The organism is Acinetobacter sp. WCHA55 (assembly GCF_002165305.2).
In the GTDB taxonomy this organism is placed as follows: Bacteria; Pseudomonadota; Gammaproteobacteria; order Pseudomonadales; family Moraxellaceae; genus Acinetobacter.
This window is the reverse complement of sequence record NZ_CP032286.1, coordinates 519,045-980,417: the sequence shown is the minus strand read 5'-3', so window position 1 is coordinate 980,417 and position 461,373 is coordinate 519,045. Positions and strand designations below refer to the sequence as shown.

At 41.5% G+C, this 461,373-nt stretch carries 416 protein-coding genes, 20 tRNA genes, 3 rRNA genes, 1 other RNA gene, 5 pseudogenes and 2 riboswitches (2 of these 447 running past the window's edge); of the genes and pseudogenes, 199 read left to right on the top strand and 246 right to left on the bottom strand.

Annotated features, from left to right (window positions below):
* Together tsf and rpsB are read right to left on the bottom strand one after the other, a co-directional pair.
* Positions 1–235, bottom strand: the 5' end (the start) of a protein-coding gene (gene tsf, locus CDG62_RS07520; protein ID WP_087526252.1) for a translation elongation factor Ts. Its footprint begins 641 nt before the window's first position; only the first 235 of its 876 coding nucleotides appear in the window; the start codon lies at positions 233–235; the stop codon falls past the left edge of the window.
* 141 nt (positions 236–376) lie between these two features.
* Entirely contained in the window at positions 377–1,126 is a 750-nt protein-coding gene (rpsB, locus tag CDG62_RS07515) for a 30S ribosomal protein S2 (protein WP_004982536.1), read from the bottom strand.
* A gap of 207 nt (positions 1,127–1,333) precedes the next feature.
* Here rpsB and map point away from each other — a divergent pair, with 207 nt between their 5' ends.
* The 5 genes from map to CDG62_RS07495 all read left to right on the top strand — a co-directional run bounded on the left by map (position 1,334) and on the right by CDG62_RS07495 (position 6,175).
* Positions 1,334–2,161 carry a type I methionyl aminopeptidase gene (map, locus tag CDG62_RS07510; RefSeq protein WP_004695821.1) on the top strand — a complete coding sequence of 276 codons (828 nt, stop codon included), beginning with the start codon at positions 1,334–1,336 and terminating at the stop codon, positions 2,159–2,161.
* 328 nt (positions 2,162–2,489) lie between these two features.
* On the top strand, positions 2,490–3,560 hold the full coding sequence (locus CDG62_RS07505) for an OmpW/AlkL family protein (RefSeq protein WP_087526253.1): 1,071 nt from the start codon (positions 2,490–2,492) through the stop codon (positions 3,558–3,560).
* 153 nt (positions 3,561–3,713) lie between these two features.
* Positions 3,714–4,922, top strand: a complete 1,209-nt coding sequence (locus tag CDG62_RS07500; RefSeq protein ID WP_087526254.1) for an MFS transporter — start codon at positions 3,714–3,716, stop codon at positions 4,920–4,922.
* Complete coding sequence (locus CDG62_RS19740) at positions 4,915–5,049, top strand: hypothetical protein (protein ID WP_265936534.1); 135 nt, start codon at positions 4,915–4,917, stop codon at positions 5,047–5,049. The genes CDG62_RS07500 and CDG62_RS19740 overlap by 8 nt, the downstream gene beginning before the upstream one ends.
* Before the next feature lie 169 nt (positions 5,050–5,218).
* Positions 5,219–6,175, top strand: a complete 957-nt coding sequence (locus CDG62_RS07495; RefSeq protein ID WP_087526255.1) for a TauD/TfdA dioxygenase family protein — start codon at positions 5,219–5,221, stop codon at positions 6,173–6,175.
* Positions 6,176–6,295: 120 nt separating this feature from the next.
* On the opposite strand, the gene serC is transcribed toward CDG62_RS07495, so the two are convergent.
* On the bottom strand, positions 6,296–7,375 hold the full coding sequence (gene serC / locus CDG62_RS07490) for a 3-phosphoserine/phosphohydroxythreonine transaminase (protein ID WP_087526256.1): 1,080 nt from the start codon (positions 7,373–7,375) through the stop codon (positions 6,296–6,298).
* 341 nt (positions 7,376–7,716) lie between these two features.
* Here serC and CDG62_RS07485 point away from each other — a divergent pair, with 341 nt between their 5' ends.
* The 4 genes from CDG62_RS07485 to CDG62_RS07470 are packed head-to-tail and all read left to right on the top strand — an operon-like array spanning position 7,717 to position 12,613.
* A complete protein-coding gene (locus CDG62_RS07485; RefSeq protein WP_119496092.1) occupies positions 7,717–9,234 on the top strand; it encodes a TolC family protein in 1,518 nt (505 codons plus the stop codon).
* 21 nt (positions 9,235–9,255) lie between these two features.
* Positions 9,256–10,398: an HlyD family secretion protein gene (locus tag CDG62_RS07480; protein ID WP_087526257.1), complete on the top strand. Its 1,143-nt coding sequence runs from the start codon at positions 9,256–9,258 to the stop codon at positions 10,396–10,398.
* Entirely contained in the window at positions 10,398–11,528 is a 1,131-nt protein-coding gene (locus CDG62_RS07475; protein ID WP_087526258.1) for an ABC transporter permease, read from the top strand. The genes CDG62_RS07480 and CDG62_RS07475 overlap by 1 nt, the downstream gene beginning before the upstream one ends.
* Positions 11,525–12,613, top strand: coding sequence for an ABC transporter permease (locus CDG62_RS07470; RefSeq protein ID WP_087526259.1), 1,089 nt, complete (start codon positions 11,525–11,527; stop codon positions 12,611–12,613). The genes CDG62_RS07475 and CDG62_RS07470 overlap by 4 nt, the downstream gene beginning before the upstream one ends.
* 34 nt (positions 12,614–12,647) lie before the next feature.
* On the opposite strand, the gene CDG62_RS07465 is transcribed toward CDG62_RS07470, so the two are convergent.
* The 6 genes from CDG62_RS07465 to CDG62_RS07440 form a co-directional block, all read right to left on the bottom strand.
* The gene (locus tag CDG62_RS07465) at positions 12,648–13,091 is read right to left on the bottom strand and encodes a DUF3887 domain-containing protein (protein WP_087526260.1); all 444 of its coding nucleotides are present in this window, start codon (positions 13,089–13,091) and stop codon (positions 12,648–12,650) included.
* 73 nt (positions 13,092–13,164) lie between these two features.
* A complete protein-coding gene (gene gyrA, locus CDG62_RS07460; RefSeq protein WP_087526261.1) occupies positions 13,165–16,146 on the bottom strand; it encodes a DNA gyrase subunit A in 2,982 nt (993 codons plus the stop codon).
* Between the two features lie 309 nt (positions 16,147–16,455).
* Positions 16,456–17,061, bottom strand: a complete 606-nt coding sequence (locus tag CDG62_RS07455; RefSeq protein WP_087526262.1) for a hypothetical protein — start codon at positions 17,059–17,061, stop codon at positions 16,456–16,458.
* A 264-nt stretch (positions 17,062–17,325) separates the two neighbouring features.
* Positions 17,326–18,261 (bottom strand): FAD-binding protein, encoded by a 936-nt coding sequence (locus tag CDG62_RS07450; protein ID WP_087526263.1) that lies wholly within the window; start codon positions 18,259–18,261, stop codon positions 17,326–17,328.
* 17 nt (positions 18,262–18,278) lie between these two features.
* Positions 18,279–19,031, bottom strand: a complete 753-nt coding sequence (locus CDG62_RS07445) for an electron transfer flavoprotein subunit beta/FixA family protein (RefSeq protein WP_005400499.1) — start codon at positions 19,029–19,031, stop codon at positions 18,279–18,281.
* Between the two features lie 480 nt (positions 19,032–19,511).
* On the bottom strand, positions 19,512–20,117 hold the full coding sequence (locus CDG62_RS07440) for a LysE family translocator (RefSeq protein ID WP_087526264.1): 606 nt from the start codon (positions 20,115–20,117) through the stop codon (positions 19,512–19,514).
* A gap of 114 nt (positions 20,118–20,231) precedes the next feature.
* Here CDG62_RS07440 and CDG62_RS07435 point away from each other — a divergent pair, with 114 nt between their 5' ends.
* Positions 20,232–20,726: an Lrp/AsnC family transcriptional regulator gene (locus CDG62_RS07435; RefSeq protein WP_004695793.1), complete on the top strand. Its 495-nt coding sequence runs from the start codon at positions 20,232–20,234 to the stop codon at positions 20,724–20,726.
* Positions 20,726–21,331, top strand: a complete 606-nt coding sequence (locus CDG62_RS07430) for a GNAT family N-acetyltransferase (RefSeq protein WP_087526265.1) — start codon at positions 20,726–20,728, stop codon at positions 21,329–21,331. The genes CDG62_RS07435 and CDG62_RS07430 overlap by 1 nt, the downstream gene beginning before the upstream one ends.
* On the opposite strand, the gene CDG62_RS07425 is transcribed toward CDG62_RS07430, so the two are convergent.
* The 6 genes from CDG62_RS07425 to CDG62_RS07400 all read right to left on the bottom strand — a co-directional run bounded on the left by CDG62_RS07425 (position 21,258) and on the right by CDG62_RS07400 (position 26,927).
* The gene (locus CDG62_RS07425) at positions 21,258–21,656 is read right to left on the bottom strand and encodes a hypothetical protein (protein ID WP_087526266.1); all 399 of its coding nucleotides are present in this window, start codon (positions 21,654–21,656) and stop codon (positions 21,258–21,260) included. The genes CDG62_RS07430 and CDG62_RS07425 overlap by 74 nt on opposite strands.
* A gap of 311 nt (positions 21,657–21,967) precedes the next feature.
* Positions 21,968–22,879, bottom strand: coding sequence for a tyrosine recombinase XerC (locus CDG62_RS07420; protein WP_162904065.1), 912 nt, complete (start codon positions 22,877–22,879; stop codon positions 21,968–21,970).
* 151 nt (positions 22,880–23,030) lie between these two features.
* Positions 23,031–23,876, bottom strand: coding sequence for a diaminopimelate epimerase (gene dapF / locus CDG62_RS07415; protein WP_087526268.1), 846 nt, complete (start codon positions 23,874–23,876; stop codon positions 23,031–23,033).
* Positions 23,877–23,882: 6 nt separating this feature from the next.
* Positions 23,883–25,133, bottom strand: a complete 1,251-nt coding sequence (gene lysA / locus CDG62_RS07410; protein WP_087526269.1) for a diaminopimelate decarboxylase — start codon at positions 25,131–25,133, stop codon at positions 23,883–23,885.
* 32 nt (positions 25,134–25,165) lie between these two features.
* Positions 25,166–25,390 carry a hypothetical protein gene (locus CDG62_RS07405; RefSeq protein ID WP_004982578.1) on the bottom strand — a complete coding sequence of 75 codons (225 nt, stop codon included), beginning with the start codon at positions 25,388–25,390 and terminating at the stop codon, positions 25,166–25,168.
* A gap of 133 nt (positions 25,391–25,523) precedes the next feature.
* Entirely contained in the window at positions 25,524–26,927 is a 1,404-nt protein-coding gene (locus CDG62_RS07400) for an amino acid permease (RefSeq protein WP_087526270.1), read from the bottom strand.
* Positions 26,928–27,259: 332 nt separating this feature from the next.
* Here CDG62_RS07400 and CDG62_RS07395 point away from each other — a divergent pair, with 332 nt between their 5' ends.
* The 3 genes from CDG62_RS07395 to CDG62_RS07385 all read left to right on the top strand — a co-directional run bounded on the left by CDG62_RS07395 (position 27,260) and on the right by CDG62_RS07385 (position 31,239).
* Entirely contained in the window at positions 27,260–28,621 is a 1,362-nt protein-coding gene (locus CDG62_RS07395; protein ID WP_005400491.1) for an alanine/glycine:cation symporter family protein, read from the top strand.
* Between the two features lie 144 nt (positions 28,622–28,765).
* Entirely contained in the window at positions 28,766–30,157 is a 1,392-nt protein-coding gene (gene radA / locus CDG62_RS07390) for a DNA repair protein RadA (protein WP_087526271.1), read from the top strand.
* Positions 30,158–30,276: 119 nt separating this feature from the next.
* Positions 30,277–31,239 carry a Tim44 domain-containing protein gene (locus tag CDG62_RS07385; RefSeq protein WP_004695769.1) on the top strand — a complete coding sequence of 321 codons (963 nt, stop codon included), beginning with the start codon at positions 30,277–30,279 and terminating at the stop codon, positions 31,237–31,239.
* A gap of 477 nt (positions 31,240–31,716) precedes the next feature.
* Here the strand turns inward: CDG62_RS07385 and CDG62_RS07380 are convergent, their stop codons facing one another.
* Positions 31,717–32,895, bottom strand: a complete 1,179-nt coding sequence (locus CDG62_RS07380; protein WP_087526272.1) for a S1C family serine protease — start codon at positions 32,893–32,895, stop codon at positions 31,717–31,719.
* Positions 32,896–33,063: 168 nt separating this feature from the next.
* Here CDG62_RS07380 and CDG62_RS07375 point away from each other — a divergent pair, with 168 nt between their 5' ends.
* The 8 genes from CDG62_RS07375 (at position 33,064) to CDG62_RS07340 (ending at position 37,091) form a co-directional block, all read left to right on the top strand.
* Positions 33,064–33,822 carry a Nif3-like dinuclear metal center hexameric protein gene (locus CDG62_RS07375; RefSeq protein ID WP_087526273.1) on the top strand — a complete coding sequence of 253 codons (759 nt, stop codon included), beginning with the start codon at positions 33,064–33,066 and terminating at the stop codon, positions 33,820–33,822.
* A gap of 338 nt (positions 33,823–34,160) precedes the next feature.
* On the top strand, positions 34,161–34,781 hold the full coding sequence (locus CDG62_RS07370; RefSeq protein WP_087526398.1) for a superoxide dismutase: 621 nt from the start codon (positions 34,161–34,163) through the stop codon (positions 34,779–34,781).
* A 229-nt stretch (positions 34,782–35,010) separates the two neighbouring features.
* Positions 35,011–35,637: a superoxide dismutase gene (locus CDG62_RS07365; protein WP_010327236.1), complete on the top strand. Its 627-nt coding sequence runs from the start codon at positions 35,011–35,013 to the stop codon at positions 35,635–35,637.
* Between the two features lie 144 nt (positions 35,638–35,781).
* A tRNA-Asn gene (locus tag CDG62_RS07360) sits at positions 35,782–35,857 on the top strand.
* A 4-nt stretch (positions 35,858–35,861) separates the two neighbouring features.
* Positions 35,862–35,937 (top strand) — tRNA-Asn (locus CDG62_RS07355).
* A 195-nt stretch (positions 35,938–36,132) separates the two neighbouring features.
* Positions 36,133–36,208: transfer RNA gene (locus CDG62_RS07350), tRNA-Asn, on the top strand.
* A 286-nt stretch (positions 36,209–36,494) separates the two neighbouring features.
* Positions 36,495–36,570, top strand: a tRNA-Asn gene (locus CDG62_RS07345).
* 20 nt (positions 36,571–36,590) lie between these two features.
* On the top strand, positions 36,591–37,091 hold the full coding sequence (locus CDG62_RS07340; protein ID WP_087526274.1) for a DUF2726 domain-containing protein: 501 nt from the start codon (positions 36,591–36,593) through the stop codon (positions 37,089–37,091).
* 1 nt (position 37,092) lies between these two features.
* Here CDG62_RS07340 and CDG62_RS07335 read toward each other — a convergent pair whose 3' ends face one another.
* From CDG62_RS07335 to glnA, 6 genes are all read right to left on the bottom strand, one after another.
* Positions 37,093–37,323: a hypothetical protein gene (locus CDG62_RS07335; protein WP_039890041.1), complete on the bottom strand. Its 231-nt coding sequence runs from the start codon at positions 37,321–37,323 to the stop codon at positions 37,093–37,095.
* 99 nt (positions 37,324–37,422) lie between these two features.
* Entirely contained in the window at positions 37,423–38,763 is a 1,341-nt protein-coding gene (locus tag CDG62_RS07330) for an alpha/beta hydrolase (protein ID WP_087526275.1), read from the bottom strand.
* 107 nt (positions 38,764–38,870) lie between these two features.
* Positions 38,871–39,752, bottom strand: coding sequence for a 4-hydroxybenzoate octaprenyltransferase (gene ubiA / locus CDG62_RS07325; RefSeq protein ID WP_087526276.1), 882 nt, complete (start codon positions 39,750–39,752; stop codon positions 38,871–38,873).
* Complete coding sequence (locus tag CDG62_RS07320; RefSeq protein ID WP_087526277.1) at positions 39,749–40,234, bottom strand: chorismate--pyruvate lyase family protein; 486 nt, start codon at positions 40,232–40,234, stop codon at positions 39,749–39,751. Before CDG62_RS07320 ends, ubiA begins: the two co-directional genes overlap by 4 nt.
* An 87-nt stretch (positions 40,235–40,321) precedes the next feature.
* Complete coding sequence (locus CDG62_RS07315) at positions 40,322–40,597, bottom strand: hypothetical protein (protein ID WP_087526278.1); 276 nt, start codon at positions 40,595–40,597, stop codon at positions 40,322–40,324.
* A gap of 88 nt (positions 40,598–40,685) precedes the next feature.
* Positions 40,686–42,101, bottom strand: a complete 1,416-nt coding sequence (glnA, locus tag CDG62_RS07310; protein WP_171405706.1) for a type I glutamate--ammonia ligase — start codon at positions 42,099–42,101, stop codon at positions 40,686–40,688.
* 842 nt (positions 42,102–42,943) lie between these two features.
* Between glnA and CDG62_RS07305 the strand changes: the two genes are divergently transcribed.
* The 3 genes from CDG62_RS07305 to trpC are packed head-to-tail and all read left to right on the top strand — an operon-like array spanning position 42,944 to position 45,414.
* The gene (locus CDG62_RS07305) at positions 42,944–43,528 is read left to right on the top strand and encodes an anthranilate synthase component II (RefSeq protein ID WP_087526280.1); all 585 of its coding nucleotides are present in this window, start codon (positions 42,944–42,946) and stop codon (positions 43,526–43,528) included.
* A gap of 16 nt (positions 43,529–43,544) precedes the next feature.
* Complete coding sequence (gene trpD / locus CDG62_RS07300; RefSeq protein ID WP_087526281.1) at positions 43,545–44,591, top strand: anthranilate phosphoribosyltransferase; 1,047 nt, start codon at positions 43,545–43,547, stop codon at positions 44,589–44,591.
* Between the two features lie 16 nt (positions 44,592–44,607).
* Positions 44,608–45,414 carry an indole-3-glycerol phosphate synthase TrpC gene (gene trpC / locus CDG62_RS07295; protein ID WP_087526282.1) on the top strand — a complete coding sequence of 269 codons (807 nt, stop codon included), beginning with the start codon at positions 44,608–44,610 and terminating at the stop codon, positions 45,412–45,414.
* A 111-nt stretch (positions 45,415–45,525) separates the two neighbouring features.
* Here trpC and CDG62_RS19605 read toward each other — a convergent pair whose 3' ends face one another.
* On the bottom strand, positions 45,526–48,207 hold the full coding sequence (locus CDG62_RS19605) for a LuxR C-terminal-related transcriptional regulator (protein WP_228254432.1): 2,682 nt from the start codon (positions 48,205–48,207) through the stop codon (positions 45,526–45,528).
* Between the two features lie 346 nt (positions 48,208–48,553).
* On the opposite strand from CDG62_RS19605, the gene CDG62_RS07280 reads away from it, so the two are divergent.
* The 6 genes from CDG62_RS07280 (at position 48,554) to CDG62_RS07255 (ending at position 53,666) form a co-directional block, all read left to right on the top strand.
* Positions 48,554–49,048 (top strand): 2,4'-dihydroxyacetophenone dioxygenase family protein, encoded by a 495-nt coding sequence (locus tag CDG62_RS07280; RefSeq protein ID WP_087526283.1) that lies wholly within the window; start codon positions 48,554–48,556, stop codon positions 49,046–49,048.
* 78 nt (positions 49,049–49,126) lie between these two features.
* Positions 49,127–50,770, top strand: coding sequence for a long-chain fatty acid--CoA ligase (locus tag CDG62_RS07275; RefSeq protein ID WP_087526284.1), 1,644 nt, complete (start codon positions 49,127–49,129; stop codon positions 50,768–50,770).
* Positions 50,771–50,800: 30 nt separating this feature from the next.
* Positions 50,801–51,622 (top strand): SDR family NAD(P)-dependent oxidoreductase, encoded by an 822-nt coding sequence (locus CDG62_RS07270; RefSeq protein WP_228254431.1) that lies wholly within the window; start codon positions 50,801–50,803, stop codon positions 51,620–51,622.
* A gap of 270 nt (positions 51,623–51,892) precedes the next feature.
* Positions 51,893–52,579: a Smr/MutS family protein gene (locus CDG62_RS07265; protein WP_087526285.1), complete on the top strand. Its 687-nt coding sequence runs from the start codon at positions 51,893–51,895 to the stop codon at positions 52,577–52,579.
* 93 nt (positions 52,580–52,672) lie between these two features.
* Complete coding sequence (folE, locus tag CDG62_RS07260) at positions 52,673–53,221, top strand: GTP cyclohydrolase I FolE (protein WP_171054237.1); 549 nt, start codon at positions 52,673–52,675, stop codon at positions 53,219–53,221.
* 85 nt (positions 53,222–53,306) lie between these two features.
* Positions 53,307–53,666 carry a cupin domain-containing protein gene (locus CDG62_RS07255; protein WP_087526401.1) on the top strand — a complete coding sequence of 120 codons (360 nt, stop codon included), beginning with the start codon at positions 53,307–53,309 and terminating at the stop codon, positions 53,664–53,666.
* A 56-nt stretch (positions 53,667–53,722) separates the two neighbouring features.
* On the opposite strand, the gene CDG62_RS07250 is transcribed toward CDG62_RS07255, so the two are convergent.
* The 5 genes from CDG62_RS07250 to hemE all read right to left on the bottom strand — a co-directional run bounded on the left by CDG62_RS07250 (position 53,723) and on the right by hemE (position 59,776).
* Complete coding sequence (locus CDG62_RS07250; protein WP_087526286.1) at positions 53,723–55,099, bottom strand: diguanylate cyclase; 1,377 nt, start codon at positions 55,097–55,099, stop codon at positions 53,723–53,725.
* A gap of 197 nt (positions 55,100–55,296) precedes the next feature.
* On the bottom strand, positions 55,297–57,183 hold the full coding sequence (locus CDG62_RS07245) for a DUF4105 domain-containing protein (RefSeq protein ID WP_087526287.1): 1,887 nt from the start codon (positions 57,181–57,183) through the stop codon (positions 55,297–55,299).
* Between the two features lie 68 nt (positions 57,184–57,251).
* Complete coding sequence (locus tag CDG62_RS07240) at positions 57,252–57,722, bottom strand: DUF3015 family protein (protein ID WP_087526288.1); 471 nt, start codon at positions 57,720–57,722, stop codon at positions 57,252–57,254.
* A gap of 146 nt (positions 57,723–57,868) precedes the next feature.
* On the bottom strand, positions 57,869–58,669 hold the full coding sequence (locus CDG62_RS07235) for a DUF817 family protein (RefSeq protein ID WP_171405737.1): 801 nt from the start codon (positions 58,667–58,669) through the stop codon (positions 57,869–57,871).
* A gap of 36 nt (positions 58,670–58,705) precedes the next feature.
* Positions 58,706–59,776: a uroporphyrinogen decarboxylase gene (gene hemE / locus CDG62_RS07230; protein WP_087526290.1), complete on the bottom strand. Its 1,071-nt coding sequence runs from the start codon at positions 59,774–59,776 to the stop codon at positions 58,706–58,708.
* Positions 59,777–59,978: 202 nt separating this feature from the next.
* On the opposite strand from hemE, the gene CDG62_RS07225 reads away from it, so the two are divergent.
* The 3 genes from CDG62_RS07225 to CDG62_RS07215 all read left to right on the top strand — a co-directional run bounded on the left by CDG62_RS07225 (position 59,979) and on the right by CDG62_RS07215 (position 63,175).
* Entirely contained in the window at positions 59,979–61,223 is a 1,245-nt protein-coding gene (locus CDG62_RS07225; RefSeq protein WP_087526291.1) for a L,D-transpeptidase family protein, read from the top strand.
* A gap of 82 nt (positions 61,224–61,305) precedes the next feature.
* Positions 61,306–62,367, top strand: a complete 1,062-nt coding sequence (locus CDG62_RS07220; RefSeq protein ID WP_228254430.1) for a hypothetical protein — start codon at positions 61,306–61,308, stop codon at positions 62,365–62,367.
* Between the two features lie 112 nt (positions 62,368–62,479).
* A complete protein-coding gene (locus CDG62_RS07215) occupies positions 62,480–63,175 on the top strand; it encodes a pirin family protein (RefSeq protein WP_087526293.1) in 696 nt (231 codons plus the stop codon).
* Positions 63,176–63,254: 79 nt separating this feature from the next.
* Here the strand turns inward: CDG62_RS07215 and CDG62_RS07210 are convergent, their stop codons facing one another.
* The 3 genes from CDG62_RS07210 to CDG62_RS07200 form a co-directional block, all read right to left on the bottom strand.
* Positions 63,255–63,608 carry a DUF1304 domain-containing protein gene (locus tag CDG62_RS07210; protein ID WP_087526294.1) on the bottom strand — a complete coding sequence of 118 codons (354 nt, stop codon included), beginning with the start codon at positions 63,606–63,608 and terminating at the stop codon, positions 63,255–63,257.
* 67 nt (positions 63,609–63,675) lie between these two features.
* Positions 63,676–64,653, bottom strand: coding sequence for a zinc-binding dehydrogenase (locus CDG62_RS07205; protein ID WP_087526295.1), 978 nt, complete (start codon positions 64,651–64,653; stop codon positions 63,676–63,678).
* A gap of 4 nt (positions 64,654–64,657) precedes the next feature.
* On the bottom strand, positions 64,658–65,290 hold the full coding sequence (locus tag CDG62_RS07200) for a TetR/AcrR family transcriptional regulator (protein WP_087526296.1): 633 nt from the start codon (positions 65,288–65,290) through the stop codon (positions 64,658–64,660).
* A 171-nt stretch (positions 65,291–65,461) separates the two neighbouring features.
* On the opposite strand from CDG62_RS07200, the gene CDG62_RS07195 reads away from it, so the two are divergent.
* On the top strand, positions 65,462–66,610 hold the full coding sequence (locus tag CDG62_RS07195) for a DUF1624 domain-containing protein (protein ID WP_087526297.1): 1,149 nt from the start codon (positions 65,462–65,464) through the stop codon (positions 66,608–66,610).
* Positions 66,611–66,794: 184 nt separating this feature from the next.
* Here the strand turns inward: CDG62_RS07195 and CDG62_RS07190 are convergent, their stop codons facing one another.
* From CDG62_RS07190 to greB, 5 genes are all read right to left on the bottom strand, one after another.
* Positions 66,795–67,700: a DMT family transporter gene (locus CDG62_RS07190; protein WP_087526298.1), complete on the bottom strand. Its 906-nt coding sequence runs from the start codon at positions 67,698–67,700 to the stop codon at positions 66,795–66,797.
* Complete coding sequence (locus tag CDG62_RS07185; RefSeq protein WP_087526299.1) at positions 67,697–68,275, bottom strand: TetR/AcrR family transcriptional regulator; 579 nt, start codon at positions 68,273–68,275, stop codon at positions 67,697–67,699. The genes CDG62_RS07190 and CDG62_RS07185 overlap by 4 nt, the downstream gene beginning before the upstream one ends.
* Positions 68,276–68,840: 565 nt before the next feature.
* Positions 68,841–68,930, bottom strand: a tRNA-Ser gene (locus CDG62_RS07180).
* Between the two features lie 218 nt (positions 68,931–69,148).
* Positions 69,149–69,238: transfer RNA gene (locus tag CDG62_RS07175), tRNA-Ser, on the bottom strand.
* Positions 69,239–69,327: 89 nt separating this feature from the next.
* Positions 69,328–69,822: a transcription elongation factor GreB gene (greB, locus tag CDG62_RS07170; RefSeq protein ID WP_087526300.1), complete on the bottom strand. Its 495-nt coding sequence runs from the start codon at positions 69,820–69,822 to the stop codon at positions 69,328–69,330.
* A gap of 369 nt (positions 69,823–70,191) precedes the next feature.
* Between greB and CDG62_RS07165 the strand changes: the two genes are divergently transcribed.
* Positions 70,192–71,304: a transglycosylase SLT domain-containing protein gene (locus tag CDG62_RS07165; RefSeq protein WP_087526301.1), complete on the top strand. Its 1,113-nt coding sequence runs from the start codon at positions 70,192–70,194 to the stop codon at positions 71,302–71,304.
* 66 nt (positions 71,305–71,370) lie between these two features.
* Here the strand turns inward: CDG62_RS07165 and CDG62_RS07160 are convergent, their stop codons facing one another.
* A complete protein-coding gene (locus CDG62_RS07160; protein WP_004695646.1) occupies positions 71,371–71,754 on the bottom strand; it encodes an SCP2 sterol-binding domain-containing protein in 384 nt (127 codons plus the stop codon).
* A gap of 227 nt (positions 71,755–71,981) precedes the next feature.
* On the bottom strand, positions 71,982–72,905 hold the full coding sequence (ttcA, locus tag CDG62_RS07155) for a tRNA 2-thiocytidine(32) synthetase TtcA (protein WP_004695645.1): 924 nt from the start codon (positions 72,903–72,905) through the stop codon (positions 71,982–71,984).
* 501 nt (positions 72,906–73,406) lie between these two features.
* On the opposite strand from ttcA, the gene CDG62_RS07150 reads away from it, so the two are divergent.
* Both CDG62_RS07150 and htpX read left to right on the top strand, forming a co-directional pair.
* Positions 73,407–74,273, top strand: coding sequence for a lytic transglycosylase domain-containing protein (locus CDG62_RS07150; RefSeq protein ID WP_087526302.1), 867 nt, complete (start codon positions 73,407–73,409; stop codon positions 74,271–74,273).
* Positions 74,274–74,390: 117 nt separating this feature from the next.
* Positions 74,391–75,296, top strand: coding sequence for a protease HtpX (htpX, locus tag CDG62_RS07145; protein WP_087526303.1), 906 nt, complete (start codon positions 74,391–74,393; stop codon positions 75,294–75,296).
* A 72-nt stretch (positions 75,297–75,368) separates the two neighbouring features.
* Here htpX and CDG62_RS07140 read toward each other — a convergent pair whose 3' ends face one another.
* From CDG62_RS07140 to CDG62_RS07125, 4 genes are all read right to left on the bottom strand, one after another.
* A complete protein-coding gene (locus CDG62_RS07140) occupies positions 75,369–75,623 on the bottom strand; it encodes a hypothetical protein (protein ID WP_228254429.1) in 255 nt (84 codons plus the stop codon).
* A gap of 117 nt (positions 75,624–75,740) precedes the next feature.
* Positions 75,741–76,334 (bottom strand): DUF4112 domain-containing protein, encoded by a 594-nt coding sequence (locus tag CDG62_RS07135; protein WP_087526304.1) that lies wholly within the window; start codon positions 76,332–76,334, stop codon positions 75,741–75,743.
* Between the two features lie 115 nt (positions 76,335–76,449).
* Positions 76,450–77,796 (bottom strand): magnesium transporter, encoded by a 1,347-nt coding sequence (gene mgtE / locus CDG62_RS07130; protein WP_087526305.1) that lies wholly within the window; start codon positions 77,794–77,796, stop codon positions 76,450–76,452.
* 136 nt (positions 77,797–77,932) lie between these two features.
* On the bottom strand, positions 77,933–81,037 hold the full coding sequence (locus CDG62_RS07125) for a multidrug efflux RND transporter permease subunit (protein WP_087526306.1): 3,105 nt from the start codon (positions 81,035–81,037) through the stop codon (positions 77,933–77,935).
* Positions 81,038–81,294: 257 nt separating this feature from the next.
* On the opposite strand from CDG62_RS07125, the gene CDG62_RS07120 reads away from it, so the two are divergent.
* Complete coding sequence (locus CDG62_RS07120; protein WP_087526307.1) at positions 81,295–82,434, top strand: glycerophosphodiester phosphodiesterase; 1,140 nt, start codon at positions 81,295–81,297, stop codon at positions 82,432–82,434.
* A gap of 213 nt (positions 82,435–82,647) precedes the next feature.
* On the top strand, positions 82,648–83,022 hold the full coding sequence (locus CDG62_RS07115) for a diacylglycerol kinase (RefSeq protein WP_087526402.1): 375 nt from the start codon (positions 82,648–82,650) through the stop codon (positions 83,020–83,022).
* A gap of 103 nt (positions 83,023–83,125) precedes the next feature.
* Here the strand turns inward: CDG62_RS07115 and CDG62_RS07110 are convergent, their stop codons facing one another.
* On the bottom strand, positions 83,126–84,730 hold the full coding sequence (locus CDG62_RS07110) for an isocitrate lyase (RefSeq protein ID WP_087526308.1): 1,605 nt from the start codon (positions 84,728–84,730) through the stop codon (positions 83,126–83,128).
* A 637-nt stretch (positions 84,731–85,367) separates the two neighbouring features.
* On the opposite strand from CDG62_RS07110, the gene CDG62_RS07105 reads away from it, so the two are divergent.
* The 4 genes from CDG62_RS07105 (at position 85,368) to CDG62_RS07090 (ending at position 89,798) form a co-directional block, all read left to right on the top strand.
* Positions 85,368–86,357 carry a LysR family transcriptional regulator gene (locus tag CDG62_RS07105; protein WP_087526309.1) on the top strand — a complete coding sequence of 330 codons (990 nt, stop codon included), beginning with the start codon at positions 85,368–85,370 and terminating at the stop codon, positions 86,355–86,357.
* 129 nt (positions 86,358–86,486) lie between these two features.
* Entirely contained in the window at positions 86,487–87,815 is a 1,329-nt protein-coding gene (locus CDG62_RS07100; protein WP_087526310.1) for a hemolysin family protein, read from the top strand.
* A 236-nt stretch (positions 87,816–88,051) separates the two neighbouring features.
* Complete coding sequence (locus CDG62_RS07095; protein WP_004982682.1) at positions 88,052–89,392, top strand: CitMHS family transporter; 1,341 nt, start codon at positions 88,052–88,054, stop codon at positions 89,390–89,392.
* Between the two features lie 121 nt (positions 89,393–89,513).
* The gene (locus CDG62_RS07090) at positions 89,514–89,798 is read left to right on the top strand and encodes a hypothetical protein (RefSeq protein WP_087526311.1); all 285 of its coding nucleotides are present in this window, start codon (positions 89,514–89,516) and stop codon (positions 89,796–89,798) included.
* 47 nt (positions 89,799–89,845) lie between these two features.
* On the opposite strand, the gene CDG62_RS07085 is transcribed toward CDG62_RS07090, so the two are convergent.
* A complete protein-coding gene (locus CDG62_RS07085) occupies positions 89,846–90,358 on the bottom strand; it encodes a hypothetical protein (RefSeq protein ID WP_087526312.1) in 513 nt (170 codons plus the stop codon).
* Positions 90,359–90,531: 173 nt separating this feature from the next.
* On the opposite strand from CDG62_RS07085, the gene CDG62_RS07080 reads away from it, so the two are divergent.
* Positions 90,532–91,260: a hypothetical protein gene (locus CDG62_RS07080; protein WP_087526313.1), complete on the top strand. Its 729-nt coding sequence runs from the start codon at positions 90,532–90,534 to the stop codon at positions 91,258–91,260.
* A 40-nt stretch (positions 91,261–91,300) separates the two neighbouring features.
* On the opposite strand, the gene CDG62_RS07075 is transcribed toward CDG62_RS07080, so the two are convergent.
* Complete coding sequence (locus tag CDG62_RS07075) at positions 91,301–93,070, bottom strand: alkaline phosphatase D family protein (RefSeq protein WP_087526314.1); 1,770 nt, start codon at positions 93,068–93,070, stop codon at positions 91,301–91,303.
* Between the two features lie 213 nt (positions 93,071–93,283).
* On the opposite strand from CDG62_RS07075, the gene CDG62_RS07070 reads away from it, so the two are divergent.
* Positions 93,284–93,369: transfer RNA gene (locus CDG62_RS07070), tRNA-Leu, on the top strand.
* A 97-nt stretch (positions 93,370–93,466) separates the two neighbouring features.
* The gene (locus CDG62_RS07065; RefSeq protein WP_087526315.1) at positions 93,467–93,835 is read left to right on the top strand and encodes a hypothetical protein; all 369 of its coding nucleotides are present in this window, start codon (positions 93,467–93,469) and stop codon (positions 93,833–93,835) included.
* A gap of 53 nt (positions 93,836–93,888) precedes the next feature.
* On the opposite strand, the gene CDG62_RS07060 is transcribed toward CDG62_RS07065, so the two are convergent.
* The 4 genes from CDG62_RS07060 to rlmE all read right to left on the bottom strand — a co-directional run bounded on the left by CDG62_RS07060 (position 93,889) and on the right by rlmE (position 98,024).
* Positions 93,889–94,200: a DUF5713 family protein gene (locus CDG62_RS07060; RefSeq protein ID WP_087526316.1), complete on the bottom strand. Its 312-nt coding sequence runs from the start codon at positions 94,198–94,200 to the stop codon at positions 93,889–93,891.
* Positions 94,201–94,360: 160 nt separating this feature from the next.
* Positions 94,361–95,212 carry a dihydropteroate synthase gene (gene folP / locus CDG62_RS07055; protein WP_087526317.1) on the bottom strand — a complete coding sequence of 284 codons (852 nt, stop codon included), beginning with the start codon at positions 95,210–95,212 and terminating at the stop codon, positions 94,361–94,363.
* Between the two features lie 136 nt (positions 95,213–95,348).
* Complete coding sequence (gene ftsH, locus CDG62_RS07050; RefSeq protein WP_087526318.1) at positions 95,349–97,241, bottom strand: ATP-dependent zinc metalloprotease FtsH; 1,893 nt, start codon at positions 97,239–97,241, stop codon at positions 95,349–95,351.
* A 132-nt stretch (positions 97,242–97,373) separates the two neighbouring features.
* Positions 97,374–98,024: a 23S rRNA (uridine(2552)-2'-O)-methyltransferase RlmE gene (gene rlmE / locus CDG62_RS07045; RefSeq protein WP_087526319.1), complete on the bottom strand. Its 651-nt coding sequence runs from the start codon at positions 98,022–98,024 to the stop codon at positions 97,374–97,376.
* A 193-nt stretch (positions 98,025–98,217) separates the two neighbouring features.
* Here rlmE and yhbY point away from each other — a divergent pair, with 193 nt between their 5' ends.
* Both yhbY and CDG62_RS07035 read left to right on the top strand, forming a co-directional pair.
* Positions 98,218–98,541 carry a ribosome assembly RNA-binding protein YhbY gene (yhbY, locus tag CDG62_RS07040; RefSeq protein ID WP_087526320.1) on the top strand — a complete coding sequence of 108 codons (324 nt, stop codon included), beginning with the start codon at positions 98,218–98,220 and terminating at the stop codon, positions 98,539–98,541.
* 13 nt (positions 98,542–98,554) lie between these two features.
* Positions 98,555–99,094, top strand: coding sequence for a DOMON-like domain-containing protein (locus CDG62_RS07035; RefSeq protein WP_087526321.1), 540 nt, complete (start codon positions 98,555–98,557; stop codon positions 99,092–99,094).
* An 86-nt stretch (positions 99,095–99,180) separates the two neighbouring features.
* On the opposite strand, the gene CDG62_RS07030 is transcribed toward CDG62_RS07035, so the two are convergent.
* On the bottom strand, positions 99,181–99,639 hold the full coding sequence (locus CDG62_RS07030) for a hypothetical protein (RefSeq protein ID WP_087526322.1): 459 nt from the start codon (positions 99,637–99,639) through the stop codon (positions 99,181–99,183).
* Between the two features lie 307 nt (positions 99,640–99,946).
* Between CDG62_RS07030 and carA the strand changes: the two genes are divergently transcribed.
* The 6 genes from carA to CDG62_RS07000 all read left to right on the top strand — a co-directional run bounded on the left by carA (position 99,947) and on the right by CDG62_RS07000 (position 107,689).
* On the top strand, positions 99,947–101,089 hold the full coding sequence (gene carA / locus CDG62_RS07025) for a glutamine-hydrolyzing carbamoyl-phosphate synthase small subunit (protein ID WP_087526323.1): 1,143 nt from the start codon (positions 99,947–99,949) through the stop codon (positions 101,087–101,089).
* A 14-nt stretch (positions 101,090–101,103) separates the two neighbouring features.
* Entirely contained in the window at positions 101,104–104,337 is a 3,234-nt protein-coding gene (gene carB, locus CDG62_RS07020; RefSeq protein ID WP_087526324.1) for a carbamoyl-phosphate synthase large subunit, read from the top strand.
* Positions 104,338–104,430: 93 nt separating this feature from the next.
* A complete protein-coding gene (greA, locus tag CDG62_RS07015) occupies positions 104,431–104,907 on the top strand; it encodes a transcription elongation factor GreA (RefSeq protein ID WP_004695598.1) in 477 nt (158 codons plus the stop codon).
* 322 nt (positions 104,908–105,229) lie between these two features.
* Positions 105,230–105,850 (top strand): CatB-related O-acetyltransferase, encoded by a 621-nt coding sequence (locus CDG62_RS07010; protein WP_087526325.1) that lies wholly within the window; start codon positions 105,230–105,232, stop codon positions 105,848–105,850.
* A 491-nt stretch (positions 105,851–106,341) separates the two neighbouring features.
* Positions 106,342–106,734 (top strand): hypothetical protein, encoded by a 393-nt coding sequence (locus tag CDG62_RS07005; protein ID WP_162904016.1) that lies wholly within the window; start codon positions 106,342–106,344, stop codon positions 106,732–106,734.
* Positions 106,735–107,248: 514 nt separating this feature from the next.
* Positions 107,249–107,689 carry a universal stress protein gene (locus CDG62_RS07000; protein WP_004982711.1) on the top strand — a complete coding sequence of 147 codons (441 nt, stop codon included), beginning with the start codon at positions 107,249–107,251 and terminating at the stop codon, positions 107,687–107,689.
* Between the two features lie 43 nt (positions 107,690–107,732).
* Here CDG62_RS07000 and CDG62_RS06995 read toward each other — a convergent pair whose 3' ends face one another.
* Both CDG62_RS06995 and CDG62_RS06990 read right to left on the bottom strand, forming a co-directional pair.
* Positions 107,733–108,056 (bottom strand): MGMT family protein, encoded by a 324-nt coding sequence (locus CDG62_RS06995; protein ID WP_087526327.1) that lies wholly within the window; start codon positions 108,054–108,056, stop codon positions 107,733–107,735.
* A 112-nt stretch (positions 108,057–108,168) separates the two neighbouring features.
* Positions 108,169–109,668 (bottom strand): cation:proton antiporter, encoded by a 1,500-nt coding sequence (locus tag CDG62_RS06990; RefSeq protein ID WP_087526328.1) that lies wholly within the window; start codon positions 109,666–109,668, stop codon positions 108,169–108,171.
* 226 nt (positions 109,669–109,894) lie between these two features.
* On the opposite strand from CDG62_RS06990, the gene CDG62_RS06985 reads away from it, so the two are divergent.
* Entirely contained in the window at positions 109,895–110,452 is a 558-nt protein-coding gene (locus CDG62_RS06985) for a hypothetical protein (protein WP_087526329.1), read from the top strand.
* Positions 110,453–110,505: 53 nt separating this feature from the next.
* On the opposite strand, the gene CDG62_RS06980 is transcribed toward CDG62_RS06985, so the two are convergent.
* Entirely contained in the window at positions 110,506–111,411 is a 906-nt protein-coding gene (locus CDG62_RS06980) for a neutral zinc metallopeptidase (protein ID WP_087526330.1), read from the bottom strand.
* 41 nt (positions 111,412–111,452) lie between these two features.
* Positions 111,453–112,379: a DUF808 domain-containing protein gene (locus CDG62_RS06975; RefSeq protein ID WP_087526331.1), complete on the bottom strand. Its 927-nt coding sequence runs from the start codon at positions 112,377–112,379 to the stop codon at positions 111,453–111,455.
* 197 nt (positions 112,380–112,576) lie between these two features.
* On the opposite strand from CDG62_RS06975, the gene trpS reads away from it, so the two are divergent.
* The 3 genes from trpS to CDG62_RS06960 all read left to right on the top strand — a co-directional run bounded on the left by trpS (position 112,577) and on the right by CDG62_RS06960 (position 116,451).
* Positions 112,577–113,590, top strand: a complete 1,014-nt coding sequence (trpS, locus tag CDG62_RS06970) for a tryptophan--tRNA ligase (protein ID WP_004695576.1) — start codon at positions 112,577–112,579, stop codon at positions 113,588–113,590.
* Between the two features lie 458 nt (positions 113,591–114,048).
* Positions 114,049–114,693 carry a YqiJ family protein gene (locus CDG62_RS06965; RefSeq protein ID WP_087526332.1) on the top strand — a complete coding sequence of 215 codons (645 nt, stop codon included), beginning with the start codon at positions 114,049–114,051 and terminating at the stop codon, positions 114,691–114,693.
* Positions 114,694–114,738: 45 nt separating this feature from the next.
* The gene (locus tag CDG62_RS06960; protein ID WP_087526333.1) at positions 114,739–116,451 is read left to right on the top strand and encodes a flotillin family protein; all 1,713 of its coding nucleotides are present in this window, start codon (positions 114,739–114,741) and stop codon (positions 116,449–116,451) included.
* 298 nt (positions 116,452–116,749) lie between these two features.
* Here the strand turns inward: CDG62_RS06960 and CDG62_RS06955 are convergent, their stop codons facing one another.
* The 10 genes from CDG62_RS06955 to sdhC all read right to left on the bottom strand — a co-directional run bounded on the left by CDG62_RS06955 (position 116,750) and on the right by sdhC (position 129,467).
* Positions 116,750–117,181 carry a hypothetical protein gene (locus CDG62_RS06955; RefSeq protein ID WP_087526334.1) on the bottom strand — a complete coding sequence of 144 codons (432 nt, stop codon included), beginning with the start codon at positions 117,179–117,181 and terminating at the stop codon, positions 116,750–116,752.
* 293 nt (positions 117,182–117,474) lie between these two features.
* The gene (sucD, locus tag CDG62_RS06950) at positions 117,475–118,365 is read right to left on the bottom strand and encodes a succinate--CoA ligase subunit alpha (protein ID WP_004982733.1); all 891 of its coding nucleotides are present in this window, start codon (positions 118,363–118,365) and stop codon (positions 117,475–117,477) included.
* An 11-nt stretch (positions 118,366–118,376) separates the two neighbouring features.
* On the bottom strand, positions 118,377–119,543 hold the full coding sequence (gene sucC, locus CDG62_RS06945; protein WP_087526335.1) for an ADP-forming succinate--CoA ligase subunit beta: 1,167 nt from the start codon (positions 119,541–119,543) through the stop codon (positions 118,377–118,379).
* Positions 119,544–119,715: 172 nt separating this feature from the next.
* Positions 119,716–121,149 carry a dihydrolipoyl dehydrogenase gene (gene lpdA / locus CDG62_RS06940; RefSeq protein WP_087526336.1) on the bottom strand — a complete coding sequence of 478 codons (1,434 nt, stop codon included), beginning with the start codon at positions 121,147–121,149 and terminating at the stop codon, positions 119,716–119,718.
* 59 nt (positions 121,150–121,208) lie between these two features.
* Positions 121,209–122,423: a 2-oxoglutarate dehydrogenase complex dihydrolipoyllysine-residue succinyltransferase gene (gene odhB / locus CDG62_RS06935; protein WP_087526337.1), complete on the bottom strand. Its 1,215-nt coding sequence runs from the start codon at positions 122,421–122,423 to the stop codon at positions 121,209–121,211.
* Positions 122,424–122,439: 16 nt separating this feature from the next.
* Complete coding sequence (locus CDG62_RS06930; protein ID WP_087526403.1) at positions 122,440–125,262, bottom strand: 2-oxoglutarate dehydrogenase E1 component; 2,823 nt, start codon at positions 125,260–125,262, stop codon at positions 122,440–122,442.
* 805 nt (positions 125,263–126,067) lie between these two features.
* On the bottom strand, positions 126,068–126,778 hold the full coding sequence (locus CDG62_RS06925; protein WP_005400410.1) for a succinate dehydrogenase iron-sulfur subunit: 711 nt from the start codon (positions 126,776–126,778) through the stop codon (positions 126,068–126,070).
* 14 nt (positions 126,779–126,792) lie between these two features.
* Positions 126,793–128,691 (bottom strand): FAD-binding protein, encoded by a 1,899-nt coding sequence (locus CDG62_RS06920; RefSeq protein ID WP_087526338.1) that lies wholly within the window; start codon positions 128,689–128,691, stop codon positions 126,793–126,795.
* A 12-nt stretch (positions 128,692–128,703) separates the two neighbouring features.
* On the bottom strand, positions 128,704–129,069 hold the full coding sequence (gene sdhD / locus CDG62_RS06915; protein ID WP_004695554.1) for a succinate dehydrogenase, hydrophobic membrane anchor protein: 366 nt from the start codon (positions 129,067–129,069) through the stop codon (positions 128,704–128,706).
* Positions 129,069–129,467 carry a succinate dehydrogenase, cytochrome b556 subunit gene (sdhC, locus tag CDG62_RS06910; protein WP_087526339.1) on the bottom strand — a complete coding sequence of 133 codons (399 nt, stop codon included), beginning with the start codon at positions 129,465–129,467 and terminating at the stop codon, positions 129,069–129,071. The genes sdhD and sdhC overlap by 1 nt, the downstream gene beginning before the upstream one ends.
* Positions 129,468–130,494: 1,027 nt before the next feature.
* Between sdhC and gltA the strand changes: the two genes are divergently transcribed.
* A complete protein-coding gene (gltA, locus tag CDG62_RS06905; RefSeq protein ID WP_004695551.1) occupies positions 130,495–131,769 on the top strand; it encodes a citrate synthase in 1,275 nt (424 codons plus the stop codon).
* Between the two features lie 145 nt (positions 131,770–131,914).
* On the opposite strand, the gene CDG62_RS06900 is transcribed toward gltA, so the two are convergent.
* From CDG62_RS06900 to CDG62_RS06885, 4 genes are all read right to left on the bottom strand, one after another.
* Positions 131,915–133,507 (bottom strand): flavin-containing monooxygenase, encoded by a 1,593-nt coding sequence (locus CDG62_RS06900; protein WP_087526404.1) that lies wholly within the window; start codon positions 133,505–133,507, stop codon positions 131,915–131,917.
* Positions 133,508–133,525: 18 nt separating this feature from the next.
* The gene (locus CDG62_RS06895; protein ID WP_087526340.1) at positions 133,526–134,371 is read right to left on the bottom strand and encodes an SDR family NAD(P)-dependent oxidoreductase; all 846 of its coding nucleotides are present in this window, start codon (positions 134,369–134,371) and stop codon (positions 133,526–133,528) included.
* Positions 134,372–134,386: 15 nt separating this feature from the next.
* Complete coding sequence (locus tag CDG62_RS06890; RefSeq protein ID WP_087526405.1) at positions 134,387–135,343, bottom strand: metal-dependent hydrolase; 957 nt, start codon at positions 135,341–135,343, stop codon at positions 134,387–134,389.
* Positions 135,344–135,526: 183 nt separating this feature from the next.
* A complete protein-coding gene (locus tag CDG62_RS06885) occupies positions 135,527–136,033 on the bottom strand; it encodes a type IV secretion protein Rhs (RefSeq protein ID WP_087526341.1) in 507 nt (168 codons plus the stop codon).
* A 203-nt stretch (positions 136,034–136,236) separates the two neighbouring features.
* Here CDG62_RS06885 and CDG62_RS06880 point away from each other — a divergent pair, with 203 nt between their 5' ends.
* On the top strand, positions 136,237–137,862 hold the full coding sequence (locus tag CDG62_RS06880) for an NAD+ synthase (protein ID WP_087526342.1): 1,626 nt from the start codon (positions 136,237–136,239) through the stop codon (positions 137,860–137,862).
* Positions 137,863–137,980: 118 nt separating this feature from the next.
* On the opposite strand, the gene CDG62_RS06875 is transcribed toward CDG62_RS06880, so the two are convergent.
* Positions 137,981–138,057 (bottom strand) — tRNA-Met (locus CDG62_RS06875).
* Between the two features lie 222 nt (positions 138,058–138,279).
* On the opposite strand from CDG62_RS06875, the gene CDG62_RS19600 reads away from it, so the two are divergent.
* Positions 138,280–138,507: a hypothetical protein gene (locus CDG62_RS19600; RefSeq protein ID WP_228254428.1), complete on the top strand. Its 228-nt coding sequence runs from the start codon at positions 138,280–138,282 to the stop codon at positions 138,505–138,507.
* Positions 138,508–138,787: 280 nt separating this feature from the next.
* On the opposite strand, the gene CDG62_RS06865 is transcribed toward CDG62_RS19600, so the two are convergent.
* The 4 genes from CDG62_RS06865 to coaD form a co-directional block, all read right to left on the bottom strand.
* Positions 138,788–138,864: transfer RNA gene (locus CDG62_RS06865), tRNA-Met, on the bottom strand.
* 73 nt (positions 138,865–138,937) lie between these two features.
* Positions 138,938–139,315, bottom strand: an RNA gene (gene rnpB / locus CDG62_RS06860) — RNase P RNA component class A.
* 26 nt (positions 139,316–139,341) lie between these two features.
* Positions 139,342–139,605: a YfhL family 4Fe-4S dicluster ferredoxin gene (locus CDG62_RS06855; protein WP_004695536.1), complete on the bottom strand. Its 264-nt coding sequence runs from the start codon at positions 139,603–139,605 to the stop codon at positions 139,342–139,344.
* A gap of 1 nt (position 139,606) precedes the next feature.
* Positions 139,607–140,098 carry a pantetheine-phosphate adenylyltransferase gene (gene coaD / locus CDG62_RS06850; protein WP_087526343.1) on the bottom strand — a complete coding sequence of 164 codons (492 nt, stop codon included), beginning with the start codon at positions 140,096–140,098 and terminating at the stop codon, positions 139,607–139,609.
* A gap of 141 nt (positions 140,099–140,239) precedes the next feature.
* Here coaD and smpB point away from each other — a divergent pair, with 141 nt between their 5' ends.
* Complete coding sequence (gene smpB / locus CDG62_RS06845; RefSeq protein ID WP_004695532.1) at positions 140,240–140,716, top strand: SsrA-binding protein SmpB; 477 nt, start codon at positions 140,240–140,242, stop codon at positions 140,714–140,716.
* Between the two features lie 43 nt (positions 140,717–140,759).
* Here smpB and CDG62_RS06840 read toward each other — a convergent pair whose 3' ends face one another.
* The 3 genes from CDG62_RS06840 to rluD all read right to left on the bottom strand — a co-directional run bounded on the left by CDG62_RS06840 (position 140,760) and on the right by rluD (position 143,257).
* Entirely contained in the window at positions 140,760–141,326 is a 567-nt protein-coding gene (locus CDG62_RS06840; RefSeq protein ID WP_058870093.1) for a flavodoxin family protein, read from the bottom strand.
* Between the two features lie 107 nt (positions 141,327–141,433).
* On the bottom strand, positions 141,434–142,174 hold the full coding sequence (gene pgeF / locus CDG62_RS06835; protein ID WP_087526344.1) for a peptidoglycan editing factor PgeF: 741 nt from the start codon (positions 142,172–142,174) through the stop codon (positions 141,434–141,436).
* A 30-nt stretch (positions 142,175–142,204) separates the two neighbouring features.
* Positions 142,205–143,257: a 23S rRNA pseudouridine(1911/1915/1917) synthase RluD gene (gene rluD / locus CDG62_RS06830; RefSeq protein ID WP_087526345.1), complete on the bottom strand. Its 1,053-nt coding sequence runs from the start codon at positions 143,255–143,257 to the stop codon at positions 142,205–142,207.
* Positions 143,258–143,328: 71 nt separating this feature from the next.
* Here rluD and CDG62_RS06825 point away from each other — a divergent pair, with 71 nt between their 5' ends.
* Both CDG62_RS06825 and CDG62_RS06820 read left to right on the top strand, forming a co-directional pair.
* Positions 143,329–144,312: an outer membrane protein assembly factor BamD gene (locus CDG62_RS06825; protein ID WP_087526346.1), complete on the top strand. Its 984-nt coding sequence runs from the start codon at positions 143,329–143,331 to the stop codon at positions 144,310–144,312.
* A gap of 193 nt (positions 144,313–144,505) precedes the next feature.
* Entirely contained in the window at positions 144,506–146,401 is a 1,896-nt protein-coding gene (locus tag CDG62_RS06820) for a DNA primase (RefSeq protein WP_087526347.1), read from the top strand.
* 25 nt (positions 146,402–146,426) lie between these two features.
* Here CDG62_RS06820 and hemA read toward each other — a convergent pair whose 3' ends face one another.
* Positions 146,427–147,710, bottom strand: coding sequence for a glutamyl-tRNA reductase (gene hemA / locus CDG62_RS06815; protein WP_087526348.1), 1,284 nt, complete (start codon positions 147,708–147,710; stop codon positions 146,427–146,429).
* Between the two features lie 78 nt (positions 147,711–147,788).
* Between hemA and CDG62_RS06810 the strand changes: the two genes are divergently transcribed.
* From CDG62_RS06810 to panD, 11 genes are all read left to right on the top strand, one after another.
* Positions 147,789–149,498 carry a tetratricopeptide repeat protein gene (locus CDG62_RS06810; protein ID WP_087526406.1) on the top strand — a complete coding sequence of 570 codons (1,710 nt, stop codon included), beginning with the start codon at positions 147,789–147,791 and terminating at the stop codon, positions 149,496–149,498.
* A 5-nt stretch (positions 149,499–149,503) separates the two neighbouring features.
* Complete coding sequence (gene lolB / locus CDG62_RS06805; protein WP_087526349.1) at positions 149,504–150,085, top strand: lipoprotein insertase outer membrane protein LolB; 582 nt, start codon at positions 149,504–149,506, stop codon at positions 150,083–150,085.
* A gap of 11 nt (positions 150,086–150,096) precedes the next feature.
* Complete coding sequence (gene ispE / locus CDG62_RS06800; RefSeq protein ID WP_087526350.1) at positions 150,097–150,927, top strand: 4-(cytidine 5'-diphospho)-2-C-methyl-D-erythritol kinase; 831 nt, start codon at positions 150,097–150,099, stop codon at positions 150,925–150,927.
* A 1-nt stretch (position 150,928) separates the two neighbouring features.
* A tRNA-Gln gene (locus tag CDG62_RS06795) sits at positions 150,929–151,003 on the top strand.
* Between the two features lie 28 nt (positions 151,004–151,031).
* A tRNA-Gln gene (locus CDG62_RS06790) sits at positions 151,032–151,106 on the top strand.
* Between the two features lie 19 nt (positions 151,107–151,125).
* Positions 151,126–151,200, top strand: a tRNA-Gln gene (locus tag CDG62_RS06785).
* Positions 151,201–151,290: 90 nt separating this feature from the next.
* A tRNA-Gln gene (locus tag CDG62_RS06780) sits at positions 151,291–151,365 on the top strand.
* 36 nt (positions 151,366–151,401) lie between these two features.
* Positions 151,402–152,355 (top strand): ribose-phosphate pyrophosphokinase, encoded by a 954-nt coding sequence (locus CDG62_RS06775; protein WP_004695513.1) that lies wholly within the window; start codon positions 151,402–151,404, stop codon positions 152,353–152,355.
* A gap of 102 nt (positions 152,356–152,457) precedes the next feature.
* On the top strand, positions 152,458–152,754 hold the full coding sequence (gene rplY, locus CDG62_RS06770) for a 50S ribosomal protein L25 (protein WP_058870099.1): 297 nt from the start codon (positions 152,458–152,460) through the stop codon (positions 152,752–152,754).
* Positions 152,755–152,772: 18 nt separating this feature from the next.
* Positions 152,773–153,354 (top strand): aminoacyl-tRNA hydrolase, encoded by a 582-nt coding sequence (pth, locus tag CDG62_RS06765; protein WP_004695508.1) that lies wholly within the window; start codon positions 152,773–152,775, stop codon positions 153,352–153,354.
* Positions 153,355–153,497: 143 nt separating this feature from the next.
* Positions 153,498–153,878: an aspartate 1-decarboxylase gene (gene panD, locus CDG62_RS06760; protein ID WP_004695506.1), complete on the top strand. Its 381-nt coding sequence runs from the start codon at positions 153,498–153,500 to the stop codon at positions 153,876–153,878.
* Positions 153,879–153,943: 65 nt separating this feature from the next.
* Here the strand turns inward: panD and CDG62_RS06755 are convergent, their stop codons facing one another.
* Complete coding sequence (locus CDG62_RS06755; RefSeq protein WP_087526351.1) at positions 153,944–154,546, bottom strand: GDYXXLXY domain-containing protein; 603 nt, start codon at positions 154,544–154,546, stop codon at positions 153,944–153,946.
* Positions 154,543–156,327 (bottom strand): DUF2157 domain-containing protein, encoded by a 1,785-nt coding sequence (locus CDG62_RS06750; protein ID WP_087526352.1) that lies wholly within the window; start codon positions 156,325–156,327, stop codon positions 154,543–154,545. The genes CDG62_RS06755 and CDG62_RS06750 overlap by 4 nt, the downstream gene beginning before the upstream one ends.
* Positions 156,328–156,589: 262 nt before the next feature.
* Positions 156,590–156,752, top strand: a riboswitch (FMN riboswitch).
* Here CDG62_RS06750 and CDG62_RS19735 point away from each other — a divergent pair.
* Positions 156,737–156,865, top strand: a complete 129-nt coding sequence (locus CDG62_RS19735) for a hypothetical protein (protein WP_265936532.1) — start codon at positions 156,737–156,739, stop codon at positions 156,863–156,865. It overlaps the preceding riboswitch by 16 nt.
* Positions 156,858–157,517, top strand: coding sequence for a 3,4-dihydroxy-2-butanone-4-phosphate synthase (gene ribB / locus CDG62_RS06745; RefSeq protein ID WP_087526353.1), 660 nt, complete (start codon positions 156,858–156,860; stop codon positions 157,515–157,517). Before CDG62_RS19735 ends, ribB begins: the two co-directional genes overlap by 8 nt.
* A 60-nt stretch (positions 157,518–157,577) precedes the next feature.
* Here the strand turns inward: ribB and CDG62_RS06740 are convergent, their stop codons facing one another.
* Together CDG62_RS06740 and CDG62_RS06735 are read right to left on the bottom strand one after the other, a co-directional pair.
* Positions 157,578–158,192, bottom strand: coding sequence for a LysE family translocator (locus tag CDG62_RS06740; RefSeq protein ID WP_087526354.1), 615 nt, complete (start codon positions 158,190–158,192; stop codon positions 157,578–157,580).
* 76 nt (positions 158,193–158,268) lie between these two features.
* Positions 158,269–158,754, bottom strand: coding sequence for a DUF1289 domain-containing protein (locus CDG62_RS06735; RefSeq protein WP_078389134.1), 486 nt, complete (start codon positions 158,752–158,754; stop codon positions 158,269–158,271).
* A 180-nt stretch (positions 158,755–158,934) separates the two neighbouring features.
* On the opposite strand from CDG62_RS06735, the gene CDG62_RS06730 reads away from it, so the two are divergent.
* From CDG62_RS06730 to CDG62_RS06715, 4 genes are all read left to right on the top strand, one after another.
* Positions 158,935–159,867 carry a rhodanese-related sulfurtransferase gene (locus CDG62_RS06730; RefSeq protein WP_087526355.1) on the top strand — a complete coding sequence of 311 codons (933 nt, stop codon included), beginning with the start codon at positions 158,935–158,937 and terminating at the stop codon, positions 159,865–159,867.
* Positions 159,868–160,082: 215 nt separating this feature from the next.
* Entirely contained in the window at positions 160,083–160,382 is a 300-nt protein-coding gene (locus CDG62_RS06725; RefSeq protein WP_087526356.1) for a hypothetical protein, read from the top strand.
* Positions 160,383–160,460: 78 nt separating this feature from the next.
* The gene (locus CDG62_RS06720; protein ID WP_087526407.1) at positions 160,461–161,075 is read left to right on the top strand and encodes a DedA family protein; all 615 of its coding nucleotides are present in this window, start codon (positions 160,461–160,463) and stop codon (positions 161,073–161,075) included.
* Between the two features lie 18 nt (positions 161,076–161,093).
* Positions 161,094–161,507, top strand: a complete 414-nt coding sequence (locus CDG62_RS06715) for an ABZJ_00895 family protein (RefSeq protein ID WP_087526357.1) — start codon at positions 161,094–161,096, stop codon at positions 161,505–161,507.
* Between the two features lie 24 nt (positions 161,508–161,531).
* On the opposite strand, the pseudogene CDG62_RS06710 reads toward CDG62_RS06715, so the two are convergent.
* The 3 genes and pseudogenes from CDG62_RS06710 to CDG62_RS06700 form a co-directional block, all read right to left on the bottom strand.
* Positions 161,532–162,423, bottom strand: a pseudogene (locus CDG62_RS06710) (LysR family transcriptional regulator); the annotation flags it as partial.
* Positions 162,424–162,493: 70 nt separating this feature from the next.
* On the bottom strand, positions 162,494–163,018 hold the full coding sequence (locus CDG62_RS06705) for a YecA family protein (RefSeq protein WP_087526358.1): 525 nt from the start codon (positions 163,016–163,018) through the stop codon (positions 162,494–162,496).
* Positions 163,019–163,088: 70 nt separating this feature from the next.
* Positions 163,089–163,298 (bottom strand): PA3496 family putative envelope integrity protein, encoded by a 210-nt coding sequence (locus tag CDG62_RS06700; RefSeq protein WP_087526359.1) that lies wholly within the window; start codon positions 163,296–163,298, stop codon positions 163,089–163,091.
* 433 nt (positions 163,299–163,731) lie between these two features.
* On the opposite strand from CDG62_RS06700, the gene rpoD reads away from it, so the two are divergent.
* The 6 genes from rpoD (at position 163,732) to CDG62_RS06670 (ending at position 170,324) form a co-directional block, all read left to right on the top strand.
* On the top strand, positions 163,732–165,618 hold the full coding sequence (rpoD, locus tag CDG62_RS06695) for an RNA polymerase sigma factor RpoD (protein WP_086208111.1): 1,887 nt from the start codon (positions 163,732–163,734) through the stop codon (positions 165,616–165,618).
* 124 nt (positions 165,619–165,742) lie between these two features.
* On the top strand, positions 165,743–166,030 hold the full coding sequence (locus CDG62_RS06690) for a YbeD family protein (RefSeq protein ID WP_086208112.1): 288 nt from the start codon (positions 165,743–165,745) through the stop codon (positions 166,028–166,030).
* Positions 166,031–166,209: 179 nt separating this feature from the next.
* Positions 166,210–166,869: a lipoyl(octanoyl) transferase LipB gene (gene lipB / locus CDG62_RS06685; protein ID WP_087526360.1), complete on the top strand. Its 660-nt coding sequence runs from the start codon at positions 166,210–166,212 to the stop codon at positions 166,867–166,869.
* Positions 166,870–166,998: 129 nt separating this feature from the next.
* On the top strand, positions 166,999–167,478 hold the full coding sequence (locus CDG62_RS06680) for a hypothetical protein (protein ID WP_416232141.1): 480 nt from the start codon (positions 166,999–167,001) through the stop codon (positions 167,476–167,478).
* Between the two features lies 1 nt (position 167,479).
* The gene (locus CDG62_RS06675; RefSeq protein WP_087526362.1) at positions 167,480–168,664 is read left to right on the top strand and encodes an iron-containing alcohol dehydrogenase; all 1,185 of its coding nucleotides are present in this window, start codon (positions 167,480–167,482) and stop codon (positions 168,662–168,664) included.
* 265 nt (positions 168,665–168,929) lie between these two features.
* Positions 168,930–170,324 (top strand): APC family permease, encoded by a 1,395-nt coding sequence (locus CDG62_RS06670; RefSeq protein ID WP_087526363.1) that lies wholly within the window; start codon positions 168,930–168,932, stop codon positions 170,322–170,324.
* A gap of 65 nt (positions 170,325–170,389) precedes the next feature.
* Here the strand turns inward: CDG62_RS06670 and CDG62_RS06665 are convergent, their stop codons facing one another.
* Together CDG62_RS06665 and CDG62_RS06660 are read right to left on the bottom strand one after the other, a co-directional pair.
* Positions 170,390–170,944, bottom strand: coding sequence for a flavodoxin family protein (locus CDG62_RS06665; RefSeq protein ID WP_087526364.1), 555 nt, complete (start codon positions 170,942–170,944; stop codon positions 170,390–170,392).
* A gap of 95 nt (positions 170,945–171,039) precedes the next feature.
* A complete protein-coding gene (locus tag CDG62_RS06660; protein ID WP_228254427.1) occupies positions 171,040–171,762 on the bottom strand; it encodes an SDR family NAD(P)-dependent oxidoreductase in 723 nt (240 codons plus the stop codon).
* Between the two features lie 176 nt (positions 171,763–171,938).
* Here CDG62_RS06660 and CDG62_RS06655 point away from each other — a divergent pair, with 176 nt between their 5' ends.
* Positions 171,939–172,325 (top strand): winged helix-turn-helix transcriptional regulator, encoded by a 387-nt coding sequence (locus CDG62_RS06655; RefSeq protein WP_004695464.1) that lies wholly within the window; start codon positions 171,939–171,941, stop codon positions 172,323–172,325.
* 24 nt (positions 172,326–172,349) lie between these two features.
* Here CDG62_RS06655 and CDG62_RS06650 read toward each other — a convergent pair whose 3' ends face one another.
* The 8 genes from CDG62_RS06650 to rplU form a co-directional block, all read right to left on the bottom strand.
* The gene (locus CDG62_RS06650; RefSeq protein WP_087526366.1) at positions 172,350–172,829 is read right to left on the bottom strand and encodes a tRNA (cytidine(34)-2'-O)-methyltransferase; all 480 of its coding nucleotides are present in this window, start codon (positions 172,827–172,829) and stop codon (positions 172,350–172,352) included.
* A 32-nt stretch (positions 172,830–172,861) separates the two neighbouring features.
* Complete coding sequence (gene cysG / locus CDG62_RS06645; protein WP_087526367.1) at positions 172,862–174,238, bottom strand: siroheme synthase CysG; 1,377 nt, start codon at positions 174,236–174,238, stop codon at positions 172,862–172,864.
* 76 nt (positions 174,239–174,314) lie between these two features.
* Positions 174,315–175,586: a serine--tRNA ligase gene (gene serS / locus CDG62_RS06640; protein ID WP_087526368.1), complete on the bottom strand. Its 1,272-nt coding sequence runs from the start codon at positions 175,584–175,586 to the stop codon at positions 174,315–174,317.
* 100 nt (positions 175,587–175,686) lie between these two features.
* Positions 175,687–176,499, bottom strand: coding sequence for an RsiV family protein (locus tag CDG62_RS06635; RefSeq protein WP_213070687.1), 813 nt, complete (start codon positions 176,497–176,499; stop codon positions 175,687–175,689).
* A 131-nt stretch (positions 176,500–176,630) separates the two neighbouring features.
* Entirely contained in the window at positions 176,631–177,329 is a 699-nt protein-coding gene (gene lolA / locus CDG62_RS06630; protein WP_010327331.1) for an outer membrane lipoprotein chaperone LolA, read from the bottom strand.
* A 219-nt stretch (positions 177,330–177,548) separates the two neighbouring features.
* On the bottom strand, positions 177,549–179,459 hold the full coding sequence (locus tag CDG62_RS19770; RefSeq protein ID WP_162904013.1) for a YadA-like family protein: 1,911 nt from the start codon (positions 179,457–179,459) through the stop codon (positions 177,549–177,551).
* A gap of 180 nt (positions 179,460–179,639) precedes the next feature.
* Entirely contained in the window at positions 179,640–179,894 is a 255-nt protein-coding gene (gene rpmA, locus CDG62_RS06615; RefSeq protein ID WP_004695443.1) for a 50S ribosomal protein L27, read from the bottom strand.
* Positions 179,895–179,913: 19 nt separating this feature from the next.
* Entirely contained in the window at positions 179,914–180,225 is a 312-nt protein-coding gene (gene rplU, locus CDG62_RS06610; RefSeq protein WP_004695441.1) for a 50S ribosomal protein L21, read from the bottom strand.
* 468 nt (positions 180,226–180,693) lie between these two features.
* On the opposite strand from rplU, the gene sdsA reads away from it, so the two are divergent.
* The 9 genes from sdsA (at position 180,694) to CDG62_RS06565 (ending at position 192,546) form a co-directional block, all read left to right on the top strand.
* The gene (gene sdsA / locus CDG62_RS06605; protein ID WP_087526370.1) at positions 180,694–181,671 is read left to right on the top strand and encodes an All-trans-nonaprenyl-diphosphate synthase; all 978 of its coding nucleotides are present in this window, start codon (positions 180,694–180,696) and stop codon (positions 181,669–181,671) included.
* A 33-nt stretch (positions 181,672–181,704) separates the two neighbouring features.
* Positions 181,705–183,759, top strand: coding sequence for a site-specific recombinase (locus CDG62_RS06600; RefSeq protein WP_087526371.1), 2,055 nt, complete (start codon positions 181,705–181,707; stop codon positions 183,757–183,759).
* 146 nt (positions 183,760–183,905) lie between these two features.
* Positions 183,906–184,517 carry a phosphatase PAP2 family protein gene (locus tag CDG62_RS06595; RefSeq protein ID WP_087526372.1) on the top strand — a complete coding sequence of 204 codons (612 nt, stop codon included), beginning with the start codon at positions 183,906–183,908 and terminating at the stop codon, positions 184,515–184,517.
* A 25-nt stretch (positions 184,518–184,542) separates the two neighbouring features.
* Positions 184,543–185,784, top strand: a complete 1,242-nt coding sequence (locus tag CDG62_RS06590; protein WP_087526373.1) for an efflux RND transporter periplasmic adaptor subunit — start codon at positions 184,543–184,545, stop codon at positions 185,782–185,784.
* A gap of 12 nt (positions 185,785–185,796) precedes the next feature.
* Complete coding sequence (locus CDG62_RS06585; RefSeq protein WP_087526374.1) at positions 185,797–188,973, top strand: efflux RND transporter permease subunit; 3,177 nt, start codon at positions 185,797–185,799, stop codon at positions 188,971–188,973.
* Positions 188,973–190,430 (top strand): multidrug efflux RND transporter AdeIJK outer membrane channel subunit AdeK, encoded by a 1,458-nt coding sequence (gene adeK, locus CDG62_RS06580; RefSeq protein WP_087526375.1) that lies wholly within the window; start codon positions 188,973–188,975, stop codon positions 190,428–190,430. The genes CDG62_RS06585 and adeK overlap by 1 nt, the downstream gene beginning before the upstream one ends.
* A gap of 103 nt (positions 190,431–190,533) precedes the next feature.
* A complete protein-coding gene (locus CDG62_RS06575; RefSeq protein WP_087526376.1) occupies positions 190,534–190,890 on the top strand; it encodes a YbjQ family protein in 357 nt (118 codons plus the stop codon).
* A gap of 3 nt (positions 190,891–190,893) precedes the next feature.
* The gene (locus CDG62_RS06570; RefSeq protein ID WP_087526377.1) at positions 190,894–191,331 is read left to right on the top strand and encodes a YbjQ family protein; all 438 of its coding nucleotides are present in this window, start codon (positions 190,894–190,896) and stop codon (positions 191,329–191,331) included.
* 180 nt (positions 191,332–191,511) lie between these two features.
* On the top strand, positions 191,512–192,546 hold the full coding sequence (locus CDG62_RS06565; RefSeq protein WP_087526378.1) for an agmatine deiminase family protein: 1,035 nt from the start codon (positions 191,512–191,514) through the stop codon (positions 192,544–192,546).
* Positions 192,547–192,643: 97 nt separating this feature from the next.
* On the opposite strand, the gene CDG62_RS06560 is transcribed toward CDG62_RS06565, so the two are convergent.
* Positions 192,644–193,450 carry an SDR family NAD(P)-dependent oxidoreductase gene (locus CDG62_RS06560; protein ID WP_087526379.1) on the bottom strand — a complete coding sequence of 269 codons (807 nt, stop codon included), beginning with the start codon at positions 193,448–193,450 and terminating at the stop codon, positions 192,644–192,646.
* Between the two features lie 12 nt (positions 193,451–193,462).
* Entirely contained in the window at positions 193,463–194,137 is a 675-nt protein-coding gene (locus CDG62_RS06555) for a hypothetical protein (protein ID WP_087526380.1), read from the bottom strand.
* A gap of 183 nt (positions 194,138–194,320) precedes the next feature.
* Here CDG62_RS06555 and CDG62_RS06550 point away from each other — a divergent pair, with 183 nt between their 5' ends.
* From CDG62_RS06550 to CDG62_RS06540, 3 genes are all read left to right on the top strand, one after another.
* Positions 194,321–197,215, top strand: a complete 2,895-nt coding sequence (locus tag CDG62_RS06550) for a valine--tRNA ligase (protein WP_087526381.1) — start codon at positions 194,321–194,323, stop codon at positions 197,213–197,215.
* A gap of 65 nt (positions 197,216–197,280) precedes the next feature.
* On the top strand, positions 197,281–198,738 hold the full coding sequence (locus CDG62_RS06545; protein WP_087526382.1) for an AAA family ATPase: 1,458 nt from the start codon (positions 197,281–197,283) through the stop codon (positions 198,736–198,738).
* Positions 198,731–199,393, top strand: a complete 663-nt coding sequence (locus CDG62_RS06540) for a hypothetical protein (protein ID WP_087526383.1) — start codon at positions 198,731–198,733, stop codon at positions 199,391–199,393. The genes CDG62_RS06545 and CDG62_RS06540 overlap by 8 nt, the downstream gene beginning before the upstream one ends.
* Positions 199,394–199,518: 125 nt before the next feature.
* Here CDG62_RS06540 and CDG62_RS06535 read toward each other — a convergent pair whose 3' ends face one another.
* Both CDG62_RS06535 and CDG62_RS06530 read right to left on the bottom strand, forming a co-directional pair.
* Positions 199,519–200,541, bottom strand: coding sequence for a molecular chaperone DnaJ (locus tag CDG62_RS06535; protein ID WP_087526384.1), 1,023 nt, complete (start codon positions 200,539–200,541; stop codon positions 199,519–199,521).
* Between the two features lie 155 nt (positions 200,542–200,696).
* A complete protein-coding gene (locus CDG62_RS06530; RefSeq protein ID WP_087526385.1) occupies positions 200,697–201,458 on the bottom strand; it encodes a ferredoxin--NADP reductase in 762 nt (253 codons plus the stop codon).
* 85 nt (positions 201,459–201,543) lie between these two features.
* Between CDG62_RS06530 and gigC the strand changes: the two genes are divergently transcribed.
* Positions 201,544–202,422 carry a LysR family transcriptional regulator GigC gene (gigC, locus tag CDG62_RS06525; RefSeq protein WP_010327351.1) on the top strand — a complete coding sequence of 293 codons (879 nt, stop codon included), beginning with the start codon at positions 201,544–201,546 and terminating at the stop codon, positions 202,420–202,422.
* A gap of 30 nt (positions 202,423–202,452) precedes the next feature.
* Here the strand turns inward: gigC and CDG62_RS06520 are convergent, their stop codons facing one another.
* From CDG62_RS06520 to CDG62_RS06445, 16 genes are all read right to left on the bottom strand, one after another.
* Positions 202,453–203,184 (bottom strand): cold shock domain-containing protein, encoded by a 732-nt coding sequence (locus CDG62_RS06520; protein WP_087526386.1) that lies wholly within the window; start codon positions 203,182–203,184, stop codon positions 202,453–202,455.
* 121 nt (positions 203,185–203,305) lie between these two features.
* Positions 203,306–203,599, bottom strand: a complete 294-nt coding sequence (locus tag CDG62_RS06515) for a cold shock domain-containing protein (protein ID WP_005400349.1) — start codon at positions 203,597–203,599, stop codon at positions 203,306–203,308.
* An 81-nt stretch (positions 203,600–203,680) separates the two neighbouring features.
* Complete coding sequence (gene upp / locus CDG62_RS06510) at positions 203,681–204,316, bottom strand: uracil phosphoribosyltransferase (RefSeq protein ID WP_058870138.1); 636 nt, start codon at positions 204,314–204,316, stop codon at positions 203,681–203,683.
* Positions 204,317–204,439: 123 nt separating this feature from the next.
* The gene (gene nuoN / locus CDG62_RS06505) at positions 204,440–205,936 is read right to left on the bottom strand and encodes an NADH-quinone oxidoreductase subunit NuoN (protein ID WP_086208145.1); all 1,497 of its coding nucleotides are present in this window, start codon (positions 205,934–205,936) and stop codon (positions 204,440–204,442) included.
* A gap of 3 nt (positions 205,937–205,939) precedes the next feature.
* Positions 205,940–207,547, bottom strand: a complete 1,608-nt coding sequence (gene nuoM / locus CDG62_RS06500) for an NADH-quinone oxidoreductase subunit M (RefSeq protein WP_171264407.1) — start codon at positions 207,545–207,547, stop codon at positions 205,940–205,942.
* A gap of 7 nt (positions 207,548–207,554) precedes the next feature.
* Positions 207,555–209,444 (bottom strand): NADH-quinone oxidoreductase subunit L, encoded by a 1,890-nt coding sequence (nuoL, locus tag CDG62_RS06495; RefSeq protein WP_087526387.1) that lies wholly within the window; start codon positions 209,442–209,444, stop codon positions 207,555–207,557.
* Positions 209,441–209,749 carry an NADH-quinone oxidoreductase subunit NuoK gene (gene nuoK / locus CDG62_RS06490; RefSeq protein WP_004695395.1) on the bottom strand — a complete coding sequence of 103 codons (309 nt, stop codon included), beginning with the start codon at positions 209,747–209,749 and terminating at the stop codon, positions 209,441–209,443. The genes nuoL and nuoK overlap by 4 nt, the downstream gene beginning before the upstream one ends.
* Positions 209,749–210,267 carry an NADH-quinone oxidoreductase subunit J gene (gene nuoJ / locus CDG62_RS06485; protein ID WP_171056751.1) on the bottom strand — a complete coding sequence of 173 codons (519 nt, stop codon included), beginning with the start codon at positions 210,265–210,267 and terminating at the stop codon, positions 209,749–209,751. Before nuoJ ends, nuoK begins: the two co-directional genes overlap by 1 nt.
* The gene (gene nuoI / locus CDG62_RS06480) at positions 210,267–210,809 is read right to left on the bottom strand and encodes an NADH-quinone oxidoreductase subunit NuoI (protein WP_004651038.1); all 543 of its coding nucleotides are present in this window, start codon (positions 210,807–210,809) and stop codon (positions 210,267–210,269) included. Before nuoI ends, nuoJ begins: the two co-directional genes overlap by 1 nt.
* Positions 210,810–210,825: 16 nt before the next feature.
* Positions 210,826–211,833, bottom strand: a complete 1,008-nt coding sequence (gene nuoH, locus CDG62_RS06475) for an NADH-quinone oxidoreductase subunit NuoH (RefSeq protein ID WP_087526388.1) — start codon at positions 211,831–211,833, stop codon at positions 210,826–210,828.
* A gap of 3 nt (positions 211,834–211,836) precedes the next feature.
* Positions 211,837–214,515, bottom strand: a complete 2,679-nt coding sequence (gene nuoG / locus CDG62_RS06470) for an NADH-quinone oxidoreductase subunit NuoG (protein ID WP_087526389.1) — start codon at positions 214,513–214,515, stop codon at positions 211,837–211,839.
* A gap of 11 nt (positions 214,516–214,526) precedes the next feature.
* Positions 214,527–215,858 (bottom strand): NADH-quinone oxidoreductase subunit NuoF, encoded by a 1,332-nt coding sequence (gene nuoF, locus CDG62_RS06465; RefSeq protein ID WP_087526390.1) that lies wholly within the window; start codon positions 215,856–215,858, stop codon positions 214,527–214,529.
* Positions 215,855–216,364 (bottom strand): NADH-quinone oxidoreductase subunit NuoE, encoded by a 510-nt coding sequence (gene nuoE / locus CDG62_RS06460; RefSeq protein WP_087526391.1) that lies wholly within the window; start codon positions 216,362–216,364, stop codon positions 215,855–215,857. Before nuoE ends, nuoF begins: the two co-directional genes overlap by 4 nt.
* Before the next feature lie 13 nt (positions 216,365–216,377).
* Positions 216,378–218,165: an NADH-quinone oxidoreductase subunit C/D gene (gene nuoC, locus CDG62_RS06455; protein ID WP_087526392.1), complete on the bottom strand. Its 1,788-nt coding sequence runs from the start codon at positions 218,163–218,165 to the stop codon at positions 216,378–216,380.
* A gap of 86 nt (positions 218,166–218,251) precedes the next feature.
* Positions 218,252–218,929 carry a NuoB/complex I 20 kDa subunit family protein gene (locus tag CDG62_RS06450; protein ID WP_004695382.1) on the bottom strand — a complete coding sequence of 226 codons (678 nt, stop codon included), beginning with the start codon at positions 218,927–218,929 and terminating at the stop codon, positions 218,252–218,254.
* 6 nt (positions 218,930–218,935) lie between these two features.
* Positions 218,936–219,484 carry an NADH-quinone oxidoreductase subunit A gene (locus tag CDG62_RS06445; protein WP_004695380.1) on the bottom strand — a complete coding sequence of 183 codons (549 nt, stop codon included), beginning with the start codon at positions 219,482–219,484 and terminating at the stop codon, positions 218,936–218,938.
* A 492-nt stretch (positions 219,485–219,976) separates the two neighbouring features.
* On the opposite strand from CDG62_RS06445, the gene CDG62_RS06440 reads away from it, so the two are divergent.
* Positions 219,977–220,333, top strand: coding sequence for a hypothetical protein (locus CDG62_RS06440; RefSeq protein ID WP_004695379.1), 357 nt, complete (start codon positions 219,977–219,979; stop codon positions 220,331–220,333).
* Positions 220,334–220,383: 50 nt separating this feature from the next.
* On the opposite strand, the gene bfmS is transcribed toward CDG62_RS06440, so the two are convergent.
* On the bottom strand, positions 220,384–222,048 hold the full coding sequence (gene bfmS / locus CDG62_RS06435; protein ID WP_087526393.1) for a sensor histidine kinase BfmS: 1,665 nt from the start codon (positions 222,046–222,048) through the stop codon (positions 220,384–220,386).
* 36 nt (positions 222,049–222,084) lie between these two features.
* A complete protein-coding gene (gene bfmR, locus CDG62_RS06430) occupies positions 222,085–222,801 on the bottom strand; it encodes a response regulator transcription factor BfmR (RefSeq protein WP_004695375.1) in 717 nt (238 codons plus the stop codon).
* 595 nt (positions 222,802–223,396) lie between these two features.
* Here bfmR and CDG62_RS06425 point away from each other — a divergent pair.
* The 3 genes from CDG62_RS06425 to CDG62_RS06420 all read left to right on the top strand — a co-directional run bounded on the left by CDG62_RS06425 (position 223,397) and on the right by CDG62_RS06420 (position 227,912).
* Entirely contained in the window at positions 223,397–226,228 is a 2,832-nt protein-coding gene (locus CDG62_RS06425; protein ID WP_087526394.1) for a ribonucleoside-diphosphate reductase subunit alpha, read from the top strand.
* 125 nt (positions 226,229–226,353) lie between these two features.
* The gene (locus CDG62_RS19305) at positions 226,354–226,491 is read left to right on the top strand and encodes a hypothetical protein (RefSeq protein WP_162904012.1); all 138 of its coding nucleotides are present in this window, start codon (positions 226,354–226,356) and stop codon (positions 226,489–226,491) included.
* A 137-nt stretch (positions 226,492–226,628) separates the two neighbouring features.
* Positions 226,629–227,912: a ribonucleotide-diphosphate reductase subunit beta gene (locus tag CDG62_RS06420; protein ID WP_087526395.1), complete on the top strand. Its 1,284-nt coding sequence runs from the start codon at positions 226,629–226,631 to the stop codon at positions 227,910–227,912.
* Between the two features lie 366 nt (positions 227,913–228,278).
* Here CDG62_RS06420 and CDG62_RS06410 read toward each other — a convergent pair whose 3' ends face one another.
* Entirely contained in the window at positions 228,279–229,211 is a 933-nt protein-coding gene (locus CDG62_RS06410) for an IS5 family transposase (RefSeq protein WP_087528927.1), read from the bottom strand.
* Positions 229,212–229,266: 55 nt separating this feature from the next.
* Between CDG62_RS06410 and CDG62_RS06405 the strand changes: the two genes are divergently transcribed.
* Positions 229,267–229,491 carry a helix-turn-helix domain-containing protein gene (locus CDG62_RS06405; protein ID WP_087528107.1) on the top strand — a complete coding sequence of 75 codons (225 nt, stop codon included), beginning with the start codon at positions 229,267–229,269 and terminating at the stop codon, positions 229,489–229,491.
* Between the two features lie 266 nt (positions 229,492–229,757).
* Here CDG62_RS06405 and CDG62_RS19300 read toward each other — a convergent pair whose 3' ends face one another.
* A complete protein-coding gene (locus CDG62_RS19300; protein ID WP_162904008.1) occupies positions 229,758–230,225 on the bottom strand; it encodes a hypothetical protein in 468 nt (155 codons plus the stop codon).
* A gap of 348 nt (positions 230,226–230,573) precedes the next feature.
* Here CDG62_RS19300 and atzF point away from each other — a divergent pair, with 348 nt between their 5' ends.
* Genes atzF through CDG62_RS06390 form a run of 3 tightly spaced genes read left to right on the top strand, consistent with a single transcriptional unit; the run spans position 230,574 to position 236,734 of the window.
* Positions 230,574–232,403 carry an allophanate hydrolase gene (atzF, locus tag CDG62_RS06400; RefSeq protein ID WP_087528108.1) on the top strand — a complete coding sequence of 610 codons (1,830 nt, stop codon included), beginning with the start codon at positions 230,574–230,576 and terminating at the stop codon, positions 232,401–232,403.
* A gap of 20 nt (positions 232,404–232,423) precedes the next feature.
* The gene (uca, locus tag CDG62_RS06395) at positions 232,424–236,026 is read left to right on the top strand and encodes an urea carboxylase (protein WP_087528109.1); all 3,603 of its coding nucleotides are present in this window, start codon (positions 232,424–232,426) and stop codon (positions 236,024–236,026) included.
* Positions 236,027–236,029: 3 nt separating this feature from the next.
* Positions 236,030–236,734, top strand: a complete 705-nt coding sequence (locus tag CDG62_RS06390; RefSeq protein WP_087528110.1) for a GntR family transcriptional regulator — start codon at positions 236,030–236,032, stop codon at positions 236,732–236,734.
* A gap of 66 nt (positions 236,735–236,800) precedes the next feature.
* Here CDG62_RS06390 and lysM read toward each other — a convergent pair whose 3' ends face one another.
* The 6 genes from lysM to CDG62_RS06360 form a co-directional block, all read right to left on the bottom strand.
* Positions 236,801–237,274: a peptidoglycan-binding protein LysM gene (lysM, locus tag CDG62_RS06385; protein ID WP_087528111.1), complete on the bottom strand. Its 474-nt coding sequence runs from the start codon at positions 237,272–237,274 to the stop codon at positions 236,801–236,803.
* 242 nt (positions 237,275–237,516) lie between these two features.
* Positions 237,517–237,753 (bottom strand): acyl carrier protein, encoded by a 237-nt coding sequence (gene acpP, locus CDG62_RS06380; RefSeq protein ID WP_004695351.1) that lies wholly within the window; start codon positions 237,751–237,753, stop codon positions 237,517–237,519.
* Between the two features lie 86 nt (positions 237,754–237,839).
* Positions 237,840–238,574 (bottom strand): 3-oxoacyl-ACP reductase FabG, encoded by a 735-nt coding sequence (gene fabG, locus CDG62_RS06375; protein WP_004695350.1) that lies wholly within the window; start codon positions 238,572–238,574, stop codon positions 237,840–237,842.
* Complete coding sequence (gene fabD / locus CDG62_RS06370) at positions 238,571–239,557, bottom strand: ACP S-malonyltransferase (protein ID WP_087528112.1); 987 nt, start codon at positions 239,555–239,557, stop codon at positions 238,571–238,573. Before fabD ends, fabG begins: the two co-directional genes overlap by 4 nt.
* A gap of 176 nt (positions 239,558–239,733) precedes the next feature.
* Entirely contained in the window at positions 239,734–239,916 is a 183-nt protein-coding gene (gene rpmF / locus CDG62_RS06365; RefSeq protein WP_004695348.1) for a 50S ribosomal protein L32, read from the bottom strand.
* 76 nt (positions 239,917–239,992) lie between these two features.
* Complete coding sequence (locus CDG62_RS06360; protein ID WP_087528113.1) at positions 239,993–240,550, bottom strand: YceD family protein; 558 nt, start codon at positions 240,548–240,550, stop codon at positions 239,993–239,995.
* Between the two features lie 97 nt (positions 240,551–240,647).
* On the opposite strand from CDG62_RS06360, the gene CDG62_RS06355 reads away from it, so the two are divergent.
* The 5 genes from CDG62_RS06355 to rluB all read left to right on the top strand — a co-directional run bounded on the left by CDG62_RS06355 (position 240,648) and on the right by rluB (position 245,311).
* Positions 240,648–241,310 (top strand): elongation factor P hydroxylase, encoded by a 663-nt coding sequence (locus CDG62_RS06355; RefSeq protein ID WP_087528114.1) that lies wholly within the window; start codon positions 240,648–240,650, stop codon positions 241,308–241,310.
* A gap of 85 nt (positions 241,311–241,395) precedes the next feature.
* Positions 241,396–242,013 (top strand): L-threonylcarbamoyladenylate synthase, encoded by a 618-nt coding sequence (locus tag CDG62_RS06350; RefSeq protein WP_004695345.1) that lies wholly within the window; start codon positions 241,396–241,398, stop codon positions 242,011–242,013.
* A gap of 768 nt (positions 242,014–242,781) precedes the next feature.
* On the top strand, positions 242,782–243,576 hold the full coding sequence (locus CDG62_RS06340; protein ID WP_087528116.1) for a segregation and condensation protein A: 795 nt from the start codon (positions 242,782–242,784) through the stop codon (positions 243,574–243,576).
* On the top strand, positions 243,576–244,163 hold the full coding sequence (gene scpB, locus CDG62_RS06335; protein WP_087528117.1) for an SMC-Scp complex subunit ScpB: 588 nt from the start codon (positions 243,576–243,578) through the stop codon (positions 244,161–244,163). The genes CDG62_RS06340 and scpB overlap by 1 nt, the downstream gene beginning before the upstream one ends.
* Before the next feature lie 41 nt (positions 244,164–244,204).
* The gene (gene rluB / locus CDG62_RS06330; RefSeq protein ID WP_087528118.1) at positions 244,205–245,311 is read left to right on the top strand and encodes a 23S rRNA pseudouridine(2605) synthase RluB; all 1,107 of its coding nucleotides are present in this window, start codon (positions 244,205–244,207) and stop codon (positions 245,309–245,311) included.
* A 156-nt stretch (positions 245,312–245,467) separates the two neighbouring features.
* Here rluB and CDG62_RS06325 read toward each other — a convergent pair whose 3' ends face one another.
* From CDG62_RS06325 to CDG62_RS06300, 6 genes are read right to left on the bottom strand one after another with little or no spacing between them, the layout of a single operon-like run.
* The gene (locus tag CDG62_RS06325; RefSeq protein ID WP_087528119.1) at positions 245,468–247,195 is read right to left on the bottom strand and encodes an ABC transporter ATP-binding protein; all 1,728 of its coding nucleotides are present in this window, start codon (positions 247,193–247,195) and stop codon (positions 245,468–245,470) included.
* A gap of 10 nt (positions 247,196–247,205) precedes the next feature.
* Entirely contained in the window at positions 247,206–248,351 is a 1,146-nt protein-coding gene (locus CDG62_RS06320) for an ABC transporter permease (RefSeq protein ID WP_087528120.1), read from the bottom strand.
* A 7-nt stretch (positions 248,352–248,358) separates the two neighbouring features.
* A complete protein-coding gene (locus CDG62_RS06315; RefSeq protein ID WP_086208726.1) occupies positions 248,359–249,297 on the bottom strand; it encodes an ABC transporter permease in 939 nt (312 codons plus the stop codon).
* Positions 249,298–249,308: 11 nt separating this feature from the next.
* The gene (locus tag CDG62_RS06310; protein WP_087528121.1) at positions 249,309–251,324 is read right to left on the bottom strand and encodes a M3 family metallopeptidase; all 2,016 of its coding nucleotides are present in this window, start codon (positions 251,322–251,324) and stop codon (positions 249,309–249,311) included.
* A 24-nt stretch (positions 251,325–251,348) separates the two neighbouring features.
* Positions 251,349–253,157, bottom strand: a complete 1,809-nt coding sequence (locus CDG62_RS06305; RefSeq protein WP_087528122.1) for an ABC transporter substrate-binding protein — start codon at positions 253,155–253,157, stop codon at positions 251,349–251,351.
* A 17-nt stretch (positions 253,158–253,174) separates the two neighbouring features.
* Entirely contained in the window at positions 253,175–254,959 is a 1,785-nt protein-coding gene (locus CDG62_RS06300; RefSeq protein WP_087528123.1) for an ABC transporter substrate-binding protein, read from the bottom strand.
* 761 nt (positions 254,960–255,720) lie between these two features.
* Here CDG62_RS06300 and CDG62_RS06295 point away from each other — a divergent pair.
* The 5 genes from CDG62_RS06295 to CDG62_RS06275 all read left to right on the top strand — a co-directional run bounded on the left by CDG62_RS06295 (position 255,721) and on the right by CDG62_RS06275 (position 261,038).
* A complete protein-coding gene (locus CDG62_RS06295) occupies positions 255,721–258,402 on the top strand; it encodes a TonB-dependent receptor (RefSeq protein ID WP_087528124.1) in 2,682 nt (893 codons plus the stop codon).
* Between the two features lie 141 nt (positions 258,403–258,543).
* Positions 258,544–259,242: an energy transducer TonB gene (locus CDG62_RS06290; RefSeq protein ID WP_087528125.1), complete on the top strand. Its 699-nt coding sequence runs from the start codon at positions 258,544–258,546 to the stop codon at positions 259,240–259,242.
* A gap of 35 nt (positions 259,243–259,277) precedes the next feature.
* Positions 259,278–260,159, top strand: coding sequence for a MotA/TolQ/ExbB proton channel family protein (locus CDG62_RS06285; RefSeq protein WP_087528126.1), 882 nt, complete (start codon positions 259,278–259,280; stop codon positions 260,157–260,159).
* A gap of 18 nt (positions 260,160–260,177) precedes the next feature.
* Positions 260,178–260,603 carry an ExbD/TolR family protein gene (locus CDG62_RS06280; RefSeq protein WP_087528127.1) on the top strand — a complete coding sequence of 142 codons (426 nt, stop codon included), beginning with the start codon at positions 260,178–260,180 and terminating at the stop codon, positions 260,601–260,603.
* Between the two features lie 18 nt (positions 260,604–260,621).
* On the top strand, positions 260,622–261,038 hold the full coding sequence (locus CDG62_RS06275; RefSeq protein WP_087528128.1) for an ExbD/TolR family protein: 417 nt from the start codon (positions 260,622–260,624) through the stop codon (positions 261,036–261,038).
* A gap of 72 nt (positions 261,039–261,110) precedes the next feature.
* Here CDG62_RS06275 and bioD read toward each other — a convergent pair whose 3' ends face one another.
* The 5 genes from bioD to CDG62_RS06250 all read right to left on the bottom strand — a co-directional run bounded on the left by bioD (position 261,111) and on the right by CDG62_RS06250 (position 265,864).
* Positions 261,111–261,755 (bottom strand): dethiobiotin synthase, encoded by a 645-nt coding sequence (gene bioD / locus CDG62_RS06270; RefSeq protein WP_087528129.1) that lies wholly within the window; start codon positions 261,753–261,755, stop codon positions 261,111–261,113.
* Positions 261,752–262,531, bottom strand: a complete 780-nt coding sequence (gene bioC, locus CDG62_RS06265; RefSeq protein ID WP_087528130.1) for a malonyl-ACP O-methyltransferase BioC — start codon at positions 262,529–262,531, stop codon at positions 261,752–261,754. The genes bioD and bioC overlap by 4 nt, the downstream gene beginning before the upstream one ends.
* A 7-nt stretch (positions 262,532–262,538) precedes the next feature.
* Positions 262,539–263,696, bottom strand: coding sequence for an 8-amino-7-oxononanoate synthase (locus CDG62_RS06260; RefSeq protein WP_087528131.1), 1,158 nt, complete (start codon positions 263,694–263,696; stop codon positions 262,539–262,541).
* Positions 263,693–265,012: an adenosylmethionine--8-amino-7-oxononanoate transaminase gene (gene bioA / locus CDG62_RS06255; protein ID WP_087528132.1), complete on the bottom strand. Its 1,320-nt coding sequence runs from the start codon at positions 265,010–265,012 to the stop codon at positions 263,693–263,695. The genes CDG62_RS06260 and bioA overlap by 4 nt, the downstream gene beginning before the upstream one ends.
* 105 nt (positions 265,013–265,117) lie before the next feature.
* Positions 265,118–265,864 carry a YqiA/YcfP family alpha/beta fold hydrolase gene (locus tag CDG62_RS06250; protein ID WP_087528147.1) on the bottom strand — a complete coding sequence of 249 codons (747 nt, stop codon included), beginning with the start codon at positions 265,862–265,864 and terminating at the stop codon, positions 265,118–265,120.
* Between the two features lie 164 nt (positions 265,865–266,028).
* Between CDG62_RS06250 and CDG62_RS06245 the strand changes: the two genes are divergently transcribed.
* Positions 266,029–266,589 (top strand): peroxiredoxin, encoded by a 561-nt coding sequence (locus CDG62_RS06245; RefSeq protein ID WP_416232140.1) that lies wholly within the window; start codon positions 266,029–266,031, stop codon positions 266,587–266,589.
* A gap of 97 nt (positions 266,590–266,686) precedes the next feature.
* Here CDG62_RS06245 and ftn read toward each other — a convergent pair whose 3' ends face one another.
* From ftn to CDG62_RS06225, 5 genes are all read right to left on the bottom strand, one after another.
* On the bottom strand, positions 266,687–267,151 hold the full coding sequence (gene ftn / locus CDG62_RS06240) for a heteropolymeric bacterioferritin subunit Ftn (protein WP_087528134.1): 465 nt from the start codon (positions 267,149–267,151) through the stop codon (positions 266,687–266,689).
* 269 nt (positions 267,152–267,420) lie between these two features.
* Positions 267,421–269,052, bottom strand: a complete 1,632-nt coding sequence (locus CDG62_RS06235) for a PepSY-associated TM helix domain-containing protein (protein WP_087528135.1) — start codon at positions 269,050–269,052, stop codon at positions 267,421–267,423.
* A gap of 3 nt (positions 269,053–269,055) precedes the next feature.
* Positions 269,056–269,349 (bottom strand): hypothetical protein, encoded by a 294-nt coding sequence (locus CDG62_RS06230; protein ID WP_087528136.1) that lies wholly within the window; start codon positions 269,347–269,349, stop codon positions 269,056–269,058.
* Positions 269,315–269,605: a hypothetical protein gene (locus CDG62_RS19295; RefSeq protein WP_162904011.1), complete on the bottom strand. Its 291-nt coding sequence runs from the start codon at positions 269,603–269,605 to the stop codon at positions 269,315–269,317. Before CDG62_RS19295 ends, CDG62_RS06230 begins: the two co-directional genes overlap by 35 nt.
* A gap of 73 nt (positions 269,606–269,678) precedes the next feature.
* Entirely contained in the window at positions 269,679–271,820 is a 2,142-nt protein-coding gene (locus CDG62_RS06225; protein ID WP_228254426.1) for a TonB-dependent receptor, read from the bottom strand.
* 267 nt (positions 271,821–272,087) lie between these two features.
* Between CDG62_RS06225 and CDG62_RS06220 the strand changes: the two genes are divergently transcribed.
* Positions 272,088–273,155 (top strand): SDR family oxidoreductase, encoded by a 1,068-nt coding sequence (locus CDG62_RS06220; RefSeq protein ID WP_087528137.1) that lies wholly within the window; start codon positions 272,088–272,090, stop codon positions 273,153–273,155.
* A 354-nt stretch (positions 273,156–273,509) separates the two neighbouring features.
* Here the strand turns inward: CDG62_RS06220 and ligA are convergent, their stop codons facing one another.
* The 5 genes from ligA to CDG62_RS06195 form a co-directional block, all read right to left on the bottom strand.
* Entirely contained in the window at positions 273,510–275,549 is a 2,040-nt protein-coding gene (ligA, locus tag CDG62_RS06215; protein ID WP_087528138.1) for an NAD-dependent DNA ligase LigA, read from the bottom strand.
* Positions 275,550–275,643: 94 nt separating this feature from the next.
* Positions 275,644–276,639 carry a cell division protein ZipA C-terminal FtsZ-binding domain-containing protein gene (locus CDG62_RS06210; RefSeq protein ID WP_087528139.1) on the bottom strand — a complete coding sequence of 332 codons (996 nt, stop codon included), beginning with the start codon at positions 276,637–276,639 and terminating at the stop codon, positions 275,644–275,646.
* 4 nt (positions 276,640–276,643) lie between these two features.
* Positions 276,644–280,096, bottom strand: coding sequence for a chromosome segregation protein SMC (gene smc / locus CDG62_RS06205; RefSeq protein ID WP_087528140.1), 3,453 nt, complete (start codon positions 280,094–280,096; stop codon positions 276,644–276,646).
* Between the two features lie 10 nt (positions 280,097–280,106).
* Positions 280,107–280,802 carry a GntR family transcriptional regulator gene (locus CDG62_RS06200; protein ID WP_087528141.1) on the bottom strand — a complete coding sequence of 232 codons (696 nt, stop codon included), beginning with the start codon at positions 280,800–280,802 and terminating at the stop codon, positions 280,107–280,109.
* 159 nt (positions 280,803–280,961) lie between these two features.
* Positions 280,962–281,765 carry a sulfite exporter TauE/SafE family protein gene (locus tag CDG62_RS06195; protein ID WP_087528142.1) on the bottom strand — a complete coding sequence of 268 codons (804 nt, stop codon included), beginning with the start codon at positions 281,763–281,765 and terminating at the stop codon, positions 280,962–280,964.
* A gap of 28 nt (positions 281,766–281,793) precedes the next feature.
* Between CDG62_RS06195 and CDG62_RS06190 the strand changes: the two genes are divergently transcribed.
* Both CDG62_RS06190 and CDG62_RS06185 read left to right on the top strand, forming a co-directional pair.
* Entirely contained in the window at positions 281,794–282,549 is a 756-nt protein-coding gene (locus tag CDG62_RS06190; RefSeq protein ID WP_087528149.1) for a biotin--[acetyl-CoA-carboxylase] ligase, read from the top strand.
* 16 nt (positions 282,550–282,565) lie between these two features.
* Positions 282,566–283,297: a type III pantothenate kinase gene (locus CDG62_RS06185; RefSeq protein WP_087528143.1), complete on the top strand. Its 732-nt coding sequence runs from the start codon at positions 282,566–282,568 to the stop codon at positions 283,295–283,297.
* On the opposite strand, the gene CDG62_RS06180 is transcribed toward CDG62_RS06185, so the two are convergent.
* Both CDG62_RS06180 and ffh read right to left on the bottom strand, forming a co-directional pair.
* Positions 283,288–283,887 (bottom strand): RBBP9/YdeN family alpha/beta hydrolase, encoded by a 600-nt coding sequence (locus tag CDG62_RS06180; protein ID WP_087528144.1) that lies wholly within the window; start codon positions 283,885–283,887, stop codon positions 283,288–283,290. The two genes, CDG62_RS06185 and CDG62_RS06180, sit on opposite strands and share 10 nt — an antisense overlap.
* Before the next feature lie 180 nt (positions 283,888–284,067).
* On the bottom strand, positions 284,068–285,471 hold the full coding sequence (gene ffh / locus CDG62_RS06175) for a signal recognition particle protein (RefSeq protein ID WP_087528145.1): 1,404 nt from the start codon (positions 285,469–285,471) through the stop codon (positions 284,068–284,070).
* Positions 285,472–285,609: 138 nt separating this feature from the next.
* Between ffh and CDG62_RS06170 the strand changes: the two genes are divergently transcribed.
* The 4 genes from CDG62_RS06170 to CDG62_RS06155 all read left to right on the top strand — a co-directional run bounded on the left by CDG62_RS06170 (position 285,610) and on the right by CDG62_RS06155 (position 290,688).
* Positions 285,610–286,419: a cytochrome C assembly family protein gene (locus CDG62_RS06170; protein ID WP_087528146.1), complete on the top strand. Its 810-nt coding sequence runs from the start codon at positions 285,610–285,612 to the stop codon at positions 286,417–286,419.
* A 362-nt stretch (positions 286,420–286,781) separates the two neighbouring features.
* Positions 286,782–287,714 (top strand): IS5 family transposase, encoded by a 933-nt coding sequence (locus CDG62_RS06165; RefSeq protein ID WP_087528927.1) that lies wholly within the window; start codon positions 286,782–286,784, stop codon positions 287,712–287,714.
* A gap of 389 nt (positions 287,715–288,103) precedes the next feature.
* A complete protein-coding gene (locus CDG62_RS06160; protein WP_087528743.1) occupies positions 288,104–289,690 on the top strand; it encodes an ATP-binding cassette domain-containing protein in 1,587 nt (528 codons plus the stop codon).
* A gap of 62 nt (positions 289,691–289,752) precedes the next feature.
* Positions 289,753–290,688, top strand: a complete 936-nt coding sequence (locus CDG62_RS06155) for a tRNA dihydrouridine synthase (RefSeq protein WP_087528762.1) — start codon at positions 289,753–289,755, stop codon at positions 290,686–290,688.
* Here the strand turns inward: CDG62_RS06155 and CDG62_RS06150 are convergent.
* From CDG62_RS06150 to CDG62_RS06085, 14 genes are all read right to left on the bottom strand, one after another.
* Complete coding sequence (locus tag CDG62_RS06150) at positions 290,685–291,740, bottom strand: DUF1176 domain-containing protein (protein WP_087528744.1); 1,056 nt, start codon at positions 291,738–291,740, stop codon at positions 290,685–290,687. The two genes, CDG62_RS06155 and CDG62_RS06150, sit on opposite strands and share 4 nt — an antisense overlap.
* Before the next feature lie 39 nt (positions 291,741–291,779).
* Complete coding sequence (locus CDG62_RS06145) at positions 291,780–292,184, bottom strand: NUDIX hydrolase (RefSeq protein ID WP_087528745.1); 405 nt, start codon at positions 292,182–292,184, stop codon at positions 291,780–291,782.
* A gap of 99 nt (positions 292,185–292,283) precedes the next feature.
* A complete protein-coding gene (locus tag CDG62_RS06140) occupies positions 292,284–292,730 on the bottom strand; it encodes a YybH family protein (protein WP_087528746.1) in 447 nt (148 codons plus the stop codon).
* Between the two features lie 110 nt (positions 292,731–292,840).
* A complete protein-coding gene (locus CDG62_RS06135; RefSeq protein ID WP_087528763.1) occupies positions 292,841–293,176 on the bottom strand; it encodes a YegP family protein in 336 nt (111 codons plus the stop codon).
* Positions 293,177–293,410: 234 nt separating this feature from the next.
* The gene (locus tag CDG62_RS06130) at positions 293,411–293,776 is read right to left on the bottom strand and encodes a 5-carboxymethyl-2-hydroxymuconate Delta-isomerase (protein WP_087528747.1); all 366 of its coding nucleotides are present in this window, start codon (positions 293,774–293,776) and stop codon (positions 293,411–293,413) included.
* 138 nt (positions 293,777–293,914) lie between these two features.
* Positions 293,915–294,253, bottom strand: a complete 339-nt coding sequence (locus CDG62_RS06125; RefSeq protein WP_087528748.1) for a zinc ribbon domain-containing protein YjdM — start codon at positions 294,251–294,253, stop codon at positions 293,915–293,917.
* A gap of 178 nt (positions 294,254–294,431) precedes the next feature.
* The gene (locus tag CDG62_RS06120) at positions 294,432–294,782 is read right to left on the bottom strand and encodes a DUF488 domain-containing protein (RefSeq protein WP_087528749.1); all 351 of its coding nucleotides are present in this window, start codon (positions 294,780–294,782) and stop codon (positions 294,432–294,434) included.
* Between the two features lie 59 nt (positions 294,783–294,841).
* A complete protein-coding gene (locus CDG62_RS06115; protein WP_087528750.1) occupies positions 294,842–295,288 on the bottom strand; it encodes an SRPBCC family protein in 447 nt (148 codons plus the stop codon).
* 172 nt (positions 295,289–295,460) lie between these two features.
* Entirely contained in the window at positions 295,461–295,847 is a 387-nt protein-coding gene (locus tag CDG62_RS06110; protein ID WP_004695219.1) for a ribonuclease E inhibitor RraB, read from the bottom strand.
* A 150-nt stretch (positions 295,848–295,997) separates the two neighbouring features.
* Positions 295,998–296,954 carry a DUF5660 family protein gene (locus tag CDG62_RS06105; RefSeq protein ID WP_087528751.1) on the bottom strand — a complete coding sequence of 319 codons (957 nt, stop codon included), beginning with the start codon at positions 296,952–296,954 and terminating at the stop codon, positions 295,998–296,000.
* A gap of 278 nt (positions 296,955–297,232) precedes the next feature.
* Positions 297,233–297,898 carry an RluA family pseudouridine synthase gene (locus CDG62_RS06100; RefSeq protein WP_087528764.1) on the bottom strand — a complete coding sequence of 222 codons (666 nt, stop codon included), beginning with the start codon at positions 297,896–297,898 and terminating at the stop codon, positions 297,233–297,235.
* Between the two features lie 636 nt (positions 297,899–298,534).
* On the bottom strand, positions 298,535–298,930 hold the full coding sequence (locus CDG62_RS06095; RefSeq protein ID WP_087528752.1) for a VOC family protein: 396 nt from the start codon (positions 298,928–298,930) through the stop codon (positions 298,535–298,537).
* 587 nt (positions 298,931–299,517) lie between these two features.
* Positions 299,518–299,790, bottom strand: a complete 273-nt coding sequence (locus CDG62_RS06090; protein WP_087528753.1) for a hypothetical protein — start codon at positions 299,788–299,790, stop codon at positions 299,518–299,520.
* A 109-nt stretch (positions 299,791–299,899) separates the two neighbouring features.
* Entirely contained in the window at positions 299,900–300,598 is a 699-nt protein-coding gene (locus tag CDG62_RS06085) for a hypothetical protein (protein WP_171405705.1), read from the bottom strand.
* A 213-nt stretch (positions 300,599–300,811) separates the two neighbouring features.
* On the opposite strand from CDG62_RS06085, the gene CDG62_RS06080 reads away from it, so the two are divergent.
* On the top strand, positions 300,812–301,165 hold the full coding sequence (locus tag CDG62_RS06080; RefSeq protein WP_087528754.1) for a hypothetical protein: 354 nt from the start codon (positions 300,812–300,814) through the stop codon (positions 301,163–301,165).
* Positions 301,166–301,247: 82 nt separating this feature from the next.
* Here the strand turns inward: CDG62_RS06080 and CDG62_RS06075 are convergent, their stop codons facing one another.
* The 7 genes and pseudogenes from CDG62_RS06075 to acnD all read right to left on the bottom strand — a co-directional run bounded on the left by CDG62_RS06075 (position 301,248) and on the right by acnD (position 307,480).
* Positions 301,248–301,454, bottom strand: a complete 207-nt coding sequence (locus CDG62_RS06075) for a hypothetical protein (protein WP_087528755.1) — start codon at positions 301,452–301,454, stop codon at positions 301,248–301,250.
* Between the two features lie 233 nt (positions 301,455–301,687).
* The gene (locus tag CDG62_RS06070) at positions 301,688–302,263 is read right to left on the bottom strand and encodes a DUF4126 domain-containing protein (protein WP_087528756.1); all 576 of its coding nucleotides are present in this window, start codon (positions 302,261–302,263) and stop codon (positions 301,688–301,690) included.
* 119 nt (positions 302,264–302,382) lie between these two features.
* Positions 302,383–302,526, bottom strand: coding sequence for a zinc ribbon-containing protein (locus tag CDG62_RS19445; RefSeq protein ID WP_004695201.1), 144 nt, complete (start codon positions 302,524–302,526; stop codon positions 302,383–302,385).
* A 212-nt stretch (positions 302,527–302,738) separates the two neighbouring features.
* Positions 302,739–302,958: pseudogene (locus CDG62_RS19820) on the bottom strand (antitoxin).
* 264 nt (positions 302,959–303,222) lie between these two features.
* Positions 303,223–304,380, bottom strand: coding sequence for an RES domain-containing protein (locus tag CDG62_RS06055; RefSeq protein ID WP_087528757.1), 1,158 nt, complete (start codon positions 304,378–304,380; stop codon positions 303,223–303,225).
* A 137-nt stretch (positions 304,381–304,517) separates the two neighbouring features.
* Positions 304,518–304,724: a hypothetical protein gene (locus tag CDG62_RS06050; RefSeq protein ID WP_087528758.1), complete on the bottom strand. Its 207-nt coding sequence runs from the start codon at positions 304,722–304,724 to the stop codon at positions 304,518–304,520.
* Positions 304,725–304,873: 149 nt separating this feature from the next.
* Positions 304,874–307,480 carry a Fe/S-dependent 2-methylisocitrate dehydratase AcnD gene (acnD, locus tag CDG62_RS06045; RefSeq protein ID WP_087528759.1) on the bottom strand — a complete coding sequence of 869 codons (2,607 nt, stop codon included), beginning with the start codon at positions 307,478–307,480 and terminating at the stop codon, positions 304,874–304,876.
* 261 nt (positions 307,481–307,741) lie between these two features.
* Here acnD and CDG62_RS06040 point away from each other — a divergent pair, with 261 nt between their 5' ends.
* Positions 307,742–308,464 (top strand): YgfZ/GcvT domain-containing protein, encoded by a 723-nt coding sequence (locus CDG62_RS06040; protein WP_087528760.1) that lies wholly within the window; start codon positions 307,742–307,744, stop codon positions 308,462–308,464.
* A 75-nt stretch (positions 308,465–308,539) separates the two neighbouring features.
* Here CDG62_RS06040 and CDG62_RS06035 read toward each other — a convergent pair whose 3' ends face one another.
* The 3 genes from CDG62_RS06035 to CDG62_RS06025 form a co-directional block, all read right to left on the bottom strand.
* Positions 308,540–309,730, bottom strand: coding sequence for a PQQ-dependent sugar dehydrogenase (locus CDG62_RS06035; protein WP_087528761.1), 1,191 nt, complete (start codon positions 309,728–309,730; stop codon positions 308,540–308,542).
* Between the two features lie 51 nt (positions 309,731–309,781).
* Positions 309,782–310,729 carry an IS30 family transposase gene (locus tag CDG62_RS06030; protein ID WP_119496091.1) on the bottom strand — a complete coding sequence of 316 codons (948 nt, stop codon included), beginning with the start codon at positions 310,727–310,729 and terminating at the stop codon, positions 309,782–309,784.
* Positions 310,730–311,119: 390 nt separating this feature from the next.
* Positions 311,120–311,365 (bottom strand): hypothetical protein, encoded by a 246-nt coding sequence (locus CDG62_RS06025; protein ID WP_004695190.1) that lies wholly within the window; start codon positions 311,363–311,365, stop codon positions 311,120–311,122.
* A 294-nt stretch (positions 311,366–311,659) separates the two neighbouring features.
* Between CDG62_RS06025 and CDG62_RS06020 the strand changes: the two genes are divergently transcribed.
* The gene (locus CDG62_RS06020) at positions 311,660–312,466 is read left to right on the top strand and encodes a tetratricopeptide repeat protein (RefSeq protein ID WP_087528284.1); all 807 of its coding nucleotides are present in this window, start codon (positions 311,660–311,662) and stop codon (positions 312,464–312,466) included.
* A gap of 40 nt (positions 312,467–312,506) precedes the next feature.
* Here the strand turns inward: CDG62_RS06020 and CDG62_RS06015 are convergent, their stop codons facing one another.
* From CDG62_RS06015 to CDG62_RS06005, 3 genes are all read right to left on the bottom strand, one after another.
* A complete protein-coding gene (locus CDG62_RS06015; protein WP_087528283.1) occupies positions 312,507–313,430 on the bottom strand; it encodes an AEC family transporter in 924 nt (307 codons plus the stop codon).
* Positions 313,431–313,543: 113 nt separating this feature from the next.
* Positions 313,544–314,659, bottom strand: coding sequence for an NADH:flavin oxidoreductase/NADH oxidase (locus tag CDG62_RS06010; RefSeq protein WP_087528282.1), 1,116 nt, complete (start codon positions 314,657–314,659; stop codon positions 313,544–313,546).
* A 108-nt stretch (positions 314,660–314,767) separates the two neighbouring features.
* Complete coding sequence (locus tag CDG62_RS06005) at positions 314,768–316,048, bottom strand: carbohydrate porin (RefSeq protein WP_087528281.1); 1,281 nt, start codon at positions 316,046–316,048, stop codon at positions 314,768–314,770.
* A gap of 353 nt (positions 316,049–316,401) precedes the next feature.
* Here CDG62_RS06005 and mutM point away from each other — a divergent pair, with 353 nt between their 5' ends.
* Both mutM and CDG62_RS05995 read left to right on the top strand, forming a co-directional pair.
* A complete protein-coding gene (gene mutM / locus CDG62_RS06000) occupies positions 316,402–317,256 on the top strand; it encodes a bifunctional DNA-formamidopyrimidine glycosylase/DNA-(apurinic or apyrimidinic site) lyase (RefSeq protein WP_087528280.1) in 855 nt (284 codons plus the stop codon).
* Positions 317,253–317,537, top strand: coding sequence for a peptidylprolyl isomerase (locus tag CDG62_RS05995; RefSeq protein WP_004695176.1), 285 nt, complete (start codon positions 317,253–317,255; stop codon positions 317,535–317,537). The genes mutM and CDG62_RS05995 overlap by 4 nt, the downstream gene beginning before the upstream one ends.
* 58 nt (positions 317,538–317,595) lie before the next feature.
* Here CDG62_RS05995 and CDG62_RS05990 read toward each other — a convergent pair whose 3' ends face one another.
* The 3 genes from CDG62_RS05990 to typA form a co-directional block, all read right to left on the bottom strand.
* A complete protein-coding gene (locus tag CDG62_RS05990) occupies positions 317,596–317,925 on the bottom strand; it encodes a gamma-glutamylcyclotransferase family protein (RefSeq protein WP_087528279.1) in 330 nt (109 codons plus the stop codon).
* Between the two features lie 127 nt (positions 317,926–318,052).
* Positions 318,053–318,487: a large conductance mechanosensitive channel protein MscL gene (mscL, locus tag CDG62_RS05985; RefSeq protein ID WP_087528278.1), complete on the bottom strand. Its 435-nt coding sequence runs from the start codon at positions 318,485–318,487 to the stop codon at positions 318,053–318,055.
* A 200-nt stretch (positions 318,488–318,687) separates the two neighbouring features.
* Positions 318,688–320,526: a translational GTPase TypA gene (gene typA, locus CDG62_RS05980; RefSeq protein WP_087528277.1), complete on the bottom strand. Its 1,839-nt coding sequence runs from the start codon at positions 320,524–320,526 to the stop codon at positions 318,688–318,690.
* A 171-nt stretch (positions 320,527–320,697) separates the two neighbouring features.
* Between typA and CDG62_RS05975 the strand changes: the two genes are divergently transcribed.
* From CDG62_RS05975 to CDG62_RS05965, 3 genes are all read left to right on the top strand, one after another.
* The gene (locus CDG62_RS05975; RefSeq protein ID WP_087528276.1) at positions 320,698–322,068 is read left to right on the top strand and encodes a uracil-xanthine permease family protein; all 1,371 of its coding nucleotides are present in this window, start codon (positions 320,698–320,700) and stop codon (positions 322,066–322,068) included.
* 67 nt (positions 322,069–322,135) lie between these two features.
* Positions 322,136–323,161, top strand: coding sequence for a class I SAM-dependent methyltransferase (locus CDG62_RS05970; RefSeq protein ID WP_087528275.1), 1,026 nt, complete (start codon positions 322,136–322,138; stop codon positions 323,159–323,161).
* A 9-nt stretch (positions 323,162–323,170) separates the two neighbouring features.
* The gene (locus CDG62_RS05965; protein ID WP_087528274.1) at positions 323,171–324,634 is read left to right on the top strand and encodes an amino acid permease; all 1,464 of its coding nucleotides are present in this window, start codon (positions 323,171–323,173) and stop codon (positions 324,632–324,634) included.
* A gap of 492 nt (positions 324,635–325,126) precedes the next feature.
* Here the strand turns inward: CDG62_RS05965 and omp38 are convergent, their stop codons facing one another.
* Positions 325,127–326,137, bottom strand: coding sequence for an outer membrane protein Omp38 (omp38, locus tag CDG62_RS05960; RefSeq protein ID WP_087528273.1), 1,011 nt, complete (start codon positions 326,135–326,137; stop codon positions 325,127–325,129).
* 369 nt (positions 326,138–326,506) lie between these two features.
* Here omp38 and CDG62_RS05955 point away from each other — a divergent pair, with 369 nt between their 5' ends.
* The 3 genes from CDG62_RS05955 to CDG62_RS05945 all read left to right on the top strand — a co-directional run bounded on the left by CDG62_RS05955 (position 326,507) and on the right by CDG62_RS05945 (position 328,944).
* Positions 326,507–327,031 carry a GspH/FimT family pseudopilin gene (locus tag CDG62_RS05955; RefSeq protein ID WP_087528272.1) on the top strand — a complete coding sequence of 175 codons (525 nt, stop codon included), beginning with the start codon at positions 326,507–326,509 and terminating at the stop codon, positions 327,029–327,031.
* 101 nt (positions 327,032–327,132) lie between these two features.
* Positions 327,133–328,308 carry a thiolase family protein gene (locus CDG62_RS05950; protein ID WP_087528271.1) on the top strand — a complete coding sequence of 392 codons (1,176 nt, stop codon included), beginning with the start codon at positions 327,133–327,135 and terminating at the stop codon, positions 328,306–328,308.
* A gap of 183 nt (positions 328,309–328,491) precedes the next feature.
* Positions 328,492–328,944 (top strand): VOC family protein, encoded by a 453-nt coding sequence (locus tag CDG62_RS05945; protein WP_087528270.1) that lies wholly within the window; start codon positions 328,492–328,494, stop codon positions 328,942–328,944.
* Between the two features lie 13 nt (positions 328,945–328,957).
* Here CDG62_RS05945 and CDG62_RS05940 read toward each other — a convergent pair whose 3' ends face one another.
* The 6 genes from CDG62_RS05940 to CDG62_RS05915 all read right to left on the bottom strand — a co-directional run bounded on the left by CDG62_RS05940 (position 328,958) and on the right by CDG62_RS05915 (position 337,024).
* On the bottom strand, positions 328,958–329,311 hold the full coding sequence (locus CDG62_RS05940) for a DMT family transporter (protein ID WP_087528269.1): 354 nt from the start codon (positions 329,309–329,311) through the stop codon (positions 328,958–328,960).
* Positions 329,312–329,417: 106 nt separating this feature from the next.
* On the bottom strand, positions 329,418–329,903 hold the full coding sequence (locus CDG62_RS05935; protein WP_086208836.1) for a DUF934 domain-containing protein: 486 nt from the start codon (positions 329,901–329,903) through the stop codon (positions 329,418–329,420).
* Positions 329,896–331,539 (bottom strand): nitrite/sulfite reductase, encoded by a 1,644-nt coding sequence (locus CDG62_RS05930; RefSeq protein WP_087528268.1) that lies wholly within the window; start codon positions 331,537–331,539, stop codon positions 329,896–329,898. Before CDG62_RS05930 ends, CDG62_RS05935 begins: the two co-directional genes overlap by 8 nt.
* Positions 331,540–331,922: 383 nt before the next feature.
* Positions 331,923–334,325, bottom strand: a complete 2,403-nt coding sequence (locus CDG62_RS05925; RefSeq protein ID WP_087528267.1) for a glucose/quinate/shikimate family membrane-bound PQQ-dependent dehydrogenase — start codon at positions 334,323–334,325, stop codon at positions 331,923–331,925.
* A gap of 183 nt (positions 334,326–334,508) precedes the next feature.
* Positions 334,509–335,786 carry a carbohydrate porin gene (locus CDG62_RS05920; protein ID WP_087528266.1) on the bottom strand — a complete coding sequence of 426 codons (1,278 nt, stop codon included), beginning with the start codon at positions 335,784–335,786 and terminating at the stop codon, positions 334,509–334,511.
* A gap of 119 nt (positions 335,787–335,905) precedes the next feature.
* Positions 335,906–337,024, bottom strand: a complete 1,119-nt coding sequence (locus tag CDG62_RS05915) for a CaiB/BaiF CoA transferase family protein (RefSeq protein WP_087528265.1) — start codon at positions 337,022–337,024, stop codon at positions 335,906–335,908.
* Positions 337,025–337,233: 209 nt separating this feature from the next.
* On the opposite strand from CDG62_RS05915, the gene CDG62_RS05910 reads away from it, so the two are divergent.
* The 4 genes from CDG62_RS05910 (at position 337,234) to CDG62_RS05895 (ending at position 342,315) form a co-directional block, all read left to right on the top strand.
* The gene (locus CDG62_RS05910; protein WP_004695134.1) at positions 337,234–338,244 is read left to right on the top strand and encodes an AraC family transcriptional regulator; all 1,011 of its coding nucleotides are present in this window, start codon (positions 337,234–337,236) and stop codon (positions 338,242–338,244) included.
* Between the two features lie 190 nt (positions 338,245–338,434).
* A complete protein-coding gene (locus CDG62_RS05905) occupies positions 338,435–339,640 on the top strand; it encodes an acetyl-CoA C-acetyltransferase (protein WP_087528264.1) in 1,206 nt (401 codons plus the stop codon).
* Between the two features lie 11 nt (positions 339,641–339,651).
* Positions 339,652–341,784 (top strand): 3-hydroxyacyl-CoA dehydrogenase NAD-binding domain-containing protein, encoded by a 2,133-nt coding sequence (locus tag CDG62_RS05900; protein WP_087528263.1) that lies wholly within the window; start codon positions 339,652–339,654, stop codon positions 341,782–341,784.
* Between the two features lie 189 nt (positions 341,785–341,973).
* A complete protein-coding gene (locus CDG62_RS05895; RefSeq protein ID WP_087528262.1) occupies positions 341,974–342,315 on the top strand; it encodes a hypothetical protein in 342 nt (113 codons plus the stop codon).
* A gap of 32 nt (positions 342,316–342,347) precedes the next feature.
* Here CDG62_RS05895 and CDG62_RS05890 read toward each other — a convergent pair whose 3' ends face one another.
* Positions 342,348–342,782: a GNAT family N-acetyltransferase gene (locus CDG62_RS05890; protein WP_087528261.1), complete on the bottom strand. Its 435-nt coding sequence runs from the start codon at positions 342,780–342,782 to the stop codon at positions 342,348–342,350.
* A gap of 59 nt (positions 342,783–342,841) precedes the next feature.
* Positions 342,842–344,056, bottom strand: coding sequence for a class I SAM-dependent methyltransferase (locus CDG62_RS05885; protein WP_087528260.1), 1,215 nt, complete (start codon positions 344,054–344,056; stop codon positions 342,842–342,844).
* Between the two features lie 106 nt (positions 344,057–344,162).
* Here CDG62_RS05885 and trhA point away from each other — a divergent pair, with 106 nt between their 5' ends.
* The 3 genes from trhA (at position 344,163) to CDG62_RS05870 (ending at position 346,826) form a co-directional block, all read left to right on the top strand.
* Complete coding sequence (gene trhA / locus CDG62_RS05880) at positions 344,163–344,804, top strand: PAQR family membrane homeostasis protein TrhA (RefSeq protein WP_087528259.1); 642 nt, start codon at positions 344,163–344,165, stop codon at positions 344,802–344,804.
* Positions 344,805–344,947: 143 nt separating this feature from the next.
* A complete protein-coding gene (locus CDG62_RS05875) occupies positions 344,948–346,261 on the top strand; it encodes an MFS transporter (RefSeq protein ID WP_087528258.1) in 1,314 nt (437 codons plus the stop codon).
* Positions 346,262–346,403: 142 nt separating this feature from the next.
* Entirely contained in the window at positions 346,404–346,826 is a 423-nt protein-coding gene (locus tag CDG62_RS05870; protein WP_087528257.1) for a hypothetical protein, read from the top strand.
* 7 nt (positions 346,827–346,833) lie between these two features.
* Here the strand turns inward: CDG62_RS05870 and CDG62_RS05865 are convergent, their stop codons facing one another.
* Complete coding sequence (locus CDG62_RS05865; RefSeq protein WP_087528256.1) at positions 346,834–347,844, bottom strand: metallophosphoesterase; 1,011 nt, start codon at positions 347,842–347,844, stop codon at positions 346,834–346,836.
* A 101-nt stretch (positions 347,845–347,945) separates the two neighbouring features.
* On the opposite strand from CDG62_RS05865, the gene CDG62_RS05860 reads away from it, so the two are divergent.
* A complete protein-coding gene (locus CDG62_RS05860) occupies positions 347,946–349,574 on the top strand; it encodes a phospholipase D family protein (protein WP_087528255.1) in 1,629 nt (542 codons plus the stop codon).
* 4 nt (positions 349,575–349,578) lie between these two features.
* Here the strand turns inward: CDG62_RS05860 and CDG62_RS05855 are convergent, their stop codons facing one another.
* Entirely contained in the window at positions 349,579–350,403 is an 825-nt protein-coding gene (locus CDG62_RS05855; protein ID WP_162904058.1) for a lysophospholipid acyltransferase family protein, read from the bottom strand.
* 183 nt (positions 350,404–350,586) lie between these two features.
* On the opposite strand from CDG62_RS05855, the gene CDG62_RS19720 reads away from it, so the two are divergent.
* From CDG62_RS19720 to CDG62_RS05830, 6 genes are all read left to right on the top strand, one after another.
* Entirely contained in the window at positions 350,587–350,715 is a 129-nt protein-coding gene (locus tag CDG62_RS19720; RefSeq protein WP_265936531.1) for a hypothetical protein, read from the top strand.
* A gap of 75 nt (positions 350,716–350,790) precedes the next feature.
* On the top strand, positions 350,791–352,122 hold the full coding sequence (hflX, locus tag CDG62_RS05850; RefSeq protein ID WP_087528253.1) for a ribosome rescue GTPase HflX: 1,332 nt from the start codon (positions 350,791–350,793) through the stop codon (positions 352,120–352,122).
* A gap of 43 nt (positions 352,123–352,165) precedes the next feature.
* A complete protein-coding gene (locus CDG62_RS05845) occupies positions 352,166–352,537 on the top strand; it encodes a hypothetical protein (RefSeq protein ID WP_087528252.1) in 372 nt (123 codons plus the stop codon).
* A gap of 10 nt (positions 352,538–352,547) precedes the next feature.
* Positions 352,548–353,222, top strand: coding sequence for an LrgB family protein (locus CDG62_RS05840; protein WP_087528251.1), 675 nt, complete (start codon positions 352,548–352,550; stop codon positions 353,220–353,222).
* 87 nt (positions 353,223–353,309) lie between these two features.
* Positions 353,310–353,753: a DUF2147 domain-containing protein gene (locus CDG62_RS05835; protein ID WP_087528250.1), complete on the top strand. Its 444-nt coding sequence runs from the start codon at positions 353,310–353,312 to the stop codon at positions 353,751–353,753.
* Between the two features lie 278 nt (positions 353,754–354,031).
* Positions 354,032–354,481 (top strand): DUF2147 domain-containing protein, encoded by a 450-nt coding sequence (locus CDG62_RS05830; RefSeq protein ID WP_087528249.1) that lies wholly within the window; start codon positions 354,032–354,034, stop codon positions 354,479–354,481.
* Between the two features lie 43 nt (positions 354,482–354,524).
* Here the strand turns inward: CDG62_RS05830 and CDG62_RS05825 are convergent, their stop codons facing one another.
* The 3 genes from CDG62_RS05825 to pdxA are packed head-to-tail and all read right to left on the bottom strand — an operon-like array spanning position 354,525 to position 357,188.
* Positions 354,525–355,373 carry a symmetrical bis(5'-nucleosyl)-tetraphosphatase gene (locus CDG62_RS05825; protein ID WP_087528248.1) on the bottom strand — a complete coding sequence of 283 codons (849 nt, stop codon included), beginning with the start codon at positions 355,371–355,373 and terminating at the stop codon, positions 354,525–354,527.
* A gap of 1 nt (position 355,374) precedes the next feature.
* The gene (gene rsmA / locus CDG62_RS05820; protein WP_086208859.1) at positions 355,375–356,187 is read right to left on the bottom strand and encodes a 16S rRNA (adenine(1518)-N(6)/adenine(1519)-N(6))-dimethyltransferase RsmA; all 813 of its coding nucleotides are present in this window, start codon (positions 356,185–356,187) and stop codon (positions 355,375–355,377) included.
* Between the two features lie 32 nt (positions 356,188–356,219).
* Positions 356,220–357,188 (bottom strand): 4-hydroxythreonine-4-phosphate dehydrogenase PdxA, encoded by a 969-nt coding sequence (gene pdxA / locus CDG62_RS05815; RefSeq protein WP_087528247.1) that lies wholly within the window; start codon positions 357,186–357,188, stop codon positions 356,220–356,222.
* A 538-nt stretch (positions 357,189–357,726) separates the two neighbouring features.
* Between pdxA and rplM the strand changes: the two genes are divergently transcribed.
* Positions 357,727–358,155 (top strand): 50S ribosomal protein L13, encoded by a 429-nt coding sequence (rplM, locus tag CDG62_RS05810; protein WP_004695096.1) that lies wholly within the window; start codon positions 357,727–357,729, stop codon positions 358,153–358,155.
* A gap of 12 nt (positions 358,156–358,167) precedes the next feature.
* Positions 358,168–358,554: a 30S ribosomal protein S9 gene (rpsI, locus tag CDG62_RS05805; protein ID WP_086208861.1), complete on the top strand. Its 387-nt coding sequence runs from the start codon at positions 358,168–358,170 to the stop codon at positions 358,552–358,554.
* A gap of 126 nt (positions 358,555–358,680) precedes the next feature.
* On the opposite strand, the pseudogene CDG62_RS05800 reads toward rpsI, so the two are convergent.
* A pseudogene (locus CDG62_RS05800) lies at positions 358,681–358,875 on the bottom strand (hypothetical protein); the annotation flags it as partial.
* 258 nt (positions 358,876–359,133) lie between these two features.
* Between CDG62_RS05800 and CDG62_RS05795 the strand changes: the two are divergent.
* The 8 genes and pseudogenes from CDG62_RS05795 to CDG62_RS05760 form a co-directional block, all read left to right on the top strand.
* Positions 359,134–359,787 carry a glutathione S-transferase N-terminal domain-containing protein gene (locus CDG62_RS05795; RefSeq protein ID WP_087528246.1) on the top strand — a complete coding sequence of 218 codons (654 nt, stop codon included), beginning with the start codon at positions 359,134–359,136 and terminating at the stop codon, positions 359,785–359,787.
* Positions 359,788–359,795: 8 nt separating this feature from the next.
* Entirely contained in the window at positions 359,796–360,227 is a 432-nt protein-coding gene (locus CDG62_RS05790; RefSeq protein WP_087528245.1) for a ClpXP protease specificity-enhancing factor, read from the top strand.
* Positions 360,228–360,244: 17 nt separating this feature from the next.
* Positions 360,245–360,904, top strand: a complete 660-nt coding sequence (locus CDG62_RS05785; RefSeq protein WP_087528244.1) for a hypothetical protein — start codon at positions 360,245–360,247, stop codon at positions 360,902–360,904.
* Between the two features lie 395 nt (positions 360,905–361,299).
* Complete coding sequence (locus tag CDG62_RS05780; RefSeq protein ID WP_004983207.1) at positions 361,300–361,659, top strand: hypothetical protein; 360 nt, start codon at positions 361,300–361,302, stop codon at positions 361,657–361,659.
* Between the two features lie 82 nt (positions 361,660–361,741).
* Positions 361,742–362,707, top strand: coding sequence for a hypothetical protein (locus CDG62_RS05775; RefSeq protein WP_087528243.1), 966 nt, complete (start codon positions 361,742–361,744; stop codon positions 362,705–362,707).
* A gap of 9 nt (positions 362,708–362,716) precedes the next feature.
* Positions 362,717–363,265 (top strand): GTP-binding protein, encoded by a 549-nt coding sequence (locus CDG62_RS05770; RefSeq protein ID WP_087528242.1) that lies wholly within the window; start codon positions 362,717–362,719, stop codon positions 363,263–363,265.
* Between the two features lie 18 nt (positions 363,266–363,283).
* Positions 363,284–363,691, top strand: coding sequence for a roadblock/LC7 domain-containing protein (locus CDG62_RS05765; protein WP_087528241.1), 408 nt, complete (start codon positions 363,284–363,286; stop codon positions 363,689–363,691).
* A gap of 73 nt (positions 363,692–363,764) precedes the next feature.
* A pseudogene (locus CDG62_RS05760) lies at positions 363,765–364,082 on the top strand (lytic transglycosylase domain-containing protein); the annotation flags it as partial.
* Positions 364,083–364,237: 155 nt separating this feature from the next.
* On the opposite strand, the gene rrf reads toward CDG62_RS05760, so the two are convergent.
* From rrf to CDG62_RS05735, 5 genes are all read right to left on the bottom strand, one after another.
* A 5S ribosomal RNA gene (gene rrf / locus CDG62_RS05755) occupies positions 364,238–364,352 on the bottom strand.
* A gap of 200 nt (positions 364,353–364,552) precedes the next feature.
* Positions 364,553–367,446 (bottom strand): 23S ribosomal RNA (locus CDG62_RS05750).
* Positions 367,447–367,795: 349 nt separating this feature from the next.
* Positions 367,796–367,871 (bottom strand) — tRNA-Ala (locus CDG62_RS05745).
* A gap of 68 nt (positions 367,872–367,939) precedes the next feature.
* Positions 367,940–368,016: transfer RNA gene (locus tag CDG62_RS05740), tRNA-Ile, on the bottom strand.
* Between the two features lie 61 nt (positions 368,017–368,077).
* A 16S ribosomal RNA gene (locus CDG62_RS05735) occupies positions 368,078–369,615 on the bottom strand.
* Together the 16S, 23S and 5S rRNA genes with 2 tRNA genes alongside form the textbook arrangement of a ribosomal RNA operon.
* Before the next feature lie 507 nt (positions 369,616–370,122).
* Here CDG62_RS05735 and CDG62_RS05725 point away from each other — a divergent pair.
* Genes CDG62_RS05725 through CDG62_RS05715 form a run of 3 tightly spaced genes read left to right on the top strand, consistent with a single transcriptional unit; the run spans position 370,123 to position 372,339 of the window.
* Positions 370,123–370,623, top strand: coding sequence for a YfiR family protein (locus CDG62_RS05725; RefSeq protein WP_087527952.1), 501 nt, complete (start codon positions 370,123–370,125; stop codon positions 370,621–370,623).
* 4 nt (positions 370,624–370,627) lie between these two features.
* Complete coding sequence (locus CDG62_RS05720) at positions 370,628–371,866, top strand: sensor domain-containing diguanylate cyclase (RefSeq protein ID WP_087527953.1); 1,239 nt, start codon at positions 370,628–370,630, stop codon at positions 371,864–371,866.
* A complete protein-coding gene (locus CDG62_RS05715; RefSeq protein WP_087527954.1) occupies positions 371,860–372,339 on the top strand; it encodes an OmpA family protein in 480 nt (159 codons plus the stop codon). Before CDG62_RS05720 ends, CDG62_RS05715 begins: the two co-directional genes overlap by 7 nt.
* Before the next feature lie 122 nt (positions 372,340–372,461).
* Here the strand turns inward: CDG62_RS05715 and CDG62_RS05710 are convergent.
* The 9 genes from CDG62_RS05710 to CDG62_RS19590 form a co-directional block, all read right to left on the bottom strand.
* Positions 372,462–372,538 (bottom strand) — tRNA-Pro (locus tag CDG62_RS05710).
* Positions 372,539–372,556: 18 nt separating this feature from the next.
* Positions 372,557–372,632 (bottom strand) — tRNA-His (locus CDG62_RS05705).
* A gap of 35 nt (positions 372,633–372,667) precedes the next feature.
* Positions 372,668–372,744: transfer RNA gene (locus CDG62_RS05700), tRNA-Arg, on the bottom strand.
* Between the two features lie 46 nt (positions 372,745–372,790).
* A tRNA-Pro gene (locus CDG62_RS05695) sits at positions 372,791–372,867 on the bottom strand.
* Between the two features lie 153 nt (positions 372,868–373,020).
* Positions 373,021–374,088: a quinolinate synthase NadA gene (gene nadA, locus CDG62_RS05690; protein WP_087528004.1), complete on the bottom strand. Its 1,068-nt coding sequence runs from the start codon at positions 374,086–374,088 to the stop codon at positions 373,021–373,023.
* A gap of 145 nt (positions 374,089–374,233) precedes the next feature.
* Positions 374,234–375,454, bottom strand: coding sequence for a bifunctional glutamate N-acetyltransferase/amino-acid acetyltransferase ArgJ (gene argJ, locus CDG62_RS05685; protein WP_087527955.1), 1,221 nt, complete (start codon positions 375,452–375,454; stop codon positions 374,234–374,236).
* Between the two features lie 157 nt (positions 375,455–375,611).
* Positions 375,612–375,959: a hypothetical protein gene (locus CDG62_RS05680; protein WP_087527956.1), complete on the bottom strand. Its 348-nt coding sequence runs from the start codon at positions 375,957–375,959 to the stop codon at positions 375,612–375,614.
* Between the two features lie 190 nt (positions 375,960–376,149).
* Positions 376,150–378,873, bottom strand: a complete 2,724-nt coding sequence (gene secA / locus CDG62_RS05675; protein WP_087527957.1) for a preprotein translocase subunit SecA — start codon at positions 378,871–378,873, stop codon at positions 376,150–376,152.
* A gap of 215 nt (positions 378,874–379,088) precedes the next feature.
* Positions 379,089–379,346, bottom strand: a complete 258-nt coding sequence (locus CDG62_RS19590; protein WP_228254424.1) for a hypothetical protein — start codon at positions 379,344–379,346, stop codon at positions 379,089–379,091.
* A 512-nt stretch (positions 379,347–379,858) separates the two neighbouring features.
* On the opposite strand from CDG62_RS19590, the gene CDG62_RS05665 reads away from it, so the two are divergent.
* The 3 genes from CDG62_RS05665 to CDG62_RS05655 all read left to right on the top strand — a co-directional run bounded on the left by CDG62_RS05665 (position 379,859) and on the right by CDG62_RS05655 (position 382,204).
* On the top strand, positions 379,859–380,500 hold the full coding sequence (locus CDG62_RS05665) for a peroxiredoxin (protein ID WP_087527958.1): 642 nt from the start codon (positions 379,859–379,861) through the stop codon (positions 380,498–380,500).
* Positions 380,501–380,807: 307 nt separating this feature from the next.
* Entirely contained in the window at positions 380,808–381,632 is an 825-nt protein-coding gene (locus CDG62_RS05660; protein ID WP_087527959.1) for an MBL fold metallo-hydrolase, read from the top strand.
* Positions 381,629–382,204: a dual specificity protein phosphatase family protein gene (locus CDG62_RS05655; RefSeq protein WP_087527960.1), complete on the top strand. Its 576-nt coding sequence runs from the start codon at positions 381,629–381,631 to the stop codon at positions 382,202–382,204. The genes CDG62_RS05660 and CDG62_RS05655 overlap by 4 nt, the downstream gene beginning before the upstream one ends.
* 26 nt (positions 382,205–382,230) lie before the next feature.
* Here the strand turns inward: CDG62_RS05655 and CDG62_RS05650 are convergent, their stop codons facing one another.
* Genes CDG62_RS05650 through trpA form a run of 4 tightly spaced genes read right to left on the bottom strand, consistent with a single transcriptional unit; the run spans position 382,231 to position 386,211 of the window.
* On the bottom strand, positions 382,231–383,244 hold the full coding sequence (locus CDG62_RS05650; protein WP_416232134.1) for an SPOR domain-containing protein: 1,014 nt from the start codon (positions 383,242–383,244) through the stop codon (positions 382,231–382,233).
* A complete protein-coding gene (gene folC / locus CDG62_RS05645) occupies positions 383,235–384,518 on the bottom strand; it encodes a bifunctional tetrahydrofolate synthase/dihydrofolate synthase (RefSeq protein WP_087527962.1) in 1,284 nt (427 codons plus the stop codon). The genes CDG62_RS05650 and folC overlap by 10 nt, the downstream gene beginning before the upstream one ends.
* The gene (gene accD, locus CDG62_RS05640; RefSeq protein ID WP_087527963.1) at positions 384,515–385,411 is read right to left on the bottom strand and encodes an acetyl-CoA carboxylase, carboxyltransferase subunit beta; all 897 of its coding nucleotides are present in this window, start codon (positions 385,409–385,411) and stop codon (positions 384,515–384,517) included. Before accD ends, folC begins: the two co-directional genes overlap by 4 nt.
* Positions 385,408–386,211, bottom strand: coding sequence for a tryptophan synthase subunit alpha (gene trpA / locus CDG62_RS05635; protein WP_087527964.1), 804 nt, complete (start codon positions 386,209–386,211; stop codon positions 385,408–385,410). The genes accD and trpA overlap by 4 nt, the downstream gene beginning before the upstream one ends.
* 372 nt (positions 386,212–386,583) lie before the next feature.
* Between trpA and CDG62_RS05630 the strand changes: the two genes are divergently transcribed.
* Positions 386,584–387,915, top strand: a complete 1,332-nt coding sequence (locus tag CDG62_RS05630; protein ID WP_087527965.1) for a Na+/H+ antiporter NhaC family protein — start codon at positions 386,584–386,586, stop codon at positions 387,913–387,915.
* A 51-nt stretch (positions 387,916–387,966) separates the two neighbouring features.
* Here CDG62_RS05630 and CDG62_RS05625 read toward each other — a convergent pair whose 3' ends face one another.
* A complete protein-coding gene (locus tag CDG62_RS05625; protein ID WP_087527966.1) occupies positions 387,967–388,989 on the bottom strand; it encodes an AraC family transcriptional regulator in 1,023 nt (340 codons plus the stop codon).
* A gap of 135 nt (positions 388,990–389,124) precedes the next feature.
* Here CDG62_RS05625 and CDG62_RS05620 point away from each other — a divergent pair, with 135 nt between their 5' ends.
* Both CDG62_RS05620 and CDG62_RS05615 read left to right on the top strand, forming a co-directional pair.
* Positions 389,125–390,000, top strand: coding sequence for a metal-dependent hydrolase (locus CDG62_RS05620; protein WP_087527967.1), 876 nt, complete (start codon positions 389,125–389,127; stop codon positions 389,998–390,000).
* Positions 390,001–390,113: 113 nt separating this feature from the next.
* Positions 390,114–391,946: a DUF3413 domain-containing protein gene (locus CDG62_RS05615; RefSeq protein ID WP_171405704.1), complete on the top strand. Its 1,833-nt coding sequence runs from the start codon at positions 390,114–390,116 to the stop codon at positions 391,944–391,946.
* A gap of 47 nt (positions 391,947–391,993) precedes the next feature.
* On the opposite strand, the gene CDG62_RS05610 is transcribed toward CDG62_RS05615, so the two are convergent.
* The 4 genes from CDG62_RS05610 to CDG62_RS05595 all read right to left on the bottom strand — a co-directional run bounded on the left by CDG62_RS05610 (position 391,994) and on the right by CDG62_RS05595 (position 396,057).
* On the bottom strand, positions 391,994–392,986 hold the full coding sequence (locus CDG62_RS05610) for a DUF2804 domain-containing protein (RefSeq protein WP_087527969.1): 993 nt from the start codon (positions 392,984–392,986) through the stop codon (positions 391,994–391,996).
* Positions 392,987–393,158: 172 nt separating this feature from the next.
* Positions 393,159–393,671, bottom strand: coding sequence for a DUF1543 domain-containing protein (locus tag CDG62_RS05605; RefSeq protein WP_087527970.1), 513 nt, complete (start codon positions 393,669–393,671; stop codon positions 393,159–393,161).
* A gap of 531 nt (positions 393,672–394,202) precedes the next feature.
* Complete coding sequence (trpB, locus tag CDG62_RS05600; RefSeq protein ID WP_087527971.1) at positions 394,203–395,432, bottom strand: tryptophan synthase subunit beta; 1,230 nt, start codon at positions 395,430–395,432, stop codon at positions 394,203–394,205.
* Complete coding sequence (locus CDG62_RS05595; RefSeq protein ID WP_087527972.1) at positions 395,416–396,057, bottom strand: phosphoribosylanthranilate isomerase; 642 nt, start codon at positions 396,055–396,057, stop codon at positions 395,416–395,418. Before CDG62_RS05595 ends, trpB begins: the two co-directional genes overlap by 17 nt.
* A gap of 143 nt (positions 396,058–396,200) precedes the next feature.
* Positions 396,201–396,408, top strand: a riboswitch (cobalamin riboswitch).
* Between the two features lie 34 nt (positions 396,409–396,442).
* Between CDG62_RS05595 and CDG62_RS05590 the strand changes: the two genes are divergently transcribed.
* The 7 genes from CDG62_RS05590 to CDG62_RS05560 all read left to right on the top strand — a co-directional run bounded on the left by CDG62_RS05590 (position 396,443) and on the right by CDG62_RS05560 (position 403,791).
* Positions 396,443–398,272: a TonB-dependent receptor plug domain-containing protein gene (locus CDG62_RS05590; protein WP_087527973.1), complete on the top strand. Its 1,830-nt coding sequence runs from the start codon at positions 396,443–396,445 to the stop codon at positions 398,270–398,272.
* 100 nt (positions 398,273–398,372) lie between these two features.
* Positions 398,373–398,951 (top strand): cob(I)yrinic acid a,c-diamide adenosyltransferase, encoded by a 579-nt coding sequence (locus CDG62_RS05585; RefSeq protein ID WP_087527974.1) that lies wholly within the window; start codon positions 398,373–398,375, stop codon positions 398,949–398,951.
* Positions 398,952–399,257: 306 nt separating this feature from the next.
* Positions 399,258–399,980 carry a glycerophosphodiester phosphodiesterase gene (locus CDG62_RS05580; RefSeq protein ID WP_087527975.1) on the top strand — a complete coding sequence of 241 codons (723 nt, stop codon included), beginning with the start codon at positions 399,258–399,260 and terminating at the stop codon, positions 399,978–399,980.
* Between the two features lie 276 nt (positions 399,981–400,256).
* Positions 400,257–401,423, top strand: a complete 1,167-nt coding sequence (locus tag CDG62_RS05575; RefSeq protein WP_087527976.1) for an acyl-CoA desaturase — start codon at positions 400,257–400,259, stop codon at positions 401,421–401,423.
* 73 nt (positions 401,424–401,496) lie between these two features.
* The gene (locus CDG62_RS05570) at positions 401,497–401,826 is read left to right on the top strand and encodes a DHCW motif cupin fold protein (RefSeq protein ID WP_087527977.1); all 330 of its coding nucleotides are present in this window, start codon (positions 401,497–401,499) and stop codon (positions 401,824–401,826) included.
* A gap of 78 nt (positions 401,827–401,904) precedes the next feature.
* Positions 401,905–403,350, top strand: a complete 1,446-nt coding sequence (locus CDG62_RS05565) for a protein adenylyltransferase SelO (RefSeq protein ID WP_087527978.1) — start codon at positions 401,905–401,907, stop codon at positions 403,348–403,350.
* A 69-nt stretch (positions 403,351–403,419) separates the two neighbouring features.
* Positions 403,420–403,791: an MmcQ/YjbR family DNA-binding protein gene (locus CDG62_RS05560; protein WP_087527979.1), complete on the top strand. Its 372-nt coding sequence runs from the start codon at positions 403,420–403,422 to the stop codon at positions 403,789–403,791.
* 969 nt (positions 403,792–404,760) lie between these two features.
* Here the strand turns inward: CDG62_RS05560 and CDG62_RS05555 are convergent.
* From CDG62_RS05555 to baeS, 3 genes are all read right to left on the bottom strand, one after another.
* The gene (locus tag CDG62_RS05555) at positions 404,761–406,116 is read right to left on the bottom strand and encodes an amino acid permease (RefSeq protein ID WP_087527980.1); all 1,356 of its coding nucleotides are present in this window, start codon (positions 406,114–406,116) and stop codon (positions 404,761–404,763) included.
* Positions 406,117–406,328: 212 nt separating this feature from the next.
* Complete coding sequence (locus CDG62_RS05550) at positions 406,329–407,015, bottom strand: response regulator (protein ID WP_004983596.1); 687 nt, start codon at positions 407,013–407,015, stop codon at positions 406,329–406,331.
* A 19-nt stretch (positions 407,016–407,034) separates the two neighbouring features.
* Positions 407,035–408,687: a sensor histidine kinase efflux regulator BaeS gene (gene baeS / locus CDG62_RS05545; protein WP_087528005.1), complete on the bottom strand. Its 1,653-nt coding sequence runs from the start codon at positions 408,685–408,687 to the stop codon at positions 407,035–407,037.
* Positions 408,688–408,824: 137 nt separating this feature from the next.
* Between baeS and CDG62_RS05540 the strand changes: the two genes are divergently transcribed.
* The 4 genes from CDG62_RS05540 (at position 408,825) to CDG62_RS05525 (ending at position 414,163) form a co-directional block, all read left to right on the top strand.
* Positions 408,825–409,442 carry a hypothetical protein gene (locus CDG62_RS05540; RefSeq protein ID WP_087527981.1) on the top strand — a complete coding sequence of 206 codons (618 nt, stop codon included), beginning with the start codon at positions 408,825–408,827 and terminating at the stop codon, positions 409,440–409,442.
* Between the two features lie 304 nt (positions 409,443–409,746).
* Complete coding sequence (locus tag CDG62_RS05535; protein ID WP_087527982.1) at positions 409,747–411,549, top strand: acyl-CoA dehydrogenase C-terminal domain-containing protein; 1,803 nt, start codon at positions 409,747–409,749, stop codon at positions 411,547–411,549.
* Between the two features lie 197 nt (positions 411,550–411,746).
* On the top strand, positions 411,747–413,528 hold the full coding sequence (locus tag CDG62_RS05530; protein WP_087527983.1) for an acyl-CoA dehydrogenase C-terminal domain-containing protein: 1,782 nt from the start codon (positions 411,747–411,749) through the stop codon (positions 413,526–413,528).
* Positions 413,529–413,665: 137 nt separating this feature from the next.
* Complete coding sequence (locus tag CDG62_RS05525) at positions 413,666–414,163, top strand: phosphate-starvation-inducible protein PsiE (protein WP_078388473.1); 498 nt, start codon at positions 413,666–413,668, stop codon at positions 414,161–414,163.
* A 74-nt stretch (positions 414,164–414,237) separates the two neighbouring features.
* Here CDG62_RS05525 and CDG62_RS05520 read toward each other — a convergent pair whose 3' ends face one another.
* Entirely contained in the window at positions 414,238–414,687 is a 450-nt protein-coding gene (locus CDG62_RS05520) for an RcnB family protein (protein WP_228254423.1), read from the bottom strand.
* A gap of 194 nt (positions 414,688–414,881) precedes the next feature.
* Between CDG62_RS05520 and CDG62_RS05515 the strand changes: the two genes are divergently transcribed.
* Positions 414,882–415,334: a hypothetical protein gene (locus CDG62_RS05515; protein WP_087527985.1), complete on the top strand. Its 453-nt coding sequence runs from the start codon at positions 414,882–414,884 to the stop codon at positions 415,332–415,334.
* A 115-nt stretch (positions 415,335–415,449) separates the two neighbouring features.
* Here the strand turns inward: CDG62_RS05515 and CDG62_RS05510 are convergent, their stop codons facing one another.
* Positions 415,450–416,913 (bottom strand): phospholipase D family protein, encoded by a 1,464-nt coding sequence (locus CDG62_RS05510; RefSeq protein WP_087527986.1) that lies wholly within the window; start codon positions 416,911–416,913, stop codon positions 415,450–415,452.
* A 165-nt stretch (positions 416,914–417,078) separates the two neighbouring features.
* The gene (gene znuD / locus CDG62_RS05505) at positions 417,079–419,154 is read right to left on the bottom strand and encodes a zinc piracy TonB-dependent receptor ZnuD (RefSeq protein WP_087527987.1); all 2,076 of its coding nucleotides are present in this window, start codon (positions 419,152–419,154) and stop codon (positions 417,079–417,081) included.
* A gap of 138 nt (positions 419,155–419,292) precedes the next feature.
* Between znuD and CDG62_RS05500 the strand changes: the two genes are divergently transcribed.
* The 5 genes and pseudogenes from CDG62_RS05500 to CDG62_RS05480 all read left to right on the top strand — a co-directional run bounded on the left by CDG62_RS05500 (position 419,293) and on the right by CDG62_RS05480 (position 424,487).
* Complete coding sequence (locus tag CDG62_RS05500; protein WP_087527988.1) at positions 419,293–420,057, top strand: DUF4184 family protein; 765 nt, start codon at positions 419,293–419,295, stop codon at positions 420,055–420,057.
* A 151-nt stretch (positions 420,058–420,208) separates the two neighbouring features.
* A complete protein-coding gene (aspS, locus tag CDG62_RS05495; protein ID WP_087527989.1) occupies positions 420,209–421,993 on the top strand; it encodes an aspartate--tRNA ligase in 1,785 nt (594 codons plus the stop codon).
* Between the two features lie 308 nt (positions 421,994–422,301).
* A pseudogene (locus tag CDG62_RS05490) lies at positions 422,302–423,186 on the top strand (lysophospholipid acyltransferase family protein).
* A gap of 150 nt (positions 423,187–423,336) precedes the next feature.
* Positions 423,337–423,555 carry a hypothetical protein gene (locus tag CDG62_RS05485; RefSeq protein WP_004983573.1) on the top strand — a complete coding sequence of 73 codons (219 nt, stop codon included), beginning with the start codon at positions 423,337–423,339 and terminating at the stop codon, positions 423,553–423,555.
* Between the two features lie 11 nt (positions 423,556–423,566).
* Positions 423,567–424,487 (top strand): capsular polysaccharide synthesis protein, encoded by a 921-nt coding sequence (locus tag CDG62_RS05480; RefSeq protein ID WP_087527990.1) that lies wholly within the window; start codon positions 423,567–423,569, stop codon positions 424,485–424,487.
* A 239-nt stretch (positions 424,488–424,726) separates the two neighbouring features.
* On the opposite strand, the gene CDG62_RS05470 is transcribed toward CDG62_RS05480, so the two are convergent.
* The 10 genes from CDG62_RS05470 to CDG62_RS05425 form a co-directional block, all read right to left on the bottom strand.
* Complete coding sequence (locus CDG62_RS05470; protein ID WP_087527992.1) at positions 424,727–425,338, bottom strand: glycosyltransferase; 612 nt, start codon at positions 425,336–425,338, stop codon at positions 424,727–424,729.
* The gene (gene rffA / locus CDG62_RS05465) at positions 425,335–426,486 is read right to left on the bottom strand and encodes a dTDP-4-amino-4,6-dideoxygalactose transaminase (RefSeq protein ID WP_087527993.1); all 1,152 of its coding nucleotides are present in this window, start codon (positions 426,484–426,486) and stop codon (positions 425,335–425,337) included. The genes CDG62_RS05470 and rffA overlap by 4 nt, the downstream gene beginning before the upstream one ends.
* Positions 426,483–427,046: an acyltransferase gene (locus CDG62_RS05460; protein WP_087527994.1), complete on the bottom strand. Its 564-nt coding sequence runs from the start codon at positions 427,044–427,046 to the stop codon at positions 426,483–426,485. The genes rffA and CDG62_RS05460 overlap by 4 nt, the downstream gene beginning before the upstream one ends.
* Before the next feature lie 3 nt (positions 427,047–427,049).
* Positions 427,050–428,072 (bottom strand): TDP-N-acetylfucosamine:lipid II N-acetylfucosaminyltransferase, encoded by a 1,023-nt coding sequence (locus CDG62_RS05455; RefSeq protein ID WP_087527995.1) that lies wholly within the window; start codon positions 428,070–428,072, stop codon positions 427,050–427,052.
* 8 nt (positions 428,073–428,080) lie between these two features.
* A complete protein-coding gene (rfbA, locus tag CDG62_RS05450) occupies positions 428,081–428,950 on the bottom strand; it encodes a glucose-1-phosphate thymidylyltransferase RfbA (RefSeq protein ID WP_087527996.1) in 870 nt (289 codons plus the stop codon).
* The gene (rfbB, locus tag CDG62_RS05445; RefSeq protein ID WP_087527997.1) at positions 428,947–430,008 is read right to left on the bottom strand and encodes a dTDP-glucose 4,6-dehydratase; all 1,062 of its coding nucleotides are present in this window, start codon (positions 430,006–430,008) and stop codon (positions 428,947–428,949) included. The genes rfbA and rfbB overlap by 4 nt, the downstream gene beginning before the upstream one ends.
* 90 nt (positions 430,009–430,098) lie before the next feature.
* The gene (locus CDG62_RS05440; protein WP_087527998.1) at positions 430,099–430,869 is read right to left on the bottom strand and encodes a glycosyltransferase family 25 protein; all 771 of its coding nucleotides are present in this window, start codon (positions 430,867–430,869) and stop codon (positions 430,099–430,101) included.
* Positions 430,870–430,880: 11 nt separating this feature from the next.
* Positions 430,881–431,645: a glycosyltransferase family 25 protein gene (locus tag CDG62_RS05435; protein ID WP_087527999.1), complete on the bottom strand. Its 765-nt coding sequence runs from the start codon at positions 431,643–431,645 to the stop codon at positions 430,881–430,883.
* A gap of 9 nt (positions 431,646–431,654) precedes the next feature.
* A complete protein-coding gene (locus CDG62_RS05430) occupies positions 431,655–432,626 on the bottom strand; it encodes a stealth family protein (RefSeq protein WP_087528000.1) in 972 nt (323 codons plus the stop codon).
* Between the two features lie 37 nt (positions 432,627–432,663).
* Positions 432,664–433,437 (bottom strand): glycosyltransferase, encoded by a 774-nt coding sequence (locus tag CDG62_RS05425; protein WP_087528001.1) that lies wholly within the window; start codon positions 433,435–433,437, stop codon positions 432,664–432,666.
* Between the two features lie 182 nt (positions 433,438–433,619).
* Here CDG62_RS05425 and CDG62_RS05420 point away from each other — a divergent pair, with 182 nt between their 5' ends.
* Positions 433,620–434,789, top strand: coding sequence for a nucleotide sugar dehydrogenase (locus CDG62_RS05420; protein WP_087528002.1), 1,170 nt, complete (start codon positions 433,620–433,622; stop codon positions 434,787–434,789).
* Positions 434,786–435,808, top strand: coding sequence for an NAD-dependent epimerase (locus tag CDG62_RS05415; RefSeq protein ID WP_087528003.1), 1,023 nt, complete (start codon positions 434,786–434,788; stop codon positions 435,806–435,808). The genes CDG62_RS05420 and CDG62_RS05415 overlap by 4 nt, the downstream gene beginning before the upstream one ends.
* A gap of 479 nt (positions 435,809–436,287) precedes the next feature.
* Here CDG62_RS05415 and CDG62_RS05410 read toward each other — a convergent pair whose 3' ends face one another.
* Positions 436,288–437,163, bottom strand: coding sequence for an ATP-grasp fold amidoligase family protein (locus tag CDG62_RS05410; RefSeq protein ID WP_087528006.1), 876 nt, complete (start codon positions 437,161–437,163; stop codon positions 436,288–436,290).
* A gap of 183 nt (positions 437,164–437,346) precedes the next feature.
* Here CDG62_RS05410 and CDG62_RS05405 point away from each other — a divergent pair, with 183 nt between their 5' ends.
* On the top strand, positions 437,347–438,279 hold the full coding sequence (locus CDG62_RS05405) for an IS5 family transposase (RefSeq protein ID WP_087528927.1): 933 nt from the start codon (positions 437,347–437,349) through the stop codon (positions 438,277–438,279).
* 139 nt (positions 438,280–438,418) lie between these two features.
* On the opposite strand, the gene CDG62_RS05400 is transcribed toward CDG62_RS05405, so the two are convergent.
* The 4 genes from CDG62_RS05400 to CDG62_RS05385 all read right to left on the bottom strand — a co-directional run bounded on the left by CDG62_RS05400 (position 438,419) and on the right by CDG62_RS05385 (position 443,917).
* Positions 438,419–439,345 (bottom strand): branched-chain amino acid transaminase, encoded by a 927-nt coding sequence (locus CDG62_RS05400; protein WP_087528050.1) that lies wholly within the window; start codon positions 439,343–439,345, stop codon positions 438,419–438,421.
* A gap of 33 nt (positions 439,346–439,378) precedes the next feature.
* Positions 439,379–442,123 carry a bifunctional [glutamate--ammonia ligase]-adenylyl-L-tyrosine phosphorylase/[glutamate--ammonia-ligase] adenylyltransferase gene (gene glnE, locus CDG62_RS05395; protein ID WP_087528049.1) on the bottom strand — a complete coding sequence of 915 codons (2,745 nt, stop codon included), beginning with the start codon at positions 442,121–442,123 and terminating at the stop codon, positions 439,379–439,381.
* Positions 442,124–442,204: 81 nt separating this feature from the next.
* Entirely contained in the window at positions 442,205–443,473 is a 1,269-nt protein-coding gene (locus CDG62_RS05390) for a sensor histidine kinase (RefSeq protein WP_087528048.1), read from the bottom strand.
* A gap of 357 nt (positions 443,474–443,830) precedes the next feature.
* A tRNA-Leu gene (locus tag CDG62_RS05385) sits at positions 443,831–443,917 on the bottom strand.
* A 184-nt stretch (positions 443,918–444,101) separates the two neighbouring features.
* Between CDG62_RS05385 and queA the strand changes: the two genes are divergently transcribed.
* The 7 genes from queA (at position 444,102) to secF (ending at position 451,594) form a co-directional block, all read left to right on the top strand.
* Positions 444,102–445,142: a tRNA preQ1(34) S-adenosylmethionine ribosyltransferase-isomerase QueA gene (gene queA / locus CDG62_RS05380; RefSeq protein WP_087528047.1), complete on the top strand. Its 1,041-nt coding sequence runs from the start codon at positions 444,102–444,104 to the stop codon at positions 445,140–445,142.
* A 9-nt stretch (positions 445,143–445,151) separates the two neighbouring features.
* On the top strand, positions 445,152–446,180 hold the full coding sequence (locus CDG62_RS05375) for a hypothetical protein (RefSeq protein WP_087528046.1): 1,029 nt from the start codon (positions 445,152–445,154) through the stop codon (positions 446,178–446,180).
* 25 nt (positions 446,181–446,205) lie between these two features.
* The gene (locus CDG62_RS05370; protein ID WP_087528045.1) at positions 446,206–446,775 is read left to right on the top strand and encodes a LemA family protein; all 570 of its coding nucleotides are present in this window, start codon (positions 446,206–446,208) and stop codon (positions 446,773–446,775) included.
* A 314-nt stretch (positions 446,776–447,089) separates the two neighbouring features.
* The gene (gene tgt, locus CDG62_RS05365; RefSeq protein ID WP_004697695.1) at positions 447,090–448,220 is read left to right on the top strand and encodes a tRNA guanosine(34) transglycosylase Tgt; all 1,131 of its coding nucleotides are present in this window, start codon (positions 447,090–447,092) and stop codon (positions 448,218–448,220) included.
* Positions 448,221–448,324: 104 nt separating this feature from the next.
* The gene (yajC, locus tag CDG62_RS05360; protein ID WP_087528044.1) at positions 448,325–448,654 is read left to right on the top strand and encodes a preprotein translocase subunit YajC; all 330 of its coding nucleotides are present in this window, start codon (positions 448,325–448,327) and stop codon (positions 448,652–448,654) included.
* Positions 448,655–448,709: 55 nt separating this feature from the next.
* Positions 448,710–450,611 (top strand): protein translocase subunit SecD, encoded by a 1,902-nt coding sequence (secD, locus tag CDG62_RS05355; protein WP_087528043.1) that lies wholly within the window; start codon positions 448,710–448,712, stop codon positions 450,609–450,611.
* Between the two features lie 8 nt (positions 450,612–450,619).
* Positions 450,620–451,594 (top strand): protein translocase subunit SecF, encoded by a 975-nt coding sequence (gene secF, locus CDG62_RS05350; protein WP_005401700.1) that lies wholly within the window; start codon positions 450,620–450,622, stop codon positions 451,592–451,594.
* Positions 451,595–451,626: 32 nt separating this feature from the next.
* Here secF and CDG62_RS05345 read toward each other — a convergent pair whose 3' ends face one another.
* The 10 genes from CDG62_RS05345 to ndk form a co-directional block, all read right to left on the bottom strand.
* The gene (locus CDG62_RS05345; RefSeq protein ID WP_171405703.1) at positions 451,627–452,301 is read right to left on the bottom strand and encodes a 4'-phosphopantetheinyl transferase family protein; all 675 of its coding nucleotides are present in this window, start codon (positions 452,299–452,301) and stop codon (positions 451,627–451,629) included.
* Between the two features lie 90 nt (positions 452,302–452,391).
* Complete coding sequence (gene der / locus CDG62_RS05340) at positions 452,392–453,801, bottom strand: ribosome biogenesis GTPase Der (RefSeq protein ID WP_087528042.1); 1,410 nt, start codon at positions 453,799–453,801, stop codon at positions 452,392–452,394.
* Between the two features lie 169 nt (positions 453,802–453,970).
* Positions 453,971–455,116, bottom strand: coding sequence for an outer membrane protein assembly factor BamB (bamB, locus tag CDG62_RS05335; RefSeq protein ID WP_087528041.1), 1,146 nt, complete (start codon positions 455,114–455,116; stop codon positions 453,971–453,973).
* Positions 455,113–455,811 (bottom strand): YfgM family protein, encoded by a 699-nt coding sequence (locus CDG62_RS05330; protein WP_087528040.1) that lies wholly within the window; start codon positions 455,809–455,811, stop codon positions 455,113–455,115. Before CDG62_RS05330 ends, bamB begins: the two co-directional genes overlap by 4 nt.
* A 27-nt stretch (positions 455,812–455,838) precedes the next feature.
* The gene (gene hisS, locus CDG62_RS05325) at positions 455,839–457,134 is read right to left on the bottom strand and encodes a histidine--tRNA ligase (protein ID WP_087528039.1); all 1,296 of its coding nucleotides are present in this window, start codon (positions 457,132–457,134) and stop codon (positions 455,839–455,841) included.
* Positions 457,135–457,137: 3 nt separating this feature from the next.
* Positions 457,138–458,259 carry a flavodoxin-dependent (E)-4-hydroxy-3-methylbut-2-enyl-diphosphate synthase gene (gene ispG / locus CDG62_RS05320; protein WP_086210453.1) on the bottom strand — a complete coding sequence of 374 codons (1,122 nt, stop codon included), beginning with the start codon at positions 458,257–458,259 and terminating at the stop codon, positions 457,138–457,140.
* A gap of 18 nt (positions 458,260–458,277) precedes the next feature.
* Positions 458,278–459,054 (bottom strand): helix-turn-helix domain-containing protein, encoded by a 777-nt coding sequence (locus tag CDG62_RS05315; RefSeq protein WP_087528038.1) that lies wholly within the window; start codon positions 459,052–459,054, stop codon positions 458,278–458,280.
* The gene (pilW, locus tag CDG62_RS05310) at positions 459,045–459,845 is read right to left on the bottom strand and encodes a type IV pilus biogenesis/stability protein PilW (RefSeq protein ID WP_087528037.1); all 801 of its coding nucleotides are present in this window, start codon (positions 459,843–459,845) and stop codon (positions 459,045–459,047) included. Before pilW ends, CDG62_RS05315 begins: the two co-directional genes overlap by 10 nt.
* A 17-nt stretch (positions 459,846–459,862) precedes the next feature.
* Positions 459,863–461,098, bottom strand: a complete 1,236-nt coding sequence (rlmN, locus tag CDG62_RS05305; protein WP_087528036.1) for a 23S rRNA (adenine(2503)-C(2))-methyltransferase RlmN — start codon at positions 461,096–461,098, stop codon at positions 459,863–459,865.
* A 122-nt stretch (positions 461,099–461,220) separates the two neighbouring features.
* On the bottom strand, positions 461,221–461,373 hold the 3' end of the coding sequence (gene ndk, locus CDG62_RS05300) for a nucleoside-diphosphate kinase (RefSeq protein WP_004697669.1). The gene runs 279 nt beyond the window's last position; only the last 153 of its 432 coding nucleotides appear in the window; the start codon falls outside the window, past its right edge; its stop codon occupies positions 461,221–461,223.

Here is a 461,373-nt window from a genome sequence, read left to right as displayed (position 1 = left end):
GGCAGTTTACTTCTAAAAGAAGCGCTTTGTTACCGTCTTGAGCGATAGTGATTGCGCCGTCAGCTGCAATGTTACCCGCTTTTTTAGCCGCTTTAGCTTGACCAGATTTACGAAGGTTATCAATCGCTAATTCGATGTCACCATTCGCTTCTGTTAATGCTTTTTTACATTCCATCATTGCAAGACCAGTACGATCGCGCAACTCTTTAACCATGCTTGCTGTAACTGCAGTCATGTCAATCTCCTAAATACGGTAGAAAATGAATTCTTTTTAGAACAGAAACGGCCCAGAGCTGTCTCTTGGGCCGTCTGCATACATGACGCTTACTTTGCCACCATCACATGTCGCAAAAATGACAAGCTTACGTCAAACGCATTAAGCCTCAGGAGCTTCTTTAGCTTCTTCAACTTTAGCTTGTGCATTTGCTTGTGATTGAGCATATTCTTTACCAGCAAGAATCGCATCAGCCATAGCAGAAGCATACAAAGTAACTGCACGGATCGCATCGTCATTACCCGGAATAACGTAGTCTACGTTGTCTGGGTTAGAGTTTGTATCAACGATACCGATTACAGGAATACCAAGGTTTTTAGCTTCTTTAATTGCAATTGCTTCGTGATCAACGTCGATTACGAATAATGCGTCAGGTAAACCACCCATGTTCTTCACGCCGCCTAAAGCGCGTTCAAGTTTTTCCATCTCACGAGTACGCTCTAAAGCTTCACGTTTAGTAAGCTTAGCGAAAGTACCATCTTGAGATTGAGTTTGAAGGTCTTTAAGACGGTTGATAGATTGGCGAAGTGTTTTCCAGTTCGTCAACATACCACCTAACCAACGGTGATCAACATATGGTTGACCAGCACGTTGAGCTTGTTCACGGATGATGTTAGAAGCAGCACGTTTCGTACCAACAAACAATACTTTATTCTTTTTGCTAGCAAGGTTGTTAACAAAGTTCAAAGCATCATTTAACGCAGGAACAGTGTGCTCAAGGTTAATGATGTGAATTTTGTTACGCGCACCAAAGATGTATTGACGCATCTTTGGGTTCCAGAAACGTGTTTGGTGACCGAAGTGTGCGCCTGCTTGAAGAAGGTCGCGCATGCTTACGTTGTAATCTGCCATTTTCTTTACCTTAAAGTTTGGGTTAGGCCTCCATATATCCGCATCCTCCACCCCAAAGGGCACCCAGAGAAATGTGTCGATATATGTGCGGATTTTATTGCCCCATCGCACAAAGCCCGTGAAATTTATTCACGAAAAAGCATTTGATAAAATGGGCGGCTATTTATACCATAGTCACACACAAATTTCCAAAAGTTTTTAGAGATCATGAACAGTACTTACGAAGCACCCCGTCGACTCATCAAAAGCGCTGAAGACATCGAAAAGATGCGTGTGGCTGGACGACTGGCGGCTGAAGTCTTGGATATGATCAAGCCACATATTAAACCAGGTGTGACTACACTTGAGTTAGATACGATTTGTCACGATTATATTGTCAATAAACAAGACGCGATTCCAGCATGTTTAGGTTACGGTGCAGCACCGGGTCGCCCTGCGTTCCAACATGTGATTTGTACTTCTGTAAACCATGTGGTCTGTCATGGTATTCCTTCAGATGCAAAAGTATTGAAAAAAGGCGATATTTTAAATATTGATGTGACGGTCATTAAAGATGGTTTCCACGGCGATACCAACATGATGTACATCGTGGGTGGCGAAACTTCTATTCTCGCGAATCGTTTATGTAAAGTGGCACAAGAAGCGATGTACCGTGGAATAGCAACAGTGAAGCCGGGTTCAACCATTGGCGACATTGGTCACGCCATTCAACAATATGTCGAATCGGAACGTTTTGGTGTCGTGCGTGAATACTGTGGTCACGGTATTGGGACTGTGTTCCATGACGAACCTCAAGTCTTACACTATGGTCAACCAAACTCAGGCATGATTTTAGAAGAAGGCATGACCTTTACCATTGAACCAATGGTCAATGGTGGTGACTGGAAAACTAAATTACTGGGGGATAAATGGACGGTAGTGACCAAAGACCATAGTTTGTCTGCACAGTATGAACATACGTTGTTGGTCACTAAAAACGGGGTTGAAGTGTTAACTGCACGTCCTGAAGAAGATTTATCACGTTTTCAATCTTAAATGATGTCATTGGCATGAAATATGATGCCATCTGTCAAAAAGACCACCTACTGGTGGTCTTTTTTATAACTAATTAAATATTGGATTCCAAATTTATTCTTTATTTTACAAACAGCTAGAATCAAAAAGCATTCAACAGTAGCACTTTATTACATTCACCCATCTGTAACAAAGATTGCAAGCTAGTAACACGATCACACAAAACGGGTTTTGACATTCACAAATGTCAAAAACACATGTCCTTCAAAAACAACAGCTTTATCGTAGCAGCAACCTTAATAATACGCTCTATAAAAACGAATAGCTAATTTGGACATGGAGTCCCAGAATGAAAAAAACATTGCTTTGTATAGCAACGTCTATTGCTGCTTTACCTATGCTCACACATGCAGATTCACCTTATTTTAGTCTACAAGATGGTGATGGATTTAAACGCTTTTCTGTATCGGTCGGTGCTTTACATGTCATGCCACAAGGTAAAGCTCAACCTTTCCGAGTTAACACATCGGTTAAAGAAGGCGAAACTGCAAAAGTTGGAGATATCAAAGCACAAACAGTGCTCGACAATATCAAGCCAGAAAGTAGCGTCAATCCTCTCTTAAAGGCCTCTCTTGATGGGCTAGCTTTAATTAATGCTGATGTCCCCTCAGCACTAAGTGGGACTGCTGAAATACGTGGCCTCAATCAATGGGACAATCCAGGCACAGGTTTAGAAGCCGATGATGTCACCACATTGGGCATCATGACCAATTACTTTTTTACCGACAATATTTCTTTTGAAATGAAAGCAGGGATTCCACCTAAAGTCGATTTACAAGGTAAAGGAAAAATTTATGCGCCTTTTTCAGCAACTGCAACACCTATGGGCGGAGCTTTAGGAAATTTAGAACTTGAAAATGATATTTTCATTACCGATTTGGAAGCACACGGCCCTGCGGCATCTGCACGTGCATGGACACCTGCTTTCGAGTTCCAATATCACTTTGGTAAAACAGGTGTGAATAAATTCCGCCCCTATGTCGGTGTGGGAATGATGTATGCCTACTTTAATGAGCTGGAAATTAACCCACAAACAGAAAAAGACTTGATTGCGGCAGGCCATATGATTGCCAATATTAAAGAAGGAAATGCTGGTGCATCACTTGAGGGGAAAAAGAGTTCAGCCAATCCCAAAGTTAAGCTAGAAGCAACTGATGCCTTCGCCCCTATTGCAACTGTCGGTTTCACCTATGACTTTAATGATAAATGGTTTGCTGTCGGCTCGGTGTCCTATGCTCATCTTAAAAATGAAACCACGATCACCGTCAAAGATGCCACGCACGGTGAACTGATCAAATCCACAGCTGATATTGAAATTAACCCCATTCTGGCTTATGCAGGTGTCGGCTACCGGTTCTAAGCTTTAAAAGAACTACCAAAAAGACGACAACAAGTCGTCTTTTTTCATGAATATTCATTGTTTTTATTGATCAAATAGTCAATTTTTTATCATCGCTTTCAGCAAATAATTCACTTAATATAACGAACTCTAAGCTCATTTTTTGGTTGAAATATGTCAGAAACTCGTTTTTCCAAACCGCTGATTTATATGCTCATTGGAAGTGCAATAATTCTGGCATTATCACTAGGTGTCCGACATGGCTTTGGACTCTACCTTGTGCCTATGAGTGATGAGTTTGGCTGGGGACATAATGTCTTTAGTCTAGCGATTGCGATGCAAAACCTGATTTGGGGCGCTGCACAACCCTTTACAGGCGCATTAGCAGATAAATATGGCTCTAAAATCGTGGTTGCCGTCGGTGGAGTGTTGTATACCATCGGTTTACTGCTCATGGCAGTGAGTTCAACCGGTTGGTTACTCAACTTAAGTGTCGGTCTTATTTTGGGTCTAGCATTATCTGCCACCTCGTTTTCTGTATTGTTGTCCGCGGTGGGGCGTGCTGCACCGCCTGAAAAACGTAGCCTTGCTATGGGTATTGCCAGTGCAGCTGGTTCTTTTGGCCAGTTCATTATGCTGCCGTCAACCTTACTGCTGTTACAAAACTTTGGCTGGTCTGCGGCGTTGGTCGTTAGTGCCATTTTAATTGCAATGATAGTTCCACTGGCTTGGATGCTTAAAGCCCCTGCATTTGTTGCAGCCAAAGCACCAACAAACCAAGTTCAGCTCAGCTTTAAAGATATCTTAGTGATTGCGAAAAACCATAAACCATTTTGGTTTTTGTCTCTAGGCTTTTTAGTGTGTGGCTTCCAAGTGGTCTTTATTGGTATCCATTTACCTGGCTATTTGATTGATCATGGTTTTAATGCAACCACAGGAACCGTTTTCTTGGCACTGGTTGGTTTATTTAATATCGTTGGTACTTACACTGCAGGCTGGCTCGGTGGGAAGTATTCTAAACCAAAGTTGCTGATGGGCCTCTATGGGCTCAGAGGCTTTGCCATTATTGCCTTTTTAATGCTCCCACTCAGCACACTCACCATCTATAGCTTTGGTGTAGTGATGGGTTTATTATGGTTATCTACAGTACCTTTGACCAACGGTATTGTGGCCAATATGTTTGGTATTAAGTACCTCAGCATGCTGAGTGGGATTGTGTTCTTTACCCATCAAGTTGGTTCATTTTTCGGTGGATGGCTGGGTGGTGTGAACCATGACGTTACAGGTAATTATGACTTGATTTGGCTGTTCTCTATTATCCTGAGTGTTTTTGGCGTACTGGTACATTTCTTTGTCGATGAAAAGGCGGTTGTCCATGACTAATTCATTTTTATGGCTCAAATGTGGTATCGGCATTAGCATCGCTGCTTTGTTTGCTCTGGCGATTAGCCTTTGGCTGAATACGCCTGACTTGTTTGAGTATTTTAATCAGGCGTTTTGCGCACATTAAATCTACATATTTTGAGCTCAATATTTCGCTATAAAAGAAAAGTAACACAATCATTAGCTTAATATTTTTTTAAATTTTTTCATAAGTTTAGAACTTCTTATAATTTTAAAATTACACACATTTTGATTACATTTTCTCTAGCCCGCCATATCTAGAGAAAACAATCAAAATGACCGTATTAACCCAACTTTCTCAAGCAATTCATGATGCTCCGCGTTGGCATCAACCTGAACAATTTCAAAACCCCGAAGAAATACAAGTCGTCCCACTGACGGAAGAAGCCTTAGGTGCTGTGGTTTTTGGTTTAGATGCCCGTAAAGCCCAAGCAGGTGAAACCATCTATCGCTTAAAACAAGCTTTGGCTGAACATCTGATTTTAATTTTTAAAAACCAAACTCTGGATGATCTGCAATATTTAGCCTTTTCCAGCTATTTTGGTTCTATTTTCCGCCCAAGTGCAGACAATCCTGTCCTTGCCAGCCAGTCTGACACTGGTGTTCCACCCGATGTAGTTCCTGTTTCCAATGCAGTTGGTCAAGGCGACTATACGGGTCATGGCGAACTTACACCACATGCCGATCATCAGTGGACACCCCTTCCCTCTTTTGGCTCTCTGCTCTATGCCTTGGAGCTTCCTCAAGACGGTGGACAAACCTCTTGGTTCAATACCATCAAAGCCTATGATGCGCTTTCCGATGATGTCAAAAAGCAGATCGACCAACTACAGTTGATTACCTATAACCCATTCATCCGTGCGCAGAGCAATACAGGCAATTCGGGTTATACAGACTCGCCTTATTATCGTTTTAAAGATCAACCGATTTTAGGGCATGCCTATCCACATCCTTTAGTCCGCACACATCCAGAATCTGGGCGAAAAGCACTTTGGCTCAATACCCGTTCGGAAGTTGAATTGGTCAATGTCGATGATACGACAGGCAGTGAATTGATTGCTGAACTTCGTGCGCACATATTGAAACCTGAGTTTCGTTATGAACATCACTGGGAAACAGGAGATATTGTCTTTTGGGATAATCAGGTGACACTACATTCACGTCGTCCCTTTCCTGTCGATCAACGTCGCTTACTCAAACGGATTAGTCTTGCAGGTGGGCGTCCATACTAGGCGATAAATAAAATGAATGATTTATTGGTATGACACCAAAATGTCACGATTATTTTAGATAATCTATTAAAAAATCGATAAAAAAGCCCATCAAGTGATGGGCTTTTCTGACTCTATGACTTAAGCATTGCGTTTCGCAAAATCATCCATAAAATTCACTAGCGCTTGAACGCCTTCTAGTGGAACAGCATTATAAATACTTGCGCGCATCCCACCAACTGAGCGGTGACCCGCAAGATTCAACAAATGGCTTTCTTCAGCTTCTTTGAGGAAAAGTTTTTCCAAATCTGGATTCGCCAAAGTAAACGGCACATTCATAATTGAACGGTTTTGCACAGCAATTGGGTTTGCATAAAAATCGCTTGCATCGATATAACCATAAAGCAGTTTCGCCTTTTCAAGGTTCACTTTATGAATCGCCTCAACACCGCCTTGTTCAAGCAACCATTCAAATACTAGACCTGATAAGTACCAAGCATAGGTCGACGGTGTATTGACCATTGAATCATTCTTCGCTTGCGAAGCGTATTTCAAGATGCTTGGAATTTCAGGTTTGGCTTGATCTAGCAAATCTTCACGAACAATCACTAAGGTTAAACCCGCTGGGCCAATGTTCTTTTGTGCGCCTGCATAAATGATACCAAATTTAGTGACATCAACAGGTGCAGACAAAATACTTGAAGATAGGTCTGCAACTAATGGCGCTTTGGCTTCTGGAATAGCCGAGAACTGAAGACCGCCAATCGTTTCATTGTCTACATAATGCACATAAGCTGCATCTTGAGATAAGTTCCATGTGCTTGAGTCTGCAATGGCAAGTTTTCCATCAATTTGTGTACCCGCTTCAATGACGTTGATATCGCCATAGCGCTGCGCTTCTTTCAGTGCTTTTTCAGACCAAATTCCAGTATGGATGTAATCCGCCTTGCTGTTTTTACCCAACAAGTTTAAAGGAATCGCAGAGAACTGAAGTGAAGCACCACCTTGAAGGAACAAGACTTTATAGTTCTCTGGAATATTCATGAGTTTACGTAAATCTGCTTCTGCTTTTTCAGCCACAGCAACGTAGTCTTTACTACGGTGACTCATTTCCATGATGGAAAGACCTTTGCCTTGCCAATCAAGCATTTCAGCTTGCGCTTTTTCTAAAACGGCAGTAGGTAATGCAGCAGGACCAGCACAGAAGTTGTACGCGCGCATGATTTTTCCTTTCAAAGTGAAACACAATAAAATGATGGCATTTAACCACAGATAGCCAGTGCTTGCAGTAAATTCAACTGAAAATATTTCAATGTTATCTCACCTTTACAGTCAAAAACTCAATCAAGATCAATGATCCAATTTGAACTCAGCACAGCTCAATCAATTACAGCAGCACTTTCCTATTCATCTACGCTTAGGTGAAAGCATTTCCTTTGCTTAAAAATGTCGCTAATCTATTGATATACATTTGCAAATTAAACAATTCAGTAACTGAGTCAACATTCAGAACAGTTAGATTATGCGTATAATGTGCAAAAATATAGAAAAGAGTCGTGCTCATGCCACAAAGACTATTCAACATGCTTAATACACCAGCCAACAAATTCTTATTGCGTACATCACTGCCATCAATCTTGTCATTAAGCATGTTCGGTCTCAGTCTCGGAATCAGCTCGACGACTTTTGCCGCATCCATCAGCTATCAACAAGCTGAGCAAAGTGTGTTACAAGACTCGTATAGCACACAGGCCACCCAAGCCTTACAACAAGCCTCAAAACTAGAAGCTGAAGCGGTCAAAGGTTTGGGGCTACCCCGTATCGATTTGAACGTACGTGCCTATGCTTTTCATAATGAGCTCGATGTGCCTCTGGGTGCACTCAAAAATAATTTAGAACACACTCTGACTGATGGTGTAGCCACGAAAATTGATGAGTGGCAAAACACCTATCCAAATGTAGGCGATTTAAGTGGTTTAGAGCAAGGCATTGATCAAACTATTCACAAAGGTGTCGGGCTTATTCCGAATAGCTCGCAAATTACCTTAGAAGATCAAGTCATACGCCCGACGATTTCTGCAATGATGCCACTTTATACAGGTGGATTGACCTCAAGTGCGAAACAAGTCGCCAATATCAAAGCCAAACGTAGCGAACTCAACAGTAAACAACAGCAAGACCTACAACGCTTTGAACTGATTCAAGCCTATTTCAATGTCCAACTGCAAAAACAGTTACTCGCGTCTAGCCAATATAATTGGCATGCGATGCAAAAACACTATGACAACGCACTTAAACTCGAACAACAGGGCTTTATTAATAAAGGCCAGCGCATGCAGTTTGAAGTGGCAAAAAATAATGCACAGCGCAGTGAACAAGCCAGTCAAGCCAATTTAAAAGCCAGCTTATTTCAACTAAATAATCTTTTACAAAGCAGCCAAATTACTGAGCTAACCACACCACTCTTTATTAACAGTAGTCAAAACCAAGATCTGAATACCCTACTCAGGTCATACGCAGATCAATCGGCCTTAGTACAAAAACTGCAAATGGACACTCAACTGGCACAAGCCAATGTCACGGCACAAAACGCAGCTAAGAAACCACATATTTTTGCCTTTGGTGAATACAGTCTGGATGACAAAAATAACTGGATCGTTGGCTTAGCTGCACAGTACAATCTATTCTCAGGCATTGATAAAAACAAAAATGTCCAAGCAGCAGAGTTACAACGCTACGCTTCTGAACTGATGACAGCACGGACTAAACAAGAAATTGAAAATGTGATTTATAAATCGTACAGCGAAGCCACCACAGCGCAGCAAAGTGATCAGCTATTACAGCAAAATATAAAAGCAGCACAAGAAAATTTACGTATACAAGAACTGTCCTTTAAAGAAGATATGGGAACGGCGACACAAGTGATTGATGCACAAAATATGCTCAGTGCTTTAAAAGCGGAAACAGCACTGAATGCCTATAAATATGTTATGTCACTGGCGACGCTTCTACAAAGTCATGGTTCGATCCATCAGTTCCAAACCTATCTTCTGCAACCCAATACGCGATTTATTCGTTAATTCTTTGATGAGAGCCATTTAATGAATCAAGATCAAAACCAATCTGATCCGCAAAAACCTGAAAAGCAAGAAGATCAAGCGGCACCATCAACAGAGGAATTAATCACAAATGATACTCAAGAGCAGGCTGAGAGCGAGCATATTAAGCCAGTATCACCCAATACGAACACCGAGCAAAAGTCTAAAGCGATCAAGTTGATTGGGGGGCTTGCTCTCATCACTCTATTCATTGTAATTGCTTTTGGACTTTGGAAAGCCTATCAACCCAAAACGGTTGAAATCCAAGGTCGGGTTGAGGCAGAAACGATCCACGTTAGCACCAAAGTGCCGAGTCGAATTGATGAAATTTATGTACATGACGGACAGAAGATCAGCAAAAACCAAGAACTCGTTCGACTGTATAGCCCAGAAGTCGATGCCAAAAAACAGCAAGCACTGGCCAGCTTACAGGCTGCTTTAGCACTCCAGTCCACTGCTGACCGTGGCTCTCAGGAAGAAAATATTGCGAGTTTATACGCCAACTGGCAAGCACTGAAAGCACAGCAAACTTTGGCACAAACCACCTATCAACGTGGTGCAAACTTGTACCAACAAGGCGTCATTTCACGCCAACGTCGCGATGAAATGCATGCCGCGGCACAATCAGCCGCTCAAATGACAGAAGCCGCATATCAACAATATGCTCGAGCTGAACGCGGCAGCACCCCGCAGCAAAAAAATTCAGCAGATGCACAAGTGCAAATTGCAAAAGCAGCCGTTGCTGAAGCCAATGCGCTTGAAGCTGAAACCAAACTACTCTCGCCCATCAATGGTACCGTCTCTAAGACCTATGGCAAACCCTCTGAATTGGTAGCAATGGGTGTACCGATTGTGAGTATTATTCAAGATCGCGAGCTTTGGGTGTCACTCAATATTCGTGAAGACCAATATGCCAACATCTACCAAGTAAAACAAATTGAAGGCTTTATTCCAGCCTTAAACCTGAATACCAACTTTAATATTAAGAATATTGATGCCGAAGGCGAATTTGCCACCATTAAGACCACACGCCAAACAGGAGGCTATGACATTCGTAGTTTTAAAGTTCATTTGACGCCTGCACAAGCCATTCCAGACCTAAAAGTTGGCATGAGTGTGTTGTTTAAAGTCAAAGAGAGCAAATAATGCTAAATGGGCTACTGCGGGAACTGAACTATTTACTCCAGCATAAGTGGGATCTATGTTTAGTCACGCTTGCCCCGCTGTTTATTATCGTGCTTTTTTCCAGTATGTTTGCCCAAGGTAAACCCGAACATTTGCCTATTGCGATTATTGACCAAGACCAAAGTGAGCTAAGCCAAAACATACAGCGCTACTTAAGACTCAACCATACTTTAGATGTCGCCATCGTCAGTGATCAAAATACCGAAGTCGAAAAGTTACTAAACCAAACCAAAGTTTGGGGTTACGTCAGTATTCCCCATGGTGCCGAACAACGTTTTGTTCAAGCTAAAGATGCTGAAATCAGCATTGCCTATAACCAAAGTTACTTTAGTGTGGGTAATACCATTTCATCAGCCATGTTACTCAGCACAGTTGAAGCCATGGCAGACTATGCTGGTGAAAGTTATTTAGAAAATATCACTCCTTACCTAGATACACCGACACCCCACGTTAAAGTCTCGACCTTATATAACCCCAACTTGAGTTATGAGTTCTATTTAGAACCCTTTATGATTCCTGCGATTTTGCATTTACTACTCTGCTGTTGTGTCGCATTCTCAGTTGGTCAGGAATTTAAGTTTCATACAACGCAAAACTGGCTAAACAAGCAATCGGCTTTTACAGCGATTCTCTCTAAAAACCTGACCTATGTACTCATTTTTAGTCTTTGGACATGGGCTTGGATGTTTTGGTTGATTGAGATTCGCGGTTGGTTTGTTGCGGGTCAGCTTTGGTTAATCATGCTGGCACAGCTTTTATTTTATAGTGCCTATGCTTTGATCAGTAGCACCATTGTTTTAGCCACCAACAACTTATCCAAAACCTTTGGTTTAATTGCTGTGTATGGCGGCTCATCGCTCAGTTTTGCAGGAGTGACCCTCCCCTTAAATAACGCACCATTGTTCACCAAATTTTGGGCCAATATTATCCCGTACACACCCTATGCAAAACTACAAACTGAACAATGGGTCATCGGTAGCCCAATCAGTTCATCCCTATTACCTTTATTCATTCTGATCCTCTATGTGGTCTTTTACACTGTGACTTCTGTCTTGCTGCTCAAAAAACGGATCAAAGGAGCAACGGCATGAAATTATTTTTGCACTCTTACCTCAAGACATTTAAAGACATCATTGCCAATCAGTCGATTCTAACCACACTCATCCTCTCGGTGATTTTTTATAGTGTTTTCTATCCCACGGCCTACAAAGCACAGCAAGCAGAAGCTTTGCCGATTGTAATTGTGGATGAAGAACAAAGTATCGTGACTAACAACATCATTCAGCAAGTTTCGCTCAGTCCAAATGTTGAAGTGAAAGCTGTGACGAGCAATTTCCTCGACGCTGAGAGTATGATTAAACAACAACAAGCCGATGGTATTTTGCTCTTACCCGAAAATCTTTCAAACAGTCTTCAGCATGGCGAAGTTGGTGGGATTGGGCTCTATCTCAGCGCGGCAAACTTCTTAAAAACCAAGCAAATTGGACTAGGTCTCGCGACCTCAATTGAAAATGCTGTACGCGAGCACTTGGAAAAATTCGGTAATATTTCGCACTTTTCCCCAGCCATTTCCATTCATCAAACACCGCTTTTTAACACCATGTCGGGTTATGGCAGTTATATTTTCCCCGCCATTGCTCCACTAATTATTCATCAAACCATCGTGCTCGGTTTAGGGATGTTATTGGCAGGATACCGCGAACAGAAATGGCGACCAACGACAACGGAATTTTTTGCGATTTTTTTCGCTATTTTGACCATTGGTATACTCGGTTGTTTATATCTATTCGGTTTTGTTTACTGGATCAATGACTACCCACATGGAGGGAATTTTAGCGGCATGTTACTGGCCGTGCCGATTTTTATAGGCTGTATCGTGGCTTTAGGCATGTTGATTTCAACATTTTTCGATATGCCTGAGCGTGCAGGACATGTGATTGTATTTACCTCTATTCCACTATTTTTGCTTTCAGGAACAGCATGGCCACACGCCGCAATGCCCGTTTGGATGCAATACTTGGGCAATGTTTTACCATCGACCCAAGGGATTCAAATGTTTATTCAACTCAACCAAATGGGTGTACCGACTGCACTTATTCTGCCGAAACTACTGTATCTCTTTGTGTTTGGTATAGCTTGCACAGCACTTGCTTATTGGCGCCTCAAACATCGCTAAATTTTGAAACTTATTTTATAGCACTCCCGCCAATTTAATCCGTTGAAGCACCATAAAGCTTGACATCAAAGCTACGAATTTTTGTGCTTCCGCCTGCTTTATCAAAGCCAACATCGTATTGAACTAGGTTTTTATTGCTATAAGCATACTCATAGGTAACTGCATACAAACTTGGTTTTTCCGTCGATTTTTCAATGTGTTTCGATACAATTTTTTGAGTCGTTATGGCTTGTTTAGGAATCGATTTTGCAAATTTTCGCATGTCTTTTTCATGAGTTTTAAATTCGCGCTGTAATTCTGGCTCAAAATAAGTATATAGCTGCGGAAAATCACCCTGAGTAAAGGCTTGGTATGCTTTCTGAGCTACCTGCTCTTGCGCAGGACTCGGATTTGGAATCGAATCCAATGCCTGTTGTCCCAATTTATCACACGCCGTTAAAGCCAACGCACAACACAAAACCAGTAATTTTGCTTTCATAAAATCTTCTCCGCCACTAGGTTATCGCCAATATGAAAAAGGACGCCGAAGCGTCCTTTTCTTTTTCACTCAGTTAGTCTTCGTTCAATGTATTGGTATCTGTTGTATTTTCAGATGCATCTACATTTAGTTCGTCAACCACAATTTCTTCAGTTGTTTCAATAGAAGCATCTAAAATATCATCTTCGACTTCTACTGCTTCAACCGCAACGACGCCAACCAAGATTTCTTCATTACCTAAACGAATCAGACGTACACCTTGTGCATTACGCCCCGTTCTAGCAACTTCAGATGCACGAGTACGAACTAAAGTACCGCCATCAGAAATCAACATCAGCTCTTTAGATTCATCAATGGCAACCGCACCTACCAACTCACCATTACGTTCAGATGTTTTGATGGCAATGACGCCTTTACCACCACGTTTCTTGGTCGGGAAGTCATCAACTGGCGTACGTTTACCATAGCCATTTGCAGACGCACACAGTACTTCGCCAGTTTCAGGCACAACAACCAATGAAACAATACGGCTCGCCACATTTAAATCAGAAGATTCTTCATCATCTGAATCTATGTCGGTTTCAACATCATCTTCGGCCTGAGCTGCAGCTAAAGTGACGCGCATACCACGCACCCCTTTTGCAGTACGTCCCATCACACGTGCATCAGTTTCAGAGAAGCGAATTGCCTTACCTTCATTTGAGAACAACATGATTTGCTGTTCGCCATCGGTGATTGCAACACCTATTAAGGTATCTTCATCTTTCAACTCAATTGCACGTAAGCCGTTTGAACGAACATTACTAAATTGCTCTAATTCAACACGTTTGACCGTACCAGATGCAGTAGCCATAAATACGAAGAAATTCTTACGCATTTTCTCTGCAAGATCAGCAAATTCAGCAACTGTTTCATTGTCCAAATCTGTTGTTGAAAGCTCAACACCCAACTCTTTCAATTGCTTACGTAATGCATCGGAGAGCTCATCAGCATCATCAGCCAACTCATCGAATGAAGCTTTTAACGCTTCATAATGCGCGTCGATAATACTATTTTCACGTAATGTCGCGGCATTGCTACGTACAAAGTTTTTAAACTCAGCTAAGCGTTCTTTAAATTTCTTCGGTGCATCAATCACAGGAAGAATTGCTGTGATTGTCTCATCGGCATCTAGTGGTAACAAGTTCACCATTGGGCGACCTTTTGAACCGCGCGATGCTTGAGGAACTTCAAACACTTTCAGGCGATAGACTTTACCAACATTGGTAAAGCACAACACTGTGGCATGGTTAGAGGTCACAATCAGATGCTGGATGTAGTCATCTTCTTTCATTGAGGTCGCAGATTTACCACGTCCACCACGACGCTGTGCAGCATAGTCTGAAAGAGGTTGAGTTTTCGCATAACCTGTTTTTGAAACAGTCAGTACAACTTGCTCTTCAGGAATTAAATCTTCACGAGAGAAGTCAATACGAGACTCAACAATTGCAGTACGACGAGCATCGCCGTATTGTTGCAAAATTAAAGCTAACTCTTCTTTAATCACGCCCATCAATAAATTAAAGTCATTGAGAATTGCTGTAAGTTCAGTAATTTGACCTAAAATTTCAGTATATTCAGCTTGTAACTTGTCTTGTTCAAGACCCGTTAAACGGTGCAAACGAAGCTCAAGAATCGCACCAACTTGTGCAGGCGATAAACGATAAATCTGACCATCTAAACCAAACGGACGGCTTGGATCTTCCCCTTCAATTTCGTCTGGACGTACAGAAACAGAACCTGCTTTTTCAAGCAGCGCAATCACATTGCCTGCTGCCCACTCGCCTGCTTGTAAACGCTCACGTGCCTCAGATGGATTTGCAGAGGTTTTAATGGTTTCAATGATCGCATCAATATTGGCTAATGCTACCGTCAAACCTTCTAAAATATGGCCACGTTCACGTGCTTTACGCAACTCAAACATCGTACGACGCGTCACTACTTCTTGGCGGTGACGAATAAATGCCGCAACAATGTCTTTTAAGTTCATTAACTTTGGCTGGCCGTTGTCTAAGCACACCATATTAATGCTGAAAGAGTTTTCCAACTGCGTGTTTTGGAATAAGTTATTCACCACAACTTCAGCATTTTCACCACGCTTTAAGTCAATGGCAATACGCATCCCGTCTTTGTCAGACTCATCACGTAGCTCTGAAATACCTTCCAGTTTTTTCTCTTTTACCAGTTCAGCAATACGCTCAATGGTTTTCGCTTTGTTGACTTGATATGGAATTTCTGTGAAAACGATCGTGGTACGACCTGTTTTTTGGTCTTCTTCAAAGTGGTATTTACCACGAATATGCAAACGACCTTTACCCGTACGGTAAGCATCAACAATGCCTGCTTTACCGTAAATAATGCCACCTGTAGGAAAATCCGGACCCGAAATATATTCCATCAATCCTTCAATTGAAATATTTGGGTTTTCAGCATAAGCCAAACAAGCGTTCACCACTTCAGTCATGTTATGCGGCGCCATATTGGTCGCCATACCTACAGCAATACCTGTAGTACCATTAATCAATAAATTAGGAATACGCGTAGGCATCACTTGCGGAATGCGTTCAGAGCCGTCGTAGTTGTCTTCCCAATCCACTGTGTCTTTTTCAAGATCGGCAAGAATTTCATGAGTCAACTTACGCATACGAACTTCGGTATAACGCATCGCAGCTGCGCTGTCACCATCAACCGAACCAAAGTTCCCCTGACCATCAACCAATTGATAACGCAAGCTAAAGTCTTGAGCCATACGAACAATGGTTTCATAAACAGCAAAATCACCGTGTGGGTGATATTTACCGATCACATCACCAACCACACGGGCAGACTTTTTATAAGCTTTGTTGTAGTCATTGCCCAATTCGTGCATTGCATAAAGCACACGACGATGAACAGGTTTTAGACCATCTCGAACATCGGGCAAAGCACGAGAAACAATCACGCTCATTGCATAGTCAAGATACGAGTTCTTGAGTTCATCCTCAATCGCAATCGGTCTGATTTCCGATACGCTCATGCATACTCCTTATTCTACAAACGTAAAACCGCTTGCATTTATATGTCGTAAAACTTGCAAAATTATTAGCTCAAAATACTGAACTAAAAATTGAAATATAGCCGTAAATTATAGCATAAACACTCAGATTTTTGTGTCACGTCACCACAGTTAATCTCGTTAATTTTCTTTAATTTAGGGGTTATTTTTTACACATGTATATGATGAACATTTACATCGCCATCGCATTCCCTATTAACGTTGCATAAAATGCAAAAAAGCCCTCATTTTTGAGAGCTTTAAGTCATATTTTTCCTATCTCTGGACATACTAGTGAATGTCTTGTTTATCACGCTGCATAATGTGAAATGCCACCATAAACAAACCCAGTATTAGAGGAAATTCATACAACTCCTCCATAAGGTCTTTATAGGCAATTTGATGCAAAAAAACTTCACCATAAGTGCGGCTGTGTTCAATACCATCAGAAATAATCAATCCCAACACCGCAAGCAACATTGCCCAAGCAGGAATCGTCACGCTCTTCATTTTTACCGAAATCTCATAGCGCAATGGCTTAATCAACAGCATAAATACGACTGAACCAATCAAAACCACCGAGATGCCGCGAAAATATACTTTGGGCACGTCAGGGAAATAGTCCCTTCCCCAACTGGTGCTACGGCCCAATAAAAGCAGCCACCACAGTACAGCCCAAATCCAAAAATACTTTTTAGCCTCAGACAAACGCATCGGTTGCATGTAAAAATAGCTAAATACAGCAAATATCAATAAAAGTAGCGCCTGAAGATTTTCCACACTACGTACAACAGCACCTCCAAAAAGAGGAAACTCTAGATCTGCTAAAAATGGAAAAATTAAACACAGAACCGCAAGGATCAGAACAGACCAAGATACATGAGTATCAATCAGCAAGATTATAACTCCCAGCCCACATGATAGTCTGCAGGCTAGCTCAATAACAAACCAATTAGTTTATAAAAAAACAAACAAAATAGCAAAAAAAATGAAAAAATGTGCAAAAATACCGAAATTAAAACAAAATTTAAAGAATACACACCCCATTAGTAAACCAACAAGTAATCTTTAGTTTTTAGTTAAAAAAAAGCTCTAACACTCACCTCTCCAATAAATTTGAAAGATTTGTGCTAGAGCGTTTTTAGAACAATTGTTCAGAAATTAGATTTTAGAAACCAATTCAGGAACAACAGTGTTCAAATCACCAACTAACCAGTAGTCTGCAACTGCATTGATTGGTGCTTCTTCGTCTTTGTTGATCGCAACGATCACTTTAGAGTCTTTCATACCTGCCAAGTGCTGAATCGCACCAGAGATACCGACAGCGATGTACAAGTCTGGAGCAACGATTTTACCCGTTTGACCTACTTGCATGTCGTTTGGAACGAAACCTGCATCAACCGCAGCACGTGATGCACCTTGAGCAGCACCCAATTTGTCAGCCAATGGATCAAGAACAGTATGGTAGTTCTCACCTGAACCCACACCACGACCACCTGAAACCACGATACGCGCAGCAGTTAATTCTGGGCGTTCAGATTTAACGATCTCTTCAGCAACAAACTTAGAGATACCCGCATCTTTTGCTTCGCTTACAGCTTCAACAGCAGCAGAACCACCTTCAGCAGCGACAGGGTCAAATGCTGTACCACGTACAGTACCCACAATGATTGCTTCATCAGACTGAACTGTTGCAATCGCGTTACCCGCGTAGATTGGACGCTTGAACGTATTTGCAGATTCAACAGCAATAATATCTGTGATCATGCTCACATCAAGAAGTGCAGCCACACGTGGAAGAATATTCTTACCCGTTGTAGTTGATGCAGCTAATACGTGTTTGAAACCACCTTTAGCGATGTCAGCAACTAAAGCAGCTACGTTTTCAGCCAACTGGTTTGCATACGCAGCATTGTCAGCAAGTAATACTTTGCTCACACCCGCAACTTTTGCAGCAGCATCAGCAACAGCTTGAGCGCCAGAACCAGCAACTAATACAGTGATATCACCACCGATTTTTTGAGCTGCAGCAACAACGTTTAAAGTTGCACCGTTTAGTGCTTTGTTGTCATGCTCAGCGATAACTAAAATACTCATGATTTTATCCTTCTGTATTAGATCACTTTCGCTTCATTTTTTAGTTTTTCTACAAGTTCGTCTACAGACTTCACTTGTACGCCAGCTTTACGTTCAGCAGGCGCTTCAACTTTAACTGTTTTAAGTTTAGTTGTCGTAGAAACACCAAAATCAGCAGGAGACTTTGTATCTAGCGGTTTTTTACGCGCTTTCATGATGTTTGGAAGAGCTGCATAACGTGGCTCATTCAAACGCAAGTCAGTGGTGATGATCGCTGGAAGTGCAAGTTCAACAGTTTGTAAACCACCGTCGATTTCACGAGTCACTTGTACTTTGTCGCCATCAACTTTAACTTCAGAAGCAAAAGTACCTTGACCTGCACCGAGAAGCGCACCAAGCATTTGACCGACTTGGTTAGAGTCATCATCAATTGCTTGCTTACCAAGAAGAATCAACTGAGGTTGTTCAGCATCAACAACGCCTTTCAACACTTTCGCAATTTCTAAAGCACCCAGTTGGCTGTCATCAGCTTCAACCAAGATACCGCGGTCAGCACCAAGCGCCATAGCAGAACGGATTTGCTCTTGCGCTTCTTTAGGACCAATAGAAACAACGATGATTTCTGAAACAGTTCCTTTTTCTTTTAAGCGAACCGCTTCTTCCACTGCGATTTCACAGAATGGGTTAATTGACATTTTAACGTTTGTTAAGTCAACACCACTGTTGTCCGGCTTAACGCGAACTTTAACGTTGGCATCAACCACACGTTTTACAGCAACAAGAGCCTTCATGTAATCCTCGGCTGTTTTAGCAAATGTAAATGTTGAGAAAAGTTAGTTTAACTCTTCACTTAAATTTTTTTAGGTGCCCTATCTTGCAATGTGTACGGCATTTCGGTCAAGTCACAATTCACCAAAGAGCTGTAAAAATGCGTAAATTTAGCTGAACGACGCGTTCATACTTTTTTGTACGGACTATATTTGCACAAAATTACACTCAGATTAAGTTATGATTTTTATTATATTTTTATCTGATTTATATTATTCAAAGATTTGATTTCTCATCTCCCATATTCATCATCAAATAGATTATTGACTGCCTGTTCACATCTTTATCAGGCTTCACCAATCTGTCATTTAAGATAGATCACATATCTCTAGATTCAAATACTCATTATTTTAGACATACGGCGACACAATGCTGATGCTTTATTAGGCGATTTAAAGAATTTCCTCAAAAGAAGCATGCCGTTCAGACACGCTTCTCACAGTTTAATTGGTAATCAACCATGTCGCGGCTAATGCCAGCAGACCACCTGAAGTACCATCAATCCATTTTTGCTTACGTTCATCTATTGAAGACTTCTGCGTCAGTTTTGCAAAAAACAGACTCAAACTACAGTAGACCACAAATATCATCGCGATAAAGATTAAAGATAAAATCAAACCTTGACTGACAGTGTTGGCAGATTTATCAATAAATTGCGGCAAGATTGCAAAATAAATAAGCATACCTTTGGGGTTTAACAGTGCGGTAAAAAAACCCTTTTTGATCGGGTTATTTTCCGTTTTTCGGTCCAATTGCAATTTTTTAGTGCTAAAAACCGACTTTAATAAACTAAAGGCTAGATACAACAAATATGCAATACCCAACCAGCGGATGGTTTCAAATAAAAGCGGGAAAGAAACTATAATGGCAGCAATGCCTAAAGCTACTAAAATGGAATGAAGTAAATAGCCTGAACATACGCCGACAGTCGCCATCATACCTGCTTTTGCATCTTTGCCCATAACTTGAGACAGAATAAATAACATATCTGGCCCAGGTGTAAAAATCAGCGGCAGCACGGTCAGTGCAAAGAGTACATATACAGACATTTTCTTTCCCCTTTCATCCATTAGAAAGTGAAAATTAGTATGTGCGAAATAATACAAAATTGGCTTTCAATTTATTCTATAATAAAACGTATTTTTCAAATTATATTCTAAGATATGAAACAATCACCAAAGTCTGTGCGCATCAAACTTGACCGTATTGATAAAAATATCATTCGCCACTTACAAGACAATGGCCGTATTCAAAATAATGACTTAGCACGAGAAATCGGTCTATCCCCATCCTCATGCCTAAGACGCGTCAAACTATTAGAAGAAGCAGGTGTTATTCAAAATTATACCACTGTGGTCGATCCACAAAAAATTGGCCTTCAACTGATTCTGTTCTCGCGTATTTGGCTGGTCGGTCAAGATGCCGAAACCATCGACACCTTTATTGAAGCCATGAAAGAGCTCCCTCAAGTCATGGAATGCTACATTATTTTAGGGGAATGCGATGCAATGCTGAAAGTTGTAGTACCTGATTTAGAAAGCTATCGTGAATTCCAATCCACCCATTTGACCAAAAAGAATGGCATTACCAGTGTCAAAACAGACTTGCCAAGTCAAATCATTAAACAAAGTTTCCAACTCCCGCTTGATGAAATCTAATGTCAGCGCAGTTAAATTTTGTAATAGAAACGGCACGTTTACGACTAAGAGCTTGGCACACAGATGACTTTCCTGCCTTTGCGCAGTTAAATGCAGATGCTCAAGTGATGCGTTATTTTCCTAGCCCACTCACACAAACACAAAGCGATGCCCTTGCGCAAACGTTTCAGCAATTCATCAATCAAAATGGTTGGGGCTTTTGGGCAGTCGAACTGAAGCATAGTCAGGAGTTCATTGGATTTACAGGCTTACATGCTCAACCTGAGGGCTTAGATTTTTTACCTTGTGTCGAAATCGGTTGGCGATTGGACTCGAAGTTCTGGCATCAGGGTTATGCCACAGAAGCTGCGCAGGCTTGCCTATACTTTGCTTTTTCGGTTTTAGATTTGGATCAGGTTGTTGCTTTTACAGCAGTTCAAAATAGGGCTTCTGAAGCGGTAATGAAACGTCTCGGCATGCAACATGGTGGCTATTTTAATCATCCTAAACTTGATCAAAATAGCCCACTGCTTCGGCATACGCTCTATGTCATTAAGCCAACTGACTTTCTAAAAAATCTCGATGAATATGGCTTAAATCAATCAATTCATATTGTCCAAGATTAAAAATTTTCCAGACTTCAAGAAAGTCGTCTTTTAAATCAATGCTATTTGAGGGCTGTGCAGTCGCTTGCCACTGTAGATCAGAAATCCATAAATAGTATTGCCCAGTCTCTGCGTTTAAAGCCTGAACTTTACCTGCAGCATTGACACCTTGAACAAATGCATTTTCAGGCAGTACAGGTTCAATATTGGCTAAACTAATTTCAACAAAGTGTTTGACCTGACGCAAACCATAGCCTGCAAAAATATCTTTTTGCTGGGAGCTGAGTTGATCGTACTTTGCTTGTATATCTGAAATCATATACTGACCCATTTTCACATTTGTCATCTTCAATATAAGCTTAAATCTACCGTTTCCTTGAACTGGAACATTAAGCCCATCCTCTATTAAGTTTATACTCTAATTTTTGCTATATGATTATTCTACAAAAGTTCATAATAGTGTTTTTTCGAGTTAAGCGCAGTCACCAAATGGATTTATTTCAATGATTACAAAGCAAAAATAATGCCGATTTTTTTATTAATATTCTGCTTTTTTGTATCCACTTTATTCTTAGCTCACTTAAATCAACTTTTGGCTGAAAACATTCAACGAAATATTAACAAACTTTTGTGACTGTATTTTTAAAAACCAATGCACTAATTTTTAGATTTCTGCTGTGCTCTGGGATGCGTCTGGTCATACACTTGAGCCAGCCTGTCAAAATCGACATGGGTATAAATTTGGGTAGTACTTAAGTTACTGTGTCCTAACATTTCCTGCACTGCACGCAAGTCACCACTGTTTGACAGCATATGACTAGCAAAACAATGCCGCAGTAAATGCGGATGCAAATCGATATTTACACCTGCACGCTGTGCTTGAAACTTAACCCGATTTTCAATCTGGCGCATTCCCAAAGGATTACCCTTTTGAGTAATAAAAACTTGTGCATCAGGAACAAAGTCACCATTCCATAGCGGATAAATGCTCAGCCATTTCATTACTGCATCTTTGGCTTTAGAACCAAAAGGCACAACCCGAGTTTTATTGCCCTTACCTGTAATACGCAGTAACTGTCGATTAAAGTCGATATCTTTAATTCTTAAGCCTTGTACTTCTGCTAGGCGTAATCCACTGGCATAGAGCAACTCAAGCAAAGCTTTGTCTCGATACCACATTTGCTGTTCGACTTCTTTCTCAGGCAAGGCCTGATCCAAAATTTGATTGATGGTTTCAATATCCACTAGACCAGGCAAGGGACGAGGTTTACGTTTCAATTGAAAGTCATCGGCAGGATTAAAAGCCAAATGTTGCCCCTGCTCAGCCCATTTCATAAACTGACGAATAGAAGACAACATCCGCTGTAAACTGCTAGAGCTCAATTGTTGATGTTCAACTTTTTGTGCAATAAATTCGCGTAAATCAGTGGCTTCAACATCACCCAACTCAAGATTTTTCTGTTCGCAAAACAACAGAAAATCAGACACATCTCGCTCATAAGCCAGCAAAGTATGGGTAGACTGATTTTGTATTTCTCTTTGTTTTAACCACATCGAGAGCAGTTGCATGGGCTCAAAAGTCACAACTCAGCCTCTATAGTTCTATTTGGTGAAAGATGGATTGGTTTTGTATAGTAGCACTGTCTCAGCTCTTTATATGGCTATTTCATTTCTGATAAAAAAGCACTGAGGAATCAGTGCTTCTTGTGTGATGCTAAACTTAGTTTTGATAGTAACTCAGATCTATGCGTCCTTCGTAGACATTTGAGGTTGGACCCGTCATCCAAACCACATCACCTTCACGCCACTCGATATGGAGCTTTCCACCTGCCAATTCAATTTCAACTGATGATGCTAGTAAACCACGGCGCATACCTGAAACAGCCGCCGCACAAGCCCCTGTCCCACACGCCAAGGTTTCACCTACACCCCGTTCAAACACCCGTAAGCGCGCATGCTTTTCATCAATAATTTGCATAAATCCAGCATTAACACGCTGTGGAAAACGCTCATGTGATTCAACCTGAGGACCCAAACGTGCAACATCAGCTCTAATCACATCAGGAACGATGGTCACTGCATGAGGATTACCCATATTCACCACATCAATGGTCAATTGCTCATTATTAGCCAAAGCAATGTCATACAAAGCCTCTGGGGCATCCGCAATAAATGGAATTTCCTGTGGTGAGAATTTTGGATAGCCCATATTTACGCGTACCCAGCCATTTTGACCGAGTTCAGGCTCTACAATTCCAGCCTTAGTTTGCACTTTAATCTTGGTCTTTGTAGTGAGCTGACGCTCATGTACAAAACGCGCAAAGCAACGCACACCATTACCACATTGTTCAACTTCAGAACCATCGGCATTGAAAATACGGTATTTGAAATCAACATTGGGTAAATCAGGTGGCTCGACTATCAACAACTGATCAAAACCGATACCGAAATGGCGATCAGCCAAGCGCTGAATCGTGACAGTATCAAGGAATGCTCTTTGGCTGATTAAATCAACCACCATAAAGTCATTGCCTAGACCATGCATTTTGGTAAATTCTAACAACATCTTGAATTATCCTTCAGGCAATAAATGTTCTTTGTCCCAAAGCGACTCAATAGTTTCACGCTCGCGAATCAAATGTGCGTTTTCACCATCTACCATCACTTCAGCGGCGCGACCGCGACTGTTGTAATTTGAACTCATGACAAAACCATAAGCGCCAGCACCCAATACAGCCAGTATGTCATTTTCTTTGAGTGCAAGCACACGCTCTTTACCTAAGAAATCACCTGTTTCACAAATTGCACCCACTACATCCCACTCTTTTTCTTCGACATCTGAACGCGGTGTAACAGGCTGAATATCCATCCATGCTTCATACAGTGCAGGACGAATCAAGTCGTTCATGGCTGCATCAATAATCGCAAAGTTGCGGTGAATAGTCGGTTTGAGTAAATCAACTTTGGTCAGAAGTACCCCTGCATTTGCCGAAATACTACGTCCCGGTTCCATATACACTTTCAAACCCAATTTTTCTAAAGCAGGCTTCATGGCATTGGCATATTCAAAAACGGTAGGCGGCACTTCATCTTTATAGGTCACGCCTAAACCACCACCAATATCGATGTGTTTCAGTTGAATCCCCATGGTTTTAAGCTGATCGATCATCACAATCACACGATCTAGCGCATCCACAAAAGGCTGTGTTTCGGTCAGCTGAGAACCAATATGGCAGTCAATCCCAATAATGTCTAAATTCGGCAGTGTTGCGGCATATTGATAGGTTTCAAACACCGTATCTGAAGGAATGCCAAACTTATTTTCTTTCAACCCTGTTGAAATATAAGGATGCGTTTTCGCATCTACATCTGGATTGACGCGCAGTGAAATCGGTGCTTTTTTGCCGAGCTTTGCTGCAACTTTTTGAATACGGTCTAGTTCGGCATGAGACTCGACATTGAAGCATGCAATACCCACTTCTAATGCTTTTTGAACATCTGTCTCCGTTTTACCTAAACCTGAAAAGACAATTTTAGAAGCATCGCCACCCGCTTTTAGTACACGAGCCAGTTCTCCGCCTGTCACAATATCAAAACCCGCACCAAGCTTTGCAAGAACATTCAATACCGCAATGTTTGAGTTTGACTTAACCGCAAAACAAATTTGATGATCGATAAAGTCAAAAGCACGATCCATCTCTGTAAAGTGTTTTTCAAAAGTCGCTTTTGAATAAACATACAGTGGTGTACCAAATTGCTGCGCAAGCTGTTGCAGTGAGCATTGCTCAGCATGCAAAACCCCATGATTGCGGGTAAAACTCATGAATGTATCCTTTCTATGAAGCGTTTAAAGTATTAAGGCTGGTTGGTTTCAACTGAAGGTGCAGCAAACTCTTGCTTCACGGGCGCTGTATCTTCCTTTTGTGCAGACGGCTTAGATGCTGCGTCTTTATAAAGCAAATATTTAGCTCGTTTGTCGTAGTTTGGATCATTTGGCATATGTAATGTACCAGACTGACCACAACCAACGAATGCAGTACTCATCACCAAGACACTGATGCAGCAAATGACAGAACGCATCTGATCACCTATTTGATATTTTGAAGAAGTATAACCTGATCAACATACATGACCAAACCACTAAGCGCTAAAGATTATAGTGAGTTAAAAAAAAACGCCAGTTAAAGACTGGCGTTTTTCTCAATCGTATCGATTATTTCTGTTTCCGTTTGTAGAAACCCAAATAACCAATAATCAAAATAATGAACCAAATTGGACTCACCATTAAAGCTTTCATGGTATCAGCTTCTAGTGACAACACATAGATTACGCCAATGAAGAAAATGATCACAAACCAACAGGTAAAGAGACCACCTGGTAGTTTAAAAGTCGATTTTGCATGTAACTCTGGACGTGTTTTGTAATACACAATGTAGCTCCAGATAATCATAATCCAAACGCAGATAAACAAAATCGTCGATAATGTAGTTGCCAAAGTAAAGGCTTCAACAGTATTCGGTACAAAGTACTGCAGCGCAGCACCCAACAGTAAACAAATGGCCGAAAAGTACAATGCATTTGCAGGAACAGCACGCTTGTTTAAATGACCAAATGCTTTTGGCCCTTGATCTTCACGAGACAAACCAAACAGCATACGCGATGTTGAAAACACACCACTATTCATTGATGACATCACAGAAGACAACACCACCAAGTTCATAATAATTGCTGCTGCTGCAATACCCGCTTGACTAAACAAGTTCACAAAAGGCGAAACTGCTGGATCAATCACGTTCCATGGTGTCACCGACATTACAATCACTAAAGACAGCACATAGAAAATAATGATACGAATTGGAATCGAGTTCACCGCTTTTGGCAAATTCTTTTCTGGGTCTTTGGTTTCAGCAGCCGTTGTACCGACCAACTCTACACCAACAAAGGCAAAGATCGCAATTTGGAAACCCGCAAGGAAGCCTGTCACGCCTGTTGGGAACATTCCGCCATGTGACCAAAGATGACTAAATGATGCCACTTCACCCGTCGTTGAAGTGAAACCCGTAAAGATCATCCATAGACCAACTGCAATCAACACCACAATAGCAATAATCTTAATCAGTGCAAACCAGAACTCTAACTCACCAAACAGTTTCACCGTGACCAAGTTCAAGCCCATAATGAACACAATGGCCGCAACACTGATCATCACCCCTTCCCCAGGTGTGAACGGCATCCCTCCATTAAAGAACTGAAGGTAATAAATAATAGCTGATAAATCCGCGATACCAATCGTGATCCAACATAACCAATAGGTCCAACCAACGAAATAGCCTGCCCACGGTCCGATCAAATCGGTAGTGAAATCGATAAATGATTTGTACTTCAAGTTAGACAGCAATAATTCGCCAAGCGCACGCATGACCAAAAACACCATAAAACCAATAATCATGTAAATGATTAAAATAGATGGTCCAGCGAGACTAATCGTCTTCCCCGACCCCATAAATAAACCTGTACCAATCGCACCGCCAATCGCAATGAGTTGTAAATGGCGGTTGGATAAACTCCGTTTCAAATCACCTTGCTCAGAGGTCGATTCTGTATTTTCTAAACTCATTCTTGATGTCGTCTTTTATTTCCAGTCGCCAAAATTACCCGAAAAGAACAAAAAAATAAAAATAAAATTGTATTAATCTATATTTTCAACATCTTTTGAAAAGTTAATTAATTTTTCTTATATTTAATACCGCAAAGAACAAGTAAAGTTTCTGCTGAAAAAATCAGCAAAACACTTGTCAAAAAATAGATTTACGTGTAACAAATACAACAAGATTAAAAATCAATAAAAAAATCGTGCAGGAAGCATGACTGTGGCATATCAATTGCTTAATAAAACTCAAAATTTTTCTAGAAATTTCAAGTTTTAAAACATAGAGGACTAAAAGAAAAATGAATACACAAAGTTTACAAACTTTTATGGAAACCATCAGTGGTTGGGTCTGGGGACCCTATATGTTGGTCCTCATTGTCGGAACAGGGATATTCCTCACATTACGTTTGTTCTTCTGGCAAATCCGTATGTTGCCTCTGGCATTTAAACAAGTATTTGGCAAACATGACCAAGCACATTCTCATACTGGAGATATTTCCCACTTTGCATCCCTCATGACAGCACTCTCTGCCACGATTGGTACGGGTAATATCGCAGGTGTTGCAACCGCTTGTGTCCTTGGTGGCCCAGGTGCGGTGTTTTGGATGTGGATGACAGCCTTGTTCGGTATGGCAACCAAATATGGGGAAGGCGTACTGGCAGTTAAATACCGAATCAAAAATGAAAAAGGTGAAATGTCTGGCGGTCCAATGTACTACATTGAACGCGGTCTAAAATGGAAATGGTTAGCCCTGATTTTTGCACTATTTGGCACTTTGGCGTCTTTTGGGATTGGCAGTTCAGTGCAATCCAACACAGTTGCGCTCGCTGTTGAAAACAGTACGGGAGTGGCAACATGGATCACAGGTATCGTCATTACCGTATTCTCTGCTTTAGTGATTCTAGGCGGGATTAAATCTATTTCTAAAGCCGCTTCTTTCATCGTGCCGATTATGGCAATTGGCTATGTCCTCGGTGGCCTCATTATTATCTTCAACCATCTTGAACTCGTCATGCCTGCACTTGAACTAATCTTCCGTGATGCCTTTACTGGTGAAGCAGTAGCAGGTGGTGCAATTGGTGCAGTCATTCGTTACGGTGTCGCTCGTGGCGTCTTCTCAAATGAAGCTGGGATGGGTTCAGCACCCATTGCTGCCGCTGCTGCAAAAACCGACCACCCCGCACGTCAAGGCTTAGTCTCAATGACAGGTACGTTTATCGATACCATTATCGTCTGTAGTATCACAGGGATAGTCTTGGTCATGGGCTTTATCATGGCGGGTAATAGTTTTGGTGGTGAAACAGGTGCGGTATTAACCACCCACACTTTTAACCAATTACTGCCGGGTGTCGGAGGCTGGATCGTGACTTTTGGTATTGTGTTCTTCGCTTACTCCACCATTTTAGGTTGGTGCTATTACGGCGAAAAATGCTGTACTTATTTACTCGGTGAAAAGTATGTCCTGTTGTACCGTCTCATTTACATCGCATCAGTGTTTATTGGTTGCGTGGCATCTCTTGATTTAGTCTGGCTATTTGCCGATACCTTTAATGGCTTAATGGCGGTTCCAAACTTAATTGCCTTGTTATTGCTGTCAACGGTGATTGTGAAAGAGTCGCGTGATTTTGTCGAAAAACGTAAATCAGGTGAATTGTACTAAGGCTATTTTCAAAGCACATTCTTCAAAATCTTCAATAGTTAAGCCACCTTCGGGTGGCTTTTTGATTCAGAGCATTCATTTCAAATCCAATCCTCTGTATGCTGTTGAACCATCGAATACTCCAAATAGTGCATCAAACAAAGCATGGCAAAAGCAAAAAGTGTTTACCGCTGTGAACAATGTGGCGCTGACCATTCAAAATGGGCGGGTCAATGTTCTGAATGTGGAGAATGGAATAGTCTGGTTGAAGTCAATATTGCACCTGCAGTCACACATCGTGCGCAACCCAAAATGGGGGGTGGCTATGCAGGTCAAGCTGCTGCTATTTCCACCTTAAATCAAATTTCAGTTTCACATGAGACTCGACTGCCTACCGGAATTGGTGAGTTTGATCGTGTGCTTGGCGGTGGTCTTGTCACGGGCTCTGTAGTACTGATTGGTGGTGATCCAGGTATCGGGAAATCGACCATTTTATTGCAAACAGCAACGCATATGGCCGCGGCCAACAGTGCGGCATTATATGTCACAGGCGAAGAATCACTCTCTCAAGTGGCTTTACGTGCAAATCGGCTTGATCTGCCTACAGATAAACTCAAAGTCATGGCAGAAACCTGTGTCGAGCGAATATGTGAAATGCTTGCCCTTGAGCGCCCAGCCGTGGCAATTTTAGATTCCATTCAAACCCTATATACCGAAACACTCCAGTCAGCGCCGGGTGGTGTTTCTCAAATTCGCGAGTCCGCAGCTTTACTAACACGATTTGCTAAAAATAGTGGTACGGCCTTGTTTATCGTTGGGCACGTTACTAAAGAAGGTGCACTGGCTGGTCCACGTGTGCTTGAACATATGGTGGACTGTGTTCTGTACTTTGAAGGTCAGTCCGACTCACGTTATCGGATGATTCGTGCCGTTAAAAACCGTTTTGGTGCAGTCAATGAGCTCGGTGTTTTTGGCATGACCGATAAAGGCTTAAGAGAAGTGGCGAATCCTTCAGCCATTTTCTTAAGTCGTTATGATGAAGCCATTGCAGGCTCAATCGTGATGATCAGCCGTGAAGGCACACGTCCTTTGTTAGTTGAGGTTCAAGCTTTGGTTGATGATGCACATGGACAACCGCGCCGAGTCGCCTTAGGTTTAGAACAGAACCGTTTAAATATGCTCTTGGCGGTGATGCATCGCCATGGTGGCGTGCAAACATCTGGACAAGATGTCTATGTCAACGTTGTCGGTGGTTTAAAAATCACGGAAACAGGCTCTGACTTAGCCGTCTTATTGGCCTGCGCCTCTAGTCTGCGAGGTAAAGCACTACCACAACAACTGGCTGTTTTTGGTGAGGTCGGACTCTCTGGAGAAATTCGCCCAGTCCCCAATGGACAGGAGCGCTTAAAAGAAGCCATTAAACATGGTTTTAAGTATATTATTCTACCGCGAGGCAACGCACCGCAAAAAGACATTGCTGGGGTGAAGGTCATCGCCGTGGCGCGCTTACATGAGGCGCTCGCTGAAGCCATGAGCTTAAGTGATGAACTCAACTAAGCTAAATTCCATCCATTTTAATTTCTCATAAAATAAACACGTTTTTTATTGAAATTTAGGATGAAAGACTGCATAAAGGTAGAGTTAATATTTATTTTTTCATAGAGTAGGAAAATTTGATGGAAGTTCGACAGCGTGGTTTGATTGCTGGTTTTTTAACAGCGGCTCTTTTAGTTGCACCCTTAGCAGCAGAAGCTAAACGTGCAGGTGGTGGTAAAAGCCACGGTATGAGCCGTCAAGCTGCACCAACTCAGTCTTATCAACAACCTCGTCAAGCAACTCCAGCTCAACAACCTACCGCGCCCGCTACAGCTCCAGCTAAATCTGGTCCAGGCGTCGGTGGTATGGTTGCGGCTGGTGTAGCGGGTGCTGCGATTGGTGCTGTAGCTGCAAATGCATTGGCAGATGATAACTCTGCTTCTCAAGCACAAGCACAGGAAGAAAAAGGTGGTATTCCAAGCTGGATTTGGATTCTTCTTGCCGCTGCTGTTGCCTTCTTCATTTTCCGTAAAATGGGCGCAAAAAAAAAAGTAGCACCTAATCCATACGCGCCAAACAATGGTTCAACACAAGCACCGTTTGGCCAACAAGCTGCACCACGTACATCAAATGACAACAGTAACATTTTTGGTCAGTCTGTAGGTGGTTCAGCTGCTACACCACAAAACAATGCACCTTTTGGTGCTGCCTATACCAATAGTGGTAGCCAGTTGCCTGACGGTACAGAACCTGCGGCTTTCTTACGTATTGCTCGTCAACGTTTCAATCATATTCAGTCGATGAACACAGCAAGTAACATTTCTGAAATTCAGCGTTACTTAACACCTGATCTTTACCAGTCTATGTATCAAGATATTATGGCGAACCAAGATCAAGATGTAGCTGAATTTTCAAACCTGAACGCAATGGTTGCGGACTCTGCGACAGAAAATGGCCAATACGTAGTTAGTGTACGTTTTACTGGTACAGTGAGTGAAGATCTCAACAGCTTACCGCAACCATTTGCTGAAGTTTGGCACTTCGTAAAACCAGCGGGTTCTACCCAAGACTGGCTCGTTGCGGGTATCCAACAAGAAGCGTAATTTCCAGATATAAAAAAACAGCAACTTCGGTTGCTGTTTTTTTATGGCTGATCAGTCCGCTTGCCGATTCAACCAAGTCATCAACGACTCGCATATTAAAAACACCATTCAAATGATAACAGCCCATGATTTTTCTAAAAGTTACACTCAACTTTTCCTAGAAGTAAAACCTATCCTCTATGTTAAACAAGAATCACAGAAAGGCTGCATAATGCATCCTCCCCCCCCTCTTTTAACATAGACTTTTCCAATCCAAATAAGTTCATCACGTTATGAATGCTTGATGCGAATGGGCAACATCTAAAAATAAGTGAGCTTTAATGTGCAACTAAAGCTGAGATTCATTTATCAATCCTAGACTTTTAAACATGAAAACCTGTCTTTTAATCATGCAGTACATGTAATATTTACAGCTGTAAATCAACGACGCATAAAAAAGCCTCTATAAAGAGGCATTTTTTATTTACGTTTTTAGTCTTATTCAGGTAATGGAATAAATTGAGAGTCCTGATTTTGCTCTTTTCTTTCCCCAACAACCACAGCAACCTCTAAAGGTTTACCATCACGCTCAAGTGAAATCTGAATGGTGCTATTCGGCGGTTGTAGAGCCACAAAATTAATCAAATGTGAGGTTGAAGTAATCACTTCATCATTTACTTTCACAATCTTGTCACCTTTCATTAAACCAGCTTTTGCAGCAGGCCCAGTTTTTAACACGTCTGCAACAACCACACCTGGTCCTTTCGGCTCTAAAATATTCACTTGCTCGACAGGAAGTAGGCTAATACCTAACCAGCCACGAACAACACGACCATCTTTAAGAATGGAGTTCAGTACTTGTTGACAAATTTTTGCAGGAATGGCGAAGCCAATACCTAAGGATCCACCCGACTGAGAGAAAATCGCAGTATTAACCCCGATTAAATTACCTGCCACATCAATTAAAGCACCGCCAGAATTACCTGGGTTAATTGCTGCATCGGTTTGTATGAAGTCTTCATAAGTGTTAATACCTAAGTCAGAGCGTCCTGTAGCAGAGATAATACCCTGCGTAACGGTTTGACCTACACCAAATGGGTTACCAATAGCCAAGACCACATCACCCACTTCGTTACCACTGAGCTTAAAGGGTAAAACAGGCAGATTTGCCAGCTCAATTTTAATCACAGCCAAATCAGTATCGGGATCTGTACCAATCACTTTTGCCACTGCACGACGACCATCTTGTAATGCCACAACAATTTGATCAGCTTGAGCAATTACATGATTATTGGTCAGAATATAACCATCTGGGCGAACAATCACACCTGACCCCAAACTGTTTTCATTTTTATTTTGGCTAAACTGATCTGGAATTTGATTGCCAAAAAACTCACGGAACGCAGGATCATTGAGTAATGGATGGTCAAGCTGTTTGACTTTTTGCGTGGTAAAAATATTTACTACTGCTGGTGCAGCCACTTTCACTGCAGCACTATAAGAAACTACACCACCGGTACGCGTGGTGTTAATTAAAGGCTCAACTTTTTCAGCGGGCATCTTAATACCATCCGACGCCACAGGTGCTTTTGGCTTTTGATACTGTTGCCAAGCAAAAAATCCAGCAATGACTAAAATGAGTAATACCCAAGGTAACCAGGAAAAGGTCCTGCGCACGATTTCACCCTCTAAAATGTTTTAATTCATTGATGACTAAGTAATTTATGCCTATTGTAAAGCGAAATTCAAGCCGAAGCACAAAAATAAGCAAGAGTTTTGTCATGCTTTAGTTACAATAAACAATAGCCTCCGATGTAATCAATTTAAAAGAGTTTTTAAGTCAATATGGCAAAATTACAAGACATTATCCAGTGGTGTGATCAAACCCTTAAATCACCTGAGTTTAAGGACTATGCACCGAATGGCCTTCAAATTGAAGGTAAAACCGAAGTACGTAAAATTTTAGCTGCGGTAACAGCATCGCAAGATGCCATTGATGCTGCGATCCAAGAAAATGCGGATCTCTTACTGGTTCATCATGGTTATTTTTGGAAAGGTGAAGCCTATCCTATCACAGGTATGCGCGGTAAACGGATCAAGAGTCTGATTCAACATGACATTTCTTTACTGGCATATCACCTCCCCCTCGACAGCCATCCACGTCTTGGAAATAATGCAGCGATTGCAGATTGCCTCGAACTGGAACGTATTGAAGCACTTGATCCATCTGAGCGTCATCCTATTGGCAATATTGGTTATTTAAAACAGCCCATGCCTGTGGAAGAGTTTAAACAGTTTGTGTCTGAAAAATTAAAGTTTGATGTCATTCATCTTCCTGCGGATAAGACCATGATTGAAAAAGTCGGTTTTTGTACTGGTGGTGCACAAGATTTCATTGTAAAAGCCGCTGAACAAGGCTGTGATGCCTATATTTCAGGCGAAGTCAGTGAACGTACTTTCTATGAAGCCAAAGAATTAGACGTACATTATTTTGCTTGCGGACATCATGCGACTGAACGCTATGGCGTGCAGCGATTAGGTCAAGCCATTTCAGAACAATTTGATATTGAGTATGTTTATTTCGAATTAAATAACCCGATCTAAGCAATCACTGGGATGAGACTTCTTTCATCCCAGTCCCCTCGATGCACTTACATCGCCTAGCATCCAACATCACATCAATTTAGGCAAATTATTAAAATATTCTTCAGAATCTTTCGTATTTTTAATTCAAAACATAACATCAGTTAAAAAATTCTGTGCATCTTATCTTTGTTATATCTGCTGAACTTCCAGCCCAATATGAATAATAAAACTTGCGACGCTTAGCTTTAAAGTTATAAATAATAAACATATTGATTCTCATTAACATTTAAATGGATAATAAAACTGCTTTTAAAACTCCCAATAAAACAATTTTGATGATTAAAGGAATCAAACACATGGCTTATTCTTTACCCGCTCTTCCTTATGCCTATAATGCACTCGAACCCAATATTGATGCGAAAACGATGGAAATTCACCATACTAAACACCATCAAACCTACATCAATAACATTAATGGCGCGATTGCAGGCACAGAATGGGAGAAACTGTCTGTGGAAGATTTGGTTGCCAAAGTCAATCAAGTCCCTACTGATCTTAAAAATATGGTGATCAATAATGTTGGTGGTCATGCCAACCACTCACTGTTTTGGACTGTCATGAATCCAAAAGGTGGTGGGCAACCGACTGGGGCTGTGGCAAAAGCTATTGATGAACAACTTGGGGGGGTTGATGCTTTTAAAGATGCATTTACCAAAGCCGCAATTAGCCGTTTTGGCAGTGGTTGGGCATGGCTGAGCGTGACACCTGAACACCAGCTGATTGTTGAAAGCAGTGCAAATCAGGACTCCCCTATTATGTGGGGACACATCCCTATTCTCGGTTTAGATGTATGGGAACATGCATATTATCTAAAATACCAAAACCGTCGTCCTGAATACATCAATGCCTTTTATAATGTGGTCGATTGGGATGAAGTTAATCGTCGTTATGATATGGCTCTACAATCTAAAGATTAGTTATTGATCGCAGTCTATTCAGATCAGTAAACCCATTAAAGTAGCTTAGAGCCTGCTCAAATGCACATATTTCGTGCAAAAGGCTCTAACTACATCTTGTGTATCCGATATGTCTCCTTGCGAAAATTTTTGCATATTTTGTGTATTAAAAGACTGCCCTATTGTCTCTAGAATCATTTACAATAAATGCACTTAAAGTAAAACCCAGCAAATTTGCAAGGAATGAAACATGACAACCATTACTTTACCTGCACTTCCATATGGCTACGAAGATCTTGCTCCGCATATCAGCAAAGAAACTTTAGAATTCCACCACGACAAACACCACAATACTTACGTTGTTAACCTAAACAACCTAATCAAGGGTACTGACCTTGAAGGTAAAACTTTAGAAGAAATCATCACAGCTTCTGCTGGCGATGCATCTAAAGCAGGTATCTTCAACAATGCAGCGCAAGTTTGGAACCACACATTCTACTGGAACTGTATGGCTAAAAACGGTGGTGGTAAAGCAACAGGTGCTTTAGCTGCTAAAATTGATGAAGCATTCGGTTCTTACGAAAAATTCGCTGAAGAATTTGCTGCTGCAGCTACAACTCAATTCGGTTCAGGTTGGGCTTGGTTAGTTGCTGATGAAGTAAATGGCAACCTTTCTATCCTTAAAACTTCAAATGCAGACACTCCTCTTGCACATGGTAAAGTTGCAGTGTTAACTATTGACGTTTGGGAACATGCTTACTACATCGACTTCCGTAATGCACGTCCTGTTTACATCAAAACTTTCCTTGAAAGCCTTGTAAACTGGGATTATGCAAACGCGAAATATGCAGGCCAAGCTGCTGGTGTTGAAAAATAAGATTCGTCTTGTTTAAAAAACCGCTCTTTTTGAGCGGTTTTTTTGTTTTTGCTGCCTAAACGTGTATTTATAAAGCAAACAATTCATTTCTCAATATTTTTTGCTTGACCCATTTTCCTTTCCTCCCTAAAATGCGCATCAGATTCTCCAATAGCTCAGTCGGTAGAGCGACGGACTGTTAATCCGCAGGTCCCTGGTTCGAGCCCAGGTTGGAGAGCCACTATTCTTCCATAGCTCAGTCGGTAGAGCGACGGACTGTTAATCCGCAGGTCCCTGGTTCGAGCCCAGGTGGAAGAGCCAAGATTCTAAAAAGCCCAAGCATCGTGACTTGGGCTTTTTTTATCACTCATTGTTTTGATCCACACCCTATACTATTCTGCTATACAGCTATGACACATCAAATTGCTTATAAAAAAAACACTTAATCTAAATTTCGACTTTTTTTAGAATTGTAACTTGACCGATGTGTAATTTTCTCTATACTGCATTTCAGATTCTCCAATAGCTCAGTCGGTAGAGCGACGGACTGTTAATCCGCAGGTCCCTGGTTCGAGCCCAGGTTGGAGAGCCAAATTTAAAAAGCCCAAGCATCATGACTTGGGCTTTTTTCTATCTATAAAAACACATTCACCCATAAGTAAAACCAATCTTTAAAAATCCCTCCAAAGCAGCTTTCCATACATGCCCTTCTCTGTTTATATCGCCCAAATCTCTCCACGAAAAACCAAAAAGACTAAATCAAATCACTCCAACAAAAGCTAAACCGTTTATTTTTAAATCATTTAGAGCAGATTATATAAAAATAACAGGCCAAAGACTTGACCCTTTGTGCTTTGCCACATAGAATGCGTGCAGATTCTCCAATAGCTCAGTCGGTAGAGCGACGGACTGTTAATCCGCAGGTCCCTGGTTCGAGCCCAGGTTGGAGAGCCAAAATTCTAAAAACCCACTCCATGCGAGTGGGTTTTTTCTTTGCGCTAGAAAATATTGTGTTCGATCTGAGTCAAATCATCTTTTTTATCATCGGCTGCTTTGCCACTATTACACTAGTGTTGATGGTCTATCCTGACCTGTTTCGCCGTAAGCAAAAGTTTTATGCCAAACACGTCATTACGCCATTTGAACGTAAAATGTTTATTCGCTTAAAAGAAGCCTTCCCACGCCATCATGTTCTAGCTCAAGTTTCATTTAGCTCACTGATTACCAGTGACCACTATAAAATACGAGCCAAATTTAACCGAAAAGTCACCGATTTCGTTTTATTAGATGAACAATTAGCGGTTGTAGTGATTATTGAACTCGATGATCCCTCCCATATCGGCAAAGAACAAGAAGATGCAGAACGTGATGCCATGCTGAATGAAGCAGGTTACATTGTTCTGCGTTTTACCGAAATTCCAAGCATTCGCCAACTACACAAACACATTGGCATCATGCCTGCAATGCGTGCTTGAATTATTTTGAGACCGCGCTGCTCGCTTCCTGCTGTGTGAATTGCTTTTCGGCAGCCAATTTTTCTTGAATACGCTGTTGTTGTTCTTCCTTAATACGCTGATATTCCGCTTGATTTTTTGCATCGCTTTTTACCGCTAAAAAAGCAATCCCTAAAATAAGCAATGGAATCACAATACCAAGACTCGCCAAAAACATCACTTTCGGCGTTAGTTTTTGAGTTGATTTCGTCATAGTCAGCCTATTTCCAATATCTATATTTTGATGGGCCAATACTATAACAAAAAAAGAGCCTCAATCATGAGGCTCTGTCTTCAGTTTAAATGGTTAATTTTATGTCGGCGCTTTACCTGTACAGTTTTCATTAGTGCTAGCATCCACTGTATTTGGATCAAGTATAATATTAGTATTTGCTGGCATCTTATCTTGAATAAAATTATAAACTTGTAAATTTTTACATACAATTGCTTGGGTGTGAGTTGCGCCAACAACTGGATCTAATAAAACATTTGGTGAACCCAATCCTTGCAACTTCGTAACTAAACCCTGTGTGACCGGATATGGAACATTTGTATCCAATGTGCCTTGTACTATATATACTGGTTTATCAATTCGTTTAGTCCCAGGCTGACTACTGATTAAGAACTTTTTTACGGTTTCATTGGTTGCAAACACACTCGTATCCAAACCAGGATAATCCATGACTTTTTTATCAGTATTTGCGGTCATAAACTGAATAATATCGTCTTTAAATTTATTAATTAAGCTTAAACTTGGGTCACTATCATTGTCTAAACACAGACCATTATCCCCTGTTGAACCTTCTGCAAACTCAGCCAAGGATTTGGCACGTGATTGAAAAATGTCCTGATAATTAAATCGTGGCTCATAAGCTTTAATACCAACGCCCGTTAATGCTGCATAAGCCAATAAGGTTGCATAAGAATCGACCGAAGTACGTGCAGCCAAAGGTACACCAAATTTAACTTCTTGCTCTTCAATGCCAGCTAAAGCTGCTGGTGCAACCTCAAGGATAATTTGACCCAAACTCGAAGCTGGTGCGCCAGCCACAGCACCTTTATAGGTTGCATCCGTATTTGCGTATTCTGCGGTCGCTAATGAGGCATGCCCCCCCTGAGATTGCCCCACAGACATCCACGCACCATTTAACTGCGGGCCATAATGATCTTTTGCAGCTTGTACAGCAGAAAGCGCTGACTTCGCAGCACTAGATAAGTTTAAATATGGATGAATCCCTGGCGTACCCAAACCTTCATAATCTGGCGCAACAACCACATAGCCAGCAGCCAGTAGACTATCTGCTAAAATTTTAAAACGCGGGTGAATCATATTATTACTTGGTGCACAACTATCACCAACCCCAACCGTGCCGTGCTCCCAAACCACTACGCGATAACCATCTGTAGGCGGTGCTACTTTAGGGAACATCACCAGCGCCGTTGCTTTTGCAGTCTGACCTTGAACATTTTCCATGTTATAAGTCATTACCTTAATAGAAGCTGCAGTGGTTAATGTGTCTTCTAAATAGGCACTTTCAGAAACATAGGTCTGTTTTTGATTTGAAGCGGGCGAATCATCATCGTCATTACATGCAGTTAAAGACAGCATTGAAACAGCAACAGTAAGGGCGAGTGCTATTTTCGAGCGTTTCATAAAATATCCTTTTATTCGTTGTTTTTTTAAGCATGAAACTACATGCCGTTTTATTAAGACATAAAAAAAGCGCCCTGTATAGGACGCTTTTCAACCAAACAATCACTTTAAATAATTAATTCTAAAAAGATTCCAGTAAAAATAATGAATCCCACCCAACGATTGTGACGGAATGCCCAAAAACAACGTTGTGGATCTTTGTCTTTGGTTTTTGACCATTGATAAATAAAATCAGCCACGACTACAAGCAATGCTATTAAACCCAATGGCATCAATAAATCTTCAAGATAAAGCGCCGTACCGATCAAAACCACACTCATCGCCTGTAAAAGTGCAATGATTTGAATATCAAAACGACCGAACAAAATGGCTGTCGACTTCACCCCAATTTTTAAATCATATTCACGGTCGGTAATCGCATATTGAGTATCGTACGCCACAGTCCAAGCCAGATTACCCAAATACAATAACCAACAAGTTAAATCTGGTGTTACACCAACAGCGGTATACCCCATTGGAATTGACCAAGAAAATGCTGCACCTAAAAATACCTGTGGCAAATGTGTGTAGCGCTTCATGAAGGGGTATATAAAGGCAAGAAACAAGGCACCAAAAGACCAGTAAAAGGTTTCAATGGGTAAAAAAAACAACATGCAGGCACTGGCAAAAACTAAAGCTAGAAATACATAAATGGCTTCTTTAGCCGTGATAATCCCTGTTGCTAAAGGCCTCGTTTTAGTCCGCTCGACATGCGCATCGACCTTACGATCAGCAAAATCATTAATTGCACAACCAGCCGCACGCATAAATATGGTACCAAGTACCATCGGAATCAGAATACCAATGGGCGGTATTCCCTCCGCTGCAATCCACAATGCCCACATGGTCGGCCAGAACACCAACTCGGTACCAATCGGTTTATCAAAGCGACATAAGTAATAATAGGCTTCTAAACGTTCACGCCAAGTAATGTGATGTGCAGTTGTCATGACTGTCCTTCAGATGCTGAATTCTGCTTTTGCAAAAATTGCTCAAAACTCGCTAAAAAGGTTTCTTGAACAATAAACTTGCAGCCGTGCCAAGTATAACAGCTCTGTCTAGTCCAACCATCTTCTAGCCAAATTACACGACGCTCACATGCTGGATTGGTGCGCTGAAACAAGAACCAACCAATCGGTTTTTTACCAATATGCTTAAAAAGCCGTGCACGACCTTGCAAACTTAAGATCGGAAAAATGCTTTTGGCTTTGACCCAAGGCTCTGCATCACTGCCATATAAAAAACTTTCTCGCACCCATGACGTATGCTGAAACGGCATGCTCATCCATTTTGCATCGATAAACTGAAGACGCTGAAAATGTTCTTTGGTCGGTTGAACCCTAAAGGCTCCATCAGCCAAATCCGTCAGTTGCTGAGTAAGTGAACCCGAAGCATATAACCATGTTTTCAGTTCAGCTGGAATCTGCTGCATAAGCCTACCTGTACCATTGATTTACTGTGCGCTTAAACGCTTTTTGAGTTATGAAGAATGTCATTGATTCAATTCTAAGATCAATCTTTAGCAATTATCTGTTTTTGCAATGGTTTCAAATCTACCTTGCGGAGTTTTCACCAAAATAAAACCTTCAGCACTCAAGTAAAAACTTTGAGGATAATCATAGTCCAGTGCTAACTCTGGGCTTTTCAATGCGATAAATTCTGCCTGTTTATAACCTTCAGGGGTGCGACCAACTTCAATATACGTCACCATCGAAAAATTTAGCTTAAATCCTTTGTCATGATCTTTAGGGTCAATCCAAGGATAAAAACTAGTGTGCTTTTTACGCTGTGCCATTACTTTCATCATTTTTTTCAAGTTAAGCAGATGATACAAAAAAACCCGCGACTAGCGCGGGTTTTTTACAGTGAAATTCAGTTCAGAATTACAAGCTGTAGTACATATCAAATTCAACTGGGTGAGTTGTCGTGTTCAAACGACGCACTTCTTCAGTTTTAAGTTCGATATATGCATCAAGCATTTCTTTAGTGAATACACCACCTTTAAGAAGGAACTCATGATCCGCTTGAAGCGCTTCAAGAGCCATATCTAGGCTGTGCGCAACTGTAGGGATTTTCGCTTCTTCTTCAGGAGGAAGGTCGTATAAGTTTTTGTCAGCTGCTTCACCTGGGTGAATCTTGTTTTGGATACCATCAAGACCAGCCATTAACAATGCAGCGAAACCTAAGTACGGGTTCATCATTGGATCTGGGAAGCGAGCTTCGATACGTTTACCTTTCGGGCTAGAAACGTAAGGAATACGGATAGAAGCAGAACGGTTACGTGCTGAGTAAGCCAACATAATCGGCGCTTCGAAGTGTGGAACTAAACGCTTGTACGAGTTTGTAGAAGGGTTCGTAATTGCGTTCAATGCACGAGCGTGTTTGATTACACCACCGATGAAGTAAAGTGCCATCTCAGAAAGACCAGCGTATTCATCACCAGCAAACAAGTTCTTGCCATCTTTAGAGATTGACATGTGAACGTGCATACCAGAACCGTTATCACCAACCATTGGCTTAGGCATGAAAGTCGCAGTTTTTGCATATTGGTGCGCAACGTTCCAAACAGCATATTTGAACTGTTGAACTTCGTCGGCTTTACGAACCATTGTGTTGAAGCTCACACCAATTTCTAACTGGCAAGATGCAACTTCGTGGTGATGTACTTCTACACGACCTGGGCCCATGATGTCTTCAATACGCGCGCACATATCAGCACGCATGTCATGTGAAGAGTCAACTGGAGGAACTGGGAAGTAACCACCTTTAACACGTGGACGGTGACCTGAGTTTCCGCCTTCGTAGTCTTTATTTGTTGACCAAGCAGCTTCTTCAGCAATCAATGTATGGCGCGCGCCAGACATGTCAACTTCCCATTTTACTTCGTCAAATACGAAGAATTCTGGTTCTGGACCAAAGAATGCAGTATCACCAATACCTGTAGATTTTAGGTATTCTTCAGCACGGCGAGCAATCGAACGCGGGTCACGGTCATAACCTTGACCAGTTGATGGCTCGATAACATCACAAGTAACAACTACTGTCGGCTCAGCGAAGAACGGGTCGATAAAACCAGTTGCAGCATCTGGGCGTAAGATCATGTCAGATGCTTCAATGCCTTTCCAACCAGCAATAGAAGAACCATCAAACATTTTACCGTCTTCAAAAGTATCTTCGTCGATAGTATCTGCTGGGTAAGTTACGTGTTGCTCTTTACCCTTAGTATCCGTAAAACGGAAATCGACCCATTTTGCGCCACTTTCTTGGATGAGTTGTAGGACCTTGTTCGCCATGCTCATTTTGCTCCGATGAATTTTTGTTGCACTCTTTAGTGCGTGTTAGTAGTTGGTTGTTCTAAAGCAATTACCGTACCAACTTTAAAAAGCTTAGCTAAAATATTGAATTCATTATCAGAATAACAGTTTTAAGCTGTTTGCTTTGGTTCTATTATACTGAGCTAAAAAGTAAATGCACCATATTCAAGCATGCTTCTTCACAATTAATCTAAAAGATTTTAAGCGTGTTTCATAATGGTGCGTTTTTAAATTTCTCTGGTCAATTTACACCCGTTTTTTATAAATTAGAGTGCTTTTTAAGCTGTTATTTTCGCAATGATTCGGCCTCCACACTTCATATCACGGCGGAAAACATACATAAAACCAAATATAAGCAGCGTAATTAACTGTTTTTATTTAATTTAAAAAAAAGTAGAAACCTCTCCTTTCAAACTAAATACTCAGCCAACATCTCAGATATGAGCAAGCAAAAAAATATGCTCTGTTTTGGTGACATTAGGGGAGTTTCTAGCTCACAACATCAGAAGATATTCTTTTATATTCCTTAAATGTGCATGCTTCATGACATTGACAGATAGTCCACGAGGTTTCTCGTTAGGATTTGAATCTGAGATATTCATAAACTCTATATCAGTTAGTAACAAAACCCATTGTAATTTTTAGGCTCGAAAAAAAATGTCGCGCCCTAGCTGTGTATTTTTTGCTATGATAATTTCGGTTTTGTGCCTCCATTCAAGTCATTGAATGAGAAAAATAATTTACTTATAGCTTTATAATGTAATCGCACGAATACCACGGGACTCTTCAAACACATTTTTGTGAATAAATTTCAATAGGTTAAGCTCATGCTTTTAATGATCGACAACTATGACTCTTTTACATACAACATCGTCCAGTATTTTGGCGAGTTAAACCAAGAAGTAAAAGTAGTACGTAATGATGCCGTGACATTGGAGGATATTGAGCGATGGCAACCTAAGTATCTTGTGATTGGCCCTGGTCCATGCTCACCTTCGGAAGCAGGAATTTCTATTCCAGCTATTCAGCATTTTGCTGGAAAAATTCCATTATTAGGGGTGTGCTTAGGACATCAGGCCATTGGTCAAGCTTTTGGTGGCGAAATTATTCGTGCAAAAAAAGTGATGCATGGTCGTTTGTCCGACATGTACCACTCGGATAAAGGCATTTTTAGCCACCTCCCTTCTCCGTTTTCAGCAACGCGTTATCACTCACTGGTGATTGATCAAGAAACCTTGCCTGAGTGTTTAGAAGTGACCTGCTGGACCAATGAAGCCGATGGCTCAATTGAAGAAATCATGGGTGTAAAGCATAAAACGCTTGCCGTTGAAGGCGTGCAATTTCACCCTGAATCAATTTTGAGTCAGCACGGCCATCAAATCTTTAAGAACTTTTTAGAAATTTACGCATAAATGAGTGCAGTCAAAAATGAATATGCAACAAGCTTTAAATAACATCACTAAAAATATTGAATTGACGCAACCGCAAATGGAAGACGTCATGCGCACCATCATGAATGGTGAAGCAACAGATGCCCAAATTGGTGCACTGATGATGGGTCTTCGCTTAAAAGGCGAAAGTATTGATGAAATTACCGCAGCTGCTCGTGTCATGCGCGAATTTGCCATCAAAATTGATGTCAGTGATATTCCTTATTTAGTCGACATCGTCGGTACAGGTGGTGATGGTCAGAACTTATTCAACGTCTCGACCGCATCTGCGTTTGTGATTGCGGCGGCAGGAGCAACCATTGCTAAACATGGTAACCGTGGTGTTTCAACCAAATCGGGGTCCTCGGACTTGTTAGAACAAGCGGGCATTCAACTTGACTTAAACATGCAACAAACTGAGCGCTGTATTCGTGAAATGGGCGTCGGTTTCTTATTTGCCCCAAATCATCACAAAGCAATGAAATATGCAGTTGGCCCACGTCGTGAATTAGGCATTCGCAGTATTTTCAATTTACTTGGCCCGCTTACGAATCCGGCTGGGGTAAAACGTTTAGTGATTGGGGTTTTTTCGACTGAATTGTGCCGCCCCATTGCAGAAGTGATGAAACAACTAGGCGCAGAACATGTCATGGTGGTTCATTCTAAAGATGGTTTAGATGAAATTAGCCTTGCATCAAGCACTTATGTAGCTGAACTCAAAAATGGCGAAGTCACCGAATGGGAGATTCAACCTGAAGATGTTGGTATTGAATCGCAAACTTTAACTGGTTTAATCATTCAAGACTCTGCTCAAAGTTTAAGCCTAATCAAAGATGCCTTAGCTAAAAACAAGTCTGATAAAGGCGAAAAAGCAGCCAATATGATTGCTTTAAATGCAGGTGCAGGTCTGTATGTCTCTGGACTTTGTACCAGTTATAAACAAGGTGTGGCTTTAGCACATGATATTATCTATGGCGGACAAGCCTTAGAAAAAATGAGTATCCTTGCTGAATTCAGCAAAACCCTTAAACAATACAACGCTTGATAGACAGGATTTTGTCATGGTAGATATCGCAAATACGATTTTAGGCAAAATTGTGGATCGCAAGCAGGAAGAGTTTGCTGCACGCCTCAAACAACGTAGCTATAAAGATGTTGAAGAATGGGCACTTGAGGCAACGCCTGTCCGTGGTTTTGCTCAGTCTTTACTAAGCAAACAACCTGGTGTAATTGCTGAAATTAAGAAAGCGTCGCCATCTAAAGGCATTATTCGTGAAAACTTTGATCCTGCTGAAATCGCACAACAATACGAAACCGCAGGTGCTGCATGTTTGTCGGTTTTAACCGATGTCGATTTTTTCCAAGGTGCCGATGAAAATATTCAGATTGCCCGCTCTCACTGTGCCCTGCCTGCATTACGCAAAGACTTTCTGATTGACCCTTATGGGGTGATTGAAGCACGAGCTTTACATGCTGACTGTATTCTTCTGATTGTGGCATGCTTGTCCGATCAACAACTCGAAGAAATGTCTAAAACCGCTTTTGAGCAGAATTTAGATGTCTTGGTTGAAGTACACGATGAAACAGAACTTGAACGTGCTTTACGTCTATCTGAGCGTTGCATATTGGGCGTTAATAACCGTAATTTAAAAACCTTTGATGTAGATTTAAACACCTCGATTCGTTTGAAAAAACTGCTTGAGCCATCTCGTCTATTGGTGACTGAAAGTGGAATTGCGACACCGGCGGATGTGGCGATGATGCAAGAACATGACATTCATGCATTCTTGGTCGGCGAGAGTTTTATGAAGCAGTCGCGTCCAGACCAAGCCTTTACAGAGCTATTCGGAGTACCTCAAGCACTTTAATTACGCATTCAGGGTAAGCATACTCTTACCCTGAATATTTTGTAATTTACACTTTCAAAAAGCTGTTGAAGATCTCGTTAAACAGCAACACATAAAAATTTCAATTTTATATTACTCAATTAAGCCCTGTTTCTTGGCTTCATTCACTGCTTCCATTCGAGAGCGGACCTGTAACTTGTTATAGATTTTACGCAGATGCCATTTCACCGTATTGATAGATAAAAAAATCGACTCGGATATCTCTGCATCGGTACAACCGCGGCTCAATTTTTCTAGAATTTGGATTTCACGTTTTGATAACGCCTCAAGACCAGAACTGTCAAGCAAAGCGTCAGCACTGTTTTCAGCTTGATTAAGCTTTTGAAGTTGCTGAATATATTCCAACAATACAACTGTATGCTTTTGCTTCTGTCGACTTAAATGTTGACTTAAACTACTTAACATATCCCAAATTAAAGGATCTTCATCTAGAACTATCCGCACGGCCTGAGTTGGCATCAAAGCGACCAAAGCCTTTTGTAAAGAATCCAGTGCCAATTGCTGTTGATCAAAATGATAAAATGCTAAAGCTTGTAAAAGCTGAATACGAATTTGCCGTAAAGGATAAACTTTGCATTGCTGAGCTTCTTGTTTCAATCCATGTAAGGCTTGTTCTGCTTTTCCACATAAAATTAGTTCTCGGTAAATCAGTAAGTCATCACCAATGAGCAGATTAGTAATATTTTTCACTGGTGCTGAGTCTAGAATACCCGTAACAAAATCCAAATTATGCTCAGTGCCCGGAGATATCTGATCTAATAAGATTTGATGCTCATAAACCTGTTGTACGGTCTGGGCCAATCGTGGAATTGACCAGTCAGTGGTCTTAATTTGTGACTGAGTGAGGCAAGATTGTTTTGCGGCAATATCACCACGTAAATGTGCCAATTTAAACTGTAAAACATAGCCAATGATCACCATGTCTGGGATAACCAGTTGTGCACCACCATTAAAGCTTTCTAGAGCCTGTTCAGCCAAATCGATTTTGTTCATTTCATAATACAAATCAGCTTTCAAACTGCTGGTAATCGCATCAACAGCTATTTGGTTATCTTGATCTATTTTGAGCTTTTGATAATCAGGCCCTTTACCAATTTGATTAAACTTTTCTTCGGCTAAACTTAGATTACCCATCAAACGTTCGCAAGTAGCATCTATGCAGTCAGTAAAAATTAGGCCGTAAGCGTTATAACCTTGTACATACGTTGCTCGGGTTTGAATCAACAGTTTTCTTGCTTCAGCAATGTGCCCTAAACAAATGTGGTACAACACTCCAATACCAATCAAAGGACCTCGGGTAAAGTAAGCCGTTTCAGGTAGTTTCAGTAAGTTTTTCTGTGCTAGTGCATAGGCTTTAGGTAATTCATCTTCGAGCAATGCAAGCATTGGAGCAAGCCCGTGCTGATCATCATGTAATCTCAAGTTATCACTCGATTTAACTGTATCCCAAAGCTGAATATAATGATTCGCAAGTGAAGTTTGGTGTGTCAATAAGCAAACCCAAATCGTATCGTACAGTAAGTGAAAATGCTCTCTTAGCTCATCTTCAGATATCTGTCTCACCAACTCAAGTAAAGTATAAACACGACCGTCTAAAACCAATTCTCGGCTCACGGCTTCGAGTAAACTTAGCACCATAACTTGATCATGTGCTTGCTGCGCATGATAGATGGCTTCCATTAGGAAACCTTGTGTTTTATACCAAAGTGCAGCTCTACGGTGTGCTTGCTCATACTGTTTTATATCTGTCGCTTTAAATCTGTTTTCCAAGAACTCACGAAACAAATGATGCACACGATACCAATAATGCTGCTCGTCGATGGCTAAAATAAATAAACCACGTTGTTGAATTTCTCCCAAAAAGCTCTGTGCATGAGGGTGCTCTGTCACTGCCTGTACCAAGGACAAATTGACTTTTTTAAGCACACTCATATGTAATAAAAATATTTGAACACTTGGTGGAAGCTGTACAAAGACTTGTTCACTCAAATAGTCTACTATCTGCGTATGCACACCACTTAAACTTTGAATAACTGATGCAGCATCGTGGTAATTCTTCAAATATAAGTTAGTAAGTTGAATTCCTGTCAGCCACCCTTCAGTTTTATCAATCAGTTGTTCAGCTAACTCCGTTGTTAGAGTAATGCCATCAAAATTTTGCTGATGTAAAAAATGAATGAGTTCCTTACTTTCTTGTGGCTTAATACTGAGATTAGCTTCAGTCACCCACTTTAAACGTCCCGATAAATATTCTTTAGTAAAACTCCAATTGGGTTTAAGCCGTGAAGAAATCACTAAATGACAGTTACTAGGTAAATACTGATATAACCACCAAAGAATATCTAAGCACTCTTCGTTTTCCAACGCATCTAATTCATCAATGAATAAAACGATGTCGGCGTCAATTTCGACTACTTTCTGGGTTAATTCGATAATGTTTTGCTTATGAATCTGTCCATGTGCAACCGCATGCAATGCATTTGATCCCAAAAGTGCCAAACGTAAGTACTGATATAGTCGAATTGGATCGTTATCATCACTATCTAAGGTTAACCAACTTACTTGTTTAGTTTGGGCTAATAGTGCTTCACTTAATTGGTACATCAACGTGGTTTTTCCATAACCCGCTGCTGCGTGAATAAATACTAAAGAAGACTCACAATGCTCTACCATTTGACTTAACAACAAAGGGCGTTGCATTGCTCTGTCGTTCATTACACTAGGACGACTGAGTTTAGTCTTCAACACTTGCATTTCTACTCATCCAATCTTTTTTATTCAACTACTTTTGCAAACTTCACTTCCTTGAAATTCGCATTATTCACAAAATCATGTTCAACCATAATTTATGTTTATTCGATGCTCCAAGTGCCTACAAATAGTAAAGGCACTAGCTATGATACAAAGTGATATTGAATCTAAATCATGATTTCAAATATATATTTTAAACTATTCATTTGCCCAATTCTCAAACAATTCTAAATCCATTCTTTCGAGTGGTTTGCATTCATGCAAACATTGTTATGCTCGACGACATGGAAACATTAGATACCCAAACATGGTATCACATTCTGAAATAACGACATACATGGAGTTTGTCATGAGTATTGCACAATCAATTAAACACCAAGATCGTTTATTAACTATCAACATCAAAGAAGGTGAAATTCAAAACGCTTTGCCAGGCGTGCATGTTACACCATGCTTTTTAGATCCTGACAATGGTAAATGGATTATCTACGCTCGTTTTGATGCTGGTGTTGTAATGCCACGTCACTTCCACACAGGTGTTGTACATTTCTACACAACTGCTGGTTCATGGCATTATGTTGAATATCCTGAAGATGTTCAAACTGCTGGTAGCTATTTATTTGAACCAGCGGGTTCTATCCATACTTTAGCAACCCCTGAAGGTGCTGAAGGTTTCATCATTGTTGAAGGGGCCAATGTAAATCTAAATGACGATGATTCACTCATGTTCATTATGGATGCGGGCTGGATTGAGCGTACATTGATTGCTGTATCACAACAAACTGGTCAAAAATTGCCAAGCTATATTAAGCCAGGTGCAGAAGTCGCATTTAACGACAAATAAGCTCAAACCTTGAGGACTTTTAGTCACCCCTAAGAGTCCTTTATATATTAAAAAAAACGGCTTCAAAGGATGAATGAAATGTTTGGCAAAATGATGCACCAATCATTATTGATTAGTAATTTAATTGAACATGCAGCAAAATATCACGCAGATACTTCAATTATTTCACGCGAAGTAAATGGTCAAATCACTACATCAAACTGGCTACAAGTACAGCAAAACTGTAAGCGTTTAGCCAATGCGTTTACGACTTTTGATTTAGAAGCGGGTGATCGTCTCGCAACTATTGCATGGAACAACCATCGCCATTTAGAAACTTGGTATGCTGTTTCAGGTAGTGGTTATGTTTGCCATACTATTAATCCTCGTTTATTCCCTGAACAACTGATCTTCATTATTAATGATGCTCAAGACAAAGCCATTTTCTTTGATTCAACATTCTTACCTCTAATTCTTGCTATTCAAGGTAAAGTACCGACTGTTGAACGTTTCATCTGCCTTAGTTCACGTGATGATAAAATCGTTGAAGCCTTACCAGATGTACTGTTCTATGATGAATTGATTCAGCATCAATCTACTGAATTTAATTGGCCACAATTTAGTGAAGAAACGCCAAGTTCACTTTGCTACACCTCAGGTACGACAGGTAACCCTAAAGGTGTACTGTACAGCCACCGCTCAACCCTTTTGCATACTATGGCAACATGTTTCCCAGACTCACTCAGCTTGTCTGCAAATGATATTGTGATGCCAGTTGTTCCAATGTTCCATGTGAACGCATGGAGCGTACCTTATGCGACAGCTATGGTCGGCAGTACAATTGTCCTTCCAGGACCGAATTTAGACGGCGACAGCTTAGTTGACTTAATTGATAACTATAAAGTGACCATCGCATTAGGTGTGCCAACGATTTGGCAAGGTCTACTTGTTGCTGCGAAAAAACGCGGTACAACTTTGGACAGCATGACGCGTAATGTGGTTGGTGGTGCTGCTTGCCCGCCTTCAATTATTCGTGACTTCAAAAACAACTATAACTGCGACACCATTCATGCTTGGGGTATGTCTGAAACAAGCCCATTGGGTACAGCAAACCAGCCTAAAGCAAAACATGCAGCTTTGAGCGAAGAAGAATTTGAAAAACTTCGTTTAACTCAAGGTCGCCCACCTTTTGGTGTTGAATTACGTATTGTCGATGGTAGCAGTACAACTGCGTTACCAAATGATGGTCATACTCAAGGCAATTTACAAATTCGTGGTCCTTGGATTGTCGATCACTACTTCAACCAAGAGAAAAGTGCATTAACTGCGGATGGTTGGTTTGACACTGGCGATATCGCAACAATTGATGCTGATGGCTACATGACTATTTGTGACCGTGCAAAAGATTTAATCAAATCTGGTGGTGAATGGATTTCATCGGTTGAACTTGAAAATATCGCAGTTGGACATCCTGAAGTTCGTATGGCAGCAGCCATTGCGGCACGTCATCCAAAATGGGATGAGCGTCCAATTCTGATTGCCGTGAAACAAGAAAATTCAGCCGTTACAGAAGATGAAATCCGCTCTTACTTTAAAGACAAGATTGCGAGCTGGCAGATTCCTGATGCAGTCATCTTCGTTGATGCGCTGCCAGTCAATGGCACAGGTAAAATTGTGAAAGCAGAACTCCGCACACAATTTGGTGATGTACTTATCAACAGTAAAACGGTTGAATCCGTTTAACTTTCTCGCAACACTCATAAGGATATTGAGATGAAAAAGAATATGAAAACAGCGTGGATCACAGGTGGCAGTAGCGGCATTGGTCTTGAACTGACGAAACGTCTACTTAAGGACAAATATCAAGTATGCATTTTCGCTCATGCTGGTATTGAACAAGCTATTACAGAATTGCAAAAGCTCTCTCCTGCTGTATGTGGTTTTGAAATAGACGTGCAAAATGAAAGCACACTAGATGCAAAATTTTCAGAAGCAGTAGCTACATTTGGTACGCCCGATTTGTTGATTAATTCTGCTGGTATTAGTATTGCTAAATCTTTTGAAGACATGAGTTCTGAAGAATTTTTACGCCAAATTAATATTAACCTGGTCGGTAGTCGTAACGTTGCACATGCAGCTTTACCGTACTTAAAACAAACTGTTCAGCAAGGTAACACACCTAAAATCGTGTTTATTGCTTCAGCTGCAGGCTTGGTTGGTTGCTATGGTTATACGGGTTACTGTGCATCTAAATTTGGTGTGATTGGATTGGCTGAAGTACTCCGTATGGAACTTCGTAGTGAGAAAATTGAAGTTGCTGTAGTTTGCCCACCAGAAGTAGACACGCCGTTGGTGACTGAAGAGCGCAAGAATGGTTCACCTGTAACAGCTGCATTAAAACAGTTAGGTGGTAGCATGCCTGTTGAAAAAGCTTGTCAAGAAATTTACAACGGTATTTTCACCTCTCAGTTTATGATTATTCCAGGTGCACAACTGCGAATTTTGACTAAGATTTCACGAGTCATACCAGATGTATATCGCAGTCAAATTGACAAAAAACTAGATAAAATTCTCAACAATTTACGTGCAAGTTAAGTAAGCTCTCACTTACTTAAAGGCATAATAGTTCTGCCCTACCTAAACCCAAGTAAATCATTTGTCTGTTCAAGATAGTATGTTGACTTGGGTTTTTCTGTTTTACGCGCATCTTCAACAATAACTCTTTTGCACACCATTCAACATATTAAATGCCATCTTGTGTTTAGGCTTTTACTCATCCCTAATGAGTGCAATTCAGTTCAAATCAAAACAAAACCAGATTATAATTGTCCCCTGATTCCTAATTTTGCGTACTTCTCTAACCTTATGAGCAAACATGATTCATCGCTTTCTAAAGAGCAGTTTAATTTACTAAAAGACTTTAAAAAGCAAATCACTAACTCACATTCGACTGCCGCTAAACAGTCTGAGGCCCAAGCTCAAGTTGCTCCACCCGAGCCAGAGGATGATTTCGCATTATTTCAAAAACAAATGCAAGGTGTCCAAAAAATGGAGACTGCAAACATCGCTAAAATAGAAAAAAATCCAAAGAAAAAAATCGATGCACAAACTTTAGTAAAACGTGCAGCGGCTGAAGGCCCTATGCATACTGATGCAACCGAGCTTTCTGATACTCAAGCAATGCTCAACCCTGTAGCAAGCCAAGCCGCGCTCAGTTATCGGATTGCTACACTACAACACAAAGTATTTGAAGATTTAAAAGCGGGGAACATTCGTTGGTTTGAAGCAGTTGACTTGCATGGTTGCACCGTTGAAGAAGCCCGTGTCGCAGTTTTACAAGTGATTCAAATGGCCAAAGATGAAAATCAAAATGTGATTAAAATTGTACACGGCAAAGGTCCGGAAGCCATTTTAAAAACCTATGTGAATGGTTGGCTGCGTCAACACCGAGATGTGCTGGCTTTTGTGAGTGCGCCAGAGAAGCAAGGCGGTACAGGTGCAGTTTTAGTGTTACTAAAACGAAGTGAAAAGAACCCAAAGTTGAAACAGTAATCGGATTTTTGTCCAAAATAAGGCATTGGAATAGTTTTCTGCTACAATGCCGTCCTTGTTCAATATCAGTGTAAGTGAACACGTCTTATGTCTATGCAGCAATCCTACGCTAACATCTTAACTGCCGTTGGTGAAGACCTAACCCGTCCAGGTCTCCTCGATACGCCTATGCGTGCTGCTAAAGCTTTTTCGTATTTGACGTCTGGTTATAGCAAAAGCTTAGAAGAAGTGACCAATAATGCGGTGTTTCCATCGGACAACCGTGAAATGGTACTGGTTAAAAATATTGAATTTTATTCACTCTGTGAACACCATTTATTGCCTTTCTATGGTCGCGTACATATTGCGTATTTACCTGAAGGCAACGTCCTTGGACTCTCTAAATTTGCACGCATTACCGAAATGTTTGCACGTCGTCTACAGATTCAAGAAAACCTGACACAGCAGATTGCAGAAGCAGTTGCAGAAGTGACAGGTGCACGTGGTGTAGCCGTGATGATTGATTCGGCACATATGTGCATGATGATGCGCGGTGTCGGCAAGCAAGAATCAACTACTCGCACGGTTTCTTTTATTGGTGACTTTAAAACCAATAAAGAAGAACGTCGGGAGTTTTTAAGTGCAGTCCCTGAAAGCTATTAATTGAAACATGAAGCCTCAACCGCTGTTGGGGCTTTTTTATGCATATATCATTGAACGATTCATTTTTTGTTTAGAGGAATACGCAATGTCAGCAATTTGGTTAGCAGGTCATGGTTTGACCCAAAGCGAACATAGTATTGATTTTCCACGTCCTGACCGTTTAATTCAAGGTAATCCTCAGCGTAAGACATATAGCCTGTACGAACATCCACATATGGGATGCGGGATTTGGCACTGTGAAGTTGGGTCATGGAATATTCAATTTTCCGACAACAAACAAGAGTTTTTTCAAGTGATAGAAGGCCGCATCCGTATTCATGATGCCCACACTCAAGACTTCATTGAAGTCAAAGCAGGACAGGCAGGAATTATTCCACCAAGTTTTATCGGCACATTTGAAGTGGTTGAAGCTGTAAAAAAATATTATGTGATAGTTGAGGTATAAACACCTCAACTATCGATTTGAAACGCCGTAGAACAGTTCATGTTTAAGTCTGAGATTTACACACTCAGAACTTTTTCGGTCACATGAGTACAGTTGCGCCCTTTATTCTTAGCTGCATAGAGTGCCGAATCGGCTGTATCTAAAAAGCGTTGATAGTCAGGATGACCATTATAAACCGTACAGCCGATACTAACGGTAAAACTAAAACTTTGCCCATGAGTAGTACGAATTGGGGTTTCCTGTATTCGCATGCGAATCGTTTCAGCGACTTGTAAAGCACGGTTGAGATCACTATCGACCAACAGCAATAAAAACTCTTCGCCACCAATACGGAAAGCATAGTCACTCCCCTTCGCTACACCCAACAAGACTTCAGCAATAAAACGTAGTGCCAAGTCTCCTGCTGTATGTCCATATTTATCATTGATACGTTTGAAATAATCCGCGTCGATTGCCAATAGACTGAGTGCCGCATCATTTTTACGGGCAAAATTAATTTCACGCGACACAATCGTACTTAAATAACGACGGTTTAACAGCTGGGTCAGAGAGTCATTGCCTGAATCTATATATTCAGTCACTTGGAACAGTTGATCGACCAAATGCTGAATCTGTCGGTTCACGTCACGAATTTCTTGAATGCGTTCTATCTTATGATTCTGATCTTGACAGTCGAGCACGTCAAAATTGAGAGTGTCGACCTGTTGAATCAACCTGATAATGGTCTCAACTTGCTCTGCTCCCGTAAATGCATACGCAGCTTTATGTACAAACCATAAACCAAATTCTGACTTAGACAAAGCAATGTGTTGCAACTGCGGATGCTCGGAGAAGACTTTAAACATCAACTCATTTTCCCAGTCGAGCAAAATGCTGCGCTGCTTATCTTTTTGTACTGCGACATCTTGCATTGCAGAAAATAAACGATAACTATGCTTAACTTCATGGCTCCGCTCAGTATTCGCCTCATAAGATCTGCACATGATTTCAGTGGCAAAACCCATAATTTGCAGCATATAACTGAGCATGTGGTGGTTATTATCTCGCGGAAGTTCAGCCAATAGTTCCAAAATCTTGTTTTCAATCTCACGAATACCGCGCATGATCAACCAAGAAGGAATGCCCACTCGCGCATGTACCTGCCCAACTTTTTGTTGCTTTTCAACCGCCGCATAATAAGTTTCATTCACAGCCACGTCGAAACTTTCAACGAGCCATTGGTTTAAACTTTTTTTTAAGCGCTGTTGAATAATGTCATCTTTAAAAAAATCTGCAGCCTCGGGTTCCAAGACAATATTGCTATAAAACTCATTAACCAATACAGACGAATGTTGCTGAATAAAATTTTGTGCTTTAACGTGATCTTTCACTGAATAATGTTGGCAAATTTTCCCCCACTGCTCGGCCAATTCAGCCATGCATTGATCATTCATAAAACTTACCTATTTATATATTTTTGAGACTTACTAGATATTTATTGTGATTAATATAACAAATTTCAATACTTATTTTCACCATCAGCTTTTATTTTTAGCGCTTTATAAAAAGCAAGGCCTACGTTTGGTTGTTTTAACAACACTTACTTTCATTAAAAAGGCCCCATCAATGGGGCTTTGCACAGAGGGCCGAACTAAAAGAAATGGATATAACTCAAACCTGTCTGATTCCAATCTTTTCCTTTTTGCTGTTGATACTGCCAATGAAACCTCAACGCATTTTGCTGATTGAATAGATATTGCAGTTGAGTGTTCAGTCTGACTTGCCATTGATGACTATCTTCCCAATATGGCAGTTCGAGCTGTACCAAACTATTAACATGTTCAGTCCAGATATTTTGACAGCCTACTGTTGGCCCTAGCCCAAGACGCCAGCCTCGATCTAAGGCCTTGCCTGCTTGTATATGATTTTGCAATTGTGCATAGCATAAGTGTTGACGATCTTGATCTGCCACACTATAGCCAAACTGACTGGATAGATTAAATACCCCGTGTTGATCCTGTTCACTAAATGCACCCTCTCGATCTAATGCCTCTTGTTGCCACCCCATATTAAAACCCCAACTTAATGGAGTTTTAAAGGCAGTCAGTGGACTGTAAGCATTAACCTCCAGCACATTTAGCTCTTGTAACTTCAGTCGATCATCGCGATATTCGAGGCTACCCTCTAGAAACTTAAGCTGTGTCCCTAAACGGAAACCGCCTTGTGGGTCAATCAAGTCATGATAGGCCTGACGATGACTTAGTTGGAAATAAGAGTCACCTTGTACCTCGCCCGCTTCAAGCTGAACAGTTCGTGCCTGATGGCCTTTTACTGGATCCACTTTTGGCGCTTCAACCACTTGACGCTGCTTTTCCAAATCAATCTGACTACGCAAACCCAGCAGTTGTCGAATGCGCGGTTGAGCATCTTCTGCCGTGATCTTCTGTGCAATTAACTGTAAATACACATGGTCATAGGCCATTTCTAAAATACGCGCCTGATCCACCATAGCATAACGATTCAAATAGTCTTGCATTTGAGCCGGTTCAAGTTGCGCAACCTGATACGCCGCAGCAGCCAAAGCTTGACCATGCTGCTTAGCTTGTGCCAACAACTGCGTTTCTAAAGCAGGACGGTAAACACTTTCTGCAATTAGATGGTTTTCATTGACTGCCTTAATAGTCTCAACAGGAATCGCAGCGGTTTTAAATTTTTTTTGTAGGTTGACCTCTGGCCGCACCAAATCAATTAAACCCAGTAAACGATAGGCACAGTTATCACTGATAAAATAGTAAGGAAATTGTACATGCTTGAGCTCCCAAATATGTTCAACCATGGTTTGGGTTTCTGCTGGTGTAAGAGCTAACTCGTACTCCCACAAATCGCGGCTTTCCAAATCGCCATATTCTTTCACTTTCCGGTAGTACGGCATGAGTGAATACTCACCCGGATACTGCCCTGTTAAGCCCTTCCATGCAAAAGAAAAGCTGTCGCTATTGGCCACTGTCGCTGCGTAATTCACAGCATAAGAGACTAAATTTAGCTGTTTTTGGTCTTTAGGATCAAGCCTTAACAAGGTATGCCCAAACATCGAACTGGGATTGCCCATAAAGTCCGTGGCGTAAATTAAAGTCGCCTTATAAGGCTTAATTTGCTCAAGCCACTCATCCAGCTCAGGACATGCAGCTTTAGGAAGTAGATTCGCTTCGATATCCAGTTGTCCTATGAGCCATTTTGAACGGGCTGGAAAGCGACATTGAATCGATTGATTGGCTTCAGCAGGAGTAAAAAGTGCTGCAATATTGGCATCAAGCTCTTGTTTGAGCTGAGTTTGTCCGTGCGCACTGTAAAAGAACGGACGGTAAGTGACTTCACTTTGTCCTGATGACGTATTGGCATACATCAAACGTTGCCAAGTTACATTTGAGGCAAGCTTAAGCTGCTGTGCTTTTTCAATATAAAACTCTGCTGAGCTAGGTGCTTGAGCAAAGATGGTGGTGCTGAATAGCACGCTTGAGAGGAGGACAACAGATTTCATGCAGTGCTAGCTATTCTTCTTTTTTAGATATGAAAAACCCTGCCGAATGGCAGGGTTTTATGGTGCAATTAAACGTATGCTTTTAATACGTCATCAGTTGCCATTACAGCTTGTAATGATGCTAACACTTGAAGTGCATCTTGGTTCTCAGCTGAATAGATTTTTGCAAAGTTTTGTTTAGAAACTTCAAAGAAACGTGCTTTATCACCAGATTGAATGTTGAGTAATTCAGCAAGGACATTCAGACTTTCGCCCTCACCAACTGCCATGTCACGCGCCAATGCTTCTGCATTTTCGTTTGTAAATGTTACAGCCTGAGCAGTCACAGTACCTGTACCACTACACCCTAAAGTACCAAAAGTGATACCAAAAAGTTGGTTAGCAAAAATACCGTTTGTTGTACCCGCTAAGAGCTTAGCGACTTTACCTGACTGACCAGCCCAAATTTCTGAACCAATACCACAACCGACATCATTATCTGCAAATGTAGCGGTCGAACCAACTGCCAAAACCGCAGCCAATGCTATTTTTTTCAACATATCTATTCTCCAGACTCGATTATGTCCGAGTTTTTTTTATTGTTCCGTGTCGTGTATATTTTAATCTACACTCCTGTAAGATAACGGGAACAGCCGCATAACGCAAAACAATTTATACTAAAGTGAAGTGGTATATATAAAATAACTTATGAGCGATATAACGACCAATTACCGCGTAGGTCTCGTTTGCCTAAAATTCTTAAGACCAGGACTAAACTTAAGAGTAGCAATAAATACCAAGAACCCAACTTACCCCAACCGACCATATGCCATGCATCGACTTGACTTGGGTACAACCAAATTTGGTAAAAAGTACTGATGTTTTCTGCAATCCAAATAATAAAAGCCAACAGTAGAAGTACGGGTAACATCGGCAGTTGAAAACGATGCTGCTGTAATTCAAAGCCAATCTTGGTTTTCCAAAACAGCACTACACTCCACGCAAATAAAAAATAACGAATATCAGGAACAAAAAACTTGGACATGAAATTGATATAAGACAACATCGCCAACGTCAACATGGAGGAGAAACGGGGTAAACATTCAAAAGAAACTTGATAGAGACGTAATGAACGCGCAAAAAAACTGCCTACAGCCGAATACATAAAACCTGCAAATAAGGGCACAGTGAGAATTTTAAACACGGCGGGATGTGGATACTGCCAAGACGCAATTTGTGGATGGGTCAAAAAGATTTCCATCACCATTGCCATCACGTGAAATAGCGTAATCACTTTGGCTTCGGCCCAAGACTCAAGTTTTAAATAGAGCAGACAAACTTGAATCAGCACAGCATAAAACAGTAGATAGTCATAACGGAAAAAGCCGAAATATTCCTGACTTCCTATACTGGCTGTAAACGCAAAAGCCAATAACAGCAATATCCCAAATAAGGCAGCCGAAACTGCCTTAGATGAGAACTCAAAACATGATTTTAAAATCGTGATCACGCATGAAACCTAATTGAATTGAAGCTGTGAAACTTAGAGATATTTGGCACTGTATTCATGCACAGTATCAATAAAGGCTTTCGGGTTTTCAGGGTCAACCCACTGGGTAATACCGTGACCTAAGTTTGCAACATAACCCGTCTTCTCACCGCCTGCATAAGCGTCATCTAACATGGCTTTGGTGGCTTTCACAATGGTCTCATGCGAACCATATAATGTTGCAGGATCTAAGTTGCCTTGCAGTGCCGCACGGCCAGCCACCGTTTGGCGAGCTACATTTAATGGCGTCGTCCAATCTAGACCAAAAGCATCCGCGCCAGTCGCAACCATTGGTTCTAACCATTGACCGCCACCTTTGGTGAATAAAATGACTGGAACTTTACGTCCTTCATTTTCACGCTTTAAACCCGCAACAATTTTTTGCATATATTTTAAAGAAAATTCTAAATATTCACGGTGTGCCAATGCCCCGCCCCAACTGTCAAAAATCTGTACAGCTTGAGCACCTGCATCAATTTGCGCATTTAGATAGTCAATTACTGCATCAGCCAAACGATCGAGCAGCGCATGCAAAACTTCAGGTTGCGCATACATCATTTGCTTGGTGAAACGAAAATCTTTGCTCGAACCACCTTCAACCATATAAGTTGCCAGTGTCCAAGGACTACCTGAAAAGCCAATTAATGGCACTTGTCCACCAAGTGCTGAACGAATCGTCTTGACCGCATTCATCACATAGTCGAGATCAGACGTGGCATTAAACTTCGGTAAATTCGCTACGTCTTGTTCAGTACGAACCGTTTTATTAAATTTAGGCCCTTCCCCAGCTTCAAAATAAAGCCCTAACCCCAAAGCGTCAGGTACAGTTAAAATATCTGAAAATAAAATGGCAGCGTCGAGCTCATAACGGCGTAAAGGCTGTAAAGTTACTTCACATGCAAAATCGTTATTTTTACACAGCGAAAGGAAGTCACCCGCATGAGCACGAGTTGCTCGATATTCAGGTAAATAACGTCCAGCTTGACGCATCATCCAGACGGGTGTGGTATCTACAGGTTCACGTAATAAAGCACGTAGAAAACGATCATTTTTAAGCGTCGTCATTTACTTTCCCATCTCAAATAAATTTGCTCACCATCATAACAAAAAGGTCGAATTTTTAATAACTTCTCATAACACTAAAATTCGATCAGGACAAAGACGTAAACGAATATTTACACAAAACAAATACTGCATCTCCATCTCTTTTCTGTAATACTTCACTAGTTTTTACTTTGTAAATGAATAATTCTTAAGGTTGAATTACATGTTCGTTCGCACAATACTCGCGATGAGTTTAAGTTGCATTCTTGCTGGTACAGCGTTTGCTGCATCTACTACTGAACAACCCTTGACGCCAAAAAAGATCATTGATACTTCAGTACAAGATCCTATTGATCCTTTAGCAACAGATGTCGCTTCAGCTTCTACTGCGGTTGCAAACAACCAAATTACAGCAAAAGAACAAGCAGACTTAAACCAAGCCTCGCAAACTTTAGATCAACTTGAACAATCTGAAGACAAGACAGCTGACGTTGGTGCTGCACCAAGCAAAACCAGCACTGTACCGACCACGACGACGACGACCAATCCTGCTGCGGCAAAAGCATCGTGGACATTAAATGGTTTAAATAGTGCAGAATGGTTCGACAACATTGGTAAAGGCCAATTTCCTGTCTATGCACGTGCTCACGTGATGCTCAATAATGCGCATGCGTCTCCAGGTGCAATTGATGGCATGAGCGGTAAAAACACCCTCAAAGCAATTGCTTCGTTCCAGCAAATGAGCGGCTTAAAAGCAACAGGTACCTTAACCAAAGAAACTTGGGATGCTCTACTGGCAAGCCAAGGTTCTAAACCTGCATTTATTGAATACACCATTACCGAAGCAGACCTAAAAGGTCCTTATGCTGCATCAATTCCACGCGATTACGCACTACAAGCCAAAATGAAAGGTTTGTATTACACTCGCGTGACTGAAATGTTAGGCGAAAAGTTCCATATGGATGAAGACTTCTTGCAGAAGTTAAATCCAAAAGCAACCTTCAAAAAAGCGGGCGAAAAAATTATTGTGGCGAATATCCGCAATGAAGTGCCGGAAGACATCCATTTGATTGTTGCGCACAAAGGTGCAAAACAGCTGTATTTATTTAACAGCCGCAACCAAATGATCGGTTCTTTCCCTGCAACCATTGGTAGTTCAGACACTCCGTCTCCAACGGGTACCTATAAAGTCACTGGTGTTGCGCCAAATCCATGGTATAGCTACTCACCAAGTAACTTTGTACAGGGCAAAAACTTAAAACCACTTTCTCTACCACCAGGTCCGAATGGTCCTGTAGGGAATATCTGGATTGGTTTAAGCAAAAAATCATTTGGTATCCACGGTACACCAAACCCTTCTGCTATTTCTAAAACAGCATCACACGGTTGTATCCGTTTGACCAACTGGGATGCCAATGATCTTGGTAAAAAAGTGAAGTCTGGTGTAACAGTTAAATTCTTAGAATAATTGGCTTTCTAAGACATTTACGCTATAAAAGGTGTTCTCTTGAGAGCACCTTTTTTTCAATTACAACAACATAAAAATGACGATGAACACTTTAAAAATAATACTGCCCGTGGCCTGCTTACTAGCTTTCTCAACGTATAGCTTTGCCGAATTAGATGAGGAAATCGTGACCAGCGTAGATGCTTCTGCTTACGCGGTGGAATCTGACCATCCATTCCACAATATGGATGATCATGAAAAAATCCGTCATCCCCAATACATTCCAGAGCAAGATAGTCTCAGAGAGCCCCTTTTGAATGCACGCTATTATGTCATTGCAGGTAAGTCTCCGATTCACTATTACGCGATTCAAACGGGGCCGAAGCCGAAACTATTTTATTTAAACCTACCTCACTCAGCCGTTTTTTCGATAGGGGACGCCTATGCTGAAAATCGAGAAAAAATTGTCCTACAACCCCAACTCAACAACACTGTCAAAGATCATGAACTATTTTCGATTATGCCCGTCGCTCAGCACCTCGCACTGATCTTTCGTACTCGCTATGCCTATACCCCTACGGAGTTAAAAGCCAATGCGGCCATTAACACCATCTATGCCGACAATCGCTACCGATACAGCTATGAAATTATTGAAATCAACAATGATGGCAAACAGCTCCACCGTGTGCAATTTGTAGCTCCTGCCATTGAAGATGGGATGAGTTTTGGCCCTAAATGGGATAAAGACTTATCAGATTACAATAATGCAATACTTGAATACAGCACCAAGTCCCCAGGTGACTACCAAACCGTACATCCTTATAATATTGAAACCCGTTATGAATACAAACAAGGTCAATTAAAGCACTTTGAACAGAAAATTCTACTTACCGCCAGTGATAAAGTGTTGTTAAAGAATCCACCCAACTCGATTAACTATGAAAATTATCTCGATGATCAAGATACAGCCTTCTACGTTGAAAGCAGTACTTGCCTTGATGATTATTTTGTTTTTAAAGATAAAGCGGCCCCGCTCGGTGTGAAATGGGGAAATAATTGGATGCAAGCCAAACCGAAGCTACATCAACAATTTTTAACTGAATATGCGCAAGGCAAAAACTACGTCTGGAAAGATTTTCGCGAACAGTATTGTGATCTAAACTAAGACAGAGCTATCATTTCAATATTGAAACGCAACATTGCAAATCCACTATTTTATCGACAAATATAAAACGCTAAAATTGCTCCATAGATTAAAAATAAGATTGGAGTTCAAAATGGATGCTTTCATTCATCGTAGCCAAGACCGTGGTCATGTCAATATCGGCTGGCTAGAGTCTAAACACAGCTTTTCTTTTGGCAGTTGGTATAACCCTAAATATATGGGTGTGAGTTCTCTACGTGTCATCAATGACGACGTGATCGCGGCTCATCAAGGTTTTGGGCAACACCCCCATGACAATATGGAAATCTTGACCTGTGTTCTTAAAGGTACCATCACTCATAAAGACAGCATGGGCAACCATGGCGGTATTTCTGCGGGGGAATGGCAACTGATGAGTGCAGGTACTGGCGTACAGCACAGTGAAATGAATCAAGGTGATGAGCCAGTACATTTGCTACAAATTTGGATCATTCCAAATGAACGAGATGCAGCCCCAAATTATCAACAGATTCGTCTTGATCGGCATGAGCAACCGAATCAATGGCATGTGATTTGTGGTCCAAATGAAAATGCTGCAATGCATATTCGTCAAGATGCAGAAGTGAAAACGGCTGTACTTGAAAAAGATCAGACCCTTTCAATTAAAGCCACACAACATGTTAACTATATACATGTGATTTCTGGCTCAATCCAAGTGGCTGAACATACTCTTCATGCAGGTGACGCAATTGCGTTCTTAGAAGCAAGTGATGTTAAAGCCTTGGCAGATGCACAAGTGATTTGGTTTGATTTGCCTGAAGTCAAATAAGTCCCACACTCACAATAAAAAGCCAACGTCTCGACGTTGGCTTTTTTAATGTAAAATTCAAGCAGTTTTTTCCTTTAGCTTAGAGAAAATTCACTGCAAGCAGTGCCAAAATGGCAGGGACTGCCTGAATGTATATAATTTTCTTACTAGCGGTTAGTCCACCATAAATTCCAGCAACCAAAACACAGCCTAAAAAGAAGTTCGCCAATGGCAGTGCATAAGTTTCAGGTGCACATAACGCCCAAAATAGACCAGCAGCCAAGAAACCATTGTATAAACCTTGATTTTGCGCCATGACTTTGGTCAGTTGTGCTTTTTCGGGCGTATTGCCAAAGGCTTTTAAACCATAGGGCTTATCCCATAAAAACATCTCTAAAACTAAAATATACACATGCAACAGTGCAATTAAAGCAATCAAAATTTGTCCCATCATATGCTTTATCCTTATTTTTGATGAATGATGCTAGATCAGCTTCACAGCTGATCTAAGTCGAAAACGATTAAGGTTTCAAAAGTACTTTACCCTGACGCGCGCCTTGCGTCGCTTTGAGTGCTGCATCTTTAATTTGTGCAAAGCTGAAGATACCTTCGACAGGCAGCAGTAATTTTTTCTGTGTCGCAAGCGTTAATAACTCCATAATTAACGCTTTTTTCCGCTCAGCAGACAATTGCTTATTCACCACACTTGCCCAAAAGCCCTTGACTGTGGCTTGTTTAAAAATCAGATCTCCCGAAGCAATCTGCATGGTCTCACCCGTCATGCTACCAAATGAAACCAATAGACTATTTTCACTCAGCAAAGCCAACATTTCACCACTAGCCTGACCACCAATAGAGTCGACACCCGCAATCAGTGGTTGATCTCCATGAATCGATTTGACTTGTTCTTTCCAATCGGCTTGGTCTGTTGCCACCACATTTTGAATGCCCAAGGCTTGCATTTCAGCTACAGCCTCAGTACGGCGAACCAAATGAATCACCTTTTGACCACGCGCCTTTGCAATCATTGCTACGGTTTTACCCACTGCACCATTGGCGGTGTTCTGAATCAACCACGAATCTTCCGGCAGGTCGATAAAATCTAAGAGCATCAGTGCACTGATCGGCATCCCAATTAACTGCGCTGCCGTTTCATCATCAATTGCATCAGTTAAAGGCACGACGCCATGCGCTGGCGCAATAAAATACTCCGCCCAACTGCCATGAATTCCTGCAACCGCGACACGCTGCCCTACCGATACACCTTGTACGCCCTCACCAAGTGCATCAATCACGCCCACAGCCTCACTGCCACCAATTGCAGGCAGTGTCGGTTTATAACCATAACTGCCACGCACTGTCCACACATCATGGTTATGCATTGGCGATAGAATCATTTTAATACGTACTTCACCCACTTTTGGTTCAGGTTGCAGCATATCCGCAGCTTCCAATACGTCGACAGGCTCACCAAAATGATGATGTATAATACTTTGCATCTATTTATTCCTTTATCGGTTGTAATAGTTGTTGGGTGGTTTCCAAAGCGAGGTAAAGAGGTTGCTTATTCTGGGCCAGTCTTGCCAATAAAGCGGCTCCCAACCACAATTGATACATCGTCTGTGCCATCTTTTCAGCATCAATATGCGCTGGAATTGAACCGTCTTGCTGCCCTGCTTGGATTAGGCCCGAAATACGTTCTGTTAACTTACGCACCCCAAAGTTCAAAATCTGACGCATATCTTCAGATAAATCTGAGACTTCTGCTGCCAACTTAACGATCAGACAGTTCTCTGCCCATCCCCCATCGCTATGATGTTCAACATGACTTTCAAGATGTGAAGGGTTATCAATCCATGCTTGCCAAAGTGCCACGAGACTTGCATAGGCGCTTCGCTGTTCTTGCTGTATTAGCTGATCGATTTTGACTTTATAGTCGGCAAGATACTGCTGGAGTAGCGCACAGCCGAAAGCCTCTTTTGAAGCAAAGTAATAATAGAATGAACCTTTCGGCACATCACAATTCTTTAAAATTTCCTGTAAGCCTACGCCAACAAAACCTTTATGTAACACCAGTTGAAAACTGCTATTTAAAATGTGTAGTCGTGTTGCTTCACTTTTATCTGATCGTTTCATATTCACACTATAAATCAATAATAGACCAGTCGTCTATAAAATAATACATCTTTTTTCGATACTTCATCTTGAACCATTGGATTACATATAATTTTTACTGATTAAATTTCAGATATGAATGATTGAAATAAATGTTACATTATACCATAACATCGATTTTCAATTCATCTTATGTCTATACCTTCACAACGTTTACAAGCAATTGACGCCCTCAGAGGACTGGTTATTCTGATTATGATGGTCGACCATGTCAGAGAAACTTTTTATCTCCACCAGCAAGTCCCCGACCCGATGCTGATTCCAGGAACCGAAGAACCCCTTTTCTTTAGCCGAATTTTGGCTCACTTATGTGCTCCTGTTTTTGTGGTTTTAACAGGCTTATCGGCTTATCTTTACCAAGCAAAAAACAACAGCGTTCAAATGACCCGTGAATTTTTACTCAAACGTGGGCTATTTCTGATTTTTCTCGAACTGATCATTATCAATTTCGCTTGGACTGGACAGTTCCCGCCCGATGTCATCTATTTACAAGTGATTTGGGCCATTGGTCTGAGTATGGTGGTTTTAGCAGGCTTGATTGGGCTATCGCAAAAATGGCTCTGGGTGATCAGTCTCAGCATTATTTTTGGACATAATGCGCTGGATCAAGTGTCATTTCCGCAGATGCCTATCCTGCAAAATCTGTGGTTTATTTTGCATGAACGTGGTTGGATCGAATTTGGAGATCTAATTCGTTTTAGAACCTCTTACCCAGTACTGCCTTGGGTTGGCGTGATTACTTTGGGTTATTGTATCGGCTATAGCGTATTTAATACGACTCAAGACATCACAAAAAGAAATCAAACCCTCTTGTTCTTCGGACTTGGCAGTGTTGCTTTATTTATCGTTTTAAGAGTACTCAATGTCTATGGTGACCAAGCATGGTCTAGCATGCCGACCAGTATTGAAACGATTATGAGTTTTTTAAATCTGACCAAGTATCCGCCATCGCTACTGTTTATTTTATGGAATGTCGGACTCGGCTTAGTCCTGTTGGTGTTACTTCAAAGGGTTGAAAGTAAACCTTGGGTCAAACCCTTGATTATCTTTGGCTCCGTACCCATGTTCTTTTATATCGTCCATTTATATGCACTTAAAGCCCTCTATCTCATTGCGGTCGCACTATTTGGCAAAACTCATGGTGAATATTTTGGTGTCGATCACGTTTCTACCCTTTGGCTGATCTCAATTATTTTGACTGTGGCACTTTATCCTTTGATGTTGAAATTCTCTGCTTTTAAACATAAAAACAAGCATATCCGTATTTTGAAATATCTATAATTATGGATAAAGCATCATAAAATTTACCGTACACATCTTGATGCTTAGCTCAACTAAGCATCAATGGGTATCGGCTTTTCCAACACCCAGCTAAAATGTTTTATACACCAGTAAATTTCTGAAGCTAAAAATTTACAATAGCATGACTGAGTGCTGTTCTTTGTTTCAGGCTGCTTCAAAAAACTTACTTTGCTTTGCTCAGCAGTGCTAAGCAAATCGAAATTAGTAACATCCCGAACCAGCCGATTGGTGCAATTTGCTCTCCCACCAACAGAATTGCCAATACCGCAGCCACCAAAGGCTCAAATAAAGTTAAGGTAATGGCTTTACTGGCAGGCACGGTTTTTAAACCATAACCAAATAAGACATAACCCAAAAACATCGGAATAAGCATCATATAACCAACGACATACAGGTTGATGTTTTCTTCAAACAAGTTTGAGCCTGTCATCCATAAAGTTGGAAGTAATAATAAAGCACCGAGTCCAAAAATCATTCCCATAGTAGCTTTTGCATCTAATCCTTGGTCAATCATTCTTTTTGCAGCCCAAGAATATAAAGCATAAGTTAAGCCTGCCACTCCACCCAAGCCGATACCCAATATCTGTCTATGTTGAGATAAGCCTTCTGTATTTGCTGTAGTATGCGACTCTCCCAAAGACAACAATACCACCCCCGTTACCCCCAAAACAAAACTCACCAACCACGCCATGGAAAGCGGTTTTCTGTCAAATACCCGTTCTAAAAGCGCAGTAAATAATGGTGCTGTGCCAATCGAAACCACCGTGCCAATAGTGATCCCCGCATAGTGCATCGATGAATAAAAGGCCAAAGGATAAATAAAAACCGCAATTACACCTACACCGAGCATGACTGCATGGGCTTTGATATGAACCAAATGATAGATGATACTTTTTCGTGCCAAAAGCGCCTGTAACAAGCCACCACCGCCCATGGCGGCAGCGCCAACAGCCAAAGGACTCAAATTAGGTGCAAAAGATGCAACTGTGCCCGTCGTTCCCCATAGAAAAGCAGCGAACAGCACCGCGAAAAAACCATAATTTGGTACCGCAGAAACAGACTGATTCACGTGCTAATTTCCTGCGCTAAAAGTGTTTTCACCATCGCCGTTGCAGCTTGTACTTTATCACTCGAGCTTTCCAAGCCTGCTCGCGCAATCGCCCCCTCTAAAATAAAAGACAACAACAAAGCCATTTGTTTCACCTTGTCTGCGTCCGAAATAATAAGAGCAAGCTGTGTAGAAATAATATTTTCAATTTCATCCTTATGCGCTTTCACCGCCAAACGCTCGACACTATGCGCTGGGAATTCAGCAGCAGCATTCAACAAACCACAGCCCCGAAAGCCTTTTTCATAAGCAAACTCAGCATGGTCTTGGTAGGCCTCAAAAACAGCAACAATTTTATCAATAGGAGTATCTGCCTGTTGGTTTCGAAGCGCATACAAATCTAACCACTCTTGATGCCGTGCTTCTATATAAGAAGTGATCAAGTCAGCCTTAGTCGGGAAATTATTATATAGAGACATTTTGGCAACTTTGGCCTTATCGGTAATGCTGTTAATCCCTGTACTGGTAATGCCGTCGTTATAAAATAAAATCGCAGCAGCATCTAAGATTTTCTGTTTCGCAGTTTTCGTACTCATCACACCCAACTAAGTAGACCGATCTACCTAATTTATAGAATCTGTAAAAATATGCAAGTCATCTTTGCTTATTCAATAAAGGAAATATCAGATGAATTAAATACGGGGAAACACTCTTCAATCGACCCGTTGCAATGGCGGTGGATAAAAAGCGAAACAAAACAATCTCTCTATACTTTTACAAGGCATATGTAGTTCCAACTTATATGTAAGGAGTTACTAGATAAACCAAACGAAGGATGCTAAAAACTACTTAGACTAAATTGAAAAACTTTCGAAAAACTGATCTACAAAAATGACGGGTACATAGCACAACAGTACAGTCTATTAACTGCTTTGTCTCAAGAGAATTGGGAATCTAAAAAGAGATCGACTTGTACAGCTAAATCTCATAAAAGAAGGCTTAATTGCCTTAAATAAAAAAAGCAGTAAGAGGACATCTGACTGCTTTTTTAGAATTTGATCACTAACGATATTTGCGGTGTATCCCACATTGCTAGCCTTAATGGCTCAACTTAAACTTAGGTTATTAATTATTAGATTTGGTTTGTATTTAAAAATAATTTGGCGGAAGCGGTGAGATTCGAACTCACGGAGGACTCACACCCTCGTCGGTTTTCAAGACCGGTGCATTAAACCGCTCTGCCACGCTTCCATGGGCGCTATCATATAAATAAAAAAAAAATTTGGCAAATATTTTTCATCTTTCAGCCTTCAAAAGGCCACTATTCAGCTAAAAAATGTTCAATCTCAATAAGATATTAACTTTTTAGCTTGCCTATGATGAAAATTAATTAAAAGCTCTAGCAACTTTTAGAAATTAATTTAAAAAAAGGCATAAAAAAACCCTGACTGAGTCAGGGTTTTTGAATTTGGCGGAAGCGGTGAGATTCGAACTCACGGAGGACTCACACCCTCGTCGGTTTTCAAGACCGGTGCATTAAACCGCTCTGCCACGCTTCCATGGGCGACATCATATAAACATTCAATCTACTTGGCAAATACTTTTCTTCAAAAATCACACCAAGTGGCTAAAATTAAAACAAAATCTATTAATTCTCTGAACTGTCAGGTCTATCATAACGAATTGAATTGACATACCAGTGTTTTTTGCCAGTTGGCGTCACCACTTCAATTTCATCATCAACTTGTTTGGACAGTAATGCACGTGCCATCGGCGAGTCGATGGAGATGTGCTGCGGGTGATGATCATAAATTTCATCTACTCCGACGATGCGTAAGGTTTTTTGCTCCCCTGCATCATTTTCAATTTCGACCCAAGCGCCAAAATATACCTTGCCAGCCTGCTCTTCAGAAAAGTCGATAATACGAAGTTCTTCGAGGCGTTTTCCCAAGTAGCGAACCCGTCGATCAATCTTACGTAAGAGCTGTTTATTGTACTGGTAATCCGCGTTTTCACTGCGGTCGCCAAGACTCGCTGCCCAGTTTACTTTCTTGGTAATTTCAGGCCGTTCTTCATGCCAAAGCTGCTTTAATTCTGCCACTAATTTGTCGTGACCTGCACGTGTAATTAAGTTTGATTTCATGATGAATGCCGTCTAAATCTGCTCATTGATTTACAACAAAGGCTTATTTTATCCCTTAATTCTCCACAACAGAAGGTTATAAAATAAATTAATTAATTAATTAAATTATACTGTTATGTTACATTTTTAAAAAAAATATTGCACAAAATTTGACACTTTTAAAATTGCTATATATTATGCGCACATCTTAAATTAGCTGCCTATTTTTTAATCTATGTAGTTTTTCTACATAATTCTCTTAATCCTATGTCATTTTGAATGACGTCATGAATGCCCAACCTCTTATTGAATTTAGACAACTTGAACTCGTTTTAAGGCATGTTTTTGCCTTTGTGTTCTCGGGCATAAATTACTTGTAGCGGAGACAACATGCACAGTAGTTCAACTTCTGGATCGAGGCTTTGCCTTAATTCATTAACTTTCTCTCTCCCGTTGAAAGCCCTTGCTTTAAGTACTTTGTTAATTCCATTTCATAGTATTAATGCAAGTAAGACCTACCAATATGACAACGTCGTCAATCATAATAAATTGACTGTCGTTTCAGTAGAAAACCCAACGACCGTTTTTAAAGATGGTCAGCATTTGCATGGTTTTGGTTATGACCTTGCACGTAACTATGCAGACAGCTTAAATGTAAAGCTAGACTTCAAAACGGTTCCTGATAATGCCACGGCACTTAAATGGGTCGCACAGGGCAAAGCAAATTTTGCTATGACGACGGCAAGTGTTCAAAATATTGAACAAAAAAATCTCTCAACCTTTTCTGCAACTTGTGGTGATTTAAACGTTTTACGTAAAAATGGCCTCAATACTGAGCTGAACTGGGTGTTTAAACATGCGAATGATCCATTGACGCAAACGGCGAGTGGATTTGTCTGCCGTGGTAAACAATCTGGTTCAATTGGTCAACTGGCCTCTTTTTACAACCGTAATGTCGTGAAGCCTGAAAACTGGAATACGATTCAACGCGATTTGCGTCAACGTATGCCAATTTATAAGGCCAGTTTTAAAAGTACAGCGCAAAAGTACGATTTAGATTGGCACTTATTGGCAGCGATTGGTTATCAAGAGTCTTATCTTAAGCCAAACTCCGTTTCTCCCACGGGCGTTCGTGGTTTGATGATGTTGACCAATAGCACAGCCAAAGCTATGGGGGTGAGTAACCGTACTGACCCTGCGCAAAGCATTCAAGGTGGTGCCAAGTACTACGACCAAATGCTGAGTCGCTATGATGATATCCCCTTTCCTGACCGTAACTGGTATGCATTGGTTGCATACAATATGGGACCGGGCGCAGTGAATCAGATTCAAAAACGCATTCAGGCGCAAGGTAAAGATCCGAATAACTGGCTCAATTTGTATGCTTACTTACAACAGAACCAAGCCAAGAATGGTCGCTACCGCCAAGCGCTTCAGTATGTGACGCGTATCCGAGCTTATCTTGAGCATATTAAAACCACGCCACAGTTGGTCAATATCTAAAAGATCATCTCTATCGACATAAAAAAAGCTTACCTATATAGGTAAGCTTTTTTTATCTCAGAACACTTAAGCCGTTTGCTCAAGCACTTTCTTAAATAAATCTTTTTGCTCTTGGCTTGGCTTTGCTGTTTGCAATGCCATCAACTGTGACATATCACCTTGAACTTTTATTTTACCCGTCATGAACGCTTGCATTGCTGCAGCCATATCAAACTCAAGGAATACTTTACGTAGTGTTTCAGCATCCATGTTCAAGGTTGTTTTTGCGTTCGAAGACAAACCTTTTTTAATTGCGCCGCCATCTAAAGATAATTCGGTATTACCCGCATTGTCAGCAACGACTAAGTTAATTGCAAGATTCGCAAGTGCTGGCGGCAGGTTCAAATTCCCTGCTTGAGCAGTTAATGTTTCTACAGTTGAAAACCAATCATCAGTTAAAAAAGCAGGCATGATGTTTCCTCAATTCTTTGTTCGTTGTGTGCTGCCTATCCAGACGGCATCATTGTGAAGCTAAATATGCTCGGAGATTGTTATAGCATGTATATCTTACATGTGCCTAAAGTTTTTTGTACGTACCGTTCATATTTTATATTTCTTATACAAAGTTTATCAAAATCATTCACATAAAAAAAACACCAATCATTGATTGGTGTTTTGCATTGGCCTAACTGACAAAATTAGTCTGCTGCAAAGCCAAGATTAACCATGTTAATACGTTTGTTCTCAGGCTCATCTTCCGTTGAACAACTTTCACCTTTAAAGTCGAATTCACGTTCGCTATCTAATGCTTCAAAGTCAAATAACTCACGGTCTGCCAACTGTGATGGCGAGACATTTTGCAAGGCACCAAAAATACTGTGTAGACGCTTTGGATGCGCTTTATCCCACTCACGCAACATATCATTTAACATGGCACGTTGCAGATTTTCCTGAGAACCACACAAGTTACATGGAATAATCGGGAACTGACGCATTTCAGCGTATTTAATGATGTCTTTTTCTTCCACATACGCCAGTGGGCGAATTAAGATATTCTTTTTATCTGACGATAACAATTTAGGAGGCATCGCCTTTAAACTACCGCCATGGAATAAGTTCAAGAAGAAAGTCGCCAAGATATCATCACGGTGATGCCCCAATGCCACTTTGGTCGCGCCAATTTCTTGCGCAAAGCCGTATAAAGAGCCACGGCGTAAGCGTGAACACACTGCACAGTAGGTTTTACCTTCTGGCGTTAAGCGTTTGGTGATGCTGTAAGTGTCTTTTTCTAAGATATAATAGGGAATGTTATTTTCTTCTAAATAACGTGGTAATACATCTTCTGGGAAACCAGGCTGCTTCTGGTCCAAATTCACAGCCACCACATCAAAATTGATTGGTGCAATGCGTTTAAACTGCAACATAATATCGAGCAAGGTATAACTGTCCTTACCACCGGAAATGCAGACCATCACTTTATCGCCTTCTTCGATCATTTTAAAATCGCGAATGGCATGACCCACCTGACGGCGTAACTTTTTCAACAAACGATAATACGCAGAGCTAGTGGGTAGTTCTGGTTTAAAATTAAATCCCTGATTGGACTCAACTGGCGAGAACATAGACGAGTTAAACCTAAAAAAAAATACCGCGCAATTTTATCCGATTCACAGCCATCTCGCACCTAAAGAATGTAAATTCTCATGAATTATCATTGCTGTCATATTCATGTATTGAAATCGGTTTAACTTTGAACGATTGCGTTCACATTTTAGCTGAACTGCTTATGTTTTGGACTTTTCCACATTTTTCCACAAAAGCTGTGGATAACTTTGTGGATTCTAATCGACTTGACAAGGTGTTTACCCCACTCTTTAAGGCTTCTATTTAAATTGATCGTTTTTTGATCAATTTATTTACTAATAAATTTCAATAACTTAGCCCAGTCAAGCAATCCTCATTAAAAATAAATTAATTATTTTTTTTGATTACTTGCTCAGCAATTGGACTTGATTTTTACAAACTCATGGATTTTTTGAACTTAAATAGTTTCATGCGGTTCTTTTTTTGCTAAACTCATTCGTAGTCACTGAAATCGATTTTTTTACGATTAATAATAGATAATGAAAAATAAACTGCTTTTGAGTCGTTTTTACGTTTTGGGGTGTATGACGATTTCGTTCATGGCACTGGATTGTCACGCGGGTCAAACCATCTACCAATTGAGAGATTCCAACGGCACGACCTTGTTAACCAATAAACAAAGTCGTTATAGCAACTTAAAAGTCGAAAAGAAAACCTATTATCCAGACAGCAATATCCACAGTTATAGTAACTGGGGGGCTTCTGAGTCTTCAGTTCTGCCCAGTTATAGTCGCAACAAAAATGCGTTTGACCACATTATTCGCCAAGCGGCTCAAACCCACGGCGTTTCTGAAGGCTTAATTAAAGCGGTCATGCATACCGAATCAGGCTTTAATGTGAATGCACGCTCACCTGTTGGGGCTCAGGGTCTAATGCAGTTGATGCCTGCGACAGCACGGCGCTTTAATGTTTCTAATGCGTATGATCCACAGCAAAATATTAACGCGGGTGCCAAATATTTGGCATGGCTGATGAAACGCTTTAATGGTAATACCAGCCTTGCCCTTGCTGGCTATAATGCGGGCGAAGGCAATGTACAAAAGTATGGTGGCATTCCACCGTTTCGTGAAACACAAGACTACGTGAGACGTGTCAGCAGTCGATATAGCAATTTATATTCAGGTAGCTTAAATATCAGTTCAAATAGTCCAGCAAGCAATACTCAAGTTATTGCGCAATCTGCTAAATATAATGAAGACTCAGCCCCAAGCGCACAGTTGAGCGTGAGTCGTACTGCGCCTGCACGCCAAATCATTCTAGCCTCTGATGGCAGTTTTACTGATGCGCCAGGCTCCTATGCCACGACCAATGCAACCGCCTCTGCCCGCATTCAAATTTCAGAATAATTTTTATAGCAGTTTTATTATTTTTTCTTGAATTTTGAAGAGTTTCACCTCATATTGAGATCAATGATTTTCGATTTATAAATCAGATTATTTTTTTATTATAAGAGGATTTTCTCAATGATGCGGATTGGTTTGTTCTTGCTAACCAACCTCGCGGTACTGGTTGTAGCTGGCATTATCTTGTCACTCTTCGGTGTCGGTAGTTACCATGGCGCGGGTGGCTTAAATCTAGGTAACCTACTGGTTATCTGTTTTGTCTTTGGTATGGTTGGCTCAATGATTTCTCTATTCATGTCAAAATGGATGGCGAAAAAAACAACTGGTACAGAGTTAATTGACCCCAATGCCCCACGTAACCAAGCTGAAGCATGGTTGTTACAAGAAGTCGCTCAATTGGCGCAACGTTCTGGTATTAAAATGCCAGAAGTCGGTATTTTCCCGTCTTACCAATCGAATGCTTTTGCCACAGGTTGGAACAAGAACGATGCATTAGTTGCCGTTTCTACCGGCTTACTTGAGCGTATGAATAAAGATGAGCTTCGTGCAGTCTTAGCTCACGAAATTGGTCACGTGGCCAATGGTGACATGGTGACTTTGGCGCTCGTTCAAGGTGTCGTGAACGCCTTTGTAATGTTCTTTGCGCGTGTCGTAGGTGATTTCATTGACCGTAATGTCTTTGGACGTGAAGACGGAGAAGCCCCAGGTTTAGCTTATTTTGCCATTACTATTGTGCTTGATATTGTCTTTGGTGTTTTAGCTTCTGCAATCGTGATGTGGTTCTCCCGCTACCGCGAATATCGTGCAGATGAAGCAGGTGCACGTCTTGCAGGCAAACAAGCGATGATTTCAGCCTTGTTGCGTTTACAAGCAGAATCACAACTTCCAGATGCGATGCCTAAAGAAATGAAAGCGTTTGCGATCGCGGCAGGTCAAGAGCAAGGTTTTAGTTTAGCCGCTTTGTTCCAAACCCACCCGACGATTGAACAACGTGTTGCTGCTTTACAACAGCTCGATTGTCCATAAAAACTCGTTCACTAGATTTTAAAAAGCCTCCACTTGGAGGCTTTTTTGTGACTCTTCATCACAGATGCATCTTCATTCAATCGTCACGTCGATACAGCGTAATAAACTACCATTAGGGTCAATGATACAAAACTGACAGATCCCGTCGAAATCCTGGATATCGGTCATACGAGCGCTTTCCCACAACGACCAATTCAGTTTAGACCAGTATTCATAATAGGGTTGAATCTCTGCTACGCGAATACAGGCACTATGCCATGAAATGCTCGGGTCTAAATGCGAATGATGGAAAAATTCCAGTGTCATCGCACCTAAACGCATAATCATCTACTCTGCAAACTGATAAACCAGATCAAAGCCCAAATCTTGGTAAAATGTAGCAGTGCATGCTAAATCAATCGCTGGCAAATTCGCCGTAATTTGACCTTTAAACTTCATCAGCGGCTATCCTAAACTTAGTCCCTGTAGCCAATGCCACATCACACTGCCACCCCACCACAATAAGCCCATAAAACACACCAAAAAGATCAGGCCAAATAAATCGGGGATGTGTAGCCAAAGCCATGCCACCACAGGATTTCGCCAAAATGTGGACTGTTGCTGTTTCTTTTCCAATTTTTCATGAAGAAAAGGATGAGTCACATGATGCTCAGAACGAATTTGGTATTCTTCCCGGATATGATCATGAACAACATCTAGTGCTTTACGACTCGGACGTATAAATATATCAAACAGTGTCCCTAAGACTGGGATAAAACCGACCACAGCGTCAATCATAGCCAGCTTCAATACTGGGCTCAATTTCTCTTGCGGCACGCCAATTTGCTTGGCTTTATAAATGGCATAACAAGTAAGGGCAAAACCTGCGATATCCCCAGCAATCGGAACAGTACTCAATGCGACATCAGCACCAACTCCCTGCTTTGTGAACGGGATACGCACCACAGAATCCATCATATTGGCATATTTGGCCAAATCACGCTCTAAACGAATGACATCTTGCTGGCTCATTTTTTTTTGTTCTAAGGATTCAGGCATGTTTTTACTGACCTCCATTATTTCAACCACATTAACATCATAAAACCCCTGAATTATGATTCTTTTCATGACTTTTTTCTGTGCTAACTTTGTGCTGAAACAATTGCTTATAAGCTTATGACAAGGTCAGAATTTGCGATGCAATCAGCAGATATACCACCACGCCTGACGCATCACAAATTGAGGTGACCAAAGGTGCAGATGCACTAGCAGGGTCGAGTTTCATGCGGTTTAAGATAAACGGCAGGCTCATACCAATCAGACAACCCATCAACACAATGCCCATCATACTCAATGCCAATACTACGGCGACCATAATGTCCCCACGGAAATAGCCCAAAATGGAAACCGCCGTTGCCATGGTTCCACCCAAGCACAGTGCAACTAGACTTTCACGCCCTAGCAAATAAAACCAGTCTTTAAAATGTACGTCGCCGGTTGCCAGTGCACGTACCATTAAAGTGGCGGACTGGGACCCCGCATTTCCTCCACTTCCTACCAGTAAAGGAAGGAAAAATACCAAAACGATATGTGTCGCAATCAAGTCTTCAAAGTGGGCAATTCCTAACCCTGAAAGTAAACTGCCAAAGACCAGAAATACCAACCAAAATACCCGTTTCTTATACAGTAAGAGGATTGGAGCCGTTTTAATACTCATCTGTGGACTGGCCGTAACCGCACTACTTTTTAGAATATCTTCTGTGGTTTCTTGTTGTACCACATCCATTGCATCGTCATATGTCACAATCCCCAATAAACGCTGCTGCTCATCAACAATGGGCAAAGCCATAAAATCATAATGAGCCAGTTTCTGTGCAATGCTTTCTTGATCCTCACTGACCAACCCCGTGATGACATGACTGGTCATAACCTGTCCAATAGATTGCTCAGGTGGGGCTTGGATGATTTGTCTCAGCGAAATCACCCCGTGTAAATAACGCGAGGCATCGGTCACATAGATGAGATATAAAGTTTCACTTTCCGCTGCATGCTGTCGTATATGCTGAATTGCCTGTTGCATGGTCATTTCGGCATGTACCGTAATGACTTCGGTGCTCATAATTGCACCCGCAGACTCAGCTGGATAGTGCATTAAATCATTCAGCTGGGCTTGAACATGCGCATCTAACTGCGGAAAAATATGACCTTGAACGTCCTGCGCTAAGCTTTGAAATAAATCGGTACGGTCATCCGAATGCATATGAGCCAATAGCTTCACCAGCAAAGCCTGAGGCAATTGCGCTGCTAGCTGCTGCTGCTCGGTTAATGCTAAAAACTCAAAGACATAACTGGCTTGTGGCAATTGTTCCAATAGCCGAATTTGGGCATTGATAGGTAGGCCCATTAAAATATCAGCCAGATCCGCAGGGCTATAGTGTTTCAGACTTTGGATAAAAATATGGTTATCAGGCTGATTTAATTGCTCTTCGAATGCTTGCTGTGAAAATGACAGATTTGGCATACACCACTCAAATATTGTTCTTCTTAATCTTTCTGAGTATAGCAAAGGATCTTTAAATGTCAGGACTTTCAGCCTAAGGGGGTTAAAGATTTGCTTTGCGCCTATACGCTGCCATACGAATCATTCAGATTCAATTTTAGACTTCTTCCTGAGGTGTTCGTCCATGAAACACACGGCGAACCAAGACATACATTAAAGGAATAAACAGCAACACCAACACCGTGCCAAAGATCACGCCACCGAGTACACTCACCCCAATTTCCTGACGACTTGCCGCCCCTGCACCAAAGGCAAAAACCAAAGGGGTCACTCCTGCCCCAAAAGCCAAAGATGTCATTAAAATCGGACGTAAGCGCAAGCTTGCCCCCTCCAACGCAGCTTCAATTGCAGTCTGGCCTTTTTGCTGTGCCAATGAAGCAAACTCCACAATTAAAATCGCATTTTTACAGGACAAACCAATCGTGGTCAGCAAGGCAATTTGGAAGTAAATATCATTCGGAAAGCCCGTCAGATAACTGAACAAGATATTGCCGCCAATACCTAGTGGAATCGCACTCATGACGGCTGTTGGAATACTCCAACTTTCATAAAGTGCCGCAAGACATAAAAAGATAAAGCCTATGGAAACCAAATACAGTAGTAATGCTTGGTTATTGGACTTGTTTTCCTCGAACGATAATCCACTCCATGCCAAATCAATACCATCATGCCCTCGTACCATATCTTGAACGTCTTGCATGGCTTGACCAGAACTGACATTTTGTGCCGTATCTGCCTCCATTTCTAGTGCAGTGTAGCCCATAAAGCGATTCACTACCTCAGGGCCTCCACTCCAAGACACTTGGGCAAAATTTGTAAAAGGAATCATTTGGTCCAGATCATTACGTACGGTCCACGCTTGAAGATCATCAGGTTTTGAACGAAATTCGGCATCCCCTTGCATAATTACCCGCTTAATCCGACCACGGTCAATAAAGTCATTGATATAACTTCCGCCCCAAGCACTAGATAAGGTGCTATTAATAGCGGTCTGACTGAGTCCATTTGCCAAAGCTTGCTTTTGGTTTACATCTACTTTGAGCTCGGCTTTATCAGGGTTAGAACGTTTATCTAAATTGCTAAAACTAGAATACTGCTTGGAAGCATCCTGCAAAGTTTTGAACTGTGCTTCTAAATAAGCACGACCTTCGCCATTGATATCACGTATCCAAAACTCCATACCATCGGTTTGCCCTAACCCACTAACTGAAGATGGCATATTCACGTTAATTTGCGCATTTCGATGCGATTTAAAATGAGCAATCGCCCGCTCTCGAATCGCCTGTGCGGAGTTCTCTGTTCCTTTACGTTCATCCCAATGTTTGAGCGCAATAAAACCTTGTCCTAAATTTTGTCCTGTTCCCGAGAAATTACGCCCATAACGGATCATCACCAAATTAATATTGGTCTGTTCTTGATCTAAAAAGTATTGGCGAATTTCTTCTCCTACCACACGGCTTTGACTCAGTGGTGCACCATCGGCCAGTTTAAATTGGACACTTAAAATACCCTGATCTTCACTGGGAATAAAACTGGTCGGCAAAGCACGATAAAACAGCGCAAAGACGGCAATGAACGCCACAAAAACCACCAGCATGATTTTACTGTGCTGAATGGTCTGCGTACTCAACTTTAAATAACGATGTTTTAACTGATCCAACTTCAGATTAAACCAAGTTGCCCATCGTGCCGATTTATCATTGGGCTTTAAAATTAAGGCGCACAGTGCAGGCGTTAGGATCAATGCGACCAGCAGCGATAGTGCCATAGCTGCAACTAAGGTCATTGAAAACTGACGGTAGATTACTCCTGTTGAACCACCGAAAAAAGCCATGGGAATAAAAACCGCGGTTAATACCAAGGTAATCCCAATCAATGCCCCACTGATTTCCTGCATCGATGCAATTGAAGCTTGTTGAGCATTCATCTGCTGTTCATGCATCAGCCGTTCAACATTTTCCACCACCACAATCGCATCATCTACCAAAAGCCCGATGGCTAAGACCAATGCAAATAAGGTTAAGGTATTGATACTCATCCCGAGCACATACAAAATGGCCAGCGTGCCTAAAATTACAACAGGCACAGTAATAGTCGGAATCAGTGTCGCGCGCCAGTTTTGCAAAAAAACAAACATGACCACTATCACCAAAAGCACTGCTTCAAACAGTGTTTTGACCACTTCCTTAATCGACTCTTGTACAAAAGGGGTATTATCACGTGGATAAACAATTTGATAACCTTCAGGAAGTTTTGAAGATAACCGACCCACTTCTTGTTTGATCAACGCTGAAGTTGCCAATGCATTGGCACCTGAAGACAGTGAAATCCCCATACCTGCTGAAGGAAAGCCATTGATGGTATTAAACGACTGATAATTTTCTGCGCCTAATTCCACCCGTGCGACATCTTTTAAATAAATAAAACTACCATCACGCGTCGATTTGACGATGATATTTTCAAATTCATCAACGGTTTTTAAACGTGTACCTGAGGTGACTTTGGCATTTAAATATTGATCGGATAGGCTGGGCAACTCGCCAATGGCACCTGCGGCCACTTGCGTATTTTGCGCTTCAACCGCCGCTCGGATATCACTCGGCATCAGGCCATATTGACGCAGCTTGTGCGGATTCAGCCATAAGCGCATGGCATACTGCGCGCCAAAAACATCAACCTCGCCAACCCCATCAATACGGGCTAAATCTTGCTCCAAGTGCGTCATCATATAATCAGACAGTGCAATATTGCTGCTTTTGCCTGTTTGGTCATATAGACCAATCACCATGTGCGTATCGCCAAGCGACTTATATACATTTACTCCTTGACGTTGCACATCTTCAGGTAAACGGTTAATCACTCCATTGATGGCATTTTGAACTTGCACCTGAGCGGTATCTGGGTCAGTTCCATTTTCAAAACTAATGCTGATTCGACTACGACCATTTGAGTCACTGCTCGAACTAAAATACAGTAAATGATCAATCCCCTTAATTTGTTGTTCTAAAACCTGAGTCACACTCTCTTCCACCGTTTCTGCCGATGCACCCGTATATGTTGCACTCACCGTAATTCGAGGAGGTGCAATATCTGGGTAGCGCTCTACAGGCAGTTGAAATGTGGCAAATAAACCAAATGCCATCACGATAATCGCCAGCACACCAGCAAAAATTGGACGATGAATAAAAAATTTAGACAGCATGGGTCTGCGGTACTCTTGGGTCTGAGGCTAGATCTAGAAACTGGTTATCACTTCATGCTTGATCTTCTACGACGAATCATTAAAAAACAAGATTTAACAACATGAAATAGAACATTAAAGCTAAATATGAAGAAACTATGAAGAAAGCTTTTTGACCAATTGATGACATCCTGTAATTTTTCGCAATTTGTCATTGATCTGAGATATTAAAATTAAACACTGAGTCCGCAACACCACAATAAAATGTTGAGGAACACATGTTAAAAAGAACATTATTAAGTTTTATTTTTTTAGGCTTATTGGGCTGTCATCATGATGAGAAAGACAATGCAGAATCTCAGCCACCGCCAAACAATGCCAAATACATTGAGCCTACATTGCTTATTATTGGACATCGCGGCGCCAGCGCACTGCGCCCTGAACACACCTTAGCCGCTTATCAAAAAGCAATTGATGATGGTGCAGATTTTATTGAGCCTGATTTGGTGCCAACTCTCGACGGTTATTTAGTCGCTCGCCATGAAAATGAAATCGGTGGAACCACCAATGTCAGCGTCTTGCAGCAGTTTGCAGAACGGAAGACCAGTAAAGTTGTTGATGGCGTGACTTACACAGGTTGGTTTACTGAAGACTTTACTTTAAACGAGCTGAAGCAATTGAAAGCACGAGAACGTATTCCAGAGATTCGTCCAGCAAATGCACAATATAATGATCAATTTGATCTGCCCACTTTAGATGAAATTATTGAGTTGGTAGATGCACACTATAAAAAGACAGGAAAAATTGTAGGCCTGTATATCGAAACCAAACATCCCAGCTATTTCCAAGGTCTTAATTTAGCCATGGAGCAACGCCTATTAACCACGCTGGCCAAACACACCTATAGTCGTGACATTGCACCGATATATATCCAGTCATTTGAAGTCAGCAACTTAAAACAGATGCGTCATCAGTTAGATCAATTAAAATCGATTCGACATGCCAAAATTATTCAACTCTATGGCGGTAAGTCCGAACAATCCGCCGATGCTGTGCTTGCCAAATCAACACTCCGCTATAGTGATATGGCAACACCTCAAGGGCTGAAAGACGTCGCAAGCTATGCACATGGTGTCGGACCAAGTAAAACCTATATCGTGCCGAATACTCAGCCGGCGCCCCCAACCAGTTTTGTGAACGATGCACACGCAGTAGGTTTAAAAGTACATCCTTATACCCTACGCCCTGAAAATAATTTCTTACCAGACTATTTAGACTGTAGCGCTATAGCCGCTGAAAAGTGCGAAAATGGCGCGCTGGCAGAACTTGAAATTTTCTTTAAAGCTGGAGTGGATGGTGTCTTTACTGATGATCCTGCTTTGGGGCGTCAAGCAGCAGATGCTTTTTTGAAAAAATAGAATAAGTCATATATAAACTAAACCAAACATTGAAACATCTTGTTTACGTCAAACCCATATCCATCCTTTAACTCTAGAGATTAAAAGCAGGCTTTTTAATCTCTTTCGCCTTATTTTAGGTGTGCATAGATTAAGCACTTTTTGAATACTATAATTAAGTGACTTTTAATATAGATCATGTATTGTGGCTGAAATTTTAAGATGGTTGATGGTATGAGCCAATATTCCCCACTCAAAGGCAAGTCAGGTTTTAAGCGTATTTTTAATGCAACACATTATTCTATTTCAGGTTTTAAAGCTGCATTTGCGCACGAAGCAGCTTTTCGCCAAGTCCTGCTGATTAACCTGATTCTGATTCCAACAAGTTTTTTTTGTGATGTCAGTCACTTAGAACAAGCTCTCATGGTGGCCGTCTGTTTACTTGCAATTATTGTTGAGTTATTCAACTCAGCGATTGAGGCGATTGTGGATCGTATTTCACTGGAGCGTCATGAGCTTTCAAAAAATGCCAAAGACATGGGCAGTGCTGCGCAGTTTGTTTCTTTAAGTATTATCTTTATTGTATGGCTGCTGATTCTGATGCCTTAATGTTTTTGTTCAATATTTCACGTTCAAACTGTTCAACAAGCCCAAAATTAAGTCATAAAAAAACCCTGCTTTCGCAGGGTTTTCTTTTGAATCAGTTCAGTGCTTAGTGAGCAGCGAATTGGTTCATTGTGTTTTTAGCATCATCGTGCGCTTTAAGAGCGTTGTCACCAGAGAAGATTTCTTTGTGATCATCACCGATGTCAGAACCAGCCATTGCTTGGTGTTTAACACAAGCGATACCACCGCGGATTTCTTTACGTTGTACGCCAGCAACATAAGCCAACATACCTTCAGAACCGAAGTAACCTTGTGCAAGCTCATGAGTAGAAAGAGCAGCAGTGTGGTAAGTAGGAAGTGTGATCAAGTGATGGAACACACCCGCTTCACGAGAAGCATCAGCTTGGAATGTACGTACTTTCTCATCAGCATCAGCAGCTAATTCAGTTGCATCGTACTCAGCGCTCATTAATTTAGCACGGTCGTAAGCAGAAACGTCTTTACCTTCAGCAACCCAACGGTCGTAAGCTTGTTGACGGAAGTTTAACGTCCAGTTGAATGATGGGCTGTTGTTGTAAACAAGCTTAGCATTTGGAACTGTTTCACGTACACGGTTAACCATGTGAGCGATTTCTTCAACGTTTGGAGTCGCAGTTTCGATCCAAAGAAGATCCGCACCATTTTGAAGGCTAGATACGCAGTCAAGCACAACACGGTCAATTTGAGTGTCAGCACGGAACTGATATAAACCAGAAGCTAAACGCTTAGGACGGTGTAATTTACCATTACGTTTGATCAAGATTTCATCTTCTTGAGCATCAGCAATGTCAATTTCAACTGTGTCTAAGTAGCTGATGTATTGAGAAGCGATGTCGCCTGGCTCTTTAACCACTGGGATTTTTTGAGTCAAGTCAGCGCCTTCAGAGTCAGTACGTGCAACGATGATACCGTCGTCAAGACCCATTTCTAAGAATGCATAACGTAATGCATGGATTTTAGCGATGAAGTCTTCGTGCGGAACAGTTACTTTACCAGCTTGGTGACCACATTGTTTCGCGTCAGATACTTGGTTTTCGATTTGTAGTGCACAAGCACCAGCTTCGATCATTTTCTTAGCAAGTAAGTAAGTTGCTTCTTCGTTACCGAAACCAGCGTCGATGTCAGCAATAATTGGCACAACGTGAGTTTCAAAGTTGTCGATTTGAGCAGTGATTTCAGTAGCTTTAGCAGTGTCACCAGCTTCCTGTGCTTTTTTAAGCGCACGGAATAAATCGTTTAATTCTTTAGCGTCAGCTTGACGTAAGAAAGTGTAGATTTCTTCGATTAATGCAGGAACTGAAGTTTTTTCGTGCATAGATTGGTCAGGAAGTGGACCAAATTCTGAACGAAGTGCAGCAACCATCCAACCAGAAAGGTAGATGTAGCGACGTTCAGTAGTACCGAAGTATTTTTTGTTCGCAATCATTTTTTGTTGTGCGATGAAACCATGCCAGCAACCTAATGATTGAGTGTATTTGCTAGAATCGGCATCATAAGCAGCCATATCACGACGCATAATCGCAGCTGTGTATTTAGCAATGTCTAAACCAGTTTTGAAACGGTTTTGTAATTGCATACGCGCAGCATCTTCAGGACTGATGTCTGCCCATGTGTTACCGAATTTTGCTTTTAATTCGCGGATTGCATCAATCGCTGTTTGATATGTAGTCATGATATTTCCTGTAATAATATTAGGATTTTCTTCAACGAAAAGCTAAAATCAGACCCTCAAGCTTTTGCTTAGATTTAGAGCGCTTCGTTGCGATGAATACAGATTAGATTGACAGAAAAAATTAATCCAATATTCTGCATTAATTTTCAGTATTTATTTAAAAAATATATAGATAAAAGTCTAATTATATTTCGATAAATCAAACCCAAGTATTTGTTATTATTGAATTTAAATAAAATGAAATAAACATAAAAAATACACACATTGTCGAATATTTTTTCATTAGACTTAAGTCTCGGCCGTTGAAAAAAGCAGGCCTAGCTGAAAATCAATACTTAATTTGGCCGAAATGACAATAGTTCAAAATTCTGCAAAAGGAATACTTATCACGCTTTTATTCGACCAGTCATAAGCCATTTTTTAGACAGTAATTTCAGACTTGATTCATATCCTTTAGGACATTATTTAGGACCAATATGTCCTCTATGTCTAAACATAAAAACCCATTTTCTGAGAAAATGAAGGGGGTGTTCTTTATACAATCCCATGCTTTTTTTTTCGTCAGTTTATTACACAAGCCCGATGGCTTATGGCATAATGCAAATAATTTCATGATTTTATTCTCGGTATTTATTTTATGAATCTGGAGCGGGTTGATCTAAACCTCTTAATTTACTTAGACGTACTTTTACGCGAAAAAAATGTAACCCGAGCAGCTGAACAATTGGGTGTCACCCAACCAGCAATGAGTAATATTCTGCGTCGTCTTCGTAACTTATTTAATGATCCCCTGCTCATTCGCTCTTCTGAAGGTATGACGCCGACCGAACGAGCTTTAGAATTACAACCCCGCATACGTGACGCTCTTTCTGACCTCTCCATGATTTTGGAACCTCGTACCGAGTTCCGTCCTTATACGTCAAATCGTGTTTTCCGTATTATGACTTCGGACTATGCCGAAGCAACCTTAGTTCCCCGCCTCGTTAAAGCACTGCGTTCAGAAGCACCCAATGTGGTCTTAGACTTCTTAACCCCAAGTGATGTGTCATATCGTGATATGGAACAAGGTAAAGTTGATCTCGCCATTAACCGATTCAATGAAATTCCACAAAGCTTCCACCAAGTTTTGGTCTGGCGTGACAGTTTTTCATGTTTACTCAACGGGAAACACCCCGCTGCTAACAACTTAAACCTAAAAAGTTATCTTGATGCGCAGCATATTTGGGTCTCTAAAACAGGTATGGGCGTTGGTTTTGGTGTTAACCCTGAAAAACAAGCAGGCCTAGGTTGGATTGATCAAGCTTTAGAGCGTATTGGGCAAAAGCGTAAAATCTCGGTCTTTACTCGCCACTATCAAATGCCTGCACTATTGGCTTCAAATGTAGACTTGGTCGCAACTTTACCTACCCGTATCGCACGCCTACAAGCCAAAAGTCAAAATCTCCTGATTAAAGACCCACCTTTTTATATTCCAGAATTTGAATTGAAAATGGCATGGTGTCCACTGTTGCATCATCATCCTGCACATCGCTGGCTCAGACAACTCATTTTATATGTGGCACGTCAAATGATTGAGGAAGAAAATCGTGAGTTTTTAGGCAATAACTCGCAATTCTCACATTATTAAACATTCAAGCTCTAAATAATTCATTTTCATACCAATAACTCAGGTATGATAGAAGACAGTAAGTCATTACTGTCTTTATTTTTTTGTGTTAAAAATATTCATAATAACGATGAATCACAGGTGGATTCCGTGAGCCTTTTTCAAAACATAGTTATCATTCTGATCCTGATTGCTGGGGCGGGTTTCTTGTCTCTGACAGAAATTGCACTGGCAGGAGCACGTAAGGTCAAGCTGAAAATCTTGGCGGAGTCGGGCGATGATCGCGCACAGAAAGTTTTGAATTTACAAGAAAATTCTGCTGACTTCTTTGCCGCTTCACAAATTGGCTTAAATGCAGTGGCGATCTTGGGCGGTATTTTAGGTGAAGGGGCTTTTCGTCCTTACTTTATGAGCTTTGTTTCTCGTTTTTATACAGGCCCTTGGTCTGAAACCATTAGCTTTGCTTTATCTTTCACTTTAGTGACCTCGCTGTTTATTTTGTTTGCCGACCTCATGCCAAAACGTTTGGCCATGATTGCTCCAGAGAAAATCTCTATTGCGGTGATTAACCCCATTCAGGTGTTTATTAAGGTTTGCAAACCTTTGGCTTGGATTATTAATGCCGTTGCCAACTTGTTATTCCGCCTGTTTAAAGTGAATACCACTCGCGATGACAACATTACCTTTGATGATATTTCTGCGGTGATGGATGCTGGTGCGCAAGCTGGCGTCCTACAAAAGCAAGAGCACCATTTCATTGAAAACGTATTTGAACTTGAGGAGCGTAACGTACCTTCAAGTATGACGACACGTGAAAACGTGGTGTATTTTACTTTAAATGAATCCGAAGCCAGCATCCGTCAAAAATTGGCTGAATATCCTTATTCTAAGTTTTTAGTCTGTAGTGAAAATATTGACGATGTAATTGGCTATGTAGACGCCAAAGACATTTTGGTCCGTATTCTGAATAATCAATCTTTACTCCAACTCAATGAAAATACCATTCGTAATGTTCTCACTATTCCAGACACATTAACCTTGTCCGAGTTGTTAGACCGTTTTCGCTCCACCAAAGAAAAGTTTGCTGTGGTGATTAACGAATATGCTTTGGTCGTTGGCGTTATCACCCTGTCGGACATTATGATTACGGTGATGGGCGACTGGGTCACCCCTATTGAAGCTGAACAACAAATTATTAAACGTGATAATAATTCATGGTTAATTGACGGCAGCACACCGATCGAAGACATGAAGCATGCGCTTGAAATCGATGAAATGCCAGATGAAGAAAATTATGAAACTTTGGCTGGTTTTATGATGTACCGTCTGCGCAAAATTCCACGTCCTGCCGATACCGTAGAGTACGCAGGCTTTAAATTTGAAGTGGTCGATGTCGATCATTTTAAGATTGACCAACTTTTAGTCACACGCTTACTTGAAGATACACTACAGCCTGAAACCAAAACAGTCGAAGAATAGAAGCATCTCTTTAAATCAAAACCTTGCAACTGCAAGGTTTTTTTGTTTTCAAATTTAGCGGCATAGAGTTATACAGAATAAGTATCTTAACCATACTTTATAGATATATATTATTTATTAGAAAAATAGAACAAAAAATCACATATGTTTAAGAGCATTTAAAAATCATGGCGAATTGCATACTATCGCTGTCACTTGATGAATAAACAGACTTAACACGTTCAAAGGATTGATCCATGCTGACCATTTTAGGTTTAGGCATGATTATGTGCTTCATGTACTTAATCATGTCCAAACGACTGAGCGCTCTTGTTGCTTTAACTTTAATCCCTATTATTTTTGCATTACTTACTTATGTTTTAAGTCTCTTTGTTGACAACCTTGCTGGATTCGATATTGCTGAACTTGGCAATATGATGATGGAAGGCATTAAAAAGCTCGCTCCTACGGGCGTAATGCTCCTTTTCGCAATTCTTTATTTTGCAATTATGATCGACACGGGTCTATTCGACCCTTCAGTGAAGTGGATTTTAAAACAGGTTAAAGGCGATCCTTTAAAAGTGACCCTCGGTACCATTACGCTGACTTTAATTGTTTCCTTAGATGGCGACGGCTCAACCACTTATATGATCTGTGTTGCCGCAATGCTACCGCTGTATAAGCGTATTGGTATGAGCCCTTTAATTATGGCCTGTCTAATGATGCTTGCGAGTGGCATCATGAACTTAACCCCATGGGGTGGACCAACGGCACGTGCTGCAACTGCATTGCATGTCGATCCAAACGATGTCTTTGTTCCAATGATTTTACCAATGCTTGTTGCAATTGGCTGGTTATACTTCCTCGGCTTTATGTATGGCCGTATGGAGCGTAAACGCATTGGTATTGTGGAATTAGATATTAGTCATGGTGACAGCATTCAAATTTCACAAGAACCTGAAGCTAACCGTGCCCACTTAAGATGGTTTAACGCTCTATTGACTTTGGTCTTGATGGTCTGCTTAGTCATGGGTGTTTTACCTGCGGCTATTCTGTTCATGGTTGCGCTGTGTATTGCCTTGGTGGTGAACTATCCTGATTTAGACATGCAAAAGCGTTTGGTGGGTAACCACTCTGCCAGTGCCTTAGCTGTAGTCGGGATTATCTTCGCAGCAGGTATTTTTACTGGCATTCTATCTGGTACAGGTATGGTTGAGGCCATGTCCCAAGAATTGGTTGCCATTATTCCAGAAAGTATGGGGCCGTATTTAGCGCCAATCACAGCTGTGATTAGCATGCCACTAACCTTCTTTATGTCAAACGATGCCTTCTACTTTGGTGTACTACCTGTACTCTCTGAAGCTGCTGGACACTACGGTATCACTCCTGTGGAAATGGCTCGCGCATCGATTGTCGGTCAACCTGTACACTTACTGTCTCCTTTGGTTCCATCGACTTACTTACTCTGTGGGTTGGCAGGAATTAACTTCGGTGAACACCAAGAATTTACCATCAAATGGGCGGTGATTACCTGTTTAGTGATGCTGGTTACAGCGATGATCTTTGGTATTTTCCCACTTTACTCAACACTGGGTTAATCAAATACCCACACTGAGTGATAAGGAACAGTAAGCTCAACAATCAATAAATACCCGATGTATCACATCGGGTATTTTCATTTATAATGCCTTGATATAACAATACAACAGAGTCAAGCTTATGTCTTTTTCATTGCCCGCTGTGTTGGCATGTACTTTCTTTTATTCTGCGCTTTATCTGATTTACTATTATTTTGCCCAATACAGCCACACACTGCTGATCGTATGTGCGATTGTTTTACTAATTTTGGCATGGAGAGTTACTCCTTATGCTTATGAACGTGAACAACGCAGCTTTAACGATACTCTTTCTTTTGGACAGTATTTTTGGAATCCACTCATTACATGGTGGCGACTGTTCATTTGGCCCATCAGCTTATTACTGGCTTGGATTTTTCATAGCTAATATAGCGCCATAAAAAAGCACCCGAAGGTGCTTTTGAGACGAAGATCTTAACGACCATACAATTCAAGCAATTTATCTAAAGTCGCTTGATAGTGAATGCTAATATCTTCAGATAAAATTTTATATGCGCTGTCAAACTGAACCATTGGCCAGCCTTCTTTCCAAAATGGGAAGATGTTATGCAAATCATGGGTCACGGTCGCATCTTCCCGAACAATGGCTTGCGCAACTTGTGACAAGACTTGTGCCGTTTCCGCACCATCAATCGCCATGTAGTCTATCCCACGTACTTTTAAAATACGAATGCGGTCTTTCTTATAGCGGATTTTTTTGGCTTGGGCATCATTAAGACCCAATGCCAAAGCTACAGCTTCAACAAATTTACTTTCAAAAGACTGATGCAAAGCCACAATCGCAAGTTTATGTGCTTCTTGACGACCCGCTTTACCACCTTTACGAATCTCTTCTTTTGCCTCTGTATCAAGTACATCGTCTTTCATAGACTGCAAAATGTCTAAAATTTCGATATCACTTAAAGATTCAGGAGAATGATCAGTCATAAACTGCCCTTAGACAAAAAAATTGAATCGTCTATTTTCGCATAATTCGACATGAAAAAATTAAATTCTTCATCATTTCACACTGAATATTCTGATTATCGTATTTTTTTGCACGATAACGACGCAAATCCTCTATAGTAAAGGCTATTTTTTCATACGCTCTTTTTTTGACGATGCAATCTAAACAAGTCCAACTGTTACTGCAACAATTAGAGACCCTTTACCCTGCTGCATTTAAGCGCAATTTTTTATTGTATAGCCAAATCAAAACACGTGGTATTTTGGATGACTGGCGGGAACTCGTTCCTTGGGGCTTGGCGGTGATGATTTTTATTCCGATCAGCCTTATTTTACAAAATTTTTTCTCAAATCATCTGGAAAAGTTGGATGCATTTCAAAGTCAGAGCTATGCCATTATTAGTATTTTATTGGTACTCATGTGGGTGCTACCCTTTGTCATTAAACAAATTAAACACTCATCACACTCGCTATATCAACTGTTACGTCACGCACCAATCAAGCTTGCAGCTGTCATTCTCTTGAGTGGGCTGAATTTAATGTTCATTGAAAGCAGTTTGCTGATGTGGATCTTGTTTTATTTTGGCGTTAACTTTGGTTTTGTCCGCTTCTATAAAGAAAATTTATTTCGTGACCATAGCCAGTCGCTTGAGCATTATCAACTACAACAACTTAGACGCATCTGTTTTTGGGCCTACAAGCAAACGGTCAAATCGCGCCTTAAATTACGTCTAAGTTCGAGTCAATCTAGCCATTACCAAGCCAGAAAAATACAACTGGGACATGAAGCAGATTTATATGTAAAACTTCTCAAGTATGAACAGGCTTATTGCAAACAGATCAAACATCTCGATCTGGATAGTTATATTGATGAAAAATTATAAAAAAACCGAGCAATGATGCTCGGTTTTTTATAGACAGCATTTATGCCGTTTGCTTTAAACTGCTGACGAGCAATAAGCTTGGATCCAGTATCACTTGATATGATCGTGTTTCATCTACGCTGTATTCTTTTTGCTTAATAGTATCAACAAATATCCAATCTGCCTGTACTTGCTCAGCAGTAAAACTGACTTTCAAGTAGCCTCGCTGATTTAAATTGCAATAATTCAGCTCATCAATCAAGGTTGTAAAAGCAAACTCAAATTCTTTGAGTTGTTGCATTGGAATAGACAAATACTTTTCCATACCGGGCGAGGAAACTGAGCTTGTCGCCAACTCCACGCCTACAAACTGCCCTGTTAAATCGTGTAAGTCCGAAGCCCAAGCATTATGTGTATCACCAGCCAAGACTACAACTTTTTTATTCAAATACTGCAGTGTGCCGTACAGCGTCTCCCGTTCAACTGCATAACCATCCCACGCATCTAAATTATAAGGCACCACAGTCTTAATGCGAGACAACTGCTCTACCGTTAAAGAAGGGTCATTATTTAAGTAACGAAGTTTTATTTCGACCAATTCTTTAATCAGTTGATTCACCTGCTCCAAAACTTCTGGAGTTAACGCTCCGCTACTGATTGCACTGAGTACCTGTAACATCTCTGCTGGAACAAGCATTTTGCTCATTAACACCTGCTGACCCAAAACTTGCCATGTGGCTTTTGAGCTCGCAAGTTGCTGTGTTAACCATGCGCGTTGATTCAGCCCCAGTAACGTTCGATTTGGGTCTTGCATATCTGTAGTAAAGCGCACAGCATCCAAACCCGATGCAGTTAAATAATCTGCATAATCTAACTGTTTACTCCGCGCTAGAATTCGCGTATCCAACATATTCAACTGCACTAAATTACCAAAGTTAAACTGGCGATAAATATTCAAATGATCTTTTTCAGAAAGCGGGCGGATTGGCATCCATTCAAAATAGGCTGCCAGTGCTGCAAGTTTACGATCGAGGAAATCGCCTTCAGTATCTGACTGATGATTTTCAGCACCCTTTTCCCATGTATCATTTGCAAGTTCATGGTCATCCCAAATCACAATGAAAGGATGACGTTGATGCGCAGCCTGTAAATCTGGATCTAGTCGGTATAAAGCATAACGTTTGCGATAGTCATCTAAGCGAATAATTTCTGTATTATTATCATCCGCCAGCGCACGTCCCATCTCTACTGCTTCTTCTGTTGCATAGCCCCCCATGCCATATTCATAAATGTAATCCCCCAAATGAATCACAATATCTACATCCTGTTTGGCCATTTCTTTATAAACATGGAAATAACCCGCTGGATAATTTGAACATGAGCATACGGCAAACTGTACTGACTGTACTTGGGTTGCCAAGGTTTTGGTTTGCCCTGTGATTGAATATGTCGACGCCGATTTAAAACGGTAGAAATAAACTTGCCCCGCAGCAAGTCCCGTCACATCCACTTTCACAGTAAAATCTTGTGCAGCCGTGGTCAGCACCTTTCCTGTTGCTGCAATGTGTTTAAAGTCTGCATCTTTTGCCACATCCCACTGCACTTCTAAACGCGCACTGCTATCAAATGGTGTTACGCGTGTCCAAATGATGACTTGAGTTTGTAAAGGATCACCACTGGCAACCCCATGCAAAAATTGCACTTGCGTGTTGGGCTGTGTGTTTGAGTCGGCATCATCATCACAAGCGGTCAGTGAAATAGGTAAAGATAAAGCACCAAATCCTGCCAAAGTTTTTTGAATAAGTTCTCGGCGGTTCATTTTTTTTGTCATGTGGATTGCCTAAAGACGATATGGACTTGAAATTTATGCGAAAAACATGACATCCGTATCTCAAGTCGATGACACTTTTATGAAGCCTGAACAAGTGTAGTTATACTAATTTTGTTATTTTTTAAACATAAACCGCTGAATTGATTGAAAAGAAAGCAAATAATCACAAATAGACTTGCCAACTTTTATTTCGTCCTCTATTATTGCGCTCATGCCCGAGTGGTGAAATCGGTAGACACAGGGGATTTAAAATCCCCCGCCCACAAAGCGTGCCAGTTCGAGTCTGGCCTCGGGCACCATTCTTAAGCCAATTAAGATGGTGCAATAAAAAATCCAGCAATATGCTGGTTTTTTTATGTCTATAATTTATGCATCGAAGCACATAACAATCACAATATGAAAAAGAACACCCTCATTATCATCCTGAGCCTAGTTTTTTCATACACCAGTCATGCAGAAACACTCTCTCAACAAACAAATAGCGATACGTTTTATGACATGTTTGCGGGCACGATTATTGAAAAAGACCGCCAACTCTATTTACATGCGTGTAAATCAGTAGATACTCATTTTAAATTAAACTTTAATCACACTAAAGATGAGCTGCATACTCGTGAACTCATGAAAAAGCATCCAAAATTTTGGCTGAATCTCATCGCAAATGCTAAAATAGTCGAAGGCGAATACGTCATGACGGTAGATACGATTGAAGATGAATATTTAAACCAAAGTTGTCATCTCACCGATCTTTTAAATGAGCTGTAACAGCAATCTCAACACCTATAGCAAAAACTGACTGAACTAAATGAGAGTGTGACTCACCACTCTCTATTCACCACCAATTCTTCCATTTCAATATTCATAAAGCCAGCATCTTGCACCACCATCATCATCGCTTCAGCAATAAAATCGGCAGCAGAATCATCTAAAGACGAATCTAGATCCTCAAAATGCGGCTTCATTTCATTAATTTCAGCCACCGTGGCATTGGCATATTGATAAATATCACCCTCAGATTTCGCTTTTTCAATCTTTTTAGCAAAAATTTCAACATGCTGCTTCACTTCAGCAACAAGAATATCGGGATAATATTCATCATCAAACATAGGGAGAAGTAAATCTGCAAACATACAGGCACTCAAAATGGGAAACTTAAAAAACGAGTCTGTATAACATAAACCAAACAAATCACCAAATAAAAAAGCAGCATCTCAAAATGCTGCTCGTCTAAAAATTTGATAGAGATCAAATTTTCAAATTAAATCATTAGGTCCGCAGTATGTCGCCTCATTAAGCCATATTCATCGCTTGCCAAACTTTGATCGCATCACTCATGGCTTTGACATCATGTGCGCGCACCATACACGCACCTTGTTGAATACTCAGCAAATGCCCAGCTACAGAACCCACGGCCCGCTGCCCTGCATCGGCCCCACCTAAAGCTTCACCGATAAAGCGCTTCCGTGACAATGCAGACAAGATAGGATACCCGAGCTGATTCAGTTGGTGGAATTCTTTTAAAAGCTTAAGGTTTTGATTTGCATTTTTAGCAAAGCCAAAACCCGGATCAATCATGATGTTTTCAGCTTTGACGCCTGCCTTAAGTGCATCCGCCACACGCTGGGAAAGCTCTGTCATCACATCTAGAGTGACATTATCATATTGATCTAAATCATTCATGGTAGTCGGTTCACCACGCATATGCATAATAATCACTGGGATCTTCAGTTCAGCTGCCGTTTCTAAAGCATTCGGTCGTGTTAATGCTCGCACATCATTCCAGATATGCGCACCTGCTGCGACCGCAGCTTGAATGACTTCAGGTTGAGAGGTATCAATCGAAATGACCACGTCTAGTTCAGCCAAGGCCTCCACAACTGGAACTACACGACGAATTTCTTCCTCAACGTCTACCGTAGATGCCCCTGGACGCGTCGACTCACCACCAATATCGATAACTGTCGCCCCATCCGCAATCATTTGTTTTGCATGTGCAATCGCTTGTGCTTTGCCATTATGCTGGCCGCCATCACTGAATGAATCTGGTGTTACATTTAAAATACCCATCACATGCGGTACCGATAGATCGAGTGATAACTTTCCACAACGTAGAATTTTCTTCGGCAAAGCCATCAATTGCATGTGAGATTCTCCAGTTTAACTTCTGTTATCTTAACGTGTTCCCTCACTTTTTCGTATTAATTTTTCTTCATCAATAGTGAAAAGTCACGCAATAAAAAACCACCCGAAGGTGGTTTTTTATTTTAACTTTTTAAAATTAAGTTGCAGATGGTAATGGCGGTGGTGTGCTTGGACCATCCGTTGGAGTTACATCAATCACAGGATTTTCTGCAACATACACTTTTGGTGGTTGTGGCTCACGGCCCTCCATAATGTCACGAATTTGCTCGCGATCAATCGTTTCCCATTCCATCAAAGCTTTTACCATCGCATGCGCGATATCTTTGTTATTTTCCAAGATGTCACGTGCAACACGGTATTGTTCATCAATGATACGGCGAACTTCAGCATCTACTTGTTGCTGCGTTGCTTCAGAAATGGTACGACTGCCAATGCTGCCCATAAATGATTGCTGAGAATCATCCTCATACACCATTACACCAAGTTTGTCAGACATACCGTACTTAGTGACCATCGCACGTGCCATTTTAGTTGCACGTTCAAAGTCGTTTGAAGCACCTGTCGACATTTGGTTGATAAAGATTTCTTCAGCAATACGACCACCAAACAAAATTGAAAGTTCATTCAACATTTTGTCTTTATAGTGGCTGGTTTGGTCATGTTCAGGCAACTGCCAAGTTACACCCAACGCCCAACCACGCGGCATAATGGTGACTTTATGTACAGGATCTGTACCCGGTAGAATTTCAGCCACAATCGCATGACCCGCTTCATGGTAAGCAGTTGCACGACGTTCTTCTTCACGAATCACCATCGACTTACGTTCAGGGCCCATATACAACTTGTCTTTTGCATCTTCAAAATCATGCATATCGACAGTGTTCTTGTTACGACGCGCAGCAAAAAGTGCAGCTTCGTTCACAAGATTCGCCAATTGTGCACCCGAGAAACCCGGTGTACCACGTGCAAGCACTTGTACATCAACACCTGTCACTGAAGGCAATTTCTTCATGTGAACATTTAAGATTTGCTCACGACCTTTAATGTCTGGTAAGCCAACCATTACTTGACGGTCAAAACGACCTGGACGGAGTAAAGCTTTATCCAGTACATCGGCACGGTTTGTAGCAGCAATGACGATAATACCTTCATTACCTTCAAATCCATCCATTTCAACCAGCATTTGGTTCAATGTTTGCTCACGTTCATCATGACCACCACCTGTACCTGAACCACGATGACGACCCACGGCATCAATCTCATCAATAAAGATGATACATGGCGCATGACGTTTCGCTTGTTCAAACATGTCACGGACACGAGACGCCCCCACACCCACGAACATTTCAACAAAGTCAGAACCAGAAATACTAAAGAATGGTACTTTCGCTTCGCCTGCAATTGCTTTTGCAAGTAAAGTTTTACCTGTACCCGGTGGACCCACCATTAGCACGCCTTTAGGAATCGTTGCACCTAAGCGTTTAAATTTTGAAGGGTCTTTTAAGAAATCAACAATTTCTACAACTTCTTGCTTTGCTTCATCACAGCCAGCGACATCGGTAAAAGTCACTTTAATTTGGTCTTCTGCCAACATTTTTGCTTTTGACTTACCAAAACTCATTGGACCGTTTTTACCACCTGCTCCGCCACCCATGTTGCGCATAAAGAACATGAATAACAAAATGATTAAAAGTACAGGGAAGCTTGCGATCAAAAGTTGCATCAATAAACCTTGACGTGCAGGTGCAGTACCTTCAACGACAACGTTATTTTTAATCAGATTAGGCATAAGCTCTGGGTCTTGAACCGCAGGACGAATACTTTCAAACTCTGAACCGTTTGATTTTTGGCCATGAATTCGTTCGCCATCAATTGTCACTTGCTTAATTTGACCAGCATTCACCGCAGCAACAAACTCTGAATAATTCATCGCTGTCGGCTTTTCATTGCTACTGACGTTACTGAAAATAAGGATCAGTACGCCCAGTATCACTAGCCACAATATGGCATTCTTGAAGAGATCGCTCAAAGCTTTATTCCCATATCAATCTAATTTGATCATGCCCTATCGGGTGACCTTAAAGTTTCTGCTGAAGATCAGCTTCGCAAAATAATAAAAAGGTACAAAATGCACAATTTTTAACGACTTGGCAAGTAAACTTTATTTGAAAGCCTTCTTACGGCCTTGCCCAACTAAGAATACTTCCTTAGATCGGGCACGTGATGCAGCAGGTTTTACTGTTTTTAACACATCAAAGTTGTCGACTACTTGCTTACGGAACTCGTCAAAGCCTGTACCTTGGAATACCTTTACAACAAATTGACCATTTGGACCGAGCACTTTCGTAGCAAAATCGATGGCCAATTCACAGAGGTAAATCTGGCGAGGTTGATCTACAGCCTTGTTACCTGAAGTATTGGGGGCCATATCTGAAATTACAACGTCTACTTTACGTCCATCTAAAATATTTAACAATTTATCGAATACTTCTTGCTCACGGAAGTCACCTTGCAAGAAGGTCACATCTGGAAGTGCATCCATTTCCAAAATGTCAGATGCAACTACCAATCCTCGATCACCGACCAGCTTTCCTGCAATTTGTGACCAACTTCCAGGTGCAGCACCCAAGTCAACCACGGTCATGCCTGGACGAATGATGTTATATTTTTCTTGAATTTCAAGTAACTTATAAGCTGCACGTGCTCGATAACCTTCTTTTTGCGCTTTTTTCACATAATGGTCATCAAGGTGCTCTCTCATCCACGCACGGCTACTTTTGGATAACTTTTGGTTGGTAATGCGTGTTGCCATATTCTCTAAAACATTAAAACTTCTTAAACTTAATTGTACGTTAAATTCTCTAGGCTTGCAGTATACATCTGTATCCAAATCTTGGGTTTTAGTTGTTTTTTTCTATTATCTAAATCGATTATTTCCACAGAATATAAAGCGTTTAATTTCGCAGTTTGTTATACTAAGCCGTTTTTAAAATTAGGTTATCTTTATGGCGACTTTATCCATTCAGGAACGCAAGCGTTTGCGTCAAATCGGTCATGCTTTAAACCCTGTGGTAATGCTTGGCGGTTCAGGTCTGACTGAAAATGTCGTTGAAGAAATTTTACGTGCTTTAAACGACCACGAATTGATTAAAGTCAAAATCGCGGGTGAAGACCGTGAAGAGCGCGCTGCACTCATTGCAGAAATTGCCTCAACTACAGGTGCAGAAATTGTACAAACGATTGGTAAAATTGCATTGCTTTACAAAAAAGCGGCGAAACAAAATGCCAAATTGTCTAACTTAGTTCGTTTCGCGCACGCAGCAAAATAGTTGTAATTTTTTTATGGCAAGTTACGAACTCAGTGCATTTGATCGTCGTTTTCAAGCAATTTCGCTTGTCGGTGCGATCGAACAACAAAGCCCGTATACCCTCAATATCGGCTTTTGGCTACGCGACCCTAATGTGTACATGCACTGGCCCGAAGTCGTGAATTCAAATCCTCGTCAAGACTTTTTATGGGAAAACACCTGTTTTGAAATCTTTATCGGGGTAAAAGGCGAAGATTATTATCGCGAGATCAATCTCTCCCCCTCGCAAGCTTGGCAGGCCTATCAGTTTGAGGAATATCGCTATCCTGAAGATATGCCACCACAGGTTGCTTACGATATTGAACTCAATCAATTAAAGCGCACCCACTATGGTTTAAATGTCAGCATTGATTTGACTGAATTTATGTTGCAACACAAACTGAAATGGGCTGACCTATATCTAGGCTTATCTGCAGTGTTGAATACCTCACAAGGTGAACAGTTCTATGCCATGCAGCATAGCGGCCAACAAGCTGACTTTCACAATAAACGTGATTGGTTGCATCAGTTTTAATCCAGACAAATAAATCCGATCAATAAAAAAGTGAGGCCATGACCTCACTTTTTTATTCACTTAATCTTGAGCCTTGTACATGGAGATTACTTGCTCGAAACCTTATTCCATGCATCTATAGTGTGTTCTTTAGAGCGCTTAAAGGTTTCTGTTAACTGGTCTTTATGTTTCACCGAAATTTCACTGACATCACCTTTTAGCTCTTTGCCCAGTTTAGTTAAATCATCTAAAACTGCAGTAAACTCAGTTTTCACAAACTCTTTTAGCTCTGAGATATCTTTTTGAGAATTTGCCAACTGCCCTTTAATGGTTTCTAAACGCTGCAACAAATCTTGTTTAAACTGGCGAAGTTGTTCTTGCACACTGGCATTCAACTGCTTTGCTTCTGCCTCAAGCTTTTCTTTACTCTCAACTACAGCTTCAGTGACTTGCTCTGATGCTTCTTTCGCCACTTGCTCTAGCTTTTCAGTGCTTTCTGCGACGACTTCTTTAAGCGCAGGCTTTGGTTTAGCTACACTTTTTGGTTCAGCTTTTGGTTCAGTCATGATTTTATTCCTGTTGTTATATAGACAGTGACAGCTTAACGTGGTTTGATAAAATTTAGATTTTGATTTGTCAGACAATTATTTGTTGTTACATTTTCCTCACAAACTTTAAAAACAGCTTTCGCATCAAAATACAAGTCTTTTATATTATTTATTCCTTGTTATTGGCATGGACTTTAATAGTGCGGTTGCGTATAATGCCGTGTTAAGTTCAAGCGAGCAGACATAGGGAGGGTAGGTTTTTAGATAGCCTTCCTTTTTTTTCGTCTACTCGCTTTTTTACAGCCTAAATTTCAGGAGCTTTGGTTTGAGCACCCCAGCAATTTTAGCCCTTGCCGATGGTACGATCTTTAAAGGAACGTCTATTGGTGCATCGGGTAGTACGACTGGTGAAGTCGTTTTCAACACTGCCATGACTGGCTATCAAGAAATTTTGACTGACCCAAGTTATGCACAACAACTTGTGACTCTAACTTACCCACACATCGGTAACACAGGTTGTAATGATGAAGACGCTGAGTCAGGTCGAATTCATAAAGTATGGGCCAATGGATTGATCATTCGTGACCTACCTTTATTGCATAGCAACTTCCGATCAACGCAATCTTTAGGCGAATACTTAAAAGAACATAATGTCGTTGCGATTGCGGATATTGATACGCGCAAATTGACTCGTATTCTACGTGACAAAGGCGCACAAAATGGTTGCATCCTTGCTGGTGAAAATATTACTGAAGAACAAGCTTTAGAAAAAGCTCGTGCCTTTGGTGGTTTAAATGGTTTAGACCTAGCGAAAGAATGCTGTGACCCAACAGGCTTCGAATGGACCGAAGGTTCTTGGGTTTTAGGCAAAGGCTTTACACAACCTGAACTTAAATTCCATGTTGTTGCATACGACTACGGTGTCAAAACCAACATCTTACGTATGCTTGCTGACCGCGGTTGTAAATTGACTGTAGTGCCTGCACAAACCCCTGCTGCTGACGTACTTGCGTTGAATCCAGATGGCGTGTTTTTATCGAACGGCCCTGGCGATCCTGCTGCATGTGACTACGCAATTGAAGCTGTAAAAACAATTGTAGAAGACGCTCGCAACTTACCTGTCTTTGGTATTTGCTTAGGTCACCAAATTCTTGCACTCGCTTCTGGCGCTAAAACGGTGAAGATGCCGCATGGTCACCACGGTGCTAACCATCCAGTACAAAACATCGAAGATGGTACAGTGATGATTACTTCTCAAAACCATGGCTTCGCAGTGGATGCAGAAACACTTCCTGCAAACTTAAAAGCTACGCACAAGTCTTTGTTCGATCAAACTCTTCAAGGGATTCATCGTACAGACAAGCCAGCGTTCAGCTTCCAAGGTCACCCTGAAGCAAGCCCTGGTCCGCATGACTGCGCACCATTGTTCGATCATTTCATCGAACTTATCGAAGCATCTAAGAAGTAATTAAGGAAGCGATCATGGCTAAACGTACAGACATTAAAAGCATCTTAATTATTGGTGCAGGTCCGATTGTCATCGGACAGGCATGTGAGTTTGACTACTCAGGTGCGCAAGCGTGTAAAGCCCTTCGTGAAGAAGGTTACCGTGTTATTTTGGTGAACTCTAACCCAGCGACCATTATGACTGACCCTACAATGGCAGACGCAACGTATATCGAGCCAATCACTTGGCAAACCGTTGCTCAAATCATTGAGAAAGAACGCCCAGATGCGGTTCTTCCAACTATGGGTGGTCAAACGGCATTAAACTGTGCGCTTGCACTGGATGCCAACGGTATTTTAGAAAAATACAATGTTGAATTGATTGGCGCGACCAAAGAAGCGATTGAAAAAGCTGAAGACCGTAAACTGTTTGATGAAGCAATGCGTAAAATTGGTCTTGAATGTCCAAAAGCTGCGATTGCTGAAAACATGGAAGAAGCTTTAGAGATTCAAGCACGCTTCGGCTTCCCTGTCATTATCCGTCCATCATTCACGATGGGTGGTTCAGGTGGCGGTATCGCTTATAACAAAGAAGAATTTCTTGAAATCTGTGAACGCGGTTTCGACCTTTCACCAACTAAACAATTATTGATTGATGAATCTTTAATTGGTTGGAAAGAATACGAGATGGAAGTTGTTCGTGACAAAAACGACAACTGTATCATCGTTTGTTCAATTGAAAACTTTGACCCAATGGGCGTGCATACAGGTGACTCAATCACTGTTGCACCTGCGCAAACATTGACAGATAAAGAATATCAATTGATGCGTAATGCATCTTTAGCAGTTCTTCGTGAAATTGGTGTGGAAACGGGTGGTTCTAACGTTCAGTTCGGTATTTGCCCGAATACTGGCCGTATGGTGATCATCGAGATGAACCCACGTGTATCACGTTCATCTGCTCTTGCATCAAAAGCAACAGGTTTCCCAATTGCAAAAATCGCTGCGAAGCTGGCTGTTGGTTATACCCTTGATGAATTGAAAAATGACATCACAGGTGGTACTACTCCTGCGTCATTCGAACCTGCAATTGACTACGTGGTAACTAAAGTTCCACGTTTCAACTTTGAAAAATTCCCGCAAGCAGACGCGACTTTAACGACACAGATGAAATCTGTGGGTGAAGTCATGGCAATTGGTCGTAACTTCCAAGAGTCTGTAAACAAAGCACTTCGTGGTCTTGAAGTGGGTGTTTCTGGTTTTGACGAAAAAATCGAAGTGGGTGCTGAAGGCGCACGCGAAAAGATTCTTCAAGAGCTTAAAGTTCCGGGTCCTGAGCGTATTTGGTATGTGGCTGATGCTTTCCGTCACGGATTTAGCTTAGACGACGTTTTTGAAGCAACCAAAATTGACCGTTGGTTCTTAATCCAAATCGAAGACATCATCAAAACTGAAAATGAAATTAAAACTTTAGGTTTTGGTGATCTAAACGCAGACAACATCCGTTCATTCAAACGTAAAGGTTTATCTGACCTTCGCATTGCGAACTTAATGGGTATTTCACAAAAACAATTCCGTAAACACCGTTGGAACTTGGGCGTGACTCCAGTTTACAAACGTGTGGATACTTGTGCAGCAGAGTTTGAATCTGACACTGCGTACATGTATTCAACTTACGATGAGGAATGTGAATCAAACCCATCTGATAAAGATAAAATCATGGTGATTGGTGGTGGTCCTAACCGTATTGGTCAAGGTATCGAATTCGATTACTGCTGTGTACACGCAGCGCTTGCAATGCGTGAAGATGGCTACGAGACCATCATGGTAAACTGTAACCCTGAAACGGTTTCTACGGATTACGACACGTCTGATCGTTTGTACTTCGAACCAATCACTTTGGAAGATGTACTTGAAATCGTACGTACTGAAAAGCCAAAAGGCATTATCGTTCAGTATGGTGGTCAGACTCCGCTTAAATTGGCTCGCGCTTTAGAAGAAGCGGGTGCGCCAATTATTGGTACATCACCAGATGCGATTGACCGTGCAGAAGACCGTGAACGTTTCCAACAAATGATTCAACGTCTTCAACTTCGTCAGCCAAATAACAGCATTGTAAAATCTGCTGAAGAAGGTATGGCTGAAGCATCGAAAGTCGGCTACCCACTTGTGGTACGTCCTTCTTATGTACTCGGTGGTCGTGCGATGGAAATCGTATACAACGACGAAGAGCTTAAGCGCTACTTACGTGATGCAGTTCAAGCATCAAATGAAGCGCCTGTTCTTCTTGACCATTTCTTAGATGATGCAATTGAAGTTGACGTAGACTGTGTATCTGATGGTAAAGATGTGGTGATTGGCGGTATTATGCAGCACATTGAACAAGCAGGGATTCACTCAGGTGACTCAGCATGTTCGATTCCTCCATACTCGCTGTCAGTTGAAATCCAAGACGAAATGCGTCGTCAAACTGTTGCTATGGCGAAAGAGCTTGGCGTTGTTGGTTTGATGAACGTGCAGTTTGCTGTGAAAGGCGAAGACGTTTACATCCTAGAAGTGAACCCACGTGCGTCGCGTACTGTGCCATTCGTTTCTAAATGTATCGGTGAGTCTTTAGCGAAAGTTGCTGCGCGTTGTATGGCGGGCCAATCTTTAGAATCTCAAGGATTCACAAAAGAAATCATCCCGACTCACTTCTCTGTAAAAGAAGCGGTGTTCCCGTTCAACAAGTTCCCGGGTGTTGACCCTATTCTTGGCCCTGAGATGAAATCTACAGGCGAAGTCATGGGTGTAGGTAAAACATTTGGTGAAGCATTCTACAAAGCTGTGTTAGGCTCGAATGAACGCGTACCAGGTCTTCCTACAGAAGGCGAAGTGAAGCATGCATTTATCTCTGTGCGTGATTCAGACAAGCCTCGTGCTGTTGGTATTGCGAAAAAATTAGTAGACTTTGGTTTCAAAGTACTTGCAACTGGCGGTACTTATGAGTTTATTAAAGCTGCGGGTATTGAGTGTGAACGTGTAAATAAAGTCACTGAAGGTCGTCCTAATATCGTGGACCGCTTGAAAAATGGCGAAGTTCACCTCATTATCAATACAACTGAAGGCAAACAAGCTCAACAAGATTCGTTCTCGATTCGTCGTTCAGCGCTTCAAGCAAAAGTGTATAACACGACGACCTTGAACGGTGCTGATGCTGTATGTCAAGCTTTTGCAATTCAATTGCCAATGGATGTATACCGTTTGCAAGATTTACAAACTGTAGGTTAATTCGTTTACCGAGAAGTCCCGTCACCTCTCGGTGGCGGGCTTTTTTCATTTATAAACCTATATTTTTTACACTCACAGACTTGAGGGACAACAATGCAACGTTATCCTATGACTCCCCAAGGCAAGTTAGCCTTAGAGAAAGAATTACATCAATTAAAAAGTATTGAACGTCCACGTATTATTGCGGCAATTGCTGAAGCACGTGAACACGGGGATTTAAAAGAAAATGCGGAATACCATGCTGCGCGTGAGCAACAAGGTTTCTGTGAAGGTCGTGTTCAAGACATCGAAGGCAAATTGGGTGCCGCTCAAGTGATTGATGTCAAAGAACTTGAACAAAACGGTCGTGTAGTTTTTGGGGTGACAGTCACTATTGAAAACTTAGATACCGAAGAACAAAAGACCTATATGATCGTGGGTGATGACGAAGCTGATTTTAAAATCAATAAAATTTCAGTGAACTCTCCTATCGCACGTGGCCTTTTGGGCAAAAGCGAAGGCGACGAAGTAAAAATTCAAACACCTCAAGGTGAAGTTGAATACGAAATTGTAAAAGTTGCATATATCTAATTTTCTTTGATATTTACGGCTGTATAACCCCTCAATTGAGGGGTTACTTGTTTTTATATTTTCCCAAAATACCTCTCCTTGACCCTCTATTATGGCAAGGGAAATTTCATTACAAAAATGCGATGGGTTTAAGATATACAAACCTGCCCACCAAAACCCAAAATTTAATTCGCCATGGATACTCCTTCCCTCTAAAGAATACGGTTGAGATGAGGTATCTCAAACAAGAGAGCGTTAGATTTAAGGCATTCATTCCCCTCTCTTTTTCAAAGCACGACATTTATTTGTTATAATTTCTCACACTCTCCAACACTGTCTTTTTATGTCTGAACCTTTGATCAATTCTCCTGTCAAACACTGGTGTGAGTTTGAGTTCATCTCTAAAACGGTGAAGAACCCGAATATTCACATTAAAGGGAATTACTCTTACTACTCAGCGTATTGGGACCAAGGTTTTGAACGTTGTGCCGTGCGTTATTTGCATGATAAGCCTTCAACCGTAGATAAACCGATTGATCAGCTCTATATCGGCAACTTTGTTTGTTTTGGCGCGGAATGCGTCATTATGATGGGTGGTAACCAACTGCATCGTACTGACTGGATTTCAGCCTTTCCCTTTGATACGCGTAGTTTTGTTCCCGCAGGTAATACCATCATTGGCGATGGATGCTGGATTGGCTCTCGTGCCATGATTATGCAAGGTGTGAAATTAGGTGAAGGTGCTGTAGTAGCAACAGGTGCTGTCGTGACCAAAGATGTTCCACCCTATGCCGTTGTGGGTGGAGTACCTGCCAAGATTATTAAGTATCGCTTTCCCGAAGCAGATATAGAAAAACTGCTTGCACTGAAGCTCTATGACTTAGATGAAAAGCTGTTTTTAAAGATGCGTGAGCAGTTACAGACAGATGATGTAGAAAAACTTTATCATTCTTTAGCCCCATAAATATCATATCGGACATCAAAAATCTTCTTTAGACGTATAGTAATCCTTTATTTTTTCGAGAATTTCATGAGATAATTCCTTCAAAATCAGAGTAATGATTTAAATAGATCCAAATAATGGTATCGAATGAAACAATGTTTGAAAATGATAAATCAGATATTTTATTTAAAAATCAAGAACAAGAATAATCAGTTGCTTAAAAACTAGGAATTACACAATATGGAGAAATTTTTAAAACATAAAATTATTTATATTTATTTTGGTTTTCAAATAATTATACATTCTTATTTTTTGAAAGTTATTTCTCATATATATTAATATTTAATGGAGGTGTACTTTTTTCTGTAAGCGCTTATCTAGAAAATAAGAAAATACAGTCTTTTTTTATCATTCTAGTAATGCTACTAAGCTTAATTTATGCTTGTCTGTCATTGCTCTATAAAAATCCCAATTATTATTGGAATAATGGTCAAGTCTTTGAAGGTTACTACTTGATTAAAGAGACAAAAGTTAGAACACGGCAAATGGGGAGTATGACGGGAAGGGATAGTGTAATTGAACCATCATCTTATAACAGTCTAACATTAGAAAATAAACAAGATAAATCAATAATTCTAGTTGAATGTTCAATTTCAGAATTAAGTTGCCCATTTTATAATAAAATTGATCAAGAAGTTTATATCAAATATATTCAAAGCAATTTTTTCTCAAGAAATTATGCTTTTTACCTTAAAAACAACAATATTATTTATGATGAAAAATATTTCAATAAAAAATATAAGAAAGAGAATTATTTAAAAATATTTTTTATTATATTCTATTTAGAAGGTTGTTTTTTATTCACCTACAAATTAATTAAAAATAAAAACATATCCTTAGATTAGGTTGTTATTTGTCCACCATCTGAGTTTGATTCATTTGATTAGAATTTTTCATCAATTTCTAAATATTTTATTTTCAATGAAAGCCATTCCCCTATCTAGTGATAATTTAACCAAATCCAACTTAAGCGCTAAAATTTTCATGCTTCAGTCCATCTCAAAGATAACGAAAGTATTTTCAGTCGTTATCCCGCGACGGATGCAGAACGGTTTCACCTTATGCAGAAAACCACATATAAGCCATTCATAAACATAAGCTATTTTTTAGACACAGCCTACGTTTCCTAAACGCTACATTTACATTCAACTTTAGTGTTAAATTGATTATTATTCACGCGCTTTTATGCTAATTTAGAAGTGAAAAATTAGCATTTCATATACAAATATCCATATGAAATTACTAGGTTTTATTCTTTAAAAAATACAGCTAATATCAAGGTATGGGCTGTATTTGAACAGTGATACATTAGAACAGAAATCTGCACGTATAATCAGTTGATAATAAGGAGAAACAACCATGGCTTACCAAAACATTTTAGTCCCAGTAGACGGTTCGGAAACTTCATATGCAGCAGTTGCACAAGCTGCCGAACTTGCTAAAGCATTTGGCGGTAAAATTACAGTCGTTCAAGTGCTTGCACTTGACCCTTACATTGCTGCTGAATATATCTCTGCAACTCAAACCAATGACTTAATTGAACGTGCGCGTACTTCAGTTTTAAAAACACTTGAAGAAGCAGCGGCTAAATTTAGCGATCTGGGTATTCCTGTTGAAGCAAAACTACTGGAAGGTCAGGTGGTGCACCGTGAAATTATTAGAGAAGCTGAAACATCTAAAGCAGACCTGATTGTGATTGGCTCTCATGGCCGCACAGGTTTAAAACGTTTATTCCTAGGCAGTGTTGCACAAAGTGTTTTAGGTGAAGCGCATATTCCTGTTTTAGTTGTTCGTCAGTAATACATCGAGTGCTCTACTTCCACTGAGGTAGAGCACTTCTATTTTAAATATTCCACTGGAACTCTTTCATTTTTACTTTTCCCCCAATCACAAAAATACCTTCCGCCATAAGTAACTGTGCTTGAATATTCTGTCCCTGATCATTGAGTTTACTTAAGCTAATTTTTCCTTGGGAGTTGATTACCCGATACCAAGGCAAATTACTTTCTACATCCATATGTTTCAGCACGTAGCCGACTAAACGCGAATGTTTTGGGATACCTGCTAAGCGTGCAATTTGTCCATAACTGGCTACCCGTCCATAAGGAATTTGAGCGATCACCTGGAAAATCATCGGTGCCAGTTCTTTGACTATCGATTCTGCCATTTCAAATGTGCCCTGTTCTAATTATTCCATAATGACATCATTATTTGATTCAAATAAACCACCTCATTCATTTTCAAAGCCCCAATACAGGGCTTCTTTATTGGCCAAATCCCTAAAAGTTATCTGGACTTTCCAGACGTTTCACTTCCTGAACTCTTTCAGGGTTATGCACCGCAGCAATGCCATCATCTGCTTTAACATCAATCAATGCTTCAGGTTGATAAACAACAATGGTTTCATAACCCTGCGCATCTTCACCAATAATGTACTTGAAACCTTTACGGTTCATTTTATTACATAAGCGTTGATACCAGCCTTTAAAACCCGTCTTTTCTTCATTCGGGTTATAGTAGAACGCATTCATCACTGCAGGTAATCCTAGGCCACAGACCACGCCTGAGAGTAACACGGCAATAAAGGTATAACCAATCAGAATACTGCTATATTCGCTCAATTCAGGTACGTTGGCTACCGCTAAGATCAGTGCTAAGGAAATACCTCCACGCACTCCGCCCCATGACAAAATCGCCAAACTACCGTTATAACTCTTCTTACGGAAAGAGGGGAAAAAAGCAAAAGATAAATAGTTGGCTGCAAAACGTGAAGCATGCAAAATAATAAAAGCAACAATACCGCCAAAAATTAGACTAAAACTGAGATCTAAAATAAACAGTTCCAAACCAATTAAGGTAAATAAGAACGAGTTAATAATCCCTTCAACCGTATGCCAAAAATGATTTACTTCACGTATTTCGCGTTCTTGTAAAATTTCTTTCCATTTGTTCCCCACAATCAAACCGCCGATGACGCAAGCAATTGGTGCTGAAGCATGGGCAAACAGTGCAACTAAATACGAACCACAGGCCAAAAGTGCTGTGGTTAAAATGAGAGATTCCATTTCGTGCTTACCACGTAGCAGTCGTAAGATCCCTAAACCAAAGGCCCAACCAATAATGACTGCGACAAAAATTTCATAGAGTAAGGTCTGCAACACGCCTATGACGGTAAAGTTTTCACCCTGTAAAACATTTAAGAGCGTCATAAATAAGGCAATACACATCGCATCATTAAACAGTGATTCGCCTTCGAGCTTGACCATTAAATGATGTGGTGCACGTACAGAACTGAGTACACCTTTGATCCCAATCGGGTCCGTTGCACCCAATGCAGCCCCCAACAGCAAAAGCACCAATAAATCGACATGCTGCCCGATCAGGAACTGATAACCATAAAGTGCAACCCCAAAAAACACGGCGCACAATACCAGCGCAATACTGGCTAAAATACTGATCGGTTTCCAATGACTACGTAAATCTGAAACTTTGAACTTCAGTGCAGAAGAGGTCAAAATGAAGCAAATCACGCCATTGATTAAAAAGTCATAAAAGTCGATGTGACGAACTGCTTCTTCAATGTTGTGAATATTGATGGTTATAAACTGATTACCGCTCAGCAGGCTCGCGCCCCACTGTAAAATAAAGACAAAAATAGCAGAAACGATGGGTACGCCAATGGCTTGAGGAAAACCCAAAATACGTTTATTAAAAATAGTCGTTGCTATGGATAATGCAAAAATAACGGTAAAAACTTGTAGAAAAAAATAATTTCCCATTGAACTTCCAAATTGGGCGGTTGGGGAGACGGCGGCTTTCAATGCGGATAATAGATGGAATAAAAGTTCATTTCATACCCATTGATGCTCGAAATATTTTAATCATTTTTCACATCAACGCCCGAAAAAAATAATTTTTTTAACATTTCTTCTGATGATGAATTAACATAGGGCGTATGCATGTTTTTTATGCGTGAACTTTCCCTTTGGCCAAGTTTGATCTCCTATGCAATTCACTTTTAAAACCATCTTTCGGATGTTCTTCGCACTGATTATTTTCCTGACCACTTTTGCGTTGTTTCTCACCTGCTTTGCGAAAACCAAAGAAATTTTACAAGCTGAGCAGACTTTTGCCACTGCACAAAGTTTTAAAATGAACTCTCGCCCCGATCAAACACTGGTACTGCTCTCAAATAATAAAGCGCCCGATGATCATATTTATTTACATGTGGCCAATCAGGGTTATATCGCCAAACTCAGCTGTGATCATTATTTAACTGACATTTGTGTGGATGATTACAACGAACAACATACCCGCCAAATTCAGTCGATTGAACTACTTAAAGCGGGGCAGTTTAACTATATTCAGCAAGTCAGTTATCTCGATACACGCACACAAGATGTTAAAACATTACGTTATACGCCTGAGCAAATTCAACAGTTTTACCGTGCAGATATAAGCAACTTGAAGTATGTGGTGTTTGGGGTGCTATTATTTGCCTGTATCGCGTTATATGTGAGCATTCGTATTGCTCGAAACTTTAAGCAGTTCTTAAACCGATAGAAATGAATACTGTGAAATAAAAAAGAGGAGATGAATCACCTCTTTTTTATGGCTTAAATGGCTTGGTTAAAGGTATCGCAGCTTTCAATTTGACCCGATTTTAAACCCGTGCCGAACCATGTCATACGCTGTTGACTGGTTCCATGGGTAAAGCTATCAGGGACCACTTGTCCTGTTGCCCGCTTTTGTAAGTAATCATCACCAATCTTATGTGCCGCATCCATCGCCTCTTCAACATCACCTTGCTCTAAGAACTGAGTTCGTTGATTGTTATGATGCGCCCATACTCCTGCTAAACAGTCAGCCTGTAACTCTTGGCGTACCGATAAAGCATTGCCTTGTGCTTTTGAGCCCTGTACACGAGCCTTTTGTACCTGTTCAGAAATCCCTAAAATGGTCTGAATATGATGTCCAACCTCATGTGCCACCACATAAGCCTGAGCAAAGTCACCCGCTTGATCTTGACGCGACAACTCTGTTTGGTTTTGTTCTCCGCCAATCCCCATTTGAGTTCGCATGTCTTTAAAGAAAGTTGTATCGATATACACCTTCTGATCTGCTGGACAGTAAAACGGCCCCATTGCAGACTGTGCTGTACCACAACCCGAATTAATCACTCCTGAAAACATCACCAACTTCGGTGGAACATATTGTTGTCCCAATTGCTGTTGGAAAATCTGACTCCATGTGTCTTCAGTATCAGCCAGTACTGTACCAACAAAGTCCATCGCTTCCTGCTGATCAGGCGTTGGGTTGTCCAAACCTTGGGTTTCTGCCGATCCAGTTTGTGCGGTCACTTGTTTAGTGGCTTGGTAGGCTTGCTGCGGATCAACTCCTAGAAACTTCCATGCCACAAAGGCCACGATCAGCCCTAAAATACTGATGCCTCCCGCCTTGACACCGCCACCACCACGGCGATCCTCGACATTGCTACTGACACGACGGCCCTTCCAACGCATAGCAATCTTCCTTCTTCTAATTCATGCTTACCCGATTCAGTTTATGCCTTTTTTGAGCTCGGCCAAACTTTTTTAATCAAGCTCACGATAGCCAATACAATCAAACCAGCCACAAAACCGATCACTAAATTAATCAGGGTTGGGGTTAATGCTCCTACGATGCTGCCCACAGTTGGAATATGCTCAGCATAATCCACTGAGCCTTCCGTGAAATGATGCAATAAAGGCACGCCGTGGGAAATAATTCCACCACCCACTAAAAACATCGCGATAGTGCCTACAATGGTTAAGGTCTTCATCAGCTTTGGTGCAAAAGCCAGTAAACCACGACCAATAGTTTGCTTAAATGAAGAGGCTTGCTGAGTCAAATACAATCCTAAATCATCAATTTTGACAATCATCGCCACAAAACCATACACACCAACAGTCATTAAAATGGCAATCACAGACAACACCATGACTTTGGTTGAAAAAGTTGCTACTGCTACTGTTCCCAGTGAAATCACCACAATTTCTGCTGACAAAATAAAGTCGGTACGAATCGCACCTTTAACCTTATCTTTCTCAAAAGTTGCCATATCCGTTTCAATCGCAGCTAATTCTTGGCTGGCTTCTTCTTCAGTTTTGGCTTTTTTGTGATGCAAACTATGCAGGACTTTTTCTACTCCTTCATAACATAGAAATAAACCACCAATCATCAACAGTGGCGTGATCAGCCACGGTGCAACCACACTAATCAACAGCGCCGCAGGAACTAAAATTAATTTATTAACAAAAGAGCCTTTTGCTACAGCCCAAACTACAGGCAGTTCACGGTCAGTGCGAACCCCACTGACCTGTTGTGCATTGAGTGCTAAATCATCGCCCAAAACACCTGCCGTTTTTTTTGCAGCCATTTTACTCATAACCGCAACGTCATCTAAAATCGTGGCAATATCATCTAGTAATATTAATAAGCTACTCGCCATTTATTTTTATCCATCTTGAGAATTTTGACATTTTAATCTGTGATCTCAGCTTTTGAATATTTGTTTTTTGAAATTTAACTGATTTTATAATTTTTTCACTACAGTTTTTTTAAGACTGACATTGAAAAAGATTATGCCGTACAATGTCTGCATTCTTTGAAAATAGCATGTCGCTACGACGACTTTGGAAATAGATAATGAGTAATCAAGACAATCGTCCTGTGATTTTGACAGGCGACCGTCCAACAGGACAACTTCATTTAGGGCACTTTGTCGGATCTTTACGTTCACGTGTGGGTTTACAGGATTCACACCATCAGCATCTATTATTGGCCGATGCGCAAGCCTTTACTGACAATGCAGATAACTTCGAAAAAGTTCGCCGTAATATTCTTGAAGTTGCCACAGATTACTTAGCTGTCGGGATCGACCCAACCAAAACCACCATTTGTGTGCAGTCGAGCTTACCAGCACTGAATGAGCTCACCATGTTGTACCTTAACTTTGTGACTGTGTCTCGTTTAGAACGTAATCCAACCATCAAGTCTGAAATTCAGATGCGTGGCTTTGAACGTGATATTCCAGCGGGTTTCTTATGCTACCCCGTTGCGCAAGCAGCAGATATCACCGCATTTAAAGCAACCGTTGTACCTGTAGGTGAAGACCAAATTCCAATGATCGAACAGACCAATGAAATCGTACGTCGCTTAAACCGTCAGATTGGTCAGGAATTACTGCCTGAGTGTAAGGCTCTGCTTTCCAATATGAGCCGTTTACCCGGCTTTGATGGTAAAGCCAAAATGTCGAAATCTTTGGGCAATACCATTGTGTTGGATGCAACCGATAAAGACATTAAGAAAGCTGTTAATGCGATGTACACCGACCCGAACCACCTTCGTGTTGAAGACCCAGGTCAGGTTGAAGGTAATATCGTATTTACGTATTTAGATGCGTTTGATCCAAACAAAGAAGAAGTTGAAGAACTCAAAGCACATTACCGCCGTGGTGGTTTGGGTGATGGTACGGTGAAAAAACGTCTTGAAGGTGTATTGAAAGAGCTAATCACACCAATTCGTGAACGTCGAATGGAACTTGCAAAAGATCCAGATTACATCATGGATATTTTAAAGACTGGTACAGACAAATGTCGTGATATCACTCAACAGACTCTAGATGAAGTTAAATCGGGTTTAGGGGTGTTTCATTTCTAAACCCACCTTAAACTAATGCGCCTCTTTAAAGCCTTTCTCACCGAGAAAGGCTTTTTTAATCGTGAAACAAATACAAATAAGCCACATTCATCTCAAAAACTGACATTAAGTGTCATTTGTTAACCTAAATTTACAGTAATTAACGTGAATACTCATGAAATAAGAATGCACAACCCTTATGATGAGCACATAGCTTAGATTAACCCTGAGATATAACGTTTCTCCTTTTTACCGAAACTGTGTAACAACAGATTCGTAGTTCTACGCAATGAATACCCCAATCATTGCGTATTTTTTTGCCTAAAATTTATCGAATGATAATTAGCTGCACTCTCTTTATGTCCAACAGACTTAGACATTCTGTTTTTTGAATGCTATGCTAAAGTCCAATTTCAATACAATTCTTTTTAAAAATTTACACTTAACTGATAACAGCATAAAAATAGAGAACCTTTAGAATGTGGGAATTATTTACTCACCCATCCAATTTAATTTTTAGTATTTGCCTCAGTCTCATGTTTTTATTGGGACTGCTCGAATTGATTTTATTGGTATTAGGGGGCGGCTCACAAGGTCTGCTTGACCAATTCCTACCTGATGACCTTGGCAGTACTAAAGACGTCGACATTGCACTGGATGCCGATCAAGGTTGGCTCAATGCCCTGCTGGATTGGTTGTTTATCGGCCGTGTCCCTCTTTTAGTCTGGCTGATTATCTTCCTCACTTTATATAGCTTAAGTGGATTTATTCTACAGTCCATTTTTCAAACTTGGACGGGAAGCTATTGGAGTGCATGGATCATGGCACCACTTTGCCTCATACTTTCGATGCCTATGATTCGTTACAGCGCCATGCTGATTGCTAAAGTTTTGCCGCAAGATGAAACCACAGCAATTTACAGTGAAGAACTGATTGGACGAACGGCACTGATTATTTTAGGTGAGGCTAAAGTCAACTCTCCGGCTCAAGCACGAGTTCAAGATCAGTTTGGGCAAACGCATTATGTACTGGTTGAACCTGAAACAGATCTTTATTTTGCTCAAGGCCAAGAAGTCATTTTGACTCAAAAAACTAAGATTGGCTTTAAAGCCATTTCACTTTAATTCTTCCATTTTCTACTTATAACTTTAAATAAAATCGGAACCCTTATGCTTAGCAACAATTTCTATAACATTCTTATTCTTGCAGGGATTATCTTTGCAGCTCTGGTTATTATCGGCATTATTATTGCCCGTCTGTACCGTCGCTCTAGCAAAGAAATCTCTTTCGTACGTACTGGTTTTGGCGGCGAAAAAGTTATTTTAGGTGGCGGTGCAATTGTACTGCCTGTGTTACATGAAATTATTCCTGTCAACATGAACACACTACGTTTAGAGGTCCGCCGTGCTGATGATCAAGCGCTCATTACCCGCGACCGTATGCGCGTCGATGTCATGGCCGAGTTCTATGTCCGTGTGAAGCCACTAGCAGAATCAATTGCAGTTGCCGCACAGACTTTGGGACAAAAAACCATGTCTCCAAATGAGTTGAAGAACCTTGTAGAAGGGAAATTTGTCGATTCCTTACGTGCAGTCGCTGCTGAAATGGCAATGGAAGAGTTGCATGAAAAGCGCGTGGACTTCGTACAAAAAGTACAACAAGTGGTGTCCGAAGACTTACATAAAAATGGTCTAGAGCTTGAAACTGTGTCATTAACAGGTTTAGACCAAACAGGTTTTAAATACTTTAACCCTCAAAACGCATTCGATGCTGAAGGTTTAACCAAGCTGACAGAAACAATTGAAGACCGTCGTCGTAAACGTAATCACATCGAGCAAGACGCTGACCTAGCTATTAAGACCAAAAACTTAGAAGCAGAACAGGCTCGCCTACAAATCATTCGTGAAGAAGAATACGCCAAACTACAACAAGAGCGTGAGATTGCAATTCGCCGTGCAGAACAATTGGCTGAAATTGCCTCTCAAGAAGCTGAGAAAAAACGTGAAGCAGAAGAAGCACGTATTGCAGCTGATCGTGAAGTCGAATTAAAACGTATTGGTGCAGCACGTGATGTGGAAAGCCAAAATATTCAAAAATCACAAATTATTGAACAAGCGCAGGTTGAGCAAAAGAAAACCATCGAACTGGCGGAACAGTCACGTGCCATTGCGATTGCTGAAAAGTCGCGTGAAGAGTCTGAAGCCAAAGCCTCTGCTGACCGTGCTCGTGCTGAAGCGGTTAAAGCTGAAGAAGAAGTGATTACAGTCCGTGAAACTCAGCGTGCTGAGCGTCAAAAAGCTGTTGAATTGGTCGCGGCAAAACAAGCTGCTGAGAAAGATGCAATTGCCATTACGGTTGCAGCTGAAGCAGGTAAACAAGCCGCTGCCGATGATGCCGAAGCAGTTCGTATTGCAGCAGAAGCTCAAGCTGAACAAGCTCGCTTAAAAGCCAAAGGTGAAGCGGATGCCAAAATACTGTTGGCTCAAGCAATGGAAAAACAATACCAAGTCGACGCAGATGGTACACGTGCTGTGAATGAAGCCAACAATGTCTTATCTCCAGAGCAAGTCGAAATGCAAATTCGCCTAGCATTGTTAAAATACTTACCTGAAATCATTCGTGAAAGTGTTAAACCGATGGAAAACATTGATGACATCAAAATTCTACAGGTCAATGGTTTAGGTAGTGTCGGCTCAGCTACAACTGGAGGTGATGGTATGGAATCTTCACAAGTTGCTTTGTCTGATCAAGTGGTGAATAGTGCGTTACGCTATCGTACCCAAGCACCATTAATTGATAGCTTGATGAATGAACTCGGGATCCAAGGTGGTGACATCAATGGTTTAACCCAAAGCTTAAAACCGCAAAGCAAAGCTCAATAGTACTGATACTTATGATAAAAAACGCGACGATCTGTCGCGTTTTTTATCATCTACTTTAAGATTTAACTTTAAATAAAATACACATTTAAGCTGTTAAAATGATAGAGCTAAGAATTCACTCAGTACAGTAAGCCTATCAGATATTATAAAAACTTAAGTTATTTTAGCTTGGTAATCGATTCACCGACCATCAGAAAATATAAATAAACAATGTAAACATCCTAGCCGCGACAATTGAGTGTAAAAATTCAAAATAGTAATGGAAAAACCTTTTAATTAATAAATAGAATTAAGCTATTTAGTGCAAATGAATCCAAAAAAAACGAATCAATTGACCACGATCATAAGGAAAATTTGAAAGGTACTCATATCCAACTTTATTTTGTTTATTAACTTTAATTTCAATACCATATCCAAAAGAAACACTAAGCATATCCAAGTCAGAACTGTGAAACTCCCCTGTCCCTAATTTATGACTCAAACTATCCGAATTGTAAGCCGTGTAGTTAAATACGCGAATATACTCATTCTCATAAAAATCATTATTGATCAATGTATAATCGTTTTCCTCTTCATCATGTTGTTCAGCCAAACGCTGATAATAATGGAAAATATCATCACTCAAAGACTCAGCCAAGTAGACGTCTTCATTTTCAGCAAAAGCACTATTTAGCGCTAGCCCAAACAAGAATAAGCAGCGACAAAACAATAAATGAATCGGCTTTAACATCTGTAATACTATGTCTTCAAAAGAATTATTTTAATTATGAATATAGCATACTCCCCTATAGAAACAGTGCTCACTAAATATTTATCGGCACAGAGCAAATCTTGCTCTAATTTAACCGTTTTATCTTTTGTCCAATATAGCTTTTTCAATGCGGTTCAATATTAAATTATGCACTCTAACCCTCATATTACTTTTATACAGAGAAATGTATTAGGGCAAACCAATATGCTTTCCATAAAAAAAGCCGCATGTACAATTAAGACCTACGGCTTTTATTTTTAAAATGTAAAGGCTTAAACTAAACCTTTATCCTTTAGAAGTTGGAACATCGTTGAACCGAGTTCTGCTGGGCTACGTGTATACGCCATCCCAGCCTTTTCAAATGCAGCAAACTTTTCTTCCGCAGTCCCTTTACCACCTGAAATAATTGCTCCCGCATGCCCCATACGCTTGCCTTTCGGTGCTGTTACACCTGCAATATAACCCACAACTGGTTTAGTCACATGAGACTGAATATATTCAGCTGCTTCTTCTTCGGCCGTACCACCAATCTCACCAATCATGATAATCGCTTCAGTTTGCGGATCTTCTTGAAATAGCTTCAAACAATCAATTTGGTTCATGCCTGGGATTGGATCTCCACCAATACCAATACAGGTGGATTGTCCTAAGCCCAGTTTCGTCGTTTGAGCAACCGCCTCATAAGTCAACGTGCCTGAACGCGAGATAATACCAATTTTACCTGGTTGGTGAATATGGCCTGGCATAATCCCAATCTTACATTCACCCGGAGTAATAATACCCGGACAGTTTGGACCAATCAAACGCGTACCATTACCATTGGTTTCAAGATAACGCTTAGCTTTGAGCATATCTAAAGTTGGCACACCTTCTGTGATGACCACAATCAGTCCAACACCTGAGTCAACAGCTTCAATAATTGAATCTAATACAAACGGAGCTGGTACATAAATCACGGTCGCATCTGCACCTGTACCTGCAACTGCATCTTTCATGGTATTAAATACAGGTAAATCAAGGTGCGTTGTGCCACCTTTACCAGGCGTTACCCCACCAACGACTTTGGTTCCGTAATCTAGCGCTTGTGCTGAGTGGAATGTACCATTTTTGCCTGTAAAACCTTGTACCAATACTTTGGTGTCTTTATTAATTAATACGCTCATATTGATACTCCTTACGCTTTTACTGCAGCAACAATTTTTTCTGCGGCATCAGACAAGCCATTTGCAGAAATAAGTTTTAAACCTGATTCATCAAGTAATTTGGCACCCAATTCAGCATTGTTCCCTTCTAAACGAACAACCACAGGCACAGTTACATTTACTTCTTGAACCGCTGCAATAATTGCTTCAGCAATCATGTCACAACGTACAATTCCACCGAAGATATTAATCAATACCCCTTGTACAGAGGTATCTGCCAGAATAATTTTAAACGCTTCAATTACACGATCTTTGGTTGCACCACCACCCACGTCAAGGAAGTTTGCAGGTTGACCACCATAAAGTTTAATAATATCCATGGTCGCCATTGCAAGCCCTGCACCATTAACCATACAACCGATATTACCTTCAAGCGCAACATAGTTCAGATCAAATTCAGACGCTTTCAACTCACGTTCATTTTCTTGCGACTTATCACGTAGCGCAGCAATTTCAGGCAAACGATAAAGTGCGTTGGAGTCGATCCCTACTTTGGCATCGACACATAGAATGTCACCATTTTCACGCACAGATAGTGGGTTAATCTCAAATAAAGCAAAGTCATTTTCAATGAATGCTTGATATGCAGCAGACATCACTTTCACAAATTGATTCACTTGACCATCTTTAAGGTTCAACTTAAATGCAACTTCACGTGCTTGAAATGGCAATAAACCGACCAGAGGATCAACTTCAACTTTGATAATTTTTTCAGGAGTTTCTTCAGCAACTTTTTCAATTTCAACACCACCTTCGGTTGAAGCCATAAAGGTCACACGACGGCTTGAACGGTCAACCACTGCACCTAAATATAGTTCGCGCTTTACAGGATAAACATCTTCCGCAACAAGTACGCTGTTGACTGGTTGTCCATGGCTATCGGTTTGGTAGGTAACAAGATTGGTCCCAATGATGCTTTTTGCATATTCAGCAGCTTCTGTTGCTGACTTTACAACTTTTACGCCACCCGCCTTACCACGACCACCCGCATGTACCTGGGCTTTCATTACAGCAAATTTTCCGCCTATTTGTTCAAAGGCTTTTACTGCTTCTTCTGGGGTGGTGGCAAGTACGCCTTCTTGGACAGGCATACCATATTTTTTTAATAGCGCTTTAGCTTGATATTCATGTAAATTCATCGACTAACCTTTTTATTACTGCTTATTTACTTTTTGTTGCACCGAAGCTGTTTACTATCACAGTGAACATTTTGGATTTCTAAAACTTCTTGTCTTTATTTTTAGATGATTCTTCATGAGAAGACAACACCTGAAACAAAAAAGAGCGACCGTAGTCGCTCTTTTCGTTGTCTTATTTGCGTTTACGCTGAATTGCGTGAATCGCTCGACCATCTACTGCAAGCGCAGCTTCATGAACCACTTCTGAGAATGTTGGGTGACCGAATGTCATCAACTGTAGATCTTCAACAGAAGATACAAACTCAAGCGCAATCATACCTTGATGAACAATGTCAGACGCAGCAGGTCCAATCACGTGCATACCCAGCAAGCGATCGGTTTTTGCATCCGCAACAAACTTGACAAAACCTGCATTTTCACCAGCAGCCAATGCACGACCATTTGCAGCAAAACCGAATTGACCTGTTTTCACTTCATGGCCTTTTTCTTTCGCTTGCTCTTCTGTTAAACCTACCCACGCCGCTTCTGGGTGTGTATAGATTACAGAAATGATGGTGTCATAGTTAACTTGTGCAGCATGACCGTGAATACGTTCAACAGCCATTACGCCTTCTTCCATTGCTTTATGCGCAAGCATAGGACCACGGACTAAGTCACCAATTGCATATACACCGTCTACAGAAGTTGCACACCAATCGTTCACTTCCACTAAACCGCGCTCAGTGAGTTTGATACCTGAATCATCAGCCAATAAACCTTCAGCATACGCACGACGGCCTACACAAACGATCAATTTATCAAACGCTTGAGTTTTTTCTTCGCCACCTTGTGTATATTTAACAGTGACTTCAGAACCATTAACTTCTGTGCCAGCAACTTTAGCCCCAACACGGATATCAAGACCCTGTTTCGTCAACAGTTTTTGGTAGTCTTTCGCCAACGCTTTATCAGCCATTGGTAAGAATGCGTCCATTGCTTCAAACACAACAACTTCTGCACCTAGACGACGCCATACTGAACCAAGCTCTAGACCAATTACGCCCGCACCAATGACACCTAAACGCTTAGGTACTTCTTGGAACTCAAGTGCACCAGTAGAGTCAACAATAATGTCTTGATCAACAGGAGCTACAGGAATATTTACAGGAACAGAACCAGATGCAAGAATCACATATTTTGGTTCTAAAATTTGAGTTTCACCTTCGTGAGATACAAATTCAACTTTTTTGCCTGCAAGTAATTTACCCGTACCTTTTAACCATTCGATACCATTACCTTTAAGAAGGCCATCGACACCCATGGTTAATTGGTTGACGATTTTATCCTTACGATCCAGCATTTTAGCCAAGTCAAACTTCACATCACCTGTTGTAATACCGTGATCATCTAAATGATGAACTGTATCTTCATAGCGGTGAGAAGAATCAAGTAAAGCTTTAGAAGGAATACAACCCACGTTTAAGCAAGTACCACCTAAAGATGGCTTGCCTTTGTGAATACGTTTTTCAATACAAGCAACTTTAAAACCAAGCTGTGCTGCACGAATTGCTGCTTCATAGCCGCCTGGGCCACCGCCAATTACAACAAGATCAAATTGTTGAGACATTTTTATCTCCAAAAATGGGCTTAGAGGATTGCTCTAAGCCCATGTTTTATTCTTTAGAATTAAAGGTCAAGGATTAATTTAGCTGGTTCTTCTAACAATTCTTTGATTGTTACCAAGAAACCAACCGCTTCTTTACCATCGATTAAACGATGGTCATAAGAAAGCGCTAAATACATCATCGGTAAGATTTCTACTTGACCGTTTACAGCCATTGGACGCTCTTGGATTTTATGCATACCCAAAATCGCAGTTTGTGGTGTATTCAAAATCGGAGTCGATAACAATGAACCGAAGGTACCACCGTTGGTGATTGTGAACGTACCACCAGTCATGTCTTCGATGCCCAATTTGCCATCACGTGCTTTATAAGCAAAGTCACGGATACCATTTTCAACTTCAGCATAGTTCATGCGATCTGTATCACGAAGCACAGGTACCACTAGACCACGCTCAGAAGATACCGCTACACCGATGTCATAGTAGCCGTGGTAAACAATATCATCACCGTCAATTGAAGCATTAACTGCTGGGTAGCGTTTAAGCGCTTCAGTTGCCGCTTTAACAAAGAAAGACATAAAGCCAAGACGCGCACCGTGACGCTTCTCAAATGCGTCTTTGTATTGTGCACGCATTTCCATGATTGGCTTCATGTTCACTTCGTTAAACGTTGTCAACATTGCTGTTTCTTGAGTTGCAGCAAGTAGACGCTCAGCAACACGCTTACGAAGACGGGTCATTGGAACACGCTTCTCAACACGCTCACCCACAGCAACACTTAATGGTGCTGCAGCAGGAGCTGCTGGTTTAGTTTGGTGATTTGCAACATCTTCTTTAGTGATACGACCACCACGGCCTGTACCCGCAACATCTGCAGCTGGAATGCCAGACTCAGTCAATGCTTTACGTACAGCAGGCGCTTGATCAGCAACTTGAGCACGTTCAACGACTGGTGCAGCACCCGCTTCAGTATGAGTAACCGCTTGTTCTACTTTCGCTTCAGACTGCACTGCTTCAGTTTGTGCAGCGCCAGATACAGCACCTTCTTCAAACTGTGCAATCACTTCATTTGAAAGAACAGTGTCACCTTCACCTTTAATGATCGATGCAATTGTACCGTCAGCAGGAGCAACAACTTCTAAAACAACTTTATCTGTTTCAATATCACAGATCACTTCATCACGTGATACTGCTTCACCTGGTTGTTTGTGCCAAGTTGCGATTGTTCCATCCGCAACTGACTCAGGGAATACCGGTGCTTTAATTTCGGTTGCCATTACTAAGAATCTCCTGTTATTCAGCTACGATCGCTAAAGCGTCATTTACGAGCTGAGCTTGTTGTTTTGCATGCAAATATGGTGAACCACAAGCCGGTGCAGCAGAAGCTTCACGACCTGCATAACTGATACGTACTGGATTAGCTGACTTCATTACATCATCATATAGACGAGGAGCAATAAATAACCAAGCGCCTTGGTTCTTCGGCTCTTCTTGCGTCCAAACGATGTCTTTTACGTTTGGATATTGAGCAAGAACTTCAGCAATACGTTGTTCAGGGTATGGATACAATTGTTCAATACGAACGATTGCAGTGTTATTCAACTCTTGCTCACGACGTTTCTCAAGCAAGTCGTAGTAAACCTTACCACCACAAAGTACCAAACGGGTTACGTCTGCTTTGTTGATGTTATCGATCTCATCAATCACAGTTTGGAATGTACCAGTTGCAAGTTCATTTAAAGTTGAAGTCGCAAGTTTGTGACGAAGCAAAGATTTCGGCGACATGATGATCATTGGCTTACGAATTGGGCGAATCGCTTGACGACGTAAAGCATGGAAAATCTGTGCAGGTGTAGTCGGTGTCATCACTTGCATGTTGTCTTCAGCACATAGCTGTAAGAAACGTTCTAAACGTGCAGATGAGTGCTCTGGACCTTGACCTTCAAAACCATGTGGAAGAAGTAAAGTTAAACCACAAACACGTTCCCACTTCGTTTCACCTGAAGCGATAAACTGATCGATTACAACCTGTGCACAGTTTGCGAAGTCACCAAATTGCGCTTCCCAAATCACCAAGCTCTTAGGAAGCGTGGTTGCATAACCATACTCAAAACCTAACACCGCCATTTCAGACAATAATGAGTCATAAATCGCTGTACGTGGTTGGTTTTCTTTGATATGGCAAAGCGGAATATAAGTCGAACCATCAACTTGGTTATGCAGTTTTGCATGACGGTGTGAGAAAGTACCACGACCTACGTCTTCACCAGTCAAACGAACCAAATAGCCATCATCTAAAATAGATGCATAAGCCAAAGTTTCCGCAGCACCCCAGTTCAATGGCATTTCACCAGTTTGCATTTTTAAGCGATCATCAATCACTTTTGCAACCTGACGCTGCATTACGAAGCCTTCAGGAAGCTCACGCATTTTGCGGCCAAGTTCTTTTAAGCGATCTTCAGAACATGTGGTATCCCATACGTCTGTATAGTCATGCCCTAAGTATGGTGCCCAATCTACAAACATTTTTGTATTTGGTTCAAGAACCAATGCATTGGCAACGTGCTTACCTGCTTCTAGATCTGAACGGTAGTCTTCAACCATTTGATCCGCTTTAGCACGGTCTAATACGCTTTCTTGAACCAATTGGTCTGCATATAGCGCACGCGTTGTCGTTTTCTTGTTGATGACTTGATACATCATTGGCTGAGTTGCAGCTGGCTCGTCCGCTTCGTTGTGACCACGGCGGCGGTAACAGAACATGTCAATAACAACGTCTTTACGGAAAGTATGACGGAAGTCATGTGCCAATTGCGCAACAAACAATACTGATTCAGGATCATCACCGTTCACATGGAAAATCGGTGCTTGGATCATTTTCGCGATGTCCGTACAGTATTCTGTAGAACGCGCATCACGTGGATCAGATGTTGTGAAACCAACTTGGTTATTCACCACAATGTGAACTGTACCACCCACTGTATAGCCACGTGTTTGTGACATTTGGAAGGTTTCTTGGTTCACACCTTGACCTGCAAATGCAGCATCACCGTGAACAATTACTGGCAATACGTCATCGCCACCAATGTCTTTACGACGTACTTGACGTGCACGCACAGAACCTTCTACTACTGGTCCAACGATTTCTAAGTGCGATGGGTTAAATGCCAATGCCAAGTGAACTTCGCCACCTGGAGTCATAACATTTGAAGAGAAACCTTGGTGGTATTTAACATCACCAGAACCCTTTTTATGTAAGCTCTTACCTTCGAACTCACCAAAGAGGTCAGCAGGGTTTTTACCCATGATGTTTACAAGAAGGTTCAAACGACCACGGTGTGGCATACCAATGACCACTTCTTTACAACCTACAGAACCTGCACGCTGAATCAAAGCATCAACCATTGGAATGAAAGATTCACCACCTTCTACGCCGAAACGTTTTGCACCAACGTATTTATTACCTAGGAACTTTTCCAGGCCTTCAGCCGCAGTTAAACGCTCTAATACGTGTTTTTTCTGTTCTGCAGTGAAGTTAAATTGACCACGTGCACCTTCAAGGCGTTGTTGAATCCAACGTTTTTCTTTGGTATCAACAATGTGCATGTATTCTGCACCAATTGAAGCACAGTACGTTGCTTCCATGGCTTGAACCATTTCACCTAGAGTTGCTTCGTCTTTACCAATCAAAAGATTACCTGTATTGAATACAGTATCTAAATCAGATTGGGTTAAGCCATGTGCAGCAAGGTCAAGATCTGGCACGATTTCACGTTTTGCCAAACCTAAAGGATCAAGCTTCGCTTTTTGGTGACCGCGGTTACGGTACGCTGCGATTAGTTGTAGTACGCCAATTTGACGACGCTCATGTTCTGTACTAACAGAACTTTGTACCACTGCTTGAACACGACTTGAATTACGACCTAGTAATAAGAATTGCTCACGTACATTGCTGTGTGGTTGATCACCTTTCGGGTATTTATCGAAGTATGCACGCCAGTCAGCTTCTACTGAGTCTGGTGCAGCCAAGTACTGCTCATAAAGTTCTTCAATATACGCTGCACTATCAGCGGAAAGTTCAGTGTCAAGACGCAATGCGTCAGCAACTTCTTGCATTTGTGGACCCATTTCCTATTGCAAAAACATTTCAGGATGCTTTTTAAGCGAACCCATGATTAGTAATGTCAAATTGGTAACATGACATTAGTCCCCATAAGGCGGATGCCATGAGGCGTTATCACTACATTAGAATTACCCAATGTGACAATGAATCATAACGCCCTCAGCGGCATCATCACTCATTCATACCCGGCCAAAACCGAGCAATTTTTTTGCAAATCGACTTAGAAAAAATAAGGCAGTGCATTATTTTTTCTAAAGCGACTAACTCTTCATTTATACTCGCTCTAATGCGGCTTAAATGTTGAATTAATGTACATATTTAGCGCATATTTTTTAAATATAAACGTGTAAAAATTTTAACATACTCCCCATATTTCAATTGATTTTTTTGACACATACCTTTCATAAATTGGCGAAATACACATATCAAAATTTCATCTAATATATGGTGCTTTAAATAAAACCGAGTTTCAACGTAGACCAAAGTCTACTCCAAAAAACACATACGAAAAGAGAGCATCATCTTTCAATATGCCCTCCCCATCAACAGTATCCATCTTAACATCTTCATAACTTTTTTTGCAGACTCATACTTGCACTTATTTATGACATTTGTTTTAAATCGTCGCGCTTTTCACCAATCTGGTGCAATTCCCACAAAAGCCACCTATCACAAACAAAAATAGTGCCAACCTCACGCTTTCACTCAACTTTATTTTTTACAGCAAAAATTTAGCTATAAAATAAAAAAGCACACCCTAAAGGTGTGCTTTTTCTAACTGATAAATCAGCCTACAGATTAACCCGCTACATCTAAAAGCATGTTACGGATGTGACCGATTGCTTTAGTTGGGTTCAAACCTTTAGGACACACTGATACACAGTTCATGATGCCTTTACAACGGAATAATGAGAATGGGTCGTCTAGACGAGCCAAACGCTCTTGAGTCGCTGTATCACGAGAGTCGATGATAAAACGGTATGCATTCAACAATGCAGAAGGTCCCAAGAACTTGTCTGGGTTCCACCAGAATGATGGGCATGAAGTTGAACAACATGCACAAAGAATACATTCGTATAAACCATCTAAGTGTTCACGCTCTTCAGGAGACTGTAAACGCTCTTTTGGTGGTGCAGGTTGGTTGTTGATCAGGAATGGATGAATTTTATTGTACTGATCGTAGAACTGATTCATATCCACAACTAAATCTTTAACCACTGGCAAACCAGGTAAAGGACGAACTGTGATCACTTCTGGTAAGTCGTTTAGATTCCAAAGACACGCTAAACCATTTTTACCATTAATGTTCACACCATCCGACCCACAAATACCTTCACGGCATGAGCGACGGAATGTTAATGATTCATCCTGTACTTTCAAAGCAAGAAGTGCATCAAGCAACATACGGTGCTTATCAGTCAACTCTAACTTGAAAGTTTGCATGTACGGCGCTGCATCCTTATCAGGATCGTAGCGGTAGATATTAAATGTACGAGTACCTCTACTCATCTTACTTCTCCCAATTAGAATGTACGTGGTTTAGGTGGAATTGCAGCAACAGACAAAGGCTTATAACGTACTGGCTTGTACTCAAGACGATTATCGCTAGAGAACCATAATGTGTGCTTCATCCACTCATCATCACGACGACCATATGGGTAAGCTGGGTGATCAGGCGACTCTTCAAAGTCTACAACCGTATGCGCACCACGACACTCTTTACGAGCTGCAGCTGAAATCAATGTTGCTTTAGCCACTTCATACAAGTTTTCAACTTCTAAAGCTTCTACACGCGCAGTGTTAAAGACTTTAGATTTGTCTTTCAAGTGAATATTGCGTACACGCGGTTCAATCGCAAGAATTTGCTTCACGCCTTCTTCAAGAAGTGCAGTTGTACGGAATACACCAGCATGATCTTGTACGATGTCGCGGATTGCATCTGCAACTTCTTGAGCATTCTCACCAGTTGTTGAGTCATCCAATTTACGGATACGTGCAACAGTTTGCTCAAGCACAGTCGTAGGAAGCGGTTGGTATTCATCACCATGATGTTTAGTCACGTAGTCGATGATGTGCTCACCTGCAGCTTTACCAAATACAACCAAGTCTAATAGCGAGTTCGTACCCAAACGGTTTGCACCATGTACAGACACGCAAGAACACTCACCAATTGCATAGAAGCCTTTAACAGGTTTCGTAAAGTTACGATCGCCTGCATTAGTCGAATAGATATCGCTATCTTTGTCATAATGCGCAGCAAATGCTTGAGTTTCAGAACCTTCAGGCACAACCACTTGACCGTGGATATTCGTTGGAATACCACCCATTTGATAATGGATTGTTGGTACTACAGGAATTGGCTCTTTCGTGATGTCAACGTTCGCGAATTTCTTACCAATCTCAAATACAGATGGAAGACGTTTCATGATTGTTTCAGCACCCAAGTGCGTCATATCAAGCAAGATGTAGTCTTTCTTCGGACCACAACCACGACCTTCTTTAATTTCTTGGTCCATAGAACGTGATACGAAGTCACGCGGTGCCAAGTCTTTTAAAGTTGGTGCATAGCGTTCCATGAATGGCTCGCCTGCATCATTACGAAGGATTGCACCTTCACCACGACAACCTTCAGTCAGCAATACACCTGCGCCCGCAACACCTGTAGGGTGGAATTGCCAGAATTCCATATCTTGCAATGGAATACCTGCGCGAGCAGCCATACCAAGACCGTCACCAGTGTTGATATAAGCGTTTGTTGATGCACGATAAACACGACCTGCACCACCAGTAGCAAATAAGGTCGCTTTGGCTTGGAATACTGCAATTTTACCCGTTTCTTGGTCATACGCAGTTACACCAAGTACATCGCCTGCTTCGTTACGGATTAAATCAAGTGCAATCCATTCAACGAAGAATTGAGTACCCATTTTCACGTTGCTTTGATAAAGCGTGTGTAGAAGTGCGTGACCTGTACGGTCAGCTGCAGCACATGCACGTGGAACTGCTTTTTCACCGTAGTTTGCAGAGTGACCACCGAATGGACGTTGGTAAATCGTACCGTCTGCGTTACGGTCAAATGGCATACCTAGATGTTCAAGTTCATATACAACTTGAGGCGCTTCACGCGTCATAAACTCGATCGCGTCTTGGTCGCCTAACCAGTCAGAACCTTTAACAGTGTCGTAGAAGTGGTAGTGCCAGTTATCTTCTTGCATGTTACCAAGAGATGCACCAATACCACCCTGCGCTGCAACAGTGTGTGAACGTGTTGGGAATACTTTAGTCAGAACCGCAACTTTTAAACCAGCTTGAGCAAGTTGGTAAGACGCGCGCATACCTGAACCACCACCACCAACGATGACTGCATCGAAAGTTTCGTGTGGAATATTTGTGTAATCTTCTTTAGGGGTTATAGCGCCCATGATCTATTCCTATCAATTCGCCCAAAAAATCTGGATAGCCCAGATCGCATATGCAAATACAGCAATAATTACTGCTGAAGTCAGTACAAGGCGTAAACCTGAAGCTGAAGGACCCATTTGACGAGTAGTCACATAGTCAGTGAATACCTGCCACATACCAATCCATGCATGTGCAACAAGAGATAAGACTGCTAATAAAGATAAGATCTTCATTGGAGCTGTCATCATAAAGCCGTACCACTGTTCGTAGCTAAAACCGCCATTGCATAGGATCCAACCTAATACAACAACTGTATAAACTGCTAATACGACAGCGCTTACGCGTTGGATAAACCAATCACGAGAACCTGAACCCGTTAAACCAGTAGCACTTTTCATTAGATAACAATCCATACAAATGCCGCAACGATACCGATTGCAGACAAGATCAATGAAATAGTAGCTGCGACACGACCACTTTGCAGTTCTTCAGCAAAACCAAGATCCGCAAGTAAATGCTTAACACCCGCAATAAAGTGGAAAATTAAGCCGGCTACAAATACCCATACGACAAAACGCACAATGAAGCTATTAAAAATAGCCTGAACTTGAGCAAAACCTTCAGGCGAAGACAGTGATTTGTCTAAGATCCATAGAAGTACCGGTACGAGTAAAAATACGATGACACCTGATAGACGGTGTAAGATTGATGCAATAGCCACAGGGGATTTTAAGTTTACTTCTAAAACTTGACCCATGGACAAATTGACAGGTCTGTTGCTTTTCACAGCGGGCATCCTGTAAGTAAAAACTCCATCCGGAGTTTGTTGGAATTAATTCGAAGGAAAGCTGGCATTGTTCAGCAGCTACTTTAAAACTCTAAATTAAATAGCGTTTGAACTTAAAACGACACTGAATTATAAGACGTGAACTATCAAAATACAAACAATGCCCTTGGCCTTTTTGCATAAAAATTCTTTAAATAAGAATCATTAACACATAACTAAATACCTTGTGCGACAATACTTTAGCTTCAAATCTCGGCTATATTGTTGGTTTTTATAAAATAAACACCAAATTCAAGCGCTAAAATTTATACAAAAACGGTAAAATTCGACTTTAGACTAAAGATGCACAAAAAAGTCTTGTTTTAAAAACTGGCTAATTTCACTGCTTTATTTTAATCATTTTTTATTTATATATAAAATGTTCATTATTTTATTTTAATATAGTGGCATAAATATGCATGATGTTGGTGCAACAGATTAATCCCCTATAAGATTGAAATATCTCGTAATAAATTTTAATTAAAACAATTTTTTCACATCCGTATAAATAAAAAAAGTGACTTATATATCATTTTAGAAATACCAAATAAGCTATTTTTTATACAATTAAATCATTTTTTTTGAGTCACTTATTGTTTTTAACAATGACTACGTAAGCATCATTTTCTATTTAAAATGATGCGTAAGTTACGAGAATCATAATAAATGTAAATATATGACGACTTGAATTCTTTTTCTTTTCAAGCGCTTTTTTCAATATAAAACTGCTTACAATTGCTCCAGCAACATTTTTAATTTATGCACTTGCTCCTTGAATTAACTTATTATAGTGTGTCGGTGCTGTGATTTTATGCAAATTTTAATGGATTAAATCTTAACTATAACTTCGGAAGTCATCATTTTATCCATAAGTATAATTGACAAAATTTCAGCACTCTCTACTCTTAGAGCAAATTTTTAATCCGTCTGATTCGTGCATTAAAAGATGAGTATTTCGAGTCAGATAAATCATTCACCAGGACAGGAGATCTATTGAATGTCTGAAGCAACTGGCAAAAAAGCCGTTTTACAGCTTGATGGCAAAGAAATTGAATTACCAATTTACAGCGGCACATTGGGCCCAGATGTAATCGACGTTAAGGATGTATTGGCCGCAGGTCACTTCACTTTTGATCCTGGTTTTATGGCTACTGCTGCATGCGAGTCTAAAATCACTTTCATCGACGGTAACAAAGGTGTGCTTTTACACCGTGGCTACCCAATCGACCAGCTAGCAACTAAAGCTGACTACTTAGAAACTTGCTACTTGCTTCTCAATGGCGAGCTTCCAACAGCTGAACAAAAAGAAGTATTTGATGCTAAAGTTCGTAACCATACCATGGTTCACGATCAAGTTAGCCGCTTCTTCAATGGTTTCCGTCGCGACGCTCACCCTATGGCAATCATGGTTGGTGTAGTTGGTGCGCTTTCTGCGTTCTATCACAACAACTTAGACATCGAAAATGTTGATCACCGTGAAATTACAGCGATCCGCTTAATTGCTAAAGTCCCTACTTTGGCTGCGTGGAGCTACAAGTACACTGTAGGTCAACCATTCGTTTACCCACGTAACGACTTAAGCTACGCTGAAAACTTCTTGTACATGATGTTTGCTACTCCAGCAGACCGTGATTACAAAGTAGATCCTATCCTTGCTAAAGCAATGGACCGTATCTTCACTCTTCACGCTGACCATGAACAAAATGCTTCTACGTCTACAGTACGTTTAGCGGGTTCTACTGGCGCGAATCCATACGCATGTATCGCTGCAGGTATCTCTGCACTTTGGGGCCCTGCTCACGGCGGCGCGAACGAAGCTGTTCTTAAGATGCTTGATGAAATCGGCACTGTAGAGAACGTTGCTGACTTCATGGAAAAAGTGAAAACTAAAGAAGTTAAACTCATGGGCTTCGGTCACCGTGTGTACAAAAACTTCGATCCACGTGCGAAAGTAATGAAAGAAACTTGCGACGAAGTTCTTGGTGCGCTTGGCATCAACGATCCACAGCTTGCGCTTGCTATGGAACTTGAACGTATCGCGCTTTCTGATGAGTACTTCATCAAACGTAACTTATACCCGAACGTAGACTTCTACTCAGGTATCATCCTTAAAGCGATTGGTATCCCGACAGAAATGTTTACAGTGATCTTCGCTCTTGCACGTACTGTTGGTTGGATCAGCCACTGGTTAGAAATGCACAGCGGTCCGTACAAGATCGGTCGTCCTCGTCAGCTTTACACTGGCGAAGTTCAACGCGACATCAACCGTTAATTCGGTCTGCGTTGATAGACAAAAAACCACCCTCATGGGTGGTTTTTTATATGGTGTAATTTAAAATCAACAATGTATCAATAACATCATTTGAATATTCACAGTCTGTGCAAATTCAGGCGTTTTTACTGTTAATGAAGCTTCTCTAAGCTTTAACAATATCGTAGTTTTTTAGCTCAAGTGCAGATAAATGTTGCTTTAACTCGGCCAAGGACCACGGCCAAGCCGCGAAGTTACGCCCATTTTGGTCTAAATAATAGCTTGAGCAGCCACCTCGGTTAAATACGGTGGTTTTCAAATGAGTTTGCACCTTGGCATTGTGATAACGTAGAACATCTCGTTTCACCATCATACGTTTAAAGCCTTGCTGCTTCATTTTTAGTAGACCATCTACAATGTACTGAATCTGCGCTTCGGCAATCCCAATAAAAGAGTCATACACCAAGATATTTGGCCCCAGTACCAAAAAAGCATTCGGCACATTTTCCAAACTTGTCCCCAAGTACGCCTCTGGAGAACTGCCCTTCCAAAGGTCGGCCAATCGCTCACCTTGGGCATTCCATACGCGTTGTCCAATTGGAGGGTGTGCCACTTCAAAACCGGTTCCCCAGATAATGACATCGACTTCAAATCGCTCACCATTTGCAGCAATAACACCCTGTCCATCAATCTCGACCAAACCTTGTGGCAACAGCGTGACATTGTCTTGTTGCAGTGCTGGATAATAATTATTGGCAAATAAAAGCCGCTTACAGCCAATCGAAAAGTTAGGCGTTACAGCTTTACGTAAGTCGTCATCCTGTATTTGCAATTTCAATAATTGACGGCTTAAAAAATTGACTGGCTCAAGCAGTGATGGATGACGTAGCCCAAAGTTGATCCCATTTAAAATACTGGAAACACTCTTCCTCCAGCCTTGCTGAATCATCGGGAATTTAGCCACCAACGATTTCACGCTTGCATTCAGTTGCATATCGGCTTTGGGTAAGACCCACGGCGCAGTACGCTGAAATACGATCAGCTCTTTCGCCAACGGCTGAATTTGCGGAATAAACTGAATGGCCGATGCGCCTGTTCCAATCACTGCAACCCGCTTTCCTGTTAAGTCATAGTCATGTTTCCAACGGGCTGAATGGAACATTTCTCCTTTAAACCCCGCTATCCCTTTAATGTTAGGTAAGGATGGTTCTGTAATCGGCCCTGTACTAAAGATTACGGTTCGTGCTTGATATGCCCCCTGAGAGGTTTCGAGTTGCCAAATGCCCGCCTCTTCATCCCACTTTGCACTGAGCAACTCATGCTGAAAACGGATTTTGTCTTGTAGCTCAAACTGCTCAACCACCTGCTCCAAGTAACTTAAAATTTCAGGTTGTTTCGCAAATAAGTGGCTCCATTGATGACTAGGTGCAAAGGAAAATGAATACAACGCCGAAGGTACATCACAACCACAGCCGGGGTAATTATTATCGCGCCAAGTACCACCAACGCTCTCCGCCTTTTCTAAAACCAGATAATCCTGATAGCCGACTTGTTTCATTTTATAAGCCGCAGCAATCCCCGAAATCCCAGCACCTACAACAATGGTATCGTACGTATGTACGGTTTTAGGGTTAAGTACAGCCTTTTTACGAGCCTGCTTAGGTTGAGCTTCCACACTTTTTGACGTTGTCGTTTGATCTTGCATTTGATCAGATGACACTTGCACATCTGCTTGCTCTATCTCTAATTGCATTTCTATATTCATTTTTCTCTATTCTTATTTTGTGATTTGATTAAACAGTGGATAACCGAGACCTAAAAGCTTGACGTATAAGCTTGGCGATGCACGTTTCACCCACCAGAACAGTTTGGCATCAGGTTGTGGAATGGTATAAAGCTTGCCTGCATCTAAACGATTCAGTGTTTTCTTGACTACAGCATCACTGGTGGTAAACGCATGGTTCATCAATAAATCATCCGCCAGACCCGCATAATGCTGAGGTAAACGCCCATTCTTCATAATATTGGTGGGAACCAAAGTTGGACAAAGCACATTGACCCGAATATTGGCACTACGTAGCTCTGCCGACAATGTTTCAGACAATGACAGTACACTTGACTTAGTAACGTTATAAGCCGTCATTTCTGGAGCAGCTGTAAATCCCGCAGCCGATGCCACATTGATAATGGCACCAAAACCTTGCTGTTTAAATTTGGGTACAAAATAGTGGCAACCATGAATTACTCCCCACAGGTTGACTTGCATACACCACTGCCAATCCTCCAACGATATCTCATCAAACCTACCACCTAGCCCAACTCCTGCATTATTGATGAGCAAGGTGACAGGATGTCCCAAAAGCTGTTCTGCTTGCTTCGCCAAAGCGTGTACAGAATCTTTTAATCCAACATCACAATGCACCACATAGGCTGACGAAGAGGTTATTGACTGAATCAAATCTACCGTCTCCTGTGCCGAGCTTAAATCAATATCTGCACAGATGACATCACCACCGCGCTTTGCCAGTTCCAATGCAAAGCTACGGCCAATTCCACTGCCTGCACCCGTTACAACAGCGTATGCCTTTTCACTTGGTTTATTTTTTTTACTCAACAGTCCCATGTCATAATCTCCTTTTTATGATTTCAGTACTGGAGTAAATTCTTTGGTGAAATAGGGGGTTAACACTCCTGTTTCTGGATGTAGTAAACGCTCTTTGTAATAATCTAAAAATGCAGAAGTGTCATAATCATTCGGATGAAAGCTCGGACGTAAATAGTCAAAAATATGCATCCAACTACTGCCATAAACACCTCTTTTCAGCCCAAACAAGAGACTGAAACTCCGCGGTACATCTTTCCAATAACTGAGACTCACCAAATTAGACGGTTTGCGATAAAACGGGACAAAAACTGACGCCACTGAAATCAGCAGCAAAATAGTGATGAGGGCTGGAAAAAAACCAGCAATACGTAAGGCATAGTTATTAGAAAGTGATTGAAACACATCATATGCAATGTCTTTGTGCTCAGATTCCTCTAACATGTGCCACATCCAAATCGCCCGTTGTTTTTCATCTTGAGAATCGAAGAAAATCTCTTCATGATTCATCATGTATTCAGACAACACTGCTGTAAAATGCTCAATGCCCGCCATCAAAGACAACTTCATCGGTTGTGGCAAACGGTTAAAACCGTAATCAAAAACGATTTCAGCTAAATAGCGGAAAATGCCAACGGGTAAATCTACCTGTTTAAAAGTATCGTTCAATTCTTCATGTAGCTTTGAATGCAGTGCCTCCTGACCAATCAAAGACGTCACGCGTTGTTTTAATATGGGGTCTGTGAGGAAATCCCGGTGATAGCGAGCGGTATCAATCACCAAGTCTTCACCATAGGTCAAAAAGATCGAGAGTGATGCAAAGTAAGCACTCGCCAACTCCGCATTTAGGTAAAATTTAGGGTCAATTTTCTCTGCTTCAAACTCAAACTTCATATGCCGAATCGGAATAATCGCAGACTGTTTTTCAGCATCAAATGCTGGCCCTGCAAAAATTTGACTGGCTTTACCTTTCAATGGAAGAGCGATGCGCATAGGACATTCCTTCTTATTTTTAGCTCGTTTTTCAGGCTCAATCTCACGATTTTCACCTGTGCTTTGCATTCAAAATAAGAGTCCGCCCCCCCTATGCCACTGGCATTTTTCTTCAAATAATTTGCAATTTATGACTTTAAAATCTGTTGTCTAACAATCACTCCGCAGATTTATCTATCGGGGTCAGAATGAGGCTTTGTGTGCCACAAAGGGAATGCACTGCTCATAAGCCGAGCACTCTTCGCCATAGTGTTTTTTGAGAAAATAGTCTTGCACCATTTGCGCCTGTTGTTCGATGCCATAGCTTAAAAACTGCTTCCCTTGTTTTAATGCATAACGGTACTGACGGTTAAAAAGCGCCTTACGGACTACAGCGAACCCCTGCTGAATTTGCCAAACATGTGTCAGCTCATGTATCAACCAGGCTTGTTGATGAATTGGTTGATCGGCAAAGTTTTCGCACCAGTCTTTGATATTAAAATACACATATCCATTCGGGCTAATCGCATAATGTGGCAGCACTGCCCGATGCGCGATAATTCGAACCGAATCCATGTTCAGACTGTTCCCAAAAATACTCTTGGCGAGCTTTTTTTCAGCTTCAGTCAAAGGACGGTTTTTAAGTTCAAACTTTTGCTGTATTTTTTGTAAAAGCGGTTGAAACCACACAATCACACTCCATAAATCCATTAGAATAATTTGTTCTTTTTAAGGACATTTACGGATTTTTTTTAGAATATCCCTTAAAAAAAATCGCATTTCGTATATAGTATTCGCACTTATTATTGATTAATACTTCTATTTGTTTATCGTCACTTACACCACGTAGAACTTATAGCTATAACAAACTCAATCGTCGTGTATATCCCTATAGGTATAGGATTTAGTTGGAAATGAAAAGTTTTAAAATTGCACTTGCACAGTTCTCTCCGCATATTGGCAACCTTGAAGCAAATGCCCAAAAAATGTTGGAACAGGCGAATGAAGCAAAAAAACAAAATGCTGATTTAATTATTTTTCCAGAACTTTCGAGCATTGGTTACCCAGCAGAAGATTTACTTCTACGTCCAAGCCTAACCAAACGCACGCAACAAGTTTTTGAACAACTTAAAACAGTAAAAGACATAGTGATGGTCTTTGGTTTTGTCAATCAAACTGAAGATGGTCAACGCTATAACGCCGCTGCGGTCATGAAAGATGGACAAGTTTTGGGTGTGTATAACAAACAAAACTTGCCAAACTATAGCGTGTTTGATGAAAAGCGTTACTTCACCGAAGGGCATCAACACCTTGTTTTTGAATACCTAGGTCATAAGTTTGGTGTGTTGATCTGTGAAGATGTTTGGTCACTTTCGACAGTACAACAACTGGCACAGCTCAATGTAGAAACAGCTTTAGTCTTAAATGCTTCACCATATGAAGTCGGTAAGCCACAGCACCGCGTTGAAACCATGTCTGCACTGGCGAAACAAATGAACCTCAACTTGGTTTATGCCAACCAAGTCGGCGGTCAAGATGACCTGATCTTTGATGGTACAAGCTTTGTGATTGCCAAAGATGGTTCGATTGTACTTCAAGCAGAAAGCTTTAAGGAGTCTCTGTATTTCGCTGAATACGAAGCAGAACAACAAGCCTTTAAGGCCAATGCCTTGCCTCCTGCTTTAGACACTATGGCAGAGATTTATCAAAGCTTAGTGATGGCGACACGCGACTATGTACAACGCTCAGGTTTCCCTGGGGTGATTCTTGGTTTATCAGGTGGGATCGACTCAGCTCTAACCCTTGCTATTGCAGCTGATGCGATTGGTGCCGACAAAGTCCAAGCCGTAATGATGCCATATACCTATACCGCTCAAATCAGTGTAGAAGATGCTGCTGAACAAGCAAAAAGTATGGGGGTGACTTTCGGGATTGCTGAAATCAACCCAATTGTGAACAGCTTTATGCAAACGCTTTATCCGTTCTTTGGCAACAGCCCTGCGGATGCAACTGAAGAAAACTTACAGGCACGTGCCCGCGGTACATTGCTGATGGGTTTATCAAACAAATTTGGTAATTTAGTCCTATCTACAGGCAACAAATCAGAATTGGCTGTGGGCTACTGCACGCTCTATGGTGACATGGTGGGTGGTTTTGCCGTACTGAAAGATGTATATAAAACCATTGTGTTTGAACTTGCAAAATACCGTAATAGCATTTCAGAAAAACCTGTGATTCCTGAGCGTGTGATTACTCGTCCACCTTCAGCAGAGTTACGTCCAGATCAAAAAGACCAAGACTCTTTACCACCATATGATGTGCTGGATGCCATTTTGTATGCCTATATCGAAGAAGATATGAGCCAAGAAGACATCATTGCCAAAGGCTTTGATGCTGAAGTGGTTGCAAAAGTGATTCGTTTGGTTGATTTCAATGAATACAAACGTCGCCAAGGTGCAATTGGTCCGCGTATCAGCTCACGCGCATTTAGCCGTGAACGTCGCTACCCGATTATGAATGGCTGGAAAGCTGGCGTGTAAGCACACTCTCCAATAGAAAAGCCCAAACATCTATTTGGGCTTTTTTATATCGATCATATTCAAATCTATTTTTTAAACACAAAAAAAGAGACCAAGCTGAGAGCTTGGTCTTTTAAAATGGTGGCTATGACGAGACTTGAACTTGTGACCCCCGCATTATGAGTGCGGTGCTCTAACCAACTGAGCTACATAGCCGTAAACTGTGTGCGCATTATGCAAAGTTCAAAGACAAGCGTCAACCCTTTTTTCACACAAATGGTTATTCCATAAACAAATACACTTTAAACTATCAATTTTTCAGCAAGCTACTCTTTTTAAACTTATTTTTATGCTGCAAGCTATATTTAGGTTAGGCATATTTACGAGAAAGATAATGAAAAAGGAGCCTGTTTTCTCTTCGTCCTGAGTACTATTACATTGAGCAGTTGTCAGCTAATTTCCCCAATAATCACCGACTATAATGTTGTTCGGCGTGATGTAACGACCTATACCAACTCCAACCTATTATTCAGCCTAAAAGATCGAGAGATATTGGTCAACTATGCTAAAGGACAACAAAAAATCCTGACCGCAGATCGTTTAAGCCCAACAGCACAACAAAATCTAGCTTTAGAAAGAGCCGAAGGGCGCTACTGCGCAAGTTAGCACATTTCTTTAAAAAACTTGATTTAGTCGAACATCAAGCGAATTGGCAACATATTCAAAACCTACAACTACAGACCCATTTAACGCTTGAAAATATTAAATGCGAGGGGGCGTTTAAAAAATAGTAAATTTCCGCAGTCACAGTTTTGCTTTAAATATCGAAATAACAGTACAGCAAACCACAAAGCCGCTTCAGAAATAACCCGTCAATAAACACCGTTTTATAGCCTTTATTTCCCACAAAAAAAAAAGATCATGCTGAGAGCATGATCTATAAAAATGGTGGCTATGACGAGACTTGAACTTGTGACCCCCGCATTATGAGTGCGGTGCTCTAACCAACTGAGCTACATAGCCGTAAACTGTGCGCGCATTATGTGGTGTTCTCACCAGTACGTCAAGTACCTTGCGCGCTTAATTGATCAAAATTTGTTGAAGTGAGCCGATAAGCCGGGTTCTGTCGAGAACGATCATTCCTCTAGGCGTACAATCACTCATACGCTCAAGCGACCTACCCGGATCCAGCATGGGCCATGCCTAAAGGATCCCTATTTGGTCTTGCTTCCGGTGGGGTTTACCATGCCATGAACTGTTACCAGCCATGCGGTGCGCTCTTACCGCACCCTTTCACCCTTACCTTCGATTTCGATTGCTCAAAACCATAATGAAGGCGGTCTACTCTCTGCTGCACTTTCCGTCGGCTCACGCCGCCCAGGCGTTACCTGGCACCTTGCCCTATGAAGCCCGGACTTTCCTCCCCTGCTTCAATCACGGAGATCTCCACAGCAGCGATCGTCTGGCTCACTTCGAGGCGCATAGTATCAAATCTTAGACTTAATTGCTTGCGCTTTTTTGAGCAATCAGCTTTTTATATTTATCCATGAGCTCATCTTCAGTTTCCGCATGATTGGGATCTAGCGGAATACAATCCACTGGACAGAACAATTGACACTGGGGTTTATCATAATGTCCGATACACTCTGTGCATAAGTCTGGATTGATTTCATAAATCAGCTCCCCCATGAAAATGGCTTCATTGGGGCACACAGGTTCGCAGACATCACAATTGATGCATTCATCGGTTATATATAAAGACACACTACCAACCTTGTTGATGTTTACGTTCAAAAGCAGCAACCACAGCTTGCGGTACAAACTTGGTCACATCACCTTTTAAACGTGCTATTTCACGAATCAACGTCGATGAAATAAATGAATACTGCTCTGACGGCGTTAAAAACACCGCCTCAAAGTGTGAATCAAGTTGACGGTTCATATTGGCTAACTGGAACTCGTATTCAAAGTCAGACACTGCACGCAATCCTCGCAGCACAGCCGTTGCCTTTTGTTCACAGAAGAAATTTACCAGTAAACCATCAAAACCTACAAACTCAACATTATCAAGATGACTTAATGATGCTTTGGCCAAGCTCACACGCTCTTCTAAACTGAAGAGCGGATTTTTATGATGACCAATGGCAATGGCTACCACCACCTCATCAAACATACGTGATGCACGTGTGACCAAATCAATATGACCATTGGTAATTGGATCAAAAGTCCCCGGGTAAATGACGCGAGTTTTAGACATCCATTTTTACTCTGTTGATTTTGTAGAGCCATATTTTAGCAAAAACTTGTTTTATAGGTGAAGAAACTCCATAAATTTGAAAAAACTTCACCTTAACCCTGCTTTAAGGCACAATAGGTACATTGTTGGAAGTAATTGATTATGGCGAAAGCAACTGTAGTTAAAAAAAATACCAGTGGGACGATTGCACAGAATAAACGTGCACGTCACGACTATTTTATTGAAGAAAAATTTGAAGCTGGCCTGTCACTGCAAGGCTGGGAAGTAAAATCGTTACGTGCAGGTCGTATGACGCTGTCTGAGAGTTATATCACCTTTAAAAATGGTGAAGCTTTCCTGTTCGGTGCTCAAATTCAGCCTTTACTCAGTGCATCTACGCACATTGTTCCTGAAGCGACCCGTACTCGTAAGTTACTGTTGAACCGTCGTGAACTGGATAAGTTACTCGGCGCAGTGAATCAAAAAGGTTATTCGTGCGTTCCGCTTGTTGCTTATTGGAAAGGGCCACGTGCGAAATTAGAAATTGCTTTAGTGAAAGGCAAACAGCTACATGACAAACGTGCCACGGAAAAAGACCGTGACTGGCAACGCGATAAAGCCCGTATTATGCATAAGTAAGAAAAAAACCTCCCATGTGGAGGTTTTTTTCTTTTTGAAACTGTTAATAATCCGCTTTTAGCTCGACCAAATATTTTCCAAACTTTCGAGCAGTTTCCAAGTCGCCTTCGGGTGGGGTTATTTCAACACTGGCATTGTCTGACTGAGTCATCAAACCTAAAAAGCTCGACATCCGATTAATATCATGTTGGCTACGTCCCGTCGGCATAAACGGTAGACCTGCCCACAACATACCATGCTGCATAGCAAATAAATTAATCTGTTGTAATACCGCCAGTTTATCGCCACTTAAGCCACCACCATTGGTAAAGCCTGCAGCTAATTTTCCTTGCCAAGCCCGTGCTAACCAACGCTTAGAGGAGTCTTCCATAAACTGTTTTAGTGCCGCTGTGAGACTCCCCATATAGGTTGGGCAACCCATTACAATAATATCGGCCTGATCTAACAAGTCCCACTGTACTGCAGCAACAGAAATCAAATGCACGTCAGCACCCGCCTGCTCTGCACCTTGTGCAATATACTGAGCGACTTTCGCCGTATGACCATAGGCGCTATGATAAACCACACACACATGAACAGGTGCAACAGAAACAAGATCAGGTACAGACATGGAAATTTTTAAGAGCAAAGAATTGAGTTAAGTTTAACACTTCCACTCGCAGTGTGGGGAGTAAGTGCAAGGATTAAAACAGCCAAGCACTTGATCACACGCCAAAACTATTTCATAAACACAAAAGTCGCCATACGCCCAGTTTTGGCATGACGTCGATAAGAATAGTATTCATCCGACTGGCTAAAGGAACACTGATCACCGCCAGAGACTACTTCAACACCGCGCTGTTTTAGAATGAATTTTGCGATTGCATATAAGTCAGCATAATACTTTCCAGCTTGCTCACCTGTTTGAAATGCAGATTCAAGCGCAGCATATTTTGAGCAAAAAGCATCTTTAACTTCAGCGCCAATTTCAAAACATGATTGGCTAATAGCTGCACCCAACCAAGCCCATGTCGGCTGAGTGTTCATACTGGCAATGGTATTTTCAATGATGCCATGCGCTAGCCCACGCCATCCTGCATGTAAGTTCCCAACCTCGGTACCGTCAGCATTGCCTAAAACTACAGGTAAACAATCTGCAGTCATCATCATCAGGGCATGGTTTGCTCGCTGTGTCACCAAACCATCCCCTTCTTGAGCATCAAAGTCAATTTGCTCATTCACTACACGGCATATAGTGCTGTGAGTTTGCGTCATCCATGTGATTTTATCGACCCCATAGCCTGCAAACTCTTCAAGCAAAATCATACGATGCTGTTGCACCCGTGCGGCATCATCCTGTACATGCAAAGCCAAATTAAAGCCTTGCAGTTCAGTTTGAGTGGTCTCTAAAGCACGATCATGATGCACACGGGTTTGTCCCACAAAAACACCTGCCGGAAGTCCTTGAACAAATTGCATATACTGTCCTTATGATGATTCAGCTATAAATCAGTAAGCTTTATTTTCCGTACGTAGTACATCGACCAAGGTCGCCAAGTCTGCTGGCCACGGCGCTTTAAACAACATTTCTTCACCTGTACGAGGATGTTTCAAACCGAGCTCTGCTGCATGTAACGCTTGGCGTCTGAAACCACGTAAAGTCTCATCTAAAAGCTCCGATGCACCTGCAGGCACACGTACACGTGGCATATAAACAGGATCACCAACTAAACCAAAACCAATATAACTAAAATGCACACGAATTTGATGCGTACGTCCAGTTTCAAGACGCGCTTGGATACGGGTGAAATGTTGGAAGCGCTCTTTCACATTGTAATGTGTTACAGCATCTTTACCACCTGGCAGTACCGCCATTTTGACACGATCCACAGGGTGACGTTTAATCGGTTCATCCACCGTACCACCCGCAATCACATTACCATATACAATTAAGTCATATACGCGATAGACCGACTTTTTAGCCAACTGCTTGCTCAGTGAAAATTGTGCTTCTAAGTTTTTTGCAACGACCAACAAACCAGATGTATCTTTATCAATACGATGTACCAAACCCGCGCGGGTCAGTTCGGCCGATTTTGGATAGTGATGTAACAATGCATTGACCAAGGTCCCTGATGAATTTCCAGCACCTGGATGCACCACCATACCAACGGGTTTATTGACGACGATAATGTCGTCATCTTCATAGACGATATCCAATGGAATATCTTCAGGTAGACTACGCGTTTGCGCTTCTAACTCAACTTCAAGGGTTAACAGTTCGAATCCTTCACATTTATATTTCGGCTTGACACTGTTACCATTTACCAACAAATGGCCTTCTTTTAGCCACTGTTTGAGTTTTTCACGCGAAAACTCACTCCAAATCGTTGCTGCGACTTGGTCTATACGCTGACCGAGATAAGTTTCATCCAATTGAAATTGCAACGATAAACGTGTTGCAGTCGCGCTTGAAGTATGGTTATCTGCATCCTCAGAATCTTCAAGTAAATTGAAATCGGTTTCAGGGAAATTTGGATCGGAAGATTGTGCTTGAGCCATTTGATCATTCAAATAAAAGTGATTTAATAGCGCAATTGTAGCTCATTGCCCGTATTAACAGAGGAATTTTTATGTCGCTACCACATTATAAAATGACAATGCTTGCTCTAACGATTGGCATTGCATCTGCAATGGTAGGCTGTAGCAGCAATCCCAAGAAAGAAGTGGTAGATACCGGTCCACAATCGAGTGAACAGGTTTATATTCAAAAAGCAGAAAAAGCACTGAAAAGTGGTCAATATACCGACGCTGCAAAACACTTAGAAGCATTAGATACCTATTATCCTACAGGTGAATATGCACAACAAGCTCAGCTAGAGCTACTCTATGTGAAGTTTCAGCAGAAAGATTATGAAGGTGCGATTGCACTGGCGGATCGTTTCATTCGTTTGAACCCTCAACATCCAAACGTGGACTATGCTTACTATGTACGTGGCGTAGCCAATATGGAACAAAACTATGATGGTTTGATTCGTTATACGTCTTTAAAGCAAGCACATCGTGATGTCAGCTATCTTAAAGTGGCGTATCAAAACTTCGTAGACTTTATCCGTCGTTACCCTTCGAGCACTTATGCGGTCGATGCCGCACAGCGCATGCAGTTTATCAGCAATGAGTTGGCTGAAAGCGAAATGAATGCCGCACGTTTTAATATCAAACGTAAAGCATGGGTTGCAGCATTAGAGCGTGGTCAATGGGTGATTGAACATTATCCACAAAGCCCGCAAGTACCTGAAGCTTTAGCAACGGTCGCTTATTCATATGACCAATTAGGCGACAAGCAAACTGCGCAACAATATACCGATGTCTTAAAACTCAATTATCCAAATTTAGTGAAATCGAATGGCGAAGTGAACTTACGTGCAGCTCGTAAAGAAGCAAGTTGGGTCAACCGTGCAACTTTAGGTGTGTTTGGTCGTGAAGAACAAAACAGTTCTGAAGAAAAAGTCGAGCAACCCCAACAAACAACAGAGCGTAGCTTTACCAATCGTGTCAGTTTTGGTTTACTCGATCGTCCTGAAACACAGCAAAATATCAGTACTGGAACTGAATAACTCCTCTGAAAAATTCGCTATTTTAGAAAGGGCAAGTTATCATACTTGCCCTTTTGTTTTGTGCGATTTTCGCTTGATCAAAACGCTTAAAAGGTATACAAAACAATCTGGATTCGATGGTTTTTGCATTTTAAAAACCTCCATCTTTGCTTATTTTCACGGTTTTCAAAACATCAGCGACTGACGATTCGACATGGCTATTCCTCAACACACCATTGACCAAATTTTAGATCGGACCGACATTGTCGACCTGATTGGTCAACGGGTAAAACTTAAAAAGTCAGGTCGTACCTATTCAGGCTGTTGTCCATTCCATCAGGAAAAATCACCATCTTTTCACGTGTATCGTGACAAACAGTATTTCCACTGTTTTGGTTGTCAGGCCAATGGTAATGCCATACGTTTTTTAATGGACATCGACAGCCGTAGTTTTATAGATGTGATGAAGGATTTATCGAGTCAAACAGGCATCGAACTGCCGAAAGACAACCGAGACTCGAAAAAACTGGTGTATAAGCGTGAAGCTAAACCTGTACCCAAACCACAGGTCGATGTCGCAGAAACCAAGAAAACTGAGCCAGCTCCAGCGCAACCTGAGTTTCAGATTGAGCATGACCCTTTTGCTGAATTTCAGTCCATGGACTACCAAGAGAGTTTCGCTGATTTTGATACTTTCGAGGGCTTCAATACCGCCCCCGTTCAGGAAGGTAACTTATACGACTTGTTAGAAAATATTGCGCAATACTATGAGCAACAACTCCCACATAGTCGTACAGCACAGCAGTATTTTAAACAACGTGGACTCAGTCGAGATACTATTGCATATTGGCGCTTAGGCTATGCACCTGAGGACTGGCAACACTTAGAAAAGGCCTTTCCACAAGATATCGAAGGCTTAAAGCTACTCGGACTAATTCGTACCAGTGACAATGGTCGTGACTTTGACTTGTTACGGGACCGTGTCATATTTCCGATACGTGATGCTAAAGGTCGTGTCGTGGGCTTCGGTGGTCGTGCTCTAAATGACGAAATTAAGCCCAAATACATCAACTCACCAGACTCTGAGGTATTTCATAAAAACCAGTTACTTTATGGTTTATATGAAGGTCGTAAACAAAAAGCCCAAGACTGGCTGATGGTCGAAGGCTATATGGATGTGATTGCGCTACAGCAGTATGGCATTGCAGGTGCCGTGGCGACTTTAGGGACTGCCAGTAACACCGAACACTTAAATATCCTGTTTAAACAAAACAACCGTATTACCATTGCCTTCGATGGTGACATAGCTGGACAAAAAGCAGCGCGCCGTACTTTAGAAATCGCGTTACCGTTACTCAATGATGGTCGTGAACTGAAGTTTTTTGTTTTACCGAATGATCATGACCCTGACTCACTGATTCGTCGCGAAGGCATTGAAAACTTTAATAAACTGCTTCAACAAGCTCCTCTGCTGTCAGACTTTGTTTTTGCCCATCTGACGCAGAACCATGACATCAGTAGCCCTGAAGGTAAAAGTCAGGTCATGAGTGAGTTACGCCAACTAACGGATTTATTGCCCAAAACAGGCTCTTTCCGCTATTTGCTGAATCAATCCTTTAAAGAAAAACTCGGTTTTGGTCGTCGCTGGACACCTCAAGTCAGCAACGATGCCTCGTTGTCTTTTAATATTCGCACCAAAGATGAAGACTTCGCCCTCGCCGTTCTGATCCATCATCCGTTTTTGTATATTCACTTTGAAACCTTGCGCGCCTATCTACCAGAAGATCAACTTTTGGCACATGTGCTACAAGTCTTAGATACTATTTTTGATGATCTGCCTGATGATCAAGAACTGGCAACCTATTATGTTTTGGGTGCGTGTAGCCGTTATGCCAATGCAATTGCCGATATTATGCAGCGCACCAATATTGAAGTGCTGACCAAAACACCTGAAATGGCGGATAAGCTGGCCAGTGAATATGCTCTCTCGCTTGAAGAAAAATATTTACGCCAAAAACTAAAAGCACCTTTAAGCCTAGTTGAATCACGTAATCTACGTCAAAAGTTAAATGAATTGACCAAAAAAATAGGCTTAAGGCTGATTACTTAAACCTATTACATTTTCGTATTTGGATTTACTTTTTAGTTTTACGACGTTTAGCAAAAGTCTCATTTAAACATGTTTGCATTTGTTCAAAATGACTCGGATCTTCAGATTTGGCTGCTTCACGCAGCATAATCGAGGTCGGATGTAGCAACTTCTGCGTCAAACGATGTGCAAACTCTTGCATCACCCGTTCCACCTTTTCTCCTTTCGCAATTCGTGCCAGCGCTAGATCTAATTCTTCTTGTCTTAACTGTTCACCTTGCTGACGGTAAGCATGGATGGTTTCACCCGCCAGATTGACCTTCTGCTGAGTCACCAACTCCGTTGCTAGTTGGTTGACCATCACCTCTGCTTCAACCGCCGCCTGACGACGCTGAGCAAGGTTTTCATCAATTACCGACTGCAAGTCATCTACGCCATATAAATAGACGCCATCCAAGCTTTCAACTTTCGGGTCGATATCACGAGGAACAGCCAAATCGACCATTAACATTTGTTGATAACGACGTTTTTTTAATGCAGCTTTTACATCTGGATAATGAATCACCTGATGTAAACTTCCCGTACAACTAGAAATGACATCTGCACGCGCTAAGTTATTGGCCAACTGATCAAATTCAATGATTTCAACATCTACACGATGGGCTATTTCTTGGGCCAAAGTTTCAGCCCTTTCACGGGTACGGTTACAAATGAGGATTTTTGCGACTCCCATTTCAGCCAAATGCTTCGCCACTAAGCTATTCATTTCGCCCGCCGCCACAACCATGACTGTCAACTTCTCAGGCTTACTAAACACCTGTAATGCAAGCTGAGCCACTGCGTAGCCCATCGATACGGCATGACTACCCACAGCCGTTTCTGAGCGAACGCGTTTCGCCGCATAGAAGGCATATTCAAAAATTCGGTTTAAATGAGGGGAAACAGTATGAGCAGTCTTCGCCAAAGATAGTGCAGATTTGACCTGTCCTAAAATTTGCGGTTCACCGAGCATGAGTGAATCTAAGCCGCTTGCAACACGCATCAAGTGAGTCACAGCCTGCGCATTTTCATAACGGTATACATGATTCAACAATTGTTTAACATCTATGCCATTTGCTTGGGCGAGCCAGTTCAATACCATATCTGAGTCTTCAGACATGGCATACACTTCTGTTCTGTTACACGTAGAGACCACCACCATTTCATTTAAGTCTTGGTTTTGGCCTTGTTGCTCAAGCAGTTGCGTTAACTTTTCAGGGTTAAATGCAATTTGCTCGCGCAATTCTACGGAGGCGGTTTGATGGTTGACACCCAATGCAAAGAAAGACATATCAGATCATCATTTCGCTAAATTTATGCTATTGTGCAATAACGGTGTCATAAAAAGCATTACTTGGATCAAGAAAAATTGCGTCAAACACATTGCCGACTGAGCGGCGCGAGAATTAAGCAATATTCTACCACATTCTTACTCGTCGGTAGCATGGCATCTAGTGCTCATCTTAGAGCAGCTGGAGATTTTTCGCTATCTAATTATGATGCAATTCAACAAAGTATGATTGCCGAATTTGCACTGGCTTACCAAGATAGTGCGACTGCCCTACACAACTATACTGTGCTGGCGATTAAAAGTAATTCCACCACCATTAAACAGCGCGCTTTAAATATTGCCCTTGAACAAAATGATTTGCATGCCGCACTCGACATTGCAACACATTGGGTGGTGCAAGAGCCCACCGATGTTCCAGCATTATTTTATTTATCGCATATTGCACTTAAAGCACATGAATATGAACTTGCGGCTGAAACGCTCGATAAAATTCTCAATATTGATGCCAATGCAGATTTAGAGCAAATCCTTGCGGGGATTGCCCCAGAAGAACCTGAAGATCAAGAAATTCTCATTCAAGCACTACGTTCAAGTAAGGAGCGGAACAACCCCTCTATTTTGGCATTGATTGCAGGATTAGAGGCGCAAAATGGACAGCTTGAGCAAGCCCTGACCACCATCAATAAAGCCCTAAAAAAGCGTGGGAAAGTCACAGGCTACATCCTGATGAAAGCCAACTTACTCAGCGCACTCGGTCAAGAAGAAGAAACCCGTAATTGGTATGCAAAGTCGAGTCGTAAACACCGTGACAATGTTGATATCCGTTTAGCCGAAGCCAAATATCTGATTAAAATTAATGCGTCAAATGAAGCCTTAACCAAGCTCGAGAGCTTGATTAAAAAATGGCCTGACCAAGAAGAAGCCTTGTTTATTGCGGGGTTAACCAGTATTGACTTAAAGAAGTACGAAAAAGCAGAAAAATATCTGGTTGAACTACGTAATTCGGCCGAATATCAAAATGAAGCCTATTACTATCTTGCGGTGAATGCTGAACGAAAACAACATTTTGAAACAGCAAAAGCCTACTATCGTCTGGTCGATGGTAGCTTGTATACTGTATCGCGTCGTAGCCTCATCAGTATCTATACTCAGCAAAACAAACCCAATGATGCTTTACGCTTCCTAACCCAAGAACGCGTGAACTACCCACAACATGCAAGTTTTTTGTATCAGGCACAAGCCGATATTTTAAAGCGCATGAATAACAAAGCCGCAGCCATGCGACTGTTAGATGAGGCGATTAAAAACTTACCAGATGACCCTGAACTGATCTATTCTGAAGTGCTAATGTTGGATCCACATACGGATAAAGACAAACTAGAAAAGTTGCTAAATCAACTGTTAAGCATCGAGCCCAATAGCCCAACCTACCTCAATGCTTATGCATACACTTTAGCCTTGCAAAACAGACGCTTAGATGATGCACGTCGATTTGTTGAACATGCTCTAGAATATGCCCCTGAACAGGCTTCCATCTTAGATACCTTAGGTTTTATTTGTTACTTACAAAATGACTTTAGCACTTCTGCCGAAGTCTTAGAAAAAGCCTATCTCATCAGTGGTAGTGTCAATATTGGGATACGTTATGCACGATCAGTTTATATGCTCGGTGATCTGCAAAAGTTCTCCACTGTGTTACAACAACTCAAACAAAAACACCCAAATGATCCTCAATTGGATCAACTTAATACTTTATTGTTACCCCAACAACTGAAAAAGAGCTCATAGTTTTTATGCGTATTTTCTCAAATCTGAGCTTATGCTTACTTGCTGCAAGTAGCTTGGCACTAACAGGCTGTCAACAATTTACTAAACCGCAGCTTGATCCAAACACCATACAAACCGAATCTGATCAACAGTTTAGCTTACAGGGTAAAATTGGGGTACGCACACCTGAACAAACAGGTAGTGCTTTTTTCACATGGGTACAACAGCAGCAAGACTTTGATATTGAACTCAGTGGAATTTTAGGTGTGGGTAAGACACAAATTACTGGTCGCCCAGGTGAAGTGAGCCTAAATAGTGCTAAAACTGGCCTCATCCAAGCTGAAACCCCTGAAGAACTTTTAAAAACAGCAACTGGTTGGCAAGCACCCATCACCCATTTAGTCAATTGGGTTCAGGCCAAACCAGCAACAGTTCAAGCACAAATCCAACGTGACAGTGCCAAACGAGCAGTACGGATCATTGAAGATGGTTGGAGCGTTGAGCTGAGCTATAACGAACAAGCCGATATGCCAAATCGGTTGATTTTAAAACAAGCACTTGAAAATGGTGCAGAAAACCGTATTACAATGGTCATTCAAAACCGCTAGTTTATCTCGTTATGATCCGTGTCCCAGCCCCATCAAAACTAAATTTGTTTTTACACATTACGGGTCGTCGTGAAAACGGCTACCATGAACTGCAAAGTATTTTCCAGTTGATCGATCTGTGTGATTGGTTGGAATTTGAGCCTCGTACAGATCAAGAGATTCATATTGAAGGCTTAAACAGTGTCGATTTGAGTCAAAATTTGATTTATAAAGCAACGCAGATACTTAAACCATATGCGCAAACAACTACGGGTTTATCTATTCGTCTTGAAAAAAACATTCCGATGGGTGCAGGCTTAGGTGGAGGCTCATCGGATGCCGCGACAACATTAATCGTGATCAATCAACTATGGCAATGCGGACTCAATACTGAGCAATTAGCAGACTTGGGTGTTCAGCTAGGTGCAGACGTTCCCATCTTTGTCCATGGCCGCAATGCATGGGCTGAAGGTATAGGTGAGCACTTAACATTCATAGACTTAGATCAAAAACAATACATTGTGTTAAAACCTGACTGTTTTATCAGCACTCAATTGCTTTTTTCACAAAAAACATTGACAAGAAACACGAAGAGCTCTAAATTTTGCGCCTATCAGTTAAAGCCATCTGATTTTGGAAATAATTTTGAGCCTCTGGCAAGAAGCTTATATCCAGAAGTAGATGAAGCAATGCAATATCTCGACCAGTTCGGTGTTGCAAAACTTACAGGTACAGGTGCTTGTGTTTTTACTGAAGTAACGAGTGATATGAACATTGATGATGTTCTTGCAAATGCGCCATGTAAAGCTTACTTGGTCAACAGCTTGAATGAATCACCAATAAGACATTTCCAAGTTACCTGATAGGGGTATCGCCAAGTGGTAAGGCACCGGTTTTTGATATCGGCATCCGTTGGTTCGAATCCAGCTACCCCTGCCATTTTATTTCACCTGTAGATGACTGTACTAGGGGTATCGCCAAGTGGTAAGGCACCGGTTTTTGATATCGGCATCCGTTGGTTCGAATCCAGCTACCCCTGCCATTTTACAGTAATCAAATTTAGGGGTATCGCCAAGTGGTAAGGCACCGGTTTTTGATATCGGCATCCGTTGGTTCGAATCCAGCTACCCCTGCCATTTTCCAAAAAAGACAGAACAACACTTTGCTGTTCTACTGTTAATTTACCTTGACAGAAAGACGCAAAAATATTAAAGTTCTGCCGCATTAGGGGTATCGCCAAGTGGTAAGGCACCGGTTTTTGATATCGGCATCCGTTGGTTCGAATCCAGCTACCCCTGCCATCTAATTCCTAAATTGCCAACCGCCAAGGGTGCTTCATGCCCAATCTTGTCGTTTTTAGTGGATCTGCACATCCACAATTCGCCCAAAAAGTCGTAAGCCACTTGCACATCCCTTTAGGTGCTGCATCTATTGGTCAATTTTCTGACGGTGAAATTGCTGTCGAAATTACTGAAAATGTTCGTGGTAAAGACGTATTTATCGTACAACCTACTTGCGCCCCAACGAATGATAACCTGATGGAAATCCTCGTTATGGCTGATGCTTTGCGTCGTGCAAGTGCTGGTCGTATTACCGCAGTGATTCCTTATTTCGGTTACGCACGTCAAGACCGTCGTCCTCGTTCATCACGTGTTCCAATTACTGCAAAAGTTGTCGCAGATATGTTGACAACTGTAGGAATTGACCGTGTAGTAATGATCGACCTTCACGCTGACCAAATCCAAGGTTTCTTCGATATCCCTGTAGACAACATCTACGGTACACCAGCGCTTTTAGCTGACCTTCGTCAACAATCACATGATAACCTCATGGTGGTTTCTCCTGACGTTGGTGGTGTCGTTCGTGCCCGTGCTGTTGCTAAACAAATGGGCGATATTGACCTTGCTATCATCGACAAACGTCGTCAAAAGGCCAACGAATCACAAGTCATGCACTTGATTGGTGATGTTAAAGGCCGTGACTGTGTCATCGTAGATGATATGGTGGATACTGCAGGTACACTATGTAAAGCTGCTGATGCATTGAAAACATTTGGTGCGCGCAAAGTAGTTGCTTATGCAACTCACCCTGTTTTATCAGGTAAAGCTATCGAAAACTTGAAAAACTCTGTGATTGATGAATTGGTTGTTACGGACACCATTCCTCTTTCTGAAGAAGCTCAAGCTCTTGGTAAGATTCGCCAAGTTTCAGTTGCGAGTATGGTTGCTGAAACAATTCGTCGTATTAACAACGAAGAATCTATTAGCGCAATGTTTGATTCTTATCTATAATATAGCGCTGAATTTTAAAAAGCCCTGCCCAGTGCAGGGCTTTGTCTCACTAGGTCGGTCGCAGATCTAGTTTATTTAAAACTTAAATTAAGGATGTCTATCATGGCAAACTTCGTATTAAACGCTCAAGCGCGTGAAGCAGCTAACCAAGGGAAAGGTGCGAGCCGCCGCCTTCGTCATGCTGCTCAAGTTCCAGCTATCATCTACGGTGGTGCTGCTGAACCTGTAGCTGTTACTTTAGAACTTCGTGAGCTTGTTAAAGCTTTAGAAAGCAATGCTTTCTTCGAAGAAGTTGTTGAAATCAAAGTTGGCGACAAAGTTGAAAGCGTTAAAATCAAAGCGTTACAACGTCACCCAGCTAAAAACACGCCTATGCACGCTGACTTCGTTCGCGCATAAGTGTTATTGGTGTAATTAGTGTCAAATATTTCACTGATTGTTGGTTTGGGCAACCCAGGTTCTGAGTATGCCCAAACCCGCCATAATGCAGGCTTTTGGTTTGTTGAACGCCTTGCAGAACAATATGGCATTACGCTAAAAAAAGACCCAAAATTCAATGGAATGAGTGGGCGTGGTAATATCGAAGGTCAAGACGTCCGTCTGTTATTACCCACAACATTTATGAACCTTGTTGGTAAAAGTGTTGTTCCCTTCGCAAAATTCTACAATATTGCTCCAGAAGCAATACTGATTGCTCACGATGAACTGGATATGAACCCTGGTGTTATTCGCCTAAAAACAGGTGGTGGTCATGGTGGTCATAATGGTTTACGTGACATAGTCCCTCATATCGGTCCAAACTTCCATCGCTTACGCATTGGTATTGGTCACCCCGGTTCAAAAGAACGTGTTTCAGGACATGTCTTAAGCAAAGCACCAAGCAATGAACAAAATTTAATGGATGACGCAATCCATCACGCATTGGCTCGCACTAAAATGCTGGTGAATGGTGAGATTCAGCCTGCCATGAATCAAATCAATGCTTACAAACCAAACTGATAAGTCAAAAAAATGTTGAACCATCCTGCTTGCCATACTGTCATTTTAAAGGCAAAATGCGCTTGCCTGATTGCTTATCCAGCAAGTTCAGTTTGATTTAACCATAAGATAACGATCTTAGGTCCACTCAGGAGACGCTAGCCATGCTATCTCGTTTATTAAAAGCAAAAATCCACCGTTGTGTTGTTACTCAAGCTGAACTTCATTATGAAGGTTCATGTGCAATCGATGGTCTTTTATTAGATTTAGCCGGTATCCGCGAATATGAAGAAATTCACATGTGGAACGTGACGAATGGTAAGCGTTTCAGCACCTATGCAATTCGTGGCGAAGAAGGTTCTGGCATCATTTCAGTCAATGGTGGTGCAGCACATCAAGCCGATGTAGGCGATTTAATGATTATTGCTACATTTGGTGATTTTACAGAAGCTGAAGCAAATGCACATAAACCACGCTTGGTTTATGCAAATCCAGATAACACTGTAAGTCACATGGCAAACTGTATTCCAGTACAAGTGGCTTAAACCCAATTGATTTAAAAAAATCCGCTGCGTGCGGATTTTTTTATCAGCAAAATCATACCATTGTATCAAATTGAAGCAGAACGAAATCCGCTCAACCAATCCCGTTTACGCTCACAGCCTAAATCTTGTAGCTGATCACCCTTCAATGCCATGAGTATCGCATTGCCCTGCTCATCGACTTTAAACTCAGCATATTCTGCCTGCTGATAACAATCGGCTAAACCTTCTGCAAATAAAAAACTTCTCGACGCAGGATAAAGCCCGTCATAGCGATTATTCGGGTTTTGTAAAATCAGTCGAGCTGTCCGAACATTTTTAGGCGACTCAAAATAGCTATGGATCACGCGCCTATGTGCATCGAGTTCAACATAAGTCAGCACTGAAGACTTGTTGTTAATCACTTCATCAAAATAATGACCTGAAAAAATCTGATCTTGCTGATTGATGTTGGCTTGGTTGTTACTTTCTGGGTTTGAATTCTGTGGCGCAAAATAAAGTTGATAATTTAGTGCCATATAATCACCCTGAATAATCGAACGCGGGTCTACAGGTTGCAAACGCACATATATGCTTTGACTATGGTTTATGTGCCATTCATTTTTAAAGATTAAGCCTAAAAATACCGCGATGCTAAGTAGTGCCAAAACAAGAGGAATCATTTTTTTCATACCCCAAACTCCTCTTTTTGCTTAAATATAGTCAAGCTCAATGTCAGTAGGAGCAACATCAGCCCTGACAAAAACATGCTTAAACTTTTAATCAGAAAGGTCACATCGAGGGAATAATATAAAAACCCTAAAATTACAGCGAAAGTTGCCAGTGCAAATCCATAGATCACTTTATCTTGTGTTTTTAATGCCCATGAAATGATGGCCAAACAAATAAAAATATCGAAATAGCCATAAAAAATCAGTCCTGCTGCGAAAGCAACCAAAATGAAGTGCGCAAATAAATGAAACTGCTTTTGAATATGCAAAAAGACAAAAAGTACAAACCATAAAATCGGCAAGCCAAAAGCCAATATCGGAATGTGCTCAATCTTCGCTAATTCATATTTTCCAAATAAAGTATAAAAGCCCATGGAAAATAGAATAATCCCTAGTGTCGCAAGCAATACACTACGTTGATATTCAGTTGGCTGTATGAATTTTATGGCCAGAATTGCCATATAAAAAACATAATTCCAAAGTGCTAAATAGACAAAATTCTCAACAAAATTATGCCAACTGAGATGTGCATTAATATCCCAAATACACGCCACACCTGCTGCATATAAACCCAAAATTTGAACAAAAACAAAGAACCAATGTGTACGCATAAAATAGGCGAGTGCAAGCATCACCAATTGTAAAAATAGAATAGGTATAATTTGATTCATCAAATCAACGGTGTGAAAAATCACCGCAATTTGTCCTGCAACCCAGAGACAATAAGCAAATTGTCTTAAAAACAAACTTTGTTTAGCTTTCAACAAATAAGCCGCCAAAGCTACAAAGACAATACCCATAATTAAAGAGAAATTCCCCCAAAAGGTCAGCATCAACGTGGCAAAAACGATGCCCGCAATCCAAGCTCCTACCGCAAGTGGTATAGCATTGAAGCGACTATGTGGAATAAATTTAATTAAAAGATAAGTGATGAAAGCAAACCACGTAAAAATAATCAGTGCGATAAAAAATAATTCAAAAATTTCATTCTGACCAAACCACTCCGTCACCGCTTTCACAATGACCAAGGTAAAGCTAATGCCCAAGCCAACGGCTGAAAGTGCACTACACAACTGGTCTTTATTTTGATAATAGTAAGCCAGTGAAATGCCCAACAAGAGAAAAGACACGATGAAATAAAGAATATTTTTATCCGCATAGAGATACATCGCCATATGCCAAACCGAGAGAATGGCAAACCACAGCAAGAATAAATAACGGAGTTTCGAATAATATTTATTGCAGAAATAGAATTGAATCAGTGCAAATACATGAATACTGATTAAGAAAAGATCTGGATATTGATCTCCCCAAAAAGTTTGTATAAAAAACAGAAACAGCGCCAATTGACTGGTAATACATAAAAGGAAAAATACCCCGATATTCGGACGATATAACCACGGTAAAAGCAGCACAGACCAAAGTAGAAATAATAAATAGCTGTCAGCACCCGTTTGATAAATTTGACCAATCACAGCCAGACTTAAACCAATCATCAAACCACATATACTATGTAAACACTGCACTAGAAAATCATGTTTTGTTAAGCACAAACTGCAAACCGCACTGAGGAATAATAATATCTGGGGAATAGCCAGTTGAATATTCTTTGGCAACATAAACCAATTGGCAGCAACCAAATACAACATACTGACCGCAATGAGTGTAAAACCAAAAACTTGAAGATGCTTGATGAAGGACTCAGCATTCCAAGGATAATCGTATTGTTGAATTTTAATCAATCCTACCCCCTCTCTTATTTTTTATCTTGATCATTTCAAATCATTCAATCTGTAAAAAACGTCTTATTCATGTTTATGGTTCTTTGCAAGTATTCATTTTTAAACATTAAACTCATACTAAGTGAAATCATACACAGAGAGTGTTGGTCTTTAGCAAACCAATAACATAAACAACCCTATAGCAAAAATTGTTCTATGTATAAAACTGATCATTCTAAAACTCCCCCTGTTTTTCTAAATATTTAGCACTATAATGGGCCTACATCGCTTCAGGGCGGGGTGCAATTCCCCACCGGTGGTAAGTTCAGTTGAATGACTCAGACTGAATCAGCCCACGAGCTAGCCAAGCAGAAATCATCTGTTTGGCTCGCAGATTTGGTTCAATTCCAAAGCCGACGGTATAGTCCGGATGAAAGAAGACGACGTGACCAATAGAATCTCAGGTGCAAACCTGCGAGGATTTATTGCTACGCCAATTTTTCAAAGTCCTGAAATGTTCAACCGTACTTTAATTTTACGCGAGCGTTTCAATGTCTAGTTTGACTCAACCCGAAATTTTCTTTTCAGCCCTTTCTCCAGCTGAACAACGTATCCAACAAGCTTTAGAAGATATCCGCCAAGGTAAACCTGTTTTGGTGATGGATGACTTTGACCGTGAAAACGAAGCCGACCTCATTGTGGCTGCCGAAACTCTCACCGTCGAAACAATGGCACGTATGATTCGTGATGGTTCTGGCATTGTCTGTTTATGTCTGACTGATGAATTGGCCGATCACTTAAAGCTTGTGCCTATGGTGTCAGATAACTCGAGTCAGTTTAAAACAGCATTCACTGTAACCATTGAAGCTGCAACTGGCGTGACTACTGGTGTGTCTGCACAAGACCGCACTACCACAGTCAAAGCCGCGATTAAGGATGGGGCTATTGCCAGCGACTTAAACCGCCCCGGTCATGTATTCCCACTTCGTGCACGCCAAGGCGGTGTGCTCACCCGTCGTGGTCATACCGAAGGGACAATTGATTTAGCACGTTTAGCAGGCTTGAAGCCAGCAGGTGTCTTGTGTGAACTGACCAATGCCGATGGAACTATGGCCTCTGGCATTCAAGTGTTGGCATATGCGCAAACGCATCAGTTGACCGTGATCACCATTGAAGAATTGGTGCAGTATCGCATTAAACGCGGAGTCTAATTCTTAAGCTCCCAATACAAAGCCTCCCTATTGGAGGCTTTTTATGCAGTACCATCGACATCAAGCAAAGACAGTATAAATACCATAGAGCGCAATGCTGACCAATATCGCGCCACAAACACCTAATAACTTATTGTACAAAGCGGACTGCGAGAGTTTATTAAAACCCAAATAAACCAAAGACAAGGTGCTGAAGTCTAAAATAATCCAGAGAATGGTCAATAGTACAAGGCTGACATCAACATCACTGGTTACCCCGATGAACTGTGGGAAAAATGAAGCAAAGAAAATAATATCTTTCGGATTTGAAATACCCACCAAGAAACCTTGCTTAAAGCCACCCTGCACTGCCTTTAGTTGCACAGGCGATGTTTCTGTTTCTTGTGCAATTGCTTCTTTTAAAATTTGAAAGCCAAGATAGCCAATATATACGCAGCCTAAAACTTTAATGGCATTTAGCCAATGCTCTGCAATGTTTAAAAAGCCTTTTAAGATGAGTACAGACAGTACTATGAGAACTAAAGAGGCTAAATTCGTCCCAAAAATGGTTTTTAAGGCTTGTTTATATCCACCTTTTAGACCTGCACTGGCAACCAACAACATCACTGGGCCAGGTGTTGCAATCATGACCACCACAGCCGTACAGTACAACACCAGCTCAAATACATTCACCATCAAAAAACTTTCCCCTAGTCACTCTCGCAAATAGCTTATGTATGCGGAGTATTCTTTTTATTCAAACCAAGAGGACTTATTCGTCCTCTTCCATATGGATGAGATGTTGTCGAATTGCATCAGCACGCAAAAAAGCCAAATCATAACTGGCTGTCGCAAGTGCAAGAACACGGCGTTCAAACTCTTGCCAAATCGGTTTCACTTGCTGCGCTTGAATACCTAAACCACTTTCTTCAGTAAAGTTCTTATTTTTTTCACATACTTTTAACGCATGATAAAGCTTCCGCCCTTTTGATGCATCGGGACGTAAACGAACGCGTTTGGATAAAACAAAAGCTTCGACTTGCTGCACATCTGCAAAAGGCAACATCGGCACCAAAATTTGATCTAGTTGTGCATCTAAGCGTTGCCAAACTGAACGATGCTGCTCCGAAGTGTAGGTATTCCACTGAATCACTTCATGATTAAAACGACGACAACCACGACACACAGAATCACCAAATACCGTTGAACAACGCCCTGCGCATGGGGTCAAAGAGGCAATTCGACGATCTGTACTCAAAACATACTCCTGTTAATAAACGCACTAAAACAAAACGGATTTTGTCTTCGGCAACTGAATATACACGCTCACCTACAACTTGAGAAGCCATTTAAAATGTTTACTTATCTCGCATCTTGATTCAATTCCATGTAAAATGTGGGCCTTAAAATTATCTATCAAAATACATTGGAGTACTCCATGAACGCTACTGTAGAACAGCTTGCACCTGTAGAACAGCAAGCGACGACTGGTTGGGTTGTTGCCGCACTTTATCAATTCAAAGAAGTTCAAGATCCTGCTGATCTGCAACAACGTCTTTTAGACTTGGTAAAAACCATCAACCTATGTGGTACTCTGATTGTTGCTGGCGAAGGTATTAACGGTACTGTTGCTGGTGATCGCGCTTCGATTAACACTATTCATCAGTTCCTTCTAAATGAAGGTTTCAACGATATGGAATACAAAGAGTCTGACAGTGCAGACAAACCATTTCGTAAGATGAAAATCAAACTTAAAAAAGAAATCGTCACTTTAGGTGTAGAAGTTAAACCACGCGATTTAGTCGGTCACTACCTTGATCCGAAAGAATGGAATGAACTGATTGCACGCGACGATGTCATTTTGGTCGATACCCGTAATGACTATGAATACAAAGCAGGAACGTTCAAAGGTGCCATTGACCCGAAAACGGAAACCTTCCGCGAATTCCCTGATTATGTAAAACAAAACTTAGAACAGCACAAAGATAAAAAAATTGCGATGTTCTGTACAGGCGGTATCCGCTGTGAAAAATCTACATCATTACTTCTTCAAGAAGGGTTCAACGAGGTTTACCACCTTAAAGGTGGAATCTTAAAGTACTTAGAAGAAACCCCTGCTGAGGAAAGCATGTGGGAAGGTGAATGTTTCGTATTTGATGGTCGTACAGCTGTCACTCATGGTGTCGAAGAAGGTTTAAACATTAAATGCCATGCTTGTGGTTGGCCACTTCTTCCAGTAGAAGCTGAAGAAACCAGTTATGAACACGGTGTATCATGTAAATACTGTATTGATAAAACCACAGAAAAACAAAAAGAAGGCTTCCGTATGCGCCAGTCACAGATTGCTGCAGCTAAACGTAAACGCCTTTAAAAATCATTCAGATTATTTCAGTCAAGAATAAGCCCTCAAATGAGGGCTTATTCTTTTATCCAGTTAGCGTTTTTTAAAAATATTTAACAATTTTGTCACAAAATTAAGATCAATCTGAGTCATACTGTATAAATAATAAGCTAAAATGAAGTATTAAAGGTCTCCACATAACAATAAAAATGACATGCCTAAACGACGAAAATAGGATAATTGCCATGCATAAAATAATCATGCCACGCCATCGCACACTGATTCGCAATGCCGCAGCAAACAGGATCGAGCAATATCACAATACTAGCTTCAACCAAGTCAAAGCCAAACTTGAGCAACGCACACATTTATTTATCGTAGTTTTAGGCATGTTGATTGGTTCAAGTATCGCGCTCGGCATTGGTTACCATTTAAGCTCAAATCTCTTAAATTATATGTTGCTTAGTTTAATCCCGATTGCGTTGGCCTATAGCTTACGTAAAGTCTACATCCACACCCTGACCCACACCCGTTTTGATGAATAGAAAACAATACATTTCAATTCTTTACCCACATGCGATAAGTCCTTAAGATAACTTATCGCATTTATTTTTATGGGCTATATGAACCTGACTGCATGGATCATCTCCGTCATGGAACAACTGGGTTATTGGGGAATAGCCTTACTGATGTTTCTTGATAATGTTTTTCCGCCTATTCCTTCTGAAATTATTATGCCTTCGGCAGGTTATGCTGCATCTCAAGGTGAGTTGGTATTAGTTGGGGTCATTATTGCAGGATGTATTGGTTCACTCTTTGCCGCAGCAGTGCTGTATTGGATCGGTTATCAATTTAAACAAGAGTACATTTTCAGATGGGTCGACCGCTATGGTAAATATCTGTTTATCAAATCCACCGATGTGAAAAAATCCTTAGATTGGTTTGAGCAGTATGGTCACCGTATTGTATTTTTTGGTCGTATGATTCCTGCAGTGCGTTCACTGATTAGCATCCCTGCGGGGATGAGCCGTATGCCCTTTTGGAAGTTCATGTTTTATAGTGGACTCGGTACAATTATCTGGACAACATTTTTAGCAACAGTCGGTTATTACTTTGGTGAAAACCAAGCACTGATGCATCAAATTTTTAGCAAAGTCGGTTATGTCATTATTGCCATTGTCGCTGTGATTATCCTTTGGTTTTTATATCGCAGGCATTTGCGTAAAACACGCGGCTAATTTATTTTGGGGAAATACATGAAACACTATTTACTGCATTTTGCGGCGGTATATAGCATTGCTTTAGTGCTATTAATCACGGTACTAATCTTTGGTTTAAACCTTGGCGGTTTAACCTTAATTCCGACCTTAGTGGCTTGTTCACTGATTAGTGTCAGACACTTCGTAAAAATAGAACATCGTGTTCCAAACAATCATGAAAAAATTCAACTGGTTTGGGGTTCAAGTGCTGTCGCAATTATCGTTGGTAGTTTCTTTGTGCTGTTTTTAGTGCTGATAAATCCCAATGCTGAAGCCATTATGAAATCCGTCGATAATGCTGGCATTGGACTTACCGCTGTCGTTATGCTGTGTATGGTCGCGATTCATGGCGCTATTTTTCATATTGCCTATGGTTGGTATGCAGACTACTGTTTAAAAAAATTGTCCTAAAAAAAAACCTCACTTGAGGTATTTTTATACGTCAACCATAACCATCGCATGCCTCACGTGATTAGTGGTTTGAGCGGAAAGTACCCTTAACTTTGTTTGGCCGACTCTCATTTCTTCAATCAACCAATCTTTAAAAATGACTTTATGCGGATCATCCTCAAAAGGAGATGCGAAAAGCAAATAATACGGAGCCATCTTGCACAATCGGAATAAACATGACTAACATTTGAAAATCGAGCTCTTTTCAACCATATAGGCTGAAATCAATGTCGCACCTAAACCCGCTAAACATGCCTCGATACACAAATAGAAATGTTCCAACCTTACTTTTTTTTTAAATGCGTAAACTGCGCTTTATATGCATCCTTAAATTGTGTCCCAATTTTAGGTCGCGAACTGGAAATAAACAACTGAGACATCGGGGCTAAATGCTTGTGACGTGATACATAAACCATCTGTTCATCTGCCATTTCTTCCCTATAAATAACCTTGACACACTCAAAATCATTACGTCTTAAAGCTAAGTCGATGTTTTGCACTTTAAAATGTGCTTCTCCGCCACCCGTTAACAAACTGATATTAATCTCAGGATAACGTAGCTTAAATTGAACAAAGCGCGGAATCAGCCATTTCATGGCAATGGTTGGCTCACAGGATAAGATTAAGCTCTTCTTCTGATTCTTCTTTTCTCTTGTCATTTGTACGAGGCACTGATCAATCTGGGGAAATACCTGCTCACAACAATCAAGCAGCGTTCGACCATTTCTCTTCAGCTGTAACTTTTTGCCGTCACGAATAAATCAACGATTCCCAGTGCCTCTTCCAAATTTTTTAACTGTTTGCTGACAGCACTTGTAGTGACAAAAAGTTTTTCAGCAGCGATAGTGACACTGTCACAGTGGACAACATAATAAAAAACGTCCTCTAGGGACGCTTTTTATTTGCTTACTAATGCCTGCGTCGCTGATGCCACGATACAAGAACAATTATGCTGGTGTATGATACATGAGATAAAGTTCGTTTAAGTTCTCTGGAATTTCTTCTGCAAGCTCATCCATTAACTGACCATTACGACGGAAAGTTTCCATCTGTGGGTCTTCTTCATCAATCCCACTAAACACCATAATAGGTAAAGTAAGATCGACCAGTTGCTCTTCAAACTCCGGCGTGAACCATGCATCTTCATTGAGGAACATTGCATCGACAAAACCAACGCTCCAATCCCCTAAACTTGACTCAACATCTGCCTCTTCAATTTCAAAAGGAAACTCAATTCCCTCTTCATTGGCAAGGTTTTGACGAATAGACTCAAGCCAAGCTTTCACTTGCACGATGATCTCGGCAGGCACTTTCTTTTGATTATTATCAAAAAGTTCATCCAACCATTTTGCAAAAGTAGGGCCAACTGCAATTGCACACAAAAAACCATGAGTCGCTGCAAAATCTAGACCATACTCATTTTGGTCACCATCTAGATATTCACTCAATAAGTCTAAATCTAAAGCACTCATTTCAAATCCAAATTCAGAAACTGATTAGGGCATTAGCATAGCATTTTCAGACACGATGCTACATCTGATTTTAGTCTTCTTTGTCGTCAAAATCGTCGTCATCGTCGATGTCGTAATCAAAATCTTTTAGCTCACGTTCCAAACGGCGCTGTGCAAGAAGGTCATCAATCAGGCGACGTTTTTCTAATGATTCTTTCGCACTAATTTTACTTGATGACTCATCAAAATTAACATCATCATCAGCGTAGTTATCATCTAGTTCAAAATCTGTAGAAGACACTAAAACTACCTCATAGTGAAAAAATGTGAAGGGTCTTAGGCGCTATTTATATGGGTTCCAGAACCTTGTCAAGTTTTATTTGCATTTAGCGCAATTAATTTGATTTTTAGTCTTTATTTCTAACCATTTTTTATGGCATGATATAATCCACCCTGCGTCTTTGTAGTTTACGACTTTAAATGGTCACATAAAATCCAAATCTTTCAGATTTCAAATTTGGGTTTTGAACTTGAGCACGCTAGGGATGAACTTGAAAACAACAAATTCACCCCCATCTAAATCACTGAATTTATATTTTTAATATTTTATCAGGCAGCTTTTTGCTGACTATCCCTGATGGAATACGCAGTTATTTACAAATAAGTTTATGAAGCGAATTGTGCCCAGATGCACAGTTTTCCACTGCCACAGATTCAACGAAGAGTAAGCAAAGATGAGCGATATGACTTCCCCTACTTCACAAGTAGCGGCTCTGATTAGCCGAGGCAAAGAGCAAGGTTACTTAACTTACGCTGAGGTTAACGATCATCTCCCAGACTCGATCACTGAAAGCGAACAGATTGAAGACATTATTCAAATGCTTCAAGACGTCGGTATTCCTGTGCACGAACGTGCGCCTGAATCTGATGATGCAATGTTTGAAGGTGGTAATGAAGCTGCCGATGAAGTTGCTGAAGAAGAAGCCGCTGCTGTTCTTGCTTCTGTAGAAAATGAGCCTGGTCGTACCACTGACCCCGTCCGTATGTATATGCGTGAAATGGGTACTGTTGAACTGTTAACGCGCGAAGGCGAAATCAGTATTGCAAAACGTATTGAAGAAGGGATTCGTGACGTTCTTCACTCGATTGCTTACTGGCCAAATGCGGTTGAAGTGGTATTACAAGAATACAAAGATTATGAAGCAGGCGAACGTCGCCTTGCAGACATCCTTTCAGGTTATTTAGACCCTGAAACCGATGAAGACATTCCAGAAGTCCTCGAAGAAGAGTCTGAAATTGATGACGAAGAAGAATCTTCGAGCAAATCAACCAAAGATGTGAAATTGGATGATGACGAGGAAGAAGAAGAGTCTGAAGGTGATGATGATTCTGAAGGCGAGTCTGGCCCAGATCCTGAAATTGCAAAAGTTCGTTTTGACGAATTGGCAGCCGCTTGGAAAAATACCCAAGCGGTAATCGAAAAGCACGGTCGTTCAAGCAAACCAGCTGAAGATGCATTAGAAGCACTAGCAACTGTCTTTATGATGTTCAAATTTACACCTCGTTTATTTGACATCATTTCAGAAATGATTCGTGGTACACATGAACAAATTCGTACCTCTGAACGTGAAGTAATGCGCTATGCAGTTCGCCGTGGTCGTATGGATCGCACGCAATTCCGCACCTCTTTCCCAGGCCAAGAATCAAACTTTGCTTGGTTGGATGAACAAATTGCGAAAGCGTCACCAGATCAAAAAGGCTATCTTGAAAAAGTACGCCCTGACGTTTTAGCGTTCCAACAAAAAATTGCAGACATTGAAAAAGATTTGGGCCTTGATGTTAAAGGCATCAAAGACATTTCAAAACGTATGGCTGTAGGCGAAGCAAAAGCACGCCGCGCGAAAAAAGAAATGGTAGAAGCGAACTTACGTTTGGTAATTTCGATTGCGAAAAAATATACCAACCGTGGCTTACAATTCTTGGACTTGATTCAAGAAGGTAACATCGGTTTGATGAAAGCGGTAGACAAGTTTGAATACCGTCGTGGTTATAAGTTCTCGACTTATGCAACGTGGTGGATTCGTCAGGCCATTACTCGTTCGATTGCCGACCAAGCGCGTACCATTCGTATTCCAGTACACATGATCGAAACCATTAACAAGATCAACCGTGTATCACGCCAACTTCTACAAGAAATGGGCCGTGAGCCTACGCCTGAGGAATTGGGTGAACGTCTGGAAATGGACGAAGTTAAAGTGCGTAAAGTGCTGAAAATTGCCAAAGAACCAATTTCGATGGAAACACCGATTGGCGATGATGAAGATTCGCATTTGGGTGACTTCATTGAAGACAGCAACATCACTTCACCTGTCGATGCTGCAACGTCTGAAGGCTTAAAAGAAGCGACACGTGAAGTGCTTGAAAACTTGACTGAGCGTGAAGCGAAAGTTCTAAAAATGCGTTTTGGTATCGACATGCCAACTGACCATACTTTAGAAGAAGTAGGTAAACAGTTTGATGTAACGCGTGAGCGTATCCGTCAGATTGAAGCGAAAGCATTACGTAAGCTTCGCCACCCTTCTCGCTCAGAACACTTACGTTCATTCTTGGAAAACGACTAATTTATATGGACGCGATGGAGACTTGAAATTTTATCATTTGTCTCCATTATGTCTTTAAGCGCAACACCTAACGCCTGCACTTTCGCAGGCGTTTGAAATAAAGGGGGGACTGACGCTCATGACTATGTTAGACCGCACACCATCTCGTGAATTACAAGAGCATCTTTGGGTATTTCCTATGGACTACCCAATTAAACTCATTGGCCTTGCTGGCGATGACTTACGTGTTGCTGTAGTTGAAATTTTAGTAAAACATTTTCCAGAGTTTGATGCTGAATCGGTTCAAACTCAGCCATCACGTACAGGTAAATATCACTCTTTGACTGCACAATTGCGTTTTGAAGAGTTAGAACAAGTGCATCAGTTATATGCAGACCTTGCTGCTTGTCCGTTAATTAAAACGGCACTGTAATTCAAATGATGTATCAATGAGACACGCTTACGAGCGTGTTTTTTTGTGCCTAAATTTTTGATTTCTTGATTTCTTGATTTCTTGATTTCAGCTTATTCACTGAAGAAATCTCCCTACACTCTAGATCTTTTCTTTATAATTTCACGCATACTTTTTTGTTTTATAAGGACGCAAGTGCCGTGTCAGATGTCGTTCTCAAACCACAACTCATTATTCGTCAGTTTGATTGCCTAACTCCCTATGCTGACCGCTTTGTAGAAATGAAGACATTGACTGAACAACGTGATGTGGATACGCCTGATGAACTTTGGATACTGCAACATCACGACGTACTCACACAAGGCCAAGCTGGAAAACCTGAACACATCCTCATGAGTAGCAACATTCCTGTTGTTCAATCCGACCGTGGTGGTCAAGTGACATGGCATGGTCCCGGTCAGTTGGTTGCCTATTTTATGTTTGACCTCAACCGTCTTGGCTGGAACGTCCGTACCTTGGTGTCTTATGCTGAAAACCTAATGATTGAGTTACTCAAAAAATATGAGATTGAAGCCTATGCCAAAGCTGATGCACCTGGCGTCTACGTTGATGGACGTAAAATTGGCTCACTAGGTTTTAAAATACGCAAAGGTCGTAGTTATCACGGTTTATCCTTAAATATTGACTGCGATTTGTTCGGCTTTCAGACCATCAATCCATGTGGTTATGCAGGTTTGGAAATGGTGCGTATCTCAGACCTCAAAACCGACTACCCGTGTTTTGAAAACTTATGTGCCGATATTATTGAAACTTTAAAGCACAGCGGTTACTTTAAAGATGTTCAAGTACAGCATGTATAAAGGCTTTGCTTTTCATGGAAAAATAAATTAGAGTATTTACTCTAAACTAATAATTATTTTTAGAAAGGACAGCGAGTGATTAACCTCAATTCAGTGAAACCCGCTCTGCAATTAACCTATGTCAAACTTATGATGGATGTGATTGGCCGAGGATTGGTCATGGCCAGCCAAGTCGATAGTGAAATTCAGCAAGAGGTTGCAAAATTTCCAGCAAATTTCACTCTATCTATGAATGTTTTTCCAAATGGTCCTGCTTTTTTAGCCAAAGTGACCAAAGACCATCAACTTGAACTGCTGACACCTGGCAGTCTAAAAGCAGATTTAACGATTACATTTAAACATTTAAGTCATGCTTTTTTAGTATTTTCATTTCAAGAAAGTACAGCACAAGCATTTGCACATGATCGTATGATCGCAGATGGCGATATTTCTTATGCAATTCGCCTCGTCCGCTGTCTAAATAAAATGGAATCCTTGATTTTGCCAAAAATGGTTGCAGAACTTGCAGTCAAAGAATACCCAACAGAACTGAGCTTAAAAGAAAAACTCACAGGCGCTGCAAATATTTACCTCAAAGTAGCCCAATCATATTTAAAACGGAGTGCATAACATGGCGAAGCCTTATTACGAATTTTTTTGTCCTGTAAAAGTGATCGCTGGTCATGCTGCTTTGGAACACATTCCGTTTGAACTTGCAACATTAGGGGCAACCCGACCTTTAATCATCACTGACAAAGGCGTACGTGCCAACAATTTACTTGCACCGATTGAAGCCGCTTTTGAATCTACCGATGCAGTGATTGGCGCAATTTTTGATGATGTTCCGCCTGATTCAAGCTTAGAGACGGTGCGTAAAGCGGCTAATTTATACCGTGAACACCAGTGTGATGCGATTATTGCTGTCGGTGGGGGTTCGGTGATTGATACCTCTAAAGCCACCAATATTTTGGTGTCTGAAGGTGGCGATGACTTACTCAAATACTCTGGTGCACACAACCTACCTAAGCCACTTAAACCCTTTTTTGTGATTCCAACCACGTCAGGCACAGGTTCTGAAGTTACCATGGTTGCGGTGGTGTCTGATCCAGAGAAAAATGTCAAACTACCATTTGCATCATACTATTTAATGCCACATGCTGCGATTCTTGATCCACGCATGACCCAAACCTTGCCACCACACTTAACTGCGATGACCGCAATGGATGCCATGACCCATGCTGTCGAAGCCTATACTTGCATGGCACATAATCCAATTTCTGATGCCTATGCTACGGCTGCAATTAAGAAAGTAAGCAATCATTTGTTCAATGTGCTGGATAATCCAAGCGATGCTAACGGGCGCTTAGAATTGGCTCAAGCCTCGACCATGGCAGGTATTGCATTTTCAAATTCAATGGTGGGCCTTGTACACTCACTTGGACATGCCTTGGGTGCAGTTGCCCACTTGCCGCATGGACTATGCATGAACCTATTCCTACCTTATGTGCTTGAATTTAATAAGGAAGTAAATGGAGACAAGATTGCAGATCTCTTGTTACCGCTTGCAGGGCCAGATATTTATGCGCAGACTCCTGCTCACTTACGTGCAGACAAAGCCATTAGTACATTACTCACAATGCGTGATCGCTTATTCACATTAACCAAATTACCGCGCACGTTGAGTGAAACAGGAAAAGTGACGTTAGAACAACTCGATGAAGTGGCAGAAAAAGCCCTCAACGATGGTTCAATTATTTACAACCCGAAAGAAGCCAGCTTAAAAGATTTAAAAGCAATTTTAGAAAAAGCTTGGTAATTAGCATAAAATCAGCCAATATAGCGACAATTTTAGCCTGATGCTTTTTTAAACATCGGGCTTTTATTTGCCATAAGGAATAATGCTTTCCTTATACCTATTGGCATAAAAACTGCTAAAAAATCTGAAAAAGTTACTGACAAAAGCAGCCAAATTAATGTAGATTGGCGCACTTTTGAAATTAAACACAGGGGGGATCGTTCGTCTCAAACGATCCTTATTAAATATGACTGATCCTTGATCAACGATTAAGAGGATAACGCCGTTGACTAATATTTCTGGGACTCAATCGGCAGCTAAACTGCAAAAAACGCTAGGTCTCTGGCACATCATTATTATTGGTTTAGCTTATATTCAACCAATGACATTATTTGATACTTTCGGTTTAGTATCAGAAGAAAGTCATTATCATGTACCGACGTCATATATCATTGCTTTAGTTGCAATCTTATTCACGTCGATCAGTTATGGTCACATGATTCGTCGCTACCCTTCCTCGGGTTCAGCCTATACTTATGCACAAAAATCCATCCATCCCAATGTTGGATTTATGGTGGGTTGGTCATCATGGTTAGACTATTTATTGTCTCCAATGGTCAACATCATTCTTGCTGTGATTTACCTAGAAGCCTTATTTCCTGATGTAAACCATTGGGTTTGGGTAGTAGGCTTAACTGCATTTATGACGGCGGTCAACTTACGCGGTGCACGCTTCGTTGCAAACTTTAATGGCTTAATTGTTTTGGTACAGTTAGCAGTTATCGCATACTTTACCTGGATGGTTTACAGCTTACTTGCAAGTGGCGTCAATGCTGATGGTACTTTGGTCAATGCGAAATATCAGTTATGGAGCTTAGAGCCATTTTGGAATGAACTTACTACACTGGGTCCCCTAATTACTGGTGCGACTTTACTGTGCTTCTCATTCACTGGTTTCGACTCACTTAGCTCACTTGCAGAAGAAACAAAAGATACCGAGAAAACTCTACCTAAAGCGATTTTCTTAACAGCACTTTTGGCTGGTGTGATATTTATTATCAGCACCTACTTCATGCAGATTTACTTCCCGAACGATCCTAAGACGTACTTTGAGGATGTTGCTGCAACACAGCCTGACATTTTACAAGCCGTTGGTGGCGTTGCATTTAAAACGGTGGTGCTGTACTTCGCGATTGTAACCGTTATGGCATCGGGTATTTCAGCACATGCAGGCGTTTCACGTTTAATGTATGTAATGGGCCGTGATGGTGTGATTAACAAGAAGATTTTTGGTCATATTAGTCCGAAAAGCTTCACACCATCTTATAATATTTTAATTGTAGGTGCTGTAGCATTAACCGCGGGCTTCATGGACTTGGACATCGTCATTTCGATGATTAGTTTCGGGGCTTTAACGGCATTTACCTTTGTAAACTTATCCGTTATTTCGCGTTATGCTCTGCGTGATGGTCGCACAAAGAATATTAAAGATATCTTGAGCTTTGTCGTCATTCCAATGTGTGGATTCCTCAGTATCTTTGCCATGTGGTTAGAGATTGAAGAAACTGCATTGAAATTCGGTTTGTGGTGGGCAATGTTTGGTATTTTATACTTAGGTTATAAAACCAAAGGCTTTAAGCAACCAGCACCACAACATAATGAATTTGATGATCACCCATAATCTCTCATTCAAAAAGAAAAAGACGCCAAGTGCGTCTTTTTCTTTTTGAGAATATAGCTAAAAAACTAACCCTTAAATTGTTGAGTAATTTTGGCAATGCGTTGTGCATAAACTTTTGCAGTCTCTAAATCCCCTGCTGGGATCTCATCCACACTTGCATCCGAAGGTGTTTGCACCAATAAGCCGACAGAACCACCCAAGTTATTCACATCTTGACGGGTTGCAGCTTTGCTGTTGGCTGGCAATAAACCCAAGCTCACCCAAATACCGCCATGCTGCGACGCAAGTGTTTGCAATTGGATTAAGGTCACTTGCTTATCCCCATTGAGGCTTGCACTATTGGTAAATCCACCAAAAATCTTATCTTGCCATGCGCGGGTAAACCATTTCTTTGAAGATGCATCAGCAAACTTTTTAAACTGCCACGGTGCAGTGCCCATATAGGTCGGTGCGCCAAATACAATTGCATCAGATTGATCCAATATCAGCCAATCTTGCTCCTGAATGTCTCCATTTAGATCAATCTCTACCAGATTTGCACCAATTTCTTGCGCAAACGTTTGAGCAATCACTTTGGTATGACCATAACCTGAAAAATAAACAACAGAAATTTTCGACATTTTAGTTTCCTCTTTTAAATCACATCATTTGCATGGGCCAATCAAATGTGACATCGCACCATGTAAACCATTAAAAATAAATCATATGTAATATTTTAAACACTTGCCTGATCAGGCTTAAGTTTCACATAACTTGCCACTTCAGCACTTAAACCTTGTTTAAGCTGTTGAGTCTTTTCTCCAACCAAGACCTCATAAGCATTTTGCTCGATGCCTTGAAAAATTTCTTGAGCCACTGTTTCCGGTTCAATCTTCGGAATAGGTAATGAACGAGTCAAATCGGTGTCAATAAAACCCACATGTACGCCCATCACCTGAATGTTAAATTGAGACAACCACTGGCGACTTGAGTTGGTATATGACCATGCTGCTGCTTTGGAAATAGCATAACTCACTAAAGATGTACTAGGCTCCCATGACACATCTGAGAGAATGTTGACCACATAAGCCTGTTGGCTCTTTTGCAAAATTGGAGCAAAAATCTGGGTTACTCTCATCAAGCCCAATAAATTAGTTTCCAAAATCTTTTGCGTGGTTGTAATGATATTTGCATCGACAGGATGCTCATTCAAAAGGGCAATGCCTGCATTATTCACAAGAATCGTGGTATCTGCACATTGTTCGGCAGCCTGCTGAATAGACGCTTCATTATTCACATCCACTTGGATCGGAATAAGCCCCTCTTCATGAAAGTTGCGGGTCTGACGCATACCCACATAAATTTTTTTAGCACCCTGACGGCGAGCCTCTCGAGCGATGGCAAGCCCCAAGCCACGATTCGCACCCGTAATAAAAACAACCGCTTCTGAAACATTCATCCTATGATCCATCCAATTAGCCCGTATTTTGCGAAAGCGTCGTCTAAAAACAGCGCTGCATTGAGTCTGTATTCATGATACACTTATGAAATCTAGTATCAATTAGTTACCACTTGGTAACTGGTCAAATTCACTGTTTCAGATGAAGATAGAACGTAAAAGGAACATATTTACAGATGAATAAACCCATGAAATTTAATATTTTTCACCCAGACTGCCCTGCTCGTCTTTTTTTTGAAAAATTTGCAGACAAGTGGATTTTATTGATTGTATATACGTTGGATCAAGAATCGCAGCACTTTAATGAGCTCAAGAAAAACGTTTTAGGTATTTCACCTAAAGTGCTTTCGCAAAAATTGAAGATATTAGAGCGCGATGGTTTTCTGACACGAACCATTCATGAAGATAACGTGATACGAGTGGAGTATGCCTTAACTGAGATTGGCAAAGACTTTGCTCAAAATGCCTATCAAATGAAAGATTGGGTCGAAGCTAATATGCTTAAAGTTTTAAAATCCAGAGCGGGATTCGATCAAAAGCTAGAAAAAACAGAGCCTGCTTAAGCAGGCTCTGTCACAGCAATTTGATTAGGCTAAAGGCTTAAAACCCTGCTGACGCCATGCTTCATAAACAATTACAGCTGTCGCATTGGATAAGTTCAAACTGCGCGAGTTTTCAGCCATAGGTAGACGAATCCAATGCTCTTTTGGAAATAACATACGAACCTGTTCAGGCAAACCACGCGTCTCAGGCCCCATGAGTAAAGCCACGGGTCGATTCAAATCCGAAGTATGTGGTGTTTCCGTTCCTTTAGTGGTTAAAGGATAAATCGCGTTGATATCAACCCCTTTTTTTGCTAAATCTGCTAAACACTCATCGAATGTTTCCCAAATTTGCATGCGTGCCCACTCATGGTAGTCCAAACCTGCGCGTTTTAGTTTTTTATCATCCAGCTCAAAGCCGAGAGGCTTAACCAAATGTAGCTGCGCTCCAGTATTGGCACATAAACGAATGATATTGCCTGTGTTTGCAGGAATTTCGGGCTCGTATAAAACAACATGGATCACAGCTTTTCTCTACTTTTTCAATTTGGCAAAAGTTAATCTTGCCATTGTAATTGTTCACGCAAACTCACTACATCGCCAATGATGGTCAATGTAGGTGCTTGAATATGATGCTCTTCAACTTTAGATGCAATATCGGCCAAAGTACCTACTACGACTTTTTGCTCAGGCGTTGTTCCTTTCGAGATCAACGCAACTGGCATGTCTGGGCGTTGACCATGCGCAATCAGTTTTTCACAAATTTTTTCTAAACCAACCAAGCCCATGTACAATACAAGTGTTTGATTTTGATAAACCAACTCATCCCACGGTAATTCAGGTGAACCCTCTTTTAAGTGCCCCGTAAGGAAACGTACGCTTTGTGCATAATCACGATGGGTAAGTGGAATGCCTGCATAAGCGGAACAGCCTGAAGCTGCGGTAATCCCTGGAACCACTTGAAATGGTACACCCGAGGCAAAAAGTTCTTGAATTTCTTCGCCACCACGCCCAAAAATAAATGGATCACCACCTTTTAAACGACAAACACGCTGACCTTTCGAAGCATATTCCACCAACAAGGCATTGATACCTTCTTGTGGCACAGCATGGTTAGATCGCGCTTTACCCACATAAATCTTGGTTGCATCACGGCGGCAAAGTTCCATAATCGCAGGGGAAACCAAACGATCATAAATCACTACATCAGCTTGTTGCATCAAACGCAAAGCCTTGAGGGTCAGTAGCTCAGGATCACCAGGACCTGCACCGACCAAATACACCTCACCTTTTGGTGTTTTCCACTCTGACAACGCTTGTTCGATTAAACGATCTGCTTCAGCAAGGTTGTCATGAAAAACCTGTTCTTTCAGCGGACTTGCATATAAGTCTTCCCAAAAAACACGGCGCTCATCAGGACTGGAAATTTTCGCTTTCACCGCAGCACGCCATTTTCCTGAAAACTCAGCCAACTTGCCCATCCCATGTGGAATACTGGTTTCAAGCTGGGTACGAATTTGGCGAGATAAAACAGGAGATGTCCCATTGCTGGCAACTGAAATCACCAAAGGGGAACGATCGACAATGGCTGGAACCATAAAACGACAATGCGGTGGATCATCAACACTGTTGACCAGTATTTTTAGCGCTTCACAGTCCTCAAAGACTTGAGTATTCACCGCATAATCATCTGTTGCAGCAATCACTAAACGATAGTCATTGAGTTGAATCTGCGCAGGATATAGCGCTTGGATATATTGCCCTTGGCTTTCTTCAACCAGTTGCAATAAATTTGCATCAATATCAGGAGCAATGATATGAATCACCGCCCCTGCTTTATGTAACAACACTGCCTTACGGTAAGCAATATGCCCACCACCGACAATCAGACAAGGTTGCTGCTGCAACTTTAAAGAGATTGGAAAAATATCCACACACGACCTCAATGAGTTTTATCTGACTGTCTTAAAGCAATTATTGTGCACAAAACTTTGCAGTACATCGACTTTATTAGTCAATGTACTCAGCACCGCCCATATATGGACGAAGCACGGTCGGAATTTCAATCGAACCATCAGCACGTTGGTAGTTTTCCATGACCGCAAGTAAAGTACGACCCACAGCCAAACCTGAACCATTCAGCGTATGTACAAACTCAGTTTTCTTTTGGTCTGCACGATAGCGTGCTTTCATACGACGCGCTTGGAAGTCACCCATGTTTGAACATGAAGAAATTTCGCGATACGTATTTTGGCTTGGCACCCAAACTTCAAGATCGTAAGTTTTAGTTGCACCAAAGCCCATATCACCACCACAAAGAATAATCTTACGGTACGGCAAACCTAGTGCTTTCAAAATCCCTTCAGCATGACTTGTAAGCTCTTCAAGCGCTTGCATTGAGTCTTCAGGTTTAACAATTTGCACCATTTCTACTTTGTCGAATTGGTGCTGACGAATCAAACCACGTGTATCACGCCCATACGAACCCGCTTCACTACGGAAACATGGGGTATGTGCTGCGTATTTCAGTGGTAAACGATCTGCATCAATGATTTCATCACGCACGAAGTTAGTTACAGGCACTTCCGCAGTTGGAATGAGGTAATACTCTTTTTCACCTTGTAATTTGAACAAATCTTCTTCAAATTTAGGCAATTGGCCTGTCCCACGGAGTGAGTCAGCATTGACTAAATACGGCACATACGCTTCGGTATAACCATTTTCTAAGGTATGCGTATTCAACATAAACTGGGTAATTGCACGTTGTAGACGCGCAAGTGGCCCTTTAAGCACACTGAAACGAGAACCTGTCAATTTGGTCGCTGTTTCAAACTCAAGACCGCCCATCCACTCACCTAAGTCAGTGTGATCTTTAATTTCGAAGTCAAACGTACGCGGCGTACCCCATGTGAGGATTTCCACGTTATCGCTTTCGTCTTTTCCTTCTGGAACAGACTCGTCTGGCAAGTTTGGAATGCTAAGTGATTTAGCTTCAAGTTCAGCTTGTAATTCAGACAAAGCGACTTCTGCCGCTTTTATTTCATCACCAATCGCTGACATGCGCGCCATAATTTCAGATGCATCGCCACCAGCTTTCTTAATTTGGCCAACTTGTTTTGCACCCGAATTACGTTCTGCCTGAAGAGATTCAGTTTTGGATTGAATCTCTTTACGGCGAGCTTCTAGTGATGCCCATTCTTCAACATTCAGTTGTACACCACGTTTTGCTAAGGCTAAATTTACAGCCTCAATATTATTTCTGAGTAATTTCGGGTCGATCATAGCCAATCTTTTGCAAAGAAAAAAACTGGCTATAGTGTAAGCGCTTCAGGCCGAAAAATACAGTCACGCGATCACTAGCTGTGGCTTATTACAGCAATTTTCATGGCTTTTCTTTACCCGCTTTTTCTCGCTCAGCGGCATAATCGACAAAACTTGGTAAATATTCCGACTTAATTAAGCCGCTGGCTTGTTGATACGGTAAAACCAATTCAGACATCCCTTCTGCATAAGAGGCTAATTCATATAAGGGATAAACAAAGACAATACCCTTAGCACTCATATAATAATTGTCTGTCAGCTTTAATTGCTCACGTGAAATATTATGATCGGACAGCCACATACTATTGGCACTATACAATGCATCTAATAACTGAGACTCCGTCTTGTCTACCACGATGTCACTCAGTGCAACACGTTTTTTCGTTGCCAAATCCAAGGTGATATATTCGTTATGATACATGCCATGTGCGGCACGCGCAGGGTAGTGATAATACATCAAAACAAAATCAGCATATTTACCACGTTGCGCTACATAACGAACATCAGATAAAGTTTCACTGAGCATGTTTTCATCAATCTGCAACTTTGCCTGCTTCGAACTTTCAAACGCCACAGGATTGGCTTTTTTCATCCGCTCATCAAAATATTGATTGATCCATGGCACATTGGTTTCCAAACTATACAACTGATATTTAGTACACCCTTCCTCATCACACGCAATAGAACGCGCCAATTGTAAGGGTCTAACTTTCGCCTCAATCAGTGGCAAGGTCTGTGTGACTTGAGCTGGTTTAGCTGTCTCATCCTTTTTTTCAACATTACTGTCATTTTGTGGCTGGCATGCGCTGAGCAATCCAACACACAACATCATTGCGAAAACAGATCCAATTTTATTGTTATGAAGTAATATCATGATTTACCCGCAGTTACGTATTCAATAGCTCAGACTATACAAAGCACAGCCATAACTTCCCACCACGTTATGTAACCAAAAGTGACCCAATAAAAAACCACCCGAAGGTGGTTTTAAACAACAGATTCATTTTACTGGTCAATAATGTCTGTACCTTTAGGCGGAGTAAAATTAAAGGTCGAAGCTGGAATATTGGTATTTACCTTGGTGTTATTAAAACGCACATAGGTGGTTTGTCCCAAAGAATCTTCTAAGATCATTAGCGTTGGCGCATTTTTCGCACCAAAACTGATCGTTAAACTTTGAAACGCACCATCATCGCTTTTTGGGTACAAGGTATAGTAGGTTTTGCTCTGATTTGGTTGCGTAATACGGTATGACTTACGAATCTGTTCCGTATTCCCTGACAATAAGAGTGCAGGTGTATTCGCCACCTGTTCATCTAAAGTCTGACGAACAGCTTGCTGTAAGTCTGGATCATAAATCCAAACCGTTTTGCCCGAAGTCACAATGGTTTGTTTCGCAGGGCTTGTAGTTTCCCAATAGAATTTCCCTGGACGCTCAACTTTCATCACCCCTTTAAAGGTCTGATTCATATGCTGAGCAGATAAACCTTGTTTCTTCGGCGCTTTAGATGAATTTGTGACTTTGGTGGTTTGCTCAAAGTTAGAACTGATACTTTGAATACCACTTAACTGTTTCACTAAACTCGTCGTCGCTTGTTGCTCCGAAGCTGCAACCGGAGCTGCAAATACTGTACTGCTCATAACAGGTCCAAGTGTTACGACACCCACTGTCATTGCACATAAAGTCTTACGAAGCATTTTCATAATCTCACCTTTTATAATTTGCGCAGTCGCAATTTGTTAGATGAGCTATCTTAAATCAAATTTTATGGCTAATAATTGAGAATATAAGAAGATTTGTATATTTATTGGAGCTTAATGTTGTGAAATATCCATCATGATGAAGAACTCAGTTTGAGTTAAGATATGAAAAAGCCCCTAAATCACTAGAGGCTTTTTCGCTTAAGTTAAGATAGTTCACTGTTATTTCCACTGCCAACCAATTGCTGCACCTGCTCCGAAGTCACCTTCACTATTGGTTGTTACAGCTACTTTGTATACATATTTGTTACTTTCAGTCACTCCACTAAGACCGAATGCATACCCTTGCTCTCCTTCCCATGTACCCACACCGGCACTAAACATGTTGTAGCCCGCATCTGTCGGTTGTGGTAAAGATGCTATTGCAATACTTGATGCCACTGCGGCATAGGTTCGATCTTCGAGTTTTCGCATGTCTTGATTCAAGGCATTTACACGACTATCAGTATAAGCATTTGCTTGGTTAAGGGTTTGTTGCCCAACTTGGTTTACGTAAGTTTTTGCTTCATTCAAGATGTAGGTATCAGCAGCATCCATCACTTCTCTAGAAATCCCATTGGTACCATTTGCACCTTTAAGACTGTCCAACCATTGAGTAATGCTACCCTCAAAGCCATTACTAACTGCAACATCATAAGCACTAAAACCTGTTGCACCAGTCATACCTGTGTTACCCATATCGCCTTTTAAGCTAGCGAGCCATTCGGTGATGGTGCCGTCAAAACCATTAACTTGCGCAACTTGATAAGCATTGTATCCTGTTGCACCTGTTGCTCCAATATCACCTTTCACACCTTGTAAACCTTGAAGACCTTGAAGACCTTGCTCACCTTGCGCTCCAGTATCACCTTTTACACCTTGGATACCTTGAAGACCTTGTTCACCTTGCGCTCCAGTGTCACCTTTCACACCTTTCACACCTTGGATACCTTGTTCACCTTGTGCCCCTGTTGCGCCTGTAGCTCCAGTATCACCTTTCACACCTTGTAAACCTTGAAGACCTTGCTCACCTTGCGCTCCAGTGTCACCTTTCACACCTTGGATACCTTGCTCGCCCTGTAAACCTTGAAGACCTTGCTCACCTTGTGCTCCAGTATCACCTTTCACACCTTGGATACCTTGCTCGCCCTGTAAACCTTGGAGACCTTGCTCACCTTGCGCTCCTGTTGCACCAGTATCGCCTTTCACACCTTGGATACCTTGCTCGCCCTGCAAACCTTGGAGACCTTGCTCACCTTGCGCTCCTGTTGCACCAGTATCACCTTTCACACCTTGGATACCTTGCTCGCCCTGTAAACCTTGGAGACCTTGCTCACCTTGTGCTCCTGTTGCACCAGTATCACCTTTCACACCTTGGATACCTTGCTCGCCCTGTAAACCTTGAAGACCTTGCTCACCTTGCGCTCCTGTTGCACCAGTATCGCCTTTCACACCTTGGATACCTTGCTCGCCCTGTAAACCTTGGAGGCCTTGCTCACCTTGCGCTCCTGTTGCACCAGTATCACCTTTCACACCTTGGATACCTTGCTCGCCCTGTAAACCTTGGAGACCTTGCTCACCTTGCTCACCTTGCGCTCCTGTTGCACCAGTATCGCCTTTCACACCTTGGATACCTTGCTCGCCCTGTAAACCTTGGAGACCTTGCTCACCTTGCTCACCTTGCGCTCCTGTTGCACCAGTATCACCTTTCAAACTCTCTAACCATGCCTCCTCTGTACCTATAAAACCATTGTTCACAGCTACCTGATAAGCACTATCACCATCAGCCCCTGCAGGACCAGTAGGACCTGGAGTTCCTGGACAATACCAAGTAGCACCCCACCCATCACATCTTTCTTTATCATCATTGGTTGCCCAAACACTATTTGCAGTCATCATCAAAGCACTAAGTAACAATACTTTTGCAGTAAACTTTTCACTACGAACATATTGATTAGGCTCAAGTGTGTACTGCCGAACTACATTTTTGACTGCAGCACTGATATGACTTTGCTCTTGTTTTAACTTTTGACCAAGAACTTCTGCTACTTGGTTGCCTGGATTACCCAAGCTATTTGTATCTATTTTATTCATATCCGTCTGCCTTTCTTTTAATTTTGTTTCTTTATTACACTCCTATTTTTTGTGACACACATCACCATTTATTGGTATTTAGTGCTTTAATTCAAAATTAAAAATACAAGAAAAATAAGCTAACCAGATGAATAGACAAAAAAAAACCCACAAAATGTGGGTTTTTCTTACAATTAAAACTTACGCTTCAACAGTTACGTAGCGACGGCCAAACTGACCTTTCACTTCGAATTTTACTACGCCGTCAGCGGTTGCAAACAAAGTATGGTCACGGCCCATACCAACGTTTTGACCTGCGTGGAATTCTGTACCACGTTGACGAACGATGATGTTACCAGCAGTCACAGATTGACCACCGTAAATTTTAACACCAAGCATTTTAGGGTTCGAATCACGACCGTTCTTAGTCGAACCACCGGCTTTTTTAGTTGCCATGTCTCATTACTCCTCGTGATTAGCCTGAAATAGCTGTAATTTTCAACTCAGTGAACCATTGACGGTGACCTTGTTGTTTACGGTAGTGTTTACGACGACGCATTTTTACAATACGGATTTTGTCGTGACGACCATGGCTAACTACTTCAGCAGTTACAGTAGCACCAGCAACAACTGGAGCACCGATTTGAATGCTGTCGCCATTTACTAGCATTAATACGTCATCAAACGTAATAGTTGCGCCAGTTTCAGCTTTCAACAATTCAACTTTAAGGGTTTCACCCTCTACAACACGGTGCTGTTTACCACCGCTTTGGATTACTGCGTACATAATGTACTCCAAACATGCCCGTGTCGTCGTGCCGATAAAGGAAGATATCGATCTTAATACGAACGCCACTGGGGTTAATCAAGGGCAAGGATTTTAAGTGATATTGACTCAAACAACAAGAGATTTGCCGAACTTATTAGACTAAATTAACGATTATTTAATAATCGAGAAAAACTCAATCAACAAATTACAGTTCAACTCTGGCTTGAGTTTGCTTACAATGAAATAGATTTTTAAAATCAATCCGCTATAGTATGGATGAATTAATTTTAAAAATGTAAATAAGCCTACAAATACAGTACGCTTATACATTGGGGAAATAAGGAACTGTCTTTCGTAAAATACAGCCTCGCACACTAACGAGTCTTATTTTATGATTGAAATGAATTATTTAGACAGGTATCCATATTTACACAATACTGGTAATGCTGATTTTTATCACTTTATATAGATGAGGCCGCTCTTCAAATGACCATCGATTTTAAGCAAGATATTCTCGCCCCTGTAGCTCAAGACTTTGCCACGATGGACACATTTATTAATGAAGGCATTACCTCTAAAGTGGCATTAGTCATGGCGGTAAGTAAACATGTGGTTGAAGCAGGTGGTAAACGCATGCGTCCAATTATGTGTTTATTGGCTGCCAAAGCCTGTGGCGCAGCAGATTTAGAACGTCAACGTAAACTTGCTGCCATCATTGAAATGCTGCATACCGCAACCTTAGTCCATGATGATGTGGTTGATGAATCTGGCTTACGTCGTGGTCGCCCAACTGCCAATGCAACTTGGAACAATCAGACCGCAGTACTGGTTGGTGACTTTCTAATTTCACGCGCTTTTGATTTGTTGGTCGATCTCGGTGATATGACCTTACTCAAAGATTTTTCTACAGGAACTTGTGAAATAGCCGAAGGTGAAGTACTACAACTTCAAGCACAGCACCAGCCTGAAACCACAGAACAAACGTATTTAGATATTATTCACGGTAAAACGTCGCGTTTATTTGAACTAGCAACTGAAGGTGCTGCCATTCTTTCGGGGACACCGCAATACCGTGAACCACTGCGTTTATTTGCAGGCCACTTTGGCAATGCCTTTCAAATCATTGATGATATTTTGGATTACACCTCAGATGCGGAAACATTAGGTAAAAATATTGGCGATGATTTAATGGAAGGCAAACCGACTTTGCCGTTAATCTCAGCATTGAAAAATACAACGGGTGAAGAACATGACGTTGTTCGTAGAAGTATTGCGACAGGAGGAACGGCAGATCTTGATCAAGTTATTGCTATCGTAAACAGTTCTGGCGCACTTGATTACTGTCGACAACGGGCGCATGAAGAAACCGAAGCCGCACTTCAAGCCTTACAGGCTTTACCAGAGAGCCAATATCGTCAAGCACTGGTCAATTTAACCCAACTGGCTTTACATCGAATTCAATAACAAATGATGCTTTAAAATGTTTTTAACTTGCCTATGCATATAAAATTTAATGATCTGTTTTCTCAAATGCAGCAACAGCTTGAGCAACCTCAAGCTGTTTTAAATGATCAACTTTTAATTGAGTTGGTGGAGCGTATTCGTCCAACGGATGCATATCAAACCGATGAAATCCATCAAAAAATTCAAGCACTCATTCAAGCATTGCTCATCACTCCCGATGCCGCATCGACATTACAAAGCTTTGTACTACGGCTTATTTCTCAATATAAACAAACCAGTCTTTATGCCGACACAGGTATCTTGTCTTTAGATGGGTTTTGGAACCAATTGTCACAGCGTTTAGGAGCACACTTTCTCCCACTGATTAATGACGAAACTCAACTGCAAGATTTAGTCCGTCGCCTTTTCCCCAACCGAAGTGATAAATATTGGCTCGATAACATCCGAGACAGTGACTGGCTACAACTGCTGAACCTGCTCAATCTCGGGCATGCCAATCAAAAAGAAAAAGTCAAAATTCGCAGTGAAGTGATTAAAGCCATTACGGTGCTGTCTTATCGGATTAGTGGTATTGGTTTATATCCAGAGTTTATTAATGCGCAGCCTGAACTGACCGAATATGAGTCGCCTTTTTTAGTTCAGAACCGCGAAATTATCGAGTTCATTCAACAGTATAAAAAGGCACATCAAGAAGCAGAAAGCTCTAGTGTGGTTGCCCCACCCGACGCTTCACAAGCACTGGTCATGATTGAGCAGTGTCGCGATGTAGTATTAAAAATTCGCCGTGCGACCAAACGTATTGGGGTCAGTGTCAGTTTAACCTATCTGATTTCCTTACTTGAGCAATGCTTAGACCGTGTCGAACTATTGCTCAATTTAATCGTAGAAGAAGGCGAAGCACACTATGAAGCGGTGAGTCTGCTCTTGGTCGACATTACCGCTGCAATTTATAGTGAACGGAGTGTACGCTCTTTACTGACGACCAATAGTGAATTGATTGCTTTACAGGTCACTGAAAATGCCAGTAAAACGGGCGAACACTATGTAAGTACAGACAAACAAGGCTTTTTAGCCATGTATAAGTCTGCAGCAGGTGCAGGTGTCATCATTGCAACCATGGCGACTCTAAAAATATTGTCGGCAAGAATGATCATGGCACCGCTCATGCAAGCATTTGTTTACAGCATGAACTACTCATTGGGGTTTATGCTGATTCATGTGTTGCACTTTACTGTGGCAACCAAACAACCAGCGATGACGGCAGCGGCACTCGCGGCAACCGTACAACAACGTAAAGGGTCAAAAACAGCACAAATTGCTGAATTAGCAGCGCTGATTATTAACATTATTCGCACGCAATTTATTGCTATTTTGGGAAATATCTCAATTGCCATCCCTGTTGCCGCCTTTATTACATGGGCATGGGCAACTGGCATGCATGAACCGCTACTCAACCATGCAAAAGCTGCGAAAGTGTTACATGACTTAAACCCTTTTACCTCTTTAGCCATTCCGCACGCCGCGATTGCGGGTGTCTGTTTGTTTTTATCGGGACTTTTGGCAGGCTATTTTGACAATATGGCAGTTTATCGCAAAGTCGGTCCACGCTTAAAAGCACACCCTCGCCTCAAAACAATCATGGGGCAAGAACGACTCGACAAATTTGCAGGTTATATAGAACGCAACTTAGGTGCGTTGGCGGGTAATTTTCTATTCGGGATTATGCTAGGAAGTATGGGAACCATTGGTTATATTTTGGGTTTACCCCTGGATATTCGCCATATTGCCTTTGCTTCTGCAAACTTCATTCAAGGTCTGATGAATATTAATGGCAGTCCCGAGATTGGCTTGATTATTGTATCTTTTCTCGGGGTGCTCGCTATTGGTCTGACGAACTTATTTGTCAGTTTTACCCTCACGATTATTGTAGCTTTACGTGCACGTCGGGTCCGCTTTGAACAATGGAAACCTTTAGCAAAATTGGTTTTAACCCATTTTCTAACGCGACCAAGTGACTTCTTTTGGCCACCGAAAGTACCTCTTGAAGTTGAGGAAAGTTCGAACAATACAAAACACCATACAAAATGATTTTGTACCGATTTTGAGCTCTTGTTACACTGTAAACAAAATTTTATACATGATTAATCAACACTTGAATTAAAGTGTACTAATGAGTACACTTTAACCCAGTAAATAACCGCGCTTAAATCGGTTGAAATGACACGAGTTCCAACATGCCTTACTTGTTGCTTTTTATAGGTGTTATTTTATTTATAATCAGTGTATTAGCTTTAAGCATTCAACTACTCACCGCTTTAGATCTGGCGATGGTCGAATATTTCAGCACATTAAGAACTGAACCTATAGATAAACTTGCAATACTTTTATCGGCACTTGGTGGCATGCCATTTGTATTATTTCTAACCACTCTATGGTGTTTCCATCGTGCATGGTATAAAAAGTATAGAGATGTTGTTTTTATTGGTTTAGGCGTTGTTGGAAGTATTGCTTCTGCTTGGCTACTTAAATTTCTAATTTCAAGACCACGCCCACCAGAAATGTTTCACCTAGTGACGAGCTATGGTGCTTCCTTTCCGAGTGCGCACAGTATGTATGCTGCCACTTTGGCGTGTCTTGCCATTTTCTTAAGTCGACCATTTCCTGCACATCGTTATGTTGTATTCATTGCTCTTTTATGGATGCTGATGATGGGAATTTCAAGAGTCTATCTTGGAGTACATTTTCCGTCCGACGTTCTCGCAGGTTGGAGCATTAGTATTATCTGGATTTCACTGCTTTACATCTTGTGTGGCAGATATACCCAATTAAATACAAATTATTTTTAGATAAGAATCTAATCGAGGTGGAACAATGATGTCGGCAAAGCTTTGGGCCCCAGCCCTTACCGCTTGCGCATTAGCAACGAGTATTGCACTTGTTGGTTGTAGCAAAGACCCAAAGGATGCGCAGCAAGCTGGCGCTTCTCAACAAATGCCACCTACTGAAGTCGGTGTCATTGTTGCACAACCACAAAATGTAGAACAATCTGTAGAGTTATCTGGCAGAACCACGGCATTTGAAGTTTCTGAAGTTCGCCCACAAACGAGTGGAATAATTCTAAAACGTTTGTTTGCGGAAGGCAGTTATGTACGTGAAGGTCAGGCTCTTTATGAACTTGATTCTCGTACCAACCGCGCAACATTTGATAATGCCAAAGCAGCATTATTACAACAAGAAGCGAATTTAAGCTCACTGAAAACCAAACTCAATCGTTATCAACAACTGGTTTCAAGCAACGCTGTTGCGAAACAGGACTATGACGACTTAGTAGGTCAAGTAAATGTCGCTGAGGCACAAGTGGCAGCAGCACGTGCACAAGTTAAAAATGCTGAAGTGGACTTAGGTTACTCAACCATCCGCTCACCAATTTCAGGTCAAACCAACCGCTCTACAGTTACTGCCGGTGCTTTGGTGACTGCAAACCAAACAGAACCATTGGTGACAATTCAACGTTTAGACCCGATCTATGTTGATATCAACCAATCGAGTTCTGAACTTCTTCGTTTACGTCAACAATTGAGTAAAGGTAGCTTAGACAGCAGTAACAACACGCGTGTGAAGCTGAAACTAGAAGATGGTAGTGACTATCCAATCGAAGGCCGTTTAGCGTTCTCTGATGCTAGTGTCAATCCAGATACAGGGACTGTGACGATTCGTGCGGTGTTCCCGAACCCGAATCACTTGTTGCTTCCAGGTATGTTTGCCAATGCGCAAATCGTTCAAGGCGTAATCCCGAATGCGATGTTAGTGCCGCAAATTGCAGTGACTCGCACACCAACAGGTCAAGCGATGGCAATGATTGTGAATGACAAAGGCGTAGTAGAACCTCGTCAAATCACCACCGTTGGCACTCAAGGCCAAGACTGGATTGTGACCGCAGGCCTTAAAACAGGCGAGAAAGTTATTGTTGACGGAATAGCGAAAGTTAAAGCTGAACAGAAAGTTGTTGCGAAACCGTATCAACCTCAAGCAGCACCTCAAGCTCCAACAACGGATGCTAAAAAGACAGAAGCTAGTGCGAAAACTGAACAAAAAGCTACTTCAAACACATAAGGGGTAGACTGAATGGCTCAATTTTTTATTCATCGCCCCATTTTTGCGTGGGTGATTGCACTGGTCATTATGTTGGCGGGTATCCTCACGCTAACAAAAATGCCAGTTGCTCAATATCCGACGATTGCACCTCCTGTGGTGACAATCTCTGCAACTTATCCAGGTGCTTCTGCACAGACTGTTGAGAACACGGTCACTCAGATCATTGAACAACAGATGAATGGTCTGGATGGTCTACGCTATATCTCCTCTAACAGTGCGGGTAACGGTCAAGCGTCTATTAACTTAAACTTTGAACAAGGCATCGATCCTGATATTGCTCAAGTTCAAGTACAGAACAAACTACAATCGGCAACGGCGCTTTTACCTGAAGATGTACAACGTCAAGGTGTAAAAGTCACCAAGTCTGGTGCGAGCTTTATGCAAGTTCTTGCATTTTACTCTCCAGATGGAAGTTTATCGGCATCAGACATTAAAGACTATGTAAACTCAAACATCTCTGAACCGCTCAGCCGTGTGGCAGGTGTAGGTGAAATTCAAGTCTTTGGTGGTTCATATGCAATGCGTATTTGGCTAGATCCAGCTAAAATGACTAGCCTACAAGTGACGCCAACTGATATTGCAGCTGCGATTAATGCGCAAAACTCGCAAGTGGCGGTAGGTCAGTTAGGTGGTGCACCATCTGTGCAAGGTCAAGTGCTAAACGCAACGGTGAATGCTCAAAGCATGTTGCAAACCCCTGAACAGTTTAGAAATATTTTTCTAAAAAATACGGCTTCTGGTGCTCAAGTTCGCTTGGGTGATGTTGCGCGTGTTGAACTCGGTTCAGATAACTATCAATTTGACTCTAAATTTAATGGTAAAGCTGCAGGCGGTGTCGCAATTAAACTAGCAACAGGCGCGAATGCACTAGATACTGCTGCTGCCGTTGAAGAACGTTTAAATGAACTACGCAAAAACTATCCAGATGGTTTAAAAGATCAACTGGCTTATGACACTACACCATTTATTAAGCTGTCGATTGAAAGTGTTGTACACACATTAATTGAAGCTGTCGTGTTGGTGTTCATTGTCATGTTCTTATTCTTACAGAACTGGCGTGCGACGGTTATTCCAACATTGGCTGTTCCAGTGGTTGTATTGGGTACATTTGCTGTCATTAACATTTTCGGTTTTTCAATCAACACGCTCACCATGTTTGCGATGGTCTTAGCCATTGGTCTTTTGGTCGATGATGCGATTGTTGTTGTGGAAAACGTTGAACGTGTCATGCAAGAAGAACACCTCGACCCTGTGGCTGCAACTGAAAAATCAATGCAACAAATTTCTGGTGCTTTGGTCGGTATTACGAGTGTGTTAACTGCGGTATTCGTACCAATGGCATTCTTCGCTGGAACAACGGGTGTTATTTACCGTCAGTTCTCGATTACACTTGTTACCGCAATGATTTTGTCATTGATTGTGGCATTAACCTTCACTCCTGCCCTGTGTGCAACATTGTTGAAACAACATGATGCAAACAAGCCAGAAAGTAATAATATTTTTGCGCGATTCTTCCGTTGGTTTAACAGTAGCTTTGAAAAAGTTGCAGTGAAATACCAAGGTGGTGTCAACCGTATGACTCACCATAAAATATTTTCTGGAGTGGTTTATCTACTGGTACTTGCAGGTTTATTTGGTCTGTATAAAGCCTTACCTTCTTCATTCTTACCAGATGAAGACCAAGGCGTGGTCATGACTTTAGTTCAACTTCCACCAAGTGCAAGCCTTGAACGTACAGATAAAGTCGTGTCTAGCATGACGGATTACTTCCTGAATAAAGAAAAAGAGCATGTAGAGTCGATCTTTACAGTTTCTGGTTTCTCGTTCACAGGTGTTGGTCAAAACGCAGGTCTTGCCTTTATTAAACTGAAGGACTGGAGTGAGCGTACGACACCTGAGTCGCAAATTGGTGCCATCATTCAACGCGGCATGTCATTGAATATGATTAAAGATGCATCTTACATCATGCCATTACAGTTACCTGCAATGCCTGAGTTAGGTGTATCTGCTGGTTTTGACATCCAGTTGAAAGATGCGAGTGGTCAAGGTCATGAGAAATTGATTGCGGCACGTAATGCTATTTTAGGTATGGCTGCACAAGACAAACGTCTTGCAGGCGTCCGCCCTAATGGTCAAGAAGATACTCCTCAATACCAAATCAACATTGATCAAGCGCAAGCGGGTGCAATGGGTGTGAGTATTGCAGATATCAATACAACCATGAGCATGGCTTGGGGTGGTACGTATATCAATGACTTCGTTGACCGTGGTCGTGTGAAAAAGGTATATGTTCAAGGTGAAGCGAATACACGTATGATGCCTGAAGACTTGAACAAGTGGTATGTGCGTAATAGCAGTGGTACGATGGTTCCTTTCTCAGCGTTTGCAACAGGCGAATGGACTTATGGTTCACCACGTCTAGAGCGTTATAACGGTGTATCTTCTGTAAACATCCAAGGTACTCCAGCACCGGGCGTAAGTTCGGGAGATGCGATGCTTGCGATGGAAGAAATTATTGGCAAGCTTCCATCTATGGGCTTACAAGGTTTCGACTATGAATGGACAGGTTTATCTTTAGAAGAACGTGATTCGGGCAATCAAACAGGTCCGCTGCTTGTTCTTTCGATGCTCATCGTCTTCTTATGTCTAGCTGCATTGTATGAAAGCTGGTCTATCCCTGTTTCAGTATTGCTGGTTGTACCACTTGGTATTCTTGGTGCATTTGCACTGACATGGTTAGGCATGATCATTAAGGGCGATCCAAACTTATCATTTAACATCTACTTCCAAGTTGCAATTGTTGCCGTGATTGGTCTTTCTGCGAAAAATGCGATCTTGATCGTAGAGTTTGCAAAAGAATTGCAAGAACAAGGTGAAGACTTATTTGATGCAACCCTTCATGCTGCAAAAATGCGTTTACGCCCAATTATCATGACCACCCTTGCTTTCGGTTTTGGTGTCCTTCCGCTTGCTCTTTCAACAGGTGCTGGTGCAGGTAGTCAACACTCGGTAGGCTTTGGTGTCCTTGGTGGTGTAATTAGTTCTACACTGTTGGGTATTTTCTTCATTCCAGTATTCTTTGTTTGGATTCGTAGTATTTTCAAATACAAACCTAAGAAACAAAATAATCAGGAGCAAACATCGTGATGCAAAAAGTATGGTCTATTTCAGGTCGTAGCATTGCGGTATCTGCACTTGCGCTTGCTTTGACTGCATGTCAAAGCATGCGTGGTCCAGAACCCGTCGCTCAAGCGGATATCCCAACAGGATATATTAGTTCAACAACAGGTCCATCTGTTGCAGAACAAGGCTATAAAGACTTTTTTGCTGATCAGCGTTTAGTCCAAGTCATCGAGTTAGCGCTAGCCAATAACCGTGACCTCCGTACGGCGACTTTAAATATTCAACGTGCTCAGCAAGCGTATCAGATTAGCGAGAACAACCAACTGCCAACCATTGGTGCAAGTGGTAGTGTGCTTCGCCAAGATACACTCAGCTCGAATAAGCCAATCACAACTTACAATGTTGGCCTTGGCGTAACTGCGTATGAGTTAGACTTTTGGGGTCGTGTTCGTAGCTTAAAAGACAATGCTCTAGACAGCTATTTAGCGACTCAAAGTGCGCGTGATGCAACTCAAATTTCGTTGATTGGTCAGGTTGCGCAAGCATGGCTGAGCTATTCGTTTGCCAATGCTAACTTAAAACTGGCAGACCAAACCTTAAAAGCACAGCTTGAATCATACAATCTGAACAAAAAACGATTTGATGTAGGTATCGACAGTGAAGTACCTGTACGTCAAGCGCAAATTTCGGTTGAAACCGCACGTAATGACGTTGCGAACTACAAGACTCAACTTGCACAAGCACAGAACTTACTCAACCTGTTGGTGGGTCAGCCTGTTCCTGCAAACTTATTGTCTCCTCAACCTGTGAAGCGTATTACCCAAAGTACGGCGTTGACAGCGGGCTTGCCAAGCGACTTGTTAAATAACCGTCCTGATGTCCGCGCTGCGGAATATCAATTGTCTGCTGCGGGTGCCAACATTGGTGCGGCAAAAGCTCAGTTGTACCCAACCATCAGCTTAACAGGCACAGCGGGTTATGCATCGACAGATTTAAGCGACTTGTTTAAATCAGGTGCCTTCGTATGGTCACTTGGCCCAAGCTTAGATATTCCAATCTTTGACTGGGGTACACGTCGTGCCAATGTGAAAATTTCAGAAACTGACCAAAAAATTGCATTGTCAGATTATGAAAAAACCATTCAAACTGCTTTCCGCGAAGTGAATGATGCATTGGCAGTACGGGAAAATATTGGTGACCGTTTGGCTGCACAACGTCGTCTGGTAGACGCAACCAACACCACTTATAAGCTTTCAACTGCTCGCTTCCGTGCAGGTATTGATAACTACCTCACTGTACTTGATGCACAGCGTACATCGTACTCAGCAGAACAAGGTTTGTTATTGCTTGAACAAGCAAATTTGAACAACCAAGTTGAAGTGTATAAAACCCTCGGTGGTGGCGTAAAAGCCAATACGACAGATCAAGTGGTGAAACAACCTTCTTCTTCAGATGTGAAGTACAACAAAACAGCAAACTAAGGTTTGCAGTGTGAAAAGCTCACTTCGGTGGGCTTTTTTATTGCTTTTTGCTGGGCTTTTTCCTATCTTCAAAGACAATCAAATCATTTAAATATTAAACATTATGCTTTTAAGTAACCTTGAGTCTGTTCCTGGACATACGATTTCTCAACAACTGGATGTGGTCTATGGCAGTACAGTTCGGAGTAAACATGTCGGACGTGACTTCTTGGCAGGTTTAAAAAATATTGTCGGTGGTGAACTCACGGCCTATACCGAGCTTTTAGAAGAATCACGCCAAGAAGCCATGAATCGTATGATTGCAAAAGCACAAGGCCTAGGTGCAAATGCCATCGTAGGAATTCGTTTTTCAACTTCAAATATTGCCCAAGGTGCATCTGAGTTATTTGTGTATGGCACTGCCGTCCGTGTCACACCGTTAAACAACCATCTCCCTGATCCATTTTCAACACAGGCCTAAGCGATGGAAAGTTTAGTTTTTCAACTGCTGATCTTTGCGGTGCTGTTTAGCGTCGGTTTTGGCTTTGGCCGATATAACGAACGTAAACATTTGGCAGAGCTTGAACAGAATGAGAAGCGTCTTGCCTACATTACCGTGGGTAATCTGCGCAAAGTGAATTTTGCACAGTCTGGACACATGATCAGTAGCAATGTGGTGATTTCACATGATTATTTCAAATACGTACTCGCGACCGTACAAAACTTTTTGGGCGGTCGGCTGACCAGTTATGAAAGTGTTGTCGATCGTGCCCGTCGTGAAGCCATTGTCCGACTCAAACTTGAAGCGGAAAAGCATGGCGCAACGCATATTGCTTGTATGCGACTGGCGACCACAGAAATGGGCATGCAAGGCGGTATGGTCGAAGTCTTTGCTTATGGAACCGCCATTCAAATTCCTTAAACAGCGACTATTAACTAATCCTCCTCTCACCAAACTCAAAAAGCATGAGTGCACAAAATCGCTCATGCCCGATCACCTTCTATCGTACAGCTTGATGCTAGATTGCTCGCTAGAGCATAATTATCTACACTGAACAAAATAAAAATGGACTTCACCTACACTGTAAATAGGTCACAGATAATGAAATCTTTAGCACCAAAAATAAGTATGGCTGTACTCAGCATGATCCCACTTGTAGCCAAAGCTGAATTAATTGTACTGGCATCCCCTCAAAGTAAAGATGCTTACTATGCAAAAATGATGGATGATATTTTCGATTTCCACGTCGATTATGCAAAAAAAATTATTAAAAACGGAGACAATGTAATTGTTCTGACAGACAAACAGCTTTACCCCGACTATGTCAAAGCTTTGGGAAAAAAGCATGTAGCAATCGCACCGATGCATGACATTTGGATGCGTGACTTCACCAGCGTCAATCCGGCTCAACCCGTCATGTTCCGCTACACTGCCGCTGGGCAAGGTGGGGCTAAAAAAGGTCAGGCTATTTCAGATGAAGTGCAAGATGAGTTTAAATACTACAGTCAAAAAGCAGGCTTACAGTTTACTCAGACCAAACTGTTGAATGATGGTGGTAATTGGGTGGAAGATGGTTATGGCAATGTCGTCCTCAGCACCAAGTTTCTAGCAGATAACAAGCTAACCGAAAACGAAGCGCGTAAGAAACTCATGGCACTGACAGGAGCCAAAAAAATTGTATTCATTGAAGCCGATGAACAAGGCGGCTTGGAACATGCTGATGGTGTGGTCAGTTTTGTGGATCAAAATACACTGGTAATTAACTCCTACCCTGAAGATCCCGACTATGTCGAGCAGCTTAAAGCAGACCTAAAACGCGGCATTCCCAATGTTAAAATTCGTGAAATCATCACTCCTTATGATGGCAGTGAGATTTATGATGAAAAGTTTGGTTCTGCATGTGGCTTATACACCAACATGCTCGTAACACCTGAACGGATTTACTTCCCGCAATTTGGCATTAAAGAGGATGCTGTCGCTTTAAAGCAAATTCGTAGCGTTACCAAACGTACCGTGATTCCTGTACAGTCTGCTAATGTCTGTCATATGGGGGGCGGTGTACGTTGTATGTCTTGGCAAGTGCGTGGGAAAAATGCGGAATTATTCTTAAATTATTTAAATAAAATCAGTAAGTAATGCCGTTCTGCCACCTCTTAAAACATGGGGGATTGGCTATGAGAATACCATGTCCCCAAAAGGCAGGTAGAAGTGACGTTCCTCCTGCCTTCTCAATTTACTTCACTTTCATCTTACGAATCATTTTATACAATGTTTTAGGCGATAAACGAGACACCAGAACCCCCATTTTCTCTTTACGACCGCCAACTACGATGTATTCTTCACCTTTAAGCAATGCACTCACCACCGTTTGCGCAAAAATATCCGGTTCTAAGCCATTTTCAATTGCTTCGTCTTGATGACCCTGCGGTTTACCCTCACCATTTAAAGCATTAAACGACACATTGGTTTTAACAAAGCCCGGGAAAATCACCGATACATCCACGCCCTCATTGGCCACTTCGGCACGAAGGCTATTTGCCCACATATGAATGGCAGCCTTGGCTGCTGAATAGGTGGCACGGTACTGCGTCCCCAATAGCCCTGCAACACTCGAAACAAAGGCAATACGACCTGATTTTTGCGCTAAAAATGTCGGTAGAACGGTTTTGGTTAAAAACACCTGTGAGAAATAATCTACTTCCATAATGGCACGTTCAGTCTGCATGCTGGTGTCAGTAATCAAGGCACGTTGGCTTAAACCCGCATTATTAATCAACCAATCAATTCGACCTTTTTTCTGGAGCACTTGCTCATAGGCATGACGCACCTGCGTCTCATCGGTAATGTCGGCACAAATGGAAATATGTTGATCTGGATTGAGCAGTCCGACACGAACTTTTTCGAGTTCGTCAAAACGTCTTGCCGTGAGTACAACCTCTGCCCCTTGTAAAGCACACTCTTTAGCGAGTGCTTCACCTAACCCTGAAGATGCCCCTGTAATCCACACCACTTTTGCATCTAAATTATCTAACTGTGCCATGTCCTTATTGCCTCATACCGAAGTTTTATTTGTAGGTTGATCATTTAAAAAAGTTAGGAAATGATCAAAATATTGACTCATCATCTGCGCATCATAGATACGCCCTAACTTATCAAAACGTTTATAGCCCAACTGGGTCGTCAAGTTAATCACCCCATTCAGTGTTTTATCGACCACCAGATTAAATTTAAGCATTTTTTTGGGTTCACGCACCAAACTGGTCACCCCCTGATCCACAATTTGAGTAAACACCTTCAAAGCTGGAGCAACATAGCTGTTATTGCCTTTCTCCATCTGTTCCACACAACCCAAAAGTTCATTGACTAAGGTTTTTTCAATCGGATAGCTTAAAAAGTGAGTATTTTCGCTGTCATACATCATTTTCTCTAGATAACTCACCATTGGAATTAAACGGTCATTTGAAAAAAAAGACACGGACCACGGCATGTACTTACGCATCGTATCCACAATGTGCTGAATAATTTTCTCAGACTCCCCATCACCAGAGGTAGACAATCGTGCAAGATCGCCAAAGACTTGATCAATCACTTCACATGAAATATCCGCTAAAACTTCGCCCAAAGGTTTGGCAAGACTTTGGCTTTCACCGGCATTAAGCTGTTGATGAATGTGGGCAAAACGTTGGTGAGTTTCAGGTTTTAATTTTAATGATATTTGATAAGTCATCGTGATCCCCCCTTTTTTTGATTTTTACTGCGAACAATGCGCACTCTAGGTGTAAGCACATCATAAAGCGCTCTGCTTCATGTCGCAATTGCTAGATCAACGCATTTGCTTTACATGCCCCCATTTACGATTTCTTTGCTACAATAGATGCAATTTTTTATCTACTTTTGAACTGTTTGAACTATGACTGATTCAGCGCAAAATATTGCTACAACTTACGATCCGACCGAGATCGAGAAAAAATGGTACCAAACTTGGGAAGAGCGTGGTTATTTCAAACCCTCTGAAAAAGGTGAGTCATTTTGTATCATGATTCCGCCACCAAACGTCACCGGTAGCTTGCACATGGGTCATGGTTTTAACAATGCCATTATGGATGCGTTAACTCGCTACAACCGCATGTCAGGTAAAAATACCTTATGGCAGCCGGGTACAGACCATGCGGGTATTGCAACGCAAATGGTGGTTGAACGTCAGTTGGGCGCTCAAGGTGTAAGCCGTCATGACCTCGGCCGTGAAAAATTCATCGAAAAAATCTGGGAATGGAAAGAGCAATCAGGCGACACCATCACCCGTCAGATTCGTCGCTTAGGTTCTTCAGTCGACTGGTCGCGTGAACGCTTCACCATGGATGAAGGTTTGTCGAATGCCGTAAAAGAAGTGTTCGTTAAACTGCACGAAGACGGTTTGATTTACCGTGGCAAACGTTTGGTGAACTGGGATCCAAAACTTCAAACGGCGCTTTCTGACTTAGAAGTTGAGTCAGATAAAGAAGAAGCAGGTTCATTGTGGCACTTCAAATACTTCTTTGAAGATAAATCACTGCGTACACACGATGGTAAAGACCACATTGTAGTTGCAACCACACGTCCTGAAACATTACTGGGCGATACAGCAGTTGCAGTGGCGCTCGATGATGAACGCTATACGCATCTTGTCGGTCAAAACATCATTCTACCGATCACAGGTCGTGCTGTTCCTATCGTTAAAGATGAATATGTCGACAAAGAATTCGGTACAGGCTGTGTGAAAATAACGCCTGCTCATGACTTTAACGACTATGAAGTCGGTAAGCGTTGTGAATTACCAATCATCAATATCTTCAACAAAAATGCGGAAGTGTTGGCTGAGTTTGAATACATCGCCAAAGCGGGCGAGCAAATTTCTAAAACCATCGCTGCACCTGCAGAATACGTTGGTTTAGAGCGTTTTGAAGCACGCAAAAAACTGGTTGAACAAGCCGAAGCTGAAGGTTGGTTAGATCAAATCCAACCGTACACATTGAAACCACCTCGCGGTGACCGTTCAGGCGTGATTGTTGAGCCGTTATTGACCGATCAATGGTATGTGAAAATTGCACCATTGGCTCAACCTGCCATTGAAGCGGTTCAAGACGGTCGTATCAAGTTTGTTCCTGAGCAGTACAGCAATATGTACATGGCGTGGATGAACAACATCCAAGACTGGTGTATCTCTCGTCAACTTTGGTGGGGTCACCGTATCCCCGCTTGGTACGATGCTGAAGGTAATATCTATGTCGGTCGTGACGAAGCGGAAGTCCGTGCCAAAAACAACATCCCTGCTGATGTTGCGCTTAGCCAAGATGAAGACGTATTGGATACGTGGTTCTCTTCTGCGCTGTGGACGTTCTCAACTTTAGGCTGGACTGGCGATGCCAAGAAAGATGCGGAAAACTATTTCCTCAATACTTTCCACCCAACAGATGTATTGGTGACTGGTTTTGACATCATCTTCTTCTGGGTTGCTCGTATGATTATGTTTACGATGCACTTCATGAAAAATGAAGATGGTACACCACAAGTACCGTTTAAAACGGTGTATGTACACGGTTTAGTCCGTGATGGTGAGGGTCAAAAAATGTCGAAGTCTAAGGGTAACGTACTTGACCCTCTTGACTTGATTGACGGTGTAGACCTTGAGACTTTAGTACAAAAACGTACTACGGGTCTAATGAACCCGAAACAAGCGGCGAAGATTGAAAAATCAACCCGTAAAGAATTCCCAGAAGGTATTCAAGCTTACGGTACTGACGCAGTTCGTTTCACGTTCTGTGCACTTGCAAACACGGGTCGTGACATTAAGTTCGATATGAAACGTGTTGAAGGTTACCGTAACTTTGCCAACAAAATCTGGAACGCAACCCGTTTCGTAATGATGAACTGTGAAGAGCAAGTGATTGGTACTGAAGTTCGTCAAGACCTTTGGGAATTGCCTGAACAATGGATCGTAAGCCGTTTGCAAAAAGCCGAAGCTGCGGTACAACAAGCTTTCGCAACTTACCGTTTAGACTTGGCTGCACAAGCGATTTACGAGTTCATTTGGAATGAATACTGTGACTGGTACGTCGAACTGACTAAACCTGTTCTGAACGATGAAAACGTATCGGTTGAGCGTAAAGCTGAAGTTCGTCGTGTACTTCTTGCGGTGATGGAAGCATCTTTACGTCTGGCACACCCAATCATGCCGTATTTGACTGAAGAAATTTGGCAGACGCTTGCACCGAAACTCGGTATTTCTGGCGAAACTATTATGTTGGCGAAATACCCTGTTGCCAACCCTGAACGTGTAAACGAACAGGCTGAAGCAGATATGCAATGGCTTCAAGGTTTGATTGGTGCGGTACGTAACATTCGTGGTGAGATGGGTCTAGGTAATGCTCGCTTATTACCAGTGCTTCTACAAAACACGACTGATGCTGAAAAAGCGCAGATCACACGTATTGAGGCGTTATTTAAAGCCTTGGCAAAAGTGGAAAGCATCACGTTCTTAGCTGATGGTGAGCAACCGCCATTGTCTTCTTCTTCTGTTGTAGGCCATGCCTCTGTATTCGTTCCAATGAAAGGTTTAATTGACCCTAAAGCAGAATTGGGGCGCTTACAGAAAGACTTAGACAAGGTTCAAAAGCAGCATGACCAAATTGCGACTAAACTGGGCAATGAAGGTTTTGTAGCGAAAGCACCTGCGGCTGTGGTTGAAGGTGAAAAAGTGAAATTGGCTGAGTTTGCTGATCAGTTAGTGAAGATTAAAGCGAATATGGAGCAGATTGCAGCGCTTTAAAGTGTTGTTAGTTCAACCAATTTCGTAGTATAAAGGGCTGATTATTCAGCCCTTTATTTTTAATAATGTCTTCAATTCTTACTATTATATTTAATGCACAAGTCCTTCTTTTAGAAGGTAAAAACCTAATTATTACAGGAAATAATGGAGCTGGTAAAACTAGGTTTCTTAATGATTTAGCAAATAATTTAAAAGGAAATATTCATTATAATAATAAAGACTTAAGGAATAAAATAATTTCAGAAATTAATTTCGGCATTATAAATTTCCATCCTTCATTAGAATTTACAGAGCATGAAAATGGACATCTAAAGTTTATTTTAAAAAATGATTTATATCATTTAGAAGATACTTTCTCAAAAGAATTAATAAATTTCAAGAGACAGTTAAACCATAAATTCAACATATTTAATAAAAACAAAATCACTTTTCTTGAAAAAAGTTCAAAAAATATAAAACACCCATCAAATAATAAATTAATTGTAAATATTGACTCAAAAAACAAAAATCAGAACCAAAAAGAATTCTATTATTACGCATCAGAACACATTGAAAACTACATCAAAAATCTAACAAAAATGATTGATTTATATATTGCAAATAAAAAAACAGTAGAAGTTATTTTATATAACTTAAATAAAGATTCTATTTATTTTTTTGATTCTTCTCGTGTTGAACGAAAAGACTTTTCTCTTGATCAATTTAAAACTTATGATGAATTTTTAGACTCTGGATCATTTACAAATATTGAGGGCGCCCTTGAAGCTTATTTATTGCTTCAAAAATTAGAGCTTTTATCACTACTTAAGCATAGAAAAAATAAAAGTCCAAAGATAAAGAAAATCAATGAAATTGAAAAATGGTTTATAAAAGTGGAATCTGATTTAAAATGGATTTTAGAAAATACTACAACTGAACTAATTTTCACTGCAAATGGCAATCGAGTTCTAATTAAGCAAGATTCAAGGTTGTTCTCTTTGGATGATTTATCTTCTGGATTTAAAGCAATTTTTAACATTTATGCTAATTTATTAATGCGCGCACAAATGCAAAACTTAGCACCTGAAGATTTAGCAGGTATAGCCCTTATTGATGAAATTGATGTTCATTTACATATTTCTCTACAAAAGAAAGTACTTCCATTCTTAATTAAAGCTTTTCCTAAAATTCAATTTATTGTGAGTACACATTCACCTTTCGTAATAACTTCACAAAATACGAAGACAGTTGTTTTTGATCTAACTACTAATGAACTAATTAGAGATGATTTAAGCCGTTATTCTTATGAATCTGTTATCAAAGGATTATTCCATGTAGAAATACAATCTGAACAGCTAAAATCAGAAATTGAAGAAATAGCTAAAATTATAAACAATGAACCAAATAATTATGAAAAACTTAGGAATATTTTAAGAAATATTACTCCTTTTGCAAAACAGCTTGATTTTGAGTCTAAATCTTTTTACTTCAAAGCATTAAATCATTTGTTAGATAATCAAGAACTGGGAGATCTTGATGTTTAAAGTATTAAGATCAGATAAACCTGAAGATTGGACAGGCAAAAATTATGCTCATCCATTAGTGGTGAAACAACTAAGAAAAGATTTTTTTTCAAAATGTTATCTGTGCGAGCAAGCCTATTTTGGTAATGTTAATGTTGAACATTTTGTACCTCATGAGGGTAAAAGTGAAGAACTATTAATTGAATGGGAAAATCTTTATTATTCTTGTTCACATTGCAATGGAATAAAAGGGCATAGAGATAAAGAGTTATTAGATTGTTGTAATGACCAACACAATGTAGATACATCAATTGCTCTTGAGGCTCCAAGTACTCCGAGTGGAAGAGTTCAGATAACTAATGCTTTGCCTGTCACAAACCCATTATATGAACTGACCAATAAAACAATTTCATTATTAGAGAAATGTTATAACAATTCCAATAATGGTCCACAGCAAATTAGCCATGAATACCTAGTTGATAAAATCATGGAGCATCATGCTAAATTACAAATCTTACGATTTGAATTAAAAAAAGATTTCTATGGAATGACTGAAAATAGAAAGGATGAAATTATTGAGTTAATTTCAAATATGCTAAAACCTAGCTATGAATTTTCAGCCTTTTGGAAAACATATGTCAGAAATGATCCATTTTTATCAGAAATTTTAAATTAAAACCCTCACCCCAGCCCTCTCCCTGAGGGAGAGGGAGCAATCATTTGATTTCATGCCTATGTGAATTTCACAATGGAGTTCCCTCTCCTTTCAGGAGAGGGTTAGGGAGAGGTGCTTTCAAAGGCTTACAACATCCCACCCCCCAACAACATCTCTACCCCACTCATCTTTTTCATATGCTTTAAACGTTCCTTTTCCCACTTCAACTGCTGTTTTAACTCAGTAGCATCCTTGTCAATCACCTTATACACATCACTCATTTTGAGTTGCTTGGTGTTGATATGATTGCTCAAGTGAAAAGACGCAAAGATCTCCTCTAACTGACTTTGCAAGTTCTGACTCTGCGCTTCCAAAGACAACTGATAAAACTTGACTTGTTCCGAACTCAAAGCCTTTGTGCTTAATCCTTTATTAGTCTCTAGCTGTAACTGGAATTTGAGTAAATAAAATAAATCCTGCTCTGCATAAGATTCATTGACCTGCTGCAAAAGTTCAGTTTTTTCTAACTTCTTTACGTCATCAGGTTCGCGGTCAGGGTGAATCATCGCAGTAATTTTTAAATATACAGTTTTCAGTGACTGCGCTGCCAGTTTGGCTGCTTGCTCACGTTTTTCTTGTTGTTTTAACTGCTTGGCACGTTCTCGCTCTGCTTCGTATTGAGCAGAATCATATTCATCATTTTCCCAGTCTACATCTACGTTTTGTTCTACCGTTTCAGCGAGATCATGATTTTGTATTGAGTTTGCTTTGGTTTTTTTCGCGCGTACATGCTCTGCATACTGCATATAGAAAGCATCAATTTTCTCTACTTGTTCTTTTTGCTCGAAAGTTAGCATCTGTGATTTTTTTAGCATCTTGGCTAAAACGGCTATTTTGGTGTCGATCTGCGCCAAATCAGCTTTGCTAAAGGCATCACTGGCTAAGTGATTCCACAGAGTATTAAGCTGTTCAAATAAAACCGTGTGTAACTCGCTATAAATGGGCAAAAGCTTACTGCGCGTATAATTTTGAATGTCGGCTTGCGCATTTTGCCATGCTGCCAGTTCTTGTTTTTGTTGTTCAATCTGGTTAATTAAGCGATTTAATTTTTTCTGCTGTGGACTAAGCCTCACCTCTGGTTGAGCCGTCGTTTTTAACGCTGAAGACATAACCCATCCAACCCACTACAAAAGAGAAATTATAGCGCGATCTGAGCGTACAAGCAGTGATCTCTCTTTTTAAGCCAAGTTTAAAACCTGAGTGATTTCAATTTTAAATAAAAAAAGCCCATCATTCGATGAGCCTTTTATTTAGCGAAATAGCTTTACCAATAGTTTTCAACCGCAATATTTCCTTCACCACGACGGTTCATGGTCAGGCCACGTGCTTTCAGGGCTTCTTTGGTGTCTTCGACCATTTGCGGGTTACCGCACAGCATCACATGACTGGTTTCAGGGTTCAGACTCAAACCGACTGCTTTTTCAAGCTCACCATTTCCAATCAGTACAGGTAAGCGATCATGTAGTGACGCATGCGGATCGCGGGTAATAATCGGCACAAATTTAAAGCCTGTATGGCCCTCGCCAAAGGTCTCTGCAATTTCTTGAATACGTGTTGCATAGGCCAGTTCAGAAGCTGTACGTACGCTATAGACCAGTGTAATACTTTCGTACTTCGACCACGTCTCAAAGTCTTGTAACATCGAAATAAAAGGCGCAAGCCCTGTCCCTGTGCCGAGTAACCATAAGTCTTTTGGTAACGGTAACTGATAACGCGCCAAAGTCAAAAAGCCGTACGGGATCTTTTCAAGGTAGATGTCATCATCAACATTTAAGTGTTGTAAATTTGAAGTGAATGCACCTTCTGGCACCACAATCGAAAAAAACTCTAAAGTTTCATCAAAGGGTGATGAGACCACTGAATACGCACGAACCACCAATTCATCCCCCACTTTGATACCAATACGGGCAAACTGTCCTGCGGTAAACTTAAAATGTGCAGGTCGCGTCATGGTGAAGCTAAAAAGTGTATTGGTCCAACGGTGTACGGATAAAACCTTTTCTAGGCTAAATTTTTCAATTGACATGATTTCAGCGTGGCATCAAAGACGTTGCTCATGTTAGCATGACCACATAATTTGTTAATATTTTTTAAATGTTAAGGCTATATTCATGCGCATGACTTTACGCCAGTTGGCGGTTTTTGTAGCAGTTGCTCAAGAAGGCACAGTAACCAAAGCCAGTGATGCGGTTCGACTCACCCAGAGTGCTGCGAGTATGGCTTTAGCAGATCTAGAAGACGGTTTGGGGGCACCTTTATTTGACCGTCTAGGTAAGCGTCTTCAACTCAATGATCTGGGGCGTTTCCTGCTGCCACAAGCTTTAGAAATTTTGGGTCGCTGTGATGCTTTCGAGCAAGCTGCTAAAGGTGAGTTACAAAGCATTGATTTACGTTTAGGTGCAACCCTGACCATCAGTGACTACCTCATGCCTGACCTGATGGCTGACTTTTTACAAATTCAACCTCAAGCCCATTTACAGCTACAAGTTGGTAACACCCGCCAAATGATTGAAGCAGTGAATCAATTCCAACTAGATTTGGCCTTGATTGAAGGCTCTTGTCACTTACCACAGCTCCAGTGTATTCACTGGCGTGACGATGAATTGGCCGTCTGCTGTGCACCAGATCACCCTTTAGCGCAATTAAATCGCACACTAACGCCTGAAGACTTTAAATCCGTCGAGTGGATCTTGCGTGAAGAAGGTTCAGGTACCCGTGAAGTATTTGATAATGCTATTTTAAAAGACTTGCCTGATGCCAATATACGTCTGACCTTGGGTCATAATGAAGCGATTTTAAAAATCGTGGCGGGTGGTTTAGGGATGTCATGCATTTCAAAACTGGCAACTGAACCTTTGCGCGAAAAAGGCCAGTTGGTGGTGCTTGATACACCGTTTTGGTCTCTCACCCGTCCACTGTTCATGTTGGTACACCGTCAGAAGTACCAAGGCCCAGGACTGAAAGCTTTTATGAAGTTTTGCGAAAAATAACTCAGCAAAAAGCACCCTCGGGTGCTTTTTTTATTTCCCAAATTGGCGCTCACACGGCTCACCATCATTGTTCCCATCCATTTTGGTATTTGGACAGTTCCTTAAGAAGTAAAGTGCTTCTTCATAGGAACGCATTTGGGAGCAATGGGTTCGTCCATCGCATTTGAACTTTCCTGTGCTGACAGGTAAACGACCATTTTGTTTATCAATGCTCTGTGTCACACGTTCTGAGCGAGGTTGATTGGTTTGATGTAGTTCAGCATCTAAGTTTTGTTTACCTTGCTCTGTAAGCACCTGATCAGGTAACTGACCTAAAGCTTTACGTTGTTCTTCTACAATCTGTTGTTGCTCGAGCATCAACTGCTCAGCTTTACGCTGCTTTTCTGCACTATAACTTTGATATTTCCCATAGGTTAAAAAGCCCAATACCGCGACGATAATGATGCCAATCACGGTGATGAGGGTAGTTTTATGCCCTGCCTCTTGGTAACGTGGCGAGGCTTGGCTACGCACTTTTTTCTTATTTGAGGATACTGTTTTTTTGCTTTCTGAGGACAGACCGAGCCTCTGGATATTTCCAGCCTTAAATTTGCCTTGGTCTTCTACAATCATAAACTGAAGCGCTTCACCAATCTTGGGTTCAATGTTGTTCTGTGGCAAATCTTTGATATGAAAAAACACATCATCAATATCCCCTTCCACCTCAATGAAACCAAAACCACGGGAGGTACTAAAGCTTTTGATTTTTCCTTTCAGAAACATAATCTGCTCTATTCAACAGTATTTTTCGTATTGTAATCAATAAAAAAGAGGCAAAACAGCCTCTTTAGTTCAAAAAGCAAAGATTAATCTTTGCACAATTAAAATCTGAATCAACGCTGAATTAGCGTCTAAAATTAGACAATAAATCTGTGGTAATCGATTTATTATGACTTGAGACTTTCGATTTCTTGGCTTTGGCAGAATTGTCTTCAACTCGCTCAATTTTAATGGCTTTATAACGATCGCCATTTTCAACCACATTAAACTTCACGCGTTCGTTGCGTTTCGGTTCACCTGAGTCTGCAGGAAAATCCGAAATATGGAAAAATACGTCGCCTTCAGGTGAGGAAATAAAGCCAAAACCTTTGTCAGCGTTATATTGCTTCACTTTTCCTTGATATTGCTCGGCCTTCATAAACAGATCCTAATATGTACACGCTTTGTTTTAGTATATAAAAAAGAGGCTATAAAAGCCTCTTTTTACTGGGGCTAAATCTTAATCTTTTTGAACTGAACCAAAGATTTTGTCGCCCGCATCGCCCAAACCCGGCACGATATAGCCATTGGCATTTAGGCCTTGGTCAATTGAAGCTGTGAAAATAGTAACATCTGGGTGCGCATCCAAAACACGCTTAATGCCTTCAGGCGCTGCAACCAACACCATCACACGAATGTCTTTACAGCCACTTGCTTTCAATACATCAATCGCAGCAACCAATGAAGAACCCGTTGCAAGCATTGGGTCGATGATCATCGCTAAACGGTTTTGTACATCTGGCACTAATTTTTTGTAATAAGTACGTGCTTCAAGCGTTTCTTCATCACGTTCCAAACCCAGTACAGACACTTTGGCACTTGGAATCAGGTTTAAGAAACCATCTAACATGCCGATACCCGCACGTAAAATAGGCACAACTGTAATTTTTTTACCCACAATACGGTCCACCGTTACTTTACCATTCCAACCATCAATTTCATGGTCGCAAACAGGTAAATCTTTGGTTGCTTCATAGGTCAAAAGCATGGTCACTTCTTGAGCCAGCTCACGGAAGTTTTTCGTGCTGATATCAGCACGACGAAGAAGACCAAGCTTATGACGAATCAGCGGATGACGAATTTCATGGATAGCCACGGGAGAGCACCTAAAAGGTAAAATAAAATTCCTTACATTATAAAGCTTTTTATCGTGCGATAAAAACAAAAAAAGCCCCCAATTGATGGAGGCTTTTTTGTTAAAACAAACCGTTTTTAAAAATTAGTGCTGTTGAGAAAGCATAAAGTGGATTGGAGATAGAATCTCTGACTGAAGTGCTAACTTGATAATTGGATCTGGATAGATACCAATCACAAGCACTGCTGCCGCAGCTAAAAGCACCATAATACCACCGACTTTTTGCCCCCAATGATCCACAGCATCTACACGTGGCGCATCTGGTGGTGTCATATACATAACAACCATCACACGAAGGTAGTAGTACAGACCAATACCAGAACCAACGATGATCATTGCAGCAAGGAACCAATGTTGAGTCGTTACTGCAGCCATGACTACAAGGAACTTACCAATAAAGCCCGCTGTCAATGGAATACCTGCAAGCGACAGCATCATCACCGTTAACACCGCGGTCAACACTGGACGACGCCAGAATAGACCACGGTAGTCCGCTAGGCTTTCTGCTTCATCTACGTTGTTGTATGGGCTAGACATCAATGCAACCGCACCGAACGCACCAATCGTAGTTAACACATAAGTGATCACATAGACTGATACGTTACCAAGGCTTGCATAGGTCATGCTGATTAAACCAATCAACAAGTAACCAAAGTGTGCAATTGAAGAGTATGCCAAGATACGTTTCAAATTCACTTGCTTCACTGCAAGGAAGTTACCCACCAAAATTGATAACACTGCAATCACAGTTAAGATCGTGATAATAGAGTCAACAAGGATCGCACCTGAGGTTAGGATGTAACGTACAAACAGACCAATTGTTGCGACTTTTGCAGCCGTTGCAAGGAAAGTTGCAATCGGTGTTGGTGCACCTGCATAAACGTCTGGTGTCCATTTGTGAAATGGCGCTAAAGACAGTTTAAATGCCACAGCAAATACGATGAAACCTAAACCTAAAAGTACCATTGGCTGTTGGATGTTTTGCATTAACGCTTGAACATTGTCATAGAATGACATTGAACCTGTGTACGCGTAAATGTAAGCCATACCCATTAGCAACATTGCTGAAGCGGTTGCTGAAAGCACCAAGTACTTCACCCCCGCTTCTAAAGATTTAGAGCGTTGGTGTGTATACGCCAATAATCCATATACAGGAATCGACATCAACTCAAGGCTAATGAAGAACGATGCATAGTGAGAGCTTGCGACCATTAACATTGCACCAGTCACTGATGACAACATTAAGATATACAGTTCTTCACGGTTATCTTTATAAGTCTCGATATACGCATGCGACAAAGTACAGCATGCCAGTGCCGCAATCAAAATGATCACTTGGTATAACAAGGTGAACGCATCCACCATGAACATACCCATCACGTTTGCTGGTTTAAAAGCACCACCAAACATTGTGAAAAGCACATAAGCTGCTGCAAGGTTTAAGCCCACAACTGATGCTGTTGCAATTAAGTTATGGTTACGCTTAATTGCAGTAAGAATCATCACGACGATCGTTGTTAAAGCAACGATCATCACAGGAGCTAAAGGCATAAGCTCAGAAAATGACATTGTGAAGTTCATGACTTATTGCATCTCCACATTTTCGAGTTGAACAGTTGCTTGACTTGCAACGTCAACGACTTCTTGTACAGGAATGTAGCTGTTCGCTAACCACGCCATGCTTGAATTTGAAATATCAAGGAAGCTTTGTGGATATAGACCCAGCCATAACAGACCGAAAGCACAGATTAACAAGATCACTACTTCACGCGCATTTAAGTCTTTCAATGGGTTGTTGTAGTGCTGTTGTTGTTCTTCGTTCGGTGTACCAAACAATGCTTTGTGGATCAGAATCAAGCCATAAAGACCTGCAAATACTAAGCTTACAGCTGCAAGAATAGTAAACACCGGGAATTTTGCATAAGAACCCATCAAGATCAGGAACTCACCAATGAAGTTACCTAGACCCGGAATACCCACAAGCGCCGCCACGAAGAACATGAGGAAGAATGCAAGATATGGGAACTGACCACGCATACCGCCCATCAAACGCATATCGCGTGTATGCACACGCTCGTACACTTGACCACACATAATGAACAATGCAGCAGATGACAAGCCATGTGCCAACATCATGATCATCAAACCTTGGAAGGTTAAAATGTTACCTGCGTAAATCGCAAGTAAAACAAAACCCATGTGTGAAATCGACGTGTACGCAAGTAAACGTTTCATATCGGTTTGCTGGAAAGCACACCAAGCACCGTAGAAGATACCGATTAAACCGAAAATGATCGCGATGTCTGCAAACTGTGCAGAAGCCGCTGGGAAGAATGGAATCACAAAACGAAGTAGACCGTATGCAGCCGTCTTAATCAAGATACCTGCAAGGTCAACCGAACCCGCTGTAGGTGCTTGTGCATGCGCATCTGGTAACCAGCCGTGTAATGGGAAAACTGGAAGTTTTACCGCAAAACCGACGAATAAACACAGCATGAATGCATAAGCAACAGTAGGTAACTCTTTGTCTAAAGTGTTGGCTACAGCTAATAAGTAGTTGTAATCAAAACCGATCATACCTGTCATCATGTAACCATAAACCACGAGGCCTAGGATACCGATCAACATAATAAGACCAGCGACTTGCGTATAGATAAAGAATTTGGTTGCAGCGTAAACACGTGATTTACCTTCTGCCCCTTTATGACCCCAAAGCGCGATCAAGAAGTAGATAGGTACAAGCATCATCTCCCAGAAGAAGAAGAACAAGAACATGTCAATCGCTAAGAAGACACCGATCACACCACCCAAAGACCATAAAAGGTTTAAGTGGAAGAAACCAACATTCTTTTGAATTTCACCCCAAGAACAGCCGACAGCCAACACACCTAAAAGTGCCGTTAAGCCCACCATTAATAGAGATAGGCCATCCACGGCTAAGTGGATGTTAATGCCTAAAGTTTGAATCCATGGCAACATGAATTCAGCAGACCACGATGGCACTTTTGCGCCAAGTTCGTAGTTAAATGTACCTGTTTGCCACAGCGCAACGGTCAAGCCCAAAGTAATGAGCATACCAATCAGCGCAATATAACGCGGCAGTTTGTCGTCGAGTTTGTCGACTAACCAACAAATAAAACCAGCAATGAACGGAACTAAGATCAGCGCGGGTAGAATCCAGTTGTTTGTGATTTCCATCTTATTTCCCCACGATCTGAGTTACGATCAAGACCATTAGCAATACAAAGATACCTAATGCCATGCTTGATGCGTAATCACGCAATGAACCTGTTTGACGTGAACTTGTGAAACTATGTCCACCTTTCACAATAGCAGGCAAGACTAACCACAAGCGATCAATTGGATCACGACCTAAAATCTTCGCAATAAGCAAATATGGTTTCACAAAAACGATGTCATAGAGCGCATCGAAACCTAGCGCATTACGGCAAATGTTTGCAAGACCTGCACCCAATGACGTTTTAGCAAAGCTTTTCACAGCACTATAAGCAAATGCAAATAACACCACACCAATCGCTAAACCAACAAGTGCAATACCAACAGCAGTCCATTCAGCGCTGTGCATGCCATGTTCTAATGCTTCTGGGATTACAAATGCTGGGATTTTTGCTGCATTTAAAATGCTTTCTACAGGTGCTTTAAGTACCGCACCAATGAAGGTTGAAAGTACTGCAAGAATACCCAAAGGTCCCCAGTAGGTGATGCCTTTAATCGCATGATATGGGGTATTTTCTTTACCAAAGAACACAACCCAAATCAGACGGAATGTGTAAATCGAGGTTAAGAATGCACCTGCTACACCCGCCCAGTATAATGAGTTATACACTGCGATTGATTCGCCTTGTACCCAAACTGCACCCAAGATCGCGTCTTTAGAGAAGAAGCCCACGGTGATGTATGGAATCGCGGCCAATGCACCGCCACCAATGGCGAAACAAGCAAATAGGAATTTGTTCTTGTAGAACAAACCGCCCATCTTGAAGATGTTTTGTTCGTGGTGGTAAGCCAAAATCACTGCACCTGAAGACAAGAACAATAATGCCTTGAAGAATGCGTGAGTTAGCATGTGGAACAGGCCTGCTTGGTAAGCTTCCGCCCCAACAGCCATAAACATATAACCGAGCTGACTCATGGTTGAGTAAGCCAAAATACGTTTGATGTCTGTTTGAACCAATGCAGCAAAACCAGCCACTAACAAGGTTACCGCACCTGTGATTGAGATAAACATCATCACTTCAGGTGCCATTTCAAACACGGTGTACATACGGCAACACAGGTAAACACCTGCGGTTACCATCGTTGCAGCGTGGATCAATGCAGATACAGGTGTAGGACCTGCCATTGCATCGGCCAACCATGTTTGTAATGGGATCTGTGCAGATTTACCTGCCGCACCCAAGAACAACATCAATGCTGTCCAAATGGTTAAAGATGAACTTTGTGTCATCACTGTTGGTGCAGCTGCAACCACTTCCGCAATGTTTAATGTACCGAACTGTTGGTAAATTAAGAACAAAGCGATCAGTAAGAACACATCACCGATACGTGTTACGGTAAATGCTTTAATTGCCGCAAAACCGTTTGCAGGGTTTTGGTAGTAGTAACCAATCAGCAAGTACGAGCAAAGACCTACGCCTTCCCAACCTAAGAAGAGCAACGCCAAGTTATCGCCCAATACGAGCAGCAACATGCTAGCAACGAACAGGTTGAAATAAGAGAAGAAACGTGCAAAGTCTTCTTCACCACGCATGTACCATGACGCAAAGATGTGAATCAGGAAACCGACACCCGTCACCATACCCATCATGAGCAGTGATAAACCGTCAAGATGTAAGCTAATGCCTGGGCTTAGATTACCGACATGGAACCATGTCCACAGATGTTGAACATAAGTCACTTTGCCGTTATTAACAAAGTCTAGACCAGCGATCAAAGCAACCAATGCAGAAAGGCCAACTGCCCCCACACCAATAATGGCAGCAACATTTTCAGGAAGCTTGTTGCGACCTGCCGCTAAAAGGACAAAACCAATGAGCGGGAATAATACTGTTAAATATAAAAAACTCATCCGCGCATCTCACTAGCAGCATCCACATCCAAGTGATGGAAGCGATGGTAGAACTGAAGGACGATCGCAAGACCAATACAAGCCTCTGCCGCAGCAAGCGTTAAGATCAAAATAAACATGATTTGTCCGTCTGGTTGTACCCATGCACTACCAGCCAGAACAAACGCAAGCGCAGCTGCGTTCATCATGATTTCAAGGCTCATTAACATAAATAATAGATTGCGTCGCACCATCACACCGTAAAAACCCAGTGCAAAAAGAATGGTTGCAACAATCAAACCATGTTCTAAAGGGATGTTGCCCATTATTGTTTGTCCTCTTCTGCACCTGGTTCACGTTTGCCAAGATGGAATGCTGCAACCAACGCAGCAAGCAATAACATGGCAGCAACTTCAACCAATAATAAATAGTGAGTAAAGAGTGCTTGGCCAACGACTTTTGGACCCACAACTTCAGTACCCATAACAGGGCCAGCCGCTGTGTAGTCAGAGCCGAGCATCCACACCAACACCAAGCCCATTAAGAAGCTCATGAGTGCTGGATATGCCCAAGCAGACGATGTTAACCATTTACGCTCTTGTTCAACGGTGTGTTGACCAAGGTTTAACATCATCACTACGAATACGAATAACACCATGATCGCGCCTGCATAGACGATGATCTCAAGCGCGCCAGCAAATGGCGCACCCACGATCATAAACATGCCTGCAACTGCAAGAAGTGACACGATCAAGCTCAATAAAGCGTGTACAGGATTCGCGTTGGTCACAACACGAATCGTAGAAACGATGGCCACAAGTGCCATCAAATAAAATGGCCACATCATGGTAATAAGCTCCGTACATCAACTGGTGCGCTTTCACGCTGCGCTTGACCTTTGTCTTTTCCAGTTACAGCCATACCTGTTACACGGTAGAAGTTGTAGTCTGGATATTTACCAGGACCTGAAATGAGTAAGTTTTCTTTCTCGTATACCAAGTCTTGACGAACGTATTCACCCAACTCGAAATCTGGAGTCATTTGAATTGCAGTCGTCGGACATGCTTCTTCACACATACCGCAGAAAATACAACGTGAGAAGTTGATACGGAAAAACTCCGGATACCAACGACCATCTTCTTTTTCTGCTTTTTGTAGTGAAATACAACCAACAGGACATGCAACTGCACATAAGTTACACGCAACACAACGTTCTTCACCATCTGGGTCACGTGTTAACACGATACGACCACGGAAACGTGGTGGAACAATTTGTTCGGCTGGCACTTCTGGGTAAAGAATGGTGTCACGTTTACGTGTCACGTGTGAGAAAACCATCCACAGTGAACGTACGATTGACCCGAACCCAGCTAGAATTTTATACATTTTATTCTCCCTGCCCTTACCACAGAATCACTGCGCCAGTAACTAATAAGTTAACTAACGCTAATGGTAAGCAAATCTTCCAACCAAAGTTCATCACTTGGTCATAACGTGGACGCATAAGTGAACCACGAGCCAAGACAAACATCATCACAAAAAATGCTGTTTTGATAATGAACCAGAATACTGGTGGAATGAACGGAATATCGATGTTAAATGGCGCTAACCAACCACCGAAGAATAGCGTTACGATCAATGCAGAGATCAGAACCACGTTGACATATTCTGCAACGAAGAACATCCCCCATTTCATACCGCCGTACTCGACGTGGTAACCTTCCGCCAATTCTTGTTCTGCTTCTGGTTGGTCAAATGGGTGACGGTGAGTAACCGCAACACCTGCAACCACGAAGATTAAGAAACCTAAGAACTGTGGAATGACAAACCATACATCTTTTTGTGCTTCTACAATTTCACGCATGTTGAATGAGCCTGCAATTGCAACCACACCCATCAATGAAATACCCAAGAACACTTCATACGAAATGGTTTGAGCTGCAGAACGTAGACCACCAAGCAATGCATATTTGTTGTTTGATGACCAACCACCAAACAATACGGCATAGACTGCAATACCGGCCATTGCCATAAAGAACAATAGACCGATGCTCATGTCTGCAACACCTAAGTATGGCGATACAGGAATAACCATGAACGACAACACCGCTGTTGCCATGGCAACAGCAGGAGCTAAACGGAAAGTCAATTTGTCAGCAAACTTTGGTGTCCAGTCTTCTTTGAACATGATTTTCAGCATGTCAGCAACGATCTGGAACATCCCCCCAGGACCTACACGGTTCGGACCATAACGGTCTTGCCATAAGCCCAGTAAACGACGCTCAATAAAAGACATCAACGCAGCGATGAGTACTACAACGAGTAAAATCACAATCGCTTGAATGACTGAGTAGGCAATTGGCCAGTTCTCAGCCCAAAGCGGCGTTTGACGGATTAATTCTTGTTGCATGAATTACGCTCCTACCGCGACTGATACAGGCTCAGCAAGTGAAACCGTAGGTGCAAGACCAACTGGATAACCAATATAACCTGTAGGTAAATAATCAATCACTTGAACTGGAAGTACGATCGAAGTCTCACCTGCTTTCACAGTGATTTTTTGACCATCTTGAACATTCAAACGTGTTGCATCTTGCTCACCCACTGCAAAGACTGCTTCAGGAATACGCGATTCCATCGCAGGTGTTTTCACAGTAAATTCACCAGAAGCAAAAATGTGATGCATTGGCACTAAACGGAAGCTTTCAGGGTTTGCAACCACAACCGCTGGAGCAACGAAAGTACGTGCTGGACGCTTCGCTAAACGATCGAATAAACGCACACCCGAATCACCACCTTTTAAGTGACCACCCACGTTATCTTGGAATTTATTCCAAGCTTGCGGTGAGTTCCAACCTGCTGACCATGCAAATGGTACCAGTGGAGATGGCGTTTGGTTCCCGACATAACCTTCCATAGAGAAAGTTAATGCAGAGTCGATATCTGTCGGTTGTTTTGGTTCATGCACGTTCAATGGCGCACGCATAGAGGTACGACCAGAGTAACGACGCGGTTCACGCGCAACTTTCAAACCGTGGACACGGAAGCCCGCATCTGGAGCCACATCTTGAATTGCAGCAAGTGCAGGTACATTTTTCGCAACTGACTCGATGACATCGTCAAGCAAGGTCCAAGAAATCGCTTTGCCCTTCACGCCTGTTTCAATGGCATGTAACCAGCGCCAAGATTCTTTGATCGCCAGTTCAGGCTTGTAGTAGCTCGGGTCATACACTTGGTAGAAACGTTGTGCACGGCCTTCTTGAGAGACAACCGTACCGTCACCTTCAGCAAATGACGCAGCAGAAAGTACGATATCCGCTTTCTTGACAGTTTCAGTTTCAGAGTGATCTAAAACAATCACGTCTTTACCAGAAAGTGCTGCTTCAACTTGTACTGCTGGCAAACGACGGAATAGATCATTTTCAACAATCACAACCGTGTCATAATCTTGCGCAAACGCTTGTTCTAAGCTTTGTCCACCGAAGATTGCTAAGCCCATAGAGTTCACTTCAGGAACCGTCAAGGTCAAGCCAGCATTACCAAGGTTTTGAGCAACTTGTGCTGCCGCTTCCATGATTGCAGGATCTTGTAAACTTGTGCCCGAAATGATTAATGGCTTTTTCGCAGCTTTTAAAGTGTCCGCAATCGTTTGAGCAAATGCTTTCGCATCTTCAGCCAAACCAGAAAGCACTTCACCCTTCACTGCAGCAGCAACCGCAAAACCTAAACGCGCGATATCGTTTGGAGAAGCAACAACTTCACCAGCAGCCACATCTGATAAACGGGTTTGCGTTGCAGCCAAGATGAAAATAGGTGATTTTGCATCTTGTGCAATACGTTGCACAGGCTCAGCCAACCAATCTTGAGTACGACGTTCTGCTGCCATTTCTTTGGCTTTGTTTTTCGCTGCTTGGCGAACAGACAATGCCATACGTGGTGCAGTTTGAGTTAAATCTTCACCCAAAATCAGCACTGCATCATAGCTTTCGATTTCACGCATACCTGGGTTGTAAACACCTTCGGTTTGCATGATTGAAGCAGCTAATTCAACCAAGTTTTGCTCTTTTTGAGACATACCCGTTGAATAGTTTTCTTGACCCACTAGCTCGCGAAGCGCGTAGTTTGATTCAAGTGATGCACGTGGAGAGCCGATACCCAATACTTTTTTGCCTTGGATATTTGCAATCACAGTGTCTAATGCTTGATCTACAGAGACGACTGTTGTATCAGCACCATCACGGAATTGTGGTTGACGTGGACGGTCTGCACGGTTCACATAACCTGTACCGAAACGGCCTTTGTCACACAAGAAGTATTGGTTTACTTCACCGTTGAAACGGTTTTCTACACGACGAAGTTCACCATAACGCTCACCTGGAGAGATATTACAGCCTGAAGAACAGCCTTGGCATACGCTTGGCGCATACTGCATGTCCCATTTACGGTTGTAGCGTTCTGAGTGAGTTTTATCCGTGAATACACCTGTTGGACAAACTTCAGTCAAGTTACCAGAGAATTCAGATTCTAAAGTACCTGATTCTGGACGACCAAAGTAAACACGCGATGCATTGGCATAAACACCAAAGTCTGTACCGCCCGCGTAGTCTTTGTAGTAACGAACACAACGGTAGCAAGCGATACAACGGTTCATCTCGTGTGCAATAAACGAACCTAATTCTTGGTTGTAATGCGTACGCTTCGTGAAACGGTAACGACGACGGTCGTGTTGCGTCATTACAGTCATATCCTGTAAATGACAGTGACCACCTTCTTCACAGACTGGACAGTCGTGTGGGTGATTCGTCATCAAGAATTCAACAATAGACGCACGGAAATCTTTCGCTTCTTTGTCTTCAATCGAGATATAGGTATTGTCAGACGCAGGCGTCATACATGACATGACCAAACGACCACGCGTATCTTCTGGATTCGCGTATTGAGTCACAGCACATTGACGGCACGAACCGACAGAACCTAAGGATGGATGCCAACAAAAATATGGGATGTCGATGCCAAGACTTAAACATGCTTGTAGCAAGTTTTCTGAGCCGTTGACTTCATACGATTTTCCATCGACATGAATTGTAGCCATAGTCGAATTCCTTAAGCTTGTTCTACGTTGCTAGTTCGAGCGGCAGCATCTACTACCTTGGCTTCAAACTCGCTACGGAAATATTTAAGTGCGCCCATTAACGGTTCCATTGCACCAGGAGCATGTGCACAGAAAGTTTTACCAATCCATAACTTACGCGTTAACTCTTGTAAGTGATCGATATCTTCTTTCTTACCTGTGCCATCTTCTAATGCTTTCAGAGCTTTAACTGCCCAAGGTAAACCATCACGACAAGGCGTACAGAAACCACATGACTCACGCGCAAAGAATTCTTCTAAGTTACGTGTAGCAGAAACCATACATTGGGTTTCATCAACCACCATCAACAAACACGTACCTAAACGTGAACCTGCCTTCATGATGCTTTCCGCATCCATAGGAAGATCAATGTGTTCAGCAGCCAAGAAGTCTGTCGATGCACCGCCTGGTAACCAAGCTTTTAGCTTAAGGCCATCACGCATACCACCAGCATGCTCTTCAATTACTTCACGTGCAGTTGTACCGAATGGCAATTCCCATAAACCAGGGAATTTCACCTTACCTGATGCACCATAAATCTTGGTGCCTGGATCTTTCGATTTACCCGCAGAAAGGTTGATGTACCATTCAGGACCACGCAACATGATTGCTGGTAAGTTGTTGTAAGTCTCTACGTTGTTCACAATCGTAGGACGACCCCAAGCACCTGCAACTTGCGGGAATGGTGGTTTGGTACGTGGGTTTGCACGGCGACCTTCAAGCGAGTTAATCAATGCGGTTTCTTCACCACAGATATAACGGCCTGCACCGGTATGTACGTGCATTTCGAAGTTCCAGCCAGTGCCGAGGATGTTTTCACCCAAGTAACCTTTCGCACGGATTTGCTCTAATGCTTCATTTAAGTATTGAGCAGCTTCGATGTATTCACCACGGATGAAGATATAACCATGTGTTGCTTCAAGGGTATAACCCGCAATCAACATACCTTCGATCAATTGATGAGGAAGTTTTTCCATCAACAAACGGTCTTTGAAAGTACCTGGTTCCATTTCATCGGCATTACAAATCAGGTAACGTGGACCTGAGTTGTCATTTGGTGCCATCAGTGACCATTTGATCCCTGCTGGGAAACCTGCACCACCACGACCTTTAACGGTTGCAGCCTTAATGACTTCAAGCACGTCTTTCGGTGGCATAGTGATTGCTTTTTTAAAGCCTGCATAACCTTCAAGCGCTTCGTAGTCATCTGCACTACGTACAAACTCTTGTTTACTCAAACGCCAAGTTAATGGATGAGTTTCTGGGTTACCGTCGCCATAAATTGGTTTTGGTTCGGTATTCATACATACTTCTCCAATAACTGTTTCACTGAGGTCACTTCAACCAGACCGTGAGTGTCTTCATCAATCATTAATGTAGGACCTTTGTCACAGTTACCTAGGCAGCAAATTGGCAGCAAAGTAAAACGACCATCTGCAGTCGTTTGACCAAACTGAATACCTAATTCACGCTGGAATGCTTCTGCCAAAGTTTCCGCACCCATCAAGAAGCACGCAATCGAGTCACAAAGCAAAATTACATGACGACCTACAGGTTGACGGTAGATACGGTTATAGAATGTTGCTACACCTTCAAGGTCAGCGACGCTCATGCTTAACATTTGCGCAATGGCATTCATTTGTGCATCATCTACCCAACCATTACGGCGTTGTACACACTTCAGCGCATCAAGACAGGCTGCACGCGGGTACGGATAGTGATCAATGTGATGTTCGATATCGTGAATTTCTTCCGTAGTCAAAATCCCTTCAACATTCACACGTGGCTTTTTATCAGTCAAAATCATCATAATGCGTTACCCCTTAGCGATCCACGTCTGCCATTACGACGTCAATTGTCGCTAAATAAATGATCAAGTCAGATACTAGACTGCCATTAATCACAGAAGGCATTTGCTGTAAATGCGTGAAGGTTGGTGTACGAATACGGGTACGATAACTCATCGTTGACTTGTCAGAAGTCAAGTAGTAGTTCGATGCACCTTTCACCACTTCAGCCATCACAGATGCTTCACCAGCAGGCATCACAGGACCCCAAGATACACTTAAGAAGTGCGTAATCAAGGTTTCAATGTCTTGTAAAGTCTTGTCTTTAGGTGGTGGAACAGCCAATGGGTGATCTGCTTTGTATGCACCGGAAGGCATGTTGTCTAAACATTGCTTCACGATTTTGAGTGATTCTTCAATTTCACGGAAGTGAACAAGAACCCGCGCATACGCATCGCCTTCGTACTCAAGTGGGACATCGAAGTCGTAGTTTTCATAGCCACTGTATGGACGATATTTACGAACGTCGAAGTCAATACCTGTTGCACGTAGACCAGTACCAGTCACACCCCAAGCCAACGCAGATTTCGCGTCATATTGAGCGACGTTACGCGTACGACCTACAAATACAGAGTTTTTAAGCGCTGCTGTGTAGTATTCGTTCATACGCTTCGGCATCCAATCTAGGATTTCACGAATCAGATGCTGCCAGTTGTTTGGCAAGTCATGCGCTGTACCACCAATACGGAACCATGCTGGGTGCATACGGTAACCCGTGATCGCTTCAATCGCGTCATAGATTTTTTGACGGTCAGCGAACATGTAGAATACAGGGGTCATACCGCCGGCATCTTGAATCGCAGTACCGATATACAACAAGTGGTTATTGATACGGAACAATTCAGACATCATGACACGGATACATTGCGCACGGTCAGGTACAGTAATACCCGCCATTTGCTCCACACCCATCACATAAGGCATGTTTTGCGCACAACCGCCCAAGTAGTCCACACGGTCAGTATACGGAATGAATGAATGCCAAGTTTGACGTTCAGCCATCTTTTCCACACCACGGTGGTGATAACCGATATCAGGCACACAGTCTTTCACTTCTTCACCATCCAACTGCAAGATTACACGGAAAGCACCGTGCGCAGATGGGTGGTTCGGACCTAAGTTTAAGAACATGAAGTCTTCGTCGTCATTACCGCGCTTCATACCCCAATCTTCAGGCACGAAACGAAGGTGTTCCTGTTCGTAATCCTGCTTCGCTTGGTTCTGCATATACGGTGTATATTCCGTAGCACGTGCAGAGTACTCTTTACGAAGTGGGTGACCTTCCCAATAGGTTGGCAACAAAATACGACGGAGCATTGGATGCCCTTCGAAGTTAATGCCAAACATATCGTAAGCTTCACGCTCGTACCAGTTGGCATTTGGCCAAATATTGGTTGCAGTTGGAAGATTTACATCATTTTCATTCAATGCAACTTTGATACGAATATCACTATTACGCTCAAGCGATAATAAGTGATAGAACACAGTAAAGTCAGACGCAGGCAAACCGTCGCGGTGTGTACGTAAACGTTCATCTACCGCAGACAAGTCAAACAGCATCACGTATGGACGTGACACTGTACGCAAGAACATTAAAACTTCTTGTACGCGCGCGCGCTCAACCCAGACTGTTGGAAAGTCTTCAAAAGTCGTTTGCACATAGAAGTTCTCACCAAATTTGGTTTTGAGCTCTTCTACAATTGCAAATGCTGGGCGTGAATCAACTTGCGGAGATTCTGGCATAGCGTTTTCAGTTTCAGCCATTGGCTTGGCTTCCTATTTAATACAAATTCATTCAACCTAAACAACAATTACACCCAAGCCGGGTGCATCAAAATTTATCGTTTAAATTATTTAATTTCATCCATAGAGCGTAAGTTTTTCACTGCAATACGTTCAGCATTCTTACGGTCACGTTCTGGCATCATCTTTGGCTTATACACTGGCTTAAGATCATCACCAATCACGGCAGAAAGTGGACGGCGCTCTAGTTGAATTTGGTCTTGTAACAACATTAATGCTTGGATTAATGCTTCTGGACGGGGTGGGCAACCTGGAATATAAACATCGACTGGGATGATTTTATCCACACCTTGCACAACTGAATAAATATCGTACATACCGCCAGAGTTTGCACATGCGCCCATTGAAATAACCCACTTCGGTTCCAACATTTGTTCATACAAACGTTGAATAACTGGAGCCATTTTGACGAAACATGTACCTGCAACAATCATCAAGTCAGCCTGACGAGGTGAAGCACGGATTACTTCGGCACCGAAACGCGACAAGTCATGCACGCCTGTTAAAGTCGTTGCATACTCTACGTAGCAGCAAGATGTACCAAAGTTAAACGGCCAAACTGAGTTCTTACGACCCCAGTTCACTGCTGTATGTGCTACGTCCTCTAAACGAGTCATGAACACATTTTTATTCACTTCTTCTTCAAGCGGATCCGTTACGATTTGACGCTCTTGAAGTGGATATTGATCAGCATCCGGATTCGCACGGGTTAATGTATATTTCATCCCGAGTTACTCCTTATCAGACGATTTAGCCGGTGACTTATCTTTCACACGACCAGATGATTGAGCTGGGATTTGACCTGTAGGGTCCATAACCAACTCTTCAATTGAATTAAAGCGAGTAATTTCTGCAAGATTCATATTTGGAGAACCAACTTTAGGTTTAATCCCTGCTGCTTTACGTTTGTCAGAAGGTGACCAATTAAGCGCACCTGTAGACAACTCATAAACCAAACCAACGAGTAAAACTAAAATAAATACTGCTGCAGTGGTGAAACCCACCCAACCCACTTCACGAACCGATGTAGCCCATGCGTAAAGGTAAAGCGCCTCTAAGTCGAATACGACGAAGAAGATTGCAACCAAATAGAACTTTGCTGACAGGCGGATACGTGCGCCACCAGCACCAACCACACCTGATTCAAATTGCTCTTGCTTTGCACGGCCCCATGACTTACCCCCAAGGAGTAATGGGACAGTGAGCATAAAGACGCAAAGAAATGTAACGCCGATCACGAAGGCAATAATTGCCCATTCGTATGGAGTAATGGCACTCATGCGGGGATAACTCCTGGCAGGCCTAATTTATTAACAAAGAATGCATGTATTGGCCTTCAAATACACCAAACACAAAATTAATCCCGCCAATTGTACCCGATTGCTGACGTAAGTTGCTAGCTTATAGACCTTCGTCTTTAGGATGATTTATCTTCGTTTTTTGAGATTTTTTCGATGGAAGCCCTTTTATTTCGAAACCAATCGTTTTATCTAATAAAACACTACTATTCTATTATTTTTCCAAATTTCAATATTTAAACAAAGCCTTTAAAGCATTTTTCAGCCTCATTCCGATAACAATCACACAATCAGCAGTTTAAAAAACACAGCCCAGCAACCACTGTATTGTGCTGATTTTAAAAAATACAAAAGTAGATTAAGTCACTCATATTTTTTGTATTTTTTTGCAAATCACCCCAATCAGTTAATGCACATGGCGTTTTCTTATGCTATTGATATAGACAACCAAGAACAAAGAATAAGGAGCACCACATGAGTCTGGAATTCACCCACAAACCTAACTATTTTTTATTTGCCCAGTTGCTTATTCGCCATGTTGAAACTTATGTTCGTAAACACCCCGATGCCAATAATGCCATCTTTGATTTACGCGACATTTATGAACTTTTTCGCCAAGATAAAGCTTCAGCCACCACCAACCTTGATGGCATTATGAATATTGTGGATGAATATAAAATTGAAACGATAAATGGTGATCAAAAGCTCATTAGCCGTTATGGCATAGATACGCAAAACAACTCATTATTGATTGACTTTAATGCAGATGCGCTTGAAAGCCTAAAACAAGGCAAGCAGATTATTTCTCCCGATGCCAGCATCCAAGAATAAGTCAGCATGAAAAATAAAAAAAGCACCGAATTTCGGTGCTTTTTTAATGCTTAGTTTTTTGAGTCTGCACTATCTTTGACACTGTACTTCTTTTTAGACTTACTAAAGCGATGCGCCGGCCATGTCATAGTAAAACGTGCACCACCGAGACTAGGGCTTTGATCGACTTTAACGCTACCACCAAACCAATAGGCAATTCGGCTCACAATCGACAAACCTAAACCATAACCACCCGATGCTCGAGTCCTGCTATCATCCAAACGTGCGAATGCTTCAAAAACACGCTCTCGCTCATCCTCTGGAATGCCCGGCCCATCATCTTCAACACAAACATAGGCCATACCGCTTTCATTAATACCACCACTAACCAACACCTGATGGTCGCCATAACGAACCGCATTACCAACCAAGTTCTGTACCACACGGTGTAAATAACGACGCTCAGCCTCAACCGTTAAGGTTAAAGGAGGAGCATTTAAATGAATTTCTTTCTGGGTTTTTAAGGCTTCCGTCTCAACCACCACCTGATCTAAGACTTCAAACAACACAATGCTTTCAATATCCAGTGATGGTGTACCCTGCTCCAACTTAGCGTAGGTCATGATTTCATCAATTAAGGTATTTAAAGCTTCAATGTCTTTATCAATCATATCGACTTGCTGAAGACGGTATTCATAGTCGTCTTCTTCAGCCAACATTTCCATACCAAAACGAATCCGAGCAACAGGTGTACGAAGCTCATGTGATACCGCACGCATCAGTTCGCGCTGCGCCTCAATGAGACGCTGAATATGGTCTGACATACTGTTATAGCTATTGGCTAGACTGGCCATTTCATCTGTGCCATCGACAGGCAAGCGTAGGGTCATGTCACCCGCTTTCATACGGTTTAAACCGTAATTAACCTCACGCAGTTTACGCTGCATCGGTACAAGTAAGCCATACACCCCCAAACTCAGCACAAACAGGCTCAACAAGGTAATCCCTGCTGCAAGCTGAAACGGCATCCAGTTAAAAATAGGTACAGGCCCCAATACCAAAACCTTGCTCGGTGAACTTGGTAAAGGTGGAGACACAATAGAAATGGTGGTGCCACGTACAGAGGCACTATCACGATATAAGATCACGCTATGATCTAAACGTAAGCGCCCAATCTGCTCCGACTCTAAAGCCAGATTTTGTACTTCTTCAATCTGCACAGGATAAGAGAAATGTTTCTGTACTTTTTCTAAGTACTCTTCTTCTTGACCTGGGTAATACACCAAATAATCTAGGATAAAAATCGGGAGTGCTTTCATTTGCAACTCACCAATTTTATCTACTTTAATATACAGTAAATGATTCGGATCATCTTTTAGACCAATGATCAGGTACGCCACTTGCGTTTGCGCATCATAACGCACAGCCGCTTTACGCTCACTGATCCGCTTTAACTCCGCACGACTCAAATCCACCTTATCGGCAGGGATCATATTAATCGGCAGTTCCAGCAAATCTGAAGCATCTGAAATCCAATCTGCTTTTTGCTGCGCATTGGTCTGACGGGATACACCTTCACTAATAATAAAGGAAATCCCGTCCGTTAAAGACTCGCGATATTCTTGCACTCGCTGATAGTTAATAATTTGTACAAGCAAATACCCCATGAGGGCAACAATAGCGACTAACACTACCAGCCCAGCATAGATACGCAAGAATATACTGTGTTTGAACACTAAAAATGTCCCGTTTTAACGAATCAAATAAACGGCTTAAAGACCATTGGTTTCTTTTACAAATAAGTAGCCTTTACTACGTACCGTTTTAATACGTTTTGGATTTTCAGGGTCATCACCAATTTTTGGACGAATACGTGAAATACGCACGTCAATTGAACGGTCTTGACCGTCATATTCAATACCGCGTAAACGTTCAAAAATGTCTTCACGTGATAAAATACGACCTGCATTTGAAGCCAATAACCACAGCAAGTCATATTCAGCGCTGGTAAAGTCAACTAACTCACCATTTAAAGTCACTGAGCGACCACCGTTATCAATCACCAAATCATCAAATTCGATACGTTGCGCAACTTCATCCTCAGGCGCTTTGTCAGTACGACGTAATAAGGCACGAATACGTGCAAGTAATACACGTGGCTGAACTGGTTTTGCCACATAATCATCTGCACCCATTTCTAGACCAAGCACTTGATCCATATCTTCGGTACGTGCAGTCAACATCAAAATCGGTTGATGATAATGTGGACGAACTTCACGGCAAATGGTTAAACCATCTGCACCTGGAAGCATCACATCCAACACCACCATATCGGGTTGTTCTGCAATAATACGGCGAATGGCACGGTTACCATCGGGTTCTACCCCAACCTCAAGACCATTACGAATCAGGTACTCTTGAGTTAAGCGAGCTAGGCGCTCATCGTCTTCTACGATTAAAATTTTTGGTAACTTTTCTTCTTGGCTCATGGAGTGCCCCTTTATTTTGACGACTTAACGTATCCTTTAAAATCCAAGGGATACGCTCTGATATATTTTGCAATATACACACGTTTACATTGTAAACAAGATCTCGTTCACCAAACTGATACATCAAAGTAGCATTTTGTTATACATTTTTTTAGCCTCCAAATGAGCACTTTCTGAGGTTTGCTGTATATCCAACCAATGTAAAAGAAACGTTTCTTTACAAAATGGCGATTTTTCATACCAAGTCACTGTTTGAACAGTTTATAACTCTCTCATTTGTCTGTTTTGAACTTATCCACAATGTTATCTATAAGCACTTAAACCGAGCTTTGTTATGCTATCGCCTTGTCTAATAAGGCTTAATACAAGAATCATAAAAAAGGGATCTTTTTAAGATCTTTTCGAGACCAGATCAATCAAAATATTTAATAAAATGTCAATATTGATCTACCCTGAATTTTCCCGTATCTTGTGTTCAATTAATTTTTAAACCACTAGGTCTTGTGTTTAAACCTCAAACACTGTGGCATAAAAATTGCCCAGTTCAAACGGTCCATAGACATAAAAATAGATGACAAAATGGAGCTATGCTAGCATGAGCGTATCGAATTCAACCCCTGGTCAAATTCAGGTGATTAAACGCACTGGAGATGTTGCCAGCTTTGACGCAGAAAAAATCTCTGTTGCCATTGGTAAGGCATTTTTGGCTGTTGAAGGCCAACAAAGTGCTGACTCAAGCCGCATCCACGATCGTATCTCTCAACTTACCGAGATGGTATTAAATACGTTCAGTCGCCGCCTACCTTCTGGCGGTACAATTCACATCGAAGAAATCCAAGACCAAGTTGAACTTGCGCTAATGCGTACAGGTGAACAGAAAGTTGCTCGTGCGTATGTCATCTACCGCGATCAACGTGCTGATGCACGTAAACAAGCAGGTGAAAACCATCATCCGACCTTACAAATTACTGACGCCAATGGTCAGCTTCAACCACTTGACATGCGTAAGCTTGAAGCAACTGTAACAAAAGCGGCTGAAGGTTTAGAAGGCATCAATGTTCAAGCGATCATCGATGAAACAATCAAAAACCTTTACAACGGTGTAAAAGCGTCTGATATCGCAACCACGATGATGATGGCAACACGTACGCGTATCGAACAAGAACCAAACTATACCTACGTGACAGCTCGCCTACTTCGTGATGAATTGGTCGCAACAGGTTTAACTTTCCTTGGCTTGTCTGAAGACACATCTGAAGGCGATGCTTTAGAAACATTCCTGAAGAAAGGTATTGAGCTAGACCTACTTTCACCAGAACTTCTTAACTTTGACCTTGCGAAATTGGCCGCAGCGATTCAACCAGAACGCTCAAACCAATTTACGTACTTAGGTTTACAGACATTATTTGACCGTTACTTCATCCACTCAGATGGCGTACGTTTCGAATTACCACAATTATTCTTCATGCGCGTTTCGATGGGTCTTTCACTCAACGAAGCAAACCGTGAAGAACGTGCAATCGAATTCTATAACTTACTCTCTAGCTTCGATTACATGGCATCTACGCCTACCCTGTTTAACTCAGGTACGCTTCGTCCGCAATTATCAAGCTGTTACTTAACCACCATTGATGATGACCTGTATGACATTTATGGCGCGATGCGTGATAACGCAATGTTGTCTAAATGGGCAGGCGGTTTAGGTAACGACTGGACACCTGTTCGTGCTTTGAACTCGTATATCAAAGGTACAAACGGTAAGTCACAAGGTGTTGTTCCATTCCTTAAAGTGGCGAACGATACTGCTGTCGCGGTTAACCAAGGTGGTAAGCGTAAAGGTGCTGTGTGTGCATACCTTGAAACTTGGCACTTGGACATCGAAGAATTCCTAGAGCTACGTAAAAACACAGGTGATGACCGTCGCCGTACCCACGACATGAACACAGCAAACTGGGTTCCTGATTTATTTATGCAACGTGTTTTTGAAGATGCAGAATGGACACTGTTCACGCCGTCTGAAACACCAGACCTACACGACTTAACAGGTGCAGAATTCGCTGAGCGTTATGCACACTATGAAGCAATTGCAAAAGAAACAAACATGTTGCACAAGAAAATCCGTGCAAAAGATTTGTGGCGCAAAATGCTGTCGATGTTGTTTGAAACTGGTCACCCGTGGATCACATTCAAAGACGTATGTAACTTACGTTCACCACAACAACACGTTGGTGTAGTTCACTCTTCTAACTTGTGTACAGAAATCACATTAAACACAAGCAAAGATGAAATCGCGGTATGTAACTTAGGTTCGATCAACCTTGTACAACACGTTCAAGGTGGTGTGTTAGACCGTGAAAAGCTTTCACGTACAGTAAAAACAGCGGTTCGTATGCTCGATAATGTAATCGACATTAACTACTATGCAGTTCCTCAAGCGAAAAACTCAAACTTGAAACACCGCCCAGTGGGTATGGGTATCATGGGCTTCCAAGATGCGCTGTATGAAATGCAACTGGCTTATGGTTCTGATGCCGCAGTAGACTTCGCTGATGAGTCGATGGAAGTGATCAGCTACTATGCGATCCAAACATCAAGCGATCTCGCACTTGAGCGTGGCACTTACGAGACATTTAAAGGTTCACTGTGGGATCAAGGGATTCTACCAATTGACTCACTTGACCTTGTTGCAAAATCACGTCCTGAGCGTATGTTTGAAGTTGACCGCACTCAACGTTTGGACTGGGACACTTTACGTGCCAAAGTTCAAAAAGACGGTATGCGTAACTCGAACGTGATGGCAATTGCACCGACCGCGACCATTTCAAACATTTGTGGTGTGTCTCAGTCGATTGAGCCTACATTCCAAAACTTATATGTAAAATCGAACCTGTCAGGTGAGTTCACTGTGATCAACCCGTACTTAGTACGTGCGTTGAAAGACCGTGGTCTGTGGGACTCTGTGATGGTAAATGATCTGAAACACTTTGAAGGTTCAGTTCAGAAGATTTCTCGTATTCCTGAAGAGCTTAAAGCCATCTTCGCGACTGCGTTTGAAGTTGAGCCACGCTGGATTGTGGATGCTGCATCACGTCGTCAAAAATGGATTGACCAAGCACAATCATTAAACCTTTACATCTCTGGTGCAAACGGTAAGAAACTGGACTTGACCTATAAAATGGCTTGGTTGCGTGGTTTAAAAACGACGTATTACCTCCGTGCTTTAGGTGCAACATCTGCCGAAAAATCGACCATTAACACGGGTGCCTTGAATGCAGTAAAACCTGCAACTGTAACGGCAGCGCCTGTTGCAGCAGTTGCACAGGAAGTTAAACCAGAAGTGGTTGCTGAAGATGAAGGCTTCGGTCAAGCAGCTCCAGTGCCAATGGCATGTTCAATTGACAATCCAGACTGTGAGGCTTGTCAGTAATAACCTCCCCTAACCCCTCCTAAAAGGAGGGGAATTACACCAAACTTATTGAGGTGTGACAGTCCCTCTTTCATAAAGAGGGACTTAGGGAGATTAAAAAATTAAAGACGACCTAGGAACCCACCATGCTCCATATGACACATAACTATATGTTAGGTCTTGCGACCTTGGTGATTTCCTTTGTGGTTTTGTTTTATATGCCAATCGCCTATTTTTGGGTGAAAGTCAATCAAGCTAAAAAGCGAAAGCAAAATAAGTCATGAGAATCATGCTCTAGACATCATTTTAGAGTAACGATTGGCAAAACTTAATTTTGCTTTCACAAATTAAGCGTATAGTAGGACATCTCAGCTTTGCTGGATGTCAATAAAAGATATAAAGCAACGTAGAGAGAATTGATATGTCAATCCTAAGTTGGGACGATTTCGAAGATGATTCGCAAAAACCGGCTGCACCTGAACACAAGTCTGCGCCCGTCGAACCGCAAAAAGCGGCTGATCCGCAGATGGTATCTACTGCAGAGCAACCACAGAAGAATGTGGCAGCTCCACAATCCGCTGGAACCCGTTCAGTGCGAGCAACAGATCCAGCCGATCCGTTGGCAAGAGCATCTGCTTCCCTAGAAACTTTGGACGTTGCACCTGGTCTTGAAGAACTTGAGATGGGCGCTCAGCGTGTACAAGTTGATGACAAAGCCATGATTAACTGTCGTGCGGACTTAAACCAACTTGTACCGTTCAAATACGAATGGGCTTGGCAAAAATATCTAGACGGTTGTGCAAACCACTGGATGCCACAAGAAGTAAACATGAACCATGACATCGCGCTTTGGAAGTCTGAAAATGGCTTAACTGAAGACGAACGTACCATTGTTATGCGCTCTCTTGGTTTCTTCTCTACAGCAGACTCATTGGTTGCAAATAACTTGGTATTGGCAATTTACCGTCACATCACCAACCCTGAATGCCGTCAGTACATTTTGCGTCAAGCTTTTGAAGAAGCGATTCATACACATGCTTACCAATACTGTATCGAATCTTTAGGTATGGATGAAGGTGAAGTCTTCAACATGTACCGTGAAGTACCATCAGTCGCGCGTAAAGCAGCTTGGGGCTTAAAATATACACAGTCTTTGAGTGATCCTTCATTCAAAACTGGTACGCCTGAAAACGACCAAATTTTGCTTCGCAACTTAATCGCGTTCTACTGTGTTCTTGAAGGTATCTTCTTCTACTGTGGTTTCAGCCAAATCTTGTCGATGGGCCGTCGTAACAAAATGAATGGTGTTGCTGAGCAATTCCAATACATCTTACGCGATGAGTCTATGCACTTGAACTTTGGTATCGACATGATTAACCAAATTAAGATCGAAAACCCAAGCTTGTGGACTGCTGAGTTCCAAGAAGAAATCGTCCAGATGATTCTTGAAGGTACGATGCTTGAAATCGAATATGCACGTGACACTATGCCACGCGGTGTGTTGGGTATGAATGCTGCGATGATGGAAGAATACTTAAAATTCATCTGTAACCGTCGTTTAGCACAGTTGGGCTTGCCTGAGCAGTTTGCTGGTGTGAACAACCCGTTCCAGTGGATGTCTGAAATGATGGACTTGCGTAAAGAGAAGAACTTCTTCGAAACGCGTGTGACAGATTATCAGACTGGCGGTGCGTTGAGCTGGTAAGGTAAAAAGTCCTCGCTGAATGACAGTTGATGTGAGATTTTTGACACATATTTTGAGATTGTTTCAAAAACGCTAAACCATACTCAAAGAAAGCGACAACTGAAATTCATCTAAAAAGAGTCTAAAATTTAGGCTCTTTTTTTTAATCAAGAGATATATTTAACACTTAACAAGAATTTTAAATATGAAATTTTTTACACGATCAGAAGCACGCTCTGCTGCAAATAGAGCTCAAGCTAGAACTAGACATGTCTTACTAGACTCAGTGCTAAATGAAGCAATCAAAAATCAAGAAAGGAAAAATAGTTTTGATAGGCTTTGTTGCATAAAGCCCTTAAAGATAGAGCTTTCCTAAGTTGCTCAAATTTAAGTGACAACTTGGGTATGAGGTCGGCCTAATTCTGTAAATCTATTTAAAATGGCTATACGAGCATGTACCTCGTTGACTTGGCTTTGAAAGTTCCTAGCACTGAGTTTATCGCCTAATAATTTGATGCAGTGCATCTTGGTTTCAACCAGACTTCGCTGATGGTAGCCCGACCATTTTTTCCATAGTGTCCTGCCTAAACGTTTAACAGTGCGAAGTAATTCATTTCGCTCTAGCGAATGAACTTTTTTATCTTTCCAAGGCTTGGCATTTTTTCTAGGTGGAATCACTGCATGTGCTTGCCGATCTGCAATGACCTGTCGGCATTGCTTGGTGTCATAAGCGCCATCGGTATATACGGAGTCAATCTGCTCATCCAATGGAATCTGATTGAGTAAATCCCCAAGCACCTGTGAATCACTTACATTGTTGGTCGTGAGCTGAACGGCTCGTATTTGCAGGGTTCTAGCATCTATACCAATATGAAGTTTACACCATTGGCGACGATATTCAGACTGATGCTTTTTACGTTTCCATTCACCTTCGCCCAAAAACTTTAAGCCAGTAGAGTCTACGAGTAGATGAAGCCCATCACTGTTTTTCTGATAACTAATTGCAATATCAATATGCTTTTGTCTTCTACAAAGCGTACTGTAATCTGGTGCTGTCCAATCTAATCCACAAAGTTTAATTAAGCTTTGAACAAAGCCAGTGACCATGCGTAAAGTAAGTCTAAATAGAGATTTGATCATCAAACAGCATTGAATCGCTATGTCGGAGTAGGTTTGACTTCGACCTTGTTTGCCTTGAGGTTCTGCATACCATTGTGTTTTTGGATCGAACCAAATGGCAATATTCCCACGATTAATGAGAGCTCGGTTATATGCGGGCCAATTGGTTGTGCGGTAGATTTTGTGTGTAGGCTTCTTCATTTGGAAATTATATTGCTGAAGAAGCCCTTAAGAACAGCTTTGTGCAACAAAGCCGGTGGATAAGGTATTAGAAATACATAGTGATTTTTTTACAGCTTCAGAAGCAAATGATTATCTTGGTATGCATAGAACTCACATTACTAATTTAACCGCTAGAGGCTTAGTCCAAGCACATCGTTACGGCAATGATAAGTACTTTATAAGACTCTTTAAAAAAGATGATGTTAAAAAATTATTAGAAGCTGGCTATGGTGTTCGGAGTAAGCAAAAAAAATCTTAAATTATCTGTCAGAAATTCTCAGAAAATCTTAACTTATCTGTCATAACAAGTTGAGATCGAATGTCATGAAAACTAAAATTCCATTGATATTATTGAATAATTTAATCTCACACCATTTGTCTTTCAGCGGTCCTCACGCGACACATCTGTTGTCATAGAAAAAGGCTGCTATTTGCAGCCTTTTTCTATTAGGAACAAATCATGGTAATTCTTTGATTATAGTATTAACTTGTTGATCTAAAGGCGCATATTGGCTTCAAGTATAGTCAACTAAGTCTTTTGGATAGTAAAGTTTGAATAGCCATGTGTATCCCGAATAAATCAAGAATCAAGGAACTAAGATCAAAAAGTTTAAAATTCAAATTAATCTTCACCGTCAAACTGCCAGTACACATCCACCCAATCACTTTCAAAATCAGGGAAATGTCACCTTGATTAAAAAATCTTCTCGATTTTTTTGCTGTAGTGTACCAATAGCCTGATCGCGGGCAATGCTCTCGACCCTGAACATTATTTGTGAATTGATGATCAGTCGGATCGTTAAGTGGATGTTTAATTCTTTCCCATACATCTCCATTGAATCGAATCAATTTTTTATAAGAAAGAATCCATAGAACACCTTCTTTTTCCTCTATAGACGTAATTCCTTTAATATCCTTAATTGCATCAACTAATTGATAAATTCCTTCTTCATAGATAAACCATCCTCTGATGTAATAGACTTTGTTGCACAAACACACCTCTAAAGGCTTATTCCACAATATAATTTTGAGATGCGTAAGCCTTTAAGAATGGCTTTGTACAACAAAGCCTTCACATTAAAAACGAATATGATTTAAACTCTATTTTTAAATCTTTTAACGTCAAGCACCCCAAACTTGATCATAAAAAGCACCATTAGCTCCCTCATGCGCATGTTTTGGTGCAGCTCTAAAAACAACTAAAATCAGCCAACCAACCTAAATTCCCAACATTAAACCAATGATTTTTAAAAACTATTATAAGAGACAAATCAAATTAATTAGATTGGCATAGATTCTGCAATTTGTATTCCATCATGTATACAAGTTGGAATGCAAAAAATGAGTCAGAACAAATGCATTGGCTGGACACTTCAAGAATGGCAAACTGCTTATCTGAACCAAGATATTCATCTTGAAGATTTAATCGACTATGTAGCGCAATTACCACAACCTGATCATGCATGGATTTCAATTGCTACCACAGAAATACTTTCCCAACAAATTGAAGCCTTAAAGCAAAAAGCAGATCAAGCCGCAGACCTCAGCAAGGAATTGCCTTTATACGGCATTCCGTTTGCAGTGAAAGATAACATCGATGTTGCTGGATTCGTCACCACAGCCGCATGCAAGGCCCTAACAACTGTTGCTATGCAAGATGCGGAAACCATTCGCCTGCTTAAAAATGCAGGGGCAATTGTTGTGGGAAAAACCAATTTAGACCAGTTCGCAACAGGGCTTGTCGGGACACGCTCTCCTTTTGGTGCGGTCAGTAACACGTTTAATGCTGACTATGTCAGTGGAGGTTCTAGCTCTGGTTCAGCAAGTGTGGTTGCTCGAGGCTTAGTCCCCTTTGCACTGGGAACCGACACCGCAGGCTCTGGTCGTGTCCCTGCGGCATTTAATAACATTGTCGGTTTAAAACCCACTAAAGGCCGTTTTTCAAATCGTGGTTTATTACCCGCTTGTAAAAGCTTGGATTGTATTTCAATTTTCGCATTAACAGTAACCGATGCAAACATCATTGCTCAAACCCTCGAACAGTACGATGCACTAGATAGCTACTCCCGCCAGCATCCAAAAACAGCACCAGCTAAACTTTCTGGAAAACCACATTTTGCTATTCCCAATAAACTTGAGTTCTTTGGAGATGACCAAGCTAAGTATGCCTTTCAATTGGCTTTAGAACAGTTAAAAGTTCTCGGTGCTGAAATTACTGAAATTGATTTTTCAACATTTGAACAATTGGCAGCCCAACTTTATCAAGGCTCATGGGTAGCAGAACGCACAGCGGCTGTTGCTGAGTTATTGGCGCAGCAACCCGAGGTTTTCGACCCCACAGTCCGTGAAATTATTCAAAAAGGTTATGATTTTAGTGCAGTCGATGCCTACAACGCAGAGTATTTAAAACAAGACTTAAGCCGAAAAATTCAAGACACTTTAGCTCAATTTGATGCATTGATCGTTCCAACTTCTCCAACTATTCACACTCTTGCAGAAATGGCGCAATCCCCGATTGGCTTTAATTCTCAGTTTGGAACTTATACTAACTTTACCAACCTCGCTGACTTAAGCGCACTCGCATTGCCTGCTGGATTCCGCGCCGACGGCCTACCCTTCGGAATTAGCTTAATTGCACCTGCATGGTATGACCAAGCCCTGATTGAGTTTGGACAAATTTGGCAGGCACATTTGAACTTAAAACTAGGTGCACTCGACCGATTCTCCGCAATTCCAACGTTGCGACACAGTCCTTCTGCACATCACATTCGAGTTGCAGTCGTTGGAGCACACCTGACTGGAATGCCTCTGAATTTCCAACTGCTTACACGTGATGCAGTACTTGTTGAAACCACACTGACCGCTGAGCACTACGCCCTATTTGCATTGAACGGAACAATTCCCCCAAAGCCAGGTCTAGCAAGAGTTTCAGAACACGGCCAACAAATCATTGTAGAGGTTTGGGATGTGCCAACAGCGCGTTTTGGAGAGTTTGTCGCTGAGATTCCAACCCCGCTAGGCATGGGTAATGTCGAACTGGTCGATGGTCGTTGGGTTAAAGGTTTTATTTGTGAGCCTTATGGTTTGAACGATGCTGAAAATATCAGCCATTTTGGTGGTTGGCGCGCCTATATCCAGCACCGTAACAATTCAAAAGTAGAACAAGCTTAGTAAAATTTAGGAATTTTAAAATGTTTAAAACTGTATTGATTGCAAACCGTGGCGAAATTGCCGTACGCGCAATTCGCACTTTAAAAAAACTGGGGATGACCAGCGTTGCTGTATATTCAGACAGTGACCGTTATGCACAACATGTCAAAGATGCAGATATTGCGATTGCCTTAGAAGGATTAAAACCAGCAGATACTTATTTGAGTATTGAAAAGCTGATTCAAGCAGCACAAAAAACAGGCGCCGAAGCTATTTTCCCTGGTTATGGCTTCTTATCAGAAAGTGCTGAATTTGCAGAGGCTTGTGAAAAAAATAATATTGCTTTTATGGGCCCCACAGCGACACAAATTTTAGAGTTTGGCCTGAAACACCGTGCACGTGAACTTGCCGCCGCAGCTCAGGTTCCCATGACACCAGGTACAGGCTTACTTGAAAGCTTAGAAGAAGCAATTTCTGCAGCTACAGAAATTGGTTATCCCATCATGTTAAAAAGTACCGCAGGTGGCGGAGGGATTGGCCTCACACGCTGTGATGATGAACAGACATTGGTTGAAGCTTATGAAAGTGTCAAACGCTTAGGCGCACAATTTTTCAAAGATTCAGGCGTGTTTTTAGAACGTTTTGTTGACCGCGCGCGCCATGTCGAAGTTCAGATCTTTGGTGATGGTCAAGGTCAAGTGGTTGCACTGGGTGAACGAGATTGCTCACTGCAACGTCGTAACCAAAAAGTGGTGGAGGAAACCCCTGCGGCTCACCTTCCCGAAGCTACACGCCAAAAACTTCACCAAGCGGCAGTTGAACTCGGCAAATCGGTCAATTACCGCAGTGCAGGTACAGTTGAGTTTATTTATGATGCTGCACGAGATGAGTTTTACTTCCTTGAAGTCAATACCCGTCTACAAGTAGAGCACCCTGTTACTGAAATGGTGACGGGCTTAGACCTGATTGAATGCATGCTTAAAGTGGCGGCAGGTGATGTCTTGGATTGGACAGCGCTCAACAATATACAGCCGCAAGGTGCGGCAATTGAAGTGCGGATTTATGCAGAAGATCCTGTTAAGAACTTCCAACCCAGCCCTGGTGTCCTGACCGAGGTTTCATTTCCAGAACACTGTCGCGTCGATACTTGGGTCTCCACAGGAACAGAAATTTCGCAATATTTTGACCCGATGATTGCCAAAATTATCGTACATGCGGATACGCGTGAACAAGCCATTGACCAACTAAAAAGTGTGTTAACCCAAACACGCTTAAATGGCATCAGCACCAACTTGGACTATGCGCATAGCGTGATCTCTGATGAACGCTTCGCACAAATGCAAATTTGGACACGTCTGTTGGATGACTTTGACTACGTGCCGAATGTGATTGAAGTTTTACAGGCTGGTACGCAAAGCTCAATTCAAGACTTTCCAGGACGTATCGGCTACTGGGATATCGGTGTGCCACCTTCAGGTCCAATGGATGACTATGCGTTCCAATTGGCCAATCAAATTGTAGGAAATGATGCTAGTGCGGCTGGTTTCGAATTTACCTTACAAGGGCCAAGTCTGAAGTTCCATCAAGATAGTGTGATTGCGCTCACAGGTGCGCCTTGTCCTGCCCAGTTAGATGATGAAACTGTTGCCTTTTGGCAACCCATTCATGTACAGGCGGGTCAGGTTCTCAGCTTAGGACAGGTCGAGTCTGGTTGCCGTAGCTATTTAGCAGTTCGCCATGGACTCGATGTCCCCCTATACTTGGGGAGTCGCTCTACTTTTGCTTTAGGTAACTTTGGCGGGCATGCAGGACGGGTGCTTCGTGCAGGTGACATGATCAAACTCATTAATACAGCCCATCCTAATCAAGATGCCCCGTTAGCAACACAAGACCCTCAAGCATTATCTCCTGCACTGATTCCAAACTATGGCACCGAATGGAAAATTGGCGTGCTATATGGACCACACGGAGCACCTGATTTTTTTAAACCCGAATATATAGAAGAATTTTTTGCTTCCGAATGGACTGTACACTTTAACTCCAATCGACTGGGTGTCCGTCTATCAGGACCAACACCAACGTGGGCACGTGAAAATGGGGGGGAAGCAGGACTCCACCCATCCAATGTCCATGACTGCGAATATGCCATTGGTGCGATTAACTTTACAGGGGACTTCCCTGTCATTTTGGCCAAAGATGGCCCAAGTCTCGGCGGTTTCGTTTGCCCTGTAACCATTGCTAAAGCTGAACTTTGGAAAGTCGGTCAACTTAAAGCTGACGATAAAATCAGCTTCTATCCGCTAACAGTTGAGCAGGCCAATGCCCTAGAGCAACAGCAAATTGAACGTGTGCAAAATTTCACTCATGCTGTCCTAGCAACTGAACTAACAAGCAATAATATTCCACAATCTGCAATTCTCGCCCATCTAGATGCAACTGATGTGTCTCCACGCACGGTGTACCGCCAAGCGGGTGACAGTTATATTTTATTAGAATATGGTGATAACGTTTTAGACTTGGCACTGCGTTTACGTGTCCACCAATTGATGCAACTGATCCGAACAGCGAATGTGACTGGAATATTGGAGCTGTCTCCTGGTGTGCGCTCACTACAAATTAAATATGATGGTCTCACTCTTCCACAGCATGAGTTGATTGCTTTCTTACTGCAACTCGAACAGCAAATGGGCGATTTAAGCCAACTCAAGATTCCTTCACGGATTATTCATCTACCCATGGCATTTGAAGACAGTGCAACTTTGGGCGCTGTTGAGCGCTATCAAGAAAGTGTTTGCGCTAAAGCACCGTGGTTACCGAACAATGTCGATTTTATTCAGCGTATTAATGGTTTAGATAGTCGTGAACAAGTCAAAGAGATTATTTTCAATGCCAATTATTTGATTTTAGGCCTCGGTGATGTGTACCTTACCGCCCCATGTGCTGTGCCAATTGACCCACGTCATCGCCTCTTAAGTTCAAAATACAATCCAGCACGGACATTTACTGCCGAAGGCACCGTGGGTATTGGCGGGATGTATATGTGTATCTACGGTATGGATTCACCCGGAGGCTACCAATTGGTGGGACGCACTCTACCCATTTGGAATAAATTTAAAAAGAACAAACAGTTTGGCGACAAAGAATGGTTCTTAAATTTCTTCGACCAAATTAAATACTTCCCTGTTTCAGAGTTAGAGCTAGATCAATGGCGTGCTGACTTTGAAAATGGTCAAGCACAGATCCAAATTGAAGACACTGAATTTGACTATGCCGCTTATTTAAAACTACTGGAAGATGAAAAGGACAGTATTACGGCGTTTAAAGCACAGCAACAACAGGCCTTTAGTACTGAGGTCAGCCTATGGAAGGAAAGCTTTGATCAACAAGACCACCTAATCACAGAAGCACCTGATGAAACAGACTATAGCGCCTATTCAGCTCTCAATGCATCTATGACTGGCAATATTTGGAAAATATTAGTGGAACAAGGTCAGATTGTGAAAAAAGGTGAAACCATTGCTATTATTGAAGCTATGAAAATGGAATTACCTGTATATGCAGCAGATGACGGTATTGTCAAAGCCATTATTTGTCGGGCTGGGCAAACCGTTCATAGCGGCGAACCTTTAGTTTATATGGAATAACACATGTCCAATATGACACGTGCGGGTTCAGGTTCAGACAATTTGTCTGAACTTGTTTACCAGCAAATTAAAAATGATATTTTTGACTTTAAATTGATGCCGGGTGAACGTTTTACCGAATCCGAAATCGCCATGAACTATCAGGTCAGCCGTACACCTGCACGACAGGCATTGTATCGACTACAACAAGAAGGCTACGTGGAAGTTGCATTTCGTAGTGGCTGGACTGTCCGTCCATTGAACTTGCAATACTATGATGAGCTGTATGAGCTGCGCATCATGATTGAGCAGTATGCAATTCGAAAGTTATGCAGCAGTGAATCACAACCATCCAAGGAAATGAAACACTTACAGAAAATTTGGATGGTTGCGCCTGAGCAGTATCTGTCGAGTTTAAAAGCCATGGCGAAAATTGATGAAGATTTTCACTGTGCGTTGGTTCGTGCTATTGGCAATCAAGAAATGATCAAAATTCACCAAGAAGTCAGTGAAAAAATTCGCATTATTCGTCGCCTCGATTTTTCAAAAACGGATCGGATTGAAGCCACCTATGCGGAGCATCAAGCCATTTTGAACTATATAGCACAACAACAGACAGAGCTTGCAGTTGAAAAGATCAGTACTCACATTCAACAAAGTCGAGATGAGGTAAAAAAAATTACCTTAGGTATGCTCAGCCAGCATGCTGTTGTGAATGCAAGTCGCTAAGCACTCAATCAACACTCCACTCTCAAATAAAAAAGGCGTCTTATGCGCCTTTTTTAGCCTGTTAATTTAAGCAGGAATACGCAGCACTTGGCCTGGGAAAATATCATCTGCATCTTTCAGCAACGGACGGTTGGCCTCAAAAATTTTATTGTATTGGTTGGCATCACCATAAAATACTTTGGAAATTTTCGATAAGTTATCCCCCGATTTAACCGTGTAGAACTTACTTTCAGGTTCAGGGCTAGCCACAGTGAGTTGATCATCGACTTGTGCCACATGGTCAATATTACCGACAGCTAAAACAATCTTTTCTTTATCGGCTTGGGTCTGAACTTGCCCTTTCACGGTCGCCAAATCCGTGGTGGAGTTATAGCTGACTGAAAGTCCCGTCACAGGTAAGCCCAATGCTTTGATATGACCCAATAACTTGTTGGCAATTTCTTGAGCAGATGGCTCTGCGGGGGTGGTTGGCGCGGCTTGAGGCTCGGCTACTGCTGTGTTTTTCTTACCAATGCCTTTCACAAAATCAAAAAGACCCATGTGTATGCTCTATCTTGTTATATCAGTGTTGTTATAGTGAATGCTCAAAAATGAGACACCCTTTTTTATACTCAAAACAGACGACAGATTTGGTAGAGAATAGTCCTCTTAAGGTAAAGCTTTGTAAGTTACCGGCGGAAATAGTAGATTTTAAAGGTGAGTTAGACGCTTTGTATTTTTGGGCATAAAAAAGCCACCCAAATGGGTGGCTTTTCCATTCAGCAAAGCTGAAACAATATGTATTAACCTAGTTTCTTAGAAACATAGTCAATCGCAGATTGTACAGTTGTGATTTCGTTAGAATCTTCATCTGGGATTGTGATGTCAAAGTCGTTTTCGAAAGACATAACAAGCTCAACAAGGTCTAAAGAGTCAGCACCTAAGTCATCCATGAAAGATGCTTCGTTTTTGATTTCTTCAGCCTTAAGACCAAGTTGTTCTGCAACTGCTTGCTTGATGCGTTGTTCGATATCGCTCACAGGAATTCTCCTCATTGCTTGTGGCGTTTTTAATGCCGTTAGTTTAATTGAATCTTTAAAATTTTGAAAGTTTATCCATCAGCCAATTAGCTCATGTATAGACCACCATTTACATGCATTACCGTACCAGTAATGTAATTTGCTTTGTCTGATGCCAAAAAGCTCACCGCATTTGCAATATCTTGTGGATCGCCTAAACGGTTCAAGGCCACTTGATCGCTCATTTTTTTACGGATGTCTTCGCTTAATTGCTCAGTCATTTCTGTTGCAATAAAACCAGGCGCCACTGAGTTTACAGTAATTTGACGGCTGCCCATTTCTTTTGCAAGGCTACGGCTAAATGCTTCAATACCAGCTTTCGCTGCTGAATAGTTGGCCTGACCTGGGTTGGCAAAATGTGCAACCACAGAACTAATATTAATAATTCGTCCAAAACGCGCTTTGGTCATACCTTTTAAAACACGTTTCGACAAACGGTAAACTGCTTTTAAATGGATATTTAAAATGTCATCCCAGTCATCTTCTGACATACGAAGTAACAAATTATCTTTGGTAATCCCAGCATTGTTCACCAAAACCAACACAGGGCCATAGTTTTGTTCAATGTCAGTTACAAGCGCATCAATGGCAGCACCATCACGAACATCAAGCACTTTACCCGCACCATGTTCACCGAAGCTTGCAGCAAGTTTTTCTGCACCTGACTCAGATGTCGCAGTACCCACAACAAAATAACCGTCTTGAATAAGTTGCTGAGCGATGGCAGCACCAATCCCTCGACTTGCACCTGTCACGAGTGCAATTTTGCGTTCCTGTGTCATGCAATTTTTCCTTCAGCCACTAAAATGGCATTTAGTGCATCTTCCAAGCGTGATTTACTATCGAGTGGAAATGCTTTTTCAATATTAGGTAGACGTTTTGCCAAGTTTGCCAAAACATTGCCTGGACCACACTCTGCAACATATTGGATCCCTTGATCCTGAATAAACTGCATTGTTTTAGTCCACTGTACAGACTCATATAACTGAGCTGTAAGCGCTTGGCGGACTTGTGCTACATCTGTAGCAATTTCCGCGCCCACATTTTGTATTACAGGTATGCTAGGCAGCTCAATGGCAGTTTGTTCCAAAGCTTGTGCGAACTGTTCTGCAGCAGGCTTCATTAATGAACAATGCGATGGAACAGAAACTGGTAATGCAATCGCTTTGCCGCTGTTTTCTTTAGCTAAAGCCATGACTGCTTCAACTGCTGCTTTTTCACCAGCAATCACCACTTGACTTTGAGCATTGTAGTTAGCCGCTTCAACTGAACCTTCAGCTTGACTCGAAACTTGTTGGCATAAAGCAACAACTTGCGCATCATCTAAACCTAAGATTGCAGCCATTGCACCCTTACCCTGAGGTACAGCACTTTGCATCAATTTGCCACGCAAGTTTACCAGCTTGGCTGCATCGCCTAAGCTTAGGCTTCCTGCTGCAACCAACGCACTGTATTCGCCGAGTGAGTGTCCCGCCAAATACTTCGGTGCAACACCACCAAGTTCTAACCATACACGCCACAAAGCAATACTGGCAGTTAACAATACAGGTTGAGTAAATTCAGTTTGGTCTAAACCTTCACCAGATTGTGCAATGTGCCACAAATCGAATCCAACCGCTTTAGAGGCTTCTGCAAATGTTGCTTCAACACTGGCAAATTGTTCTGCCAATTCAGCCAACATGCCAACCTTTTGTGAACCCTGACCTGGAAATACAAAAGCTGTTTTTGTTGCCTGAGCGACTTGATCAAGTTGTTTCGCAGACATAAAAAAGTCCTTTCTTGTCTTTGCTCTTGTTTATGGAGCGAAAATTTAACACTTAATTTAGGTCGATGTAATTGCCAAATACAACAAAAACAGCGGTGATAAAAATTCGACAACAAAAAAAGGGAGCTTTACGCTCCCCTTTTTTCGACTAAGCTTTAAGCTTAATGCTTCGACAATTATTCAGCAGATGCTTTAGCGAATAATTGACGACCACGGTAGATACCATCTTTAGATACATGGTGACGACGGTGAATCTCGCCAGTAGCTTGGTCTACAGTTAATGCATTCTCGGTTAAAGCGTCATGTGAACGGCGCATGTCACGGCGAGAGCGACTTTTACGGTTTTGCTGAACGGCCATGATGGCTCCTTACAAATCGAAAAATATGGATCAGAACAAATTCAGTTGTCTTATACAGAACAGTATAACACAAAAATTAGTTAAGTTTACCCTTCAAACTTGCCAAAACATCAAACGGATTATCCCGCTTTTCTTCAACAAGCTCTTCAATGGCAGGTTGGTGCTTATGTTCACAAGCGTCATGCTTAGCAGACAAAGGCATCAACAATAACAATTCATCTTCTATCAGAGACAGTAAATCAGCGGTTGCAGGTGCATCATAGCTACCTTTCGTCGTTGCTTCACTTTCACCAAAGACGATGAAATCAGCATCCTCATCCAAGCGCTCTATCAGTGACTCATCATCCACTAGAGCTAGATGAAAATCTGAAACGAGTTCAATGTTTACCGTGCCTAAACAGCGCTGGCATTCCATTGGAACGTTCGTTTCAGCGTGACCATCTAGCCATACAATACGATGATACGCATCCATTGATAGCTTACAGTCTATGTTAATCAATTGATCATCAATTGATCCAACAGCTTCACGGGCTATACGAGCAAAACGAGACAATGGCAGTGTTCCTGACCATGTAAAGCCTTGTTCGGCCCATTTAAACGGCTCAATCTGTGCCGGAAAGGTATTTGCTGACATAATTAAGGCGGCAATTCTACAAATTCATCAGTACTCTGTCAAAGATTAAGATACAATTTTGTACTTATTTAGACAGACCATTTGGGTAACTTAAGTCATGCATCTGTTGCAGCCGCAAACAGAAGTGAGTATTTCATCACTTGTGAGCACAATTTCAACTGTCGATTCTGACATTTCAAACCGCCAAGTGCAACTCTCGACGTGGGAGAATTTGTGTACAGAAGCAGAACAAGTTGATTGGCTCATCTTACACTTTAATCATTGGTTTTCCCACCTGAATGTCAACTTGGTTAAAGGTGACTTTGAACCTGAATATTTTCCCGCGATAGACAGCACCCCTGCGCGTATCCAATTTGCCCATGGTTTTTTTAATAGTGCTTTGCATGAAATTAGCCATTGGAGCATTGCAGGAGACCAACGCCGCCTACTCCCCGACTTAGGCTACTGGTATGCACCCGATGGTCGCACAGCGGAACAACAAGCTTTATTTGAACAGGTTGAAATTAAACCGCAAGCCATTGAATGGTTATTTGCCACAGCTTTTGGTCGAAAGTTCCGTGTTTCCTTAGACAATCTGACTGGTGAAGGTGGTGACGGCAACCGCTTCAAAGACCATGTTTTCACTCAAGTTCAGGCTTACTTTTCAGGACAAACCCAATTACCGCGCGATGCACAGCACTTCATTCACTGCATTTGCCAGTGTACCCGTGCTGGTAAAACATTACAGAGCGATGAATTTCAAAGAGAAATGCTCGACTAAATTTAGCACGATTCACATTTTGGTCATTGAACATCACAAAGATAAAGCGCGATAATGTTGAAAAAACCATCAGGAGAAAAAAACGATGCTTCATTTACGAGTCCATCCTGATAACCCTCAAGCACGCTCAATCAGCCAAGCAGTAGAACGAATTCGCGCAGGCGATGTGGTGGTGTATCCGACCGACGCCGCTTATGCCATTGGCTGCCAGATTGGGAATAAAAATGCCATGGAGCGGATTGCTCAAATTCGCGGTCTTGGGGCCAAACATCAATATGCCATCATTTGCGCGGATCTGTCTGATATTGCCACTTATGCTAAAGTGGACAATGCCATGTATCGTTTACTGAAAAACAATACACCAGCCGTGACTACGTTTATTTTGCCTGCAACCAGTGAAGTTCCAAAACGCTTGATGCATCCCAAGAAAAAAACCATTGGTCTGCGTATTCCAAGTAACCCTGTGTGCCAAATGTTACTTAAAGAGTTAGGCGAGCCACTGCTGACCAGTACCTTAATCCTGCCAAATCAAGAAGAACCGCTAGATGATCCCTATGACATCGAAATGCAACTTTCAAAACGAATTGATGTGTTCATTGACAGTGGACTAGGTACACTCAGCACGACCAGTATTGTCGACTTATCAGGTGATCACCCTGAAGTGATTCGCCGTGGGCTTGGCGATGTCAGCGCATTTGAGTGATGCGCTGCAATTCTTCGCAAGAGAAACTGAATCTCACATTCTCAAGAGATCAACATGACCCTGTTTATGGTTTTGCTCAATCTCCATCAATTTTCCAAGCACGATAGTTTATATGTGCAACGTCCTTGGACGCTTGAGTCCGAGACTTTGGTGCAAAGCCTTAGCTCAATCAACTGCATTATGCGGGAAGATAATCGGTATAGTTATTTCCTCCCGATCACGACCATCCAGCAATATTTCAAATACCTTGAACCCAAGAATCTCTGCCTATAAGACAGCTGTCAGCGCATCATTGAATTGGCTCTACAAGCACCAGAGTAAATCTTGTCTTTGGCGTTAACTGACATTAATTTGAGCTTCAGTTACTCTCTTCACGCTTTCAAACCATTTATAAAAAAAGCTTTGTCCATAACTACTCTAATATCAATAAATCTGTATCACCCATCTACCTATATGCAGCAAATCGATTATTTTACAAACTTCAAGACTGTACCCTAAGTGCGCCAAGTCCTCTTAAACCCAGCCCATTTCTGCAAATTGAGCTACGACATCAGTGGATAAAAAGCATCACACAAATAAATACTCTATATTTATTTACAGCTTTTTTTGTTATTTGGTCGGTGAAATCATGTATTCACACTGCAATTTGTTTTACACTAAGCCCTATTAAAATTATGTATTTTTTAAATCACCTCTACTTTTTCTCCTAAGTACTGATTCGAAAAAACATAATCATGCCTTTGAAAATTCGCGTGGCCAATAACTGTAATGAATCAATCCGTCCATAATGCCATGGAAGATCTTCCACAAATCCGTGTTATGGATGAGTGGCATGACTCCATTCCTGAGGATTTATATATTCCTCCTGCTGCATTTGAAATTCTCCTTGAGCATTTTGAAGGGCCACTCGACTTTCTGATTTACCTGATTCAAAAAAATGGCTTTGACTTATTACAGTTAGATATTGCCCCGATTGCAGCGCAATACCTGTCTTATATGGATGCCATGAAGTCGCTGAACATTGAGCTGACAGCAGACTATATGGTGATGGCTGCGCTATTGGCTGACTTAAAGTCACGGTTGCTATTGCCAAAAGCACCCAATGCAATCCAAATTGAAAAAGATCCGAAACAAGAGCTGATCGACCGTTTAGAAACTTATCTCCGTATTAAACAAGCGGCTGAACGCTTGGGGCACATGCCTATATTAGAGCGAGACACCTTCTCAACCAATGTCAGCTTAGGCCAAACTCTAGATAATAATGACGGTCATGATGTGCAACAACTACGTGATGCACTGTTCTGCGTGTTTAACCGACCTGAGCCAATCACCCATCAAATCGCACAAGAACCTGTTTTACTTGAAGAGCGTATGGCTTTTATTGAAAGCAAAGTCGCTTCAGGTGAAGTTTTAGTTTTTGAATCTTTGCTGCGTCCCATTCAAGGTCGTATGGGCATGGTCGTGACGTTTATGGCCATTTTAGAGTTAACCCGTCAGCAACGTATTCAAATTGTGAGTTCAGGTGTTGAAGCACCGCTTTCGATACAAGGAGTCAAAAAATAATGTTAGAACAAACCACTCCTGTAACGAATGAAGATAACTTGCATGAAATTTTGATGCAATTAGAAGCGATTATTTTTGCCAGTGATGCGCCTGTTTCACTTGCGCGATTGAAAGAATCGTTCCAAAATCAATATAGCAAACAAGATTTACGCCAGTTTTTACAACAACTTGTAATGCTACAGCATGGTCGTTCGATTGAACTGATTGAAACTGCTCAAGGTTTTCGTTTTCAAGTTCGAGCAAAATACCGTCAAATTGTTGCACAAACATGGCCAGAGCGACCAACTCGTCTCTCGCCATCACTACTCGAAATGTTGGCCGTGGTTGCGTATCATCAACCCGTCACTCGAGCAGATATAGAACAAATTCGAGGAGTCTCAAATAACAGTCAATTGTTACGAACGTTATTTGATTGGAACTGGATTAAAGAATCTGGTTTTCGTGAACTCCCAGGAAGACCTGCGTTGTTAGTTACGACGCCCCAATTTTTAAATGCATTTGGCCTAAATTCTTTAGGTCAGTTGCCTCCCCTGCAGGATGCCAAGGAAGCTTTTATGGCGCTCGATGCGAATGCACCGAAGTCGTAAATAGGTGAACTGTTGATGATAATTTCTAAGGTTATGCTGTCATGAGTGAAAAGTTGCAAAAGGTACTCGCACGAGTTGGTTTGGGTTCTCGCCGTTATATGGAAGAAGTCATTGCCGCTGGTCGTGTGAGTGTCAACGGCCAAGTTGCCCAAGTAGGCGAACGTATTGAACCAGGTGATGAGCTTCGCATCGATGGTCGTAAAGTATCGTTCCAAATTGAAGACGAGATTCGTCGTCGTGTTCTGATTTACTATAAACCAGAAGGCGAAATTTGTTCACGTAACGACCCTGAGTCACGTCCAACGGTATTTGATCAATTACCTGCAATCGCGAATGATCGCTGGGTGATGGTAGGTCGTCTGGATATTAACTCAACAGGTCTACTGTTGTTCACGAATGATGGCGAGCTGGCAAACCGCTTGATGCACCCATCAAACGAAGTTGAACGTGAGTATGCTGTACGTGTTATGGGTGAAGTGACGCCGCAAATTAAGAACAACATGCTCAAAGGTGTGGTGTTAGATGATGGCCCAGCGAAGTTTGAGTCATTCTCTGAAATTGGCGGTGAAGGGATTAACCGTTGGTATCAAGTGGTGGTAAAAGAAGGTCGTAACCGCGAAGTACGTCGTATTTTTGAATCGCAAGGTTTAAAAGTCAGCCGTCTACTCCGTACACGTTATGGCACGGTTATTTTACCGCGTGAATTACGTACGGGTCGTTGGATGGAGTTGGACAAAAACGACATCGACAACTTAACCAAAGCGGTTGAGTTAAAACCGCGTCAAGGCACTGGTTTGTACGGCATGGCAAAACGTCGTACTGAACGTATGCAAGAAAAACCAATGGCTGCACGTCGTGGTGGTTTCTTACGTCAACAGCGCCGTGACAATGAAGATGAAGGCCAACAACAAGCGAAGCCTGCCTTCAACCGTGATCGCCGTGAAAACCCAAATGGCTACAGCCAACGTCGTCACGACAATGCACAAACAGGTTATGGTCAACGTGAACCACGTCAAAACTCAGGCTATGCACAGCGCGACAGTCGTCCAGACAACTTTGGCAACAAAGGTACCTATGGTCAGCGTGACACACGTGACGAAAATGCACCCCGTAAACCTTTTGGAAATAAAAGCTTCAAGAAATTTTAATTTCTAAAATCAAAATTTGAGCCACTTTCGAGTGGCTCTTTTTATATGTGTTTACAGTGCAATAATATCGCTTTGTGTTCCGAAGTGCGAAGAAGATGTAAGCCCTCTTAAAAACGCCCAATTTATTGAGCGTTTCATTACCCCACTCCCTCTTCACTATACTCCCTGCGGGATAGCACTAAGCAAGCGCTTGGTATAATCATGCTGTGGTGACTGGTACAAATCATCAGAATTGGCTATTTCCACCAAATCACCATGATTCAAAACCATGATTTGATCTGAAATATATTTCACTACAGACAAGTCATGTGAAATAAAGATATAACTTAGACCAAACTCATCCTGTAAGTCTTGCAGCAAATTCAATACTTGGGCTTGTACCGAGACATCCAACGCAGAAACTGACTCATCACAAATTAGAATTTCAGGTTTTAAAGTTAGGCAACGCGCGATTGCAATACGCTGACGTTGCCCACCAGAAAACTCATGTGGATAACGATAAAAAGCCTGTGCAGGTAAGCTCACGCGTTCTAACAAGTCCAACGCCATCTGTTTGCGTTCAGCATCATTCGCACCAATCCCATGCACCTGCATCGGCTCCATTAAAATCTGCCCGACAGTAAAACGTGGATTGAGTGATGCATAGGGATTTTGGAAAATAATTTGAATCTTGCGTTGATACTGAGCAAACTCTTTTTCTGACATAGCCAAAATATCTCGACCTTCAAACAGTGCTTTTCCTCCTGTCGCCTCCTGTAAACGCATCAATAATAATCCGATGGTGGTTTTCCCCGAACCAGACTCCCCCACCAAGCCCAAGGTCTTGCCTTTTGCTAACTGAAAAGTAACACCTTTGACCGCTTGAAATTCATCCTTACCGAACAATCCTTTTCGACTAAAGAATGACTTTTTAAGATCACGTACATCTAAAATGATCGGTTCTTGGCCTGTTAAACCTCGTTTTCTTTGTTGAATTGACTCAACATCGACACTATGCGTTTCAACATAATCATCACCCTTTTGTTGCATAAAGTCACTGATCATCGGCAAACGCATGGGACGTTTAGATAGCTGCGGGCGACAGTGCAACAAAGCTTTGGTATAGACATCTTGAGGTCGTTCAAGTACATCTTTCACCCTGCCTTGTTCACGAATTTGGCCATGCCGCATCACGATCACCTGATCAGCAATTTCCCCGACCAAAGCCAAGTCATGGGTAATAAACAGCATCGACATTTGATGCTTCTTCCGCAAAGACTCCAGCAAATCTAAAATTTGCTTTTGAATGGTAACATCCAGTGCTGTTGTCGGTTCATCGGCGATCAAGAGTTTGGGTTTACAGGCAATCGCCATGGCAATCATGACGCGCTGCTGCTGTCCACCTGACAACTGACCCGGATAAGCATCAATCTTGGTTTCAGGAGATGGAATTCCAACTTCTATCAAGAGTTCTAAAGCACGTGCACGTGCCTGCTTACGACTCATGCCCAAATGCAACTGTAAAATTTCGGCTATTTGTGAACCCACCGTAAACACAGGATTTAAGGATGACATCGGCTCCTGAAAAATCATGGCAATATCTTTACCACACTTTTTCCGCATTTCACGGCGTGGTAAATCGAGTAGGTCTTGCCCCTCAAACAGAATTTTACTGTCCAAAGCAATTTGACTGCTTTCTGTAGGTAACAACCCCATGGTGGCTAGCGATGTGACCGACTTCCCACTCCCTGACTCCCCAACCAAAGCCACAGTAGTATTCACTGGAATACTAAAACTGATGCCTTTGAGCGTTTCAATGTACTGCTTTTCTTCATTTTTGAAGCTGACACGCAAGTTTTCCACCTGAAGTAAGACTGGCGCTGTCATATCATTGAGTTCAGACATTCTCATGCTCCTATTTCAGTTTTGGGTCTAATGCATCACGCAATGCATCGGTAAACATTGAAAATGCAGTGACCAGAACCGCCATTGCCACAGAAGCAGCCGCTAACTGCCACCACTTACCTAAAATCAACTCACTTTGCGCCTCATTCAACATACTGCCCCATGACACCACACCAACAGGGACACCAAAACCAAGGAAGCTCAAAATCACTTCTGACTTAATAAAGGCCACCACTAAAATTGACATTTGAACCAGTGCAATATGACTGACATTGGGAAATATATGCACAAAAATACGTCGGCTATGACTCACCCCAATTGCCTTTGCCGCCAGCACATATTCCCGCGAAGTATGCTTCATATATTCGGCACGAATTAAACGATATACCCCCGTCCACCCTGTTAAACCCAAAATCAAAACAATGGATAAAATGCCTTTTTGTTGTAGTACTGCGGCAATCGCTAGCACCAAGAGCAAATAAGGAATCGAGGTAAAAATGTTATAAAACCAGTTCAAGACATCATCGACCCAGCCACCAAAATAGCCCGAAATGGCACCTAGAACGGTACCAATTACGACAGCAAGAAAAGCGGCGACCAAGCCAACAATAATGGATGTTTCTGCACCTTTAATGGTTTTCAATAAAACACTCTGTCCCCATTTGTCAGCACCTAAAACCAAGCTTGGCTTGAGTTCCGCTTGCTGATCCAACAAATGCCCATCCAAGGCTTGGTCAATCGCTTTCATGTCTTCAGCTAAAGGATCAACAACCCCATAGTAATCAATAGCACCACCTACACCCTGTTCAGCCGCAATTTCTGCATTGAGCTCACGAATCACATCTTTCAAAGGATCAACAGGGTTTTCAGGCACAGCCGCTTCGACTTTTTGCGCTTCGCTTTGCGGGAGTGGCACTACAGCCGCCCCGATAAACGTAGGCGGTGCATAACTCACAGCGACTTCTTTATTCCAGTCTTTTGCAATTAAGCCAGTCGATGACAAAATTAAAAGCAGAAAATAAAACAATACGATCAGAAGTGAAAACATGGCGATACGATCGCGTTTTAATCGGCGCATAGCGAGTTGCCATAGCCCTGTAGATGCTGTTGCAGGTTCAGCAGTATCTGGTTTTCTTTTAATGAGAACACTGAGCATAATTCACCTACTTCAACTGTACGCGAGGATCGACCCATTTATAAATCAAATCGGCAATCAAGTTGAAAAACATCGTTGCGAGTGCAACGTACACAGTAATGGCTTTAATCACAGGAAAATCACTACGCTCTACCGCAATAATGACTTCACGACCAATACCCGGAATACCAAAGAAACGCTCAATCAAAAATGCACCAATCAACAAAGCAGGCAAACTTGCCATCACGTCTGTAATAATCGGAATTGAGGCATTACGTAGCACATGCACACCTAAAATGCGCCGTTCACCAATCCCTTTGGCACGTGCAGTACGAACATAGTCTTGATTAACCTCATCCAAAACAAAACTACGATACAAGCGTAAAGTCGGGGCAATACTGACCACCAACATGATCAGAATGGGCAATAAAGCATATTTAAAGAGGTTTTCGCCAAAGCTATCGCTCCAGCCTTGGACTGGAAACCAGCTCAACTGATAGGCAAAGACATACTGGAAAACAATGATATACACCAAGATACTGATCGACATGCCAATCGTACACAGCATCATCACCATACGATCTGTTAAACTGCCGCGCACCGCTGCTACCGCCAAAGCCAACACAATAGAAATGATGGTTTGTAAGATCGTCAGTGGAATGAGCAAAGTCAGCGAAGGCCCAAGTCGTGTCGTAATGATTTGCGATACTGACTCCCCTGTACTCCAACTCAGCCCATAATCAAAAGTCAAAATCTGCTTAATGAAAATCCATAATTGCACATAGTAGGGTTGATCCACCCCAAGCTGCTGTCGAATATTTTCAATCTGTTCAGGGTTCGACATTTTCCCCGCCAAAATATAGGCAGGGTCACCACCTACCCAGTTAAACAAGAAGAAAATCAGCAATACCACCCCAAGCATGGTCGGGATCATTTGCCAAATTCGGCGAATAATATATGCCAGCATAAAAATGCCCCTTATTTCACCCGTTGACCGGTAATTTCATCGAAAAAGGCTTTGTTATCAGGCTCACGACCCAAAAAGTCTTTGACCAATGCTTTGGCAGGTTTTTGACCACCTTGGGACAAAATCGTTTGACGATAGTGCTGTCCCACTTCAGGGTTATTTAAGTTATCACCAAAGGCTGAAAGCATGTCCAACGCCATCACTTCTGACCACATATAACCGTAATAACCGACTTGATAACCGCCCATGATGTGACCAAACTGCCCTGGAAACTCAGTGGTCGGAACATAACCCAAAGCTGTTGCACCTTCCATTTTTTCCCAAACATTTAAGGGCTGAACGTCTCGTGCATCACTGCCATGTAGTGCCATGTCATACTGTGCATACAACGTCTGACGTGCATAATGTAAACCACGTCCATAGCTATGCACGGCATTAAGTTTAGTAATCAATGCATCATCCACACGTGGGCAGTCAGGTTTACAATAATCTGCCACCTTTGACAAAGTTTCTTTGCGTCGTGCCCATTCCTCATACATTTGTGACGGTGCTTCGACAAAGTCTCGTTCAACCGAAGTTCCTGACTGAGAGGAAAAACGTGTGTTAGATAAAATGCCATGAAGCGCATGACCAAACTCATGTACGAAGGTTTCAAGTTCATCACTATTTAAACCATTGCGGTTAAAGTTGGTGACCAGTGCTGAAATCGGTTTGCGCCCAGTTAGGCTACTACCACCATAAACACCCCACACAGCAGCATGCCCATATTTGCCTTTACGTGGAAATTTATCCATATATAAGCCACCGAGCAGTTGCCCAGTCTTGGCATCGGTCACATCGTAATATTCCACTTCATCTTGCCAAACATCAACTTTGGCAGGCTTAAACTTGATGCCATACAAGTTTTCAGAAATCGCAAACAGCCAATCTTGAGAAGCTTGAGTTGGGAAATACTGACGTAGCTGCTCTTGGTCGACCTGATACTTGGCTTTGCGTAATTTTTCACTCCAATATGCTTCGCTCCAACGTTCAATACTGGCTTGCTCAACAGGAATATTTAAACTTTGGGCTTTAAACTCACGTAAAGTTTGAACTTCCTTTCTCTCTAGGGGCGCCACGGTAGCATGCACCTCTGCCAAGAATTTATTCACGGTTTCAGGGTTTTTCGCCATCCGACTTTGTAGTACCCACTCGGCATAACTAGACTTACCAAACAGTTGTGCTAGCTCATAACGTAAGTCCATGGCTTGCTTCAGCAGTGCTAGATTTTTCTCACCGCCACGTCGGGTAAATGCAATTTGATAACGCTTACGTGCATCATCGTTATCTGCCAACTCCATAAAAGGACGATAATCTGGATACTCAAACCCGAGTAAATAATTACCCTTGTCATTTTTCTTTAAGCCGTCGATATAACTTTGTGGCAGGCCTTTTAGCTCATTTGGGCTAAATTCGAGTTTTTCAGGATTATCACGTACATTACGTGCATACTCTTGTTCAATTTTTGCCAGTTCATCAAAAATCGCTTTTAAGCGTGCTTGTTTATCTGCTGAAAGCTGTATCCCTGTTTTTTCAAAACCTTCCAAAATATCTTCACGGAACTTGGCTTCAATTGGATCAGCAATTTTAACTTTCTTAATTTGTTGGTATAGCTTTGGATTTTGATAAACATCGGTTTGGAATTGGCTAATTTTAATTTCACAGTCTTCAGCCGCTTTACGCAGTGCCTCATCAGGGTCAACATTGCTATACAGACCAATCGGGCCGTAAAAATCTTCAAATGATGCAAAAATACGATCCCATTCAGCCAATACAGGCGCTGCTACCGTTTCGTTTTTAAGGGGCTTATTTTCAAACGCTTTGAGTTGCTTTTTCACATCCGCAATTTTGGCATTACACAGCGCAGGGATATCTTTGGCTTGAAAGCTCGGCAAGGTTTGGCGCTGTGCTGTTTCAGCCAAAGCCATCTGATTCATCCCTAGGCCCAACATGCACAATGCGGTGAATTTAAAATGTTGCTTTTTCATCATGACTCCAGTTTTATTTAATTTCTATTTCTTCAAATCAATATCGATATACATCCACTCTGCTGGCAGTATGGGATGCTTTTTAAATCCAATCACACGCGGTTGTGCCAAGATATTTCGATAACGTGCGCCAATCACCTGCACAGGCATATACACTTCCAGCAGGCGTGACATTTTGGCGTAGATCGCATCGCGTTCTGGGCTCGGTGTCATCTTCTGAGCTTGTTCATATAAGCGGTCATATTCAGGAATTTTGGCGCAGCCATTGTTGGTGATTTTGATGTTCTTGCCATAAAACAACTGCATAAAGTTATCTGCATCAGGATAGTCTGCTATCCATGCTGATGCCTTAAACATGGTTTTACATTGTTTTTCTAATTTCAAAGCTTCAGCAAAAGGCAGAGACTTGGTGGTCATTTTGATTTTGATGCTATCTAAAGTTTTTTTCCAAAACTCGGCCTGTTGTTGACTGCGTAAATTATTGCCCGAAAGCGTCATCTCAATCACCAAAGGTTTCCCATTCGGCTGAGTACGCCAACCATCAGCAGCGACTTTATAGTGATAACGATCTAATAATAAATTTGCTGCTTTGACTGAATAAGGAATGCTACTTCGATAATTGGGATCGTAACCGATCACACCACTTGGAATCGGTGCTTGCAGTTTTTGCGCATCACCTTTTTGTAAAATATTGATATAGTTATCGGCTGAAAAAGCCATCGCCATAGCACGGCGCAGGGCAATTTTATCTTTACTTAAACCGCCAACCACTGGGTTTTGCATATTCCAATAATGATAGTCAATCGAAGGGTCCGTGATCCTTGACAACTGTACACCTTTCTTAACCAACTCAGGTTTTAGTCTCCCATCTTGTAAGGCCTGAACTGTCAGCTCACCATCAAGGGCAAACAAATCTACTTCATCTTTAATAAAGGACAACCATCGCGACTGGCCCTCTTCCATCACTTGAATATCAATCACCCCTATTTGTGGCATCTTTTTGCCTTGCATGGCTTTGACGATTTTTTGGTCTTCAGGCGTACTGGCCTTAAAGTTCCAAACAAAACTTCGGAAATCAGGATTGGCCTTTAAAATAATCCGCGAACCTGGCGTCCAACGGCTGAGCATATATGGCCCTGTACCTATTGGATGCCCCATCACAAAACCCGCTTTGTCACGATATTTTTCGATGACTTCCCGTGCAACTGCACCTGCAGGCTGATGCGCAAGCAGCATCGGAAAGTTCTGATCGGGGCTAGTCAGACGAATGACCAAGGTATAACGGTCTGGTGTTTGTAAGCCTGCGATAGGTTGGTCGTAATTGAATTCCCCTGTTTTCTGTGCTTGTTTCAGCAAAGCCTCCATCCCTAAGATTCGCCCATCAAGCAACCAACTGTTGGGTGAACGCAAGCTCGGATCCAGTAAACGCTTAAAGGTATATACATAATCGGCCGAAGTCAGCTCACGCTTTTTACCTTTAAACACGGGGTCAGCAGCAAAATAAATCCCCTTTTGCAAACGAATGGTATAGGTCAATCCATCTGCACTCACCTCAGGTAAAGCTACAGCTGTTCGTGGTACCAATTTCGCAGGTGAGGCCAAATAATCGTAAGTAAATAAAGTTTCAAAAATCGAACCGTTAACATGTGCAGAGTACAAGTCATGCACGCCCGCAGGGTCAAAGCCTGTTTCAGCCACAGGAAAAACATAACGTAAAACTTTTTTCGGGTCTGCAGGACTTTGCGCAAAACTGGAAACTGAACTACTCAGCAGAATGCTGCCTGCCAGAATGCTCAGCCCCCATCGTTTAAATTTCTGATTTAGATTTTTCATTGTGTTCGATATCTCAATTATTTTTTTACGGGCTGAATATCAAGATATTGCCAGTTGGTATTCATCATCGGATGGGCTTTAAACCCCTGAACTTGTGGATGTAACAACCAATTTCGAATGCGACTGTTATGAATAATCCATGGATTATCCGCTTCAATTTGGCGACTGAGTTTTTCATAAAATGGTTGTCGCTGAGATGGTGGCAAGGTCATCGCCTGTGTATAAAGTGCATCATAGGCTTTGGACTGATAGCAACTGAGATTGCCCTGCGCCGAATTGGGTCCATACAGCAATTGAGCAAAGTTTTCCCCTTCAGGATAATCCGCAATCCAAGCCCCACCCCAAACCATATACTTACATTGCATCGCAGCTTTTAAGTTATCGGCAAAGTTACTCACCACAAAGTCGGCACGGATACCAATGGCATCTAAATTTTTCTTCCACAGTTCAGACTGAATCACGGAACTGGAACTATTTTCGGTCATAAACTTGAGCGTTAGAGGTTGACCATTGGGTAGGTTGCGATAACCATCTGCCGCTTTTTTATAACCAAAACGATCCAGTAATTTATTCGCCAAGAGCGGGTTATAAGCCACGCTGCTGCGATAGTTGGGATTAAAGCCTTGTACCCCCTCAGGCACCAACATTTCAGACTTCACTGCCTGCCCTTTATACAGTTGTTTAATCGCTTCTGCTTGGTTATAGGCCAAACTAATTGCGCGTCTTAATGCAACTTTTTCAAGCCCAAAACCACCAACTGTAGGATCTTGCATATTAAACATGGTGTAGGTGATTTCAGCGTCTTTATTGGGAAAATGCTGAATGCCCTGCTTGACTAGTTCAGGTTTGAGTTGCTTACCATTCAAGGCTTGCGGCACCGCATTGGACGTAAGTTTATCAAAGTCGAGTTGTCCCGATTTGAATGCAAGCCAACGTGACTGCTCTTCTTCAATAATACTGACATTGACTTTACCAATTTGCGGCATTTTTTTGCCTTGCATCTCTTTGGTCAGACGCTTGTCCCAACTCGAACCTGTAGGTTTAAAGTTCCAAATAAAACCACGGTATTTCGGGTTTGCTACCAGCTCAATACGACTCCGCGGTACATATTTACTCAACTGATAAGGTCCTGTCCCCACTGGATGCTGCGCAATTCGATCCCCATAAAACTCCACTACTTCCCGTGCTGTTCCGCCAAATGTGGCATAAGCCAAAATATAGGGAAAGTTATAGTCTGGACGGGTTAATGTAATCTGCAATGTGTATTTATCAATCGCCTTTAGGCCAGAAATCGTAGCATCATAATTAAACTGACCTGTTTTCTTGGCTTGGGCAACAGCAGCATCTCCACCGACAATCTTGCCCTCAATAAAAGAATAAGTCGGTGAGCGGTTTTTCGGATCCATAATCCTCATCATGGAATAAATATAATCTTGCGCTACCAACTCTCGCTGCTTGCCTTTGAATGCTACATCATCGCTAAAATAAATCTTGGGCTGAATTTTAAAGATATAGACTTTGCCCTCTTGTTCTATTTTTGGCATCGACACTGCTGTGTTTGGAACCAATTGAGCTGGACGTGCCAAATAATCGTATTTTAAAAGCGGTTCAAAAATGGCTTGGGCAATACTACCACTATAAAAATTATAGGTTTTAACCGTATCAAAACCATCATCAGGCGCTTCATAAGCGATATTTAATACTTTGTTTGGATCTGCAGGCGACATTGCATAGGCAGAAAAGCCAAAACCCATCGCAAGGGATAAAGCAGCAAGCTTCAGTTTTTTTGAATTCAAGTTCATACCTATATACATCTTTTTTTTTAAGCAAGGTGATCTCATGCCATCCATGTTCAATGTCAGTATTATATTTTTAAGACAACACCGACAAGAACTTAAAACATAAACCCATGTTTTATATATTAAATTTTAATTATCAAAATTTAAAAAACGGACATGGGCAAATATTCACCTCAGCAACAAAGCGAATATCATGCCACGCCTATTTTTTTATCATTCTAATTTAACATTTTGTAAGAAAAATTTATGGATATTAATTAGTTATAAATGAGAGATTCAAATCACATCGGAATATTTTGCCAATTAGTAGCTATTTTTAAACATTCGGTTTGAATAAACTATTGCACAGATTTAATACACCAATGATTCAAATTCGAACATTGCAAGAAATGTAAAAAGCTAAATAAAACATCACAAGTTATTATTTATTAAAGATAAATGTAAATATTTCAATACAACTAAAAATCAAATTTTGTATTAAAAAGTCAAAAATTCACGACTCATTTTTGATCACTTATTATATGAATAATCATTTTATGATTATTTTTTAATCAATTTATAAGTAATTTTTTGCCATTTAAAATTTATAAACTCCAGAAAAATGAAGTCAAGTTACATAAATACATCTAAATAATAAAATAAAACAATATTTTCCAATAACTTAATTCACAGTCTTTTGTCTATCCCTGAAAGTTGGCATTTGCCTTGCACTCCCTCAGCACAGCAATACCGCTAAATATAGAAAAAGAAGGGTTGAATTTACGATGCAAAAAAACAAACTTGTTCGATCTATGGGGACCCCAACCATCAGCAAATCACTACTTAAACTAAGTACCCTGACTTTAAGTATGATGTGTTTGTCTTTAGCTCATGCAGAAGAAACCGAAAGCTCAGTCTCAACAGAACCAACTAAAAAAGTTGCTAAAGTGACTGTCACTGGCTCCTCTATCAAAGGAGTTGCAGCTCAAAGTTCTTCACCCATTACCGTCATTAAAGTCGAAGAGCTTGCTCAACAAGGCGTCACAACTGCCGAAGAAGCCTTAACCAAAATTAGTGCCAACCAAGCCGGTTACACAACCGCGCAAAACGTGGGGGCAAGTAATACCTCTGGTTCAACAGCTAACTTGCGTGGCCTAGGTCCAGACAAAACCTTAGTATTATTAAACGGTCGCCGTTTGGCTTATAGCCCTTTTAGCACCTCAGAAACCAACCTCAATACGATTCCTCTAGCAATGGTTGAACGAATTGAGGTCCTTCGAGATGGTGCATCCGCGGTATATGGCGCCGATGCCATTGCTGGGGTGATTAACTTCATTACCAAAAAACAATATGAAGGTTTCGGTATCAGCAGTGGTGTACTCAAACCAGAAGAAAAAGGAGGAGAAGAATACGATGTCTCTATCTTTGGTGGCTATGGCGACTTAGACGAACAAGGTTTTAACGTATATGGTGCGATCAGCTACCAAAAGTCTAAAGAAATTATGGCTAAAGACCGTAAAGTTAGCCGTCGTGGTGGGCTTTTACCTGAATTAGGGATCAATGCTGGCTCTGCGAACGGTTTTCCTGCTAACTTTTATGATCCAACCAGTGGTGTATTAGCCAACCCTTACGGTAATTCCAACTGTAATAACACTTCTAATGTCGTTGCGGAAGATGGTCTGTGTTTTTTAAACACTCAAGCCTTGATCGGTATTCAACCAGAAACAGAAGACTTATCGGCACTAGGGCGTGCAACTTTCAAACTCAGTGACCAATTCAACGCGATTGCTGAATATGTATATGCAAAAAATGAAGTCACTACCTCAATCGCACCCGATGTCTATAGCCGATCTGTGACACTTCCCAAAGAAAGCCAATACTATCCAGGGGAAGGTATCACTCCTGATGTTCCTGGTTTAAGTGGTGACCCTTTACAACTCTACCTACGCTCACAAGCGGGTAACCGTGTTTCTAAGACAACCAATGAATCACATCGTATTTTTGCAGGGATTGAAGGTGAAGCATATGGCTGGAACATCGACAGCGGTGTGACCTACGCAAAAGGTAAAGCAAAGGACAGTTTCGTTAGTGGCTATTTAAATCGTAGTAAACTGCAAGAAGGGCTAGATAACGGCACCATTAACCCCTTTGGTCCTTCAGCAGATTCAAGTGTTTGGAATTCATTAGAAGTCAGCGGCACGACCAATGATGCGACCTTAGACTCTACTACCTTTGACTTTACGGTCAGCCGTCCAATTTTCACCCTTCCTGCGGGTGACGTGGGCTTTGCCTTCGGTGGTAGCTTTACCACACAAGACTGGGAAGCAAAGGTAAATTCAGACCTTGTTCGACTTGTCCCTGGTAGTGGTATTGACCCAGACAAACCTATCAGTAAGGGTGACCGCGACATTACAGCCGTTTTCTCAGAGCTACAAATTCCTATTACCTCTACTTTAGAAGCGCAACTTGCAGCACGTTATGATGACTACAGTGACTTTGGCGACACCTTCAACCCGAAAGTGGGTTTACGCTGGGAACCTTTAAAACAATTAATGTTCCGAAGTACTTACAGTACAGGTTTCCGTGCGCCAAGCTTATATGAAATTAATGCTCCGCAAAGCCAAACTTACACTGGAGCAAAATACGATGACCCTGTGCTCTGTCCAGGTGGCGTAGCAACTTCACCACAATATCAAACAGAATGTAATACCCAGTTTAAGCGTATGCAAGGTGGTAACTCTGAACTTCAACCCGAAGAATCAACCACATTTACAGCAGGCTTTGTTTTTGAGCCCCTTAAGAACCTAGTCTTAGCGGTCGATTACTACAATATCGAAATCGAAAATCTTATTGGCTTAACGGGTGAAACCTCCATTTTCGAAGACCCAACCAAATATGCAGATCGCTTTGTACGAGATGCAGATGGCCGTATCCAATACATCAATACCACTTTAATGAATACTGGCGGCATCAAAACCGAAGGAATCGACATTAGCTTAGACTACCTCACTCCTATGACATCAACAGGTCGGTTTGGCTTTGGAATTAATGGGACCTATGTCATCAAAAATGACTACCAAGAAGAAAAAGATGGAGACTGGGAGGGCTTAGTGGGCGTTTATGATGACCCTGCTGTACTGCGCTGGAAACATACTGCAAACATCAACTGGAGCTATGAAGACTGGAAACTGGTTTTTGAACAGCAATTTTTCCGAGGTTATCACGACCAAAATGCAACAGGTGAAGAAGGCTATGATAACCACAAAGTTCCAGACTATACCCTCTACAACATTGCAGGCACCTATAAAGGTTTCAAAAACTTAACCCTAACAGGTGGTATCAAAAACCTATTTGATGAAGAACCGGCTGCATCGAATGTTCTAGATAACTTCCAATACGGCTATGACCCACGTTACAGCGACCCAACAGGACGTACTTTCTATGTAAGAGGTACATATACGTTCTAAGCGGATCTGAACCACAGATTGAAGTATTCAATCTGTGGTGATGTTTATAAATGCTCAACTTTAACCAGATATATATGGGTTTTCCCAAGTGCAATCCAATGCTTTTAAAAAGTAGATTTGGCTTAAATTTTAGGAGTAACTATGGGCACTACATTTGAAGATTTAGAAAAAAACTCCGCCAAAAAACTCACAGGTATTGGCGTTGTGATTTTCTTACATGTCCTTGTTGGCTTGGTGCTAATGGCAGGTTTGGCAAAAGATATTGTCAAACCCTCAACCGAACCAGTGGAATTGGTCATTTTGCAAGATATCAAGCCACCTGAGCCTGAACCACCTAAAGAAATTCCACCAGAGCCACCGAAAATGGTGGAAAAAGTGGCGCAACAGCCTGACCCCAAACCTGTAGAAAAAGTAGTCCCAGTGCAAAAAACAGTTTCTACACCCGTCACTAAACCGACTGTAAGTACGCCGACGCCAGTTGCATCATCGCCTTCTCCAAGCCCATCGCCAATTCCGTCACCGACTGCCACTGCTCCATCACCTGCACCCAAACCCACAGGTGTTACACGTGGAGTATCGGAAGGTGAAGCTGGATGCAAAGCACCAAGCTATCCACGGGAAGCAGAGATGAGTGGCATTTCTGGCACCGTACTGATTTCGGTCTTTGTAGATACCAATGGTAAGGCACAAGAAGTCAAAGTGAAGCGTTCAACAGGTGACCGTACTTTAGACCGTGCTGCAACGAAAGCGTATAGCTTGTGCACATTTAAACCTGCAATGAAAGATGGCGTAGCTCAAAGCGCTTGGTTTGACATCCCATACGAATTTGTTCTCGAATAATTGAAAGAAAATTAGCCAACATTAGGAGTTACACAATGCAAAAATTAAAAAACTTTACCGCAGCAAGCATACTGGGAATGAGTACATTACTTCCTCTACAAGCTGTTTTCGCAGAGGAAACTGCTTCGCCCACGACAGCATTGACTACACCAATCACCACGACTGAAAAATCAGCAATACCTGTTCCCCCACCTTTAGCTGAAAAAGCAACTACGGCTTCAGAAAAAGTACATAACCCTTATGGCTTAGAGGCCATGTGGAAAGAAGGTGATCTGGTGTCTAAAGTGACGCTGTTTATTTTGGTGATTATGTCAATTGGGACATGGTACATCATCATCACCAAGTGCTTACAACAAGGCAAAATCCGCAAGCAAGGCCAACATGCCGATAAAAACTTTTGGGAAGCAACCTCTCTCGATACTGCAACTGAAGGCTTAGATAACGCCAGTGTGTATCGCTTTATTGCTGAAAAAGGCATTAAATCCACAAAAAACCATGGTGGAACATTATTAGAACGGATCGACTTTAATACTTGGGTCACCATCTCAATTCAACGCGCCATCGACAAAATTCACAGCCATTTAAGTGGTGGGTTGGCTTTTCTAGCAACTGTAGGTTCAACCGCACCTTTCGTGGGTTTATTTGGTACCGTTTGGGGCATTTACCATGCGTTAACGGCCATTGGCGTATCGGGTCAAGCATCTATTGATAAAGTCGCAGGCCCTGTCGGTGAAGCCTTAATTATGACTGCAATTGGTTTAGCCGTGGCTGTTCCAGCAGTGCTTGGTTACAACTGGTTAACCCGTCGGAATAAAGCCGTGATGGAAGAAGTCCGTACTTTTGGTTCAGACCTGCATGCTGTGTTGTTAAGTGGTGAAATCAGCACCAACAATCCTGTTAACCGTGACATGAAATAAGAACATGAGGAATCAGCCATGGGAATGACGGTAAATTCAAATGACAGCGATGATGATGTAATCGGAACAATTAATACCACCCCTCTGGTTGATATTATGTTGGTTTTGCTAATTATTTTTCTCATTACAGTGCCTGTTGCGGTTCATACCGTGCCAGTCAATTTGCCTGAAGAGAAGAATGTGCCTTATGAAACCAAACCTGAAAATATTCAACTTGCAGTCAATAAAAATGGGGATATTTTCTGGAATGAAAGTTACATTGCCGATAAAGCCACTTTACTCTCTCGGTTACAGACAGAGGCACAAAAGAGGCCTCAGCCCGATGTCCACATTCGTGGTGACCAGCTTACGCCATACGATGCGATTGACCAGGTCATTAGTACAACACAGCAAGCGGGTATTGGCAAAATCGCCTTTGTCACCACACCGCCCTCTTCACCTTAATCAAAGAAGGATTCAGCTATGGGTATGAATGTTGGTTCCAACCAAGATGATGAAGATGTCATGATTGATGTCAACATGACGCCTTTAATTGATGTCATGTTGGTGTTGTTGATTATGTTCATTATCACTATTCCACTACCAAACAACGCTATTAATATCAATCTACCCAATGGTACGCCACCACCGACTCAGGAGAAACCACCTGAGATTGTAGAATTACGTCTAGATGCTCAAGGCAAAATGTTTTGGAATGAACAAGCTGTGGAGTCTAAACAAGCGCTCGAAGCCTTGTTTCAAACCGTTGCTCAAAAGGCAGATCAAGACCAAATCAAACTCAAAGCTGACCGCGCAACGGAATACAAATACATTGCGATGGTCATGGCCGCAGCTCAACGCCTTGATGTGAAAAAAATTGGAGTCGTGAGTAATCAATAAATAAAATCGACAAAAAAACCGCTAACAACTTTTGCTGTTCGCGGTTTTTTTATTTTTTAGAGACCCTTCGAATTACTTCAATACGGGGATGTCCATCCACAAGGCTTGCGGAAAATGTGCCGCCAAATAAGCTTTTAAATAGGTCGCAGTATCTTTAGAAATGAGTTCATCTTGTGACTCATCATTTAAATTATAAGCTAAAGCATAGAGCTCTAAACCACGACTTTTCAGTGCCTCTAAACTTAAAATGGTATGATTAATACTGCCCAAACGCCCCGAACTTACCAAAATCACAGGCAGTTGCTTAGCTGCAATATAGTCAATGCTAAGCAACTCTGTGGTTAAAGGCACCATCAAACCACCCGCACCTTCTAACAACACCACTTCATATTTTTCAGCCAACTGCTGAGTAGCACGCTCGATTTTTGCAAAATCAATCTCACGACCATCTATTTTAGTCGCTAAATGTGGCGATGCAGGATAACTAAAAATTTCAGGCATAGTCAGCTTACTGTCATCTTCAGGAAACCAGCCCATACCCATAATTTTGCGGTGCTGTTCAATGTCTTCAGAGACATCAACATTGCCAGTTTGCACTAACTTTTGGGTAATGGTTTTCTTGCCTTGTTCATTCCAAAGCTTGGCTAAATAGCCTGTGGTATAGGTTTTCCCAATGCCTGTATCGATTCCACTGATAAAGTAAACTGATCCAGTCATGACATTCTCCGTGCAATACAATAAATAGGGTGATAACTCAGGCGATAATGAATCTGCCCTGATGTATCGAGTTGTGAAAACTGTTGATAATCTTGATAAAAGCGTTCGAGCGAGTGCTTGGTCCAACGAAAGTTAGAGGCAGTTGCCGTGACACCAGTGGCTTTTAAATGTTGGAGTACCTGTTTCGGTGTCGCAAAGTCTAAGGATTCAATCTGTTCAGACAAATGCAGAACTTCAAAACCTTGATTTTGCAATTTTTCGCGCAATTGTTCGATATTTACATAATCTAAACCTTGCCCCGTTAAAGTCTTAATCTCTTGTAAATTTCGCTCACCAAAAGTGGAAAAACAAAATAGCCCTTGTGGAAGCAGACTGCCATTCGCTTTCTGGAAAACAGCAGCAAGATCCGTCATCCACTGCAGTGCAGAGGTCGATACGATCAGTTCTAAATGAGTTGGAAAAATAAGCTGTTCAATGTCACCCAACAACCAGTCTATATTTGAACAACCCTGAAAGTGTTGTTGTACCTCTGCATATAAGTCATTCAGTAAATAGTGTGAAATTTGGAAATCTTTCAGCAAAAGATGGCTTAAATTGCCTGAACCACAACCAATTTCAAACACTCGCTCAAATTGCGTTTTAACGGTGTAACATTGAATTAAATCAAAAAGCCGTCGTGCAATTTGCTTTTGCACAATCGCATGCTCAGTGTAACTTTGCCCTGCCTGAGCAAAGCGCAATGCGACTTGGGATTTATCAATCTCTGAATTTTTCACGACTCACTCACAACAACTGAATCAACTGATCTAAATCAGTATGGCGAACTTGAGCGGTCAAGGAAATACGTAGTCTAGAACTATGGTGCGGCACAGTCGGCGGTCGTACAGGCATAATATAAAAACCTGCTTGTTGCAAAGCTTTCGCCTTCTCCACCGTTTTGCTCGAATCACCGATGATCACAGGCACAATTTGAGACGTTGAAGGACAATCAAAACCTTTGGCCTGAACTGCTTGCTGTAGGCGCTGACTGATACTGTGTAAATGCTGACGTGAATTATTTAACTGCAAGACTTGTTGTAAGATAAAGTTACTCCACGCCATGCAGATCGGCGGTTGTGCCGTACTAAAAATCAGTGGGCGCATAGTATTGATGAGATAGTCTCGAATCACAGGATGACAAATCAGATAACCACCAATTGAAGCCATAGCCTTACCCAAAGCACCAACTAAAAAGTCGATCTCATCAATCACTTGGTATTGCTCGGCACAACCCAAACCTTGCTCACCACGCACACCAATACCATGTGCTTCGTCGACATAGAGCATGACTTTTTCAAACTGTTTTTTAATGCGGACCAGTTCAGCCAAATCGGTTTCATCACCATCCATACTAAAAATGGACTCGGTCACCACAATGATTCGCTCAAAAGCATCATCGGCATGATACTTCTGCAAAAGTTGGGTTAAATGTGCCAAGTTATTATGACGATAACGTACCAACTTCGCTGTCGATAAACGAATACCATCAATCATGCTAGCATGGATTAATTTATCAGCCAGAATTAAGGTTTTACTGTCCGCTAATGCAGGTAAAATACCAATATTCATGTGATAGCCGCTGTTGAATACCAAAGCAGCTCGACCATGAAAAGCCTGACTTAAGCTAGCCTCGAACTGTTCATATTCAGGAAAATTACCCGTCAATAAACGTGAAGAAGCTGAACTCATCCAGCGCTGTGCATTCGGTGTTTCATCGAAAAACTGCTCTCGTAATTCGATATTTGCAGCCAATCCTAGATAATCATTCGATGCCAAATTCAACATCTCATGATCATGGATTCGAATCATCCGTCCCTGCTGCACATTGGGCGTAAACTGACGCAAATTGCCTTGCTGTTTAAGCACATCCAGTTGTGTTGCAAAATGCTCTATATGCTTCATACAACAGGCTCCTGCATCTGCATGACCACTTCAACCAGTTGCTCAAGTAAGGTTCTGAGTTCTTGTGGGGTAATTACATAAGGGGGCATCACGTAAACCAGTTTTCCAAACGGCCGTACCCAAATACCCCGGCGGACAAACTCCTGTTGCAAGGTCTTCATATCCACATTAAAGGTCAGTTCAACCACACCAATGGCACCCAGTACACGAACGTCATGGACATATTCAAGTGACTGCAAAGGTGTCAAAGCGCTATGCAATTGTGTTTCGATGCGTTGAATATTGTTTTGCCAATCTTGTGAGATGAGGAGTTCTGTACTTTTCGCCGCCACCGCACACGCCAAGGGATTGGCCATAAACGTTGGGCCGTGCATAAACACACCCGCTTCGCCTCGACTGATGGTTTCAGCAATATGCTTTGTGGTTAAGGTTGCAGACAAAGTCATATAGCCGCCTGTCAAACCTTTACCCATGCACATAATGTCAGGTTCGACATGCGCATGCTCCCAAGCAAAGAGTTTCCCTGTCCGCCCAAAACCCGTCGCAATTTCATCAAAAATCAGTAAAACACCGTATTTTTCACAGAGCAATTTGGCCTGTCGTAAATACTCAGGATGATAAAAACGCATCCCGCCTGCACCCTGAACAATCGGCTCAATAATGAGCGCAGCGATACTTTCATGCTGTGTTGCTAAGGTGTTTTCAAGCTCACGAATGTCCTCTTGATCCCATGCTGCATCAAAGGCAACTTGCGGTGCAGGAACAAAAATACGGTTGGGTAAGCTTGAGCCAAAAATTTGATGCATCCCTGTGACAGGGTCACAGACCGACATCGCATTCCATGTATCACCGTGGTAGCCCGAACGTGGGGTGACAAAATTGGTTTTGCCTTGTTTCCCAAGCGACGTCCAATACTGAACTGCCATCTTTAACGCCACTTCAACTGCAACAGAACCTGAGTCTGCATAGAAAATTTTATCTAAACTTGGCGGGGTGATTTGCAACAGTAATTTGCCCAATTGAATGGCGGGATCATGACTAAAACCACCAAACATAATATGCGACATGTTTTGCAGTTGATCCGTCACAGCCTGATTCAGTTCAGGATGGTTGTAGCCGTGTATGGTACACCACCACGAAGACATCCCATCAATCAACTGACGACCATCCTCTAGCTCAATGGTTGAACCAAAAGCTTTTTTAACTTTAAAGGTAGGGAGCGGATTGGTCATCGAGGTATAAGGATGCCAAATATGTTCTCGATCAAATGCTAAATCATCTAACTCAGCATCCAATTTGGCATGAATTTCAGTCATCCTTAACTCCATATCGACTACAGTTACAGCAAAATTTCAATTTGACTGATCTTAAACCTGCGCGCATCAAAAAGAAATTGCGATATCCGCCACTCAGCGAATTGTTTAAGCCATTTTTTGTAAATATTGGCAGATTTGGTCAGTTACTTCATCGACATGAAAAACTGGAAGTCCATGTGAACCACTTACAAGCATTGAATCTAAAAAAGTTGCACCTAAAGCTTTTAAATTATCCAAGACTTTGTAGCTAACTAAAAAATCTTGCTTGGCCAACAGATGGAGTTGATGTCCCGTATATTTTTGTAAGATCTCAACCGTATTTAAATGTTCTAAACAATTTAATCCATGTTTTAACAGATCTAAAGACTGAGGCTGAATCAAACTTTGCAACTGTAAAAAATCTTGCTTGGTGGTTGCCGTCCCTTGGCACACCATAAATCCAAATTTCTTTAAGGTTGCAATCGCATCTACTTCAAAGGATTGTTTAAAGCTTTGAAATGTCGCTGGACTCATTGCAGTTTGCCAGTTTTCATGCGCCACAAAGCACGGATTTGAAGCCAAAGTGATTAATATTTTTTGCTGTTGATACTGCTTTTCCACAGCTTCGACCAATAAAGTCGCCAGTTGTCCCCCCAAAGACCAACCGATCAAGACATCAAAATCTTTGGCTTGTTCAGCATGTTGCTGCAACACCTGTGTATCCAATCCATTAAAAATATTGATCAGCTCAACCGAATGGCCTTTGTGCTGCAAAGCATGAGCCAAAGCTTGCAGTAACTTGGTCCCACCACCCCAGCCTGTGATGAGTAAAATACGTTGATTCAATGCCGACTCTAAAACTATAAATTTCAAACAGTATGAAACATCAGACTCCATTGCAAAGCAAGCCTTTTGAATAAGCACTAAATTGAGCTGGAGAAGTTCAGAGTTGAATCTGAGAATATCAGCACTTTAGCGCCTTAAAATTTGCTAAGATCAAGTCAATACTTTTCAGGACAGCCTACATCATGAAAATAATGCAAATGGCAACGATTAGCTTAATTTCGCTAGGTGGTTTCTGGACTATCAGTAGCACCACTTATGCAGCACCCGCTTTTTCAAGCGCTTCATCAGACCAAAAACAATGGGTAGGCAAGCCCGCACCGAGTTTTAAATTACAAGATCAAAATACCAAATGGCATGAGCTCAAACAATATCAAGGCAAGTGGGTCGTTCTCTATTTTTATCCGAAGGATGACTCACCAGGTTGTACACAAGAAGCCAATCAGTTCAAAGCACTCTACCCACAATTTAGCAAAAATAATGCCGTGGTTTTAGGCGTAAGTCTGGATGATGTACAGTCACATCAAAAATTTTCGAAAAAGTTAGGGCTGAATTTCCCTATTTTGGCTGATAACAATCATCAACTGGCCAATCAGCTCGGCATCGTGCGGAACTTAGGCATCGCAAAAATTGCCAAACGTGAGACCTTTCTGATCGACCCACAAGGTACAGTGGTCTATCACTACAGCAGTGTGAATACCCAAACCCATGCGGGACAAGTATTGGCAGATATTCAAAAGTTCTCTAAAAAATGACCCATACAAAAAAACCTTCGAATTAATGTTCGAAGGCTTTTTGATTACTCAGTATGTAAATGCAAAAGTCACCTTTACATAAAGTGGCATGCATCTCTTACATCTGAGACTGAATATAGTTTTGTAGACCAATCAACTCGATTAAACGTAATTGTTTTTCTAACCAATAAGTATGGTCTTCTTCGGTATCTGACATTTGTTGACGTAACATGTCACGGGTAATGTAATCACCCTTTTCTTCACACAATTTTACGCCTTGCGCTAATTTTTCACGTACATGATATTCAAGCTTTAAATCGGCTTTTAAGCATGAAACCACATCTTCACCAATTTCAACGTCATCACGTTTCATATTCGGTGTGCCTTCCAAAAACAAAACACGGCGAATAATCGCATCTGCATGCTGTGCTTCTTCTTGCATTTCATGATCAATACGTTCAAAGATTTTGCTCAAACCCCAATCTTCATACATACGTGAATGAATGAGATATTGATCGCGTGCAGCCAATTCTCCACCGATCAACATATTTAAGTAGTCTACGACTTCAGGATTGCCACGCATTTCAAAATCTCCATTCTCTAATGTAACCATTATGGACACATTTAATTCACTTTGCAAAAGATAAATTATGTAAGCTTATGATTTTTATAAAATTAAAATGAGAAACATACGCATTTGCAGTATGAGTCATCAAAATAATAGTTATAAAAGAAGCCTTTGCAAAACTTCATCCCTTTTACAAAGGCTTTTTAGGCTTGAACCGCCCTGTGCTTCATTTTGTAACCATTAAAAATGCTTCTTATTTCAGCCTTAGAGCAGTGCACAATCTTTCATTTTTTCTGAGCAACAAACCAAATAGAACCCACTTCTGCGGACCCTATTCGGGCCTGAGCTTGACGATAAAAACGGAAAAATAACCCCGCAAAAAGAATAGCAAAGACGTCAACCCACCATAAAGAAGAAACAGATGACCAGAGTCCAATCTCAGGTAAAAGCAATGCTATAGCAGACGTCAAAGGCATCAGCAATAAAACAACCACAATCGACAGCAGTAACGTTGGTAATGCTCGCGCAGCGCCCAGTACAAAGCTAAGCATTAAACTGAAGATAAAAATCGCATAATAGATATACATAAACCACACATTGATACTGTGTAACTCAGGACTGAGTACATAAGCCCAACGCCCAATCAACATACTCATAAAAATGCCAAGGACTGTTCCTAAACATGACCCTATGGTTAAGTTTGCAATGAATTGCACATCCTTGCGCTGTGCAGGTGGTGCTAAATTCGGATTTTTTTGTCGCTTTACACGCGATTCAATCCATAGAATATTGCCTGAATAAAATAAAAATGCCCCGCCCATCCCCAAGGCCAAATACAACCACCGAGTAAAATCTCCGCCATAGTTGCCAAAGTGCAAACTGAACATAGATCGAATCAGTTGATCTAGAGCTGAACTCTGGGTATTTAAATTGACCGTACTATAAGGTGCGGGCTGATAAGGATTGAAAAACATCACATCGAAGTTGTCACCGCGTAACATCTGGTCAGGGCTGTATAAACTCACACGGGCGGATGCCTTCGCGGGCTGGTCGAGATTATTAAAACTTACAGACGAAACCTCATAGCCCTGTGCTTGTTGCTGTACCTGCAAGAGTATTTTTTCAACATCCAATGGAAGGACTGGTTCTACAATCTGCACCGCAGCAGGACGCTCAAACAATGGTTTGCCTTTGGACACCAGTTGCCCTAAACCATCATAAAAGAGATCATGAAATGCAAAAACAATCACCGTTACACTAATCAAAATATGAAATGGTAAACTGGTAATGCCAATCACATTGTGTGCATCAAGCCAAAAGCGTTTTTTGTTCTTACCTTGCCGTATCGCAAAATAGTCTTTGACCAACGTCGGCAAGAGGACGATCAGGCCAGTCATCAACGCCAAAAAATATAAGACGGATACCACCCCCATGACATAAACACCGAGTGTATGGTGCCCTAGCATGCCAGGAATGCCTGCTGTTTCATGTAGTTGTTCAATCAACCACCCCAGTTTGGATAGGTTTTCCTGTTCAACCTGCAAACTGCCATCTGGTTTCAGCGTCGCCAACATTGCACTTTGATCGGTATCAAAGTCATGATCATCATGCGCTTGACTTTGCGCAGGTTGCCACTGGATCGGGGCATGATGAAACTCTTTGGAGTTTAAATTGATCTGAAAGCTTTTTTGCGCTTCAGGATAGCGCTGCTGTACCTGTGACACCAAATCATTGTACTGATGCAATTCAACCGTATGTAAACTTTGTTGTGGCGGTGTTGCCCACTTACTCAAATCATGCTGGAACATACTTAGCCCACCTGCAAAAAAGCAGATAAACAAGAGAATACCCGCGCAAATCCCAACCCATGTATGCAGCTCTTTGGCCAGTCGAAGAATATCTGTACGTACCTTCATACCCTATTGTCCTCTAAGCCAAAACACGAGTGCGTAAGCCACGACATTGAAAAACAGATAAATTACAATAGACTGCCAACCACGTGGAATAAAATAGGCCACGAAAAAGAGGGGTAACCAAATCCACGGAATCGACCACATCCCTAACTGTGGCGCAAGGCCACGATGCTCAGATTGAAGTCCCCACATCGTGATTAATGCAGCTAAAGCGAAAGCTAAGCTAAGTCCAAGAAATGCACCCGCAAAGCTTTTCGTCCACCAGTCAGGTTGTATCTTTTGATCGCGTAGCAACGTCATGCGTCAAAGCCCCATGTAATAAAGGAAGAAATGGTAGTGCTGACCACAACACCAATGGAATCAGTAACCACATCAACACTGCTACCAGTTTTGGTAATACCGACAGTAAAAGAACCAATGCCAAAATAAGACCTGTAAGCCCGACCCAACGGTACTTTTTCGCTACAGTCTGCTTGAGTACAGTTTGATTAGCATGGGTCAAATACAGCAGGACACAACCACTACAGCACAGGAGTAAACCGAGAAATTTAATCATTGCTTTCAACTTAAATGAGGCAGCATTCAGACATAAAAAAGCCCACTGCATCGCAATGGGCTAATCTCAAAAATTAGAAATCGAAAGTGACGCCAAGTTTATAGGTACGACCAGCACCTAAAATGGCATAGTTACTACCAAATACTCCTGACCAATATTTTTCATCGGTTAAGTTATTTACATTAGCTCTAAATGTTGTATTTACACCACCAATTTTTGTCGCATATTTAGCCCCCAAATCCAAAATTGTGTAATCAGGCAACTCTAAACTATTATCCGTATTTAAGTATTGTTCACTCACATAAGATGCACGAGCATTTACACTCAAACCGTCAACGACAGGAATTTTATAGTCCATACCCAGACCAGCAGTAAAATCAGGCGTACCAATTACAGTATTACCTACTTGAGATGCTGTCCCCGATTTAACATATTCAGCATCAATATAAGCTAAGTTCGCCGTCAAACTTAAATCTTCTGTTAGCTGTCCCGCTGTTGAAAGCTCGATACCGCGTGAACGCGTCTCAGCATCATCTTTAACAGCCTTAGTTACTGTGTCCTGATAAACCTCAGGCTTTTCAATTTGGTAAAGCGCTAAAGTATTGAGCCAAGAACCCACTTGGTATTTAGTCCCTAGTTCATATTGTTTAGTTTGATAAGGTGCAAATGTCTCACCCTTATTTGTTGCCGTCGGATAGGTAATATCTGAAACTGTTACACCTTCAGATAGTCCTTCGACATAACTTGCATAGAAAGATAGGTCCTCACCAAATGGTTTAACGACGAGACCTAAGCTTGGGGAAAGTTTATCTGATGAATATTTCGTCTTTTTATATAAATTTTTCGTGTCAATATCTTGGTATCGAGCACCTAAAATGACTTGTAATTTATCGTCTAACATCGACATTTGATCAGTTAATGTATAGCTGACATAGCGGTTATCGGCATAAGGTACAATAATTGGATATGACGTAGGCATTTGTTCAGATGCATCTACAATTGGGTTATAAAGGTTAGTATCAAACGCATTTGATGTTGCTGCTGAATGTTGCCAATAATTGCGTGTCAGATAATCTGCGCGTAAGCCAAGTGTATGTTGGATAGCACCTGTATCAAACTTACCTTCTAGCCCAAGATTAGCTGCGACAGCATGTTCTTGATAACCCACTCGATAATACTGTGAACTTGCGGCACCTGTAGTCGCATTTTTCACAATCATCCGCGTACCAAAAATATGTCCAGAATATTCTTTTTCTGTATATCCTGCTCCCCCAAATACTTTTAAATCAGGGCTAAATTTATATTCGCCTGATACTCCTAAGTATTGACTACTTTGCTCACCGTGAATGTTTGGGAAGAAATTACTATCCCCACTCGGAGCCGCAATAACCTGTTTGATTGTACCCATACTTACCATAACAGGTGAACCATTATCACGCTTATCTCGTACCGCATAAGCATCAAAGTTCAGTTTTAACTTATCCGTTGTATAGTCAAGTGCTACGACCCCTGTTGAATTTGTATCATCCATCCCATCAATGATATGTTCACCTTGCCCATAAGAGCCACCGACACGCACACCAAATTCCTTGTTATTACCTAAACGTCTTGCAACATCAAAGCCTGATTTATAGTAACCATCGTCTTCATAGCTTGCACTTACACGTGTCTGATCTTGATTTGCGCGCTTTGTTTGCGCCATGACTACACCACCAACACTCCCAGCTGGTGCCATGCCTGCCACTAAAGCATTAGGACCTTTAAGTACAGTGACTGAATCAATAATATCTGTTGGAATACGTCCAGTTGGTGCCATGCCATATAGACCATTAATGTTGTAGTCTTCAAAACCTACAGAGAAACCACGGATCTGAATGTTTTCATTTAAATGACCTGAATTGGTCGTTTCACGAATACTCGGATCATTTTTAAGAACTTCAGAAACCGTCGCAGCTTGATTATCAGAAATTGTTTTTGCAGTATATGTCGTGACACTAAAAGGAGTATCAATGACAGACTTATTACCCAAGGCGCCTAACTTAGCTTCTTTGGCTAACTTACCATCTGCATAGTTTTGTTGTTGTGCCTGCGCTTCTGATTTTAAGGCAGGTAAAATCGAAACCTCTTCCTCAGCAAAGGCAAGCTGAAAACAGCCACCTCCCATCATTAAAATAGCAACAGAACTTGCAAGAATTTTTTTTGAAAAGGTTTTCATTTGAAACAACGCTTAAACTAAATGATAATGATTATTATATACACAATGTAAATAATTATTAATTGAATTTTCTCGTTTGACTTATTTATTTGATCTAAAATATAAATTTAGGATTTTTTCAATAAACCCTATATATATATTGAATTAAATTGAGTGAACTATCGTAAAATAACGAATAAGTCAGTCATCAGTTCGGTACTGAAGCAAAGACTTTCCCTGCATTCGCGTTTACACTAAGCCTATACTTAAAACAACAACGGTTGATCTATGACAAATTTAGCAACACAAGCGCCTGTACTGGTCACAGGTGCATCGGGTTATATTGCCAGTTGGGTAATTCAAAAATTATTAGCCCAAGGTTATACCGTTCATGCCACTGTACGTGACCTGAACAAAACCCAAAGCTTCGCACATTTATCTCAAATTGCAGAAAGCAGTGCAGGAACACTGAAACTATTTAAGGCCAATTTACTCGAACCCAATTCTTTTAAAGAAGCGATGCAAGGTTGTGAAATTGTCTTTCATATGGCCTCTCCTTTCGTCGTCACCAACTATAAAGATGCAGTGAAAGACATCATTGAACCTGCTGTTTTGGGTACAGAAAATGTCTTAAACACCGTCAATGAAACCGAGTCCGTTAAACGTGTCATTGTTACTTCGAGTATTGCATCGACCTATGGTGATGCGATTGATATTTTAAAAACGGACCATAATACTTTTGATGAAAGTCACTGGAACACCAGTAGTTCTGAGACCCATCAGCCTTACCCATATTCTAAAGTGATGGCTGAGCGTAAAGCTTGGGCAATGGCTGAGGCACAAGATCGTTGGCAGTTGGTCTGCATTAACCCGGCGTTGGTCTTTGGTCGTTCATTGACACCAAATACACAGTCAGGTTCGATTGAGGTCTTACAACAGTTTACCAATGGCTTGACTCTCGCGGGTGTTCCACCGATGTGGAATGGCGTGGTCGATGTTCAAGATGTTGCCGAGGCACATTTACAAGCTGCATTTAACCCAAATGCAACGGGGCGCTACATCGTCAGTGGTGGAACTTTAAGTCTGCTTGAAATCGGTCAATTGCTTAAAGCCCATTTTGGTTGGAAATTTCCATTTCCACGAAATGAACTGCCCAAAGCAGCCTTTAAGGTGATTGGTCCATTCATTGGCTTTAGCCGCGAGTTTGTTGAGTTGAATATGGGTTATCCAATTTATTTTGATGCGAACAAGAGCCAAAAAGAATTGGGCTTAAAGTACCGAGATGTCAAAGAGAGTCTCGTTGAGCACTTTCAACAATTGCTCGATGACGGTGTAATCAAGCAATATATTCCTTGAAATAAATAAAAAGCATAGTGCTCGTCAATGTCATAGCTGACAAGCACTATGCTTTTTCTAAATTAATGAAGGTATGGGATACATGAAATGTCATCAGCAACTGTTCGAGACAACACTACATGAGAAAAAAATGTTTCTGCGACAATTTTACTCATTGATAGCAATGAACGAGTTTTGCTGATGACTCATGCCTTTGGTTACTTTGGGCTAATCCAAAGTAACATACGAACTTCAAGCATTTGATGCGAATATGTAAGACCCCGCCGTGAATCCCTCATCATTAAAAGTCATTTTAGTCATGCTTTAACTGAACGGAGATATCTGGACAGTATGTTTTCTATCCAAATCAAAAATCTAAGCCTCTAACTGACCATAATCTTTCATCAGTTGAATAAACTCAGCTTCGTTAATTACAGCAATACCAAGCTTCTCAGCTTTATCCAGCTTCGAACCTGCTTTTTCACCAGCAACGACACACTTGGTCTTACTCGACACACTACCACTGACACGTGCACCTAGTGCTTGCAAGAGCTGTGTTGCTTCATCACGCCCCATCGTACTGAGTGTCCCTGTCACGACCCAACTTTCACCATTTAAAGGTTGGCGACTTGGTGCCACAGGAGCGTCCCAGTGAATACCTGCCGCCAATAATCGGTCCAAAACTTCAAGGTTATGCGGTGCTTGAAAAAAGTCGACAATCCACTCCGCCGTGATATCCCCCACATCTGGAGTTTTCTTTAAAGCTTCAATGTCTGCGACACGTAACGCATCTAAAGTTTGGAAAGTATTGGCCAACATACGCGCTGTGGTTTCACCTACCCCACGAATCCCCAGCGCATAAATAAATGCAGCCAAAGTGGTTTTCTTGCTATTTTCAATCGAATCAATCAAGTTCTGAACGGACTTCTCACCCATTTTTTCAATAGTTAATAGCTTTTCTCGGTGCTCATGTAGGTGATAAATATCAGCCACATCTTTAAGTAAATCAAGATGTAACAGTGATTCGACCCAACGATCCCCCAAACCTTCAATATCAAGCGCTTTACGGGATACGAAGTGGCGAATTGCCTCGATACGCTGTGCAGCACAATACAAACCACCAGAGCAACGTGCTAAAGCTTCACCTTCGGGCATCACCACAGGTGATTCACACACAGGACATTGGCTCGGGAGTTCAACTTCAGTGGCATCAACAGGGCGGAACTCAGGCCACACTTTTTCCACTTTGGGAATCACATCACCACTACGGTAAACACTGACAGTATCGCCAATTCGCACATCTAGGCGGTGAATTTCCCCAATATTATGCAAGGTGACATTTGAAACGGTAACACCACCCACAGCAACAGGATTCAACCGCGCCACAGGGGTCAATGTACCTGTACGCCCCACTTGCCAGTCAATATGTTCAACCGTGGTAAGCGCAGCCACCGCAGGGAATTTATACGCCGTTGCCCAACGCGGTTCACGACTTAAAAAGCCTAGCTGTTGCTGTTGTTTAAGGCTGTTGACCTTAATCACCATGCCATCAATTTCCACACTCAATTGTGGTCGTTCCGCATTGATTTGCTCATAAACAGCTTGAACTTCTTGAATGCTATCGCAGACAAAATGACGCTCACCGACTGCAAAACCAAACTGTTGCAACCACTCTAGACTTTCCGACATGGTGCTTTGACCATGATTGGGTTCACACTGCGCAATACCATAAGCATAAAATGCTAGTGGACGTGCAGCCGCAATGTTCGGGTCTAACTGACGTAGACTTCCCGCTGCGGCATTCCGTGGATTGGCAAAAGTCTTTTCACCTTTGGCTTCATTTTCTGCATTGAGCTTTTCAAAGCCTGCTTTAGGCATCAAGACTTCGCCACGAACTTCCAGTAATGTAGGTACTTCGCCCTGATCTGTGCTCAACACCTTCGGCAAGTTACGAATGGTTTTGACATTTTGGGTAATATCTTCCCCTGTCTCACCATCACCACGCGTCACCCCACGAACTAACACACCCTGTTCATACCACAGTGAAATGGCAAGACCATCAAACTTCAGTTCGACATCGTATTGAATCGTTTGATTCGGCAAACGTTCTTCTGCACGGCGCGCAAAAGCAAAGAGTTCTTCTTGATTAAACACATTACCCAAGGACAGCATCGGTACCACATGTGTCACGCTCGTAAACTTCGCCAAAGGTTTAGCACCCACTTTATTGATCGGGCTATCTGGCTGAATACACTCAGGGTATTGTTCTTCTAAAGCTTTCAATTGATGAAAAAGCTGATCATATTCACTGTCTAAAATGGTCGGCTGATCCATCACATAATAAGCATGATTATGCTGTGCCAAAATTTGGATCAGTTGACGCATTTGCGCAACGACAGTCGAAGTTTGAGTCATAATTTCACCATAAAAAAGGGCGGTCTTTGTTCCGCCCTAAAAATTGTATTTCTACTGTCTATTATAGAAATCGTTACCGTTGCTTTCAATCAGATTAAGCGTCGATTGCTTGTCCAGCACGGTAATCAATCGCCAAGTGGCGCCAATGCTCACGCAGTTGGGGCGTGAACTCTTGGTTGTTTTGGTCATAGACTGTTCCATCAATTTCACGAGCAATCAAACGTGAAATACTATCCATGGTATCAAAGGCATTTTGGACATCACGATGTGGTAAGGCCAAGAAAAATGCCAAACCTTTAATTGGATCGGTCGACAGATTTTCCAAGTCAAAACCATCCATACCTGTATCCGTAATTTGCAACACAGAGAACAGCAACTTTGTTCCATCTTCGTTATAACGATGGAAACATGACATTTCGCCAAAACGTAGGCCATACTTCATTAAAACTTTTAATGTTTTCTCACCAGACAACGCGCGACGTTCAGGATAAACATTCAGGGCAATAAACGATTCTGCTGTGGCTAAGGCACTTTCATCATCAACAATTTTTTGCTCATACAAATGCGCATCTAAAATGCTGCTTTCATCGTCAAACTCTGAAATTTCGGCTTTTTCGACGTTGGCATTTAAACTAAATTCAGCTTTATCTGCTTTTGCTTGGTCATCAACAAGCGAGGAGCTTGCACTTTCAGTCGTTAATTCCGTTACATCTGCTACAGCATTTTCAGGAGCGACTGAGTCTACTGCTTTATTTTCTACCTCAGCTGACGCATCCAAACTTGGTTCAGTACTGCTGCTTTCGAGTACACTGTCTGCATCCAAAGCTTTCGGTTCGGCTTTTTCAGACAGAGTCTCTTCTACAGAGTTTTCGTTTAAAGTCGGCTCTTTACGTTCAACCTCTTCAACTGATACCGTTTGCAGTTGATCACGTACGTGACGCGGGATAATCGGTTTTTGACTGTCAGCATCAATATGCAATGCGGACTCAAGTGAAGGCGCTGCATCTGCCGGCTTTCGAAAAATCATTCGAACCCCAAACAGCATAATGATCACTGCTATGACGATACCAATAATTGTTGTGTATTCCATCTTATTAGGCCTCCGCGACTAAACCGTATTCTTTTGCCTGTTCTAAATTTACAGTCACTAACTTTGATGTTCCCGGTTCAGGCATCGTAACACCTAACAAGTCGGTCGCCATCGTCATTGCGAGTTTATTATGGGTAATGTAAATGAATTGCACCTGTTCAGAAAGCTCTTTTACAAGATTACAAAATCTTCCCACGTTCGCATCATCCAGAGGTGCATCAACTTCATCCAAAACACAAAATGGCGATGGATTGAGGCGGAAAATCGCAAACACCAAGGCCAATGCTGTCAGGGCTTTTTCTCCGCCTGAAAGTAGTGCCAATGAGCTGTTGCGTTTGCCTGGCGGACGAGCCATCAGTTTAACCCCAGACTGCCAGTCATCTTCCAAAGTCAGACTTGCTTCACCGCCATTAAATACTTTCGGGAACAAGTCTTGTAATTCAGCATTGACCCGATCAAAAGTCGTCATAAACAGTTTGCGGGTTTCTTGGTCAATACTTTTCATTGCAGCACGCAACTGTTCAACGGTATTTTCCAAATCTTGAATTTGATGACTCAATTCTTCAAAACGTTTAGACACTTCTTCATATTCTTCTGAAGCTGCCAAATTCACTGCACCCAATTTCTCAAACTGCTGCTGTGCTTTTTCTAGAACTTGTTGATGGCTACTGATCTCAATGTTCAAACCCTCAATAGCTTCAACATTCATCTCTTTCAGCTGTTCAGAATAATGTTGTAAGTCTGACTTTGCAGCTTGCCACGCCAAACGTTTTTCTTCTAACTGAGTTCTCAGCTTTTCATCTTGTTGCTGATGCTGATGACGTTGTTCGGTCAAACTCTGCTGACGCTCTTGTACCGCATTCAGCTCAACTTGCCATTCAGACCATGTCTTTTGCAGCTTTTCAGTGATCTGTGCTTGTTCACTAAACTGGCTTTCTAAGGCAGGCAGCTCCAGTTGTACAGGGTCAATAAACTTTTTGGCCTGCTCCATCTGTGACAATATTTGCTGATACTGCGCTTTTAAGAAAGTACTGTCTTTTTCTAACAGTTCAATCTGCTGTGTGGTTTGCACCGCCTGACGACGTACCATTTCAAGTGCTTGCCAAACCTGCTGTGCCTGCTGCTGGCTGTCATCCAGTTGCTCAGTCAACGACTCCACTTGGAACTGCATGGTTTTGTAGTTAGGTAAGTTTTGCTCAAGCTTAATATTCAATGCATGCAGATCAATCTCCAAATCATCTTTTTGCATGGCATCTTCTTCGAGTTGACTGTCTAACTGTGCCAGTTGATTGGCCAATTGTTGTTTTTGCACTTCAAAGGCTTGGTTGGTACTTTGTACTTTGGCGATATTCAAGTTAATCTGCTGGGTTGCCTGAACTTCTTTTTTCAATAGCTGTTGATCCGCTTTTAACTGCTCATCTACTGCTTGAACTTGAGTACGAAGTTCTGTGGTTTTCGTTTCAAGCTGAGTCAGAAGTCCTGTTTTTTCAGCAAGACTCTGTTCAATTTCATCTAAACGAATTCGATGACTGAGTGCCCCCTGTCCAGCTTGGCTCGCTTCGTCATAATCCAGACCAATCACCCAGTCCACGCCAACATGATAACCGTCTAAACTTAGAAGAGACTGACCATCTTTCAATTGCTTTTGCAAAGCGAGGGCTTGTTTTAAGTTCGTGGTCACTCCCACCTGTTGCCACAAAGAGGACTGCGGTGATTCAATCCAACTGGCTAGGCTATCGCAACCTGCAATTTCGATTAGTTCAACATGTGGCTGAGGCGTTAACTGACGTGCAACCGCATCAGTAAATGCATCGCTGTTGTCCAAACAATGCGCTGAAAGCCATTTGGCTAAGAATTTTTCGACCAGCGCGGCATGGGTTTTAGCCGCATCTTTAAGCTTCAGCACATGCATCAACTGCGGATGATCACTATTTTTTAAGGCACTGACTTTAACCAATAGCTGCTTTAGATGTTTCTGTTCTGCACTTAAGACCTGTATATCTGCTTTGTGCTGATTCAACTCAGTTTGAGCAGCTTGGTGCTGAATACGCAAATCATCCAGCTGTAACTGCACCTCAATGATACTTTGCTCACGTTGTAACTGTTGTGCTTCGGCATCTTGCTTGACATGCAACAATTGGTCTATCGCATCCAACTGGCTTTGGTTTTGAATTTGCGTCGCTTGCTGCTCTAAAATTTGCTTTTGTTGTTCAAAACGTAAAATGTTTTTGGCCAACTGTTCACTTTGCGCCAACATCTGCACTTTTTGTTGCTGTTGCTTTTCAACCAAACTTTTGACTTGTTCAAACTGTTGAAGCAACTGTTGCTGCTGTGCTTTTAAATCCGTTAAACCTTGGCTTTGCTGTTGGTTTTGACTTTCTTGCTGTTGTAACTGTTCGTTATGAAGCTCATTTTGTTCGTGCAAACTTTCCAATTGCAACTCGATCAACTGCATACGTTCTTTGGTTTGCGCCTTCTGCTGTTCAAGCTGTGCCAAAGTGGTGGTGTTTTGCTGGAACAAGCTCTGCTTTTGTTCCAAAGTCATTTTCAACTCAGCCAGCTTTTTCTCTGCCTGTTGCCACTCACTCTGTAGGGGCGTGGACTGCTGAATCAGGCGTTGAAATAGCTCACTGGTCGAAGTCAAATCATGCTCTAAAGTGGTTAACTCTGAACGGACTAACTTGAACTGATCGCCCAAATCATTCATGTGTAGCGTATATTCTTGCTGTAAACGGCTGCTTTGTTCACATTGAAAAGATAAAACTTCGACTTTAATGGTGCGAATTTGGCTTTCCAGTGTTTTATATTGAATCGCAGTTTCAGCCTGACGTTTTAAAGTTTTTAACTGTGATCTTAACTCGGAGGCAATATCTTCTAAACGCGATAAGTTTTGCGTGGTGTGATCCAAATGCAATAAGGTTTCACGGCGACGGGCTTGATAACGTGAAACTCCTGCAGCTTCCTCAATAAAAACCCGCATTTCTTCAGGTTTTGCATCGACCAAACGGTTGATCATGCCCTGTTCAATAATCGAATAAGAACGTGGCCCTAAACCTGTGCCTAAGAATATATCAGTAATATCCCGACGACGACATTTGGTGCCATTTAAAAAGTATTCAGACTTACCATCTCGGTTGACCTGACGCTTAACTGCCAGTTCAGTATAGGCATTATAACTGCCACCTAACTTGCCATAGGTGTTGTCAAAACGCAGTTCTACACTTGCGACACTAACCGGCTTGCGCTTTGCCGTGCCTGTAAAAATGACATCCTGCATACTACCGCCACGCAGTTGGCGAGCACTGGATTCGCCCATGACCCAACGGATCGCGTCGATTACATTGGATTTACCACAACCATTCGGCCCAACCACAGCGGTACGGCTATCTTTAAAGTGTAATGTAGTACTGTCGGCAAAAGATTTGAAGCCGGAAAGTTTTAAACTGCTTAAACGCATAATGTCCTGACTAACGTCGTGAGCGTCTCGCCCACGCAAGTTCAATTTGTTTCATTCGGGTCAGAGATTCCAACACCAAGTTACGTAAGTGTCGACAAAAATCTTCCATAAATAAAGTAGCTTGTTGTGATTTTCTGATTAAAACCGCATCAGTCACCAGTTTAAATAAATCATAAGATTCTTGTAACTCTCTACGTGAAGTATTTAAGGTTAAAAAATAGCTCCGACGTATCGAGGGTAACAGTTCTTGGTAAAACTTCATCAAATAAGCATTGCCCACCATTTCATGTTGGCGAGCCAATCCTTCAAAAATCAAATCATAAAATTTTTCGATACTGCCTTGTTTCAACTGGTTGCTCAATTCATCCAATAACAATTGCAAACGTTCCGCTTCATAGCTACGCCATGTTTCCGCAATACGTTGCACAATTTGCCCCAACAGTAGACTGCTGGTGTCAAACAAGGCACGCACTTGTTGAGCGGACATTTCAGAGACGATCGCACCACGGCGCGGGTAGATTTCAATCAGATGTGTGCGTTCAAGCAATAACAAAGCTTCGCGCACAGAACCGCGACTCACATCTAGTTCAGCGGCAATACGTAATTCTTGTATGCGCTCACCTTCAACCAACTCACCACGAATGATTTGTTCACTGATGTGCTTGGCAATTTGTTCGGACAAACTCTCTGTATCATGTGCTTGCATACTGTTCCTAACTTGTTTTTATAAGATGCAATCCATGGTCGTTAGTGACCTATTTTTAGGTTTTACCCGATCTTAAATACTAAACACCATGTCATTGTCTAACAATTTTACCGTCTATAATGCCAATCCGCAGTAACGCACACAATATTGTCAAAGTCACTAAGAACTAAAACCTTGATAAATAAAATATAGCCCAACAACAATTAATAACCCCGCAAAACACTTTTTCAACATCGCTGCCGACAAATGGTGCGCTACTTTTGCCCCAAACTTGGCAGTAATGAAGCTCATCATCGCAATCCCGAAAAAGGCGTAGACATGAATATAACCAATGGTATTCGGTACATTGACCTCAGCTCGATGACCAAACCACATAAAACCCAAAGCACCAGCTACTGCAATTGGTAAGCCACAAGCCGCTGATGTCGCCACCGCTTTTTGCATAATCACACCATGGCGGTTTAAATACGGCACGGTCAAACTCCCCCCACCAATGCCAAAGATCGCAGAAGCCACACCAATGCCCGCACCGACAAATAACTGTTTGCCCGTCGACGGCAACTGACGAGATGGGTCAACCTCAACATGTGCGCCACTAAACATTTTGTATGCCACCCACACTGCAAAAAAACCGATCAACAGCTGTAAGCCATGTCCCGACATATAATCTGCAATGCCCGCACCTAAAAATGCGCCCATGACTAAACCTGGAGCCAAATTACGAAACACAGGCCACAGCACTGCTCCACGTTTATGATGCGCACTCACAGAACTCATTGAAGTAACAATAATAGTCGCCAGCGATGTACCCACCGCCATATGCATAATGACACTTGGGTCATAGTTCAAATGAGTAAATACCACATATAAAATCGGGATGATAATGAGTCCACCACCGACCCCAAATAGCCCCGCAGCAAAACCAGCGATTGCGCCAATCAGTAAATATATGATTAACTCCATGATCATTTTTCACTTTTCTCAGATTCATATGGATTTAGAGACACGCCAATTACAAGAGCTTCTCGCTGAAGCACAGCAACTTCCTGAAGTTTTATTGCTTAAGCCAGTTACCACATCCACCAATGATGATGTGCGTGAAATTGCGCAAAAAGGGATTCAGAGCGTTTTGGTCTGCAGTACACGACAAACTCAAGGCCGTGGACAGCGTCAACGACAATGGGTTTCTCCTGAAGGAAACATCTATTTAAGCACATTGCTTCAGACCAAAACACCTATAGATGGGCGCTTGGCTTTAGAAATTGCGTTAAATATCCTACAAATGCCAAGTTTGCAGGGCCTTGCTCTACAGGTAAAATGGCCGAATGACCTTTACAGTGCTCAAGGTAAATGGGGCGGAATTTTAGTTGAACCATTGTCAAGCCACCAAGCTATTATTGGGGTGGGCATCAATATCAACCAAGTCAAAGATACCCAGCTTGATCAAGCCACCAGCTCACTTGAACAGTTAGGTTTAGCCCAAGCAGAGCGAATTCGCTTAATGGCAGAACTGTATCTAGCGATTCAACAGGCAGGTCTATGGTTCACCCATAACAGTGCAAATTTGGCTTCTCGTTTCAATCATTACGCAGCATTTATGCAGCAACCCGTTGAATTTGAACACATGAAAGGTCTATCTCAAGGCCTATTCTTAGGCATTCAAGATGATGGTGCGGTACAAATTCAGACCACCAAGGGTGTTGAAAGCTTTTACCAAGGCCGTTTACGCCCAATGATCCCTGTTTAAATGATTGAGTATCATCATGAAAAATTTATGGTTAGATATTGGTAATACTCGTCTGAAGTATTGGATTACGCAGGAAGATCAAATTTTGGAACAAGGGGCTGAGTTACATTTACAGTCCCCTGCCGATTTGCTTTTAGGTCTAATTCAGCATTTTAAAAACTTAAACATCCAACAGATTGGGGTATCTTCGGTTCAGGACAAAAAAAATAATGACCGAATCCGTAGACTTTTAAAAAGTTTAAATGTGCCAATCACCTTTGCTCAAGTACAGGCCAACTATGCTGACTTACAATGTGGCTATGAACAGCCTGAACAACTCGGCATTGACCGTTGGCTGCAAGTGTTGGCAGTCGCACGCGATCCGAAGCAAAACTATTGTGTGATTAGCTGTGGCACGGCGCTAACCATCGACTTGGCTGATGGTTTGCAGCATTTAGGTGGCTATATTCTACCAAACCTCTACTTACAACGAGACTCGCTGATCCAAAACACCAAAGGCATTAAAATTCCAGATGCGGCTTTTGATGAACTCGGTCCTGGCCGTAATACCATCGACGCAGTGCATCACGGGATTTTGCTCGGCTTGGTCAGCACCATTGAAAAAGTCTTGCAACATTCTCCACGCCAACTGATTTTAACTGGCGGAGATGCGCCTATATTTGCACGCTATTTGGCAGAGTATGCACCATGCATTGAAAATGATTTATTACTTAAAGGGTTGCAATATTATATTCAGCATCAACCTTGAGCCACCGCCTGCTGTTGTAACAGAGGGGTTAAGGTATTGAGCAGTAACTCAAATTCAGCATAGCCATTTTCCCGCATAAAATGTCCTGCACGTTTCACTTCCAATACCTCTGCACTCAAAAAGTGCCCAAAGGTCAGTGCCAAAGGCGGTGGAACATAAGGGTCATTATTGGAAAACAACACCACACGTGAAGCGATGTGCGAGTGGAGTATACCGCTGTCCAACTTCGCTTGCGCAATAAAGCTACTTAACTCAGGCAAGCTTGTTAAATTCGCTTTAAAGCCCGCAATACAGAAGATTGCTTTAATTCGACGTTCCCGTAGTTGAATACTCAAGTAATGTAAAGTCACCAGACACCCCAAACTATGCGCAATGATGATGGTATTTTCATCTAAAGTGGTCATTTGCAGGGCTAAAGCCTGCTGCCATTCTTCGAAATGTGGTGTATCACTATGCGGGAGCACTAAGCGTTTTACTTCGGCATGTAGGTCCATCTGACTGAGTTTTTGACTGAGCCAAGGAAACCAATGGTCATTGGGCGATGCTTGATAGCCATGCACAATATAGATATGTTGTTTTGATTCATGCATTTTCAACTTCTTATTATAATGTTTGAAAAGAATAAATTTTACGCAACTTTCATGCCATAAACAGTGCATTTTTGTTATTGATCGACAGTATTGAAAATACACACCATAATTTCCATGACTCACAAAACAACATAAAAAAAGGCGCTCAACGCGCCTTTTTCTGAAATGGTTAGAAGCCGATTACTTCTTATCGTTCCCACCAAATAATGGTCCCATTCCGCCACCACCAAACTGTTTTTGCATACCGCTTAATGATTTCATCATTTTTGCCATACCCGATGGATTGGCAAATTTTTTCATCATTTTTGCCATTTGCGCATGTTGTTTAATCAATTTATTGACTTCAACGACATCCATACCACAGCCTGCTGCAATGCGCTTTTTACGGCTTGGGTTCATCAGGTCTGGATTACGACGCTCTTTGATGGTCATCGATTGGATAATCGCTTCCATCTTTTTCACTTGCTTTTCAGGGTTTGCTTGCGCCAACGCATCTTGAATCCCTGCATTGCTCATGCCAGGCAACTTATCCAAGAAGCCCATCATGCCACCCATTTTATTCATTTGCTCAAACTGCATTAGCATATCTTCAAAATTGAAACTGCCGCCTTTTTGCAGTTTTTTCGCCATTTTTTCGGCTTTTTCTTTGTCGACTTTGCGCTCAAGTTCTTCAACTAAAGAAAGTACGTCACCCATACCCAAGATACGCTGTGCAACACGTTCAGGATGGAATGGCTCTAGGGCATCGAGCTTTTCACCCATACCTAAGAATTTGATTGGCTTACCAGTAATTGCGCGTACTGAAAGCGCTGCACCACCACGTGCATCACCATCAGTTTTGGTCAGAATCACACCCGTTAATGGCAGTGCATCATTGAAGGCTTTGGCTGTATTTGCCGCATCCTGACCGGTCATTGCATCGACCACAAACAAAGTTTCAGTTGGCTTAATCGCCGCATGAAGTTCTTTGATCTCGTCCATCATTTCATCGTCTACGTGTAGACGACCTGCGGTGTCGACAATCAAAACATCCGCAAACTGAATTTTGGCTTGTTCAATTGCACGCGTTGCAATGGTAATCGGTTTTTCGTCAGCACTCGATTCAAAGAAAATCGCGCCAACTTCACCTGCAACGGTTTGTAGCTGTTTAATTGCTGCGGGACGGTAAACGTCAGCAGATACCATCGCTACTTTTTTCTTTTGGCGTTCTTGTAAGAAGCGAGCAAGTTTTGCAGCCGTTGTTGTTTTACCTGCACCCTGTAAGCCCGCAAGAAGGACCACAACTGGAGGTTTTGCTGCAAGATCAAGGCTTTCATTTGCCTCGCCCATCATTTTTGTTAATTCGTCATGCACGATTTTAACAAATGCTTGGCCCGGCGATAATTGAGTCATGACTTCTTGACCCAACGCCTCTTCCTTAACTTTCGCGATAAATTCACGAGTTACAGGAAGTGCAACATCGGCTTCAAGAAGTGCCATACGTACTTCACGTAGGGTATCTTTAATATTGTCTTCGGTTAGCTGCCCAGAGCCAGTAACATTTCTTAAACTCTGCGTGAGTCGTTCCGTTAAGGTATCAAACATTGCAAAATCCGCTTAAAATTGCTAGTTGCAAAAAAATCTTTCTTAAAATAGAAAATTTATGCATAGAATGCTATAGGATACTGTAGTTCGCACCGAATTTATATAAATGAATATTCATCATCCTGAAAAAGGTTTGACATGATTAGCCTGCCCTTGGTTTACACCATCTTAGCATTAGTCGCTTATACCACCTCTTTTTGGTATTTGTTTCTCAAATTAATGGCTAAACGTGATCCAAACCATTGGTTTATTGGCATTATTTTAGGCTTAGGCTTATTACTGCATGCAACTGTTTTGTACCATGACATGCTCACGCCGATGGGAGTGAATTATGACGTTTTTGTCTTAATGTCATTTACATCAGGGCTCATGCTGTTACTCAGTCTACTCTATAGCACTTATCGTCCAATTCTAGCTTTGAACCTGATTGGTATTCCTGTGGCCGCTACAGGACTCATTTTAGGTTTTGCCTTTAGTCAGTCCACTCAATTTATTGAACAGCGCTCATTAGGCTTAGATATTCATATTATTTTATCGTTGTCGGCCTATGCGGTACTACTCATGGCGACCATACAAGCCGTGATTTTATGGTTCCAAGATCGTGAGTTAAAAAACAAACAAAAGAAACGCTTTTGGGTCAACTTACTGCCCTCTTTTCAAGCGATGGAATCTTTATTGTTTGACTTGATTAAAACGGGTTTTATTTTACTGACTGTGGCGTTGGTGTTTGGTTTCTTTACCATTGACAACTTTTTTGCCCAACATCTGGCACATAAGACCGCTTTTAGTATTATTTCTTGGTTTGTGTATGGGGCTTTGCTCATCGGACATTACCGTTTCGGTTGGCGAGGTCAAAAAGCGATTCGCTTTACCTTAATTGGATTCTTTTTATTGGCTGTCGGTTTTATCGGATCTAAGTTTGTATTGGAAATGATTTTAGGTCGATAACGTCTTTTTGTTGAGTTCGCTTTATTAACGATACAGTACTTTACTCAAAAAGTAGATGTATAACATAATGGCCCAGCAGAAAAGCCCAGCTTAGGCAAACTGGGCTTTTAGTTAAAAAATAACATATTGATTTAAAACAACTTACCTTGTTAATTTCAGTTTATCTAACAACAACTTATTTGATCCAATAGTCATTTTGCTCCGCGATAAGCTTATTATACTCAGTGGAGTTATACATACTAAGGCAATTCATCAGTATTGCTGTATTTCCAGTACTTTGATAGATATCATTATTTTTACTGGTATACGGCTTTGTTGCACAAAGCTGTTCTTAAGGGCTTCTTCAGCAATATAATTTCCAAATGAAGAAGCCTACACACAAAATCTACCGCACAACCAATTGGCCCGCATATAACCGAGCTCTCATTAATCGTGGGAATATTGCCATTTGGTTCGATCCAAAAACACAATGGTATGCAGAACCTCAAGGCAAACAAGGTCGAAGTCAAACCTACTCCGACATAGCGATTCAATGCTGTTTGATGATCAAATCTCTATTTAGACTTACTTTACGCATGGTCACTGGCTTTGTTCAAAGCTTAATTAAACTTTGTGGATTAGATTGGACAGCACCAGATTACAGTACGCTTTGTAGAAGACAAAAGCATATTGATATTGCAATTAGTTATCAGAAAAACAGTGATGGGCTTCATCTACTCGTAGACTCTACTGGCTTAAAGTTTTTGGGCGAAGGTGAATGGAAACGTAAAAAGCATCAGTCTGAATATCGTCGCCAATGGTGTAAACTTCATATTGGTATAGATGCTAGAACCCTGCAAATACGAGCCGTTCAGCTCACGACCAACAATGTAAGTGATTCACAGGTGCTTGGGGATTTACTCAATCAGATTCCATTGGATGAGCAGATTGACTCCGTATATACCGATGGCGCTTATGACACCAAGCAATGCCGACAGGTCATTGCAGATCGGCAAGCACATGCAGTGATTCCACCTAGAAAAAATGCCAAGCCTTGGAAAGATAAAAAAGTTCATTCGCTAGAGCGAAATGAATTACTTCGCACTGTTAAACGTTTAGGCAGGACACTATGGAAAAAATGGTCGGGCTACCATCAGCGAAGTCTGGTTGAAACCAAGATGCACTGCATCAAATTATTAGGCGATAAACTCAGTGCTAGGAACTTTCAAAGCCAAGTCAACGAGGTACATGCTCGTATAGCCATTTTAAATAGATTTACAGAATTAGGCCGACCTCATACCCAAGTTGTCACTTAAATTTGAGCAACTTAGGAAAGCTCTATCTTTAAGGGCTTTATGCAACAAAGCCTAGCACCAGTAAAACTCATCCGCGCACTCAGACAAGCCTAACTAAACCAATCATGCGCGATATACTCATATCTGTGGGTAGGCTGTGACAGAGTTCTGTAGCAAAAAGCATTGATCGATAAACCGAAGGATAATGAAATAGATCATTTTTCATCCATCTGCTATACTAGCTAAATATTTCCCCCCTTCTTCTCTACTTAGAGTAACGCCAATGAAGTAAGTCCTATTTTCCGTCAAATCTAATTTATTTGTTTTCTGACGTGCAAAATAAACTTATTTACTACTCTATATCTCTATATAAAAATTTATTTTGTATGTCCTGTATAAAGGAGTCTTCAATGACCCAACAGGCCTGTACCGTAAAAAATCTCAGTGTTCAATTTGCGCATGAACCACTTTTTCAGCATTTAAACTTTGAATTGCCCGCTGCCCAATGTTCAGCCCTGATCGGTCGCAATGGTCAAGGAAAATCAATATTAATGTCCCTACTCACTCAGGCGCACATGCCCAATTATGCGAGTGGCGAAGTAATTTGGCATATGCCTTTTTCCTACTTAAGTCAGCTCGAGCGTTTAAGCAACTGTACGCTTGCCGAAGCCCTTAATATTGCTGACTTACATGCAAGTTTTCAGCGTATTAAACAATCGACTGCAAGCTTTGAAGACTATGACCGCGTCGAACATGTATGGCATCAACCCACTGAATGGTTAAAATTACTGAAAAGTGCAAACTTACCTACAGATCTATCCAGCTCGGTTTCTCAACTGAGTGAAGGTCAGAAAACCAAACTGGCACTGTGCGGTCTATTTTTACAAACTGAGCATTATTTACTTCTTGATGAACCTAGTAATCACTTAGACCATGAAAGTCGTGCGTGGTTAAGTCAAAAAATCATTCAACATCCTGCGGGCTGTTTAGTCATTAGCCATGACCGCACATTGTTAAATCAAATCTCCAACACCTATGTCTTAAATGATTTTGGCTTGCAATACTTCCGTTGTAACTATGCCAAATATCAATTACAAGCAGAACAACAACAGCAGGCGTTACTACACAACATCTCGCAAGAGAAACGCGAACTTAAACAATTACAAGCCCAACAGCATGAACAGCGCATGAAAGCCCAGAAAAGGCAAAAGTCTGGGCAGAAATTACGACATTCAGGTTCTCAAGCCAAAATCCTGCTCGACTTTAAAAAAGAACGTGCCAGTCAAACGCTATCGGGAGTTGCACAGCAACAACTTCGCCAAAAGGAACAAGCACAATATGAACTCAAAAACAAACAGCAGCAACTAGAACAGATAAAGTCACAAAAGTTTGATTTCCATTTTCAACCTCAACAAACAGGTGAAATTCTTCGTTTAAAAGAGGTGGTTTTAACCACACTTTCTATCTCGCCTATTTCTTTTGCCTTATATAGCGGAGAAAAAATCCAACTGCGCGGCCAAAATGGTTCAGGTAAGTCGACCTTACTTCGTGCCATCAAAAATCATAGTCATGTTCAATCGGGAGAAATTTTCAAGCGAGGAGCATCGTTATATTTAGATCAAAACTTTAGCCTACTGAATCCAGAACTGAATGCGGTACACAATTTACAATTATTAAATCCGTCTTTGTCTGACGAAGAGTGTCGGAATCAATTGGGGCAACTTCGAATTCGACGAGATAAGGCTCTGCTTCCGATCTCACTACTTAGTGGCGGTGAGCAACTCAAAGTTGCCTTACTGTGTATCAGTCTCGCAGTACAGCTTGTGGACTTACTTTTACTGGACGAACCTGAAAATCACCTCGACATCGACTCAAGACAACTGCTGGCACAAGCTATTCGCGACTTTACAGGGGCGGTTATTTTAGTTTCACATGATGATGCCTTTGTCGAGGAGACACAGATTCAAAACTATTTCGATTTAACCCAAACGCATTAGACTAGACAGCGTAATCGGATTTGCGTATAACACCGTTTTTCTATTTGACTGGTGACACCGCTGTGAAACTCATTCTTGCACCGATGGAAGGCTTAACCGACCCAATCATGCGTGATGTGCTCACGTCTGTAGGTAGCTTCGACTGGTGTGTGACTGAGTTTATCCGTGTGACCAATTCGGTTTTACCTGATCATATTTTTCATCAGTATTGCCCTGAATTACTGCATGACGGAAAAACGGCAGCGGGAACACCCGTGCATGTTCAATTCTTAGGTAATGACCCTGAAATGCTAGCTGCCAATGCCATCCGTGCTGTGAAACTCGGTGCACCCGCCATTGATATGAACTTTGGTTGTCCAGCCAAAACCGTGAACCGTCACCGTGGTGGCTCGGTGCTTTTAGATGAGCCAGAAGTGGTGCATGAACTGGTCAAAGCCGTACGTGATGCGGTTCCTGCGCACATTCCTGTTTCTGCGAAAATGCGCTTAGGCTATATGGACCGACATTTTATGTTGGATAATGCTCATGCCATTGAAGACGCAGGTGCTGCTTGGGTCACCGTGCATGCACGGACCAAAGCCGATGGCTATACCCCACCCGCTTTTTGGGATCAACTCCGCCCGATTCGTGAAGCCTTAAAGATCAATGTGATTGCCAATGGTGAAATTTGGAACAATGCAGACGCGAAACAATGTCGCTTAGAGTCTGGCTGTGAAGATTTGATGATTGGACGTGGTGCCGTGACTACCCCCGATTTGACTCAGTGTATTCGTCAAAATACTGATACACCTTTGCTGACTTGGAATGAGCTATTAAGCTTACAAATCCGTTTCTTAAATGGCGGGTATAAGAAAGAAATGAATATGGTCGGACGTTATAAACAATGGCTTGGCATGATGTCTAAACACTATCCTGAAGCCAAAGCCCTCTGGGATGAAGTAAAACGCATCAAGCCTCTGGACGACATTATTCTCAAACTAAAGGCAAGCGCGACTTAATCCGTTCGCGCAGCGATCGCGACATAAGTCGGTAAGTTCCATGCACCACCTGCAAAGCCTTTACATTGCTGTGATTGTGCCTGATAACTGAGGACAAAAGCCTTTCCATTCCAAGCCCACTCGGAACGAATACCACAGTCAGCAAGGCCCCGCCCTTTTTGCTCTGAGAAAATTTGCGCCTCACTAAAACTTGAGCCTGATGTGGTGACTTGCTGCTGAATCTTTTGTAAGGCTTTGTCCATGACCCAGTAGCCTAGACCTTCATTGTATGCCCCACGCCAACATGGCACTTGAACCACTACCTGTTCTGCATTCAGTGGATAGACTGAAACCCGATCTTCCTCAAAAAACCGTGCCTCATAGAGATTTGGACAGTCTTGTTCATCGGTTTTTACTTTTAACTTTTTAAAGAGTTGATAGGCATTTTTACTGTCCACGGCAAAATGGCTGGCAACCGCAGGGCGATATCCTGTAATGCCAATTTTAGGGATGGCTTTGGGTTGTAAAACATTTTGCTCAGACTGGCTACCTTTTTGATAGATGGCATTCGGTGTATTTACCCGCTTTTGTATATCATCCATTTTAAGCAAAACTGCATTTGCCCCAGCAGTTGAAATTTGCCATTGCTGTGCTTGGGTCGTAAGGCGAATATCTTCTGCTCCCACCAAAGCCTTTAGCAACTGCTCACTTTGAATACTGGACAGTTTCGCGGTACTTTTCTTGGCATCTATGGTCATGTTCCCTAGAGATATTCCTCCTACATTTAAGCTGGCTTCAATATCCTGCGTAAATTCCTCAGCCACTTGAATTTGGGTGAGTACCGCACCGCCTGCACCTGCGGGACGAGAAATCAGTAAAGATACTGGATGACCAAACTGAGCATCACTCTGATAGCCCGCCGCACGGCACATACCTGTATTATCACAGGCAAGTTCCCAGTCCTTATGTATGAAATAACTCCCCGTATCTGCATAAGTCAGCTGACTTAAGGTGTTGATCAAAACAGCACCCAAGAGTGAATTTTTTAGCTTTCCTAACGTTTTATTCAACATGTGACTTCACTCCGCTTGCGTGGAATATTAACCCTGTGCTTAAAAACTTCGGCTCTGTACCGTACCTGTGTAATTTAAACAATCTTCAACGCGAATCTGTTGCACCTTCGATAGCTGATCTAAATCAAACCAAGCATAATCCGTATGTTCATCACTGAGCCTGATCTCAGCAGATGCAGCCAAATGACATCTAAAAATAAAAGCATGTGAAGTCACCGCCGAATGAAAATACACACCCGACAAATAATCGATCTGAACCTGACAACCGATTTCTTCTTGGCACTCACGCAGTAACGCTTGATGAATGGTTTCTCCCATATCCAAAGCTCCACCGGGCAGCCCCCAAGCCTGATCAGCATAATTGGCTTTCAGTAATAAAACCTGTCTCGCGTCATTGGTCAGCACCGCATGAGAACTTAGCCGGTAAAAGTCTTGAAATGCCATAGATACCTTCTTCTTAAGTTGTTCATGTTGTCATTAAAAACATAAGCCCCCCAAAAATGGAGGTGGCTCCTCCTGTGCCAATCTAAAGCTTTAGCGAACTCAGTCTGGAAAATGAATCGGCTTTGAAATTTTAGTTTCAAAGTCCACAGGCACCGAAATATGCTGATGGGCAACCAACCACTCACCTGCCGTTTTTTGAAAACATAGCGTGGTTCTGCACCAAGGAATCTCTGGAGTTGCAACGCCACTGGCATGATCCAGTTTAGAATAACAATGTAAAAAAGCTAAACCATCACGACTAAAAATGTTGATGTTCCGTCTAAAGACTTTGATGTCCCCCTGAAAAAATGGGGCATATCGTCTCCACAATTCTTGATAGGCTTGCACGCCTTGCAACTCAAACCCAATATCAAACAAGCTGACATCACTTTGACAAAGACGAATGATATTTTGTACATCCATTTTACAAATGGCATCATCCCATTGTTTGAGTTTGAAGATAATTTCATGCCCCGCATGCTCATCTCCAACTAATCGAAAATCCACATCACACTCCCACACGATAAATCAAACCGTATAAAAAAACGCGTGCGCCATCCATAGCAAACACGCGGTTTTCTTCAATTCTTGAAACAAGCAAAATATGTAATCTGATCTTAAGTCGTCAAATCCTTAATCGTAGTACTTGAACCATTGTTTTTGACCGATTCAATGCCTTTATCTCGGGATTGTTCACTGGCGTAAAACTGACTGCTACCAATAATCTGATGATTGGCAGCCTTTAAGTTAAAATAAGGTTTGCCATTTTTGGCTTCTAAGCGGTCATAACGCGTATCATCGGGGCTGTTTTTTTGCACCGACTCAATTCCATTATGTGCTGACGCTTTTGCTTTATACAGTTCACTGGTCAAAATGACCTCGCCATTTCCCGCTTTTAAAACAAAGCGATATTGACCATCACTCGCCTGACTTACTTCGTACCATCCTGACATAAGCTCACCTATTGTTATTTTAAAGTGATTATAGATCCACCAAAACTGAATAAAAAAACCATCCAATTCCATAAAATATAAATGACTTCTTTTATAAAAAAAAGTGCATTTACTACCAGCCCAGATTTTATTTTTTTAAAATAACAGCGCCATATGAATAACACATGACAGCCATAAACCGTTTAAATGACATGCAATATCAGCCCAATAAACGGTTTATTATTCTTCGTAATTTTATGCTTTTAATACCAACTTACTATAACTGCTTTTTGGCATTTCAATAATTTCTACACAAATTTGGACCGTTAAATCCTGAGGGGCTGTAAAATTTTGCTGCATGGTTTTGAGTAGTTGAGTTGAAATAGCACACTTGGTGGCCTCATCTCGTCCGCTTAATAAAGACACTTTGGCGTGCAGATAGGCCTCCGCATCGCCTTCTACCCCAATCACAAAATCGGACTGTCGAATAGCACGACTTTTGATGTCGTTGCCCGATTGTACGAAATGACCATCTAGCAAAGTTTGGTTTAAAGCCAATAACATCGGTTTCACTTCAAGGGTGTCGATATTGTCTGAATATTCAAGGTGGATATGGGGCATCGTGTATTCATCAAAAGTTTTTATCTTTATAGCATGCTGTGCTGATGTTTCAACGCTTAAATACCTTCTCAAAATGGCAAAAAACAAAAACGGAGTCCAATTGACTCCGTTTTGATCTCGAGCTGCAAACTCAGCGCATTAGGCTTTTTTCACATACTCAGATTTCAGTTTCATCGCACCGACACCGTCAATTTTACAGTCAATGTCATGACCATCTGCGGCATCTGACAGTAAACGAATATTTTTCACTTTAGTTCCAACTTTCACCACCGATGATGAACCTTTAATTTTTAAATCTTTAATCACCGTTACCGTGTCACCGTCAGCAAGTAAATTGCCGTTGGCATCTTTAATTGTCACCATTTCTTCAGTTGCTTCACCCTCTTTCCACTCATTTGAACATTCAGGGCAGATCAGCAAGTCACCATCTTCATAGGTATATTCGGACTGGCATTTTGGGCAGTTTGGTAAAGACATAAAAACCTCAAAAATAAAAAATAAGCAATTCACATTGCTCAAAGCGCCAATATAGCATTTTTCAGACGAAAGCGATGCGAATCACCTATTTATTTTAAGGATTTAGCCTTGTCACAGCATGAATAAAATAAAGCTTAGGAAAATATAAATTTTCCCTATAAGAGCATCAGATCAACACTTACTTTTGTTCCAAACACTGCTTCAAAATCACCACATGGTTATGCTGTTCTTCTTTGGCGGCGGTGAGTAACGTGATCTGCTCTTGCATCGCCAATTGGCGCAAATCATTCAACTCAGTGGGATGTGCTTCCAGTTCTTTCCTATAACGGACTTTAAACTCATCCCAATGTGCTACCATGTCTTGGTGATACCACTTCCGTAGTTCATTGGATGGCGTGAGAATTTTTGGCCAAACATCTATTTTTGCCTCAAGTTTTGAGACCCCTCGTGGCCACAACCGATCGACTAAAACCCGTTTGCCATCCTCAGCCTCGGCAGGTGTATAAATCCGCTTCATGCGTATTGGCATGCAGAACTCCTTTTAAATCTATTGTGCAACTTATTCTATTGTTCAACGATGACAATGCACTATTCATCAGGAATATCTGGATTCACTAAAAAAGCCAAGAGTTGCAATGACTCTTGCCACCCTAGATAACAGCCATCGACAGGAATCACATCGGGTAAACCAGACTGCGTAATATAAACCTCTGTACCAACAGATACTTCTTTAAATTCAACACGCACTTCAATTTTACCTGCAAGTTCAGGCACATCGAACTCATCGGTATAGCGTAATAAGCTATTTTCAACGATTTCATGATAAGTGCCATGAAATGAATGCTGCATGCCTGTGCTAAAGTTGGTAAAAAACATGCGATATTGACCACCTTCACGCAGCTCAAACTGATCTACATGTGCGGTAAAGCCATGTGGTGCCATCCATTTCACTAAAGCATCTGCGGTGGTAAAAGCACGATAGACGCGCTCGACGGGCGCACTAAATACGCGGTGTAATTGAACGCTATTTGACATGATTTTTCTCGTTCTATTCAAATATTCAGATTTAGTTTAAAACGCTTAAACCCACATACTGTATTTTTTTTGTGCATCTTTTTTTTAAATAGCCAAGCTTGGCCTACTGGCTTTTTCTACTCAGCAATAAAAAAAAGCATGTTTTTCAACATGCTTTAACTTTGACCATTTCTTAAGCCTGACCTTGCTCATAGTCTTCATCATCTTCGTCGTCATAGACATAGGCCATACAGCCCCAGCCGTCATATTCGCCACCAAACTGTTCTGCAATTTTAGTAAACCATTGCTCTAAGTCGACAATGTCAGAATACTCAGGTTCCATATAGACATAGATGGTAATAATCCACTCAGATACATCGCTTTCTTCATCGACAAACAACGTAATTTTTTGCTCTTCTTGTAATAAATACAGCGCACACTTTTCTGCTTGTGATTGCTCTTGAAAGGCAATCGAATATTCTATTTCATGCGGTTCAGACAGGTCGTCGCCATCCTCAGCCATTTGCCAAAGTACATTTCCGTTATCATCATCTGGATATAATTCATAATCACGTGTCATGCGTATGTCCTTGTTATCTTTTTAGCCAATATATCGTTGGCAAGTGACAAAATAGTGACTTCAACATAGCATATTTTGCTCATTTTTATAGCAGTTATGTCTGATTTTTCTAACCTTGTTTGGTGTTTATTTCACACAGACTTTGCCATGTTAGTGTAAAACTCGATCCTCAACTAAAATGTCCGATTGAAACTGCAAATCGCGGCTTTTTAAGCTTTCTAATATGGCCGCAAATTTGAGTTCTTCTAAACGTAAAGCCAGATAACTGTCTTGTATCTGAGTATGGCCAAAGACCGCACCATAGTGATTGATGAGGGTGAAATCATCCTGCAAAGCTTGAATTAAAAGGCCAAGATTGTCTTTGCTCACGCGTTGTAAATAAAAGTCTGCTTTCGTATTAAATAACTGTGAAACCAAGATCATCATCGATAATCGCCGATTCTCATCCATAAAGGCGCAATTCACAACGTCATTTTGCTCAACCGCACGAATCACCTGTTGCCGGACTTTTTGTAAATGAAAGGCCGCATCCGTTTTCCCATAGCCTTCGATGAGTTCATCTAATAACTGCTCCGAAGGCAGATGATAACCCTGGCTGTAGGTTTCAATTTTATGGTGTAAGGCCTTTGATATTTCAGCCAAATGTTGTCGCTCTTCAGCCATGTGAAAAAAAGCTCCCAATTTTTCTCTGGCACGCAACATGCTCATTTCTTTGGCTTTACGCTCATATTCCGTTAAGAAGTGATGGACTTTTTCAATGCGCTGCCGACATTGTTTGAGCATCTGTTCGGCATCAAACTTGACTGTTTCAGCAAACAATTCGACTTGGTTGTGACGTTCAATAACATAGTGTTCAACATCAATAATTTCTTGGTAAGGACTCAAGGTTTCGTTACGTTGTCTGAGGGTTCCAAGCTCAATTCTTAAACTGGTCAGCCGGTGTTGTAATTCTCTTTGCTGCTGTTCATAGACTTCTAAACTGTTTCGACTGCGCTCTAAATTGATTTCTAAAGATTCAATCTTCTTTTTTTGGGTAAGGCTGTGTATTTTTTGCCAACATATAACCGCACACAGCAGGACAAGAATGACAGCGAATACATAAAGCATGGCCTATCTCCCTACGGGAACGTTATTTTTCTTTTTTAAAACTCAGCGATAAGAACACATCAAATTCAAACAGTAAGCCGTGGAACAGACAAACATATTTTCATTCAATTTCAATCAGTCATGACCATGGCCAAAAAGCCAAACTCAAATGTTAATTTCCACAAAGATAAGCACACTGGATAAAAGTACGCTCATACAACTTACGCTAACGGTTTTTTAAACTGCACGATATCCCAAATTTTAAGTATTTCTCAAAATAGAAATAAAATGTGACACAGTTAAAATGGAACACTTCCATGAATAGCGACCGATTTTCCACTTAAAGGCTGCTGAAAGGCAAGAAAACTGGCATGTAAAGCCATACGTTTTAACGGACTCCGTGTTGGCTCAGGGTGATATAACTTATCCCCTGTAATTGGATGCCCAATATATTGCATATGTACACGTAGCTGATGTGAACGGCCCGTAATCGGGGTCAGTAAAACTCGCGTAATATCGGTTTCAGTGTCATAGCTAAGAGCTTGATAAAGCGTTTTTGCAGGTTTACCCAGTTCAAAGTGTACAATCTGTCGTGGTCGGTTTTCCCAGTCGGTAATCAGTGGTACTTCAACACGGCCTTCAGCATCTAACTGGCCTTGAACTAAAGCAATATAGTGTTTATCTACCGTGCGAGCTTGGAACATTTTACTGACCGCAACTTCGGCATCGCGGTGCTTGGCAAACATTAAAATGCCCGAGGTCGCCATATCTAAACGATGGGTAATTTTGGCATGTGGATACTGCGCTAAAACCCGTAAATAGGCACTATCTTGGTGTTCTGGTAAACGTCCTGGCACAGACAACAAGCCCGCAGGCTTTTCAATTACCACCAAATCATCGTCTTCATAAACGATCACCAAGTCTTCTTGAGGCGGTGTATAAACAAAGTTGTCATTTAGAGCCATGGGAATAACAGCATACAAAAGCGAGCGCGAAAAATAGCAAGCCATGTTTCAGCTGTCAATCACTCACCAATTACAGAAAATAGCCTTAATCCTTGGTATTCATCACCTTATATACAGCCAGTTTTTGAGCAGGGATTAGATTGAAAATTTAAAATAAAATGATGTAAGCGAAACGATAACAGCAGGATTTTTCGATTTTCTCGCGAAATATTAAAATTTATTTTTTCTGATTTAGATTTTATTCGAGTTCAAATTTTTTTGGGTGTCTGGGAAAACATGTTGTTTACTTCAACTATCATAACTTTGTAAGTGATGATCTTATAGCCTATAAACTTTTGATTTATAGCGTCCTAAGCCGAATCAAGACCTTTTGGGTAAGTACTACTCACGCGTTTTGCGCCACTGGTAGCATGCTACTCTTTTCGATCCCGTCACACCCTTGAGATATAATTTAACAATCCAAGGGCGGGATTGTTTCCCGAAGATAAAGTCTTTTTAGCAATTTTTGGAAAAAAATCTTGGCTTTCAGGTTATCTAAAAAATATTTTCCCAAATGCAGCGTATTTATGATTTTTTTCTCACATAAAAGTGCTTTTCTCAGAATTTTATTTCTCTACTGCATCACAGATGAGAAAATCAACTTCCTGCGCAGACCTGCATCAGTTGAATGAGATTCCCGCAGGTATCATCAAAGACTGCAACTTTAACTTTTCCTGCCCGCATCGGTTCACTGGTAAAGCGTACCCCTAAGTTTTTGAGTCGTTCATATTCCGCATCAAGGTCCTCCACTTGAAAAGACGTATAGGGAATGAGATCTGCTTTGATCGCAGCTTTAAACGGCTGTGCTGCAGGATGTGCATCAGGCTCCAGTAGCAGTTCAACTCCCTCGGGACTTTCGGGTGAAACCAAAGTCAGCCAGCGATAATCACCCACTGGTACATCATGTTTGACTTTAAAACCGAGTTTTTCTGTATAAAACTGACAAGCTTTTTCTTGGCTATCGACCATGATGCTGGTGACATATATTTTCATTGTTGTTCCATATTTTTATCAGACTTTTAATGGTTATAGCAGAACTCTAAGCACTCCAATGTTATCAAATCGCAATTTTTTAAAGCCTTTTTCGCAAACAAAAGCGCCGATTTGTCTGGGAACAGTTAAAGCGAATATTTGGATAAATTCGAGGGCAATATCGAAGTTTTGAAATGGAAGAAAATATTTGAATGGACGTGTCTTTTATCGTGTTGTTTTTATCATTTAGTTTCTAGGGATCAGGAGATAACTTCAACGATTAAAACTGGGTAAGTTCTAAACTTTTGCCTATAAATGGATAATCTATAGCGTCCTAAGCTGAATCGAGACCTTGTGGGTAAGTACGACGCTGATCAGATAGATAACGAGTCGCAAACTACTCTTTTCGATTCCTGTGCCCTTAGACGTTATATTAAGCAAATCAGTGCGGGATGAATTTCCTAAGATCAGCTAATCTCAAGCGATAATGAAAAATATTTTCCTAAATAAAACCAAATTTGATAAAAATATTCATCATGACACTCTAATTATCTATTTTCTCGCATAAAAATGCTTCTATTCATTTTTACAACATCATTCCAGAACGCTTAATTTGCCATATAGCCTTGCAACCACGTTGCAATAAACCACCATAAACTGATCGCGGACATGCCACAGAGTAAATTGGCAAGCACCTTTTGCATATTGCCAAGCTGAGACAGATAGATTTTTCGGTTAATCACATACGCAACCACAGCTAAGGCTCCACCGATAGCCCCCCCAATGATCACTAAAAACAAAGGCCAACCTGCCATCAAATGAGCAGCCGTACTCAGCTTAGGTTTCTCTTCAACACTCAAGGCCAGTTCTTTATTTTCCATCTCTTTCCCCCTATACATGATCAAGCAGTTATGTGACTGATGCCTCAGACTCACGTCACTCATAAAAGTGCATTTTTGAAAATATAAGTTAGCAAAAACTAAGCCAAGACTATTCAAAACTCAGAGCGTCGATGTCCTGAATTTTGCTCAAATACATTGGAGCAACATTCACTTTGCTCCATGTTTCTTTGAATTTAGGGTCGCTATCAGAGTCTTTGTTGAGGTTTTCTCTGACGAGCTTCTTCGCGGTGAGAAAATTGATACTGGTTTCGCTGTTCACATAAGGGCCAAAATTATCGGAGCTGTCATAGCCAATCAGGCGCATATCACGCCCCTCTAAACGGAACTGATAGGCCCAATATCCATAGCGGCCATGGGCATAATGTAGTTTTAACAGGCCTTTTTCGATAGAGGGCACCAACTCGGGTGCAAAGTACACACCGCCATCTTCATTTTCTGAAGAAAACAGAAACTGGTTCTGAACGACTTTTTGGTAGTGCTCTTTGGTATTCAACAGCACAATCACACCACGGCGGTTGCGGTCTAGTTTTCCACGGTATTCATCAGTGATCCACTGTTTCGGGTCTGTAGCTTTGACGATTAAAACCACATCTTTTAAGCCATCTTTGTTTAAATCCCCTTGCACGACCTCAAACACCGTATATTTTGCAGGAAGGTAAGCTTGGTATTGGCTGGTGGCTTTTTGTCGCTGAATGTCCTCTGTATTTAAGTTTCCAGCACAGAGATTGGTGGAGATACCCAGCATTGCAGCAAACATTAGAGAAGTGAGAATGAACTGTTTTTTCATAGTTTGGTTAATTTTTTAAATAAAGTAGATAAAAGAACACGCGAATGAATGCTACATTTTTGGCATCTGTGCTGAAGCTTAGCATTTGCCAGAAGTTTATTTATAGAATGTTCTACAATTAAAAACAGATGACTGTGTCAGTGTCATATTTTGATTGCTGCCATTGAAAACTTTCGGCTAAAGTGACGAAAGACCATTCAAATCCGCTACATCATGAAAACCAAAACTACCCTACTATTGATATGCCTTACACTTTCGATCAGTGCATGCAAAGTGTTAAAAACACATATCGTTAAAGTCACCAGCTCAACCGAAGCACAGCCAAACGAAGTATTGTTAAAAACCACCAAAGGCTATGTGTACTTATCGACACAGAACATGACAGAAAAACAAAAGCACATCCTAAAAAATCTGCGTCCTTTTCAGTGCCTAGAAATTAAAACACCTGAACAGTTTGCTATGCAAAACCGAGTAGTTCGATTTTCTGACTTTAAAATTCGTGCTTTAGTCGAAGCTGACCGAGAGTGTCGAAAAATTAAAGTCACGACCCGAATTGAAATTCATTAATCTTGTAATACTTAACAATATAGAACATCCATATCTAACAATGAAAAGCTCTGCATCATTTGCAGAGCTTTTTTGTTTTTGATTAGTTGAAACAACACTTGTCACAACCTTCAACTTTTTCTCTGGGCCAGTTCATTCTTGCCCGTTTATAAGCCAGCTCATAATTGGCAAAATAACCAATCAGAATTTGATCCTCCGAGCTGGGTAAGTCTTCGCAGCCTAAGGACGCATTATGAATATGATGTACACCTTTTTCACTAGGCTGTTCATTTACAATAAATTTTATCATTTACAGCTCCCCCAAATAATTTTTATAAAGTTCAACTACAAACAAAACCATACAAAAAGTATGTATTTATAAAATTAAACGGATAGCGTATGAAAATCAATCATTATTTTAAAGATGAAACTGAGCCCTAAGTCATATCAAGCTAAAAGGACTAACGTCCACATAACCGAAAAATTAGCCACTCTATTTTTAAAATTTAGAGACCCAGCAACGCTATAAGAAAATGCCCGAGACTATAAGGGTGTGCTGATACTTTGTTGTTTTTTGCGTTTAAACCAACGTACGGCCCAGATTGCCAAAATAATGCCTACAATCACCACTAAAACAGGAACCAGTAATGACAGCACGGACAGTAAAACGGCTCCGACCCATTCCACGGTAGACACCAGTGGGTTGGCAACCCCGCCTGTCGTCGCGGTTGAAACCCCTCGAACGGCAACCGTACTCATTTGCACAGCACCTGCTGTACCGCCACCGACAATGATTGCCGCGGCCCAACTGGCAAACTGCGACATTTCCCCACTGCTGACCGCCATAGTGGTGAGTGTTCCTGCGACCATCGCGGCTGGCGTTGCAATGGTGTCTAAAGCATTGTCGACCCATGGTATGTAATAGGCTGCGATTTCACAGACGGTTGCAATGGCTAAGGCAATGCATACCGATGGCATGTTTAACCATTCAAAACCTTGCATGGGTTCAAACCACCCCATGATTGAAGCAAGGCTCATAACCAAGAGTGGGACAAAGACACGAAAGCCACAGGCAGCACTTAAGCCAATGCCGATACAAAGTCCTAATATGGTTTCCATGTGCTTTTCCTGTGTGGCCTAAGTTGGGATGTTTTTATCTTTTTTTATAACTTAGCAAAAAGCCCTATCGGGTGATAGGGCTTTTCTTTAAAACAGTGGGTAACTGTTAAATCTTTGGCTTAGGCATTCTTATTGTTAAATTGATTGCCTTGGCATTTGGTACACGGGGGTAAACGATCTGTACCAATTTCTAAGTAGACGCGGTGTCCGCATTGAACACAAAAATAGAAGCCTGTTCCAGGTTTTTCGCCAGCAGTAACCATTTTTGTTCTCCATATGTTTAGAAAATGGTCTTACTAGTATATGCATTTTATGATGAATGTCTATTGATCATTTCGACAAATGATAATGGCATAATTGCAATAAATAATTTCAAATGGAAATTTTGGCTGCTTTACAGTGTTTTGCTGATCCAGCTCTCCACTTGCAGCCTTTCGACGCATAGAAATTCTTTTTTTCAGCGTCAGAACTCTTCTCATTCCAGTGGTGGTTCATCCACTCTTTTTTCTGCGTAAAAGTCGTCAGACATTTGTGCCAAAACTTTAAATAACTGATCTGCCGTGACAGATTTCCCCCCAAGTATAGCTTCATCACCACGGCAAAAGATTTCGACTTCTTTGCCTTCAAAGCGAAATTCTTTTTGGTAAGCGAATAGCCTGACTGCGGCCAGTCATAAACACTTTTACGGTAGCCATTGGGCTACTCCATCAGTTTTGGTATATATCTTATGATAGGTACTTATTAATTGTTTTTTTAATCAGAAATTTATTCTTATTTACTACATTTTCTTGTAGCAACACTATCCCAATTAGACTGAAAGTAGCAGCTGATTTAAATTTAGAATCAGCTACTATTTCCGGTCTAAATTATTAAAAAGAGATGGCTGTAGATAAAACTCACTTATAACTTAGAGTGACCTTTTTGCTATGACTTTGTCGCAGTTGGGCGAAGGTATAATCTTAACTTTCGGTATTCTCGCACTCAACAATTTCTTCCAAATTAAAGGATTTTTTAATTTCATCATTATCAGATTCAAAAATAGCTATATTGACTCCTCCTGAATGTTTGACACTTGGATACATAATTCCTTGTAATTTGGGTTCAAATACATACCTAAAATATTCTGAAACCACCTGTGTTGGTACATAGTCAATATGCTCTTTGCCATCTTTAGCAACTGGTTTCAATAAATCCTCAATAAACTCATAGAGAAATAAAATTTCCTCTCTAAGATTATGCTGTGAGATATCAAAAATACTAGGAACTGGAGGTAACTCTGTTAAATCTAGAACTTGAATATTATTTAATAATTTTAATTTAGCCAAAGACCAATATTTCTGATCATCAATAACTTCAAATTTTGCTGTATCTGGCATAAAGGCGATATAAAAATAAGGAATACCTGCTGGATTCATACGCCCAGCACCAGCCAATCTTCTTGGTGCAGCACCTATTTCTTCAAACCCAGTAAATTCATGACCTTGCTCATGCGCCCTAACTCTATAAAAATATGAATCTTGTGGAATCTCTCTAATTAAGCCCAATCTATTAGATAAATCACCCAATCGATCTAACATAGAAGTTAAAGGGACCGAGTAAAAATCATCATGTTCTGCCGATTTCTGAGTTAAAAATAGATATCGTGTTTTATATAAAATTTGCTCTTTAAATGTCTGCCACCCATAACTCAAAACATCACTCTCAGGAACTCCAACCCAATCATCATGTACATGTGGAACTAAATATAAATTGGGGTCAGCAGATTCGCACAGATCTTCTATAAATGTAGCATGCCATCCCGGATCAAAATCATTAATTACATCTTGTATATAATCTTGATCAATTAACCAACTACCTTCAACAAAAGGCATCCCTGTATCTTGTGCATCTTTATAAGAGAGAAAGATGCGATCATATATTTTTTGAACTACAAGTTTGTAATCACATGCAATATCCTTATTTCCTCTACTTAAACAATATGAGCATTCTTTCTCAGTCGCATTTGATTTAATTATTTCCGCTAAATAATCATCAGCTATACAATTAGAACATATACTTTTATTAAAAAAATTTAGCGAATATGCATTAACCTCCTCCATACGATCATTAAAACCCATCATCCACCCCAAAATAAAAAAGAGTCCATAAATATGGACTCTTTTCAAATTAAAATCAATTAGATATAAACACAACTCTGTTTCAACAAAAGCGATGTACTAAATGATTCAGTAAATGAATAGAAATTTTGGAAAAATTATCTATTTGGATAAGGATCTTCTTTAGCATCCCCCTTGCCAGTAATAATATTCCAAGCATTTTTATAATGAACTGATTTCGTTCTATTTGGGCAAGGTGGCAGAGATGTTTTAGACTGATTAGAGTATTCATACCCACAATCTGAGCATTCATAAGTTCCAGCAGAAACATCACTTCCATAGGGAACATTTGCTTTTTGTACCATTTTATTAGTATTCCTAAAATTATTACGTTGATATTACGAATATTTTTTAAGTCAAAAGTATTTTTATTCAAATATTTATAACTTTAAAATAGCCCCACTATAGAGATATGGGGCTAATACATAAAATTACAATCATCAATATAAAAAAATTAAGCCACATTCCCCTCTAAAAAGTCCTGCGCAAAACGCTGCAATACACCACCCGCTTCATAAACAGACACTTCTTCTTCAGTATCTAGGCGACAGGTTACAGGCACTTCAACAATTTCACTCTTACCTTCATCCGTCGCACGCTCAATCACTAAAGTTAACGTCGAACGCGGCGCAATATTACCAATCACGCTATACAGTTCAGTACCATCTAAACCTAAAGTTTTACGGTCAGTTCCTGCTTTAAACTCAAGCGGTAACACGCCCATACCCACTAAGTTAGTGCGGTGAATACGCTCAAAACCTTCCGCTACAATCGCTTCAACACCAGCAAGACGGACACCTTTGGCAGCCCAGTCACGGCTAGAGCCCTGACCATAGTCTTTACCTGCAATGATGATCAACGGCTGCTTACGATTCATATAAGTTTCAATCGCTTCCCACATACGCATCACTTCACCTTCAGGCTCAACACGTGCTTTCGAACCTTGCTTGATCGTACCGTCTGAACGAACCACCATTTCATTAAACAATTTTGGATTCGCAAAGGTCGCACGTTGTGCCGTCAAGTGGTCTCCACGGTGCGTTGCATACGAGTTAAAGTCTTCCTCTGGTACACCCATTTTGTGTAGGTATTCACCTGCTGCCGAATCCATCATAATTGCATTCGATGGTGACAAATGATCTGTGGTGATGTTGTCAGGCAAGATGGCAAGCGGACGCATATTTGCCAGTGTACGAGGTGCAGCCAAAGCCCCTTCCCAGTATGGCGGACGACGAATATAAGTACTTTGTGGACGCCAGTCATATAAAGGACTGGCTGCTTTTTCAGTAACACCCAAGTCAAACATTGGAATGTAGACTTTACGGAACTGTTCAGGTTTCACCGCTTCTTTGACCAGCGCATCAATTTCTGCATCTGATGGCCAAATGTCTTTCAGGTAAATTGGGTTACCGTCTTTGTCGTTTCCTAGTGCATCTTTTTCAATGTCAAAGCGGATCGTTCCTGCAATCGCATAAGCTACAACGAGCGGAGGTGATGCCAAGAATGCTTGTTTTGCATAAGGATGGATACGACCATCGAAGTTACGGTTACCCGAAAGTACCGCAGTTGCATACAAGTCACGGTCAATAATTTCTTGTTGTAGTTTAGGGTCTAATGCACCTGACATCCCGTTACAGGTGGTACATGCATACGCCACGATCCCAAAACCTAATTTTTCTAAGTCATCTAATACGCCTGCTTCTTCAAGGTATAACGCAGCCGCTTTAGAACCAGGTGCAAAAGAAGATTTCACCCAAGGTTTACGGGTTAAGCCCAACTCATTGGCTTTACGTGCCAATAAACCCGCAGCAACGGTATTACGTGGGTTTGATGTATTGGTACACGAAGTAATGGCAGCAATAATCACAGCACCATCAGGCATTAAGCCATCGGTACGGTTTTCTACCACACCTGCAATGCCTTTTTCTTTCAAATCTGCGGTAGAAACACGTGCATGTGGGTTTGATGGGCCTGCAATATTACGTGTTACCGTTGAAAGATCGAAACGAAGGACACGTGGGTATTCCGCTTGTTTCATATCCGATGCCCAAAGACCAATTTCTTTGGCATAGGTTTCAACCAGTGCAACTTGTTCTGCTTCACGACCTGTCAGGGTTAAATAATCAATGGTGTTTTGGTCGATATAGAACATGGCCGCCGTTGCGCCATATTCAGGGGTCATATTGGAAATCGTGGCACGATCACCCACTGACATGCTGTCTGCCCCTTCACCAAAGAACTCAAGGTACGCACCGACGACACGTTCTTTACGCAAGAACTCAGTCAATGCTAAAACGATATCTGTTGCAGTAATCCCTGCTTGACGCTGACCCACCAATTCAACACCGATAATGTCAGGTAGGCGCATCCAAGACGCACGTCCGAGCATCACATTTTCAGCTTCGAGTCCTCCGACACCAATCGAAATGACACCGAGCGCATCGGTATGTGGTGTGTGTGAGTCTGTACCGACACAAGTATCTGGGAACGCCACGCCATCACGACTTTGCACCACAGGAGACATTTTCTCCAAGTTGATTTGGTGCATGATGCCATTCCCCGCAGGAATCACATCGACATTTTCAAAAGCAGTCTTGGTCCACTCAATAAAATGGAAACGGTCTTCGTTACGACGGTCTTCTACTGCACGGTTTTTCTCAAACGCCTCTGGATCGAAACCACCGTATTCCACAGCAAGAGAGTGATCGACAATCAACTGAGTCGGTACCACAGGATTCACTTTCGATGGGTCGCCGCCTTGGTCAGCAATCGCATCACGTAAACCTGCAAGGTCAACCAATGCCGTTTGTCCAAGAATGTCATGACACACCACACGTGCAGGATACCAAGGGAAATCGTGATCTTGTTTTGAGAAAATCAGTTCTTTCAGTGACTGCTCCAAAATGGCAGGATCACAACGACGCACTAACTGTTCAGCCAATACTTTTGAGGTGTATGGAAGTTTTGCATAAGCGCCTGGCTGAATCTGTTCAACGGCTTCTCGCACATCAAAGTATTCTAGCTGGGTGCCTTGCAGTGGTTTGCGGTGATTATTGTTCATAGCGTTCCTGCCTTTGGTGTTTCATTTTTCTTCACTGTCTTTACTAGACAATTCATCTTTGTCTGCTAGGCATACTACACTGTCGAAAACCCATTTCCCAAATCGTTTATATTTCATAAGCTTAGGTATAAAAACAGGGGGTTTTGAAATATTTAGTTACATTAACTTTTAAATATTTACTCTAAATATGATTTTTTCTGAAAAATAGCGGAAAATAGCCCTAATTCTTTAGTATTAGATTTTAAGGTAGGCGAGCAATTCATGAGCGATCTAGCTTTCTCCTCTTTCACTTTAATTGGTGTAGATGCACTCAAATTTTTACAAGGTCAAGTAACGGTCAACGTTGAAGCTTTAGCTGAAAATACAACGCAATACACCGCCATTTGTGACTTGAAAGGCCGTATCCACTTTGGTTTGTGGCTAACAAAACGTAATCCTGAGCACTTTGAAATTGTCACCACTCAAGACCAGTCGGAAGAGTTTGCGAAACACATTAAAAAGTTTGGTGCTTTCTCTAAAATGAAACTTGAACCTGTGGGTTCAGTTTTTCCGACCTTTACGCAAGATCGTACCACTTTCTCTGCTGAACCTACCGATATTGCAGCATGGCAAGTGCAAGCCATTACTCATGGTGAAGCGTTTATCGACCAAACCATTGAGCATGTATTTCAACCTCAAGAGCTTCGTTTACACCAACGCGAAGGCGTGCACTATAACAAAGGGTGTTACTTGGGTCAGGAAGTGATTGCGCGTTTATGGTTTAAAGCCAAACCCAAAGCGTGGTTGCATTTAATTCAGGGTACAGGCAGTTCGCCTGCGCAAGCTGAACAGTTGAATAAAGGTATTCAAGTGGTGAACAGCGCTGCAATCGATAGCGGTTATGTCGCATTGGTGGTAGCACGTCCTGAGTCTTTGAGCGAACTGGATGTGACAGTTTTAGACTTACCAGAACACTTAAATGGTGATGTAGCAAGACCAGCTTAAGTCTTTAAATCTTATAATGTTGTGATAAATTAGCCTCTAAAACTCATTCTTGGTTTTTGGGGGCTTTTTTTAAACTTAAAGTGATGAGGTATCTTTCTTCCTCACATAGTAAATCACACCGCCCTTATCATCTGAAAAATAAAATGAATTTGCATCTATACGGTAAATATCCGCAGGTCGACCATACACATTTTTACCTACTAAAAAACCATCCATAAATATCTGTAATTTTTGCCCTTTACGCATAATCACAATTTTGTAGCCATGACCAATTGTGGCATCCGTAGAACCATGCAACGCCACTAAAAAAGAATTTTTGATGACCTCATCTGTGTCTGGATGGTCAAAATAATCAAAACCAAGTGCAGATGAATGTGAGGGGAAATAGGCATAGGGAGCTGGCACATTTTTACAGCCTGAGCCACGTTTGAATTTTGGATCTGCAAAAATTTGACCATTGGACGAATAGCAAGATGGCCAACCATAATCTGCATCACGCTTGAGTGCATAAAAAGTTTCATCAGGTTTATGTTTACCTAAATGGTCCGCACCTTGATTGGTACCAAATAAAAATTTACCCACCCATCTCAAACCCACTGCATTTCGTAAACCTGTGGCAAAAACCTTTTGTTCCGAACCATCGGGATTCATTTCTAAAACAGTTGCTCTGACTTTTTCTTTCTCGACACAAGCATTACAACTCGAACCCACGGAAACATAAATTTTTCCGTTCCCACCTACGGCTATAGTTCGTGTTAGATGCCAGCCCCCATATTTATAACTTAAGCCATAATCAGGAAACGTCGCTAAAACTTCAGCTTTGGCCGTGGGTTTTATTTCACCTTGAGTAAATTTCTGTCGGGTGAGCTGATGCGTTTCAGCTAAATACAACCAATCCTGTCCTTGAGAATCGGTATAAAACTGGACTGAATTTGGATTTTTTAACCCCGTCATATAAGGAATAATTTTGCCGAATTTTCCCGTTTCAGCACTCCATTCATCCAAAATATAAACGATGCCTTTTTGATTGTCAGTCAAATCGTGCATATCCGTTACAAACATTCTACCGTCAGGTGCTTTGCTAAAAAAACGAACGCGTTTTAAACCTTCAGCCGCAGGAATGATTTCGTAATTTGCGGGGAGATTTAGAGAAAAACCCTTCCCATTTTTCAAGTTGATTTGATGAGGAACAAGATTGGGCTGCCCTGCTAAAACTGCCATTGAACTAATTAAGCATATGAATAAGATTGAGAATATTTTTATCATTTTAGATCGGTCTCGATTTATCTTATGAAAAGTAAGCTTCTTTTTTATATCTTAGATTAGCATTTGAAGTGCAACACCATGTTGTTGCCATAATACCTGACTCGGACTTTTAAAGCTGAGTCTTTTTCTTGGGCGATGATTTAAACGTTGAGTGATTTCTGAGATATATTCATCCGTATAGGCATTTAAATTACTGCCTTTTTTAATGTATTGTCTGATTAAACCATTTGTATTTTCATTCGTGCCTCGTTGCCAAGCGCTATAAGGATCAGCAAAATACCAGTCTAGTTCTAATTCTTGAGCAACATACTTATGCAGACTGAACTCCTTACCATTATCTGCGGTAATAGTCTTTAGCTGATCTTTGATTGGCTTAAGAAGGCTGATGGTTGTTTGGCAAATTTCCTCTGCCTTGCGTGAGCTACACTTTTTCAGCCATAAATAACCTGTCTTCCGATCCACAATAGAGACCAATGATTGCTGATGGTTCTTACCAACAATCGTATCTATTTCCAGATCACCAAAGCGATTCCGCCGCTCAATCTCGATAGGTCTGTCATGAATGCTTTTACGATTACTCAGCTGACCACGGGTTTCAGGAGAGCCGTATTTCCTCTTTCTTTGATTTCTGAAACGTAGGTGATGAAAGAGTGTACCGCCATTGTTTTTATCCTGTCGTATAAAGCGATAAATTGAATGCAAACTGACTGGAACATGAGAAGCAATCTGTTCAGGACTCCATTGAAGATCAAGATAAGAGATGACATGTGCCCACATTTCACAAGGGATTCTTTTAGGATTAGGACAATGTCGTCTTCGAGCTACTTTATTGGCATGTTTAGCGAAATAGCCATTTCTAGCTCGATTACGTTTGATTTCTCTAGAAATGGTTGAAGGTGAACGATTCAGTCTCCAAGCGATATAACGTTTAGAAAAACCTTCACGTAACAATGTATAAATCTGATATCGTTCTTCTTGGGTAAGATGAGTATAGTTCATGATGCAACTTTGACTTTGGTCGGTCGGAAGCAAAATGCTAGCTCATCTTGCTTCTTTCCAATAATTTAATCTCTGTTGCACTTCATTTGAGAATCTAAGTATAATAAAACTTGAATGATGAGCATAGCGTCAAATGCTTTTGCTAGAAAATCGTATAGGCTCTTCATATACAAACTATTATTTTATATTATCTTTTAACCTAACCACTGCAAACGTTTTTACAGTGGATTAAGGCCTTCATTGTCATTATATGGCTACAAACAGAACATAAAAAATATTGCTTTAGAACTGTATAGCAAGCATCGGTAGTTGAATAAAAGACTCATCCAAGGACTGAAAGCAATTGAAAGCCTTATTTAATAATTCACTCATTTCAATGAATCTTAAAAATCAAAAATCATGAAACAATTTATTCATGTCTTTGCAGAGATAGTCTTTAAATGAAAAGTCTCGTGCATGTTTAGCATCAAATTTTGCGGTCACACCGTCTTTTTCAAAGATATACACGCGGTCATCTTTGCTCACTAAAAACTCACCACCCAATTTCATCAATAAGGCATCAATTTTTTCGCCATCTGGAATCGACTCATCGGCCAAAACTTTTAAATAATTTCGCTTAATTGACTTAATAAACATGCTGAACTCACTACTCATTTTCAGCGCTATTTAAACAGAATCTAAGCCATAAACCTAATGAAAAAGCGAAGCCGATCAGCTACAAATACCCATAACACGTTTGAATCCTTCCCACCTCAGAGCACGCGGTTTGTATTGGAAAAATATATACCGATCAACACAATCAACGGAAATTTGTAAGACCAAGACACAATTCAGATATTTACATTCACACAATTCAACTTATGATGTGAAATGACTAAAAACAAATACGCACATAGATGGACTTATGTGTACGAAAAAGGTTGATACAGCATGAAGAAAATCGTACTTGCAAGCTTAATTGCTCTTTCTAGCCAGTTTGCACTTGCAGCCACCACCCAAGATACGACCAACCCCGAATTTGCCAAAATTGAAGAAATGGTCAAAGCCAACAATATGACAGGGGCATATCAAGCTTTAGAAAAACTGGCGAAATCTGGCAACCCACAAGCCATGTATAACTTGGCGTATTTGACGCAAACAGGCCAAGGCACGGCGAAAAATGAGAAGAAAGCCATTCAACTCTACCAAGATGCGGCAAACAAAGGCTACCCTGTTGCACACTATGTGCTTGCGAAAAACTATGTCACTGGCACTTTAGGCTTACCGCAAGATATCAACAAAGCCAAACAACACTTTGAAGCTGCATCTAAACTCGGCTTTGATGACGCAACCGTTGAATATGCTGTGCTGTTATTTTCTGAAAATAAACCAGAGTCTGAAAAGTTAGCCCTTAAGAAACTTGAGCCTTTGGTGAAAAAAGGCAACTATCAAGCTATTCATGCACAAGCCTTGTACGACATCAGCACAGGTTTTAAAAACAAACAAGAAGCGCCGATTCAAAAAGGCCTCGACAGCATTCAAGACTTAGCTAAAAAAGGTTACATTCCAGCCCTAATGGCCGTGGGCAATATGTTTGCCAATGGCAATATTATTCCGCAGAACCTACCAGAGGCGAAGAAAATTTTTACTGCCTTAGCCAAAGAAAATGTGCCGCAGGCTAAAGAGTCATTAGCGCAGGTTGAAACTATGATGGCGAATCAAGCCAAGTCCCCTGCAACAGCAGCAGTCAAAAAATAAACCTCTTCTTCAAAAAATACTCTCCTTGGAGAGTATTTTTTTACCACCAAATACCAATCAAGACGCTGACCACCATAAAGCTCAACAGCGTGCTAATCATCAGTGGAGTGAGTGCTTTTTCATTCAAACCATACACTTGCCCAAAAATACCAAATAGAGATGGCATCGGTAAGGCTGCAATCAAGGTCCCTGCATAAATCATCTTTTGGTCCAATGCAGTCAAATAGGTCAGTCCTAAATAGACCAAGAGTGGCATACAAATATTTTTAGACACCACCAGATAAACCGTTTGCAGGTTAAAAGACTGAATAGTGAGACCGACCATTCCACCACCAATAATAAACAAGGCTAAAGGCGAGGCAGTCTGACCTAACATTGCAAACACTTGGTCGATTAAATGCGGAATTTTAATTTCAAACATCGCACAGCTCATGCCGATTATCACCGACAAGAACAATGGGTTTTTAAATAACGTAAGAAATGTAGTCTTTAAAATGGAAGCAACATTGGCTTGCCTTTGTCGGCCTATTTCAGCCAAAGTGAGCATCAATGGAACCAAAAATACACTTTCAATGATCACCACCAATGAAATATAAATCATCGCTTCACTCCCCATCAGCAACGTCAAAATAGCGGCTCCCAATAAGCCTGTATTGGACATAGATGCACCCAGTGAGAAGACTGAAGCGTGGGTAAAGTGATTATTAAAAAGCTTTTGACCGAGAATAAAAGCCGAAATGAATAAACCAAAAGTCACAACTGCATAAACAAAGAAATAGGACGGATACCAAATTTCATGCAGGTCCTTTGATGCCAAGGCGTGCAGCAATAAAGCAGGTAACGCAATTTTGATGACAAAAGCACTGATTGCAGTCATTTGCTCTTTAGCAAGCAATTGAATTTTGACTGAAATAAAGCCAAGAAAGAGCAGGAAAAATACTGGAAAAATTACCGAGAAAATCATTCAAGTTATTCCTTTTCCAGATGATGTAAGTAAAGATCTATCCTAGGATACACCTTTACTCAGTTGAAATATTTTAAAGCACCAATAGGAGAAGCAAAATACTGATGCGATTATTAGAACGCAGAAAACAAATCTTTGATCCCATGTGGCTGACACCGTAAATACTGTGGTGCGATAGAGACTTTCCCACCCAGTTCTGCTGCTGCATGCCACGGCCATCTTGGGTCATACAACATGGCACGCGCCAGACCAATTGCATCGGCTTCTTGCGCTTCTAAAATATGTTCAGCCTGCTTGGCTTCTGTAATCAATCCCACTGCAATGACTGGAATTTGCACCGCTTGTTTCACTGCATGAGCAAAAGGTACTTGATATTTGGCCTTAATCTGAATGTCTTGCTCAACATGCAAGCCGCCACTTGAAACATGGATATAAGCCGCACCCAGTTGCTCCAATGCCTTGGATAGACCTACCGTTGAATCAATGTCCCAACTTTCTGTTGCGGTCGACTCCATCCAGTCAGTTGCAGATAAACGCACACCCACGGGATAGTTTTCAGGAACGGCTTGTTTAATGGCTTGGAACACCTCTAAGGTAAATCGAATGCGGTTTTCAAAGCTTCCGCCATATTCATCAGTCCGTCGGTTCGCAAGTGGTGACATAAACTGATGTAGCAAATAACCATGAGCTGCATGTAGCTCAATCAACTCAAAACCTGCATCTACTGCACGTACAGCGGCGCTAGAAAAGTCGTCAATGATGTCTTGCATCTCCGCCACACTCAAAGCATGGGGTGCATGCTCTTCAGGCTTAAAAGGCACATCACTGGCAGACACCGTTTGCCAGCCATGGAATTCATTCGGTTTGATCTGACCTTTTCCCGACCAAGGGCGATCGGTCGATGCTTTACGCCCTGCATGTGCCAGTTGAATGGCAAAAGGCATTGGAGAGAGTGTTTTGACTTTTTGAAGTAAGGCTTTCATTTGCGCACGTTGCAAATCATTCCACAGTCCTAAGTCCGCAAAACTAATCCGTCCTACCGCTTGTACAGCTGTCGCTTCAACAATACATAAGCCCGCACCTGACAAAGCATAATTGGCCCATTGTTGCTCATGCCAATAGCTCAGCTCACCCGCATCATTGGCTGAATATTGGCACATGGGCGCAATCACGATTTTATTTGTTAAGCTTAAATCCCCAAATTGAATGGGTTGAAATAATAATGGCATCACAGCTCTCCCTGTACTCACTATCATCTATAACAAATAAAATGCCTTACATTCAACGCTAAAAGTGCAAACCTACTGTCAGACCTTTGCACTTTTATTGCCATCGATTTAGAAAATAATGCGGCTGCCTAGCCCCAAAACCAAAGCATTATCCACCACATGGCTTGAACCTGAGTTGATCACATATTGGATGTTGGGACGCAGCATTAACCATGGCGTAGCGTTATAGCTATAGTTCAGTTCAATATTGTATTCCGCGCTTGCATCATACTGTGCCTTACCCGCAGTGAATCGCTCATTCAGGTGTACACGATTCACTCCCAAACCTAAAATATCCGTCGGATGCTGGTCAAATACGCCAATATATTTAAGCCCTACTTGTTGTGAGTTATCTACTTTATTGGTGATGCGATCATGCCATGTAAAGTTGGCAAAACCATGTAAACCTTGGCGCTCTGCACCCGTTGAAGTCAGTTGCTGTTCGATGGCAATCCAACCTGCAAACGTCCGATCTTCGCCAACCACCCCTTTGCCATAAGCCACATCATATTGATTGTTTGGGTCATCTGCTGTGTTATAGATCCCACCGACCCGATAGCTCCCCGCCAAACCATTGAACAGCGTCTTCGGTGTCCAAATCACTTCTACTGGAATAGTTACACCATCAGCATGTTCTGTGTCTAAGCTCCAACCTTGCCCTTCAGCTTTACCATTACCATTATCTGGATTGAATTCGTACACCCCTATTTGCGTTGCTACTTCAGGAATCACTTGGTACTTAATACGACCGCCCCATTGTGAAACTGGCGTATTCATCCAGATATTGCCCTGCCATTTTCCCATTTGCGCGGCACAAAAGGCATTACTGACAAAATCACACGCCATCACATCAAAATCAGCCCCCAAACCCAGTCGCCCAACTTTGACACTGAGCCCTTTTTCTTTAAAACGCTTTTCAATCGAAAGCTCTGACAAACGGCTGTCTTGGTTGCCACGGCCATAAGTGGCTTGTACATTGGCTAATTGCGGTGCAGAAGGATCCTGCAAATCGCGAATAGAGGTACTTTGTCCTTGACGCGCAGTCGCAACAAAACGAACAGTGACCCCTTCCCAGCCCGCTAGCTTCTCTAAATCAAATTGTGTGCCTAGCCAGAACTGTGAAGCGGTATTTGGACTTGCACCGGCATTATGACCGCCATCCGCCAAATAGTTGGTATCTGTTAAAGCATTGGCTTCAAACTTAATGCCTTTTTGCGCCAATTCAGTTCGTTTTCCCTCCCAGTCACCAAACAAATACTGGCCATGTACATCCAACATCTGCTCCGCATGACTCACTGTCGCCCAAGCACACATTGCTGTTGCAAATAAGGAGAAAGAAAACTGTCGCATAAAACCTAAGCCCCAAATTAAAATGAAGAATAATTCATTTTATTTAAATGAAAAATTTAATGAAAAGTACATAATTTTTAAACAAAGATCTCATCAAAATTTTTATCATTAAGTCAAAAAAAAGTTATCAATATCGCCTACAACTATAAACAGAAGATTGGATTTGGGTGATTCATGCCAGTTTTCACACGATTCGAGAACGCAATTTGAGGATGATTATTCCTGATCACAATACACAATCCCTCACTTTAGCTTGGTACAAATGCACTAAAGATAAGCCTCTCGTTGAAATCACTTGCAATCTTGCGTTTACACCGCAATATTAGCCTCAAGTTTTATCAGCTCATGTTGCCATGCCAGAATTACCAGAAGTTGAAACCACCAAAGCCAGTTTAACGCCGCTATTAGATCAACAAGTACATAGTATTGAAATTCGCCAGTCGAGCCTGCGCTGGCCGATTCCCACAGATCTCAACAAACTGGTAGGGCAGCGTTTAATTCAACTCAAACGACGCTCTAAATACATTTTGGCCGTTTTTGAACAAGACACTATGCTTTGGCATTTGGGCATGTCAGGGAGTTTCCGTATTTGTGAGGTGGGTGAAACCCTGCGTAAACACGATCATTTGATTATTCGTTTTGAAGATGTCGAGCTACGCTACCATGATCCGCGCCGCTTCGGCTGTATTTTATGGTTGGATGAATATTCGCAAACCAAGCTAATCGATACCCTTGGACCTGAACCACTGAGTGATGATTTTAACGCTGAATATTTAAGTCAAAAGTTGAAAAACAAACAGGTCGGCATAAAAGTTGCAATCATGGATAATCATGTGGTGGTTGGTGTCGGAAATATCTATGCCACAGAGAGTTTGTTTAATTTGGGCATACACCCTGCGCAAGTGGCGTCTAGTTTAACATTCAGCCAAATTGAGAAATTGGTGGTCGAGATTAAACGTATTTTGCAGCAGGCCATCGATTTAGGTGGTTCTACCCTGCGAGACTATTCCAATGCGATGGGTGAAAATGGCTACTTTCAACAAACCTTATTGGCTTATGGCCGAGCAGGAGAAATGTGTGTGAACTGCGAAACCACGCTTGAAAACATTAAACTGGGGCAGCGTGCTTCTGTGTTTTGTCCCGAATGCCAACCACTAAAAAAAGTGCAATCTAAGCCCAAAGCCACAGCTCGAGGAAAAACCAAATGAAAACTGCTATTGTTCGTCATATTTTGGTCAAAGACAAAGACCTCGCTGAACAACTGAAAAAGAAAATCCACGATGGCGCCGATTTCGCCAAAATTGCCAAGCAATATTCCACCTGTAACTCAGCTAAACGCGGTGGTGAACTGGGGGAAGTCAAAAAAGGCCAATTGGTGCCTGTAATTGATAAACTGGTTTTTAGTGCAGCTGAAAAAGTACTACATGGCCCCATAAAGAGCCAATTTGGTTTTCATTTATTAGAAATTAAATTCCGTATGGATTTTTAAAAGGAGGCGCAGTATGTGATGTGTTTAAGCCTAAACACATCGCGAACACTGTATTTGATTAAGCCTCTTTCATCTCATATGTCCAAGCATCAACGCGTTCGCCAGATTCCAACGTCCCTTGTACCCTCACCCGTTGATACTGCATCCCTTCAAATTCATCCAATGCATCCCAATGTTCGGCCAATTTTTCACTGCTAAAAAAATATCCTTCAACCGCTGCTGCTTGCGGATCTAAAACAATGGCGAATAAGCCTTTGTCGGGCCCCCAATCCAAAATATGTACCACACCATGCACATAACCTTTTTGCCATGTCCCACCTATACGCTCTAAAAGGTGGGCATTTTCATGATTCGGACGAAGTGTCCCATAGACAAATAATTGGTTCATTCAACATCACCACAGCTATTCAATCAGCGCGCATCATAAAACCAAAACTGTATAAAAACCAGTCTTTGCATAAGACACAGATATAAAAAACGGCACTTAATGTGCCGTTTTATTTTTACTTATTCGATTACTGACGTTTTTTCAATTCATCACGAATTTCACGTAGCAGCTCAATATCTTCTGGCGTTGCTGCTGGTGCTGGCGCTGCTTCTTCTTGTTTGCGGCGCATACGATTGATCATTTTCACCATTAAAAACACCACCCATGCCAAAATGATGAAATTAATTAAAATCGTAAGGAAGTTACCATAGGTCAGGACATTTACACCTGCTTTGGTTAACTCATCTAAAGACTGTAAATTGTTTGGGTTATCACCTAAAACAAAGAACTTTTGTGTGAAATCCACACCGCCACCGGTGATCACAGTAATCAATGGCATAATGATATCTTTCACTAATGAATCAACAATCTTACCAAATGCCCCACCAATAATCACACCGACAGCCAAGTCGATCATATTACCTTTTACCGCAAATTCGCGGAACTCTTGCATAATACTCATTTAAATCTCCAGTTATTTTTTGACTTTAATTTATGTGACGAAGTATACATTAATTTTATAGCTTCATTTCCACGTAATTTACTCGGAAATCATCTGCTTTTATATAATGGTTTGCTAATTTCAAACAAAAAATGCCATCAATTAATTGATGGCATTTTTAAATGTCGCTGCCCCGCATGGGGCAACATCATTTTTAAAACTTATTTACCAGAACGGTTACGTTTACGTTCGTTTTCAGTCAACCAGCGTTTACGGATACGGATTGACTTAGGTGTTACTTCAACTAATTCATCATCTTCAATGAATTCAAGCGCTTGTTCTAACGTGTATTCAACCGCAGGAACAAGAGTCAACGCATCATCAGTACCAGAAGCACGTACGTTAGTTAACTGTTTTGCTTTAGTTGGGTTAACTGTCATGTCATCTGAACGAGAGTTAATACCAATGATCATACCTTCGTAAACTTCTAACTGAGGTTTAGCAAATAGGCGACCACGGTCTTGCAATGTGAACAATGCATAGCCAAGGCAAGTACCTTGAACCATAGAAATCAACACACCATTTTGACGTTTCGCAACAGTACCTTGTTTCATTGGACCGTAGTGTGAGAAGCTTGAAGTCATGATTCCTGTACCAGAAGTCATAGTCAAGAATTCTGAACGGAAACCAATTAAGCCACGTGAAGGAACAGTTGCTTCAATACGGATACGGCCTTTACCGTCAACTTCCATATTTGTCATTTCGCCTTTACGATGACCCATTTGTTCCATTACAGAACCTTGGTGCTGTTCTTCAACGTCAAATGTTACGTTTTCGTATGGCTCTTGCTTTTCGCCATCAACTTCTTTCAAGATTACTTGTGGACGAGATACGCCCATTTCGAAGCCTTCACGACGCATGTTTTCAATAAGAACTGAAAGGTGAAGTTCACCACGACCAGATACTTTAAAGCTATCAGGGCTATCAGTATCTTCAACACGAAGTGCTACGTTATGAATCAATTCACGGTCAAGACGTTCACGGATATTACGTGAAGTAACAAATTTACCTTCTTTACCAGCAAACGGAGAGTTGTTTACTTGGAACGTCATGGTTACTGTAGGTTCATCTACAGACAAGGCTGGTAATGCTTCAACATTTTTCGGATCACAAATGGTGTCAGAAATATGAAGTTCATCAATACCTGTGATACATACGATATCGCCTGCTTGAGCAGATTCAACATCAACACGTTCTAAACCATGGTAACCCATGATTTTTAAGATACGACCGTTACGTGTCTTACCGTCTTTATCAATCACAGTTACTGGTGTGTTTAATTTTACAGAACCACGTTGAATACGGCCAACACCGATAACACCAACGAAGCTGTTATAGTCAAGTGATGAAATCTGCATTTGGAATGGACCATCAACATCAACTGCTGGTGGTTCAACAATGTCTACAATTGTTTGGAACAACGGCGTCATATCTTCCGCTAATTCTTCTGGAGATGGACCAGCAACACCACGAAGACCTGAAGCGTAAACAACTGGGAAGTCTAACTGTTCGTCAGAACCACCTAAGTTATCAAACAAATCAAATACTTGGTCAATAACCCAATCTGGACGTGCGCTTGGCTTGTCGACTTTGTTGATAATTACGATTGGCTTCAAACCACGTGCGAACGCTTTTTGCGTTACGAAACGAGTTTGTGGCATTGGGCCTTCTTGAGAGTCAACAAGAAGAAGTACACAGTCAACCATCGACATTACGCGTTCAACTTCACCACCGAAGTCCGCGTGTCCTGGGGTGTCGACGATGTTAATACGGTATTCTGTATTGGTACGTGCATCTAACCATTTGATTGCAGTGTTTTTTGCAAGAATAGTAATACCACGTTCACTTTCAATCGCGCCTGAATCCATGACACGCTCAATCTCGCCTGCACGATCGCCAAGTGCACCTGATTGCTGTAAAAGTTTGTCTACTAGAGTGGTTTTACCGTGGTCAACGTGCGCAATGATGGCAATGTTGCGGAGAGTTTTAATATCTGACATGTAAATTCGATACGCCTAAAGTTTGAGGGCAAATTATACAGAAAAATAATAGAATTTAGTAGTGACAGTTTATTGACAGACTCATTTTTTTTGATAAGTGGTGTGTAATTAATTTTGTAAAGCTGTGTAAAGCGATTAGAATAGCGCCACCTTGCTAACACCCTTTGACATATGTCTGATCAAAATCTCTCTCCCAATCAAACAGACCAACTCGATTTGGTCTATGGTTTAAACGACCGCCCTCGCCCAATCATTGCTTTTCTTGCTGCCTTTCAACATCTCCTTGCAATTATTGTCCCAATTGTTACTCCAGGCTTACTTATCTGCCTAGCGCTTGGTGTGTCGAAAGAAGACACCAACATGATTTTATCCATGTCTTTGGTCATCTCAGGGATTGCAACCTTTTTACAATGTAAAAAAGTTGGACCTTTTGGCGCTGGCTTATTGATTGTTCAGGGTACCAGTTTTAACTTTATTGGCCCGATTATTGGAATTGGCTCTGCCATGGTTGCTGCAGGTACTCCTGTAGAATCCGTCATGGCTGCCATTTTTGGTGTGGTAATCGCAGGTTCATTTATTGAAATGGGTGTTTCACGCATTCTGCCTTGGGTGAAAATGCTCATTACCCCATTGGTAACAGGCATCGTGGTGTTATTGATTGGTTTGACTCTTATTAAAGAAGGTCTGATCAGCATGGGTGGTGGCTATCAAGCCATGTCAAATAATACCTTTGCCAATGCCGACAATCTCATCATGTCGTGTACAGTATTGGCACTGATTATTATATTGAACCGCATTCGTATTACTTGGGTGAAAAGCTCGGCTATTTTAATCGCACTGATTGTCGGTTATGTGTTGGCAGGGTTTATGGGGCATCTCGACTTTTCAGGTCTTCAGGATGCACCTTTAATTCAAATTCCAACCCCAATGCACTTTGGACTCAGCTTCTCTTGGAGTTTGTTTATTCCAATGGCCTTCATCTATTTAGTGACGTCTTTAGAAGCAATTGGTGATATTACGGCAACCTCTAAACTCTCGAACCAGCCTGTGGATGGTGCTACATGGATGGAGCGTATTAAAGGTGGGGTCTTGGTGAATGGTGCAAACTCTTTCCTTGCAGGTATTTTCAACACCTTCCCTAGCTCGGTCTTTGCGCAAAACAATGGTGTAATTCAACTCACTGGCGTTGCGAGCCGTTATGTCGGCATTTGGATTGCTGCGTTATTGGTGATTCTAGGTTTACTCCCTGCTGTTGCAGGTGTGATTCAGGCGGTCCCTCAAGCTGTTTTAGGTGGTGCTGTGATGGTGATGTTTGGAGCTGTAGCAGCTTCTGGGATTAACATTCTGTCAGGTATTCATCTTGACCGCCGTGCACTACTGATTATTGCCATTTCATTGGCACTCGGCTTGGGTGTTGCACAAGTTCCACAAATTTTGGAACACTTACCTGAATTATTCCGTAACATCTTCAGTTCAGGTGTTGCTACAGGTGGTATTGCAGCCTTGTTATTAAATATTATTCTTCCTGAAACGAAGAAATAATTGTTCATTTCAGTATGCACTTTGCCCAGCACTGTCTGGGCATCGTTTTTACAATGGAGTATATAAAATGGATCCACGAAGTGAAGTTGTTCTTCGCCAGCAGGAATTTCTCTCTGGTTCAGTTTTACTGGTCAATGCACCGTGTGACGAATTAAATACACAGCTAATTGGTAGTGTAGAACCGCATTTTTGGACATGGAATTTTAACGAATTACAATATTTCCAAAACCAACAAAGTGATGTGCATTTTGGTACAGATTTGCCTGAAATTGCTTTTGATCAAGCCATCGTATTTGTTCCAAAGTCAAAAGAACTGCTCAATTATGTCCTACACCAGCTGGTCAGTCGTTTGGCAGTAGGCGCATCAATCTTTTTAGTTGGTGAAAAGAAAGGTGGTGTAGAGCGCGCGTCTAAACAGCTACAACCTTTTGGTAAAACCCTCAAGTTAGACAGCGCTCGACATTGTCAAATGTGGCAATTGGTCACCGAAAAAACCGTAACCGCAAAACCATTGGCTGATTGGGCACAACACTACACTGTTCCAACCCCAAAAGGTGAATTACAGATTTGCGCATTACCGGGTGTGTTTAGTCAAAACCGTCTAGATGTGGGTACAGCCGTGCTATTGCCTCACCTTTCACACGTCACTTCTGGAAAAATTGCAGACTTTGGCTGTGGTGCAGGTGTGATCAGCGCTTATTTAGCCAAGTTAAATCCGAAAAATCGCATTTTTGCGCTGGATGTCGATGCCTTTGCACTGGCTTCAACAAAAATGACTTTTGAGAAAAATAACCTTCTACCAGAACAACTTGAGATTAAAGCAGTACACGGAATTGAGGATGCACCACTATTCTTACACGCAATCGTCAGCAATCCCCCATTCCATCAAGGCATTCATACAGATTACAATGCCAGCGAAAATTTATGCAAAACATCCCGTCGCCATCTCAAATCGGATGGCGAGTTGTGGATTGTTGCCAACCGCTTTCTAAATTATCCATTATTAATTGAGCAAAGTTTTGGCCAATGTACAACCAAAGCCGATCAACAAGGCTTTAAAGTGCTGTTTGCCAGCACACAAAAGAAATCTTAAGGAACAATGATGAGCGAAACGACTCAACCAGCTCAACTCAAGCGAAAGCTTGGAGCTCGCCATCTGAATATGATCGCCATTGGTGGTTCAATTGGTACAGGTTTATTCCTTGCCTCAGGTGCAACCATTGCAAATGCTGGCCCTGGCGGGGCGTTATTGGCTTACTGCTTAATTGGTGTGATGATTTACTTTCTCATGACCAGTCTGGGTGAGTTGGCAACACATAACCCAACATCCGGTGCATTTTTCACCTATGGTACCAAGTATGTTGAAGGCGGTTTTGGTTTCGCCCTTGGCTGGAACTATTGGTATAACTGGGCCATTACGGTTGCATTTGAATTGGTTGCAGTCCAATTCATTATGAAATTCTGGTTTCCCGACCTACCCGGTTTCTACTGGAGTGCTCTCTTCCTGGCCGTTGTCTTTGGGATCAATGCACTGACAGTCAAAGGCTTTGGTGAAAGTGAATTCTTCTTCTCCTTGGTTAAAGTCCTTGCCATCATTGTGTTTATCATCATTGGTATTTTCATGATTGGTAAAATCATGATGACGCCAGGTGTCGCACCTTTTGCCAACTGGACTAAAGGTGAAGCACCCTTTGTTGGTGGCTTATCTGCACTGATTGGTGTGGCGATGATTGCAGGGTTCTCGTTTCAGGGTACCGAAATGGTTGGCGTTGCCGCTGGTGAGTCGAAAGATCCACAAAAGACTATTCCGATTGCTATCAAACAGATTTTTTGGCGCATTCTACTGTTTTATGTGGTGTGTATTTTCATTATCGGCACGCTCATTTCATATGATGATCCACTTCTGTTACAAGCAGCTTCATCAGAGAATATTGCACTCTCTCCATTTACCCTACTCTATGAAAAAGCAGGTTTTGCCTTTGCTGCCAGCGTAATGAATGCCGTGATTTTAACTGCGATTCTTTCGGCTGGTAACTCAGGGATGTATTCATCGACGCGAATGCTGTTCGATATGGCTCAAAATGGTAGTGCACCTAAAGTGTTTGCCAAATTAGACCCACGCGGCGTACCCATGAATGCACTTTATGCAACAACTGCAATTGCTGCACTCTGCTTCTTAACTACTTTCATTGGCGAAGAACAGGTCTTTAATTGGCTGCTCAACATGTCGGGCATGTGTGGCTTTATTGTTTGGTTAGGGATTGCTGTTTCACACTATCGTTTCCGTAAAGGCTATGTTACCCAAGGGCACAAGGTTGAAGACTTAGCTTATCGTGCAAAATTCTTCCCCTTTGCCCCTTGGTTTGCCTTTATCCTGTGTGCCATTGTTGTTTTAGGTCAAAACTACCAAGCGGTACTTGATGGCGAATGGCTCTCTGTTTTATCGACTTATATTGGTATTTTCTTATTCTTAGCGATTTGGCTAGGCTATAAATGGAAATACAAAACCAAACTGGTTTCTTACCAAGAAATGGATGTCAGTCCAATGAATCCTGATCGCGAATAAAATTCATTCATAATAAAAAACAGCCTTCGGGCTGTTTTTTACTATCTCCATTTCATTATTTACTCTTCCAACCAAATATAACCAATTAATAAATATAGTAAATTTTAATAAGACAGCTTATTGACTCCCGATACCTATCAACGTACAAACACTAAATATCAATCTATAAATAATATTTCTTTGACAAAAAAGCCTTACAATGCCAGGCAACTAGAAATATCTATCCATTCTAAAGTTAAGATTTTTATCGATGTCATCAAGCATGTGCAAATGGAAATCTTCTGTTCATTCTTCTTGGACTCATCTTCTAAAAATAAATATCTCTACCAATATCTTATATCCTATGCGTAAATGACCCTGACCACCCTAAGTCTTAACAGCTCTTGCACTGGGCTGAAGCTTATTTTTATCAACACGAGTTAACATAAATTGCATTATCTAAAGGCATAAAAAAACGACTCCGAAGAGTCGTTTTTTTAGTTAAAACTCAGATTATTGAGCTTGAACTGTACGGCTGCCAGAAATTGTCGCGAATACACGACGGTTCATAGCACGGCCTTCTTTAGTGTTGTTGTCAGCAATCGGTTGATCCCAAGCGAAACCTTGAGTAGACAAACGAGCTGGATCAACGTTGTATTCGTTTACTAGAGACGATTTAACAGAGTTAGCACGAGCTAAAGATAAACGTTCGTTCAATGCACGTGGACCAGTGTTGTCTGTGTGACCTTCGATGCGAGCAGTAGCGTTTGGATATTCAACTAACTTCTCAGCAACTTTAGCGATTTCTGGCTTGTATTGGTCTTTGATATTTGATTTGTTTGTATCAAAGAACACACGAAGTTCCATGTTAAGGTCTTCAGTTAACTCTTGTGGTTCAACTGGAGCAACTGGCTCAACTGGAGCAACTTCTACTACTGGAGCAGCAGGTTTCAAGTGACCACCAAGAACTACGTTAAGACCAGCAAGCGCTGTGTAGTTCCAGAAGTCTTCATCGATGTTGTAAGTAGCACGAGCTTCAGTACGTAGAGACAAAGCATCATTCAAGCGCCAGAAAGCACCAAAACCTGCATTACCTAAAGTACCTTCATCATCTTTAAGACCAACATCACCTAAGTCATATTTGTAATGACCAGCACCTAAAAGTACGTATGGCTTAATTTTGCTATCATAGTTTTTAGTGATCAAATCAGAGGTAGCATAGAAGTTACCGTTAATTTGAGTTTGTTTGTATTCTGAGTTAGCAAAAGCCGAATCAATATCACCCTTAACTTGGTTATATTCAGCTTCAAAACCTAACCATGGAGTAAGTTCAACACCAAGTGCTGCGCCAACGAATAAATCGTCTTGTAGCTCAGGACCAGAAGTTAAATGGTCAACACCGTTGTTGTGCTGACTGTCTTGCCAAGTGTAACCAAGCATTAATGGAGTAACAGTTACGCCCGCGTTTGCAGCAGCTAAAGGAGCAGCTACGAGCATTGCTAATGCAATACGACTCATTTTCATGGATTTATCCTCCAGAGATAACAATTGTTTTTCAAGCTTAAGCTTATTTAACCATCCTGAGATAGGCTTTTTTATACCCCAGTTTTATTTTTAAGCTATTCGCAATGAATCATACAAACACTTTATTTTTTTTCCAAGTGCTTGATAACTTTAATCAAGTAAATTATTGACAAAATTACTTACAATTTCCGTTGTAATTCGGTAATTTTTTACTCAATTTTTACTTGCGAATAGCTTATTTTCACTTGTCATACATTTTAACAGCTTTTTAAACAAGTTGAGTACTACTAATTATGTATAAAATTTGTTTGATAAACAAAGCTTTAATAAATAAAAAATAGCGCCATAACAATAAAACCGGATAACCATATGTTTTTTATAAATAAAAAAGGGTTCACTTTATTTGAACTTATGATCACTATTAGCATTATTATAATCATTTGTACAGTAGCTCTTCCTCATTTTCATCAGTATATGGCAGCACAAGAGCGAACCAAGACACTGAATACACTAAGGAATAATATTCATGCAGCCAAAAACATAGCCAACTTACAACGACAAAATATCACCATTTGCCCAAGTCAAGACCTCCTTCACTGCCAAAATGATCAGTGGAACATGGGCTTTATTGTATTTATCGATAATAATAAAAACCGACGAATAGATATAAATGAAACAATTATTCGGACAGAACAGCAGCAGCTCAAATATGGCAATCTTGATTGGCGTGGCGCGCTCAATCTTCCATCCTTGAGCTTTAAAGCTGAAAATGGCCTCCCCCTTGGTTCAAATGGAACTTTCTATTATTGCTCTATGCAAAGTCAGGATCACTTTAAATTGGTCATGAGCAAAATGGGGCAGACCAGAGCTGAACCCCTCAATGCCTGTAACTAGACCCATGAGTCCATAATCACGTTTTCAGCTTTTCTCTCGAGTAAATTTGCATATACTGCTTAAGTTTCCAACAAAACAGATAAGTGATTTCGGAGAAGAAAATGACAGACATCGTGATTGTAAATGGTGCTCGTACGGCAATGGGCGGTTTTCAAGGCAGTTTAGCCAGTGTAACAGCCCCAGAACTCGGTGCAGTAACAATTAAAGAAGCAATTGCTCGTGCTGGCCTACACACAAACGATGTAGAAGAAGTAATCATGGGCTGTGTTCTACCTGCGGGTTTAAAACAAGGCCCAGCACGTCAAGCTATGCGCCAAGCAGGTTTACCTGATTCAACAGGTGCCGTGACCATCAATAAATTATGTGGTTCTGGCATGAAAGCGGTGATGCAAGCTGCGGATATGATTAAAGCAGGTTCAGCAAATATCGTGGTTGCAGGTGGCATGGAGTCGATGACTAATGCTCCTTATATTTTAACCAAAGCGCGTGCAGGCTACCGTATGGGGCATGGCGATGTTAAAGACCACATGTTCCTGGATGGTTTAGAAGATGCTGAAACAGGTCGCTTGATGGGTTCTTTTGCTCAAGATATGGCCAATACTCGTGGCTATACGCGTGAGCAAATGGATGCATTTGCAATTCGCTCCTTAGAGCGTGCACAAACAGCGGTCAACGAAGGTTACTTTACTGATGAAATCGTGCCTGTGACAGTGTCAACTCGTAAAGGTGATGTTGTCGTTGATAAAGATGAACAACCGTTCAACGCCAACATTGCAAAAATCCCAAGCCTTCGCCCTGCTTTTGCTAAAGATGGCACCATCACTGCAGCAAATGCAAGCTCTATCTCGGATGGCGCATCTGCACTGGTTTTAACGTCAGCGGAAAATGCATCGAACAAAGGTTTAGCACCGTTAGCGAAAATTGTGGCTTATGCTTCGAATTCACAACATCCATCAGAGTTTACCATTGCACCCGTCGGTGCAATTGAAAAAGTATTGAAAAAAACGGGTTGGGATGCACAAGAGGTCGACCTTTGGGAAATCAATGAAGCTTTTGCAATGGTAACCATGTGTCCAATCGATGACTTCAAACTTGATCCAGCAAAAGTGAACATCAATGGTGGAGCTTGCGCACTGGGTCACCCTGTGGGTTCAACCGGTTCACGTATTATCCTGACGTTGATTCATGCGCTTAAACGCACAGGTGGTAAAAAGGGTATTGCAGCACTCTGCATCGGTGGTGGTGAAGCAACTGCTGTAGCGATTGAATTACTTTAAAATTCAAGCAACTTTCTTTTATTGACATATTTTATACAATGAAAGATTGGCTGATTAGCTGATATAAAAGCGACATTTATAAAAATCCCTCGACTGCGAGGGATTTTTTATTACAAGATTGTATTAGGGTCGATCTTAACGACTTGTTAAAATAACGACGAAAAAAACAACAAGGATAAGACAATGCAACTGAATCACTACCTCAACTTTGATGGTCAAACTGAAGTCGCTTTTAATTTTTACAAATCTGTCTTTGGTGGAGAATTTACAACATTCATGCGTTATGGAGACTTACCTTCAGATGAAAGTTCAGTTACCCTTTCCGACGCTGACCAACAAAAAATCATGCATGTTTCACTTCCCATTAATGCCAGCACGATTCTAATGGCTTCGGATACCAATGATCAGTTTTGTACCCAAAGCAATACTGTATTTACGGTAGGTAATAACCATTATATTTCGATCAATTTGGAAGCCCATGAGCAAGCCGATGCAAAACGTTTATTTGATGCACTTTCAGTCAATGGAAAAATAGAGATGCCTCTAGAGAAAACCTTTTGGGGTGCACTCTATGGTGCATTTACCGATCAATTTGGCGTGAAGTGGATGGTCAATTGCCAATTAGAAGAAGGATAAAAGCATCTTCTTTTTAAACATCAATATTGGAAAATTGCGCAATAATTGTGAGCCCCACGGTAATAAAACCAATACCGAGCCATCCAGCCAAATCGATGTTCTGCCCTAAAAATGTCTTGGCCAGTAGTGCTGTGGCGATGACACCAATGCCAGACCACAGCACATATAAAATTCCCGCTTGCATAAATTTCAAAGCATAGGCGGCACACGCAAAAGAAATCATGTACAGCACCAGTGCAATGCCTTGATCCAATTTATTGACCAAGCCATTACCTTTTGCGGAATAAAAAGTCGAAAGCACATCCGTAGCAATAGCAATAAGTAGCCAAATGACACCGGGATTAATTTTTGCAAAAAGTGCCATCATGTCCAATTTACCTACTTCTTTTTCTTCAATTTTTTCATCAAAAATGCTGCGTATAAATACAAAAAAGCTGAACCGAAGTCCAGCTTTTTATTGCTTGCTTAAAAAATTAAGCGCCTGTTTGATAACTGGCTTGAGCAACAGCTGTTGATGCTTGATACGGATTTCTAAAATCATTTAAACCCGCTGCTGCTTCAAGAATGTCTTTGCCTTCTTTAACAACAAAGGTATCAAAGCCTGAACGTTTCATGTAGTTCAAGACATCTTTAAACACATCACCTGTTGCACGTAGTTCACCTTGGAAACCTTGACGGCGTAATAACGCTGCAAATGAATAGCCGCGACCATCGTTAAAACCAGCAAAATCAATAAAGATAGCATCTAACTGATCTAAAGGAAATTCATGCGTCTCAGGTGAAGCATCAACTGTAACCAATAGTGCTTTTTTACCTGAAACTTGAGCCAATTGATCCAACTGTTCAACCGTTAAAACCACATCACCTTGCGGTAACACACCATCTTCACCAATCACTTGGTAAGTGTTGTCGGCAATCGTGCCATCTTTAGAGAGGACTTGTAGTGCTGTATTAAGCATATGCACGCTCCTTAAAGGGTTGGATGCCCACACGGCGATAAGTTTCAATGAATTCTTCACCCTCATTTCGAAGGTCAAGATAGGTATTTAAAATTTCTTCAACGATGTCTGGTACCACTTCAGCTGCAAATGAAGGGCCTAAGATGTCACCAATTGAAGCATCATGGTCTGCATTACCACCCAAAGTGATTTGATAGAACTCAGCGCCTTTTTTGTCTACACCTAAAATACCAATGTTGCCCACATGGTGATGACCACATGCATTCATACAACCTGAAATATTCAGATCCAGCTTGCCAAGGTTATAAATGGTATCTAAGTCATCAAAACGACGTGAAATCGCTTCAGAAATAGGAATTGATTTTGCATTTGCTAATGAACAGAAGTCACCGCCTGGGCAGCAGATAATGTCTGTTAAGAAACCAATGTGCGCACGTGCTAGATTGTTTTTCTCAAGAATAGTCCATAGCTCAAACAAATCTTTCTGAGGCACATCGACCAAAGAAATATTTTGCTCATGCGTGGTCCGCAATTCACCAAAGGTATATTTGTCTGCAAGGTCTGCAATCAAATTCATTTCTTCCGTGGTCACATCACCCGGTGCAATACCTGTACGCTTCAACGAAATCGTTACAATACGGTAGCCCTTCACTTTGTGAGCATTGGTATTGATATTGAACCACTGTTTGAATTTTGGATGTGCAGCAAACTGTTCAGAAAAATCTTCATCTGCATAATCTTGATAATCAAACGGTATAAATTCTTCGTCTAATTTCTGCAAAATTTCAGGCTGAATCTTTAACGTTTTAATGGTATGCGCAAACTCAGCTTCGACTTTTTCAGCAAAGACTTGAGGCGTTAACGCTTTCACTAAAATTTTAATACGTGCTTTGTATTTGTTATCACGGCGACCGTGTAAGTTATAGACACGTAGTACGGCTTCTAAATAAGCAATCAGGTCTTCACGTGGCAAGAAATCACGAATGAAACTACCAATTACAGGGGTACGACCTAAGCCACCACCGACTTTAATTTTATAGCCGATCTCACCCGCTTCATTTTTAACGATATACACCCCAATATCATGGAATGAGGTCGCTGCACGATCGGTTTCTTCAAGTGCTGATACAGCAATCTTGAACTTACGTGGCAAGAAAGCAAATTCTGGGTGGAAGGTTGACCATTGACGGATCAATTCACACGTTGGACGTGGGTCAGCCACTTCACCAGCAACCACACCTGCATATTGGTCTGTAGTCGTGTTACGAATACAGTTACCTGAAGTTTGGATCGCATGCATTTGTACCGAAGCAAGCTCTTGAAGCATGTCTGGAACATTTTCTAGCGCAGGCCAGTTAAACTGAATATTCTGACGGGTTGAAACGTGTGCATAACCACGGTCAAACTCAGTTGCAAGTTCTGCAACTTTGCGTAATTGCGTTGAGTTCATTAAGCCATAAGGCACAGCAATACGTAACATTGGCGCATAGCGTTGTACATAGAGACCGTTTTGAAGACGTAATGGGCGGTACTCATCTTCAGTGAGTTTTCCAGCTAAATAACGTTCCGTTTGGTCACGGAACTGTGCAACACGTTCATTGATCAGTTGCTGATCGAAATCAGTATATAAATACATGGCGTACAGCTAGTAGTTTCATTATAACGGCTGACAGCATAACGAGATTTAAACTATCAACAAAATGCGTTTTTTACATATTTCATAGCTGTTTTATTGATAAGGATGAGTAGATGTGCTGTTTGTCCCTAATCCTAAAGGTTTTTTCTGATTAAAGTATTTTTTATTAGATACTTATACATTATTCAGCTAACCCCGTTCAGCCTATCACATACACACTCCCCCTCATCCATTGCTACCGCATAAATTTTAAACCCAGCTTTCTTGGCAGACCCTCAATACTTCTATGCTATCTACATCGTCACTTTGCCCTTTTAAACTGACTGCACATAAAAATAGCCTGACGAATCAGGCTATTTTAAAGTTTAAATGACTACAGAAGATTATTTTACATCTGGTAAGGCATATGCCACCAAAGCATCTCCCATCTTGGTGCCAAATGAACCATGACCACCTGCCATAATGACCACATACTGTTTGCCATTGGCTTCATAGGTCATTGGTGTGGCTTGACCGCCCGCGGGTAAACGACCTTTCCACAGTTCATCACCATTGGTCACGTTGATGGCACGGATATAATTATCCTGTGTACCACCGACAAACATCACATTCCCCGCAGTTGAGATTGAACCACCAAGCATAGGCACGCCCATTTTAAATGGTGGCAATTGAATCCCCGGCAAGCTATCGCGGATCGTACCAATACGACGTTTCCATGCAACTTCATGAGTATTTAAATCCACACCTGCCACAAAGCCCCAAGCAGGCTGTTTACATGGCAAGCCAAATGGAGACAAGAACGCACTGATTTCAACACCGTAAGGCACGCCATACATTGGTTGTACACCCGCTTCAGTGCCTGCGCCTTTGGCTGTTTTCGGACGGTTTGGATCGGCTGGAATAAGCTTAGACACAAACGGCAAACCGATTGGGTTCATCACCGCGATTTGGCGGTCAGGGTTAACAGACATACCGCCCCATTCGAATACACCCAAGTTGCCCGGGAAAACCAAAGTTCCGTTTTCTGAAGGTGGGGTATAAATACCGTCATAGTTCAGTTTGTGGAAAGACACACGGCACATCAACTGGTCAAACATGGTTGCGCCCCACATTTGCTTATCCGTCAATTTCTCTTTTGGTGCAAGATCAAAATCAGAGAAAGGTTGTGTCGCAGAATAACGCTCACCTTTGGTTTGTGGCCCACGTTTCACTGTTTGTGGTACAGGTTTTTCCGTAATTGGAACAATGGCTGCACCAGTACGACGGTCTAGAACAAAGGCATTACCTGTTTTCGTTAACACGTAAATGGCAGGAACCATTTTGCCTGACTTGTCTTTAATGTCCGTCAATGTCGGCTGTGATGGTACATCCATATCCCACAAATCATGATGCGTGGTTTGGAAATTCCACACCAACTTACCTGTTGAGGCATTCAGTGCCAGCATTGAGTTGGCATAACGCTCATGTAATTCGGTACGGTTACCCCCCCAAATATCTGGCGTACCCACACCCGTTGGAATGTAAACGATATCCAAAGCTGCATCATAGGCTAATGGTGCCCATGCATTCGGTGAGTTTTGAACATACTTTTGACCCGGAGCTGGAATCGCGTTCGGATCTTCGGCACCTGTATCAAACACCCACAACAATGCACCCGTATTCACATCATAACCACGAATCACACCTGAAGGTTCTTCAGTTGAATAGTTATCTGTGGTTGAACCCGCAATAATAATCGTCGTGCCTGTGACCACAGGTGGTGAAGTTGGGATATAACCGCCCGGATAAGGGAATGGCATATCTTTTTGTAAGTCGACTTCACCATTTTTACCAAAGTCCGTACAACGCTCACCAGTATCAGCATTGATGGCAACCAAACGACCATCATTCACTGGCAAGATCACTTTACGTGGGCACAACTCAGACGATGACTTTTTATGTTGCAAGCTGGCTTCAAAACCAACTGTATTGTTCGCATCATAATAAGACACGCCACGACAGGTTAAATGTTGGAAAGTATTGTCCGATTTCAACTTCGGGTCAAAAGTCCATTTCGCCTTACCTGTAGCTGGGTCGAGGGCAACCAATTTTTGGTGCGTGGTACAGATATACATATTGTCCCCAACTTTAATTGGGGTGACCTGATTGGTGGTTTCACCAGAGTCATTTTCTGTTTTGAAGTCACCTGTGTTATAGGTCCAAGCCACTTTTAAATCTTTTACATTCTCAGAATTAATTTGCGTTAAAGGAGAATAACGCAAACCAGACTGAGTACGGCCATAAGCAGGCCAGTCGCCATCCGCAACACCAGGAATGGACTGTGCGGTTGCAGGTTGCTTGCTGCTCAGTTCACCTCGAATTTCTTGAGGATCATTAAATACAGCATAGATCATCACTGCAATGGTAATTGCCAATGAACCTGTTAAAGCAATTTTTGCACCTTTAGCGTTGTCAAAGCCACGTGTGACCGCTGGAATGAGTAACCATAATCCAAATAAACCAAGAATATCTAGACGTGGCGCCAAGGCAAAGAAGTCAGAACCCACTTCCCATAGGCCCCACACCACTGTACCCAAGACCAACAAGGCATAAACGATTAATGCCGTACTTTTTAATTTTTGCAGTAGAACTGCAGTCGCGATGAAGAGTAAACCCGCAATGATGTAGTACCAAGACCCACCAAGCACTGCAAGATAAATCCCTCCTATCAGCAGGACTAAACCAAAGATCACAGCAATCACAGCTGTAAAAGTTTTAAGTCCTGAACCTGAAGACGGAGTACTCATATTGACCACCTTTTTCTTAGATTCTGTTAAAAGCTCATATCATTTCAACATTGATATAAGCACCTAGACAGTTTTTAGATTTTAAGTATCTGTCCAAACGACTTATTTCAAACAGTTTTATGCTTTGAATACCCATAAACGTATTTATCAACCTTGTTGGACAAATACTTATAGATCTAGAAACTAAAATGCAGTCTGGAATTTAATTCCGCCGACCCATGCATTTTCACCATTTTTATATGCGCCTACATGGCGGATATATTGGATATTGGGACGAATGGTTAACCAGTTGGCTGCATGTATACCGTAGTAAATCTCGGCATCATATTCTTCACTTTGTAAGCCACGGGCATCAACGCTGTTATTGGCAATATTCGCGTCATTGACATCATCATTGATATTAATACGGGCTAGACCAATCGCAATTTCGTCTTGAGGGCGAGCATCAAAAGCACCTTTATAGACCAAACCAATGTTCTGCATGTCGCGAACCGTATTGGTATCTGAATCATGTAGTGTGAGATTTACAAAACCTGTTAAACCACGTGTAGCATCACCGTGATGTGCTGTGAGTTGTTGCTTGGCAACGACCCAGCCGCCTTGTTTATGTGAGGTTTGCTGTGGGTTTTGAATGTCTGTGGCATCTGCCGAACTGTAGTAATATCCCGCACGATATTCGCCGGGTAACTTATTTATACCTACAGCAGGCTGCCACACCACTTCAGCAGGAAGAATAGCGCCATGCGAACCGTCTGTACTTAAGTTCCAGCCTTTGCCACGCTCTAAGTTTTCAGGGTTATATTCATATACCCCAACTTGCGCATATAGCTCAGGACGGATATTGTATTTAACCCGCGCAGCCCACTGACTGACAGGCCAGTTGTACCATTGGTCACCGACCCAGTTACCAACTTGAGAGCCACACAGCGCAAGGTTCTGGAAATCACAATCGAAACTGTTGAAGTCTTCACCTTCACCAAATCGACCGACTTTGATGTCCAACTTTTGATCCATGAACTTTTTCTTAATCCACAAATCCGTTAAACGCCACGTTTGTCCACGTCCCCACACTTCTTGAGTAGAACTTAAATGTCCATCTAAAGCGTCGGAGGTTTGAGAAAGTGAACGTCCATTACGCTCAGTAATGGTGATTTGAGCCTCAGTATCCTGCCAACCCAAAATTTTGTCTAAATCGAAGTGCGTACCAAATGCAAACTGGTCTGCATATTCAGTACCATGATTTGAAGAACGTGAAGCATCGAGCAACGTTGCCATTTCACCCGTATAGCCAAAGCTAAAGTCGTAGCCTTTTTGCTTCAATGCGCTACGCTGACCATTCCAGTCACCTAGCATCCAAGGGCTTTCTGCCTCAAAGGCATTTGCAGCATACACGCTTTGACAGAAGCAACTGAGCGCTAAGAGACTGAGATTAAAACACCAACTTCTTTTACATTTATTCATAATTGGTGACCTTTCTTACAAAATTACAACTAATCGATATGATACGCTTTATTTGTATAAAAACCCATTTTATGACGTTTTGTTGTTTTAAATCCAACCAAATTATCGCTATATGATATTCACAAAGAATCAAAACCGAGCGGTTTACCTATGAATTCATATCTTATTTTTGAACGTGAAAACTTAATTGGACAAGCCAATTGTTGTTCACTTTTTGTACTCCCCTCTTGTAAAGGTACAGATACCACCCATGCACGATCTTTTGCCAACTGCGAATCGAGTGCTTCATCTAACTTTAATACAGGCTCAACGCAGACATCTTGCTGCTGAAAAATTGCGTTCCACGTGGCAAAATCTTGAGTTTTAATTTTGTCTTTTATTGCTTGTTTCACCATCTGACGGTCTTCGGTTGCCAATGAAGCTCCTTTTTCAGCTACAATCGGCAACTCTAAAATATGGGCCAACCCATGTAAAAACTGTGGCTCTAAACTCCCAATCGATAAATAACGTCCATCTAGCGTTTCATAATAGTCATAAAAAGTCGCACCATTGAGATAGCTTTGCTCCGGCCCTTGCTTTTCCTGTCCTGCTAAGCTCGCCGCTGCAGCCATGCTACTGAGCCCCACCACACAGTCAGTCATAGAAATATCAATATACTGCCCCAAACCACTCCGCTGCCTTTCAATTACTGCGGCTAAAATCCCAATCACGCTATGCAAAGAGCCTCCTGCAATATCCGCAATTTGAATCCCCATTGGGGGTGGTCCACTGTGCTGTCGGCCGCTATGTCCTGCGATCCCTGACAAAGCTACGTAGTTGATATCGTGTCCTGCTTTATTTTGATACCCTCCTGTTTGCCCATAACCTGTAATGGAACAATAGATCAAGCGCGGATTAATTTCAGATAAGGTCTGATAATCGAGTCCCAATCTTTGCATCACGCCTGGACGAAATTGTTCAATCACAATGTCATAGTCTGAAATTTTCGATTTGATCAGTTCAATATTGGCAGGATCTTTCAAATCCAAAGCGACAGCATGCTTATTTCGGTTGAGATAACTATGTGCAGTGGCCTGCCCATTGGCATAAGGTGGCATTAAACGGATCAGATCGGGGCGGGTTGGAGACTCAATGTGGATCACTTCTGCACCTAGGTCTGCCAAGTACATTGTTGCAAAAGGTCCGGGCAAAAGTGTAGAAAAATCGAGAACTTTCAATCCTTTCAATGCCATATCCATGTTTATTTTCTCTTTTTATGTTGATTTTTTAGCTATTTTAGAAATATAAAAGCAACAAAACAATGTCATGTTCAGCCATTTACCTTGATCATTTCGGCAATTTAACATGTAAAAAGGCAAAAAACCTTAGTGTAAATTGCCTAAAATACTTTTTTTAGCGTCATTTAGGTCAAACGCAAGTGAATATAAAAGAGACTGAAGGATTAAATATGAGCCGCGATACCATTAGTATCCATTTCGTCAATGCGGCTTTAACTGGCGTAAAACGTCTCGGCATGGATGTCGAAACATTACTTTCTCACGTAGGGATTGAGGCAGAACTGCTGCGTCAACCTAAAGCCCGTATTTCTCCAGAACAATATACTCGCTTCGTTAAAATGTTATGGATGGTGACCCAAGACGAACATGTTGGCTTCGATAAGCAACCACGTCGTTTAGGTACGTTTGCCATCATGTGTCAGCTGATTATTCATGCCAAAACTTTAGGTGATGCTTTAGAACTGTCTTCACAGTTTTATAAACTGTTTGGCGATGAGTGGTCAGTAACATTAGAACGCGACAAGCACGAGGCTCGTCTTGTTCCTCAGATTCCTAAATCGATGGATCCAGATCACTTCATTACCGAAAGTATGCTGATGATTTGGCATGGTCTCGCGTCGTGGCTGATTGAACGTCGTTTACCGCTGGAGCGGGTGCACTTTGGTTATGAGCGTCCGACTCATGCAGATGAGTACGATGCTCTGTTCTTCGCACCTGTGATGCAGTTCGACATGCCGCGTACCGAAATCACTTTTGCCGCAGATTATTTGGACTTACCTATTCGGCAAAATGAAGAAACATTAGAAGAGTTCTTAAAAGCTGCTCCTGCGCAGTTATTAGTTAAATTTAAAAACACCAACTCACTCACTTCACGTATTCGTGATGTATTGAAGAGTCAAATTGGTGAGGAGATGCCAACCCTGAATGATGTGGCGTCTATGTTGTATTTATCTCCACAAACGCTGCGTCGCCGCTTAGCTGCTGAAGGTAAAAGTTACCAAGGCGTGAAAGATGCATTACGTCGTGATGCAGCGATTCACCTGTTGTTAAATCCGGGTTTGACGTTGGAAGATGTGGCGCAACAAGTAGGCTTTAGTGAAACCAGTACCTTCCACCGTGCCTTTAAAAAATGGACTGGGGTCACACCTGGTTTATATCGCCAACTACACGGCTATCACTAATTTTTTAGTTTGACGACGGTTCGGCACATTGCTAAACCCAAGATTTCGATCTTGGGTTTTTTTATGCCCAAATCTTCAGTCTATTGGCAAAAAGACTCATCTGACCTGACCCGTTCTAGTCATTGCATCACGGCCATTAATTTGTACACTCAAATGCATAACAACTTAAAAGTCATAAAAAGGAACAGCTATGAGCGAGGCTTATATCATTGACGCCATTCGCACACCACGCGGAAAAGGAAAGAAAGATGGTTCACTACATGAAGTAAAACCGATTACGTTATTAACCACATTGTTGAATGAATTGAAAGATCGTCATCATTTAGATACCTCGAAAGTGGATGATATTGTCTTGGGATGTGTCACGCCTATTGCAGACCAAGGTGGTGATATTGCAAAAACTGCGGCAATTGCAGCAGGTTGGGACAATGATGTGGCAGGTGTGCAAATTAACCGTTTTTGTGCATCAGGTTTAGAAGCTGTGAATATGGCTGCGCAAAAAGTACGTTCAGGTTGGGAAGATGTGGTGGTTGCTGGTGGTGTCGAGTCGATGTCACGTATAGCAATGGGTTCGGATGGTGGGCCGTGGGCATTAGACCCTGAAACCAATTTAAAATCACACTTTGTTCCGCAAGGCATTGGCGCGGATTTAATCGCAACCTTGGATGGTTATACACGTTCAGATGTCGATGCCTTTGCAGCAAATTCACAGCGTAAAGCTGCAGCTGCGCAAGCTGCGGGTTATTTCAATCAATCTGTGGTTGCCATCAAAGACAAAGCGGGCGTGACCATTTTAGACCAAGATGAATTTATTAAACCAACCACAACAGCAGAAGGTTTAGCAAAGCTCAATCCAAGTTTTGAAATGATGGGGGCAATGGGTTTTGATGCGATTGCATTACAACAGTATCCAGAAGCACAAAAAATTAACCATGTGCATCATGCAGGAAATTCATCGGGTATTGTCGATGGTGCAGCACTTGTATTGCTTGCTTCTGAGAAAGCGGTCAAAGAGCAAGGTTTAAAACCACGTGCCAAAGTCTTGGCGACAGCATTAGTCGGTTCAGATCCAACCATTATGCTGACTGGGCCTGCACCTGCTGCTCGTAAAGCATTGGCAAAAGCAGGTCTAAGTATTGACGATATTGATCTATTTGAAGTCAATGAAGCCTTTGCATCTGTGGTGATGCGCTTTATGACGGAATTAAAAGTACCAAGCGATAAAGTCAATGTTAATGGTGGTGCAATTGCAATGGGGCATCCATTGGGCGCGACGGGTGCGATGATTCTCGGAACGTTACTGGATGAATTAGAGCGTCAAGGTAAAAAGCGTGGTTTGGCAACATTATGTGTAGGTGGTGGCATGGGTATTGCGACCATTATTGAGTTGGTATAAGGAGAATAATAATGAGCGCAATTCAATATTTAAAAAATGACGATGGCATTATTATTCTAACTTTTGATTCTCCGAATCAATCAGCAAATACCATGAATGCAGATTTCCGTGTAGCTTTAGAAAACATTGTTTCTAAACTGAAATCTGAAACATCGATTACAGGGATTATTTTCCGTTCAGCAAAAAAAACCTTCTTTGCAGGCGGTGATTTGGATGAATTGATCCAAGCACGTTTGGAAGATGCCACCCCATTTTTTGAAATGATTCAGAAAATGAAAGCAGAGTTTCGTTATATCGAAACTTTAGGTGTTCCTGTGGTTGCAGCATTGAACGGTACAGCTTTAGGTGGCGGTTGGGAAATTGCCTTAGGTTGTCATGCACGTATTGCATTGAATGATCCTAAAACGAAGTTTGGCTTGCCGGAAGTAACGTTAGGTCTACTGCCAGGTGGTGGTGGCATTGTACGTATGGTACGCCTTTTAGGTTTACAAAATGCTTTTCCATTCTTAATGGAAGGTAAGCAGTTTGGTGTAGATAAAGCAAAATCTCTTGGTTTAATTCAAGATACTGCGGAAACAACTGAAGAGTTGATGGATAAGGCGATTGCTTGGGTTAAAGCCAATCCAAAATCACAACAACCTTTTGATGTTAAAGGCTATAAAATTCCAGGTGGCGATCCTAAAACACCTGCGGTTGCGCAAATGCTGGCGATTGCCCCAGCAATGCTCCGTGATAAAACCAAAGGTTGCTATCCTGCACCTGAAGCGATCATGGCGGCTGCGGTGGAAGGTGCGCAAGTTGATGTGGACACGGCACTGACTATTGAATCTCGTTATTTTACCTATCTAGCGACAGGTCAAATTTCAAAAAATATGATCGGTACTTTTTGGCATGGGCTGAATGCTATTAAAGCAGGTGCAAGTCGCCCTAAAGAGATTCCGAAATGGCAAACCACTAAAGTCGGTGTGCTTGGCGCAGGGATGATGGGTGCTGGGATTGCTTATTCAACAGCAATTAAAGGTATTCCCGTTGTACTCAAAGATGTTTCTGTTGAAAATGCAGAAAAAGGCAAAGCCTATAGCCAAAAATTACTAGATAAAAAGGTATCACAAGGTCGTATGACCGCTGAAAAGCGTGATCAGGTTTTAAGTTTGATTACAGCTACGGCATCTGCCGAGGATTTAAAAGGCTGTGATTTAATCATTGAAGCAGTATTTGAAAATCAAGAGCTCAAAGCGAAAGTTACTCAAGAAGCTGAAGCATTCCTTATCTCTGGTGGAGTGATGGCTTCAAACACTTCTACATTACCGATTACAGGTTTGGCAAATGCATCGAAAGATCAAGCAAACTTCATTGGTCTGCATTTCTTTAGTCCAGTCGATAAAATGCAATTGGTTGAAATCATTAAAGGTAAAAACACTTCTGCTGAAACTTTGGCTAAAGCTTATGACTATGTACAGCAAATTAGCAAAATTCCGATTGTTGTCAATGATAGTCGTGGCTTCTTTACCAGTCGTGTATTTGGCACTTTTGTTCAGGAAGGTTTACGTTTACTGCATGAAGGTGTACACCCAGCACGTATTGAAATGGCAGCACTCAAAGCAGGCATGCCCGTTGGCCCATTAGCCATTCAAGATGAAGTTGCATTAACACTTTCTGAACATGTTGCCAATGAAACGCGTAAGGCACTGCAGGCCGAAGGTAAAGACTTGCCTCATTCAGGTGCAGATGATGTGATTGAAACCATGATTCATACCTTTAACCGCAAAGGAAAAGCTGCTGGTGCAGGGTTCTACGATTATCCAGAGGATGGTAAAAAGCATCTTTGGGAGGGTTTGAACCATTGGAAAAAAGATGTAGATATTTCTGAACAAGAAATGATTGACCGTTTCCTGTTTGTGCAAGCGCTAGATACCTTGCGTTGTTATGAAGAGAACGTCCTAGAGTCGGTGATTGATGCCAATATCGGTTCGATTTTTGGGATTGGTTTTGCGCAGTGGACAGGTGGTGCAATTCAGTTTTTAAATCAATATGGTTTAGGACAAGCTGTACAACGTAGCAATGAACTTGAAGCGAAATACGGTGAGCGTTTTAAAGCACCACAACGTCTGATTGAATCGGAGCCATCGGGTCGGATTCGCTAAAACTTCAATCTTAAAAAAGGGATCAGCAAATCCCTTTTTTTACGCTCTCAGCACATAACAAAATTAACCTGCTGATTCAGCATCTAATTTTGACTTATTTTAGTGCATACTTTTCAAGCCTGACGCAGTTTTTTGTGTTATAAAGTTACATAGTTTTAGATTTATTTTTATTCAATTGGGCTGTTGCACATGACTGACAATACTTCTCCTGAAAAATCACCATGGGGTTGGAAAGCACTGATTATTGCTTTCATTTTAAGTGGAATTTTCTTAGGTATCTTCTACCTTGCGATCACCAATGAGCCTGACTATATGCCAAGTCAGCAAACACAGCAAAACTCTCAACAACATGCCTTTAAAAATGCGCCTGCGATGTCTGAAGAAGCGATGGCTAAAGCGCAAGCGGATAAAGAAGCGCGTGAAGCAAGAGCTCAAGTAGCCTCTGAAGATACGACAGAACATGCAACCACTGATGATCACGGCATGAGTGCCGATGAACATGCGAAAATGTCAACTGAACATGGTCACTAATATGTTGTGACTAATAAAGAAGCCCTGAAAAATCAGGGCTTTTTTATAGATGATAAACGCATATGGATATGCGGAATGCCACAATCTAAATACTCCTCACCCTCTTGCATAAAGCCCAGAGCCTGATAAAACGCTTGTGCATGCACTTGAGAGGATAAGACTAAAAATGGACGTTGTTGCTGTTGTGCATATGCTATCACTGCCTGCATCAGGACTTTGCCTACGCCCAAACCGCAATGGGACTCCAAAACTGCAACACGACCAATACTATGATTTTGCAAAAGTCGTGCGGTGGCGATGGCTTGATCTTGCTCATAGACCACAAAATGAACTGCGATTTCATCTTGCTCATCCCATTCATCTTCAGCAGCAATGTTTTGCTCTTGGATAAAGACCTGCTCACGAATCATCTTCGCAGCCTGTTGCAACTCATCCCATGTTCCATGCGTAATTCTCAAGCTTGGCATTTTTATTTCCCTATAAATCATCTTTGTATTGATCATTGCACTAAAAAGTGATGTTCAGATCAGCATTTACACCCTACGTCTTGCTGATCCCATTGATTATTCAACAGTAATTCCAGTGAATGCTTTTGAATACCATACATCTCTTTCAAGGCTTGAATTTGTGCCAAGACAGTAACATCGGGCGCTTGATAATCCTTACGCTTGGTTGCCAAAATCATTTTGTTCTTGCTGGTATGCTCAAGTGCTACAAACTCAAACACTTTGGTTTCATAACCATAAGCTTTGAGTAACAAGGCACGAATAGTATCTGTCAACATTTCGGCTTGCTGTCCCGCATGAATGCCAAATTGCAACATGGGTTGTAACACGATCGGCGCTTTCAGTTGTGGACGTAATTCTTTATGACAACACGGCGCGCACATGATCATTTTTGCATTTAAACGAATGCCCGTATGAATCGCAAAGTCAGTCGCGACATCACATGCATGCAGCGCAATCATCACATCGAGGCGTTCAGGTTGGTACGTCCGAACATCGCCCTGAAAAAAATCAAGCTGCTGAAAATCCGACTTGTTCGCAACCTCCTGACAGAACTCCACCATCTTGCTGTTGAGCTCAACCCCAGTCACAAAAGGGTTCAGATCTTGCTTCAGCAAATAATCATACAAAGCAAAGGTTAAGTAGCCCTTTCCAGAACCAAAGTCGACCACACGCAGTTGTTCAGGCAGTTGGATATGATTTAATGCCCCTGAGAAAATTTCTACAAATTTATTAATCTGCTTCCACTTACGCGCCATACTGGGAATGATTTGCGCTTTTGCATCGGTAATCCCCAGTGGCTGTAAGAAATAACTGTCTTGATCGACAAAACGCTGTTTGACACGGTCATGGCCTTTCTGCTCAACAGCTGTGGCTACCGTTTTATTTTTACTTTGCGTCAGCATGGCCTTTTTTTTGTTCTTTTTCAGTTGCAACTCTTGTTCAGTCGTCATCAAATTAGCTTGTTTACATTGTGCCAAAAGCGTAGTTACCGTTTCAAGTGCTGTGTCTAATGAATAATTTTTAGTGACATCTTGGGTTTTATGGCGATATAAACAGCTTAATACAGGCTGTCCTTGCAACATGACAACTCGAAAAGTCATCTTCTCGAGTTGCTCAAGTTCACCCTGATATTGACTTAGAATCATCCGATCAAAACTTTGAGATTCAAGCGCTTGCTGGAAGGCTTGAAGGAATTGCTGCTCTTGTGCAGAGGACGATACCGAAACGGTCATAATAGAAACCAAAAAAAGAATTGCGATTAAATTTTAAAGCGTCTTACGCTAAATGCAAATTTGAATTACGATACAGTTGTATATTTTATAAAAATGCACATGACTTATGAGCGCTCACCCTGTTGTAAACTACGATCCAGTTGAAGAAAGAATCAATTTTATTAGCCATGCTATTGGTGCAGCTCTTGCACTCATAGCGGGTATTTTATTGATTATCAAAGGTTCTTACTTAGAAACAGCGCAGTGGATCGGGCTGTGGGTCTATGCTTTGAGCTTATTTTTATTGTTCGCCGCATCAAGCTTATATCATTTTGCGGAATCTCCAGAGCGTCGCGGCTGGTATAAAAAATTAGATCACACTGCCATTTATTATCTGATTGCAGGCACCTACACCCCATTTTTGTCTATCGCATTACCCACGCAAAAAGCCCATTACCTACTCATTGCACTTTGGGTGATTGCGCTCATTGGTACACTATTCAAGTTAGTTTTCATTCATCGCTTTGAAAAAATTTCACTGATTGCTTATCTGCTTATGGGTTGGCTGGCTGTGCTGGTAATGGATGATATGCAACGCTTTTTATCTAAACCAGCTTTGACTTTTTTAATCATTGGTGGACTTTCCTATACCATCGGTGCATTGTTTTATGCACTAAAAAAGGTAAGATATACCCACGCTATCTGGCATATTTTTGTATTGATTGGTGCAGGATCACATTTCCTGTCCATCTATCTTTACGTGATATAACCCGCGCACACTACATTTTTTAGCAACCCTAATTCCGTAGTCTGTCCGAGGAACATTCGTATTTTTTTAAAAAATTACGCCTTTTTTAAAAAGATGACGCTTTTAAAACTCAGTTCGACTATTTTTTAAGTGTAAGGTCTACCATGGCGTCATTAAATACTGCTGTTGCTGAACAGCAGCCTGTAAACTCAAAATTCCGCGTACTTACAGCCAGTCTGGTAGGTACAACTATCGAATTCTTCGATTTTTATATTTATGCCACTGCAGCTGTCATTATTTTTCCGTACCTGTTCTTTCCAGCAAGTACCGATCCAATGACTGCAACTATTCAGTCTTTGGCAACCTTCGCCATTGCTTTTATTGCACGCCCGATTGGCGCTGCACTCTTTGGACATTTAGGTGATCGTATCGGCCGAAAGGCGACCTTGGTTGCAGCTTTGCTGACCATGGGACTTTCAACCGTATGTATCGGCTTATTGCCCACTTATGCGCAAATTGGAATTGCCGCACCCTTACTGCTTGCGCTGTGTCGTTTAGGTCAAGGTCTCGGCTTAGGTGGTGAATGGTCGGGTGCAGTATTGCTTGCCACAGAAAATGCACCTGAAGGTAAACGTGCTTGGTATGGCATGTTTCCCCAACTAGGCGCACCAATTGGCTTTATCTTGGCAACAGGTTCATTCTTAACGTTGGGTCATTTTATGACTGAAGAAGCGTTTATGACATGGGGCTGGCGTATTCCTTTTATCTCAAGTGCATTACTAGTAATTGTAGGCCTATGGATTCGTTTACAACTTCATGAAACTCCTGCGTTCCAGAAAGTTTTAGACAAGCAAAAAGAAGTTAACATTCCATTTAAAGAAGTGATCACCAAACACTGGGGCATGTTGATTTTAGGTACGATTGCAGCCATTTGTACCTTTGTGGTGTTCTACCTCACGACGGTATTTGCTTTACAATGGGGTACCAAACAGCTAGGTTATACCCGCGAACAGTTCTTACAACTTCAACTGGTCGCAACCCTCTGCTTTGCTGCATTCATCCCATTGTCAGCCGTTTTTGCGGAAAAATTTGGTCGTAAAACCACGTCTATTGCAGTCTGTGTTGCTGCGGCGTTATTTGGTTTAGTATTCTCAAGCATGTTAGAATCAGGCAGTACTCTTATTGTGTTCTTGTTCCTGTGTATTGGTTTATCCATCATGGGTTTAACCTATGGACCAATTGGCACTGTGCTCTCTGAAATTTTTCCAATATCCGTTCGCTATACGGGCTCAGCACTGACCTTTAACCTTGCTGGGATCTTCGGAGCATCATTTGCACCTCTCATTGCCACCAAGCTTGCAACCACCTACGGTTTACACGCAGTGGGTTACTACCTCACGGCGGCATCGCTTCTGTCATTATGTGCATTTTTAATGATCCGTGAAACCAAAAATGATGATGTAAACAATCAAATTTAACCCTGAATTTGATGCCTAAAAACCAGCACAATGATGCTGGTTTTTTTATACTGATTCTTTAACAAACGCTACAAAAACCATATTTAAAATCTGTCGTTTTACTTCAAAAATAGAGAGAAATACAGATGAATAGGGCCTAAAAATGGATGAAAAAATACAACAACTCACCAATGAACAACTCCTTGATGTCATCGTATTAGTTGAAGAAAATAAAATTATTCAAGCCATTCAATACATCGCCACACATACCGCTTTTCAATACGATGATGCTCAAGAAATCGTGACTGAACTCACGAAACGGCATGATGCTGCACTAAAAAGCATGTATCGCCATAAACGACATCAACAACCACGCATATCAACCGCTGAATTAAGACACCACAGCTCCCTTGTATCTGAAGGACGGAGCTTTACACAACAACAGCCTCAAAGCCCGCATAGCACAACAGTGAATGACCTCGATACCATGCAAGACTTGCAAGCACTCCATACAAAAAACCACAACCTTTGGATCATCTTGGCTGTGGTCATTTTGGTTTTAAGTTTTATTTTTTATTGGTTCTAAACCCAACTTAAATCAGTTCAATAATATCGATAGTCGGTGGTACACGAAACCGAAACGGCACCCCTACCATGCCTGTTCCAACCGTGACAAATACATCCGCATGTTCATGTCGGTACAAGCCTTTTTTGTGTCCTAATATAGACACTTTTTTCATTACATAGTCTGTGAGCCATGGCAACTCAACTTGACCACCATGCGTATGACCTGAAAGCATTAAAGGACGGCTAGGTAAAGCAGGTATCATATCGACCGTGTCTGGATTGTGCGATAGGATGACCCACGGTTTGTCCTGCGGTAAATGCGGCATAAAACGCATATCCGCCTTGCCTGCCCACAAATCCCCGACCCCAATCAAGCGAAACTCTTCAAATTCAACAATCTGACCTTCAATATCAATCACATTATTTACCTTCAGAGCATGTCTTAACAAATTTTGAATCGGTGGACCTGGATATTGTTCATCATGATTACCATTGACTGAATAGACGGGCGCATTAATTTCTTGCAATACTTTTAATTCTTCTGCCAGTGTACTTTCAGGTTCATACGTCCAATCCCCTGCAACTACCACCAAATCAGGCTTTTGTTCATTCAGCCGCTTGACGATAGTTTTCAGTTGCCGCTCATGCCCAGAAAATAGACCGATATGTAAATCGGCAATTAAGGCAACACGAACGGGTTTGAGTAATTTATAATCTTCTTGGATTTGATATTGAGTGGTTTTGACATGCACAAAATGCGGTTCAACGAAACGTGCATAACACAAAGCACCACTGACCAAAAACACAAAAAGCGCTTCATGCCATGAATAATAGCCTTGAAAACCTGCATATAAGCTAAAGAAAAACAAAGGGATGAGTAAATACGAGAGATAAAAAGCCAACAAATGCACAAAGGCCTTAAATGGATGGATGGTCTCCGTATTGGTTTGACTGATCCATGCCTGATACACCGCCCACCCAGCAAGCAAGGTCATCGCAATATAAAAATAGAACACGACGGAGTGTATATTGACCATAGACTTTTACTCACAAATTGTTCATCAAGAACTCATAATCTTCTGTTTATCTTTTCACAGCTCAGAATTATACTCAAACCAAATATATAGACTTTATGACAATGGAAAAAACTTACGGCTTAGCGAAACAAACTTCATTCCGCTCATCTTCTACTCAGCAAGGTGCCAAACTGTTGTTGCTGAGCTGTATGGTTTTGACTGTCCCAGCGTGTAATACCTTACCCAAACAGATCCCACAGACACCCGTCTATGCCTTTGATCTACCAACCGATCAAACCAGCTTGGGTAAAATTGTACTGCCTTTACGTGAACAAAATCCGGGGCTTACAGGCTTTCATATCCTCTATAATCCGCTCGAAGCTTTGGCCGCACGTATCCATCTCATTGATAAAGCAGAAAAGACATTAGATCTACAATACTATATTTGGGACAATGATCGTATTGGTTCTTTAGCCCTTTATTCTATTTTGAAAGCCGCTGATCGTGGAGTGAAAGTTCGCTTACTCATCGATGATAACAATGCCAAGAAAATGGAAGGCATTTATTTAGCGCTCGATCAACACGCCAATATCGATATCAAACTGTATAACCCCTACCGCTTCCGTCACTATCGCCCGATGGATATGGTCTTAAATCTAAAACGCATCAACCGTCGGATGCACAACAAAAGCTTCATTGCCGATAATCAAATTTCGTTGATTGGTGGGCGCAACATGAGCAATCAATATTATAACGTCAGCGACAGTTACCAATTTTCCGATGTTGATGTGATGTTGGTTGGTTCTGCCTCAGATGAAATTGTGCATTCCTTTGATGAATACTGGAATGATGACTATGCCTTTCCAGTACGTCAAATTGTCAACGCTAACCATTACACCTTGCGTTATGAGGGCTTAAAAACTCAGTTAGAACAGCACTATCAGGAAGTTACAGTACAAAATTATCTCGATCTGGCCAATCGTTCACAGGCCTTTGAACACTGGCTTAATGATAGTATCCAATTCGATTGGGTAAAAGCCGAAGTCGTGAAAGACTCACCAAGTAAAACCAAGTCTCGTGCGAAAAAAGAAGAACATTTAAACTTCCAACTGCAAACCTACTTAGAAAAGCCAATGGAAAGCATTGATATTATTTCGGCCTATTTTGTACCGGAACGTAAAGGCAAAAAACATTTGGCAAACCTAGCACAGAGTGATATTCAAGTTCGCGTACTGACCAACTCATTTAAAGCCAATGATGTGCCGTTGGTTCATGCTTTCTATGGAAAATATCGCGAGGACTTGCTGGAAAGTGGTGTCCAACTCTATGAGTTTTTAGCTACACCTGCAGCCGAAGCCTTAAATGAAAACAATGAAGAAATTTCGAAAAAAGCCAAAGTCAGTATTAAAGGACTAAGCCGCTCGAGTCTGCACGCCAAACTCATGGCTATTGATGAGAAACAGGTTTTTATTGGTTCATTTAATTTTGATCCCCGCTCTGCCAACTTAAATACAGAAATTGGGGTTTTACTGAATAGTCCACCGCTGGCCAAAGCGGTACACCACACCATGGACCAAAACCTGAGTAAATATGCCTATAAACTGGTTCTGGATGCCAACAAAAACATTAACTGGCAAATCAAACAAGCAGATGGCTCGACTAAAACCTATACCACTGAACCCAAAATGAATTGGTTCAAACGTGCTGGTCTCAAAGTCATTTCTTGGCTGCCGATTGAAGGCTTTATGTAAGCCTTCAAGCTGGTTGCATGTTGGGTTGGTACTTCAAAACGTTGTGATGTAAATCCGCCAAACCTTGCACCATTTTTTGTTGGACCAGTGCAGTTAAACTATCAACGGTATGTCCTGTGGTACAAATGGCTGGGAGCGCAACTAAATGTGCTGTCACCTGGGGCATCTCTAGTACTTTTTTAACATGCTCGACAAAATTAATGTTACCTATAAATGGCGAGACTTGGTCCAATCCCCCCTGTTGATTCACATAGCAAATCAAACAAATTTGCACATCACGCTGTGCCTCAATTGCTGCGCCTAATATACGTCCATGGACCTTTTTCACTTTAGAGCCATCTGTCGTAGTCGCTTCTGGGAAAAACAACACAGGAATATCTTGTTTTAAAAACTCCGTTATTTGCTCTCTAATTTTGATGGAATCGCCTGAACCACGTTGAATAAACAAGGTTCCACCACTTTTTGCTAGCTTGCCAAACACAGGCCATTTTTCAATTTCAGCCTTGGCCAAAAAGAAAACTCGTGCACCTGAACCTAACACTGCTACATCTAACCACGAAATATGATTGCTGACCCAAAGTGCAGGCTTACGTGGAATATCACCGTGGACATGCACATCAATGTTAAACACTTTGCACAGTCTCCGGCAGAAATACTGCACGTAACGGGTATTTTGTGGATTATTAATGTCTTTATACAAGCCATGTCGATAGACCAAATAAAACCCTTCGGACACGGCGCCAAGCCCCGAAGCCAGCTTTTTGCCATACAGAAAAAGCTTAGAGACACCTTTTATTGATGTTGTTTTTATTTCAGTATTTGATTGCATAGACGGTTCACTTGGCACAGCTTTATTCAACATTTAATCATTGATTTCGGCTCATTCTATACTGATCTTGAGCAACTTGCATTGATCATAAAAACCGAAGGACCAGATGATTATTTTCAATTTTAATCGTTTAAGCAAATTAATTAAAATAAATCAATCGAAATACCAAAACATGGTGCGTACATGAACGATCAAATGAATCCTCCAGCTCCGCCGTTAAATCCAGTTCAGGCACTGAAGTTTATTATAGGGCTCAGTATTTTATACTTTGGTACCTTGCTGCTTTTGGTTCACTTATTTCGCACCATGTAAGGCAATGGCATAACTATTTCGCTCAATCTCAGCAAATTCATCTACACTAGAGTTTTCAATGTGAGATCGAATTTAGTGGAATATTTTGAGCAGAAGCAAGGTGGCGAAAAAACCATTTTAGTCAGTGTTGCCATCCATATTCTGGAAGACCTTGATGCAGAAGAATTTCGTTTGCTTGCTAAGTCAGCAGGTGCAGAAATTCTGGAGCATGTTCACGCTCAAAGATTTAAACCCGATGCTAAATATTTCATTGGTTCAGGCAAAGCAGAAGAAATTGCTGCTCGTGTTGAGGAACTTGAAGCCACGCTGGTGATTATTGACCATGCCCTAACACCCAGTCAGGAACGTAATCTGAGTCGCATTATCAAGTGCCGCGTCATTGACCGTACACGCCTTATTCTGGATATCTTTGCACAACGTGCCCGTACCCATGAAGGGAAACTTCAAGTCGAATTGGCTCAATTAGATCACTTGTCTTCTCGACTGGTCGGTACAGGCATTAGCCTCGATAGCCAAAAAGGCGGGATTGGACTCCGTGGTCCAGGTGAAACGCAACTCGAAACTGACCGTCGTTTACTCCGTGTGCGTGTTGGACAACTTAAAGATAAATTAGAAAAAGTCCGTCAGACGCGTATTCAAGGGCGTGCTGCACGTCAAAAAGCCGCGATTCCTACCGTTTCTTTGGTTGGTTATACCAATGCAGGCAAATCAACCCTGTTTAACACCCTTGCCAAATCTGATGTTTATGCTGCAGATCAGCTATTTGCAACCTTAGATCCAACCTTAAGACGTTTGGAATGGGATGGTATTGGCCCGCTGGTCCTAGCCGACACGGTTGGTTTTGTACGTAATCTTGCGCATGCTTTAGTGGAATCGTTTAAAGCGACGCTAGAGGAAACATTAGAGGCCAGTTTGCTGCTGCATGTGATTGATTCGAGCAGTCCAGACCATCTGGAACAAATTGAAGCCGTTGAAAAAGTGCTCAAAGAAATTGGCGCAAATATTCCAATCCTAAGAGTGTATAACAAGATCGATCAAAGTGGCGAACAAGCCAAAATCATTTACGCTGAACCCAATGTACCCGAACGTGTCTATGTCTCAGCACATACAGGCGAAGGATTTGATCTACTACGCCAAGCAGTACAAGAGTGCTTGATGGGACAAATTCAAAACTTTGATGTCCGACTCAAACCAGCCTATGGTAAATTGCGTAATCAACTGTACGCCCTAAATGTAATTCAATCTGAAAATTATGATGATGAAGGCAACCTACACCTACAAGTGTATATTGCACCGCATAAACTCGAACAACTGATTAAACAAGCACATTTACCGATTGATGAAATTTTAGGTTTGAAAGCAAAACAATTTCATCGTGAACTCGAAGAATTTGAAATCAAAAACTAAATCGGTTAAAACGTGATAAGTAAAATGTTAATGACAGAATAAAATGGAATGGATAAAAACTGTTGATTGGAAAGCATGGATCGGCACTGTTGCCCTGATCATCATCTTTCGTGAAGTGGCTGTGTGGATCACTGGACGTTTTGGACATCCTGAACTGGGCAATTTAATTGGACTCATTAGTTTATTAATCGTCCTTTTAGGTTGGAGAAAATTTCATAAAATTCCAGCACGTTTGGTCGATACCAACAATAAAATCATGAAAGAAAGTGCCTTTGCTTTTCTACCTATCAGTGCAGGTTCTCTACTGATGATGACGCATTTAGGCAGTGAAATCCCAATGTTTTTAGTGGTGCTATTTGTCAGCACACTCATTCCACTGTGGGTTTACGCAAAAATGTCTAAGAAATGGCTTTAGGAGTAGGCACATGATTCCCATTATTTTCGGTTTTTTTCTAACCCTTGTTGCCTATTTACTAGCAAAGCCATTCAACAAGAAACTGCCACAAATTCCCGTGATTGTTTTTGGCATGTGTTTTGTGATTGTCCTGCTATTGTTGTTAAACATTCCGTATGAGCAATATATGGCACAAGTAAATCCAGTATTTAACCATCTGCTCGGTTATGTGACGGTCGCGTTAGCCATTCCATTAGCTGCTATGCGCTATGACGATCTCCCGCTCAAAGCAGTGGTAGGCATTTTGGTCTTTGCAAGTATTAGTGCGGTCGGACTGCCGATGGGACTGGCTTATCTACTACATTTATCCGACCCCACCATTATGGCGTTTGCTACACGTGCAGTCACAACGCCAATTGCGATTAACATTGCAACACTGCTACAAGCCCCTGTGAGTCTGGCTATTTTAATCGTAATTTTATCCGGTGTAATTGGTGCTGCATTTTCACCACTGATCCTTAAACATATTAATGACGAACGAGCATCGGGCTTAGCGCTAGGTCTTGCAGCTCATGCCATCGGTACAGCTCAAGCATGGCAACGGGGAAGTATTGCTGGACGTTATGCAGCCTTTGGAATGGCTGTCAATGCGGTGTTTACAGCAATCTGGCTACCGTTGTTTATTCTATACTTGCAAAAAATGTGATATGTTCCTCACATAAACAATTGTATTGTTTAAAAAATCGACTTAAGATGAGTTTGTCGTTGATTAAATGATAAAAGGATTTTGTTCATGAGCAAATTGACACTTGCAATCGCATTCGCTACAACCGTTATGGGTAGTACAGCTTTCGCTGAAGATATTAGCGGCACTTGGAAAAATATTGATGACAAAACTGGGTCGTCAAAAGCCATCCTTGATATTCGTAAAGAATCAAATGGGACATATACCGCTAAGGTCGTCAAAGTAACGCCTCGTCCGGGGTATACACCAAAAGAAACTTGTATTAATTGCCCTGCGCCGTATACCAATAAGCCCATTTTAGGCATGGATGTGATGAAAGGTTTGAAACACAGCGGTGATACAAATTACACGGGTGGAAAAATCATCGATCCGCTGTCTGGTAATATTTATAGCTGTAAAGCAAAACTCAGTTCGAATGGTAAACGCTTAACCTTGCGAGGATACGTGGGCATATCGGCTCTAGGTCGCAGCCAAACTTGGATTCGAGAATAATCTAAGTTCTATTATTGGACAGGCTTGGTCTACGCCATCACTTGATAGATTCTTTTAGATATTGTAGACCATCACTGAGTCACTCATACATTGCATTAAACTTAGCCTGATTGTTTCAAATTCAATGAATAAAAGAGTTTCAGCTAAGCATGTATGATTTTTCAATTTTTAAAGGCAACTGCCTAACTCATATCTAAACACAAAACAGTTTGCCTTGTGCAAACTGTTTATTTTTCTGTGTCTTGGATATCTTTTTGTGAAACTATAGAGAACCTTATATGAAAAGTAAGTTTTTTTTCGCGGGATTAACATTGTCCATGCTTTGCGGGGGAGCATTTGCACAGGACTTAACAGGAACATGGCAACAAATTGATGATAAATCAGGCTCACCAAAAGCCATTATCGAAATTCGAAAAGAATCGAATAACACTTACACTGGAAAAATTGTAAAAATTACACCACGCCCAGGTTATACACCAAAAGAAACTTGTGTGAATTGCCCTCCCCCATATACCAACAAACCAATTTTAGGTATGGATATTATTAAAGGCTTAAAGCATGTGGACGGCACCAACAACTATGAAAAAGGTCGTGTGATTGATCCATTATCAGGCAAACTCTATGATGCCAAAATGAAGCTGAATGCCACAGGAAAGCGACTTTCCCTACGTGCATACATTGGTGTTTCTGCCTTAGGTCGTAACCAAACCTGGTTAAGAATCGACTAAGAATAAAAAAGCCACGAACTTCGTGGCTTTTTTAATGCATGAGCTATTGAACTGGATTATCAACGGCAAATAAGCTTTCATCTTCTAAACGGTAAGCCATTAATTGATGTCCCCAGACACAACCGCCATCTACATTTTGAATCGAATCCGAAATGGTTTTGCCTTGTAAAGCGGCCCAGTGACCAAACACTACTTTATGGGTTTGCGCTGCTTGCGAAACGAAGTCAAACCATGGTTTGAATCCTTCAGGCATTGGGTCGCTAAGTGAGTCCTTGAAACTAAACTCCAAACGCCCAGCACTATCGGTTAAACGCATACGGGTCAAATAATTCACGATACAGCGTAAACGCGCGTTGCCCGTGAGTTCATCCGACCACAAGGTAGGTTCTTTGCCATACATGTCTTTTAAAAAGGCATCGACAACATCAAAATCATCCGCGGCAATGACCGCCTCAACTTCTGCCGCCAAAGCAGCAGCCTGTTCTGCTGTCCAGTTGGTTGGAATGCCTGCATGCGTCAGAACTGTCGTTGCATTTGGAAACACACACAAGGGTTGTTTACGCAACCAATCAATCAAATCATCACTATCAATCGCATCAATCACATCACGAATGTTATCTTTATCTTTGATGGTTTTAATGCCACGTGCAGCCGCCAGCAAAGTTAAATCATGATTGCCTAAAACTGTTGCAGCCGCCTTGCGCTCTACTAATTTTTTAATAAAGCGTAAGGCACCCAATGAGTTTTCACCACGAGCAACCAAATCCCCTGCAAACCAAATAAAATCTTGGTCAGGATCAAACTGAATGGTCTTTAGCAAGGCTTTGAGTGCTTCAAAACAACCCTGCACATCACCAATGACATAATTGTATCGAATCTCTGCACCTGCCACCTTAAGCCACCATTTGATCTGCTAATGCCACAAATTGAGCCAGTGTTAAAGTCTCTGGGCGCGCCATCGGATCAACACCTGCTTGTTCAAAGCCATCTTCAACCAACATACCTTTTAAGCTATTACGCAAAGTTTTACGGCGCTGGGTAAAGACATGCGATACCAACCGTGCCAAAGCTTTTTCATTTTTTGCCACAATCGGCTTAACTGCATACGGCTCTAAACGGAACACCGCAGAAGTCACTTTAGGTGGTGGGTTAAATGAACCCGGCGGTACTTCAAACAAGAACGTAGGTTTACAGAAATACTGAATCATCACCGACAAACGACCATACTCTTTGCTATTTGGAGCAGCCGTAATACGATCCACCACTTCTTTTTGTAGCATAAAGTGCATGTCTTTAACTTTGTCACCAAACTCCAAGAGGTGAAACAAAAGTGGCGTCGAGATGTTATACGGCAAATTACCCACAACTCGTAAAGGGCGACCATCTTCAAATAGATTAGTGAAGTCGTACTTCAGTGCATCCGTTTCAATAATGGTTAAACGTTCAGGATGTGGCACACGCCCCGGTAAACCTGCCGCCAAATCACGGTCTAATTCGACCACCGTGAGTGCGTCACATTCGCCAATCAATGGAGAAGTTAAGGCTGCCAAACCCGGGCCAATTTCCACAATGTTATCCCCTGAACGAGGTGCAACTGAACGTACAATCTTGGCAATCACACGTTGGTCATGTAAGAAGTTTTGCCCAAAACGCTTACGCGTATGGTGCCCTTCATCTTTAGGGTTTAAGGCATTAATTTGATACATAAAATTTTCCAACGTGAGTTAATCACTGAACATTAGTGACGAGCTAATTCTAACGCTAAATCAACAGCAACCTGGAGGCTTGAGCTTTTCGCAAGACCTGTGCCTGCGAGGGAGAGAGCTGTGCCATGATCAACTGAGGTACGAATAAACGGCAAGCCCAAAGTAATATTAATGGCTTCACCAAACCCTTGCGATTTTAACACAGGTAAGCCCTGATCGTGATACATCGCCAAAACAGCATCGGCATCTTTTAAGTTTTCAGGGGTAAATAAAGTGTCGGCAGGCAAACTCAGGCTCATATTTATGCCTTGAGCACGGTAGCTTTCTAGCACGGGATTAATCACCTCAATTTCCTCCATACCCAAATAGCCATCCTCTCCTGCGTGTGGGTTTAAGCCACACACTAAAATGTGCGGATGCTCTTTTTTGAATTTGCTTTTTAAATCTTGAATTAAAATATCAATCACTTGATGCAGTCGCTCTTTGGTAATTGCATCAGGCACAGCTCTCAAAGGTAAATGTGTAGTCGCTAGCGCGACACGCAACGTCTTGGTTGCAAGCATCATCACCACACGTTCCACCCCAGCAAACTCTTGGTAGTATTCGGTATGTCCACTAAAGTGAATGCCAGCATCATTGATGACTGACTTTTGTACAGGTGCAGTTGCAACACCTACACTTTTCCCAGACATGGCATAATCGGCCGAACGTCGTAACTGTTCTAAGACATAGGACGCATTGCTTGGGTTTAATTCACCTAATACCACAGCTTGGTTCAAGGGCACATGCTCAACATAGAGCTGTCTCGGAGCCGATGACGTCTTTTGCCCTACATATTCAATGAGTTCTATGTCGATTCCCAATTTCTCTGCGCGCTTAGCTAACAAGTTCAGATCAGCCAAAACAACAATGGGGCGTTCATCTACCCGCCCTGCAAGGCTCAAACAAATATCTGGACCAATTCCAGCAGGTTCGCCACTGGTGACATATAAAGGAAGCATAGCTAACTCAAATAGAAGGCATGCAATATTATACAACGTATATCAAAGCACATCATGTAACGATGAACTCAAGACCTATCTATCGGCTGACATTTTTTAAGCATGTCGATATGGCTCTTGAGCTAGAATACCCTCTGTAGAAAATGAAACAGTGAAACTTGTTTAATCGAGCGATTTCAAAATTGAAGCGGGGAATTTGGTACTTTATAAAGAAAAATCACCCATTCTTGGACAAATTTCCAACTGTCACTTTTATAAAATTCATAAGCAATATCATATCTTAGATTATAAAAATATGTTTCAAATTTGATAATAGCGACAACTCTCCGCTTTTATTTTCGATTCACTCCAATTTCCTCATGATTTAAATAAAAGAATAAACTTTAATCTCTTCCTTTATAGTGCGGAATATCGTAAAATACGGCACTTGAAATTTCATATTTTCATTTGTGATTCCGAACAACTTCGTTTAGAATCGCGTCTCCTTTTGTTTGGACAGATTCCATAGTCCAAACCAACTATAATAGGTAGTGGTTTAATGAAAACTCTCAGCGCTAAGCCTGCTGAAGTTCAACACGACTGGTACGTTGTTGATGCTTCTGGCAAAACTTTAGGTCGCCTTGCGACTGAAATCGCTCGTCGTCTACGTGGTAAGCACAAGACTTCTTATACTCCTCACGTTGACACTGGCGATTATATCGTTGTAATCAATGCTGAAGAAATTCAAGTGACTGGTAAAAAAGCACTTGATAAAAAATACTATCGCCACACTGGCTTCCCTGGTGGTATCCGTGAGACTAACTTTGAAAAGTTAATCGCTCACAAACCAGAAGCAGTTTTAGAAAAAGCTGTTAAAGGTATGTTACCAAAAGGTCCTCTTGGTTATGCAATGATCAAGAAAATGAAAGTGTATGCAGGTACTGAGCATCCACACGCTGCTCAACAGCCACAAGTTTTGGACATCTAAGGGATACAGCACATGGCTACTAATTATGGTACAGGTCGCCGTAAGACCGCAACTGCACGTGTTTTCTTGTCAGCTGGTACAGGCAAACTCGTAATTAACAACCGTACTCTTGAGCAATACTTCGGTCGTGAAACTGCTCGTATGGTTGTTCGTCAACCTTTAGAGCTTCTTGAAGCTACTGAAAAGTATGACCTTTACATCACTGTTGCTGGTGGTGGTATCGGTGGTCAAGCTGGCGCTATCCGTCACGGTATTACTCGTGCGTTGATCGCTTCTGACGAAACACTTAAACCTGCTCTTCGTCAAGCTGGTTTCGTTACTCGTGATGCTCGTGAAGTTGAACGTAAGAAACTTGGTTTACGTAAAGCTCGTAAACGTCCTCAATTCTCTAAACGTTAATTCGTTTACCGAATCGGACAAAAAGCCTTGGTTTATCCAAGGCTTTTTTTTATGTGTCATTTTCAACTTTAAAGTCCATGCATTCTGCTTTATTCGTATGATATCCCTCTAGTTACATATTTCAGCTTATTTTAAAAATTGATGATCTTTAGGAAGTGGTGCATTACACGGCTCATCCGTTTGCTCATCGACCATTTTCACAGCTCCATCATTATAAACAGTGACCTTACAGCCTTTTACCTTATATTCTTGCTGAATACCGCCATACATCTCATCCTCAGATACAGAGGTAGCGACATCACAGGTTTCATCAGTAATACAAGCGGCATATTCAGCAGTCTACTGCGCGACATCTACGTGTTCTACTACATCTTTATTTTGAGCATAACTACTTGAGATAGAAGTCATTAATATAATCACTGCAATCGATTGGGTGATTCTGAACCTAAGCAGCATGGTTCTATCCTTATTTTTGATTTCTTCCAAGTTGTTCAATTGTATAAGCATATTAAAGTTAAGATGATTTTATTGGCTATTTTTAGTATTCTAACCGATTCACTTCACCTAGTTTCTTGAAATATGTCTGTCGAAACTACTCCGCTTCAAGGAATTACGCTGTATAGCCATGCAGATGATTTTCGCTCCCATTGGATTCGTTATGTACTTGCAGAGAAGCAAATCAAATACCATTTAGTTTTAAGTGATGCAGATGATGAAGATCTCGCCAGCTTAAACCCTTATAATCAGCTACCGATGTTGATTGAAAATGATTTAAAACTATTCAATGCCAATATCATCTCTGAGTATTTAGACGATCGTTATCGTCAAAACAAGCTCTATGCCGATGCCCCCATGCCTCGTGCGGAACAGCGTCAGTATATTTGGCGCTTTGAACAAGATTGGTTAAAGCTTGCCGATATGATGTTGCGCCATCCAGATACACTTGATGAAAAAGCAAAACTAAATGCACAAAAAAAACTGAAAGATACACTCATTTCCCTAACACCATTGTTTCAGCATTTCCCCTATTTCATGTCGGAAAGCTTTAGCATTTTAGATTGCATGCTTGCCCCTATCTTTCTACGCTTAAACAGCATGGGCGTGCATCTACCTAAACAGCAATGCCGTCCAATATATTTATATTGCCAACGTATTTTTAGTCGCCCTGCATTTTTAAAGTCTTTAACTTTGCAGGAGAAAAACCATTATCAATCTGAATTTAAACAGCCGTAGAGAACATTATGTCTGATCAAGAATTAAACCTTACGCCGACTCGTCCATATTTAGCCCGCGCCATTTATGAATGGATTTGTGATAACCAACTGACACCGCATTTATTGGTCGATGCCACCCAGCCCAATACGCTTGTTCCCGAACAGTTTATTCAAGATGGGCAAATTGTCTTAAACATCACCCCTCATGCCGTACATGCACTACATATGAGCAACGATGCGATTACCTTCTCTGCACGTTTTGGTGGTGTATCTCGTGATATTTATGTACCAATTAATGCTGTGATTGGCATTTATGCCCGTGAAAATGGACAAGGCTTGTTCTTCGATCCAAGTGAATATGACAATCATACCCAAAGTGAGCAAAATGCTTTAAAATCAGACAATGAAGAAAAAACTGAACCCTCGAAGAAAAAACCAAGTTTAAGGTTATTAGATTAATAAAATGGAGTAATTATATGGCTTTTGATTTAGTACAATATTTTGCAGAGCAGATTAAAATCCAAAAGCCTGAGCTTCTGAGTCAATATTCAGATGAGGAGCGACTTCAATATCTTTTTGAGGCTAACGCCCTCTCCCTTGGAAAACTCATCACTTTGATGCGCCAAGATGGTACTAAGCTCTACCAAGAGATTCAAACCCAAGATCACTTATATATTCAAGAACTTGCAAGGCATCTCACCACATCTCCGCAAAATGAATCACAGTTAACAAAGGCAGACCTAGAGCATAGTCTGACCAGCATGTTGAGTCTTCAGTTTGCTGAACTCAAACAACTTGATGTCACAGGGAACTTTGGCGAGCATGGAATACGCGAGTTGCTTGTCGGTCAAATCGAACACCTTTCAGGTCTGGCTGATGACTGGGTTTGGACAACAAGTGAGCTAACAGAGCTAATTGGCTCTAAACCAAAACCTGAAGAAGAGCTATCATTAGAAGAGACGATGAAGGAGTTTAATCAAATGGTAAATCAGCACGCAACAGACCACTCAGATCAGCTACACACACAAATAGCAGAGCAAAATCCAACACCAACATGGGCAAAACTGATTGAACCTGCTGTCGCTATCGTCATTTTATGGGGACTTTATTGCGCAGCAAGTCAAATGTTTGTCTAACGCCCAGGGGATGCACTTATTTTGTGCATCCCTTTATTTTTTAATGAAAAATAATTATATATTTCATCTTTAAAATAAAAAAAATCTATTTATTTTTTGTTTTTATTTATCCAAACGATAAAATTTACATTTAGTTACAATAGCAAATAAATTAAACACTTTTGCAAATAATAATATACTTTCTCACAATCCTTTTTAAAATACGCAAACCCAATCACAGAATATGTAGCAAAAACTGACTAAAATACTCGGATCTAATTGCACATTTATTCATCTTTTTTTCTGTTGCATTTATTTATATTGATAATTTTTTCACGCCATCCATATAATTAAATCGACTTGTGAAACAACAAGTTAAAAGGATTTCAAAACTCATAAAATTAAAGAGAATAACTATGGCTAAAGTGTCATTGGAAGCATTAGCAAATATCGATGGATTCTATGCAGCAGCATTGGTCGATGGGGAAAGTGGTTTAGCCCTAGCAACTCAAGGCGGTGGAAGCATCGATTTAGAACTCGCGGCGGCAGGTAATACTGAAGTCGTTCGCTCAAAACGACGTGTTGCACAAGCATTGAACTTGAATGACACCATTGAAGATATTTTAATTACACTGGGCAAACAATATCACCTTATTCGCCCTCTAGAAGGCAATGACAAAATTTTCTTATATCTTGTCCTTGAACGCTCTAAAGCAAACCTAGCCATGGCTCGCCATGAACTGAAAGGATATGAAAAAGGGCTAGATTTTTCTTAATTTGAATTGCCCCTTTCTCATCCTTTTGGGAAAGGGGTCGTATGCGTTGTCCTCTTCAACCTAATTAAATTAAAGAAACACTATGAATAAGCAATATATTAATATTGCGATTACGGGCCTGAGTTCAAACCATTCAGACGAACTTAAAATACAGCTACGTAATCTCATTCCTCAAGAGTATCAAATTAACTGGAGCTCCGCTGCTGATCCAACTATTGATTGTTTATTTATCCATGAAAGTTTTTACGAAACAGAAGGGATCCAAAAGATCATTCGAAGTCGTCAGTTTCCATGGCTAAAAATCTCCAAACACCCCCATAATGAAAACAGACTCCACGAAAATACACTTTCTTTGCCAATTGCACATCTTGAAAGCTTCTCGAGTTGGATCGGTCAACATCTGCTACATCCTTCTTTTAACAGCCAACAAATCCTTCCTATTGAATCTCAGAATAAAAAAACACCGTATAAATTAGAATATTTCAGCAAAATGCTGGATGCCGAACGCAACTCAAAACTACATCTTTTTGATACTTTAGGTACCATTGCCATCATCGATATTCAGAAAAATATCGCATGGCTCAATACAGAGCGCGAACAAGCCTTTACAGATTCTGGTTTTGATTATGACATTGCCAGTACAAGTAACTTTATGAAAGTTTCACGTAAGCAGCCGCATATATTGAGCGACTGGTTATGGCAATTTTTTTGGGATTCACCCATATTTTTGAAAGAAATTGCGCCTGAAGATGGGCACTTTAAGATCCATATGTGGCCTAAGCCAGCAAGTAATTTGGATAGAAAAACCATTTTTCAACTTTCCAGCTGTTTCATTCAAGGCGGTAAAGTTTCAAAAATTGCAACGCAGTTAAACCTCCCAATTGAAGTTGTTCAACGTTTTATTGCAGCCAATATCGCGACCCATAATCTCTCAAAAATCAATATGTGGGATAAACACTTCAACCCACCAGAAATGCCTCAAGTTTCAGAAGAAGCAGGATTAATTAAAAGCTTCTTTGGAAAACTAAGAAAAAAACTAGGTATATAGGATACCAATATGATTTTACAACGCTTTAAAATTGTTTTTGCTGGTGGTATGGGTGCGGGTAAAACAGAGGCGATTCGATCACTCTCAGAGATTCCTGTACTACAAACAGAGGCTTTTAATACAGATGCACAGCGCCATACCAAATTGGCAACCACTGTTGGTATTGATTATGGTGAAATCACACTTGATGAAAACCTAACGATTGGGCTATATGGTACACCAGGGCAAAGTCGCTTTGACTTTATTTGGTCTGCCATCACTAAAGGTGCTATTGGTGCTGTGATTTTAATTGACCATCATTCAGACAACCCTATTCAGGAATTAGAAAGTTATCTGGAAACCTTTCAAAATTTTACTGACAATATTGCAATCGGCATTACACATACCGATCTTCTTTCAGAGTCAACTAAATCAACTACTATCTATAAAGACTGGTTATTACAAAATGACCTCTTTTCTCCACTATTCTTTATCGACGCAAGAAAGAAAGATGATGTTTTATTATTATTAGAAGCACTCATTACATCCATTGAGATCAACTCAAATATTGCCAATTAGTCCTTAACGAGGTCCCATATGTTTACTTTAGCGCAAAGCCGCACAGCACCAAAAGAGTTAATTGATTTTGCAAAGAATGAAATTCAAGATGTTCTCATGAATGTCCGCAGTGTCAATTATGTCATGCTGTGTAGCACAGATGGCTTCGAGTTAGCCCATGTTTATAAAAGAGATGGTTATAACAGTACTAAACTTGCGGCAGTTAGTAGCTCAATTTTAGCTATGGTTGCGGCTTTTATGAATGAAATTCATCTCGAAGGTTGTCAGTCGATTACTTTAGATGCGGACAATGGTAAAGCTATTTTAACCTCGATTCCTTCTCCAAATTACCCAATGATTATCGTGACATTAACTGAAAAAGATGTACTCTTAGGACAGCTACTGTATACCCTAAAAAATGCAAGCAACAAAATTATCCAATACTAATATCCTTGATGAAATATAAAACAAATTTTGTTTTTATTAGCAACGAAGCCTATTAAATTTTAGAGGCCCTTATGCAGCGGTCATAAGACAAGAGTCTAGCTATAGAAATTATGCTGTTTCTCCTGCTGGTGCTATTGGACTTACCCAAGTTATCCCTCGCTACTGGCAACAAACCTGCCCTGGCGATTTATTTGAAGAAATTAATAATATTAATTGTGGTACGTATATTCTTGCCCACTATAACCAGAAAACAGAAAGTTGGCCCAAAGCTTTGGCTTATTATAATGTCGGTCCAACAGGCTATCATTCGAGCTGGAAAATGAAACGTCAAGGTAAGAAATATGCCAAACAGGTTAAAGCACATCAAAAAAACTTAAAAGATGCTCTGTAACCTCTTGTAAATAAGACATAAAAGCTAGAAAATTCTGGCTATTTAACGCTTATGCCATTATAAATGGCACATTCTTCGTTTTTCTTTATTATTCTAATCATTTCATGATAAAAAAACCCCCTCTGCATTAAGCGGAGGGGGTTTTTGAATTAATGAGCTGGCGATGACTTACTCTCACATGGATAACTCCACACTACCATCAGCGCTAAGAGGTTTCACTTCTGAGTTCGGGAAGGGATCAGGTGGTTCACTCTTGCTATTGTCGCCAGCACAACTGTTTATGGATACTCGCTAGGTCTTATGATTGCCTCGCTTTCTACCAAATCTTGCACTCGTTCAAAGCAGTGCTTTGAACATCGTTCATAACAGAACATCTGAGTTAATTTAATTTGCACATTCTACTTAGCTTTATAACTAAATCAAGTTGTTTGCAGTGATTTGAACCACAACACCAACTGTTTGGGTGTTGTATAGTCAAGCCTCACGAGCAATTAGTATTGGTCAGCTTCACATATCACTATGCTTCCACATCCAACCTATCAACGTCGTAGTCTTCAACGGCTCTTTAGAGGACATAAAGTCCTAGGGAAATCTTATCTTGAGGTAGGCTTCCCGCTTAGATGCTTTCAGCGGTTATCCCTTCCGAACATAGCTACCCGGCGATGCGACTGGCGTCACAACCGGTACACCAGAGGTTCGTCCACTCTGGTCCTCTCGTACTAGGAGCAGATCCTCTCAAATTTCCAACGCCCACGGTAGATAGGGACCGAACTGTCTCACGACGTTCTAAACCCAGCTCGCGTACCTCTTTAAATGGCGAACAGCCATACCCTTGGGACCTGCTTCAGCCCCAGGATGAGATGAGCCGACATCGAGGTGCCAAACACCGCCGTCGATATGAACTCTTGGGCGGTATCAGCCTGTTATCCCCAGAGTACCTTTTATCCGTTGAGCGATGGCCCTTCCATACAGAACCACCGGATCACTAAGACCTACTTTCGTACCTGCTCGACTTGTGGGTCTCGCAGTTAAGCGCGCTTTTGCCTTTATACTCTACGCGTGATTTCCGACCACGCTGAGCGCACCTTCGTACTCCTCCGTTACTCTTTAGGAGGAGACCGCCCCAGTCAAACTACCCACCAGACATGGTCCTCGTCCCGGATAACGGGACAGAGTTAGAACCTCAATATTACCAGGGTGGTATTTCAAGATTGGCTCCACCGAAACTAGCGTCTCGGTTTCAAAGCCTCCCACCTATCCTACACAAGTAAGATCAAAGTTCAATGTCAAGCTGCAGTAAAGGTTCACGGGGTCTTTCCGTCTAGCCGCGGGTACACCGCATCTTCACGGCGAATTCGATTTCACTGAGTCTCTGCTGGAGACAGCGCCCCCATCATTATGCCATTCGTGCAGGTCGGAACTTACCCGACAAGGAATTTCGCTACCTTAGGACCGTTATAGTTACGGCCGCCGTTTACTGGGGCTTCGATCAAGAGCTTCGCTTACGCTAACCCCATCAATTAACCTTCCAGCACCGGGCAGGCATCACACCCTATACGTCCACTTTCGTGTTTGCAGAGTGCTATGTTTTTAATAAACAGTTGCAGGGGCCTGGTTTCTGTGGCTGCCAATAGCTCAAGGAGTAAATCCTATCACCGTCGGCAGCGTACCTTCTCCCGAAGTTACGGTACCATTTTGCCTAGTTCCTTCAGCAGAGTTCTCTCAAGCGCTTTGGTCTACTCGACCTGACCACCTGTGTCGGTTTCGGGTACGATTCCTATGTAACTGAAGCTTAGAGACTTTTCCTGGAAGCATGGTATCAGCCACTTCACTGTACAAGTACAGCTTGCTATCAGTTCTCAGCATAGAGTACCCCGGATTTGCCTAAGATACATGCCTACAACCTTCCACCTGGACAACCAACGCCAGGCTGACTTAACCTTCTCCGTCCTCTCATCGCATTACATAGAAGTATTGGAATATTAACCAATTTCCCATCGACTACGCCTCTCGGCCTCGCCTTAGGGGTCGACTCACCCAGCCCCGATTAACGTTGGACTGGAACCCTTGGTCTTTCAGCGTGCGAGTTTTTCACTCGCATTGTCGTTACTCACGTCAGCATTCGCACTTCTGATACCTCCAGCATACTTCTCAATACACCTTCATCGGCTTACAGAACGCTCCCCTACCACTTGCAATAAATTGCAAATCCGCAGCTTCGGCATATAGTTTTAGCCCCGTTACATCTTCCGCGCAGGCCGACTCGACTAGTGAGCTATTACGCTTTCTTTAAAGGGTGGCTGCTTCTAAGCCAACCTCCTAGCTGTCTATGCCTTCCCACATCGTTTCCCACTTAACTATAATTTTGGGGCCTTAGCTGGCGGTCTGGATTGTTTTCCTCTTGACTACGGACGTTAGCACCCGCAGTCTGTCTCCCGGATAGTACTCATTGGTATTCGGAGTTTGCATCGGTTTGGTAAGTCGGGATGACCCCCTAGCCGAAACAGTGCTCTACCCCCAATGGTATTCGTCCGAGGCGCTACCTAAATAGCTTTCGGGGAGAACCAGCTATCACCGAGTTTGATTAGCCTTTCACCCCTATCCACAAGTCATCCCCTGGCTTTTCAACGACAGTGGGTTCGGTCCTCCAGTTAGTGTTACCCAACCTTCAACCTGCTCATGGATAGATCACCCGGTTTCGGGTCTACACCCAGCAACTAAACGCCCTATTAAGACTCGATTTCTCTACGGCTCCCCTATACGGTTAACCTTGCTACTGAATGTAAGTCGCTGACCCATTATACAAAAGGTACGCAGTCACCGAACAAGTCGGCTCCCACTGCTTGTATGCATGCGGTTTCAGGATCTATTTCACTCCCCTCACAGGGGTTCTTTTCGCCTTTCCCTCACGGTACTGGTTCACTATCGGTCAGTCAGGAGTATTTAGCCTTGGAGGATGGTCCCCCCATATTCAGACAAGGTTTCACGTGCCCCGCCCTACTCGACATCATCATATAAGCCCTTTCGTGTACAGGACTATCACCCACTATGGTTGCACTTCCCAGAGCATTCCACTAGAACTTATATGACTTAATGGGCTTTTCCCCGTTCGCTCGCCGCTACTGAGGGAATCTCAATTGATTTCTTTTCCTAAGGGTACTGAGATGTTTCACTTCCCCTCGTTCGCCTCGTATGACTATGTATTCATCATACGATACCTGCCTTATGACAGGTGGGTTTCCCCATTCAGAAATCTCCGGATCACAGGATATTTGCCGCCTCCCCGGAGCTTATCGCAGGCTATTACGTCTTTCATCGCCTCTGACTGCCAAGGCATCCACCACATGCACTTAATTACTTGACTATACAACCCCAAACAGTCGTTAATCCCTACAAGTAGGATTAAGACAGTCTATGATGATTCCTCATCACTTCCTTACAGTTTGTTGCTCTGTGTACTTAAACACTGTACAGCTTCAATTCAATTCACATACCAAAACGCTTGATTCAGTTAATTTCGCTAGTAACTCATTTCTCCAACCTTCATCAATCAGTAATAAATCACTGTTAATGTCGATCTTTAAAACGAGTATGAACAAATTATTTCAACTCAAATATATTCTGTTAATGATTTTTCCAGCCTTCGTCAGGTCAGGAAACTGTGATAAATCACAGAAGTTAATAAGCTTTAACTTACTAAATTCTATAATCTATGGTGGAGACTAGGAGAGTCGAACTCCTGACCTCCTGCGTGCAAAGCAGGCGCTCTACCAACTAAGCTAAGTCCCCAGCTTATCAATAAGTCAATGTTTCTGTTTTTCTGTATTCAGCATTTAATAATACCGGTTAGTCAGATTTGGTGGGTCTGACAAGACTTGAACTTGTGACCCCACGCTTATCAAGCGTGTGCTCTAACCAACTGAGCTACAGACCCTCAGATACATCGTCATGAAGAACAACTTGTTGTGGATTCTTACCAATCGTCAATCTTTCGTTAAGGAGGTGATCCAGCCGCAGGTTCCCCTACGGCTACCTTGTTACGACTTCACCCCAGTCATCGGCCACACCGTGGTAAGCGTCCTCCTTGCGGTTAGACTACCTACTTCTGGTGCAACAAATTCCCATGGTGTGACGGGCGGTGTGTACAAGGCCCGGGAACGTATTCACCGCGGCATTCTGATCCGCGATTACTAGCGATTCCGACTTCATGGAGTCGAGTTGCAGACTCCAATCCGGACTACGATCGGCTTTTTGAGATTAGCATCCTATCGCTAGGTAGCAACCCTTTGTACCGACCATTGTAGCACGTGTGTAGCCCTGGTCGTAAGGGCCATGATGACTTGACGTCGTCCCCGCCTTCCTCCAGTTTGTCACTGGCAGTATCCTTAAAGTTCCCGGCTTAACCCGATGGCAAATAAGGAAAAGGGTTGCGCTCGTTGCGGGACTTAACCCAACATCTCACGACACGAGCTGACGACAGCCATGCAGCACCTGTATGTAAGTTCCCGAAGGCACCAATCCATCTCTGGAAAGTTCTTACTATGTCAAGACCAGGTAAGGTTCTTCGCGTTGCATCGAATTAAACCACATGCTCCACCGCTTGTGCGGGCCCCCGTCAATTCATTTGAGTTTTAGTCTTGCGACCGTACTCCCCAGGCGGTCTACTTATCGCGTTAGCTGCGCCACTAAAGCCTCAAAGGCCCCAACGGCTAGTAGACATCGTTTACGGCATGGACTACCAGGGTATCTAATCCTGTTTGCTCCCCATGCTTTCGTACCTCAGCGTCAGTATTAGGCCAGATGGCTGCCTTCGCCATCGGTATTCCTCCAGATCTCTACGCATTTCACCGCTACACCTGGAATTCTACCATCCTCTCCCATACTCTAGCTTCCCAGTATCGAATGCAATTCCTAAGTTAAGCTCAGGGATTTCACATCCGACTTAAAAAGCCGCCTACGCACGCTTTACGCCCAGTAAATCCGATTAACGCTCGCACCCTCTGTATTACCGCGGCTGCTGGCACAGAGTTAGCCGGTGCTTATTCTGCGAGTAACGTCCACTATCCAAGAGTATTAGTCTCAGTAGCCTCCTCCTCGCTTAAAGTGCTTTACAACCAAAAGGCCTTCTTCACACACGCGGCATGGCTGGATCAGGCTTCCGCCCATTGTCCAATATTCCCCACTGCTGCCTCCCGTAGGAGTCTGGGCCGTGTCTCAGTCCCAGTGTGGCGGATCATCCTCTCAGACCCGCTACAGATCGTCGCCTTGGTAGGCCTTTACCCCACCAACTAGCTAATCTGACTTAGGCTCATCTATTAGCGCAAGGTCCGAAGATCCCCTGCTTTCCCCCGTAGGGCGTATGCGGTATTAGCATTCCTTTCGGAATGTTGTCCCCCACTAATAGGCAGATTCCTAAGCATTACTCACCCGTCCGCCGCTAGGTCAGTTACCGAAGCAACATCCCCCGCTCGACTTGCATGTGTTAAGCCTGCCGCCAGCGTTCAATCTGAGCCATGATCAAACTCTTCAGTTAAAATCATTAGTAGCTTATGGCTACAAATCTTGGCTCATCAATTTTCTGACATTAATTTCTCAAATAAACTTCGAGTAATTTCTACCATTCAATCAATGAAATATTTTCGATCGATCAATCAGTAAAAATCCACACAAGTTGTTCTTCATAATCTCTTAATGATCTTCTTACTGATTCGTCATCAGCAAGCTAGGTCGGCTATACTACTCTCTTTCAAGAAGAAGTCAACTGGTAATTCAAATTATTTTAAACTCTCTTTCCAAAACCCAACTCAATCAATTTTAACTAAGTTACTGTTTTATCAGAAGTTTTAATCTTCATCACCGCCGATGGATGTGCATTCTACAGCATTTCTAACTGCTTGCAACACCTTTTTCTATTATTCCATTTCAAGAGAACACTTTTTGTTCAAAAAAGTGATTTTTGTCGATTATTAAAGCAATTTTAACCATCACTGTTTATTTTTCGTTAAAATAAGCTCACTTTCGCTGCCAAGCAAAATGAATAATGACAGCTTTTAAATACAAAATTTATTTAATCCTCTTGTCCTGTTTAATGATTTCTCAGGTACAGGCACAACCACAACTAAATCTCCCTGCAACCACATTGACGATTTTGAGCTATGTGCGTTGGAATACTCCCAACCCTATTTCTTTATGCATTTTAAACAACAGCCAATTATCCAATCAGTTCATTCAAGTGAATCAACAACTCAAAAGTGCCTATCAAATTCAAGTGGTCAGCTTGTCGGAACTAAATAAGGTTATGTGCAATGCTGTTTTTTTCTCAACCTACACACCACGTGAAGAGCAAAATATTATAAATAACCTAAAAGATGCTCCACTGACTTTTAGCTCTAACAATACTGAATGCGAATTAGGTAGCGCATTTTGCCTATATCAAAACAAAACGCGAACTTCCTTTAAGGTAAACTTGGCCAGCCTGTCTCAGTCCCAAGCGCGTGTAGATCCACGTGTTTTATTATTAGCAAAATCTACGGAGCCTTAATTCAATGTTTCGTAAAAACTCTAATACTTCGCTGCAAAAAATTTTTAGTCAGTCTCAATTGCTGATTTTTGCCCTTACCTTCGGAATTTGCAGTTTAATTTTCGTGGTGATTTCCATCTACACCATGAATACCTACGCCAAGCAGAGCCTCAATATTTTCAGCGCAACCTTAAGTGAACAAATTCAACCTGCGGTCATTTTCAATGATCATATTACGCTACAGCAAACATTGAACAATCATATTCAACAATATCCAATTCGCGCTATTCAAGTTATCAACTTGCAAGGGAAACCACTGGCCGAAGCATACAAACCTACACCAGAGTTTGCATGGATGGAAAATCTGTTTGATAAGGTCTTCTTTAAACACCCTGTGACGCGCACCATCAAACATCAAAATAACCAGTACGGGACATTGATTATTTACGGTAGTGCTACTCAACTCATGAGCTTTTTCTTTCAGCTCTTGATTTGTCTCTCCGCTGGAATTTTTGTCATCCTGCTGATTATGTTGTGGTTGGTACATTCAACATATCAAAAACTGATGCACTCGATTCAACCCATGGTCAATACTGTTGAAAGCCTTAATCTTGATACCCAATATCAAGCACGTCTTCCATCATCACCAATTTATGAATTTCGCGTCATCAGCGGCGCATTTAATAATTTATTAGATAAGGTACAGCGCACTAATGAAAAGCTACAAAGCGAAAACTCTCAGTTATCACATCAAGCATTGCATGATCAGCTAACCGAGCTACCGAATCGTCATTATTTTTACAATATTTTGTTCAATCAATTTGAACACCCTGAGAAAAACCAGACCGCTCTCTTTTTTATCGACAACAACAACTTTAAAAACATTAATGATGTTTATGGGCACTTAGCTGGTGATGCCGTCCTCAAAGAAATGGCTCAACGCTTAAAAAAGAATGTCAGAAGCCACGATGTGGTTGCTCGTTTAGGTGGTGATGAATTTGCAATTCTGCTCCGCAATATCAAACACTATGATCATTTAGAACTAATTTGCGAGCATCTAATCGAATGCAGTAAAGCACCATTATATTTTGATCAACAACAGATTCATTTTAGTTTCAGCATTGGCGTTGCTTTCTCAAAATGTTCAACAACGCCTGAAGATTTGATTGCTGAAGCAGATAATGCCATGTATAAAGCCAAAAACTTAGCTCAAGGGTGGTACATCACACCTTGCCTAAATCCGGATCAGGAACCTTCATGTTAAAACATCTTTGTAAATTTATACTTATCGCAGGTCTTATCACTGCTTTATCTGGTTGCCTGAGTTTAGGGCATCTCAACTATAAACAAGCACGCATGCTGAAGAAACAAGGTTTTACCTTAACCGAAGAAGGCTGGACGCTGAGACTGCCTGAAAAATTATTGTTCGGCTTTGACCAATCCGATATTCAAGCGGCTCAAAAACCTGCACTCGAAGCACTTTCTAAACAGTTGCAGCAATATAATTTGAATAAAATTAAAGTGGTTGGACATACAGATAATATTGGTGATCCAAGCTACAACCAAAGGCTCTCTGAGAAACGTGCATCAACGGTTAGCCAGATTTTTATCGAAACAGGGTTTAAAACTCAAAATATTCAGAGTATCGGACGCGGTGCATCACAACCTTTAGTCGAAAATAACAGTGAGGAAAACCAAGCACTGAATCGTCGTGTAAATATTATTATTATTCCTTAATCATCTCTGTTTTACGTTTTATTTTGAGCCTTCATCACGAAGGCTTTTTTATGCATTTTACTAAATTTCAGGCATAAAAAAACCGCTTAATGCGGTATCTTTATTTCGACCATTTTAAAAAATGGTCGGAGCAGTAGGATTCGAACCTACGACCCCCTGGTCCCAAACCAGGTGCACTACCAGGCTGTGCTATGCTCCGATTTCAACTTTTAAAAGTTGGGGTGAATGACGGGATTCGAACCCGCGACAACTGGAATCACAATCCAGGGCTCTACCAACTGAGCTACATCCACCATAACGTGTCGGTTCTTAATACCAAGCCACCTAATGGCGCGCCTGACAGGATTCGAACCTGTGACCATCCGCTTAGAAGGCGGATGCTCTATCCAACTGAGCTACAGGCGCATGACCAATAATACGAGGTATTATGGATAACCTTGCCTTGAAGAATTGGTCGGAGCAGTAGGATTCGAACCTACGACCCCCTGGTCCCAAACCAGGTGCACTACCAGGCTGTGCTATGCTCCGATTCATCTCAGCTTTTGTATCGAACATCTCGTTCGGTACGGTGTGCATTCTAGGCGTGACGCTTGATAACGTCAACACCTATATTTAAAAAAAATAAAAAAATCACGTCAAATGTATATTAATCAAGCGTTTCAGCCGTTTTTTATACAAATTTTAACGTTTTAGCGATGCACTGAAATCCAACATCCGATCTAAAGGTAGTTTTGCACGCTTAGCAAGTGCAGGATCAACAAAAATTTCTTGATCCCCTTTTTGTAAAACCTCCAAAATACCATCTAGCTCATTCATTGCCATCCACGGGCAGTGCGCACAAGACCGACAAGTTGCACCCTCTCCAGCTGTTGGTGCTTCAACCAAAATTTTGTTGGGCACCGCTTGTTGCATTTTGTAGAAAATACCTCGATCAGTTGCCACAATCAGTCGTTCATTAGGTAAGGTTTGCGCAGCTTTGATGAGCTGTGATGTACTTCCAACGGCATCAGCGACATCTACCACTGATTCAGGTGACTCAGGATGTACCAACACCGCAGCATCAGGATAAAGCGCCTTCATTTGCGCAATACCTCGTGCACGGAATTCTTCATGCACAATACAAGCACCATCCCAAAGTAACATGTCTGCACCTGTTTTCTTTTGGATATAACGGCCTAAATGCTGATCGGGCGCCCAAATAATCTTTTCACCTAAACTGTCTAGATGCTCAATAATTTCGACCGCGCAACTTGAGGTTACCACCCAGTCGGCACGAGCTTTAACGGCTGCTGAAGTATTGGCATAGACCACTACTGTATGGTCTGGATGGGCATCACAAAACTGACTAAATTCATCAACAGGACAACCTAAATCCAAAGAACATGTCGCTTCCAAAGTGGGCATCAGAATAGTTTTATCCGGGGATAAAATTTTTGAGGTTTCCCCCATAAATTTAACACCTGCCACCACCAAGGTCGACGCTGGATGATCACGACCAAAACGCGCCATTTCCAATGAATCGGATACACAGCCACCACTTAACTCTGCTAACTCCTGTACTTCAGGATCGCAATAGTAGTGCGCTACCAATACCGCATCTCGCTTTTTCAACTCATCCAAGATTAAAGCAAATTTTTCTTGCTTCACTTCTTCACTGAGCTTTGAGTCTTTGGTTTCACCCAAACGGTCCAAATGCGCCTGCACAATTGATTTTGCGTCATTGGCAATTAAATTGGTCGCATTGTTCATCATTCATTCATCCCTTCATGCTTGTCAGCAAGCAAGTCCCGCACTTAATTTATTGGCCAAATGGCTTCTCGGCTTTTGACCAATCATTCAAAAGTTCTTATGGTAAAAAAGCCTCCAAAGGAGGCTTTTTTAAAACTCGTTAAGATTAAGAACGATAATCCGCATTAATCTTCACATAGTCATAAGATAAGTCACAGGTATACACTGTGTCTTTCGCTGCCCCGCGTCCTAGATCTACACGAATGGTCATTTCGGCTTGTGACATTACACGGGCACCTTCCGCTTCTGTGTAATCAGCCGCCGCGCCACCATCCTTACAGATTTGCACATCATCTAACCAAACTTGGATTTTTTCAACATCTAAATTTTTAACCCCTGCATAACCAATCGCAGCCAAGATACGACCCCAATTCGGATCTGACGCGAAAATTGCAGTTTTAACCAAAGGTGAATGCGCAATACTATAAGCAATATCACAGCATTCTTGTGTGTCATACCCACCTTCAACTGCAACCGTAATAAACTTGGTTGCACCTTCACCATCACGCACAATCAGTTGTGCAAGGCGTTTCATCATACGCGTGAGTACATCTAGCACTACGGCATAGCGTGCATCTTGGGCTGAGGTGATTTCAATACCACCCGCTTGCCCCGTAGCGGCAAAGATACAGGAGTCATTGGTTGAAGTATCACCATCAATGGTAATTCGGTTAAACGAAACATTGACCGTTTCGCTCAACAGTTGCTGAACCAACTCGCGGCTGATAGGTACATCGGTTGCAACATAACCCAACATCGTTGCCATATTGGGACGAATCATGCCTGCACCCTTAGAAATACCAGTCATGGTATACGTGATGCCATCCAACTCAAATTGCTCAGATGCGCCTTTCGGAGTTGTGTCAGTCGTCATAATACCAGTAGCAGCGTCGACCCAAGCCTCAGCACTCAAACTATTTAAAGCAGGCTGTAAACCACTACACAAACGTTCTAAAGGCAATTGCTCACCAATTACCCCAGTTGAGAATGGCAGGATTTCGTTCGCCTTTACATCGGCAAGTTCAGCCAGTTTTGTGCAAGTGCTTTGGGCATTTGCTAGACCAGTTTTACCTGTACCTGCATTGGCATTACCAGTGTTAATAATGAGGTAGCGCGGATTCGCCACTTGTAAGTGCGCTTTAGACACATGCACAGGTGCTGCACAAAAAGCATTTTGGGTGAAAACACCCGCAACATTCGTTCCTTCAGCAAATTCGAAAATGACAAGATCTCGTCGGTTCTGATAGCGTACATAAGCTTCAGCCGTTCCGATTCTCACCCCTTTCACCACGTGCATTTGTGGCATTGATACGTCACCTACTGGCATTTTAAACGTCCAATTCATTTGTTAGAAAAAACACAGCTTATTAGAATTTTCAAAAAAAATCGAGCAGAAGACTTTGTTTGCTTTAACTTTTCAATGCACACTCATTTTTGACATAAAAAAACCAATCCGAAGATTGGTTTTACGCTGTAGCATTTGATTAATTTGAAGCAAGCTGTGCTGAACTAGACAAAAGCGCTTGTTTAGCATTTTCTTGACTTACAGGAGAAAGTGCTGGGTTTGAAGCCACGATACGATTCACTGTGACTGCATTCACCGGAGCAATAGCCGCTGTTTGTAATACGACAGGACGTTGATTTGGGTTAGGAAAAGTATAACGAATACCTGTACGTGGACTTTGTACCGTAATATTGCCATTGACTTGTGCCGCAGGCGCTGTGGTTGTGCCACGTGCTTGTTGGACTTTAGCTGCTGTAGTGGTGTCTGCAAGTGCAAAAGTTGGAAGCACTAAAGCTACGATCATGATTGGTTTTAATACTTTTTTCATTGTCTTTCCACTTTAGAGATTTAGATAATGAGCAACTAAATAGCATTTAATGACTAAGACTGCAATTGCTATTCACATTCTGCAACGCTTTAGCTGGCATCATAAGCAATATGTAATTTAGCTCAATGAGAATTTTTTAGCCATTCCAATAAAAAGCAGAACCAAAGTTCTGCTTTTTATTACGCCATGTTTAGATTTTACCGTGACATTGTTTGTATTTCAGACCTGAACCACATGGGCAAGGCGCATTACGACTCGCAGGTGCAGCAAATGCTTCTACTGGTTCGTACTGTGCATCTACTTCTGCAAAGTGGTTTTGATCATCGGCCAACAAACCATCAAAGTCTGCATGCGACAAATTCAATTGCATCGCTTCAGCTTGAGCTTGCTTCTGTGCTTCCATTTCAGCTAGCTCTTCAGCCGTTGGTACATGCACACGAGACAAGTCAGTTACAACGTCTGATTTGATAATCGCCAACATATTTACAAATAAGTTGTACGCTTCTTTTTTGTACTCTTGCTCAGGATTTTTCTGTGCATAACCACGCAAGTGAATACCCTGACGTAAATAATCCATTGCCGCCAAGTGATCTTTCCAATGACGATCCAGCGAGTTCAACATGAAGTGACGCTCCAGCATAACTGCTGTTTCATCCCCCATTTGCTCACGGCGACTACGGTAGCGCTGTACCACTTCATCAGTAATACGCTCAACCAAAGACTCCTCATCTAAACGACGGTCATCTTCCAACCATTGATTGATTGGCAAATCAATCGCAAGGTCTTCACGTAAGGCTTTTTCAAGCCCATCAATATCCCATTGATCATGAATTGACTCAGGTGGGATATAGTTAGAAATCACGCCTTTCATCACATCACGTTGCATTTCTTCGATGTAATCTTGCAATGTGCTTTCAGCTAAAACTTCATCACGTTGTGAGTAAATAATTTTACGCTGTTCGTTGTTGACGTCATCGTATTTTAATAAGTTCTTACGAATATCGAAGTTACGTGCTTCAACTTTACGCTGCGCATTTTCAATCGAACGTGACACCATCTTATGCTCAATCGCTTCGTCTTCTTGTAAGCCCATCGCACGCATCATGCCCACAACACGGTCACCGGCAAAGATACGCATCAAGTCATCTTCAAGAGACAAATAGAAACGCGACACACCAGGGTCACCCTGACGACCTGCACGACCACGAAGCTGGTTATCAATACGACGCGATTCGTGACGCTCAGAACCAATGATGTGTAAGCCACCAGAGCTTAATACCATTTCATGGCTTTGTTCCCATTCGGCTTTTAAGCGCGCTTCATCTTCAGGGGTTGGGTTTTCAATTTTTGCCAGTAAAGCTTTCCAGTTACCACCAAGCAAAATGTCTGTACCACGACCTGCCATGTTGGTTGCGATGGTCACTGCACGCGGTGCACCCGCTTGCGCAATAATATCCGCTTCACGTTCGTGTTGTTTCGCGTTCAACACTTCATGCTGAATGCCTGCTTCTTTCAATTTATCCGACAGAATCTCAGAAGCTTCAATCGTTGCAGTACCAATCAAAATTGGGGCTACACCAGACTCATGCACGCGTTGAATTTCTTGAATAATCGCATTGTATTTACCATTACGATTTAAATAGATTAAATCGTTTTGGTCGAGACGAATCATAGGACGGTGTGTCGGAATGATCACTACATCTAGACCATAAATTTCTTTCATTTCCGCAGCTTCAGTATCGGCAGTACCGGTCATACCCGAAAGCTTTTTGTATAGGCGGAAATAGTTCTGGAAAGTTGTGGTTGCGAGCGTTTGGTTTTCAGGCTGAATTTCCAAGCCTTCTTTTGCTTCAACTGCTTGGTGTAAACCTTCAGACCAGCGACGACCAGGCATGGTACGTCCTGTGTTTTCATCGACAATGATCACTTCACCATCATTGATGATGTAGTGCACATTGCGTTGATATAAGTAATGTGCACGAATGGCAGCAGTCACATGGTGAACCAAGTTCAGGTTGGTCGATGAATATAGACTTTCACCTTCAGCCAACAAGCCCATCTCAATCAGTTCATTTTCAACCGTTTCAAAACCAACCTCAGTCATTTCAACAGAACGTTGTTTTTCATCGATCCAGAAGTGACCACCATCCGCGACTTTTTCTTCTTTCTGCGCATGCAGTTTAGGTGGAATGCTATTGATTGCAGTATACAACTGGGAAGAGTCATCACTTTGACCCGAAATGATCAACGGCGTACGTGCTTCATCAATTAAGATCGAATCGACTTCATCAATGATGGCATAGACCAAACCACGTTGTTTTTTCTCAGCAAGCGAGAACACCATGTTGTCACGTAGATAGTCAAAGCCAAATTCGTTGTTGGTACCGTAGGTAATATCAGCACGATAGGCTTCAGCTTTCTCTGTTGGATCTTGCATGGAATAGATAATCCCGATGCTTAAACCTAAAAATTCAAAGAGCGGACGGTTTAATTCAGCATCACGCTGTGCCAAGTAGTCATTCACGGTAATGACGTGAACACCTTGAGCACTAATCGCATTTAAATAACACGCCAAGGTACCCATCAGGGTTTTACCTTCACCTGTACGCATCTCTGCAATTTTACCTTCGTGTAAGGTAATACCACCGATCAACTGTACGTCATAGTGACGCATGCCCATCACACGCTTAGCTGCTTCACGGCAGACAGCAAATGCTTCTGGGAGTAATTTATCGAGGCTTTCGCCCTTGTTATAGCGTTGTTTAAATTCTTCAGTTTTTGCAGATAAGTCTGCATCGCCAAGAGCGGATATCGTCGGCTCGAGCGCATTAATCTTGTCTACGATTTTACGCATGCGTTTGAGTTCGCGCTCATTTTTGGTACCGAAGATTCCTCCGATCAGACTTGCCAACATGAATAGACTCTCTAAATCTTGCTTGTCAAATGAATATGTTTTCTTAGTCGTTATTATGGTGCTAGAAATTTGAAGTACAAGGGCTTTACACAAAACCATTTAAAAAATCTATTCATTGTTTCTAGCCCGTCGAATCTAAGGCAAACTAATGTAACAAATTTTAAACAGCCGACATAGAGATTTCATCCGAACTCATCAGGATTCAACGGTCTTTTTTAAAGTAGCGACTTTAATTGTTTGCAGTTGTTCAAGGTTTTGCTTTCATGCGCTGGATTTTGCCGCAGCGAACCTTTCACTCCGTTGTTGGACTGACTTGGATTCATGCTCTGTAGAAAATCTAAAAGCTGCTCATCATTGACTCGCATCGCAGTGAGAATTGGAACGAGCTGTACGCAGGTAATATTGTAGACATTACTCGCATTCGTAGTCTGACCTTGAGCTAACTCTCGGTCGAGAGCCTGAGACAGTGCCACGTCCCGCTGTGTAAGGCTCTTTTAAGACGCTAAATATTGGTCTGTAATTTGTTGTGGCGTTTGACGAGCAGTACTCACTTGGGCTTGTTTTAATTACCCGCTATTCTGCGCATGAGTTGAAGCGAACCCACACAGCAACAAAGTCAGGGCGATACCTATTTTTTTCATTGTTGGAATGCTCAAGTTTTTATACTTTGTGGAATTGCTTTAAAAAACAACTATAAATCAATCATGAAAAGAATTATAGCCAATTATAAACCGATCCTATGAGCGATCAATTCTATAAAGCAATACACTGAAAAGTCTCGTCTAAATACCGTTCCAAATATGCAAATAAGTGGTCTCTAGAGCAAAAAATGAGATCATCTTTGACATACCCAAATACAGAACACCTATCCGACTAATTATGAATATTTTGTATAAATAAATAATAAAACACTATTTTTCATGCAAAAGAAATTGCGCCATAGTGATGTTCATCCCATAGACATAAAGATAATTTGAGGTTCAACATGAGTTTACGTTTAGGCGACATCGCACCCAACTTTCAACAGGCTTCGAGCGAAGGCGAAATCGATTTTTATCAATTTTTAGGCGATAGCTGGGGAGTACTGTTTTCACATCCTGCTGACTACACGCCAGTATGTACCACCGAGCTTGGCTTTACCGCAAAACTCAAAGAGGAATTTGAAAAACGTGGGGTAAAAGCCATTGCCCTCTCGGTTGATGATGTCGAGTCACATTATGGTTGGATTAAAGACATCAATGAAACGCAAAATACTACCGTGAACTTCCCGATCATTGCCGACCAAGACCGAAAAGTATCTGAGCTATATGGTTTTATCCATCCCAATGCCAGTGAAACATTAACGGTTCGCTCTTTGGTCATTATCGACCCAAACAAAAAAGTCCGTTTGATTATCACCTATCCTGCATCAACAGGTCGTAATTTCCATGAAATCTTACGCGTGATTGACTCATTGCAACTGACCGATCATCACAAAGTTGCAACCCCAGCAAACTGGCAACAGGGCGATGATGTGGTGATTGTACCATCACTCAAAGATGAAGCGGAGATCGCTCAGCGCTTTCCGAAAGGCTATAAGGCGGTGACTCCATATTTACGCCTGACTCCACAGCCTGAGCAAGGATAAAATACTCTGCTCTTGCACTAGACAAGCGAAGCCCGAAGTTTTGACCGAGCAGACCGATTGAAAACAAAAATGGGCACTAAACTGCAAGCAATCCAAAGAGGAAACTAACCCATAAAAATACGTTCTGAGTTACCGTGTATGATCGCTTCAAACTCCAATGACGAGCCGAGTTTGAACTTTTTAAAGCCTGTCAATCGACAGGCTTTTTCCGCTTAAAGCAGGCACACATGACTCTTTAACAAAATCAAACTGTTAAAACTCCAATCTTCCGCTATAACAGTCCAAACAACACGATAAAAATGACTTTATGATATATAACATTCACCATTTACATTGTGGCACTATGTGTCCAGTTTGTGCTCCGCTCTTTGGCCAAAAAGGTTTTCAAGCCAAGGTGGTGTGTCATTGTCTTTTGGTTGAAACAGATCAAGGGCTGGTGCTGATTGATACGGGCTTAGGCATACAAGACTATCTACACACCAAACAGCGTTTGGGGCAGTTAGTGGCTCGGATTGGAAAAATTGAACAAAACTTAGAATTAACTGCAATTGCACAAATCCAAAAACTTGGCTTTAACCCGAAAGATGTTAAACATATTTTGGTTTCACATCTGGATTTTGACCATGCAGGTGGCATTTCTGACTTTCCCAACGCAACGGTGCATATCCTGTCTAACGAATATAATGCTGCACAAAACCTGAAATCATTAAAAAATAAAGCGCGTTATAAAACACAACAATTTCAGCAGCATCGCCATTGGCACTTTATTGAGCCGATCCACGGTGACGCATGGTTTAATTTGACTCAAGTGCAAGGGTTTGACTTATTTCATAATGAGATTCTTTTGATTCCGCTGTTTGGGCATACTGAAGGTCACTGTGGCATTGCCATTAAAACCCAACAGGGTTGGAAACTCTTCTGCGGGGATGCCTACTACTCTCACTTAGAACTCAACCCTCAAAACAAACTTCGCAGCTTAAATGCCTTGGAAGTATTTTTTGCCGAAGATAATTCACAGCGTTTAAGCAACCTGCATAAAATTCAACAATTGGCACAGTCTGAACCCAGTATCGAAATCTTTTGTGCGCATGACCCTGTTGAACTCTCATACCATCAGAGCCTGATCCTATGACCAAATACCTTGTTATGCTTTCTCTGTGTGTCAGTATTTCTGGCTGTATGACTACACCTGCGCTGCCAGAGACAGAGCGCCCACAACACTGGGGACAGTCGATCCAACCTGCACATAACTTCTATCAAATCAGCGAAACTGTTTTTCGGAGTGAGCAACCCGATCAAGATTTAGTTCCAAGTTTAAAAGCACAGCAAATTGACGTTATTATTAATTTACGCTCGCGCAATCAAGACCTAAAAAAACTGTCCAACCAAGGGTTTGAACTGGTGCATATCCCAATTCATACATGGGCGATTGACCGAGAAGACCTGTTAAAGGTGATGCAGCAAATTCAACATGCAGAGCAAAATCAGCAAAAAGTTTTGCTGCATTGCTACCATGGTTCAGACCGTACAGGCGCCAGTGTGGCTATGTACCGCATTATTTTTCAAAACTGGTCTACCGCTGATGCCTTGGCTGAGATGAAACATGGGGGTTATGGTTTTCATCCGATTTGGCAAAATATTGAGCCTTTATTTAGCCCTGAAAATATAAAATGGATTCAACAGCAACTGTTGAATCCATTTTAGTGAAGGCAATTGGGTTAAACCCAATCTTATCGTTTGTCGAGTGGCACCCAGTCAATCACCCATGCTGACTTCATGCCAAGGCTTGCATCTGAAGTGATCTTCTTACGGGCTGCATCGGCAGTATCACGGTCTTTAGATGGCCCCACCATAATCCGCACGCCTTTAGAGGTTGGACTTTTAGTGACCTTATAGCCCTTCGCACGAAGCTTAGCAGCCAGTGCATCCGCATTGGCTTCATTGGCAGCCAATGCCACTTGTACCATCCATTGCTTATCGCCATGTTCAAGCAAATCACGCGCTTTTTCAGCTTCCGCCTTTTTCTTGGCTTCATCAGCTTTACGCTTTTCATCTGCCTTACGTTTGTCTTCCGCTTTTTTCTCAGCATCTGCTTTACGTTCGGCTTCTTTTTTCGCTTCAGCTTTACGCTCGTCTTCTGCTTTACGTTTAGCCTCTGCTTCTCGCTTAGCTTTATCTTCAAGTGCTTGCTTTTCTGCTAAGGCTTTTTGCTCAGCCAGTTTTTTTGCAGCCGCTGCTTTTTCAGCATCAGTACGTGCTTGTAGCTTTTGCTGTTCCAACTTCTTTACTTCAGCCGCTTTGTCCGCAGCAATTCGCTGTTGCTTGGCTTTTTCATCTTCAACCAATTCTGGTGGAATATTGTCTGAGCTTTGCTGTGCCGCATTACGGTGTGCATTCAACGCAGCATATTCTTCTGCTGCTTTACGTGCAGCATCTGCTTCGGCTTGCTGTTGCATTGCCAAAAATTCGGCCGCACGAGCTTCTTGTTCAGCAACCGATTTTTCACGTGCTACACGTTGTTGTTCCAGTAAACGCTTTTCTGTTTCAACATCAACCGTTAACGGCTGAAGTTGAACCAACTCACCTTCGGCATTGCGTTGCACAGATTGTGTCGCAAGCTCTGGTGTTTTAATATTATTTTGATGTATTTCTTCTTTGCCTTTGAGCAATAATGCCGCCAAAAGGACACCACCACCTAATAAAACAACGCCACCCATCCAGCGTTGTTTGTTATTCATTGACATTCTTCCAAATACTCCCATACCGCTTCTAAGGTATGAAATGAACCGCATACCAAAATCAGCTGATTATTCTTTGTTTCGTCGAGCGCTGATTTAAAAGCCAATTTCACACTGTCAAAGTGCTGCACATGTTGCCCTTGCAGCGTTTGATCCAATTGTTCAATAGGTGCTGCACGCGGAACCGTTAATGCCGCAATTTTCCACATTTGTATGGAGTCTTTCAATAACTCTGTGACAGATTTCACATCTTTATCTGCCAACATCGAGAAAACACTGACTACTTCAGTGTACTGTTTATTGTATTTTAGGAAATTTCGCAATTGATTTAATAAAAAAGCAACACCATGCGGGTTATGCCCTGCATCAAAAACCACCGTTTTGTTCTGTATTTGGCGAATTTCAAAACGACCTTGCAGTTTTGCGTTTTGAATTCCTTCGGAAATAGCTGTTTGAGTAACCGTTAAACCACTCAATAAAACAGCAGCAACAGCTGTTGAAATATTCTCAACCGCCAATGTGCCGAGCGGTAAATTTAGAGTGGTGCCACTAGATGCAAACATCCACGACTGACCATGCTCACTAAGTTGATAAAAATAGTCACGATTCACTGCATAAAGTTTTGCAGCGCATGCATCCGCTTTTTCGATAATTGCTTGAGGAATGTGTTGTAAGCCGCCAAACACCACAGGAATATTTGGACGGATGATGCCTGCCTTTTCAAAGGCAATCTTTTCAATGGTATCGCCCAGCCAGTCAGTATGGTCTAAACCAATATTGGTGATCACCGCAACATCGGGCTCTATCACATTAACCACATCTAAACGACCGCCTAGACCCACTTCAAGCACCCAAACATCACAGGCTTGGTCTTTAAAAATGACAAAAGCCGCGAGTGTCGTTGCCTCAAAGAACGAGAGGCTTAAATCACAATCACGGCGCGCTTGATCCACTTGCACAAAAGCATCGACCAAGTTTTGGTCATCAACCTCTACCCCACGCAATTTAACCCGTTCATTAAAACGGTAAATGTGTGGTGACTGATACAGTCCCACCTTATAGCCTTGCGCATTTAAAATGGCAGCTAATGTGGTGGTGGTCGAACCCTTTCCATTGGTTCCCGCTACAGTTAAAACTTTAGCATCGGGACGTGTCACACCGAGCTTTTCAGCTACTGGAATGACCCGTTCCAACCCTAAATCAATCCCCGTAACGTGAACATGGCCCCAATAATCGAGCCATGTTGCTAAAGAGTCTGTTGCAAGTGGTGCTGTGTTCAAGACAAATTCATCAGTTTCGCGACAATACGATAAACTGTATCACGTAATGCGTGACGGTGAACAATTTGATCGATTACACCGTGATCAAGCAAGTATTCCGCACGTTGGAACGGCTCTTCTAGCTTTTCACGCACAGTTTGTTCAATGACACGTTTACCAGCGAAACCAATCATCGCTTTCGGCTCTGCAATATGTACATCACCGAGCATTGCTAAAGATGCAGTTACACCACCATAAACAGGATGCGTTAACACCACTAAATATGGCAGACCCGCGTCTTTCATTTTTTGGATGGCTGCTGATGTACGCGCCATTTGCATCAAAGATAACATGCCTTCTTGCATACGTGCACCGCCTGAAGCAGCAAAGCAAATCAGAGGTTGCTTGTCCGCAATGGCTTTTTCAGCCGCTTGTACAAAACGGTCACCAACAACCGTACCCATTGACCCACCCATGAAGTCAAATTCAAAGGCACAGGCAATCATCGGAACATCTTTCAATATGCCTTGCATCACCACCAAAGCTTCGGTTTCACCCGTTTTGGTCTGCGCTTCAGTCATACGCGCTGGATATGGCTTTGAGTCGACAAATTTTAGTGGATCTTTGGCTTTAAATTCTTGTCCCAATTCTGTTTGTACTTGGTCAAAGAACCAATTCAAACGATCACGGGCTTTCATACGCAAATGTTCATCACACTGAGGGCAAACATAAGCGTTAAATGACATTGCAGTACGTGTAACAAGTGCATGGCACTCAGGGCATTCGATCGTTGGTTCTGTAAACGTCGCCTTGAGAGAGGTTTGCTCATCAGGTACTTGAATACCGGGTACACCACGTTCAGTCCATGGCGTCGATGGGCTTAGGATTTTCCCTGATTTAACATCTTGACTCATACTAACTCATCGAGCGCTGCTCGAAGCTCCTTGACTTTATTAACCGTTTCAACCACGGCTTGTTCTGGTGCTAAGCTTGCAAATTGCTTAACAAAAGCACTACCAACAATCACAGCATCAGCCACTCCGCCCATTGCTTTGGCAGATGTCGCATCACTGATCCCAAAACCAACACCGACAGGAATATCTGTTTCTGCTTTAATTTTCGCAATTCGGTTTGCAGCTTCAGCAACGTCTAAAGTTGCTGCACCTGTGACCCCTTTTAAAGACACGTAATAGATGAAACCACTCGCCTGTTTCACCACATGTTTAATGCGTTCGTCCGTCGAGGTTGGCGCTAGTAAAAAGATTTGATCCATATTAAATTGCTTCAATACAACATCAAGTTCTGCTGCTTCTTCTGGCGGTAAGTCCACCAGTAGAATGCCATCGACACCACATGCATGCGCAGTCGATACAAACTTTTCATAACCAATCACTTCAACTGGATTCAGATAGCCCATCAATACGACTGGAGTCTCTTGATCCTTTTGACGGAACTCTTTGACCATATTCAAAGCATCTAAGGTATTGGTGCCACCTGCCAATGCGCGTTCTGCTGCAAGGGCAATCACAGGACCATCAGCCATAGGGTCTGAAAATGGAAGACCGAGTTCAATCACATCTACACCCGCCTCGACCATCTGATGTAACAAAGGAACTGTTACCTGTGGATGAGGGTCACCAGCCATAACATAAGAAACCAAAGCTTTACGCTGTTGAGATTTAAGCTGTCCAAAACGAGTGGCTAAACGTGACATAGGGTTGTGCTTTCCTTAACTTGTTTAAAATTAAAACTACTGAGGAGTTGGCTTTGTAAAAATACAAGACGCTGCATTGTAACGCTATTTTTTACTCATTGAATAGAGCACATCGCGTTCGCGTTCCAATTCATTTTTCGTCAAATATTTTCAGAACAACCGTAAAGCACCATTTACTGATATTTCGGTATTTTTCTCAATGATCAAAGATGCCTAATTTTAGGAAATACCAAAATGTCTAAGTTTTAGATAAACTTATTTTTATTTGAAAAAAAATGATAAAAATAGATGGCTTAGCTTTTACATTTAAAATTTTATGAAATAGCAAAACCTGCATTATACTACGCACATTCTTTCATTTCCCTATCTCCTATGACCACCGATAACTCAGGTTTAGTGCAAGCACGTGCGCTTGCGCTGTTACCGCTTATTGTTTTTTTAGCCATTTTCTTAGGCAGTGGTATTTACCATTCTTTTATTGGAACCGAATTTGCGTTCTATCAAATGAAAGCCCCTGTTGCGGCCATTCCTGCCATTATTTTGGCGGTATTGATTTATCGCGGTAAGCTAAATCAAGGCATCGAAATCTTTCTGCGCGGTGCAAGCCACCCGAACCTCATCTTGATGTTCATGGTATTCATGCTGGCAGGCGCATTTGCCAGTACCACCAGTGCCATTGGTAGTGTAGATGCTACAGTGCAAATGGGCTTGTCTGCGATTCCACCTGCCTTTGTGCTGCCCATGCTATTTATTATTTCAGCGTTTATTGCAACAGCAATGGGCACCTCGATGGGCACGATTGCAGCCTGTGCACCCATTGCCTTTGGTTTCTCTCAAGCCACTGATATTGCTGCGGTCTATGCCATAGGTGCGGTCGTGGGCGGTGCAATGTTTGGTGATAACCTGTCGATGATTTCGGATACCACCATTGCAGCCACCACCAGTCAAAAAGTTCAACTTCGAGACAAGTTTCGCGTCAATGTCTGGATTGCAGTTCCTGCGGCTTTAGTCACAGTCTCGATTTATTTCTTTAGTATTCACCAAACCGAAACCATTCAGTCGAAAGGTTTTAACCCTTGGCTGGTGTTGCCCTATGTAGTGGTTTTTTTCCTCGCTTTCAGTCGTTTACATGTGCTTGCAGTACTTACAGTCGGCGTAGTGCTCTCAGGAGTAATGGGACTAATTACACAGCCAGAATTTACGGTCATTCAACTCAACACAACCATCTACGATGGTTTTGTCGGTATGTTTGAAGTCGCGTTACTGTCAATGTTCTTGGGTGGTCTTTCGAGTATTATGCAAAAAGAAGGTGGACTCGACTGGCTTATTCAGCGTATTTACAGCCTAACCCGTTTATTTAAAGTCGGTCGCGAGCGTGCAGGTGAAATCGGATTGAGCTTTTTAGTGGTGTTTTCCAACATTTTTGTAGCCAATAACACTGTAGCAATTATTTTATCGGGAGATATGGCACGTGAAGTCGCGAAAGAATATGGCGTAGACCCAAAACGTGCAGCCGCTTTGCTTGACATCTTTTCATGTGTGGTACAAGGACTGATTCCCTATGGCGCACAACTTCTATTGGCCTGCTCGATTGCAAAGCTTTCTCCTGTCGAACTCATCGGCAGCATTTACTACTGTTGGATACTGGCGATTTTTGCCATTCTTGCGATTGCATTCCGTTTTCCACGACTGAAATCGGTCTGATCCTTTCATACATTTCAGCGCCTCGCCAAAGGCGCTTTTTTATTCCTGCTGTTATTTCAGTTGTCGTCTCAACTGTAATAAGGTCTGTCCACTATGCTGTTTATAAGCACGCGCTAAAGCAGACTGCCCCGAGTAGCCGAGTTGAAAGGCAATATCAGTCAAACTTAAATCTTGTTGAAGCAAATGCTCACACTGCTTCATACGCTCACATTCAAGCACTTGCTTAAATGAACTGCCTAAGTCTCGTAGCTGGCGCTGTAAGGTCCGCGTAGACAAATGTAGCTCACTTGCAATGTGCTCGATTTTAGGGGCTTCCGCATGTGCTTTAAGATAATCCGCCACGGCACTATGAATCTGTTGTAATACGCTCTCATAACGAGGCTTGAGGGCAATTGCAACCTCTGCTTGTTTCAGTAAAAGCTGCGTTAAGGAAGGATCAGCAAAGCCCGATTTTAAGCTCAAACTGTCTGCACTCATCACATAGGCATAGTAGGCTTGATTAAAGCTCACTTCACAACTATAAAACTTTTGATAATGATAGAGTGCCATCTGCGCGGAATGGGCCATTTGAATTTTTAAGAACTGTAATTGATCGGGGAAAATTTGCTTAGCCAAATGCACCATCGAGGCCATGGTCATTTCATTCAACATTGCATATTTTTCATGGTGGAACGGCCATGTCAGCCATATTTCATTGCCCTGCTGTTGCATGTGCATCGGTGTTACTTCCGCCCCATCAATCACCAAGCGGCTAAAGCGCATAACATACTGTAAGGCTTCAGCCACGCTATTACTTCTAGTCGCCATATAGCCTAGCACACCAAAGTGTTCAGGCCGAATCAGCTTAGCCATTTCCATGGTTAACTGTGGACAGTCCAACTCCGTTTGCGTGAGCTGTAAAATCGTATGAAAAAAAGAAAAAGGCGACTGAGTATCGATCGGCAGTCTGAGCACGTGTTCTAAGTTCACTTTATATGGATTTAAAACATCGAGATGATGAAAATCAATACCCTGCTGTATCAGGTACATATTCCAGAGCTGAAAATAACCATTGGGGATTTGTAATTCTTGCATGACCGCCTACCCGCTATTTGACATGCGACATTTTCATATTGGCGTAAAATGTATAAAAAATGGCAATATCTGTCAAAACAAACTGTATTTTCTCCGACATACTGCAATCATCCAAGGCAAATGAAGTAAAACAAAATGAATGCCATTGTTAGTGCCCCTATTGAACCAATTGTGCGAACCCAACTTAATTTTAAGCTCGATGAAGTGCCACGTTTTTGGTTTGGCGGCGACCCATTTCGGACGCGCATGTTCGATGCACTCAGCCTCACTTTTCCCGATGGCGAACGCTATTTTATTCAAAGCGTGCGTTTATTTCGCGATCAAATTACAGACCCTGACTTAGCGCAGCGCGTAACCGATTTTATTAAACAAGAGGCGCAACATGGCATTGCTCATGACAAAATGAATCAGGTCATGCGAGAACAAGGCATGCCTGTCGATCAGTTTATTCAGCGTTTAAATAAAATTTTTAAATTTGAGCTGAGTAAACGCTCACCTCAGTACAACATTGCGATGACTGCGGCAGCAGAGCATTTAACTGCACTGATGGCGGAGACTTTTTATAGCCAGAAAGCCACGCTGGCTGAGGCCCACCCGTATGTACGTGCTTTATTTGCATGGCATGCTATTGAAGAAATGGAACACCGTGATGTGGCGTTTGATGTCATGAAACAAGTTGGACATGTTCCAGAAGTAACCCGTCTATTTGCATTGGCCTTCACCACGGTCATGATGTTTGGGTTCACCACTTATCGTGCAGATGTCATGCTCAAACATGATGGCTTTAACCGTATTCAGCGCTTGCACATGATGCGTAAAGGGTTGCCATGGTTCTTTGGGAAAAAAGGGATACTGTCTCGGATGCGTGGTCAATATCTCGATTGGTTCAAGAAAGACTTTCATCCAAATCAACATCCTGTGATTGCGCAGTATGATGTTTGGATCGACACCTTAGCACAAAGTAAAGACCCAATTTTAGCAGGTGAAGCTTTTTGGCAAGCAGGGAAATAATTCAATAAGCGCAACAAATATACACTTTGGATGAGTTTAGGTATCATACGCCCATCTTAAAACATGGGCATATGAAGTTGAATTTGTATGTCCGATTACATCCGAAGTTAAAAATGTCGTTTAAATTCAAACTCCGCGTTCTTGGTTATCTGATCATGGTCAATGCAGTGATCTCGATGCTCATTGCTTGCAGATATTTCCTGTATTTATCTGAGTTTCCAACAGATTTATTGGGATTCAGTTTTTTATTTACTGGAACATTCTCGCACATGACTGTGCTTGCGTCCCTGATTGGCTTGATCTTAATTCCGAGCTTATTTCTGCCCAACACACTACGCCATATTACACAAGCAAGTATTGCTAGCTTGGCACTCATTGCACTGATCATAGATACTTTTGTTTATGCGCAATACCGTTTCCACATCAATACCGTCATGCTGGAACTGGTGATGTCAGGTCAGGTTGTGAGTTTCTCACTTTCAACATGGCTGATGGTCATTGCTGCCATTGCCTGTATTTTTACGGCACAATTTTACGTCATCCGACTCTTAGAGAGAAAATTACCCACTTTCTCTTGGAGCATTGGTAAAAAGTTTACTGGGTTAGTGTTTGTCGCTTTACTTTTAAGTAATGGTATCCACGTTTGGGCGGCAGCACATGTGTATCAGCCTGTGACCATGACACAACGTTATTTACCGATGTTTTATCCGATGACCTCAAATAAAACCATGAAAAAATATGGCTGGATTGATGAAGAAGCGTTAGAAAAGCAAAAAGCCATGTCTTTGGAACGTAAAAGTGACCTGAATTATCCACTAACGCCGATTGTTGGAGAAGCGCCAAAGCAACCCACCAATATTATGTTTATCGTGATTGATTCTTGGCGTGCAGACACATTTAATGCAGACAACTCACCAAACCTATGGAGTTATGCGCAGAACGGAAAGATTTTTAATCAACACTATTCAACTGGTAATGCCACGCGTACAGGTATTTTCGGGATGTTCTATGGTATTCCGGGTACTTACTGGCACGGCATGATTGTGAACCGCCAAAGTCCAGTATTTATTGATCGTTTGCAAGCGCTAGATTATCAACTCGGTTTATTTGCTGCAGCCAAATTAACCAACCCTGAATTCCATGAAACCGCGTTTTCAAAAGTGCCTAATTTACGTATCGGTTCTCTTGGTAAAACTCCTGGTGGTATAGATGAGGAATTAACGCGGGATTGGTTAAAGTGGTATGAAAAAAGAGATCGTAACAAACCGACCTTTTCATTTTTATTCTATGACTCACCACACGGATATAGCTTTCCTAAAGACTATCCACACCAGTACAAACCTATGCTGGATGAGGTTAATTATCTCAAGTTAAGTAATGATTCTGATCGTTCATTAATGATGAATCGTTATAAAACCAGTGTGCATTACGTCGACAGCATTGTGAAACAGGTTTTAGATAAACTCAAAGAAACAGGTGATGCAGAAAACACGTTGGTCATCATTACTGGCGACCATGGGCAAGAAGTGAATGATAACCTTCAAAACTTCTGGGGACATAATGGTAACTTTACCGACCCTCAAGTCAAAGTTCCCTTTGCAATCATTGGTCCGAAAATTCAAGCTAATAAACTATGGAATAACCAAGTTTTAACTAGCCATCAAGATATTGTTCCAACCCTCATGAAGAACTATTTGGGTGTGACCACAAAAATTCACGACTATTCAGTGGGTGAAGATTTGTTGGGACCACAAATTCAACGTGATTGGATCTTAGCATCTAGCTATAGTAAATATGGCATTGTTACCCCTAAAAACATCTTAGAAGTGGGGGCTGTTGGGCAGTTCGAAATCTTAGACAAAAAGAATCAGCCAATGTCAGATCAAGAGCCAAACTATGCTCATGTTCAAGCAGCATTGGAACAAATTAGTCGTTTTAATAAATAAAGGCAAAAGAAAAACCGGCATGATGCCGGTTTTTTATCACAGGTCTTTTACCACTTTGCATAGTGCTGTTCGAGCAGTCCATATTCATTTAGCAATACAATCTCTTGATCATCCTGCTGAATCGTACCGCTAATCTTGGCTTGCCACTGACTAAACTGGCTGCCCACAAGCCGTAAATTTAGATTTTCAAACCGACGCCAACCCGTAGTCACGGTTAAATGCAAACGCTCATCTAACGAACGAATCGTCCAGCGACCTTCTTCTTCCATCTGAAACAAAACATCACTCACTGTGTATAATTTTCCATTTATCCACAGACAGTTTTCATTGCCAAAACTTTCATTTACACCAGAAGCTAAATTGAGCCCAATGCGTCTGCCCTCAGCATCCCAAAAATTGCATGATAACCAAAACCAAGCTGTTTCAGGTCTAAGAAAACCACAGGTATCGTCTAAAGAAGCCAATGTCCGATCATTGAATTGGATTATCTGACCTGCTTTATTGGTAAAAAATCCTTCACAAGCCAAAGTTGTGAGTTTTTGTGTATAGGTCCAACCATTGATTCCTGTTGGGCTACACATACTAAGCGGTTCTGTACTGGCACAGAAAATACGTGCACTCAGTTTAATTTCACCATACTTGGTGACTTGAACATAGCGCACCCCATTGGCATGCTGAATTTCAATTTGGAAAGGTGAATTTGCAAACACGCTTTGATTATATAAAGGCTGTTCATCCAATACGGTTTTACGTGCTAAAAAGTTCACCGCATTCCATTCAAGCACTTCATTTTTAAGATGATCATAAATATAAACAAAACCATGTCCTGCCCAAGCAATATCGGCAATTGCAAGACCAATGGTATAGTGTTCATGTTGAATGCTACAAAACTTAAATTTTTTATATTTCAGTTTCTTACGCCATCCCGTAAGCACTTCACCATACGGAGTTTTATACTGATATTTATCTAAATCAATGGTTTTTGGAAGTTCACTAAACCGACCATAATGGGGTTGTCCATTGGACTGTATCAAATCCATTGATGCTCTATCCTTAAGCAAAAGTTAATTAATATCCGTATGCTTATTATGCCTATAATTTTGGCACTGAACAGCATTTAGTTTATTTTTTCATCAGCTTCTTATGAAAAGAAATCAGATTAACATTTTGATGTCTTTATGTTTTCATCCTAGCACTGAATAGGCACTCAGCTTAACTCAACATCAAATACGTATTTTCCCATACATTCTGTGCAAACTCAGCTTCAACCAACAGCACATAACATCCATGTATGCAATCAATCGCAATACAGTCATCGACGTCTAAAACACGATCTGTATGTTGCTTTTTCCACTTTTGATCAAAATGTAGTTTGCCAAGTTGTTTGGCTTCTACTGCATTGGGGGCAACAACGAGTACATAACGATGCAACTCCCCAAATTCACGTGTGTCATAGCCACCCAAATTTATAAGCCACAATTTTTCATCTGTGACTTGAGGCTGAGCATCACTAAACTGTATTTGGTATTTTTTCCCCGCACTTTCAACACCATTTAGCCGTGCCCAAGCATCTATATGTAAGCCTTTTTGTTCGCCAAACCATGCATGTTTAAGTTGCGGGTAACTGTCTTCTAAACTGTCAGCGACAGCAAACACAACATCATGGACTTCGGTATTGGCACGTGCATGACGACCACCTAGCATAACCATAAATAGGTTGGGCATTTTCTTTCCTCTATTCAATAGTTTCTCTTACATCACAAAATGATTCATCATTTACGAGGCAGAAAACATACTTTTTCTGCAAAAGTATTCAACTAAATGATACACGCCAAACTCATCAGCAACTGTTCGAGTCAGGCTAAAATTAAATAAATCATGTTTCTGCGAGGTATAAATCACATGATGATATTCGACGAGTTTTGCTGATGAATCATATTTTGGTTACTTTTTTAAAAGTAACGTGACGAACTCCTACAATGACATAAATAAACGGTAAGACTCCGCCATGATGCAAATAATAATTGATTGTTTAATTACATGATAATGCTATGCAAAGTAAGATATTTCCTACGCGAACCCATAACAATTCATCACTTAAAATGAGGGCGTACATTTATAAATTTTCCCTCTTTTAAGTGAGCTAAGCGATTTTCATTTAAAGTAAATAAAAATCGTGCTGAGCTTTCACCCAACACGATTCTTTAAATCTAATATTTAAAGCTTCCCCTCAATAGGAAGGCTTTAAAGAAGTCATTACATCTCAACCATTTCCACGCCATCAATACGTGCCACAGTCATCAAATCTTTATCCCCACGACCAGAAACCGTCGCAATGATAATTTGATCCTTAGACATGGTTGGCGCAAGTTTAGTGACATAAGCCATCGCATGAGAACTTTCCAAAGCAGGAATAATTCCTTCAATATGAGTCAAATCACGGAAACCTTGTAAAGCTTCATTGTCATTGATTGGCACATATTCAACACGATGCATATCTTTCAGGAAACTATGCTCAGGACCTACACCAGGATAATCCAAACCTGCTGAAATTGAATGCGTTTCAATGATTTGACCTTGTTCATCCGACATCAAATAAGTACGGTTACCATGTAAAACACCGACATGACCAGCACTCAATGGTGCAGAGTGTTTACCTGTTTCAATGCCATAACCCGCAGCTTCAACGCCGTACATTTTCACATCAGCATCGTTTAAGAATGGGTAGAACAAGCCCATTGCATTTGAACCGCCACCTACACATGCCACTAAAGCATCAGGTAAACGCCCTGCTTGCTCTTGAATTTGTTTACGCGCTTCACGGCCAATAATTGACTGGAAGTCACGAACTAACTGTGGATATGGGTGTGGGCCTGCAACCGTACCAATCACATAGTAAGTTGAATCGACATTGGTCACCCAGTCACGCATCGCTTCGTTCATGGCATCTTTCAATGTTTTTGAGCCACTTTCGACAGGCACAACAGTTGCACCAAGTAAACGCATACGGTAGACATTCATGGCCTGACGTTTTACGTCCTCTGCACCCATGAATACCACACATTCAAGGCCTAAACGCGCAGCGATGGTTGCCGTTGCGACACCATGCTGACCTGCACCCGTTTCAGCAATAATACGTTTTTTACCTGATAATTTTGCTAGTAAAGCCTGACCAATGGTGTTGTTCACTTTATGTGAACCCGTATGGTTGAGGTCTTCACGTTTTAAATAGATTTGTGCACCACCCAACTCTTTCGACCATCGCTCAGCATAATATAAAGGACTAGGACGACCTACATAGTAGGCGAGGTCACGGTCGAATTCTGCCAGAAACTGCTCATCATCTTTCATACGGAAATAGAGCTTTTCTAAGTCTTCTAATGCTGCCATTAGAGTTTCTGACACAAAACGTCCGCCATGGATACCGAAATGCCCACGTTCATCTGGGTATTGGGTATAGTCAATCACATTACTTTGCTGATCCACGATGGACTCCTTGCATGAAGTTTTCTATAAGTTGTTGGTCTTTTATACCTTTAGCGGATTCGACGCCTCCGCTGACATCTACAGCATAAGCCCCAGTCGTCTTTATAGCGTCTTCAACATTAGTGGGGGTTAAACCACCCGCTAAAATTAAAGGAATATCAAGCTTAGGGAATTGTGACCAGTCAAAACTGTGTCCTGTTCCCCCTTTGAGTTCAGGATGCCACGCATCTAAGAGCACTGCGCTTGCCCCTGCTTGTTGGAAACGTTGAACTTCTGCCACCACATCCAATTCAGGTTTGACTTGAATCGCTTTATACCAGCGTCTTCCTACTTGTGTCGCAATCACCTGACAGTCTTCTGGTGTTTCATCACCATGAAACTGGATGATATCCAGTGCCACTTGTTTTAACACATCCGCAATGTCATCCGCAGTGGCATTCACAAAAAGTCCAACAGTTTGCACATAGGCAGGCACATGTTGAATCAATTCTTGGGCTTGAACTACACTGACATGGCGTGGACTGGGCGGGAAAAATACAAAACCAATGGCATCTGCCCCTGCTTTGACCACAGCTTGAACATCTTGGCTACGGGTAATCCCACAAATTTTGGCACGGGTTCGCATAGGTTATAACTCTGGCTTAACCTTATTTATAGCTGATCTATAAATAACAGGGCGAATCATTGTAATGCAATTTTTTCGCCTTGCGTAAAGTTCATCCTGAAAAATCTTTACATCGATTGTTTAATTCACATACAAACCTTATACTTCGCCCAAATGCAATAAGTCTGAGCACTATGCTTTAGGGAAGTTGGTGAGAGTCCAACACTGCCCCCGCAACGGTAAAACGAAACGTATATCTTTATAAGTGTTCGCACTTACATCACTGCACTTGTGTGGGAAGATGGATATACCAATATTGTTCGCAATATTTATATTTAAGTCCGGAGACCTGCTTGTTGCGCCATTTAACTCAATCATTCACGGGGGGTGAATGTAGGGAGCCAGCATGCCAAATTTATTTCAGCCTACAGCTTTAGTGGGCGCAATCGCTATTGCGATGGGTTTCTCCGTAACAGCATCTGCACAAGACAGTGTTAATGCATCTTTAGACACATTGGTTGTAACAGCAACTCGTTCTGAAGAAAAGATTAAAGATGTTCCTTCACGAATCTCCATTATTGAACCACAAATTGTTGAACAATCACCAATTGCATCTTTACCTGATCTATTAAAAACAGATGCCACGATCAATATGGTACAAAGCGGTGGTATGGGGCAGCTTGCAGATATCTACTTACGTGGAACTGAATCAGATCACACCTTAATTTTACGTGATGGTGTTCGTTTAAATAATGCTTCCTCAGGTACTGCAAGTCTTGCATTTTTAGATACTACTGACATTAAACAAATTGAAGTTCTCAAAGGACCAGCATCCGTTTTATATGGTACTGATGCGATTGGCGGTGTAATTCAACTTGTATCTAAAACACCTGAAAAAACAGGTGCGTTTATTACAGGAGAAATAGGTGAGCACAGCACTTATAAATCTGTAATAGGTGCAGACTTAGCAGAAAATGGTTTTTATGCACAAGTTCGTGGTCAACGCTTAGAATCAGATGCGACTAAAGTGACGAATCAAAAAACCAATAAAACTGATACTGCATCTTTCGATCAAAAAGGCTTTAGTACAAAATTAGGCGTCGAAAAAGAAGACTATGCAGTATCAGTAGATTACAGCAGTAATAAAGGTACAAGTTTATACGATGCTTACACCTTTGATGGTACGTTACTAAAACAAGATTTTGAAAATGAAATCATCAATCTGCGTAGCCGTTTAAATGTAACGGATCAATTTGAACTCAATACACGTTTATCTCAATTTAATGACGAAGTTGATCAGAAAGACTCAACGGACTACGTCCATAGTAAAACACAAGAAGCTGAACTTTATGGCAAATGGAACTTTACTCCTAGCCAATCTATTATTTCAGGCATTACCCATCGCAAACTTGAAGGCGACATCTTATCTTATGGCACACCTTATAATGAAGATGTAGATTCCACTGGTTACTATGCTCAACATCAATACAACGGTTCAAAACTAAATACTCAAGTCGGTATTCGCCTTGAAGATAACGAAAAGTATGGTTCACATACAGTAGGCCAAATGGCTGCACGTTATCAATTACTCACTAACACAAGTATTTATGCAAATGTTGGAACCGCTTTTAAATCACCAACGTTAAATGAGCTCTATAACTCATGGAATGGTAATCCTAATCTAGATCCTGAGGAAAGTACCTCTTATGAAGTTGGTCTTGATCAGGTTTTAGCTTACGGTTTCCAAACAGGTTTATCTGCTTATTACACAAAAGTAGATGACTTAATTGCATCTGGTTCAAATGGTTTATTAACCAATATTCAAGAAGCAACTTATCAAGGCGGTGAACTATATCTAGGTTGGCAACGAGATGATTTATTTACGAAAGCAACCTATAGCTATGTTAAAGCTCAAAATGAAGAAACCAATGAAGATCTAAAACGTCGACCTCGCCAAGGATTCACTTTAACGACTGGTTTACAAAACGAAATTTATGGTATTAGTGCTTCATTAGTTGCTAAATCTAAAGCTAAAGAATGGAATAAAAACTATAGCACTCCAGGTTATGCAACCATTGATATCAATGCATTTTGGAATGTAAATCCATATGTAAAACTCTTCACGAATATTCAGAATATTGGTGATGTTGAATATAAAACCGCATATCAAGACAATGGTTATTACTATATCAACGGCGGTCGCCTAGCTACCGCAGGAGTCACTTTCCGTTATTAATTTAATGTAAAGACTCAAAAAACAATTTAAAACAGCGCAGTTTATGGATAATGTTTTGACCGACATTATCCTTTTTTTCATTCTTTAAGCAGGACAAATTATGGGCCACCGTTTAAGTAAAATTTATACTCGTACTGGCGACTCAGGCACCACAGGTCTGGGCGATGGATCACGCGTGACTAAAGATGATCTAAGAATTACCGCACTGGGTGATGTTGATGAGCTCAATTCAACCATTGGGGTTCTTCGTGCTCAAATTACCGCAAGCCAAATTATAGACAAAGCAACATGGGATAAAAGCTTAAGCCTGATTCAGCATTGGCTTTTCGACTTAGGTGGTGAATTCTGTATTCCAAACTATCATTTGCTCCAACCTGTTTGCATTGAGTTTCTTGAACAAGAAATTGACCGTATGAATGAAGACTTACCCATGCTGAAAGAATTTATCTTACCTTCAGGTTCCTTAGCATGTAGCTATGCACATCAAGCGCGAGCGGTATGTCGCCGAGCTGAACGTAGCTTAATGTCGGTACACACGCGTGATCAAAATATTCAAAGCATCGCGCTACAGTTGCTCAACCGCTTGTCAGACTGGATTTTTGTTGCATCTCGTGCGTTACAGCGTGCTGAAGGCGGCTCGGAAGTACTTTGGCAAAAAAATATCAATGAAACTATTTAAAAAGTTCTAAGTATCTAGAACGAAATAGATTTTTTCAGAGTCTTGCAGTGATCAATTCACTGCAAGACTTTCTAAGCTTACTTTTCTTTCGGCAAAAGTAACCAAAGCCATTTACTAATCGCAAAACTCGTCAAATGCCATCTCTTAACCCGAATGTCGCGGAAGCATTGCATTCAATGCTCGATCCGACCTCAAACTATTACACAGGGTATTGATGTATATCTGATATTTCCACCTTAGAATCTCTCCCCCAATCCGATGTTTTAGCGCTACAATCACGCAAAAGACATATAAATCAGGTTCAATATGAGAATCATCGGACATCGTGGTGCACGTGGCGAGGCTCCAGAAAATACACTCGGCGGTTTTCAATATATTCATGATCTAGGCATTCGTGCGGTCGAATTTGATGTTCGTCAGCTCCGAGACCATGAACTGATCATTATGCATGATGACAACATGCTCCGGACCACTGGGATCGACCAAGCACTCTACCCATTAAACAGCACACAAATCGATACCTATAACCAAGCACATATTTGGTTAGACTGGGAAAAGCAAGTCACTCCAACTCTGCAACAAGCACTTCAGATTATGAAGGACTTTGAACATCTAGAAGTTGAGGTCAAAGCGGTAGCAACACAAGCAGAAGCGGAGCGACTGACACAACATCTCACGCAGCAACTGAGAGGCTTTGAGCAAAGTGCAGTCATCACCAGTTTTGATCTTAAAATCCTACAAGCACTCCAAGATCAACACTCTCCATTTAAACGAGGTTTATTGATTGAAGATGATATTCAACATCTTGCGATTGAACAGGCACTCAAATACGACTGTTGCCAAATCGGCTGGATGAATCAACTCGCAACCGATGACCTGTTAAAAGCCACACAAGAAGCGAATTTAGCCATTAGTGTTTGGACAGTGAACGACATAGAGCGCGCCAAACATTTACGTGACTGTGGCATTGATGGATTAATTACCGATTTTCCTAAAATGATGCTACAACATTTGGCAGATGTACATTGAACAGGCCGTAGATTGACTTAGGTTTTACATGGGCAGTAGCACTGAAAATGTTTATTTTTCATATTGATCGCTCTGCTACAATAACGCCTAGAAATGATTCGATAATTTCGATATCTAAACATTCTTATTCTGTTACTGTTTAGTACAATACATCTGTACAATAATGCTAGTGAATCACGGTTCGCTCATGCTAATATGCTGTAGCTTAATCCATGCAAAAAGTAATGGATTGACCTTCCATTTATACCTCCCAAGGTTTCAGGAGTGCTGTTGGAGATGAATGCTCCCCTACCCAAAGCCCCATTTAACTGGGTTGCAATTTTTGCATTGGTTTTTCTTCCCATTGTGGCTGTGATTGCAATTCCCTTATATGCCTTTCAGCATGATTTCAGCTTAGCCGCTTGGATCAGTATGTTTGTATTACTGGGTGTTAGTAGCTTAGGTATTACCGCTGGCTATCACCGCTTATGGGCACACCGTGCTTATGAAGCAAGCTTACCTTTAAAAATCATTTTGATGATTATGGGTACGTTTGCCGTGCAAAACAGTATTTTATATTGGGGTTCAGGTCACCGTACCCACCACCGCCATGTCGATGATATCGAGAAAGATCCGTACTCGATTAACAATGGTTTTTGGTATGCGCACATGGGGTGGATGCTTCGTGACTATCCATCAGCAGAGCCTGACTTTAAAAATGCACCCGATTTACTCAATGATAAATTGGTGATGTTCCAACACAAATACTATGTTCCTTTAGTGATCAGTGTCCACATGGGTATTTTATTACCGATTGGTTGGGCCGTAGGTGACTTATGGGGCGTGTTATTGTTGGGCGGATTAATGCGTTTAATCCTCAGCCACCACGTTACGTTCTTCATTAACTCTTTATGCCACATGTGGGGCAAACGTCCATACACCGACGAAAATACTGCACGTGACAACTTCTGGTTAGCGATTGCGACTTGGGGTGAGGGTTATCATAACTACCACCACATTTTCCAATACGACTACCGTAACGGGGTGAAATGGTGGCAATATGACCCAACCAAATGGTTGATTTGGTCATGTTCAAAACTGGGTTTAGCTAAAAACTTACGTCGTATTCCAAGCTTTAATATTAAAAAAGCAGAACTTGCGATGAAGTTTAAGTATGCTGAGCAAGACTTAGAAGTCCATGGTCTAAATGTCAGTGATGACATCAGCTCTGCGAAAGCTCGTATTGCACAAGAGTATGATGCTTTTACACAAACCTTAAATGACTGGGCAAAATTGAAAGAACAAGAAATTCAAGCCAAGAAAACAGCTGTGGCTGAAAAAATCCATCAAATGGATGAAAAGCTTAAAATTGAATTTCAATTGGTTGAACAGCGCTTAGGTCATCATCGTCAAACATTAACCACGCTGATGCGTAGCATTAAAAAAGCGCCTGTTTCACAATAATTGATTTCTAATAATTGTTTCAAAAGAAAGCTCCGCAAGGGGCTTTTTTTAGCAGGTCATAAAGGATAACAACATGGATATTAAGAACATCCCATTCGGTATCACCAACTGGGCCGAGATACCCACCACACGCCATACAGGTAATCAAGGTTATGCCCTATGGCGTACGCAGCAATTTGACGCGATTCGCGTGCGTATGGTGGAGTATTCGGAGAACTATTTGGCCGACCATTGGTGTTCTAAAGGGCATATTCTGTTGTGCTTAGAAGGCGAACTCCACACCGAATTAGATGATGGCCGTAGCTTTACCCTTACGGCTGGCATGAGTTACCAAGTTGCAGATCAAGCTGAAGCCCATCGCTCATCCACCTCAAAGGGTGCCAAGTTGTTTATAGTTGACTAAAACAGTTGGATATATGTCTTAACACTAAAACTTTGCTATATTGATGGGGTCATGGCTTATCCCTTGTGATCTTTCACTATGCAGTTCAACTCACGCTATTCCCTCCTTCCTTCAAAGCTTTATCACCATCAACAGCCCCTTCCACTAAAAGGGGCAAAAGCTGGTCATTTCAATGCCGCTTTAGCGGAACAGTTGCAATGGTCTGAAGCTGACAAACAGTCTTGGGTAGAGATTTGTAGCGGCCAGAAAACCTTTAGTGAATTTGAACCTTTGGCAATGGTCTATGCTGGACATCAATTTGGTCAGTGGGCAGGACAGCTTGGTGATGGTCGTGGTTTATTGATTGCGCAAATCCTTGATCAACATGAACAAACCATTGACCTGCATTTAAAGGGTGCGGGCTCTACCCCTTACTCACGTATGGGAGATGGCCGTGCGGTACTCCGCTCCGTCATTCGTGAGTACTTGGCTGGACATGCACTGAATAGTTTAGGCATAGCATCAAGTAACGCTGTCGGCTTTACCTCGTCGGCTCAAGGTGTACAACGTGAAAAATTAGAGCTGGGTGCGATGATGTTACGTACATCAGACTGCCATATTCGCTTGGGACATTTTGAGTGGATCAACCAGTACCAACCTGATTTACTTGGCGAATTTACGCAAAAATGCATCGCATGGCATTACCCCGAATGTTTAGAGGCAGAACAACCTGCTTTGGCATTTGCAACCCAAGTGATTCAACGGACTGCGGTCATGATTGCCAAATGGCAATTGGTCGGCTTCGCACACGGAGTGATGAATACCGATAATTTAAACATTACGGGTTCAACCCTCGATTTTGGCCCCTATGGTTTTATGGAACGCTTCCGTCCGAATTGGATTAACAATCACTCCGACTACCAAGGCCGCTATACCTATCAGCAGCAGCCGAGCATTGGACACTGGAACTTATGGACATGGTTGAATAACCTCATTCCGCTTTGTCCGCAAGACTATGACAAAGAACAATGGAAGCAAGACCTTGCCACTTGCCTAGAGCACTATGAACCCACGTTCTTGGAGCACTATAAACTGGGTTTAAGTCAGAAAATGGGCTTACCTCATTTCCACACTGAAAGTTTTGACTGTGCCATGACCTTCTTACGGATTCTACAAACCGAACAGCTCGACTACACACAGAGCTTTACTCGTTTGCAGAATAAACAATATGAAACAATTAAAGATGACTGCCTTGACCGCCGTCAGTTTGAAAGTTTCCTTGCGCAATATGAACAGATTCGTGCCAATCAAGACACAACAGAACTGGATGCAGCCATGCAACAAGCCAACCCTGTTTATATCCTACGCAATCACATGGCGCAAAAAGCGATTGAACTGGCTGAGCGCAATAATTTCTCAGAAGTCGAACGCTTATTTGACCTCCTCAGCCACCCATTTGAGCGGAATGTAGCCCTAGAGAAAGCGGAGGATTTAGCCCCTTTACCTACCGATGTTCCTGAAGTGATGGTGAGTTGTTCCTCTTAAACGTTTGGCTTAAACTGTGGATAAATTAAACAATATCCACAGGGCTTCGCCCATTGAGTGATAATCACCATGTCCCTACATCTTATTGCTGCAAAAGCCGCACTTGCCCTGCCAGAAGTGACGTGTAGTCAACCCTTTGGTGAAGGCTGTGATGTCTATAAAGTCATGGATAAAATGTTTTTGCTCAATTCATCATTAAGTGGGGCAACTTTAAGTAACTTAAAAGTCACGCCTGACCATGGTGCGATGCTACGTGATATTTATCCGTATATTCATGCAGGATGGCATATGAATAAAAAACATTGGATTTCAATTTATGAAGATAAAAACTTGGATTCGGATTTAGTCATTGATCTAGTACAGAGTTCTTATGAACTCGTAGTATCCAAGCTGAATAAACGACAAAGACAGCGAATCGCTGCACTTCAAGCCATCACCTAAATATGTATTGAATGAAAAGGATTTTTCCTTTTACATTTTCTAAAGCTCAGTGCTATTGCTTCATCCAACAGGTCATAGATTTGGACGCATATTGTCTCGACTCAATAGCTTTTTGACGTTTTCTACGTATTGCCCATTTGGAACCCACATTTTGAAACGAAAAGTGAAATAAGACATTTATAGATGATAAAAAAAGCCCGACATCCTGTCGGGCTTTTTTCGTATCACTTAGTTAGGTATAACTCCTGTCGTACCTCACATCCTCGTGCTGAACTTATCATTTTTGTTTTATGTTTTGGAACATCCTGTTCTCTATGACTGCATCATATAAAAAATCTTAGGGCTGACCTAGACGCAATCCGCTTGAATAGTTGTAAGCCAAAACGTACATGGAAAAATACGCTTAATTAGACTTACCCGCAAAATTATCCGCAGAAATTGTGGATAGTTTCCAGGATGACCGTAGCTGAACCTTACTCATTAAAATTAGTTTTTGAGTACTTTAAAAGCAACTTTATAGCTCAGTACTTCAATCTGTTGGATATACAACCTCTCTTTTCTCAATTTTGCCTATTTAATTATCGATACATACCCGTCCGAAAAGATGGAGTATGCAAGTCGCTCACTCTCCAATCAAATTAATCCAAAAGCTATGGTGAACCTCTTACGAAGACCCTCCGAGATGGAATGAAATCTAGGTCATTTACCTGCTCAATTGCTGATTTGAATGTATTGTGAAAAGTTTGGAGCTATCTTACAGTTCCCCCCTAAGTGACATACACATGGCTAGCAGAATGCTTCGCTGATTTGAATACAGACTCATCGACTTTGTCTAAAACAAAAATAAAAAGACAAACTAAAAACATTATTTAAAATACTGATAATTTAACAATACGTCAGAACCCTAATGATCAAAAGCCCAATAAAAAAGGACTCATATTGAGCCCTTTCAACATCATCAGCTACGCTTTAGCTTTTCTTCGCCTCCAATGTTTTAAACAAAATGAATAACACGAAAATCCAGACAGGAAGCATCAATACGGAAAGCATAAAACCCTGATTCCACATGATATATAAAATCATCAGCATAAAGACTAAAACAAAATAATTGCTAAATGGTGCAAACAACGCTGGAAACTTGGTTTGAATGCCTTGTTTTTTCATACTCTGTCTAAATTTAAGATGGATCAAACTGATCATCATCCAATTCAGCACCGCTGCACTAACCACAATATAAATCAGATAACTGAGCGCTTTTTCAGGTAAGAAGTAATTTAAAAGTACACAACCGAAAATCAGTAATGCTGAAAATAAAACAGCCGCAATCGGTGTCCCTTGTCGATTCACCTGCTTAAAAACTTGCTGGGCATTGCCCTGTTCGGCCAGACCTAATAGCATGCGACTATTGGCATACATGCCACTATTACAAACCGAAACCGATGCAGTCAGAATAATAAAATTGAGTAAATGCGCAGCCCAATCAATGCCCATTTGCTTAAAAATAAGCACGAATGGACTTTTATCTAAGCCACCCAAATCCAATTGATTCCAAGGTACCAAAGACAAAAGAATCGCCAGCGAGCAAATATAGAATAGGAAAACCCGAATCACCGTTTGATTGACGGCTTTTGGAATGTTCTTTTCAGGATCTTCGGTTTCCGCAGCCGCCATACTGATCAGCTCAATGCCACCAAAGGCAAACATCATAAAGGCCAGCATATAAAATAGGCCTTCAAAGCCATGTGGGAAAAACCCGCCATGTACCCATAAGTTCGTGATGGAGGCAGTGGAACCGACATCAGCCGTCAACAACAGATAAACCCCGAAGATGATCATGGTGATAATCGCCACAACTTTAATCATCGACAGCCAGAACTCAGACTCCGCATACAGTTTGACATTAGCGAGATTGGCCAGTGTGATCACCACAAAAAACACCAGCACCGAGACCCACGCAGGAATATGTGGCCACCAGTAATTCACATACTTACCAATCGCGGTCAGCTCAGTCATCACCACCAAGATATACAGCACCCAGTAGTTCCAGCCTGTTAAAAAGCCTGAAAACCGCCCCCAATATTTGAAGGCAAAGTAGCTGAATGAACCCGTCACAGGCTCATGCACAATCATTTCACCGAGCTGACGCATAATTAAAAATGCAATCAAACCGCCAATCATATAACCCAAAATAATCGATGGGCCAGCAGACTCAATAATATGTGCTGAACCTAAGAACAGCCCTGTACCAATTGCGCCACCCATGGCGATCAATTGAATATGGCGGTTCTTTAAACGGCGCTGAAGTTTAGGCGTCTCGCTGCTCAAAACACATGCTCATCTGATAAAAAAGTGAATTGTACCGCTTGTACAGGCGGTCAACTAGTCTTGTCCTTTAAAATCGCCGATTACTCGGTTTCATTCACCAACTGAAAATTTAAACAGACTACAAGTTTTGATTGCTGCCTTGACTCCATCCCATAAAAAAAAAGCGGATAGCCCAATACTGATCCGCTTCTTCTTTCGTTCAGAAAACTGAATTAATCTTCGGGATATTCAAAACGGTAGCCTACCCCATATACCGCCTGAACCCATTCATGACGATTGCCTGTTTCAGCTGCATCCGAAATCTTACGACGTAAGTTTTTAATATGGCTATCAATCACTCGATCCGCCACTTCAAAGCTGTCTGGATTGATATGATCTAGCAACTGCGCACGTGAATAGACTTGCCCGACATGCTCTAAAAATAGCTCCAATAAACGAAACTCGGTCGGCGTTAGGTTTAAAGGCTTTTGCTGATACCAAATGCGTTGCTGTGCTTTATCCATACGAAACAAAGACTGATCTTCAGGCTCAGCCTTACGCTCTAAACGACGTAACACGGCTTGAACACGTGCCACCAATTCTTTCGGGCTAAAGGGTTTACATACGTAATCGTCTGCACCCATGTTTAAGCCAAGCACACGATCAATTTCTTCCGTACGTGCAGTGACCATAATAATCGGCAAATCCGACTGTTCACGGACTTTACGGCAAATAGTTAAGCCATCCATACGTGGCACCATCAAGTCTAAAATCATCAGACTCGGTTTACGCTGCGTAAAGCTATCAAATGCGTCTTGACCATCGTGAAACATACTGACTTCAAAGCCCGCTGCTTCAAGATAATCGCGGACCAATTGTGCAAGTTCTACTTCATCTTCAACCAGCATAATATGTTTCATACATACTTCCTTTTGTGTTTCATTTTTTTGGGAACGTTAACTTGCAACGTAAACCACCCAAAGGCGAATGAGCAAAACTCAATTCGCCGCCTAAAGCCTGTGCCAATTTAGCCGATAAAGCCAAACCTAAACCTGTACCACCTGTGCTCCGTGTACGCGAGTCATCGACTCGATAGAAACGCTCACCGAGTCGTGCCAACTGTTCGTCACTTAAACCATATGGACTGTCATCGACATAGACCGTCCAATCTGTTGCGGACTGTTCCGTATGAACTCGAACCTGCCCCCCCGCTTCGGTATAACGAATGCTATTGCCCAACAAATTGACCATGATTTGCTTAAAGCGGTCAATATCAAGTTGTAACTCTGCGCCCTCACCTTCAACACTGATGCTTAAATGGGCCTGTTCAAATTTCGGCTTAAAGTTTTCCACTTCTTGCTCAATCACCGCCCACGGGTTCACGGTTGCAAAGTAACAGTTTAATTGCTGTGCTTCTGCTTGTGCCAAATCGGCCAAGTCATGCGTGAGTTTTTTCAAACTGGTGACTTGGCGTAACATTGATTCAAAATGCTCAGGCGTTGGTTTTCGAATACCGTCTTGCATCGCTTCGATCTGCGCTTGTAATACTGCAAGCGGAGTTTTCAACTCGTGCGAAGTATCTGACACCCACTGACGACGTGAAATTTCATGCTGATCTAAAATCACCGCCAATTGATTCAGTTCATTGGATAAATCACCCAACTCATCGTTTCGATTCACTTTAACTTGATGCTGAAAATTACCCTTGGTTAATTCACGCGTACCATTCAACAAGCGTTGAATCGGTGTCTTAAAATAAGTCGCAAGTAACAGCGCAGCAATTAAACTGGCAAAAACAGTTAAACCATAGACCAGTAATAAATAACGTTTTTGGTTACTAAAGAAGTTAATACTCAACGCATCATCTTGATCGAGGACTGGTTTCAACCCCAAGTACCCCACCACTTGGTTATTCACCACAATAGGACGGAAAGAAACCTGATCATCCGAGGGTTCACCGACCACAAACTGACGCTGCGTATCGTATAAAGACAAACGCGAACTCAGACCTAAACGGTCAGGTGTGGATATAAACTGTTTTTTGCCTGTGTTTTGTTTGCTCTCTTGTTCAATCTCTTCTTTTTTACGATCTGGGCGGAACACATTTTGATTGGCGCTGAGCGGAAACTTTAAACCTTCAAAGGGTTGAAACTCCGAAGGTAAATTTTCCTCCAAAGCTTGCAGTTCTTGTTCGGTTAAAATCTGTTTTTCATGTTTGACTTCAGTGGTAGAGACATCACTGAGTAAGGTTTTGGTATTTTCTTTAAAATAACGCTGTTGTAGAGCAATATCGTACTGGCGGCGCAACCACCAACGAGAGAGACGGTCATAATCATCTGGCGCGGCATGCCCTTCAATCTGCAAAATTTGCGCTTGAATGGCATTGCCCCAGTCATGATAGGTACTATAAACCCCTGCCAAGTTATCAATCAGATGATCGAGCTTTTGCATTTCCACGTCCGCCACATATTTGGCAAAATTCTTTTGCATGGTCCAATGCAGCACACCTAAACTCACCGTGGTAATCACCAAAGTGGTCAGCAATACAGTGAGGAATAAGCGTAAAGCAATCGGTACGCGGCGAATCTTCAAAAGCAATCTCTCGGTCGTTCTTTTGCCTTGTTATTGTATAGAACACTGCATCAAAAAACTCTCCATTGTTTCTACATCTTTATTATTTAATCTTTAATTATCCAAAATCACATGCTCTTGTATGGGGGAGTTGTAAAATGAATAAGATGACAAAAATGGCTTTAGCCATTGCCAGCGTTTTATCTGTAGGTGCGTTGACTGCCTGTCAATCGACCCAAGCACCGAAAGATATGGAGCAGTCGCAACATATGCATGGTCATTATCAAAAAGACCGTCACATGACACCTGAACAACGTGAACAGTTTGAAAAAATGCGTACTGAACGCAAACAGGTCATGCAAGACATTAAAAAAGCCTGCGATGGCAAAGCGGTGGGTTCAGCAGTCCAAGTCAAAGCAGGTGAGCAAACACTAGATGGCACATGTGCGATTTCGTTTAAACCGAACCGCGATGAAATGAAACGTGGTGAACACCGCCCAATGCGTGGAGATCAAGCCGATCGTGGTGAATTCCGTGGTATGCATATGCAACGCGGCGAACCGCTAACCGATGCGAAACGTGCTGAGTTAACCCAGCAATACGATCAACGTTTAGCTGAACGTCAAGCGCGCCAACAAGCTGCGATCAAAGCCTGCCAAGGTCAAACCGATGGTAAAGCCGTACAGTTAAAAGTTGGCACACAAACAGTAGATGGCAAATGTATCGTTCACTTCCAGCCTAAAGGCCCTGTTTCAGCACCAAATAAGGCCGCGTAAGCTACTCTAAAAAGCATAAATAGATAAAAACGGCGCAAATTGCGCCTTTTTTATTGGACATAACTTTTTACGCTTTTGACTATTTATGTCATGCCAAAAGTAGCAAAACTGTTTACACTCAGTGCACTTAGCGATTTTGAATAATATTTATTTGACTTTACAGTCACCAAGAAAAGCACCCGAACCGCTTGTACCAAATTAGAAGATGTTGCACGATTAAGTTATTCCAATCCGTGTCAAAGAAGACACGTTTTTATGTTTATTAGGATTATAAGCTGGTTAAACCAGTATTGAGGAAACCGATATGCCACAATACAAAGCGCCCTTACGTGATATGCAATTCGTACTGCATGAGCTATTAAATGCAGAAGAACACTATTCTAAATTGCCTGCATTTCAGGAAACCGTAAGCCGTGAATTGGTTGACCAATATTTAGAAGCTGCTGCAGATTTCTGTGAAAACGAATTATCTCCAATCAACCAAAGCGGCGACCGCGAAGGTTGTACTTGGAATGATGGCGTTGTTACAACTCCAACAGGCTTTAAAGAAGCGTATCAAAAATATATCGAACTTGGCTTCCCTTCTCTTTCTGCTGAAGAGCAATACGGCGGTCAAGCATTACCTGTTTCTTTAGGTAACGTAATTTCAGAAATGGTCGGTACTGCAAACTGGGCATGGGGTATGTACCCTGGTCTTTCTCACGGTGCAGTTCGTACTTTAGAACATCACGGTTCAGCTGAACAAAAAGATGCTTACTTACCAAACCTTGTTTCAGGTGTTTGGACAGGTACGATGTGCTTAACAGAATCACACGCTGGTTCTGACTTGGGTATTATCCGTACTAAAGCTGAGCCACAAGCTGACGGTAGCTATGCAATCACTGGTGAGAAAATCTTTATCTCAGCGGGTGAACATGACATGGCTGAGAACATTGTTCACATCGTCCTTGCTCGTCTTCCTGGCGCACCTAAAGGCACTAAAGGTATTTCTTTATTCATCGTACCAAAGTTTAACTTAAACGCAGATGGTACTGTGGGTGAGCGTAATGCGGTGCGTTGTGGTTCTATCGAACACAAAATGGGGATCCATGGTAACTCAACTTGCGTAATCAACTTTGATAACGCAAAAGGTTTCCTCATTGGGCCTGAAAACCGCGGCTTAAACTGCATGTTCACCTTCATGAACACTGCTCGTATTGGTACAGCAGTTCAAGGTTTATCTGCATCTGAAGGTGCATTCCAAGGTGCATTAACCTATGCAAAAGACCGTTTGGCAATGCGTTCTTTAACAGGCCCTAAAGCTCCAGAAAAAGAAGCAGACCCAATTATTGTTCACCCTGCTGTTCGTAACATGCTGTTAACTCAAAAAGCATTTGCTGAAGGCGGTCGTGCACTGGTTTACTTATTGTCTCTACATGCTGACGTGGTTGAACAAGGTGCAACTGAAGAAGAGCGTAAATACTCTGACAACATCTTGTCGTTGCTTACACCAATCGCAAAAGCATTCTTGACTGAAACAGGTTCTGAGTCTGCAAAACACGGCGTTCAAGTGTTCGGTGGTCATGGCTTTATTTCAGAGCATGGCATGGAACAAATTGTTCGTGATACACGTATTGCGTGTCTATACGAAGGAACAACTGAAATCCAAGCACTTGACTTGTTAGGTCGTAAGGTTTTGGGTACTCAAGGTGCAATGTTGAAAGACTTCACTAAGATTGTTCACAAATTTGTTGAAGCAAACAAAGACAATGCTGCAATGAAAGAGTTTGTTGAACCTCTTGCTGCTCTAAACAAAGAGTGGGGCGACTTAACCATGCAAATTGGTATGAAAGCAATGCAAAACCCAGATGAAGTGGGTGCTGCTGCGGTCGATTACCTCTACTTCTCTGGTTATGTAACGCTTGCTTACCTATGGGCACGTATGGCTCTTGTAGCTCAAGAAACATTGGCTGCAGGTACAACTGACGTTGACTTCTATAACGCGAAAGTTACTACAGCTCGCTTCTACTTCAAGAAGATTCTTCCACGTGTTCGCTCACACGTTGACGTGATTGCTGGTGGTGTAGAACCGTTACTCGCATTAGATGCAGAGCACTTTGCATTCTAAGTAGTTAATAACTAATTCGATATTCGAAATAGTTGTACTCTTGAGTACAGAAATGAAAAAGGACAGTCATAGCTTTGGCGGTCCTTTTTCATTATAAATAGAGCGTTATTTCGCTTGGGTCATCTGACAACACTCTCCATTGTTAGTTAAGCTGCCCTAAGTCTACAGAGATTCAAACAATAAACAGGTGAACGAACATGCCAATTTATAATGCCCCACTTGCGGATATGAAATTTATCCTCAATGACGTTTTCAACGCAGATCAGTTCTGGCAGTCTAATGAAAATCTAGCTCATGTAGACAGTGCGACGGCTGAAGCGATCCTCGAGGAAATGGCTAAATTTGCACAAAACGTAACCCTGCCTTTAAACCGTACAGGTGATGAAGAAGGTGCAACTTATAGCAATGGTGCAGTCACCACACCTGCTGGTTTTAAAGAAGCGTTTAAGCAATATGCAGAAGGCGGTTGGATTGGCTTAGCGGCTGATGAGGAATGGGGCGGTCAAGGCATGCCAAAAATGCTGACAGTTCTTGCAGATGAAATGCTGTTCGCAACTAACCCATCATTCATGCTCTACCCACTTCTTTCTGTCGGTGCTGGCATGGCGTTAAACAGCTATGCATCACAAGAACAAAAAGAAACCTATTTACCTAAAATATACTCAGGTGAATGGTCTGGGACCATGTGTTTAACTGAGCCACATGCAGGTACAGATTTAGGCATTATCAAAACTAAAGCTGAACGTAACGAAGACGGCACCTATAACATTACAGGAACCAAAATCTTTATTACTGGCGGTGACCACGACTTAGCAGAAAATATCATTCACTTAGTTCTAGCGAAAACACCAGATGCACCTGCGGGTTCACGTGGTATTTCATTATTCATCGTACCTAAATTCCTTGTGAATGCAGATGGTTCTGTGGGCGAGCGTAATGCAGCAGGTCCAGGTTCAATTGAACACAAAATGGGGATCAAAGCGTCTGCGACTTGTGTGATGAACTTTGACGGTGCCAAAGGTTACTTGGTCGGTAAAGAAAATGAAGGCCTTGCGGCAATGTTCGTGATGATGAACTACGAACGTTTATCGATGGGTATTCAAGGTTTAGGCGCATCTGAATTTGCTTACCAAAATGCGGCACAGTACGCGACAGACCGTCTACAAGGTCGTAGCGCGTCGGGTGTTCAATCGCCAGCTAAACCTGCGGACAGCATTTTAGTTCATGGTGATGTGCGTCGTATGTTGCTGAATGCACGTGCGAACAATGAAGCATCTCGTGCATTTGCAGTTTACGTGGGTCAGCAACTGGATATCACCAAGTTCTCAACAGACCCTGAAGCGGTGAAAGCAGCCAATGACCGTGTTGCATTGCTAACCCCTATTGCAAAAGCATATTTAACTGACACAGCATTCCAAGCAACTTTAGATGCACAAATGGTCTTCGGTGGTCATGGTTATATTCGTGAATGGGGCATGGAGCAATGTGTACGTGACTTGCGTATTGCACAAATCTATGAAGGCACCAACGGCGTTCAGTCTCAAGATTTAATCGGTCGTAAAACCATTAAATGTGGTGGTGCATTTATCGCAGACTACATTTCTGAAATCCGTGACTTTGCTAACAGCTTAGACGCTGACCTAAACTTCATTAAAGATGCAACACTCGATGCTGCAACTGAAGTGGAAGAAGTGACTAAGTATATCCTTGAACGTACTGCTGAAAGTGCAGAGTTCCCGAATGCAGCAGCAGTAGATTACTTACATGCAGTTGGCCTACTCAGCTTTGCCTATATGTTTGCAAGAATTGCCAATGCTGCAAAAGCCAAAGATGGTGATTTCTATCAAAACAAATTGGCACTTGCGGCTTACTTTACACAGCGTATTTTGCCTGAAATCGACTTACGTATTGCCAAAGTAAAAGCGGGTGCAGAAGTTATCATGAACTTCTCTGAAGACTACTTCATCAACCAAGCTTAATTAGTTCATACACGATAAAAAACGCCTGACCAGTCAGGCGTTTTTTTTACGTCAGCTTTTTATAATCAATTTCTCGTCATTTGCATGAAATTTGCATATGATTCAATATAATATCCGCAAAGTATGAGGAGGCAGCCATGACCAACCGTGACCCCAAAATAGAAAAAATAGAAACCCTCCTCGACAAACTAGGCAATACCGCAGTGGAAAGTTTTCACTATGTGGCTTTATTTATTATTGGCTGTATGGTGATTTGGTCGGCGGGACATACCGTTTATGAGATTCTGACCATTAAACAGTACGCCTCGATTGATGATATTTTGCTGTTATTCATCTACCTCGAACTGGGTGCAATGGTCGGTATCTATTTTAAAACCAACCACATGCCTGTCCGCTTTTTAATTTATATTGCGATCACTGCCCTCACCCGACTTTTAATTTCCGATATCCAGCATGACCACAAAGCCGATATGGATTTGGTGATTATTACGGGTTCAATTCTAATTATGGCGATTGCAATCTTGGTGGTGCGTTATGCATCATGGAATTATCCTTCGGTGATTCGGGATAAACATGCCGACAAGCCCTTAGCTGAAGGCAAAACACCACGCCCACAAGACGATGAACTCGCTTAATTCTTAATTCACCACAAAAACCCTCCATCTAAACAACGGAGGGTTTTCTATATCGATCAAAGATTCATTTATTTTTAATCTGGTTCTAAGGCATAGCATCCATTTTCATAAATCCAGTGCATGCCTTCAGGTGGCTCTGGTAATCCCAAACGTCGCCAATCGGTAATCAACACATAATCACGGCTTTCAATGCTGGAATCACCATCTCCATACACATAGCTACTGGTTTCCTGACTATAGGTTGAATAACTAGGGGCTCGATAAATAATACTCACCCCTGGTCGCATCGGATACCCGCCATGTGATGGATGATGCGGAGGTGGTCTGTGATGAGGGGGCTCAATTTGAGATGGTGATGTAGGTCTGGGCAATGCACCTTGATACGGCCCAGCATAGGTTGGGAAACGCTGCGTTTGTGAAGTCAGCGGTTTTCCATAATAACGCGTCGCTGGTTGTGCAAAACTCAGTGCAGGGAATAAGCTGAGTAAACTTATTCCATAGATTATTTTTAAATATTTCATCATCTTCCTCCACTGAGGTGAATATTATTATTTTAAACTCATTTTATGGATAAAAAATGTACAAATTATCAATTTTAGATCACTGGTCGTTATAACAGCTATATGGTCTGAAGCAGGATTTCTTTGAAAAGCAAAAAATCGTATGAGTTTTCAGTTTATACTTCATCTTTGTTTATAAATGTATTGGATGAACAATCGTGGCTGAATTAAGTTTTGATCGACTCTATGAATATTTTGCAAAAGTGCCCAGTATTCAAAAAAATCTGATTGATGCTTATGGCACAGATGGCAAAAGTGCATGGTGGTTTAAGTTTCAAATTGATGTAGATCATCCTTTGGCATGGCAAACGGTACAAGAGCTTGGACATGTACTGAACTATATTTCTAAAAATGAGCGCCTACCGACGCAGTTTCTACCTGTTTCACCGCCGCCATATATGAATGGTGAAGCCAAACAATTCTTGGCATGGGTCATTCAGTGTAACCATCCTGACTTTCCACCCGATGTCATTTGTGACTGGTTAGAAGCACGTCTACCGAGCCCAGTAGAAGACGTTGAAAAATGGAAAATCAAAACCGATCTACATGAACTCGATAACATGACCGATAAAGATTTGGATCAAATCATCCCGCCCAATCCTGAGCAGTAAAATTTTAAAAATTAAATCTACCTAAATCCCTCTTTAAAAAGTGGGATTTTTTATCTTGCACAATAGAAGTGCCACTTTTCATGAAACGGCAAAAAATGGCAAAAGGCATTCGAAATTAAAACGTCGACAAACCACTCCACTCCATAAAGCGGTATAGCCCATATTTGAGTTTCGACTCATCTTTATATTGCTCATAATCCACACTCATTTGACGACCATTTAAATTCGACCATGCCTCATCAAAATATTGCTGAGTATCTGTAAACACCGCTGCTTTAGACGGACCAATCACACGTAAATTGGTCTCTAAGTTATAATTTTTCAAATTTCGTGCGGTAAAATTCGCTGAACCCAAAATGAGCTCTGCTTCTTGCGCATGGCGTTTTAAAATCATTTTGCTATGACACTGCTCTCCTTGAGTATTACACCAACGTACTGTAATACCTGCATCGTTAAGCTCTGATGCGACTTGGCGGTTGGGGATTCCATTCTTTTGACGACCAAATGCATCTTTATTTGGGTCGAGTAAAATCCGAAGTTTAACGCCACGGTTATGTGCATCTTTTAAAGCATTGATAATTTGACGCTCAGACAAATAGAACATCGCCAAATCAATCTGGTCATTGGCTTTTGCAGTATTCAACAAGTTGAGGGTTGCATCTAGGATTGCTTTTTCAGTCAGCACCTGTACCTGAGGCTGTGATGGATTTCCTGCAATTTCGCCCAGAATCACCATTGGTACATCGCCCTGAGACATGTGAGCGACAGTTTGCTCTGTTTTCAACACATCTATTGCGGTATTGCCTGTTACCAACAACGCTACATTGGAATGTCGTGAACTGCCATCATGCGGATTCGCCGATGTGACCAAGGTTTTCCAACCTTCGGCGGTATCGACCACCAAAGTTTTGCGGTGATTAGCTTTGAAATTAAATAAGTTTAAATAACTACGTAGGGTAATTTTCTCATCCCCAAACGGGTTTCTTAACCAACCACCGTCGGGATTATTGCCTGCATTTTGACAACAGATATACCAAAAACCTGACCAAACAGGGTTAGAAGCACGTAGTGGACGTAAATCGGTTTCAATTACATCCACACCCGCCTGACGCAATTTACGGTAATGCTCAGGTAAGAGCCCGCCATACACCGAGTTAATTGGGTCGGTAATGACTTTGATTTCAATATTTGGATGCAAGCTTCGCTTGACAATCAACGCATCGGTCAACTGACGAGTCAACGCCCGTTGTGATGCTTGAGATGTACCCACTTCATCATTAAACAAGAACATATCCAGCACAATTGTGGTTTGTGCATCTTCAATCAACTTAAACACTGTGTCGAAGATATGGTGATCTTGTTGCTGTTTACCTTGTGCATCAATATAGGTTTGATCTGCAATAAATTTGACATCAGCATGACGTAACTTACCTGTATAGTCTAGTCCATCAGGCAGTGGTTTAACGCTATGGTAAACTGCGGAGGTTAAATAAGTCAGAGCCAATAACCCCACCACGACACCGACATAACGGGTCGATGTCCAGTTGAGCTTTTGATGTAATTTTCGAAAGATACGCATAACAAAAAACCTAATCCAATATACTCAGACTAGGTTTTATTATTTGATTTTTCAAGAGGATTTCTGTTGTCAATGTTTTGGCAACCTCTCCCGAACCCTCTCCTTAAAGGAGAAGAAGCACCTCCTCTTTACGGAAAAGGTTCGGTTGAAGCTTGAAATAGCATCTTAGAAACTAAAGTCGAGTCCGACCGTGAAGTTACGCCCCACTTGTGGAATGGTCGATAAGAAAGAGGTATGCGAATAAACTGTCTCATCTAGGAGGTTATTGGCTTTGAAATACACGCGATAATCATTGCCCTGCATATACTGACCATTATACGCCAAGCCCAAATTCACCATGTTATAGCCCTCAGTTTCTGTCTCATAGCTTGCAATTCGATCCTGTTCAAATACATGGTAGTACTCTGCCGTTCCCGACCACGTGTCACTAAAGTTTGCATTCACTTTTGTTCCTAAACGGCCAGCAGGCACCCGTGGAGCATTGTCATTGTCAATTTTGCCACGTACATAGTCACCAAAGACGCTCATTTTATACACATCATTGATGGCATAAGACGCTTCTGCTTCAGTCCCATAAAAACGCGCTTTGTCTTGCGTGTAATCCACTAGGCGGAAGTTTTTGTAACGATAAGTTGTTTGCGCATAAATGTAGTTATCATACCAGTTGTGGTAAACATGAACGTGATAATCAATTTTATCCGTATCGTAATGGAAACCTAATTCTAGATTATTGGACTTTTCGACATCGAGATTTTGATTGCCACGCTCATAGGTATTGGTTGCAAGATGCTTACCATCGGCATACAGCTCTTGCGCCAAAGGTAAACGCTCTTGATGAGATCCGACCAAAGACAGTTTATAGTCCTGTGCAAACATCCAATTCACAGCACCTGAATAGGACACGGCATAATCATCATAGTCTTTTCGATCTGACTCAATATCAATCTTCTGCTGATCGACACGTGCCCCTAACTCAAAATGGAAGTCATTCCACTGCTTATGTTCTAAACCAAATACGCTCCACTTTTGCGTCTTGGTCGGTTCTAAAATAGACTCCTCACCAGTAATATCTAATTTTTGTTGATTGTACTGTACACCAACCACCCCTTCCCAATCCGCAATCGGCTGATGCACCATTTCTAGACGTGCATCATAACCTTTACTTTTAAAGGTGGTTGCGACGCTATCACCTTCAATTTCATCATGCTGGTAGTCGGTATAACTTGCATGGGCACGTAACTTATCAAACCCTGCAATCGGATTTAAAATTTCAGTACGAAAATCATAACGTTCTGACTTTAAATCAACCCAAGGCCCTGCCTCATGTTCGTCATGCGCATGGTCGTGTCCTGAGTGATCATGTTCATCCGTATGTCCATGGTTATCGCTCCCGTCACAGTGCAAATGATCATCATGTGGATGACAGCTCTCATATTCATGACTGTGCCCAGGTAAACCATACTGATCTTGGCGGTTGGTATAGGCGATACCCGCAAAACCACGCTCACCAATCCATGAACCACCAACACTGACAGTTTCACCTTTGGCAAAGGTATTTCCGACACGACGTTCTTTTTCCAGTTCACCCTCATGCTCATGGAAATAGTTCGGCGCAATATAGTCATTCGCTTCACGCTTTGAACCTTCAACCCGTAGAGCAAACTGACTGCCCAAAGCAACCGTCGTCCCGGCACTGGCCAACTTTTCATCACTGCCAGAGTTGTAACGTAATCCCGCCGTACCTTCCAAACCTTTTTCAGGCATGCTGGTTGGAATTTTTTGATCGGTGACATTGACCAAACCACCCACAGTGCCTGCACTATATAACAGAGTTGAAGGACCACGGATGATTTCAATTTGCTTGGCCAAAATCGGATCGACCGTCACTGCATGGTCTGGCGATAAAGTAGAGACATCAGCGGTTTCTGAAGCATGTTGTAAGACTTTCACTCGTGGGCCATCTTGACCACGAATCACAGGTCGGCTTGAACCTGAACCATATTGATTCGAATACACCCCTAACTCATCTGCCAAAGCATCTCCAATGGTCGGTGCACGTTCTTTTAATGTTTTTTGCTCGATCACCTGATCGGCGACGGCAAAATCAGCAGCGGTCTGAACGAGTGGATGTGCTTGGCTGGTCAACGTTTCAAGTTGTTGTGTTGTTGTGTCATCTGCAAAAACGGCAGGTGCGACCACCGCAAAAATAGAGAGCGTTATCAAATTTTTATGGAAAGCCATGGAACTCACTCAAGCGAACAATTTTTGATTATTGTTATAATATAACATTCCAAAACCATTGCAATAAAAAACATTCCAATCGTAGAAAAAAGATAAACTGCCCTATCCATCTAAATCGATGCCAACACTAACAAATCAATGCCCTTTACCATTTCACATGCTGTTCTCGCACCTCCCTTAGCCAAACTCAGTGGTGACCGATTGCCAGTTGCAGCGATTGCCATTGGTTGCATGACCCCAGATCTTTATCGGCTGTTTACACAAGCCAATTCAAATATTACTCACTACTGGACTTCACTCATACATCCAGATCTTTGGATGGGACTCAGTTTTTGTATTTTATGGTATGTGCTATTACGGCCCTGTTTTTATCGTTTTGTGGGCATTCAGCATGAGCTTAGGCTCAACAGTGCAATGCGTATTTTTAAATTTTTAATCGGCATCATTCTGGCAGTACTTCTCGGTACAGCCACGCATTTATTCTGGGATGGACTCACTCATGCCGACTTCCGAACCTTATTTTTTCAGGACTTTTTAAGCCAGAATGTTGCTCTGCTAGGACACTCATTCCCACTACACCGTATTTTACAAATTGGGACATCGGCGTTGGCTCTGCCTTTGTTGGCATGGATGAGTTGGCGTTATTACCAAACCTATCAACAACATTTTCCAGTGAGTTTAAAAATAAAACGCTTCGCGATGGGGCTGTTCATATTCAGCCTTTTGGGCGGTTTAGTCAGTGTTTGGGACTATGCACGTTATATTCCCACGCAAGTTTGGCAGTCAGACTTGTATTATTTTACTGGGCGGAGTATCAATGAATTTAGCCAAGTCGCTTTACTGATATTGATCTTTGGCTGCATTCTGTTTTTATTTTTAGATCGTGATCACCGTTTAGGCTAAGTTTGCAGCAAGACTGGCAAGCAATTTTATACCTTTTTTAAGCTATACCTTGAGACTAGGTGTCCAAAGAGGCATAATCCTACCTTTATTTCTGGCGGTACGCTGTTTACGTATTCGCTACCTTTAGCCATATAGTTGGATTTTTAACGCCATGATGCGAACTCATTACTGCGGTTCTTTAACCGAAGCTCAAATTGATGAAACAGTAACCCTCTGCGGTTGGGTACACCGTCGCCGTGACCACGGTGGTGTCATCTTCCTTGATATGCGTGACCGTGACGGTCTTGTGCAAGTGGTTATTGACCCAGACACTCCTGATGCATTCGCAACTGCGGACAAAGTACGTTCAGAATTCGTATTAAAAATTACAGGCCGTGTGCGTCGCCGTTATGCAGGCACAGAAAATGCCAATATGGTGAGCGGTCAAATCGAAGTTTTGGGCAAAGAAATCGAAGTTCTTGCGGCATCAGAAACACCGCCATTCCCATTGAATGATGACAACACCAATATTTCTGAAGAAATTCGTTTGAAATACCGTTTCTTGGACATCCGTCGTCCTGAAATGTTAGATCGTTTACGTTTCCGTTCTAAGCTAACCAACCTCATTCGTAACTATTTCGAAGACAATGGTTTCTTAGACGTTGAAACCCCGATTTTAACCCGTGCAACACCTGAAGGTGCACGTGACTACTTAGTACCAAGCCGTGTATCTAACGGTAGCTTCTATGCACTTCCACAGTCACCACAATTATTCAAACAATTGTTGATGGTGGGTGGTATTGACCGTTACTACCAGATCGCAAAATGTTTCCGTGATGAAGACTTACGTGCAGACCGTCAGCCTGAATTCACCCAAATCGACGTTGAAACATCGTTCATGAGCGACGATGACATCATGGATTTAATGGAAACATTGACGGTTAAGATGTTCAAAGAACTTCTTGATGTTCAATTCGATAAATTCCCACGCATGACCTATACAGATGCTATGCGTGACTATGCATCGGACAAACCAGACTTACGTATTCCGTTAAAATTGGTTGACGTTGCAGACCTGATGCAAGAAGTTGAATTCAAAGTATTCGCAGGTCCTGCTAAAGATCCTAAAGGCCGTATCGTTGCATTACGTGTTCCGGGTGCAGCTTCTTTACCACGTAGCCAAATTGATGAATACACGAAATTTGTCGGCATCTACGGTGCGAAAGGTTTAGCCTACATTAAAGTAAACGAGCTTGAAAAAGGCATCGAAGGTTTACAATCTCCAATCGTGAAATTCATCGAGCCAATCGTGCTTGATCTATTGAAACGTGTAGGCGCAGAAAATGGCGACATCGTGTTCTTTGGTGCAGACAAAGCGAAAGTTGTGAACGATGCCATGGGTGCTTTACGTATTAAAGTCGGCCATGACTTGAAGATGTCAACTTGCGAGTGGGCGCCGCTTTGGGTGGTTGACTTCCCAATGTTTGAAGAAACCGATGATGGCAAATGGACCTCTGTTCACCACCCATTCACACTGCCTAAATCAAGCGTTGAAGAGGTGAAGAATAACCCTGGTGCTGCACTTTCTGTGGCTTATGACATGGTATTAAACGGTACTGAAATTGGTGGCGGTTCGCTACGTATTCATAACCTAGAAATGCAAAAAGCAATCTTTGAAGCTTTGGGCATTGGTGAAGAAGAAGCCGAAGAGAAATTCAGTTTCTTACTCAACGCATTACGTTACGGTGCTCCTCCGCATGGTGGTTTGGCATTCGGTCTAGACCGTTTAGTCATGCTCATGACAGGTGGTGCTTCTATTCGCGATGTGATTGCATTCCCGAAAACAAAAACTGCTGAATGTCCATTAACACAAGCGCCTGCACCAGTTGAATCAAATCAACTACGTGATTTAGGTATTCGTTTACGTGAAAAACCAAAAGCTGAAGAAACTAAATAATCTTTAGATTTTGATTAAAGAAACCCTGCCATGTGCAGGGTTTCTTTCTTTAAGACATACTGTGTAAAGCATAGGCATTATTTTTACTCCAAAATTTCCTTTGAACTTTTGATCTATCACACTTACAGTGAGTCACGATAGTCTATAGTTTATTGCAGTCGTTCTTGCACTAAAGCATTCTGTTGATTTATTCATTTATTTTGTTCTTAAGATGCTCATCTTTTTTTGATTTTACCTATCTTAGATTTTTAAGTCTCTTTACAAAACTTCTCTCATCTCATCTTTTCAAAAGATCACTGAGTTTAAATATGGCTATGTATTATCTACTTAAAACCATTTCAATTTTGCCATTACCCTTTCTACAATACATCGCACGCGGAATTGCATACCTGCTTTACTATAGTGACTCTTCAATTAAACGTATCACTACCATTAACCTGCAGTTGGCCTACCCTGAACTCGATATAATCGTACTAAAGAAACGTGTTCACCTTAGCATTCAAAGTCAATGTCAGACCTATATTGAATTCTTAAAATGCTGGGGCATGTCACCCCAATACAGCCTAGATTTACTCAAAAATATTCACGGAGAATCTGTCCTCACAGAGGCTTTAGCCAATAAAAAAGGCGTGATTGTGGTTGTTCCGCATTTCGCCTGTTGGGAACTGTTAAATGCATAGTTAAACGTCTATACACAACCCATGATCATGTATAAACCCTATAAAACGAAGGGAGTGAACCGCTATATTTTAGAAGCACGCCAGAAGTTTAATGCGACTCTTGTGCCTACTGATGAAACAGGGATCCGCAGTATCTTCAAATACTTAAAACAAGGTGGCCTCACCGTAATCCCACCTGATCATCTGCCAAAACCGAGTGGCGGTATTTATTCATATTTTTTCCAACAACATACATTATCCGCAACTCTTATCTCAAAAATGGCCGCCAAAACGCAATGTAATGTGATTGGATTAAGTTGTATTCGTAATACGGATGCAACGGGTTTTAATGTGTACTGTACTAAGTTATCTCAGGAGATTTTATCGAAAGACCTACAGCAGTCTGTGGACTGTTTAAACCTTGCCATGCAAGACATGATTAACCAAGCACCTGAACAATACATTTGGTCCTATAGACGTTTTAGAAATTGTTGTGGCAATATCAATCCATATAAGAAACAACTACATGTATAACTAAATTGATCACGACATGATTCAAATAGAGCAAGGAAATAAAATCAAAATTATTATTTTGAGCTTGATTAGCATACTTTTATTTATTTGAGATCAATTCTAAGCAGTGGCATAATAGCTCACTGTTTTAGATAAGTTGTGGGCAACCAAATGGCTATGCGTCCTGAAGTCCGTCGTCGCGGTATTGTGCTAATTGTTTTTGCAATCGTGCAATGGTTTTTCATGCGCTATATTCTAGACAATCAATTATTTAATTTAACCACCTATGATCGTATTGTCTTTTTCTGTGTAAGTAGCCTTGCGGGTGCTTTTGTCATTTTTGTCGGTTTAATTTATATGGTCTTGAAGGGAAATGCGGATAAGGAATAGGTTCTAAATATATGCAAACAATTTCGCCAAAAATATTTAGACAAGTTCAACTGATCAATAAGTTGTTTAAAATTTCAAAAAAACATTCTTTTTTGAGAAGATTTTCAAACTTTTTATTCCAGAAAAAAACAGATTTAATTGTTCAGGAATTAAAAAAATTACATCTCGATACATTAGAAATGTACAAAGAGAAACTATTAATAAATAATAACCCAAGCATCACTAACATTATTTGGGTATGTTGGTTTCAGGGAGAAGATCAAGCTCCTGCTCTGGTACAAAAGTGCATCTGGAATCTAAAGCAATTTAATCAAGATGAATACATAATTAAAATAGTAACATTAGATAATTATAAAGATTTTATTGACTTACCTTCTTACATTGAAGAAAAATTTAAAAAAGGCATCATCTCTTATACACAACTCTCGGATATATTAAGATTTACCTTATTAGCAACGCATGGGGGTATATGGATTGATTCAACATATTTAACCCTGTCACCACTTCCTAAATACGTAACAAATCATTCTTTTTTTAGCTTAACCAGCTCTGTTTTTCCTACGTACTCAATATCAAAAGGTCGTTGGGCTGGTAATTTTATAAAATTTGGTAAAAATGATTTAATTGCTTTACTATTTAAAGACTTATTTTTCGAATATTGGAAAAATAACAATCAACTTATAGATTACTTTTTAATCGACTATTATTTCGAACTTTTATATCGAGATATACAATCTTTCCAAGAGAACCTTAAAAAACTACCTCAATATGGTGATAATCGCCACCTTTTAAATAGCATTTTATTTAAAGAGATTAATCAAATTGATAGCTCTAAGTTAAAACAGGATATATATAAAATATATAAATTAACCTATAAATTTAAGGCCGAAAAAGCAAATAAGCAAAAAACTTATTTCAGAGAGTATTTCTAAATACTCCCTGAAATAAGCCCATTTATTTAAAAAAGTTTCTCATAACAATACTTAGCTTCAAAATTTCTTTAATAAAATTTGCGAAACGATCTTTGTGTATCACTTTATAGTTATATAAGTGATTATTTAACATTCTTTTTTTAAAATTATTTAACTGATTTTTTTCGGAAAACTGCTCAACTGTTTTAAATATTTTTTCTGATTTAGCTTCGCTAATTCTCCCATACAAATGACTTGTATCAAAAATATGTAGGCTTATCAACGTGCTCAAAATTACCTAAGTCCCCCATTCGATACCAAAGCTCTAGGTCTTGCCACATACAGAAGCTCTCATCAAAACCAGAAACTTGTCGTAACATTTTTGTTTCTGTAAAAATTTGATTACCAACATAGTTTGCAAAAAGGAGATCATCTTTCTTAAAGTATTTTTTAGAAAATAAACCATCCTTTCTTACATGATTGCTTTTTTCACTTTTTATATTTGAGGTAAATAAAGCGATTGAGTCTTCTCTCTTTCTATTTACCCAATAATCTAGAAAGAACTCAAGGCGATGTGGTAAAAAATAATCATCATCATCTAAGCCTGTAATTAACTCACCTTGTGCTAAATTAATTGCAATGTTTCGGCTTACACATGCACCACTATTTTTATCCTTAAAAAAATAGCGAATGCGTGAATCTACTTTGGCCAATCCAACTAAAAAATCTTGTGTACCATCTGATGAATTATCATCGACAATAATGATTTCAAAATTTTTATATGTTTGATCCTGTACAGACTGAACAGCTCTTTTTAAAAGCTCTAACCTATTATAAGTTGGTATATATACAGAAATTAGCGGTTCCATCATTCATCTGCACTAATCATAGTTTCAAAAAATGTATAGATCATTTTCACTACAGTTTCCTGTTGTTGAGTAGAAATACCATACCATAAAGGCAACCTTAGCAATCTCTCGCTCTCTTTAGTCGTGAATTCATCAAGACCACAAAACTCAGAGTATTTTTCACCTGCGGGAGAGCTATGCAAGGGAACATAATGAAATGTAGCCTGAACACCATTGTCTTTCAAATATTGGAGTAAACTACTTCTTTGTTTTATATCTTTAACTTTTACATAAAACATATGAGCATTATGCTTACAGTTTTCAGGAATTTGTGATAATTCTATTTTTGAGCTATATGTTAAGGAAACCAATTTTTCATAATAATAGTTCCATGCCTTTAAGCGCTCTTGATTAATATGTTCAGCACTATCCAACTGAGCAAATAAATAAGCAGCCTGAAGTTCACTTGGCAATAAACTACTACCAATATCACTCCAAGTATATTTATCCACCATACCTCTAAAAAACTGGCTACGATTAGTGCCTTTTTCTCTTATAACTTCTGCTCTTTCTATAAACTGCTGATCATTTATGAGTAATAATCCGCCCTCACCGCCACTCGTATAATTTTTTGTTTCATGAAAACTAAAAGCAGCTAAATGTCCAATTGTGCCCAATGCCTTTCCTTTGTAGCTAGACATGACACCTTGCGCAGCATCTTCAACGACATACAAATGATATTTATGGGCCAGATCCATAATTACATCCATTTCACACGCAATACCTGCATAATGCACTGGAACAATCACTTTTGTTTTTGATGTAATTGCTGCTTCTATTTTTGTTTCATCGATATTCATTGTATCCGGACGAATATCTACAAAAACAATTTTTGCACCTCGTAAAACAAATGCATTTGCCGTACTTACAAAAGTATAGCTTGGCATAATGACTTCATCCCCCTCGCAAATATCTAGCAATAATGCTGCGAGCTCAAGTGCATGTGTACAAGAAGGGGTTAATAAAGTTTTTTTACAAGCAAACGAATCTTCAAACCATTTTTGACATAACTTCGAATACTTACCATCACCTGAGAGCTTTTTAGACTCGATGGCATCTACAATCAATTTAGTTTCAGAACCTAATACTGGTGCATTATTAAAAGGAATCACTTATTTGACTCCGAATGAAATTCATCCACTAATTTTAACATTTCACGACTTCTATCTTTTACTCTTTTCCCAGGTATTCCAACATAAATCCCCCATGGTGTGGTACTTTTTAATATTAAAGTCATTGCACCAATAGAAGAACCCTCTGCAACATTTACACCAGGTAAGATTGTTGAATTTGCCCCAATTATAGAATATTTCTCAACGATTACTTCGGCTTTATATTCATTTTTATATTTGGTGGGAATAAGAGAGTTCGTCATAGTATTCCCAGAATAATCATCACTTTGGCTAAATATTTTTACACCATAAGCCACTGTCACGAAATCATGTAAAATAATACCTGGTATACCACCAGCTAATAAACACATCGGTGTTATATGACAATATTGACCTATGATTACATTTCCAGAAATCACACAAAAATCATCAATCCGTGAATGATCACCAATCGTTATTTGTTCACAATTATAAATTGAAGCTTTATCACTAATTTTTACGTTGATGCCTAAACTCTTAAAACCCATTGCATTGAGTTGTTCTTCAGATAAATATGCCATTTTTTATGACTCCAACAAACTTTTCCATTTATCTTCAAAGTTTTCTTTTGAAAAGTAATTCTTTATATTGATTTCATTTTTAACTAATTTCTCATTATTAGTTAAATTAAATTCTTCAATATCAAAAATATCAACACCCATTTCTTTCAATAGTTTCCACTGAGACGTTCCAGACCTCAAGTACACTACTTTCCCCATCCCCAAGAGACTAATAGTATTACCCATAGCCTGCTGTCGTTTGTGATTAAAAATAGCAATATCTATATTTTTAAGAAAACACTGATATTTTTCATAGGTCATGAACTCAGTCAAGGGGACAAACTTATGCTCAAATATACTCTTACCATATTCAATCACCTGATTAGCATAAGCTTGATTTCCATAAGATAAAGGTACATAAATCTTAATATTAGACTCTTTAAATTTTTCAAGTTTAACTAAAGCTTCAATGTGCTCATTTGCAGGGTCAGCAGAATTACCCAATAGAATATTGAAAACCCCGTTATGCTTTTGATCAGAATCGTGATTTAAACTAAAAATATTGCTTAAATAGCCAAGGTTTTCAACATACTTTCCTTTGGCTTCAAATCTTTTTCTCGCATATTCAACATCGCCTGGTAGATATGTGAGCAAATACCCCATATTCTTTATGACATATTTTTTATAATAAGCAGATAGGCCAGAATTTATATGAGTCTCATATAAATCCCCTCCCCACATGAGCCAATAACATTTCTTTAATAGCCAAGGATTATAAAAAAGAAGTTTTATAACTTTTGAACTAAATAATCCATGTAGTATCACTTTATCAGCGCTATACATTTCTAATAAGAGCTGAAAATAGCTGATGTTATTAGCTTTTTTTCCTAAAAAAAACACCCCTCTATCTTTTAAAAAACCATAAACACTCTCATCTCCATAAAGATAAAAAACATTACCTTCATGTGAAAATTTTTCCTGTATAAAGTCAATCAAAGGAGGTAAAAACTTATCAGCCATACCGACGTGAATTATTTTTTTTTGCACCGTTTTACCTAATCAACCAATGAGATCAAATACTGACCATAACTATTTTTACTCATAGTATGACCGATTTTTAAAATCTGCTCTTTACTTAACCAACCTTGATTAAATGCAATTTCTTCCAAACATGCCACTTTATAGCCTTGACGCTTTTCTAAAGTTTCTACAAATTGTGCAGCTTCAAGTAAACTACTATGTGTACCCGTATCAAGCCATGCAAAACCTCGTCCAAGTAGTTCCACATTTAAATCCCCACGTTCCAAATACATTTGGTTCACGGTGGTAATTTCTAATTCGCCACGCTCTGATGGTTTAACTTGTTTGGCAATTTGAATCACATCATTGTCATAGAAATACAGCCCAGTTACTGCAAAATGAGACTTTGGATGTTGAGGCTTTTCTTCTAGTGAAATTGCGCGTTTCTGCTCATCAAACTCAACGACACCAAAGCGTTCTGGGTCTTTTACTTGATAGCCAAAAACTGTTGCACCTTTTTCACGCGCAACAGCCTGTTTTAGCATTGGTGTAAAACCTTGACCATAGAAAATATTATCACCTAGCACTAAACACACATTACTATCACCAATAAACTCTTCACCAATAATAAATGCTTGTGCTAAACCATCTGGACTTGGTTGAATAGCGTACTCTAATTGAATACCGAACTGAGACCCATTGCCTAATAAACGTTTAAAGCTATCTAAGTCTTCAGGAGTTGTAATGATCAGAACATCCTGAATTCCTGCCAACATCAGTACTGACAATGGATAATAAATCATTGGTTTATCGTAAATAGGCAGTAGCTGTTTTGATACACCTTGGGTAATCGGATACAGTCGTGTGCCAGAGCCACCTGCTAAAATAATGCCTTTTGTGTTCATTGAGCATTTACACCTAATCTTTCTCGTTGGTAACTACCATCTTGAACTCGACGGGACCAATCTAAATTACTCAGATACCATTCAACCGTCTTTCGAATTCCAGTTTCAAAGGTTTCTAGGGGTTTCCAGCATAAATCTTTTTCAATTTTTCCCGCATCTATGGCATAACGCAAATCATGCCCTGGACGATCTTCGACAAATTTAATGAGAGACTCATACTTTTGACCATTGGCTTGAGGCTTTAATTCATCCAATATATTACAAATCGTTTTTACGACTTCAATATTTTGTTTTTCGTTATGTCCACCAATATTATAAGTTTGCCCTACAGCGCCTGTAGTAATAACTTGATACAGCGCACGTGCATGATCCTCTACAAAAAGCCAATCCCTAATCTGATCACCCTTACCATAAATAGGTAAAGGTTTCATATCTAGAGCATTGAGAATAACTAAAGGGATTAGTTTCTCTGGAAAATGATATGGCCCATAATTATTTGAACAATTGGTCACAATTGTTGGCAAACCATAGGTTCTGTGCCATGCGCGAACCAAATGATCTGAACTTGCCTTACTTGCCGAATATGGTGAACTCGGTGCATATGGTGTTGTTTCTTTAAAAAGGTCCGTCGTTCCCTCTAAATCACCATACACTTCATCGGTTGAAACATGATGAAAGCGAAAAGATTCTTTTACTTCTGCGGTTAGAGTTAGCCAATATTTTCGTGCAGCTTCTAATAAACTATAAGTTCCCACAATATTGGTTTGGATAAATGTAGCAGGACCATCAATTGAACGGTCGACATGTGATTCAGCAGCCAAGTGCATCACTACATTCGGTTGAAAGTTCTCAAAGATTTTTTCTAATTCAACCTGATCACAAATATCGGTTTGGGAAAATTGATAGCGTTCACTTTTTTCAATGGATTGAAGTGACTCCAGATTACCTGCATAAGTCAACTTATCTACATTTAAAACATGATGATGGGTGTTTTCAATAATATAACGTATTACTGCTGAACCAATAAATCCAGCGCCGCCAGTTACTAGAATGCGCATCTCAAGCTGTTCCTATCATTTCATCACATTTGTATTTTGATTTTTTTAAATAAGGTATCAACGTATTCAGTTTAAGTATCAAATCAACTTTTATTTAAACTCAACCCGCTTAGCCACCAACGCATATTTTATTTGTTTCAATATACGTAAAATCTCCAGTCGAACTTTAGCCCAGCCCTTCTTCTTTTGCTTTTTCATCCGAGCTTTACGCTCTGCAAGCAAGTCACTGGAAAGTATCGTTTTCTTTTCAGGAAATAACATCATTTCCTGTATACATAAAGCGGGCGTCATCTGATACACAGGATGAAATGTATGACGTATAAATTCATCAAACATCACCTGGTCTAATGGAATCAATTGAATTTTTTTAACATAATCCAAATATTTTTGAGCACCCTCAAGACTTAGGATATAACCAGCAGTACCTAAGTTTTTTCCCGTGAGCTGAACAATATGACGCATGCCATTTGCTATTTCCGACTGAGCATTACCGAGAAAAACCTGATCTGCAAAAGCTTCTGTCTTAATAATGTCCCATTGAGGATTAATCCAATCTGAGTTATTTAATAGTTCAGCTGCTGCCTCACCTAAATAAACATCATCTTCAAAAACAGCCAAATAAGGAGTGTGTTCATCCACCATTTTTTGCCAAATCGAGACATGGCTCATAAAGCAAGCCAACTCCCCTGGACTTAAAAATTCATCCTGAATATTGAGCTGCATTTTTTCTGCTAAAGGACGTGCTAGATCAGGCGTCAGCGCATCGAAAAACTCAAACCCAACATTCTGTTTGCCGAATTCTCGCACGATATGCTCACGACGCGCAGCCGCTGTTTTTAAGCTAATGACTATATTTTTCATATCGATACTACTTATTTCGATGCAACCAAATGCTTTACAGCATAAAACTTATCACGCCACATCCGCTTTTGTTTTTTAAGACCGTGAGAAAGACTACGCCCTTCTTTTTCTTTGCGGGAAATACCTTGTGCTGCCACGGTGCCCAAGATATCACTATCCAAGCCAGCAGGTTTCACTAAAGCAGGCCACACACCTAAACCCTTCCCATTTTTACTCAGCCATGTTTGAAAGAAAATATCGACAGGCATGGTCATTTTTCTTCCAGCCTGCATAAATGCTTCTGCACCTTGACGCGACCAAACTAAACCGAGACCACGAATAGGGAAATAAAAAGCGTGCCATAAACTCATGTCCTCAATGTCCGTAATATCCTTGGCTAGCTTTTTCTTTTTGCTTGCAATGTTAATCAAATACCAATCCAGCTCTTTATGCTGGTCGAGATACTCAATCATACCATCAAGCTTATTTTTAAAATCTTGGTTGATTTTCATATCGTCTTCAAGCACCACCAAATAATCAGCATCTGTACTTAAAAATTTTTCCGCGCAACCATAATGACTTAAATAGCAGCCCAATTCTGAATTCATCAGTTTACGGCCAAGTACGTCGTTCGCCCCTTGGTCATCGTAGTTTACAAAGTCAGTTAACTCTTTACCACGACCATCGACTGCAGAAAAGCGTTCAAAAGGCCAGTTGACTTGATTCAGCTGCTGGGTTGCTCTTTCAAGTCGTTCCTGACTGCCGTCCAAATTAATCAAATACGTAACAACTTTCATTATGAACCTTTAAACTAGAACCGAATGGGGCAAATAGCCTGCTAATTTTTCCTGCATAGCCGTACTGATTTTCTTCGCAGCATCACTATCCAACTGATCCAAACTCTGTATACAACCGTACTTAATTTCAGGATTATGCAGCGCTTGTATAAAACTGTTCAAACTTTCCTGATTTTTAAGATAGGCCAACTCAAGATCTGGCTTCAATTCCGCCTGCTGCTTTTGAATCTTAATGTGGTTCATTAATGAAATGGGATTCAACTGTTCTACACTACGAAACTTAAACTTAATCTGCGTTTCTAAAAGCTGTGGATGCTCCAGCAAATAATCTTTTAATGCATGACGATCTACAATATGCGGATAATGATGGATTTCAAAGAATTTCTTAAAGCCCAAAACATCCGCACCAAGCATCTGCGCAATCATATGTTTCGGCTGAATTGGTTTTCCAAATTGGCGACTCATCAACTGACGATATTTGAGCTTTGCTTTGAGTGCAAAGCTACTCTGCCAATGACCATAGATCACCAAGCTATCCGCCTTTAAAAAGTCTTCAACTTGCGCAGATGCATTAAAAAAGAAATCATCATTCAGATAGATAAAATAATCTGACAACCCTTCAATATTCCAAAGCATGCTTTCAATAGAACGGGTATTGAAGGTCGGTAAATGCTCTTCAAAACCTCTGAAAATTTCTCGGTGATCAACCACACGAATTTTATCTGTAGCACACAGGCCTTGCGCTGCAAATTCATCGATAAACTCAGGACGCTGATTATCTGCCACCACATAGATATGTCGACAGAACGGTACATATTTCAAAATTGAAGCGATGTTATAATAAATTTCGTTATTACTAGCAAAGCGCGTCGCGCTGACTGCATCAGATGCATCGTCACCAGTCAGATATTTATGGCGTTTCTTTTTGAGTTCAACATCATTGCCATCTACCCAGGCAATCACGATATCAATATTTTGCATTCACTTGATCACTTCAAAATCTGAGTCTAATAGGCACTTATTGCCACGCATCCTTAATCCACTGTGAAGGCAATACATAACGATACCATTTTCCACCACCACCATTAATCGCATCAGGTGGATTGATTTCACCATGGAAAATAATGACCTTCACCCCTTCAGGTTTTACAGGGGGTTTAAAGTATGCCAACGGAATTTTTTGCAAACAGTGATATTTGTAACTCTTGCACCAACTGTCAGGCCAGTAAGAAAGTTTTTTCTCTTGATCGACATACCAAGACAAATAAGCTTGCTCATTGCGGAATTTTTGACGAATTTCATCAAAATGCTCCCGAAAATAAGGCATCAGTCCAGGGAAAGCACCCAGTTTAAAACGGTAAACCGAGCTGTTGCCTGTAATCCGCCAAGGGCGTTTCCAGTCATGGATAATCAGGAAGTCTCCAGGATGGGTAAAAAAACTGTCAATATTATCAACAATCACCACATCCAAATCTAAAAAGAGCGCATTACCCTGTAAACCGTACAAGTCTGGCTCGAATGTAGATAATTTATTCCAACCGCGTTCCGGACTTCCCTCTGGAAGAGCTAAAGGTGGAATGGGGAAACATTCGATTGCAGGGTCAATTCTTTCCGTACGATCTGTTAGACAAACCATTTTAAAATCAACCGTGGTGTGACGCTTCACCATGTTATATAAACGATTGACGTACTCGGCTCCATATTTGGTGCCCCATTTCATGCATAACACAATGTTTTGTTCTGTTTGTGTTTCAGCCTGTTTTGACAACGAGTCGTTTACGTTTTCTAGCATGTTCTATCATCCACCAGCATTCTGTGTTGTATCATAACATTTCTTGCAATAAGTTAGTGTATGGCTTTTTCAAAGCCCTCATAATACTCAAAAATAGTTTGTGCTATGATACGAAATCGCTTAGATAAATCCTTTACAGGGTTCACTTAGCTCTCATATGAAGAATATATAATCAGGTTGATATGAAAATAGCAGTTGCAGGCACAGGTTACGTCGGCCTTTCTAATGCCATGATCTTCTCACAACACCATGAAGTGATTGCACTAGATATCATCGACACGAAAGTTGACATGTTGAATCAAAAAATCTCCCCGATTCAAGACACAGATATATCAACATTTTTAAGCGAGAAACCGCTCAATTTTCGTGCCACAACTGACAAATATGAAGCCTATCGAGGCGCTGATTTTGTCATCATTGCAACACCTACCGACTATGATGTGCAAACTAATTATTTCAACACGCAGAGTGTGGAAAGTGTTATTCGAGATGTGGTAGAGATTAATCCTCAGGCAACCATGATTATCAAATCAACCGTGCCAGTGGGCTTTACGCAAAAAGTCAAAAGCCAGTACAACACTGACAATGTGATCTTCTCCCCAGAATTTTTACGTGAAGGTAAGGCGCTACATGACAACCTTTATCCCTCTCGAATTATTGTTGGTGAAAAGTCAGAACGTGCTCAATTGTTTGCAGATATGCTGATCGAAGGTGCAATCAAAAAAGACAGTCCTGTATTGTTTACTGACTCAACTGAAGCCGAAGCGATCAAGTTATTTGCCAACACCTATCTCGCGATGCGTGTCGCTTACTTTAATGAACTCGATACTTATGCCCAGTCTTTCGGTCTAGACACTCGTCAAATTATTGAAGGCGTATGTTTAGATCAACGCATTGGCAATCATTATAACAACCCATCTTTTGGCTATGGTGGCTATTGCCTACCTAAGGACACCAAGCAACTTCTTGCTAACTACAATCAAGTGCCGAGTAACCTGATTCAGGCTATTGTAGATTCTAACAGTACCCGTAAGGACTTTATTGCAGACTCTATTATTGCAAAAAATCCTAATACCGTCGGCATTTATCGTTTAGTGATGAAAAGTGGCTCCGATAACTTCCGCGCCTCCGCAATTCAAGGTGTAATGAAACGCATCAAAGCCAAAGGTATTGATGTAATTGTTTATGAACCAACTTTAAATGAAGATGAGTTTTTCAAATCCAAAGTCATTAATGATTTAGACCAATTTAAACAACAAAGTGATGTCATCATCGCCAATCGTAAGTCACAAGATTTAAGTGATGTTGAGGATAAAATCTATACCCGGGATATTTTTGGAGGCGATGAATGAAGGTTTTAGTAACAGGCGCAGCAGGCTTTATCGGCTTTCATGTCTCTAAAAAACTACTTGAACGTGGTGATAGTGTTGTCGGTTTTGACAATATGAATGATTATTATGATCCGGCTTTAAAACAAGCACGTATCGACTTACTACATCAAACCGCTCAACAAAGCACTGGCCAATTTGACTTCATTCAAGCCAATCTTGCCGATAAAACAGCAGTTGATCAATGCTTTTTGCAACACCAGTTTGACCGTGTGATTCACTTGGCTGCTCAAGCAGGTGTGCGCTACTCACTTGAAAACCCAATGAGTTATGTAGAAAGCAATATTATTGGCTTTACTAACATTATTGAAGCATGCCGCTACGCGAAAACACCGCATCTAACCTATGCCAGCACCAGCAGTGTATATGGTGCAAATACCACCATGCCTTTTAGTGAGCAACATGGTGTAGATCATCCTGTCCAATTTTACGCGGCAACCAAACGTGCGAATGAGCTAATGGCTCATAGCTATAGCCACCTATTTCAACTGCCGACCACAGGCTTACGCTTTTTTACCGTTTATGGGCCTTGGGGTCGCCCTGATATGGCACCCTTCAAATTCACCAAAAATATTATTGAGGGTAAAACAATCCAAGTCTTCAATCATGGCAATCATAGCCGAGACTTTACTTTTATTTCAGATATTGTTGAGGGTGTGATTCGCTCAAGTGATCAAATTGCTGAAGTCAATCCAAATTGGGACAGTAATTACCCGGACCCATCAAGCAGCAATGCGCCTTTCCGCATTTTTAATATTGGTAATAATAATCCAGTTAAGCTAATAGACTTTATAAAAGCTATTGAAAATTCTACTGGTAAAAAGGCCATCACTGAATTACTCCCTCTCCAAGCAGGCGATGTGCCCGACACCCTCGCAGATAGCAGTGCTTTAGAAAAAAGTGTGGGATATAAACCCTCTGTTTCAGTTGAAGATGGTGTGAAACAATTTGTAGATTGGTATCGTGACTTTTACCAGATTTGAATGAAAGCCACTAGCTAATTAATTAAACCAATCTAAAATAAAACCCTAATTACTGTGTAATTAGGGTTTTTAAATACATCTGTATTTAAATTATAGATCGTTACACCATATAATTTTTCTTACTAAATTACTATCCAACACAAAACTATCTCCTATAACTATACAAACTCTTTGAGATATGAAAACCTACCCTTCGGTTGAAGACTGTCAACTAAATAAAAGAAGCTTATTTTTAAATAGCAACACCTTTGTAATAGGATAACTTTTATCTATGCACGGAGAAGTTTATGAAGTACCTTTTATTAAAAATCACACTATCAAAAAAATATTAAACTCATACAAAACATTGGCTTAAATTAATCAGGAAAAATACCAAAATTAAAAACCAACCGAGCCATCATAGATAATTCCATGATGACTCTATCTTTATAAAAACAATTTATTCATTTAGTTTTTTTTACATATTTATCAATATGTGATTAAGAGCGCCATAATTTTCCAAGTTTTACATCCCACTCAACAGGAGAAATAACCATACGCCCAGCATTTGGAGTCAACGTGATTTCACTAAACAAAACTTCATCTTGTGACAATAGGAAATCAATTCGACTATAACCATATTCCAAACATAACTGCTCAGACAGCTCAACCATTTTATGCATCTTGCACGGTTCTATCACCGATTCTGGCGTATTCTCTTTATAATCCACCGTAAAAGGCTGTAGCACCCAAGAGGTATCATAAATATTTGAATACTCTGTACCATCACGCCCCTGTACATCGACTTCAATATACTTAGGCTGCCCCTCAAAACAATGGACACGACATGTTGTAATGGTGGCATGCGTGTTAGCATCACGATATAAGTCAACATAATGTTCTGCCAAAATGAGCGGCGAAATATTTTTATAGTGCCACTCTCGCTTGCGGTAGTACATATTCATTTTTAAACTATTATTTAGTTTGCTTTCTGCACGATTAATATCAAATCTACTTTTATCACGGCAAACAATTGCACTTCCACTGTCATGAGTACACTTTAAAACGAATTGGTTCGGAAGTTGATCAAAATCAATATACTTAAAATCACAATATGTTCCTACAAGTGGAACCAAATGTTTTTCTCCAATCCGATCTACAACTAACTCTCTTACTGCTAATTTATCGGCTAATTTGGTATGCAATGCACTTCTTTCAAAAATCATTCGTGCAGTAACTTTCTCATTAAAACTTTCAGGTTGATTAAAATTTGGCATATACCCTAATTTATTAATAAACCTCTTCTTTAAATATCTCTCATCAGAAATAAAAAATGTTCTAAATACTTTTGCTTTATATATAAGACTGTTAATCATGGGTGAAAATTTTAAATACATCTCGTTTTTAATAAATAATAACAAATTAATTATACTATGTATGCTTTAAGAATATTATTTTTTACTAAAAGTTCAAAAAACTCTGATCCCTTATAACCAACTAAATGCGGCTTTGTTGCACAAAGCTGTTCTTAAGGGCTTCTTCAGCAATATAATTTCCAAATGAAGAAGCCTACACACAAAATCTACCGCACAACCAATTGGCCCGCATATAACCGAGCTCTCATTAATCGTGGGAATATTGCCATTTGGTTCGATCCAAAAACACAATGGTATGCAGAACCTCAAGGCAAACAAGGTCGAAGTCAAACCTACTCCGACATAGCGATTCAATGCTGTTTGATGATCAAATCTCTATTTAGACTTACTTTACGCATGGTCACTGGCTTTGTTCAAAGCTTAATTAAACTTTGTGGATTAGATTGGACAGCACCAGATTACAGTACGCTTTGTAGAAGACAAAAGCATATTGATATTGCAATTAGTTATCAGAAAAACAGTGATGGGCTTCATCTACTCGTAGACTCTACTGGCTTAAAGTTTTTGGGCGAAGGTGAATGGAAACGTAAAAAGCATCAGTCTGAATATCGTCGCCAATGGTGTAAACTTCATATTGGTATAGATGCTAGAACCCTGCAAATACGAGCCGTTCAGCTCACGACCAACAATGTAAGTGATTCACAGGTGCTTGGGGATTTACTCAATCAGATTCCATTGGATGAGCAGATTGACTCCGTATATACCGATGGCGCTTATGACACCAAGCAATGCCGACAGGTCATTGCAGATCGGCAAGCACATGCAGTGATTCCACCTAGAAAAAATGCCAAGCCTTGGAAAGATAAAAAAGTTCATTCGCTAGAGCGAAATGAATTACTTCGCACTGTTAAACGTTTAGGCAGGACACTATGGAAAAAATGGTCGGGCTACCATCAGCGAAGTCTGGTTGAAACCAAGATGCACTGCATCAAATTATTAGGCGATAAACTCAGTGCTAGGAACTTTCAAAGCCAAGTCAACGAGGTACATGCTCGTATAGCCATTTTAAATAGATTTACAGAATTAGGCCGACCTCATACCCAAGTTGTCACTTAAATTTGAGCAACTTAGGAAAGCTCTATCTTTAAGGGCTTTATGCAACAAAGCCACTAAATGCTATAAAATATAATCCATATATCTTTTTAAATAATAAAAATAAAAAAAGGCTCCGAAGAGCCTTTTTTCATCGAACCATTTATTTTACATAAGTCAACCAGTGCGCGTATTTCGGGTCTTTACCCTGCACTGCATTAAAGAATGTGGTTTGAATTTGCTCAGTGATTGGACCACGCGTACCCGAACCAATTTCACGGTCATCATATTCACGAATAGGTGTCACTTCAGCAGCAGTACCTGTAAAGAATGCTTCATCCGCAATGTAGAATTCATCACGCGTAATACGACGCTCAACCACGTCATATCCTAGGTCTTTTGCAATCGTAATAATGGTTTGACGAGTAATACCATCAAGCGCACCACCTGCGATATCTGGCGTATGTAAAACACCATCTTTCACTAAGAAGACGTTTTCGCCAGAACCTTGACATACATAACCTTGAGGGTCGAGCAGCATTGCTTCATCATACCCTGAATGCGCTACTTCTTGATGAGCTAAAATCGACAAGGTGTAGTTACCCGACGCTTTCGCTTTACACATTGTCACGTTTGGATGGTGATGGGTAAACGATGAGGTCTTCACACGAATACCTTTCGCCATTGCTTCGTCACCGAGGTACGCACCCCAGCTCCACGCAGCAACCACCGCATGAATAGTATTGTCTGTTGCAGCAATACCTAACTTTTCCGAACCAATAAAAATAATTGGACGCAAGTAGCAAGATGCTAATTTATTTTCACGAACCACATCAATTTGAGCTTGCTCTAGTGTTGCTTGATCAAATGGGACTTTCATTTGATAAATTTTTGCAGAGTTCAATAAACGCTTAGTGTGTTCTTTTAGACGGAAAATAGCCGTGCCATTCGGTGTTTCATAGGCACGGACACCTTCAAACACACCCATGCTATAGTGCAAGGTATGTGTTAATACGTGAGTTTTTGCCTCACGCCAGTCAACCAATTGTCCATCTTGCCAAATAAAACCATCACGATCAGCCAAATTCATGACACACACTCCAAATTTATATACACAGTCATGTTACCCAATGCTCACGATTGAGCTTGGATCAATTAATCTTTGCCATAATTTGCAAACGATCACTCGGGTATCGCGCCAGTCCGTAGCATTTACTTGCATGGATTGATTCGCAAGGGCTAAACGGTGGCTCTCGGCTCGTTCACTGAGATAAGCTTGAATCAATGCGGTCGCATCGTCACTGGATAAGCAACTGGCTTTTGCGGCGTCTTCAAGGATTCGTACATTGTCGGAATAATGAGCAAGATCTGGATGAGATCCGCTCCACGCCAACACAGCATACTGTGCCATAAATTCGATATCGACGATACCACCTGCATCTTGTTTTAAATGAAAAATTCCATCTTTTTGTTGTTCTTTAGAAGAACCCAAATGGTCTTTCATTTTTTGACGCATCTTCAGCACCTCTGCGCGTACATTTTCCTCATCTCGTGGCTGCGTCAAAATCCGACAGCGCAATGCTTCAAACTTATCACGCAAACTTGGCTCACCCGCAATCGAACGAGCACGTACCAATGCTTGATGCTCCCAAACCCATGCATTTTTCAACTGATATTGCTCAAAAGCCTTTAAACTGGTGACCAATACTCCCGCTTCACCCGATGGGCGTAAGCGCGTATCGATTTCATAGACCCGACCATCGAGGGTCTGCGTGGTCATCAGCGACATAAATTTCTGCGCTACACGCATCGCAAACTCAAACCCACTGATCGACTTCAACCCATCAGTATCGGCTTGCTCATCCATATAATGAATAAAGACCAAATCTAAGTCCGAGCCATAACCCAGCTCAATCCCACCAACTTTGCCATAACCTACCACAGCAAATGCCAAATGATCGATCGAACAACGCTGTCCTTCGACATCGAGCGGATAACCATGTTTCTTTGCTGTCATTTGGTAGGCTAAATTTAATGTCGTACTGACCGAAACCTCTGCAATATCCGTCAAAGCATCGGATACTTTCATCAATGGGCTTTCTGCCAAGACATCGCTAGCCGCGACTGCCAACACATTGGATTTTTTGAATAGGCGCAGTACACGCATCAAGTCTTCAACATCATCAAGCTCAATGCGAAGCAACTGTTGACGCAACGAATCTTCCAAATCTTGACGGCGTGGCAGCTCAAAGTCCATGGACAAAAATTCATCCAATAGTACTGGATAATGGGTCAATTCTTCACAAATCCATGGACTTACGGTTGCCATTTTCACTAAACGCTGTAACGCCCCTTTACTCTCAATCAACATAACCAAATATACGGTGCGTCGCATCACCGACTCGACCAAGGGCATGAGGCGTAACAACGCGGCTTGCGGCTTATCCGACTGTAAAATCGCCTCAATCAAATGTGGCCAAAACATTTTTAAACGTTGCACCGCTTTTGAAGGCAGTTTTTTCAGCGCATGGCCATTCCAAAACTCGTGTATGAGATTTTTTGCATTCGCATCTAAGACCTCATTTAAACGCACTTCTAATTGACTGAAACTTTCTACGAAAGGGTCATGCTCTTTTTCTTTAATTAAGTGCTCAAACTGATAAATAACTTTGGCGCGTTTTTGGTTTAAATGTTCAATAAACGCATCCCAATTCGCAAAACCCAGGGTATCAATTATTCTTTGTCTGAGTTCTGGTTCTGTTGGCAAAGACTGGGTCTGTTGATCATTTAAGGCTTGAATTGCATGCTCTACACGGCGCAGAAATAAATAAGCATCTTCCAGCTCACTGACCGCTTGACCATCCAGCAAACCCACTTCCCCCAAATGATGTAAGCTGACTAAACATTGACGGTCTTGTAATTCTAATTTTGCCCCACCATAAATCAGCTGAAAAACCTGCACAATAAATTCGACTTCACGAATACCACCCGCACCCAGCTTAATATCATCTTCGATATTACGGCGTAACACCTCACGCTCAATCATGGCTTTCATTTCGCGCATAGCTTCAAATGCGGTGTAATCGACATACTTACGGAACACGAAAGGACGAGTCATGTCCAACAACTCATCTCCCTCTTTGCCCCCTGTTACAATCCGCGCCTTAATCCACGCATAGCGCTCCCACTCGCGCCCATGTTGGCTTAAATACTTCTCCAGCGCCGCATGACTAATGGCCAGTGCAGAACCATCGCCCCAAGGACGCAATCGCATATCCACACGGAAGACAAAACCATCAGCGGTGATATGGTCCAACAAGTAAATGAGCTTCTGCCCCCATAAAATGCAAAATTGTTGTACATCAATGCATTTACGACCATTGGTTTCACCTTGCTCATCAAAAGCAAAGATCAAGTCAATATCACTAGACAAGTTCAATTCTTGTGCACCGAGTTTCCCCATCGCGACCACAATTAAATCTTGAATTTTATGGTTATAGCCCACAGGCTGACCATGTTTAGCCACGAATGGCGTTAAAGCAAACTCTTTTGCCACACAAATGGCTGCATCGGCAAAATCAGATAATTCCCGCGTTAGCGTCATCACATCGATCAGTTGATTGGCATCCTGCCAAATCCAGCGAAACATTAAACGCGCACGTAAAATTCGGATGGTGCGCATCCATGTGGTTTCATCACTGATTTCTTTTAAAGTGTTTTGAACGACATCGAAAATTTGTTCGGTGGTCAATGGCTGAGAAAATTGATCAATTGCATAATCTTGTTCAAGATAAACTTGATGTATAGATAGGACTTGTTCCGCATATTGACTTGCGCGCAATGTCTTTTGCAATTGCTCAGCATTCATGATCGACCCTTTCGCATTGTTTTGGTTATTTATAACAGCAGATCATGAGATTAGGCGAATTATTTTATAAGAAAAGTATGATTAGTCACTAAATTCTTGCTGAGATGTCGCGAGTGACAGCGCTTGATGTGTACTGTTCGAACGTGGCAGGCTGACGATAAAAGTTGAACCGATGCCTTCTTTCGATGTGACTGAAATTTCGCCTTTATTCAAATCAACAAACCGCTTACACAGTACTAGACCTAACCCCGTACCCTTCTCCCCGGCTGTGCCCTTAAAACTAATGGTCAGCTTAGGTTCAAATAAAGATTCGATTTGCCCCAATGTCATGCCTAGACCCGTATCTTGAATATAGATATCGATAAAGTCATCACGTTGTTTGGCATCAATCGTCACAACACCTTCGCCATGCATATGAGTAAATTTCAGTGCATTTGATACCAAGTTTTGGATTACCGAAGTCACCATATTGATATCTGCAAAAATTTTTAAATCATCGGGGACACGATCAATCAGTTGAATATTTTTATTGATAGCCAACGCATGCAACACATCAAAAACGATTTGAGAGGACTGCTTAAGCTTGTAATGAATAGGGTGATAAACAAAGCGCCCGCCTTCCGCCATAGCCCAATTCAATAAACTCTCTAACAAGCTATAGGTCGATTGTGCGGTATCATGCAGATAATCTGCAATGCTTTGCACACCAGACTCATCCAAACTTTTGCGCTCTTCCGCCAATACTTCTGAGAAACCAATTAATCCATGAAAGGGAGCCCTTAAATCATGTGCAATAATTTGGAAAAACTTGGTTTTACTAACATTCATGGCCACTTGTTGTTCATACAACTCTTTGAGCTCTGCGTTTTCCATGCGCAAATGTAGCAGATTAAGAAAACCAGAGGCCAATTCATGCACGTTTTCTACAGCATCTTGCGTAAACAAATCCAACTGCTCATCAAAGAAAATCACTTGCCCTACAGATTTATCCGATGCCTTTAAATCCAATGCGATAATCCGCTGATGTTTAAACCCTAAAGAACTGACCTGCTCAGAAACATGATGATAATGGCGATGCAGGGCATCAATCGTGATATCACCTTCAAAATGGGTAGAAAAATTGACTTCGACGGGTAACTGAAAAGCATTGAATGCATGCTTACCCGCATACCAACTATAAGGTTCATTGCTAAACGTTAAAATTGCGGCATGTGCACCTAAAATTTTTCGCGCAAATTTGAGAAAGCTCTTAATTTTATTGTCATTACTGTTCACGCCCAACAATAAAGATAAGTGACAAGCACTTAACTGTTCTGTGTCAGACCCGACATCTAGCAATTGAATACCCATTTCTGCCTCATCTTTGTGATTTTTTCGGCACAAACCTATTATTTACTTCTATTTATTAGCAAATTTTCAGCATTAAAACAATATAAAAATACAACAATACAAGCGTGGCATTTAACAAAAAAATCAATTATGTCAAAATTTTATCTTGCGACTGCTTTTGCTTTTTGAAAATTCGTTATTTATCAGAATAATTAATACAAAATTTTGATGCCATCATGAGTAAATAATCAAGTAAACCCACACTGAACATTCAATTACTTTAAGCCATCTGTAACGTTTTACTGCGATTTAATTCAAATGTTAAATTTCAGGCAATAAAAAACCCAAGACTTAATATGCTTGGGTTTTTTAGTATCTTGGTCCCGAGGGTCGGACTCGAACCGACACGTCATCTCTGACAGCGGATTTTGAGTCCGCCGCGTCTACCAATTTCACCACCTCGGGAAGGTGTTGATGCGTATATTAAACTTTTTGAAAAACTTGTCAACGTAAGTTAGTGATGATTGGCTATTTTTAAATCATATTTGATTTTTTAGCTTTATATTTATGCAATTTCAGCGTTTTTCTACAAAAACGCATATACTAAGCGCAATTTTGACCTCCCTTATTTTGACGCTGCTTTCCCATCATGCAACTTTCTGATTTTAATTTCGACCTCCCTGATGAACTCATTGCCCGTTATCCTTTAGACACGCGCAGTGCTTCTCGATTGTTACACCTTGATGCTCAAGGTCAGCATCATGACTTTCAATTCACCGACATTTTAGATTTGCTCGATGCAGGTGATTTACTGGTCTTAAATGACACTAAAGTGATGAAAGCACGTCTCAAAGGCAAACGTGCCAGCGGCGGAGCTGTCGAAGTACTGGTTGAACGCATGCAAGATGCATTTATTGCACACTGCCACATCAAAGCCAGCAATACACCCAAAGCGGGCGCAGAGCTCTTTATTGGCCCAGATGCCGTTAAAGTCACGGTGCTTGGACGTCATGAAAATTTATTTATTGTGGAGTTTTCCCAGCCAATTTTAACGGTGTTAGATTTATACGGACAACTACCCATTCCTCCGTACTTCAACCGTGAAGCTGAAGCCATTGATACCGAACGTTATCAAACAGTATTTAATGATCCAACCAAGTTAGCCAGTGTCGCAGCACCTACCGCAAGCCTACACTTCGACCAGAAGCTGTTGGATCAACTTGAAGCCAAAGGTATTCAGAAAACTTTTGTCACTTTACACGTGGGTGCTGGTACCTTTCTGCCTGTACGTACCAATGACATTGCCAATCACATTATGCACAGTGAGTGGTGTGATGTTCCAGAGCACTCCGTCGAGCTGATTCGCCAAACCAAAGCTCGCGGCAACAAAGTCATCTCTGTTGGGACAACCGCCACCCGTGCCGTAGAAAGTGCGGCTCAAGCGCATCAGGGTGAACTGACAGCGTGGACTGGAGATACTCAAATTTTTATCTATCCAGGTTATGAGTTCAAAGTGGTAGATCGCCTTATCACCAACTTCCACTTGCCTGAATCAACCCTTCTGATGTTGGTTTCAGCACTGTCAAATCGTGATAACATTTTGACGGCTTATCGACATGCGGTGGCCAACCAATATCGCTTCTTTAGTTATGGCGATGCGATGTTAGTCGACCAACTTCAACCCAAATAAGAAGCTCTTATGCCTATCGATACGATCAAACATTCTATTCATATTCGACGTAAAAAGAATAAAGTTGTGTTTGATAATATCGATAGGCTTTGGGACATCGCCCGAGGGGCAGATTCTGCACAAGATATTCTTGACCGACTGCACCCTTGGAATGCCCCGATTACACTGAAATTTGAAAATGTGCTGCCTATTCTACTTGGAATAGTTGGCATTTTTTTTATTGTGCCAGTGTTCTTTGCCGGAGAGCATATTTGGACCTTATTCAGCTTTTTATTCGGCTTAGGTTGTCTGCTTTGGGCCTATTTAAGTTATGAGCAGGATGATCCGCTTGTAGAAGTCACTGACTATCTAGAAAAGCAAATTATTCATAAAAAATACCAACTCAATGAGTTTACCCCTCCACAGCATATTGGCGTAACGGTACAGCCTGCATTTTTTATTGCCCATTTAAAGCAGCTGTTTCCAATTTTTAATCAAGGCTCTATCAGCAACGATATTCCTTACTACGCCAGTACGACTTGGCAAGACGAGGACGGACAACAGCATCAGGTTTTACTGTTCCAATATCACTTTGCTAATGAAATTCGCGTGCGTGATAAAGATGGCAATGAGTTAAAAGTTAAAGAAGTGCATAAAAACTTATGGGGATGTTTTGTCTTTGAGGTACCCACGCAAGGACTCGCAATTACCACTTACAATAAAAAGTTTTATTATCCATATAGTTTTCCATGGAATAGCAGTGATATTCAAATCAACCAGAAACTCAAATTTTTTGGAACTGACCAAATGAAGATGGCTAAACTTCTCTCCCCAGCATTTGTACTGCGTACTGCCGATTTTTTCCGTTCCCATGAAGGCGATTTGCTTTTTCATCCTGAAAAAAATATTTTGTGCTATATCAGTCCGCAAAACCTGTTTGAAATATCCAGCAAAGCAAAAAAAATCAATGACATTTCGACATTGCGTGGACACTTACGTACTTTTAAATTACCTTATCTAGAGCGCTTAGAATCTGATCTAACGCAATTTTTAAAATAATGACATTTTGCCGTTTGAGGACTATATGGGGCTATTGATCTTCTTCTTAATTATTATTGCAATCGTGTTTGGCGTAATCGTTATTCGCAATAATATTGTGCGACACCACAATGCAACCATTCGCGCATGGTCGGATGTAGCAACCTATGAACGTCAAAAAATAAAAATTTTAGATGGCTTAGAGCCTCTTGTCGAACAATACTCCAGCTTTGAAAAAGGCACCTTGGAAAAAGTTACTGAGCTCCGTCAAAATATTCTCAACCTAAATTTGAACAATACAGATGTCAATCAGTTACAGCGCATTGAAGCATTAAACCAAGAGCTGATGCGTAGCCTCAATGTTGTGGTCGAAAACTACCCTGAACTTAAAGCCAATGACATTTATCTCAAAATGATGAATGAAATTGAAGAGCAAAACGAAAATGTCGGTGCTGCGATCAGCATTTTTAACCGCAATGTCGAACTATTTAACAACCATATTCAAATCTTTCCGAACAATATTGTAAACACCATGACTGTTGGTAAAAAAGCTGTGCGTCCATTCCGTGATGCTGCTGCGCTGCAAAATTTTGATTACCGTCCCAATTTCAACTAAAAAATCGCTTTATCACAAACAACACATCCAAGGTACTCAAAATGAGTGCCTTTTTAACTTCTACGTTCACAACCTCGTCTATGCGATTAACTCTTTTGATTCTAATCACGACTTACTCGCCACCATGACATAAACTCAAACCGAAACAACCCTTACAGCACACCACCCTGTTCCGAAAAGCTTTGCTTTAAAAGTGTTACAACACTGGTGTTTATTTGCATAATCAAGGAAAATAGCCTCCTTTTAGCGGCGAACTGTTTTTTCGCTCTTGCACTGCATGCAGAGCAGTGCTTTGCTCTTGTTCAGGATATTTTATGAAGTTTGAAAAATTAGGTCAGTCGGGTCGTGCCCGTCGTGGTCGTTTAACTTTAGAGCACGGTGTGGTTGAAACCCCTGTGTTCATGCCTGTCGGTACTTATGGTACGGTGAAAGGCATGCTTCCGCGCGATATTGAAGACATCAAAGCGCAAATTATTTTAGGTAATACCTTCCATCTTTACCTACGCCCTGGGCTTGAAGTGATTAAAGAGCACGGCGGTCTGCATAAGTTCATGAAGTGGGATAAACCCATTCTGACCGATTCAGGCGGCTTCCAAGTCTTCAGTTTAGGCGCGATGCGTAAAATTAAAGAAGATGGCGTAACGTTCCGCTCTCCAATTGACGGTTCTAAAGTCTTTTTGTCCCCTGAAATTTCAATGGACATCCAACACACATTGAATTCAGACATTGTGATGATTTTTGACGAATGTACGCCTTATCCTGCAACACATGAAGAAGCGCAAAAATCGTTACAATTGTCATTGCGTTGGGCAAAGCGTTGTAAGACTCAGCATCATGATGTGCTTGAAAATAAAAATGCACTATTCGGTATTATTCAAGGCGGTATGTATGAAGACTTACGAGATGAGTCTTTAAAAGGCTTACTTGAAGTTGGTTTTGACGGCTATGCCATTGGTGGCCTATCTGTCGGTGAACCGAAAGAAGAAATGATCAAAGTGCTGGATTATCTTCCAGAGAAAATGCCAGCAGACAAACCGCGCTACCTGATGGGCGTGGGTAAACCTGAAGACATCGTAGAAGGTATCCGCCGTGGCGTCGATATGTTTGACTGTGTCATGCCTACACGTAATGCCCGAAATGGACATTATTTTGTGACCGACGGTTTAGTACGTATTCGTAATAGTAAATACCGTCACGATCAAAGTCCGCTAGATCCACACTGTGATTGTTATACCTGTACCAACTTTACCCGCGCTTACTTATTCCATTTGGAAAAATGTGGCGAGATGTTGGGCTCAATGCTGGGTACTATTCACAACTTACGTTACTACCAACGTTTCACTCAAGACATTCGTGACGCATTAGATAATGATCGCTTTGATGCCTTTGTTGAAGATTTTTATGCACGTCGTGGTTTAGAAGTTCCACCTTGCCCCCAAGATTAATTGTTCTGAGCATTTGCGCTTGGTAAAAAGACAAGGTAAATTGCAGAACAAGTCTATTTATGATCAATTCATTGGTCACCGTTTTTTTAGTTTAGGAATTTGAAATGAGCCTTTTTATTTCTACAGCTCACGCAGCGGGTGAAGCTGCACAACAACCAAGTATGGTCGCAAACTTATTGATGATTGCTGTTTTTATTGCAATCTTCTACTTCTTAATTTGGCGCCCTCAAGCAAAACGTGCCAAAGAGCACCGCTCTTTGGTTGATAGTCTTGGCGTAGGCAGCGAAGTGGTATTTGCTGGTGGCCTCATGGGTAAAATCACTAAACTCGAAGGTGACTTTGCAGTGGTTGAACTGAGCCGTGGTGTAGACGTAAAAATTCAACGCGCAAGTGTGATTTCAGTTCTTCCTGAAGGCACATTAAATAACCTTTAATCAAAAAAATTAGTCGTGCATCCGCACGACTTTTTTCATTTTAAGAAGAAAACAAATGCGTTACCCAGCATGGAAATATCTACTGATTCTCGTGGTTTTGACGATCAGTACATTATATGCCCTGCCTAGTTTGTATCCAGATGAGCCTGCGGTTCAAATTTCTGGTGCCAAAGCTGGTACCCAAATTGACCAAAGCATCGTACAAAAAGCAGAGCAGATTTTAAAATCTGAAAGTATCTCAAGCCATGACAACAGTTTTAGCAATAATGCTGCACTGTTACGTCTTGACTCTAGCGAAGCACAATTAAAAGCCAAAGAAGCGCTACGTCGTGGCCTTGGTGATGACTATGTTGTCGCGTTGAACTTGGCGCCAACCACGCCAGAATGGCTACAAAAAATTGGTGCAAAACCAATGAAGCTCGGTCTGGACTTACGTGGCGGTGTTCACTTCTTATTAGAAGTGGATATGGATAAAGCGATTGCTCAGCGCATGGAAACCTCTGCGACTGATTTACGCCGTCAGTTCCGTGACAACAAAATTAAATTTAACAGCCTTGCATTAAACAACAACACCATTACCGTTCAGTTTGCCAACAACGATGATCGTACTGCAGCTCAAGACTACTTACGTAGCAATGGTAATGAGTTTAATCAGCAAGCGGTCGCAACTACAACAGGTTCAACCTTACGTTTAACCTACACCGATGTACGCCGCCAAGAAATTCAGTCTTATGCGGTGAACCAAAACTTAACCACTTTACGTAACCGTATTAACGAGTTAGGTGTGGCCGAAGCCCTAGTACAAACACAAGGTAGTAACCGCATCGTGGTTGAGCTTCCAGGTGTTCAAGACACTGCTGAGGCAAAACGTGTCTTGGGTCGTACAGCAAACCTAGAGTTCCGTTTAGTCTCTGACCAAAATGATCAAGTCATTGACCCATATACTGGCAAGAGCAATGGTCAACCACTTCCACCAGGAACAGAGCTTTTTGCATATGAGTCGTTGGACAGTGGACGTGAATTACTTTTAAACCGTAACCGTATTTTAACGGGTGAACGTGTTCAAAACGCATCAAGTGGCTTTAGCCAAGACACTGGCGGTGCTGAGGTAAACATTACCTTAGACACAGCAGGTGGAAAACTGATGTCAGATGCAACCCGTAATGCGGTGGGTAAGCGTATGGCTGTGTTGTTCATTGAAAATAAACAACGTATTAGCTATATCACCGATCCTGCGACTGGTGCACAGACTGAAGTCCGTACACCTTATGCAGAGTCTGTAGTGATTAATGCTGCAACCATTCAAGCAGTCCTCGGTTCTCAATTCCGTATTACAGGTCTAGATTCACCTCAAGAAGCGTCTGAACTTGCCCTAATGCTACGTGCAGGTGCTCTTGCTGCGCCAATGTACTTTGTTGAAGAACGTGTAGTGGGTCCAAGCCTCGGTCAAGAAAACATTGATAAAGGTGTGCTATCGACTCAAATCGGCTTCTTATTGGTAGCAATCTGGATGGTAGTCTTTTTCCGTCTCTTTGGTTTAATTGCTAACTTTGCCTTGGTCTTCAACTTAGCCATGATTCTAACAGTCATGTCTTGGATTGGTGCTTCCCTCACCCTGCCGGGTATTGCGGGTATCGTGATTACCATTGGTATGGCGGTCGATGCCAACGTCTTGATCTGTGAGCGAATACGTGAAGAAATGAAGTGGGGAGCATCGCCCAAACAAGCCATTGTGGCGGGTTATGACCGTGCTTATAACACCATTTTCGACTCAAACTTAACCACGTTCTTGGTTGCGTTTATCCTATTTGCTATCGGTACAGGCCCAATTAAAGGCTTCGCTGTAACCTTAATGATCGGTATTATCTGTTCTATGTTTACTGCTATTACAGTAACACGTGCGATTGTACAGCTCATTTATGGCAAAAAACGTAACTTGAAAAAGTTGAGCATATAAGGAGATCGATGATGACTGATGTGACTCAACAAGATTCAAAAAAATACGGCCGTCCAGATGATGAACGTGTGATTGATTTTATGAAGATTGCGCTGCCTGCAGCCATTCTTTCTATTGTCTTAACCATCGGCAGCCTATTCTTTATTTTCACCAAGGGTCTTAACTTAGGTTTGGACTTTACTGGTGGTATTTCTGCCGAATTGAACTATAGCAAACCAGTGAAGTCAGCCGATGTCTCTGCTGCACTAACCAAAGCTGGCTTTCATGACCCTGTGGTACAAACCATTGGTTCAGATCGTGATTTGATTGTGCGTATGCCTGTACAAGAAGACACAGCCGCAGAAGACTTAACTAAAACCATTACCCAAGCGGTACAGCTACCGGGTAACTCAGCTTCGGTCAACAAGGTTGATGTGGTGGGTGGGCAAGTCGGCAATGAACTCTACATTCGTTCAGCGGGTGCTGTGGCTTTAGCGTTACTACTGATGTTGGTCTACGTAACGATTCGCTTTGAATTCAAACTGGCGATGGGTGCGGTGCTGTCTTTGTTCCATGACGTGGTGGTCACCATTGGTATTTTTGCCATGATGCAGTGGCCATTTGACTTAACTGTATTGGCTGCAATTCTGGCTCTGATTGGTTTCTCATTGAATGACAACATTGTCGTTTCGGATCGTATTCGTGAAAACTTCCGTAAGATTCGTGGGGCTTCGCCTTTAGAGATCGTTAACATCGCTTTAACTGAGACCCTACGTCGTACCATTCACACCTCAATGACTTTATTGTTGGTGGTGATCTCAATGATGATCCTCGGTGGTGATGGCCTGAAATGGTTCTCTGTTGCGATGTTTGTAGGTGTTTTTGTGGGCACATACTCTTCAATCTACATCGGTACAGCTTTTGCTTTATGGCGTGGCTTAAACCGTCAAGACTTCATTGTTCAAGTGAAGCCTGAGTTTGAAGAAGAAAATGAAATTCCATAAATACTTACCATAGTCCGAACAAAGAAAGCCTCTCAATCGAGAGGCTTTTTTATGTCGGTGTGAAGCTGTTGTACTAGCTCTATCTGAGGCAACGCATAACCACGGCAGGACTGCTCTGCCCGCCATGCCACAGTCAACATCACATCTCCCAACTCAAAATTCTGATAAGCGAAACTACCAATGAGCGGATGGTTACACATGCCACCATTATGCATTGGATGTGCTTGGGTATTCAGTTCATTTAAGTTTAAACGAATGCCTAAACCCGATGCTTTAAGCACCGCTTCTTTGGTCGTCCAAACTTTAAACCAGTAGGATTTTTCCTGCTCAACCTGTTGCCATAGCTCAAGTTCATCGCCATGAAAAGCATGTTGGGCCAAAGCGCCAAAACGCACCCTTCGACTTAACTCTTCAACATCCACGCCCAAATCAGCCACTTTTTCACTCATGGCTAAAGCATAATAATTTTGACTATGACTATGGTTGAAATGAAAAGTAGGCTGATCAACCAGATAAGGTTTGCCTGTCTCACTCAGTGCAATGGTATGATCATCCACGATCATCTGTCGTTGTTCAGATAAGCATTGATTACGATATTGATAAATGGCTTGTTTTCGCTGTGCAATTTGTTCGACACGTGACAGGCTGTGATCCACCTTCACAATGTCCTCAATCTTTTTCAGCTCAACACGTATTGTCCTTGCCACTTTGTATTCCTATCATGGTTTCATGCATCATAAAATAAAAAAGCCCAAAGATCACTTTGGGCTTTTCAGCATCAAAACCTTAATGCCTGATTAGCGTTTGAATTTCTTCTCAGCTTTCTTAAATTTTTGAACATAACGACGCTTACGCGCTGCTGTACGCTCATCCACTTGTGACTTACGTCCTTCAAATGGGTTTTCAGAAGTTTTAAACTCAATACGTACTGGCGTACCTTCCAGTTTGTATACTTTACGGAATACGTTTTCTAAATAACGACGATAATCCGCAGGAGTTTTATCAACTTTGTTCCCGTGAATCACGATGGTTGGTGGATTTTGTCCACCCATATGTGCATAACGCATCTTGATACGACGACCTTGTACCATAGGTGGTTGATGCGCATCGGTTGCATCATTTAAAATTTGTGTAATTTTCGCAGGTGAGACTTTCAAATGCGATGAGTCATAAGCACGGTGAATTGATGGATACATTTCACCAACACCCGTACCATGCAAAGCAGAAATAAGGTGGATCTTCGCCCAAGGAATAAAGTCAAAACGGCGCTCGACATCCAACTTACATTGCTTACGATCATACTCGGACATATTGTCCCATTTGTTAATCGCAATTACCATCGCTCGACCTGCTTCAAGCGCGTAGCCAATTAAGTGTAAGTCTTGCTCAACAATGCCTTCTCGCGCATCCACCACAATAACCACCACATGAGCATCTTTCATGGCTTGCAAGGTTTTCACAATTGAGAATTTCTCAATCATTTCATCAACCTTACCTTTACGACGCACACCCGCAGTATCAATTAAAGTGTACTGACGACCATCACGCTCAAACGGAATATAGATTGAATCACGAGTGGTTCCTGGTTGGTCGAATGCAACTACACGTTCTTCACCCAGCAAACGATTCACTAACGTCGATTTACCCACATTTGGACGACCAATAATCGCTAAACGTAAACCGGTGTGCTTATCATGCTCTTCTGGGTTTTCATCTTCAGGAACATCATGCAGAACTTCTTCCAGCATTTGCTGCACACCACGACCATGACTTGCAGCCACTTGTAGCGGTTCACCCATACCTAGCTTATAGAATTCAACTAATGCAGCTTCAGCATGTACACCATCAACTTTGTTAGCAACCAAATAAACTTTTTTACCAAGCGTACGCAGCTCACGGGCAATTTGCTCATCAGATGCGAGCAGGCCTGCGCGAGCATCAACAACAAACACAATGATATCGGCTTCATGGATAGCAGTTTTCGACTGTTCTGCCATGTAAGAGTCGATCCCGCCTTCATTTTCGCCAATACCACCAGTATCAACCACAATGAAGGATTTATTTTGATAAACAGCATCACCATATTTACGGTCACGGGTCAGACCGGCAAAGTCAGCAACAAGCGCATCTCGGCTTTTGGTGATCTGGTTAAATAGCGTTGATTTTCCGACGTTCGGACGACCAATGAGCGCAATTACGGGTTTCATAGATTAACCTTTATTCAAGATCAGCCAGTGAGACTGGTCTGAACATCAGAAACTGGAAGAAAAATTAGGTGAAAAACCTGAATAAAAACTCGGGGTTTTGACTAAGCAAACACCCCGAGGAATTTAAAAAAATACGAATTTCGACTAGTTTAACATAAGTCGAACAGAATTAACGATTCTGCCAAATGCTTAATGCACCCTTTCGTGTCGCAACATAGAGTTGATCATCAATCACACGTAAAGTACGCACTTCGCCAGACGTCTTAGCACGACCGATCAACTCACCTGTCGCAGGGTTCACCATGTGCAATACGCCATCCAAATCACCGACAATCAAGTCTTGACCTAACATCACTGGATTACTCAATTGGCGGTTTAGCAGGCTATCATTTTCCCAAAGCTTTTGACCGGTGCTAATTTCATAAGCCACCAACTTACCGTCAGTTTGTGCCACAAATACACCATTACCGACCACTTCAGGACGCTTCGTACTACTCGAATCTTCACTCCACACCACTTGCTGTGAAGCCAAATCCGTCATGGTCACTTGACCTTGATAGCTAGTCGTAATCAAGTACTGACCTGCCACTACAGGGTCACCATCGACATCATTCAAACGTTGAATATCCGAACGACCATCCGATACAGCCACACGGCGTTGCATACGCGGCACACCTGTGAGTACATCTAAAGCATAAACATAGGCATTCGCTGAAGAAATGAGTACTGTACGTGCATCGACAGGCACTGGTGCCGCATTACCACGTAAACTCAGTTGTACATTCGGTAAGTTATAGGTCCACACTTGCTGACCTGTGGCCAAATCATGCGCAAAAACAGTGCCATCATTACTTACAGAAATAACACGACCAGCTTGAATCAACGATGGTGCAAGAAGCGCACCCGTTAATTGTGCTGTCCATTTTTGCTCGCCAGTTGCCTGATCTAGAGCAAACAATTGACCTTTGGTGTTACCTACAATGACATGACCATCAGCAGCCTCAACACCTGAACTCAAACCAGCTTTAGATACTTCTTTCTGCCATAGTTTTTGTTTACCTTGATAGGCCGTTACTACACCTTTAGGGTCAAGCGCAAAAACTACACCGTTGTCGGCATCTAGGCGTAAACGTAAAGGATCAGCAGTCGAAGTTGAAGACACACTTTGAGAAAATACAGGCGTCAGGGTTTTCGCCTGAGTCAGTTTTGGAAGTGGATTCGGCTTAACTTCTTCCACTTTTCCGCTACTTGCACAACCCGCAAGCGCTAAAGTTAATACGGTTAATGCGCACGAAATTTTGTATTTTCTATTCATTCAGTTTCTTCCGCTGCTGTTTCTATAAGTGGACGTTCGATTTCAGGATCATCAACTAAAATACCAACACTTTCGAGTTTAATTTGTAAAATTTGGCGTTCTTGTTTACGTTCAACCAACTGATCCCATGCACTTTGGTAGGCTTTTTTCGCATTTTCTATGTCGTTTTTAGCCACATAGACATCGCCCAAAGCTTCATCGGCTGTCGCTTTAAAAGCAGGATCTTTTACCAATGTGAGGTTTTTAATCGCATCATCAAACTTCTTTTGAGCCAATTGTGCATACGCTAAACGCAATTTCACAATTTGCACTAAACCATCGTCATCTACTTTCGAATTTTCAACTTTCTTCAACGCTTTTTCAGCACTAGCATAATCCGCTTTGTCATAGGCCAATTTTGCCATCAACAATTGTGTTTGAATGGCCTGCGCCGAATCTGGTGCTTCTTTCACAATTTTGTCCGCAGTTGCAGACAAGGCTGTAAATGCATCGCCTTGCGTTGTACGTGCTTCATCCATTAATTGCTGAACTTTAGCCGTGTTCATTTGGTTCTCGGCTAAAGTTTTCTTCTGCCAGTATTGCCATCCAAAAAAGGCAATCAGCGCAATTAAAATCCCACTAATAATGGCTGAACCATATTTCTTAGTGAAAGACTTTAAACTATCAAGTTGCTCTTCATCACTTAATGCGCTCATGTGACTACCCTTTCCTTATATTTTGGCTTATTTTGAAGAAAATTTTTCAATCATAAATGGCACGATGTCATCCACCGCAACCAAAGTTTGTTCAGCTGTTGCCAACTCTTTTACGGCAAACTGCGCAGCTTCCACTTCACGCTCACCTAAAATAAGGGCAAACAATGCCCCAGACTGATCGGCTTTTTTCATCTGTGACTTCATTGAACCCTGAGAGCCTACTTTCAAACGAATCGTGCTCGATGCCGCATCCAACTGATTGCGAATTTGCTCTGCAAGGACTAAAGCTTTGCCTTGAGACGCTGGATCTGCCAACAAAAACATTTCGCAGTCACGTACAGGTGTAGCGTCTTCAACTTGTTCAAGAAGCAATAATAAACGCTCTATACCCATCGCAAAACCAACGGCTGGCACAGACTGATCTGCCTTGCCTTTGAGCTGTCCAACTAGACCGTCATAACGACCACCGGCACAGACTGTGCCTTGTGAACCCAAATGCGTAGTGGTCCATTCAAAAACGGTTTTGTTGTAATAATCCAAGCCACGCACCAATTTCTGGTTAATCACAAAGCTCACACCTGCATCGGTTAAATACTGCTGCAAGGTTGCAAAGTGATTCAACGTTTCCTCACCCATAAAGTCATGCAACTTCGGCGCATTTTCTAAAATGGCTTGAGTTTTTGCATCTTTAGAGTCAAGGATACGTAGTGGGTTGGTGGTTAAACGACGCTGTGAATCTTCATCCAAATCATTTTTATGTGATTCTAAGAACTCCACCAATGCCGCACGATAAGCTGCGCGCTCATCAGACTCACCGAGAGTATTTAGCTCAAGTTGAACTTTATCTGCCACACCCATGCGTTTCCACAGACGTGCCGTCATCAAAATCAACTCAGCATCCATATCTGGAGTTGCCACACCAAAGGTTTCCACGCCGAACTGGTGGAACTGACGATAACGACCCTTTTGCGGTTTTTCATAACGGAACATTGGCCCGATATACCAAACACGAGGCGTCGCACCACGAAGCAAGTTATGCTCAAGCATGGCGCGTACACAGCCTGCTGTTCCTTCAGGACGCAAAGTCAAAGACTCAGGCGGATTACCTTTATCCAAGAAGGTGTACATTTCTTTTTCAACGATATCCGTTGCATCCCCAATTGAACGTTTGAACAAATTGGTCTGTTCAACAATAGGTAAACGAATTTGTTGGTAGCCATAAGCATCCATCAATGATGCGAGATGCTGTTCAAGACGTCTCCATGCAGAGGTTTGCGTAGGAAGAATGTCATTAAAACCTTTGATTGCGACTATTGAACTCATGATCTACTCAGAAAAACTTGTGCGAATAATCTCTTTAGCTTTAGCGTCTTCAAGATCGCTAACACGTTGACGAACCATCGCTTCGATTTCGTCAACCAACTGATTTGTGTCAATTAAATGGCTCTTTTCACCATTACGATACACCAGTGAACGTGGACTTGCACCAACTACACCAATATCGGCTTCTTTGGCTTCACCCGGACCATTCACTTTACACCCAATCACCGACACATCCATTGGGGTACGAATATCTTCTAAACGCTCTTCTAAGGCTTGCATCACTGAAATCACGTTAAACTCTTGACGTGAACAGCTTGGACAAGCAATGAAGTTGATTCCATTTGAGCGAAGACTAAGTGATTTTAAAATATCAAAACCAATCTTAATCTCTTCTTCAGGTTCCGCTGCCAAGGAAATACGCATGGTGTCACCAATGCCATCCAACAGCAAACCGCCCAATGCAATCGCAGACTTCACCGAACCTGTTCGATAAATCCCCGCTTCTGTTACACCAAGGTGTAAAGGATTATCAATTTGCTGTGAAAGTAGGCGATAAGCGTCCATGGTTAAGAACACATTGGATGCTTTCACTGAAACTTTGAACTCGTGGAAATCTAAACGGTCTAGAATATCAATATGACGCATCGCCGACTCTAGCAATGCCTGACCAGTTGGCTCACCATATTTCTTTTGAATATCTTTTTCCAGTGAACCTGCATTCACCCCAATACGCATAGAAATATCGTTATGGCGTGCTGCGGCCACCACTTCACGGATTTTAGCTTCAGAGCCAATATTTCCGGGGTTAATCCGTAAACAGTCCGCACCCAAGTCGGCAACACGCAGTGCAATCTTGTAATCAAAATGAATGTCTGCAACCAAAGGCACTGATGAACGCTTACGAATTTCACCAAAAGCCTCTGCCGCTTCCATCGTCGGTACAGAAACACGCATGATGTCCGCACCTACATCTGCACAGCGCTGAATTTGCGCCAGCGTTGCTTCCACATCACAAGTTTCAGTATTGGTCATACTTTGAATGCTGATGGGTGCATCACCACCGACATAGACTGAACCCACACGAATTTTGCGAGTAGGCTTGCGTTTAATTGGATTTACAATCATTGCTTTTCCTTGATCCCATTAACGTGACAAGCGGAAATCTGCTTTTCCACCCACGGTATATGGTGACAATGAAATACTTTCATTATTTAAGCTGAGTGACACAGCAGCGGCATCATCGATACGAATTTGGAAAGGAGTCTCGCCAGATAGCTCAAGTGTAGAGGCTTGACGCCCTGTTGCCAGTACTTTCCCAGTTGAATCGACAATATGCACAGACGTAGGACGATTGAACTCAAGCTTCAACTGATCCCCAGTAGTTGCAGCAGCCCCACTCATATTGATGATTTGCACATCAGATTCAGTCTGCGGAGTCGCAGTCTCATCTGTACTACCTGACCAATTCTGAATTGTGCCAAACAACGCTGCCAAAATCGCAATTACAACAAGCGCAATCAGTCCACGTTTCAACCATTTACGGTTACGATCACGGTTAGAACCTGGCAATTTACCCATGATTTTAATCGGAGAATTATTCAATGCATGATTAGGCAATAGTCCCGTGTCATTGGCATAGATGTCATCAAAACGCTGAATAATCGTAGTCGCATCCACTTTGAGGAACTTCGCATAAGTACGATAGTAGCCCTTAATGAATGTTGCTTCAGGAAGTGCCGTGTATTCATCCTGCTCAAGTGCAGTTAAGGTCTTGAGTGGAATATTCAACTCTTTGGCAACGTCGCTTAATTCACGTTTTTGAGTAATACGAATTTGACGAAGATAATCACCTGGACGTTGGATATTTCCTAAAGCATTGCTAGAACCATTCGATTGTGGTGAATTAGGATTTACTTCCATACGGCCTCAGTAGTGTACTGTAATTGCAAATAACGTTTGTATTCTTGACTGTCTGGATACAACGCACGTAGCTGGTTGACCAGTACTTGCGAACCCATCGTGTCATGATTTGCCCGCGCAATTCGGATCCCAATCCAAAGCGCACGTGCATCTAAGTTTTTCTCGCCAACCGCTTGCACAAACTGTTCATAGTATTGCGTAGCTTCAGCATTTTGCTGACGTAAATATGAAATTTCCGCCATTTCGATCATGGCAAGATAGGCACCTGAGTTTACCTGTAGGGCTTGTTTAAAAGCAGCTTCTGCTTCCGTCACTCGACCGACTTGTATATACGCACGACCTAAATTTTCCAATGCTCGATAACGTTGATCATACCCTAAAGTTGAACCTGCAACTTGAAGTTGATCAATCGCGTCATTATAACGCCCAATTTGATATAAATACGTACCGTAGTTGTTACGAGCCTGTGCATTTTTTGGCTCTGCCGCAATGGCATGCTTAAAATAACGCTCTGCCTTTTCCACATTTTGTGGACTGCCTTCACGCTGTAACAACACGCCCATCATCATATTTGCAGATGCATCACGAGAGTCGATATCTAATGCCTGATCCAATGTGCGTTTCGCAGCATCGTAATCATTCGACTTAATATATTCAGCCGCCAATTGCGTTCTAACTTGTACTGCTTTACTTGGGTCACCTTTCGTATTCACGGTTTGGCAACCCACCAAGTACCACACTGACACACCCAGTGTCAGTGCAAGGTAAAGTTTAGAAACGGGTTTTTTCAATTGGCATCCCCCTTATATTATCCTTGTGAACGTAGAATCTCGTTTTTCTCTGCTACTTTCTTTTTCCACTGCTCAGCACGACGTGTTCGATCGGCCACTTGACCAACCAATTGTCCGCAAGCAGCATCAATATCATCGCCACGCGTTTGACGAATCGTACACACAAATCCAGCATCAGACAAAGTTTTTTGGAAAGAAATAATGCGGTTGCGACTTGAACGACCATAAGGCGCATGTGGAAATGGATTAAACGGAATTAAATTAATTTTACTTGGTAAGTTCTTCAACAGTTTAATCATCTGCTGCGCATGCTCAGGATGATCATTCACCCCATCCAACATCACATATTCAATCGTGACATGCTTACGTGCACTTTCATTACCGTCTTTAGCGATATAACGCTGACATGCTGCAATCAACTGTGCCAATGGATATTTTTTATTGATTGGAACCAATTCATTCCTTAGTTCATCATTTGGCGCGTGTAGGGAGATTGCCAATGCGACATCAATATCTTGTGCCAATTGGTCAATTTTCGGCACCACACCTGAAGTCGATAAAGTCACACGGCGCTTAGACATACCATAAGCAAAATCATCTAACATAATACGCATTGAGCTCAATACAGCATCATAATTGAGGAGTGGCTCACCCATCCCCATCATCACGACGTTGGTCACCGAACGCTCACGCTCAGCCACAGGCACATCTTCCATATAAGAATAGTTTGCGACCCATAACTGACCAATAATTTCATCTGGGTTCAAGTCACGCTGGAAACCTTGTTTACCGGTTGAACAGAATGAACAATCCAGTGCACAACCGACTTGAGATGAAATACATAAAGTACGGCGTAAACCACTGCGATGTTCAGCAGGAATCAATACGGTTTCGACCAAAGAGCCTTCGCCCTCACCGACACGAAACACCCACTTACGCGTGCCATCCTTAGAATAGTTTTTATGTACTACTTCAGGCGCTTTAATTTCACAGAGCTTTTCAAGTTTTTCACGCAGTTTGCCTGAGATATTGGTCATCTCAGCAAAATCAGTCACAAAAAACTGATGAATCCATTTCATCACCTGTCCCGCACGAAACTTTTTTTCTCCCATATCTTCGAAGAATTTTTCAAGCTGCGGACGTGACATGCCAAGTAAGTTCACTTTCGCAACAGAATTTTGCTGTGCAGGAGCGGATAGAGATTGTTGCTGTTCAGCCGAAACTGTAGAGACAGCGACCACTTCAGTACTCATGTGTATTACCTAAACCATGTCTAACGATGAAAGGAGAAGCTCAATAAACGAGCAGAAATTTATTCAGGGAATAAAAAAACCAGATAAGTATAATAACACTTATCTGGTTTGAATACTTCGAATTAACGAGTACGTGGAGCAATCTCAGTTTGAGCGAAGAAGTAGTTAACTTCACGATCAGCAGATGCTACAGAGTCAGAACCGTGAGCAGCATTTTCGTCGATGCTTACAGCGAAGTCAGCGCGGATAGTACCTGGAGCAGCTTCTTTAGGATT

Bases quoted from the DNA above. Each gene is read 5' to 3' on its own strand.
- rpsB (WP_004982536.1), bottom strand. From the start codon at position 1,126: ATGGCAGATTACAACGTAAGCATGCGCGACCTTCTTCAAGCAGGCGCA.
- map (WP_004695821.1), top strand. From the start codon at position 1,334: ATGAACAGTACTTACGAAGCACCCCGTCGACTCATCAAAAGCGCTGAA.
- CDG62_RS07505 (WP_087526253.1), top strand. From the start codon at position 2,490: ATGAAAAAAACATTGCTTTGTATAGCAACGTCTATTGCTGCTTTACCT.
- CDG62_RS07500 (WP_087526254.1), top strand. From the start codon at position 3,714: ATGTCAGAAACTCGTTTTTCCAAACCGCTGATTTATATGCTCATTGGA.
- CDG62_RS19740 (WP_265936534.1), top strand. From the start codon at position 4,915: ATGACTAATTCATTTTTATGGCTCAAATGTGGTATCGGCATTAGCATC.
- CDG62_RS07495 (WP_087526255.1), top strand. From the start codon at position 5,219: ATGACCGTATTAACCCAACTTTCTCAAGCAATTCATGATGCTCCGCGT.
- serC (WP_087526256.1), bottom strand. From the start codon at position 7,375: ATGCGCGCGTACAACTTCTGTGCTGGTCCTGCTGCATTACCTACTGCC.
- CDG62_RS07485 (WP_119496092.1), top strand. From the start codon at position 7,717: ATGCCACAAAGACTATTCAACATGCTTAATACACCAGCCAACAAATTC.
- CDG62_RS07480 (WP_087526257.1), top strand. From the start codon at position 9,256: ATGAATCAAGATCAAAACCAATCTGATCCGCAAAAACCTGAAAAGCAA.
- CDG62_RS07475 (WP_087526258.1), top strand. From the start codon at position 10,398: ATGCTAAATGGGCTACTGCGGGAACTGAACTATTTACTCCAGCATAAG.
- CDG62_RS07470 (WP_087526259.1), top strand. From the start codon at position 11,525: ATGAAATTATTTTTGCACTCTTACCTCAAGACATTTAAAGACATCATT.
- CDG62_RS07465 (WP_087526260.1), bottom strand. From the start codon at position 13,091: ATGAAAGCAAAATTACTGGTTTTGTGTTGTGCGTTGGCTTTAACGGCG.
- gyrA (WP_087526261.1), bottom strand. From the start codon at position 16,146: ATGAGCGTATCGGAAATCAGACCGATTGCGATTGAGGATGAACTCAAG.
- CDG62_RS07450 (WP_087526263.1), bottom strand. From the start codon at position 18,261: ATGAGTATTTTAGTTATCGCTGAGCATGACAACAAAGCACTAAACGGT.
- CDG62_RS07445 (WP_005400499.1), bottom strand. From the start codon at position 19,031: ATGAAGGCTCTTGTTGCTGTAAAACGTGTGGTTGATGCCAACGTTAAA.
- CDG62_RS07440 (WP_087526264.1), bottom strand. From the start codon at position 20,117: ATGTCTGTATATGTACTCTTTGCACTGACCGTGCTGCCGCTGATTTTT.
- CDG62_RS07435 (WP_004695793.1), top strand. From the start codon at position 20,232: ATGAAACAATCACCAAAGTCTGTGCGCATCAAACTTGACCGTATTGAT.
- CDG62_RS07430 (WP_087526265.1), top strand. From the start codon at position 20,726: ATGTCAGCGCAGTTAAATTTTGTAATAGAAACGGCACGTTTACGACTA.
- CDG62_RS07425 (WP_087526266.1), bottom strand. From the start codon at position 21,656: ATGACAAATGTGAAAATGGGTCAGTATATGATTTCAGATATACAAGCA.
- CDG62_RS07420 (WP_162904065.1), bottom strand. From the start codon at position 22,879: ATGCAACTGCTCTCGATGTGGTTAAAACAAAGAGAAATACAAAATCAG.
- dapF (WP_087526268.1), bottom strand. From the start codon at position 23,876: ATGTTGTTAGAATTTACCAAAATGCATGGTCTAGGCAATGACTTTATG.
- lysA (WP_087526269.1), bottom strand. From the start codon at position 25,133: ATGAGTTTTACCCGCAATCATGGGGTTTTGCATGCTGAGCAATGCTCA.
- CDG62_RS07405 (WP_004982578.1), bottom strand. From the start codon at position 25,390: ATGCGTTCTGTCATTTGCTGCATCAGTGTCTTGGTGATGAGTACTGCA.
- CDG62_RS07400 (WP_087526270.1), bottom strand. From the start codon at position 26,927: ATGAGTTTAGAAAATACAGAATCGACCTCTGAGCAAGGTGATTTGAAA.
- CDG62_RS07395 (WP_005400491.1), top strand. From the start codon at position 27,260: ATGAATACACAAAGTTTACAAACTTTTATGGAAACCATCAGTGGTTGG.
- radA (WP_087526271.1), top strand. From the start codon at position 28,766: ATGGCAAAAGCAAAAAGTGTTTACCGCTGTGAACAATGTGGCGCTGAC.
- CDG62_RS07385 (WP_004695769.1), top strand. From the start codon at position 30,277: ATGGAAGTTCGACAGCGTGGTTTGATTGCTGGTTTTTTAACAGCGGCT.
- CDG62_RS07375 (WP_087526273.1), top strand. From the start codon at position 33,064: ATGGCAAAATTACAAGACATTATCCAGTGGTGTGATCAAACCCTTAAA.
- CDG62_RS07370 (WP_087526398.1), top strand. From the start codon at position 34,161: ATGGCTTATTCTTTACCCGCTCTTCCTTATGCCTATAATGCACTCGAA.
- CDG62_RS07365 (WP_010327236.1), top strand. From the start codon at position 35,011: ATGACAACCATTACTTTACCTGCACTTCCATATGGCTACGAAGATCTT.
- CDG62_RS07340 (WP_087526274.1), top strand. From the start codon at position 36,591: ATGCGAGTGGGTTTTTTCTTTGCGCTAGAAAATATTGTGTTCGATCTG.
- CDG62_RS07335 (WP_039890041.1), bottom strand. From the start codon at position 37,323: ATGACGAAATCAACTCAAAAACTAACGCCGAAAGTGATGTTTTTGGCG.
- CDG62_RS07330 (WP_087526275.1), bottom strand. From the start codon at position 38,763: ATGAAACGCTCGAAAATAGCACTCGCCCTTACTGTTGCTGTTTCAATG.
- ubiA (WP_087526276.1), bottom strand. From the start codon at position 39,752: ATGACAACTGCACATCACATTACTTGGCGTGAACGTTTAGAAGCCTAT.
- CDG62_RS07320 (WP_087526277.1), bottom strand. From the start codon at position 40,234: ATGCAGCAGATTCCAGCTGAACTGAAAACATGGTTATATGCTTCGGGT.
- CDG62_RS07315 (WP_087526278.1), bottom strand. From the start codon at position 40,597: ATGGCACAGCGTAAAAAGCACACTAGTTTTTATCCTTGGATTGACCCT.
- glnA (WP_171405706.1), bottom strand. From the start codon at position 42,101: ATGAGCATGGCGAACAAGGTCCTACAACTCATCCAAGAAAGTGGCGCA.
- CDG62_RS07305 (WP_087526280.1), top strand. From the start codon at position 42,944: ATGCTTTTAATGATCGACAACTATGACTCTTTTACATACAACATCGTC.
- trpD (WP_087526281.1), top strand. From the start codon at position 43,545: ATGAATATGCAACAAGCTTTAAATAACATCACTAAAAATATTGAATTG.
- trpC (WP_087526282.1), top strand. From the start codon at position 44,608: ATGGTAGATATCGCAAATACGATTTTAGGCAAAATTGTGGATCGCAAG.
- CDG62_RS19605 (WP_228254432.1), bottom strand. From the start codon at position 48,207: ATGCAAGTGTTGAAGACTAAACTCAGTCGTCCTAGTGTAATGAACGAC.
- CDG62_RS07280 (WP_087526283.1), top strand. From the start codon at position 48,554: ATGAGTATTGCACAATCAATTAAACACCAAGATCGTTTATTAACTATC.
- CDG62_RS07275 (WP_087526284.1), top strand. From the start codon at position 49,127: ATGTTTGGCAAAATGATGCACCAATCATTATTGATTAGTAATTTAATT.
- CDG62_RS07270 (WP_228254431.1), top strand. From the start codon at position 50,801: ATGAAAAAGAATATGAAAACAGCGTGGATCACAGGTGGCAGTAGCGGC.
- CDG62_RS07265 (WP_087526285.1), top strand. From the start codon at position 51,893: ATGAGCAAACATGATTCATCGCTTTCTAAAGAGCAGTTTAATTTACTA.
- folE (WP_171054237.1), top strand. From the start codon at position 52,673: ATGCAGCAATCCTACGCTAACATCTTAACTGCCGTTGGTGAAGACCTA.
- CDG62_RS07255 (WP_087526401.1), top strand. From the start codon at position 53,307: ATGTCAGCAATTTGGTTAGCAGGTCATGGTTTGACCCAAAGCGAACAT.
- CDG62_RS07250 (WP_087526286.1), bottom strand. From the start codon at position 55,099: ATGAATGATCAATGCATGGCTGAATTGGCCGAGCAGTGGGGGAAAATT.
- CDG62_RS07245 (WP_087526287.1), bottom strand. From the start codon at position 57,183: ATGAAATCTGTTGTCCTCCTCTCAAGCGTGCTATTCAGCACCACCATC.
- CDG62_RS07240 (WP_087526288.1), bottom strand. From the start codon at position 57,722: ATGTTGAAAAAAATAGCATTGGCTGCGGTTTTGGCAGTTGGTTCGACC.
- hemE (WP_087526290.1), bottom strand. From the start codon at position 59,776: ATGACGACGCTTAAAAATGATCGTTTTCTACGTGCTTTATTACGTGAA.
- CDG62_RS07225 (WP_087526291.1), top strand. From the start codon at position 59,979: ATGTTCGTTCGCACAATACTCGCGATGAGTTTAAGTTGCATTCTTGCT.
- CDG62_RS07220 (WP_228254430.1), top strand. From the start codon at position 61,306: ATGAACACTTTAAAAATAATACTGCCCGTGGCCTGCTTACTAGCTTTC.
- CDG62_RS07215 (WP_087526293.1), top strand. From the start codon at position 62,480: ATGGATGCTTTCATTCATCGTAGCCAAGACCGTGGTCATGTCAATATC.
- CDG62_RS07210 (WP_087526294.1), bottom strand. From the start codon at position 63,608: ATGATGGGACAAATTTTGATTGCTTTAATTGCACTGTTGCATGTGTAT.
- CDG62_RS07205 (WP_087526295.1), bottom strand. From the start codon at position 64,653: ATGCAAAGTATTATACATCATCATTTTGGTGAGCCTGTCGACGTATTG.
- CDG62_RS07200 (WP_087526296.1), bottom strand. From the start codon at position 65,290: ATGAAACGATCAGATAAAAGTGAAGCAACACGACTACACATTTTAAAT.
- CDG62_RS07195 (WP_087526297.1), top strand. From the start codon at position 65,462: ATGTCTATACCTTCACAACGTTTACAAGCAATTGACGCCCTCAGAGGA.
- CDG62_RS07185 (WP_087526299.1), bottom strand. From the start codon at position 68,275: ATGAGTACGAAAACTGCGAAACAGAAAATCTTAGATGCTGCTGCGATT.
- greB (WP_087526300.1), bottom strand. From the start codon at position 69,822: ATGAAATCAAACTTAATTACACGTGCAGGTCACGACAAATTAGTGGCA.
- CDG62_RS07165 (WP_087526301.1), top strand. From the start codon at position 70,192: ATGCACAGTAGTTCAACTTCTGGATCGAGGCTTTGCCTTAATTCATTA.
- CDG62_RS07160 (WP_004695646.1), bottom strand. From the start codon at position 71,754: ATGCCTGCTTTTTTAACTGATGATTGGTTTTCAACTGTAGAAACATTA.
- ttcA (WP_004695645.1), bottom strand. From the start codon at position 72,905: ATGTTCTCGCCAGTTGAGTCCAATCAGGGATTTAATTTTAAACCAGAA.
- CDG62_RS07150 (WP_087526302.1), top strand. From the start codon at position 73,407: ATGAAAAATAAACTGCTTTTGAGTCGTTTTTACGTTTTGGGGTGTATG.
- htpX (WP_087526303.1), top strand. From the start codon at position 74,391: ATGATGCGGATTGGTTTGTTCTTGCTAACCAACCTCGCGGTACTGGTT.
- CDG62_RS07140 (WP_228254429.1), bottom strand. From the start codon at position 75,623: ATGATTATGCGTTTAGGTGCGATGACACTGGAATTTTTCCATCATTCG.
- CDG62_RS07135 (WP_087526304.1), bottom strand. From the start codon at position 76,334: ATGCCTGAATCCTTAGAACAAAAAAAAATGAGCCAGCAAGATGTCATT.
- mgtE (WP_087526305.1), bottom strand. From the start codon at position 77,796: ATGCCAAATCTGTCATTTTCACAGCAAGCATTCGAAGAGCAATTAAAT.
- CDG62_RS07125 (WP_087526306.1), bottom strand. From the start codon at position 81,037: ATGCTGTCTAAATTTTTTATTCATCGTCCAATTTTTGCTGGTGTGCTG.
- CDG62_RS07120 (WP_087526307.1), top strand. From the start codon at position 81,295: ATGTTAAAAAGAACATTATTAAGTTTTATTTTTTTAGGCTTATTGGGC.
- CDG62_RS07115 (WP_087526402.1), top strand. From the start codon at position 82,648: ATGAGCCAATATTCCCCACTCAAAGGCAAGTCAGGTTTTAAGCGTATT.
- CDG62_RS07110 (WP_087526308.1), bottom strand. From the start codon at position 84,730: ATGACTACATATCAAACAGCGATTGATGCAATCCGCGAATTAAAAGCA.
- CDG62_RS07105 (WP_087526309.1), top strand. From the start codon at position 85,368: ATGAATCTGGAGCGGGTTGATCTAAACCTCTTAATTTACTTAGACGTA.
- CDG62_RS07095 (WP_004982682.1), top strand. From the start codon at position 88,052: ATGCTGACCATTTTAGGTTTAGGCATGATTATGTGCTTCATGTACTTA.
- CDG62_RS07090 (WP_087526311.1), top strand. From the start codon at position 89,514: ATGTCTTTTTCATTGCCCGCTGTGTTGGCATGTACTTTCTTTTATTCT.
- CDG62_RS07085 (WP_087526312.1), bottom strand. From the start codon at position 90,358: ATGACTGATCATTCTCCTGAATCTTTAAGTGATATCGAAATTTTAGAC.
- CDG62_RS07080 (WP_087526313.1), top strand. From the start codon at position 90,532: ATGCAATCTAAACAAGTCCAACTGTTACTGCAACAATTAGAGACCCTT.
- CDG62_RS07075 (WP_087526314.1), bottom strand. From the start codon at position 93,070: ATGACAAAAAAAATGAACCGCCGAGAACTTATTCAAAAAACTTTGGCA.
- CDG62_RS07065 (WP_087526315.1), top strand. From the start codon at position 93,467: ATGAAAAAGAACACCCTCATTATCATCCTGAGCCTAGTTTTTTCATAC.
- CDG62_RS07060 (WP_087526316.1), bottom strand. From the start codon at position 94,200: ATGTTTGCAGATTTACTTCTCCCTATGTTTGATGATGAATATTATCCC.
- folP (WP_087526317.1), bottom strand. From the start codon at position 95,212: ATGCAATTGATGGCTTTGCCGAAGAAAATTCTACGTTGTGGAAAGTTA.
- rlmE (WP_087526319.1), bottom strand. From the start codon at position 98,024: ATGGCAACACGCATTACCAACCAAAAGTTATCCAAAAGTAGCCGTGCG.
- yhbY (WP_087526320.1), top strand. From the start codon at position 98,218: ATGGCGACTTTATCCATTCAGGAACGCAAGCGTTTGCGTCAAATCGGT.
- CDG62_RS07035 (WP_087526321.1), top strand. From the start codon at position 98,555: ATGGCAAGTTACGAACTCAGTGCATTTGATCGTCGTTTTCAAGCAATT.
- CDG62_RS07030 (WP_087526322.1), bottom strand. From the start codon at position 99,639: ATGACTGAACCAAAAGCTGAACCAAAAAGTGTAGCTAAACCAAAGCCT.
- carB (WP_087526324.1), top strand. From the start codon at position 101,104: ATGGCTAAACGTACAGACATTAAAAGCATCTTAATTATTGGTGCAGGT.
- greA (WP_004695598.1), top strand. From the start codon at position 104,431: ATGCAACGTTATCCTATGACTCCCCAAGGCAAGTTAGCCTTAGAGAAA.
- CDG62_RS07010 (WP_087526325.1), top strand. From the start codon at position 105,230: ATGTCTGAACCTTTGATCAATTCTCCTGTCAAACACTGGTGTGAGTTT.
- CDG62_RS07000 (WP_004982711.1), top strand. From the start codon at position 107,249: ATGGCTTACCAAAACATTTTAGTCCCAGTAGACGGTTCGGAAACTTCA.
- CDG62_RS06995 (WP_087526327.1), bottom strand. From the start codon at position 108,056: ATGGCAGAATCGATAGTCAAAGAACTGGCACCGATGATTTTCCAGGTG.
- CDG62_RS06990 (WP_087526328.1), bottom strand. From the start codon at position 109,668: ATGGGAAATTATTTTTTTCTACAAGTTTTTACCGTTATTTTTGCATTA.
- CDG62_RS06985 (WP_087526329.1), top strand. From the start codon at position 109,895: ATGCAATTCACTTTTAAAACCATCTTTCGGATGTTCTTCGCACTGATT.
- CDG62_RS06980 (WP_087526330.1), bottom strand. From the start codon at position 111,411: ATGCGTTGGAAGGGCCGTCGTGTCAGTAGCAATGTCGAGGATCGCCGT.
- CDG62_RS06975 (WP_087526331.1), bottom strand. From the start codon at position 112,379: ATGGCGAGTAGCTTATTAATATTACTAGATGATATTGCCACGATTTTA.
- trpS (WP_004695576.1), top strand. From the start codon at position 112,577: ATGAGTAATCAAGACAATCGTCCTGTGATTTTGACAGGCGACCGTCCA.
- CDG62_RS06965 (WP_087526332.1), top strand. From the start codon at position 114,049: ATGTGGGAATTATTTACTCACCCATCCAATTTAATTTTTAGTATTTGC.
- CDG62_RS06960 (WP_087526333.1), top strand. From the start codon at position 114,739: ATGCTTAGCAACAATTTCTATAACATTCTTATTCTTGCAGGGATTATC.
- CDG62_RS06955 (WP_087526334.1), bottom strand. From the start codon at position 117,181: ATGTTAAAGCCGATTCATTTATTGTTTTGTCGCTGCTTATTCTTGTTT.
- sucD (WP_004982733.1), bottom strand. From the start codon at position 118,365: ATGAGCGTATTAATTAATAAAGACACCAAAGTATTGGTACAAGGTTTT.
- sucC (WP_087526335.1), bottom strand. From the start codon at position 119,543: ATGAATTTACATGAATATCAAGCTAAAGCGCTATTAAAAAAATATGGT.
- lpdA (WP_087526336.1), bottom strand. From the start codon at position 121,149: ATGTCTCAACAATTTGATCTTGTTGTAATTGGCGGTGGCCCAGGCGGC.
- odhB (WP_087526337.1), bottom strand. From the start codon at position 122,423: ATGGCAACCGAAATTAAAGCACCGGTATTCCCTGAGTCAGTTGCGGAT.
- CDG62_RS06930 (WP_087526403.1), bottom strand. From the start codon at position 125,262: ATGCAAGAAGTTGCTGACGCATTGCGTCTTGACACTGAACTTTCCGCT.
- CDG62_RS06925 (WP_005400410.1), bottom strand. From the start codon at position 126,778: ATGAGTAGAGGTACTCGTACATTTAATATCTACCGCTACGATCCTGAT.
- CDG62_RS06920 (WP_087526338.1), bottom strand. From the start codon at position 128,691: ATGGGCGCTATAACCCCTAAAGAAGATTACACAAATATTCCACACGAA.
- sdhD (WP_004695554.1), bottom strand. From the start codon at position 129,069: ATGAAAAGTGCTACTGGTTTAACGGGTTCAGGTTCTCGTGATTGGTTT.
- sdhC (WP_087526339.1), bottom strand. From the start codon at position 129,467: ATGCCCGCTGTGAAAAGCAACAGACCTGTCAATTTGTCCATGGGTCAA.
- gltA (WP_004695551.1), top strand. From the start codon at position 130,495: ATGTCTGAAGCAACTGGCAAAAAAGCCGTTTTACAGCTTGATGGCAAA.
- CDG62_RS06895 (WP_087526340.1), bottom strand. From the start codon at position 134,371: ATGGGACTGTTGAGTAAAAAAAATAAACCAAGTGAAAAGGCATACGCT.
- CDG62_RS06890 (WP_087526405.1), bottom strand. From the start codon at position 135,343: ATGCGCATCGCTCTTCCATTGAAAGGTAAAGCCAGTCAAATTTTTGCA.
- CDG62_RS06885 (WP_087526341.1), bottom strand. From the start codon at position 136,033: ATGGATTTATGGAGTGTGATTGTGTGGTTTCAACCGCTTTTACAAAAA.
- CDG62_RS06880 (WP_087526342.1), top strand. From the start codon at position 136,237: ATGAAAAGTTTTAAAATTGCACTTGCACAGTTCTCTCCGCATATTGGC.
- coaD (WP_087526343.1), bottom strand. From the start codon at position 140,098: ATGTCTAAAACTCGCGTCATTTACCCGGGGACTTTTGATCCAATTACC.
- smpB (WP_004695532.1), top strand. From the start codon at position 140,240: ATGGCGAAAGCAACTGTAGTTAAAAAAAATACCAGTGGGACGATTGCA.
- CDG62_RS06840 (WP_058870093.1), bottom strand. From the start codon at position 141,326: ATGTCTGTACCTGATCTTGTTTCTGTTGCACCTGTTCATGTGTGTGTG.
- pgeF (WP_087526344.1), bottom strand. From the start codon at position 142,174: ATGCAATTTGTTCAAGGACTTCCGGCAGGTGTTTTTGTGGGACAAACC.
- rluD (WP_087526345.1), bottom strand. From the start codon at position 143,257: ATGGCTCAAGCACAATCTTCCGATCCAAATTTCCCTGAAACCGATTTC.
- CDG62_RS06825 (WP_087526346.1), top strand. From the start codon at position 143,329: ATGTCGCTACCACATTATAAAATGACAATGCTTGCTCTAACGATTGGC.
- CDG62_RS06820 (WP_087526347.1), top strand. From the start codon at position 144,506: ATGGCTATTCCTCAACACACCATTGACCAAATTTTAGATCGGACCGAC.
- hemA (WP_087526348.1), bottom strand. From the start codon at position 147,710: ATGTCTTTCTTTGCATTGGGTGTCAACCATCAAACCGCCTCCGTAGAA.
- lolB (WP_087526349.1), top strand. From the start codon at position 149,504: ATGCGTATTTTCTCAAATCTGAGCTTATGCTTACTTGCTGCAAGTAGC.
- ispE (WP_087526350.1), top strand. From the start codon at position 150,097: ATGATCCGTGTCCCAGCCCCATCAAAACTAAATTTGTTTTTACACATT.
- CDG62_RS06775 (WP_004695513.1), top strand. From the start codon at position 151,402: ATGCCCAATCTTGTCGTTTTTAGTGGATCTGCACATCCACAATTCGCC.
- rplY (WP_058870099.1), top strand. From the start codon at position 152,458: ATGGCAAACTTCGTATTAAACGCTCAAGCGCGTGAAGCAGCTAACCAA.
- panD (WP_004695506.1), top strand. From the start codon at position 153,498: ATGCTATCTCGTTTATTAAAAGCAAAAATCCACCGTTGTGTTGTTACT.
- CDG62_RS06755 (WP_087526351.1), bottom strand. From the start codon at position 154,546: ATGAAAAAAATGATTCCTCTTGTTTTGGCACTACTTAGCATCGCGGTA.
- CDG62_RS19735 (WP_265936532.1), top strand. From the start codon at position 156,737: ATGAAAGAAGACGACGTGACCAATAGAATCTCAGGTGCAAACCTGCGA.
- ribB (WP_087526353.1), top strand. From the start codon at position 156,858: ATGTCTAGTTTGACTCAACCCGAAATTTTCTTTTCAGCCCTTTCTCCA.
- CDG62_RS06740 (WP_087526354.1), bottom strand. From the start codon at position 158,192: ATGGTGAATGTATTTGAGCTGGTGTTGTACTGTACGGCTGTGGTGGTC.
- CDG62_RS06730 (WP_087526355.1), top strand. From the start codon at position 158,935: ATGAACGCTACTGTAGAACAGCTTGCACCTGTAGAACAGCAAGCGACG.
- CDG62_RS06725 (WP_087526356.1), top strand. From the start codon at position 160,083: ATGCATAAAATAATCATGCCACGCCATCGCACACTGATTCGCAATGCC.
- CDG62_RS06720 (WP_087526407.1), top strand. From the start codon at position 160,461: ATGAACCTGACTGCATGGATCATCTCCGTCATGGAACAACTGGGTTAT.
- CDG62_RS06715 (WP_087526357.1), top strand. From the start codon at position 161,094: ATGAAACACTATTTACTGCATTTTGCGGCGGTATATAGCATTGCTTTA.
- CDG62_RS06705 (WP_087526358.1), bottom strand. From the start codon at position 163,018: ATGAGTGCTTTAGATTTAGACTTATTGAGTGAATATCTAGATGGTGAC.
- rpoD (WP_086208111.1), top strand. From the start codon at position 163,732: ATGAGCGATATGACTTCCCCTACTTCACAAGTAGCGGCTCTGATTAGC.
- CDG62_RS06690 (WP_086208112.1), top strand. From the start codon at position 165,743: ATGTTAGACCGCACACCATCTCGTGAATTACAAGAGCATCTTTGGGTA.
- CDG62_RS06680 (WP_416232141.1), top strand. From the start codon at position 166,999: ATGATGGATGTGATTGGCCGAGGATTGGTCATGGCCAGCCAAGTCGAT.
- CDG62_RS06675 (WP_087526362.1), top strand. From the start codon at position 167,480: ATGGCGAAGCCTTATTACGAATTTTTTTGTCCTGTAAAAGTGATCGCT.
- CDG62_RS06665 (WP_087526364.1), bottom strand. From the start codon at position 170,944: ATGTCGAAAATTTCTGTTGTTTATTTTTCAGGTTATGGTCATACCAAA.
- CDG62_RS06660 (WP_228254427.1), bottom strand. From the start codon at position 171,762: ATGAATGTTTCAGAAGCGGTTGTTTTTATTACGGGTGCGAATCGTGGC.
- CDG62_RS06655 (WP_004695464.1), top strand. From the start codon at position 171,939: ATGAATAAACCCATGAAATTTAATATTTTTCACCCAGACTGCCCTGCT.
- serS (WP_087526368.1), bottom strand. From the start codon at position 175,586: ATGATCGACCCGAAATTACTCAGAAATAATATTGAGGCTGTAAATTTA.
- CDG62_RS06635 (WP_213070687.1), bottom strand. From the start codon at position 176,499: ATGATATTACTTCATAACAATAAAATTGGATCTGTTTTCGCAATGATG.
- lolA (WP_010327331.1), bottom strand. From the start codon at position 177,329: ATGAAAATGCTTCGTAAGACTTTATGTGCAATGACAGTGGGTGTCGTA.
- CDG62_RS19770 (WP_162904013.1), bottom strand. From the start codon at position 179,459: ATGAATAAAATAGATACAAATAGCTTGGGTAATCCAGGCAACCAAGTA.
- rpmA (WP_004695443.1), bottom strand. From the start codon at position 179,894: ATGGCAACTAAAAAAGCCGGTGGTTCGACTAAGAACGGTCGTGATTCG.
- rplU (WP_004695441.1), bottom strand. From the start codon at position 180,225: ATGTACGCAGTAATCCAAAGCGGTGGTAAACAGCACCGTGTTGTAGAG.
- sdsA (WP_087526370.1), top strand. From the start codon at position 180,694: ATGACCATCGATTTTAAGCAAGATATTCTCGCCCCTGTAGCTCAAGAC.
- CDG62_RS06600 (WP_087526371.1), top strand. From the start codon at position 181,705: ATGCATATAAAATTTAATGATCTGTTTTCTCAAATGCAGCAACAGCTT.
- CDG62_RS06595 (WP_087526372.1), top strand. From the start codon at position 183,906: ATGCCTTACTTGTTGCTTTTTATAGGTGTTATTTTATTTATAATCAGT.
- CDG62_RS06590 (WP_087526373.1), top strand. From the start codon at position 184,543: ATGATGTCGGCAAAGCTTTGGGCCCCAGCCCTTACCGCTTGCGCATTA.
- CDG62_RS06585 (WP_087526374.1), top strand. From the start codon at position 185,797: ATGGCTCAATTTTTTATTCATCGCCCCATTTTTGCGTGGGTGATTGCA.
- adeK (WP_087526375.1), top strand. From the start codon at position 188,973: ATGCAAAAAGTATGGTCTATTTCAGGTCGTAGCATTGCGGTATCTGCA.
- CDG62_RS06575 (WP_087526376.1), top strand. From the start codon at position 190,534: ATGCTTTTAAGTAACCTTGAGTCTGTTCCTGGACATACGATTTCTCAA.
- CDG62_RS06570 (WP_087526377.1), top strand. From the start codon at position 190,894: ATGGAAAGTTTAGTTTTTCAACTGCTGATCTTTGCGGTGCTGTTTAGC.
- CDG62_RS06565 (WP_087526378.1), top strand. From the start codon at position 191,512: ATGAAATCTTTAGCACCAAAAATAAGTATGGCTGTACTCAGCATGATC.
- CDG62_RS06560 (WP_087526379.1), bottom strand. From the start codon at position 193,450: ATGGCACAGTTAGATAATTTAGATGCAAAAGTGGTGTGGATTACAGGG.
- CDG62_RS06555 (WP_087526380.1), bottom strand. From the start codon at position 194,137: ATGACTTATCAAATATCATTAAAATTAAAACCTGAAACTCACCAACGT.
- CDG62_RS06550 (WP_087526381.1), top strand. From the start codon at position 194,321: ATGACTGATTCAGCGCAAAATATTGCTACAACTTACGATCCGACCGAG.
- CDG62_RS06545 (WP_087526382.1), top strand. From the start codon at position 197,281: ATGTCTTCAATTCTTACTATTATATTTAATGCACAAGTCCTTCTTTTA.
- CDG62_RS06540 (WP_087526383.1), top strand. From the start codon at position 198,731: ATGTTTAAAGTATTAAGATCAGATAAACCTGAAGATTGGACAGGCAAA.
- CDG62_RS06535 (WP_087526384.1), bottom strand. From the start codon at position 200,541: ATGTCTTCAGCGTTAAAAACGACGGCTCAACCAGAGGTGAGGCTTAGT.
- CDG62_RS06530 (WP_087526385.1), bottom strand. From the start codon at position 201,458: ATGTCAATTGAAAAATTTAGCCTAGAAAAGGTTTTATCCGTACACCGT.
- gigC (WP_010327351.1), top strand. From the start codon at position 201,544: ATGCGCATGACTTTACGCCAGTTGGCGGTTTTTGTAGCAGTTGCTCAA.
- CDG62_RS06520 (WP_087526386.1), bottom strand. From the start codon at position 203,184: ATGTTTCTGAAAGGAAAAATCAAAAGCTTTAGTACCTCCCGTGGTTTT.
- CDG62_RS06515 (WP_005400349.1), bottom strand. From the start codon at position 203,599: ATGAAGGCCGAGCAATATCAAGGAAAAGTGAAGCAATATAACGCTGAC.
- nuoN (WP_086208145.1), bottom strand. From the start codon at position 205,936: ATGAACTTCACAATGTCATTTTCTGAGCTTATGCCTTTAGCTCCTGTG.
- nuoL (WP_087526387.1), bottom strand. From the start codon at position 209,444: ATGAGTTTTTTATATTTAACAGTATTATTCCCGCTCATTGGTTTTGTC.
- nuoK (WP_004695395.1), bottom strand. From the start codon at position 209,749: ATGGGCAACATCCCTTTAGAACATGGTTTGATTGTTGCAACCATTCTT.
- nuoJ (WP_171056751.1), bottom strand. From the start codon at position 210,267: ATGTGGCCATTTTATTTGATGGCACTTGTGGCCATCGTTTCTACGATT.
- nuoI (WP_004651038.1), bottom strand. From the start codon at position 210,809: ATGTATAAAATTCTAGCTGGGTTCGGGTCAATCGTACGTTCACTGTGG.
- nuoH (WP_087526388.1), bottom strand. From the start codon at position 211,833: ATGCAACAAGAATTAATCCGTCAAACGCCGCTTTGGGCTGAGAACTGG.
- nuoG (WP_087526389.1), bottom strand. From the start codon at position 214,515: ATGGCTACAATTCATGTCGATGGAAAATCGTATGAAGTCAACGGCTCA.
- nuoF (WP_087526390.1), bottom strand. From the start codon at position 215,858: ATGAATACCGAACCAAAACCAATTTATGGCGACGGTAACCCAGAAACT.
- nuoE (WP_087526391.1), bottom strand. From the start codon at position 216,364: ATGATGATTTTGACTGATAAAAAGCCACGTGTGAATGTTGAAGGGATT.
- nuoC (WP_087526392.1), bottom strand. From the start codon at position 218,165: ATGGCTGAAACTGAAAACGCTATGCCAGAATCTCCGCAAGTTGATTCA.
- CDG62_RS06450 (WP_004695382.1), bottom strand. From the start codon at position 218,929: ATGAAATATACATTAACCCGTGCGAATCCGGATGCTGATCAATATCCA.
- CDG62_RS06445 (WP_004695380.1), bottom strand. From the start codon at position 219,484: ATGAGTGCCATTACTCCATACGAATGGGCAATTATTGCCTTCGTGATC.
- CDG62_RS06440 (WP_004695379.1), top strand. From the start codon at position 219,977: ATGAGTCTGGAATTCACCCACAAACCTAACTATTTTTTATTTGCCCAG.
- bfmR (WP_004695375.1), bottom strand. From the start codon at position 222,801: ATGAGCCAAGAAGAAAAGTTACCAAAAATTTTAATCGTAGAAGACGAT.
- CDG62_RS06425 (WP_087526394.1), top strand. From the start codon at position 223,397: ATGAGCGTATCGAATTCAACCCCTGGTCAAATTCAGGTGATTAAACGC.
- CDG62_RS19305 (WP_162904012.1), top strand. From the start codon at position 226,354: ATGCTCCATATGACACATAACTATATGTTAGGTCTTGCGACCTTGGTG.
- CDG62_RS06420 (WP_087526395.1), top strand. From the start codon at position 226,629: ATGTCAATCCTAAGTTGGGACGATTTCGAAGATGATTCGCAAAAACCG.
- CDG62_RS06410 (WP_087528927.1), bottom strand. From the start codon at position 229,211: ATGAAGAAGCCTACACACAAAATCTACCGCACAACCAATTGGCCCGCA.
- atzF (WP_087528108.1), top strand. From the start codon at position 230,574: ATGAGTCAGAACAAATGCATTGGCTGGACACTTCAAGAATGGCAAACT.
- uca (WP_087528109.1), top strand. From the start codon at position 232,424: ATGTTTAAAACTGTATTGATTGCAAACCGTGGCGAAATTGCCGTACGC.
- CDG62_RS06390 (WP_087528110.1), top strand. From the start codon at position 236,030: ATGTCCAATATGACACGTGCGGGTTCAGGTTCAGACAATTTGTCTGAA.
- lysM (WP_087528111.1), bottom strand. From the start codon at position 237,274: ATGGGTCTTTTTGATTTTGTGAAAGGCATTGGTAAGAAAAACACAGCA.
- fabG (WP_004695350.1), bottom strand. From the start codon at position 238,574: ATGACACAGGAACGCAAAATTGCACTCGTGACAGGTGCAAGTCGAGGG.
- fabD (WP_087528112.1), bottom strand. From the start codon at position 239,557: ATGTCTGCGAAACAACTTGATCAAGTCGCTCAGGCAACAAAAACAGCT.
- rpmF (WP_004695348.1), bottom strand. From the start codon at position 239,916: ATGGCCGTTCAGCAAAACCGTAAAAGTCGCTCTCGCCGTGACATGCGC.
- CDG62_RS06360 (WP_087528113.1), bottom strand. From the start codon at position 240,550: ATGTCAGCAAATACCTTTCCGGCACAGATTGAGCCGTTTAAATGGGCC.
- CDG62_RS06355 (WP_087528114.1), top strand. From the start codon at position 240,648: ATGCATCTGTTGCAGCCGCAAACAGAAGTGAGTATTTCATCACTTGTG.
- CDG62_RS06350 (WP_004695345.1), top strand. From the start codon at position 241,396: ATGCTTCATTTACGAGTCCATCCTGATAACCCTCAAGCACGCTCAATC.
- CDG62_RS06340 (WP_087528116.1), top strand. From the start codon at position 242,782: ATGAATCAATCCGTCCATAATGCCATGGAAGATCTTCCACAAATCCGT.
- scpB (WP_087528117.1), top strand. From the start codon at position 243,576: ATGTTAGAACAAACCACTCCTGTAACGAATGAAGATAACTTGCATGAA.
- rluB (WP_087528118.1), top strand. From the start codon at position 244,205: ATGAGTGAAAAGTTGCAAAAGGTACTCGCACGAGTTGGTTTGGGTTCT.
- CDG62_RS06325 (WP_087528119.1), bottom strand. From the start codon at position 247,195: ATGTCTGAACTCAATGATATGACAGCGCCAGTCTTACTTCAGGTGGAA.
- CDG62_RS06320 (WP_087528120.1), bottom strand. From the start codon at position 248,351: ATGCTCAGTGTTCTCATTAAAAGAAAACCAGATACTGCTGAACCTGCA.
- CDG62_RS06315 (WP_086208726.1), bottom strand. From the start codon at position 249,297: ATGCTGGCATATATTATTCGCCGAATTTGGCAAATGATCCCGACCATG.
- CDG62_RS06310 (WP_087528121.1), bottom strand. From the start codon at position 251,324: ATGAAAAAGCAACATTTTAAATTCACCGCATTGTGCATGTTGGGCCTA.
- CDG62_RS06305 (WP_087528122.1), bottom strand. From the start codon at position 253,157: ATGAAAAATCTAAATCAGAAATTTAAACGATGGGGGCTGAGCATTCTG.
- CDG62_RS06300 (WP_087528123.1), bottom strand. From the start codon at position 254,959: ATGAACTTGAATTCAAAAAAACTGAAGCTTGCTGCTTTATCCCTTGCG.
- CDG62_RS06295 (WP_087528124.1), top strand. From the start codon at position 255,721: ATGCAAAAAAACAAACTTGTTCGATCTATGGGGACCCCAACCATCAGC.
- CDG62_RS06290 (WP_087528125.1), top strand. From the start codon at position 258,544: ATGGGCACTACATTTGAAGATTTAGAAAAAAACTCCGCCAAAAAACTC.
- CDG62_RS06285 (WP_087528126.1), top strand. From the start codon at position 259,278: ATGCAAAAATTAAAAAACTTTACCGCAGCAAGCATACTGGGAATGAGT.
- CDG62_RS06280 (WP_087528127.1), top strand. From the start codon at position 260,178: ATGGGAATGACGGTAAATTCAAATGACAGCGATGATGATGTAATCGGA.
- CDG62_RS06275 (WP_087528128.1), top strand. From the start codon at position 260,622: ATGGGTATGAATGTTGGTTCCAACCAAGATGATGAAGATGTCATGATT.
- bioD (WP_087528129.1), bottom strand. From the start codon at position 261,755: ATGACTGGATCAGTTTACTTTATCAGTGGAATCGATACAGGCATTGGG.
- CDG62_RS06260 (WP_087528131.1), bottom strand. From the start codon at position 263,696: ATGAAGCATATAGAGCATTTTGCAACACAACTGGATGTGCTTAAACAG.
- bioA (WP_087528132.1), bottom strand. From the start codon at position 265,012: ATGACTGAAATTCATGCCAAATTGGATGCTGAGTTAGATGATTTAGCA.
- CDG62_RS06245 (WP_416232140.1), top strand. From the start codon at position 266,029: ATGCAAATGGCAACGATTAGCTTAATTTCGCTAGGTGGTTTCTGGACT.
- ftn (WP_087528134.1), bottom strand. From the start codon at position 267,151: ATGCGTGGCAATCCTGAAGTCGTAGACTACTTAAATATGTTGATCGGT.
- CDG62_RS06235 (WP_087528135.1), bottom strand. From the start codon at position 269,052: ATGAAGGTACGTACAGATATTCTTCGACTGGCCAAAGAGCTGCATACA.
- CDG62_RS06230 (WP_087528136.1), bottom strand. From the start codon at position 269,349: ATGACGTTGCTACGCGATCAAAAGATACAACCTGACTGGTGGACGAAA.
- CDG62_RS19295 (WP_162904011.1), bottom strand. From the start codon at position 269,605: ATGATTAAATTTCTCGGTTTACTCCTGTGCTGTAGTGGTTGTGTCCTG.
- CDG62_RS06225 (WP_228254426.1), bottom strand. From the start codon at position 271,820: ATGAAAACCTTTTCAAAAAAAATTCTTGCAAGTTCTGTTGCTATTTTA.
- CDG62_RS06220 (WP_087528137.1), top strand. From the start codon at position 272,088: ATGACAAATTTAGCAACACAAGCGCCTGTACTGGTCACAGGTGCATCG.
- ligA (WP_087528138.1), bottom strand. From the start codon at position 275,549: ATGACTCAAACTTCGACTGTCGTTGCGCAAATGCGTCAACTGATCCAA.
- CDG62_RS06210 (WP_087528139.1), bottom strand. From the start codon at position 276,639: ATGGAATACACAACAATTATTGGTATCGTCATAGCAGTGATCATTATG.
- smc (WP_087528140.1), bottom strand. From the start codon at position 280,096: ATGCGTTTAAGCAGTTTAAAACTTTCCGGCTTCAAATCTTTTGCCGAC.
- CDG62_RS06200 (WP_087528141.1), bottom strand. From the start codon at position 280,802: ATGCAAGCACATGATACAGAGAGTTTGTCCGAACAAATTGCCAAGCAC.
- CDG62_RS06195 (WP_087528142.1), bottom strand. From the start codon at position 281,765: ATGGAGTTAATCATATATTTACTGATTGGCGCAATCGCTGGTTTTGCT.
- CDG62_RS06190 (WP_087528149.1), top strand. From the start codon at position 281,794: ATGGATTTAGAGACACGCCAATTACAAGAGCTTCTCGCTGAAGCACAG.
- CDG62_RS06185 (WP_087528143.1), top strand. From the start codon at position 282,566: ATGAAAAATTTATGGTTAGATATTGGTAATACTCGTCTGAAGTATTGG.
- CDG62_RS06180 (WP_087528144.1), bottom strand. From the start codon at position 283,887: ATGCATGAATCAAAACAACATATCTATATTGTGCATGGCTATCAAGCA.
- ffh (WP_087528145.1), bottom strand. From the start codon at position 285,471: ATGTTTGATACCTTAACGGAACGACTCACGCAGAGTTTAAGAAATGTT.
- CDG62_RS06170 (WP_087528146.1), top strand. From the start codon at position 285,610: ATGATTAGCCTGCCCTTGGTTTACACCATCTTAGCATTAGTCGCTTAT.
- CDG62_RS06165 (WP_087528927.1), top strand. From the start codon at position 286,782: ATGAAGAAGCCTACACACAAAATCTACCGCACAACCAATTGGCCCGCA.
- CDG62_RS06160 (WP_087528743.1), top strand. From the start codon at position 288,104: ATGACCCAACAGGCCTGTACCGTAAAAAATCTCAGTGTTCAATTTGCG.
- CDG62_RS06150 (WP_087528744.1), bottom strand. From the start codon at position 291,740: ATGTTGAATAAAACGTTAGGAAAGCTAAAAAATTCACTCTTGGGTGCT.
- CDG62_RS06145 (WP_087528745.1), bottom strand. From the start codon at position 292,184: ATGGCATTTCAAGACTTTTACCGGCTAAGTTCTCATGCGGTGCTGACC.
- CDG62_RS06135 (WP_087528763.1), bottom strand. From the start codon at position 293,176: ATGTCAGGATGGTACGAAGTAAGTCAGGCGAGTGATGGTCAATATCGC.
- CDG62_RS06130 (WP_087528747.1), bottom strand. From the start codon at position 293,776: ATGCCCCATATCCACCTTGAATATTCAGACAATATCGACACCCTTGAA.
- CDG62_RS06125 (WP_087528748.1), bottom strand. From the start codon at position 294,253: ATGTCTTTACCAAACTGCCCAAAATGCCAGTCCGAATATACCTATGAA.
- CDG62_RS06120 (WP_087528749.1), bottom strand. From the start codon at position 294,782: ATGCCAATACGCATGAAGCGGATTTATACACCTGCCGAGGCTGAGGAT.
- CDG62_RS06115 (WP_087528750.1), bottom strand. From the start codon at position 295,288: ATGTCAAATAGCGTTCAATTACACCGCGTATTTAGTGCGCCCGTCGAG.
- CDG62_RS06110 (WP_004695219.1), bottom strand. From the start codon at position 295,847: ATGACACGTGATTATGAATTATATCCAGATGATGATAACGGAAATGTA.
- CDG62_RS06105 (WP_087528751.1), bottom strand. From the start codon at position 296,954: ATGCTTTATGTATTCGCTGTCATTCTTGTCCTGCTGTGTGCGGTTATA.
- CDG62_RS06100 (WP_087528764.1), bottom strand. From the start codon at position 297,898: ATGGCTCTAAATGACAACTTTGTTTATACACCGCCTCAAGAAGACTTG.
- CDG62_RS06095 (WP_087528752.1), bottom strand. From the start codon at position 298,930: ATGAAAATATATGTCACCAGCATCATGGTCGATAGCCAAGAAAAAGCT.
- CDG62_RS06090 (WP_087528753.1), bottom strand. From the start codon at position 299,790: ATGGAAAATAAAGAACTGGCCTTGAGTGTTGAAGAGAAACCTAAGCTG.
- CDG62_RS06085 (WP_171405705.1), bottom strand. From the start codon at position 300,598: ATGAAAAAACAGTTCATTCTCACTTCTCTAATGTTTGCTGCAATGCTG.
- CDG62_RS06080 (WP_087528754.1), top strand. From the start codon at position 300,812: ATGAAAACCAAAACTACCCTACTATTGATATGCCTTACACTTTCGATC.
- CDG62_RS06075 (WP_087528755.1), bottom strand. From the start codon at position 301,454: ATGATAAAATTTATTGTAAATGAACAGCCTAGTGAAAAAGGTGTACAT.
- CDG62_RS06070 (WP_087528756.1), bottom strand. From the start codon at position 302,263: ATGGAAACCATATTAGGACTTTGTATCGGCATTGGCTTAAGTGCTGCC.
- CDG62_RS19445 (WP_004695201.1), bottom strand. From the start codon at position 302,526: ATGGTTACTGCTGGCGAAAAACCTGGAACAGGCTTCTATTTTTGTGTT.
- CDG62_RS06055 (WP_087528757.1), bottom strand. From the start codon at position 304,380: ATGGGTTTTAATGATCGTATGGAGGAGGTTAATGCATATTCGCTAAAT.
- CDG62_RS06050 (WP_087528758.1), bottom strand. From the start codon at position 304,724: ATGGTACAAAAAGCAAATGTTCCCTATGGAAGTGATGTTTCTGCTGGA.
- acnD (WP_087528759.1), bottom strand. From the start codon at position 307,480: ATGAACAATAATCACCGCAAACCACTGCAAGGCACCCAGCTAGAATAC.
- CDG62_RS06040 (WP_087528760.1), top strand. From the start codon at position 307,742: ATGAGCGATCTAGCTTTCTCCTCTTTCACTTTAATTGGTGTAGATGCA.
- CDG62_RS06035 (WP_087528761.1), bottom strand. From the start codon at position 309,730: ATGATAAAAATATTCTCAATCTTATTCATATGCTTAATTAGTTCAATG.
- CDG62_RS06030 (WP_119496091.1), bottom strand. From the start codon at position 310,729: ATGAACTATACTCATCTTACCCAAGAAGAACGATATCAGATTTATACA.
- CDG62_RS06025 (WP_004695190.1), bottom strand. From the start codon at position 311,365: ATGTTTATTAAGTCAATTAAGCGAAATTATTTAAAAGTTTTGGCCGAT.
- CDG62_RS06020 (WP_087528284.1), top strand. From the start codon at position 311,660: ATGAAGAAAATCGTACTTGCAAGCTTAATTGCTCTTTCTAGCCAGTTT.
- CDG62_RS06015 (WP_087528283.1), bottom strand. From the start codon at position 313,430: ATGATTTTCTCGGTAATTTTTCCAGTATTTTTCCTGCTCTTTCTTGGC.
- CDG62_RS06010 (WP_087528282.1), bottom strand. From the start codon at position 314,659: ATGCCATTATTATTTCAACCCATTCAATTTGGGGATTTAAGCTTAACA.
- CDG62_RS06005 (WP_087528281.1), bottom strand. From the start codon at position 316,048: ATGCGACAGTTTTCTTTCTCCTTATTTGCAACAGCAATGTGTGCTTGG.
- mutM (WP_087528280.1), top strand. From the start codon at position 316,402: ATGCCAGAATTACCAGAAGTTGAAACCACCAAAGCCAGTTTAACGCCG.
- CDG62_RS05995 (WP_004695176.1), top strand. From the start codon at position 317,253: ATGAAAACTGCTATTGTTCGTCATATTTTGGTCAAAGACAAAGACCTC.
- CDG62_RS05990 (WP_087528279.1), bottom strand. From the start codon at position 317,925: ATGAACCAATTATTTGTCTATGGGACACTTCGTCCGAATCATGAAAAT.
- mscL (WP_087528278.1), bottom strand. From the start codon at position 318,487: ATGAGTATTATGCAAGAGTTCCGCGAATTTGCGGTAAAAGGTAATATG.
- typA (WP_087528277.1), bottom strand. From the start codon at position 320,526: ATGTCAGATATTAAAACTCTCCGCAACATTGCCATCATTGCGCACGTT.
- CDG62_RS05975 (WP_087528276.1), top strand. From the start codon at position 320,698: ATGTCTGATCAAAATCTCTCTCCCAATCAAACAGACCAACTCGATTTG.
- CDG62_RS05970 (WP_087528275.1), top strand. From the start codon at position 322,136: ATGGATCCACGAAGTGAAGTTGTTCTTCGCCAGCAGGAATTTCTCTCT.
- CDG62_RS05965 (WP_087528274.1), top strand. From the start codon at position 323,171: ATGAGCGAAACGACTCAACCAGCTCAACTCAAGCGAAAGCTTGGAGCT.
- omp38 (WP_087528273.1), bottom strand. From the start codon at position 326,137: ATGAAAATGAGTCGTATTGCATTAGCAATGCTCGTAGCTGCTCCTTTA.
- CDG62_RS05955 (WP_087528272.1), top strand. From the start codon at position 326,507: ATGTTTTTTATAAATAAAAAAGGGTTCACTTTATTTGAACTTATGATC.
- CDG62_RS05950 (WP_087528271.1), top strand. From the start codon at position 327,133: ATGACAGACATCGTGATTGTAAATGGTGCTCGTACGGCAATGGGCGGT.
- CDG62_RS05945 (WP_087528270.1), top strand. From the start codon at position 328,492: ATGCAACTGAATCACTACCTCAACTTTGATGGTCAAACTGAAGTCGCT.
- CDG62_RS05940 (WP_087528269.1), bottom strand. From the start codon at position 329,311: ATGATGGCACTTTTTGCAAAAATTAATCCCGGTGTCATTTGGCTACTT.
- CDG62_RS05935 (WP_086208836.1), bottom strand. From the start codon at position 329,903: ATGCTTAATACAGCACTACAAGTCCTCTCTAAAGATGGCACGATTGCC.
- CDG62_RS05930 (WP_087528268.1), bottom strand. From the start codon at position 331,539: ATGTATTTATATACTGATTTCGATCAGCAACTGATCAATGAACGTGTT.
- CDG62_RS05925 (WP_087528267.1), bottom strand. From the start codon at position 334,325: ATGAGTACTCCGTCTTCAGGTTCAGGACTTAAAACTTTTACAGCTGTG.
- CDG62_RS05920 (WP_087528266.1), bottom strand. From the start codon at position 335,786: ATGAATAAATGTAAAAGAAGTTGGTGTTTTAATCTCAGTCTCTTAGCG.
- CDG62_RS05915 (WP_087528265.1), bottom strand. From the start codon at position 337,024: ATGGATATGGCATTGAAAGGATTGAAAGTTCTCGATTTTTCTACACTT.
- CDG62_RS05910 (WP_004695134.1), top strand. From the start codon at position 337,234: ATGAGCCGCGATACCATTAGTATCCATTTCGTCAATGCGGCTTTAACT.
- CDG62_RS05905 (WP_087528264.1), top strand. From the start codon at position 338,435: ATGAGCGAGGCTTATATCATTGACGCCATTCGCACACCACGCGGAAAA.
- CDG62_RS05900 (WP_087528263.1), top strand. From the start codon at position 339,652: ATGAGCGCAATTCAATATTTAAAAAATGACGATGGCATTATTATTCTA.
- CDG62_RS05895 (WP_087528262.1), top strand. From the start codon at position 341,974: ATGACTGACAATACTTCTCCTGAAAAATCACCATGGGGTTGGAAAGCA.
- CDG62_RS05890 (WP_087528261.1), bottom strand. From the start codon at position 342,782: ATGCCAAGCTTGAGAATTACGCATGGAACATGGGATGAGTTGCAACAG.
- CDG62_RS05885 (WP_087528260.1), bottom strand. From the start codon at position 344,056: ATGACCGTTTCGGTATCGTCCTCTGCACAAGAGCAGCAATTCCTTCAA.
- trhA (WP_087528259.1), top strand. From the start codon at position 344,163: ATGAGCGCTCACCCTGTTGTAAACTACGATCCAGTTGAAGAAAGAATC.
- CDG62_RS05875 (WP_087528258.1), top strand. From the start codon at position 344,948: ATGGCGTCATTAAATACTGCTGTTGCTGAACAGCAGCCTGTAAACTCA.
- CDG62_RS05870 (WP_087528257.1), top strand. From the start codon at position 346,404: ATGGATGAAAAAATACAACAACTCACCAATGAACAACTCCTTGATGTC.
- CDG62_RS05865 (WP_087528256.1), bottom strand. From the start codon at position 347,844: ATGGTCAATATACACTCCGTCGTGTTCTATTTTTATATTGCGATGACC.
- CDG62_RS05860 (WP_087528255.1), top strand. From the start codon at position 347,946: ATGGAAAAAACTTACGGCTTAGCGAAACAAACTTCATTCCGCTCATCT.
- CDG62_RS05855 (WP_162904058.1), bottom strand. From the start codon at position 350,403: ATGCAATCAAATACTGAAATAAAAACAACATCAATAAAAGGTGTCTCT.
- CDG62_RS19720 (WP_265936531.1), top strand. From the start codon at position 350,587: ATGAACGATCAAATGAATCCTCCAGCTCCGCCGTTAAATCCAGTTCAG.
- CDG62_RS05845 (WP_087528252.1), top strand. From the start codon at position 352,166: ATGGAATGGATAAAAACTGTTGATTGGAAAGCATGGATCGGCACTGTT.
- CDG62_RS05840 (WP_087528251.1), top strand. From the start codon at position 352,548: ATGATTCCCATTATTTTCGGTTTTTTTCTAACCCTTGTTGCCTATTTA.
- CDG62_RS05835 (WP_087528250.1), top strand. From the start codon at position 353,310: ATGAGCAAATTGACACTTGCAATCGCATTCGCTACAACCGTTATGGGT.
- CDG62_RS05830 (WP_087528249.1), top strand. From the start codon at position 354,032: ATGAAAAGTAAGTTTTTTTTCGCGGGATTAACATTGTCCATGCTTTGC.
- rsmA (WP_086208859.1), bottom strand. From the start codon at position 356,187: ATGTATCAAATTAATGCCTTAAACCCTAAAGATGAAGGGCACCATACG.
- pdxA (WP_087528247.1), bottom strand. From the start codon at position 357,188: ATGCTTCCTTTATATGTCACCAGTGGCGAACCTGCTGGAATTGGTCCA.
- rplM (WP_004695096.1), top strand. From the start codon at position 357,727: ATGAAAACTCTCAGCGCTAAGCCTGCTGAAGTTCAACACGACTGGTAC.
- rpsI (WP_086208861.1), top strand. From the start codon at position 358,168: ATGGCTACTAATTATGGTACAGGTCGCCGTAAGACCGCAACTGCACGT.
- CDG62_RS05795 (WP_087528246.1), top strand. From the start codon at position 359,134: ATGTCTGTCGAAACTACTCCGCTTCAAGGAATTACGCTGTATAGCCAT.
- CDG62_RS05790 (WP_087528245.1), top strand. From the start codon at position 359,796: ATGTCTGATCAAGAATTAAACCTTACGCCGACTCGTCCATATTTAGCC.
- CDG62_RS05785 (WP_087528244.1), top strand. From the start codon at position 360,245: ATGGCTTTTGATTTAGTACAATATTTTGCAGAGCAGATTAAAATCCAA.
- CDG62_RS05780 (WP_004983207.1), top strand. From the start codon at position 361,300: ATGGCTAAAGTGTCATTGGAAGCATTAGCAAATATCGATGGATTCTAT.
- CDG62_RS05775 (WP_087528243.1), top strand. From the start codon at position 361,742: ATGAATAAGCAATATATTAATATTGCGATTACGGGCCTGAGTTCAAAC.
- CDG62_RS05770 (WP_087528242.1), top strand. From the start codon at position 362,717: ATGATTTTACAACGCTTTAAAATTGTTTTTGCTGGTGGTATGGGTGCG.
- CDG62_RS05765 (WP_087528241.1), top strand. From the start codon at position 363,284: ATGTTTACTTTAGCGCAAAGCCGCACAGCACCAAAAGAGTTAATTGAT.
- CDG62_RS05725 (WP_087527952.1), top strand. From the start codon at position 370,123: ATGACAGCTTTTAAATACAAAATTTATTTAATCCTCTTGTCCTGTTTA.
- CDG62_RS05720 (WP_087527953.1), top strand. From the start codon at position 370,628: ATGTTTCGTAAAAACTCTAATACTTCGCTGCAAAAAATTTTTAGTCAG.
- CDG62_RS05715 (WP_087527954.1), top strand. From the start codon at position 371,860: ATGTTAAAACATCTTTGTAAATTTATACTTATCGCAGGTCTTATCACT.
- nadA (WP_087528004.1), bottom strand. From the start codon at position 374,088: ATGAACAATGCGACCAATTTAATTGCCAATGACGCAAAATCAATTGTG.
- argJ (WP_087527955.1), bottom strand. From the start codon at position 375,454: ATGCCAGTAGGTGACGTATCAATGCCACAAATGCACGTGGTGAAAGGG.
- CDG62_RS05680 (WP_087527956.1), bottom strand. From the start codon at position 375,959: ATGAAAAAAGTATTAAAACCAATCATGATCGTAGCTTTAGTGCTTCCA.
- secA (WP_087527957.1), bottom strand. From the start codon at position 378,873: ATGTTGGCAAGTCTGATCGGAGGAATCTTCGGTACCAAAAATGAGCGC.
- CDG62_RS05665 (WP_087527958.1), top strand. From the start codon at position 379,859: ATGAGTTTACGTTTAGGCGACATCGCACCCAACTTTCAACAGGCTTCG.
- CDG62_RS05660 (WP_087527959.1), top strand. From the start codon at position 380,808: ATGATATATAACATTCACCATTTACATTGTGGCACTATGTGTCCAGTT.
- CDG62_RS05655 (WP_087527960.1), top strand. From the start codon at position 381,629: ATGACCAAATACCTTGTTATGCTTTCTCTGTGTGTCAGTATTTCTGGC.
- CDG62_RS05650 (WP_416232134.1), bottom strand. From the start codon at position 383,244: ATGTCAATGAATAACAAACAACGCTGGATGGGTGGCGTTGTTTTATTA.
- accD (WP_087527963.1), bottom strand. From the start codon at position 385,411: ATGAGTCAAGATGTTAAATCAGGGAAAATCCTAAGCCCATCGACGCCA.
- trpA (WP_087527964.1), bottom strand. From the start codon at position 386,211: ATGTCACGTTTAGCCACTCGTTTTGGACAGCTTAAATCTCAACAGCGT.
- CDG62_RS05630 (WP_087527965.1), top strand. From the start codon at position 386,584: ATGACCACCGATAACTCAGGTTTAGTGCAAGCACGTGCGCTTGCGCTG.
- CDG62_RS05625 (WP_087527966.1), bottom strand. From the start codon at position 388,989: ATGCAAGAATTACAAATCCCCAATGGTTATTTTCAGCTCTGGAATATG.
- CDG62_RS05620 (WP_087527967.1), top strand. From the start codon at position 389,125: ATGAATGCCATTGTTAGTGCCCCTATTGAACCAATTGTGCGAACCCAA.
- CDG62_RS05615 (WP_171405704.1), top strand. From the start codon at position 390,114: ATGTCGTTTAAATTCAAACTCCGCGTTCTTGGTTATCTGATCATGGTC.
- CDG62_RS05610 (WP_087527969.1), bottom strand. From the start codon at position 392,986: ATGGATTTGATACAGTCCAATGGACAACCCCATTATGGTCGGTTTAGT.
- CDG62_RS05605 (WP_087527970.1), bottom strand. From the start codon at position 393,671: ATGCCCAACCTATTTATGGTTATGCTAGGTGGTCGTCATGCACGTGCC.
- CDG62_RS05595 (WP_087527972.1), bottom strand. From the start codon at position 396,057: ATGCGAACCCGTGCCAAAATTTGTGGGATTACCCGTAGCCAAGATGTT.
- CDG62_RS05590 (WP_087527973.1), top strand. From the start codon at position 396,443: ATGCCAAATTTATTTCAGCCTACAGCTTTAGTGGGCGCAATCGCTATT.
- CDG62_RS05585 (WP_087527974.1), top strand. From the start codon at position 398,373: ATGGGCCACCGTTTAAGTAAAATTTATACTCGTACTGGCGACTCAGGC.
- CDG62_RS05580 (WP_087527975.1), top strand. From the start codon at position 399,258: ATGAGAATCATCGGACATCGTGGTGCACGTGGCGAGGCTCCAGAAAAT.
- CDG62_RS05575 (WP_087527976.1), top strand. From the start codon at position 400,257: ATGAATGCTCCCCTACCCAAAGCCCCATTTAACTGGGTTGCAATTTTT.
- CDG62_RS05570 (WP_087527977.1), top strand. From the start codon at position 401,497: ATGGATATTAAGAACATCCCATTCGGTATCACCAACTGGGCCGAGATA.
- CDG62_RS05565 (WP_087527978.1), top strand. From the start codon at position 401,905: ATGCAGTTCAACTCACGCTATTCCCTCCTTCCTTCAAAGCTTTATCAC.
- CDG62_RS05560 (WP_087527979.1), top strand. From the start codon at position 403,420: ATGTCCCTACATCTTATTGCTGCAAAAGCCGCACTTGCCCTGCCAGAA.
- CDG62_RS05550 (WP_004983596.1), bottom strand. From the start codon at position 407,015: ATGAAACATATTATGCTGGTTGAAGATGAAGTAGAACTTGCACAATTG.
- CDG62_RS05540 (WP_087527981.1), top strand. From the start codon at position 408,825: ATGAATAAGATGACAAAAATGGCTTTAGCCATTGCCAGCGTTTTATCT.
- CDG62_RS05535 (WP_087527982.1), top strand. From the start codon at position 409,747: ATGCCACAATACAAAGCGCCCTTACGTGATATGCAATTCGTACTGCAT.
- CDG62_RS05530 (WP_087527983.1), top strand. From the start codon at position 411,747: ATGCCAATTTATAATGCCCCACTTGCGGATATGAAATTTATCCTCAAT.
- CDG62_RS05525 (WP_078388473.1), top strand. From the start codon at position 413,666: ATGACCAACCGTGACCCCAAAATAGAAAAAATAGAAACCCTCCTCGAC.
- CDG62_RS05520 (WP_228254423.1), bottom strand. From the start codon at position 414,687: ATGATGAAATATTTAAAAATAATCTATGGAATAAGTTTACTCAGCTTA.
- CDG62_RS05510 (WP_087527986.1), bottom strand. From the start codon at position 416,913: ATGCGTATCTTTCGAAAATTACATCAAAAGCTCAACTGGACATCGACC.
- znuD (WP_087527987.1), bottom strand. From the start codon at position 419,154: ATGGCTTTCCATAAAAATTTGATAACGCTCTCTATTTTTGCGGTGGTC.
- CDG62_RS05500 (WP_087527988.1), top strand. From the start codon at position 419,293: ATGCCCTTTACCATTTCACATGCTGTTCTCGCACCTCCCTTAGCCAAA.
- aspS (WP_087527989.1), top strand. From the start codon at position 420,209: ATGATGCGAACTCATTACTGCGGTTCTTTAACCGAAGCTCAAATTGAT.
- CDG62_RS05485 (WP_004983573.1), top strand. From the start codon at position 423,337: ATGGCTATGCGTCCTGAAGTCCGTCGTCGCGGTATTGTGCTAATTGTT.
- CDG62_RS05480 (WP_087527990.1), top strand. From the start codon at position 423,567: ATGCAAACAATTTCGCCAAAAATATTTAGACAAGTTCAACTGATCAAT.
- CDG62_RS05470 (WP_087527992.1), bottom strand. From the start codon at position 425,338: ATGATGGAACCGCTAATTTCTGTATATATACCAACTTATAATAGGTTA.
- CDG62_RS05460 (WP_087527994.1), bottom strand. From the start codon at position 427,046: ATGGCATATTTATCTGAAGAACAACTCAATGCAATGGGTTTTAAGAGT.
- rfbA (WP_087527996.1), bottom strand. From the start codon at position 428,950: ATGAACACAAAAGGCATTATTTTAGCAGGTGGCTCTGGCACACGACTG.
- rfbB (WP_087527997.1), bottom strand. From the start codon at position 430,008: ATGCGCATTCTAGTAACTGGCGGCGCTGGATTTATTGGTTCAGCAGTA.
- CDG62_RS05440 (WP_087527998.1), bottom strand. From the start codon at position 430,869: ATGAAAAATATAGTCATTAGCTTAAAAACAGCGGCTGCGCGTCGTGAG.
- CDG62_RS05435 (WP_087527999.1), bottom strand. From the start codon at position 431,645: ATGAAAGTTGTTACGTATTTGATTAATTTGGACGGCAGTCAGGAACGA.
- CDG62_RS05430 (WP_087528000.1), bottom strand. From the start codon at position 432,626: ATGCAAAATATTGATATCGTGATTGCCTGGGTAGATGGCAATGATGTT.
- CDG62_RS05425 (WP_087528001.1), bottom strand. From the start codon at position 433,437: ATGCTAGAAAACGTAAACGACTCGTTGTCAAAACAGGCTGAAACACAA.
- CDG62_RS05420 (WP_087528002.1), top strand. From the start codon at position 433,620: ATGAAAATAGCAGTTGCAGGCACAGGTTACGTCGGCCTTTCTAATGCC.
- CDG62_RS05415 (WP_087528003.1), top strand. From the start codon at position 434,786: ATGAAGGTTTTAGTAACAGGCGCAGCAGGCTTTATCGGCTTTCATGTC.
- CDG62_RS05410 (WP_087528006.1), bottom strand. From the start codon at position 437,163: ATGATTAACAGTCTTATATATAAAGCAAAAGTATTTAGAACATTTTTT.
- CDG62_RS05405 (WP_087528927.1), top strand. From the start codon at position 437,347: ATGAAGAAGCCTACACACAAAATCTACCGCACAACCAATTGGCCCGCA.
- CDG62_RS05400 (WP_087528050.1), bottom strand. From the start codon at position 439,345: ATGAATTTGGCTGATCGTGATGGTTTTATTTGGCAAGATGGACAATTG.
- glnE (WP_087528049.1), bottom strand. From the start codon at position 442,123: ATGAATGCTGAGCAATTGCAAAAGACATTGCGCGCAAGTCAATATGCG.
- CDG62_RS05390 (WP_087528048.1), bottom strand. From the start codon at position 443,473: ATGGGTATTCAATTGCTAGATGTCGGGTCTGACACAGAACAGTTAAGT.
- queA (WP_087528047.1), top strand. From the start codon at position 444,102: ATGCAACTTTCTGATTTTAATTTCGACCTCCCTGATGAACTCATTGCC.
- CDG62_RS05375 (WP_087528046.1), top strand. From the start codon at position 445,152: ATGCCTATCGATACGATCAAACATTCTATTCATATTCGACGTAAAAAG.
- CDG62_RS05370 (WP_087528045.1), top strand. From the start codon at position 446,206: ATGGGGCTATTGATCTTCTTCTTAATTATTATTGCAATCGTGTTTGGC.
- tgt (WP_004697695.1), top strand. From the start codon at position 447,090: ATGAAGTTTGAAAAATTAGGTCAGTCGGGTCGTGCCCGTCGTGGTCGT.
- yajC (WP_087528044.1), top strand. From the start codon at position 448,325: ATGAGCCTTTTTATTTCTACAGCTCACGCAGCGGGTGAAGCTGCACAA.
- secD (WP_087528043.1), top strand. From the start codon at position 448,710: ATGCGTTACCCAGCATGGAAATATCTACTGATTCTCGTGGTTTTGACG.
- secF (WP_005401700.1), top strand. From the start codon at position 450,620: ATGATGACTGATGTGACTCAACAAGATTCAAAAAAATACGGCCGTCCA.
- der (WP_087528042.1), bottom strand. From the start codon at position 453,801: ATGAAACCCGTAATTGCGCTCATTGGTCGTCCGAACGTCGGAAAATCA.
- bamB (WP_087528041.1), bottom strand. From the start codon at position 455,116: ATGAATAGAAAATACAAAATTTCGTGCGCATTAACCGTATTAACTTTA.
- CDG62_RS05330 (WP_087528040.1), bottom strand. From the start codon at position 455,811: ATGAGCGCATTAAGTGATGAAGAGCAACTTGATAGTTTAAAGTCTTTC.
- hisS (WP_087528039.1), bottom strand. From the start codon at position 457,134: ATGAGTTCAATAGTCGCAATCAAAGGTTTTAATGACATTCTTCCTACG.
- ispG (WP_086210453.1), bottom strand. From the start codon at position 458,259: ATGATTGTAAATCCAATTAAACGCAAGCCTACTCGCAAAATTCGTGTG.
- CDG62_RS05315 (WP_087528038.1), bottom strand. From the start codon at position 459,054: ATGGAAGTAAATCCTAATTCACCACAATCGAATGGTTCTAGCAATGCT.
- rlmN (WP_087528036.1), bottom strand. From the start codon at position 461,098: ATGAGTACTGAAGTGGTCGCTGTCTCTACAGTTTCGGCTGAACAGCAA.